The sequence below is a fragment of the Luteococcus japonicus genome, assembly GCF_003752415.1.
Taxonomy (GTDB): Bacteria; Actinomycetota; Actinomycetes; order Propionibacteriales; family Propionibacteriaceae; genus Luteococcus; species Luteococcus japonicus.
The window spans coordinates 1,978,086-2,432,984 of record NZ_RKHG01000001.1; the positions used below are offsets into that span (position 1 = coordinate 1,978,086).

General features: G+C 68.0%; 413 protein-coding genes, 5 tRNA genes, 12 pseudogenes and 4 riboswitches (1 of these 434 cut by a window edge). Of the genes and pseudogenes, 206 read left to right on the plus strand and 224 right to left on the minus strand.

Features of this window, described 5'->3' with window-relative positions; all coding sequences use genetic code 11:
- The 4 genes in view from EDD41_RS09520 to EDD41_RS09535 are tightly spaced (each overlapping or abutting the next) and all read right to left on the minus strand, a layout consistent with a single transcriptional unit that may run on beyond the window.
- A protein-coding gene (locus tag EDD41_RS09520) for a hypothetical protein (RefSeq protein ID WP_123575734.1) crosses the window boundary here: on the minus strand, positions 1–883 show its 5' portion. It extends 218 nt beyond the left edge of the window; only the first 883 of its 1,101 coding nucleotides appear in the window; the start codon lies at positions 881–883; the stop codon falls past the left edge of the window.
- Positions 880–2,292 carry a hypothetical protein gene (locus tag EDD41_RS09525; RefSeq protein ID WP_148060523.1) on the minus strand — a complete coding sequence of 471 codons (1,413 nt, stop codon included), beginning with the start codon at positions 2,290–2,292 and terminating at the stop codon, positions 880–882. Before EDD41_RS09525 ends, EDD41_RS09520 begins: the two co-directional genes overlap by 4 nt.
- Positions 2,270–4,729, minus strand: a complete 2,460-nt coding sequence (locus EDD41_RS09530) for a transglycosylase domain-containing protein (protein ID WP_123575736.1) — start codon at positions 4,727–4,729, stop codon at positions 2,270–2,272. The genes EDD41_RS09525 and EDD41_RS09530 overlap by 23 nt, the downstream gene beginning before the upstream one ends.
- Positions 4,722–5,141: a DUF5318 family protein gene (locus EDD41_RS09535; protein ID WP_094763599.1), complete on the minus strand. Its 420-nt coding sequence runs from the start codon at positions 5,139–5,141 to the stop codon at positions 4,722–4,724. Before EDD41_RS09535 ends, EDD41_RS09530 begins: the two co-directional genes overlap by 8 nt.
- A 65-nt stretch (positions 5,142–5,206) precedes the next feature.
- Between EDD41_RS09535 and EDD41_RS09540 the strand changes: the two genes are divergently transcribed.
- Positions 5,207–6,094 (plus strand): aminodeoxychorismate lyase, encoded by an 888-nt coding sequence (locus EDD41_RS09540; RefSeq protein ID WP_094763600.1) that lies wholly within the window; start codon positions 5,207–5,209, stop codon positions 6,092–6,094.
- A gap of 62 nt (positions 6,095–6,156) precedes the next feature.
- Here the strand turns inward: EDD41_RS09540 and EDD41_RS09545 are convergent.
- Positions 6,157–6,229, minus strand: a tRNA-Ala gene (locus EDD41_RS09545).
- 162 nt (positions 6,230–6,391) lie between these two features.
- Here EDD41_RS09545 and EDD41_RS09550 point away from each other — a divergent pair.
- On the plus strand, positions 6,392–6,664 hold the full coding sequence (locus tag EDD41_RS09550) for a glutaredoxin domain-containing protein (protein WP_123575737.1): 273 nt from the start codon (positions 6,392–6,394) through the stop codon (positions 6,662–6,664).
- Between the two features lie 26 nt (positions 6,665–6,690).
- Here EDD41_RS09550 and EDD41_RS09555 read toward each other — a convergent pair whose 3' ends face one another.
- Positions 6,691–7,944, minus strand: coding sequence for a glucose-1-phosphate adenylyltransferase family protein (locus tag EDD41_RS09555; protein WP_123576988.1), 1,254 nt, complete (start codon positions 7,942–7,944; stop codon positions 6,691–6,693).
- 141 nt (positions 7,945–8,085) lie between these two features.
- Here EDD41_RS09555 and EDD41_RS09560 point away from each other — a divergent pair, with 141 nt between their 5' ends.
- Complete coding sequence (locus EDD41_RS09560) at positions 8,086–8,862, plus strand: glycoside hydrolase family 16 protein (RefSeq protein ID WP_123575738.1); 777 nt, start codon at positions 8,086–8,088, stop codon at positions 8,860–8,862.
- A 7-nt stretch (positions 8,863–8,869) separates the two neighbouring features.
- On the opposite strand, the gene EDD41_RS09565 is transcribed toward EDD41_RS09560, so the two are convergent.
- A complete protein-coding gene (locus tag EDD41_RS09565) occupies positions 8,870–10,207 on the minus strand; it encodes an ABC transporter permease (protein WP_123575739.1) in 1,338 nt (445 codons plus the stop codon).
- Positions 10,208–10,251: 44 nt separating this feature from the next.
- A complete protein-coding gene (locus tag EDD41_RS09570) occupies positions 10,252–11,001 on the minus strand; it encodes an ABC transporter ATP-binding protein (protein WP_211336625.1) in 750 nt (249 codons plus the stop codon).
- A 114-nt stretch (positions 11,002–11,115) separates the two neighbouring features.
- Between EDD41_RS09570 and EDD41_RS09575 the strand changes: the two genes are divergently transcribed.
- The 3 genes from EDD41_RS09575 to EDD41_RS16855 are packed head-to-tail and all read left to right on the plus strand — an operon-like array spanning position 11,116 to position 13,282.
- On the plus strand, positions 11,116–12,378 hold the full coding sequence (locus EDD41_RS09575; RefSeq protein ID WP_094763606.1) for a sensor histidine kinase: 1,263 nt from the start codon (positions 11,116–11,118) through the stop codon (positions 12,376–12,378).
- Positions 12,375–13,058, plus strand: coding sequence for a response regulator (locus EDD41_RS09580; RefSeq protein ID WP_094763607.1), 684 nt, complete (start codon positions 12,375–12,377; stop codon positions 13,056–13,058). The genes EDD41_RS09575 and EDD41_RS09580 overlap by 4 nt, the downstream gene beginning before the upstream one ends.
- Before the next feature lie 50 nt (positions 13,059–13,108).
- Complete coding sequence (locus tag EDD41_RS16855) at positions 13,109–13,282, plus strand: hypothetical protein (protein ID WP_170165309.1); 174 nt, start codon at positions 13,109–13,111, stop codon at positions 13,280–13,282.
- A gap of 164 nt (positions 13,283–13,446) precedes the next feature.
- Here the strand turns inward: EDD41_RS16855 and EDD41_RS09585 are convergent, their stop codons facing one another.
- Entirely contained in the window at positions 13,447–15,723 is a 2,277-nt protein-coding gene (locus EDD41_RS09585) for an esterase-like activity of phytase family protein (RefSeq protein WP_123575741.1), read from the minus strand.
- A gap of 195 nt (positions 15,724–15,918) precedes the next feature.
- On the opposite strand from EDD41_RS09585, the gene EDD41_RS09590 reads away from it, so the two are divergent.
- Positions 15,919–16,467, plus strand: a complete 549-nt coding sequence (locus tag EDD41_RS09590) for an ArsR/SmtB family transcription factor (protein ID WP_170165310.1) — start codon at positions 15,919–15,921, stop codon at positions 16,465–16,467.
- Positions 16,464–17,705: an MFS transporter gene (locus EDD41_RS09595; protein ID WP_123575743.1), complete on the plus strand. Its 1,242-nt coding sequence runs from the start codon at positions 16,464–16,466 to the stop codon at positions 17,703–17,705. The genes EDD41_RS09590 and EDD41_RS09595 overlap by 4 nt, the downstream gene beginning before the upstream one ends.
- Here the strand turns inward: EDD41_RS09595 and EDD41_RS09600 are convergent.
- From EDD41_RS09600 to EDD41_RS09620, 5 genes are all read right to left on the minus strand, one after another.
- Positions 17,675–18,253, minus strand: coding sequence for a sugar O-acetyltransferase (locus EDD41_RS09600; RefSeq protein ID WP_123575744.1), 579 nt, complete (start codon positions 18,251–18,253; stop codon positions 17,675–17,677). The genes EDD41_RS09595 and EDD41_RS09600 overlap by 31 nt on opposite strands.
- Positions 18,254–18,397: 144 nt before the next feature.
- The gene (locus EDD41_RS09605; RefSeq protein ID WP_094763611.1) at positions 18,398–19,183 is read right to left on the minus strand and encodes a DNA-formamidopyrimidine glycosylase family protein; all 786 of its coding nucleotides are present in this window, start codon (positions 19,181–19,183) and stop codon (positions 18,398–18,400) included.
- A complete protein-coding gene (locus tag EDD41_RS09610) occupies positions 19,170–20,270 on the minus strand; it encodes a winged helix DNA-binding domain-containing protein (RefSeq protein ID WP_123575745.1) in 1,101 nt (366 codons plus the stop codon). The genes EDD41_RS09605 and EDD41_RS09610 overlap by 14 nt, the downstream gene beginning before the upstream one ends.
- 89 nt (positions 20,271–20,359) lie before the next feature.
- Positions 20,360–22,798 carry a YhgE/Pip domain-containing protein gene (locus EDD41_RS09615; protein WP_123575746.1) on the minus strand — a complete coding sequence of 813 codons (2,439 nt, stop codon included), beginning with the start codon at positions 22,796–22,798 and terminating at the stop codon, positions 20,360–20,362.
- An 8-nt stretch (positions 22,799–22,806) separates the two neighbouring features.
- Positions 22,807–25,548, minus strand: coding sequence for an MMPL family transporter (locus tag EDD41_RS09620; protein ID WP_123575747.1), 2,742 nt, complete (start codon positions 25,546–25,548; stop codon positions 22,807–22,809).
- Between the two features lie 98 nt (positions 25,549–25,646).
- On the opposite strand from EDD41_RS09620, the gene EDD41_RS09625 reads away from it, so the two are divergent.
- Together EDD41_RS09625 and EDD41_RS09630 are read left to right on the plus strand one after the other, a co-directional pair.
- Positions 25,647–26,264, plus strand: a complete 618-nt coding sequence (locus EDD41_RS09625; RefSeq protein ID WP_170165311.1) for a TetR/AcrR family transcriptional regulator — start codon at positions 25,647–25,649, stop codon at positions 26,262–26,264.
- 80 nt (positions 26,265–26,344) lie between these two features.
- Complete coding sequence (locus EDD41_RS09630; protein ID WP_123575748.1) at positions 26,345–27,232, plus strand: phosphatidylinositol-specific phospholipase C domain-containing protein; 888 nt, start codon at positions 26,345–26,347, stop codon at positions 27,230–27,232.
- On the opposite strand, the gene EDD41_RS16860 is transcribed toward EDD41_RS09630, so the two are convergent.
- Positions 27,189–27,665 (minus strand): hypothetical protein, encoded by a 477-nt coding sequence (locus tag EDD41_RS16860; protein ID WP_170165312.1) that lies wholly within the window; start codon positions 27,663–27,665, stop codon positions 27,189–27,191. The two genes, EDD41_RS09630 and EDD41_RS16860, sit on opposite strands and share 44 nt — an antisense overlap.
- A gap of 100 nt (positions 27,666–27,765) precedes the next feature.
- Here EDD41_RS16860 and EDD41_RS09635 point away from each other — a divergent pair, with 100 nt between their 5' ends.
- The 7 genes from EDD41_RS09635 (at position 27,766) to EDD41_RS09665 (ending at position 34,388) form a co-directional block, all read left to right on the plus strand.
- Positions 27,766–28,686, plus strand: a complete 921-nt coding sequence (locus EDD41_RS09635; RefSeq protein ID WP_170165313.1) for an EamA family transporter — start codon at positions 27,766–27,768, stop codon at positions 28,684–28,686.
- 74 nt (positions 28,687–28,760) lie between these two features.
- Positions 28,761–29,384, plus strand: a complete 624-nt coding sequence (locus tag EDD41_RS09640) for an HAD family hydrolase (protein WP_123575750.1) — start codon at positions 28,761–28,763, stop codon at positions 29,382–29,384.
- A gap of 55 nt (positions 29,385–29,439) precedes the next feature.
- Positions 29,440–29,970, plus strand: coding sequence for a hypothetical protein (locus EDD41_RS09645; protein WP_170165314.1), 531 nt, complete (start codon positions 29,440–29,442; stop codon positions 29,968–29,970).
- A gap of 150 nt (positions 29,971–30,120) precedes the next feature.
- The gene (locus EDD41_RS09650) at positions 30,121–30,501 is read left to right on the plus strand and encodes a DUF6394 family protein (protein WP_245995748.1); all 381 of its coding nucleotides are present in this window, start codon (positions 30,121–30,123) and stop codon (positions 30,499–30,501) included.
- A 25-nt stretch (positions 30,502–30,526) separates the two neighbouring features.
- Entirely contained in the window at positions 30,527–32,248 is a 1,722-nt protein-coding gene (locus tag EDD41_RS09655) for a potassium channel family protein (protein ID WP_123575752.1), read from the plus strand.
- 42 nt (positions 32,249–32,290) lie between these two features.
- Positions 32,291–32,812, plus strand: coding sequence for a hemerythrin domain-containing protein (locus EDD41_RS09660; protein ID WP_094763621.1), 522 nt, complete (start codon positions 32,291–32,293; stop codon positions 32,810–32,812).
- A gap of 91 nt (positions 32,813–32,903) precedes the next feature.
- Complete coding sequence (locus EDD41_RS09665; RefSeq protein ID WP_123575753.1) at positions 32,904–34,388, plus strand: DUF1846 domain-containing protein; 1,485 nt, start codon at positions 32,904–32,906, stop codon at positions 34,386–34,388.
- 116 nt (positions 34,389–34,504) lie between these two features.
- Here the strand turns inward: EDD41_RS09665 and EDD41_RS09670 are convergent, their stop codons facing one another.
- The 9 genes from EDD41_RS09670 to EDD41_RS09710 all read right to left on the minus strand — a co-directional run bounded on the left by EDD41_RS09670 (position 34,505) and on the right by EDD41_RS09710 (position 45,100).
- On the minus strand, positions 34,505–36,376 hold the full coding sequence (locus EDD41_RS09670; protein ID WP_148060524.1) for a hypothetical protein: 1,872 nt from the start codon (positions 36,374–36,376) through the stop codon (positions 34,505–34,507).
- A 133-nt stretch (positions 36,377–36,509) separates the two neighbouring features.
- On the minus strand, positions 36,510–37,100 hold the full coding sequence (locus EDD41_RS09675) for a DUF1349 domain-containing protein (RefSeq protein WP_123575755.1): 591 nt from the start codon (positions 37,098–37,100) through the stop codon (positions 36,510–36,512).
- A gap of 32 nt (positions 37,101–37,132) precedes the next feature.
- Entirely contained in the window at positions 37,133–37,810 is a 678-nt protein-coding gene (locus EDD41_RS09680; RefSeq protein ID WP_245995606.1) for an N-acetylmannosamine-6-phosphate 2-epimerase, read from the minus strand.
- An 8-nt stretch (positions 37,811–37,818) separates the two neighbouring features.
- Positions 37,819–38,751, minus strand: coding sequence for an ROK family protein (locus EDD41_RS09685; RefSeq protein WP_123575757.1), 933 nt, complete (start codon positions 38,749–38,751; stop codon positions 37,819–37,821).
- A complete protein-coding gene (locus EDD41_RS09690; protein WP_123575758.1) occupies positions 38,748–39,659 on the minus strand; it encodes a dihydrodipicolinate synthase family protein in 912 nt (303 codons plus the stop codon). Before EDD41_RS09690 ends, EDD41_RS09685 begins: the two co-directional genes overlap by 4 nt.
- Positions 39,660–39,673: 14 nt before the next feature.
- Positions 39,674–40,483, minus strand: coding sequence for an ATP-binding cassette domain-containing protein (locus EDD41_RS09695; protein ID WP_211336626.1), 810 nt, complete (start codon positions 40,481–40,483; stop codon positions 39,674–39,676).
- Complete coding sequence (locus tag EDD41_RS09700; RefSeq protein ID WP_123575759.1) at positions 40,480–42,450, minus strand: dipeptide/oligopeptide/nickel ABC transporter permease/ATP-binding protein; 1,971 nt, start codon at positions 42,448–42,450, stop codon at positions 40,480–40,482. The genes EDD41_RS09695 and EDD41_RS09700 overlap by 4 nt, the downstream gene beginning before the upstream one ends.
- Position 42,451: 1 nt before the next feature.
- On the minus strand, positions 42,452–43,417 hold the full coding sequence (locus EDD41_RS09705; RefSeq protein ID WP_123575760.1) for an ABC transporter permease: 966 nt from the start codon (positions 43,415–43,417) through the stop codon (positions 42,452–42,454).
- A gap of 63 nt (positions 43,418–43,480) precedes the next feature.
- Positions 43,481–45,100 (minus strand): ABC transporter substrate-binding protein, encoded by a 1,620-nt coding sequence (locus tag EDD41_RS09710; RefSeq protein ID WP_123575761.1) that lies wholly within the window; start codon positions 45,098–45,100, stop codon positions 43,481–43,483.
- 83 nt (positions 45,101–45,183) lie between these two features.
- On the opposite strand from EDD41_RS09710, the gene EDD41_RS09715 reads away from it, so the two are divergent.
- The gene (locus EDD41_RS09715; protein ID WP_094763627.1) at positions 45,184–45,885 is read left to right on the plus strand and encodes a FadR/GntR family transcriptional regulator; all 702 of its coding nucleotides are present in this window, start codon (positions 45,184–45,186) and stop codon (positions 45,883–45,885) included.
- 3 nt (positions 45,886–45,888) lie between these two features.
- Here the strand turns inward: EDD41_RS09715 and EDD41_RS09720 are convergent, their stop codons facing one another.
- Positions 45,889–47,757 (minus strand): sialidase family protein, encoded by a 1,869-nt coding sequence (locus EDD41_RS09720; protein WP_123575762.1) that lies wholly within the window; start codon positions 47,755–47,757, stop codon positions 45,889–45,891.
- Between the two features lie 203 nt (positions 47,758–47,960).
- Here EDD41_RS09720 and EDD41_RS09725 point away from each other — a divergent pair, with 203 nt between their 5' ends.
- A complete protein-coding gene (locus EDD41_RS09725) occupies positions 47,961–49,199 on the plus strand; it encodes a sensor histidine kinase (protein ID WP_094763630.1) in 1,239 nt (412 codons plus the stop codon).
- Entirely contained in the window at positions 49,196–49,858 is a 663-nt protein-coding gene (locus tag EDD41_RS09730) for a response regulator (protein ID WP_094763631.1), read from the plus strand. The genes EDD41_RS09725 and EDD41_RS09730 overlap by 4 nt, the downstream gene beginning before the upstream one ends.
- 120 nt (positions 49,859–49,978) lie before the next feature.
- Here the strand turns inward: EDD41_RS09730 and EDD41_RS09735 are convergent.
- Positions 49,979–50,347: pseudogene (locus EDD41_RS09735) on the minus strand (carbohydrate ABC transporter permease); the annotation flags it as partial.
- Between EDD41_RS09735 and EDD41_RS09740 the strand changes: the two are divergent.
- Positions 50,335–51,507 (plus strand): annotated as a pseudogene (locus tag EDD41_RS09740) (phosphohexomutase domain-containing protein); the annotation flags it as partial. The pseudogenes EDD41_RS09735 and EDD41_RS09740 sit on opposite strands and share 13 nt — an antisense overlap.
- A 116-nt stretch (positions 51,508–51,623) precedes the next feature.
- Complete coding sequence (galE, locus tag EDD41_RS09745; protein ID WP_123575763.1) at positions 51,624–52,640, plus strand: UDP-glucose 4-epimerase GalE; 1,017 nt, start codon at positions 51,624–51,626, stop codon at positions 52,638–52,640.
- 115 nt (positions 52,641–52,755) lie between these two features.
- Here the strand turns inward: galE and EDD41_RS09750 are convergent, their stop codons facing one another.
- On the minus strand, positions 52,756–53,787 hold the full coding sequence (locus EDD41_RS09750; protein ID WP_094763633.1) for a LacI family DNA-binding transcriptional regulator: 1,032 nt from the start codon (positions 53,785–53,787) through the stop codon (positions 52,756–52,758).
- Between the two features lie 124 nt (positions 53,788–53,911).
- Between EDD41_RS09750 and EDD41_RS09755 the strand changes: the two genes are divergently transcribed.
- The 5 genes and pseudogenes from EDD41_RS09755 (at position 53,912) to EDD41_RS09775 (ending at position 61,514) form a co-directional block, all read left to right on the plus strand.
- Positions 53,912–55,831 carry a glycogen debranching N-terminal domain-containing protein gene (locus tag EDD41_RS09755; RefSeq protein ID WP_123575764.1) on the plus strand — a complete coding sequence of 640 codons (1,920 nt, stop codon included), beginning with the start codon at positions 53,912–53,914 and terminating at the stop codon, positions 55,829–55,831.
- A 56-nt stretch (positions 55,832–55,887) separates the two neighbouring features.
- Positions 55,888–57,315, plus strand: a complete 1,428-nt coding sequence (locus EDD41_RS09760; protein WP_123575765.1) for an APC family permease — start codon at positions 55,888–55,890, stop codon at positions 57,313–57,315.
- On the plus strand, positions 57,312–58,067 hold the full coding sequence (locus tag EDD41_RS09765; RefSeq protein ID WP_123575766.1) for a gamma-glutamyl-gamma-aminobutyrate hydrolase family protein: 756 nt from the start codon (positions 57,312–57,314) through the stop codon (positions 58,065–58,067). The genes EDD41_RS09760 and EDD41_RS09765 overlap by 4 nt, the downstream gene beginning before the upstream one ends.
- A 163-nt stretch (positions 58,068–58,230) precedes the next feature.
- A pseudogene (locus tag EDD41_RS09770) lies at positions 58,231–59,001 on the plus strand (ABC transporter ATP-binding protein); the annotation flags it as partial.
- Complete coding sequence (locus tag EDD41_RS09775; RefSeq protein WP_123575768.1) at positions 59,001–61,514, plus strand: ABC transporter permease; 2,514 nt, start codon at positions 59,001–59,003, stop codon at positions 61,512–61,514. The pseudogene EDD41_RS09770 and the gene EDD41_RS09775, both read left to right, overlap by 1 nt.
- Here EDD41_RS09775 and EDD41_RS09780 read toward each other — a convergent pair whose 3' ends face one another.
- Positions 61,515–61,916 carry a hypothetical protein gene (locus EDD41_RS09780; protein ID WP_123575769.1) on the minus strand — a complete coding sequence of 134 codons (402 nt, stop codon included), beginning with the start codon at positions 61,914–61,916 and terminating at the stop codon, positions 61,515–61,517.
- Between the two features lie 249 nt (positions 61,917–62,165).
- On the opposite strand from EDD41_RS09780, the gene EDD41_RS09785 reads away from it, so the two are divergent.
- Positions 62,166–63,017 carry a type IV toxin-antitoxin system AbiEi family antitoxin domain-containing protein gene (locus EDD41_RS09785; RefSeq protein WP_170165316.1) on the plus strand — a complete coding sequence of 284 codons (852 nt, stop codon included), beginning with the start codon at positions 62,166–62,168 and terminating at the stop codon, positions 63,015–63,017.
- A gap of 339 nt (positions 63,018–63,356) precedes the next feature.
- On the opposite strand, the gene EDD41_RS09790 is transcribed toward EDD41_RS09785, so the two are convergent.
- Positions 63,357–63,908 carry a hypothetical protein gene (locus EDD41_RS09790; protein ID WP_143813854.1) on the minus strand — a complete coding sequence of 184 codons (552 nt, stop codon included), beginning with the start codon at positions 63,906–63,908 and terminating at the stop codon, positions 63,357–63,359.
- Positions 63,909–63,972: 64 nt separating this feature from the next.
- The gene (locus EDD41_RS09795) at positions 63,973–65,094 is read right to left on the minus strand and encodes an NADH:flavin oxidoreductase/NADH oxidase (RefSeq protein ID WP_123575772.1); all 1,122 of its coding nucleotides are present in this window, start codon (positions 65,092–65,094) and stop codon (positions 63,973–63,975) included.
- 57 nt (positions 65,095–65,151) lie between these two features.
- Here EDD41_RS09795 and EDD41_RS09800 point away from each other — a divergent pair, with 57 nt between their 5' ends.
- Positions 65,152–66,477 (plus strand): MFS transporter, encoded by a 1,326-nt coding sequence (locus tag EDD41_RS09800; protein WP_123575773.1) that lies wholly within the window; start codon positions 65,152–65,154, stop codon positions 66,475–66,477.
- Between the two features lie 9 nt (positions 66,478–66,486).
- Here EDD41_RS09800 and EDD41_RS09805 read toward each other — a convergent pair whose 3' ends face one another.
- From EDD41_RS09805 to lipB, 3 genes are read right to left on the minus strand one after another with little or no spacing between them, the layout of a single operon-like run.
- On the minus strand, positions 66,487–66,762 hold the full coding sequence (locus tag EDD41_RS09805) for a hypothetical protein (protein ID WP_094763645.1): 276 nt from the start codon (positions 66,760–66,762) through the stop codon (positions 66,487–66,489).
- Positions 66,763–66,806: 44 nt separating this feature from the next.
- Positions 66,807–67,730 carry a lipoyl synthase gene (gene lipA / locus EDD41_RS09810; RefSeq protein ID WP_123575774.1) on the minus strand — a complete coding sequence of 308 codons (924 nt, stop codon included), beginning with the start codon at positions 67,728–67,730 and terminating at the stop codon, positions 66,807–66,809.
- On the minus strand, positions 67,727–68,527 hold the full coding sequence (gene lipB / locus EDD41_RS17535) for a lipoyl(octanoyl) transferase LipB (RefSeq protein ID WP_245995607.1): 801 nt from the start codon (positions 68,525–68,527) through the stop codon (positions 67,727–67,729). Before lipB ends, lipA begins: the two co-directional genes overlap by 4 nt.
- A gap of 95 nt (positions 68,528–68,622) precedes the next feature.
- On the opposite strand from lipB, the gene putP reads away from it, so the two are divergent.
- The 6 genes from putP (at position 68,623) to EDD41_RS09850 (ending at position 74,056) form a co-directional block, all read left to right on the plus strand.
- Positions 68,623–70,140 (plus strand): sodium/proline symporter PutP, encoded by a 1,518-nt coding sequence (gene putP / locus EDD41_RS09825; RefSeq protein WP_179110568.1) that lies wholly within the window; start codon positions 68,623–68,625, stop codon positions 70,138–70,140.
- 100 nt (positions 70,141–70,240) lie between these two features.
- Positions 70,241–70,591, plus strand: coding sequence for a NifB/NifX family molybdenum-iron cluster-binding protein (locus EDD41_RS09830; RefSeq protein WP_123575775.1), 351 nt, complete (start codon positions 70,241–70,243; stop codon positions 70,589–70,591).
- 115 nt (positions 70,592–70,706) lie between these two features.
- A complete protein-coding gene (locus EDD41_RS09835; RefSeq protein WP_123575776.1) occupies positions 70,707–71,612 on the plus strand; it encodes an ABC transporter ATP-binding protein in 906 nt (301 codons plus the stop codon).
- Between the two features lies 1 nt (position 71,613).
- A complete protein-coding gene (locus EDD41_RS09840) occupies positions 71,614–72,378 on the plus strand; it encodes an ABC transporter permease (protein ID WP_123575777.1) in 765 nt (254 codons plus the stop codon).
- Positions 72,375–73,454, plus strand: coding sequence for a sensor histidine kinase (locus EDD41_RS09845; protein WP_123575778.1), 1,080 nt, complete (start codon positions 72,375–72,377; stop codon positions 73,452–73,454). The genes EDD41_RS09840 and EDD41_RS09845 overlap by 4 nt, the downstream gene beginning before the upstream one ends.
- Positions 73,448–74,056, plus strand: coding sequence for a response regulator transcription factor (locus tag EDD41_RS09850; RefSeq protein ID WP_094763651.1), 609 nt, complete (start codon positions 73,448–73,450; stop codon positions 74,054–74,056). Before EDD41_RS09845 ends, EDD41_RS09850 begins: the two co-directional genes overlap by 7 nt.
- 65 nt (positions 74,057–74,121) lie before the next feature.
- Here the strand turns inward: EDD41_RS09850 and EDD41_RS09855 are convergent, their stop codons facing one another.
- A complete protein-coding gene (locus EDD41_RS09855; RefSeq protein ID WP_123577003.1) occupies positions 74,122–75,615 on the minus strand; it encodes an APC family permease in 1,494 nt (497 codons plus the stop codon).
- A 108-nt stretch (positions 75,616–75,723) separates the two neighbouring features.
- The gene (gene argE, locus EDD41_RS09860; protein ID WP_123575779.1) at positions 75,724–76,893 is read right to left on the minus strand and encodes an acetylornithine deacetylase; all 1,170 of its coding nucleotides are present in this window, start codon (positions 76,891–76,893) and stop codon (positions 75,724–75,726) included.
- Positions 76,894–77,069: 176 nt separating this feature from the next.
- Here argE and EDD41_RS09865 point away from each other — a divergent pair, with 176 nt between their 5' ends.
- On the plus strand, positions 77,070–77,537 hold the full coding sequence (locus EDD41_RS09865) for a DUF1707 SHOCT-like domain-containing protein (protein ID WP_211336627.1): 468 nt from the start codon (positions 77,070–77,072) through the stop codon (positions 77,535–77,537).
- A gap of 103 nt (positions 77,538–77,640) precedes the next feature.
- Here EDD41_RS09865 and EDD41_RS09870 read toward each other — a convergent pair whose 3' ends face one another.
- Positions 77,641–78,258 carry a YdcF family protein gene (locus tag EDD41_RS09870; protein WP_123575781.1) on the minus strand — a complete coding sequence of 206 codons (618 nt, stop codon included), beginning with the start codon at positions 78,256–78,258 and terminating at the stop codon, positions 77,641–77,643.
- A 390-nt stretch (positions 78,259–78,648) separates the two neighbouring features.
- On the opposite strand from EDD41_RS09870, the gene EDD41_RS09875 reads away from it, so the two are divergent.
- Together EDD41_RS09875 and EDD41_RS09880 are read left to right on the plus strand one after the other, a co-directional pair.
- Positions 78,649–79,503: an aminoglycoside adenylyltransferase domain-containing protein gene (locus EDD41_RS09875; protein ID WP_123575782.1), complete on the plus strand. Its 855-nt coding sequence runs from the start codon at positions 78,649–78,651 to the stop codon at positions 79,501–79,503.
- The gene (locus EDD41_RS09880) at positions 79,496–79,843 is read left to right on the plus strand and encodes a metallopeptidase family protein (protein WP_094763656.1); all 348 of its coding nucleotides are present in this window, start codon (positions 79,496–79,498) and stop codon (positions 79,841–79,843) included. The genes EDD41_RS09875 and EDD41_RS09880 overlap by 8 nt, the downstream gene beginning before the upstream one ends.
- Before the next feature lie 58 nt (positions 79,844–79,901).
- On the opposite strand, the gene EDD41_RS09885 is transcribed toward EDD41_RS09880, so the two are convergent.
- From EDD41_RS09885 to EDD41_RS09895, 3 genes are all read right to left on the minus strand, one after another.
- Positions 79,902–80,363, minus strand: a complete 462-nt coding sequence (locus tag EDD41_RS09885) for an Rv0909 family putative TA system antitoxin (RefSeq protein WP_123575783.1) — start codon at positions 80,361–80,363, stop codon at positions 79,902–79,904.
- A 133-nt stretch (positions 80,364–80,496) separates the two neighbouring features.
- Entirely contained in the window at positions 80,497–80,763 is a 267-nt protein-coding gene (locus EDD41_RS09890) for an acylphosphatase (protein ID WP_123575784.1), read from the minus strand.
- Between the two features lie 23 nt (positions 80,764–80,786).
- On the minus strand, positions 80,787–81,335 hold the full coding sequence (locus tag EDD41_RS09895) for a YceI family protein (RefSeq protein ID WP_094763659.1): 549 nt from the start codon (positions 81,333–81,335) through the stop codon (positions 80,787–80,789).
- 77 nt (positions 81,336–81,412) lie between these two features.
- Between EDD41_RS09895 and EDD41_RS09900 the strand changes: the two genes are divergently transcribed.
- The 3 genes from EDD41_RS09900 to EDD41_RS09910 all read left to right on the plus strand — a co-directional run bounded on the left by EDD41_RS09900 (position 81,413) and on the right by EDD41_RS09910 (position 85,092).
- The gene (locus EDD41_RS09900; RefSeq protein ID WP_123575785.1) at positions 81,413–82,885 is read left to right on the plus strand and encodes a S8 family peptidase; all 1,473 of its coding nucleotides are present in this window, start codon (positions 81,413–81,415) and stop codon (positions 82,883–82,885) included.
- Positions 82,886–83,082: 197 nt separating this feature from the next.
- On the plus strand, positions 83,083–84,363 hold the full coding sequence (locus tag EDD41_RS09905; RefSeq protein ID WP_123575786.1) for a citrate synthase: 1,281 nt from the start codon (positions 83,083–83,085) through the stop codon (positions 84,361–84,363).
- 168 nt (positions 84,364–84,531) lie between these two features.
- Positions 84,532–85,092, plus strand: coding sequence for a hypothetical protein (locus tag EDD41_RS09910; protein ID WP_094763662.1), 561 nt, complete (start codon positions 84,532–84,534; stop codon positions 85,090–85,092).
- Between the two features lie 67 nt (positions 85,093–85,159).
- Here the strand turns inward: EDD41_RS09910 and EDD41_RS09915 are convergent, their stop codons facing one another.
- A complete protein-coding gene (locus EDD41_RS09915; protein ID WP_148060525.1) occupies positions 85,160–86,152 on the minus strand; it encodes a ferric reductase-like transmembrane domain-containing protein in 993 nt (330 codons plus the stop codon).
- A 44-nt stretch (positions 86,153–86,196) separates the two neighbouring features.
- Here EDD41_RS09915 and EDD41_RS09925 point away from each other — a divergent pair, with 44 nt between their 5' ends.
- Positions 86,197–87,066, plus strand: coding sequence for a ferritin-like domain-containing protein (locus EDD41_RS09925; RefSeq protein WP_170165317.1), 870 nt, complete (start codon positions 86,197–86,199; stop codon positions 87,064–87,066).
- 345 nt (positions 87,067–87,411) lie between these two features.
- On the opposite strand, the gene EDD41_RS09930 is transcribed toward EDD41_RS09925, so the two are convergent.
- The 7 genes from EDD41_RS09930 to EDD41_RS09960 all read right to left on the minus strand — a co-directional run bounded on the left by EDD41_RS09930 (position 87,412) and on the right by EDD41_RS09960 (position 94,790).
- Positions 87,412–89,139, minus strand: a complete 1,728-nt coding sequence (locus tag EDD41_RS09930; protein WP_094763665.1) for a fumarate hydratase — start codon at positions 89,137–89,139, stop codon at positions 87,412–87,414.
- 70 nt (positions 89,140–89,209) lie between these two features.
- The gene (locus tag EDD41_RS09935; RefSeq protein WP_123575789.1) at positions 89,210–90,244 is read right to left on the minus strand and encodes a hypothetical protein; all 1,035 of its coding nucleotides are present in this window, start codon (positions 90,242–90,244) and stop codon (positions 89,210–89,212) included.
- Positions 90,245–90,376: 132 nt separating this feature from the next.
- Positions 90,377–91,132, minus strand: a complete 756-nt coding sequence (locus tag EDD41_RS09940; protein ID WP_123575790.1) for a type 1 glutamine amidotransferase domain-containing protein — start codon at positions 91,130–91,132, stop codon at positions 90,377–90,379.
- 170 nt (positions 91,133–91,302) lie between these two features.
- Entirely contained in the window at positions 91,303–91,947 is a 645-nt protein-coding gene (locus EDD41_RS09945) for a hypothetical protein (protein WP_123575791.1), read from the minus strand.
- A gap of 171 nt (positions 91,948–92,118) precedes the next feature.
- A complete protein-coding gene (locus tag EDD41_RS09950) occupies positions 92,119–92,334 on the minus strand; it encodes a hypothetical protein (RefSeq protein ID WP_123575792.1) in 216 nt (71 codons plus the stop codon).
- Between the two features lie 360 nt (positions 92,335–92,694).
- A complete protein-coding gene (locus EDD41_RS09955; protein WP_148060526.1) occupies positions 92,695–94,113 on the minus strand; it encodes a HAMP domain-containing sensor histidine kinase in 1,419 nt (472 codons plus the stop codon).
- Positions 94,110–94,790 carry a response regulator transcription factor gene (locus tag EDD41_RS09960; RefSeq protein WP_245995608.1) on the minus strand — a complete coding sequence of 227 codons (681 nt, stop codon included), beginning with the start codon at positions 94,788–94,790 and terminating at the stop codon, positions 94,110–94,112. Before EDD41_RS09960 ends, EDD41_RS09955 begins: the two co-directional genes overlap by 4 nt.
- Before the next feature lie 187 nt (positions 94,791–94,977).
- Between EDD41_RS09960 and EDD41_RS09965 the strand changes: the two genes are divergently transcribed.
- From EDD41_RS09965 to EDD41_RS09980, 4 genes are all read left to right on the plus strand, one after another.
- On the plus strand, positions 94,978–96,297 hold the full coding sequence (locus EDD41_RS09965) for a sensor histidine kinase (RefSeq protein ID WP_123575793.1): 1,320 nt from the start codon (positions 94,978–94,980) through the stop codon (positions 96,295–96,297).
- Positions 96,297–96,950 (plus strand): response regulator, encoded by a 654-nt coding sequence (locus EDD41_RS09970; RefSeq protein WP_211336729.1) that lies wholly within the window; start codon positions 96,297–96,299, stop codon positions 96,948–96,950. Before EDD41_RS09965 ends, EDD41_RS09970 begins: the two co-directional genes overlap by 1 nt.
- A gap of 128 nt (positions 96,951–97,078) precedes the next feature.
- A complete protein-coding gene (locus EDD41_RS09975) occupies positions 97,079–97,960 on the plus strand; it encodes an ABC transporter ATP-binding protein (protein ID WP_123575795.1) in 882 nt (293 codons plus the stop codon).
- Between the two features lie 101 nt (positions 97,961–98,061).
- Positions 98,062–99,207, plus strand: a complete 1,146-nt coding sequence (locus EDD41_RS09980) for an ABC transporter permease (protein WP_170165318.1) — start codon at positions 98,062–98,064, stop codon at positions 99,205–99,207.
- On the opposite strand, the gene EDD41_RS09985 is transcribed toward EDD41_RS09980, so the two are convergent.
- The 15 genes from EDD41_RS09985 to EDD41_RS10035 form a co-directional block, all read right to left on the minus strand.
- Complete coding sequence (locus EDD41_RS09985; protein WP_123575797.1) at positions 99,208–99,927, minus strand: VIT1/CCC1 transporter family protein; 720 nt, start codon at positions 99,925–99,927, stop codon at positions 99,208–99,210.
- A gap of 150 nt (positions 99,928–100,077) precedes the next feature.
- Positions 100,078–100,151 (minus strand) — tRNA-Ile (locus tag EDD41_RS09990).
- A 65-nt stretch (positions 100,152–100,216) separates the two neighbouring features.
- Entirely contained in the window at positions 100,217–100,870 is a 654-nt protein-coding gene (locus tag EDD41_RS17970) for a DUF3566 domain-containing protein (protein WP_342769272.1), read from the minus strand.
- Complete coding sequence (gene gyrA / locus EDD41_RS10000) at positions 100,863–103,541, minus strand: DNA gyrase subunit A (RefSeq protein ID WP_425454356.1); 2,679 nt, start codon at positions 103,539–103,541, stop codon at positions 100,863–100,865. The genes EDD41_RS17970 and gyrA overlap by 8 nt, the downstream gene beginning before the upstream one ends.
- A 224-nt stretch (positions 103,542–103,765) precedes the next feature.
- A complete protein-coding gene (locus EDD41_RS10005; protein WP_094764261.1) occupies positions 103,766–105,358 on the minus strand; it encodes an alpha/beta fold hydrolase in 1,593 nt (530 codons plus the stop codon).
- A gap of 70 nt (positions 105,359–105,428) precedes the next feature.
- Positions 105,429–107,447, minus strand: coding sequence for an alpha/beta hydrolase family protein (locus EDD41_RS10010; RefSeq protein ID WP_094764262.1), 2,019 nt, complete (start codon positions 107,445–107,447; stop codon positions 105,429–105,431).
- A 9-nt stretch (positions 107,448–107,456) separates the two neighbouring features.
- Positions 107,457–109,406 (minus strand): ABC transporter ATP-binding protein, encoded by a 1,950-nt coding sequence (locus EDD41_RS10015; protein WP_094764263.1) that lies wholly within the window; start codon positions 109,404–109,406, stop codon positions 107,457–107,459.
- A 210-nt stretch (positions 109,407–109,616) separates the two neighbouring features.
- Positions 109,617–109,739 carry a hypothetical protein gene (locus tag EDD41_RS17830; RefSeq protein WP_256762901.1) on the minus strand — a complete coding sequence of 41 codons (123 nt, stop codon included), beginning with the start codon at positions 109,737–109,739 and terminating at the stop codon, positions 109,617–109,619.
- Positions 109,740–109,844: 105 nt separating this feature from the next.
- Positions 109,845–109,970: a hypothetical protein gene (locus tag EDD41_RS17835; protein WP_281273127.1), complete on the minus strand. Its 126-nt coding sequence runs from the start codon at positions 109,968–109,970 to the stop codon at positions 109,845–109,847.
- 48 nt (positions 109,971–110,018) lie between these two features.
- Positions 110,019–110,144: a hypothetical protein gene (locus EDD41_RS17840; protein WP_256762905.1), complete on the minus strand. Its 126-nt coding sequence runs from the start codon at positions 110,142–110,144 to the stop codon at positions 110,019–110,021.
- Positions 110,145–110,205: 61 nt separating this feature from the next.
- Positions 110,206–110,331 (minus strand): hypothetical protein, encoded by a 126-nt coding sequence (locus EDD41_RS17845; RefSeq protein WP_256762907.1) that lies wholly within the window; start codon positions 110,329–110,331, stop codon positions 110,206–110,208.
- 34 nt (positions 110,332–110,365) lie between these two features.
- Complete coding sequence (lanKC, locus tag EDD41_RS10020) at positions 110,366–112,990, minus strand: class III lanthionine synthetase LanKC (protein WP_123575798.1); 2,625 nt, start codon at positions 112,988–112,990, stop codon at positions 110,366–110,368.
- Between the two features lie 411 nt (positions 112,991–113,401).
- A complete protein-coding gene (locus EDD41_RS10025) occupies positions 113,402–114,811 on the minus strand; it encodes an FtsX-like permease family protein (protein WP_123575799.1) in 1,410 nt (469 codons plus the stop codon).
- Positions 114,811–115,590: an ABC transporter ATP-binding protein gene (locus EDD41_RS10030; protein ID WP_123577005.1), complete on the minus strand. Its 780-nt coding sequence runs from the start codon at positions 115,588–115,590 to the stop codon at positions 114,811–114,813. Before EDD41_RS10030 ends, EDD41_RS10025 begins: the two co-directional genes overlap by 1 nt.
- A 149-nt stretch (positions 115,591–115,739) precedes the next feature.
- Positions 115,740–116,420 (minus strand): response regulator, encoded by a 681-nt coding sequence (locus EDD41_RS10035; RefSeq protein ID WP_094764267.1) that lies wholly within the window; start codon positions 116,418–116,420, stop codon positions 115,740–115,742.
- Between the two features lie 147 nt (positions 116,421–116,567).
- Here EDD41_RS10035 and EDD41_RS10040 point away from each other — a divergent pair, with 147 nt between their 5' ends.
- Both EDD41_RS10040 and EDD41_RS10045 read left to right on the plus strand, forming a co-directional pair.
- Entirely contained in the window at positions 116,568–116,765 is a 198-nt protein-coding gene (locus EDD41_RS10040; protein ID WP_123575800.1) for a hypothetical protein, read from the plus strand.
- Between the two features lie 110 nt (positions 116,766–116,875).
- Positions 116,876–118,603: a sensor histidine kinase gene (locus tag EDD41_RS10045; RefSeq protein ID WP_170165319.1), complete on the plus strand. Its 1,728-nt coding sequence runs from the start codon at positions 116,876–116,878 to the stop codon at positions 118,601–118,603.
- A gap of 133 nt (positions 118,604–118,736) precedes the next feature.
- Here EDD41_RS10045 and gyrB read toward each other — a convergent pair whose 3' ends face one another.
- The 7 genes from gyrB to EDD41_RS10085 all read right to left on the minus strand — a co-directional run bounded on the left by gyrB (position 118,737) and on the right by EDD41_RS10085 (position 129,680).
- On the minus strand, positions 118,737–120,776 hold the full coding sequence (gene gyrB / locus EDD41_RS10050; protein WP_094764269.1) for a DNA topoisomerase (ATP-hydrolyzing) subunit B: 2,040 nt from the start codon (positions 120,774–120,776) through the stop codon (positions 118,737–118,739).
- Positions 120,777–121,030: 254 nt separating this feature from the next.
- Positions 121,031–121,618: a DciA family protein gene (locus EDD41_RS10055; protein ID WP_094764270.1), complete on the minus strand. Its 588-nt coding sequence runs from the start codon at positions 121,616–121,618 to the stop codon at positions 121,031–121,033.
- Entirely contained in the window at positions 121,615–122,946 is a 1,332-nt protein-coding gene (gene recF / locus EDD41_RS10060) for a DNA replication/repair protein RecF (RefSeq protein ID WP_123575802.1), read from the minus strand. Before recF ends, EDD41_RS10055 begins: the two co-directional genes overlap by 4 nt.
- Positions 122,947–123,396: 450 nt before the next feature.
- Entirely contained in the window at positions 123,397–124,323 is a 927-nt protein-coding gene (gene gnd, locus EDD41_RS10070) for a phosphogluconate dehydrogenase (NAD(+)-dependent, decarboxylating) (RefSeq protein ID WP_123575804.1), read from the minus strand.
- A 538-nt stretch (positions 124,324–124,861) separates the two neighbouring features.
- Positions 124,862–126,022 (minus strand): DNA polymerase III subunit beta, encoded by a 1,161-nt coding sequence (gene dnaN / locus EDD41_RS10075; protein ID WP_123575805.1) that lies wholly within the window; start codon positions 126,020–126,022, stop codon positions 124,862–124,864.
- A gap of 171 nt (positions 126,023–126,193) precedes the next feature.
- The gene (locus EDD41_RS10080; protein ID WP_170165320.1) at positions 126,194–128,755 is read right to left on the minus strand and encodes an ABC transporter permease; all 2,562 of its coding nucleotides are present in this window, start codon (positions 128,753–128,755) and stop codon (positions 126,194–126,196) included.
- Between the two features lies 1 nt (position 128,756).
- Positions 128,757–129,680, minus strand: a complete 924-nt coding sequence (locus EDD41_RS10085; protein ID WP_123575807.1) for an ABC transporter ATP-binding protein — start codon at positions 129,678–129,680, stop codon at positions 128,757–128,759.
- A gap of 501 nt (positions 129,681–130,181) precedes the next feature.
- Between EDD41_RS10085 and EDD41_RS10090 the strand changes: the two genes are divergently transcribed.
- On the plus strand, positions 130,182–130,820 hold the full coding sequence (locus tag EDD41_RS10090; protein ID WP_123575808.1) for a TetR/AcrR family transcriptional regulator: 639 nt from the start codon (positions 130,182–130,184) through the stop codon (positions 130,818–130,820).
- Positions 130,821–130,863: 43 nt separating this feature from the next.
- Here EDD41_RS10090 and dnaA read toward each other — a convergent pair whose 3' ends face one another.
- Entirely contained in the window at positions 130,864–132,330 is a 1,467-nt protein-coding gene (gene dnaA, locus EDD41_RS10095) for a chromosomal replication initiator protein DnaA (protein WP_123575809.1), read from the minus strand.
- A 445-nt stretch (positions 132,331–132,775) separates the two neighbouring features.
- Between dnaA and rpmH the strand changes: the two genes are divergently transcribed.
- The 5 genes and pseudogenes from rpmH to EDD41_RS10120 all read left to right on the plus strand — a co-directional run bounded on the left by rpmH (position 132,776) and on the right by EDD41_RS10120 (position 135,390).
- Entirely contained in the window at positions 132,776–132,913 is a 138-nt protein-coding gene (rpmH, locus tag EDD41_RS10100; RefSeq protein ID WP_094764277.1) for a 50S ribosomal protein L34, read from the plus strand.
- A 9-nt stretch (positions 132,914–132,922) separates the two neighbouring features.
- On the plus strand, positions 132,923–133,294 hold the full coding sequence (gene rnpA / locus EDD41_RS10105) for a ribonuclease P protein component (RefSeq protein WP_094764278.1): 372 nt from the start codon (positions 132,923–132,925) through the stop codon (positions 133,292–133,294).
- Positions 133,295–133,299: 5 nt separating this feature from the next.
- A pseudogene (yidD, locus tag EDD41_RS10110) lies at positions 133,300–133,521 on the plus strand (membrane protein insertion efficiency factor YidD); the annotation flags it as partial.
- 98 nt (positions 133,522–133,619) lie between these two features.
- Positions 133,620–134,726 carry a membrane protein insertase YidC gene (yidC, locus tag EDD41_RS10115; protein WP_370596993.1) on the plus strand — a complete coding sequence of 369 codons (1,107 nt, stop codon included), beginning with the start codon at positions 133,620–133,622 and terminating at the stop codon, positions 134,724–134,726.
- 64 nt (positions 134,727–134,790) lie between these two features.
- On the plus strand, positions 134,791–135,390 hold the full coding sequence (locus tag EDD41_RS10120; RefSeq protein WP_123575810.1) for a Jag family protein: 600 nt from the start codon (positions 134,791–134,793) through the stop codon (positions 135,388–135,390).
- A gap of 88 nt (positions 135,391–135,478) precedes the next feature.
- On the opposite strand, the gene EDD41_RS10125 is transcribed toward EDD41_RS10120, so the two are convergent.
- Together EDD41_RS10125 and EDD41_RS10130 are read right to left on the minus strand one after the other, a co-directional pair.
- On the minus strand, positions 135,479–135,730 hold the full coding sequence (locus EDD41_RS10125; protein WP_123575811.1) for a hypothetical protein: 252 nt from the start codon (positions 135,728–135,730) through the stop codon (positions 135,479–135,481).
- A 505-nt stretch (positions 135,731–136,235) separates the two neighbouring features.
- The gene (locus EDD41_RS10130) at positions 136,236–136,358 is read right to left on the minus strand and encodes a MerR family DNA-binding transcriptional regulator (protein WP_123575812.1); all 123 of its coding nucleotides are present in this window, start codon (positions 136,356–136,358) and stop codon (positions 136,236–136,238) included.
- 702 nt (positions 136,359–137,060) lie between these two features.
- Between EDD41_RS10130 and EDD41_RS16865 the strand changes: the two genes are divergently transcribed.
- The 5 genes from EDD41_RS16865 to EDD41_RS10155 all read left to right on the plus strand — a co-directional run bounded on the left by EDD41_RS16865 (position 137,061) and on the right by EDD41_RS10155 (position 141,747).
- Positions 137,061–137,201: a hypothetical protein gene (locus EDD41_RS16865; RefSeq protein ID WP_170165321.1), complete on the plus strand. Its 141-nt coding sequence runs from the start codon at positions 137,061–137,063 to the stop codon at positions 137,199–137,201.
- A gap of 1,166 nt (positions 137,202–138,367) precedes the next feature.
- Positions 138,368–138,571: an antitoxin VbhA family protein gene (locus EDD41_RS10140; protein ID WP_123575813.1), complete on the plus strand. Its 204-nt coding sequence runs from the start codon at positions 138,368–138,370 to the stop codon at positions 138,569–138,571.
- 594 nt (positions 138,572–139,165) lie between these two features.
- Positions 139,166–139,783 (plus strand): 16S rRNA (guanine(527)-N(7))-methyltransferase RsmG, encoded by a 618-nt coding sequence (gene rsmG, locus EDD41_RS10145; RefSeq protein ID WP_425454333.1) that lies wholly within the window; start codon positions 139,166–139,168, stop codon positions 139,781–139,783.
- A 270-nt stretch (positions 139,784–140,053) separates the two neighbouring features.
- Positions 140,054–140,821, plus strand: coding sequence for a ParA family protein (locus EDD41_RS10150; protein WP_245995750.1), 768 nt, complete (start codon positions 140,054–140,056; stop codon positions 140,819–140,821).
- Positions 140,821–141,747 (plus strand): ParB/RepB/Spo0J family partition protein, encoded by a 927-nt coding sequence (locus EDD41_RS10155; RefSeq protein WP_123575816.1) that lies wholly within the window; start codon positions 140,821–140,823, stop codon positions 141,745–141,747. Before EDD41_RS10150 ends, EDD41_RS10155 begins: the two co-directional genes overlap by 1 nt.
- Positions 141,748–141,822: 75 nt before the next feature.
- On the opposite strand, the gene EDD41_RS10160 is transcribed toward EDD41_RS10155, so the two are convergent.
- The 4 genes from EDD41_RS10160 to EDD41_RS10175 are packed head-to-tail and all read right to left on the minus strand — an operon-like array spanning position 141,823 to position 145,300.
- Entirely contained in the window at positions 141,823–142,206 is a 384-nt protein-coding gene (locus EDD41_RS10160; protein WP_179110626.1) for a DUF3817 domain-containing protein, read from the minus strand.
- Positions 142,207–142,234: 28 nt separating this feature from the next.
- On the minus strand, positions 142,235–142,930 hold the full coding sequence (locus EDD41_RS10165; protein WP_123575817.1) for an SURF1 family protein: 696 nt from the start codon (positions 142,928–142,930) through the stop codon (positions 142,235–142,237).
- A gap of 8 nt (positions 142,931–142,938) precedes the next feature.
- Positions 142,939–143,946, minus strand: a complete 1,008-nt coding sequence (locus EDD41_RS10170) for a D-alanine--D-alanine ligase family protein (protein ID WP_094764288.1) — start codon at positions 143,944–143,946, stop codon at positions 142,939–142,941.
- A 43-nt stretch (positions 143,947–143,989) separates the two neighbouring features.
- A complete protein-coding gene (locus EDD41_RS10175; protein ID WP_245995610.1) occupies positions 143,990–145,300 on the minus strand; it encodes an aminotransferase-like domain-containing protein in 1,311 nt (436 codons plus the stop codon).
- 120 nt (positions 145,301–145,420) lie between these two features.
- Here EDD41_RS10175 and EDD41_RS10180 point away from each other — a divergent pair, with 120 nt between their 5' ends.
- Positions 145,421–146,119: a hypothetical protein gene (locus EDD41_RS10180; protein ID WP_123575818.1), complete on the plus strand. Its 699-nt coding sequence runs from the start codon at positions 145,421–145,423 to the stop codon at positions 146,117–146,119.
- On the opposite strand, the gene EDD41_RS17850 is transcribed toward EDD41_RS10180, so the two are convergent.
- From EDD41_RS17850 to arsD, 8 genes are all read right to left on the minus strand, one after another.
- Positions 146,088–146,687, minus strand: a complete 600-nt coding sequence (locus tag EDD41_RS17850; protein WP_094764342.1) for a LysM peptidoglycan-binding domain-containing protein — start codon at positions 146,685–146,687, stop codon at positions 146,088–146,090. The two genes, EDD41_RS10180 and EDD41_RS17850, sit on opposite strands and share 32 nt — an antisense overlap.
- Before the next feature lie 182 nt (positions 146,688–146,869).
- The gene (locus EDD41_RS10190; protein WP_123575819.1) at positions 146,870–147,310 is read right to left on the minus strand and encodes an OsmC family protein; all 441 of its coding nucleotides are present in this window, start codon (positions 147,308–147,310) and stop codon (positions 146,870–146,872) included.
- Position 147,311: 1 nt separating this feature from the next.
- On the minus strand, positions 147,312–147,938 hold the full coding sequence (locus tag EDD41_RS10195; protein ID WP_123575820.1) for a hypothetical protein: 627 nt from the start codon (positions 147,936–147,938) through the stop codon (positions 147,312–147,314).
- A gap of 61 nt (positions 147,939–147,999) precedes the next feature.
- On the minus strand, positions 148,000–148,323 hold the full coding sequence (gene trxA / locus EDD41_RS10200; protein WP_123575821.1) for a thioredoxin: 324 nt from the start codon (positions 148,321–148,323) through the stop codon (positions 148,000–148,002).
- A gap of 65 nt (positions 148,324–148,388) precedes the next feature.
- Entirely contained in the window at positions 148,389–149,429 is a 1,041-nt protein-coding gene (trxB, locus tag EDD41_RS10205; protein ID WP_094764293.1) for a thioredoxin-disulfide reductase, read from the minus strand.
- 175 nt (positions 149,430–149,604) lie between these two features.
- A complete protein-coding gene (locus EDD41_RS10210) occupies positions 149,605–149,871 on the minus strand; it encodes a hypothetical protein (RefSeq protein WP_123575822.1) in 267 nt (88 codons plus the stop codon).
- 150 nt (positions 149,872–150,021) lie between these two features.
- Positions 150,022–151,821 carry an arsenical pump-driving ATPase gene (arsA, locus tag EDD41_RS10215; protein WP_094764343.1) on the minus strand — a complete coding sequence of 600 codons (1,800 nt, stop codon included), beginning with the start codon at positions 151,819–151,821 and terminating at the stop codon, positions 150,022–150,024.
- A gap of 11 nt (positions 151,822–151,832) precedes the next feature.
- Positions 151,833–152,228, minus strand: a complete 396-nt coding sequence (gene arsD, locus EDD41_RS10220; RefSeq protein ID WP_123575823.1) for an arsenite efflux transporter metallochaperone ArsD — start codon at positions 152,226–152,228, stop codon at positions 151,833–151,835.
- 117 nt (positions 152,229–152,345) lie between these two features.
- On the opposite strand from arsD, the gene EDD41_RS10225 reads away from it, so the two are divergent.
- The 4 genes from EDD41_RS10225 to EDD41_RS10240 all read left to right on the plus strand — a co-directional run bounded on the left by EDD41_RS10225 (position 152,346) and on the right by EDD41_RS10240 (position 154,951).
- A complete protein-coding gene (locus EDD41_RS10225) occupies positions 152,346–152,678 on the plus strand; it encodes an ArsR/SmtB family transcription factor (protein ID WP_094764344.1) in 333 nt (110 codons plus the stop codon).
- Positions 152,675–153,085, plus strand: a complete 411-nt coding sequence (locus tag EDD41_RS10230; protein ID WP_123575824.1) for an arsenate-mycothiol transferase ArsC — start codon at positions 152,675–152,677, stop codon at positions 153,083–153,085. Before EDD41_RS10225 ends, EDD41_RS10230 begins: the two co-directional genes overlap by 4 nt.
- An 80-nt stretch (positions 153,086–153,165) precedes the next feature.
- Complete coding sequence (locus tag EDD41_RS10235; protein ID WP_094764297.1) at positions 153,166–153,372, plus strand: YgaP family membrane protein; 207 nt, start codon at positions 153,166–153,168, stop codon at positions 153,370–153,372.
- A gap of 124 nt (positions 153,373–153,496) precedes the next feature.
- A complete protein-coding gene (locus EDD41_RS10240; protein ID WP_123575825.1) occupies positions 153,497–154,951 on the plus strand; it encodes a diaminopimelate decarboxylase family protein in 1,455 nt (484 codons plus the stop codon).
- 109 nt (positions 154,952–155,060) lie between these two features.
- Here EDD41_RS10240 and EDD41_RS10245 read toward each other — a convergent pair whose 3' ends face one another.
- A complete protein-coding gene (locus tag EDD41_RS10245; protein WP_123575826.1) occupies positions 155,061–156,011 on the minus strand; it encodes a sugar-binding transcriptional regulator in 951 nt (316 codons plus the stop codon).
- Between the two features lie 161 nt (positions 156,012–156,172).
- Between EDD41_RS10245 and glpK the strand changes: the two genes are divergently transcribed.
- Both glpK and EDD41_RS10255 read left to right on the plus strand, forming a co-directional pair.
- Positions 156,173–157,714 (plus strand): glycerol kinase GlpK, encoded by a 1,542-nt coding sequence (gene glpK / locus EDD41_RS10250; RefSeq protein WP_123575827.1) that lies wholly within the window; start codon positions 156,173–156,175, stop codon positions 157,712–157,714.
- 386 nt (positions 157,715–158,100) lie between these two features.
- On the plus strand, positions 158,101–158,637 hold the full coding sequence (locus EDD41_RS10255) for a TetR/AcrR family transcriptional regulator (protein ID WP_211336629.1): 537 nt from the start codon (positions 158,101–158,103) through the stop codon (positions 158,635–158,637).
- Here EDD41_RS10255 and EDD41_RS10260 read toward each other — a convergent pair.
- From EDD41_RS10260 to EDD41_RS10305, 10 genes are all read right to left on the minus strand, one after another.
- The gene (locus EDD41_RS10260; protein ID WP_123575829.1) at positions 158,583–158,951 is read right to left on the minus strand and encodes a hypothetical protein; all 369 of its coding nucleotides are present in this window, start codon (positions 158,949–158,951) and stop codon (positions 158,583–158,585) included. The two genes, EDD41_RS10255 and EDD41_RS10260, sit on opposite strands and share 55 nt — an antisense overlap.
- Positions 158,944–159,546 carry an RNA polymerase sigma factor SigM gene (sigM, locus tag EDD41_RS10265; protein ID WP_245995611.1) on the minus strand — a complete coding sequence of 201 codons (603 nt, stop codon included), beginning with the start codon at positions 159,544–159,546 and terminating at the stop codon, positions 158,944–158,946. The genes EDD41_RS10260 and sigM overlap by 8 nt, the downstream gene beginning before the upstream one ends.
- On the minus strand, positions 159,543–161,522 hold the full coding sequence (locus EDD41_RS10270; protein ID WP_245995612.1) for a protein kinase: 1,980 nt from the start codon (positions 161,520–161,522) through the stop codon (positions 159,543–159,545). Before EDD41_RS10270 ends, sigM begins: the two co-directional genes overlap by 4 nt.
- Positions 161,523–161,532: 10 nt before the next feature.
- Positions 161,533–163,740 carry a DUF6049 family protein gene (locus EDD41_RS10275; protein WP_148060527.1) on the minus strand — a complete coding sequence of 736 codons (2,208 nt, stop codon included), beginning with the start codon at positions 163,738–163,740 and terminating at the stop codon, positions 161,533–161,535.
- Between the two features lie 9 nt (positions 163,741–163,749).
- Positions 163,750–165,171 (minus strand): CCA tRNA nucleotidyltransferase, encoded by a 1,422-nt coding sequence (locus EDD41_RS10280; protein ID WP_123577011.1) that lies wholly within the window; start codon positions 165,169–165,171, stop codon positions 163,750–163,752.
- A 335-nt stretch (positions 165,172–165,506) separates the two neighbouring features.
- Positions 165,507–166,835 carry a sodium:proton antiporter gene (locus EDD41_RS10285; protein ID WP_123577013.1) on the minus strand — a complete coding sequence of 443 codons (1,329 nt, stop codon included), beginning with the start codon at positions 166,833–166,835 and terminating at the stop codon, positions 165,507–165,509.
- Positions 166,836–166,897: 62 nt separating this feature from the next.
- Positions 166,898–167,827: an EamA family transporter gene (locus EDD41_RS10290; RefSeq protein ID WP_245995613.1), complete on the minus strand. Its 930-nt coding sequence runs from the start codon at positions 167,825–167,827 to the stop codon at positions 166,898–166,900.
- Between the two features lie 366 nt (positions 167,828–168,193).
- Positions 168,194–168,556 carry a GntR family transcriptional regulator gene (locus EDD41_RS17855; RefSeq protein ID WP_094764306.1) on the minus strand — a complete coding sequence of 121 codons (363 nt, stop codon included), beginning with the start codon at positions 168,554–168,556 and terminating at the stop codon, positions 168,194–168,196.
- Entirely contained in the window at positions 168,553–169,443 is an 891-nt protein-coding gene (locus EDD41_RS10300) for a hypothetical protein (protein WP_123575831.1), read from the minus strand. Before EDD41_RS10300 ends, EDD41_RS17855 begins: the two co-directional genes overlap by 4 nt.
- Before the next feature lie 547 nt (positions 169,444–169,990).
- A complete protein-coding gene (locus tag EDD41_RS10305) occupies positions 169,991–170,881 on the minus strand; it encodes a mechanosensitive ion channel family protein (protein WP_094764308.1) in 891 nt (296 codons plus the stop codon).
- 41 nt (positions 170,882–170,922) lie between these two features.
- Positions 170,923–171,035, plus strand: a riboswitch (cobalamin riboswitch).
- Between the two features lie 35 nt (positions 171,036–171,070).
- Between EDD41_RS10305 and EDD41_RS10310 the strand changes: the two genes are divergently transcribed.
- The 3 genes from EDD41_RS10310 to EDD41_RS10320 are packed head-to-tail and all read left to right on the plus strand — an operon-like array spanning position 171,071 to position 173,675.
- On the plus strand, positions 171,071–171,844 hold the full coding sequence (locus tag EDD41_RS10310; protein ID WP_123575832.1) for a precorrin 6A synthase: 774 nt from the start codon (positions 171,071–171,073) through the stop codon (positions 171,842–171,844).
- Entirely contained in the window at positions 171,841–172,620 is a 780-nt protein-coding gene (locus tag EDD41_RS10315; RefSeq protein WP_211336630.1) for a cobalt-precorrin-6A reductase, read from the plus strand. The genes EDD41_RS10310 and EDD41_RS10315 overlap by 4 nt, the downstream gene beginning before the upstream one ends.
- A gap of 56 nt (positions 172,621–172,676) precedes the next feature.
- Positions 172,677–173,675 (plus strand): NADP-dependent oxidoreductase, encoded by a 999-nt coding sequence (locus EDD41_RS10320; protein ID WP_123575833.1) that lies wholly within the window; start codon positions 172,677–172,679, stop codon positions 173,673–173,675.
- A 41-nt stretch (positions 173,676–173,716) separates the two neighbouring features.
- Here the strand turns inward: EDD41_RS10320 and EDD41_RS17185 are convergent, their stop codons facing one another.
- The 4 genes from EDD41_RS17185 to EDD41_RS10335 form a co-directional block, all read right to left on the minus strand.
- Positions 173,717–175,354 (minus strand): type I restriction-modification enzyme R subunit C-terminal domain-containing protein, encoded by a 1,638-nt coding sequence (locus EDD41_RS17185; protein WP_211336631.1) that lies wholly within the window; start codon positions 175,352–175,354, stop codon positions 173,717–173,719.
- Positions 175,305–177,092 (minus strand): DEAD/DEAH box helicase family protein, encoded by a 1,788-nt coding sequence (locus tag EDD41_RS17190; RefSeq protein WP_211336632.1) that lies wholly within the window; start codon positions 177,090–177,092, stop codon positions 175,305–175,307. The genes EDD41_RS17185 and EDD41_RS17190 overlap by 50 nt, the downstream gene beginning before the upstream one ends.
- 92 nt (positions 177,093–177,184) lie before the next feature.
- Positions 177,185–177,781: a PIN domain-containing protein gene (locus EDD41_RS10330; protein WP_123577019.1), complete on the minus strand. Its 597-nt coding sequence runs from the start codon at positions 177,779–177,781 to the stop codon at positions 177,185–177,187.
- 104 nt (positions 177,782–177,885) lie between these two features.
- Positions 177,886–178,320, minus strand: coding sequence for a helix-turn-helix domain-containing protein (locus EDD41_RS10335; protein ID WP_094764313.1), 435 nt, complete (start codon positions 178,318–178,320; stop codon positions 177,886–177,888).
- Positions 178,321–178,476: 156 nt separating this feature from the next.
- On the opposite strand from EDD41_RS10335, the gene EDD41_RS10340 reads away from it, so the two are divergent.
- The gene (locus EDD41_RS10340) at positions 178,477–179,154 is read left to right on the plus strand and encodes a hypothetical protein (protein WP_148060528.1); all 678 of its coding nucleotides are present in this window, start codon (positions 178,477–178,479) and stop codon (positions 179,152–179,154) included.
- On the opposite strand, the gene EDD41_RS10345 is transcribed toward EDD41_RS10340, so the two are convergent.
- The 5 genes from EDD41_RS10345 to EDD41_RS10365 form a co-directional block, all read right to left on the minus strand.
- Entirely contained in the window at positions 179,081–179,677 is a 597-nt protein-coding gene (locus tag EDD41_RS10345) for a hypothetical protein (protein ID WP_123575835.1), read from the minus strand. The genes EDD41_RS10340 and EDD41_RS10345 overlap by 74 nt on opposite strands.
- On the minus strand, positions 179,674–180,597 hold the full coding sequence (locus tag EDD41_RS10350) for a restriction endonuclease (protein WP_123575836.1): 924 nt from the start codon (positions 180,595–180,597) through the stop codon (positions 179,674–179,676). Before EDD41_RS10350 ends, EDD41_RS10345 begins: the two co-directional genes overlap by 4 nt.
- Positions 180,594–181,670 carry a restriction endonuclease subunit S domain-containing protein gene (locus EDD41_RS10355; RefSeq protein WP_170165322.1) on the minus strand — a complete coding sequence of 359 codons (1,077 nt, stop codon included), beginning with the start codon at positions 181,668–181,670 and terminating at the stop codon, positions 180,594–180,596. Before EDD41_RS10355 ends, EDD41_RS10350 begins: the two co-directional genes overlap by 4 nt.
- A 77-nt stretch (positions 181,671–181,747) precedes the next feature.
- Entirely contained in the window at positions 181,748–183,283 is a 1,536-nt protein-coding gene (locus tag EDD41_RS10360) for a type I restriction-modification system subunit M (protein ID WP_123575838.1), read from the minus strand.
- A gap of 35 nt (positions 183,284–183,318) precedes the next feature.
- Positions 183,319–185,253, minus strand: coding sequence for a penicillin-binding transpeptidase domain-containing protein (locus EDD41_RS10365; RefSeq protein WP_123575839.1), 1,935 nt, complete (start codon positions 185,251–185,253; stop codon positions 183,319–183,321).
- Between the two features lie 130 nt (positions 185,254–185,383).
- Here EDD41_RS10365 and EDD41_RS10370 point away from each other — a divergent pair, with 130 nt between their 5' ends.
- Both EDD41_RS10370 and EDD41_RS10375 read left to right on the plus strand, forming a co-directional pair.
- Positions 185,384–186,541: an LLM class flavin-dependent oxidoreductase gene (locus EDD41_RS10370; protein ID WP_123575840.1), complete on the plus strand. Its 1,158-nt coding sequence runs from the start codon at positions 185,384–185,386 to the stop codon at positions 186,539–186,541.
- A 175-nt stretch (positions 186,542–186,716) separates the two neighbouring features.
- Entirely contained in the window at positions 186,717–187,094 is a 378-nt protein-coding gene (locus EDD41_RS10375; protein ID WP_123575841.1) for a hypothetical protein, read from the plus strand.
- A gap of 92 nt (positions 187,095–187,186) precedes the next feature.
- Here the strand turns inward: EDD41_RS10375 and EDD41_RS10380 are convergent, their stop codons facing one another.
- On the minus strand, positions 187,187–188,515 hold the full coding sequence (locus EDD41_RS10380) for an MATE family efflux transporter (RefSeq protein WP_123575842.1): 1,329 nt from the start codon (positions 188,513–188,515) through the stop codon (positions 187,187–187,189).
- Positions 188,516–188,593: 78 nt separating this feature from the next.
- On the opposite strand from EDD41_RS10380, the gene EDD41_RS10385 reads away from it, so the two are divergent.
- Positions 188,594–189,217, plus strand: a complete 624-nt coding sequence (locus EDD41_RS10385; RefSeq protein ID WP_123575843.1) for a CE1759 family FMN reductase — start codon at positions 188,594–188,596, stop codon at positions 189,215–189,217.
- Positions 189,218–189,251: 34 nt separating this feature from the next.
- On the opposite strand, the gene EDD41_RS10390 is transcribed toward EDD41_RS10385, so the two are convergent.
- The 3 genes from EDD41_RS10390 to ald all read right to left on the minus strand — a co-directional run bounded on the left by EDD41_RS10390 (position 189,252) and on the right by ald (position 192,604).
- Positions 189,252–189,776, minus strand: a complete 525-nt coding sequence (locus tag EDD41_RS10390) for an Lrp/AsnC family transcriptional regulator (RefSeq protein WP_245995614.1) — start codon at positions 189,774–189,776, stop codon at positions 189,252–189,254.
- 10 nt (positions 189,777–189,786) lie between these two features.
- Complete coding sequence (locus EDD41_RS10395; RefSeq protein WP_123575844.1) at positions 189,787–191,310, minus strand: amino acid permease; 1,524 nt, start codon at positions 191,308–191,310, stop codon at positions 189,787–189,789.
- Positions 191,311–191,488: 178 nt separating this feature from the next.
- A complete protein-coding gene (gene ald / locus EDD41_RS10400; protein WP_123575845.1) occupies positions 191,489–192,604 on the minus strand; it encodes an alanine dehydrogenase in 1,116 nt (371 codons plus the stop codon).
- Between the two features lie 295 nt (positions 192,605–192,899).
- On the opposite strand from ald, the gene EDD41_RS10405 reads away from it, so the two are divergent.
- From EDD41_RS10405 to EDD41_RS10455, 11 genes are all read left to right on the plus strand, one after another.
- The gene (locus EDD41_RS10405) at positions 192,900–193,127 is read left to right on the plus strand and encodes a hypothetical protein (RefSeq protein WP_123575846.1); all 228 of its coding nucleotides are present in this window, start codon (positions 192,900–192,902) and stop codon (positions 193,125–193,127) included.
- Between the two features lie 268 nt (positions 193,128–193,395).
- Positions 193,396–194,091, plus strand: coding sequence for an SAF domain-containing protein (locus EDD41_RS10410; protein WP_123575847.1), 696 nt, complete (start codon positions 193,396–193,398; stop codon positions 194,089–194,091).
- Position 194,092: 1 nt separating this feature from the next.
- On the plus strand, positions 194,093–194,905 hold the full coding sequence (locus EDD41_RS10415) for a CpaE/TadZ family protein (protein ID WP_123575848.1): 813 nt from the start codon (positions 194,093–194,095) through the stop codon (positions 194,903–194,905).
- The gene (locus EDD41_RS10420) at positions 194,902–196,404 is read left to right on the plus strand and encodes a TadA family conjugal transfer-associated ATPase (protein WP_123575849.1); all 1,503 of its coding nucleotides are present in this window, start codon (positions 194,902–194,904) and stop codon (positions 196,402–196,404) included. The genes EDD41_RS10415 and EDD41_RS10420 overlap by 4 nt, the downstream gene beginning before the upstream one ends.
- Positions 196,401–197,288 carry a type II secretion system F family protein gene (locus tag EDD41_RS10425; RefSeq protein ID WP_123575850.1) on the plus strand — a complete coding sequence of 296 codons (888 nt, stop codon included), beginning with the start codon at positions 196,401–196,403 and terminating at the stop codon, positions 197,286–197,288. Before EDD41_RS10420 ends, EDD41_RS10425 begins: the two co-directional genes overlap by 4 nt.
- Positions 197,281–198,198 (plus strand): hypothetical protein, encoded by a 918-nt coding sequence (locus EDD41_RS10430; protein ID WP_094763443.1) that lies wholly within the window; start codon positions 197,281–197,283, stop codon positions 198,196–198,198. Before EDD41_RS10425 ends, EDD41_RS10430 begins: the two co-directional genes overlap by 8 nt.
- A gap of 103 nt (positions 198,199–198,301) precedes the next feature.
- Positions 198,302–198,487 carry a hypothetical protein gene (locus EDD41_RS10435; RefSeq protein WP_094763444.1) on the plus strand — a complete coding sequence of 62 codons (186 nt, stop codon included), beginning with the start codon at positions 198,302–198,304 and terminating at the stop codon, positions 198,485–198,487.
- A gap of 13 nt (positions 198,488–198,500) precedes the next feature.
- Positions 198,501–198,857, plus strand: coding sequence for a TadE/TadG family type IV pilus assembly protein (locus EDD41_RS10440; protein WP_170165323.1), 357 nt, complete (start codon positions 198,501–198,503; stop codon positions 198,855–198,857).
- Complete coding sequence (locus tag EDD41_RS10445) at positions 198,854–199,300, plus strand: TadE/TadG family type IV pilus assembly protein (protein ID WP_094763446.1); 447 nt, start codon at positions 198,854–198,856, stop codon at positions 199,298–199,300. The genes EDD41_RS10440 and EDD41_RS10445 overlap by 4 nt, the downstream gene beginning before the upstream one ends.
- Positions 199,297–202,074 carry an AfsR/SARP family transcriptional regulator gene (locus EDD41_RS10450; RefSeq protein ID WP_123575852.1) on the plus strand — a complete coding sequence of 926 codons (2,778 nt, stop codon included), beginning with the start codon at positions 199,297–199,299 and terminating at the stop codon, positions 202,072–202,074. The genes EDD41_RS10445 and EDD41_RS10450 overlap by 4 nt, the downstream gene beginning before the upstream one ends.
- A 119-nt stretch (positions 202,075–202,193) precedes the next feature.
- On the plus strand, positions 202,194–202,586 hold the full coding sequence (locus tag EDD41_RS10455) for a YccF domain-containing protein (RefSeq protein WP_123575853.1): 393 nt from the start codon (positions 202,194–202,196) through the stop codon (positions 202,584–202,586).
- A gap of 26 nt (positions 202,587–202,612) precedes the next feature.
- Here EDD41_RS10455 and EDD41_RS10460 read toward each other — a convergent pair whose 3' ends face one another.
- Positions 202,613–203,305 (minus strand): SGNH/GDSL hydrolase family protein, encoded by a 693-nt coding sequence (locus EDD41_RS10460; protein ID WP_123575854.1) that lies wholly within the window; start codon positions 203,303–203,305, stop codon positions 202,613–202,615.
- Between the two features lie 82 nt (positions 203,306–203,387).
- Here EDD41_RS10460 and EDD41_RS10465 point away from each other — a divergent pair, with 82 nt between their 5' ends.
- Positions 203,388–203,942 (plus strand): NADPH-dependent FMN reductase, encoded by a 555-nt coding sequence (locus tag EDD41_RS10465; protein ID WP_123575855.1) that lies wholly within the window; start codon positions 203,388–203,390, stop codon positions 203,940–203,942.
- A gap of 18 nt (positions 203,943–203,960) precedes the next feature.
- On the opposite strand, the gene EDD41_RS10470 is transcribed toward EDD41_RS10465, so the two are convergent.
- The 3 genes from EDD41_RS10470 to EDD41_RS10475 form a co-directional block, all read right to left on the minus strand.
- The gene (locus EDD41_RS10470) at positions 203,961–204,791 is read right to left on the minus strand and encodes a fructosamine kinase family protein (protein ID WP_170165324.1); all 831 of its coding nucleotides are present in this window, start codon (positions 204,789–204,791) and stop codon (positions 203,961–203,963) included.
- On the minus strand, positions 204,791–205,186 hold the full coding sequence (locus EDD41_RS16870) for a hypothetical protein (protein WP_170165325.1): 396 nt from the start codon (positions 205,184–205,186) through the stop codon (positions 204,791–204,793). Before EDD41_RS16870 ends, EDD41_RS10470 begins: the two co-directional genes overlap by 1 nt.
- A gap of 76 nt (positions 205,187–205,262) precedes the next feature.
- Positions 205,263–207,311: an MMPL family transporter gene (locus EDD41_RS10475; RefSeq protein ID WP_123575857.1), complete on the minus strand. Its 2,049-nt coding sequence runs from the start codon at positions 207,309–207,311 to the stop codon at positions 205,263–205,265.
- A gap of 150 nt (positions 207,312–207,461) precedes the next feature.
- Here EDD41_RS10475 and EDD41_RS10480 point away from each other — a divergent pair, with 150 nt between their 5' ends.
- The 10 genes from EDD41_RS10480 (at position 207,462) to EDD41_RS10525 (ending at position 217,753) form a co-directional block, all read left to right on the plus strand.
- Complete coding sequence (locus EDD41_RS10480; RefSeq protein WP_211336633.1) at positions 207,462–207,929, plus strand: MarR family winged helix-turn-helix transcriptional regulator; 468 nt, start codon at positions 207,462–207,464, stop codon at positions 207,927–207,929.
- A complete protein-coding gene (locus tag EDD41_RS10485) occupies positions 207,929–208,825 on the plus strand; it encodes a 2-dehydropantoate 2-reductase (RefSeq protein ID WP_123575858.1) in 897 nt (298 codons plus the stop codon). The genes EDD41_RS10480 and EDD41_RS10485 overlap by 1 nt, the downstream gene beginning before the upstream one ends.
- 308 nt (positions 208,826–209,133) lie before the next feature.
- The gene (locus EDD41_RS10490) at positions 209,134–210,357 is read left to right on the plus strand and encodes an arginine deiminase (RefSeq protein WP_123575859.1); all 1,224 of its coding nucleotides are present in this window, start codon (positions 209,134–209,136) and stop codon (positions 210,355–210,357) included.
- Between the two features lie 64 nt (positions 210,358–210,421).
- Positions 210,422–211,429, plus strand: a complete 1,008-nt coding sequence (argF, locus tag EDD41_RS10495) for an ornithine carbamoyltransferase (protein ID WP_123575860.1) — start codon at positions 210,422–210,424, stop codon at positions 211,427–211,429.
- A 6-nt stretch (positions 211,430–211,435) separates the two neighbouring features.
- Positions 211,436–212,416, plus strand: a complete 981-nt coding sequence (locus EDD41_RS10500; protein ID WP_123575861.1) for a carbamate kinase — start codon at positions 211,436–211,438, stop codon at positions 212,414–212,416.
- A gap of 75 nt (positions 212,417–212,491) precedes the next feature.
- Complete coding sequence (locus EDD41_RS10505) at positions 212,492–213,619, plus strand: serine/threonine protein kinase (RefSeq protein WP_123575862.1); 1,128 nt, start codon at positions 212,492–212,494, stop codon at positions 213,617–213,619.
- A gap of 151 nt (positions 213,620–213,770) precedes the next feature.
- Positions 213,771–214,793: a DMT family transporter gene (locus EDD41_RS10510; protein WP_123575863.1), complete on the plus strand. Its 1,023-nt coding sequence runs from the start codon at positions 213,771–213,773 to the stop codon at positions 214,791–214,793.
- A gap of 8 nt (positions 214,794–214,801) precedes the next feature.
- Positions 214,802–216,130 carry an MFS transporter gene (locus EDD41_RS10515; RefSeq protein ID WP_245995615.1) on the plus strand — a complete coding sequence of 443 codons (1,329 nt, stop codon included), beginning with the start codon at positions 214,802–214,804 and terminating at the stop codon, positions 216,128–216,130.
- A 9-nt stretch (positions 216,131–216,139) separates the two neighbouring features.
- Positions 216,140–217,114 carry an acetylglutamate kinase gene (gene argB, locus EDD41_RS10520; protein ID WP_123575864.1) on the plus strand — a complete coding sequence of 325 codons (975 nt, stop codon included), beginning with the start codon at positions 216,140–216,142 and terminating at the stop codon, positions 217,112–217,114.
- 75 nt (positions 217,115–217,189) lie between these two features.
- Positions 217,190–217,753, plus strand: coding sequence for a TetR/AcrR family transcriptional regulator (locus EDD41_RS10525; RefSeq protein WP_245995616.1), 564 nt, complete (start codon positions 217,190–217,192; stop codon positions 217,751–217,753).
- A 2-nt stretch (positions 217,754–217,755) separates the two neighbouring features.
- On the opposite strand, the gene EDD41_RS10530 is transcribed toward EDD41_RS10525, so the two are convergent.
- Positions 217,756–218,940 carry an ATP-binding protein gene (locus tag EDD41_RS10530; protein ID WP_123575866.1) on the minus strand — a complete coding sequence of 395 codons (1,185 nt, stop codon included), beginning with the start codon at positions 218,938–218,940 and terminating at the stop codon, positions 217,756–217,758.
- A gap of 200 nt (positions 218,941–219,140) precedes the next feature.
- Here EDD41_RS10530 and EDD41_RS10535 point away from each other — a divergent pair, with 200 nt between their 5' ends.
- The 6 genes from EDD41_RS10535 (at position 219,141) to EDD41_RS10560 (ending at position 224,354) form a co-directional block, all read left to right on the plus strand.
- A complete protein-coding gene (locus tag EDD41_RS10535) occupies positions 219,141–219,827 on the plus strand; it encodes a hypothetical protein (protein WP_123575867.1) in 687 nt (228 codons plus the stop codon).
- Positions 219,828–219,857: 30 nt separating this feature from the next.
- Positions 219,858–220,433 (plus strand): hypothetical protein, encoded by a 576-nt coding sequence (locus tag EDD41_RS10540; RefSeq protein WP_123575868.1) that lies wholly within the window; start codon positions 219,858–219,860, stop codon positions 220,431–220,433.
- Positions 220,434–220,538: 105 nt separating this feature from the next.
- Positions 220,539–221,474, plus strand: a complete 936-nt coding sequence (locus EDD41_RS10545) for a siderophore ABC transporter substrate-binding protein (protein WP_123575869.1) — start codon at positions 220,539–220,541, stop codon at positions 221,472–221,474.
- Between the two features lie 95 nt (positions 221,475–221,569).
- Positions 221,570–222,475: an ABC transporter permease gene (locus tag EDD41_RS10550; RefSeq protein WP_123575870.1), complete on the plus strand. Its 906-nt coding sequence runs from the start codon at positions 221,570–221,572 to the stop codon at positions 222,473–222,475.
- 167 nt (positions 222,476–222,642) lie between these two features.
- Entirely contained in the window at positions 222,643–223,596 is a 954-nt protein-coding gene (locus EDD41_RS10555) for an iron chelate uptake ABC transporter family permease subunit (RefSeq protein ID WP_170165326.1), read from the plus strand.
- On the plus strand, positions 223,593–224,354 hold the full coding sequence (locus tag EDD41_RS10560; protein WP_123575872.1) for an iron ABC transporter ATP-binding protein: 762 nt from the start codon (positions 223,593–223,595) through the stop codon (positions 224,352–224,354). Before EDD41_RS10555 ends, EDD41_RS10560 begins: the two co-directional genes overlap by 4 nt.
- A 145-nt stretch (positions 224,355–224,499) precedes the next feature.
- Here EDD41_RS10560 and EDD41_RS10565 read toward each other — a convergent pair whose 3' ends face one another.
- Entirely contained in the window at positions 224,500–225,915 is a 1,416-nt protein-coding gene (locus EDD41_RS10565) for a beta/alpha barrel domain-containing protein (RefSeq protein WP_123575873.1), read from the minus strand.
- A 243-nt stretch (positions 225,916–226,158) separates the two neighbouring features.
- On the opposite strand from EDD41_RS10565, the gene EDD41_RS16875 reads away from it, so the two are divergent.
- Positions 226,159–226,296, plus strand: coding sequence for a hypothetical protein (locus EDD41_RS16875; protein WP_170165327.1), 138 nt, complete (start codon positions 226,159–226,161; stop codon positions 226,294–226,296).
- A 154-nt stretch (positions 226,297–226,450) separates the two neighbouring features.
- Here the strand turns inward: EDD41_RS16875 and EDD41_RS10575 are convergent, their stop codons facing one another.
- Positions 226,451–228,721, minus strand: coding sequence for a 6-phosphofructokinase (locus EDD41_RS10575; protein WP_281273130.1), 2,271 nt, complete (start codon positions 228,719–228,721; stop codon positions 226,451–226,453).
- Between the two features lie 208 nt (positions 228,722–228,929).
- Between EDD41_RS10575 and EDD41_RS10580 the strand changes: the two genes are divergently transcribed.
- A complete protein-coding gene (locus EDD41_RS10580) occupies positions 228,930–229,427 on the plus strand; it encodes a hypothetical protein (protein WP_148060529.1) in 498 nt (165 codons plus the stop codon).
- 23 nt (positions 229,428–229,450) lie between these two features.
- On the opposite strand, the gene EDD41_RS10585 is transcribed toward EDD41_RS10580, so the two are convergent.
- Positions 229,451–231,322: a Na+/H+ antiporter gene (locus EDD41_RS10585; RefSeq protein ID WP_123575877.1), complete on the minus strand. Its 1,872-nt coding sequence runs from the start codon at positions 231,320–231,322 to the stop codon at positions 229,451–229,453.
- Between the two features lie 158 nt (positions 231,323–231,480).
- The gene (locus tag EDD41_RS10590; protein WP_123575878.1) at positions 231,481–232,980 is read right to left on the minus strand and encodes a DASS family sodium-coupled anion symporter; all 1,500 of its coding nucleotides are present in this window, start codon (positions 232,978–232,980) and stop codon (positions 231,481–231,483) included.
- Positions 232,981–233,627: 647 nt separating this feature from the next.
- Here EDD41_RS10590 and ttdA point away from each other — a divergent pair.
- The 3 genes from ttdA to EDD41_RS10605 all read left to right on the plus strand — a co-directional run bounded on the left by ttdA (position 233,628) and on the right by EDD41_RS10605 (position 236,424).
- A complete protein-coding gene (ttdA, locus tag EDD41_RS10595) occupies positions 233,628–234,530 on the plus strand; it encodes a L(+)-tartrate dehydratase subunit alpha (protein WP_123575879.1) in 903 nt (300 codons plus the stop codon).
- 48 nt (positions 234,531–234,578) lie between these two features.
- Positions 234,579–235,244 (plus strand): L(+)-tartrate dehydratase subunit beta, encoded by a 666-nt coding sequence (gene ttdB, locus EDD41_RS10600; RefSeq protein ID WP_123575880.1) that lies wholly within the window; start codon positions 234,579–234,581, stop codon positions 235,242–235,244.
- 67 nt (positions 235,245–235,311) lie between these two features.
- Positions 235,312–236,424: an AraC family transcriptional regulator gene (locus tag EDD41_RS10605; protein WP_123575881.1), complete on the plus strand. Its 1,113-nt coding sequence runs from the start codon at positions 235,312–235,314 to the stop codon at positions 236,422–236,424.
- A gap of 20 nt (positions 236,425–236,444) precedes the next feature.
- On the opposite strand, the gene EDD41_RS17555 is transcribed toward EDD41_RS10605, so the two are convergent.
- The gene (locus tag EDD41_RS17555) at positions 236,445–237,026 is read right to left on the minus strand and encodes an FAD/NAD(P)-binding protein (RefSeq protein ID WP_245995617.1); all 582 of its coding nucleotides are present in this window, start codon (positions 237,024–237,026) and stop codon (positions 236,445–236,447) included.
- Between the two features lie 568 nt (positions 237,027–237,594).
- Positions 237,595–238,047: pseudogene (locus tag EDD41_RS18185) on the minus strand (FAD/NAD(P)-binding protein); the annotation flags it as partial.
- Between the two features lie 174 nt (positions 238,048–238,221).
- Between EDD41_RS18185 and EDD41_RS10615 the strand changes: the two are divergent.
- From EDD41_RS10615 to EDD41_RS10635, 5 genes are all read left to right on the plus strand, one after another.
- Positions 238,222–238,944, plus strand: a complete 723-nt coding sequence (locus EDD41_RS10615; RefSeq protein ID WP_148060530.1) for a PadR family transcriptional regulator — start codon at positions 238,222–238,224, stop codon at positions 238,942–238,944.
- Positions 238,945–239,380: 436 nt separating this feature from the next.
- On the plus strand, positions 239,381–240,361 hold the full coding sequence (locus EDD41_RS10620; RefSeq protein WP_123575883.1) for a transporter substrate-binding domain-containing protein: 981 nt from the start codon (positions 239,381–239,383) through the stop codon (positions 240,359–240,361).
- Position 240,362: 1 nt separating this feature from the next.
- Positions 240,363–241,022 (plus strand): amino acid ABC transporter permease, encoded by a 660-nt coding sequence (locus EDD41_RS10625; RefSeq protein ID WP_094763466.1) that lies wholly within the window; start codon positions 240,363–240,365, stop codon positions 241,020–241,022.
- Positions 241,003–241,680 carry an amino acid ABC transporter permease gene (locus tag EDD41_RS10630; RefSeq protein WP_123575884.1) on the plus strand — a complete coding sequence of 226 codons (678 nt, stop codon included), beginning with the start codon at positions 241,003–241,005 and terminating at the stop codon, positions 241,678–241,680. The genes EDD41_RS10625 and EDD41_RS10630 overlap by 20 nt, the downstream gene beginning before the upstream one ends.
- Complete coding sequence (locus EDD41_RS10635) at positions 241,680–242,432, plus strand: amino acid ABC transporter ATP-binding protein (protein ID WP_123575885.1); 753 nt, start codon at positions 241,680–241,682, stop codon at positions 242,430–242,432. The genes EDD41_RS10630 and EDD41_RS10635 overlap by 1 nt, the downstream gene beginning before the upstream one ends.
- A gap of 39 nt (positions 242,433–242,471) precedes the next feature.
- On the opposite strand, the gene EDD41_RS10640 is transcribed toward EDD41_RS10635, so the two are convergent.
- Together EDD41_RS10640 and pdxH are read right to left on the minus strand one after the other, a co-directional pair.
- The gene (locus tag EDD41_RS10640; RefSeq protein ID WP_170165329.1) at positions 242,472–242,900 is read right to left on the minus strand and encodes an NUDIX domain-containing protein; all 429 of its coding nucleotides are present in this window, start codon (positions 242,898–242,900) and stop codon (positions 242,472–242,474) included.
- The gene (gene pdxH, locus EDD41_RS10645; protein WP_123575887.1) at positions 242,897–243,529 is read right to left on the minus strand and encodes a pyridoxamine 5'-phosphate oxidase; all 633 of its coding nucleotides are present in this window, start codon (positions 243,527–243,529) and stop codon (positions 242,897–242,899) included. The genes EDD41_RS10640 and pdxH overlap by 4 nt, the downstream gene beginning before the upstream one ends.
- A 178-nt stretch (positions 243,530–243,707) precedes the next feature.
- On the opposite strand from pdxH, the gene EDD41_RS10650 reads away from it, so the two are divergent.
- On the plus strand, positions 243,708–244,394 hold the full coding sequence (locus EDD41_RS10650) for a GNAT family N-acetyltransferase (RefSeq protein WP_123575888.1): 687 nt from the start codon (positions 243,708–243,710) through the stop codon (positions 244,392–244,394).
- Between the two features lie 164 nt (positions 244,395–244,558).
- Here the strand turns inward: EDD41_RS10650 and EDD41_RS10655 are convergent, their stop codons facing one another.
- Positions 244,559–245,182 carry a class I SAM-dependent methyltransferase gene (locus EDD41_RS10655; RefSeq protein ID WP_123575889.1) on the minus strand — a complete coding sequence of 208 codons (624 nt, stop codon included), beginning with the start codon at positions 245,180–245,182 and terminating at the stop codon, positions 244,559–244,561.
- Positions 245,183–245,275: 93 nt separating this feature from the next.
- Between EDD41_RS10655 and EDD41_RS17195 the strand changes: the two genes are divergently transcribed.
- The 4 genes from EDD41_RS17195 to EDD41_RS10675 all read left to right on the plus strand — a co-directional run bounded on the left by EDD41_RS17195 (position 245,276) and on the right by EDD41_RS10675 (position 249,127).
- Positions 245,276–246,319, plus strand: a complete 1,044-nt coding sequence (locus EDD41_RS17195; protein WP_211336634.1) for a hypothetical protein — start codon at positions 245,276–245,278, stop codon at positions 246,317–246,319.
- Complete coding sequence (locus tag EDD41_RS10665; protein ID WP_148060531.1) at positions 246,261–246,929, plus strand: hypothetical protein; 669 nt, start codon at positions 246,261–246,263, stop codon at positions 246,927–246,929. The genes EDD41_RS17195 and EDD41_RS10665 overlap by 59 nt, the downstream gene beginning before the upstream one ends.
- Positions 246,930–247,006: 77 nt before the next feature.
- A complete protein-coding gene (locus tag EDD41_RS10670; protein ID WP_123575891.1) occupies positions 247,007–248,056 on the plus strand; it encodes an NAD(P)-dependent alcohol dehydrogenase in 1,050 nt (349 codons plus the stop codon).
- Positions 248,057–248,281: 225 nt separating this feature from the next.
- Entirely contained in the window at positions 248,282–249,127 is an 846-nt protein-coding gene (locus EDD41_RS10675) for a hypothetical protein (RefSeq protein WP_143813829.1), read from the plus strand.
- A gap of 4 nt (positions 249,128–249,131) precedes the next feature.
- Here the strand turns inward: EDD41_RS10675 and EDD41_RS10680 are convergent, their stop codons facing one another.
- The 3 genes from EDD41_RS10680 to EDD41_RS10690 form a co-directional block, all read right to left on the minus strand.
- Positions 249,132–249,515 (minus strand): VanZ family protein, encoded by a 384-nt coding sequence (locus tag EDD41_RS10680; protein ID WP_123575892.1) that lies wholly within the window; start codon positions 249,513–249,515, stop codon positions 249,132–249,134.
- 35 nt (positions 249,516–249,550) lie between these two features.
- Entirely contained in the window at positions 249,551–250,036 is a 486-nt protein-coding gene (locus EDD41_RS10685; RefSeq protein WP_211336635.1) for a MarR family winged helix-turn-helix transcriptional regulator, read from the minus strand.
- A gap of 125 nt (positions 250,037–250,161) precedes the next feature.
- Positions 250,162–251,043 carry a D-hexose-6-phosphate mutarotase gene (locus tag EDD41_RS10690; RefSeq protein ID WP_123575894.1) on the minus strand — a complete coding sequence of 294 codons (882 nt, stop codon included), beginning with the start codon at positions 251,041–251,043 and terminating at the stop codon, positions 250,162–250,164.
- 85 nt (positions 251,044–251,128) lie between these two features.
- Between EDD41_RS10690 and EDD41_RS10695 the strand changes: the two genes are divergently transcribed.
- On the plus strand, positions 251,129–253,486 hold the full coding sequence (locus EDD41_RS10695) for an ATP-binding cassette domain-containing protein (RefSeq protein ID WP_123575895.1): 2,358 nt from the start codon (positions 251,129–251,131) through the stop codon (positions 253,484–253,486).
- Between the two features lie 421 nt (positions 253,487–253,907).
- Here EDD41_RS10695 and EDD41_RS10700 read toward each other — a convergent pair whose 3' ends face one another.
- The 3 genes from EDD41_RS10700 to EDD41_RS10705 form a co-directional block, all read right to left on the minus strand.
- The gene (locus tag EDD41_RS10700; RefSeq protein WP_123575896.1) at positions 253,908–255,140 is read right to left on the minus strand and encodes a cytochrome P450; all 1,233 of its coding nucleotides are present in this window, start codon (positions 255,138–255,140) and stop codon (positions 253,908–253,910) included.
- 36 nt (positions 255,141–255,176) lie between these two features.
- The gene (locus EDD41_RS16590; protein WP_148060532.1) at positions 255,177–255,407 is read right to left on the minus strand and encodes a hypothetical protein; all 231 of its coding nucleotides are present in this window, start codon (positions 255,405–255,407) and stop codon (positions 255,177–255,179) included.
- 139 nt (positions 255,408–255,546) lie between these two features.
- Positions 255,547–256,038, minus strand: coding sequence for a DUF456 domain-containing protein (locus EDD41_RS10705; protein ID WP_123575897.1), 492 nt, complete (start codon positions 256,036–256,038; stop codon positions 255,547–255,549).
- A gap of 162 nt (positions 256,039–256,200) precedes the next feature.
- Between EDD41_RS10705 and EDD41_RS10710 the strand changes: the two genes are divergently transcribed.
- Positions 256,201–257,001, plus strand: a complete 801-nt coding sequence (locus tag EDD41_RS10710) for a PIG-L deacetylase family protein (protein ID WP_123575898.1) — start codon at positions 256,201–256,203, stop codon at positions 256,999–257,001.
- 75 nt (positions 257,002–257,076) lie between these two features.
- Here the strand turns inward: EDD41_RS10710 and EDD41_RS10715 are convergent, their stop codons facing one another.
- Positions 257,077–258,060 carry a ribose-phosphate diphosphokinase gene (locus EDD41_RS10715; protein WP_094763483.1) on the minus strand — a complete coding sequence of 328 codons (984 nt, stop codon included), beginning with the start codon at positions 258,058–258,060 and terminating at the stop codon, positions 257,077–257,079.
- Between the two features lie 133 nt (positions 258,061–258,193).
- Here EDD41_RS10715 and EDD41_RS10720 point away from each other — a divergent pair, with 133 nt between their 5' ends.
- Positions 258,194–258,595, plus strand: a complete 402-nt coding sequence (locus EDD41_RS10720; RefSeq protein WP_123575899.1) for a hypothetical protein — start codon at positions 258,194–258,196, stop codon at positions 258,593–258,595.
- A gap of 60 nt (positions 258,596–258,655) precedes the next feature.
- Here the strand turns inward: EDD41_RS10720 and EDD41_RS17200 are convergent, their stop codons facing one another.
- The 4 genes from EDD41_RS17200 to EDD41_RS10740 form a co-directional block, all read right to left on the minus strand.
- On the minus strand, positions 258,656–260,746 hold the full coding sequence (locus EDD41_RS17200) for a glycosyltransferase (RefSeq protein ID WP_123575900.1): 2,091 nt from the start codon (positions 260,744–260,746) through the stop codon (positions 258,656–258,658).
- Positions 260,747–260,797: 51 nt separating this feature from the next.
- Positions 260,798–261,652 (minus strand): metallophosphoesterase, encoded by an 855-nt coding sequence (locus EDD41_RS10730; RefSeq protein ID WP_148060533.1) that lies wholly within the window; start codon positions 261,650–261,652, stop codon positions 260,798–260,800.
- A gap of 94 nt (positions 261,653–261,746) precedes the next feature.
- Positions 261,747–261,820: transfer RNA gene (locus tag EDD41_RS10735), tRNA-Gly, on the minus strand.
- 61 nt (positions 261,821–261,881) lie between these two features.
- Positions 261,882–262,253, minus strand: a complete 372-nt coding sequence (locus EDD41_RS10740; RefSeq protein WP_170165330.1) for a sugar-binding domain-containing protein — start codon at positions 262,251–262,253, stop codon at positions 261,882–261,884.
- A gap of 122 nt (positions 262,254–262,375) precedes the next feature.
- On the opposite strand from EDD41_RS10740, the gene EDD41_RS16885 reads away from it, so the two are divergent.
- Entirely contained in the window at positions 262,376–262,522 is a 147-nt protein-coding gene (locus EDD41_RS16885; protein ID WP_170165331.1) for a hypothetical protein, read from the plus strand.
- Between the two features lie 161 nt (positions 262,523–262,683).
- Here the strand turns inward: EDD41_RS16885 and EDD41_RS10745 are convergent, their stop codons facing one another.
- From EDD41_RS10745 to EDD41_RS10770, 6 genes are all read right to left on the minus strand, one after another.
- Entirely contained in the window at positions 262,684–264,060 is a 1,377-nt protein-coding gene (locus tag EDD41_RS10745) for a S8 family serine peptidase (RefSeq protein ID WP_123575903.1), read from the minus strand.
- Between the two features lie 180 nt (positions 264,061–264,240).
- Complete coding sequence (locus EDD41_RS10750; protein WP_123575904.1) at positions 264,241–266,586, minus strand: nitric-oxide reductase large subunit; 2,346 nt, start codon at positions 266,584–266,586, stop codon at positions 264,241–264,243.
- Positions 266,587–266,790: 204 nt separating this feature from the next.
- Positions 266,791–267,051, minus strand: a complete 261-nt coding sequence (locus EDD41_RS10755) for an HPr family phosphocarrier protein (protein WP_094763490.1) — start codon at positions 267,049–267,051, stop codon at positions 266,791–266,793.
- A gap of 43 nt (positions 267,052–267,094) precedes the next feature.
- On the minus strand, positions 267,095–269,161 hold the full coding sequence (locus EDD41_RS10760) for a PTS fructose transporter subunit IIABC (protein ID WP_123575905.1): 2,067 nt from the start codon (positions 269,159–269,161) through the stop codon (positions 267,095–267,097).
- A gap of 98 nt (positions 269,162–269,259) precedes the next feature.
- Positions 269,260–270,231, minus strand: a complete 972-nt coding sequence (locus EDD41_RS10765) for a 1-phosphofructokinase family hexose kinase (RefSeq protein WP_123575906.1) — start codon at positions 270,229–270,231, stop codon at positions 269,260–269,262.
- The gene (locus tag EDD41_RS10770) at positions 270,228–270,995 is read right to left on the minus strand and encodes a DeoR/GlpR family DNA-binding transcription regulator (RefSeq protein WP_123575907.1); all 768 of its coding nucleotides are present in this window, start codon (positions 270,993–270,995) and stop codon (positions 270,228–270,230) included. Before EDD41_RS10770 ends, EDD41_RS10765 begins: the two co-directional genes overlap by 4 nt.
- 262 nt (positions 270,996–271,257) lie before the next feature.
- On the opposite strand from EDD41_RS10770, the gene ptsP reads away from it, so the two are divergent.
- The 3 genes from ptsP (at position 271,258) to EDD41_RS10785 (ending at position 273,939) form a co-directional block, all read left to right on the plus strand.
- Complete coding sequence (gene ptsP / locus EDD41_RS10775) at positions 271,258–272,916, plus strand: phosphoenolpyruvate--protein phosphotransferase (RefSeq protein WP_123575908.1); 1,659 nt, start codon at positions 271,258–271,260, stop codon at positions 272,914–272,916.
- 268 nt (positions 272,917–273,184) lie between these two features.
- The gene (locus tag EDD41_RS16890; protein ID WP_170165332.1) at positions 273,185–273,520 is read left to right on the plus strand and encodes a hypothetical protein; all 336 of its coding nucleotides are present in this window, start codon (positions 273,185–273,187) and stop codon (positions 273,518–273,520) included.
- A gap of 107 nt (positions 273,521–273,627) precedes the next feature.
- Complete coding sequence (locus tag EDD41_RS10785; RefSeq protein WP_094763496.1) at positions 273,628–273,939, plus strand: hypothetical protein; 312 nt, start codon at positions 273,628–273,630, stop codon at positions 273,937–273,939.
- A gap of 82 nt (positions 273,940–274,021) precedes the next feature.
- Here the strand turns inward: EDD41_RS10785 and EDD41_RS10790 are convergent, their stop codons facing one another.
- Genes EDD41_RS10790 through EDD41_RS10800 form a run of 3 tightly spaced genes read right to left on the minus strand, consistent with a single transcriptional unit; the run spans position 274,022 to position 276,380 of the window.
- Positions 274,022–274,573: a universal stress protein gene (locus EDD41_RS10790; RefSeq protein WP_245995619.1), complete on the minus strand. Its 552-nt coding sequence runs from the start codon at positions 274,571–274,573 to the stop codon at positions 274,022–274,024.
- Positions 274,573–275,955 carry an MFS transporter gene (locus tag EDD41_RS10795; protein ID WP_123575909.1) on the minus strand — a complete coding sequence of 461 codons (1,383 nt, stop codon included), beginning with the start codon at positions 275,953–275,955 and terminating at the stop codon, positions 274,573–274,575. Before EDD41_RS10795 ends, EDD41_RS10790 begins: the two co-directional genes overlap by 1 nt.
- Positions 275,952–276,380: an SRPBCC family protein gene (locus EDD41_RS10800; RefSeq protein ID WP_245995620.1), complete on the minus strand. Its 429-nt coding sequence runs from the start codon at positions 276,378–276,380 to the stop codon at positions 275,952–275,954. The genes EDD41_RS10795 and EDD41_RS10800 overlap by 4 nt, the downstream gene beginning before the upstream one ends.
- A gap of 311 nt (positions 276,381–276,691) precedes the next feature.
- Here EDD41_RS10800 and EDD41_RS10805 point away from each other — a divergent pair, with 311 nt between their 5' ends.
- The 4 genes from EDD41_RS10805 to EDD41_RS10820 all read left to right on the plus strand — a co-directional run bounded on the left by EDD41_RS10805 (position 276,692) and on the right by EDD41_RS10820 (position 281,456).
- A complete protein-coding gene (locus tag EDD41_RS10805) occupies positions 276,692–278,851 on the plus strand; it encodes an ArnT family glycosyltransferase (RefSeq protein ID WP_123575910.1) in 2,160 nt (719 codons plus the stop codon).
- Positions 278,852–278,973: 122 nt separating this feature from the next.
- A complete protein-coding gene (locus EDD41_RS10810; protein ID WP_094763499.1) occupies positions 278,974–279,168 on the plus strand; it encodes a hypothetical protein in 195 nt (64 codons plus the stop codon).
- A gap of 63 nt (positions 279,169–279,231) precedes the next feature.
- Entirely contained in the window at positions 279,232–280,692 is a 1,461-nt protein-coding gene (locus tag EDD41_RS10815; RefSeq protein WP_123575911.1) for a PQQ-binding-like beta-propeller repeat protein, read from the plus strand.
- A complete protein-coding gene (locus tag EDD41_RS10820; protein WP_094763501.1) occupies positions 280,689–281,456 on the plus strand; it encodes a sulfite exporter TauE/SafE family protein in 768 nt (255 codons plus the stop codon). The genes EDD41_RS10815 and EDD41_RS10820 overlap by 4 nt, the downstream gene beginning before the upstream one ends.
- 30 nt (positions 281,457–281,486) lie before the next feature.
- Here EDD41_RS10820 and EDD41_RS10825 read toward each other — a convergent pair whose 3' ends face one another.
- Entirely contained in the window at positions 281,487–281,696 is a 210-nt protein-coding gene (locus tag EDD41_RS10825; RefSeq protein ID WP_094763502.1) for a VOC family protein, read from the minus strand.
- Between the two features lie 80 nt (positions 281,697–281,776).
- On the opposite strand from EDD41_RS10825, the gene EDD41_RS10830 reads away from it, so the two are divergent.
- Entirely contained in the window at positions 281,777–282,430 is a 654-nt protein-coding gene (locus EDD41_RS10830; RefSeq protein ID WP_170165333.1) for an HAD family hydrolase, read from the plus strand.
- A gap of 80 nt (positions 282,431–282,510) precedes the next feature.
- On the opposite strand, the gene EDD41_RS16895 is transcribed toward EDD41_RS10830, so the two are convergent.
- Together EDD41_RS16895 and EDD41_RS16900 are read right to left on the minus strand one after the other, a co-directional pair.
- Positions 282,511–282,672 (minus strand): hypothetical protein, encoded by a 162-nt coding sequence (locus tag EDD41_RS16895; protein WP_170165334.1) that lies wholly within the window; start codon positions 282,670–282,672, stop codon positions 282,511–282,513.
- 138 nt (positions 282,673–282,810) lie between these two features.
- Positions 282,811–282,966 (minus strand): hypothetical protein, encoded by a 156-nt coding sequence (locus tag EDD41_RS16900; RefSeq protein ID WP_170165335.1) that lies wholly within the window; start codon positions 282,964–282,966, stop codon positions 282,811–282,813.
- A 314-nt stretch (positions 282,967–283,280) separates the two neighbouring features.
- On the opposite strand from EDD41_RS16900, the gene EDD41_RS10835 reads away from it, so the two are divergent.
- On the plus strand, positions 283,281–285,041 hold the full coding sequence (locus tag EDD41_RS10835) for a DEAD/DEAH box helicase (RefSeq protein WP_123575913.1): 1,761 nt from the start codon (positions 283,281–283,283) through the stop codon (positions 285,039–285,041).
- A 543-nt stretch (positions 285,042–285,584) separates the two neighbouring features.
- Positions 285,585–286,118 carry an endonuclease domain-containing protein gene (locus EDD41_RS10840; protein WP_170165336.1) on the plus strand — a complete coding sequence of 178 codons (534 nt, stop codon included), beginning with the start codon at positions 285,585–285,587 and terminating at the stop codon, positions 286,116–286,118.
- 148 nt (positions 286,119–286,266) lie between these two features.
- On the opposite strand, the gene EDD41_RS18190 is transcribed toward EDD41_RS10840, so the two are convergent.
- Together EDD41_RS18190 and EDD41_RS10850 are read right to left on the minus strand one after the other, a co-directional pair.
- The gene (locus tag EDD41_RS18190; RefSeq protein ID WP_425454334.1) at positions 286,267–286,509 is read right to left on the minus strand and encodes a hypothetical protein; all 243 of its coding nucleotides are present in this window, start codon (positions 286,507–286,509) and stop codon (positions 286,267–286,269) included.
- 14 nt (positions 286,510–286,523) lie between these two features.
- On the minus strand, positions 286,524–289,190 hold the full coding sequence (locus EDD41_RS10850) for an excinuclease ABC subunit UvrA (RefSeq protein WP_123575915.1): 2,667 nt from the start codon (positions 289,188–289,190) through the stop codon (positions 286,524–286,526).
- 184 nt (positions 289,191–289,374) lie between these two features.
- On the opposite strand from EDD41_RS10850, the pseudogene EDD41_RS10855 reads away from it, so the two are divergent.
- Positions 289,375–290,462 (plus strand): annotated as a pseudogene (locus EDD41_RS10855) (transposase).
- A 142-nt stretch (positions 290,463–290,604) separates the two neighbouring features.
- Here the strand turns inward: EDD41_RS10855 and EDD41_RS16905 are convergent.
- From EDD41_RS16905 to EDD41_RS10875, 5 genes are all read right to left on the minus strand, one after another.
- Positions 290,605–290,751 (minus strand): hypothetical protein, encoded by a 147-nt coding sequence (locus EDD41_RS16905; RefSeq protein ID WP_170165337.1) that lies wholly within the window; start codon positions 290,749–290,751, stop codon positions 290,605–290,607.
- A gap of 110 nt (positions 290,752–290,861) precedes the next feature.
- Positions 290,862–291,872: an IS481 family transposase gene (locus tag EDD41_RS10860; protein ID WP_123575532.1), complete on the minus strand. Its 1,011-nt coding sequence runs from the start codon at positions 291,870–291,872 to the stop codon at positions 290,862–290,864.
- A 427-nt stretch (positions 291,873–292,299) separates the two neighbouring features.
- A complete protein-coding gene (locus tag EDD41_RS10865) occupies positions 292,300–293,382 on the minus strand; it encodes an IS110 family RNA-guided transposase (protein ID WP_123574949.1) in 1,083 nt (360 codons plus the stop codon).
- 157 nt (positions 293,383–293,539) lie between these two features.
- Positions 293,540–294,337: a helix-turn-helix domain-containing protein gene (locus EDD41_RS10870; protein ID WP_170165338.1), complete on the minus strand. Its 798-nt coding sequence runs from the start codon at positions 294,335–294,337 to the stop codon at positions 293,540–293,542.
- 186 nt (positions 294,338–294,523) lie between these two features.
- Positions 294,524–297,919 (minus strand): PPi-type phosphoenolpyruvate carboxykinase family protein, encoded by a 3,396-nt coding sequence (locus EDD41_RS10875; RefSeq protein ID WP_123575917.1) that lies wholly within the window; start codon positions 297,917–297,919, stop codon positions 294,524–294,526.
- A 263-nt stretch (positions 297,920–298,182) separates the two neighbouring features.
- On the opposite strand from EDD41_RS10875, the pseudogene glpA reads away from it, so the two are divergent.
- The 3 genes and pseudogenes from glpA to EDD41_RS10890 all read left to right on the plus strand — a co-directional run.
- Positions 298,183–299,733 (plus strand): annotated as a pseudogene (gene glpA, locus EDD41_RS10880) (anaerobic glycerol-3-phosphate dehydrogenase subunit GlpA); the annotation flags it as partial.
- 224 nt (positions 299,734–299,957) lie between these two features.
- Complete coding sequence (glpB, locus tag EDD41_RS10885) at positions 299,958–301,220, plus strand: glycerol-3-phosphate dehydrogenase subunit GlpB (protein ID WP_123575918.1); 1,263 nt, start codon at positions 299,958–299,960, stop codon at positions 301,218–301,220.
- A gap of 101 nt (positions 301,221–301,321) precedes the next feature.
- On the plus strand, positions 301,322–302,572 hold the full coding sequence (locus tag EDD41_RS10890; protein ID WP_094763552.1) for an anaerobic glycerol-3-phosphate dehydrogenase subunit C: 1,251 nt from the start codon (positions 301,322–301,324) through the stop codon (positions 302,570–302,572).
- On the opposite strand, the gene EDD41_RS10895 is transcribed toward EDD41_RS10890, so the two are convergent.
- Both EDD41_RS10895 and EDD41_RS10900 read right to left on the minus strand, forming a co-directional pair.
- Positions 302,524–303,276 carry a hypothetical protein gene (locus EDD41_RS10895; protein WP_148060535.1) on the minus strand — a complete coding sequence of 251 codons (753 nt, stop codon included), beginning with the start codon at positions 303,274–303,276 and terminating at the stop codon, positions 302,524–302,526. The two genes, EDD41_RS10890 and EDD41_RS10895, sit on opposite strands and share 49 nt — an antisense overlap.
- Positions 303,277–303,548: 272 nt before the next feature.
- A complete protein-coding gene (locus EDD41_RS10900) occupies positions 303,549–305,105 on the minus strand; it encodes a DEAD/DEAH box helicase (protein WP_123575920.1) in 1,557 nt (518 codons plus the stop codon).
- Positions 305,106–305,572: 467 nt separating this feature from the next.
- On the opposite strand from EDD41_RS10900, the gene EDD41_RS10905 reads away from it, so the two are divergent.
- Positions 305,573–307,687 carry a catalase gene (locus tag EDD41_RS10905; protein WP_281273132.1) on the plus strand — a complete coding sequence of 705 codons (2,115 nt, stop codon included), beginning with the start codon at positions 305,573–305,575 and terminating at the stop codon, positions 307,685–307,687.
- Between the two features lie 151 nt (positions 307,688–307,838).
- On the opposite strand, the gene EDD41_RS10910 is transcribed toward EDD41_RS10905, so the two are convergent.
- Both EDD41_RS10910 and EDD41_RS10915 read right to left on the minus strand, forming a co-directional pair.
- Positions 307,839–308,636 (minus strand): dioxygenase family protein, encoded by a 798-nt coding sequence (locus EDD41_RS10910; RefSeq protein WP_123575922.1) that lies wholly within the window; start codon positions 308,634–308,636, stop codon positions 307,839–307,841.
- Positions 308,637–308,663: 27 nt separating this feature from the next.
- On the minus strand, positions 308,664–309,410 hold the full coding sequence (locus EDD41_RS10915) for a FadR/GntR family transcriptional regulator (RefSeq protein ID WP_123575923.1): 747 nt from the start codon (positions 309,408–309,410) through the stop codon (positions 308,664–308,666).
- Positions 309,411–309,582: 172 nt separating this feature from the next.
- On the opposite strand from EDD41_RS10915, the gene EDD41_RS10920 reads away from it, so the two are divergent.
- The 7 genes from EDD41_RS10920 (at position 309,583) to EDD41_RS10955 (ending at position 318,314) form a co-directional block, all read left to right on the plus strand.
- A complete protein-coding gene (locus EDD41_RS10920; protein WP_123575924.1) occupies positions 309,583–311,238 on the plus strand; it encodes an L-lactate permease in 1,656 nt (551 codons plus the stop codon).
- A gap of 41 nt (positions 311,239–311,279) precedes the next feature.
- Positions 311,280–312,059: a (Fe-S)-binding protein gene (locus tag EDD41_RS10925; RefSeq protein WP_094763553.1), complete on the plus strand. Its 780-nt coding sequence runs from the start codon at positions 311,280–311,282 to the stop codon at positions 312,057–312,059.
- Entirely contained in the window at positions 312,056–313,654 is a 1,599-nt protein-coding gene (locus EDD41_RS10930; protein WP_094763529.1) for a LutB/LldF family L-lactate oxidation iron-sulfur protein, read from the plus strand. Before EDD41_RS10925 ends, EDD41_RS10930 begins: the two co-directional genes overlap by 4 nt.
- Complete coding sequence (locus tag EDD41_RS10935; protein ID WP_123575925.1) at positions 313,651–314,307, plus strand: LutC/YkgG family protein; 657 nt, start codon at positions 313,651–313,653, stop codon at positions 314,305–314,307. The genes EDD41_RS10930 and EDD41_RS10935 overlap by 4 nt, the downstream gene beginning before the upstream one ends.
- A gap of 232 nt (positions 314,308–314,539) precedes the next feature.
- The gene (locus EDD41_RS10945) at positions 314,540–314,758 is read left to right on the plus strand and encodes an LPXTG cell wall anchor domain-containing protein (RefSeq protein ID WP_123575927.1); all 219 of its coding nucleotides are present in this window, start codon (positions 314,540–314,542) and stop codon (positions 314,756–314,758) included.
- 314 nt (positions 314,759–315,072) lie between these two features.
- Positions 315,073–317,022: a BCCT family transporter gene (locus EDD41_RS10950; protein ID WP_245995621.1), complete on the plus strand. Its 1,950-nt coding sequence runs from the start codon at positions 315,073–315,075 to the stop codon at positions 317,020–317,022.
- Positions 317,023–317,306: 284 nt separating this feature from the next.
- Positions 317,307–318,314, plus strand: a complete 1,008-nt coding sequence (locus tag EDD41_RS10955; RefSeq protein ID WP_123575928.1) for a nitronate monooxygenase — start codon at positions 317,307–317,309, stop codon at positions 318,312–318,314.
- Positions 318,315–318,317: 3 nt separating this feature from the next.
- Here EDD41_RS10955 and EDD41_RS10960 read toward each other — a convergent pair whose 3' ends face one another.
- A complete protein-coding gene (locus EDD41_RS10960) occupies positions 318,318–319,220 on the minus strand; it encodes a phosphatase PAP2 family protein (protein WP_170165339.1) in 903 nt (300 codons plus the stop codon).
- 129 nt (positions 319,221–319,349) lie between these two features.
- On the opposite strand from EDD41_RS10960, the gene EDD41_RS10965 reads away from it, so the two are divergent.
- The 5 genes from EDD41_RS10965 to EDD41_RS10985 all read left to right on the plus strand — a co-directional run bounded on the left by EDD41_RS10965 (position 319,350) and on the right by EDD41_RS10985 (position 323,997).
- Complete coding sequence (locus tag EDD41_RS10965; protein WP_170165340.1) at positions 319,350–320,993, plus strand: trypsin-like peptidase domain-containing protein; 1,644 nt, start codon at positions 319,350–319,352, stop codon at positions 320,991–320,993.
- Positions 320,994–321,091: 98 nt separating this feature from the next.
- Entirely contained in the window at positions 321,092–321,601 is a 510-nt protein-coding gene (locus tag EDD41_RS10970) for a hypothetical protein (RefSeq protein WP_148060537.1), read from the plus strand.
- A gap of 87 nt (positions 321,602–321,688) precedes the next feature.
- Complete coding sequence (locus tag EDD41_RS10975) at positions 321,689–322,360, plus strand: DedA family protein (RefSeq protein ID WP_094763536.1); 672 nt, start codon at positions 321,689–321,691, stop codon at positions 322,358–322,360.
- A 2-nt stretch (positions 322,361–322,362) separates the two neighbouring features.
- Positions 322,363–323,034, plus strand: a complete 672-nt coding sequence (locus tag EDD41_RS10980; protein ID WP_094763537.1) for a response regulator transcription factor — start codon at positions 322,363–322,365, stop codon at positions 323,032–323,034.
- 84 nt (positions 323,035–323,118) lie between these two features.
- Entirely contained in the window at positions 323,119–323,997 is an 879-nt protein-coding gene (locus EDD41_RS10985) for a hypothetical protein (RefSeq protein ID WP_148060538.1), read from the plus strand.
- Here EDD41_RS10985 and EDD41_RS10990 read toward each other — a convergent pair.
- From EDD41_RS10990 to EDD41_RS11005, 4 genes are all read right to left on the minus strand, one after another.
- Positions 323,878–325,263, minus strand: coding sequence for a HAMP domain-containing sensor histidine kinase (locus EDD41_RS10990; RefSeq protein WP_123575932.1), 1,386 nt, complete (start codon positions 325,261–325,263; stop codon positions 323,878–323,880). The two genes, EDD41_RS10985 and EDD41_RS10990, sit on opposite strands and share 120 nt — an antisense overlap.
- A gap of 163 nt (positions 325,264–325,426) precedes the next feature.
- Positions 325,427–326,251 carry an HAD-IIB family hydrolase gene (locus EDD41_RS10995; RefSeq protein WP_094763539.1) on the minus strand — a complete coding sequence of 275 codons (825 nt, stop codon included), beginning with the start codon at positions 326,249–326,251 and terminating at the stop codon, positions 325,427–325,429.
- Complete coding sequence (locus EDD41_RS11000; RefSeq protein WP_123575933.1) at positions 326,251–327,411, minus strand: glycerophosphoryl diester phosphodiesterase membrane domain-containing protein; 1,161 nt, start codon at positions 327,409–327,411, stop codon at positions 326,251–326,253. Before EDD41_RS11000 ends, EDD41_RS10995 begins: the two co-directional genes overlap by 1 nt.
- Positions 327,412–327,415: 4 nt before the next feature.
- On the minus strand, positions 327,416–328,045 hold the full coding sequence (locus EDD41_RS11005; RefSeq protein ID WP_094763541.1) for a DinB family protein: 630 nt from the start codon (positions 328,043–328,045) through the stop codon (positions 327,416–327,418).
- A gap of 367 nt (positions 328,046–328,412) precedes the next feature.
- Here EDD41_RS11005 and hrpB point away from each other — a divergent pair, with 367 nt between their 5' ends.
- The 3 genes and pseudogenes from hrpB (at position 328,413) to EDD41_RS17570 (ending at position 332,600) form a co-directional block, all read left to right on the plus strand.
- The gene (hrpB, locus tag EDD41_RS11010) at positions 328,413–330,974 is read left to right on the plus strand and encodes an ATP-dependent helicase HrpB (RefSeq protein WP_211336636.1); all 2,562 of its coding nucleotides are present in this window, start codon (positions 328,413–328,415) and stop codon (positions 330,972–330,974) included.
- Between the two features lie 444 nt (positions 330,975–331,418).
- Positions 331,419–331,475, plus strand: a pseudogene (locus tag EDD41_RS17860) (hypothetical protein); the annotation flags it as partial.
- Between the two features lie 124 nt (positions 331,476–331,599).
- A pseudogene (locus tag EDD41_RS17570) lies at positions 331,600–332,600 on the plus strand (cation:dicarboxylate symporter family transporter).
- Between the two features lie 69 nt (positions 332,601–332,669).
- Here EDD41_RS17570 and EDD41_RS16910 read toward each other — a convergent pair.
- The 6 genes from EDD41_RS16910 to cobBC all read right to left on the minus strand — a co-directional run bounded on the left by EDD41_RS16910 (position 332,670) and on the right by cobBC (position 339,300).
- Positions 332,670–332,828, minus strand: coding sequence for a hypothetical protein (locus EDD41_RS16910; protein ID WP_170165341.1), 159 nt, complete (start codon positions 332,826–332,828; stop codon positions 332,670–332,672).
- A gap of 116 nt (positions 332,829–332,944) precedes the next feature.
- Positions 332,945–334,063 (minus strand): phosphoserine transaminase, encoded by a 1,119-nt coding sequence (gene serC / locus EDD41_RS11020; RefSeq protein ID WP_123577032.1) that lies wholly within the window; start codon positions 334,061–334,063, stop codon positions 332,945–332,947.
- A 240-nt stretch (positions 334,064–334,303) separates the two neighbouring features.
- On the minus strand, positions 334,304–335,086 hold the full coding sequence (locus EDD41_RS11025) for an adenosylcobinamide-GDP ribazoletransferase (protein WP_123575934.1): 783 nt from the start codon (positions 335,084–335,086) through the stop codon (positions 334,304–334,306).
- Positions 335,083–335,664: a bifunctional adenosylcobinamide kinase/adenosylcobinamide-phosphate guanylyltransferase gene (gene cobU / locus EDD41_RS11030; protein ID WP_123575935.1), complete on the minus strand. Its 582-nt coding sequence runs from the start codon at positions 335,662–335,664 to the stop codon at positions 335,083–335,085. Before cobU ends, EDD41_RS11025 begins: the two co-directional genes overlap by 4 nt.
- Positions 335,664–336,731 carry a nicotinate-nucleotide--dimethylbenzimidazole phosphoribosyltransferase gene (gene cobT / locus EDD41_RS11035; RefSeq protein WP_123575936.1) on the minus strand — a complete coding sequence of 356 codons (1,068 nt, stop codon included), beginning with the start codon at positions 336,729–336,731 and terminating at the stop codon, positions 335,664–335,666. The genes cobU and cobT overlap by 1 nt, the downstream gene beginning before the upstream one ends.
- Before the next feature lie 13 nt (positions 336,732–336,744).
- Complete coding sequence (cobBC, locus tag EDD41_RS11040) at positions 336,745–339,300, minus strand: bifunctional hydrogenobyrinic acid a,c-diamide synthase/histidinol phosphate aminotransferase CobBC (protein ID WP_123575937.1); 2,556 nt, start codon at positions 339,298–339,300, stop codon at positions 336,745–336,747.
- Positions 339,301–339,355: 55 nt separating this feature from the next.
- A riboswitch (cobalamin riboswitch) is annotated at positions 339,356–339,488 on the minus strand.
- A 260-nt stretch (positions 339,489–339,748) separates the two neighbouring features.
- On the opposite strand from cobBC, the gene EDD41_RS11045 reads away from it, so the two are divergent.
- The 4 genes from EDD41_RS11045 to cobM are packed head-to-tail and all read left to right on the plus strand — an operon-like array spanning position 339,749 to position 343,618.
- Positions 339,749–340,630: a nitrite reductase gene (locus EDD41_RS11045; RefSeq protein ID WP_123577035.1), complete on the plus strand. Its 882-nt coding sequence runs from the start codon at positions 339,749–339,751 to the stop codon at positions 340,628–340,630.
- Positions 340,627–341,292, plus strand: coding sequence for a precorrin-8X methylmutase (locus tag EDD41_RS11050; RefSeq protein ID WP_094765965.1), 666 nt, complete (start codon positions 340,627–340,629; stop codon positions 341,290–341,292). Before EDD41_RS11045 ends, EDD41_RS11050 begins: the two co-directional genes overlap by 4 nt.
- Positions 341,289–342,872 carry a precorrin-2 C(20)-methyltransferase gene (locus EDD41_RS11055; RefSeq protein WP_123575938.1) on the plus strand — a complete coding sequence of 528 codons (1,584 nt, stop codon included), beginning with the start codon at positions 341,289–341,291 and terminating at the stop codon, positions 342,870–342,872. Before EDD41_RS11050 ends, EDD41_RS11055 begins: the two co-directional genes overlap by 4 nt.
- The gene (gene cobM, locus EDD41_RS11060) at positions 342,869–343,618 is read left to right on the plus strand and encodes a precorrin-4 C(11)-methyltransferase (RefSeq protein WP_245995623.1); all 750 of its coding nucleotides are present in this window, start codon (positions 342,869–342,871) and stop codon (positions 343,616–343,618) included. Before EDD41_RS11055 ends, cobM begins: the two co-directional genes overlap by 4 nt.
- 8 nt (positions 343,619–343,626) lie before the next feature.
- On the opposite strand, the gene cbiE is transcribed toward cobM, so the two are convergent.
- A complete protein-coding gene (cbiE, locus tag EDD41_RS11065; protein ID WP_123575940.1) occupies positions 343,627–344,853 on the minus strand; it encodes a precorrin-6y C5,15-methyltransferase (decarboxylating) subunit CbiE in 1,227 nt (408 codons plus the stop codon).
- Positions 344,854–344,895: 42 nt separating this feature from the next.
- Positions 344,896–345,037, plus strand: a riboswitch (cobalamin riboswitch).
- A 23-nt stretch (positions 345,038–345,060) separates the two neighbouring features.
- Between cbiE and EDD41_RS11070 the strand changes: the two genes are divergently transcribed.
- On the plus strand, positions 345,061–347,229 hold the full coding sequence (locus tag EDD41_RS11070; RefSeq protein ID WP_170165342.1) for a VWA domain-containing protein: 2,169 nt from the start codon (positions 345,061–345,063) through the stop codon (positions 347,227–347,229).
- On the opposite strand, the gene cobN is transcribed toward EDD41_RS11070, so the two are convergent.
- The 4 genes from cobN to EDD41_RS11090 all read right to left on the minus strand — a co-directional run bounded on the left by cobN (position 347,190) and on the right by EDD41_RS11090 (position 354,096).
- Positions 347,190–350,903 carry a cobaltochelatase subunit CobN gene (gene cobN / locus EDD41_RS11075; RefSeq protein WP_245995624.1) on the minus strand — a complete coding sequence of 1,238 codons (3,714 nt, stop codon included), beginning with the start codon at positions 350,901–350,903 and terminating at the stop codon, positions 347,190–347,192. The genes EDD41_RS11070 and cobN overlap by 40 nt on opposite strands.
- Positions 350,900–351,036, minus strand: a riboswitch (cobalamin riboswitch). Its footprint overlaps the gene before it by 4 nt.
- Complete coding sequence (gene cobO / locus EDD41_RS11080) at positions 351,025–351,630, minus strand: cob(I)yrinic acid a,c-diamide adenosyltransferase (RefSeq protein WP_094765971.1); 606 nt, start codon at positions 351,628–351,630, stop codon at positions 351,025–351,027. It overlaps the preceding riboswitch by 12 nt.
- Position 351,631: 1 nt before the next feature.
- Positions 351,632–353,152 carry a cobyric acid synthase gene (locus EDD41_RS11085; protein WP_123575942.1) on the minus strand — a complete coding sequence of 507 codons (1,521 nt, stop codon included), beginning with the start codon at positions 353,150–353,152 and terminating at the stop codon, positions 351,632–351,634.
- Positions 353,149–354,096, minus strand: a complete 948-nt coding sequence (locus EDD41_RS11090) for a cobalamin biosynthesis protein (protein WP_245995625.1) — start codon at positions 354,094–354,096, stop codon at positions 353,149–353,151. The genes EDD41_RS11085 and EDD41_RS11090 overlap by 4 nt, the downstream gene beginning before the upstream one ends.
- 41 nt (positions 354,097–354,137) lie before the next feature.
- Between EDD41_RS11090 and EDD41_RS11095 the strand changes: the two genes are divergently transcribed.
- From EDD41_RS11095 to EDD41_RS11105, 3 genes are all read left to right on the plus strand, one after another.
- Positions 354,138–354,701, plus strand: coding sequence for a histidine phosphatase family protein (locus EDD41_RS11095; RefSeq protein WP_123575943.1), 564 nt, complete (start codon positions 354,138–354,140; stop codon positions 354,699–354,701).
- Between the two features lie 491 nt (positions 354,702–355,192).
- A complete protein-coding gene (locus EDD41_RS11100; RefSeq protein ID WP_123575944.1) occupies positions 355,193–356,041 on the plus strand; it encodes an undecaprenyl-diphosphate phosphatase in 849 nt (282 codons plus the stop codon).
- A 74-nt stretch (positions 356,042–356,115) separates the two neighbouring features.
- Positions 356,116–356,994, plus strand: a complete 879-nt coding sequence (locus EDD41_RS11105) for a DMT family transporter (RefSeq protein WP_094765976.1) — start codon at positions 356,116–356,118, stop codon at positions 356,992–356,994.
- Between the two features lie 14 nt (positions 356,995–357,008).
- Here EDD41_RS11105 and EDD41_RS11110 read toward each other — a convergent pair whose 3' ends face one another.
- Both EDD41_RS11110 and EDD41_RS11115 read right to left on the minus strand, forming a co-directional pair.
- Positions 357,009–357,425, minus strand: a complete 417-nt coding sequence (locus EDD41_RS11110) for a rhodanese-like domain-containing protein (RefSeq protein WP_123577038.1) — start codon at positions 357,423–357,425, stop codon at positions 357,009–357,011.
- Positions 357,426–357,474: 49 nt separating this feature from the next.
- The gene (locus EDD41_RS11115; protein ID WP_123575945.1) at positions 357,475–357,882 is read right to left on the minus strand and encodes a VOC family protein; all 408 of its coding nucleotides are present in this window, start codon (positions 357,880–357,882) and stop codon (positions 357,475–357,477) included.
- A 217-nt stretch (positions 357,883–358,099) separates the two neighbouring features.
- Between EDD41_RS11115 and EDD41_RS11120 the strand changes: the two genes are divergently transcribed.
- Both EDD41_RS11120 and EDD41_RS11125 read left to right on the plus strand, forming a co-directional pair.
- On the plus strand, positions 358,100–359,608 hold the full coding sequence (locus EDD41_RS11120) for a DHA2 family efflux MFS transporter permease subunit (RefSeq protein WP_245995626.1): 1,509 nt from the start codon (positions 358,100–358,102) through the stop codon (positions 359,606–359,608).
- Complete coding sequence (locus tag EDD41_RS11125) at positions 359,605–360,495, plus strand: DMT family transporter (RefSeq protein WP_245995627.1); 891 nt, start codon at positions 359,605–359,607, stop codon at positions 360,493–360,495. Before EDD41_RS11120 ends, EDD41_RS11125 begins: the two co-directional genes overlap by 4 nt.
- Before the next feature lie 8 nt (positions 360,496–360,503).
- On the opposite strand, the gene EDD41_RS11130 is transcribed toward EDD41_RS11125, so the two are convergent.
- The gene (locus tag EDD41_RS11130; protein ID WP_094765979.1) at positions 360,504–360,896 is read right to left on the minus strand and encodes a DoxX family protein; all 393 of its coding nucleotides are present in this window, start codon (positions 360,894–360,896) and stop codon (positions 360,504–360,506) included.
- A gap of 304 nt (positions 360,897–361,200) precedes the next feature.
- Between EDD41_RS11130 and EDD41_RS11135 the strand changes: the two genes are divergently transcribed.
- On the plus strand, positions 361,201–362,082 hold the full coding sequence (locus EDD41_RS11135; protein ID WP_123575946.1) for a PDDEXK family nuclease: 882 nt from the start codon (positions 361,201–361,203) through the stop codon (positions 362,080–362,082).
- Positions 362,083–362,244: 162 nt separating this feature from the next.
- Positions 362,245–363,033, plus strand: coding sequence for an HAD-IIB family hydrolase (locus EDD41_RS11140; RefSeq protein WP_245995628.1), 789 nt, complete (start codon positions 362,245–362,247; stop codon positions 363,031–363,033).
- Between the two features lie 282 nt (positions 363,034–363,315).
- Here the strand turns inward: EDD41_RS11140 and EDD41_RS11145 are convergent, their stop codons facing one another.
- The gene (locus EDD41_RS11145) at positions 363,316–363,906 is read right to left on the minus strand and encodes a LysE/ArgO family amino acid transporter (protein ID WP_123575947.1); all 591 of its coding nucleotides are present in this window, start codon (positions 363,904–363,906) and stop codon (positions 363,316–363,318) included.
- Positions 363,907–363,975: 69 nt separating this feature from the next.
- Between EDD41_RS11145 and EDD41_RS11150 the strand changes: the two genes are divergently transcribed.
- Positions 363,976–364,839, plus strand: coding sequence for a LysR family transcriptional regulator ArgP (locus EDD41_RS11150; RefSeq protein ID WP_123575948.1), 864 nt, complete (start codon positions 363,976–363,978; stop codon positions 364,837–364,839).
- Between the two features lie 9 nt (positions 364,840–364,848).
- Here the strand turns inward: EDD41_RS11150 and EDD41_RS11155 are convergent, their stop codons facing one another.
- Both EDD41_RS11155 and EDD41_RS11160 read right to left on the minus strand, forming a co-directional pair.
- A complete protein-coding gene (locus tag EDD41_RS11155) occupies positions 364,849–365,844 on the minus strand; it encodes an aldo/keto reductase (RefSeq protein WP_123575949.1) in 996 nt (331 codons plus the stop codon).
- Between the two features lie 82 nt (positions 365,845–365,926).
- Entirely contained in the window at positions 365,927–367,600 is a 1,674-nt protein-coding gene (locus EDD41_RS11160; RefSeq protein WP_245995630.1) for an NAD(P)/FAD-dependent oxidoreductase, read from the minus strand.
- Positions 367,601–367,862: 262 nt separating this feature from the next.
- Between EDD41_RS11160 and EDD41_RS11165 the strand changes: the two genes are divergently transcribed.
- Positions 367,863–368,513: an SDR family oxidoreductase gene (locus tag EDD41_RS11165; protein ID WP_094765985.1), complete on the plus strand. Its 651-nt coding sequence runs from the start codon at positions 367,863–367,865 to the stop codon at positions 368,511–368,513.
- Here EDD41_RS11165 and EDD41_RS11170 read toward each other — a convergent pair.
- A complete protein-coding gene (locus EDD41_RS11170; RefSeq protein WP_170165343.1) occupies positions 368,504–369,160 on the minus strand; it encodes an HAD family hydrolase in 657 nt (218 codons plus the stop codon). The genes EDD41_RS11165 and EDD41_RS11170 overlap by 10 nt on opposite strands.
- A 210-nt stretch (positions 369,161–369,370) precedes the next feature.
- Here EDD41_RS11170 and EDD41_RS17205 point away from each other — a divergent pair, with 210 nt between their 5' ends.
- The 3 genes from EDD41_RS17205 (at position 369,371) to EDD41_RS11185 (ending at position 372,420) form a co-directional block, all read left to right on the plus strand.
- The gene (locus tag EDD41_RS17205) at positions 369,371–370,738 is read left to right on the plus strand and encodes an LssY C-terminal domain-containing protein (RefSeq protein WP_211336638.1); all 1,368 of its coding nucleotides are present in this window, start codon (positions 369,371–369,373) and stop codon (positions 370,736–370,738) included.
- A 29-nt stretch (positions 370,739–370,767) separates the two neighbouring features.
- On the plus strand, positions 370,768–371,097 hold the full coding sequence (locus EDD41_RS11180) for a DMT family transporter (RefSeq protein ID WP_123577046.1): 330 nt from the start codon (positions 370,768–370,770) through the stop codon (positions 371,095–371,097).
- 75 nt (positions 371,098–371,172) lie between these two features.
- Entirely contained in the window at positions 371,173–372,420 is a 1,248-nt protein-coding gene (locus EDD41_RS11185; protein WP_123575952.1) for an MFS transporter, read from the plus strand.
- Between the two features lie 14 nt (positions 372,421–372,434).
- Here EDD41_RS11185 and EDD41_RS11190 read toward each other — a convergent pair whose 3' ends face one another.
- Together EDD41_RS11190 and EDD41_RS11195 are read right to left on the minus strand one after the other, a co-directional pair.
- Positions 372,435–372,638 (minus strand): hypothetical protein, encoded by a 204-nt coding sequence (locus tag EDD41_RS11190; protein ID WP_094765989.1) that lies wholly within the window; start codon positions 372,636–372,638, stop codon positions 372,435–372,437.
- 178 nt (positions 372,639–372,816) lie between these two features.
- The gene (locus tag EDD41_RS11195) at positions 372,817–373,467 is read right to left on the minus strand and encodes a DUF2461 domain-containing protein (protein WP_123575953.1); all 651 of its coding nucleotides are present in this window, start codon (positions 373,465–373,467) and stop codon (positions 372,817–372,819) included.
- Positions 373,468–373,702: 235 nt separating this feature from the next.
- Here EDD41_RS11195 and EDD41_RS11200 point away from each other — a divergent pair, with 235 nt between their 5' ends.
- Entirely contained in the window at positions 373,703–374,461 is a 759-nt protein-coding gene (locus EDD41_RS11200) for a sulfite exporter TauE/SafE family protein (protein ID WP_123575954.1), read from the plus strand.
- Here the strand turns inward: EDD41_RS11200 and EDD41_RS11205 are convergent.
- The 3 genes from EDD41_RS11205 to EDD41_RS11215 are packed head-to-tail and all read right to left on the minus strand — an operon-like array spanning position 374,427 to position 375,671.
- A complete protein-coding gene (locus EDD41_RS11205) occupies positions 374,427–374,912 on the minus strand; it encodes a hypothetical protein (RefSeq protein WP_148060539.1) in 486 nt (161 codons plus the stop codon). The genes EDD41_RS11200 and EDD41_RS11205 overlap by 35 nt on opposite strands.
- Before the next feature lie 25 nt (positions 374,913–374,937).
- Complete coding sequence (locus EDD41_RS11210; protein WP_123575956.1) at positions 374,938–375,252, minus strand: hypothetical protein; 315 nt, start codon at positions 375,250–375,252, stop codon at positions 374,938–374,940.
- Entirely contained in the window at positions 375,252–375,671 is a 420-nt protein-coding gene (locus EDD41_RS11215) for an SRPBCC family protein (RefSeq protein WP_170165344.1), read from the minus strand. The genes EDD41_RS11210 and EDD41_RS11215 overlap by 1 nt, the downstream gene beginning before the upstream one ends.
- Before the next feature lie 271 nt (positions 375,672–375,942).
- Here EDD41_RS11215 and EDD41_RS11220 point away from each other — a divergent pair, with 271 nt between their 5' ends.
- Complete coding sequence (locus EDD41_RS11220; protein WP_094765993.1) at positions 375,943–376,695, plus strand: alpha/beta fold hydrolase; 753 nt, start codon at positions 375,943–375,945, stop codon at positions 376,693–376,695.
- On the opposite strand, the gene EDD41_RS11225 is transcribed toward EDD41_RS11220, so the two are convergent.
- Positions 376,688–377,902: a L,D-transpeptidase gene (locus EDD41_RS11225; RefSeq protein WP_170165345.1), complete on the minus strand. Its 1,215-nt coding sequence runs from the start codon at positions 377,900–377,902 to the stop codon at positions 376,688–376,690. The two genes, EDD41_RS11220 and EDD41_RS11225, sit on opposite strands and share 8 nt — an antisense overlap.
- 112 nt (positions 377,903–378,014) lie before the next feature.
- Here EDD41_RS11225 and EDD41_RS11230 point away from each other — a divergent pair, with 112 nt between their 5' ends.
- Positions 378,015–378,872 carry an enoyl-CoA hydratase/isomerase family protein gene (locus EDD41_RS11230; RefSeq protein ID WP_123577048.1) on the plus strand — a complete coding sequence of 286 codons (858 nt, stop codon included), beginning with the start codon at positions 378,015–378,017 and terminating at the stop codon, positions 378,870–378,872.
- 574 nt (positions 378,873–379,446) lie between these two features.
- Positions 379,447–380,100: a hypothetical protein gene (locus tag EDD41_RS11235; RefSeq protein WP_123575958.1), complete on the plus strand. Its 654-nt coding sequence runs from the start codon at positions 379,447–379,449 to the stop codon at positions 380,098–380,100.
- 259 nt (positions 380,101–380,359) lie between these two features.
- Here the strand turns inward: EDD41_RS11235 and EDD41_RS16915 are convergent, their stop codons facing one another.
- Positions 380,360–380,671 (minus strand): hypothetical protein, encoded by a 312-nt coding sequence (locus EDD41_RS16915; RefSeq protein ID WP_170165346.1) that lies wholly within the window; start codon positions 380,669–380,671, stop codon positions 380,360–380,362.
- Between the two features lie 91 nt (positions 380,672–380,762).
- Here EDD41_RS16915 and EDD41_RS18195 point away from each other — a divergent pair, with 91 nt between their 5' ends.
- Positions 380,763–380,876 carry an excalibur calcium-binding domain-containing protein gene (locus EDD41_RS18195; RefSeq protein WP_170165347.1) on the plus strand — a complete coding sequence of 38 codons (114 nt, stop codon included), beginning with the start codon at positions 380,763–380,765 and terminating at the stop codon, positions 380,874–380,876.
- An 11-nt stretch (positions 380,877–380,887) separates the two neighbouring features.
- On the plus strand, positions 380,888–381,874 hold the full coding sequence (locus EDD41_RS11245) for a DUF4236 domain-containing protein (RefSeq protein WP_123575960.1): 987 nt from the start codon (positions 380,888–380,890) through the stop codon (positions 381,872–381,874).
- On the opposite strand, the gene EDD41_RS11250 is transcribed toward EDD41_RS11245, so the two are convergent.
- The 4 genes and pseudogenes from EDD41_RS11250 to EDD41_RS17210 all read right to left on the minus strand — a co-directional run bounded on the left by EDD41_RS11250 (position 381,835) and on the right by EDD41_RS17210 (position 385,212).
- Positions 381,835–383,127: a glycosyltransferase gene (locus EDD41_RS11250; RefSeq protein WP_123575961.1), complete on the minus strand. Its 1,293-nt coding sequence runs from the start codon at positions 383,125–383,127 to the stop codon at positions 381,835–381,837. The genes EDD41_RS11245 and EDD41_RS11250 overlap by 40 nt on opposite strands.
- Before the next feature lie 3 nt (positions 383,128–383,130).
- The gene (locus EDD41_RS11255) at positions 383,131–383,964 is read right to left on the minus strand and encodes an ERCC4 domain-containing protein (protein ID WP_094765999.1); all 834 of its coding nucleotides are present in this window, start codon (positions 383,962–383,964) and stop codon (positions 383,131–383,133) included.
- Between the two features lie 168 nt (positions 383,965–384,132).
- Positions 384,133–385,026, minus strand: a pseudogene (locus EDD41_RS11260) (alkaline phosphatase D family protein); the annotation flags it as partial.
- Positions 385,027–385,038: 12 nt separating this feature from the next.
- On the minus strand, positions 385,039–385,212 hold the full coding sequence (locus EDD41_RS17210; RefSeq protein ID WP_211336639.1) for a hypothetical protein: 174 nt from the start codon (positions 385,210–385,212) through the stop codon (positions 385,039–385,041).
- Between the two features lie 46 nt (positions 385,213–385,258).
- On the opposite strand from EDD41_RS17210, the gene EDD41_RS11270 reads away from it, so the two are divergent.
- Positions 385,259–385,335 (plus strand) — tRNA-Gly (locus EDD41_RS11270).
- A gap of 253 nt (positions 385,336–385,588) precedes the next feature.
- Positions 385,589–385,665 (plus strand) — tRNA-Gly (locus EDD41_RS11275).
- A gap of 99 nt (positions 385,666–385,764) precedes the next feature.
- On the opposite strand, the gene EDD41_RS11280 is transcribed toward EDD41_RS11275, so the two are convergent.
- The 4 genes from EDD41_RS11280 to EDD41_RS11300 form a co-directional block, all read right to left on the minus strand.
- Positions 385,765–387,501 (minus strand): amidase, encoded by a 1,737-nt coding sequence (locus EDD41_RS11280; protein ID WP_245995631.1) that lies wholly within the window; start codon positions 387,499–387,501, stop codon positions 385,765–385,767.
- Entirely contained in the window at positions 387,498–387,797 is a 300-nt protein-coding gene (locus tag EDD41_RS11285; protein ID WP_211336640.1) for a hypothetical protein, read from the minus strand. Before EDD41_RS11285 ends, EDD41_RS11280 begins: the two co-directional genes overlap by 4 nt.
- Positions 387,798–388,505: 708 nt before the next feature.
- Positions 388,506–388,961, minus strand: coding sequence for a DIP1984 family protein (locus EDD41_RS11295; protein WP_094766002.1), 456 nt, complete (start codon positions 388,959–388,961; stop codon positions 388,506–388,508).
- An 8-nt stretch (positions 388,962–388,969) separates the two neighbouring features.
- On the minus strand, positions 388,970–389,158 hold the full coding sequence (locus EDD41_RS11300) for a DUF5302 domain-containing protein (RefSeq protein ID WP_094766003.1): 189 nt from the start codon (positions 389,156–389,158) through the stop codon (positions 388,970–388,972).
- Between the two features lie 153 nt (positions 389,159–389,311).
- Between EDD41_RS11300 and EDD41_RS11305 the strand changes: the two are divergent.
- A pseudogene (locus EDD41_RS11305) lies at positions 389,312–390,179 on the plus strand (IS5 family transposase).
- A 23-nt stretch (positions 390,180–390,202) separates the two neighbouring features.
- On the opposite strand, the gene EDD41_RS11310 reads toward EDD41_RS11305, so the two are convergent.
- Positions 390,203–390,754 carry a PhoD-like phosphatase N-terminal domain-containing protein gene (locus EDD41_RS11310; protein WP_094766005.1) on the minus strand — a complete coding sequence of 184 codons (552 nt, stop codon included), beginning with the start codon at positions 390,752–390,754 and terminating at the stop codon, positions 390,203–390,205.
- A 272-nt stretch (positions 390,755–391,026) separates the two neighbouring features.
- On the opposite strand from EDD41_RS11310, the gene rbsK reads away from it, so the two are divergent.
- Positions 391,027–391,944, plus strand: a complete 918-nt coding sequence (gene rbsK / locus EDD41_RS11315; protein WP_123575964.1) for a ribokinase — start codon at positions 391,027–391,029, stop codon at positions 391,942–391,944.
- A 118-nt stretch (positions 391,945–392,062) separates the two neighbouring features.
- Here rbsK and EDD41_RS11320 read toward each other — a convergent pair whose 3' ends face one another.
- The 4 genes from EDD41_RS11320 to EDD41_RS11335 all read right to left on the minus strand — a co-directional run bounded on the left by EDD41_RS11320 (position 392,063) and on the right by EDD41_RS11335 (position 395,358).
- Complete coding sequence (locus tag EDD41_RS11320; RefSeq protein ID WP_123575965.1) at positions 392,063–392,749, minus strand: NYN domain-containing protein; 687 nt, start codon at positions 392,747–392,749, stop codon at positions 392,063–392,065.
- Between the two features lie 66 nt (positions 392,750–392,815).
- Entirely contained in the window at positions 392,816–393,184 is a 369-nt protein-coding gene (locus EDD41_RS11325; protein WP_123575966.1) for a PH domain-containing protein, read from the minus strand.
- Between the two features lie 103 nt (positions 393,185–393,287).
- Positions 393,288–394,013, minus strand: coding sequence for an OB-fold protein (locus tag EDD41_RS11330; protein ID WP_123575967.1), 726 nt, complete (start codon positions 394,011–394,013; stop codon positions 393,288–393,290).
- 157 nt (positions 394,014–394,170) lie between these two features.
- On the minus strand, positions 394,171–395,358 hold the full coding sequence (locus tag EDD41_RS11335) for an Nramp family divalent metal transporter (protein ID WP_123575968.1): 1,188 nt from the start codon (positions 395,356–395,358) through the stop codon (positions 394,171–394,173).
- 338 nt (positions 395,359–395,696) lie between these two features.
- Between EDD41_RS11335 and EDD41_RS11340 the strand changes: the two genes are divergently transcribed.
- Both EDD41_RS11340 and EDD41_RS11345 read left to right on the plus strand, forming a co-directional pair.
- On the plus strand, positions 395,697–396,632 hold the full coding sequence (locus EDD41_RS11340) for a dihydrodipicolinate synthase family protein (protein ID WP_123575969.1): 936 nt from the start codon (positions 395,697–395,699) through the stop codon (positions 396,630–396,632).
- Between the two features lie 114 nt (positions 396,633–396,746).
- On the plus strand, positions 396,747–397,739 hold the full coding sequence (locus EDD41_RS11345) for a LacI family DNA-binding transcriptional regulator (protein WP_123575970.1): 993 nt from the start codon (positions 396,747–396,749) through the stop codon (positions 397,737–397,739).
- Between the two features lie 43 nt (positions 397,740–397,782).
- Here the strand turns inward: EDD41_RS11345 and EDD41_RS11350 are convergent, their stop codons facing one another.
- On the minus strand, positions 397,783–398,364 hold the full coding sequence (locus EDD41_RS11350) for a hypothetical protein (RefSeq protein WP_148060542.1): 582 nt from the start codon (positions 398,362–398,364) through the stop codon (positions 397,783–397,785).
- Positions 398,365–398,792: 428 nt separating this feature from the next.
- Here EDD41_RS11350 and EDD41_RS11355 point away from each other — a divergent pair, with 428 nt between their 5' ends.
- Both EDD41_RS11355 and EDD41_RS11360 read left to right on the plus strand, forming a co-directional pair.
- Positions 398,793–400,052, plus strand: a complete 1,260-nt coding sequence (locus EDD41_RS11355; protein WP_123575972.1) for an IS256 family transposase — start codon at positions 398,793–398,795, stop codon at positions 400,050–400,052.
- Between the two features lie 455 nt (positions 400,053–400,507).
- Complete coding sequence (locus EDD41_RS11360) at positions 400,508–401,716, plus strand: IS110 family RNA-guided transposase (protein WP_123575973.1); 1,209 nt, start codon at positions 400,508–400,510, stop codon at positions 401,714–401,716.
- Between the two features lie 94 nt (positions 401,717–401,810).
- On the opposite strand, the gene EDD41_RS11365 is transcribed toward EDD41_RS11360, so the two are convergent.
- Together EDD41_RS11365 and EDD41_RS11370 are read right to left on the minus strand one after the other, a co-directional pair.
- Positions 401,811–402,884: a HigA family addiction module antitoxin gene (locus EDD41_RS11365; RefSeq protein WP_123575974.1), complete on the minus strand. Its 1,074-nt coding sequence runs from the start codon at positions 402,882–402,884 to the stop codon at positions 401,811–401,813.
- A gap of 21 nt (positions 402,885–402,905) precedes the next feature.
- Positions 402,906–403,211, minus strand: coding sequence for a type II toxin-antitoxin system RelE/ParE family toxin (locus EDD41_RS11370; protein ID WP_123575975.1), 306 nt, complete (start codon positions 403,209–403,211; stop codon positions 402,906–402,908).
- A gap of 272 nt (positions 403,212–403,483) precedes the next feature.
- Between EDD41_RS11370 and EDD41_RS11375 the strand changes: the two genes are divergently transcribed.
- On the plus strand, positions 403,484–404,398 hold the full coding sequence (locus tag EDD41_RS11375; RefSeq protein WP_123575976.1) for a hypothetical protein: 915 nt from the start codon (positions 403,484–403,486) through the stop codon (positions 404,396–404,398).
- Positions 404,399–404,441: 43 nt separating this feature from the next.
- Here the strand turns inward: EDD41_RS11375 and EDD41_RS11380 are convergent, their stop codons facing one another.
- From EDD41_RS11380 to EDD41_RS11410, 7 genes are all read right to left on the minus strand, one after another.
- Positions 404,442–406,277 (minus strand): GmrSD restriction endonuclease domain-containing protein, encoded by a 1,836-nt coding sequence (locus tag EDD41_RS11380; protein WP_123575977.1) that lies wholly within the window; start codon positions 406,275–406,277, stop codon positions 404,442–404,444.
- Positions 406,278–406,279: 2 nt separating this feature from the next.
- Entirely contained in the window at positions 406,280–407,371 is a 1,092-nt protein-coding gene (locus tag EDD41_RS11385; protein ID WP_148060543.1) for a hypothetical protein, read from the minus strand.
- Positions 407,372–407,433: 62 nt separating this feature from the next.
- Positions 407,434–410,097 carry a DEAD/DEAH box helicase gene (locus EDD41_RS11390; RefSeq protein ID WP_123575979.1) on the minus strand — a complete coding sequence of 888 codons (2,664 nt, stop codon included), beginning with the start codon at positions 410,095–410,097 and terminating at the stop codon, positions 407,434–407,436.
- A complete protein-coding gene (locus EDD41_RS11395; protein WP_123575980.1) occupies positions 410,094–412,112 on the minus strand; it encodes a site-specific DNA-methyltransferase in 2,019 nt (672 codons plus the stop codon). Before EDD41_RS11395 ends, EDD41_RS11390 begins: the two co-directional genes overlap by 4 nt.
- 2 nt (positions 412,113–412,114) lie before the next feature.
- The gene (locus EDD41_RS11400; protein ID WP_123575981.1) at positions 412,115–413,641 is read right to left on the minus strand and encodes a hypothetical protein; all 1,527 of its coding nucleotides are present in this window, start codon (positions 413,639–413,641) and stop codon (positions 412,115–412,117) included.
- Positions 413,628–416,318, minus strand: a complete 2,691-nt coding sequence (locus EDD41_RS11405; protein ID WP_148060544.1) for a protease-associated domain-containing protein — start codon at positions 416,316–416,318, stop codon at positions 413,628–413,630. Before EDD41_RS11405 ends, EDD41_RS11400 begins: the two co-directional genes overlap by 14 nt.
- A gap of 426 nt (positions 416,319–416,744) precedes the next feature.
- Complete coding sequence (locus tag EDD41_RS11410) at positions 416,745–417,896, minus strand: P-loop NTPase family protein (protein ID WP_148060545.1); 1,152 nt, start codon at positions 417,894–417,896, stop codon at positions 416,745–416,747.
- A gap of 555 nt (positions 417,897–418,451) precedes the next feature.
- Between EDD41_RS11410 and EDD41_RS11420 the strand changes: the two genes are divergently transcribed.
- Positions 418,452–418,865, plus strand: coding sequence for a hypothetical protein (locus EDD41_RS11420; protein WP_123575985.1), 414 nt, complete (start codon positions 418,452–418,454; stop codon positions 418,863–418,865).
- A gap of 119 nt (positions 418,866–418,984) precedes the next feature.
- Here the strand turns inward: EDD41_RS11420 and EDD41_RS11425 are convergent, their stop codons facing one another.
- The 3 genes from EDD41_RS11425 to EDD41_RS16595 all read right to left on the minus strand — a co-directional run bounded on the left by EDD41_RS11425 (position 418,985) and on the right by EDD41_RS16595 (position 421,436).
- Positions 418,985–419,992: a LacI family DNA-binding transcriptional regulator gene (locus EDD41_RS11425; protein ID WP_123575986.1), complete on the minus strand. Its 1,008-nt coding sequence runs from the start codon at positions 419,990–419,992 to the stop codon at positions 418,985–418,987.
- A gap of 179 nt (positions 419,993–420,171) precedes the next feature.
- Positions 420,172–421,245, minus strand: a complete 1,074-nt coding sequence (locus tag EDD41_RS11430) for an IS3 family transposase (RefSeq protein ID WP_123574591.1) — start codon at positions 421,243–421,245, stop codon at positions 420,172–420,174.
- On the minus strand, positions 421,242–421,436 hold the full coding sequence (locus tag EDD41_RS16595) for a hypothetical protein (protein WP_148060462.1): 195 nt from the start codon (positions 421,434–421,436) through the stop codon (positions 421,242–421,244). The genes EDD41_RS11430 and EDD41_RS16595 overlap by 4 nt, the downstream gene beginning before the upstream one ends.
- A 308-nt stretch (positions 421,437–421,744) precedes the next feature.
- On the opposite strand from EDD41_RS16595, the gene EDD41_RS11440 reads away from it, so the two are divergent.
- The 4 genes from EDD41_RS11440 to EDD41_RS11455 all read left to right on the plus strand — a co-directional run bounded on the left by EDD41_RS11440 (position 421,745) and on the right by EDD41_RS11455 (position 427,106).
- Positions 421,745–423,148, plus strand: coding sequence for a sugar porter family MFS transporter (locus tag EDD41_RS11440; protein ID WP_123575987.1), 1,404 nt, complete (start codon positions 421,745–421,747; stop codon positions 423,146–423,148).
- 41 nt (positions 423,149–423,189) lie between these two features.
- Entirely contained in the window at positions 423,190–423,894 is a 705-nt protein-coding gene (locus tag EDD41_RS11445; protein WP_123575988.1) for an L-ribulose-5-phosphate 4-epimerase, read from the plus strand.
- Positions 423,895–423,969: 75 nt separating this feature from the next.
- The gene (gene araA, locus EDD41_RS11450) at positions 423,970–425,478 is read left to right on the plus strand and encodes an L-arabinose isomerase (RefSeq protein WP_123577050.1); all 1,509 of its coding nucleotides are present in this window, start codon (positions 423,970–423,972) and stop codon (positions 425,476–425,478) included.
- Between the two features lie 5 nt (positions 425,479–425,483).
- The gene (locus EDD41_RS11455; RefSeq protein WP_123575989.1) at positions 425,484–427,106 is read left to right on the plus strand and encodes a xylulokinase; all 1,623 of its coding nucleotides are present in this window, start codon (positions 425,484–425,486) and stop codon (positions 427,104–427,106) included.
- A gap of 112 nt (positions 427,107–427,218) precedes the next feature.
- Here the strand turns inward: EDD41_RS11455 and EDD41_RS11460 are convergent, their stop codons facing one another.
- Positions 427,219–427,725: a GNAT family N-acetyltransferase gene (locus EDD41_RS11460; RefSeq protein ID WP_170165349.1), complete on the minus strand. Its 507-nt coding sequence runs from the start codon at positions 427,723–427,725 to the stop codon at positions 427,219–427,221.
- A gap of 121 nt (positions 427,726–427,846) precedes the next feature.
- Between EDD41_RS11460 and EDD41_RS11465 the strand changes: the two genes are divergently transcribed.
- The 4 genes from EDD41_RS11465 to EDD41_RS11480 all read left to right on the plus strand — a co-directional run bounded on the left by EDD41_RS11465 (position 427,847) and on the right by EDD41_RS11480 (position 431,750).
- Complete coding sequence (locus EDD41_RS11465; protein WP_123575991.1) at positions 427,847–428,689, plus strand: phosphatidylinositol-specific phospholipase C/glycerophosphodiester phosphodiesterase family protein; 843 nt, start codon at positions 427,847–427,849, stop codon at positions 428,687–428,689.
- 159 nt (positions 428,690–428,848) lie between these two features.
- Entirely contained in the window at positions 428,849–430,039 is a 1,191-nt protein-coding gene (locus EDD41_RS11470; protein WP_123575992.1) for a Fic family protein, read from the plus strand.
- Positions 430,040–430,183: 144 nt separating this feature from the next.
- The gene (locus EDD41_RS11475) at positions 430,184–430,387 is read left to right on the plus strand and encodes a hypothetical protein (RefSeq protein WP_123575993.1); all 204 of its coding nucleotides are present in this window, start codon (positions 430,184–430,186) and stop codon (positions 430,385–430,387) included.
- Positions 430,388–430,460: 73 nt separating this feature from the next.
- The gene (locus EDD41_RS11480; protein ID WP_123575994.1) at positions 430,461–431,750 is read left to right on the plus strand and encodes a glycosyltransferase; all 1,290 of its coding nucleotides are present in this window, start codon (positions 430,461–430,463) and stop codon (positions 431,748–431,750) included.
- Here the strand turns inward: EDD41_RS11480 and EDD41_RS11485 are convergent.
- Positions 431,683–432,186 carry a DUF4334 domain-containing protein gene (locus EDD41_RS11485; protein WP_211336644.1) on the minus strand — a complete coding sequence of 168 codons (504 nt, stop codon included), beginning with the start codon at positions 432,184–432,186 and terminating at the stop codon, positions 431,683–431,685. The two genes, EDD41_RS11480 and EDD41_RS11485, sit on opposite strands and share 68 nt — an antisense overlap.
- 180 nt (positions 432,187–432,366) lie before the next feature.
- On the opposite strand from EDD41_RS11485, the gene EDD41_RS11490 reads away from it, so the two are divergent.
- Positions 432,367–434,346, plus strand: coding sequence for a BCCT family transporter (locus EDD41_RS11490; protein ID WP_170165350.1), 1,980 nt, complete (start codon positions 432,367–432,369; stop codon positions 434,344–434,346).
- Between the two features lie 84 nt (positions 434,347–434,430).
- Positions 434,431–437,631 carry a DEAD/DEAH box helicase gene (locus EDD41_RS11500; protein ID WP_148060546.1) on the plus strand — a complete coding sequence of 1,067 codons (3,201 nt, stop codon included), beginning with the start codon at positions 434,431–434,433 and terminating at the stop codon, positions 437,629–437,631.
- A 9-nt stretch (positions 437,632–437,640) separates the two neighbouring features.
- Here the strand turns inward: EDD41_RS11500 and EDD41_RS17865 are convergent, their stop codons facing one another.
- Together EDD41_RS17865 and EDD41_RS11510 are read right to left on the minus strand one after the other, a co-directional pair.
- Positions 437,641–438,321 (minus strand): hypothetical protein, encoded by a 681-nt coding sequence (locus EDD41_RS17865; protein WP_123575998.1) that lies wholly within the window; start codon positions 438,319–438,321, stop codon positions 437,641–437,643.
- 308 nt (positions 438,322–438,629) lie between these two features.
- Positions 438,630–439,184 carry a hypothetical protein gene (locus tag EDD41_RS11510; protein WP_123575999.1) on the minus strand — a complete coding sequence of 185 codons (555 nt, stop codon included), beginning with the start codon at positions 439,182–439,184 and terminating at the stop codon, positions 438,630–438,632.
- 149 nt (positions 439,185–439,333) lie between these two features.
- Between EDD41_RS11510 and EDD41_RS11515 the strand changes: the two genes are divergently transcribed.
- Both EDD41_RS11515 and EDD41_RS11520 read left to right on the plus strand, forming a co-directional pair.
- Positions 439,334–440,212, plus strand: coding sequence for an aldo/keto reductase (locus tag EDD41_RS11515; protein ID WP_123576000.1), 879 nt, complete (start codon positions 439,334–439,336; stop codon positions 440,210–440,212).
- Between the two features lie 37 nt (positions 440,213–440,249).
- A complete protein-coding gene (locus EDD41_RS11520; RefSeq protein WP_123576001.1) occupies positions 440,250–440,981 on the plus strand; it encodes an aminoglycoside 3'-phosphotransferase in 732 nt (243 codons plus the stop codon).
- Between the two features lie 6 nt (positions 440,982–440,987).
- Here EDD41_RS11520 and EDD41_RS11525 read toward each other — a convergent pair whose 3' ends face one another.
- Both EDD41_RS11525 and EDD41_RS11530 read right to left on the minus strand, forming a co-directional pair.
- Positions 440,988–441,611, minus strand: coding sequence for an HAD-IA family hydrolase (locus EDD41_RS11525; RefSeq protein ID WP_123576002.1), 624 nt, complete (start codon positions 441,609–441,611; stop codon positions 440,988–440,990).
- Between the two features lie 10 nt (positions 441,612–441,621).
- On the minus strand, positions 441,622–442,185 hold the full coding sequence (locus EDD41_RS11530) for a GNAT family N-acetyltransferase (protein ID WP_123576003.1): 564 nt from the start codon (positions 442,183–442,185) through the stop codon (positions 441,622–441,624).
- 328 nt (positions 442,186–442,513) lie between these two features.
- On the opposite strand from EDD41_RS11530, the gene EDD41_RS11535 reads away from it, so the two are divergent.
- Positions 442,514–443,071, plus strand: coding sequence for a DNA-3-methyladenine glycosylase (locus tag EDD41_RS11535; protein WP_211336645.1), 558 nt, complete (start codon positions 442,514–442,516; stop codon positions 443,069–443,071).
- 109 nt (positions 443,072–443,180) lie between these two features.
- Here the strand turns inward: EDD41_RS11535 and EDD41_RS17975 are convergent.
- Positions 443,181–443,372, minus strand: a pseudogene (locus EDD41_RS17975) (aldo/keto reductase); the annotation flags it as partial.
- On the opposite strand from EDD41_RS17975, the gene EDD41_RS11545 reads away from it, so the two are divergent.
- From EDD41_RS11545 to EDD41_RS11570, 5 genes are all read left to right on the plus strand, one after another.
- Positions 443,332–443,694 (plus strand): type II toxin-antitoxin system death-on-curing family toxin, encoded by a 363-nt coding sequence (locus EDD41_RS11545; protein WP_123576004.1) that lies wholly within the window; start codon positions 443,332–443,334, stop codon positions 443,692–443,694. The pseudogene EDD41_RS17975 and the gene EDD41_RS11545 sit on opposite strands and share 41 nt — an antisense overlap.
- 181 nt (positions 443,695–443,875) lie before the next feature.
- The gene (locus tag EDD41_RS11555) at positions 443,876–444,121 is read left to right on the plus strand and encodes a ribbon-helix-helix domain-containing protein (RefSeq protein ID WP_123576005.1); all 246 of its coding nucleotides are present in this window, start codon (positions 443,876–443,878) and stop codon (positions 444,119–444,121) included.
- 221 nt (positions 444,122–444,342) lie between these two features.
- Positions 444,343–444,537 (plus strand): hypothetical protein, encoded by a 195-nt coding sequence (locus EDD41_RS16600; protein ID WP_148060462.1) that lies wholly within the window; start codon positions 444,343–444,345, stop codon positions 444,535–444,537.
- Positions 444,534–445,607: an IS3 family transposase gene (locus tag EDD41_RS11565; protein WP_123574591.1), complete on the plus strand. Its 1,074-nt coding sequence runs from the start codon at positions 444,534–444,536 to the stop codon at positions 445,605–445,607. The genes EDD41_RS16600 and EDD41_RS11565 overlap by 4 nt, the downstream gene beginning before the upstream one ends.
- A 17-nt stretch (positions 445,608–445,624) precedes the next feature.
- Positions 445,625–445,864, plus strand: a complete 240-nt coding sequence (locus EDD41_RS11570) for a toxin (protein ID WP_123576006.1) — start codon at positions 445,625–445,627, stop codon at positions 445,862–445,864.
- Between the two features lie 84 nt (positions 445,865–445,948).
- On the opposite strand, the gene EDD41_RS11575 is transcribed toward EDD41_RS11570, so the two are convergent.
- The gene (locus EDD41_RS11575; RefSeq protein WP_123577055.1) at positions 445,949–447,196 is read right to left on the minus strand and encodes an IS256 family transposase; all 1,248 of its coding nucleotides are present in this window, start codon (positions 447,194–447,196) and stop codon (positions 445,949–445,951) included.
- Between the two features lie 753 nt (positions 447,197–447,949).
- Here EDD41_RS11575 and EDD41_RS11580 point away from each other — a divergent pair.
- A complete protein-coding gene (locus tag EDD41_RS11580; RefSeq protein WP_123576007.1) occupies positions 447,950–449,119 on the plus strand; it encodes an IS110 family RNA-guided transposase in 1,170 nt (389 codons plus the stop codon).
- Positions 449,120–449,203: 84 nt separating this feature from the next.
- Positions 449,204–449,620 (plus strand): hypothetical protein, encoded by a 417-nt coding sequence (locus EDD41_RS11585; RefSeq protein ID WP_123576008.1) that lies wholly within the window; start codon positions 449,204–449,206, stop codon positions 449,618–449,620.
- A 42-nt stretch (positions 449,621–449,662) separates the two neighbouring features.
- On the opposite strand, the gene EDD41_RS11590 is transcribed toward EDD41_RS11585, so the two are convergent.
- Positions 449,663–449,869, minus strand: coding sequence for a hypothetical protein (locus EDD41_RS11590; protein WP_211336646.1), 207 nt, complete (start codon positions 449,867–449,869; stop codon positions 449,663–449,665).
- An 88-nt stretch (positions 449,870–449,957) separates the two neighbouring features.
- Positions 449,958–451,360 (minus strand): IS3 family transposase gene (locus tag EDD41_RS11595; protein ID WP_425454335.1). Its coding sequence is split into 2 segments (ribosomal slippage): positions 449,958–451,003 and positions 451,003–451,360, totalling 1,404 coding nucleotides; the frame shifts between segments, so codons are not numbered across the junction.
- 302 nt (positions 451,361–451,662) lie between these two features.
- Between EDD41_RS11595 and EDD41_RS11600 the strand changes: the two genes are divergently transcribed.
- Positions 451,663–452,910, plus strand: coding sequence for an IS256 family transposase (locus EDD41_RS11600; protein ID WP_123577057.1), 1,248 nt, complete (start codon positions 451,663–451,665; stop codon positions 452,908–452,910).
- On the opposite strand, the gene EDD41_RS11605 is transcribed toward EDD41_RS11600, so the two are convergent.
- Both EDD41_RS11605 and EDD41_RS11610 read right to left on the minus strand, forming a co-directional pair.
- Complete coding sequence (locus tag EDD41_RS11605; RefSeq protein ID WP_123576009.1) at positions 452,907–453,092, minus strand: hypothetical protein; 186 nt, start codon at positions 453,090–453,092, stop codon at positions 452,907–452,909. The genes EDD41_RS11600 and EDD41_RS11605 overlap by 4 nt on opposite strands.
- A gap of 202 nt (positions 453,093–453,294) precedes the next feature.
- On the minus strand, positions 453,295–453,723 hold the full coding sequence (locus tag EDD41_RS11610; protein ID WP_094765048.1) for a MarR family winged helix-turn-helix transcriptional regulator: 429 nt from the start codon (positions 453,721–453,723) through the stop codon (positions 453,295–453,297).
- A 121-nt stretch (positions 453,724–453,844) separates the two neighbouring features.
- Here EDD41_RS11610 and EDD41_RS11615 point away from each other — a divergent pair, with 121 nt between their 5' ends.
- Both EDD41_RS11615 and EDD41_RS11620 read left to right on the plus strand, forming a co-directional pair.
- Positions 453,845–454,273, plus strand: coding sequence for an organic hydroperoxide resistance protein (locus EDD41_RS11615; RefSeq protein ID WP_094765049.1), 429 nt, complete (start codon positions 453,845–453,847; stop codon positions 454,271–454,273).
- Positions 454,274–454,316: 43 nt separating this feature from the next.
- Entirely contained in the window at positions 454,317–454,793 is a 477-nt protein-coding gene (locus EDD41_RS11620) for a ferritin-like domain-containing protein (protein ID WP_170165351.1), read from the plus strand.
- Positions 454,794–454,899 lie beyond the last annotated feature (106 nt).

Here is a 454,899-nt window from a genome sequence, read left to right on the forward strand (position 1 = left end):
AGGTGGCGAAGGCGAAGACCTGCACACCCACCCAGCCGGCCTGGGCCCAGCGTCGGCGCACCAGCAGGACGACGCTCAGCGAGGTGCCGACGGCCATGGAGACCACCTCGGCGCCGAAGACCGTCGCCACGGCGGGCCGGTCCGGCCACTTCGAGGGCCTCGCCGCATCCAGGGTGTGCTGAAGGGCCTCCCAGGGCTTGGTGAAGCCGCGGTTCCAGCCCGACTGCTGGGCCTCGAACCAGGCATTCCAGGACCCCGTGAGGTGGTGCAGCCAGGCGACATAGCCGAACAGCACCAGCGCCGCGAGCGCCATCAGCGTCGCGTGCAGCACGCGTCTGGTGACGGGGGTGCCGCGCTGCAACAGCGCGTACAGCCCCAGGGCACCGATCAGGAAGAGCCCGGAGACGCGGAAGCTGCAGGCCAGCCCGGTGAGCAGGGCGGCCTGCCCCCAGTGCCTGCTGCGGGCCCGTTCCCAGGCCCAGAAGGCGGCGGCGCAGAAGGGTGCCTCGGTGTAGGCGACGGTGGTGAAGACCGTCGTCGGGGCGAAGAGCCACAGGCTGGCTGCCACCGGGCCACCGAGGCGCAGCAGGGCCCAGGCCGCCAGTGCGGAGCAGACCCCCGCGATGCCAACCCCGGCCAGCCCCATCGGGATGCCGACGGTGTGGGCCGCGCGCAGCAGCAGTGGCAGGCCGGGGAAGAAGGCGCGGTCGATCGGGTTCGCATAGCCCTGGGTGGCGATCGCCTCGAAGTGGGCGACGTCCCAGGCGCTCAGCAGGTCATGGCCGGAGCGATGCTGCGTGATCATCACCAGCAGCGCCACTCCCAGGAGCAGTCCTCGGCTGGCCAGCCACGCTCGTGCCACCCACCATGCGTCGCGGCTCATGCCGGCCTGCCCACCGCGTCGGGAGCATGGTCCAGCACTCCACCGATCGGGTCGTCGACCAGCGGTTCGCGCACCGGATCATCCCAGGGCTTCGTCACGTCGTGCGCCACCTGCGCCACCAGCCAGGCCAGCACCAGCACTCGCAGGCCGATGGCGCCCCAGTAGACGACGTCATCACCTCCGGCACCCGAGGTGGTCAGGCCTCCCAGATGTCCCCAGACAGCCCAGCAGTAGAGCGTCTCCGCACCGGCCCAGACCGCCCAGTCGGAGACCACCGGACGGGCCAGCGGCACCAGCGGCAGCAGCCAGAGCACCTGCTGCGGCGAGAACCCCTTGTTCACCAGCAGCCAGCCGGCCACCAGCAGGAAGGCCACCTGCCCGACCCGTGGTCTGCGCGGAGCGCGCACCACCAGGCTCGCCACCCAGGCGCACCAGGACAGCATCAGCGCGGCCACCAGCAGTGACAGCAGCGGGATCCGCCCCCCGGCCGCCTCCAGCACGAACCAGACCGAGCCGAGCTCCGGGCCACGACGATGCCAGGCACCCGCGCTACCCAGGGCGGCGGGAGTCCAGGCCAGCACGGCGATGCCCAGCACTGCCAGCCAGACACCCAACGCCACCCCTGCGGTACGCGCCCACACCGCGACGCGGCCGGCCCGTAGGCAGACCAACAGCAGCGCCAGGAGCAGCAGCAGGGGCCAGGTGCCCGCGGCAGCCGCCAGACCAAGCAGGACACCGGCCAGCAGCTGCCGACGCAGCGCCCACGCCAGCAGGCCGGCCGTGGCCAGCGCGACGGCGAACAGGTCCCAGCTGACCAGGCCTCCCGTGACGACGGCCGGGGCTGCGGCGACGAGGAGCGCGTCCCAGCTGCGGACCCGTCCCGATGGCCCGGTGGCCACACGGCGGGCAGAGCCACGGCCCATCAGCAGGACGGACAGCACCGTGGCGAGCAGGCAGCAGAAGAGCAGCACGGCGGCGACGAGGAAGAACAGGTGGCTGCCGTCGACGAGCCGTTGGACGGGGACCCCGAAGGTGGGATCGGCACCCACCAGGTCCGCCAGCGCCCGTGCGATGGTGACGAAGAGCCCGGTCAGTGGGGGTTGGTCCAGCGCCGCGTCGCGGTAGGGAGCACCGCCCGTTCCCAGCGCGGTGTTCTGGTACAGGATCGGGATGTCGGAGTAGCACAGCCGCATGAAGGCGTCGACGGGCTGCCCCGCGACGGTCTGCTGGCAGGGGTGGTGCCGCCACAGGGTCAGCAACCAGGTGATGAGGGCGGCCAGCACGGCCCAGGGCAAGGGGTTGACCCACAAGCCCTTGCCGCGGCTGGCCTGCCGTCCCATCGGACCGCCCAGGCGCAGCTGCAGCGCGGCGGGCCACCCCCGGGGGTCAGCCGCCCGTGGTCTTGTCATTTCCATTGCCCCCGGCGGCGCTGCCGGATCCGGTCTTGCTGCCCGCTCCGGAGTCACTCTTGGCACCCGCATCGCCCTTGCGGCCGCCGGTACTGCTGGTGCCCGTGTTGCTGTTGGCCCCGGTGTTGCTCTTGGTACCTGTATTGGCCTTGGTGCCTGCATTGCTCGTACCGGCGTCGCTGTTGGTGCCTCTATTCCCTTGGGGGGCCGGGGGCTGCGTGGGCTGTGTGACCTTCGGCGGCGCACTGGTGACCGTCTGCGCCGGAGCGGTGGTCTGCGGAGCGGTGCTTGTCACCGGGGTCGTTTCCGCCGGAGTCGTTGTCGCGGGTGCACTGCTCTGCTCCGCCGTCGCGGTGGCGCTGGGCTGCTGCGTTGCCTGTCCGCCGTCGCTCGATTCGGTGCTGGTGGCGCTGGGCTTCGGGGACGGCGGGACGTAGACCTTGCCGCGCTCCTGCCCGTGGTTCACATTGGCCGCTTCCGGGAAGGACTCGTAGTCCTGACCCTCCATCGCCACCTTCATGTAGTCGCGCCACATCATGGCCGGGTAGGTGCCACCGAAGAAGGCGCTGTCCCCCGGACGGGCATAGGCATCGAGCGAGTGGTTGCCGTCGTCGCCGGCGACGAACATCACCGAGGTGGAGATCTGCGGGGTGTAGGCCGTGAACCAGGCCGAGGTGATGATGTTCTTGCCGTCGCGCTCGATGCCATTGGTGCCGGTCTTGCCGGCCACCTGGAAGCCCATGTTCGCCACCCGACCGCCAGTACCGCTGCTGACCACGGAGCGCAGCGCGGAGGTCACGTCGCGGGCGACGTCCTGCTCGATGCCCTGCTTGCCCTTGGTGTCGGCGGTGTAGATCACCTTGCCCTTGGCGTCCTTGACCTCCTTCACGACGTGGTTGCCCACGTGCACGCCGTCATTGGCGAAAGTGGCGAAGCCCCCCGCATTCTCCAGCGGGCTCACCTCGGCCATGCCCAGGGCGATACGGCCATTCGGCTCCCAGCCGGCTCCCTTGGGGATGCCCGCGTCATTGGCGGCCTTGATGATGGCCTCGGGGCCGTTCTCGATCTTCTCGGTCATGTCCACGAAGGCGGTGTTGATGGACTCCGCCAGCGCCTTGCGCAGTGTCACGCTGCCGTACTGCATACCGAACTCGTTGCGCACGTTCACCGAGTCACCCGCCGGCCGGTAGGTGTTGCCGTTCAGGCTGGAGCGCAGGCTCAGGCCGCCGCGCAGGCCCGCCACCGTCGCGTAGGCCTTGAAGGTGGACGCCGCGGGGCGGTCCGTGGTGGCCCAGTTGCGGGTGTTCTTGAGGTAGTCGGCGCCGCCGTAGATGGACTGCACCTCGCCCGTGCCCACCTTCACCGAGGCCAGCGTCGGGTGGATCCCGGCCCCCGACGAGGAATTGTCCCCGACGATCTTCGTGTAGTACGTGCCCACCTCGACGGCCCGCTTCTGGAGCTCCTCGTCGAAGGTGGTGGTGATCTGCAGGCCACCGCCCTCGATCTGCCCCTCGGTGAAGCCCTTGGCCAGCAGCTCGTTCTCCACCATCTTCAGCAGGTAGCCGTTGGTGCCGGCCCAGCGCTGGTTCAACGGGATCTCGGGGAACTCGGGCAGGGCCTTGGACCACTGCGCATACTGCGCGTCGGTGATCTTGCCGGCCTCCTTCAGGCCGCTCAGCACGTAGCGGTACCGGCCCAGCAGACGTTCCTTGTTCCCCTTGGCCGCCGACGGGTCAAAGGCCGACGGGTTGTTCAGCACGCTGGCCAGTACTGCTGCCTGCGGCACGGTCAGGTTTTTCGCGTCGGTGTTGAAGTAGCTCTTGCTGGCGGCCTGGATTCCATAGGCGCCACGGCCGAAGTAGATGGTGTTGAGGTAGCCCTGGAGGATCTCCTCCTTCTTCATCTCCTTGCCCATCTTGGTGGCCAGCACCAGTTCGCGCAGCTTGCGCGCCATCGTCCGGTCCTGGCTGAGGTAGAGGACCTTGATGTACTGCTGCGTGATGGTGGAACCGCCCTGCACCTCACCACCGCGGGCAATCGCCCAGGCCGAACGCACGATGCCCGACGGGGAGATGCCCCGGTCGGTCCAGAAGTCTCGGTTCTCGGCCGCCACGACGGCGTCCTTGATGGAGACCGGCATCTGCTCATAGGACAGGCTCTGGCGGTTCTGCACCGCGAAGCTGCCCAGCTTGGACTTCCCGTCGTTGTAGTACAGGAAGGTGGTGTTGGTGGTGAACTCCTCGTTGGGGTCCGGCAGCGAGGTGCGGTTGTAGAAGACAAGACCAGCGATCATGCTGACCAGCGCCATCACCAGCACGCCAATGGCGGCGATGCCCAGGATGCGCTTCCACCGGCCGCCGCCCGAGCCTTTGGCACCCTTCGCGGGGCGCGCCCCGGCACGGGTGGATGCGGGCTTCTTCGGTGTCTTGTCAGCCATAGATGTCCTCAACGGTTTCCTGATGACGGGGTGCGCGGCGCTTGCGCCCGTCCCCAAGCTTGTAGGTGAGCATGAGGTGGTTCCAGAAGCAGTCCGGGCAGACCTCGACGACGCGGACGGTGAACTCGCCGAACTGGTCCTGCATCTCCGCGAGTTCCTCGCTGGACTTGATCCTTCCGCTGAACTGCCCCAGCTGGCTGCCGAAGGTGTAGTTCAGGTTGGTCAGGCGTTCCCCGCCGCAGACGGGGCAGTCCTCGTCGCTGGGTTCACCGTGGTGCAGGGCCGCCCGGACGAGCAGCGGGTCCGCGTCGCAAGGGCCGTTCTCGCTCAGGGCGCGCTGGGGTTGTTGCAGGGCCACCAGGGCTCGGCGACGCTGCAACGCATGACTCATCACCTCACGCTGCGACCACATAGATGCGCCCAAGCCTATGCGCACCTTCTGACACCGCGCTGAGACAGACCCATTACCCTTGTGCGATGACGTCGAAGGACCAGCCCCCCGCCCCCGCCCAACTAGTCGCCGTCCACGGCCGCGGCATCGTCTCGTCGAAGAAGCACGTGGCCACCGCCGACGACCTTGGCTTCACCCGCGGGGACGGCGTCTTCGACGCCACCCGGGTGCGCACCGGATCCGACGGGATCTCCACCATCGACAACCTCGAGGCGCACCTGGCACGGCTGGACCAGTCCTTCCTCCGGCTGACCGGTGAACACGTCGACCGCGACTTCTGGCGCGAACTGGTAGACGAGGCCGTCGACGCCTGGAGCCACCCCGGCGAGGCCGTGCTCAAGCTGATGCAGACCAGCGGGCTGGAGAGCGTGCAGGGGATCCCACTGCTGGTGCTCAGCATCACCCAGATGAGCGAGGCCTCCCTGGCCCAACGCGCAGGCATCCGCGTCACCACCCTGGACCGGGGCACCGCCAGCGACGCCCACCTCGACGCGCCGTGGTTGCTGGGCAATGTGAAGACGCTGAGCTATGCGGTGAACATGGCCGCCAAGCGCGAGGCGCACCGCCGTGGCGTCGACGACGTGCTGTTCACCAGCAGCGACGGCTACTGCTTGGAGGGGCCCACCGCAGCCCTGGTGGTGGCGAAGGACGGGGTGCTCACCACCACCCCCGTCGAGGGCACCGGCATCCTGGACTCCATCACCCAGAAGCAGGTCTTCGCCAAGGCGGAGAAGGACGGCTGGCGGACCGAGTACCGCCTGATCAGGCCCAAGGAGCTCGCCAAGGCCGACGGCGTGTGGCTGGTCAGCTCCGTGCGAGGGGCCGCCCCGGTGCTGGAACTCGATGGCCGCGAGCTGACCACCGAGGCCAAGCTCACCAAGAAGATCTGCAAGTACGCCGGCTTCAAGAACTGAGCCTCGCAACGCGGAATGCAGAAGGTCCCCGACGGATGACCCGTCGGGGAACTTCTGCATTGTGGAGCGTACGGGGTTCGAACCCGTGACCTATTGCTTGCAAAGCAATCGCGCTACCAACTGCGCCAACGCCCCATGCCCCGTGATGGGGCACTGGGAAAGTCTACGGCAGGGGTACCGCGAGCGGCAAAAACGTCCGGGACCGAAGGCGCTCGGGTCCGCGTGATCCGCGTATGTTGCAACCTGAGCGGACCACAGGAACCCGAGCGGCTTTCGGGATGCGGCAGTATCGAGCGCATGGAAACTCAGCACTCCGACGCCATCACCCGTCGCGGCACGGACCACGCCATCGTCTACTGGCGCCCCGGCTGCCCCTACTGCGAGCACCTCTTGTCCGGACTCGACGAGGATGACGCGCGGATCAGCCTGGTGAACATCTGGACCGACCCGGAGGCCGCGGCCTTCGTCCGCAGCCTCCAGGACGGCAACGAGCTGGTGCCCACCGTCGTGGTGGGTGAGCGTGTGCTCACCGCACCCGACGGGCCCGAGGTGCTCGCGGCGCTGGGCTGACGCCTCGACAGTCTCAGGGACCGGAATCAGGAGACCGTGGTCCCGGGCTCGACGCGGGAGCCGTGCGGAACCTCGGCGCCGGCCGCGACGGCGGCATCCATCCCCACCAGGGTGACCTCCTCCGACTTCAGCCGGGAGGTGGCATCCTGCGCCTCCTCCGCCCCGACGCGTGCTCCGGCCCCGATCTCACACCGGGCATCCAGCACTGACCAGCCGATCCGGGCATCGCGCCGCACGTGCACGCCACGCATCAGGACGGCGTCGTGCACCACAGCCCCGGCCTCCACCACCACGTCGGGGCCGATGACGCACCGCTCCACCCGGCCATGGATCTCCGAGCCATTGCCCAGCATGGCGTCCAGCACCTCGGCGCCCTCGTGCACCCGGGCAGCGGGCCCCTGCGGCGAGGCGGTGCGCATCGGCCAGTCGCGGCTGTGCAGGATGCCGAGGTCTCCGGCCAGCAGGTCCTGGTGGGCCCGGAAGTAGGCCGAGGGGCGGCCCAGGTCACGCCAGTATCCGGGCAGTTCGTGGGCGACGACCTTGCCGCGCTGCACCAGCTCCGGCAACAGGTGTTCGCTGAAGTCCCCCAGGCCCGAGTCCCCGTCCGGGGCCTCGCCGCCCAGCCGTTCGCGCAGGCCGTCGAGGATCTCCACCAGCACCTTGGCGTCGTAGGCGAAGACCTCGCTGGCGATGGTCTCGGTGTGTGGCTCGTCGGGCTTGTGGTGCACGCCCGTCACCCGGCCGTCCTCGTCGACGTCGACCAGCGTGTGGTGACCGACCTCCTCGAGGCCGATGGTGGTGGTCACCACCGTGCACTCCGCACCCGCCTCGCGATGGGTGCGCAGCACCTCACGGTGGTCCAGGGAGTAGACGTGGTCCGCGGACAGCACCAGGACCACCTCCGGGTCGTGCTGCGAGATGAGCCGACGGATCCGGAAGAGGGAGTCCGCGTTGCCGGTGGCCATGCCCTCCTCCTCGTCGCCGATCCCCTGTTGAGGAGGGAGCACCCGCAGACCCCCGAGGTTGCGATCGAGGTCCCAGGGACGGCCGTGCGCCAACACGGGGTCGAAGCTCGACGCGTGGTACTGCACCACCACCCACACGTCGCGGACGTGGCTGTTGACAAGGTTGGACAAACAGATGTCCAGCAGGGAGAAGACGCCACCGAAGGGCAGCGTGGGCTTGGCGCGCCGCTGGGTGAGGACGTCCATCCGGCTCCCCTTTCCCCCGGCGAGGACGATGGCCAGGACGCGATCGGTGTCGACGGCGAGACTCTCCATGGCCACAGGCTATTGAGCCGGCCCAAGCCGGCGGCCCACCCCGAGGGATGTCAATCACCCAGCCCGCCTGAGGATTTTCAGAAATCTCTAAGAATTGCCTAGAGTCGAGGTGCCCCATCACCCCACCCCACCTGGAGCACCATGAAGACCACGCGACGCACCCTTCTGTCCGCCTCCGCCGCCGGCCTCGCCGCGGCGGCCCTGCCCCACGAGGCATTTGCCGCAGGCCCGACCATCGACGAGCAGTTCACCAGCTGGCTGGCCGGGAGCGCCTGGAATGCCAACCGGACCGTGCGGATCAATGGCGACTGGACCGGTACCGGCGGCAACCAGCTGCTGCGTTCCAATGTGCGCATCGCCCAGGGCGTCGCGACGATGACCAGCCGCGCCAACCAGCTCTCCGGCGCCGAACTGCAGACCGCACCCGACAAGCTGCTGGGCAATGGCTACTACGAGGCCAGCATGCAGATGTCCTCGGTGCCCGGCATCCTGTCCGGCATCTTCTTCAAGGCGGAGAACTACGGCATGCCGGAGGTGGACATCGAGATCCGCAGCCGGGACAACGGCGCCGGCAAGGAGCACTACGCCTTCTACACCGTCCACTACTTCGGTGGCGGCCACCAGTACAAGCAGGTCCGCCTGCCCTTCGACCCGGCCGCCGGATTCCACAGCTACGGCTTCCTGATGGGCCGCAACTCCATCCGCTTCTACGTCGACGGCAAGCTCACCCACACCTGGACGAACCTGCCCACCAATCTGGGTGCCCCGGCCGAGCCCAAGGGTTACCTGATGACCAATTCCTGGGCCCAGCCCGGCGAGTGGGTCGGCGCCCTGCCCACGCGGGACACCTCCACCCGGATCAACTGGCTGCGGCACTGGGCGGGCACCACCACCCCTCGGTTCACGCCCGCCCGCTGAGCGAGCCTCACTCGGCCCGGGTCAGCCCCGCCACCAGCACCTGCCGCAGGGTGGCGCGGCTGGCCAGCAGGCCCAGCCGGACCAGGGCCAGGCCACCCACCAGTACGAGCACGACGGTGAGGGCCGACGTCGGACTGGCGAAGGAGTTCACCGCCCCCAGTGGCAGTACCAGGGCCAAGGCCGCCAGGGCGGAGATGGCCACCACGGCGGTCACCGGGCGCAGCACCGAGCGCCTGCGCGCGGCGTCGATCATCGTCGCCGGCATACCCAGCATGTCCAGCCCGACGAAGAGCTGACGACGGTCCAGCACCGCGGCTGTCTGGTTGATGCCCACCGAGCAGGCGACGGTCACGAAGCTGATCAGCAGGGTGAGCATCACGCCGGTACGGATGTCGGTCATCAGGACCGCGTCATGGGGGTTGCTGGTGGGCTGCGCCGCCATGCTCATGGCGACGCCCATGAAGACCCCGACGAAGGTGGTGGCGCCGAGCGCGCCCACCTGCCGCCAGACCTGCTTGGGGTCCTCCAGGATGGTGCGGGCCGCCAGCAACTGCGTCGGATCCTTGGCGCGGCGCAGGTCCTGCCGGGCGACGACAGACACGATCCACGGGCCGGCCAGGTTCACCGCCACCAGGGGCAACCCGAACATGAGCACCATCATCACCATGATGGCCAGCGTCGACGCGGCGGACCCCAACAGCCGTGCCAGCACCGAGCACCCGGCAACGGCCGCGACGGCGGCCACCATCCGCCTGGTGGAGGCCACCGGGGCCTTCTGGCGGGTTCGGACACCCAAAGGCGTCACCTCGACCTTGCGCAGCCCGACAACGGAACTGGCCAGGCCGAGCAGCACGATGGCGAGCACGGCCCCCAGGACCGGGAGCACGCCGAGCCAAAGCCGTCCGGCCCCGATCCGGCCCCCACCGAAGTGGAGCAGGCCGAAGAGCGGCAACAGCGCCAGGTAGCCCAGCACACCCAGCAGGGCCCCGGCGAGGGCGGTGGCACCGGTCTCGGTCAGGGTCAGCAGGCGCAGGGTTCCCGACGAGGCGCCGAGCAGCCGCAGCGAACTGAGCCTGGTGTCGCGGCGCCGGGCGGACAGCCGGGCCGCCGCACCCGCCAACGTCGCCAGCGGGACCAGCAGCAGGACCAGGGCGACCAGCGACAGGAAGCGGTACATGCCCGCCAACTCACCCGTCGTGGAGAAGAAGTGGTGCACACCGCCGGCCACGGACAGGCTCAGCGCACTCGCGACACCCATCGCCGCCACGGGCAGTGCCCAGCTGGAGCGGTCGGCCATCGTCGGGCGGGCGAGCAGTTTGACCAGGGCCCAGGTGCCCCCCTTCACGCTTGTCGAGCCCCCATTCACGCTTGCCGAGCTTGTCGAGGCGTTCATGCCACACCACCGAGGGCCACGTACAGCGGGTGGCTGTCACTGATGATCTGACCGTCCTGGAGCCGCACGGTGCGCGAGCAGCGGGCGGCGACGCGCTCGTCGTGGGTCACCATCACCAGCGTGCGGCCACGGCCGACGGTGGCCTCCAACAGCGCGCCAAGCACCTCGGAAGAGGTCTGCTGGTCCAGGGCGCCGGTGGGCTCATCGGCGAAGGTGACCACCGCATTGGTGACCTGGCTACGGGCGATGGCGACGCGCTGCACCTGCCCGCCGGACATCTCCCCCAGCCGTCGGCCCTCCAGGCCGGCCAGCCCCAGGTGCACCAGCCACCCGGTGGCCCGGGCCTCCGCCTCGCGTCGGCCCACTCCGGCCAGCATCAGCGGGAGGGCGGCGTTCTCCAAGGCTGTGAGCTCCGGCAGCAGCAGCCCCTGCTGGAAGACGAAGCCGAGCTGTTCGCGTCGCAAGCGGGCCCGCTCCTCCGTCCCGAGGCGGTCGACGTGCACGGGGCCATGGTCAGTTGTGAGCGTGATGCGGCCCTGGTCCGGGGAGAGGATGCCCGAGAGACAGTGCAGCAGCGTGGTCTTGCCGGAGCCCGAAGGGCCCATCACGGCAACGGACTCACCGGCGCGGATGCCCAGGTCCACACCGCCGAGAGCGACGGTGGGGCCATAGGTCTTGACGATGCCGGTGGCGGCGAGGACAGTGTTCTGGTTCATGCCACCAAGGCTTCCGGCACGGTGCCTCATCCCGCGTCGGTCCGGCGCGTGGTCCTGATCGAAGCGTCCTCCACCCACGGGATGAGCTGCCCGCCCCGCCACGGGTGGACGAGAAATGTCGGTGGCTTCTCCTAGGCTGCTGCCATGACCAGATGGCACCTCCGCGAGCGCTTCCGGAGCAATCCCATGTGGTTCGACGCCGTGGTCATGGTGATGGTGATGCCGTGGACAATGACGGTCACCAATGGCCTGATGACCCAGGACTATGCCGCCAGCCAGATGCCCGGCTGGTTCTTCCCCCTGTGGGGGCTGATGTACTCCTTGCCCTTCCTGTGGCGCAGGACCAGACCGCTGTGGATGGCCTCCGGGATCTTCGCCGCCCACGTGGTGCAGCTCTTCCTGGTTCCCATGGTGATGCCGAGCAACATCGTCGTCCCCGTCGCGCTGTACGCCCTGGCGCGCTACGAGAAGCCGCGTCGGGCCCGCTTCTGGCTGGCGATCGTCCTGGCCGGCGCAGCCATCGCGTCCGTGCAGTGGGGGCTGGTGGACGCCGCCTCGGGCGAGTCGGTCGGGCTGGTGGAGAAGCTGGCGCGGATCACCTTCTGGCTGGTCGCAGCCACCGCCATTTGCCTGACGAGCTGGTTCTGGGGGCAGTGGAATCGGCAGAAGGACCTGACGCACGAGTCCTGGCGAGAACGCGCCGAGGCCCTGGAACGCGAGCGTCAGCAGGGCATGGCGCTGGTGGCCCAGGAGGAGCGCAACCGGCTGGCGCGGGAGATGCACGACATCGTCGCCCACTCGCTGAGCGTGATCGTCGTCCAGTCCGACGGAGCCGCCTACCTGGCGAACCACGACGAGATCGGCGATCCCGAGGCGCGCCTTGCCCAGGTGAACAAGGCCATCGAGACCATTGGCCAGACGGCCCGCACGGCACTGACCGAGACGCGTCGGCTGGTGGGCGTGCTCCGGCAGGATGGCGAGGACCTGGAGATGGCGCCGGCGGCGACGCTGGACCAGATCGAAGAACTGGTCATCCAGCTGGGCAGTGCAGGCATTCCCACCTCCTTCCACGTCGAAGGCGGCGCGGACCTGCATGCCCCCATCGGAGAGGGCGCGGAGATGGCGCTCTACCGGGTGGCGCAGGAGTCGCTGACCAATGTCATGAAGCACGCCGGGGTGAATGCCACCGTGGAGGTTGCCATCACCCACACCGCCGACGCCGTCTCGCTGCGCGTCTCCGACACCGGCGCTGGCCCCACGCAGAGCGACGGCCTGGGGCACGGCCTGGTGGGGATGCGCGAACGCGTCGCCGCGTGGGGTGGCCAGCTCAATGCGGGCCCCCGCCGCGGTGGCGGTTTCGAGGTCCACGCCATCCTGCCCACGAAGAACGAGAGGAAGCACCCATGACCCAGAACCCCATTCGGCTCCTGCTGGCCGACGACCAGGCGATGGTGCGTGCTGGATTTCGCATGGTGCTCGATGCCCAGACGGACATGAGCGTCATCGGCGAGGCCGGCGACGGGGCCGAGGCCGTCCGCCTGGCCGGCGAGCTGTCCCCCGACGTCGTCCTGATGGACATCCGGATGCCCACGATGGATGGGGTCGAGGCGACGCGGCGGATCTCCGAGGCCTACGCCGATGCGACGAGGGTCCTGGTGCTGACCACCTTCGACCTGGACGAGTACGTCTACGCGGCACTGCAGGCCGGAGCCTCGGGCTTCCTGCTCAAGGATGCCGGCCCTGCGGAGCTGCTGGCCGCCATCCGCGCCGTCCACTCCGGCGAGTCCGTGGTGGCGCCGTCGGCCACCCGTCGTCTGCTGGAACGCTTCCTTCCGTCGCTGCCCGCCGGGCCGCTGGAGCAGCGCAATGCCCAGGAACGACTGTCCGTGCTGACCGAGCGCGAGCGGGAGATCCTGGTGGAAGTGGGCCGAGGATTGACCAATTCGGAGATCGCCGGAAAGCTCTTCCTCGCCGAGGCCACGGTGAAGACCCATATTGGCCACATCCTGGCGAAACTCAACCTTCGTGACCGAATTCAGATGGTTGTTCTTGCGTATGACACTGGCTTGGTCAAACCTCAACCGTAGGCTCACATTGAGCGTGGGGATTCCGGCATTGTCGTCCTAGATTCTTGGGCATGACCAAGACCTCGAAGTTCATCGCATCCATCATTTCCGCCGTCGCCCTGAGCGGCCTCGTGGCCGTCGCTCCGGCCCACGCCGACACCACCTCGACCACCGCGTCCTCGATCATCCAGACGAGCGCTCCCATCAGCCTGTTCGCAAAGGGCCGCATCATCTGGTGCTGCTGAAAGCGCTGACTTCTCAGCTATACAGATCATCATAGTCTTGACAATTCATTGAATTAGATTCACATCACTGAATCATCGGATTCCGGACTTCCTGACCGTGAATTGCCGCGGCGCCCACAGCCCCTCGGGGCCATGGGCGCCGCATTCACGTCACCGGAACAGGGTCAGCGTCCCTGCTCGAATTCACGCACCGCAGCAACCGCCAGATCGGGCTGGTCGCTGAAGACGTGATCCATGCCGGCCGCGAGGAAGGCCTTGATCTCACCCTTCATGTCACCGATCTCGGCCGGGTTGGCCGAGCTCTTGAAGTTGGTGGGCAGGAAGCTGTTCTCGGCACGGAAGGTCCAGCCGGTCACCTCGAGGCCCGCGTCGTGGGCATTCTTGATGGCAGCCGACGGCTTGTCCAGGGACCCGTCCTTCTTCTTGGGGATCATCACGTTCTTGCAGAGCCCGACGCTGTCGGCGTACTTGGCGATCTTCTTCATGCCCGACGCCGTCACCATGTCCTTGTAGGTGGTGGTGTTGCCGGTGGCCACGAAGTCGGCCGGAGCACCGGAGCAGTCGATGAGCTGCACCAGCTGGACCTTGGTCATCTGGTTGAGCTCCTGCAGGTTGCCCACCTCGAAGCTCTGGATCTGGGTCGGGGAGTTCTTGCGGCCGTAGCCATTGGCCTCCAGCACCTTCACGGTGCCCTCCTCCTGGCTCAGGCCGATCGAGTCGAAGTAGCTGCCGTGCTTGATCTCGGGGATCACGCCGACGGGCTTGCCGCTGCAGGTCTTCGAACGACGGGCCAGGTCGACCACCTCGTCGAAGGTGGGCACCTGGTACAGGCCGTCGAACTTGGCGCTGCCGGGGCGAAGCTCACCCAGACGCTCCTTGGCGCGCAGCGCGCGCAGCTCCGCCAGCGTGAAGTCCTCGGTGAACCAGCCGGTGATCTTGCTGCCGTCGATGGTCTTGGTGGTCTTGCGGTCGGCGAACTCGGGGCGATCGGCCACATTGGTGGTGCCCGTGATGTCGTTCTCGTGCCGGTCCACCAGCACGCCGTCCTTGGTGCTCACCAGGTCCGGCTCGATGTAGTCGGCGCACTGGTTGATGGCCTCTTCGTAGGCGGCCAGGGTGTGCTCGGGACGGTATCCGGAGGCGCCACGGTGCGAGAAGACGGTGTGCTCCTTGCTGGCCGCGGGCACCTTCTTCTTCGCCAGGTCCACGATGATCATCTCGGTGTTGTCCGGGGTGCCGGGCTTGCGGGCATCATTGCCGGGGTAGTTGTTGTCGTCGGCAACCAGCAGGCGGCCGTCCTTGAGGCGCACGACGGTCTCGACGCTCTGGAAGGGGAACTTGAAGGTCTCCTCCACGCCGTAGCCGGGATCGGTCTGCATGCCGATGCCGTCTGGGTTGTCGATCTTCAGCAGGTCGACGACCAGCTTCTTGACCAGGAAGCCGTCCTTCTCCTGCTTGTTCAGGTTGATCTCGTAGATGCGCTTGGTGACGGACTTGGCGCCCCAGAAGTCGTCGCGCTCGACGACGAGCATCTTCTTGCCGTCGGTCATGAAGGCGTCGCCGACCAGGTTGTCATCGGTGTCGGCCTGGTACTTCCAGGTGCGGCCCGTGTACTTGTTGGTGCGGGTGTCGAACTGGCTGATGACGCGGGTGCGCTTGTCGTCGCCGTTCAGGTAGCCCTCGAGGATCGGGTACAGGTAGCGGCCGTTCTGGCTGGTCGCCATCGCCTCGAAGCCCTTGGAATTGCGCAGCGTGGCGGCTTCGCCCTTGGCCAGCAGGGGACTGCTGGGGCTCTTCACGCCAGGCATGGGAACCGGGGCCTGCAGCAACACGCCGTCGGCGCTGAAGTGCAGGATGTAGGGGCCGAACTCCTCGCCGATCCAGAAGCTGCCGTCCTTGGCGACGACCATGGACTCGACGTCGAAGTCCGCGCCGGTCAGGTGGCGCTGCTTGGTGTTCTCGTTGACGATCTTGAAGCCGGCATTGTGGTGCGGGTCACGCAGCTGCACGAACTTCTTGACCTGGATCTTGCCCTTGCCGCCGTCGGCGGTCTCCCACTGCGGCTTGACCTTGTAGATGCGCAGCAGGAAGTCGTCGGAATTGGCCTTGGCGCCGAAGCCGTTGTCGGGCAGGCCCCAGAAGCTTCCGTCACCGATCTCCGCCATCGCGGAGAAACCGGGGATGACCTGGCCGGGGAAGGGGCCCTTGCGGCCATTGGCCTCGGTGACCTTGGCACCGGACTCGGGGCCCTTGGCGATGTAGTCGGCGCTCAGCGAGGCGCGGGCATCCAGGGTGGGGACGACGGTCTTGGTCGTGGCCACCTTGGGAGCGGGCTTGTCCGCGGGAGCGGCATGGACAGGGACGATGGCTGCAAGAGGCATGACCAACGCGGCCGAGCCGATGGCTGCGGCGGCGAGGCGTGAGATGTGTGGGGTACGCATGCGCCCCAGCCCATCAGGTTCAGCTGAGCGTCAGGTTTACGGCGGATGTGCCCCGGGTGAACTTTCGGGCGACCCCGGCAAGCCGCTCGGGTCCGTGGCTTCCGCTCGGGTTGCCACACGAGCGGAAGCCACAAACCCGAGCGTCGTGCACCAAGAACTCTTGAAGCATTTATTTCGAAAGACTAGTTCATGTTCATGGCCAGTCACTCGCCCGCGCGCAGCACCGTCATCACCCCGGACCAGCTCAAGGCCTGCGCACATCCGTTGCGCATCGCCCTGCTGGAGCAGCTGGGCTGGCACGGCGCCCTCACAGCCAGTCAGATCGCCGAACTCGTCGACGAGTCACCATCCAACTGCTCTTGGCACCTGCGGCGGCTCGCCCAGGCAGGTCTGGTGGAGCGAGCCGAGGGCCAGAACCGTCGCGATCGGCCCTGGCAGCTCACCTTCGACCAGTACGCCTTCGACGCGAACCTGAACTCCATCACCCCGGATCTGCTCGCGCACCGCCAGACCGACCGGATGCTCACCGCACGACGCCGCCGGGGAGGCCCGCCCCAGACCCATGCCACCCATGCCGCCTGGCTCACCCCAGCCGAGGCGGAGGCCGTGATGGTGCACCTGGAAGCAGCTCGACGGGCCGTGGAGGACGCGACGAAGAACCGCACCGACCCGACCCAGCGCCCCGCAGACGCCATCGCCTATGAGCTGGTGCAGTGGTTGGTCCCTGTCGAGGGCGGAGCATGACCTCCGCCCGGGAGCTGCTGCGCGCGCCGCTCTACGGGCGCTGGTTGGCCGGGCGTGCCGTGAGCTGGTTCGGCGACACGGTGATGATCCTCGCGCTCAGCATCTGGGTGAAGTCACTGACCGGCAGCTCGTCGCAAGCAGGTGTCACGCTGGCCTTCTTCATGGCCCCGCAGCTGCTCGCACCGCTGGCCGGCCAGCTGGTGGACCACATTCCCCGCCGCGTGGTGCTGGTGGCGGGGAACCTGCTGTCCGCGGTGACCCTGGTGCCACTGTGGTGGGTGCACCGGCCTGATCAGGCATGGGTGATCTGGGCGGCCGCGGTGGGCTACGGCCTGTCCGGAGTGCTGCTCTCGTCCGCCTCCATGGCGCTGCAGCGATCCATCACGCCCGACGAGTTCTTGGCCCGCGCCCAGGGCCTCCAGCAAACTGTCGGGACCTCCTTCCAGCTGCTGGCACCGCTGGTGGGAGCCGCCCTGTTCGCCACACACGGTGGCCGCGGCCCCACAGCCGTCGCCATCACCTGCTTCCTCGCAGGTGCGGTGCTATTCGCGAGCTTCCCCGAACCCGCCGAGGACGATCCATCGGAGCAGGTCGGGCTGTGGCGGCAGATGACCGCTGGGCTGGAACACATCTGGCGGCACAAGCCGCTCCTGGACGCAATGACGGCGATGCTGCTGGTCAACTGCGTCGCCGGACTGTTGGAAGGGGCGATGTACTCCGTGACCGATACCTTCGGGCGTAGCGCCGCCTGGGCCGGCACGATCGCCAGTGCGCAAGGGGCCGGGATGGTTGCCGGATCCCTGGCGGCCTCACGAGTGGTGGAGAGGATCGGCGAGATCCACTCCATGACCGTCGGGTTGTCCATCAGTGCCGTGCTGGTGCTCCTCGCCGCGGCCACCCCGACGTTGTGGACCTACCTGGCGGTGGTGGTGGCGATCGGGGCCTTCCTGCCGATGGTCTTCGTCGCCGCCGGGACCCTGCAGCAGCGCGTCACGCCCAACCACCTGATGGGGCGGGTGGGCACCGCCATGGCACCCCTGTTCAGCCTCAGCAGCGTCGGAGCGATGAGCGTGGGCGCAATGCTGGTGGACACCGTCAGTTTCCGCCAGATCCATCCCCTCGTCACGGTGGGCATGGCGGGTTCGGCCGTCTGGCTGCGGCTTGCCACCCGACGGCGCAGCCACCCTGGCGCCCCCCAGCCCCAGGATCAGAGCTCGCGGACCACCTTCGCCGGCTGACCCAACGGCACCACATTGGCGGGCAGGCTCTTGCTGACGATCGCCCCGGCACCCACCACGGTGTTGTCCCCGATGGTGACGCCGGGCAGCACGATCACCCCGCCGCCGAGCCACACATTGTCACCGATCATGATGGGCTCGGCGGCCTCCAGTTTGTCGCGTCGCTGCTGCGGGTCCAGCGGGTGCGTGGGCGTGAGCAGCTGCACATTGGGGCCGATCTGGCAGTCCTCCCCGATGCTGATCCTCGCCACGTCCAGCGCCGTCAGGTTGTAGTTGATGAAGGTGCGGGCGCCGATGCTGATCTGGCCGCCGTAGTCCACGTGCAGCGGGGGCTTGATGTAGGCACCCTCACCCAGCTCCCCGATCAGCTCCTCCAACAGGCTTCGGGCATTGTCCGGATCCTCCACACTGGCCTGCAGGTAGCGCTCCTGCAGCTCGACGGCGCGCTGCGCCAGGCGCCCGCTCTCCGGGTCGTCGGCGATGTAGAGGTCTCCCGCCAGCATCCGCTCGCGGTTGGTCCTGGGGTCTCCGGCGAAGTAGTCGCTCATGATTCGACGCTACCCCGCCGGAGACCGATGGGGCCCCGATGCGGATAGTCGCAACAGATCCCAAACCGCTCCCCACTGCAACTACTGCACTGGGGAGCGATTTGGGATCTGTCCTGAATATCCAGCCCCGGGTCCGAACCTCCCTCAGCCCAACGGCTGGCAGCGAGGGCACCACCAGACCAGGCGCTCCTGCGTGGCCGGGCCGTACTCCTCGCACTCGATCCGGGTGCGGCAGCGGGGGCAGGGCTTGCCGGCGCGGCCGTAGACCCAGCGCCCGTCGCGGCCCGACGCGGTGGGCACCCACGGCCCGGGCCCCTTGTTGGCAGAAAGCAGCCGCCGGGCGGTGCGCACCAGGTTGGCGAGGTCCGCCACCTCCGCCACGGGGGTACGCGGGTGGACCCGCTGGTGGAAGAGGGATTCGGCGCGGTAGATGGTGCCGATCCCGGCCAGATTGCGCTGGTCCAGCAGCGCTTCGCCGATCGTCCGTGCGGGCTCCCGCAACAGGTTGACAACGGCCAGGTCCTCGTCCCAGCCGGGCCCGAGCAGGTCCGGCCCCAGATGTCCCACCACCTCGTCCTCGTGGTCGGTGCGGACCAGGTCCACCATCCCCAGCCTCAGCCCGACGGCCTGCTTCTGCTCGGTGGTCAGCAGGGCACGGACCTCGTGGGCCGGCCCGGGCGTTCGGGCACTGGCCTCGACGACCTTCCAGGTGCCGTCCATCCTCAAGTGGGTGTGGATGGTCCACCCGCCGTCGAGCCTGGTCAGCTGGTGTTTCCCACGCGGCACCACCTCCAGCACACGCTGTCCGACGAGCTCGGCCGCTGCCGCCGCGGCAGCGGGCACCCGCAACTCCGCCCGGGTCAGCACCTGCCCGGACAGGGCGCGGTGCAATGTGGCGCAGGAACGGAAGACGGCATCACCCTCGGGCATCGAAGAAGTCCACCATCCTCTGCACCTGCTCCGCCAACCGCTGGCCCTCGGGGTCCACACCGTCGGCAAGGTGCAGCTGCACCTGCACCGAAGGCCCGGCCTTCCGGGATGACTTCATGCGTCGGAAGCAGCCGACGTCGACGCCGTCGACGATCACGAAGCCCCACCCGGCCTCGGCGGCGCTGAGGTGTTGTTCCCCCAACCGATGCCCGGGCAGGCGCGGGAAATGCGGCCGGTCGTGGCTGAGGAAGGCCTCGTCGAAGGTGGGCAAGAGCAGGACGCCGCCCAGACCATCGGCCGGGAGCTCCGTCGACGGCAGGCTCCACAGGTCCACCTCGTCGACCACCTCATGGGTGAAGTCCGGTGCCGCGAAGACGGCCAGCGCCTCGCGCTTGGTGATGGTGCACCACCGCTGCAGGTCCTTGATGGAGGTGGGCCCGTGGCCGGTGACGAAGCGTCGCACCAGCCGATCGGTGGCCTCCTCCCGGCGCAGCGGCGCAGCGGCAGGAACCACCGAATCCAGCAGGGTGTAGCTGTGCTCACCCTTGTCGGTCAGAGGTCCGGAGCAGATCAGGCCGCACAGCTCGGCCACAATCAGCAGGTGCGCCACCACCTGCCCCTGCTGCGGGAAGCCGGTGCCGGGCAGGTGCGGCTGGAGCTCCTTGCGGGTCATCGGACCACGCGACAGCAGGTCTGTGAACACGGAGAAGGCCTGCGCCTGCACCTCGTCGGTGATCCCCAGCTGCCGATGCCGCCCCCGCGAACCGGACAAGACCTTGGGAGAGGTCAGTTCCAGCAGCCAGCGGATGTCGCCGCGGTGCACGTAGTGCCAGGTGGGCCGCAGGACGTGGGTGCGCAGCACCTCGCCGGAACTGACCGCCGCCCGCACCGTCTCGTCGTCGGCGACGCCCGCTCGCAGCCCCAGCGACCAGCGGGACAACGGCGGGTCCTGCGCCTGCACGGCCAGCGAATGCCGCACCACCTCCGCGACGCTCGTCGCACGCGGTCCGGTGAGCTGCTGTTGGGCAAGGCGCCGCCGAATGATGGCCTCGACGAACTCGGACGTCGGGAGAAGGGTCTCGGGCACACCTCATCGTGACATGGCCCGGAGGAGCGTGGAGGGTAGCCACCGAGCTCGGTGGCCACCATCCACGCTTTTCAGATCCGCCGAATCCGTCAGCTGCCGACGCTTCCAGCGGCCTTGCGGTACTTCGCGGGAGTCAGGCGACGACGGCGGGTGACCGCCAACAGGCAGGCCACCGAGGCCAGCAACCACAGCACCAACAGACTTCCCACCGGCCCGACGCCCATCGGGGCCCCGGTGACGATGGAACGCAGCCCCCGCAATGCCGGCGCCAGCGGGGAGAAGGCGTGGATGGAGGTGAACAGTTCCGGCACCGCGGACACCACACCGACGGCGGCCGTCACCGTCACCAGCAGCACGGACACGGCACGGCCGATGCCGCCGAACCAGGCCGCCAGTGCATGGTTGATGGCGGTGAAGGCCAGCCCGACGAGCGCCAGGAAGGCGGTCAGCCGCACCCCGCGTCCGAAGGACAGGTCCATGCCCATGGATCCCAGAACCCCCAGCAGCACCGACTGCCCCAGCGCCACGACGGCACCGGGCACCATCGTCGCGGCGGCAAGCTGCCAGCTGGGACGCGACGAGGTGAGCGTGCGCGAAGCCACCGGACGCATCAGCAGCCAGATCGCCAGCGCCCCCAGCCAGGAGCCGAGCACCAGCAGGAGCGTGGCGGTCTGCTTCAGCGGGGTGGTGATGCCGTCGGCCCCTCCCGTGACGGGGGTGGCGACGATGCTGGACAGCTTCTCCCGCTGTGCCTCGGAGTAGCTCGGCACCTGCTTGGCACCGTCGGAGACCTTGTCGGCGAAGGTGCGGGTGCCGGTGGCGAGCTTGGCGCTGCCGGTGGCCAGTTGGGTCATGCCGGAGGCCAGTTCCTGGGTACCGGCATTGGCCTGGTGGACGCCGTCGGTGTACTTGCCCACGCCCGCTGCATACTCCCCGGCTCCGGAGGCCAGGGTCGAGGCGCCGGTGGCCAGTTCGCCACCGCCGGTCTTGAGCTGTTGGGACTTCGTGGCCAGGGTGTCGGCGCCGTCGGAGAGCTTCTTCACCCCGGCCTTGAGTTCGGCGAGCTGTGCGGCGATCTGCTTCGGGAGTTCGTCGACGAGCTTCGTCACTCCCGCGGACAGCTGCCCCGCCCCGGTGGACAGGGCGGCGGCACCGGACTTCAGGCTCTGCCCGGTCTCGGGGTCCTTGACGTCCAGCGCGGCAGCGGCGGTGCCGGTGCCGGCCTTGAAACCGCCTTCGAAGACGGGTTGTGCAGCCTTCTGCACCTCGGGGCACACGGCGTCGGAGATCTGCTTGGCCAGCTTGGGGTCTGCCAGCATCTTGGCGAGCTGCTGGTTCTCCGGGAGCTTCGCATTGGCCAGGATGGCGGCCTTCTGCTCGGGGGTGAGCGCCACCTGCGGCGGCAGCTGGTCCAGGCTGGTGGCCAGTTGTTTGCGCATCTGGGCCCCGTACTGTGCGACATTCTCCGGCGAGAGGGCGGTGCGCAGGCCGTCGGCGATCTGCGCGGCGCACTGGGCATCGAACTGCTCGGTGTAGGCGTCGAGCACCTGCTGCGGGATGGGCGCCTTGCCGTCGCGCCAGGCGACGAGCTGGTCCTGGTAGGTGCCCAGACCGGTAGAGAGGCCGGCGGCGCCGCTGGCCACCTGCTGTGCGCCGCTCTTCAGCTGTCCGAGCTGCGCGAACTGCTTCGAGTCCCCACCGGAGGCCAGCCCGGCCTCCAACTGGTTGATGCCGCCGGCCAGTTGACCGATCCCGTCGACGACCTGTCCGGCGCCCTGTGTGTAGGCCCCGACGCCGTCGCTGAGCTGGGTGGCACCCGAGGCGAGCTGGTTGCCGCCGTCGACGAGCTTGGCGCCATTGGCGTCGAGTTCGGCCATTCCCTTGCCCAGCTGCCCGGCGCCACCGGCCGCCTTGGCCGTGCCGTCGCCGAGCTGTTCGGCGCCGTCGGCGAGCTGGCCGGCACCCTTGCCGATGGTGGTCAGCTGCTTGCCCATGGTGTTGAAACCGACGTAGATGTTGCCCAGGTAGCCGCCGGTGAGGGTCGCATTGGTGCTCTGCGCCGCCAGGTCCGCCACCTGCCGGGCGATCTCCGCGTCCTGCACGGCGGAGGCCGGGGAGGTCTGGACGTCGATGGTGGCCTGCTTCGCGGTGTCCGCGTCCTTGACGCTGGTGGCCGCGGCGGAGAAGTTCTCCGGGATGGTCACCACCGCCGCGTACTCGCCGCTGGCAAGGCCTTGCGCGGCATCCGACGGGTCGCTGAGCACCCAGGTGATGTTCTTCGACTGCTTGGCGACGATCTCGGCGGCCAGCTGCCGGCCCATCGGGACGGTCTCCCCGTTGACCTTGACGGCCTGGTCGGAGTTCACCACGGCGGCGGTGATCCGGGACAGGCGCGAGTCACGCCCCCAGGCCGCCCCGAGCAGCACGCTGGCCAGCAGCGCCGGCACCAGGACGAGCGCGAGCAGGGTGCCACGGCGTAGCGGGATGTGGCTGTTGAGGCGTTCGGTGTGGAAGGTGGGGATCTGCATGGTCTTCCTCACTTGCTCTCGACGAGCTGGCGGGCTGGCGTGACAGCGGGCTCGGAGCCCGTGTCCAGGATGATGGTGCGCTGCGGCTTCCAGCGGGCGACGGCATCGCGGTCGTGCAGGCCCAGGACGAAGGCAGCCTCGGGGATCGCGGCGATGGCCTCGTCCAGCGCGGCGAGGTCCGGGCCGGCCAGGGCGTCGGCGCCCTCGACGAAGACCACGCGGGGGTTGCGCCGCAGTGCCGCGGCCAGGTCATGGCGCAGCCCGGAGGCGCTGTTGGCCTGCAGGAAGCAGGTGGCCTGGCGGACGTCGGCGGCGCGGCCGGGCAGCAGGTGGCCCGCGATGCGGGCGCGGCCATCGGTGGCATCGAGCCGCCCGGACAGCGCAAGCATCAGGGCGCGACGCGGGTAGGAGTCGCCCTGGATGACGGCCACCTGACCGGGGTCCAGGTGCAGGCTGGTGGCCCCGACGATGCCCTCGATGCGCAGGTCCTCCGCGTGCAGGGCCTCGGTGTGTTCCGGCGTCGGCCAATCTGACAGTTCCAGTTCACGGTGCAGGGCCTCGCCCTCGACGTCGAGCACGGGCAACGCCTTGTCCAGCCAGCGCGGCAGCCACCAGGCGCGGGCACCCAGCAGTTGCAGCACGGCGGGAACCAGGGTCATCCGCACCAGGAAGGCATCGACGGCCACCCCCAACGCCAGACCGAAGGCGATCTGCTTGATGGGTCCCATGCCCTCCGGGACGAAGAAGGCGAAGACGGCGAACATGATGACCGCCGCCGCAGTGACGACGGGCGCTGAGCCGCGGAAGCCGGACAGGATGGCCTGCCGGGCGGCGACGTGCTTGTCCAACCCGGGATCGCGACGCAGGGCGTGCACGTAGTCCTCGCGCATCCGGCTGACCAGGAAGACCTCGTAGTCCATCGCGAGACCGAACAGGATGCCCATGATGACGATCGGCATGAAGCTGATGATCGGCGCTGCCTTCTCCAGGTTGATCACCTGGGCGCCGATACCCTCGTTGAAGACCAACTGGGTGGCGCCGAAGGCGGCCCCGACGCTGAGCAGGTACCCGATGGTGGCCTTGACCGGCACCCAGACGGAGCGGAAGACCATCATCAGCAGCACGAAGCTCAGGCCGACGACGAAGATGCCGAAGGGCAGCAGGGCATTGGCGAGCCGCTGGGAGACGTCGATCTGGATGGCGGTGGAGCCGGTGATGGCGGTCTCCACACCGGGTGTGGTCAGCCACGTCTCGTGCTTGTCCACCAGCCTCTGCACGAGCTCCGCGGTGGCCGGGTCGTCGGGGGCGGTGGTGGGGATGACCTGCACGAAGCCGGTGTCGGCATTGCGGTTGGGGACGGCCAGCAGCACCTTCTCCACCCCGGGGGTGGCCTCGATGTCCGCCTTGAGCTTGTTCATCAGACCCATCGGGTCATTGCTGGCCAGGATGTCCGCGGTGACGATCAGCGGCCCGTTGAAGCCGGGGCCGAAGTGCTTCGCCACCAGGTCGTACTCCACGCGGGCCGGGGAGCCGGCACTCTGCTGGCCGGAATTGGGCAGGCTCATCTGCAGGTTCGCGGCGGGGACGCTGAGGGCTCCCAGGCCGACGGTGACCAGCAGCACGGTCAGCACCGGGACACGGGTGACCAGCCGGACCCACCAGTCGAAGATGTTGCGACGCGCGGCCGGGCGCTGCTTCTTCGCGGCCTTCTGCCGGGGCCGCATCCGTTCGCCGAGCATGCCCATCAGGGCGGGCAGCAGGGTGAGCGCGATCACCACGGCGAGCGCGACGGCGACGGCAGCGAAGGCCCCCATCACAGTGAGGAAGGGGATGTTGGCCAGCCCCAGCCCGATCAGGGCGATGCAGACGGTCAGGCCCGCGAAGACGACGGCCGAACCGGCAGTGGCGACGGCCTGCGCGGTGGACTCCTCCGGATCCAGACCCGGGCTCTCGTCCGTGCCGCGCAGTTGTTCCCGGTGCCGGGACAGGATGAACAGCGCGTAGTCGATCCCGACGGCCAGTCCGAGCATGACGGCGAGCATCGGGGTGGTGGAGTTCACGTCGGCCAGGCCGGCGGCCAGGATGATCAACGCCATGGAGATGCCCACGCCGAGCACGGCGGTGAGCAGCGGAAGGCCGGCGGCGATCATCGAGCCCAGGGTCACGAAGAGCACGACCAGCGCCACGATCAGGCCGAGGCCCTCGGTGGCGGTCATCGTCGGCACCTCGATGGAGAAGGCCTGGCCACCCAGGTGCAGTTCGGAACCGGGCGGCAGGTCCGCCTGTACCCGATCCCCCAGTTCCAGGAGCCGTTCACGGTCGGCGTCGGTGATGGTCTCCATGCTGCCCTTGAGCTGCAGCTGGACCATCGCGACGCGTTGGTCGTCGCTGATCAGCCCGTCGATCATCTCGTTGTAGGGGCTGGTGACCTGGTCCACGACGGGGTCCGCTCCCAGGTCCTTGACCACCTTCTCGATCCCGGCGCGGACGGCAGGTGCGGCCGTCGTCGTTCCTCCGGGGAGCACGACCAGGGCATTGGCCGTGACCGCCGCGGCTTGCGGGAAGGTCAGGCGCAGCTTGTCCAGGGCCACCTGCGACGGTGCTCCTGGAATGGAGAAGTTGTCGCTGTACTTGCCCCCCGCCAGCCCGGCCAGGGCGCCGACGAGCACCAGCACGGCGAGCCAGAGCGCCACGACGCGTCGGTGGTGACGATGGCAGGCACGGCCGAGGCGGTAGAGGAAGGAAGACATGCGACTCCAAGCGTCTGCGATACAGTTGTGTATCCGATACACAAGTGTACTCAACCTGTCGTAGGCTTCAAACGCACGATTCCCCCAGAAAGGTCCCCGTGAGCACCCCCACCACCGCGCGACGAGCGGCCACCCGTGAACGCCTGGTGGAGGCAGCCATCGGAGTGATCGCCCACAAGGGCGTGCTGGGTGCCAGCGTCGAGGAGATCTGCGAGGCGGCGGACTTCACTCGGGGCGCCTTCTACTCCAACTTCGACTCCAAGGACGAGCTCTGCATCGCCGTCCTGGAACACCTGTGCGAACGGCACCTGACCGCCGCCCGCAACGCCATCCAGGCGATGAATGACCAGATGGACCTGCCGGAACGGATCTCCAGCACGCTGCGCGCCTTCATCGCCGCGGCCGGGGAGGACGCCAACACCATCCTCGTGATGAGTGAACTGAGGCTGCATGCGGCCCGCGAGGCCGCGCTCCGGGATGCCTTCAATGCCTTCGAGGCCTCCGTGACGCCGCTCTTCGCGGACCTGGTGGGCGACGGCCTGCGTTCGGCCGGGCTGCGGCTGACCGTCACCACCGACGAGGCGATCAGCCTCCTGCACGCCGTCTATGACCAGACGGCACTGGACCAGCTGATCCGCGGCGAACAGCCGGCCTCCCCCGTGGCGGTCGAGCAACTCGGGCTCGTCCTGCGCGCCATGATCGCGCCCGCCGGCTGACCGGGACGGTCCACCCGTCGTTCAACGAGCCGTCACCAACGCGCTGCACTCTCGCCATCCTCACCCAGCACCTTGGGGACATGGGCCTGCTGCGTGGTGTCGAACCGACTCTCGCGGCTTCCTCCCACCCCCACCTCGCCCCAGCACCGCGCCGGCCGGCCACACCGGCGCCGGTGCTGGGTCAGGAGTGGATGGGGGCCCTGGACCCGTCCCTGCGGCTCGATGCGCTGACCATCCCCGGGAGCCACAACTCGGGCGCCACTCGCGGTGGACGCTGGGTGGCCTGCCAGTCGCGGCCCATCCGCGCCCAACTCGACGCGGGGGTCCGCTACCTGGACATCCGGGTGCGCCACCACCACGGCGTCTTCCGGATCCACCACAACCAGTGGTTCCAGCAACTCACCCTCGACGAGGTGCTGGACAGCTGTCAGGACTTCCTGCGGGCCCACCCCACCGAGAGCGTGCTGCTCTGCCTCACCCAGGAGTACTCGCGAAGCGATGCCGCCGAGCTGGCGCGGACCTGGGTGGGCCTGCGGCGCCGCTTTGCCGGCCTGCTGCGTGAGTCCCGACGGGTGCCGACACTGGCGCAGGCCCGCGGACGCGTGGTGGTGGTCACCCGCAGCGCCGGCTTCGCCGGGCTGGACCATCGCACCTGGCAGGTGAGCGACGACTGGCGGATCGAAACCGACCGGATCTGGGCGCAGCGCAAGTGGCCCGGCATCACCGACCACCTGCGTCGCGCCCGGGCAGCCCGCGGCGACGGCCGGATGTGGAGCTGTCACGCGTCGTCGAATGGCGTACGGCTGACTCCCGCGGATGCCGCGAGACGCCTCGAACCCCTGCTGGCGAGGCATTTCAATGAGCTGCCCGCCCGCGGCGACGGCCTGCTCCCGGAGCGCAATGGCATCGTGCTGCTGGACTTCGTCACGAATGAACAGGCCCAGCAGCTGTGGAGCCGCAACCTGTGAACAGGGCGTCGAGCAGGAGGGCGAGTTCGGCCCGTTGCGGATCGTCGACCATCTGCGCTCTCGATGACAGCGGGTAACCCTCCGGGACAAACTCCTCCAGCCATCGCCCGGGGATCGGCTCGAGGTCACTGTGGCCCAGCAGCGCCCGACCGTGGACCCAGGTGGTGAGCAGCCCGACGGCCACCTCTGCACGCTGGGGCGGGCACCCGCAGCGGTGCACGAACAGGGCCAGGAGTTCCTCGTCGAGCCGTATCGAGGCGGGTCCGACGATCCGTTCGCGGCCGAGGATGCCGGCTAGCCCTGGGTACCAGGGGGTTGCGGAGGCGGCGCGGCCGTCGGGTGCGTTCGCATCCGAGGCGTGGGCCGTGGGGAGACTCCCGGCGGCCCTCACGATGGCAAGGGCAAGGGGGGAAACAGTGCGTGGGGTAGGCATGCGCGGCAGACTAGGGATGCCGGTTCACGCCGCGGCAACGTGTGGGTCAACCACCGGTGACGGGACGACAGTCCCCTGGCGCGAAAGGAGAGGGAACCTGATGCCACGACGCGATGTGGGGCTGGCGACGCTGGTGATCCTGGTGTGGGGCGTGAACTTCGTCGCCGCCAAGATCGCGATGGAAAGCTTGGATCCCTTGTTGATGGCGGCGCTGCGCTTCGCGCTGGTGGCCCTGCCGGCGGTCTTCTTCGTGTCACGACCGCGGATGGGCTTCTGGCCGGTCCTGGCCTCCGGGCTGACGATGGGCGCCCTGCAGTTCGGGCTGCTGTACACCGGCATGGTGCTGGGGATGCCCGCCGGCCTGGCATCGCTGGTGCTGCAGGTGCAGACCCTGTTCACGGTGGTGATCGCGGCGATGGTGCTGCGCGAGCGCCCGGACCGCGCCCAGGTGGTGGGCATCCTGATCGGCCTGCTGGGGATGGCCGTGGTCGGGGCACAGTACGTGGCCGGGGCGCCCGCCCTGCCCTTCCTGCTGTGCATCGCCGCGGCCGCCAGCTGGGCGTGCGGGAATGTCATCACCCGTCGCCATCCACCGCGCAGCGGTTTCTCCCTGGTGGTGTGGTCGGCCCTGGTGCCGCCGATCCCACTGCTGCTGGCCTCCTTCTGGTTGGAGGGGAGTCCCGCGAGCGCGTGGGCCGCAGTCGAGCAGGTCAGCCTGCGCTCGCTGGGTGGGCTGGCCTTCATTGCCTATGGAGCTTCCATGCTGGGCTATGGCATCTGGAACCTGTTGCTGAGCAGGCATTCCGCCGCCACCGTTGCGCCGTGGTCGATGTTCGTGCCGGTGATCGGCGCCGGTGCTGCCTGGCTCTACGACGGGGAGGTGCCCACGCCTCTGGGGGTGCTGGGTGCCGCGATCACCGTCGTCGGTGTGCTGCTGGCGCTGGGCGTCGGCAACCGAGCCCTGCGGTCCAGGCAGGACCGCCCGGACCCGACGCCTCACACCGAGCCACCCGGCATGTGACCGATCCCGGGCCGCGGCCTGCAGTGGGCCGTCAGGTGCCGGGGCGGGTCAACCGGGGGCACTACCCTCACCTCATGACCTCCTCTGTGATCTTCGACATGGATGACACCCTGCTGGCCACCCGGGAGGTCAAGTGGGCCCACCACAGGCAGGTGGCCCGGGACCACTACGGCATCGAGCTGACCGACGAGGTGCTGGGGCGGCACTGGGGCGAACCCTTCGACCAGATGATCGGACACCTCTACCAGCACAGTGCGTCGGTCGACCAGATGCGGGCCGCGAACCAGGCCAGCGCCCATCTCTTCCCCAAGCAGGCCATCCCGGGCGCCGTCGACGTCGTCACCCATCTCCTGGACCGAGGCCTCACCGTCGGCGTCCTCACCTCGATGAACACCGCCAATGCCCTGGTGGACCTGAGCCGCTGCGGCTTCCCGATGAACCTGTTGGCCTTCGTCCAGGGCGCCGACGAGACCCCACACCACAAGCCCGACCCTCGCGTCTTCACGCCCGCCCTGGAGACACTGCACGCCATGGGCATCACCGAGGTCACCTATGTGGGGGACGCCCTGATCGACGAACGGGCCGCGGTGGGCGCCGGCCTGCGCTTCGTCGCCGTGACCACGGGCCTGTTCGCCGCCGAAGCCTTCGGGGAATCTCCCGTCATCGGCTCCCTGGTGGACCTGCCGGCACTGGTGTGAGCGCATCCGCTGGCGGACGAGAGCTGCAATGCCTCGAGGCGAAGGCCAGCTTTCCGTGCAGTTGCAGGAATTCCTGGATGGCGAGGGATCGTGGCTGCGGCGTGTCGCCCGGCTGGTGAGTGGTTCCTGGGAGCGGGCCGACGCAGCCCTCGCGGACACCACCGCGCACCTGGTCCGGCAAGGCACGGACCTCACCGATGGTCCGGCTGCCCTGCGTGCGGCATGGCCCCGGCTCGCCGCCTGGCTACGGAGCCACGACGACACCGAACCGATCCCCCACCAGACGCCTCCGGGCAGCGACGTGACCGATCCCACGCCACACATGCTCCTGGCACTGCAGGAGCTCCCCGTCGAGCAGCGGCTGGCACTCGTCCTCCATTGCCGTGCCCGGTTGGATGACCAGACCCTCGCCCACTGCCTTAACCTGCCGACGGCCGTCGTCCCCGCCCTGACGGCGCAGGCCGTGGAGGAGCTGCAGGCGCGGCTGGTGGCCAATGGCGAGCACCTGCGGCTGGATCTCGCGGAGGTCACCGACCGTCGCCAGTGGCGGCCCGCGAGAACCACCGTCGAGGACGTGCACCTGTGATCCGGATGGGCCTCGACGAGGCGCTGCGCCACGCCAGCCGTGACGACGACGCCCCCACCAGCACCCTCACCGCCGAGGTGGCCTCAGGTGCCGCTTCAGCCTTGGCGTCGCTAACTGTCGGCCCCGGCAGCTACCGTGGCCAGCGTGAACATGGAGAAAGTGGTCTTCGGATTCTTCGTCCTGCTCTCGGCGACGCTGAACTTCGGCTTCTTCGTCGGGGACATGGGCAATCCGCGCCTGCACAATGTCTACGAGTTGTACGCGGCAGTGGTGGTCAACCTGATTGCCACGGTGCTGAAGTTTGGCGACCGCACGCAGATCGGTGCCATACACCTTGCCACCTCACTGGTTGCGGTGATCCAGCTCGTTGCCGCGGCCGGCGTCTACATCTGGGCCAGCCAGGCCTCCGCGCACGGCATGACCACCGAGTCCATCTCGTCGGTGGTCTCGCTGTCCGGCGGAGCCCTGCTCGCGAACTTCGTCTCCTTGGTGCTGCTGGTCATCGAGACGGCTTCCTACCGGCGTCGCTGACGGCCGCACCCCGCCTCGTCGACCCATGGCACTGATCTCCACCAGACGCTGGCAGTCCACCCGTCGCCTGCGACGGGTGGAGGTTGACGTGCCCACCGACGTCCCGTCCACCGATGCCATCTTCCTGGTGCTGCGGCGGATGCGTTTCCCGCTGATCGTGCTGATCACCATCTTCTCGATCAGCGTGCTCGGCCTGGCACTCCTCCCCGGCGTCGACGACGAGGGCAACACCTGGCGGATGAGCCTGTTCGACGCCTTCTACTTCATCAGTTACACCGCCACCACCATCGGCTTCGGCGAGCTGAACCACACCTTCACCACGCCGCAACGGATGTGGGTGACGCTGTCCATCTTCGCCTCGGTGACCGGCTGGGCCTATGTCTTCGGTTCCCTGTTCGCCCTCTTGCAGGAACCGGCCTTCCGCAAGGCCGTGAGCCTCCAGCGCTTCCGCAGCAAGGTGAAGGGCATCCACGAACCCTTCCTGCTGCTCGCCGGCTATGGGCAGGCCGGGCGCACGCTCGCCATGGCCCTGGACCACACGGGCCGCCGCCTGGTCGTCGTCGACGAGGACCCCAGCCGAATCGACGTGTTGACCGCGGACCAGTTGGCCAGCGACGTGCCGGCCATCGAGGGCGATCCGCGCAATCCCGCACTCCTGGGTCTTGCGGGTCTCGGCCATCCGATGTGCGAGGGGGTGATCGCCATGACGGACAAGGACGAGATGAACCTGGCCGTGGTGATGGCGGCGGACCTGCTGCGCCCCGAGGTGCCGGTGATCACCCGCTGTTCCGAACGGGCCAATGTCTCCCGGATGCTCGACTTCACTCCTCATGCCGTGATCAACCCCTATGACCGCTACGGCTCCTACCTGGTGATGCAGCTCAACCGGCCCGCCACCCACCAGCTGAGCTCCTGGTTGATGAGTGAGGCCGGCACCGAGATGCCACCGATGCACGACCAGTTGGCCAATGGGCGCTGGATGGTCAGCGCCGACGGTCGCTTCGGTCACGAGGTGGCGCTGGACCTGCGCAATGCCGGCCTCGAGGTGATCGAGGTGGCGCCGGAGGACGGCATGCCGGACTTCACCGACATCGTCGGCTTCGTCGCAGGTGCCGAGTCCGACACCACCAACCTGTCGATGGCCGCCCACGCCCGTCTGGTGAACCCGGAGATCTACCTCTCGGTGCGCCAGAAGTCCATCCACACCACCAGCCTGCTGCGCGCCTTCGAGCCGGACAGCGTCTTCATCGCGACGGACCTGGTGGCCTTCGAGACCTTGGCCCGGCTGGAGTCCCCGCTGTACTGGGGCTTCGTCGAGCACGTGCAGACGATGGACAATGACGAGGCGCTGGCACTGCGAGAGCGGATCACCTCCCGGCTCGACCGCTGGTGCCCCATCCCCCGCCTGATCCCGATCACCCAGCACTCGGCGCCCGCCGTCTTCCGATGGCTGGACCGGGGCCACAAGGTCACGCTGGACTTCCTGCTGCGGGATCCCGATGACCGTGATCATCCCATCGAAGCGATCCCCTACATGCTCAAGCGTGGCGACGAGATCACCTACCTGCCCTCGATGGACAGTGAGGTCCGGATCGGCGACGAGGTCGGGCTGCTCTGCCGCGGCCGCGGCCTGTCCCAGCTGAACGCGACGCTCTACTCGGACGCCTCCGTCGAGTACCTGTGCACGGCCCGCGAGGTGCCCAGCACCTGGGTGTGGAGGATGCTGCGCGGCATCAAGAACCACTGATCTTTACACGGTAGAAACCGTGCAAAGAGGTAGACTGGCCGCATGTGCGAATACTGCGGCTGCCGCTCCATCGACCTCATCGGACGCTTCTCCGAGGAGCACTACAGCGTCGTAGACCGGCTGGGTGACTTCGGCCGCGCCGTCGCGACGGGTGACCTGGACAAGGTGGGGCACAGCGGCACGGAGCTGGCGAACCTGCTGTGGCCGCACACCAAGGCGGAGGAGGCGGGCCTCTTCCACGAGATGCGCAAGGACCCGGACTTCGCCCCCACCATCGACTCGCTGTGCGATGAGCACGCCAGCCTCGACGAGCAGCTGGAGCGGATCATCGACGGGGACCTGGCCGAGTACCCCGCCTTCGAGAGGGCGCTGCGCAACCACATCGACCACGAGGAGAACGGCCTGTTCCCCGCTGCCGCGGTCGGCATCGACGGCCCCACCTGGGAGACCATCAACCAGCTCACCCATGACTTCGACCACGCCGAGGGCATTGACCACAGCCACGACGGCCAGCACGGTGAAGGGCTCGGGGAGCGCGCACACCCCACGCCCCACCACCCCTGACATCGACTGGACACCAGCCCCGAAACAATCCCGACACATCCGGGGGCTAGGCTCTTCGCCGTCCACCGCACGTACCCGGGCAGGGAGCAGCATGCACAAGATCGGTTTTGACCGCCACCGTTACCTGGAGCTCCAGTCGAAGCACATCGAGGAGCGGCGCAAGCAGTTCGGCGGCAAGCTCTACTTGGAGTTCGGCGGAAAGCTCTTCGATGACATGCATGCGTCGCGTGTACTGCCGGGTTTCACTCCCGACAACAAGATCGAGATGCTCAAGACCTTGGCCGACGAGGCCGAGGTGGTCATGGTGGTCTCGGCCCGGGACCTGGAGAAGGTGCGCGCGGACCTCGGCATCACCTACGAGGACGACGTGCTGCGCCTGATCGACGCCTTCCGCAGCTATGAACTGCTGGTCTCCAGCGTCGTCATCTCCCACTGGAGCGATGACATCCGCGGAGCCAAGGCCTTCAAGCGCAAGCTGGAGCGCCTCGGCCTGAAGGTCTACCGCCACTACGTGATCAAGGGCTACCCCAATGACGTCGCGCACGTCGTCAGTGACCAGGGTTACGGCAAGAACGAGTACGTGGAGACCGATCGGGACCTGGTCGTCGTGACCGCCCCCGGGCCGGGCAGCGGCAAGATGGCCACCTGCCTGAGCCAGCTCTTCCACGACCACAAGCACGGCATCCCGTCGGGTTATGCCAAGTACGAGACCTTCCCGATCTGGAACCTGCCGCTGGACCACCCGGTCAACGTCGCCTATGAGGCGGCGACGGTGGACCTGGACGACGTGAACATGATCGACCCCTTCCACCTGGCCGCCTATGGCGAGCAGACGGTCAACTACAACCGAGACGTGGAGGTCTTCCCCGTCCTCAACCGTCTCTTCGAGCAGCTCTTGGGACAGTCGCCCTACAAGTCCCCGACGGACATGGGCGTCAACATGGCCGGCAAGGCGATCAGCGCCGACGAGGTGTGCCGCGAGGCCTCCAAGCAGGAGGTGATCCGTCGTTGGTACAAGGCACTGGTGCAGGAGCGTCGCGACGAGCTGGACTCCACGCTCAGTGACCGGGTGGCGCTGCTGATGAGCCAGCTGGGCATCGAGGGCACCGACCGTCCCGTCGTGAAGCCCGCGCTGGAGCTGGAGAAGAAGACCAAGGCCCCGGCCGCGGCGATCGAGCTGGCCGACGGGAGCATCGTGCTGGGCAAGACCTCGCCGCTGCTGGGTGCCTGTTCCGCGATGCTGCTCAATGCCTTGAAGCAGTTGGCCGGGATCGACCCCAAGGTGAACCTGCTGGCGCCGGAGAGCATCGAGCCCATCCAGACGCTGAAGACCCAGCACCTGGGCAGCAAGAACCCGCGCCTGCACACCGACGAGGTGCTGATTGCGCTGAGCGTCTCGGCCACACGCGACGAGAACGCCCGCCGGGCTCTGGAGAAGATCGCCGACCTGCGCGGCTGCGACGTCCACACCACCACCATCCTGGGCAGCGTCGACGAGGGCATCTTCCGCAACCTGGGCGTTCACGTGACCAGCGAGCCGGTCTTCCAGAACAAGGGGCTGTACCGCAAGCGCTGACATCCCACCATCCACACCGAAGGGGCCTCATCCGCATGTTCGAACGTGCGGGGGAGGCCCCTTTCGTGCGGATGAGGTGAGGGGCATCTCGATCTGGCCATTCACCGAACGCGGGACTAGGTCCGCGGGACTCCCGGGCCCTGGGTGCGCTGGCAGAGCTTCCAGTCCAGGACCAGGGTGCCGGTGCGGCCGGCCACCTCGATCACCGACGGCTTGCGGCCCACCTGGGTCCAGTCGCTGCGCAGGCGGGCGTAGTCGGTGTCCACCACCGCGCCGTCCACCACCAGCGGGCCACCCCAGGTGAGTTCGTGCATGTGGTCCGGCATGGTCCAGGTCAGCGTGTTCCGCACATGCGTGAGCCGGCACCGGCGCAGGTAGTCGACGAAGTGGTGCAGGGAACCGAAGTCCGAACGGTCGGCCACCATCACGCCCCAGCCGGTCACCAGGCCGCGCTGCACCAGCTCGGACTCATTGGCCATCTCGATCCGGTTAAGCGCCACGGAACCGAAGTAGGAGTCGTCGCGCCGCCCCGCCACCAGGTGATCGCAGAGCTTGGTCTCGTCGAAGGAGGCCGCCGGGAAGTAGAGGTGGCTCAGTTCATGACGTCGCCCCTCCAGGTAGCCCCGGCGTCCGCGCAGGTCGTAGAGCGCCAGCAACACATTGCGCACCTGCGCCACGTCGGGGCGGATGCCATTGCCCACCCAACCGGACGGGGTGGTCGGCCGCCCACCGCCCAGCAGCGTGGAGCCCGGGTGGGTGGAGAAGATCTGGATCTCCCCCGGCAGGGCCGCCACCCAGATGCTCTCCTGGTCACCGAAGCTGCCCGGCTGGTGGTGCTGCGCGCTGCTCAACAGGTAGTGGGGTGTGCGGTAGGTCTGCACATTCGCGCGCTCCAGCGCGGCACCCTGGGTCACCGGGTTCAGCGAGCGGACCAGCGCGGACATCACCCGTCGCGACGGCACCTTGCGGAAGGGAGCAAGGGGCGTCAGGAAGTTGTTCTGATCCAGGTGCAGCCGGTCCAGGGCCTCCATCGTCGGGCCGATGGACTCGGGCGTCGTGAAGGCCTCCATGGCCCAGAACAGGTTGAGTTCCGCGTCGCGCCTCCCGACGGCGTCGAGTTCCCGGCTACGGGCCACCTCGGACGGCACCTCGCGCAGCGTCAGGCCGTGCGAGGAGGTGATCAGGTGGTCCGCCTGGGCGAAGGCGATCTCGCGAATCACCTGCGGAATCCGGTAGCGCCTACGGGCCAGGAAGATCGACGTCGGCCGTTCCGGCACGAAGTCCGGCTTGGTGCGATAGAAGGCGCTGGCCACCACGGGCGCCACCTCCGAGCGGGCCGGGAAGGCCTTGAGCAGGGCGTCGGCCCGCCCGGCGGAGGCGACGAACTGGCCGTCGAAGCGGTGCAGCGCCAGGTCCAGCATCAGCAGGTCCAGCACCATGCTGGCGCGAGTGGTCAGCTCCTCGTCCTCGCAGTGTTCGACGAGCAGGGTGAGCGCGGAGATCTTGATGGCGTGGAAGGTGCCGGACAGCCACTCGTTGCAGCCGTGCCGGAAGCGATGCCCCAGCCAGTCGAGCAGCCGGGCGCGCGCCCGTGCCGCCTTCTGCTCGCCGCGGCGGCCGTCATTGCGGAAGATGCGGTCCGGGAAGTGGCTTGCGGCCAGGTACTCGCACACGGAGAAGGCCACCTGATGGCTCTCGCTCCAGTGGCACATCGAGTCCGTACCGCGCTCGTCCATCCAGTAGCGGAAACCCAGGATCGCGGATTCCATCCCCTCCCGCAGCACCTCCGGCAGCGCATCGCCCCCGTCCAGCAGCAGGGCGAGCACCACCATCATCTGGTGGTCGGCCAGGTCCACCCGGTCATTGATCTGCGCCAGGCCCTCTTCCAGCCACTCCGCGTCGAGCGTTCCGTCGGCGATGGCACGGGCGACGGCCGCATACCCGATGGCGCGCCCACCGGGCGCGCCCACCACGGGTGGCTGACTCATCGATCTCCCTGCTCCCTACTGACCGTGTGTAGTGATCTTGCACCCTACCGGGGTCCTCCCACATCCCCCGACGGTCGGAAATCCCCCTATGTGATAGATCATAATTCCTTTGTGACGCAGGACCGGTCCACTCTCACGGATGCAGGGAACCCTCCGCGGCAGTGCTCCGCCAGCTGGTGAAACGGACCACCAGGCCCGCACGCGTGGGAGCGCAGACCATGGGCCCGGCCTCCAGCTCCGCGTCCTCGGGCAGCGGCAGGACGCGCACCAGGCGGAAGTCCTCGTCGTCGACGCGGGCCCGCACGGTGACAGCGTCGCCACTGCGGGAGGCGCGGATGGTGACGCGACGGTCCACCCACTGCGGCACCGGCGCAACCGACCAGTCGGATGCGGGGTTCGTGACCACCGCACCCACCTGCGGCGTGCCGTCGGCGAACTCCAGCCCGGCCTTCACCCAGCAGTCCTCGGCGGCGCGCAGGAAGATGCCGGCCTGGTCGAACTGTTCCTCGAAGCGGGCGACGAAGCCCACCTCCACCGCACTGTCCTGGGGCATCGGGCGCACCAGGGCATGCTCCGTGTCGTGCACGAATCCGTAGGAGGTGGTGCGCCAGGCGTCGGAACCCTCCGCGGCCTCGACGAGCAGGTCATCGCCGTCCTGCTCCACGCGGACGGGCTCATGGGTCCAGCGCCCCTCGGACCAGGGGATCTCGCAACCGTTCTCCATGACCCCACGTTATCCCGCGTGGGAAGGCGGCCTCAGACCTGTTCCACTGCCTGGGCGAACCAGCCGGTGATGGTGCTGGGGTGGGTGATGGCCGTCCCGACGACGACGCAGTGGGCGCCTCGACGGATGGCCTCGGCGGCATCGGCAGGGCTGTGGATCCGTCCCTCGACGACGACGGGGCGCTCGGCCACGGCCAGGATCCGGTCGATCTCCTCCCAGTCCGGACCAGGGGTCTTCTCCCTTTCGCCGGAATAGCCCACCAAGGTGGTGCCGATCAGGTCGGCCCCGGCCTGCTGCGCCATCAGGGCGTCATCGGCCGAGCCGCAGTCGGACATCACCAGCACCTCGGGATGGCTCTGGCGCAGGCCCGCCACGGTCTCGGCGAAGCTCAGGCCATCCGGGCGGGGGCGACGGGTGCCATCCAGCGCCACCACCTCGCAGCCCTGGTCCGCCACCTGTCGGCAGCTGGCCAGCGTGGGGGTGATGTAGACGCCGGTGGCACCCTCCTTGACCAGCCCGATGATCGGCACCTGCAGCACGGCGCGCATGGCGCGCAGGTCTTCCAGCCCCTTGCCGCGAATGGCTGCCGCCCCGCCGACGACGGCGGCCTGCGCCACCTGGGCCATGGTGCGGGGGTCCAACATCGGCTCGCCGGGGTAGGCCTGGCAGGACACCACCAGGCGCCCCTTGAGCTGGTCCAACACGTCCATCGTGATCCTCATCTCGACTTGTGGTTCATGGTCATGGCGGCCCGGGCCGCGCCCAGGATCGCAGCCTGGGCGCCGAGCCGGGCCGGGAGCAGCTCGACGTCGGCCAGGGCGTCGATCACCTGGGCACGCAGGGTGGCCTCCATCCGCTGCCACCAGGGGCTGGACGGGTCGGCAAAGCCACCGCCGATCACCACCCGCTCGGGGTCCAGCAGGGTGACCAGGCCGGCGATGCCTCGGCCCAGGGCATCGGCGCCGTCCTGCACGGCGCGCAGCGCCAGCGGGTCCGACGAGATCCGCTCCGCCACCTCACGCCCGGAGGTGACCGTCGGGTCGCCCCCGAGTGCCAGGTATCGGCGCCAGATCCCGGGCCCGGCAGCCAGCGCCTCCAGGTGCCCGTCGCGGCCGCAGGGGCAGGGCAGCCCCTCGGCCCCGGGTACGGGGACGTGCGCAACCTCTCCGGCGACGTGGTGCGCCCCCATCAGCAGCCGGCCGCCCAGCACGACGGCGCCGCCCACGCCGGTGCCCACCGCCAGCATCAGGAAGGAGTCCACCCCTACCCCGGCGCCGCGCCAGTACTCGCCCAGGGCGTGGGCGTCGACGTCATTGTGCACGGCGAGCGGCACGCCCTCGGCCAGGCCCAGCCGGGAGCGCAGCCCGGCCCGCACATCGGTTCCCTTCCACTCCCGCAGGGTCTCGGTGGCGGAGACCACGACGCCCGCGGCGGCATCCACGGCCCCGGCGGTGCCCACCCCCAGCCCGGCGATCGGTTGGCCGGCGGCAGCCCGCAGCGCTGTGTCGGCGATGGCGTCCAGCAAGGCCTCCCGGCCGGCGTCTCCGGGTGTGGGGCTGGTGTGCACGGCGCCCAGCGCCCCGCCGACCCCGACCTGCGCGGCGGCAATCTTGGTTCCGCCGACGTCGACGCCCAGGAAGACCCTGTTCATGCCGTCAGCCCGACCTCCGCCAGAATCGCCTCGATGGCTGCGACATCACTGGTGGACAGCTCGTGCAAGGGCCGGGGCATGGTGGCCGAGGAGATGATGCCCAGGCTGGCCATGGCCTGCTTGAAGGCACCTATCCCGGCCGCATCCCCCGAACGGCCCTGCGGCACGAAGGCGATCTGGAAGAGCTTCAGCAGCCGGTCCTGTTCCGCGCGGCAGGCCTCCCAGTCGCCGGCCTGGGCCGCACGGTGGAGCCGGACATAGCCGTCGGGGTCCACATTGGCCAGGCCGGGCACGATGCCATCGGCACCCAGCAGGTACATCCCGTCGCACATCACCTCGTGCCCGCTGAGCAGGCTGAGCTCCACCCCGGCGGCGTCGCGTGCGGCCACCAGCATCCGGAAGGCCACGTCATCGCCGGAGGAGTCCTTCACCCCGACGACCACGCCCTCCTTGGCCAGCTGCACCAGCAGCGGAGCAGTGAGCTTGGTGTGCACGCGCACCGGCACGTCGTAGGCCATCACGGGCAGGGACGTGGCGGCGGCCACCATCCGGAAGTGCTCGGCGATCTCCTCGACGTCGTTGAGCGCGTACAGGGGCGCCGTCACCACGACCGCAGCGGCTCCGGCGCGTTCGGCTCGGCGGCACTGCTCGATCACCCGGGGGGCGGTCAGGTCCGCGGTTCCAGCCAGCACGGGCACCCGCCCGGCGGCGCGGGCCACGGCGCGTTCCACCACCTGGCTGCGCTGGTCGTCGGTCAAGTAGGCCACCTGACCCGAGGAGCCGAGCACGAACAGGCCGTGCACGCCGGCCGCGATCTGGGCGTCGACGAGGGAGTCGAGGCTCTCCAGGTCCGGTGATCCGTCGGGCTGCAGCGGGGTGACGAGTGGGGGGATGATGCCGGTGAACATGTTCTACCTTCCAGTCAGAGCAGTGCGGGGACGGCACCCAGCAGGGTGCGGGTGTAGTCGTGCTGGGGGTTGTTGAAGAGTTGGTCTGCCGGCCCGGTCTCGACGATTCGGCCGGCATTCATCACCGCCATCCGGTCGGACACGTAGCGCACCGTGGCGATGTCATGGCTGATGAAGACGATCCCGAGCCCGAGCGCCTGCTTCAGGTCGGTGAGCAGGTTCAGCACCTGGGCGCGCACCGAGACGTCGAGGGCGGAGGTGGGCTCGTCGGCGACGATCACGTCGGGGTCCAGGGCCAGGGCCCGGGCGATGGCGACGCGTTGTCGCTGACCGCCGGAGATCTGCCGGGGCAGCACGTCCAGCGCGGAGGTGGGCAGCCCCACCAGGCCGATCAGATCGCGCATCTTGCGGTCGCGCTCCGCGGCGGAGCCGATGCCGTGCACCACCAGCGGGTCGAGCAGCTGGTCCCGGATCACCATCCGCGGGTTCAGCGCGGTGGCCGGGTCCTGGAAGACGACGGACACCGCCCGCCCCAGCGTGCGCCGGTCGGCGGCACCATGCCGCAGGGGTTGCCCCCGGAAGAGCACCTCGCCGCTGGTGGGCGGCTGCAGCCCCACCAGCACCCGGGCCAGCGTGGACTTGCCGCAGCCGGACTCGCCGACGATCCCGACGGTCTCGGCGCGCGAGATCCGGAAGTCGACGTTGTTCACGGCATGCACCTGGCCGGGCCGGAAGAGCCCACCGGTGCGGGTGCGGTGGATGACATTGACGCCGCGCAACTCCAGGACCGGCGAGCCGGTGTCGGACATCTCCTCGGTGCTCATCGGGTGGCCTCCTCAGCCATTGCTGCGTTCGCATGACTGGCCCAGGCGTGTTCGGTGCCCGGCACCGTGACCAGCACCGGCCGGTGGTCCCGGCCGATCTCGGGGTGGCTGGAGCGGGGCGAGAAGCGGTCGCCGGGGACGAATTCCCGCGGCGAGGGCACCACGCCGGGCACCTGGTGCAGGCGTCCCTGACCGGACTCGATGGACAGCACGGCGCCGAGCAGGCCCCGGGTGTACTCATGCCGCGGGTCCAGCAGGATCTCCCGGGTGGGTCCGCTCTCCACCACCTGGCCGGCGTACATCACGGTGATCTTGTGCGAGACCGACGAGACCAGCGCCAGGTCGTGCGAGACGAAGACCATGGCGAAGCCGAGCTTCTCCCGTAGGTCGTTCAGCAGGTCGATCACCTGCTTCTGCACGGTCACGTCGAGGGCCGTGGTGGGCTCGTCGGCGATCACCAGCTTGGGATTGCGGGTCAGTGCCATGGCGATCAGCACTCGCTGCCGCTGGCCACCGGAGAGTTCGTGCGGGTAGCTGGCCAGGGTGCGCCGCGGGTCCAGACCGACCAGTTCCAGCAGTTCCTCGGCGCTGCGCTGGCCGCCGCGGGAGGTGAGCTGCTTGAGCTGGGTGCGGATCAGCATCGACGGGTTGAGCGAGCTGAGCGCGTCCTGGTAGATCATCGCGATCTCGTGTCCGCGCAGGTCGTTGTGCTGCTTGGGATTCAGCCCGAGCACGTCGACCCCGTCGAAGATGATCTGGCCGCTGAGCTCGGCGGAGGCCGACAGCAGGCCCATGATCGCCATCGAGGTGATCGACTTGCCGCAGCCGGACTCGCCGACCAGGCCCATCGTCTCCCCGGGGCGCACGCTGAAGGAGACGTCGTCGACGACGTTGACCTCACCGTGGGCACCGGGGAAGCGAATGGACAGGTTGCGAACCTCCAGCAGCGGCGCGGCATCGCCGGTGTAGACCAGGCGCGTGTCCCGGGAGGCCTCGAGCTTCGCCAGCGCGGCCAGCCGGTCCTCCAACGGGACGGCCTCGGTGGCCACCTGGGCGAGGGCGGGGGCGACGGCTGCCGTCGAGTCCTCCACCGGATCGTCCAGCCTGACCTTGCGCCGCAGGGTCGGGGAGACCATGGCGTCGGTCATCCCCTCGGAGAGGATGTTCAGCGCCAGCACGGTGAGCAGGATCGCCAGGCCGGGGAACATGGTGGCCCACCAGCCGCCCATCTGCAGCAGCTGCTTGCCGTCGGCCAGCACATTGCCCCACGACGGGTTCGGCGGCTTCACGCCGGCATTGATGAAGCTGAGCGAGGCCTCGAAGACGATCGCGTCGGCCACCAGCACGGTGGCGAAGACCAGGATCGGGGCGATGCAGTTGCGGGCGACGTGCTTGAGCAGGATCCGGCTGGTGCCCGAGCCCATCACCCGGCTGGCGCTGACGTAGTCCTCGCCGAACTGGGCCATCACATTGGCGCGCACCACCCGGGTCAGTTGCGGGGTGTAGAGGAAGGCGATGGCCAGGACCAGCACCGGCAGGGAGCTGCCCCAGACCGCCACGAAGACTGCGGCGAGGGCGATGCCGGGGAAGCTCATGATCACGTCGAGCACGCGCATCAGCAGTTCGGAGACCCACTTGTTGGCGGTGGCGGCAATCGATCCCAGCACCGCGGCGGCAGCCAGGGCCACCAGGGTGGCGGACAGTCCGATCACCAGCGACGCCCGGGCGCCGTGGACCACCCGGCTGAAGATGTCGCGGCCGATGGCATCGGTGCCGAACCAGTGCGTCCCGTCGGGGGCGCTGGCGGGAGTGTCGGAGGCCAACGGGTCGAACTGGGAGACGACCGGGGCCAGCACGGCCAGCAGGGCGACCAGGGTGAGCAGGGCCAGTGCGATCCGGGAACTGAGCGGCAGGGCGCGCAGCCGCAGTCCCGGCTCGCTGAGCTTCTGGGTGAGTTCTCGTCGCATCTCAGACCGTCCTGATTCGCGGGTTGACGAGGACGTAGAGCATGTCCACGAGGATGTTGATGACGATGAAGGCGATCGCCACGGTGAGCGTGACACCCTGCACCAGGAAGACGTCATTGCGGGTGACGCCGTCCAGGATCAGCTGGCCCATCGCCTGGATGTTGAAGATGATCTCGATGATCACCGCGCCACCCATCAGGTAGCCGACCCGCAAGCCCAGCACGGTGATCGGGGTGATCAGCGCATTGCGCAGCACATTGCGGGCAATCACGACGTGCTTGGGGATGCCGGCCCCGATCGCGGTGCGGACATAGTCGCGGTCGAGTTCCTCCACCATCGAGGTGCGCACGACGCGGGTCAGCGAGCCCGCCACCGGAACCCCCAGGGCGAAGGCGGGCAGGGAGATGTTGTTAAGCCAGATGGCGGGGTTCTCGGCGAAGGGCACCCACTGGGAGACCACTGCTGGGTAGAGCCCGGCACCACCGGGCACGGTGGACAGCCACTGGATCAGCAGGATCGCCAGCCAGAAGGAGGGCGTCGCCAGGCACGCGATGGAGACCACCCGGATCAACTGGTCCGGCCAGCGGTCCCGGAAGAGGGCGGCCAGCACACCGAAGAGCAGGGCCAGCACGACGGCGATCACCAGCCCCAGCAGGGTGAGTTGCAGGGTGATGGGAAAGGCCTTGGCGACGAACTGGGTCACCGGGACATTGCCGGCACTGATCCCCAGGTCACCGTGCAGCAGGTTGCCCAGGAAGTGCAGGTAGCGCACCAGGAGGGGGTCATCAAGTCCGTGTTCGGCGCGGTAGGAGGCCAGTGCCTCGGCCGAGGCGGACTCCCCCAGCGCCAGCCGGGCCGGGTCTGCGGGTGAGAAGGACATCACGAAGAAGACGAGGAAGGTCACGCCCAGCACCATTGCGGGCAGCGCCAGCAGTCGTCGGCCGATCAGTCTCAGCAGTGTGGTCATCAGGTCTTTCCAGCGGGTGTGCCGGGGGCGCTCGGCAGTGAGCGCCCCCGGCGTCGGATGGGACTACTTGGACGACGCGACGTCGATGAAGGACAGGCCGGTCAGGGCGATCGGCTTGAAGTCGGCCAGACTGGCCGCATCGAAGGCGGTGGTCGACTTGCGGTGCATCAGCGGGTAGAGCGGCACCGTCTCACTGAGCAGGTTGAAGGCCGTGCCCCAGGTGGCCTTCTGCTCCTCCCCGGTCTGCTTGACTGCCTCGTCCAACAGCGCCTGCACCTTGGTGAAGCTCTCCTGGCCCTTCCAGTGCATCCGGGAATCGGCCCAGGTGGGGTTGGAGTACCACCAGCGCATCAGCAGGTCCGGGTCCGCACCGAAGACCGACGGGTCACCGGGAGCGATCACGGCGTCATAGGCCTCAGGCTTGCCGTCGATGGTGTTGTAGACATCGGGCGACTTCTTCTCCGCGAAGTCGACGGAGATGCCCGCAGCCTCCAGGGCCTCCTTGATCAGCGGGGTGGCCTTCTTCACCCAGCCGTGGTCCGTGCACAGCAGCCGGATCTTCTTCAGCCCGGTCTCGGCGAACAGCTTCTTGGCCTTCTCGGCGTCGAAGGAGTAGACGGTGCTGGCCTTCTGGTAGGCGGGGTGCGCCTCGTCAAGGAAGCTGGTGGCGGGGGTGGCATTGCCGAGGTAGGCGGTCTTGATCACCTTTTCCATGTCGATCGCATACAGGAAGGCCTGCCGGTTGCGGACATCCTTGAAGGGCTCGGAGCCGCAGTTGAACATGGCGAACAGCACGGAGAAGCCCTGGACGGACTCGACGGTGGCCGCGCCCTTCAGGGTCTGGATGGACAGGTCGGGAACCAGGTCCATGGCCTGCACTGCCTTGGAGGTCATGGCATTGGTCCGGGTGGCCTCGTCGGGCATCACCTTCCAGACCATCTTGGCGGCCTTGGCCGGGTGGCTTCCCTTGTAACCATCGAAACGCTCGAAGACGAGTTCCTTGCTGGTGGCCGAGTTGTCGGTCATCTTCCACGGCCCGGTGCCGATCGGCTTTGCGTCGAAGGCCTTGGCGTCCTTGGTGCTGGCCGACTTGGGGACGATCTTGACCACCGCGAGCCGCTCGTTGACCAGCGAGAAGGCGTGCTTCAGCTTGATCGTGACGGTCTTGTCGTCCTTCTTGGTGACCCCGTCGAGGAAGGTCAGGAACTGCACGTACATGGACTCGTTCGCGGGGTCCAGCACTCGCTGGAAGCTGTGCACCACGTCGTCGGCGGTGACCGGGGTGCCGTCATGGAAGGTCGCACCCTCACGGATGACTGCTTCGTAGGTGGTGTCGTCCACCTTCTTGGGCAGTTCCTTGGCCACCGCAGGGTAGACCTCCCGGGTGCCCGTGGGCAGGATCTCGGTCAGTCCCTCCATGGTGTGCCAGTTGGCTGCCAGGCAGAGGGCGGCGCTGGTGGTCATCGGGTCGAAGCCGTTGGTTCCCAGTTCATAGCTGATGGCTGCCGTGATGGTGCCGTCCGCCTTCGGCTGGGCCGCCCCGGAGGAGCTGCCCTTGGCTTGGTCCGCCGGCGTGGCCCCACAGGCCGACAGGCCACCAGCGAAGGTTGCTGCCGCTGCCAGGGCGCCGCCGAGGCGCAGGAAGTCCCGTCGGGTGGCCGACGGGAAGAAGTCATTCGTCATTGAAGTCTCCTTGAGATATCAGACGTCCGATGTCCGATCTTGTGCCAGTATAGACCCATAGTCATGCCCGAAGGGAAGCACCCATGCCACGGCACAATCGAGACGACCGTTCCACCACCCGCGCGATCAAGAACCTCATCCTGGAGCGGGGGCTGCGGCCCGGCGATCCGATCCCCACGGAGGCCGAGCTGGTGGAGGAGATCGGCGTCTCCCGCTCCAGCATCCGCGAGGCAGTCCGCACACTGGTGGCCCTCGACATCCTGCAGGTGCGGCACGGAACCGGCACCTTCGTCGGGGGCCTGTCGCTGAGCCCCCTGGTGGAGGGCATGGTCTTTCGCGGAGTGCTGATGCCCGGCAAGAACCACCAGGCCCTGCGCGACGTCGTCGAACTGCGGCGCTGCCTGGACCTCGCCCTGGAGGAGCAGATCGTCGACGCACTGCACGGCAAGGACCCGAGCACACTGCGCACCGAGGTGGACGCGATGCTGGAATGTGCCCACCGTGGCGATCCGATCACCACGCACGACCGGCGCTTCCACCTGTTGCTCTCCGAGTGCGTGGACAACCAGTTCTATGCCCAGCTGGTGGCCGCCTTCTGGGACATCCACCAGCTGGTGGCACCCCAGCTGGGCGTCGCCTCGACCAGCGACCTGCAGGCCTCGGCCAGGGCACATGCCGGCCTGCTGGAGGCAGCCGTCGCGGGGGACTCGCAGCGCTACCGCGAAGCGATTGCGGCGCACTACGAGCCCATCCTGCGCAGCCTGGAGGCCCACTCGCGGGCCTGATGATCACCCCAGGGACACGGCCTCCGCGCGGTGCTCCACCACCGTGGTGTCCTCACCCGAGACCGACGTCCACGTGGTGATCGGGGTGAAGGACCCGCGGTCCAGGTCCTCCTGGGTCACGACGTGGTGGGCACTGCTGCAGGTGTACTGCGCCCCCGCCGCGAGCCCGCGCCACCGGCAGTTCTGGGCATCCACCGCGGGGTCGAGGCCCCGCAGATTCCCCTGCGGCGTCACCGTCGTGGGAGCGTCCGAGAGGTTGCTGACCCGGTAGCGGAAGTCCAGCCGATCCCCCACCCGGTAGGTCGAGCGGGGATTGGTCAGCGTACCGCCAGTCACCTCGATCCTCCCCGGCACCTCGCTGGGAATCCGCGGCACCACCACCGTGACCGAACCAGTGGCGGTACGCCCCGAGCGATCGGTCACCACGACGGGCAGCCGGTAGCTACCCCCCTTCCCGCTGGCCGGCACCTGCACGTCGAGCGGAAGGGTCGTGCTCCTGCCGGGGAGGAGCTTGCCCACCTGCCCGACGCTCACGGTCCACCCCTGCGGCGCCTCGACCCGCACGGCTCCGATCTTCTGCACCGGCCCCCACTGGTTGGTCAGGCGGATGGAGCTGGCGGCCCGGCTCCCCCGCTCGATGGTGAGCTGCTGGGCCGGCTCGATGCCGGTGCACATCCCCTTGATCCATGCCAGGTTGAACGTGGCGAAGACGATGCCGTTGTGCCCCGGCTCATAGGCCAGCCCGACCTTCCCATCGGGCAGCGTGGCCAGGGTGGAGTAGGCCATCGCACCGGCGCGGAACTCCCGGGCAATCGGCCAGCTGGCCCCGTCGTCGCAGCTGGCTCGAACCGTGCCATGGGCCCGCTCGGTCTGGCTCGCGGCATTCGAGAAGAGCAGCACCTTCGCCTCCCGGCTGCCAGCAGGGGCATCGGGGAAGGCGCGGATGATCGATCCGTTGTTGGCCGGGTCCGGCAGCTCCTCGTCCACGCTCACGGGCCCGTAGCTGGCACCACCGTCGGAGGAGATCGCGACCTTGCGGTACCCGGAGCGGCCCGAGTCCCGCGAGTTGAGCATCACGCGACCATCGGACAGTTCCACCACCTTGTTCTCGTCCATCCGGCTGCCGACGGGCCTGCCCGACTGCCAGGTCTGCCCATGGTCGTCGGAGAAGATCGTGACCGCCTGGAAGTCCCCGGATGCGGTGACGATGGTGAACTGCTGGAGCAGACGCCCCGCATACTGTCCGTGGCGGAGCTGAATGCCCTGGCCAGAGGCCGCAAATCGAGACCTGACAGTCAGGTCGGGCGTGATGTCGGCGGTGATGGTGCGATGCTGCCACGTACGGCCTTCATCCGTGGAAGAGCTCACCTCCGCGTGCAGCACGCCACGGTCATCGGGGTCGACGCCGGGGTGCGAGCCCATCAGCCCGACGTCGGCGGAGCGAACATGGAAGTTGAAGATCGTCCCGGTTGTCCGGTCCACCACATAACTCGGGTCGGAGAAGCCGCTGATCGGAGCACTCGCCTGACCGGCATGGACGGCCGTCTGGGGCTGCCAGGTGCGGCCACCGTCGGTGGAACGGCGCTGCAGGATCGAGTTGGGTCCCGGAGCGTCGATGCCCGTGGGGCGGCCGTCATAGGAAGTCAGCAGGTCACCACCGGGCGCGACGGCCAGGGCGGGAATGCGGTAGTTCGGGAAGACCCCGTCGCCACCCATGGCGAGCGTCTGCTCCGTGTAGCTGGGCCGGCCAGCCCAGAAGGGGTCGAGCGGTCGATCGGTCGAGGCCCGGGCTGGCACACCGGCCGAGGCCAAGGCGACACCAACCATCATGGTCAGGCTGCCGACCAGGGCCGCGGGCTTCATTGCACGCATGGGTTTTCGTCCTCTCTGCACTACATCATCGGATGTCTGATGTCTTGACTCGCACGCTAGGGAATCCGACAGGAACGGTCAATGGATGACCCCCGGAATGCGCAACCCCACTGAGCAATCCGCACGATCAGGGACCGCGGTCCATCAGCAACCAACCACGGTCCGACGGCACCGACCCGCCCGGGTGCCTAGGCTGACCTTCGATGAACACCCTGCGCAGCAGCTTCGACGAGCTCGGGCACGCCACCTGGTCCCTGGACCTGGCCGTGGCCGGGCTGCTCTTCGTCGGCACCGTGCTGCCGATGGCGCTGTTCGGGTACGGGAACGACGTCATCCTCGCGCTCCTGCTGGGCACCGCCATGTGCGCCGCCGTGGTGCTGCGCCGTCGCAACCCGATGCTCGCCCTGGCGCTGGTCACGGTCTTCTGCCTGCTCCACGTCGTGGTCCTGCCCTACCCGACGCCGGCCATCGCGACCGTCCTGCTGGTGGCCTACTCGGTGGCGCGCTGGGTTCCCGGCCGCCGCTCGCGATGGGTGCTCGGCCTCGGCGCCCTGGGCTCGGTGCTCGGGCCGCTGCGCTGGTCCACCGGCTACTACTGGAACCTCGGGTCCTGGGCGGTCGGAGCCACCGTCGTCCTGCTCGAGGTGTGCGTCTGCGCCGGCCTGGTGGTCACCTGCTATGCCATCGGCCGACGGGTCCGGGAGTCGGCGGAGGCGACGCGGGCCCGCACCTTGGCCGAAGCGGAACGCCGCGCCCTGGAGGTCTCCGAGCGGGAACAGTCCGCACGGATGACCGAGGCCAATGTCCGGGCCCAGATCGCCCGCGAACTGCACGACATCGTCGCCCACTCACTGTCCGTGATGATTGTCCAGGCGGAGGGTGGCCGGGCACTGGCCGAGAAGAAGCCCGAGCGGGCCGTCGAGGCCCTGGACACCATCGCCGAGACCGGGCGCGAGGCCCTCACGGAGATGCGACGCATCGTCGGGGTGCTGCGCGGGGCGGCCCAGGAGGGCGCCGTCTACGCACCCACCCCCGGGCTCGCGGACATCCCGGAGATGGTCTCCCGCAGCGATGACCGGGTGCACCTCTACGTGGAGGGAGAGGCCCCTGACGTCCCGTCGACACTGGGGCTGACGGTCTTCCGCGTCGTCCAGGAGGCCGTCACCAACTTCCTCAAGCACGCCGGGGCCCAGGCCAACTGCACCGTCACCCTCACCTACTCCCCGTCGCTGGTCGTCGCCGAGATCAGCGACGACGGTCTGGGCGCCGCGTCCACCACCTCCGACGGCACCGGTCACGGCCTGGAGGGGATGCGGGAACGCGTCGCCTCCATGCACGGCCAGCTGCTGGCCCAGCCCAAGACCACCGGGGGTTTCCTGGTGCGCGCCATCCTCCCCATCCCACTCAAGTCCGATTCCGTTGCTGCACAGGAGATCCGATGACCCAGACACCCATTCGCGTGCTGTTGGCCGATGACCAGGCGCTGGTGCGCAGCGGTTTCAGGATGCTGATCGAGGCCGAGGACGACATGGACGTCGTCGGCGAGGCCAATGACGGCCAGGAGGCGCTGCAGATCCTGCAGTCCCGCCCGGTGGACGTGGTGCTGATGGACATCCGGATGCCGGTGATGGACGGCGTCGAGGCCACCCGACGGCTGGTGGCCTCCGGTGCCCCCACCCGGGTGCTGGTGCTGACCACCTTCGACCTCGACGAGTACGTCTTCGCCGCGCTGAAGGCCGGGGCCTCGGGCTTCCTGCTGAAGGATGCCCGCCCCACCGAACTGCTGAACGCCATCCGCACCGTGGCGGCGGGCGACGGGGTGCTGGCCCCGTCCGCCACCCGGCGGCTGCTGGAACACGTCGCCCCCAGCCTGCCGTCGTCCCCCGGAGGCGCCGACCCTCGGCTGGAGCTGCTGACGGACCGGGAGCGGGAGGTGCTGGTGGAGATCGCCCACGGCGCCACGAACCAGGAGATCGCGGCGACGCTCTACATGGCGGAGGGCACCGTGAAGACCCACATCGGCCGGCTGCTGGCCAAGCTGCACGCCCGGGACCGCGTTGGCCTGGTGCTCTTCGCCCACGAGGTGGGCCTCACCCGGTAGGTGCGATTCTCCAGCCAGGGTCGAGGACGGGGAGGCGGAGCCTCCCCTCCGAGACCCCGAAAAGCCAACGACAACCCCCGGGACCAGGCCGACGCGACCCGTGACGATACCGCCCGCGAACTAACCCTTGACGGCGCCGGCCGCCAGGCCGGACTGCCAGCGCTTCTGAAGGCCCAGGAAGAGCACGACCAGCGGGATGACACCGAGCAGCGCGCCCTGCAGCACCGCACCGTACTGCGGGTTGAAGTAGCTCATCATGCCGTAGAGGCCCAGGGTGACGGGCTTGAGCTCGGCGGAGTTGATCATCATCAACGGCAGCAGGAAGTTGTTCCAGGTGGCCACGAAGATGAACAGGAAGATGGTCACCATCGCCGGGGCGAGCAGCCGCAGGACCATCGTCGCGAAGATGCGGAATTCCCCGGCGCCGTCGATCCGCGCCGACTCCAGGATCTCGTCGGGCACCGAGGACTGGGCGTAGACCCGGCCCAGTGCGCAACAAGGGCTGCGGCTACGGCATGGCCGTCACGGCATCGCACAACCCCGCCAGCTACAACGGGATCAAGGTCTTCACCGAGGGAGGCCGGGATGCGGCCGCCGAGATCACCGACAGCCTCCAGCAGGAGATCAACGCAGTCACCGACGCCGACGTCCGCAGCATCCCCACCCACGAGGTGCGCACCCATCGGCTGGTGACCGTGCAGACCTCCATGAACTGGTACATCGACGCCATCCTGGACCAGCTCGACGTCGACACCATTCGCCACCAGCACCTGCGGATCGTGCTCGACCCCATGTTCGGCGTCTCCCAGACCTGCCTGCAGACCATCCTGATGACCGCCCGCTGTGACATGGAGGTGATCCACTCGCGGCACGACGCCCTGTTCGGCGGACGGATGCCTTCCCCCCAGATGGAGACCCTGCACGAGCTGCGCCGTGCCGTCCTGGAGCAGGGCGCGGACATCGGCATGGCCACCGACGGTGATGCCGACCGGCTGGGCATCTTCGACGACCGCGGCAACTACCTCTCCGCCAACCAGCTGATGGTGCTGCTCTACGAGTACCTGATGACCGGCAAGGGATGGAGTGGTGACGTGGTGCGCAACCTGGCCACCACCCACCTGCTGGACCGGGTGGCCGCCGCCCACGGGCAGCAATGCCACGAGGTACCCGTGGGCTTCAAGCACATCTCGGCCAAGATGACCGAGACGGGTGCGGTGATCGGCGGCGAGAGCTCCGGTGGCCTCACGGTGCGCGGGCACATCGCCGGCAAGGACGGCGTGTACGCGGGCTCGCTGCTGGTGGAGATGCTGGCCCACAGCGGCCGCAAGCTCTCCGAACTGTGGGACGAGGTGGTGGAGCGCTACGGACGCCTCGAGATGGTGGAGACGGCCTGGAAGTTCACCCCTGCCCGGCGCGCGGAGCTGATGGCCACCCTCTTCGATCGGCGCGAGCTGCCGGGCTTCGACGTCGAGGTGGAGCACACCTCCTACCTGGACGGGGTCAAGGTCTTCCTGGCCGACGGTGGCTGGCTGGTGGCCCGCTTCTCCGGGACCGAGCCGGTGCTGCGGATCTTCGCCGAGCGTGAGACCGAGGAGCAGGCCCGGGCCACGGTGGACCGGATGGTCGAGTTCCTGGGCCTCGTCGACTGAGGGAAGGGGACGCCCCAGCCCTCGTCCACCCCCGCGGCCGATCCTGTCGAGGCCCCTTCCCACGCCCTTCCCAGCCGCCCGACTAGTCTGGGAAGCAGTCCACGAAAGGTTCACCCATGCGCGTCCTCGTCACCGGCGGTGCCGGTTACATCGGTTCCCACACAACCCTTGCCCTGTTGGAGAAGGGTCATGAGGTACTGGTCGTCGACGACCTGTCCAACAGCTCGCAGGAGTCCCTGCGACGCGTCGCCCAACTGACCGGCCGCACCCCCGGCTTCGTCGAGGCCAATGTCCGCGACGAGAAGGCGATGGACGCCGCCTTCGCGGACTTCCAGCCCGAGGCCGTGATCCACTTCGCCGGCTGGAAGGCCGTCGGCGAGTCCACCGAGATCCCGCTGACCTACTACCGGGAGAACCTGGGCTCCACCTTCACCCTGCTGGAGGCGATGGCCAAGCACGGGTGCAAGACCATCGTGTTCAGCTCCTCCGCCACGGTCTACGGCGACATCTCCGAGCCGCCCTTCACCGAGGACTTCCCGACGGGCGCCACAAACCCGTATGGCCGCACCAAGCTGATGATCGAGCAGATCCTGGCCGACGTCGCCGCCGCAGACCCCGAACTGCGGGTGGGGGTGTTGCGCTACTTCAACCCGATCGGCGCCCACGAGTCCGGCCGGATCGGTGAGGACCCCAAGGGGATCCCGAACAACCTGCTGCCCTTCGTCGCACAGGTGGCGGCCGGACGTCGCGAGAAGCTGATGGTCTTCGGCGATGACTACCCGACCCCCGACGGCACCGGTACCCGCGACTACATCCACGTCGTGGACCTGGCCGACGGACACCTGGCCGCCCTGGACCAGCTGACCGAGCACGACGGCTACCACGTCTGGAACCTGGGCACCGGGCAGCCGAACTCCGTGCTGGACATCGTCCACGCCTTCGAGGCAGCCTCCGGCGTCACGATCCCCTATGAGGTGGTTCCCCGCCGCGCCGGAGACACCGCCTCCTCCTATGCCGACGTATCGCTGGCCCAGCAGGAATTGGGCTGGAGCGCGAAGAAGACCGTCGCCGACGCCTGCGCCGACACCTACCGCTGGCAGTCCGCCAACCCGAACGGCTTCGCCGGCGCCTGAGCTCCCGCCCCGACCCCTGAGCCTGTCGAAGGGGGATTCAGAACAGATGCAGAGCGACCCCCTCAGCGCAACTATTGCGTTAAGGGGGTCGCTTTGCATCTGTTGCGAATTCTGATCATTCCTGCGCGGGGCTGACCGGCATGACCGGCTCCCGCATGGTGACGCTCCCTTGGAGCAGGACGGGCTCGGGGAGGGTGCCCTCGGGATCCTTCAGCTGCGCGATGATGGCCTCCACCAGCAGGTGCACCGCCATCTCCACCGGCTGCCCCACCGAGGACATCCCCAGCGCACGGGCCACCGGGGAGTCGTCGAAGCCGATCACCGGCATCGTCTGGTAGCTGTCGGGGAAGGCATTTCTCAGGTGCACCAGCGCCCCGAAGGCCAAGGAGTCCGAGGGACAGACGAAGGCCGTGGCACCGCGGGCCACCAGCTCGCGGGCCGCGGAGACGCCGGTCTCGATGGAGTCGACGCCGTGGGTGTCCATCTGCGAGAGGTCGACGTGCGGCTGGGCCTGCGTCATCGCCTCCTGCCATCCGCGTCGACGGTCGTCGCCGGGGCCGGATCCTGCCTCAATCCCCACGAAACCGATGCGCTCGTGCCCGCGCGCGAGGAAGTCCCGGGTGGCCGCAGCAGTGGCGCCGGCACCGTCGACATCCACCCAGTAGTGGGAGAGCTCGTCGTCGCCCCATGGCCGGCCGAAGGTCACGACCGGGATCTGGCGCTGCGCGAGAACCCGTGGGCGCTCATCATGCTCACTGGTCCCGGACAGCAGGCATCCGTCGATGGATCCCTTGTCGTACAGCGCGCACAGCTGCTGCAGTTCATCCCGGTCGTCGATGGCCGTGATGGGCATGATGTTGTAACTGCGTGCCCTCGCCTCACTGACGAGGCGGTGCAAGAAGCGATCCATCACGGCGCCATAGATCCCGTCGGAGGATGGGTAGATCCGCATGGCGAGAGTGCCGGACTTCTGCTTGCGCAGGGCCTGGGCCGCCTGGTTGGGGCGATACCCGCTCGCCTCGATGGCCTTCCGCACACGGTCCCGGGTCTCCGGCTTGACCAGGTGCGGGGAATTCAGGACATTGGAGACGGTCTGTCTGGACACGCCAAGTTCCTTGGCCAGACTGACCAATGTTGGCCGGCCCATGCCGCACCTCACTTCATCGTGGCTTGCCGCAGGGCGACCATGCCCTTTGAACGATCAATGCTGCTTGATAGATTCTCACCCTACGCCGCCCAGGCCTCACCCGTACACCCAAGATCGGCCCACCATGCAGCAGCCCTTCCTCACCCACCATTCCGCCGTCCTCGCCGCCCCGGTGCAGGCCTGGTCGGCACTCGACGGGCAGGCGGACGGCCTGGTCGCCGAGCGCACCGTGGAAGGCGTCTACTGCGCGGACTCCCGCGTCGTCTCCCAGCTGGAGGTGACCAGCCCCAGCCACGCGCTGGAACACATCGGCACCGACGAGCGGGGTGGGGCGCGCGCCGCCTTCCAGTACGTGCTGCGCACACCGGAGCTGGGCGTGGATCCGGCCCTGCTGCTGAACCGGGTGCGCCAGGTGGACGGCACCGGCATCAGCGAGCACTACGAGCTCAGCACCGCCTCGCTTGAGTCGCTGGACGTCGACCTGCGGGTGCGGCTGCGGCCCGACGCCACGGCGATGCAGGAGATCAAGTCCGGCCTGCACGGCCAGGACGTGGCGGCGATGCTGACCGACAGGGGCGTCACCTTCCCCTGGCGCGACGAGAAGACCACCGCCACCTTGACCACCGACGCCACCTGCACCCTCGCCGGCGACGACATCGTGCTGGACTGGTGGCTCACCCTGCCCCCCCGCGGCACCGCCGCGGTGAACTTCCGGCTGGACCTCGTCGACGCCGCCGCCCCCTTCGTCGCGTGCACCGCGCCGGCCCTGGTACCGCCGGGCACCGACGGCACCAATGCCGCCCTGGACCGGCTGCTCACCACCAGCTTCGCCGACATCAACGGCCTGCGGATGGCCCACCCGGCCACCCCCGACGAGGGCTTCCTCGCCGCCGGAGCACCCTGGTACTTCACCCTCTTCGGCCGTGACTCGCTGATCAGCGCGCGCAACCTCGTGCCCCACGACCTGTCGGTGGCGCGGGGAACGCTGAAGGTGCTGGCGCAGCTGCAGGGGGACGCCGCCGACGTCGACTCCGCACAGCAGCCCGGCAAGATCCTGCACGAGGTGCGCCAGGAGCCGCTGGAACTGGCGCTCTCCCACCAGGGACAGGTGGAGCACCAGATGAGCCTGCCGCCGCTCTACTACGGCACCGTGGACGCCACCCCGCTGTGGATCATGCTGCTGGACGAGGCCGAGGCCGCGGGGCTGGACGAGGCCGAGGTGCGCTCGCTGCTGCCCGCCCTGAAGGCCGCACTGGCCTGGTTGCGGGACTTCGGGGATGCCGACGGGGACGGCTTCCTGGAATACCGCGACGAGTCGGGCCACGGCCTGGCCAACCAGGGCTGGAAGGACTCGGGCGACTCGATCCGCTTCGCGGACGGCACCATGGCCGCCGGCTCCGTCGCCCTGGCCGAGGTGCAGGGCTATGCCCACGCCGCCGCGCTGGGCGGGGCCCGCCTGCTGGAGAAGTACGAGTCCGACGCTGCCGCCGCCGAGCAGTGGCGCGCCTGGGCTGCCGCACTGGCAGAGCGTTTCCGGGCGAAGTTCTGGACCAGCGACGACTTGGGCCGCTACCCGGTGCTGGCCCTGAATGGCGCCATGGATGCCGACGGGAGCAAGCCGCGGGTGGACGGCGTCGCCTCCAACATGGGGCACTTGCTGGGCACCGGCATCCTCTCCGAGGATGAGGCGCGCCTGGTGGTGGACCGCCTGATGCACCCGACGATGGCCTCCGGCTACGGGATCCGCACCATGAGCACCACCAATGGCGGCTACTGGCCGCTCAGCTACCACGTCGGTTCGGTGTGGACCCACGACACGGCCTTCATCATCGACCAGATGCTGCGCGACGGCTTCCGCACCGAGGCCCGGGAGCTGGCCACCCAGCTGCTGCGCGCCGCAGAGGGCTTCTCCTTCCGGATGCCCGAGCTGTTCGGCGGGATGAGCGCCGACGAGGTCTTCCCGCCCCAGCCCTACCCCGCCTCCTGCCGACCGCAGGCCTGGGCGGCGACCAGCTCCGTGGTGATCGCCCGCGCCCTCGCCTGACACCCGCATGGCAAGATCGGCCCACCCGCAGGCCGTTCAGACCCCACCATGGAGGCATGGCATCCACGCGCTCCTTCAATCCGTTGCGACAGGCCGGTCCCAGCAAGTTCGGCTTCTGGTCGATCGTCCTGTTGACCATCAATGGGATCATCGGCACCGGTATCTTCCTGTCACCCGCGGGCGTCATCAAGGTGGCCGGCACCTGGACCCCGCTGGTCTACGTGCTGGCCGGGGTCTTCGCCGGTGTGCTCGCCGTCACCTTCGCGGCGGCCGCCCGCTATGTCAGTGAGAACGGTTCCTCCTTCGCCTATGCCCGCGTCGCCTTCGGTGATGACATCGGCTTCTATGTGGGGATCACCCGCTTCATGGCCGGCGCCATCGCCTGGGGAGTGATGGCCACCGCGGTGGTCACCACCGTGCTGGGGATCTTCGGCGGGAAGGCAGCCGTCACGCAGACGAACATCACCGTCGGCTTCATCGTCCTGATGGCCGTCCTGCTCGCCATCAACCTGGCCGGCACCGGCATCACCAAGTGGTTCAACAATGTCTCCACGATGGGCAAGGTCCTGGCGCTGCTGCTGGCGGTCGTCGCCGGTCTGGTGATCCTGGGCACCGGGGGCAATCACTTCGACGAGTTGCGCCACCTCACGAATCCCGACGGGTCCGCCATGATCCCGGGCATGGACACCACCGTCTTCGTCGGGGCCGTGTTGAGTGCCTTCTACGCCTACACCGGTTTCGAGTCGGTCGCGACGGCGGCGAGCGAGATGGACCGGCCCGAACGGAACCTCCCCCGAGCCATCCCGCTGGGCGTCGGCATTGTGATGGCCATCTATGTGGGTGTCGTCGGTGTGACGATGATGATCAATCCCCAGGGCCTGCTCACCTCCACCGAGCCGGTGATCCTGGCCAGCGCCTTCAACAATCCGGTCATTCGCAACCTGATCGTCCTGGGTGCGGTGCTGAGCATGTTCGGGATCAACGTGGCGGCCAGCTTCAGCACTCCCCGCATCTTCGACGCGATGAGCCGTCGGCAGATGGTTCCCGCGGTCATCAGCCGCACCTCGGGGCGTGGCGTCCCCTACGTCGCCTTCCTGCTCACGGCCCTCGTGGCCATCGCCATCCCCATGGCCTTCGGCTACTCCATGCGCGGCATCATGGTCATCAGCTCGGTCAGCCGGTTCATCCAGTTCCTGGTGGTGCCGGTCGCGGTCGTCATCTTCTACCTGGGGCGGTCCCGCCACCACACCCATGAGGTCCATCGCAATGTGGTGCTTGACGTCGTGGTGCCGCTTGTGGCCCTGGCCGCATCGATCTTCCTGATGGTGCGTTTCGACTGGGTGGGCCAGTTCAGCACCCCGGACGGAGGCACCAACCAGTGGGCGGTGTGGGCCATGCTGATCGGCTACGTCGTGCTTCCGGTCGCGTTGTACATTCCGTGGAAGCTGGGTGCCTACCGTCGAGCCGCTGAGGAGAAGCGATGAGCAACCGTCCCGTGATTGGCATCATCACCAATGTGGAGCTTGACCGCCACTACCTGTTTCCCGGATATCCCCGGGTCACCCTCAATGAGGACTATCCCCGCTCGATCGCGGCCGCCGGCGGTGTCCCGGTCCTGATCACCCCGTCCAGGGACCTGTCCCTGCTCGCCGACCAGTTGAGCCTCGTCGACGCCCTGGTGCTGGCCGGCGGGCAGGACGTCGATCCATTGCTCTATGGCGCCGAGCCCCGCACGGAGTGTGGCGCTCCGAACCCGACGCGCGACGCCTTCGAGTTCGAGGCGCTGCGCCTGGCCCGAGCCGCAGGCATGCCGGTCCTGGGCATCTGCCGGGGTCTGCAGGTCACCAACACCTTCCTGGGTGGAAGCCTGCACCAGGACATCTCACACTCGGGCAGCACCCAGCGCCACATGATGGAGGCGAATCCCGCCGTGGCCGCGCATGGCATCACCGTCGAGCCCGACAGCTTCCTCGACGAGGCCTGGCACCTTGCCCAGACCACGGTGAACTCCTTCCACCACCAGGTCGTCGACCGGGTGGCCCCCGGGCTGGCCGTCGCGGCCCGCGCCGCCGATGGTGCCGTGGAGGCCGTCGAGTACACCGGTGATGAGTTCGACCTGGTGGCCGTGCAGTGGCATCCCGAGATGATGAGTGCCGCGGACAGTCCGGCCGGTGAACAGGCCAGGGCCCTGTTCACTTGGTTCGTGGACCTGGCCGCCGGTCGCTGGGAGGCCTGAGCCCAGGTTCGGCCCGTGGGCCACACCGGGGGCAGAGGCTCATCATCCCGTGGGTGTAGATGGCCCGCGCGGGACGGGACCGGTGACGGATGCCCGCTGACAAGGGCAATTCCTAGGCTGAGGCCGTCGGGTCAGAGAACTGGCCCATTCCTGTCCTGAAAGGCCCTCTGTCATGGCTCAGCCCGTCGTCCCCCCGCCCACCGCGCAGCAGGAACTGGTGGCCCAGACCATCGACCTGCGCAAGGTCTACGGCTCCGGAAAGACCCTGGTGACCGCCCTCGACGGCGTCAACGTCTCCTTCGCCCGGGGCTCCTTCACCGCCATCATGGGCCCCTCGGGCTCCGGCAAGTCCACCCTGATGCACTGCCTGGCCGGGCTGGACAAGATCACCGCGGGCCGGGTGGTGCTGGGTGGCAAGGAGCTCAACGCCCTCAACGACAAGCAGCTCACCCTCTTCCGCCGGGAGCGCGTCGGTTTCGTCTTCCAGTCCTTCAACCTGCTGCCCACCCTGACCGCGAAGCAGAACATCCTGCTGCCGCTGGAACTGGCCGGCAAGAAGCCGGACCAGGCCTTCTTCTCCCAGCTCGTGGACTCCCTCGGCCTGACCGAGCGCCTCAACCACCGTCCCAGCGAGTTGTCCGGCGGCCAGCAGCAGCGCGTCGCCGTGGCCCGCGCCATGATCACCCGTCCCGACGTGATCTTCGCCGACGAACCCACCGGCGCCCTGGACTCCAAGACCGGCACGGCGCTGCTGGACTACCTGCGACGCTGCGTCGACGAACTGGGCCAGAGCATCATCATGGTCACCCACGACGCCAAGGCCGCCGCCTACGCGGACCGGGCCCTGATCCTGCTCGACGGCCAGATCGTCGACGACATCGCCCGTCCCACCGCCGACGACGTCAACGCCGCCCTGTCCCGCGTGGAGGCCTGATGTTCCGCGACGCAGCAAAGGAAGTGCGCTACCACCCGGGGCGCATCATCGCGACGCTGGTCGCCATCGCCATCAGCATCGGCTTCATGGCGGCGGTGTCCGTCTTCATCACCACCCAGCAGGACGCCATGGGCAAGGGGATGGCCCTGACCACCTCCAGGGCCGACATCGTGGTGCACATCAACCAGGGCAAGCGCGGTGTCACCGGCCAGCAGATCACCGAGGCCATCGCCAAGGTCCCGGGCGTGAAGTTGGCAGAACGCAGCAGTGGCAACTACCTGCCGATCGGCTCCGAGACTCGCACCGTCCACACCCAGGCCTTCGTGGTGCCCGACGAGCGCTTCCGGTGGGCCCCGCTGGCGGAGGGGGCCTGGCCGACGGCCGCCAACCAGATCGCCCTGTCCAGCCAGCTGGCCGAAAGGCTCGGGGTTCGCGTCGGGGACAGCGTCGACGTCGGGGGCCAGCCCCTGACGGTCAGCGGCACCACCGATGACGCGCCGAGCATCTTCTTCCAGGTGGCCTACCTGTCCGGCACCGCCTTCGAGGCCGCCGCCCGGGAGCAGGTCAACTACGCCGACTGGCTGGTCGACGTCGACGGTGATCCCGCCGCCACCCTGGACCAGGTCCGCAGTGCCGTCGCACCACTCGTGGTGGGTCCCGACGAGCAGTCCTACGCCGGCGAGGACGGCAAGAACCTGGAGATCAGCACCGGCAAGGATGCGCAGTCCGCATCGGTGAAGGAGGTCACCGGCGAGTTCGACGTGATGAAGTACATGCTGTGGGCCTTCAGCGCCATCGCGGCTCTGGTGGGGCTGATCATCATCGCCAACACCTTCACCATCCTGCTGGCCCAGCGACGCCGCCAGATCGGCCTGCTGCGGGCCGTTGGCGCCACCGGCTCCCAGGTGCGGCGCCGTTTCCTGGCCGAGGCCGTCCTGCTGGGCACCCTCGGGTCCGCCCTGGGTCTGGTGCTGGGCACCGGCATGGCCTGGGCCGGCGCCACGTTCACCAGGGCCACCTACTGGGGCCTGAGCTTCCCGTGGACGGAACTGGCCGTCGAGTTCGCCCTGGGAATCCTGCTCACGGTGCTGGCCGCCATCCTGCCGGCGCTGCGTGCCACCCGCGTCGCCCCGTTGGAGGCGCTGCAGCCGGTTGCCACCAGCGAGCAGCAGCGCAGGGCGTCGGTGGTGCGCGCCATCATCTGCGGTGCCTTCGTGCTGGTGGGAGCGGGGCTGGCCTGGTACTCGCTGGACGCCCCGGTGGGCGACGGTGTCTCCGTGCTGCGCGGGCCGATCGTCTCCGCACTGCTGGGCGCCATCCTGATCGCCATCGGCGTGCTCTTCGGGGCGGTGCTGTTCATCCCGACGGTGCTGCGGCTGATGGGAAAGGTCTTCGGTCTGTTCGGCGCCACGCCGCGACTGGCCGCCATCAACACCGTGCGCAATCCCAAGCGTGCGGCGGCCACTGCCAGCGCCCTGATCCTGGCCTGCGGGCTGATCATCACCCTGCAGGTGGGATCCGCGACGGCGGAGAAGACGGTGCTGAAGGAGATCGCCAACACCTACCCCGTCGACGTCACCGTGGCGGCCAACGGCTTCGGCTCGACGGAGAAGGACGCACAGACCGGCATCAGCCAGCAGAACCTGGACAAGCTGGACTCGGTGGGCAATGTCACGGCGCGAGCCACGATGTCCGGCGGAGCCGTCACCAGCACCGACGCGGTCCATGTCTCCACCGTGGTGGCGCTGGACCCGCAGATGCGTCGCATCACCGACGTCGTCCCCTCGTCCTTGGGCGATGACCGGGTGCTGCTTCCCAAGCAGTACAAGGCGGGCACGAAGGTCACCCTGAAGGGCAACGGCCAGACCGTCACACTGACCGGTACCCCGTCCAAGGCCCTCGAGGGAGGCATGGCGGTCGTCAGCCCCGACACGATGCGCAAGCTCGTCGCCAAGCCCAGCCCGCAACTGGTGTGGATGAAGATGGCCGACCTGGAGGACATGGGCACCACCATGACCCAGCTGGACCGGATGTCCCAGAACGGTGAGGTCTGGGTGAGCGGCTCGGCCATGAACGCCTTCATGATCAAGCGCGTGCTGAACATCCTGATGATGATCACCACCGGCCTGCTGGGCGTGGCCGTGCTGATCGCCCTGATCGGCGTCAGCAACACGCTCGGGCTGAGCGTGATCGAGCGCAGCCGGGAATCCGCCCTGCTGCGGGCACTGGGCATGCAGAAGGGCTCGCTGCGGGTGATGCTGCTGGTGGAGGCCCTGATGCTGGGCCTGGCCGGTGTCCTGGTGGGCACCCTGGCCGGTGCTTTCTTCGGCTGGCTGGGCATCCGGTCGGTGCTGCGCCAGGCTTCCATCGAGGCGCCGATGCAGTTCGGCATCAACTGGCCGATGACACTGGGTCTGATCGCCATCGCGGTGCTGTCCGCCTCGCTGGCGTCGGTACTGCCGGGACGACGCGCCGCGAGCGCCACCCCGACGGAGGCGCTGGCCGAGGAGTGATCAGGCGTTGCCGGCGTCCAGGCGCCAGCCCAGGAATTCGGTGAGGTCTCCGGTCTCGCCGTCGCGGCCTCCCCGTCCCACCACCAGTGGCGGCGGGGAGGCCGTCAGCCTCACGCCGGTGAAGCGGGCCGCGGTCCCGCCGGGGACGGTGAGCACGTAGTAGCCCCCGTCGGTGCCGATGGCGATGGAGCGGTTCTTGCGCAGGTACCAGCCCTGCTTGTCGGTCTTGACGACCGGGCCGGACATCAACGTCGCCCGGAGTGGCTCGGGGCGGATGCCGCGGCGGTTGGCCTCGGCGACGAAGACGTCGATCAGCTTCTGTGCCGCTTCCGCCTCTGCCCGGACGGCCTGCTCGGACAGTTCGATGCGGCGACGGGCGTCTTCCTGGCGCTGGCTGGGCATGCGCCCACCCTAGACCTGACCTGTCGTCGCCCTCGCCCCGCACGTCTCCACTCCAGACCCCACCCCCCGCCCCGCCCCGCCCCGGCAGCCAAAACAGAGAGGAAGGGAGGGGGCAGATTTCCTCTGTGGCAGTCATCCCCCCGCTTGCTCTCTGTTTTGGCTGGGCCGACGCCATCCACAGGGGTCCTGGTGAGGGGCTGCCTGTGGATGGCTGAAAATTTTCGGGGCCCCGCATCAACACTGCAGGGCATGGAGGAAATCGTGCTGCCGGACCACGTCGTCCGGACCAAGGAATTGTTGGCCGCAGGGTGGACCCGGGACGGGATCCGTCGCGCCGTGGAGAAGGGGCACCTGACCCGGATCAGGCAAGGGTGGTACGCCACCCCGCTGGCCGACGAGAGGGTGCTGCGCGCCGTGCGGTCAGGCGGCGCCCTGGCCTGCGCGTCTGCCCTCGCCCACCACGGCGCATGGGACGTCACGGCTGGGGTTGTGCACACGCGCATGGACCACAACCGGGTGGGGTCGCTGCCCGCGGGGCTGAAGCGGTGCCAGGCCTGGCACAGCAAGCTGGACGTGGCGCCGGAACAGGCCGTCGATGATCTCGCCATGGCCTTGCGTACGGCGTGGAACTGCCTGTCCCTGGAGGGCTTCCTGGTGGTCTGCGACTCCCTGCTCCACCGCAACCTGATGACGAGACACGAGTTGTTGCGAGCCCTGCGTCATGCACCCGGCAAGGAGGTGGTCCTGGACAAGACCGACCGTGCAGAGTCAGGCACGGAGACCATGGTCCGCTACCGGCTCAGGAGCCGACGGGTGCAGCTGACCCCACAGGTGGAGATCCCCGGCGTGGGCCGGGTGGACTTCCTGGTAGGTGAGCGGCTGGTCATCGAGGTGGACAGCCGCGAACACCACACCGGCGAGGAGAACTACCAGAAGGACCGGGCACGGGACCTCACACTCCGGGCGATGGGCTACATCGTCGTGCGCCTGACCTACCAGCAGGTGGTGCACGACTGGCCGGAGACCGAGCGCTGCCTGGTGGCGATGATCCAGCGGGGTGACCAATGGTGGGGATCGCGCCGGGGCCGGAAGGTGGCCTGACCGACCAGCAAAGGCAGAGAGCAAATGCGGGGGTGATTGCCATGGTGGCAGCCAGCCCCCTCGAAAGCTCTCTGGTTTGGCTGCGGCGGTCGAGCCGGAGGCACCGACCAGGGGGGGTTTGTTCGTTCAAAAAGAGGCACCTGGGGGCTGCTGGTCACCCCCAGCAACCCCCAGGGCGAATATGGACCACCCGGGGGCCGTCATGGGCGCTCAACAGGTGATGCACCCACTATCTCACCTCTGACGTGGTGCACGTGCCCAAACCCGGCAAAAATCTGAGATTTTGATGTGGAATTGATAACTTAACGCTCAATCACGCGGGGCGGGCTGGCGCTGCTCTCAGCCGGCTGCCAGCCATCCACCTGTGCCCCGCATTCCGGGATCCCGCGCCAGCGCCGCGAGCGCTGTGCGTCGCTGCCGCCGCAGACGCACCTCGTCACCGCCATCGCGGCGGGCCAGTTCGCTGCAGGACATGCCAATGACATCCACCTGGATCAGGAGTCTGCACTGGTCAGTCCGCAGAATCCCGCGGCGACGGGCGTCGCGCAGGAGCTCTTCCGGCGCACGCCGCACCGGTGCGACAAGGCCCTCGACGGCGCTGCCCAGCAGGACCGAACCGCCCCACTGCTGCTCCTCCACATCCCGCAGCACCGCTCGGGCAACGCGGCCGAGCACGTCGCCCCCTCGCCCGGGCCAGTTCGCGAGGCGACACCAGCAGATGGACCACAGCTCCCGCCCGTAGTCCTCACCCACAGAGGGATTCGGTGACACATCGCCGATGAGTTCAAGTACCCTGGCCCGCACCTCGGCCGTCAGCAGCCACCCCGCCAGGTGGCAGCCGCCACGCATCGCATCCAGCAGGCCCGGCACCACAGCTTCCCCAGTTCCCATGGACGCCAGCCCATCAGGGCGGTGTTGTGCCAGGTGTTGTCCGCAACCGCGCCGGTGTGGTCCGTCAGCGCCAGACGCCGCGCCAACGGGCGGGCGGCCACGGCGCCTGGTCCGCGGGCAGGCCCAACTCGTGGGCGGCACGGAGCGGCCAACCCGGCTCCCGCAAGGCCTGACGGGCCAGCATCACCGCGTCGGCGCGTCCCTCGGCGATGATCTGCTCGGCCTGCTCCGGCTCGGTGATCATGCCGACGGCGCTGGTCACGACGCCCGACTCGCTGCGCACCTGCTCCGCGTAGGGCACCTGGTAGCCGGGCCCGACCGGAATCCTTGCCATCACCAGCCCACCCGTGGAGACGTCCACCAGGTCCACCCCGTGCTCGCGCAGCTCGATGGCCAGCTGCGCCGAGTCCTCACCGTCCCAGCCGCCGTCGGTCCAGTCGCCGTCGGTCCAGTCGCCGTCGGTCCAGTCCGTCGCGGAGATCCGCACCGCCAGCGCGCCCGTCCACACCTGCCGGATGGCGTCGACGACGGCCAGCAGCAACCGGGTGCGGTTCTCCCAGCTACCGCCCCACTGGTCGGTGCGGGTGTTGGACAGCGGCGAGTAGAACTGGTGCAGCAGGTAGCCGTGGGCGGCGTGCACCTCGACGAGGTCGAAGCCGGCCTCCTTGGCCCGGACCGCCGCGGCAGCGAAGTCGTCGATCACCTCCTGGATCCCGGCCTCGTCGAGAGCCTGTACCTCGGAGGTGAATTCCTCACCCGCCCCACGCTCCGTGGTGGGGCCCACCGGTGTCCACCCGCCCTCGTCGGCCGGGATGTTACGGGCCTCCTCCCCGGGCCACCAGCGGTTCGTCGACGCCTTGCGGCCCGCGTGCGCCAGCTGGACCCCGATGGCGGCACCCTGGGCGTGCGCGAAGTCCGTCACCCGACGCCATGCGGTGGCCTGCTGGTCATTCCACAGTCCGGCATCCCAGGGGCTGATCCGGGCCTCGGGGCTGACCCCCGTCGCCTCCACGACGACCAGCCCGAATCCGCCGGCCGCGAGACTTCCGTAGTGGACCAGGTGCCAGTCGTTGACCACGCCGTCGCGCTGCTCGACGGAGTACTGGCACATGGGAGAGACCCAGGCGCGGTTGCGCACCGTGAGGGATCCGAGCTGAATGGGACGGAAGAGTGCAGGCGTGCTCATGCAGCCATTGAACCAGCGCGGCCAAGAGCGCCGAGCAAGGACGGGTAGCATCGCCGGGTGAACCTTGTACGGGACCTGCGGCGCCTGCTGCGCCACGACCACTTCCGCAAGCTGTTCACCATCCGCGCGCTGACGCAGTGCGCTGACGGCACCCTGCAGATCGGCATGGCAAGCCACATCCTGTTCAACCCGGCGCAGCAGCCCAATGCCTGGGCCATCGCCGCCATGTTCGCCATCACCCTGCTGCCCTTCAGCATCGTCGGACCCTTCGTCAGCGGTCTGCTGGACCACTGGTCCCGCCGCACGGTCACCGTCGTCGTGGACGCCACGCGCACGGTGCTCGCGCTGGTCATCGCGGGAATGATCGCCAGCGGGTCCACCGCCCCCGCCGTCGCCACCGTGCTCTTCGGCTGCCTGATGGTGGCCCTGGCCCTCAACCGCTTCGTGCTGGCCGGGCTTGCGGCCGGGCTGCAGCACACCATCGACGACGACGAATTCCTCACCGCCTCGGCCGTGATGCCGATGATCGGACCGGTGGGCGTTCTCGTCGGTGGTGCCCTGGCCGGCCTCGCCCGTTTCCTCTCACCATGGCCCGTCACCATCGCCGATGCGGTGGTCTTCTGCTGCGCCGCGGCCATGTGGGCCACCTCGTGCACCATCGCGTCGCGGCTGGGCAGCAAGGACCTGGGGCCGCTGGAGCCCGCACCACGCACCCGCTTCGCACAGACCCTCGCCGCCCTGCACGACGCCGGGCAACACCTGGTGCACCGACGCCCCGCGCTGCTGGGCCTGGCCACCATCACCGTCCAGCGGGTGCTCTACGGCCTGACCCTGGTCAGCGTGCTGGTGCTCTTCCGCAACCACCTCCACGCCGCCGCCGACGTCAACGGCGCCATGGCCGACATCGGCGCCTGGATGGGTGCCAGCGGGGTGGGCTTCGCGCTGTCCGTGGTGCTGGTGCCGCCGCTGGCGCACCGGCTGGGAATGCGCGGAACCGTCGTCGCCCTGCTGCTGGCCAGCGCCGTCATCCAACTTGGCCCGGGCCAGGTGCTCAGCCGCTGGCCGCTGGTGGTGGCCAGCTTCCTGATCGGCTGGTTCGCGCAGTCGGTGAAGATCTGCATCGACACCGTTGTCCAGGCCCACGTCGACGACGAGTACAAGGGCCGCATCTTCGTGATCTACGACGGACTGTTCAACGCCGCCATCGTGCTGGCCGCGGTACTCGCGGCCGCTGTGATCCCGGACAGCGGACTGTCCCGGGCGCTGCTGGTGGCCATCGGCGTGGCCTACCTCGTCCTGGCCGGTGCCTTCTGGCTGCTCAGCCGCCCGATGGGCAGCGACGAGTTCAACCGGGGCACGGACCTGGCGATGAAGGCCCGGTGACCTCGACAGTCACCAGTACTCGCGGGTGATCCGCTCCGGAAGCTCGCCCCGCTCGCGGTAGGCCCGGGTGATCGCGCCAGCAATCCGATTGGCGATCGACATGTCGCAGTCCGAGACCCGGCTCTTGTCGATCCGGTGGCAGACGCCCTTGTCGATCTCGTAACGGTGGAATCCGTGGGCCTGTTGGCTCAGCGTCACCCATGTCTCGTAGATGGCCTGCTTGTCGTCGCGCTCCTTCAGCACCAACTCGAAGCCGCCCGATTCCCCGCCGTCGGTCTCGCTCATCTATCGTCCTCCCCAGGAACGGTGTGTGCCTTGCCGTGTCGTGACTAGCCTCGCGCTGCGATGGCCTGTCGGTAGAGCCTGCCGGCGCGGTAGGAGGAGCGGACCATCGGGCCGCTCATCACGCCGCTGAAGCCGATCTCGGTGGCCTCCTCGGCAAGCTCGTCGAATTCCTGCGGGGTCACCCAGCGGTCGATCGGCAGCAGGGTGACATTGGGACGCAGGTACTGGGTGATGGTCAGCAGCTCGGTGCCGGCGTCGTGCAGGTCCTGCATCGCCTGGCTGATCTCCTCACGCGTCTCACCCATGCCCAAGATCAGGTTGGACTTGGTGACCAGCCCGGCCTCGCGAGCCGTGGTGAGCACCTCGAGCGAGCGCTCGTAACGGAAGCCGGGACGGATGCGCTTGAAGATGCGCGGCACCGTCTCGACATTGTGGCCGAAGACCTCGGGCCTCGCCTCGAAGAGCTGGTCCAGGAATTCCTTCTTGCCGCTGAAGTCCGGGGCCAGCATCTCGACGCCGACGCCGGGGTTCATCTCGTGGATCTTGCGGATCGTCTCCGCGTACAGCCAGGCTCCCTCGTCCTCGAGGTCGTCGCGGCAGACGCCGGTGACCGTGGCGTACTTCAGGCCCATCTTCTTGACGCTCTCGGCCACGCGCACGGGCTCGGCGGTGTCATAACCCTCCGGCTTGGCGGACTCGATCTGGCAGAAGTCGCAGCGACGGGTGCACTGGTCCCCCCCGATCAGGAAGGTGGCCTCGCGGTCCTCCCAGCACTCGAAGATGTTGGGACAGCCCGCCTCCTGGCAGACGGTGTGCAGGTCCTCACCCTTGACCAGGTTCTGCAGGTCCCGGTACTCCGGGCCCATCGTCGCCGTCGTCTTGATCCAGGACGGCTTGCGTTCGATGGGGGTCTGGGAGTTCTTGACCTCGACGCGGAGCAGCTTGCGGCCTTCAGGAGCGATAGTCACCTTGTCAGGTTACCTTCTCGTGAAAGGTGGGTGTCCAGCAGCGGCTCCAGTCGTTCGGCCACCTCCAGCAGGCTGGGCGCGGGGCCGTCCAGCTCGTCGGCCATGCTGGTGACCGTGGCGTCGGCGATGCCGCACGGGACGATGTTGTCGAAGCCCGCGCTGTCATTGCTGATGTTCAACGCGAAGCCGTGCATGGTGGTGCGCCTGGTGACCCGGATCCCGATCGCGCAGATCTTGCGCTCCGGACGGCCCTGCCGTCCGGGGGATGGCACGGCAGCCGTCTGGCCCTCGACGCTGGCGATCTGCAGGGCACCGGGGGTGAAGTGGCCGGTCCGCTCGACGCTCTTCGCGTGGTGCGGTCCGGTGGCGACGGGCGCGACGAAGTCCGGGTCGTCGGCCGGGAGCCAGACGCCGGTGCGGCCGGGGACGCGGCCGGCCATGATCCCGTACTGCGCCAGCACGTCGATCACGGCCTGCTCCACCCGTCGCACGTGGTCGACGACGCCCACCCGGTCCGGCAGCTTGATGATGGGGTAGCCCACCAGTTGGCCTGGGCCGTGCCAGGTGATCTTGCCGCCGCGGTCGACGTCGACGACGGGGGTGCCGTCGAAGGGGCGCTCGGCCGGCAGTGTCTGCTTGCCGGCCGTGTAGACGGCGTCGTGCTCGACGAAGAGCACCTGGCCGGGCATCTCGTCGGCGGCCACCCGGGCGTGCACCTCGCGCTGGTGCGCCCACGCCTCGTGGTACTCGACGCGTTGCCCGCCACGGATCCCCAGGTATTCGAAGTCGACGCTCACCCGGGCGAGCATACTCGCGGCCGTGGACCGTACCCCGCCGAGGACGCGTGCGCGATATCGTGCGGCGTCCCCTCGTCGCATCGAAAGGCACCACTGTGAGCGACACCGCCTTCCAGACCGTCGCCATGGTCATCTACATGGCCGGCATGCTGTTCATCGGTTGGTACTCCTACCGCCGGACCAGCAACCTGAACGACTACATGCTGGGCGGACGGGACCTGCACCCGGCTGTCGCCGCGCTCTCCGCGGGCGCCGCCGACATGTCCGGTTGGCTGCTGATGGGACTGCCCGGCGCCATCTACGCGACGGGGCTGCGGGAGGCGTGGATCGCCGTCGGCCTGACCGCCGGTGCCTGGCTCAACTGGAAGTTCGTCGCGCCGCGGCTGCGCGCCTACACGCAGGTGGCCAATGACTCCATCACCGTGCCCAGCTTCCTGGAGAACCGGTTGCGGGACTCCAGCCGGCTGCTGCGGATCGTCTCCGGCCTGATCATCCTGGTCTTCTTCACCTTCTACGTGAGCTCCGGCATGGTGGCCGGTGGCGTCTTCATGCAGTCCAGCTTCGGGCTGGACTACCGGGTTGGCATGCTCATCGTGGCGGGAGTGACCATCGCCTACACCCTGTTCGGCGGTTTCCTGGCCGTCAGCTACACCGACTTCGTGCAGGGACTGATGATGGCCCTCGCCCTGATCGCCGTCCCCATCGTCGGGCTGGTCAAGCTGGGGGGCTTCGACGAGGTCAGCAGCCTGGTCAAGGCCTCCGACGCAACCGCCGGGCTGGACCGGATGGCGCTGCTCCCGCACCCGATGACGCAGATGGCCCTGATCGGCATCATCTCCGCCCTGGCCTGGGGCCTGGGCTACTTCGGCCAGCCGCACATCATCGTGCGCTTCATGGCCCTTCGCTCCACCGCCGAGGCCCGCGCCGGGCGCCGGATCGGCATCGGCTGGATGCTCTTCGCCGTCGGTGGCGCCATCGCGACGGCCCTGGTGGGCGCGGCCTGGTACCAGAAGCAGGGCCTGAAGCTGGAGGACCCGGAGACCGTCTACATCAAGATGGGCCAGATCCTCTTCCACCCGCTGGTGGCCGGCTTCATGCTGGCGGCGGTGCTGGCCGCCATCATGTCGACGGTCTCCAGCCAGCTGCTGGTGACCTCCTCGGCGCTGGTGGAGGACATCTACAAGGCCCTCAACAAGACCGACCGCTCCGACGGGCACCACGTCATGCTGGGCCGGATGGCCGTGCTGGTGGTCTCCGTGATCGCCGGTGCCATGGCGTGGACGCAGAATGACACCATCCTCGCCCTGGTGGCCTTCGCCTGGGCCGGTTTCGGGGCCTCCTTCGGGCCGGTGATCCTGCTCAGCCTGTTCTGGCGTCGCCTGTCCACCCAGGGTGCGCTGGCCTCCATGGTGACCGGTGCCCTGGTGGTGGCCTGGTTCGGCAACGTGAAGGGGGGCCCGGGCCACATCTTCGACGTGTACGAGATCCTGCCCGGCTTCCTGGCCGCCCTGCTCGTGGCGTGGCTGGTCAGCCTTGCCACCCACAAGCACCACGACGAGGTGCAGGCCGAGTTCAGCCACACCGTCCACGCCGTGGCCCACGCCTACGACTGAGCCTGTGCAGGTCTCCCGTCGGATCGCACGGCGTACCCCACGAGATGCCTGTCGCAGGGGCGCCCTCACGACGCGTACCCGTCAGGAGGAGGATGGGGGCATGATCATCGCAACTCCAACCACCGCCGATGGACAGTCCGCAGCCGCCTGGGGCAAGGCCCACTGGATCGGCGTCGCCGACGTCCAGCCCGGGGCCGACGGCCCGCAGGTCACCGCCTGGCAGATCCACGAGGTGGCCTGGGACGAGTCCCACGACGCCGGCACCCACGGTTCCCACCACGCCCGGATCGTGCGCTTCCTCAAGGAGCAGGGCATCCAGGCCGTGGTCGTGGACCACATGGGCGACGGGATGCAGCGCGTGATGAACACGATGGGCATCCCCCTGCTGCCCACCACTCCCGGCGACGCGCAGGCCTCGGTGCTCGCGGCGGTGAGGGCCACCACGGCCTGAGGGGCCTCGACAGGCTCGGCCGACGAGTAGCTGCTCGGCCGCCGTGACACATGTCATGGCGAGGTCATGACGTCCGGTCGAGAGCGGACCACCCGTCTGCCGCGAGGCTTGTCACATGGCAAGCATCGAACTCGTCGACGTGCACAAGCACTTCGGCCCACGCACCCACCCGGTCAAGGCCGTCGACGGGTTGACCACCACCATCGAGCCCGGCGAGATCGTCGCCCTCCTCGGCCCCAATGGCGCCGGCAAGACCACCGCCATCGACATGGTGCTCGGCCTGACCGAGCCCACCTCCGGCACCGTCCGCGTCTTCGACACCACCCCGCGACGGGCCGTGCAGGCCGGGCGGATCGGCGCCGTGATGCAGACCGGCGGCCTGCTGCGGGACCTCAGCGTGCGCGAGACCCTCACCAGCATCGCCGCCCTGCAGAGGGTCCCGGACCGCGTCGACGAGGTGCTCGAACAGGCCAAGCTCACCGCCCTGGCCGGCCGGCGCGTCAGCAAGTGCTCCGGTGGCGAGCAGCAGCGGATCAAGATGGCGCTGGCGCTGCTCACCGATCCTGACCTGCTGGTGCTCGACGAGCCCACCGCCGGCATGGACGTCGGCGCCCGACGCGACTTCTGGGCCTCCATGCGGGAACAGGCCCGCGCGGGCCGCACCATCGTCTTCGCCACCCACTACCTCGAAGAGGCGCAGGACTTCGCACAACGCATCATCCTGATCGGGAAGGGACGCCTGCTGGCCGACGGTCCCGTCGCCGAGGTGCAGGCCATGACCTCCGGCCGCAGCCTGGCCGCCAGCTTCCCCCACCCCCTGACCGAGGGCGACCCACAGCTGGCTGCCCTGCGCGCCCTGCCCGGCGTGACCGGCATCGAGGTCAACGGCAGCCGGGTCAGCCTCACCGCGCTCGGCTCAGACGCCGTCGCCCGCCACCTGCTGGAGTCCGGAGCCCACGACCTCGTGATCGAGGCGCCCACCCTCGAATCCGCCTTCCTCGCCCTCACCCAGGAGAAGTGACGTGAACGCCACCTACATTCGCATCGACCTGTTGAGGCAACTGCGCAGCATCCCGACGATCGCGTTCACCTTCGCGATGCCCAGCTTCATGTACGTGCTGTTCGGCGCGAACATGCCCTATGGCGATTCGATGTCCGGGCATGCCAACACCAAGTTCTACGTGATGACCTCGATGGCTGCCTACGGTGCGGCGACGGCGGCGGTCAGCATCTCGTCCATGTCGGCCACCGAGTCGATGCTCGGCTGGGGCCGTCAACTTGCCCTGACCCGGGCCAGCAGCGCATCGGTGGTGGGCAACAAGGTGGCCGTGGCGACGGTCGTCGCGATGATCGCGCAGGCCCTGGTCTTCGGTGTGGGCTGGCAGACCGGCGCGCGGGCCGACAGCTGGCAGGTGTGGCTGTGGACCTTCCTGATCTCCCTGGCCGGAGCGGCCCTCTTCGCTGCCTACGGCCTGGGCATGGGCCTGCTGTTCAAGTCCGAGACGGCGGTGGGCCTGGCCAGCTCGTCGCTGGTCTTCCTGGCCTTCCTGGGCAATGTCTTCACCCCGCTGGACGGGTTCATGCTCAAGCTGGCGCACGTCACCCCGATGTACGGCTACATCGGTCTGGTCCGCTGGCCTCAGCTGGAGGGCAGTCTGGTGCAGACCGGACCCGAGACGCCGGGCTCCGACGCACTGTGGGTGCTGCTGGCTAACCTCGGGGCATGGACGCTCGTCTTCGTCGCGCTGGCCCTGCTGGGGCTGCGTCGCGCCCGAACGCGCCAGTGACGTCGCCCACCGCCAAGGAAGGCCCCGTCGACGTCATCAGCATGACGATGTCGGGCATCTGGCTGGTCTTCCTCGTCTACCCGGTCAGCGGCCTGCTCACCCGGCCGGCTGCCGACCGGGCCGTCGGTTTCGCCCTGATGGGCCTGTTCGTCATCGGCTACCTCGCGATGCTGCGCAGGCTGGGCCTGCACGTACCCGAGAACCGCCACTGGCTGCAGGTGGTGATCTTCGCGGGGCTGGTGGCCGTCGCGGTGGCGAGCGTCCCGGTGCTGGGCGCCGCGGCGATGGGCTATGTCCCCTTCCTCACCGCAGCCGCCGTCTGGGGGCTGTGGACGCCGGTCAACAGGTGGGTGGGCGTGGCGACGCTGGCCGTCGCACTCCTTGTCGCCCTCGCCTACGGCGTGACCTCGGACAGCGTCAGCGTCCTGCTGGCGGGCGTGCTGATCCTGGTGGTCGGCTGGCTGGTGACCTGGATGATCGACAAGGGCATGGCGGACGAGGCGCGCGAACGTCGCCTGCTGGTGGTGGAGGAACGCAACCGGATCGCCTCCGACGTGCATGACCTGCTGGGGCACTCGTTGACCGTCGTCAACCTCAAGCTGCAGCTCATCGACCGGCTGCTGGAGGCCGACCCCGGCCGCGCCCACACGGAGCTCACCGAGACCCGGGCGATTGTCGCGGAGGCGCTGGGAAATGTGCGGCGCACCGTCTCCATGGAACGTTCGTCGAGCCTCGCCGACGAACTGGCCCAGGCACGGAGCGCCCTTCAGGACAGCGACGTGGAACTGGTCGTCGACGGCAACCCGGATGCCCCGACGGGTCCGATGGCTCTGGTCCTGGGCTGGGTGCTGCGCGAGTCGGTGACCAATGTGCTGCGCCACGCCCACGCGAGCCAGGTGCGGGTGACCATCTCTGCCCGACGCCTGGTGGTGGAGGATGATGGTGACGGCTTGACCGGGACGCCGCACGACGGCAATGGGTTGCGCGGCATGCACGAACGGGTCGCGGCAGCCGGTGGCGAGTTGGGCGTCGGACATGGCGAACTGGGCGGCGTGAAGGTGGAGGTGGCGTGGTGACCAGGGTGCTGCTGGCCGATGACCAGGCGCTGGTGCGCGGCGCACTGGGTGCCCTGCTGGAACTGGAGGGCGACCTCGAGGTGGTGGCCCAGGTGGGCCGCGGCGACGAAGTGGTGGACGCCGCCCGAGCCAGCGGCGCCGAGGTGTGCCTGCTGGACATCCAGATGCCCGGCCTCGACGGACTGCAGGCCACCGCCGCCGTGCGACGGGAACTGCCGGGGGTGCGGGTGCTGGTGGTGACCACCTTCGACCGCCCCGGCTACCTGCGCCAGGCCCTGGAGGCGGGTGCTTCGGGCTTCATCGTGAAGGACGCCCCCGCCGAGCAGCTCGCGGAGGCGGTCCGACGGGTGGCCGCCGGCCTGCGCGTCGTCGACCCGGCCCTGGCCGAGGCCTCCCTGCTGGGCGGTCCCAACCCACTCACGGACCGGGAGCGCGAGGTGCTCAGGTTGGCCCGCGACGGGGATTCCGTGGCGCGGATCGCCCAGCAGGTGCACCTGTCCCCCGGCACGGTGCGCAACCACCTGTCGTCGGCGATTGGCAAGACCGGGACGGAGAACCGGGTGGAGGCCGCTCGGGTTGCCACCGACAACGGCTGGATCTGAAGCCCGCGGAGACGCAGACAGGGGCCGCACCGGTCACTTCCGGTGCGGCCCCTGCGAAGGTCGGCTCAGCGAGTGGGGCCGTCCTCGTCGTGCTTGCGCAGGACGTCCAGCAGCGGCGGTACCTCTGCGACGGGGTATTCGGCCTCCCATTCCACGTCGCCCAGGTGCTCGACGTCGCGGATCCTCGTCTCCTGGTGGTAGACGAACTTGTTGATGGCGAAGGTGAGGGCACCCAGCACCAGGCCCACCAGCAGCAGCCAGCCGGCCACCTTGTAGTCGCTGCTGGCACGGCCGGACAGCGGGCTGGCCAGGAAGGCGGCGCTGATGGCGCCGAGCACCGCCATCACCGTCGGCGTGGTGAAGTGCTTGGTCTCCTTGCTGTCCTTGCGCAGCACCAGTACGGCGATGTTGACCACGGTGAAGACGCAGAGCAGCAGCAGGGCGGTGGTGCCACCCAGTGCGGTCAGGTTGCTGAACCAGACGAGGCCCAGGGCCAGCAGCGTGGTGAAGATGATGGCCACCCAGGGCGTACGGCCCTTCTCGCTCACCTTGCCCAGCGAACGCGGCAGCACACCCTCGTGCGCCAGGCCGTAGAGCAGCCGCGAGGCCATCAGCATGTTGAGCAGCGCGGTGTTGGAGACGGCGAACATCGTGATGCCGGCGAAGACGCCCGTCGGGAAGTGCGGGGCACCCACCTGGACCACCTGGAGCAGCGGGGTGGATCCTTCACCCAGCTTGTCCGGCGAGACCAGCGAGACCGAGGTGATGGCCACCAGCACGTAGACCACGCCCGTCAGGCACAGGCCCAGCAGCAGCATCTTGGGGAAGATCTTGACCGGGTCCTTGGTCTCCTCGGCCATGTTCACCGAGTCCTCGAAACCCACCATGGCGAAGAAGGCCAGGGCGGTGGCCGCGGTGACGGCGCTGAAGGCGTTCTTGCCCTCGGCGACGTTGACCTGGGTGAGGCGGCTGAAGTCGGCATCACCCTGGGTCATGGCCCACACGCCGACGACCAGCACGATCGCCAGGCCGGACAGCTCGATCATGGTCAGCACCACGTTGAGCTTCACCGACTCGGAGACGCCGCGCAGCGTGATGAGCATCAGCAGCAGCAGGAAGGCACCGGCCACGGCCTTGAGGCCGATGCCGTGTTCTGCGAAGTCCCAGCCGAACATGGCGGCCAGGTTCCCGGCGAAGGCCTTGGAGGCGCTGGCCGAGGAGGTCAGGCCGGAGCACATCACGGTGAAGGCCACGATGAAGGTGAAGAAGTGACTCTTGAAGGCCCGCTGGGTGTAGAGGGCCGCACCAGCTGCCTGGGGATATTTGGTGACCAGTTCCAGGTAGCTGAAGGCGGTCAGCAGGGCGACGAGGAAGGCTGCCAGGAAGGGCAGCCAGACGATGCCGCCCACCTGGGCGGCAACCTTTCCGGTCAGGGCGTAGACGCCAGTGCCCAGGATGTCTCCCATGATGAACAGCAACAGGAGGCCCGGGCCGATCACCCGGTTCAGCGACGGCTGGTCCCCACGGCCGTCGGCAACGGGTTCGGTGGCAGTATTCATGCGCATACTGTGTGGCCCAAGGTGGCCATCTGCCAAGCCCTCTTGCATGGTGGGATTGAGACTTCCGCCGCGGGCCCTGTTCTGCTACAAGCAGTAGGAATTGGGATCTCAGCGGGTCATCTCGGCCAGCAGCGAGGCCATGAAGCGCTCGCACGCGGTGACCTGGGAGAGCTCGATGAACTCGTCCGCGGCGTGGGCCTGGGCGATGTCGCCGGGGCCACAGACGACGGTGGGAATCCCTGCGGCCTGGAAGAAGCCGGCCTCGGTGCCGTAGGTCACCTTGTCATCGCAGCGCTGTCCGCCGAGCTTCTCGGCAAGGTCCACGACCTCCTCGTCGGGGGCGGTGTCCAGCCCGGCGACACCGCTCAGCAGCTCAATCTGCGCCCCCGCGGCCGGGTTGGCCTGCTTCATCCGCTGGTCGAGCTCGGCAACCAGGCCTTCCAGGTCCGCGACGACGGCCTGGTCGTCGACGGCGGCGACGGAACGGAATTCCAGCACCATCTCCGCCCGGGAGGGCACGATGTTCCACGCGGTGCCGCCGTGGAACTCGTTGACGCCGCCGGTGCTCCAGGTCACGGGATAGGCCCCGTCGAAGGGTCCGTCGGCCTGCCAGCCGTCGGTGACCTGCTTCCAGTGGGCCAGCAGGATGCCCGCGTACTCGATGGCATTGACGCCCTGCGGCTTGAGCGAGGAGTGGGCGTTGACGCCGGTGAAGACGGCGCGCAGGGCGTAGCTGGACTTGTGGGCGCGGATCACGCGCATGCTGGTGGGCTCCCCGACGAAGCAGGCCCGGGGGTCGATGCCCAGCTGCTCGACGGCGGCCACCATGTCCGCCGCGCCGAGGCAGCCGGGTTCCTCGTCATAGCTGAAGGCGAGGTGGATGGGTTCGGCCAGTTCCGCCTCCACCATCCGGGGCAGCAGGTGCATGATGACGCCCAGGTAGCCCTTCATGTCCGCGGTGCCGCGGCCGTAGAAGCGGCCGTCACGGACCTCCGGTTCGAAGGGGGCGCTGGCCCAGTCCTGCCCGTCGACGGGGACCACGTCGGTGTGTCCACTCAGCAGAATGCCGCCGGTGGTGCCGCCGTCGGCGGCGGGGATGGTGGCCACCAGGCCCTGCTTGAGGCCGTCGGGCGAGTCAAACAGGTGCGGCTCCACGCCCAGCCGCCGGAACTCCTGTGAGACAAGCTCGACAAGCGGCTTGTTGGTTTCCCGGCTGGTGGTGTCGATCGGGCACAGGCGGGTGATCCAGTCCAGGCTGGCGGGGGTCGCGTCGCGCATGGCTCCTTTCTACAGGACGCCCTGCGAGCGTTGCGCAAACGACGACCATCACGTGGACCATGATCCCGCTGACAAGGCCGGGTGCCTTCCGCTGCCCTCACGGTGCCCGCCAGTCCGCAACCCTTGCAGGGGCATGGCCATCGGAAGCTGGCCAGGCCGTGGGCGACAATGGGAATGTGAGCCTCCCTGAACCCCGCATCGGCGACGCCGAACGCGACGATGCCGCCACCCTGCTGCAGGAACACCTCGCGGCCGGACGCATCACGCACGCCGAGTTCGACGAGCGGATCACCGCCGCGCTGGCGGCCCGCACACAGGGTGACCTGGACGTCCTCTTCCTGGACCTTCCCGGCCGTCGCCCCGGCCACCAGCGGGCCACCGGCCGCTACGCCCCCACGGGCCAGCCCGGGGAGATGGCACCCGTCGAGTGGGAGGACCAGCCCAAACCCGAGGCCCCGCGCCCGTGGTGGACGCACTGGGGTCTGCTGGTTCTCCTGGTGGCCCTGTCCGGACCGACGCGCGGTCGACTGGGGGTCTTCATCCCTCTGGTTGCGGTCTGGGTCTTCTGGCTTGGGCCCGTCGTGGCACAGGCCCAGCACAACCGCCGCTTGGTGAAGGAGCGGCGCCGCGAAATCGGCCGCTGAACCCGTCACGTCGCGCCGTATCCTGCACGGTGCGCCAGCACGTGTTCCTTGCGCCCCGACACCCGTCGCGTCGAGCACCAAGCGGCGCGACGTGATGTAGGGCTCAGCGCATCATCGCCCAGGCCAGGAAGAGCGGCAGCGGCAGCGTGACCAGGCAGAAGACCAGGACCTGCATGCGCCAGAATCCCTTCATCACGGCGACGAACTCGCGCAGCATCGCGCTGGGCCAGAAGTAGTCGGCGGTGCGGGTGCCCACCACCTGCACCGGCACCCCGATCTCGCTGGCCAGCAGGGCAGCGCGCATCGCGTGGTAATTGCTGGTGACGGCCACACCACGGGCCCCGGGGCCCAGCCGGGGATCGGCCAGCATCACGTCGGTGGTCAGCCGCAGGTTCTGTTCCGTGGTGGCCGACTGGTCCTCCAGCAGCAGGTCCTCGGCAGGAATGCCCCTGTCCAGGGCGTAGCGCGCCATCGCGACGGCCTCCGCCACCAGCTCGTCGGATCCCTTGCCGCCACTCATCACCAGCAGCGGGCGACGGCCCGCGGCACGCTCGCGACGGTAGAGGTCCAGCGCACCGTCGATCCGGCCGGCCAGCAGTGGCGGAACCCGCTCCCTGATCAGACCGGTACCCAGGGTGACGATGTAGTCCGGCTTCGAGGAGCGGGCCAGCCGCTGGTAGAGCACCCCGTAGCCGACGTGGCCGAAGAAGAGCAGCGCCACCCACCCTCCCGCCGGCCAGGGCCAGCCAGATGGACAGCGGCAGGAAGGAAGGACTCCACACCAACAAGCCCAGTGCCAGGGCCATCACCAACAACAACACCACCAGCGTGGCGGCTGTGGGGTCACCGGCCAGGGTCGACGTCACGGCCAGCAGCCCGACGAACAGTCCGATCCGCCCCGCATTGCGCAGCCTCCGGGCATCGGTGCGCATCCCGCGCCACGTCCACCATCCGGCGGTGGTGGTGGCGAGCAGGCTGGTCATCAGGACAGCGGGATGCATGTGGACAAGACTCCCCGCACGAGCCGTCCGCCCGCATAAACCACCCGGCTGGTCCGGGCCTCATCCCGAGGGATGACCACCCGGGCCCCACACGCGTTAGGGTCAGCGTCATGGACGACGAGCTGCCTGAGGTGGTGCGGCAGATCTGTGCGTCCTTCACCCATGCCCTCAACAACACCTCCGAGGACCTGCTGGTGGGCCTGTACCTGCGCGGCTCCCTGTGTTGGGGAGAGTTCTTCGAATCCTCCGACGTTGACTTCACCGCCGTTCTGTCCCGGCGTCCGGGAGTGCATGACCTGCAGGCCCTGGAGTCGGCCCACACCCAGATCTGGTTCGAGTTCCCGGAGCATGACTTCGACGGACACCATGTGGTGCTGGAGGACCTGCATCATCCCCCCGCCGACTGCCCGCACGTGCCTTGTGCCCATGCCGGAACCTTCACCGCGGCCGGTCTGCAGGACGTGAACCCGGTCAGTTGGGCCGAGCTGTCCCAGCGCGGCATCCGGGTCACCGGCCGGGACCCCCAGCGCCTGGGCATCGCCCACGACCAGGACCGGCTGCTCGCCTACTCGCGCAAGAACCTGGACCGCTACTGGGGCCGCACCGCCAAGGAACTCAAGCTGGGGTGGATGCTGGCGGGCCGCCGCGATGACGCGATCGCCTGGTGCACCCTGGGCGTCGCCCGGCTCCACCACCTGCTGGCCACCGGAGAACTGACCTCGAAGAGTGGTGCCGGGCGCTACATCCTCGACGAACTCGACGAACGCTGGCACCCCCTGGCCGCCGAGGCACTGCGCATCCGCGAGAGGCCTGACGAACCGTCCACCTACCGCTCCCACTCCCAACGCGGCAAGGATGTTCGTGACTTCGTCGCCTGGTGCGTCTCCTCGTCCCCCGCGCCTTCTTCCTCGTCCCCCGAGCCTGTCTCCCCATCCCCCGAGCCTGTCGAGGGGACCCATGGTTGAGATGGGGGCCGACGAGTTCGAGGAGCTCGTCGCCGAGGCCTTGGAGGAGATCCCCGACGAGCTGATGTCCCTGGTGGACAACTGCCTGCTGATCGTGGAGGACTTCAACGACGAGGACCTCACACTGCTGGGCCTCTACGAGGGCATTCCGCTGACCGAGCGGGAGGCCAACTTCACCGGGATGCTCCCGGACCGGATCTTCGTCTACAGGATTCCCACGCTGGAGATGTGCCGGGATGCCGACGAGGTGGCCGAGGAGGTGCTCACCACCGTCGTGCACGAGATCGCCCACTTCTTCGGCATCAACGACGAGCGGCTGCACGAACTGGGCTGGGCTTGATCCCACATGGAGCGGCCCCCGACCGAGGTCGGGGGCCGCTCCATGTGGCGTGGGGTGGTCAGGCGTTGGTGCCGTCGACCTTGTTGGTCAGGTCCTCGGCCGCGTTGTCGATCTTGGCGCCGGTGCTGCGCTTGGCCTCGGTCTTGTCCAGCGCCTTGGCGATGATCTCCTTGACCTTGGTCACCACATTCGTGGCCTTGCCCTGGGTCTTGGCGTCGATCGCCTGCGCGGCCTTCTCGACGGTGCTGTCGATCTTCTCGCGGTTCTTGTGGACGGCCTCGCCGGCCTTGCTGGCGGCCTGGTCAGCGGCTTCCTTGGCCTTGACCGCCGCCTCCTTGGCCTTGTCCTGGGCTTCCTTGGCCTTGTCCTGGGCGCCCGCGGTGCCAGCCTTCAGCTGCTCGGCCTTCTCCTGGGCAGCCTTCTTGGCGGCGTCCGCCTGGGCCTTGGCCTTCGCGGCGGCGTCGGCAGCGGCCTGCTTGGCGGCGTCGGTCTGGTGGGCTTCGTCGTTGAACTGCGTCATGGTCCATCTCCTGATCACGATCGATTGGCCGCTGTGGCCCTCACCTCAACGGTAGAGGGTGCGGCTGCGCCGGTACAGCAATTCGGGGACGCCCTCAGCGAACAGCCTTGTGAGAGCTGGTCCAGGACCGAATTCAGCGCACTTCGAAGGAGCCGAGCCCCCGCGGGGTCACTCGTCTCTCCTCCACCCGGTCGACGCGTGCCCACCGAGGGCCTTGGCGGCACCAGTCCAGCAGTTGCTGCACCGGTCCGTCCTCTCCCTCAGCCCAGAGCTCCACCTTGCCATCGGGCATGTTCCGCACCCAACCGCAGACACCGATCGCCTGGGCCTGCTGCAGGCAGCGCCAACGAAACCCGACGCCCTGCACCTGGCCGGAGACCACCGCATGGACTGCCACCATGACCAGCTCCTCGTGGGTGGGGCTCAGGACTGCTTGATGGCCGAGATCTCGAACTCCAGCGTGACCTTCTCGCTGACCAGCACACCGCCGGTGTCCAGCGCGGCATTCCAGGTGAGGTTGAAGTCACGACGGTTCACCTCGGTGCGGCCCTCGAAACCGATCCGGTCATTGCCCGACGGGTCCGTGACGGCGCCGGTGAACTCGAAGGGGATGGTCAGGGTCTTCATGACGTCCTTGATGGTCAGGTCACCGGTGATCTCGACGGTGTCCGAATCGACGGCCTCCACATTCGTGGAGACGAAGGTGATCTTCGGGAACTTCTCGCTCTGGAAGAAGTCCTCGCCGGCCAGGTGGGCGTCGCGGTCCGCGGTGCCGGTGCTGACGCTGGCGACGTCGATGTCCACGGTCACGCTGCTGGTCTGCGGCGCGGAGCCGTGCACCTGGGCCGTGCCGGAGAAGCTGGTGAAGATGCCGCGAACCTTGGTGATCATGGCGTGCCGGGCGACGAAGGCCAGGCTCGAATGCGTGGTGTCGAGCACATAGGTGCCCTCGAGGCTGGTCATGTCTGTCATGTCTTTCCTTCTTTCGACGACGAGGAATCGCTGGTTACAGTGAAGCAGCAAGACCATCCCCTTCCCCAAAGGCAGCAATGTTCCTCACCACGAGCTTCCGCCGGGTCCTGTCGGTCCTCGTCACGCTGGGCACCCTCCTCGCGGCCGGGCTTGCCACCGCCCCTGCCGAGGCGGCGCCCCAGCCCAAGACACGCTGGATCGTGCGTTTCGCCACCCAGGACGCCATGCGCACGGTGCAGGCCTCCAGCGATGCCACGGCGCCGGGGCGTGCCCGGCACGTCTTCCGTCAGGCCTTCCCCGGTGTGGCCACGTCGATGACGGCCAGCCAGGCCGCCCGGCTGCGCAAGCTTCCCGGGGTGCTCTCGGTGAGGCCGGACCGCCGGATCCGCGCCTTCGACGTGCAGAACAATCCTCCACGGGGCCTGGACCGGGTGGACCAGCGCACCTCGCAGGCCACCCGCACCTACACCAGCACGAAGACCGGTGAGGGAGTGACCGCCTACATCGTCGACTCGGGCATCAACCGCGCCCACACGGACTTCACGGGGCGGCTCAGTTCCGGCCCCAACTACGACCTGCCCGGCACCCCACCCGACGACTGCGCCGGGCACGGCACCCACGTCGCCGGAATCCTCGCCGGTACCCGCCATGGTGTGGCCAAGAAGGCCCGCATCGTGCCCATCCGCGTCCTGGACTGCGATTCCGGCGGCTTCGAGTCCGACACGCTGGCGGCCCTGGACTGGGTGGTGGCCAACCACGCCGCGGGCAAGCCCGCCGTGCTGAACATGAGCCTGGGCGGTGACGCCAGCACCGAGATGACCGCCGCAGTGAAGCGGGTCCTGGCCGACGGGGTGACCGTGGTCGGGGCCGCGGGCAATGCCCCACCGGATGGCAAGCCCACCTCCGCCTGCAATGTCAGCCCCGCCAACCTGCCCGCCGTCATCACCGTCGCGAATTCCTCGGTCTGGAACCGCCAGTCACCCACCAGCAACTACGGCAGCTGCGTGGACCTATACGCCCCGGGCGAGGACATCACGTCGGCCTGGATCGGCAGTTCGACGGCAGTGGCGCAGAATTCCGGCACGTCGATGGCCGCACCCTTCGTCTCCGGCCTGGCCGCCCTGGTGGCCCAGGCCCGCCCCACCTGGACCCCGGCACAGGTCGCGGCACAGGTCACGGCCCAGGCGACCCCCAATGTCATCGCCAACCCGACCTCGGGAACGCCGAACCGGATGATCAACACCCTGAGCACCGTCACCCCCGGCATGATCGAGAAGGCTCCCCGTCCCACCATCTCGGGCACGACGCAGGTGGGCCAGACCCTGACCTCCAGCGCCGGGACCTGGGGAGTGGGCAGCGTCGCACTGACGCGCCAGTGGTTCCGCTTCGACGCCGCCGGCAAGCAGACCCTCATCACGGGAGCCACCGGGGCCACCCATCGCCTGACATCCGCGGACCGTGGCCACACCATCAAGGTGCTCGTCACGGGGCGCAAGCCCAACTACGCATCAAAGTGGGTGTGGTCAGCCGGTACACGGACCGTGGCCTGACCACACGGCGACCACCTAAGGGCCACCCCGCTCACCGGCGGCGGCGGTCCGCACCGTAGACTGCTGCGATTTCGCAGTGGGCTACAAGGCTGTATCGTGTGCCACATCCGCTGGCAATGACCGCCAGTGCGCTGTGCCTACGCACGTCTTTTGACTCGGCCGGAGCCCCAGGGACTCCGTTCAAGGAGGAACCGTTCATGACTGATGCCACCTTCACTCTCGGGGACAAGCAGGTTCAGCTTCCCCGGATTGTCGCCACCCAGGGCAACAATGGCCACGACATCAACAAGCTGCTGGCCCAGACTGGCGACACCACCTATGACCAGGGCTTCTCCAGCACCGCGTCGTGCAAGTCTGCGATCACCTTCATCGACGGCGATGCCGGCGTCCTGCAGTACCGGGGCTACTCGATCGAGCAGCTGGCCGAGAAGTCCAGCTTCCTGGAGACTGCCTACCTCGTGATCTACGGCGAGCTGCCCACGGCCGAGCAGCTGGCCACCTTCGAGGACCGCATCACCAAGAACATGATCATCGACGAGCGAATGCGTGACTTCTTCCGCTGCTTCCCCCGTCGTTCGCACCCGATGCCCGTGCTGGCTGCCGGCATCATGGGCCTGAGCACGTTCAACTCGGAGACCACCGGCCTGGACAACGATTCCGTCGAGGAGGCCACCACCCGTCTGCTGGCCAAGGTCCCGACCCTGGCTGCCTACGGCTACAAGAACTCCATCGGCAAGCCCACGCTGTACCCGGACCACTCGCTGAACTACATCGAGAACTTCGAGCGGATGAGCTTCGGCAACCCGGCCGAGCCGTACCAGATCGACGACAAGATCACCCGCGCCCTCGAGGTGCTGCTGATCCTGCACGCCGACCACGAGCAGAACTGCTCCACCTCCACGGTGCGTCTGGTGGGCTCCTCGCAGGCCAACTTGTACGCCTCGGTCGCCTCCGGCGTGAACGCCCTGTCCGGCCCGCTGCACGGCGGCGCCAACCAGGAAGTCCTGGAGATGCTGCAGCAGATCAAGGACTCCGGCATGAGCGTGCAGGAGTTCGTGGACAAGGTGAAGAACAAGGAATCCGGCATCAAGCTGATGGGCTTCGGTCACCGCATCTACAAGAACTACGACCCGCGCGCCAACATCATCAAGAAGCACGCCGACGAGGTGCTGCAGCTGAAGGAGGGTCGCCGCGACCTGCTGGACATCGCCCAGGAGCTGGAGCAGACCGCCCTCAACGACGACTACTTCCAGAGCCGCAAGCTCTACCCGAACGTCGACTTCTACTCGGGCCTGATCTACGAGGCCATGGGCTTCCCGGTCAACATGTTCACCGTGCTCTTCGCCATCGGCCGCCTTCCCGGTTGGATCGCCCAGTGGCGCGAGCAGAACAACGACAAGTCCACCAAGATCGGCCGTCCGCGCCAGGTCTACGTCGGCCAGACCCACCGCGACTTCGTGCCGCTCGAGCAGCGCTGACGCACCGCTGCTTTCCAGACAGGGGCTCCACCTCAGGGTGGGGCCCCTGTTCGCGTCCCACCCCGACGTCCGAGCCCACACACACCGGTGGCCGAGCCTGTCGAGGCCCCATTCCGCCGTCGGCGATATGCCTTCCCCACCCGCCGACGAGAGCTCCACACTGAGGTCATGACCCAGTTCACGCAGCAAGAGTCCGAAGCCATCCGCAATGGTGCGATGGGTGCCGTCGCCCTGGTCTCCCAGGCCGAGCCCGGCTTCCTCGCGACCTTCAAGGAGTCCATGGCAGCCTCCAAGGCGCTGGCCTCCGCTCCCGCCGAGTTCACGCAGCTGATGAAGAGTGGCATGACGATGCCGCCGGCCGCCTCCAGCAAGGAGGAGATGGTCAGCAAGCTGCTGGGCAACCTCCGTGAAGCCGTCCAGGTGGCCAGCAAGGACGAGGCCACGCTGGCCGCCCTGAAGAACTACGTGACGGCCGCAACCCAGCAGGTCGCCGAGGCCGCCAAGGGTGTCTCCCCCGAGGAGACCGCGATGATCGAACAAATCCAGGCCGTCCTCAACCAGGCTCCTGCCGCTACACCGGAAGCCCCCGCCGCGCCCGCCGAGCAGGCTCAGGCCACTCCCGCCGAGCAGGCCCCTGCCCGGCCGGCCGCCCCGGTGGAGAACCCGCCCCAGGCGACGGCCGAGAACCCGGCCGGGCAGGCCGAGCTGAAGTGGCCCACCCAGGGCTGATCCCGCACATCCGAGCACACGGGGCGGGCCCGGCCACTGTGGTCGGGCCCGCCCCGCAGTTCGTCTCTCAGAAGTCGAAACGCTCGGCGTGCAGCTGCGCCTGCGCAATCCCGGCGGCCCGGGCATCTGCCTCCACCAGCTCCATCCAGGACCGCGGGCCACAGAGGTAGACATCGGCCTGGCCAAGCCAGGGCGCCAGGTCCGTCAGGCGCAGGTCCTGACCGGCCGGCACCCAGGAGTCCCCACGCGGCCCGGTGAGCATGACCAGGTGGGCACCCTTCGCGGCGCACAGGGTCTGCACCTCGTCGAGGTGGTAGAGCTCCTCCGGAGCCGAGGCCCGCAAGACCACCAATGACCGGCCAGGCAGGGTGTCGGTCTCCTCCAGCACGGCCCGCACCGGAGCAATGCCGACGCCCGAGCCCACCAGCACCACCGCGTCCCGGGTCCGCGCCCGTGCGGTGAAGACCCCGTAGGGACCTTGGACGCTCACCCTCGTGCCCGGCTTCAGCTCCATCATCCGGGCGGTGCCGCGGCCAAGACTGCGGACCGTGATCCGCAGGCTGTTGCCCCTTGGTGCGGCGGACAGGCTGAAGGGGTGCTGCTGGCCCACCAGCGACGGGGTCCAGAAGCGCCAGTGCAGGAACTGGCCGGCGGCGACGTCGAGGCGGTCCACACCCCGGCCGGTGATCGTGATGGCCACCACGTCGTCGGCGAGCTCCTCCACCCTGCTGACCCGGAGCCCCAGCCGCAACGAACGCACCAGGGGCAACAGCACCCGGTAGGCCAACAGGCTGAAGGTGGTGGCGGCGTAGAGACCGATCCACCACGCCCGCGCCCAGCCGGTCTCGAACATGTTGTCCATCGTGAACTGGTGCGGGATGCTCAACGCGACGGCCAGGTAGGTGGTCAGGTGTACTGCGTGCCACAACTCATAGGGCAGGTGCTGGCGCACGGCCAGGATGATCGACGTGATGCTGCGCCCAGCTCCATGCGGCGGACGGACGACGTGGTGCGCACGCCGGTGGCGCTGCGGGCAAGGATGCTGGAACTCATGCTCCAAGGCTGATGGCGAAGCCTATGAGGAGGCTGTGCCCTCCGTGTGGTGTGGCTGCGAACCGACGCACCCCCGTGCCCCGGCGGTGGATCCCCGACGGCTGGTCACCGGGCCTGCTGCTCGGCCATCTGGGCGCGCACGGCGTCCATGTCCAGGCCCCGGATCTGCTCGATGAGCTGGTCCAGTACGGCGGCCGGGAGCGCGCCGGACTCCCGGAAGACCGGGCTGCCGTCGCGGAAGGCCATCAGGGTGGGGATGGCCTGGCCCAACCCGCCCAGAAGGCCGACGCCGAGCTCGCCTCCGCACCCACCTTCAGCCGCGAGGAGGAGCGGATGGCCCGTGACCTGTACGCGGCCCTCGCCAAGAAGTACGACGACGCACTGCCATTCAGCCGCATCACCCTGTCCGAGCAGCGCCACTTCGACGCAGTGGGCACCCTGATGACCCGCTACGGCGTAGCGGACCCATCCGCCGGCAAGGCCGCCGGGAAGTATGCCGACGAGGACATCCAGAAGCTCTACGCCGGATGGCTGGCGCAGGGCAGCAAGTCCCTGGAGGACGCCCACCAGGGGGGCATCGACCTGGAGAAGAGGGACATCGCCGACCTCCAGCGGGAGCTCAAGGCCGTCAAACAGTCCAACGTGAAGCTGGTCCTCGAGCGCCTCCTGGCCGGCTCCGAGAACCACCTGCGCGCCTTCACAGCCGCCAAGGACGGAACCCTCGGGCAGATGGGAGGCCGACAAGGTCGTCGCGGCGGGCAGGACATGGGCCGCAGCGGCCAGGCCGGCCAGCGGGGTGGCAAGGGCATGGGCATGCGAGCTGGAGGCGGACAGGGCCTCAGCAGCCGACGAAGGTCGGGCACCGCAATCAGGACTCCGGCGGCCGCGGCCACCTGGACGGCCCCCATGACCGGGTTGTAGCTGACGGCACCTCCTCCCACTGCGGGAAAGATGACCCAGAGCCCCAACAGCGCGAGGGCGACCGGGGCGAGCCATGCACGGGCCACGCGTAGCCAGGCGCCCGCCTCGCCAGCCGGTGCTCGGGAACGGCTCACGTCGCCGACCGTCATGTCACCCCCAGCCTTGCTGCGTGCCGAATGGCGTTGCTCCCATGCTCCACCCGCGCGGGGCCAGCTGCGCCGTACCACCTGGCTGACACCAAACTGGTGGGCGCGTCAGCAGGGCCCGGGTCCATGTGGAGTTCCACGTGAAACCCGGGCCCTTGCCCTCACCGACGGCCGAGCCTGTCGAGGCCCCTGCAGGCGGTTACTTCTTGCCCTCGGTGTCGCCGGCGGAGTCGATGTCCGGGCGGGTGGAGATGCTCATCACCAGCGGCTTGTTGACCTCAGCGAAGAAGTCATTGCCCTTGTCGTCGACGACGATGAAGGCCGGGAAGTCCTCCACCTCGATGCGCCACACGGCCTCCATGCCCAGCTCGGGGTACTCCAGCACCTCGACCTTCTTGATGCAGTCCTGGGCCAGACGGGCGGCGGGGCCACCGATCGAGCCCAGGTAGAAGCCGCCGTGCTTGGCGCACGCGTCGGTGACCTGCTGCGAGCGGTTGCCCTTGGCCAGCATCACCATCGAGCCGCCGGCGGCCTGGAACTGGTCCACATAGGAGTCCATCCGGCCGGCCGTGGTCGGGCCGAAGGAGCCGGACGCCATGCCCTCGGGGGTCTTGGCGGGGCCGGCGTAGTAGACCGGGTGGTCCTTCATGTACTGCGGCATCTCCTCGCCGGCCTCCAGGCGCTCACGGATCTTGGCGTGGGCGATGTCGCGGGCCACGACCAGCGTGCCGGTGAGGCTCAGGCGGGTCTTGACCGGGTGCTTGCTCAGCTCGGCCAGGATCTCGGACATCGGCTTGTTCAGGTCCACCTTCACCGCGGCACCCTTGCCGGTGCCGGAGATGCCGTCGCTCTCGGCATCCAGCTCGGCGTCGACGTGGTCGGGCAGGTACTGGGCCGGCTCGAACTCCAGCTGCTCGATGAAGACGCCGTCCTTGGTGATCTTGGCCTTGCACTGGCGGTCGGCCGAGCAGGACACGGCGATCGCGACGGGCAGCGAGGCGCCGTGACGGGGCAGGCGCACCACGCGGACATCGTGGCAGAAGTACTTGCCGCCGAACTGGGCGCCGATGCCGAGCTTGCGGGTGAGCTCCAGCACGTTCTCCTCGAGCTCGTGGTCGCGGAAGCCGTGGCCGGTGATGTCGCCATGCTCGGGCAGGGTGTCCAGGTACTTGGCCGAGGCGTACTTGGCGGTGCGCAGGGCCCACTCGGCCGAGGTGCCGCCGATCACGATGGCCAGGTGGTAGGGCGGGCAGGCCGCCGTACCCAGGCTGCGGATCTTCTCCTCGAGGAACTTCATCATCGAGTCGGGGTTCAGGATCGCCTTGGTCTCCTGGTACAGGTAGCTCTTGTTCGCCGAGCCACCACCCTTGGCCATGAACAGGAACTGGTACTCGTCGACGTCGTGGCCGGTGGCGGCCTCGATGTCGATCTGCGCCGGCAGGTTGGAGCCCGTGTTCTTCTCTTCCCACATGGTGATGGGGGCATTCTGCGAGTAGCGCAGGTTCAGCTTGGTGTAGGCGTTGTAGACGCCCAGGGCCAGGGCCTTCTCGTCGGGGCCCTCGGTGAGCACGTGCTGGCCGCGGTGACCGGAGACGATGGCCGTGCCGGTGTCCTGACACATGGGCAGCACGCCACCGGCGGCGATGTTGGCGTTCTTCAGCAGGTCGAGCGCGACGAACTTGTCGTTGGGGCTGGCCTCGGGATCGTCCATGATCTTCTTCAGCTGGCCCAGGTGCGCGGGGCGCAGGTAGTGCGCGATGTCGTGCATGGCGGTCTCGGCCAGCAGGGTGAGGGCTTCGGGCGCGACCTCCAGGAACTTGCGTCCGCCGGGCCCCTCGACCTCCTTCACGCCTTCGGTGGTCAGCAGGCGGTAGGGCGTCTCGTCCTTGCCGAGCGGCAGCATGTCCTCATAGGCAAACTCAGCCATCTTCACTCCTTCGTTGCGGGCTACCTCCAGTCTGTCACGAGGCCTCGGCGACGGGGAGCGCGGGTGAGCCTCAGTGGAGACTGCTGGCGACGCGCTGCATGGCCTTGTCCACGGTCGCCAGAGGCGTGTCCAGCGTCGCGCCGGTGATCACCAGGGTCCCCTCACCCCGGGCCGCACACTGCACGGTGGTGGTGTAGCCGTTGTCCTGCACCCGATGGGCGACACCAGCCACGCCACCGATCACGGGCACGGTGGACAGCTTGCTGGGTGTCCCGCTGCCCAGCTGCCGGGTGCATTCCTCCTCGATCGAGCCGTCGACACGCTCGACGTGACTGACTGCCAAAGTGGCGTTTGGATCCTTGTCCAGTATGAAGCTGGCGGAGTCCGCATCGCCCTGGTCCGCGATCTCGCTCCATCCTGACGGCAGGGTGAAGGTGCCGAAGTCCCGGGTGACCTGCAGGCTGCCGTCCTCGGCCGGCTGTGCGGGCTCGACGACGGCAGGCGGCACGACCTCCCGGTAGGCGTCCAGCCCAAAGCTGAACAGTGCCAGTCCGGCAAAGGCCAGGCCCGCGACGAGCAGTGCCCCGAACTGGCCCTTGGCCTTGCGGGCCATGTTCTGCTGCGTGGCGGTCTGCGCGCGACCAGTGGCAGGCCCTCCCGGCAGTTGCGGCGCCCGCCATCCGGGGGCGGACTGCTGTGGTTGCGGCAGGCTCCCGGGATGCTGCTGGAGACCCAGTACCTGTCCGGCCATCGGGTCGTGCGGCACCAGGGGCTGGGTGACCAGCGGTTTCGGGGCCAGCAGACCGGCCTGTCCGCCCATGCGCTCCACCGGCAGGACCGGCTCGTGGTCCTCCTCGTCGAGGTCTTCCAGCACCTGCGCCACCGCTCCGGACGGCTTGGGCTGAGGCTGTGACGCGGCTGGGGGCTGCCACGTGGGCGATCCGGTACTCGAGAGGCTGCTGGTGGCCGAGGTGAGGCTGGAGACCGTGCTCGGTTCTCGCCAGCCGCGCAGGGACAGGGTCGAGCTGGGGCCGACGAAGCTCCATCCCTCGCCGACACGTCGTACGGCCCGGGACTGCTCGTCGGCGTACCCGTCGTCATCCATGACTACCTCCCGGCTCTCTGCTCGCCATGATTCCACCACTCGGGTGCGACGCCCCGGCGAGCAGCCGGGTTCCCGGCCCCTCGACAAGCTCGGGGACCGGGGAACCAGGTTCGGGGACCGAAGCCCCGGGGGTCACTCCTCGGCGTCGTCGGCCTTCTCGGCATCCTTCTCCGCGCGCAGTTCCTCGGAGGCGGCCTTCTCCTCGGCCTTCTCCTCACGCACCAGGGTGGTGAGGATCTTCACGACCTCCTTGGCGACGCCGGCGGCCGACGCCGGGTTCTGCCCCGTGACCAGCAGGTCATCAACGCTGACACACTCTTCCCAGTCCTCGGCCTGCACCAGGTTGGCCCCCTGGGCCTCCAACTCACTGGACAGCAGGAAGGGCATCACGTCGGTGCGCCCCAGACGCTCCTCCTCGGAGTCGGTGAAGGCGGAGACCTTGCGCCCCTCCACGAGGCGCAAGCCATTGGCGAGTTCGACGTCGAGTAGCCCGGCCGGCCCGTGGCAGACGGCGGACACGACGGCACCCGCATCGGCGACGGCCTTCACCAGACGACCAAGGTGCTCATTGCCACGGAAGTCCACCATCGTGCCGTGGCCCCCCACCAAGTAGATCGCGTCGTACTGGTCAGCCTCGACGAACTCCACTTTCGCGGTGTTGTGGAGGCCCGCCTTCACCGCCTCGTCCTCCTCGAAGAGTTCGGTGATCTCGTCCCGGCGGCTGTTCGGGTCCACCGGTGGCGTGCCCCCCTTGATGGAGGCGAAGTCCACCACATGCCCGGCATCGCGGAAGACCTTCCACGGGTGCGCGGCCTCGCTGAGGGTGTATCCGGTGGGATTGCCGGCGATCTCGTCGGCGCTGGTCAGGACAAGCAATACCTTCTTCATTTGCCCAGCAAAGCGGCCTCGGCCCCAGGAGTCCAGCTTCTACGCGCCCAGTGAACACCCCCGTCGACCGGTTCGGGGAAGGAGTGCGCAATGCCCCGGTACCTCTCGTCGAGTACCGGGGCATTGCCTCTCCTGCAGTCAGTCGGCCGGTAAGGACGGCTCAGTGCTGTTCAGTCCTTCTTGCGGCCGAGGAAGGTCGACAGGAAGACGATTCCGCAGATGCCAGCACCCGCGGCAAGGGGCGAGAAGCCATCGCCCTGGTCGCCGGTGTGGGGCAGCGCCACGGGACGCTCGGCCGTGGTCTGCTCGGCCGGGGTCTGCGACAGCTGCGGATCTGCAGGTGTCTGTGCGACGGGCTTGGCCGCCTCGGGCTTGGGAGCCGGGGTCACCTCGTCATCGTCTGCGGGAGCCGACGGTTCGTCGGTCGGATCATTCGGCAGTGGAAGGTCGCTGGGGCACTCGCCGGGCTTCTCGTTGCCGGGGGCCGGGGTCTCACACGGAGTGGGAGCCGGGGTCTCGGACGGAGCGGGAGTCTCACTCGGCTCGGGCGTCGGGGCCGGAGTCTCACTCGGCTCCGGCGTCGGAGCGGGAGTCTCGCACTCGTCGCCGACGATGATGTGGCTGTCCACGACGATGGCGTAGTCCTCGCCGGGCTCCAAGGTGTCACCCAGGCTGTCGATCTGCTCCTGGGTGCCACGGTAGAGATCGGTCTGCACCACGCGACCGCACGGGATCTCACTGTTCACCGGAATGCGGGTCTGGGTGTAGGGCCACGGGTTGTTGGGATCGGCACCCTCGGGCAGGATCCACCACATCTCGACCTCGACGACCTCCGAGTCCTTGGCGGGCTTCGGGGTCTCACTCTGGGGCGGCTCCGCCGGCTTGCTGGTCTCGACCGGCTTGGCGGGCTCGGCCGGAGCACTCGGCTCCGCGGTGGCGGTCTGCGTGGGCTCGGCGGGCTTGTTGGTCTCTACGGGCTTCGTGGCCTACTCGGGCGCAGTGGTCTGGGCTGGGGCAGTGGTCTGGGCTGGAGCAGTGGTCTGGGCTGGAGCAGTGGTCTCGACGGTGCTGGGGCCACTGGGAGTGGCTCCACCATTCTCGTCCGCGAGTGCCGTGCTGGCACCGAACCAGCTGCCACTGGCAAGAACCAGGGCCCCGACGCAGGACGCCGAACGAATGTAAGTACGGGTGGTGGAGTGCATCAATGCAGTCCTTCCTGACAGGACGTGAATTGACGCGCTCCCCCCGAGCGCTGGACCTCAATTCACTCATTGTCCGCCCGATGACTCTCACCGCCCCCCGGCGGCGTCCCCCGAGCGCATCGCGGACAACTGTTTTACATCCTTGCTGAGAAATGAACCACTGGCCATAGTTGATGCAATTCCCGTGACTAGGCCTTTCATCGTAAATGACCTAGTCGCAGGGAAACTGATGAAAACCCTCGATGGATCAAAAGATCGTTTTCATCTGGGGATTTATTTGGAGCGTAATAAATATATTCCCTAGAAATATGACGTCCGTCATTTATATTCCGGGAAGGAGGCGTTGCCTCAACTCCCAATTCAGACCGTGGCGCTCTGGTGCACGCTGCATACAGCGGCCGTCTTGCGCGCCAAGGGAAGGGTCACCTCGAAGCACGCGCCAATCCGACGAGCACGTCCTGCCTCGTCCACGACCTCGGTGTCCGGCTGGTCGACGTAGACCACGTCCCCACCATGGGCCCGCGCGTAACCCCGGGCGATGGGCAGACCGAGGCCAGAGCCCTTGGTGGTCGTCGCGGTACTGGACAGGCGGACCAGACGGTCGAAGACGCGTTCCTGGTCCTCGGCAGGAATGCCCTGGCCGGAGTCGATCACGCGGAGCACCGCCATCTCCACCAGGTTCTGGTCACGCCGCGTGCTGAGCGCCATCAGGATCCAGCCCTCGGGTGCGGACACACGTCCCGCATTGTCCACCAGGTTGCGCAGCACACTGGTGATGCCCTGACGGTCCGCCATCACCAGGAGATTCTCCCCCTGGACCATGACCTCCAGCCGAGGATGCACCAGGGCGAGCCGGCGCTGCTCCGCCAGGGCGAGGTCTCCCAGGTCCAGAAGTTCCAGGTTCAGCTTCGGGCCGGCGTCCACCCGGGCCGCCTCCAAGAGACTGTTGACCAGATGCCCACCACGGCTCGCCTCGCGTCCCAGCAGGAAGGCCAGCTGCTCCCGCTCCTCGTCGGCGTCCTCGGGCAACTGGATCAGGGACTCCGCGGCGGCCTGGATGCCCGCCATCGGGGTCTTCAGTTCGTGGGCGGCATCCGACAGGAAAACCTGCATCTGTTCCGCCGAGGCCCGGGCCTGCGCCTCCGCCGCCCGAGCGCGGATCTCGGCGCCCTCGAGCTCGTCGAGCATCTCGTCGATGGCCGCGGCCGTGCGCCCCAACTCCGTGGTCTCCGAAGGGGCAGCCATCCGGATGCCGCGCTCGCCCTCCGTGATCCGGTTCGCCCGGTCCGCCATCACCTCGAGGGGTTTCAGCGCGACATCGGTGATCACCACGGTCAGCAGGCTGGCACCCACGATCCCCAACAGGCCCACCAGGAGCAGCGAGGTGTCCAGGGAACGGCGGGCGTTCACGACGGAATCCGTCGACTCCCACACCGTCACCTCGGCGCCATGGAGGTTTCGCGAGGTGTCGAGCACCTCTCGCACATATCGGATCCGCTCCTGCGGAGCGACGCTGCCGATGATGGTCCCGTCCGGCATCTTCACACTCACGTGCATGTTCCCGCGCTGCACCTGCTGCGCGAGCTCTCCCGGTTCGATCTGACCCTTCGCCAGGGTCTGCGCCCGCGCAGAGGCCTCCGACAGGCGCGTTTCCATGTCGCTGATCTGGCGGTTCATGAAGACGGCGTCTGTCACGACGCCAACCCCCAGCATGGTGAGCACCAGCACCACGAACATGGCCGCCAGTACTCGAGACCGGATCGACCGGCGACCGATCACGTAGTCCCCAGCCGATACCCTCGCCCGCGCACCGTGTGGATCACACGCGGTCCATGGGCCTCGAGCCGGCGTCGGAGGCTGGAGATGTGCACCTCGACGATGTTCTCGTCATAGCCGTCATATCCCCAGACAGCCGTGAGGAGCTGGGTCTTCGACACCACGCGCTCAGGGTGCTTGGCCAGCTGGCTCAACAGACGTCGCTCTGTCTCGGTCAGGTCAATCGTGGTCCCGTTGCGGCTGACGATGGCGGCGTCGTCGGCAACCGTCAGGTCACCGATCGTCACGCTGCTGCCCATCGCGCCGGTGCGACGCAGGATGGCCTCGATCCGGGCCATCAGCTCAACCATGGCGAACGGCTTTGCCAGATAGTCGTCCGCGCCCTGGCTCAGGCCGCGGATCCTGTCCGTCATCTCGTCACGCGCAGTCAGCATCAGAACACCCGCGCGTGAGAGCTTGCGCACCACGCCAAGAAGTTCGAATCCGTCCCGCCCCCCGGGAAGCATGACGTCGAGGATGACCAGATCGGGCTGACTGGAGGTGATCGCTCGCTCCAGGTCAGTTCCGTCCGGCAAGGCCTGTGCCAGATGACCCTGCGAACGCAGGGCTGACACGACCGAGGCGCGAATGACCTCGGAGTCCTCAACAATCAATACCTTGCTCACATTGCCATTCTGCACTTTCGTACAGCTTTGTGCGAGCCATTCACCGCGCTTTCGGCCCGCCGCCCAAACAACGGACATCACAGGCGTTCACTCGGACATCCCTGACCAGCAGGCAGATAAGGCCCAAACCAGTGCCTCGGACTCCGTCGCGCGGTGGAGGCGCCGAGGCACCCGAGCTGCATAGGGTCGAGGGGTGAGTGTCATGGAATGGTTCGGCGCCGACGAAGCGTGGGAGAGGCCCACCCCACCCGTCGGGCATTCCGACGTCCGCCTGGGCGTGGTGCTCCTCGCCATCAGTGCCCTGCTGCTGGAACTGAGCCGTTCCTTCGGTGACTTCAGCCAGGCCGCCGCCCCGTGGCAGCAGTACCTGTCGCTGGCCAGCATCTGCGCCGCCCTGGTGTGGCGACGTCGCTTCCCACTGCCGGTCTTCGGCCTCGCGGTGGCGCACTTCTTCGTCGTGTGCACCTGGGTGGGCGAGGTGGGCTACACCATGCCCTACCAACTGATCTTCTTCTTCGCGATCTACTCCACGGTGGCCTGGGCGCGCGACCGTCGCACCACCGTCATCGCGCTGGCCACGCTGGCGGTGGGCTTCGGGCTGTGGGTCGCATGGGACTTCGCCATGGGCCAGTCGGTGGAGAGCTTCCGACGCAACACCTCCGACTACACGCCGCACGGGCTCTTCCCGATGATCCCTGCCTGGGTGGTCTACACCGCCGTGATCAATGTGTGTTACATCGGTGGGGCGATGGCGATGGGACAGGCAGCCTGGCGGCAGGCCCGGGACCGGGCCCGGCTGGCGGAACAGGCCGAGACCATCGCCGGGCAGTCAGCCGAGCTGCGGGACCAGGCCGTCGTCGACGAGCGGCTGCGGATCGCCCGGGAACTGCACGACGTCGTCGCCCACCACGTCTCCGTGATGGGCATCCAGGCCGCTGGGGCGCGGCGACTCCTCGTGCACAAGCCCGAGCAGGCCGCCACGGCGCTGGAGCAGGTGGAGCAGTCCTCGCGGCAGGCCGTCACGCAGATGCGCAGCCTGCTGGGTGCGCTGCGGGGGACGGATGAGACCGAGGAGACCGGCCGTGAGCCGCAGCCGACACTGTCTGCCCTTCCCGGCCTGTTCGAGGACTGTCGACGCTCCGGGCTGCAGGTCGAGCACGACCTGGTGGAGGGTCTCCCCGGCACCGCCGAGGCCTTGCCGCTGCCGGTGCAGCTCTCGCTCTTCCGTACCGTGCAGGAGTCACTGACCAATGTGCAGCGTCACTCCACGGCCAGCCGGGCCTCGGTGACCGTACGCGTGCACAACCACGGAGGCGACGGCTGGGCGGAGGCCGAGGTGCTCGACGAGGGTCGTCCCCGCAGTGGTACGTCGGGCAGCGGTCTGGGACTGTTGGGGATGCGGGAGCGCATCACCTCGCACGGCGGTGTCCTGGAGGTGGGTCCCCGGGTGACCGGCGGCTACCGGGTGCGCGTCCGCCTGCCCCTCGACGGGGCGACCATCACGAGGGGAGAGAGCCGATGATCCGTGTCCTGCTGGCCGATGACCAGGCGCTGGTGCGCAGTGGCTTCCAGATGATCCTCGACGTCGAGGACGACATCGAGGTGGTGGCGATGGCCTCGCACGGTGGCGAGGCACTGGACCTGGCCCGCAGCTTGAGGCCCGACGTGATCCTGATGGATGTGCAGATGCCCGTGATGGACGGGATTGCCGCCACCCGCCAGGTGGTGGCCGAGGACTTGTCGCGAGTGGTGATCCTGACCACATTCGACCGCGACGACTACCTCTTCGACGCCTTGGAGGCGGGGGCTGCGGGCTTCCTGCTGAAGAATGCCGAACCGGAAAGGCTCGTCGAGGCCATCCGTGTGGTGGCCCACGGTCAGGGCCTGCTGGCGCCAGATGTCACCACCCGTGTCATCCGGCGGATGACCGCTGCCCGCCCGGAGGCCGCCGTCCGCACCGCCCCGGGCCTCCCCCACGGGGTGGAGCTCACCGCCCGCGAGACCGAGGTGCTGAAGCTGGTGGCAGATGGGATGAGCAACCAGGAGATCGCCCGGCAACTGTTCGTCGGGGAGGCCACCGTGAAGACCCACGTCTCCAATCTGCTGGCCAAGCTGGGGCTGAGGGACCGGGTGCAGGCCGTCGTCTGGGCCCACCGAACCGGCCTGGTCGACTGATCCGGCCTGGTCTCGAGCGCTCCCTCCACCTTCGGACGGAGGGGGACCAATCCTCCTCCTGAAGGATCCGCGGACACCCGTCGCGCTGAAAGGCTGTTCTCATCGGACAGACCAACCAGGAGGCAGCGATGCTGGACGTCCAGCAGCTCACCCGTCGCTATGGTGACAAGATCGCCGTCGACGACGTGTCATTCACCGTCGGCGACGGCCAGATGATCGGCTTCGTCGGCGGCAATGGCGCCGGCAAGACCACCACGATGCGCATGATGATGGGCCTGCTCTCCGCAGACCAGGGCCAGGTGCTGTGGCAGGGCCGCTCCGCCACCGCCGAAGACCGCGCCCACTTCGGCTACATGCCCGAGGAACGCGGTCTCTACCCCAAGCAGCCGATCCTGGACCAGCTGGTCTACCTCGCCCGGCTCAAGGGCATGAGCGCCCCCGCGGCCCGCGCCGAGGCCCTCGAACTGCTGGAGCGCTTCGGACTGGCCGAACGCGTCAAGGACAAGCTGGAGAAGCTCAGCCTCGGCAACCAGCAGCGCGTGCAGATCGCCGCCGCCGTGATGGCCAGCCCCACCTGTCTGGTGCTCGACGAACCCTTCAGCGGCCTGGACCCCGCCGCCATCGACCAGATGGCCGACCTGCTGCGGGAACGCGCCTCCCACGGCATCCCGGTGCTCTTCTCCAGCCATCAGCTGGACCTGATCGACCGGCTCTGCGACGGGCTGGTGATCCTCGCCAAGGGTCGCGTCGTCGCCAAGGGCAGCAAGGACGAGCTGGAGTCCCGCGGACGGGTGCGGCACCGCCTGGTGGCCAGCACCGACCTCGGGTGGGTACGCGACATTGCGGGCGTGGTCACCGAGGACGTCGACGGGAGGACTGCCCTGTTGGAGTTCGTCACCCCCGAGGCCCAGCGCACCGTGCTGACCGAAGCCCTGCGTCGCGGCGAGGTCCTGGAACTCGCCCGCGTCCGCCCCACCCTGTCCGAGATCTACCGGGAGGTTGCAGCATGAGCACCGTGGCACAGAATTCCCCTCGACAGGCTCGGGGAACGGAAGGAACTGGCCGGCGAACAGGAGGCCCTGGCCGGGGCCAGGCGCCCTGGGTCACCGTGATGACCCGGGAGATCCTGGTCAAGGTCACCGACAAGTCCTTCATCATCGGCACCCTCACCACCCTGCTGCTGGTGCTGGCCTCCATCGGCGCCAGCGCCTACTTCAGCGGCAAGGCCCAGCACTACGACGTGGCCGTCGTCGACAGCCAGTCCGAACAGGTCGCCGGCGGCCTGGACGCCGTCGCCAAGAAGTCCTCGGACAAGGACTCCGTCGCGGTGAAGAAGGTGGCCGACGTCTCCGCGGCTGAACGGCTGCTGCGCGACGGTGATGCCGACGCCCTGCTGCAGCGCACCGGCAAGGGCTGGGAGTTGACCTGGAAGAGCTCCCCGGACTCCGGTTTGGAGCACTTGGTGCAGCAGACCGTCAGCGGCCAGGTGATGGCGGTCACCGCGCAGAAGGCGGGAACCTCGGTGGAGGAGCTCACCGCGGCCAGCACCGTCGGTACCAAGCTGCTGGAGGGTGACACCAAGCGGGCCTCGGCCGGCACCGCCATGGGCCTGGTCTTCGCCGTGCTCTTCCTGATGTCGGCCATGACCTATGGCATGCAGATTGCCCAGTCCGTGATCGAGGAGAAGCAGTCCCGGATCGTGGAGATCCTCGTCGCCGCCATCCCCGTGCGGCAGCTGCTGGCCGGCAAGGTGGTGGGCAACACCATCCTGGCGCTGGCGCAGATGGCGCTGCTGGTGGGAACCGGTCTGGTGGGTGCCAGTTTCATCCCCCGCTTCCGGGACTTCCTGCCCGCCATGGGGGCGGCCGTCGGGTGGTACCTGCTGCTCTTCGTCGCCAGCTTCCTCGCCCTGGCCTGCATCTGGGCCGCGGCGGGTGCCATGGGTACCCGCAATGAGGACCTGCAGCAGACCAGTGCGCCGCTGATCTACCTGTTGATGGGTGCCTACATGGCCGGCTTCATGGCAACCGGCGTCTGGAAGGTGGCGCTGAGCTATGTGCCGATCGTCTCCGGGATCCTGATGCCGGCCCGGATCGTCGAGGGCACCGCCCACTGGTGGGATGGTCTGGCCGCCCTCGTGGTGAACCTGGTCTTCGCCGGCATCACCGTCGTGGTCGGCGAGCGGATCTACCGCCGGGCCCTGCTCCAGACCCAGGGCCGGTTGAGCTACCGGGACGCCTTCAAGCTGAAGGCCTGATCAGCCCACCGTTGCTCCGAACAGGCGGCCGAGCCCGAAGGTGATCGCCATCGCCACCAGGCCCCCGGCCACGTTGCGCAGCACCGCACGTGGCACGGGGGCCTTGCCGAGTGTGGCGGAGACGGCACCGGTGAGCATGAGAGCCAGCACGACGGAGGCAACCACGACGGGAACCACCCAGGCGTGCGGAGCGAGCAGGACGGCGAGCATCGGCACCAGCCCACCCAGCGTGAAGGCCAGGCAGGAGGCCCAGGCGGCCTCGAAGGGATTGCTGGTGGCCTCCGGATCGATGTTCAGCTCCAGCTGGGCGTGCGCGCTCAGGGCGTCGTTCTCATGGATCTCCTCGGCCGCACGTCGGGCCGTCTCCGCGCGCACCCCGAGCTCCTCCAGCATCAAGGCCATCTCGTCGCGCTCCTGGTCCGGGATCTGTGCCAACTCACGCCATTCCAGGGCCAGCATCGCCTTTTCCGAGTCGCTCTGGGCGCTCACCGAGACGTACTCCCCGACGGCCATGCTCATGGCACCCGCGGAGATACCGGCGACGCCGGCGGTCAGGAGGGCACCGGCGGACGCACTGGCCCCCGCGACGCCGATCAGCAGGCCGGCGACGGACACGATGCCGTCATTGGCTCCCAGCACGGCGGCGCGCAGCCAGTTGAGGCGGTCACCCACATTTCCTTCGGCATGGGACTGGGCGCGGCTTTCGGCGTCGAGTGTCATGACTCAAGGATCGGCCGGAAAACTCCTTGTGTCATCGAAGGAAAGGCTCGCCACAGGAAGGGAAGCCTCACCCACGGCCCCTCGGGAAGCCACTCGGAGGACCGCCCAGGAAACAGAAAACCCCTTGGTTCTCACCAAGGGGTTGATCTGTGGGCCTAACTGGACTTGAACCAGTGACCTCTGCCTTATCAGGGCAGCGCTCTAACCGACTGAGCTATAGGCCCGCAGTCGCTCTCGCAACGAAGAGTGACTTTATCGTGCTCCCCGTCGGGAACACAAATCGAGGGGGTCAGTCCTCCGCCAGCGTCACCTCAAGGCCGCCCATCACGGTGGCAGCCAGGTTGTAGAGGAAGGCGAAAAGCGTTGCCAGGGCGGTGAGCAGCACCACATTGATCACGGAGATCAGGGCGGCGAAGCCCAGGACGCGCCAGGTGTTGACGTAGTCCTCCAGCCGGAAGGCGGTCTCACTGCCGGGACTGGCCACCAGGTCCGTCACGGACTTGTTGACGCTGTCGAAGACGCCGGAGGTATTGATCACGCCCCAGACCACCCACGTCGCGATGAAGAAGATGATCCCGCCGGCCACGGAGAACAGCAGCATCGTCTTCATCACGGACCAGGGGTCCAGGCGCGAGAGGCGCAGCCGGGCCTTGCGGGTCCTGCGGTTGATTCCCGCGCTCGCGGCACCTGGCACATCGGCGGTCTCAGTGTCCGCGTCGCTGGCGGTGGCCGCAACTGCCGCCGTCATGGTGCGGTCCTTCAGGTCGGTCACCTTGCCGCCGACGGTGCTTCCGGTCTCCGCAAGCTTCTTGCGGGCGCGGCTCCACGCCGACTCACCCGCTTCGGTCGCCCCGCCTGCCTCGACGACGGTGACGTCGTCGCCGGCCTTCGCGGCCTGGGCCGCCTGGGTACCGATCTTCGCGGCGCTGGCTGGATCACTCACCGGATTCCTCCTGGTTGTCCTCGGTCGTCTTCGCCGATTCCTGCTCGTCAACGGTAGCGGCAGTCTCACCCTGAGGGGCATCCGACTCGTCGGTGGTCACCGTATCGGTCTGCGGGGCCTCGCCCTCGGCGGCCTCGATGGCCTCCTCCTCGTGGCTCTCCGGGTTCAGCGCGATCACCGCGACGTGGTCCTCGCCACGCACACCGACGAACTTCACACCCATCGTGTCGCGGCCCTTGGCGGGAACATCGGCGACGGCGGAACGGGTGATCTGGCCGGAGTGCTTGATGGCAATCACCTCGTCGTTCTCGCTCACCACGAGCCCACCCACGAGGTCACCACGGTCATCGGCGAGCTTCATCGCCTTGATGCCCAGGCCACCGCGGCCCTGCTGGCGGTACTCGCTGACGGCGGTGCGCTTGGCATAGCCGCCGGAGGTGACGGTGAAGACGAAGCGGTCGTCCTCGGGCATGTCGGCGTCGATGATGCTCATGCTGAGCAACTGGTCGTCCTCGCGGAACTTCATGCCGGTCACGCCGCTGGTGGCGCGGCCCATCGGGCGCAGGTTCTCGTCATTCGCGCCGAAACGGATCGCCTGGCCCTTGCGGGAGACCAGCAGCACGTCGTCCTCGCTGCTGACCAGCTGGGCACCGATCAGCTCGTCGTCCTCGTCGCGGAAGTTGATCGCGATCACGCCGGCCTGACGCGGGGAGTCGTACTGCTGCAGCGCCGTCTTCTTCACCAGGCCCTTCTTGGTGGCGAGCAGCAGGTAGTCCGCGTCCTCATAGGAGCGAAGCGTCAGCACCTGGGCAATCTTCTCGTCGGGCAGGAAGCTGAGCAGCCCGGCGACGTGACCACCCTTGGCGTCACGGCCACCCTCGGGCAGCTGCCAGGCCTTGATCCGGTAGGCCCGGCCCATGTTGGTGAAGAAGAGCACCCAGTGGTGGGCAGTGGTGGCGAACAGGTGCTGCACCTCGTCGTCGGTGCGCAGGTTGGCACCCTTGACGCCGCGGCCACCGCGCTTCTGCACCCGGTAGGCCTCGGTCTTGGTGCGCTTGGCGTAGCCGCCATGCGTGATGGTGACGACGATGTCCTCGTCGGGGATGAAGTCCTCGTCCGAGAAGTCACCGTCGGCGGCGATGATCTTCGTGCGGCGCTCGTCACCGTACTTGTCGGTGATCTCCTGCAGCTCCTCGGCGATGATCTTGCGCTGGCGCATCTCGTTGCCGAGGATGTCCTTCAGGTCTGCGATCAGCGTCTCGAGCTCGGTCAACTGGGCCCGGATCTTCTCGATCTCGAGGGCCGCGAGGCGACGCAGCTGCATGTCGAGGATGTTGCTGGCCTGCTCCTGGTCGATGTCGAGCAGTCCCATCAGGCCCTCGCGAGCCTGGTCGGTGGTGCGCGAGGCGCGGATCAGGGCGATGACCTCGTCGAGCATGTCGAGGGCCTTGACGACGCCGCGCAGGAGGTGGGCGCGCTTCTCGGCCTGCTTCAGCTGGAACTCGGTCCGGCGACGGATCACCTCGATCTGGTGCGCCACCCAGTAGCTGATGAACTGGTCCAGCCGCAGCGTGCGCGGCACCTCGTCGACCAGGGCCAGCATGTTGCAGCCGAAGGTGTCCTGCAGCTGGGTGTGCTTGTACAGGTTGTTCAGCACGACGCGGGGCTGGGCGTCGCGCTTGAGGATGATCACCAGGCGCTGGCCGGCACGCGAGGAGGTCTCGTCGCGCATGTCCGCGATGCCGTTGATCTTGCCGGCATTGACCAGCTCGGCGATCTTCTGCGCGAGGTTGTCGGGATTGCACATGTAGGGCAATTCCTTGGCCACCAGCATGGTGCGCCCGTTCTTGTCCTCCTCGATGTCCACCACCGCGCGCATCGTGACCGAACCACGGCCGGTGCGGTAGGCCTGCTCAATCCCGTCGCGGCCGACGATGGTGGCGCCCAACGGGAAGTCGGGGCCCTTGATGAAGCCCATCGACACCTCGAGCAGCTCCTCGTCGCTGGCCTCGGGGTGCTCCAGCGCCCACTGCACGGCCTGGGTGACCTCGCGCAGGTTGTGGGTGGGAATGTTGGTCGCCATGCCGACGGCGATGCCCGTCGAGCCGTTGACCAGCAGGTTCGGGAAACGAGCCGGCAGGACCGTCGGCTCCATCTCGCGGTTGTCATAGTTGGGACGGAAGTCGACGGTCTCCTGGTCGATCTCGCGCACCATCTCCATCGCCATCGGCGCCATCTTGCACTCGGTGTAACGCATGGCGGCAGCGGGGTCATTGCCCGGGGAACCGAAGTTGCCCTGGCCATTGATCAGCGGCGCGCGCATCACCCACGGCTGGGCCAGACGGACCATGGTGTCGTAGATGGCCGAGTCGCCGTGCGGGTGGTACTTGCCCATGACCTCGCCGACCACGCGGGAGCACTTGTTCCAACCGCGGTCGGGGCGGTAGCCGCCGTCGTACATGGCGTACAGCACGCGACGGTGCACCGGCTTGAGGCCGTCGCGCACGTCGGGCAGAGCACGGCCGACGATGACGCTCATCGCGTAGTCCAGGTAGGACTTCTGGATCTCGTCGTTCAGGTCGATCGGCTGGGTGCGGGCCTGGGCCGGGGCGGCGATCTCGTCGACGGTGCTGATCTCGCCCTCGGCCAGCGCCTTGCCGTCCTCGGCCATGATCGCCTCGACGGGCGAGAGGTAGTCGGAATTGGCCTGGTCGTCGCCGGGGCCCTGGGGAATGTCGGTCATCGGGATCCTCACTGCGCGGATGGTTCCGCCCGGTCCTGTCGGCGCGGCTCCGGGGCCGCACCGACACGTCGAGCAATCCTGCCAATCCTACCCCGACGAGCTCCGCAGCCGTCGTGCGACGGGCTGCGGGGCACTGCCCGTCCCCCGGTGGTTCAGGAGAAGGGGACGAAGTCCCCCTTGCACACGGTCCCCGGTGCCGGCAGGCTGCGGTCGAGCAGCGCCCGGTCCATGGCCGTGCTGGCACAGGTGGACAGTCCGTAGGCGGTGTGGCCCCAGTTGGTCGAGACCAGCAGACGCGCGGAGGCGCTGCGGGCAGCCACCGCACGGGCAGCGTCCAGACCGGTCGCCGGGTCGTGGGTGCTGCCCACCACGAGGATCGGCGCATGAGTGGTGGAGGCGAAGGGACCTCGCCAGGCGTCCTCGTCGACTGCCGTCCAGTCCTGTGTGGCGCAACTGAGCGACTGGTAGAGCCAGTAGGGGCCGAACAGGCCACCCGACTGTCGCGCGGCCAGCTGGCGCCAGCGCTGCGGGGACCGGGGGTTGGCGGAATCGCTGCACATCACGGCGGCGGCGAGCTCGAACTCGTTGCCGGGTGCGGCCGACCCCTGCAACCCTTGGCCAACGAAGGGCACCTGCTCCTTCCGGGTCACGGCCTGGCGCACCACCCTGGGAGCCTTGCGCAGGTCGGGAGTGGCGCCGCCAGTGCTCGCCGGTGAGAAGACCATCTGGTGGACGCCCTCGATGATCGCCGGCACGGCTGCCGCGCCCTCGGGCTCGTGCAGCGCCATCCGCAGGTCCTGCAGCAGCATGCCGAGGGTGAGCTCGAAGCTGCCGTCCGCGTCGGTGACGAGGAGGGGTTCACGCCGCAGCCTGGTCACCACCTCGGCAAGCAGTTTCCGGGGCGTGGCGACCCCGCAGGCATCAGGGCCGGCCTGCTCGCAGGCGGCGAGGATGTCGGACAGCGCCGTCTGGGTGGCCTTCGGACCGCCGGTGCGCAACGTGACCGGGACGTGCGCGGTGCGTGGCGAACCGCGCCAGGCCTCCGCGTCGACGACGCCGTCCAGCACCATCGCTCGCAGCCGGTTGGGGTACATCGACGCATAGGTCTGGCCCAGGTAGGTGCCGTACGACCAGCCGAGATAACTGATCTGCCGCTCCCCCAGGGCGTCGCGCACCCGGTCCATGTCGCGGGCCACCTCGCTGGTGGACATCGCGGCGGCCAAGGGGGTGGTCGCACAGGCCCGGGCGAGGCGACGGGTGGCATCCACCAGCGGTTGCTCCGCTCCGGGCAGCGGTGCGGCGGTCATCAGAGCGGGCAGGTCGGCCTCGCGCAAGGCCGGGTCGGCATAGCAGCCCACCGGGCTGCTCTCGTTGGTGCCCCGGGGGTCCATACCGATCAGGTCGAAGCGGTCGCGCACCTCCTGGGAGAGCAGCAAGGGAGCGCGCTGGACGATCTCCTGGCCCGAGCCGCCGGGGCCGCCTGGGTTGATGAACAGCACTCCGAGACGTTGTCCAGGTACCTCCGCGCGGTGCCGGCGCAGTGCCAGGCGTACCTGGGCGCCGCCCAGGTCGTCCTTGTCCAGCGGCACGGACACGGTGCCGCACTCGTCCTGGCCGTCGGCGCAGGGGGACCACGTGATGGCGGCCGCCGGAGCAGGCGCGGCGGCGGCCCGGGTGGGGGCCGTGGTGAGGGCGATGCCCGGGAGCGCCAGGGCCAACAGCCCTGCGGCGATGCGGTGGGTCATGTGGGTCTTCCTTCGGTTCGGGGTGGGTCGAGCGGGAGGTCGGTCGGCAGGTTGCAGTCGCGGGTGGACGTCAGGTGCTGAGAGGGCGGTGGGTGTGGTCGGCCCGGCAGTGCTCGGGGCAGCGCAGGTCGAGCACCTCCGCGGCCCACTCGACCAGTGCCCCCGGCGGACAGCCCTCCCCCCACTGGTCGTGGGTGCCCAGCGGGTCGTACCAGAGGTCTGCGCGATGGCCCAGTGCCCGGTAGCGCAGCGCCCAGGCGACACCCCTGCGCGGGTCGACGCGCACGTCACGGCCGCAGACGATGACCAACGCCCGGGGCGCCGGGGCCGGGGCGGGTGCCATCCGCGCCAGCAGCCCGGGGCCCGACAGGCGTGACAGCACACGTCGCACCTCGGGATCCTCCGGGTCGCCCCACTCGTTGCGGTCGGCCTGTGCGGTGGCGGCCCCGGCGGCCTGCAGCTCCCCCAGCGGGTCGACATAGCCGTTGACCACGATCACCGCGTCGACGGCGTCGGGGCAGCGCGCAGCCACCACCGAGGCCTGCAGGCCACCCGCACTGGCACCCAACACGACGAGCGGGTCGGCCTGGATGCCACCATCGGCGCTCCGCAACCAACGCACGACGGCCTCCGCGTCGGCGAGGCTGTTCTCGCGCAGGGAGCCGATGGCCTGGCGGTGCCGCTCGCCTGCCCCACCGCGGACCTGGGCCGCTGCGACCGCCCAGCCCCGATCGAGCCACTCCAACAGCTGGGGGTCACTGTCCAGGTCGAGGTCGAGCCCGTAGGCCCCGTAGAGCATCAGCGCCACCGGCCCGCGGAAGGTGGAGTCCTCGCCGTACCAGCGGGCGTCGACGCGCACCCGGAAGCCATCGCGGGAGGTGGTCTCGCCCCAGCCGCGCTGCAGCGGGACATCGCTCCCGGCGGCATCCCCGCCCAGCGGGGCCCCGTCCGGGGAGTGGAACCAGGTGATGCCGCGGGCACCCACCCGCTCCACGAGACTGAAGCCCACCCGGGAGAGCGTGGTGTTGGACTGCAGGCGCAGCAGTCCGGGTGAGCGACGGACCTCCGAGACCTCGCCACTGGGCAGCGCGACGCCCAGCACGAGATCCTCGGCGCCACCGTCTGCGAGCTTCGTCCGGACCCCGACCAGCGCCTGCTCCACACCTGCCGCCAGGGCGAAGGGGGTACCGTGGCCTTCGGCGAGTCGCTCGAGATGGGCGCCAGTGAAGCTGCGGGGCAATGGCTCGAGAGGGCTGGTGTACAGCTCCCAACCCTGCTCGCCGGCCACCACCACGAACAGCGTGTCGCGCTCTTCGAGGCTGCCGACCTGCACCAGGGCGGCACTCTGGCGCTCCAGCTCGATGGGCACCACGGCCGGGCTCTCGGCGTCGACGTCGAGCAGGCCGGTGTGCCTGGAGCGCCGCGGCCCCCATTCCACCGTCACCCAGCGGCGCCGTGCGGTCGGGGCGAGCGAGATCTCCGCGGCGTCACCGGTGGTGACGACCTCCGGCTCCGTCTCGCCCGACAGCAGCGCCACCACCGCCTGGGTGCGGCCGGCCCGCTCCGGATCCGGCTGCACGAAGACGATGCGGTTGCCCTCGGCACCAGCCACCAGGGCATCCGGGTAGAGGCCGGCCACCACGCCTTGGCGGCTCGGCTCCGGTTCATCCCTGCGGTAGCCGACGGCGACGTAGGCCTCACGGTGGTGCAACCGGAAGACGTTGAGCCAGTGGTCAGCGCCCTCGTCGAGGTCGATGCGGTACAGACTCAGGTTGTTGAGGTCGAGCTCGGCCTCCTGCAGCAGGAAGGTCTCGCCCAACAGGCTGCCGGGGTCACGGGGGTCGGCGATCCAACCCGCCTCCAGCCGACCATCCGGCGAGGCCCCGAGCCGGAGCCAGCCGTCGCGCATCGGGACGATGTCGAAGCCCTCGTCGGCCACTGCCTGGCCGGTCGCCATCTCGTTGACGTCGGTGCCGAGCTGCTCCAGCGCGGTCAGCAGCTGGGAGCGGTCGGCGGCCTCCACGGCCTCGGGTGTCAGCTCTACCGGGGCGATGTCCAGATCGAGCGTGAGCGCGTGGTGCGTCGCCACGGTGGCCTCCTAGACCTTCACCAGGGAGCGGAAGAGCTCGGAGCGGCCGCGCAGCTCCTCGGGGCTGCCCGCGTCCATCAGCCGGCCGTTCTCGAGGACGAGCACCGCATCGGCGTGGTCCATGCCGAAGTGTCCGTGGCCGGAGGCGAAGGTGGTGACCCCACCCATCGTCTGCTTGATCAGGTCCATCACCTGCTGGCGGTTGAGCGCGTCGAGCCCGGAGGTGATCTCGTCGAGCAGCAGCATCCGGGGGTTGCCCAGCAGCGCCCTGGCGATCGCCAGGCGTTGGCGCTCCCCACCGGAGAAGGCGTAGGCCGATTCACCCACCGCGGCGTCGAGCCCGTTCGAGCGGCTGCCGACGGTGGCTGCAAGGCCCACCTGCTCCAGCAGCTCCCAGCACCGTTCGTCGCTGGCGCGGCGGCCGAGGAGCAGGTTGTCGCGCACGGTGCCGCTGAACAGCGGACAGGACTGGTCGATGTAGCCCACTTGGGAGCGGTAGGTGTCGTCGTCGTGCTCGTCGAGCGGGACGCCGTCCACCAGCACCCGGCCACTGCTGGGCTGAACGAACTTCTCCAGCACCGCCAGCATCGTGCTCTTGCCCGAGCCGGAGGGGCCGGTGAGCGCGATCCACTGCCCGGGCTCGGCGTGGAAGCTCACATGGTCGAGCGCGAACTCGCGGGAGGTGTCTCCGCGATAGCGCACGCACACCTCGTCGAAGACGACGTTCCCGCGCAGCAGTGGCGGCAGTGCCCCGGTGGCCATCAGGGCCTCGGCAGCCTCGGCGACGGTGGGCTCCACCAGCAGAACCGACGAGGTGGGCTGTGCCACACCCGTGGGCCGGTGGTCCACGCGGGCGGCGTCGGTGAATGCGGCCAGGGTGCCGGCATCACTGCCATCGGCGATGCCGCTGCGACGGTCGATGACCTCGCGCAGCTCCACGATGCGGTTGAGGGCGCCGTTCGCCTCCGCCATCATCGCCGCGGTGTCTGCCCCGCCGGCCAATGGCCCGACGATCAGCATGGTGTACATCAGGAACTCCACCAACGAGCCGACCGCGAGCTGCGACTGGTGCACCCGCACCACCGCGACGCCGACCACCAGCAGCAGCGTGGCCTGCATGGTCAGCGCGGCGACCGGCCCCATGAAGGAGCGGGCTCGGTCGTTGGCGTTGGCGGCCGACTGGAGCTCGCCGCTGCTGCGGGAGAGCCGGTCGAGGGCGAAGGCGTCGGCCACGAAGGCCCGCAGCACCAGCACCGAGTCGAGCGACCGGGTGCATTCGGCGACGAACTCGCCCTGCGCCTCCTGACGTGCCTGCGAGGTGCCACTGAGCATGCTGCCCAGCACGACGATCACGCCGAGCGCCAGCAGGCACAGGACCAGGGCGGTGGCGGTGAGCACCGGGTCGATCATGGTCATCCGGACCAGCGCGCCGACGACGAGCAGCAGCCCGCCCACGAACTGGACGGGCCCGTGGGTGAACACCTCGACGAGGTGCTCCGAGTCGATGCCGCAGCGGGCGACGAGGTCTGCGGTGGGGTGGTCGACGAGCTTGTGGGCCGGGATGCGCAGGGCGCGGGCCGAGGCCTCGTCGCGCACCGATCGCACCAGCCGGTTGCCCGCCTGCGCCGCGACGAGGTTGCCGGCCGCGGTGAGCACCGAGGACATCAGCGCGACGCCGACGAGCATGGCGCCCGGCACGAGGAGCTGTCGGAAGCCGCCGGAACCCAGCAGCGAGACGGCGCGCCCGGCCAGCACCGGCTGGGCCAGGGAGACGAGCGAGGCCGCCATCGTGAGCGCCAGGATCGACGCGACGGCGGGAGGGTTGCTGCGCAGCAGGGCCCACAGCCGCGCCACCGGGTGGTGCGGGGGCTCGTCGAGCAGTTGGGCGATGCGGTTGGGCCGTGCCGGAGCGGGCACGGCCGGCACGGGGGCACATCCTGCCAATGCGATGGCGGTCATGGTCGTCTCCTTGACGGCTGGGGATGGATGGGTGGTTGCCGGCGTCCGGCTCTCACACCGGGGTGCGGATTCGTTGCCGTGGGTCAGGCGTGGGGCGGACGCGGGTGCTTGCACCGGGCGGCCGGGGGACGCACAATCAGAGGAGAAGCGGGTTTGCTGCTGCCCATTGCCCGGGCAACAGCAAGCCCGCTCCTGTCGTCCGGGGTGCTGTCACCAGCCCAGACAGGTGATGCTGCGGTTGCTCTGATGGCACAGGAAGTAGCTGATGTAGGAGGCCTTCTCGGCCGGCGGGGTGTCGACGTCGGCAGCTTGGTGGGCCAAGATCTCGTTCACGGATTCACCTCCCCGGCACTCGACGGGAGCTGACGGAGCGGTCCCCGCGGGGGCCGTTGCTGCACATTGCCCGTGCAGCACCGACCCCCACGGGTCCGGTTGGGCTCACTTCACCACGCAGAGCGTGATGCTCTGGAAGCTGTTACGGCACAGTGCGACGCTCCAGTTGGAGCGCTTGTCGTCGGACGGGGCCTCGACCTCGTCGACCTGGTGCTTCAGGACGTTGTTCATGGAATTCACCTCCTCGTCGTGGCTCGTGTCCTCCTGGCCGATCAGCGATCAGCAGAAGATGTGGCTGCGGTTGCTCTGACCGACGCCGCCGCAGAGCAGCCAGCTGTCGTTGGAGCGCTTCTCGTCGGCGGGGGTCTCGACCTCCGTCGCCTGCATTCCCAGAATGTTCGTCATCGTGTTCACCTCCTCGGGGGACTGTCGGGTGGGCCGAGCGGCCCGGTCGGGTCGTTGGACGTCACTTCTTGATGCAGAGCACCACGGAGACGTACGAGTTGCGGCACCAGCGGACACTCACCATCGAGGCCTTCTCCTGCTCGGGGGTCTCGACCTCCGAGGCCTGCATTGCCAGGACGTTGGTCATGTCGTTCACCTCCTTCCCTTCGTTCGTTCGGACATCACGCGAACGCCGGTTCCGGCGTCGCGGGCTCTGTGGTGGTGCGTCCTGCGTCCGCGGCGCGGGGCAGCCGTTCGGCGCTCGCGCGGGAGACCGGCAGGACGAGGTAGGGCTGGTCGGCACGGTGGGCGTGGAGCGCCAGGGCTACGCCGGCGGCACCGGTGGCCAGGTCGGAACTGACCCGCAACATCCCCTCACCGATCACGAAGGCCTTCTCGTCGAGCTCGAACAGGCTGGCGCGCACCAGTCCGACCTGCCGCTCCACTTCTGCCCGGTGCCCCGGGCCGGCGGCCAGCAGCGAGACCATCGTCCCCGCGCGGCCGTGGTGGAGTGTCGGGTAGACGAAGATGTCGGAGGAGCAGGTCTCGGCCAAGCCGCTTCGCTGCGCCTCGTCGAGGACCGGTTCTCCGGTGAGGCGCTCGACCAGCTCGGCGACCATCCAGACTCCGGCCGATCCCCAGTCGAGGTAGGGCATCACGCGCCCGTTGACCGTGTCGGGAACCATGACCTGACCGTTCGCCATGGCGACGCAGGTGGACACATCGCCCATGACGTCCTCGCGGGCCCAGTCCAGGTAGCGATCCTCACCGGTGGCCAGGTGCGCCACGACGTCGACCAGGGCAAGGCCCGTGGTGCCGTGGTGCAGGCCTCGTCGCAGCCCGAGGGAGCGCTGGGCGGAGGCACTGGTGGCAGCGGTCCGGTGGATCCGCTCCAGACAGCCGAGGGCATCGGCGAGGAGCTTCTCGTCACCGGCCGCGCCTGCCACCTCGATGGCAGCCAGCACGGCCCCCGACTGGCCCTCCGCCAGTTCGAGCCGACGGAGCCCTTGGGCGGTCTCGAGGGCCTGTGCCGCAGCTCTGGCACCTGCTTCCGGACGGCCGAGTTCCGACAGGGCCAGTGCCAGACCAGCCTGACCGTGCATCAGGTTCGGCTCAGCGCCCACCGGCCAGGTGCCGGCGACCGTGGTCACGGCCTCGAGAGCCGCCTGGTCCACCGGGTGTCCGGTGCGCTGCTGGGCCAGCAGAACACCGGCCCGGCCATGCGCGAGGCCGTGCACCGCGACCGGATCCTCCGGGTGAGGATCGCCCGGGTAGGAACCGTCGGTACCGAAGTCGCGAGACCAGTCGACGCCGGCCATCAGGGCCTCGACGAGGTCCGACAGCTGCGGACCGCCCGGCTGGTGGTGCAGCTGTACGTCGCTCGCGAGCACCGAACGGGTGCCGGCCGGGTAGCGGGCCTCGACCTCGGCGAGCAGGGCGTCGACCTCAGGGCCGTAGGCCTCGGCCACCATGTGTCGGCAGCTCGTCCAGAAGTCCGGTGAGACGGCCTCCGCTTCCCAGTCGGAGTAGAAGCACAGCATCAGGGCCCTCGCGATGGCGAACCAGTCGGCAGCCCGGGCATCGACACTGGTCTCGGCGCAGTACTCGAAGACCCGGAAGCCGATCTCCCGCGGCTGGTCCAGACGCTGCGCATCCTCCAGGTCGACGACGGTGACGGCGAGGTCGGGGCCCACCAGGACGTTGCCGGCGTGCACGTCGCCGAGAGCCCAGCCACGGTCATGGATCGACTGCACGATGTCGACCAGTTGCCGTCCGATGCGGGCCACCTGACGCGCGTACTGCTCGGGCTGCTCCTGCTGGAGCCCGATGCCGGCCACCACCCAGGAGGTGAGCGTGGTGCCCTCGACGTAGTCGAGCTCCAGGTAACTGTGCTCCCAGGCGGTGAACTGTCCCCGCAGGCGCTGCACGCCCGGCAGTCCGGCGAGCTGTTCGAGCACGTGCTGCTCGGTGCGCTGGCGGGTCAGGGCGCAGCGGCCACGGCCGTCGAGGCCGGCGTGGGGCCTCGCCTCGCGCAGCACGCGCTGTTGCCCGTCGGGCAGGGTGGCCCGGTAGACGCCGCCGGCGTTGCTGAAGTGCAGCGGTGTGATGGCGGTGAACTCGTCCAGGCGCGAGGCCACCTTGCCCTCTGCGGCCTCCATGGCCGTGCGGACCACCTCGGGCACCTGGACGCCGTCCGGCACGTGGAAGCGGGGCTGGCGCTGGTCAGGCTCGAGCCCGCAGAGGTCCACGCGGGTGATGCTCGCGACGCGCTCGTCCTCGGCACCCGGGACGTCCAGGGCCAGGAAGGCGCCGTAGCGAACGAAGACCGGTGCCCGGCCGATGCGCAGGTCGGAGAGGATGTACGGCCCCTGGCGCCCGTCGAGGGTGACGGTGAGGCGTGCCAGCAAGTCGGTCAGGTCGGCGTCGTCGACCGGGTAGATCGTGATGAACTTGCCCGAGCTGCCCCGGTGGGCCTGCTTGCTGCTGGAGTCGATGAGCACGGCCAGCGTGGGGAGGAACTTGAACGCAGTTCCGCGCTCCACGCAGATGGCGGTGACATCGGCCAGCGTCGCGGCGGCCTCCTCCGGGGTGGTGGAGATGTGGATCTTCCAGCCCTGGAGCCGCGGCTCCCAGTCGCGGGGGGTCCAGCTCTCCCAGCCGCCGAAGCGGTGGAGGAGCCACCCGGCCGGCAGCTCGTTGGTCTGCACCGGGGCGTCACCGCCGGCGACGAAGACCTCGTTGGGCTGGGCGGCGTAGTACGGAGAATTTTTTGCCGTCGTCATGTAGTGCTGGGCCTGGATGGGCATTTCTCCTCCTTTCCGAAAAGTTGAGCCGTGCCCCGAAGGTTTGTCGGACCTGCCCTCCGAACGCCCGGAAGTGGGCAGCAGCACGGCCGATGAGCCAGTCAGTATCTGGTTCCCGGCCGCAGCTGCCGCTCCTGTCCGTGCCATACCCCCGTCCAGACCGGTGGGCAAGGGCTCGTGCGCCTTCCTGATGGGCGAGCACTCACAGGGACGCGACCTGCGCGAGGGGAGGGAATTCCCGAAGACATCGCCCCCCCAGAACAGGGGCGAACCGATTCGCCTCCAAGGCATCGCAAAGGGTCCGGGAACATCTGGACGATGGTCCCGGACCCTTGGTCAGCAGATTTCCGCGCCAGCCGCAGTGCGACGACAAGGCAGTCGCCACGGTGAAAGAGGATTCAGCGACGCATGGCATCAGTCGGCGATCAGCCGGGCCACGACCTGGGGCTCACTGCGTCGCAGCGCGCCCAGGGTGGGCAGCACCGTGCCGACGATGTCGACCAGCAGGCAGACCCCGATCGCGGCCACTGCGACGAACCAGTTGTGCGGGAATGCGGTGACCATTCCGGCTGCATGGAGCCCGGCGGCAAGGAACCCCATGCTGGCGACCACCATCGTCAGACCCATCAGCGAGCCGGTGACGGTGATGATGACCGCTTCCAGCAGGGGCAGCAAGACCCGCTGGCTCGGTGTCGCTCCAACGACGCCCACCAGCGCCAGTTCCGCGTCACGCTGCCGCGACATCATGACCAGTGAACCCACGGCACCGCACAGTGCGATGAACAGGGGAAGACCCAGCCACATGAAGCTGGTGGCCATGCCGATGGCGGAAAGCTGGATGTCGAAGCCGTTCGCCGTGAGGCTGGACTGGAGGATGTCGCCAGAGGCCAGGCCACCGATCAGCAGGCCCACGGTCAGCATGACGGGCACGACGGTCTTCGAGAGCCTGGCCCCGCGCACGCTGCAGTTCCTGCGCGCCAAGTACCAGACGGCGTTCTTCGACGGGACCAGGGCCGTCCAGGCGTGGGTGAGCGGGCCCACGAGGATGGGGGCCAGTGCAGCGAGCAGGACGCCCACGAGAAGAAGCATGGCAGAGCTCAACTGGAAGAAGTTGCTCACGGTCTCCTTGCCGCTCATCCGGGCGATGGAACCGATGGCCCCCCACTCACCGGTGAGGACGAGCACGCACAGCGCGACCAGCAGCCACCGCCCCACGCCCATACGGCGCTCCCCGTCGGCCTGCGACTGGCGCAGCGCCTCGACCGGGTCGATGCGGCTGGCGCGGCGGGCCTGGCGGAGCCCGCCCACCAGAGCGGCGAGGATGGCCAACCCACCAGCGGCGAGGATCACCAAGGGGTCCGGATCGAACTTCGGGATCGGCAACCAGACCTGGTCGCTGCGCTCGTAGGCCATGAAGCGCAGCGTCGCCGGGAGGGCTGCCACGGCGAGCGCGGCGCCCACGAGGCACGAGAACACGCTCACCAGCGCGAGCTGGGAACCGACGCTGACCACCACCTGTGCGGGGGTGGCCCCCGCTAGGGCCAGCCGAGCGAGCGCCCCTCGGCGGGAATCCACCACCAAGGAGGTCGACGCGTCGATCACCATCATCCCGACCACAAGGCCGAAGACGAGGTTCATCGCGGGGTTCCAGATGTAGGCCGCCGAGTTGATGATCGGCAGCTTCTCGTCGATGACGCAACGGATGCCCGCCTTGAGCGCCAGCGACGACAGGATCAGCACGAAGTTGGCACCGATGAAACCGATGCTGACGCCGAGCCAGGCCGTCCAGCTGGAGCGGATCTCCGCCCAGTGCACCTTGCACATCAGCGCTCACCCCGACGGGACGTGATCCCGGCCAGCGCGCGGGCCACCTGCTCGGTGGAGGTGGGACGCAGCTCGTCGACCAGCAGGCCGTCGCGCATGAACAGGATCCTGTCGCAGCTGGCGGCCACCGTCGGGTCGTGGGTGACGACCACGACGCAGGCGTCGTCGCGGTGGGCGAGCCGGCCGAGGTGGCCCAGCACGAGCTCGCTGCTGCGGGAGTCGAGGGCGCCGGTGGGCTCGTCGGCGAAGATGGTGCTCGGCTGCTGGGCCAGCACCCGGGCCAGAGCGACGCGCTGCTGCTCGCCACCGGACATCGACGGGGGCCGGGCATCGCGACGGTGGGCGAGCCCCACGCTCTCGAGCACGCCCTCGACCACCGCCACGTCGGCCTTCTCGTGCCGCAGCAGGTGAGGCAGGCAGACGTTCTCGAAGGCGGTCAGCGTCGGCACCAGGTTGTAGGCCTGGAAGACGAATCCCACCTCGCCGCGCCGCATGCGGGCTAGGTCGGCACGCGAGCACTCGGCCAGGTTGCGGCCGTTGACGACCACCTCACCGGCGTCCGGACGCTCCAGCCCGGCGAGGCAGTAAAGGAGGGTGGACTTGCCGGAGCCGGAGGCGCCCATGACGGCCACCATTTCTCCGGGACGTGCTTCGAGGGACACCCCGTGCAGCACCGGCACCTGGGTACCGCCGGTGGTGAAGGTCTTCGTGATGTCTCGGGCAGCCACCGCGGGCTGGCCGGTCAGGGTGGGAGCAGGCTGCTCCGGCGTCGCGGTCATCGGGTCTCCTTCGCCGGCGCGCCGGGGACCGGTGTCCCCGACCAGCGGGCCGGTCATGACCCAGCACAGACGACCGGGTCACCGCGGCGCCACCACGGGCGACGCATCATGACCGAAAGTTTGGATCTCGTGCCGCTTGGTTGCCCGCGTCAGGCATCGAGGGGGACGCTTTCGAGGTCGACCAGGCCCAGCTGCAGCGCCTTGACCAGGATGCTGGTACGCGAGCGGACCCCCAGCTTGCGGCCGATGGCGAGCAGCGTCTGCTTGACCGAGCTGTCGGAGACGTACATGGCGGCCCCGATCTCCTGGTTGCTCATGCCGCGCGCCAGCAGTCCCAAGACCTCCAGCTCGCGGGACTTCAACTGAACGGCGGCCTCCTTCGGTGCCGGGCGGGCAGCGTGACGATCGACCATGGCCGCCACCATGTCCTTGCGCACCGAGGGCGACAGGGGCATGTCACCGGCCATCGCCTGATGTAGGCCGGAGACCAGGCCGGGACCACCGACGTCCTTGAGGAGGTAACCGGCAGCCCCCGCGGAGAGCGCCGCCAGCACCTGGTCGAGCGGGTCGAAGGAGGTCATGATCACGATGCAGGCACCCGGGTGCTGGGCGATGATCTCGCGGGTCGCCGCCACCCCGTCCATCACCGGCATCTGCAGGTCCATCAGCAGCACGTCCGGCTGGTGGCGGTCGTAGAGGTCGACGCCCTCGCTGCCGTCACGGCCCTCGGCGCAGACCTCGAACTCTTCCTGGGCGGCGAAGAAGCGGCGATAGGTGGACCTCACGAGGACGTCGTCGTCGACGATGAGCAGCGAGTGGGATGCCTTCACTCTGTAGACGGTAACAGTCGTTCGGAATCATCGAAATACCCGAAAGTGAACCTTGATTGACCAAACGCTGGGTTACCCAGCGCTTCGAGGGCAGAAATGATGGCAGTGGCCGCAGGCCTTCCACCCCTACCCACAAGAGTCCCCGTCATGAAGCACCTCGCCGTCTCCCTCGCCACCGTCGCCACCCTCGCCCTGTCGATGGGCGTCTCGACCCCCGCCCACGCCGCCCCTGCCACCAATCCCGGTCACGCGGCGACCAGCCAGTTGCTCGACAGCGAGACCACGACGTCGAGCGCCTCGGCATCCATCTGGCGCCCCTGCACGCTGATCAAGCGTTGCCGCTGATCCCACCCCCGCACGCTGGACCGGTCCGGCGACCCCCGCCTGATAGCTTCGCGATGAAGGCACCCCGGAGGGCAGAGATGACGCAGGCGGCCAATGGCTACCGAACGGCAGTGACCCGTACGCTCCGACCCATCGTGATGGCGTCGGTCCTCGCCGACGAACTGAGCCATGAGCTCTACCTCTCCATGGACCATTCCTCGTCGAGCCTGTCAGCCTTCGAGCTGGCGCAGGCCTGGACGATGTTGCTGCTCATTGCCGCCGTCATGTGGCAGCGCCGCCGCATGGTCATGGTGACCGGGGCGATCTCCCTCGTCCTGGCACTCACCCGCGGCACCGCCAACGGACTGGAGATCGTCCTGATCCCCGCTGCCTCACTGGTGGCCCAGCTCACCATGTCCTGGCGGGGCCGCGCTCTGGTGCATGCCGCCCTGCAGCTGGTGACGCTGGGCTGTGTGGTCCATGCGCCAGGGGGGCAGAACCTGGAGATGTGGGTCGTCTTCACCCTCATCCAGCTGGGCTCCACCCTTCTGGCCTGGACCGGCGACTGGATCCTCACCCGGCGCGAACGACTGCTCAACGAGGCCGCGGCCTACCGCGAGGAGTCGAGTGCGCTGAGGTCGCGGGAGATGTCGCGCCTGGCCGACGAGATGGAGCAGACGATCACCGGGGGGCTGACCCGCATCCGGGCCATCTCCTCCAGCCGGCCCACGGACGCCGAGCTGGCGGCAGCCCTGGACGAGGTGGCCGCCGAGAACCGCGCAGTGGTCTCCGACCTCCGCACCCTGGTGCACGGTCTTCGCACCTCCGCGCAACGCGAGAGTCCTACCGCACCCACGGGACACCCCTGCGCGACCCGGTGGTTTCGTTCGGCTGCGGTGGTCCTCCTGCTCGGCGTGTTCGTCACGCTGGTGGCCATGCCCGCCTCCATCGGGCAGCTGGCGGTGTGCTGGCCGTTGACGGTGGTCCTGGTGATGGTGCTGTGGCCTCGGTTGGCACCAGCACTCGTCCTGCTGGTCGGCACCAGTACCGCCCGGGTTGTGGTGCGCGACCATGTCGCCGTCGCGGAGCTCGTGGCGCTGTTCGACGACTGCCTGGTCGCCGGCCTGGTCACCTTCGGTCTCCGGGAGCTGGTGCTGGGCCGTCGACGGGCGGCCGAGAGCCTCGTCGAGGCCCACCGGACACGCATGGAGGACGCAGCCGGCGACCGCGCCGCGGTGGCGCGTGAGGTGCACGACGTGGTGGGCCACCAGTTGTCCGTCACGTCCATGCAGTTGATGGAGGCCTCCCTCAGCGATGATCCGCGGACTCGCCGTGAGACCTTGGAGGGGATCCGACAGGTGGCCGACGCGGCGGAACGCGACCTCGCCGTCCTGCTCGCCTCGTTGCGGGAGCACGACGCGTCCGCGAGCCCCGGTGGGCCGCTGGTGAGGCCGAGCACGGCCGTGGACCAAAACGTCGCCGCGCTCCTGCGCGCCGGCCACGAGGTCGACATGGAGACGACCCCCGGGATCGACCACCTGCCGGACCCCGTCCAACGCACCATCACCCGCATCCTGCAGGAGGCCACCACCAACATCCTGCGCCATGCCGAGCCTGGCTCCACCTGCCGTGTGGAGGTGCGCACTGACGACCTCGGCAGCACACAGCTCCTCGTCTCCAACCAGCCCCGGGTGCACCCACTGGCCCATCCGCACTCCCACGGATGGGGCCTGCGCGGCATCAACGAACGGATGGAACTGCTCGGGGCCGAATTCCACGCCGGCCTGCGTCACGGACGCTGGGTCGTCGACGCACACTTCCCACCCCCGCACCGCGAGGGGGAGGCGACAGCTGCCTGAGCCCCGGCACCGTACCCGGCGGCCGTCGACCGTGGGGTTCGCGGCCGGTCACCGCGGCGAGGCGTCAACCCCTGGGCGTGACGAGGCCCCCGGGCATGGTGCCCGGGGGCCTCGTCGGTGCTGCGGTGCTCGCTCAGATGTCGAGGAAGCGGACGTCCTTGGCATTGCGCTGGATGAAGCTGCGGCGCTGTTCGACGTCCTCGCCCATCAGGATCGAGAACATCTGGTCGGCCATTGCGGCATCGGCCAGCGTCACCTGCAGCAGGATGCGGCCGTCGGGATCCATGGTGGTGTCCCACAGGTCCTGCGCGTCCATCTCGCCCAGACCCTTGTAGCGCTGGATCGGGTTGATCGTCGGCAGCTTCTTGCCCGACTTGATGCCCTCGTCACGCAGGGCGTCGCGCTCGGCGTCGTTGTAGGCCAGCTCGTGCGGTGCATTGGTCCAGCGCAGACGGAAGAGCGGCGGCTGCGCCAGGTAGACCTTGCCCTGCTCGATCAGCTTCGGCATGAAGCGGAAGAGCAGCGTGAGCAGCAGGGTGCGGATGTGGGCGCCGTCGACGTCGGCGTCGGCCATCAGCACGATCTTGTGGTAGCGCAGCTTGTCGATGTCGAAGTCCTCGTGGACGCCCGTTCCCAGGGCGTTGATGATGGCCTCGACCTCCTTGTTCTGCAGGATGCGGTCCAGGCGGGCCTTCTCGACGTTCAGGATCTTGCCTCTAATGGGCAGGATGGCCTGGGTGCGCGGGTCACGACCGCCCTTGGCGGAACCGCCGGCGGAGTCACCCTCGACGATGAAGACCTCGCACTCCTCCGGCTTGTTGCTGGAGCAGTCGGCCAGCTTGCCGGGGAGGCCGCCGCCACCCAGCAGGCCCTTGCGGTTGCGGGCCATGTCGCGCGCCTTGCGGGCCGCGATGCGGGCCTGCGCGGCAGCCTGGCTCTTGCGGACGATGTCCTTGCCCTCAGCGGGATTGCGCTCGAACCAGTCGCCCAGCTTGTCGTTGACGACGCGCTGCACGAAGCTGCGGGCTTCGGTATTGCCCAGCTTGGTCTTGGTCTGTCCCTCGAACTGCGGTTCGGACAGCATGATGGAGATGATGGCGGTCAGGCCCTCACGGATGTCGTCGCCGGAGACGCGGTCCTCACGCTTCTTGATCATGCCCCAGGCCTCGCCCCACTTGTTGACCGTATTGGTCAGCGCGGCGCGGAAGCCCTCTTCGTGGGTGCCACCCTCGATGGTGTTGATGGTGTTGGCGAAGGTGTGGACGCTGGAGGTGTAGGAGGTGTTCCACTGCAGCGCCACCTCCACGCCCATCCCGGCCTCGGGCAGGTGTGCCTCGACATTGATCACGCTGGGGTGGATCGGCTCGCGGGTGCCGTTGATGTACTTGACGTAGTCAACCAAGCCGTCGTCGTACCGGAAGCTGTCGGTGTGCTGCTTGCCCTCGTCGTCGACGCGGTCGGGACGCTCGTCGGTGATGGTGATCTCGAGGCCCTTGTTCAGGAAGGCCATCTCCCGGAAGCGAGTGGCCAGGGTCTCGTAGGAGTAGTTGGTGGTCTCGAAGATGTCCTTGCTGGCGTAGAAGGTGACCTTCGTGCCGGTCTCCTCCGTCTCTTCGCAGCGACGCAGGTCAAAGTCCGGGTCACCCAGGCTGAAGGTCTGCTCCCAGCGGTAGCCGTCACGCCAGACCTCGACGGTGAACTTCTCGCTGAGCGCGTTCACCACCGACGAGCCGACGCCGTGCAGACCGCCGGAGACCTTGTAGCCCCCGTCCCCGAACTTGCCACCCGCGTGCAGCACGGTCAGGGCCACGGTCACGGCGGGCAGGCCGTGCGTCGGGTGCATCTTGACCGGGAAACCGCGGCCGTGGTCGGCCACCGAGATGCCGCCCTCGGGCAGGATCGAGACCTCGATCTTGTCGCCGTAACCGGCCAGCGCCTCGTCGACGGAGTTGTCCACGATCTCGTAGACCAGGTGGTGCAGGCCACGCTCACCGGTGGAACCGATGTACATGCCGGGACGCTTGCGGACGGCCTCGAGGCCCTCGAGCACCTGGATCTGGCCGGCGTCGTAGCTGCCGGCGGCCACCGAGGTGTCGCCCGCGTCGATCAGACCTTCGAGCCGTCCTGCCTCGTTGTCGTCGACGACCGTCTCGCTGCTGGTGGCTTCACTCACCTGGGGTGCTCCTTGGTTCGCATGGGCGTCGTCCTGAGGCAGGCCGTTCGGGCTCGGACGGGACGACGGTTCTCCAACGTCGAAATTCTACCGCACAAGACCGGTGGAACCCTCATTTGGGAGGGCGGCGTGCGACGATCAATGCCCCTGACCGGCTCGGGAGACCACATTGCAGCCCCTCGCAGAGGCTCTGCCTAGGCCCCCAGCGGCCCCGGGGCCCGCAGGCGCCCCTGTGGCACCGCCACGGGTTCACCTCAGCCGTAGGTGTCGCGGGGGCCACGGCCATCGCGCACGCTACGGGAACCGTGCTTCCAGCTGGGCGCTGTGGGTCCCAGGACGTTGATCCGGGTGACGGTGCCCTGGCCCAGCTGGCGGTTGAGCTGCGCGACCAGGCTGGGGGCGAGCATCCGCAGCTGGGTGGCCCAGACCGTCGCGTCGCAGCGCACGGTGAGCACGGTGTCCTTGTAGGCCTCCGGGTGGGAGTGGGCCCCATTGGCCGGACCCACCAAGGAGTCCCAGCGGTCCAACAGGTGGCGCAGGTTCACCTCACGCTGCCACCCCCGCTCCTCGATCACCCGTCCCAGGGCGGCGCCGAGGGGCTGCGGGTCACGGGCGTCGGGGCCGGATCCGGACCGGGCATTGCGGTCCGTCCACGGGCGCCGCTTTGCCCGGGGCTTGCGGTTCACGCCCCGCGGGGGTGGCAACGGAGAGGCGGTGCCGCGAGCGATCTGGCTGGCCAGGTCCAGCCCCAGGGGATCGTGGTTGGCCAGCACCTCGCGGTCCTCGGCGCTGGCTGTGGATGGGGAATCGTTCTCCCACGCGGGATCGAAGGAGTCGGTCATCCGTCCTCCCCAGATGCGGTGGCGTCATCCACCGCTTCGTCCACAGACTTGTCCACAGGCTGTGGAGTGAGCTGGTTCACAGGACCTTCTCCCTGGCCAGGCTGGGGATCCGCAGGTCCTGGGGCGTCATCCACAAGCGCGTCCAGGGGCTCTCCGTCCACGCCCGCGAGGACCACGGTCCCGGAGCGCACCCGATAGCGGCGTCCCGTGGGCCGGCCCTGGTCGTCCAGGATCAGCAGCTCCGGCACGTCGGTGGCGACGGCGGCCGTCACCAGCACCTGCTCGGCGTCACGCACATGCTCGGCCAGCCGCAGGCGACGGGTGGAGTCCAGCTCCGCGAAGACGTCGTCGAGCACCAGCACCGGCTCGATACCGTCGGCACGAAGCAGCTGGAAGGAGCCCAGCCGCAATGCCAGCGCCAGACTCCAGCACTCGCCGTGGCTGGCATAGCCCTTGGCGGGCAGCTCTCCGATGTAGAGGGTCAGGTCATCGCGGTGCGGACCCACCAGGCTCACGCCACGGGCCAGCTCCTCGCGTCGACGCTCCAGCATCGCGTCGCGCAGCCGCCCCTCAAGGAAGACTCGCCCGGACTCCTCGGCGACACCGGGTGTGATGTCCAGGCTGGTCTTGTACTCCGCGCGGGCGATGTTGTTGGTGGGAGCGATGGATTCATAGGCCTCGCGCACGTGCGGCATCAGATCGGTGATGGTGTCCAACCGGGCGTGCAGCAGTTCGCTGCCGATCCGGGCCAGCTGCGCGTCCCACACGTCGAGGGTGGCCAGAGCGTACTCGTCGGGACGCCCGCCGGGCCTGGCCAGGGACTTCAGCAGGGTGTTGCGCTGCTTGAGGGCCTTCTCGTAGTCGGCTTTCACGCCGGCCATCCGCGGCCAGCGGGTGATGACGATCTGGTCCAGGAAGCGACGCCGGTCGCTGGGGTCGCCCTTGACGATGGCCAGGTCCTCAGGGGAGAAGACGACGGTGCGCAGCACACCGCAGATCTCCCGGGCGCGCGGCAGGGCATTGCGGTTGATCCGGGCCCGGTTGGCCTTGCCGGGATTGACCTCGATCTCCAGCAGCAGCTGGCGGACATCATCGCTGGCGGCCTGCACCCGGCCGCGGACGATCGCCTGCGGCTGACCGGCCTTCACCAGCGGCGCCTCAGAGCTCACTCGGTGCGAGCTCATGCTGGACAGGTACTCCACGGCCTCGACGAGGTTGGTCTTTCCCTGCCCGTTCTGCCCGACGAAGATCGTCACGCCCGGCCCCAGTTCCACGTCGGCGGTGGCATAGCAGCGCCAGTCGACGAGGTTCAGGTGGTGGACGAACATGGCCTCCAATCTACTGGCAGCCCGGGCGTCGCCCCGCTCACGCCGCGAGGACCAGCGTCGGATGCCGCATGACCCGGCGGTCGATCGCCCTGACCTGGTCAACCAGGACCCCTGAGAAGACCAAGATCGTTCCACGTGGAACAACCCCGAACGCATACGTGTGGATGGTGACCACCCATGCCGGTGGTCATCATCCACCCGTCTCAGGATCGATTGTTCCGTTGGTTCGCTTCCCCCTGAAACCTCCGCCACAGCCAGTTGCCGACTGATGCGAGCAGCGGAATTACCAGGAAGCAGAGCAGGAAGACCAGCAGCACGTGGAGGAACCACAAGACGTCCCGGTGCTCTCGGTCCAGGCCGCTCGACCACAGGACGACGAGTCCACAGAGGAAACTGGCAACAAGCTGCTCACGCTTGTCAAGCACGTACTTCTTCCCAGTCTCCCGGAACTCAGTGCCCCTTGGGGTTGCCACCCTCGCCCGGCGTCATCGTCTTCTCGGGCTGCGCAGCGACGACGGCATGGCCGCCGAACTCATTGCGCATGGCGGCGATCATCTTCATCGCCGGCTTGTCCTCCTGCTGGCTGACGAAGCGGGCGAACAGGCTGGCGGCGATCGTCGGCACCGGGACACCAAGATCAACAGCAGCATTCACGGTCCAGCGGCCCTCGCCGGAGTCCTCGGCGATGTCGTCGATCTTGTCCAGGTGCGGGTCCTTGTGCAGGGCATCGACGGTGAGGTCCAGCAGCCAGGAACGGATGACCGTGCCTTCCTTCCAGCTCTCGAAGATCTTCGGGACGTCGGTGACCTCCTCGGCCTTCTCCAGCAGCTCCCAGCCCTCGGCGTAGGCCTGCATCAGGGCGTACTCGATGCCGTTGTGCACCATCTTGGCGAAGTGACCGGCGCCATGGGCACCGGCGTGCACGAAGCCGTACTCACTCTCGGGCTTGAGGGCGTCGAAGATGGGCTGGACGGTCGCGACGTCGGCGGCCTCGCCACCGACCATCAGCGCGTAGCCGTACTCCAGGCCCCAGATGCCACCGGAGACGCCGCAGTCCAGGAAGCCGATCCCCTTGGCCCTGAGCTGCTCGGCGTGACGCTTGTCATTGGTCCACTTGGAGTTGCCACCGTCGATGATGATGTCGCCGGGGCTGAGCATCTCGGCCAGCTGGGTGACGGTCTCGTCGACGAACTGGATGGGAAGCATGACCCAGACCACCTTGGGGCCCTCAGTCAGCTGGTTGACCATGTCCTGCAGGTCCTTGGAGTCGCTGATCTCTTGGTTGCGGTCGTAGCCGATTACGGTGTGCCCACCCTTGCGGATGCGCTCACGCATGTTGCCGCCCATCTTGCCCAGGCCGACGAGTCCGATCTGCATGGTTCTACCTTTCCGAAGGTTGCTCGGTGTGTGCACCGTTCGATCATCAGCGTAGGGAAGTTCGGGGTACTGGTGGGGCTCGTGTGCACCTCGGCCGCTCACAGCGTGCTCGAGGAGAGCTTGTCCACAGTCTGTGTCCCTGTGGACAGCCGAAGGGATCTTCCGAACGAGCGAATTCCGCACCCCAGTGCACTTTGAACGTGTCGCCGGCTCCCCATCGCTCGATCGGGAAGATGGGTCACTTGACCAACTGATGCGGGGAGCTGGTCCAGCCAATTCAGGGGGCGCCCACCCGGCCGACGACCATGACCGGACCATGAATGCCATTCGCCAACCGGGTGGGCTCCTTGATTCCCGGACGGAGCCCCCACCCGGGAAGTCCCTGCCACACTCGTCACATGCGATGTGACTTATTTCACACCCTATGCGACGTTGTGGCGCTAGGGAAGGACACGGCCGGACCAAGTTCACCAAGACCCGGACACAGCACTGGGGCACCCCGAGAATCGGGGTGCCCCAGTTGACTCTGGCGCTCTGCTCAGTTGGGCAGACGCATCAGCATGATGACGTGCTTGTAGTCGGGCAGCGGATCGGAGTCCAGGTCCGCCAGGCCCATCACCAGACACGGCTTGCCGGGGGCGGTGAAGGCGAAGTGCACGTAGGGGGTGTCCAGGGCCGCCAGCGCATCCTGCAGGTAGTGCGGGTTGAAGCCGGCTGCCGTGATCGGGCTCTCGCCGCCGGCGTGGTTCTCCACGACGGCCTCGATCGCCTCCGAAGCCTGTGCCTGGTCGCCGGTGGCGGCCTCGAGGGCCACCTGCCCGTCGCCGATGATCATCCGCAGCGGGGTGTTGCGCTCCGCCACCAGGGCGACGCGCTTCACGGAGCTGATCAGCTCGGCGGTGTTGACGCGCACGGACAGGGCGGCCTGCACATTCATCAGGTGGCGCACCTTGGGGAACTCGCCGTCGAGCAGGCGGGTGGTGATCTGGCGGGTGCCGCCGGAGCCCTCACCCTCGAAGCCGATCAGGCCGTCGCCGGCCGAGGCATTGGACAGGCTCATGGTGATGTTGTCGCCGGCGCCCATGCTCTTCGCGGTCTCGCTGAGGACCTTGGCCGGGACCAGCGCTGCACCGGAGGCCTGCGAGTCCGCCGGGCGCCAGGTGAGTTCCTTGAGCGCCATCCGGTAACGGTCGGTGGCCAGCAGGGAGAGAGTCTCGCCCTCGATCTCCACCCGCACACCGGTGAAGACGGGCAGCAGCTCGTCGCGTCCGGCGGCAACCACCACTTGGCCGACGGCCTTGGCGAAGTCGTCGCTGACCACGGTGCCGGTGGCTGCGGGCATCTCCGGCAGGTTCGGATAGTCCGCGACGGGCAGCGTCTGCAGGGTGAAACGGGCCGATCCGCAGACCAGCTCCATCCGGGACTCGTCGCTGGTGAGTTCGACGGGCTTGCCGGGCAGGCTGCGGGCGATGTCGGCCAGCAGGCGGCCGGAGACGAGTGCCTCGCCGGGCTCGACGACCTCGGCGGAAACATTGATCTGGGCGGAGGTCTCGTAGTCGAAGGAGGACATGGTGACGCCCTCGGGCGTCGCCTTGACCAGCAGGCCGGCCAGGATCGGGACGCTCGGGCGGCTGGGCAGGCTACGGGCGGCCCAGGCAACTGCCTCGGCCATCACATCGCGTTCCAGGCGGATCTTCACTGACGTCCCCTTCGTAGGTCCAAATGCCTGCAAACCCCGTGCTGGCTGGCCGGTTTGTCCGGCCGACGGTGTCTGCAGTGCGGCGCTGGCATCATATCCGAGCTCGGACCTCGACGCGACGGCCCGCGGCAACCCTCCAGCCCAGCCTGAGGGTGCCACGGGCCGTCGGGATCACTCCTGGGCAATGGCATCCAGCACATTCAGCCGGGCGGCCCGCCTGGCCGGCCACACCGCTGCCAGCACGCCCACCAAGGCGGCCACAGCCAGGAAGACCAGCAACCTGGCCCACGGGATGGTCAGCGAGGACAGGCCGCTGTCGGCCAGCACGTGCTGCAAGGCCGCACCGAAGACGACGCCCAGGGTGATGCCCAGCACCGAGCCGAGCAGTGCGATCACCACCGATTCCAGCGTGATCATGGTGCGCAACTGCCCCCGGGTGAGGGCAATGGCGCGCAGCAGCCCGATCTCCCTGGTGCGCTCCACCACTGACAGGCCCAAGGTGTTGACGATTCCCAGGATGGAGATCACCACGGCCAGGCCCAGCAGTGCGTAGATCACGTTCAGCAGCTGGTTGACCTGGCTGGAGCGGTTCTCGATCAGCTCCGCGGAATCCATCACCCGCACCATCGGCAGTTCCTCGGTGATCCGGTCCAGCTCGGTGTGGACTCTCGTGAGGTCCGCTCCCGGCGCGAGGTCGACGGTCAGCATCTGGTCCTGGTTCGGCGGGACGAACTGGGCCCCGGTCTGCTGGTTGACCACCAGGTTGCCCATCCCACCGCCCTCGGCATTGGTGAACAGGCCCACCACCTTCAGCGGGACCGGCTTGCGGTTCCCTCCGACGACGGTGACCACGTCGCCCACCTTCTTGCCCCACTCGTCGGCGGCATCCTTGTTCAGCAGCGTCTCATTGCTGCCCGTGGCCTGGCGTCCGTCCACCAGCTCCTGCGCCAGCATCCGGTCGAAGCTCTCCGGATCCTGCACCGCGATCCAGGTGCGCTGCCCATCGCGCATCGCCATCCCGCCGCGCAGGACGTTGACCTTCTCGACCCCGTCGACCTGTTGCGCCTTCTCCGCAATGGTGTGCGGGAAGTTCCCGAAGGTGGCGGACTCGACGAGCAGATCGCCCCGTAGTCCCTCGCTGATCTGGGTGCGCAGTGAGCCCGACGCGGAGGCTCCGAGCACGGACAGCGCACTGACCAGGGCCAGCGAGAGCATCAGGGCCGATGCGGTGGCGGCGGTGCGGCGGGGCTGGCGCACGGCATTGAGTTCGGCCAGCTTGCCGACCTCGCCGAAGACCGCCCGGTACAACCGGCCCAGGATCCAGGTGACCGGGCGGCCCATCCAGGGGCTGGCCGCGGCCACGCCCAGCAGGACGGCCACGGCACCCAGACCAGTGGCCAGGGCCCGCTTCTCGTCCAACCACCACAGGCCCGCAGCCATGGCCAGGGCACCCGCGAGCACCAAGAACAGGCCGATCCAGATCCGCCGGCCCAGCCCCTTGTCCTTGCTGCCGTTCACCCCGGTCATGGCGACCACGGGTGGTACCCGCCCCGCGGTGCGGGCCGGCATCCAGGCCGCGGCCATCGTGACCAGGATGCCGATGGCATAGGAGGCCAGCACGGCATCCCAGCCGGGGCGCGGCATCTCGCGACCGAAGTCCATGCCCATCTGCGTGAACAGGGCGATGATGCCCAGCGCCAGCAGCCAGCCGACGAACAGGCCCACCGTCGCGCCGATCAGACCGATCACCAGCGCCTCGAAGAGCACCGTGTTGCGCACCTGGCCACGGCTGGCACCCATCGCCCGGAAGAGCGCCAGCTCCTTGCTGCGTTGCGCCACCAGGATCGCGAAGGTGTTGACGATCAGGAAGCTCGCCACCACCAGGGCGATCGCGGCGAAGACCAGCAGGAAGGTGTCGATGAAGTTGAGCATCTCGCCCACCGCATTGGCAGTGGCGTCGGCCGCCTTCTCCCCATCGACGGCCTCGTAGCCCTGCGGAACCAGCTTGTTGATCTCTGCGCTCCTGGCCACCGGGTCCTGGCCCGGTTCGAGGCTCACCCAGCCGGTCTGGTAGACGTCCTTGCCGCCCAGGAAGAGCTTTTGCGCCTCGCTGGTGGAGTAGAAGGAGTACATCGCACCGGCCGTGCCTCCGCTGCCCCAGGAGGCCGTGCCCACCACCTTCTTGCTGAACTTCCCGGTGGAGGCACCGACGAAGTTCATGGTCTCGCCCAGCTGGTGACCGGAACGCTCGAGGGTCTTCGGATCCACCACCACCTCATCGGCGGCGCGCGGCTCATGGCCGGAGAGCAGCGTGATGCCGGCCTTATTGCCCAGCGCCGGCGCCGTCACCCAGTTGGACGCAATGGCGGGGGCGCCACCGACGGCCAGCACCTTGCCCTTGGTGTCCAGGGGGAAGACCTCGGTCATGGAGATGGTGCCCTCGGCGTGCTGCACGCCCGGCACGGCGCGGATCTTCGCCAGCTCCTTGGGGGTCAGCGGCATGGCCGTCGAGGACATCTGCTGCATGTTCATGGACTGAGGGTCATAGGTGCCCTTCACCACGACGTTCACGTCGGCGACGGTTCCGCGCATGATGTCGTCGAAGGTGGACTTCAGCATGCCGGTGAAGATCAGGGTTCCCGCCACGAAGGCGACGCCAAGGACGATGGCAAGGGCGCTCATCACCAGACGCAGCTTGCGCGCCAGCAGGGATTTCAGGGCCGCCTTGTACATCTCATCCCTCCGAGACGTGGCGTGGACGTGCCGGTGCGTCCTCGGAGGAGAAGTCGTCCGCCGAGTCATCGATGATCCCGCGCATCGGAGCGGTCCGCTCCGTCGGATGCTCGACGTCATCGGCATTGCGTCGGGCCGCAGCCTGGTCCGCGGCCACGTCCTCGTCGAGGAAGCGAGGGTCCAGACGCGCCATCTGCGCCAGGACCGACTCCCGCGTCGGATCCGCCACGTCGCCGACGATCCGCCCGTCGGCAAGGAAGAGGGCGCGGTCGGCATAGCTTGCGGCCACCGGGTCATGGGTGACCATCACGATGGTCTGCCCGAACTCGTCGACGCTGTGCCGCAGGAAGGCGAGGACCTCGGCGGAGGAGCGTGAGTCCAGGTTTCCGGTGGGCTCGTCGGCGAAGACGATTTCCGGCTGGCCGATCAGTGCCCGGGCGCACGCGACGCGCTGCTGCTGACCACCGGACAGCTCCGAGGGCTTGTGCTTGAGCCTGGACTCGAGCCCGACGGTCGCGATGATCCGTGCGTACCAGTCGGCATCCGGCTGACGTCCGGCGATGGCCAGCGGGAGGAGGATGTTCTCCTCCGCGGTGAGGGTCGGCACCAGGTTGAAGGCCTGGAAGATGAAGCCAATCCGGTCCCGACGCAGCTGTGTGAGTTCCTTGTCCTTGAGATGTCCGATCTGGGTGTCGCCAACCGTCACCTCACCGGAGGTGGGGACGTCGAGACCGGCTGCGCAGTGCATCAGCGTGGACTTGCCGGAGCCAGAAGGGCCCATCACGGCGGTGAACTCTCCCCGACGGAAGTCCACATCGACGCCGTCGAGGGCGATCACCGTGGCATCTCCCTGGCCATAGTGCTTGGTCAGGCCACGAACCGTGGCGGCCTGGGTGACGTGTTCTGGTGAGGCTGGGCTAGGCATGGCTTCTTCTCTCCTGTCTTGGTGACCACAGCCTATTGAGACAACCGTCGTGCTCCGGACATGCTCAGGGACCATTGGGGGTTGTGAAGGGCTCCTTCTCCGGCTGTTCACCGGGGCTTTGCCCGCAGGTTGTGCACAGTTGTGGGCCGGCTGACTTTGAAGACCTTGGAGACATGTATCAGTTCATCGTCGTCATCACTTCTGTGGAATCTGTGGATAACCCTCGTTTGGGCTTGTCATCCTGACTTTGGCGGTTCTTGGGGGGTGTGTACGACGTAGGGACGTCCCGTGGATGGGTGTGGAGGACGGCCGGGCCGGTTCGTGGCCGTCCACCGACGCCCCACAACGAAGAGCCGAGTTGTCCACAGTTGTCCACAGGCAACCTGTGGATTGTGCACAACCTTCGTCGCGGGGTGTCGCCGGTGGAAATGGCCCCTGACGACGCCGATACTGGGGTTTGACGGCGCCTGATGCCGCACGGACAGAAGGAGTGCCTGACCAGTGAGCGGAACCGAGCAGCACGAGCCAAGCCCCAAGGGAGACCGACGTCGGGCCCAGATCATCGAGGCCGCCGTCCAGCTCTTCGGCGAGGTGGGTTACCGCGGCACGTCGCTGCGCGACATCGCGGCGAGGGTGGGCATCACCCACCCGGGGCTGCTCTATCACTTCCACTCCAAGGAGGAGCTGCTGCTGGAGGTGCTGGCCCGGCGCGACGAGGACGACCGTGTCCGCTTCCACGCGCATGACGAGGGCATCACTGCGCTGCAGCAGCTGCGGGCACTGGTCAGGATCGTGGAGCACAATGCGTCGCGGCACGGCATCGTCGAGCTGTTCAGCACCCTCTCGGCGGAGGCCACGGATCCCTCACATCCGGCGCACACCTACTTCACCTTGCGCTACGAGATGCTGGCGGACACGAATGCGGTGATGTTCCAGACCCTGGCCGACGAGGGCCTGCTGCGGCCCGGGGTGGATCCGCACAGGGCTTCCTGCAACCTGATCGCCCTGATGGACGGCCTCCAGGTGCAGTGGCTCTACGACGAACGCGGCGTGGACATGGCCGGGGACGTCCTCACCTACCTCGACGCCATCCTGGTCAAGCCCCTGGCAACGCTGGAGGCCGAAGCCGCCCAGGGGTGACGTCGACGGGACCTCGACAAGCTCGGCCAGCGCGGTGCCAGGCCTACTGACCCTGCTGCTTGATCCGGTTGGTCAGCTCGGTCACCTGGTTGAAGACACTGCGACGTTCGCGCAGCAGCTCCCGGATCTTGCGGTCCGCGTGCATCACCGTCGTGTGGTCCTTGCCGCCGAAGAGCTGGCCGATCTTGGGCAGGCTCATGTCCGTGAGTTCACGGCACAGGTACATGGCGATCTGTCGGGCGGTCACCAGCACGTGCGTGCGGGAGGTGCCGGTCAGCTCGTCCAGGGTGATGCCGAAGTAGTCGGCCGTCTCGCTCATGATCAGCTGCGGCGTGACCTCGCTCTCGGTGCCCTCAGGGATGAGGTCCTTGAGGACGATCTGCGCAAGTTCCAGGTCCACGTCCTGACGTTGCAGGCTGGCGAAGGCGGTGACGCGGATCAGCGCACCCTCCAGTTCGCGGATGTTGGTCTGGATCTTCGACGCGATGAACTCCAGCACGTCCGGGCCGGCGGTCAGGTTCTGCGTCGCGGCCATCCGCTTGAGGATGGCGATGCGGGTCTCGAGGTCCGGCGGCTGGATGTCGGTGATCAGGCCCCACTCGAAGCGGCTGCGCAGGCGAGGCTCCAGGGCCTCGAGCAGCTTCGGCGGCCGGTCCGAGGTCATCACGATCTGCTTCTGGGCATTGTGCAGCGTGTTGAAGGTGTGGAAGAACTCCTCCTGCGTCTGGATCTTGGACTCCAGGAACTGGATGTCGTCGATCAGCAGGACGTCGACGTCACGGTAGGTGCGGCGGAACTGGGCCGTGCGATTGTCACTGATGGCATTGATGAAGTCATTGGTCAGCTCCTCGGTGCTGACGTACTTCACCCGGACCCGGTCGTAGTAGTTGTGCACATAGTGGCCGATGGCGTGCAGCAGGTGGGTCTTGCCCAGGCCCGATTCGCCGTAGATCATCAACGGGTTGTAGCTCTTGCCCGGCGCCTCGGCGACGGCGGCCGCCGCGGCGTGCGCGAAGCGGTTGGAGGAACCGATCACGAAGGTCTCGAAGGTGTACTTCGGGTTCAGCCGGTCGACGCCGTCATTGCTCGAGGGCGAGGGCGTGCTCAGAGTGGCCGTGCCGGGGCGTCGGCGTTCGGCATCGGGCTTCGGGATGAACTGTGCCGGCTCCGGGTCGAGTTCCTCGGGGTCCTCGTCCCGGTCCGGGACGCCGAGGCTGAGCTCCAGGTCCGGCTCGACGGTGATGGCCAGCCGCATCTGGCGGTGGAAGAAGTCACTCAGTGCGTCCTCGATCTGGACGCGGAGCCGGGTCTCGATCCGCTCCCGGGTGAATTCATTGGGGACGGCGATCATCACCGTCGACTCGTGCATCGTCAGAGGGCGAGTGTTCTTCAGCCAGGCCTTGTTCGGGCCCTGAGCACGGCCCTGGATGTGCTTCCAGGCCTTGGTGAGCTGGGAGGCGGGATCGTCGGTGGGGGCCCTGTGCTCCGACGTATTGCTCAACTCACGCACCCATCCTTCGCCCCTCGGTCGGGTCCGTGTCCTCGTGGGGTGGCGAGGTGCCCGTCGATTCCCCTTGCGGGAGAAGTGTGTTGAAAACTATCCACATAGTTTTCCACAGGTTGTGGGCGAAGACCCAACTCACGGCGTTCCCCGTCTGCCGCAGCCTGTGGACAACCCTGTGTCCAGAGCAGTGACGATACTTCGACGGCTTTCCGGCGAGCAAGCCGGGGTTCTGGAAAGGTTTGGCACCATCGGCGTGTCGGCTGGACTACATCGGTGTAGTTCATTGCCCCTTGTGGCCAACCTGAGGATCGGTTTGCCCTCGGGGGGCACGAACCCGTATCGTTGACCAGTCGCCGGACGTCGGCGACGCACTTCCCCGTGCCGGAACGGACCCTGCAAGGTCGAACGTCGGTTCCGGGTTCCGCCATCGAAGACAAAGGGAGTAATCCCCGTGACCAAGCGTACTTTCCAGCCGAGCAACCGTCGCCGCAGCCGTACCCACGGCTTCCGTGCCCGCATGAGCACCCGCGCGGGTCGCGCCATCATGGCGGCGCGCCGCCGCAAGGGCCGCTCCGAGCTGTCTGCCTGACGAGTACGGGTGCTCCCCGCCCAGAACCGGATGCGACAGGCATCCGACTTCCGCGGATCCGTCCGCGGAGGGGTCAGGGCGGCGAGACCCACTCTGGTCGTGCACGCACGCAAGACCAACAGCCCCCCATCTCGGGTGGGCTTTGTTGTGTCCAAGGCCGTGGGCAACGCTGTCACCCGCAATCGGGTGAAGCGTCGCCTGCGGCATCTTGTGGTTCCCCTGTTTGCAGGCTCGCCAGACGTCCACGTCGTGGTCAGGGCCCTGCCGGCAGCGGCCACCTCACCGGAACGCCTGTCCGACGATCTTGCACAGGCGTGGGCCCAGTGCATGACCCGCCTGGGCCTGACCCGTATGGGTGCCGATCCGAAGGACCCCTCGTGAAGCACCTGCTGATCGCCTTCGTGAAGTTCTGGCGTGCCCTGGTCTCACCCCTGTACGGCGATGTCTGCAAGTACCACCCTTCCTGTTCGGCCTATGGCCTCCAGGCTTTGCGGACTCGCGGCGCCCTGATGGGCAGCCTGCTCGCCGTCTGGCGCATCCTGCGCTGCAATCCCTGGTCGAAGGGTGGCTACGACCCGGTTCCCGGAAGTCCCGAGCACGATGCCTGGCTGGCCGAACAGGCCGCCGCCGGCTCGAGCGACTCCGCCTCCCTGCCGTCCGACGTCCAGCCGTCGGCTCTTTCCCACAACACCAGAGGTGAAATCTGATGGCTCCACTTGAAACGGTGCTGCTGTTCTTCGGTCTGAAGGACGCCTTCATGGGCTTCGGCAGCGCGATCATGCAGCCGATCTACTGGGCCGTCTCCGGCCTGATCGTCCTTGCGCACAAGCTGTGGGCGCCCGTCTTCGGTGCCAACTCGGGTCTGACCTGGGTGCTCAGCATCGTCAGCCTCGTGATCGTGATCCGTACCCTGCTGATCCCGATCTTCGTGAAGCAGATCAACTCCGCGCGCGACATGCAGCTGATCCAGCCCAAGGTGAAGGCGCTGCAGGAGAAGTACGGCAATGACCGCGAACGACTGGGCCAGGAGACCATGAAGCTCTACCGCGAGGAGGGCGTCAACCCCGCCGCCTCGTGCCTGCCGGTCCTGCTGCAGATGCCGATCTTCCTGGCGCTCTTCCGCGTGCTGGAGGGTGCCGCCCGCAACCCGATCGTGCCGCGGGGCACCTTCTTCAAGAACAACCCGGAGCTGGTGCAGTCCCTGCACGATGCCACCTTCCTCGGTGCAGGCCTGGCCAAGCGCTTCCTTCCCGCGTCACCCTTCGGCGCCAACCAGATCATGGCGCTGGTCCTGATCGTGCTGATGACGGGCATCCTGTTCATCCAGCAGAAGGAGCTGATGGTCCGCAACATGCCGCCGGAGGCCCTGACGGGCCCGATGGCACAGCAGCAGAAGATGATGCTGTACATGTTCCCGGTGATCTACGCCGTCTCCGGTGTCTCGATCCCGATTGGCGTGCTGATCTACTGGCTGACCACCAACATCTGGACCTTGGTGCAGCAGTACATCCTGATCCACAACAACCCGACTCCCAACACCCCTGCCTATGTGGACTGGGAGGAGCGGATGCGCGCCAAGGGACTGGACCCGGACAAGATCCAGGCCGATCGTCGGGCCAAGCGTCGTCGCACGAAGGGCATGCCGGTGACTGCGCCGGCCGTCGTCGACGAGGAGGCCGGCGAGCGTCCCACCGTCGCACGTCAGGGGGTCACCCGTCAGACCGTGCGCAAGACTGCCGACGGCACCGCGCAGCAGGTGGTCCGCCGCCAGCAGCCGGCCCGTCAGCCGCGTGAGAAGCGCAAGAAGAAGTGACGCGCCCCTCCCCTGTTTTTTCGGGTGGCCTGCGCGCCACCACCCCCTTGAGCTAGGAGAAATCATGAGCGAAGAGCTCGCCACCGACCAGGTGGAGACCGAGACCGTCGACGCCGTCGTCGAGGAGCCCGTCAAGGACGAGGAGCTTCCCGAGCAGGAGGAGTCGAAGGCCAGCGAGCAGGATTCCGAGGACGACGAGGAGGACTCGGAGGATCCTTTGGACGCAGAGGGTGACATTGCGGCCGACTACCTGGAGGAGCTGCTGGACATCGCAGACCTCGACGGCGACATTGACACCTACACCGAGGGCGGACGGGCCCACGTGTCCATCGTCACCGACACGGAGACCCTGGTGGGCAAGGACGGGGAGGTGCTGGACGCCCTGCAGGAGCTGGCTCGCCTGGCCGTGATGACCGAGACCGGCCACCGCAGCCGTCTGATGCTGGACATCGCCGGTCACCGGGACCGTCGTCGCAAGGAGCTGCAGGTGCTGGCCCACGACGCCATCGCCGAGGTGAAGACCTCCGGTGAGGCGCAGCGCCTGGCCCCGATGAACCCCTTCGAGCGCAAGATCGTGCACGACGCGGTGGCAGAGGCCGGCCTGGTCAGCGAGTCCGAGGGCGTCGAGCCCAAACGTCGCGTGGTGGTGCTGCCCGCCGAGTGATGAACCGCTGACGGGTCGCGCAAGGCGATCCCCGGACTTGTCGAGGGGCCGGTGCACTGCACCGGCCCCTCTGTCATGCCCACGTGGCTCAGTGTGTGGCCAGGGTCAGGCTGTGCTCGATGACCTGACCCTCTGTCAGGGTGATGGCGCGCTGGCGTAGCGGGGCGGAATCGACGCCCGCCTGCTCGGCGACGCGGCACAGGGCGAGTGCAGTCGGGTGGGGCAGCGGGCCACCGGGCAGCCGGGCGGCGGCGAGTTCCTCGGCCGGGGGCTCCTCGCTGGTCGGGATCGGGGTCGTGACGAAGGCTTCGGTGCGCCGCGGAAGCTCGCCCTTGACCACGTCGACCCCGTCGATCGCGATGTCCTGGGTGGAGGGGTTCTCGGGTCTCGACGCAGTACGAGGCGCGCAGCACGCTGGGCTGACGGGGGTCGCTGGTGAAGCTCATCCAGAAGCTGTCCGGGATGACGGCGCAGCCGAGCTCCGAGAGCTGGGCCATCCAGTGCTCGAAGCCGGTCTGGAGGCCCTCGAAACGTGCCTCGACCTCGGACTCCTGCGGGTCCTCCCCCAGTTCCTTGAGGCCGATCCGTGCCTCTACCCCGGCCCAGTGCACGGGTTCACACTCGCGGGTCCGTACAGCCTCGATGCTCACGCACTCCTGCCAGCGAGGTGCATGGGTCAGTGCCCAGTCCTCGAGCTCGCGCTGGGCATCGAGTTCGCGACGACGTGCCTGCAGCAGTTCGGTGAGCTCGTGCGGGTGGGTGAGTGCCTGCTTCATCTGGGGGATGCCCATGCCCGTCGCTCGCAGGACCCGCAGCAGGGCCGCGTCCTGGAGTTGGCTGGCGCTCTAGGAGCGATAGCCATTGGAATCGTCGACGTGGGCCGCGGGCAAGAGGCCGATGTCGTGGTAGTAGCGCAGCGTCTTGATGTTCAGGCCTGTCCCGTGGGAGAACTCTCCGATGCCGATCATGCCCGTCCTCTCGTGTGCTGTGTGGTTCTGGTTGATGTCTCCACGGTGGCGTCTCCGGTGGCTGGAGCGTCAAGTGGATCCTGCCCGACGCTGGGGCCAGAGAGGGCGCCAGGCACCAATTCCAAGATCAAGAAAGTGTTGATCTTGGTCTGGTGGGACGATGGGAGCATGGAGTTCAGGCCGGCGTGTGCTGGGGGATCCCGCAGATTCGCACGGTGCTGGCCACAGCGCTGGCCAATGATCCCCTGGTTCGGTGGGACTTCCCGCCCACGGGTCCAGTTGTGGCGGCTGAGCCCCATAGTTCGATGGCTGGTCCCCAGCAGGCGACGGCCGAGCTCGTCGAGTCTGATCAGCAACGGCTCGGCAGGGTGGCCAGCTACTTCATGTTGGCCGTCGAACGACTTGTGCTGCAGGGGCGTTCCTTCACGGTCGTCGACGAGGGAAGGATCCTGGGGGCTGCCCTGTGGATGCCTTCGGGGATGGAGCGGGAACCGTCGCTGCCTCGTCCCCGCGACTTCATGGGGCAGCTCTTGGGGGACGAGGTTCTACTGGAGAGTGCGGAGCGCTTCCAGCAGGCATTGGAAGGGGCGCCCGAGTGTGGCGGCTTCTACTTGGCTGATCTGGGCTTGCTTCCAGGCTTCCAGGCTTCCAGGCTTCCAGGCTTCCAGGTCCGGGCTGGCATCGAGGTTGATGCGGCACTGCATGGCCGAACTCGATGGGCCGATGTGGGCGGAGTCCGCGAACCCCCGCGACTTGGACTTCTACCGTCGGCTTGGCTTCGTCGCGGTGCACCAGGCGTCCCTGTTCGACACGACGCTCAGTAGGCTGTGGCTTGAGCGGTGAAGCTATAAAGACATATGTCGATAAAGAGTCAATAGGGCTCACGAAATGACTGGCCACACCGAACCTCTCCGTGGCCAGCCGGGATTCAGGAGTGGCCCAGCGCCCAGCAGGTACGTGGACCCCAACTCCCGTGACCAGGCGAAGGGAAGCAGATTCTCGGGCCTTCTTCTTGTCGTGATGTGTGCTACCCACTGCGTAGCCGGGCTGGGGCTGGCAGCGCAGTAGAGGCACCCATGACGGGAGACAGTGACTTCAAGAAGCGTGTGCGTACCCGCATGCTGCAGACCGGACAGAACTACACTGCGGCCAGGGCAGACATCATTGGCACTCCACAGCGCACCCATCCACAGGGCACCCATCCCCCAGAGGAGAGTGTGCCGCCGGGATGGGAGGCGGCTCATGCCGAGCAGGACAGGTGGTCGCCTGCTTCATCATGGGCGGGGTGATGGTCAGCGCTCCATAGAAGCGCAGGCCGCGTGCGTCCGTGCTGCTCCACCTGGTATCGCTCTTCACGGTGGGCGGTTGTACTCGGAGCGAGACGTGAATGACGTGCTCGTTTCGGTGCATGAGGTCGTCGCCTTTTGGCGTCGAGAACTCGTCGCACCACGGATACCTGACGCGGGAGCGGGGAATCCATCGGTTGGCGGAGATGGCGCTGAAGCGTCCTTCCTGGATGGCGCAGGAGATCCCGGCCTGGGAGTCGCTCTGGCTCCCGAGGTACTTGAGAGGCGAGATCACCGAATGAGCAGCCCGGGTTGGTTTCACGTGGAACGTCAGAGGAAGACGGGTGGCATCCGACGCCCAGGGTCGTGCGCGGGAGGCAGGGGTGATCGGTGCGAGCATGTGCCCGAGCCATGTGCCCATGCGCGTTCCGCTCGCTGGGGTGCATCGCGGGAGACGTCACCTCCACCTCGAAGTCACGGCCGCACCGAAGGACGTCTGTTTCCGGGCTGCCGCCCGGCAGTCCGGCGAGAGTGATCAAGAGCAGTTCGGTGTGGTGCATCGGATGACGAAAGCTGGCGCGAGCCAGTCTGTGATTGGGGCGACGAAGGTCCTGGCCGCCCGTGGTGGCGCTGCGGGGTGCCGGGCGAGATTGCAAGCCACGCGAAGTTCGAGGGAGCTGCACAAGAGGGCCAATCGCCGTTGTATGGGAGTGAGGATTGAGAATGAGTGATACTCAGGGCATCGACGCCCAGGAGCGTGTCGCGCGATTGGCTGATCTTGAAGCCGCGAAGCAGAGTGCCGAGATGGAGGGCAGCCACGTCCCGGCCGAGGCCGAGGCCGTCTTGCGCGATTACGCAGAGGGGCGGATCAGCGAAGACGAGATGGATCGGCAGTTGCGCTCCACGTCCGACATTCCCGCTCGCTGATGTCCGCACCCTGGGGGGTTGGCGACTACAACCAGAAGTGGGCTGGGTACTTGGACCCGGCTGTACACAGGGCCCCGGGTTTCGCAGACCACCGGTGAGGAAGAGTGACCTCTTGGAGCACTCTGGCGCCAAGAAGATATGTCGATATCTTGACCGAAGAGCGTCGTGTGGAATCTGTGAGCGCACACGTCGTCGTGGACTCGGGGACTCGGCGTGGGCTGAGGACCGAGCCCGCGAATCTCATGGCCGCCCACGTCTGTCACGTCCGAGCAGCACCTTCCCGGGACATCGCTGATTGGCGCGGCGTCGGTCGAGTTCGTTCCAACGTTCCACCCCGCCGAGCCGGGCCTCGCGATCTCTCCGGCTTGGGAAGGAGTGCCCGTCAGGGAGCGGAATCGCGCCTGTCATTCCGTGGGCGGCAGACGCCATGGGCGGCGGATGGGTCGACCTGGCGCGGGGACCTCATCGCTCGGTCTGGTTCGAGGTACGGCTTGGGGGGCGGTGGGGCACAAAACAATTGAGCGCGTCGAGTTTCACGTGGAACCTGGGCGGCGTCTTGCCGTTAGGCTTGTGCCCTCTACATTCAAGGAGTCATTGGTGCAGCCCAGCGAGCAGGCCGAGGCGGTCTATGGAGACGCCTATCAAACCATTAATCGTTATGTCGATATTTTGGGGACGAAGGGCATCGAATGGGGACTGATGGGGCCCCGCGAGAAGGACCGGTTGTGGGATCGACACATCCTGAACAGCGCTGCCCTGGCGGACCTGATCCCCGTGGGAAGCACCGTGGTAGACGTCGGGTCGGGGTCGGGGCTGCCGGGAATCCCATTGGCGATTCTGAGGCCTGACCTTGAGATCACCCTATTGGAGCCACTCCTGCGCCGGTTCACGTTCCTGGGCGAAACCGTGGATGATCTTGGTCTCGCCAAGCGCGTCACCGTGCAGAGAGGTCGAGCCGAGGACTGTGACCAGGTCTTTGACGTCGTCACCTGCCGAGCCGTGGCGAATGTGAGCAAACTACTGGGGTGGTGCACCCCCCTCTTCTACCCGAATGGCAAGCTGGTCGCCCTCAAGGGCGAGTCTGTCGATCAAGAGATCATCGACGCATCCCGCCGTCTGGAGAAGAGTCGCATGGAGGCCGCCGTGCTCACTGTTCGCGCTCACCCGGAGGCGGAGGTCACCAAGGCGTTGGTCATCACGCCGGTGCGTTGACGTTTCACGTGAAACGGCCAACTGTGACTCGAACTGGAGCGCTGGAACGCCTTTCCTCGCGGTCTAGTAGACTTCGACAGGTAATGACGACGGGGAATGGCGTCGGGCTTTCGCGGGATGTTTCACGTGGAACGTCACGAGGTCACTCCCCCCTCTCGAAGGGTGATGCGAACGTTGAGTACCTCCCCCACGCAGCGCATCGCAGGTACACCGCGCATCATCCCGCGCGACGTCAAGCGTGACTTTCCCAAGCCAGCCTCGACGCGCGTCATGGTGGTCGTCAACCAGAAGGGCGGCGTGGGCAAGACCACGACAACTGTGAATCTTGCCGCATCATTGGCCAATGGCGGCCTCAAGGTGCTCGTCCTCGATCTGGATCCGCAGGGGAATGCCTCAACGGCCCTTGGGATTGATCATGGCCCCGGCACTCCGGGTACTTATGAGGTTCTCCTGGATGGGGTGCCCCTCGTGGATGTAGTCGTCGACTCCCCTGAGGCTCCTGGACTGCAAGCAGTGCCCGCCACGGTTGATCTTGCTGGTGCCGAGCTTCAGCTGGTGCAGATGGTGGGGCGTGAGCAGCGGCTTGCCCGCGCCATTCGCGCCTACCTCAAGGATCACGACGTTGACTACATCCTCTTTGACTGCCCCCCGTCGCTGGGGCTCCTGACGCTGAACGCCCTGGTGGCTGCCAGTGAGATCATCATTCCGATCCAGTGTGAGTACTACGCACTGGAAGGCGTCTCTCAGCTGATGAACACCATCCAGGTGGTCCAGCGAGAGCTGAATCCAGAACTTGATCTCTCCACGGTGCTGCTGACGATGTTCGATGCGCGCACCAAGCTGTCGGCCCAAGTGGCTCGTGAGGTGCGCCGACACTTTGCCGATCAGACCCTCGGCTCCCAGATCCCCCGCAGTGTCCGTATCGCCGAGGCTCCCAGCTACGGTCAGACCCTGCTCCAGTTCGATCCGAGCTCCGCCGGCGCCAAGGCCTATTGGCGCGCTGCGCAGGAGATCGCCAACCGTGGAAAGGCGCGCTGATGCCCGCGAAACACCAGTCCGGACTCGGCCGAGGCCTCGGAGAACTCTTCCAACGCACGGACGTCGACGAGAACCGTCCGGTCCCCGCCCTGGAAGTTGATCATGACAACGATCCCTCGGCTCCCCTCGAGGATGGCTCCTACTTCCAGCTGATCCCGGTCAGTGAGATTAGACCCAATCCGAAGCAGCCCCGCACCGTCTTCGACGAGGATGCGCTCAACGAGCTCGTCGAGTCGATCAAGGAAGTGGGCGTCCTCCAGCCCATTGTGGTGCGCAAGGTCGACCAAGATCAGTACGAGTTGATCATGGGTGAGCGTCGGTGGCGAGCCACGACCGCCGCGGGCCTGGAACGGGTCCCAGCCATCGTGCGTGGCACGGACGATGGCGACCTTCTGCGAGATGCCCTCCTGGAGAACTTGCACCGCGCCCAGCTGAACCCGTTGGAAGAGGCTGCCGCCTACCAGCAGATGCTCAGTGACTTCGGGTGTACCCAGGAGGAGCTGGCGACCAAGATCAAGAGATCCCGTCCTCAGATCTCCAACACGATCCGGCTGCTCAGGCTGCCGGCGCCGGTGCAGCGTCGCGTTGCGGCTGGCGTCCTGTCGGCTGGTCATGCCCGGGCACTGCTGATGGTTGAGGATCCTGTCGCCCAGGAGAAGCTCGCCCAGCGCATCGTCGCCGAGGGACTGTCCGTACGGGCGGTGGAGGAGATCGTGGCGATGGGCGACGAGAGTACCACGCCGAGCCGCCGCACGCGGGCCCCCAAGCAACCCTCCCCCCGTGCCGTTGAGCTGTCGAACTCCTTGTCAGACCACTTTGACACCCGGGTGAAGGTGGACATCGGCCGCAAGCACGGCAAGATCACCATCGAGTTCGCGAGCGAGGATGACCTGGACCGGATCCTCAACATCGTCAACGGTCAGTGATGGGCCAGCGAGTAGCGAATAAATAGTTTTGGGACTTTGTCGATAATTCGACAAAGCCCCAAATTGTTGTGTCAGTCAGTGCATCAGGTAGCGTTCCCATGCGGCAGCCTTGTCCAGCACGTCCTGGCGGGCCGAGTGCTCCGCGACGAATGAAAGGAAGGGCACGGTGCCGGCCAGGGCGATGAGCAGCAGCCGCTTCCAGGACCAGCGTGCCCGCCGCCCCAGGTCATAGGCGGTGATCAGCAGCCCCATGTACAGCCAGCCGTGCGGCACGCCCGTCCAGGTGACCACCGTGTCATTGTCACCCAGGTACTTCATGGGCATGCCGACACATACCAGCACCACCAGCAGTACACCGGTGGCATAGGCGAAGAAGCGGTAGCGCGTCAGGGCACCCCGAAGGCCGCGCAGGTCGTCCTCGGTCAGGTCTTCCAGGGAATCGTCGTAGATGTCGCTCACCCCGCCAGACTACCCAGCCGTCGGCAGACTACCCAGCGGTCGTGCTGCGGCCCACCGAACGAACGGCCACCGCCGTGGCCACGAAGCCGAAACCGGCGAAGGCCCACCACTGCAGGGCGTAGCCGCGGTTGCGGGTCTTGCCGCCCCCGATGTCCGGGATCTCTGGACTCGTCGCGCCCAGGCTCTGGGCCGCACTCGCCTCGGCCGACTGGGTGACGAATCCATCAATCATCGGGGCCGGCCAACTCTGGGCCAGCTGCTCCAGGCGGACCGAGCCGAGTGTGCCCTGCGGGGCGTCGGCGGGCAGCGGGACGGATTCCTTGGCCTGGGTGGGGAGGATGACTCCGGTGACGCTGGCCTTGCCCCGGGGGGGCTTCGGGATGGAGGCGCCCTTGGGGATGCTCCCCCGGACCACTGTCAGGGTTCGGCCCCCCTCCGTGCGCAGGGCACCGACCACCTGGAGGGGATATTCGGTGCCCACGAGGAACTGCGGCCCAGCCAACCAGGTGCCCTTGGCACTCACCTGACGGCCATAGAGGTCACCCACCTTGTCATTGACCAGATTCTCTTCAAGATCAACCGCGGGGCTGGACGCACGAGCGGCGGCACTGTTGTCCGCCTGGGACTGGAAGACCTCCATCTGCCACAACCCCAGGAAGAGCATGAAGAAGGACAAGGCGCAGCCCAGCAGGCCGATGACCAGCTGTTTCACTCGTGTGTTCATGTCCCGGGTCAGACCTTGGAGCGGGGGCCCTTGGCGGCGGCCTCCTGGACCAGCTTGCTGTAGAGCTGTCCAAGATCAAGATCTGCCGCCTGCATGGCCAGCGGTGCGAGTGAGGTCTCGGTCATGCCCGGAGCCACATTGGCCTCCAGGAACCAGGCCTTGCCCTCGTCGTCGATGATCATGTCCACGCGCAGCACTCCGTCGAGGTGCAGGGCCTGCACGACCCCGCGAGCAAGATCATCTGCATTGCGGGCAGCGGTCTCGTCGAGACCGGCGGGGACGATGAAGCGGGTGAAGCCGGCGGTGTAGCGGGCGGAGTAGTCGTAGATTCCGGACTCCGGGCGGATCTCGACGGCGGGGAGCACCTGGGTGCGCTCGTCGCCCACCAGGATCGTGACGGCCACCTCGGTGCCGGAGATGAACTCCTCGACGATCGCGACCGGGCCATAGGCATAGGCAGCCACCAGGGCCTGTCGCAGCTCGTCCATGGCATTCACCTTGGTGGTCCCCAGGGCGGAACCACTACGCGCGGGCTTCACGATCAGCGGGAAGCCAAGACGCTCCCCCAGCGCGTCCACCAGTGCCGCGGCACCCAACTCACGGAAGATGTCGTGCGGCAGGGCCACCTGGTCCGGGACATTCCAGCCCGAGCGAGAGACCACGGCACCGGCGACGGACTTGTCGAAGGTGGTGCGGCAGGCGGCACCACTGCAGCCCACGAAAGGGACGCCCAGGAGCTCCAGCACCTCGCGCACGGCTCCGTCCTCGCCGATCCCGCCGTGCAGCTGGGGCACGACCACGACGCCTTCGATGCCCTTGACCACGCCGACGAAGTCCGAGCTGATGTCGGACTCGGTGACCTTGTGGCCGGCGCGACGCAAGGCTTCGGCCACCCGTCGCCCCGAACGCAGCGAGACATCGCGCTCGTGGGACAGGCCACCGGCCAGGACCACGACGGGAGCCTTGGCGTCCTGGGTGGCCGGGGGCTGGCCGCCGGGATTCTCTGCGGTGCTCATGGTTGACCTTCCGTACTTGCTCGGGGGTGAATCTGGTGCTGTGTCAGTTGATCTCGGGGCCGGGGCCCGAGATGCGACGGTGGACGGGCGACTGGTCCAGACCGAAGGTCTGGTGCAGCTCGAACTCGCGGTTGACCACGTCGGCGAGGCGTCGCACGCCCTCCCGGATGCGGTCCGGCGGTGGGAAGCAGTAGCTCAGCCGCATGTTGCGGCTGCCCAGCCCGTCGGCGTAGAAGGCCGTACCCGGGGTGTAGGCGACGCGGGCCGTGACCGCGCGGGGAAGCATCGCCTGCGTGTCCAGGCCCTCCGGCAGGGTGACCCACACGAAGAAGCCACCCTTGGGCTCGGTCCAGGTTGTGCCCTCGGGCATGTACTCCGCAAGGGCCTCCATCATCGCGTCGCGACGGGCGCGGTACATGTCCTTGAAGGTGACGATCTGGGCCTTCCAGTCATGGTTGGCCAGGTACGAGCTGATGGCGTACTGGCTGAAGACCGGCGGGCACAGCGTGGCGGACTCCTGCGCCAGCACCAGCTTCTCGCGCACCGCATGGGGGGCCAGCACCCAACCGACCCGGAAGCCGGGGGCGAAGGTCTTGGAGAAGGAACCCAGGTAGATGACCTGCTCCTCGTCCAGGGAACGGATCGCGGGGATGGGCTCGGCGTCCAGGGTGAGCAGCCCGTACGGGTTGTCCTCGACGACGAGGATGTCCAGCTCCCGACACACCTCGACGATGGCCTTGCGGCGTTCCAGGCTCTGCGTGACGCCCGACGGGTTGTTGAAGTTGGGGATCGTGTACAGGAACTTGGCGCGCTTGCCGGCGGCGGCACAGGCCTGTGCCGCGGCACGCAGGGCCTCGGGCTGGAGCCCCTCGTCGTCCATGGCCACGTGCACGACCTCGCACTGGTAACTGCCGAAGGTGCCCAGGGCACCGACATAGCTGGGCGCCTCGGCCAGGACCACGTCGCCGGGATTGCAGAAGATGCGGGTAACCAGGTCGAGTCCCTGCTGGGAGCCGCAGGTGATGGTGATGTCGTCCGGGTGGGCCTCGATGCCCTCCAGGGCCATCACTTCGCAGATCTGCTCACGGATCATCGGCTCGCCCTGGCCCGAGCCGTACTGCATGGCCTGCTGGCCCTTGGTCTTCACCAGGTCCGAGAGGGTGTTGGCGACGACGTCCAGCGGAAGGTCAGCGATGTTGGGCATGCCACCCGCGAGCGAGACCACCTCCGGCCGGTTGGCCACGGCGAACAGTGCGCGCACGGCAGAGGCACGCATCCCGTGGGTTCGGTCCGAATAGCTGGAGTGGTAGCGGTCCAGCCGGGTGTCTTGGCGTTTGGGTTCTGGCAGGCTCACCCTCCCTACTCTGCCACGCCTGTGGCCTCGACGGTCCCAGTATCGCGGCCTGTCGGAGCCTCTTGACGGGCAAGTAGCATGGCGGTGGCCGCTGATTCGGGAGGCAACATGGGACGCGGAATGCGTGCACGCGTGGTGGTTCCGGCGGACCTGCGCGGCCTGGACCAACTGTCCGGCTGCGCCGGTTCCCAAGCCTGGATGACGGACCCACAGGCGGCATGGGCCCGCGCGGCGATGACTTCGTGGGGGCTGTGCGGCGTGGTGCTGGCGGCCGACGGGCAGGAGCCACAGGCCGTGGCTCTGGTCTGCCCCGGCCTCAACATCCCCTCCGGACATCCGCTGGAGCAGTGGTCCAAGCTGCCGGATGCCGCCTACCTGCTGGCCGTCGGCGTCGGCACCGACGCGACGCCCGGGGACGAGGCGGGCCGGCTGCGTCACCTGGTGCAGGGTCTGGCGCATCACCTGCAGGGTCAGGTGCAGACGCTCGAGGCAGTGGGGAGGACGGACCCGCAGCCATGCGCGCCCGGCCGGCAGGCCCTGGAGGCTGCCGGCTTCGTCCCGGTGCAGGAATTCCGCGTCGGGGAGTGTCAGCGGATGCGGCTGGACCTGAGCACCACGCTGCGCTGGCGCCGCCCGGAGCTCAACAGGGCCTGGGGTCTACTGGCCGGGCTGGTGCCACGGCCGGTCCCACCCGTCGAGCCGACAAGGGCGGGACTCATCGTCCCGGTGAACGGCAAAGCCCCCGGTCACGAGGACCGGGGGCTTCGACGCTGGGGTGTGCGCGAGATCAGGCCACGCGGATCTTCTGGCCGACCTTGATCATGTTCGGGTTCTTCACGGTGGACTTGTTGAGGGCCCAGACCGAGCGCCAGCCCTTGCCGCTGCGCTTGGCGATCTTGCCCAGGGTGTCGCCGCTCTTCACGGTGACGTACTTGGCACCCTTGACGGACTTCACCGGCGCGGCCTTGGTGGTGGCCGTCTTCTTGGTGGTGACCTTCACGGTCTTCACGCTGCTGGTGACACCGGTGGCCACGGCGAGGCCGTTGGCGTGGGTCAGGCCGGCGCGCTTGGAGCAGACGGGCCAGGCGCCGGGGCCCTGGGAGCGCAGGGTCTTCTTGGCGATCTCGATCTGCTGGGCCTTGGTGGCATTGTTGGCGGTCGAGGCGTGCTTGCCGCCGCCGTAGGCCAGCCAGGTGGAGCGGCTGAACTGCAGGCCGCCGTGGTAGCCGTTGCCGGTGTTGATGGACCAGTTGCCGCCAGACTCGCACTGGGCCACGCGGTCCCACACGGAGCCAGCGGCCTGCGCGGGAGCAGCGGCGCTGAGGCCGATGCCGGCGCTCATGGCGGTCGCGGCGACCAGGGAAACGATGGTGGAGGTCTTGTTCATGGGCTCCACGCTAAGCAATCCTGAGTAATTCTCAAAATCACTCTCAGCGAACGCGCCCCCTCCTGGCTTGTGGCCCGGCCGCCGGATGCGCTATTTGCTCTTGCCACACGGGATAATCTGGGCGGACGACCAGTTTTCTGTGAATTCCGGCACTCTCAGGAACAGGTGGAGAGCTGTACTTCTCAGGAGCCCGCGACGGTCCTGCCCGCCACATCCATCCGCACCCGGGTGGGCAGCTCGACGGTGCGCGAGACGGTGCAGTCCTTGTCATGGGAGAGCCGGACCAGTCGCTCGACGAGACCCGCTGCCTCCCCTGCCTTCTCGTCATCACCGAAGAGCGCCGTGAAGTCCACCACGATGTCCTGCATCCGGGCACCATCCGACTCGTCGGTGGTCTTGTCACCGCTCACCTCGACGCGGAAGTCCGTGGGCTCGGCACGGCGAGAGGTCACCACGTCCACGTCGATCGCGCTGCACGCCCCGATGGCCGCCAGCAGGAGCTCGACCGGTGAGAAGAGGTCCTCGGAGATGCCCACCTCCACGGTGACGCCGGCCTGGTTGCGCGCCTGGTAGTTCCCAGTGCTGGTGCGGGTCAGCTCGACCCGTCGACGATCCTCGGCCATCTCAGGCCGCCAGCGAGTCCGCGAACTTGTGGGCCAGCGTCATCAGGTCCGCACGGGACAGGCCCACCAGGTCCACCACCATGATCGCGGTGTTGTCCCGGATCAGCGCACACGAGTCACGATTGGTGTCCACGCTGGTGCCGCAGAACCCGTCCTCCGTCGCGATGACGGAGTTCATGCCCAGGTCCACCATGAACTTCTTGGCGTCCTTCTCCGGGCGGCTCATCAGCAGGACCACCGTGTTCTGCCCGCTGCGGGCATAGGTGGCGGCGATGGTCTGCTTCTTGGTGGTCGGGTTGGCCGAGGGGGTGTCCGCGGCGCTGGCGTCGCGCGAGTACTCGTCGACGCTCAACGGGGGAACCATCTCCCACGGGGTGCGGGGGCCGCTGGCGGTGATGACGACCTGGGGCTTCGAGGCATTGATCCGCCACGCGGCGATGCCTGCGCCGGCCACGGCGAGCACCAGGGCCAGGATGCCGGCGGTGAGCAAGAACCAACGGGGAAAGCGCTCGGCACGGATGACCGGGCCGGCATCCAACTCGTCGGGGCCGGTGCTGGCATCGGCGCCGAAGCGGGAATTGTCCTGCAGGGGTGAGGGCGGGGGATTGTCGCCTGGCGTACTGCTCATGGGGCCAACCTAGTGGAAATGAATGGGCGCGGGGTGCCAGACCCCGCGCCCATTCCGGCTGTCAGATGTACTCGTTCAGGGCCTTCAGCAGAGCACCCTTGGTCTTTGCGCCCTGGAAGGACTTCACGACGCGGCCGCCCTGCCAGACCTGCAGGGTCGGCAGGCTCAGGATGCCCTGCTCGGTGGGGATCTGGGTGTTGGTGTTGGTGTCCATCTTCACGAAGTCCACGCTGCCGCCCAGCTCCGTGGACAGCTCCTCGATGATCGGGCTGAGTTGCTTGCAGGGGCTGCACCAGTCCGCCCAGTAGTCCACCAGGACGGGCTTGGGGTTCATGACGACCTCGTCGACGAAGGTCTTGTCCGTGACGTCCTTGACGTTGCTCATGTGTCTCCTTGTTTCCCCTCGACAGGCTCGGGGATCGGGTTCGGTGGCTCGGGAGCCGGGGGGTGTCAGGCCTGGACGTTCTCGTCGGCCAGGTCCGCCAGGAAGCGCTCGGCGTCCAGGGCAGCCTTGCAGCCGGAGCCCGCGGCGGTGATGGCCTGACGGTAGGTGTGGTCCACCAGGTCACCGCAGGCGAAGACACCGGACAGGTTGGTCTTCGTGCCGTCGGGCTCGGTGAGCACATAGCCCGCGGCATCCAGCTCCACCTGGCCCTTGACCAGCTCGGAGCGGGGATCGTGGCCGATGGCGACGAACAGGCCGTTGACCGGCAGCTCCTTCTGCTCGCCGGTCTTGTTGTTCTCGATCGTGACGGTCTCCAGGGCGGGCTCCCCGGCCATCGAGACCACGTTCGAGTTCCACTCGATGGTGATCTTCGGGTCGTTCATCGCGCGGGCGGCCATGATCTTGCTGGCGCGCAGCTCGTCGCGACGCACCACCATGGTGACGGTGGAGCCGAAGCGGCTGAGGAAGGTGGCCTCCTCGACTGCGGAGTCCCCGCCGCCGACCACGACGATCGGCTTGTCCTTGAAGAAGAAGCCGTCGCAGGTGGCGCACCAGCTGACGCCGCGGCCGGAGTACTTGTCCTCGTCGGCCAGGCCCAGACGCTTGTATCCCGAGCCGGTGGCCAGGATGACCGACTTGGCTCGGTAGGTGTTGCCGGCCGAGTCCGTGACGGTCTTGATGGGTCCGGTGAGGTCCAGTTCCTCGGCGTCGTCGGTGATGAGCTCGGCTCCGAATCGCTCGGCCTGGCCGCGCATGTTCTTCATCAGGTCCGGGCCCATGATGCCGTCGGTGTAGCCGGGGTAGTTCTCCACCTCGGTGGTGTTCATCAGGGCACCGCCGGCGGAGAAGGCCCCCTCGATGACCAGTGGCTCGAGACCGGCGCGCGCGGTGTAGATGGCGGCGGTGTATCCGGCGGGGCCGGAGCCGACGATGATCACCTCGCGGACCGCGGAGTCCTCCTGCGTGGCAGGAGTTGCGGGCTGCTCGTCGGGGGTGATGTCGTCCAACGAGATCAGGCCGGTGACGTTCAGGGCGGGTGTGGTCATGATGTCCTCTCGCGCGGTCTCCCGCGGTGGCGTGCTGCGGGTAGCACTCTACCCAGTGCGCCCGGCGACGGATCGGTGGGCGCTCTGGCCACAACCCAGCTGGGCGGCCGGCTATTCCCGATGTCGATGCGCGCCGCCCCTCTCGGGACGACGCACAGAAGGGGTCAGCCAGCGGTCACTTGTCGCCGCAGCAGCAGCCGCCCTCCTTGGCCTTCGCCTCGGCCTCGGGGCGGGCCTCGTTGCAACCACACTCGCACTCCGAGCCGCAGGTGCACTTGCCGGTGGTGCAGTCGCAGCCGCAGGTGCAGGGCTCATTGCAGGTGCAGGGCTCATTGCCGGAACAACCGCAGTTGGGGCCGCAGGTGCACTCAGCGGCGGGCTTGCCGCAGCCGCAGGGGCAGAGACGGGCCTCGGTGGTCTCGGACGGGGTGGTCTCGCTCATGGCTTCCTCCTGAGAAGTGGCGTCGACGGGGGCCGACACCACTGACGATAGGCCCGCCCGGTCCGCTGGGGCGGTACGGGCACCGTCCTGCGGACCGCCGGTCCCACGCGGCCTCCGGACGCGACGGCACAACCGGAGGCCGTGGACGGTTCAGCGGGTCAGGCCCGCCAGCGCCTCGGGGCCCACCGGTTCCCGAGGCAGTGCCGGGACGACGGCATGCCGATCCGCCAACGTCGACACCGTCGCCAGCTGGTCACGCTCGCTGGCCGCGCGTCGGCCCAGAAGTGCCGAGTCCGGCCTCGCCGCCGCCAGCGAATTGTTCACCACCCAGGCCCACGGGTGGATCCCGGCGCGCTCCAGGTCATCGGCCAGGCCCTTGGCCTCCAACACGGGAGTCGTCTCTGCCAGGGTCACGATCACCACCGTGGTGTGACCGGGGTCCTGCAGCCGCATCAGCGGGGTGGTCATCCGTGCCGCCTGCCCCTCGTCGAGGTGGCGCGTGATGTCACGGTGGTAGGAGCCGGTGGCATCCATCAGGAGCAGCGTGTGCCCCGTCGGGGCTGTGTCCATCACCACGAAACGCTGCCGTGCCTCGTTCACGGCCCGGCTGAACTGCTGGAAGACCGCAATCTCCTCCGTGCACGGACTCATCAGGTCCTCCGCCAGCGCTGCGCGCCCGGCCTCGTCCAGGGAGGCACCCTTGGTGCGCATGACGTTCTCCCGGTAGGCATCGATCGCCTGCTGGGGGTCGATGGCGCTGACCCTGAGGTGCTCCACCTCGCCCGCCAACGTCGACGACAGGTGCGCCGCCGGATCCGTCGTCGTCAGGTGCACGTCATGGCCGCGGCGTGCCAGCTCCACGGCGATGGCCGCCGCAATCGTGGTCTTGCCGACTCCGCCCTTGCCCATCGTCATCACCAGGCCGTGGCCCCGGGGCTCCAGTTCATCCACCAGGCTTCGCAGACCCGGGTGGCTGGCCGTCTCGACGGGTTCGGTCGTCTGGCCCGTCGGCATCGTGGTCGGGGACTCGGCGGGGCCAGCCAGGAGTTGCTCGAGCGCGTCGAGACCCACCATGTTGACGGCCTTCAACTCCACCTGGTCCAGCACCAGCCGGTGCAGACCCTCGGGCATCGCGGCCAGGGCCTCCTGCTCGCGGCGCCGGATGGCCTCGTGCAGGACCTCGACAGGCTCGGCCGGCGGGGTCGGGGTGGCGGCTTCGGCCGGCGGGAGGACCCCGTTGACCACGAGGTGTGTGGCCCGGATGCCCAGCTCGCCAAGCTCGGCGCGGGTGCGCTCCACCTCTGCCAGCGACGAGCTCTGCGGGCGAGCCACCAGCACCAGCCGGGTGCGCTGCGCGTCGGTCAGTGCCTCCACCGCGGCACGGTAGGTCTCCCGGCTCTTGTCCAGACCGGACATCGGGCCCAGACAGGAGGTGTCGCCCTTGCCGTGGTCCAGGTATCCCGTCCAGTCACCCGGCAACTGCAAGAGCCGGATGGTGTGGCCGGTGGGGGCTGTGTCGAAGATGACATGGTCGTACGGGGCCGTCGCTGCCGGGTCCGCCAGCAACGACGTGAACTCGTTGAAGCTGGCCACCTCCGTGGTGCACGAGCCGGACAACTGCTCGGTGATCGCCTCGATCTCCTTCATCGGCAGGATGGCGCGCACCGGGTCCAGGATCTGGTGGCGATAGGCCTCCGCGGCCTGCTCGGGATCGATCTCGAGGGCATCCAATCCCGGTACCTCCTCGACGGCCGTCACCCGGTTGCCGATGGTGATGCCGAAGACCTGGCCCACATTGCTGGCCGGGTCCGTGCTCACCAGCAGGACCCGGCGGCCCTTTCGGGCCAGCTGGAGCGCCGTGGCGCAGGCGACGGAGGTCTTGCCCACGCCGCCCTTGCCGGTGAAGAAGAAGTGCCGGGGTGGATCGGCCAGGAAACGGGGCGTGGTCATCATCGCGCTCCTCAGCAACAGCCGTCGCCGGACGAGGCGCCGCCGCAGCAGCCCCCGGACATGGGCAGCTCGGTGCGGGCCCGGGCAGGTTCGGCCATCGAAGCCGGGGTCCCGGTATAACGCCGCAGTTCGTCGCGGCTGGGGTAGCGGCCGGTCAGCACCGTCACGCCGTCGACGAGGACCAGGGGCAGGCCCTCGGAGCCGGCGGCCTGCAGGAAGGCGACGACGGCGGGGTTGCCGGCGAAGACGCTCGGTTCGCTGGCCAGATTGGCCCGCTCGATGTCCACGCCGTCGGCCTTGAGGGCGTTGACGTCGGCGGTGAAGGTGACAAGCTGCTGGTCCAGCTCCGGGCCACAGACACCCGTGTTGCAGCACAGTGGGGGTTCGTAGATGCGGATGGCGGTCATGCTTCCTCCGAACGAGTTGGGAAGACCGATGTATTGACGATCTTCGATGGATCGAGCCTAGCGATCCATCGATGGATGTCAATGGAAATGCCGGCGTCGCGACGCTACGGTGAAGCCATGAACCTGCCCGTGGTCGAGGACGCCTGCTGCGCCCCCTCCACCTCCCTGCTCGAGGTGGAACACGCCGAGACCCTCGTAGTGACCATCAAGGCCCTGGCCGACCCGGTACGTCTGCGCGTCTTCCACCACATTGCCGCAAGCCCCACCAGCGTGTGTTTCTGCCACCTGCCCGACGTCTTCGGGGTCAGTCAACCGACCTTGTCCCACCACCTCAAGAAGCTCGTAGATGCCGGGCTCGTGCACCGCGAGATGCGCGGACGGTGGGCGCACTACACACCCCGGCCCGAAGGGCTTCATGCCCTGCGAGCGCTGCTGGGAGAACTGCCATGACCAAGCCCAGCGTGCTGTTCGTGTGCGTTAAGAATGGCGGCAAGAGCCAGATGGCGGCCGCGCTGATGCGGCTGCGGGCCGGGCACGCCGTCGAGGTGCACTCAGCCGGCACCCACCCCGGCAGCAAGCTCAACGAGGCCTCACGCGCCAGTGTCGCTGAACTCGGCGCCACCTTCGAGGGGGAGAGCCCCAAGCCAATCGAGCCCGAGCTGCTGCGCCGGGTGGACCGCATCGTCGTCATCGGCGAGGAAGCCGTGGTCGAACCCGTCGAGGGCATGCGTGGCAGCATCGAGACCTGGGTCACCGACGAACCGTCGCTGCGCGGCATCGAGGGCGACGAGCGGATGCGACAGGTCCGCGACGACATCGACACACGCGTGCGGGGACTGCTCGACCAACTGCTCTGAGTCCGCTGCCGGGCAGGGGGCCGACGGGTGGACAATGGCACCTGCGTGATCCCCCGCATGCCACCCAAGGAGTGCTTCCCATGACCACCAACATCGGCGCCACCGATCGCCTGATCCGCCTCTTCCTCGCCCTGGCCGCCGTGGTCATCGCATGGCTTGTCGGGACGGGAGGTGTGGCGGGCATCATCCTGCTGGTCGTCGCCGCCATCCTGGCGCTCACCGCGATCGTGCGCTTCTGCCCCATCTACCGCTCCCTGGGAGCCAGCACCGCCGGCGATCGCAGCTGACGCCTGCCTGAGGGCTTCGGGGCCCGCGCACGCTCGCACACGGCATGGGCCTACCGTCCGAGGTGCCGTTGACCCGAGGGATCGGGGAGCATGGGAGTCCACTGTCAGGAATTGGGGGATTCTCATGACGTCAGCGCTCCAGCGCGTCCGTTCGGCTGCCCGACCCGTCGCGGACAGGGTCAAGCCATTGGCCAAGAGTGCCATCGGTACCGCCGTGCGTTCACGCAGCACCGGCAACACGCTCACCCCCGAGGTCTGGGGCCTGGACCGCGATGAGGCCGGACGCCTGCGCGTCCAGGGCACGCCCGTCACCGAACTGGTCGAGCGCCACGGTGGACCGCTGCACATCGTCGACGGCTCCGCACTGCGCCGCAATGCCGCCCGCTTCCTGCAGGCAGGCCCGGACGGCAAGCCGCTGGTGGAGGCCTACTACTCCTACAAGTCCAACCCCGTGCCCGGCGTCCTGCAGCTGCTGGACCGCTGCGGCGTCGGCGCCGAGGTGACCAGCCACTACGAACTCTGGCTGGCGCTGCAGATCGGCGTCGCACCCGAGCACATCATCTTCAACGGCCCCGGCAAGAGTGACGAGGGCATCCGGCTGGCCGTCGAGCGCGGCATCCAGATCCTCAACATCAACCAGCTGGAGGAGGTCGAGCGGATCGCCGCCGCCTGCCGCGAGCTGGGCCGGCGTGCGCGGGTGGGCATCCGCGTGTCCACCAGCAGCACCTGGCAGGGGCAGTTCGCCACCCTCGCCGAGGATGCCCTGGAGGTCTTCCTTGCCGCCCGCGAGACCGGCGTGCTGGACGTCGTGGGCCTGCACCAGCACATCGGCGGGCACATCGGCAGCGTCGAGCGGCTCGTCAAGCCCGTCGACGAGGTGCTGGACTTCGTCGCGATGCTGGAGGACGAGCACGGCTTCGCCCTGGAGATCATCAACCTGGGTGGCGGCCTGGCGGTTCCGACGACCTACAACTTCACCGCCAAGGACCACAAGCACAATGTCCACTACGGCAAGGCGCTCCCGGTGCCCAGTGCGAGGTCGGGGCTGAGCATCGAGGACTTCGTCACCCTGACCCATGCCCACGTCGTCAAGCGCTATGAGGACCGCGGGCGTCCGATGCCGCGGATCATGCTGGAGCCCGGCCGCGGGATGACCGCCAACACCCAGATGCTGGCGACGAAGGTGCTCACCGAGCGCACGACGCCCGAGCGGGACTTCCTCTTCCTGGACGCCGGCATCAACGTGCTGCCCGGCTTCGTCAGCGAGTACCACCACATCTTCGTCGCCGACCGCGCTCCCGGCGCCGTCGACGACCACGCCTACCGGCTGGTGGGCCCCACCTGTGCGCCGTGGGACACCCTGCTGCACTGCTGGTACGGCCCCGAGCTGAACAAGGGCGACAGCCTGGTCGTGATGGACACCGGCGCCTATTTCGTCCCGATGGCCACGACCTTCAGCTTCGCCGAGCCCGGGATCCTGCTCGTCGACGAGGGCCGAGAGGTGATGCTGCGTCGCGGCGAGAGCTTCACCGACATCATCGCGCTGGACAAGGGAGCCGACGGCCAGGACCTTGCCTGAGGGGGCGGGGCCCAAAACTGAGAGCCGAATCGGCGCTTGGATCGTGCCAATCCCATCCTGAGCCCCTGTGGGCTCTCAGTTTTGGGTCCGGACAGGCCCAAGGGGCGGGTCAGAGGCGCTCCAGCAGGGCCTGGGCGCAGGCCTCGTCGAGCACGACGTCGGTGGCGACGCGGGCCCGCAGGGCGCCCAGCAGGGGCGATGCCCTCTGGGCGCCGGCCACCACACAGATCCGACGGGGGATCCGGTGCAACTGGGTGGGCAACATGCCCGAGGCGCGGGCATTGATCGGAATGTCGGCCCAGGTGCCGTCCTCGCGCAGGAAGACCGTGTTCACGTCGCCGACGACCCGCTCCGCCCTGAGCTGGCCCATGTCGTTCTCGTCGAGGTATCCGGCGGAGTAGACATGGCTCGGGAGCTCGGAGCTCAGTCCGCCCACCCCGAAGACCGCCAGGTCGATCTTCTGGTGCAGGGCATGGACACTGCGCACGCTGCGCTCGCGCCACATCGCCTGCTTGGTCTCCGCGAAGTCGAACAGGGTGGGCACGGGGAAGGGCACCACCTGCGAATTGAAGGCCTGCGCGAACTGGGAGATGATCCCGCCCACATAGGGCATGCCGGAGTTCGTGGGGGAGGCTGCGCCATTCATCTGCACCACCGTGGTGCCCTTGGCCTCGTTGGGCTGGAGGTACTGCACGACGCTGCCCAGGGTGGTGCCCCAGGCGGTGCCGATCACCATGCCGTCGTCGATGGCTTCGCTGATCAGCTGACCGGCGGCCCGCGCCACCCGTTCGAGGCGCAGCACGTCGGAGGCGGACTCGCTGACCGGGACGATGTGGGCCCGCACCCCGAAGTGGCGGGAGATGGCCCGGCCCTGTCCGGTGTGGGGTCCGGCAGGCTGGGTCAACGTGATCTTCACCAGCCCACAATCCCTGGCCTGCTTGAGAAGCCGCGAGACGGTGCTGCGGGACATGCTCAGCTGGTGCGCGATGGACTCCATCGTCTCCCCCTGCACGTAGTACAGCGAGGCAGCCAGGAACATCTCTTCCGAGCGCTCGTTCATGGTGGAAGCGTATCAGTGCACGTGTGTGCACCGCAGTATCGCAATGGTGCACGACATGTTGTCATGGGTGTCAGTGCTAGTGGCAGGATCGTGCGCGCCCTCGGGCAGGGAGCAGGAAACCACCCGGCAGTCCGTCGTACTCACAATGAAGTGGAGCAACAATGTCCGACACCGAGACCAAGTACATCCTCGCCATCGACCAGGGGACCACCAGTTCCCGCGCCATCATCTTCGACCACGCTGGCCAGATCGTCTCCGTGGGCCAGAAGGAGCACGAGCAGATCTTCCCGCGGGCCGGCTGGGTGGAGCACAATCCTGCCGAGATCTGGAACAACGTGCGGGAGGTTGTCGCCCAGGCACTGAGCAAGGCGCAGCTGAACCGCCACAACATCTCCGCGGTGGGCATCACCAACCAGCGCGAGACCACGGTGGTCTGGAACAAGGAGACCGGCGAGGCGGTCTACAACGCCATCGTGTGGCAGGACACCCGCACCCAGAGGATCGTCGACGAGCTGGCCCTCGGTTCCGACGGCGTGGCTGACAACGACCGGTACAAGGAGAAGGTCGGCCTGCCGCTGGCCACCTACTTCTGCGGCCCCAAGGTCAAGTGGATCCTCGACAATGTGGACGGCGCCCGCGCCGACGCCGAGGCCGGCAAGCTGCTGATGGGCACCATGGACACCTGGGTGCTGTGGAACATGACCGGAGGTGTGGACGGAGGTGTCCACGTCACCGACGTCACCAATGCCTCGCGCACCATGCTGATGGACCTCGAGACCCTGCAGTGGGACGAGCAGATCTGCAAGGACATGACCATCCCGGTGAGCATGCTGCCCCAGATCAAGAGCTCTGCCGAGGTCTACGGAGTCGGCCGCAAGGAGGGATTCCTGATGGACATCCCGATTGCTGGCATCCTGGGTGACCAGCAGGCCGCGACCTTCGGGCAGGCCTGCTTCGAGAAGGGCATGGCCAAGAACACCTATGGCACCGGTTGCTTCATGCTGATGAACACGGGCACCGAGATCGTCCCCAGCAAGAACGGCCTGCTCACCACCGTCTGCTACAAGATCGGTGACCAGCCCGCCGTCTACGCCCTGGAGGGCTCGATCGCCGTCGCCGGTTCGCTGGTGCAGTGGCTGCGCGACAACCTCAAGATGTTCGACAGCGCCCCCGAGGTGGAGGAGCTGGCGGCCACCGTCGAGGACAATGGCGGCGCCTACTTCGTGCCGGCCTTCAGCGGCCTGTTCGCGCCCTACTGGCGCTCCGACGCCCGCGGTGCACTCGTCGGCCTGACCCGCTACGTGAACCGCGGTCACATCGCCCGCGCCGTGCTGGAGGCCACCGCCTACCAGACGCGTGAGGTGCTGGAGGCCATGGAGGCTGACTCGGGTGCCCCGCTGGCGGAACTCAAGGTGGACGGCGGCATGACCGCCAACGACACCCTGATGGCCTTCCAGGCCTGCCAGGTGGGTGTGCCGGTGGTGCGTCCCGTGGTCGCCGAGACGACGGCGCTCGGCGCCGCCTATGCCGCCGGAATCGCTGTCGGCTTCTGGCAGGGCGAGCATGACGTCATCGACAACTGGGCCGAGGACAAGCGCTGGGAGCCGGAGTGCGAGCAGGACGAGCGTGAGCGCCTCTTCCGCAACTGGAAGAAGGCCGTCACCAAGACCTTCGACTGGGTGGACGAGGACGTCAAGGAGTGACTCGCTGAACGCCCGTCGGCCTGCGACGGACTGCATCGAGGGGGGCGTGGCCACGGGCTGCGCCCCCTGTGGCGCGCCGACACGCTGTCAAACGGCTGAGAATGCAGTTCCGGTGACATTGGGCGGACTGACGGCATGGCCGCCCCATGTGGAGCGTCATGCATTCCTTGTGCTCGTGGGGAAATTCCTGGGACGCTTCACCAGCTGATCTTCTTGGCGGTAGACACAACCCCTTGTGGAGGGGATCTGAACTCCCAATGGTCGAGACTATTATGTCGTTCTACATAGTCGGTGTGGTGCATGATGTAGTGCACGCACGTCACACGTACGTGCACATTGATTGTTCGGGGGGACAACAAGTTATGGCGAAGGATGTCCGCGAGCGCATGGTGGTTGGGGCCACCAAATTGCTCGCTTCGAAGGGCCTGCAGGCGACCTCTTTCAGCGAGGTCATCGAACTCACCGAGACACCGCGCGGCTCGATCTACCACCACTTTCCCGGGGGCAAGGACGAACTGGTCCTGGCCGCCCTCGACGAGGCAGAGCGTCGCATGCTCGACGCCATCAGTGCCGCTGGCCAGGTCAGCGCGGAGACCGTGCTGCAGGCCGTCGTCGAGGTCTGGCGTGACCTGCTGTCCACGACCGAGGTGACCACCGGGTGTGCGGCCGTGGCCGTCACCGTGGCCACCGACAACGAGGCACTGCTCGACGCCTCCGCGCACGTCTTCGAGACCTGGACCGAACGGCTGACCGACCTCTTCACCGAGGCCGGGCTGGAGGCCGAGACCGCCCGCAGCTTCGCGAGCACAGTGCTGGCCACCGTCGAGGGGGCCGTCGTCATCGCCCGGGCCAAGCGCTCGCTGGAGGCCTATGACCAGTCCGTCGCCCTCTTGGGCATCCTGCTGAAGGCCCTGAAGGCCTGATCTTTCGCGTCGAGGGCCACCAGGTCCTCGACGTCCGCATCGGGATTGAAGTCGCTGTTCTCACGCAGGTCCTGCTCAACCTGCAAGGCATCGAGCACGCGCTGCCGAACTGCCTCCGGCAGCATCTGTCCGGGAGCCCGGCGCAGCACGTCGTGCACCCATGCGGCCTGGTCGGCCGGGGTCTGCGGTTGTTCCACGCTGTCCATCGGAAGCTCCTGCGAGTCGTCGTGCGCGGCCGTCATGGGGCCGTCACACTGGATTGGACGCACGTCGCCGGCATCTGGTTCACGTCCGGCACGGCTCGTGTCAGGCATTCGTCAGATCCTTGTCACGAAGGTCTTGCAGCAGTGGTGCCAGTTTGGCGCGGCCCCGGGAACAGCGGGACTTGATGGTGCCGGTGGCACAGCCAAGCATGGCTGCAGTCTCCTCCACGGAGTAGCCCTCCATGTCCACGAGGACGATGGCGGCCCGCTGGTCCGGATTGATGCTGTCCAGGGCCTCCAGGACGATCCGACGCAGTTCCCACCGCTCCGCTCCAGCCGTCAGGTCCGTGCCATCGGCCAGCTGCAGGTCACGGTCCACGTCGTCGGGCAGGCTCTGCACCTGGCGCACCTTGTTGTGGCGCAACCGGTCAAGACAGGCATTGACCACGATCCGGTGCAGCCAGGTGGTCACCTGCGAGTCCCCCCGGAAACCAGACGCCCGCCGAAAGGCGGAGATCATCGCGTCCTGCAAGGCATCCGCGGCATCCTCGGGCTTGCGCATGGTGCGCAGCGCCACCGCCCACAGCCGGTTCTGGTGCCGGCCGAAGAGCACCGCGAAGGCCTGCGGGTCACCCGCGACGTGGGCGGCGAGCAGTTGGTGGTCCGTCAAGGAGTCCGCATCCATGCCCTCTGCCAGCACGTTCACGACTGGACCTCGATCTCAGCGATGCCGGCCTGGTACTTGTTGCCGGAGACCTTCGGCAGGCTCGTGACGTAGACCAACAGGTAGCGGCTCTCCACGGACTGCTCCGGCTTCAGCTCGACGCTGGTGCCGGCCGACGGGAGGCTGGCCACCGTCGTCCAGTCCTTCTGGGAGCCTGTGGGGGCCTTGTCCGTGGCGGAGTCCTTCGGGACCCGCAGCTGAACGGCGGTGGGGGAGCCCTTGAGCGTGAGCTTCACGGTGCCCACCTTCTTGCGCTCACCCAGGTCAACCACCAGGCCGACGCCCGGCTTCAGCTTCCCCAGCTTCGCATCGTTCAGGTAGACCACGCTGGTCCACGCCGTCGCCGGATTGCCGTCGGTGGCGAGCTTGGCCTGGTCCGGGTTCTCCTGGCCATTGCCGCCGTCGCCCTCTGGGTCGAAGTCCGCCACCGAGGCGACCTGCAGCACCTGGCCGGCCTCGTCGCCGCCCAGCAGTCCACCGCCGGAGTCGTCCTTGTGCATGGCGACGCGGATCAGGGAGATCAGCAGGACGAGCGCCACCAGCGCCACCAGGATGGTCAGCCAGCGGCGACGTGGCGGGCGGCTGGAGCGGGCGGCGGCTGCCCGCGGCCGGGGGCGCGGCGGGGGCGCGGACGGGGTGGCCGGGCTCGCGGCGGCCACGGCATGCGCCGGCGTGGCCGTGGTGGCGCCGTGGGACCTCTGGCCGTGCGCTGCCTGGCCGTCGGGCCGGGGCACGGGCGTGAAGGGGGCGGTGGAGGTCATCGGGTCCTGGACGGCCATCTGTCCGGTGGTCTCCCACACGGCCTCCGAGTCCTCGGCCGGGACCACCGGGTAGCGCATCCGACGCTCCAGGTCCGCAGCGCCGTCGGCGGTGCCCAGCACCTTCGACAACGCGTGGGTGATCTGGTTGGCGGTGCGCAGCGGCATCTCGTTGTGGCGCGGGGCATCGGACAGGATCTGGTCACAGATGATGTCCAGCGCCGGGGAGACGCCGGAACGCACCTGGCGGGGCGTCAGCCAGCCACGCCCGTCCACCGGGGCGGCGGGCAGGCCCCAGCTGCGTCGCGGTTCGCCGTCATCTCCCAGGAGCTGCTCGCGGGCCGTGGGCCAGCGGGTCACCAGGCTGGCGTAGAGCACCTTGCCGATGGCCATCACGTCGGCCGCCTCGCGCTCCGACCAGGCCAGGGTGCCTTCGTCGGCATCCGGGTACATGGCGGCCTCGATCAGGAAGCCGACGATCTTCACATTGCCGGTGGCCGTGATGATCACCGTGTCCGGGTTGATCCGCTGGTGGAAGAGTCCCTCCGCGTGCATCGACTGCATCGCGTCGGCCAGCTCCCGGGCCACCCAGGCGGCCTCCAGGGCGCTCAGCGGTCCCTGGCGCAGCAGCTTCTCCACGCTCTCACCGGGGGCGAACTCGCACACCACCAGCGACGGCTCGCCGGGATTCTCGCCGACCACGGCGTCCAGCACCCGCAGGAAGCGGGAGTCCGTGGCGAAGGCAGCCTTCCGGGCCGCGTCCAGCACGTCCGGGGTGCGTGGATCGTCGGCGGCAAGCACATGCACCAGCACGGAACGGGAGAGCTTCTGGTCGAAGGCGCGCCAGGTGAGGGTGCCGCCGCGCTGGGCGAGCTGCTGCTCCAGCCGGTAACGGCCGGCGTACACGTCTCCGGCGCTGACCGTGGCCGTGGGTCGGTCCGCGGGCTCGCCCTCCGGTTCGCTGGTGGCCATGGCCGGGTGCAGGGTGTCGGACATCGGGTCAGGGGTGTCGGTGGCCTCGACGGGCTCGGTCGTCGGGGTGTGGTCGGCCGTCGGGGTGGGCTCGGCGGCCGGGGGTGCGGTCTCGGCCTCGTCCCCCGAGCTCGTCGAGGGATTCAGCAGTCGAGTGGCATCGTCCATCATCGTCGTGGGCGCATCGTCGGGCAGCGGTTCGCCCCCGTGGATCGGCTTGTCGTCCATCACGTCCCCATCACCCGTCGTCCCCGTCACACGCCGGGCGCGTCATCGGCCCGGTTGTTCCTGCGACGTTAGCCGATCCCCGGCGCTCTCGCTGCACCTGCCGGATCCGCATCGCCGTACCGGCCAGGAAGACCACTCCGGACGCAATGATGATGATCCAGCCCACCCGCCCGGCCTGGGTGGCGGTGATGGTCAGGTTCCGCGGGGTGCCGATCGCGCGACCCGTCGGCGTCGTCAACCTCGCCTGGACCCCCACCTCGCCATTTGCATGGGTGCTCACCCGCACCTTCACGGTCTCCGAGTCCCCGGGACCCACCGTCAGCACATCGGTGTCCGCGACGTTGATGCGCTGCGGATTCTCGGAGTCGAAGGCGATCCGCACGTGGACGGGATCCGGCAGGCCATTGCTGATCGTGACCGGAACCTCCTGGTTGCTGGAGCTGGTCACGAACTTGCTGACCACGTGCAGGTTCACCTTGTTGCTGGTGAGCACGGAACCCACCTGGGAACGGCTCGCCACCAGCCAGCGCAGGGCCGCGGCACGGTCACCCCGCCAGGAGGTGCTGAGCGCCTGCGGCAGGACCTGTTGCGTGAGCCGTTCCGCATCATTTCCCTTGGCCACGAGCTCACCCCAGGCCGTCAGGTCAGCCCGTCCCGACTTGACCTCATCCAGCCAGGACCGGTCCTCACGGTGGGCCGGCTGCGGGGAGGCGACGAAGCGCTCGGTCGTCCCGCTGGCCGCGACCAGCGCGGGCAGCGGGGTGCGGGTGCGCCAGGGCGCGTCGACAAGCTCCGCCGAGGCCTGCGCCGAGGTACTCACCAAGGAGACCATGGGCCGGGCCTGGACGAACTGGGTGGCCTGGAGGCGGCCGGCCAGCTGTGGTGCGGAGCGTGTCGGGTCCGGTCCCGGACCACCGTCGTGGATGGAGGTGCGGGGCACCACCAGGGCGGATTCGGCATCATCGGACCAGCGCTGCACGGCCGTCCCGGAGGCGGCATTCTCAGCCAGCACCAGTGCCGGCTTGATCCCGTCCAGCACATTCCGGGCGTTGTCGCCCAGCTTCAGGTCCGCGGGCACCACCGCCAGCGGCAGCTTCGCCAGCAGGTGCCCCGTCGGGGGCGTCGCGGCGGCCAGCTCCACCAACTCCGGGTGCCCACTGTCCACCGCCAACTGCACGTCGATGCCGCCCTGGAGCGTTCGGTAGGCGGCGCCACCGGAGACGACCGGCCCCAACTGCGTCAGGAAGTCCTCGGCGGCCTGTTGACCCTGTGTGGTGGGGGACGTGCTGCCCGTCACCCGGTAGCCGTCGGCCATGTCCGTCACCGCGTCCACAAGGGCCGGATCCACCAGCGCCGTCACCCCCGGTTGCCGGGCCAGCGTCACCAGCTGCCGCAGCCGGCCGGTCAGCTCCCCGGCCAGATGGTCATCCGCGAAGACCCCGTCGCCGGTGCGCGAGGGACGAGAACTGAGCAGCGCCACCGTCGCCACCGACGAATGCGGGCGGGATGCCTCCGGGGCAAAGACCACCAGCGACCGGGCCCGGCCCAGCGTCTGGTTCTGGCCGTCCTCGGGGATGCCGCGCACCTGGATGCCCACGAGGTAGGCGCCCGGCGTGGCGAAACCCAGTCCGTTCGCGCCCTGCACCGGTGCGCGCACGGTGAAGTCGGCGCTCTCACCGGGGGCGAAGGTCTTCTTCGGGGAGGCCTTCGTGCTGGGGAAGGCCTGGCTGGGCTGGGCGCCCACGTCAGTGATGTTGAAGATGTTCTCCGGCTGCAGCATCCGGCGGCCCACCGGATTGGCCGGGTCCGAGGCCAGGACCTCGGTGAGCACTTCGCCGTCTGTCACCGCATCGCTTGAGCGCCACAGGTGCACCTGCACATTGGTCACCGGCTTCGACGACGTGTTGGTCACCGAGCCCTGCAGGGTCACGGTGTCCGTCGCGGACGGTGAGACCGGTGTCACCTGGCTGAGCACCACGCTCAGGGTGGGAACGTCCTCGGCGCTGGCCGGGATCGCCACGACCGTCGCCAGCCCCAGCACGGCGAACAGCATCGCCAGCACACCCGAGAGGGCGCGATGCACAGCGGCCCGTGCGGGAGCACGATGTACAGCGGCCCGTGCGGGAGCACGACGAGCAGCGGCCCGTGCGGGAGCACGACGAGCAGCGGCCCGTGCAGGAGCACGATGGCCGACGGTGCGCGCCGGGGTGTGGATCACCCGTCCAGCCTAGTTGGCGGTCTGCGTGGAACGCTGCTGCCACCACTGCAGCAGTCTTTGCGTGGCCTGTGCCTCACCCAGTGGACCCTCGTCGATGCGCAGGTTGAGCAGGTACTTGTAGGCCTCGCCCACCTCACGCGACGGCTTGAGGCCCAGGATCTGCATGATCTGCTCCCCATCGAGGTCCGGACGCATGGAGTCCAGCTCCTCCTGTTCGGCGAGCACGGCGATGCGCTTCTCCAGGTCGTCGTAGGCGGCCCGCAGCCGGGCGGCCTTGCGTTGGTTTCGGGTGGTGCAGTCACTGCGGGTCAGGATGTGCAGGCGTTCCAGCTGGTCACCGGCGTCGCGCACATAGCGACGGACGGCGGAATCGCTCCACTGTCCCTCGCCGTAGCCGTGGAAGCGCAGGTGCTGCTCGATCAGCTGGCAGATCGCCTTGGTGTCGTCGCTGCTGAAGCGCAGCGCCTTGAGTCGCTTGCGGGCCAGCTTGGCACCGACGATGTCGTGGTGGTGGAAGCTGACCGTCCCGTCCTCCTCGAAGACGCGGGTGGCGGGCTTGCCGATGTCATGCAGCAGGGAGGCGACGCGCAGCACCAGGTCCGGCTGGTGGCCGCGGGCCTTCTCCAGCTCGATGGCCTGGTCCAGCACGATCAGGCTGTGCTGATAGACGTCCTTGTGGCGCTTGTGTTCGTCCTGGGTCTGGCGCAGCTGCGAGAGCTCCGGCAGCACCCGGTCCGCCAGGCCGGTGTTGACCAGCAGGTTCAGGCCCGGGCGCGGATGGTCCGTCAAGAGCAGCTTGCACAGCTCGTCGCGGATCCGCTCGGCACTGATGATCTCGATCCGGTCGGCCATCTCCGTCATGGCCTGTTGCACGTCCGGCGCGACGGTGAACTGCAGCTGGCTGGCGAAACGCGCGGCGCGCATCATGCGCAGCGGGTCGTCGGAGAAGGAACGCTCCGCGGTGAAGGGGGTGCGCAGCACGCAGGAGGCGAGGTCGGCCAGACCTCCGTAGGGGTCGACGAAGCGGTTCTTGGCGACGTCGTAGGCCATCGCGTTGACGGTGAAGTCCCGACGGATGAGGTCGTCGGCAATGTTGTCGCCGAAGTTCACCTCCGGCTTGCGGGAGTCGCTGCGGTAGATGTCGGCCCGGAAGGTGGTGATCTCGATCTGCCACTCGCCGCCCTGGGACTTCTTCTTTGCGCCGATGGTGCCGAAGTCCTTGCCGATGTCCCAGACGGCCTTGGTCCAGCCGCGCAGCAGCTTCTCGATGTCGTCGGGGCGGGCACTGGTGGTGAAGTCCAGATCATGCTGGAGCACGCCCAGCAGGGCGTCGCGTACCGGGCCACCCACTAGGTAGAGCTCGTGGCCGGCGTTGGCGAAGAGCTGGCCCAACTCCCCGACGACGGGTGTGCTGGCCAGCAGCCGCGCCATCTGGGCGGTCTGGGCGTCGTTCAACTCGTCTGGGATCTTCTCGGGCACCGCAGAAGTCTACTTGGGAACGGTGCCGGCGGCGCCCAGCGTGGGGCTCGGGCGCACACCGCTTCAGTCAGTGCGACAGTCCTCGCCTCCCACGGTGAGGGCCATCGCACTGTCCCGAGGGGGTCGGGTTCAAGCGGCGGGCAGGCGATGGCGGAGATTTATACTACGGCGGGTAGTATTTGATTTCTGTCCTGCCGAAGACCCCCGACTTCAGAGCGACGCGGGGAGCAGCAGTGAGGCCGTCCCCCGAGCGGGCCTCCTGCTGTTTCCAGTTCTTGCCGGCGGTGTCAGCGGGGAAGACGACGAGCGCGCACCGCTGCCCGGGCGAGGATGGCGAGCACCACCAGCGCTCCCAGGGCCTTGGCCCACAGGGGATCGGCGATGAAGAGCAGCACCATGGCGGCCAGTACCGGGGCCAGCTCGCGCACGCTCCACACCACATAGCCACCGAAGCTGGGCATCGGGCGACCCTGGGACTCCGCGACCGAGCGGACCATGAAGTTGGGTCCATTGCCGATGTAGGTCATCGCCCCGCACAGCACGCTGCCCAGGCTGATGGCCACCAGGTAGAACTCCGGGACGCCTGCGACGCGGGGGTCACCCGGCAGCTGGCTGGCCAGCTCGAAGAAGGTGGCATAGGTGGGAGCATTGTCCAGCACCGAGGACAGGCCGCCGGAGAAGAGGAAGAAGGTGATCTCGTTCAGCGGCAGCTTCGGGGCCATCGAGTCCAGGTACTGCAGGGCGGTGATCATGGTGGTGAAGATGCCCAGGAAGATGGCCGCCACCTCCAGGATGGGCGCCCAGCTGAATTCGTTTCGCGTGAAACGCACCTCCTTGGTGGACGTGATCCACGAGCCGGCGGCACAGCCGATCATGGCGAGCTCGCGCCACGGCGTCGGGAGGAAGGCCACGGAGCAGACCACACCGGCCAGCCAGACGAAGTTCACCGCACCCATCAGCTTCAGCGGGGTGATGTCGCTGGCGTCGCGGCTCAGGTGGTCGGCATCCTCGCGGGCCAGCATCGAGCGGTCCAGGCAGTAGTAGGAGACCAGCAGCAGGATGTTCACGAAGAGCCATTCTGGGAAGAGGGTGAAGGTCCAGGTGAAGGGAACCCCACGCAGCATGCCCAGGAAGAGCGGCGGATCACCCAGCGGCGTCAGCAGGCCACCGCAGTTGGCCACCACGAAGATGGCGTAGATGACCGTGTGGGCGGCGTGCTGGCGCTCCCGGTTGGTGTTGAGGATGGGGCGGATCAGCAGCATCGCGGCCCCCGTCGTGCCGATGATCGAGGCCAGCACCGCACCCACGGACAGGAAGATCGTGTTGTTGCGGGGGCTCGCCTTGATGTCACCGGCCAGGTGGATGCCGCCGGAGATGATGAACAACGAGCCGAGCAGGCAGATGAAGCTGGCGTACTCGTGCAGGGCGTGGGTGACGAGGTGGTGGTGACCGCTGAGCCAGACCCAGGCCGCCACCGGCACCCCCAGCAGCAGGGCGACGGCCAACTGGGTGCGCGGCTTCTCCCAGTGGTGTGCCAGCGAGGGCACCAGCGGTGCGATGGCGATGCTCAACAGCATCACGATGAAGGGGATGATGGCCCACCAGGAAACCTGCATGGGGGCCATGCTCTCAGACGACCACCGCGTGCGGAGGAGCGGACTGGCAACCGTGACGGACGTCAGGCGGAGCGGGTGGCGCCGATCGTCGCGGCGATCACACACCCCATGGCGAGCAGATCCGTCGCGCTCAAGGCCTCACGGAGCACCAGGAAGGCCATCAGTGCAGCCACCGCCGGCTCCGCGCTCATCAGGATCCCGAAGACCCGCGGTGGGATGGACTTCAGGGCGCGCATCTCCAGGGAGTAGGGAATGACGGAGCTGAGCAGGCCCACGCCGGCGCCGGCCAGCAGGACATCGAGGCGCCACAGCGTCGCGCCACCCTGCAGAATGCCGGGCACCGCCAACACCACCGCGCCAAAGGTGCAGGCGAAGGTCAGGGCATCGAGCCCCGGCCAGCTGCGGCCCGCCCTCGCGGTGGTGACGATGTAGCCGCCCCAACAGGCGCCGGCGGCCAGGGCGAAGGCCACTCCGACCGGGTCCAGGCTGGTGGGGGTGACGCCGAGCAGGGCGACACCGGCCAGGGCCAGCAGCGCCCAGACCACGTCGCGGGCCCGGCGGCTGCCCACCACGGAGACCGTGAGCGGGCCCAGGAATTCCAGGGTGACGGCGATCCCCAGCGGGAGGCGGTAGAAGGCCTCGTAGATGCACCAGTTCATCCCCACCAGGCACAGGGCATAGGCGATGCCGTCGGGCCAGGACCGCGGGGTGCGGTTGGTCGGGGTGCTGGCGGTCGGGGTGCTGGCGGCCGGGGTGCGGGCGGCTGGGGTGCGGGCGGCTGGGGTGCGGCGGGCACGCCGGATGCTCCAGATCACGAGCAGTGCCGCGCTGGCCGAGGCCAACCGCAGCCAGGTCATCGACGTCGGGGTGACCTGCCCGAAGACCGTCTTCGCGATCGCCGCGCCGAACTGCACCGACGCGATGGCCGCGAGCACCAGCCACAGGGTGCGGTTGGCCTGCGCGCGCTGAGTGGTGGAGGCGGGGTGTGTCACGGCCCCACCTTGTCACAGGCGCCTGATTCGCACGTCGCCACAGCTGTTCGACGTCGCTGACCTCGCGAGGGCCGCGACGTCGAATAGGTATCGCGACGTGGGGTGGGCCTGTGCCGGTCATGCTGCGACGTGAGTCTCCAGTCAGTGGCCGAGGTGGCCCGGGCCCCGGTGCGGCAGGTGACTCCGAGCGTGGCCCGGCACCTAGGTCCTGACCCCATCCCTGCGAGCGTTGCCCGTTGACGCGCCATGACGGTCAGCATGATTGCGGTGGCAAGGGGCATTGTCTGAGGGTGGGCTTCCTGAGGTGCCCGACGCGCAACTCTCGCAGGGGTTCGTGGCGCACACCCGGCGCCAGCGGCCCGCGGGTCAGGTCAGCTGTGACGTGACGGCCTCGCGGATGGCCTCATCCGGAGAGCCCAGGGCCCGGGCGCGGGCGACGAAGTCCTCGGCCAGTGCGTCGAGGGGATCCGGGGACGTGGTGGAGGCGGTGCCCGTGACGCGCGTGCCCGCTCCTCGCCCGGTGGACACCAGGCCCGCCTGCTCCAGCTCCTTGTAGGCGCGGGCCACCGTCCCCGTGGCCACCCCCAGGTCCCGGGCCAACTGGCGCACCGGCGGGATCCGGGTCCCCGTGGCCAGTTGGCCCGTGACGATCGCCGTCGCGATCTGGGCGCGCAGCTGTTCGTAGGGGGGTGTCGGGTCTTCGTCGCGGATCCGGATGGCGAGGCTCATGGCCCCACCCGCCGGGGGCTTCCGGGCACCAGGATGATGGCGGCTGCCCAGGCCGCCAGGGCGAGCAGGGGCAGGCAGCCCCAGATGGCGACGGCCTGGGCCCACTGGTTCGCGACGTGGTTCATCGGGTCGTCGTGGTTGCCGGCGAAGAAGCCGATGCCCATGGACGCGGTGAACAGGCAGACCAGGGCGGACCCGAAGACCGCCCCGGACAGGCAGGCCGCCAGGGCAGTGCTACTGCGGCGGCGGGCATCGTCGTCCACCGCGACGATGACTGGGTCCGAGCCGTTGCGCGGCCGACGCCGGGCGGCGATGGCCCCGATGGAGGTGATGGCCGACAGCACGACCAGGGCGATGACGAGGGGGACGGAGTAGTGGCTGCCAGGGAAGGGGGATCCGGCGCTGCTGTTGAGGCCGTCGGGGCTCTCCCAGTACCAGGCGGTGCCGGACGCGCTGCCGTGCCAGCCGGTGTTCTGGTGGTCGGCGCACCAGATGAGCAGTGCCACGAGCCCCATGGCTACCAGCGCGGTCCACAGCAGCAGGGCACGCGGCAGGTAGCGCTGGCCGGAGCGGTCTTCGAGGCCGGCGATCCCCGGGGTCTGGGCGGCGCGCCAGACGGCAAGTTCGGCGATCGTCAGGGCGGTGGCGATGCCCAACGCCAGCAGGGTTGGGGCCAGGTAGAAGCCGCGTCCCCGGTCAGTGGCGAAGACCGCGGCGCACAGGGCCGCACCCAGTACCAGGCCGAGCCAGCGGCCCCGGATGGTGGTGCCGTCGAGGTTCGCCAGACCAGGGTTCTGCGTGGCGACCAGGCGGATCTGGCGGCTTCGGGCCAGTACGAAGGTCAGCAGGACTGCCAGGGGAAGGACCAGGAGAAGTGGGGCAACCATGGGAAGACCTGTCTCTCGGCCCGATCTTGTACCGGGTGATTGGTACAAGAATGCAAGTGGAAGCATCTTGTGTCAAGAGGTTGACACAAGATCCCTGTGTTCCGATGTTCCGTCCGGACAGGTGTTTCGTTTGCCTGCTGGCCGCGACGTCGCGCCCCGGCTGGTTCGGTGCGCCGCTACCGGCTCGTGGCGACGGGTGTGCGGGGTGCCAGGAGCTGTCATGTAGCAACACTTCTGGGACACCGGGGTGCCAGGAGCGCCAGGTGGCGCGGAGTGCGTGGGGTGGCACAGGGTGCAGGAGGCGGCGCGACGTCCGGGGTCGAGGGTCGGGCAGAGCGCGTCGAGCAGCTTGGACGCGTCGGTTTCCTGCGCCACGACGCGCTGGCACGGGAAACCGGCGCTTGGCGTGGAACTTCTCGTGCGCCACGGTGCGGAATCGTGCGCCAGGCCGCGTTGGCGCAGGAAACCGACGCCAGGGCTGTGCCGCGCGGGTGGTGCGACTCGTCGAATTCCGGGCGGGCACGGGCTGGGGCTCCGGTCAGAACGGTCAGGCTGTCGTCGAGCCGGAACCCCAACCGGAGACGGCACCTCGCACACCGGCGGCGTCCAGGGCATGCTTCGCCCGCTCGCGCAGCTCGCGCTGCACCCCCCACTGCTGGTTGGCAAGGCACTTCGCGGTCATCCGCAGGGTCATGGCGGTGCCCGTGATGGTCTCGACGCCCAGCACTTCGGGCGGGTCGATCAGGTCTGCGGCGTGGTCCTCGTCGGCGGCGAAGTCCGTGGCCACCCGTTCCAGCAACTCGATGGCGCGGCCCGCGTCCTCGGCGGGGTGGATCGGCAGGTCCACCGTCGCGATGCTCCACCCCTGGCTGACATTGCCCACCTTGGTGATCTCGCCATTGCGCAGGTACCAGAGCATCCCGTTGGCATCGCGCACGCTGGTCACCCGCAGCCCGACATGCTCCACCGTGCCGGTCACCTCATTGACGGTGATCACGTCACCGACGCCGTACTGGTCCTCGACGGTCAGGAAGATGCCGCTGAGCACGTCCTTCACCAGACTCTGTGCGCCGAAGGCCAGCGCGACGCCACCCACGCCCGCCGAGGCCAGCACCGGCGCCAGGTCGATCCCGACATGGGACAGGACGGTCAACAGGGCGATCGTCGCGATCACGAAGGTGGCGGCGCTGCCCACCACGGAGCCCATCGTCGCCGCCCGCTGCGCCTGCCGCTCGGACTGCATGCCCGTCGCCGAGGCCAGGATCTGCCCCGGCCGGCCCAACTTCTCAAGGTGTTGGCGCGCCCGGTCCGTCGTCATCCGCACCATCCTGCGGATGGCCACTTGGACCAACCACCGGCCCACCACGGCAAGCAGGAGGATGAACGCGATGGCCACGGCGGTCTCGGGCCACATGAAGACGAGGCTTTCCAGGAGCATGGACCCATTGTGGCGGTTGAAGCGACCGATCCGCCGCTGGCTAGACTGAACGGGCCCGTGGCACCAGGAACCCGGTTCGACTCCGGGGCGGTTCCGCCACTGTGACAGCGCTCCCAGCGCCCAGCCAGACACTGGACACGGGCAGATCCGACCACACGATGGGGCGAGAACCCCACAGGAGGAAGAGCGATGAAGATCCGCATCCTGGGCATTGGCATGGGCCCCCAGCACGTCACCGCGGAGGTGGCCCGCGCCATCGAGGGGACGGACTACCTCGTCGCCTACGACAAGCGCTCGACGGCGGGTGCCCGCGTCGGGGATGGCACCGACGAGTTGTTCGCCGTCCGCCAGCGCGTCGCCGACGTGTACGACAAGGAACTCGTCGCCATCCCGGATCCCGAGCGGGACCGGCAACCGGACGACTACAAGGCCGCCGTCGCGGCCTGGCACAAGGCCCGCCTCGATGCCCTCGAGTCCGTCCTGCTCCAGCGCGCGCCCGGGCTGGCCGACGGGGGGACCATTGGCTTCCTGGCATGGGGTGACCCGGCCTTCTACGACTCGACCGTGCGGATCGTGACGGCAATCAGCGAGCGCACGGGCGCCGAGTGGGATGTGCTGCCGGGCGTGAGTGCCGTCCAACTGCTGGCGGCGAAGCACCGGATGAGCCTGCACCGCGTCGCGGAACCCGTCCACATCACCGCCGTCCGGCGCCTCCCGGAGGCCCTGGCCAGCGGCCAGCGCAACATCGTCGCGATGCTGGGCGAGGTGGACTGGTCCCAGCCCCCGATGGACGGTCTGGGCGAATGGCAGGTCCACTGGGGATCCAATCTGGGCGCCGTCGGCGAGCGGTTGGTCAGCGGGCGCCTCGACGACGTGCGAGAGGACATCATCCGGGCTCGTCAGGAGGCCTTCGACGAGGCCGGCTGGGTGATGGACCTTTGCCTGCTGCAGGGCCCCAAGTGACCCTTCGTCTCCTCATCCTGGGCGGCACCTCCGAAGGCCGGGAACTGGCGGCGGCCCTCGATGGCGAGGACGGCCTGCACGTCGTCTCCTCGCTTGCCGGGGCGGTGCCCAGACCGCGGCTTCCGGTGGGGGAGGTGCGGATCGGTGGCTTCGGTGGGGTCGACGGGCTGCGACGGGAGTTGGCTGGCTTCGACGTCGTCGTCGACGCCACCCACCCCTTTGCCCAGGGCATGACCCGCAATGCGGCGCAGGCCTGCGCCATCCTGCTCCCCGACGGGCGCCGGATTCCGCTGCTGCGCTTGTCCCGGCCCGGCTGGCCAGCGGAGCCGGGATGGCATGTCGTGCCCGATCACGACGAGGCAGCCACGGCGGCGGCCGCGCTGGGCCGCCGCGTCTTCATCACCGTCGGCCGCAATGAACTGGCCCGCTACCTGCCCGCGCTGCGGGGACACCACGTCGTGGCACGGATGGTGCAGGCCCCCGACCTCGAGTTGCCGGACTGCTGGCAGATCCTGACGGCTCGGGGCCCGTTCACGGCCGACGACGAGCGCGCCCTGATGCGGCAGCACCGTACCGAGGTCCTGGTCACCAAGAACTCCGGCGGTGAACAGACCCGGGCGAAGATGCTCGTCGCACGGGAACTGGGAGTCGAGTGCGTCGTGGTGGACCGTCCCCCGTCGCCGCCCGGTGTGCCCAGCGTCGCCGACGTGGCCGAAGCCGTGGCCTGGGTGCGACGGGTGGCCGGTGGTTCACCGGTCACCGATCCGTCCAGCTGAGCCGTGCGGTAATCACGGGTGGGAATCAATGGGGTGGCCAGACCGTTGTGCACCCCATGACCGCAACCCGCCAGATTGTCCTTGCCAGCCGCCCCTCGGGCTGGCCCACCGCCGAGAACTTCCGTCTGGAGGAGGTCCAGCTGCCCGCGCTGCAGCCCGGGCAGGTGCTTGTGCGCAACACCGCCATGTCCGTGGACCCGTACATGCGTGGCCGGATGAACGACGTGAAGTCCTATGTCCCGGCCTTCCAGCTGGACCAGCCGCTCGACGGGGGTGCCGTGGGTGAGGTCATCGAGTCCACCGCCGACGAGATTCCCGTCGGTACCCACGTGCTGCACGGTCTGGGTTGGCGGGAGCACGCGGTGCTGGACGCAGACAAGGCGCGCCCCGTGGACGTCAGTGCCGTGGGGGACACCCCCTACCTGGGTGTGCTCGGCATGCCCGGACTCACCGCCTATGCCGGTCTGATGGCTGCTGCCGAGTTCACCAGCGGCGATGCCGTCTTCGTCTCCGGTGCCGCCGGTGCCGTGGGCTCTCTGGTGGGGCAGATCGCGAAGCTGTCCGGCGCCTCCCGGGTGATCGGCAGCGCCGGAAGCCCGGAGAAGGTTGCCCGGCTGCTGGAGCTGGGCTTCGATGCGGCCTTCAACTACCGCGACGGGGACGTCGTGGGCCAGCTGGCCGCCGCCGCTCCCGAGGGCATCGACGTCTACTTCGACAATGTGGGTGGCGAGCACCTGGAGGCAGCCATCGGAGCCCTGAACGTCGACGGGCATGCGGCCTTGTGCGGCGCCATCGCGCAGTACAACTCCGACGACAAGCCCGCCGCCCCGCGCAACCTGGCGCTGGTGATCGGCAAGCGGTTGACCCTGCGCGGCTTCATCGTCGCCAAGTATGCGGATCTCGCCCCGGAATTCCAGCAGAAGATGACCGGTTGGTTGACCAGCGGCCAGATCAGCTTCGACGAGACCATCCGCGAGGGCCTGGACCAGGCGCCGCAGGCCTTCATCGACATGATGCGTGGTGCCAACACCGGCAAGATGGTGGTGCGTCTGTGAGGCTCAGCCCAGGAAGCTCTTGATGATGGGGTGACCTGGGCTCACGCCGTAGCGCTACCGCTTCCCAAGGGCTGCGCACGTCGTTTCACATCACGCAGAATGGTGATGATCTCCGCGACGTCCTGCTCAGGGAAGATGCTGGTGGGGCCTGTGGGCGCCGCGTCGGTGAACGGTGCCTCGAACAGGCGGCCTGGTTCCATGATGCCGGTATGGGTCAGCTCATCGACCATGAGGTCGATGAAGCGAATCTGGATGACATTGAATCCGCCTCGGTTGAGAAGCTGCGCGAAGGCTTCCTTGGCTGCACTGCGGTCCAGCCCGACCAAGGAACGGATGAACAGGCCAAGTCCTCCCGAGTGTTCGTCGGCCCAGTGCAGGTCTGTCCGGGTTCCGCCAGCCTGCACCAGCATCCTCTCCAGCGAGGTGAGGTCGTCCTGCGTGAGGGGCTTGTTGCGGAGAAGCCGTTGCAGAGAGAGGTTGTCCTCGTGTGACCGCAGGTAGCTGAGGGCCTGGGCGCGGAATCGTTCGAAGTCGGTGCCGGGGGTGGTCCCTGGCAGTTCCACCTCGACGGCAGCGGAATTCTCGTCGGTGAAGTCGGTGTAGAGGCGCGCGCGGGTCGTGGGTTCGATGAGCTGCATCAGGCCGCGGATGCGCTTGCGCACCACCTCGAGGCTGGACGGGCTCACGCCTTCCCACCACTCGTCGGAGAGCAGCGATTCGAGCAGGGGTGCTTGTTCGGTGACCATGGCGATGTTCGCCTTGGTGAGCAGGATCTCGGCGATCTCCTGCACCTGCCGCTTGCTCTTCTCGGCAGTGGCCGCGTCGCCGGCGAGCTGGGCCACCTGGCGCTTCAGGATGATGAGGTCGAAACGCTTTGCCTTGTCGGCCGCTGCTTCCACCTCTGCCGTGCTGGGCAGGCCCCCCAGACTGATCGCCTCACGCGCATCGTCGGCTGATAGTCCATGCCAGCGTTCGGCACTCTGGTATTTCTCCACCACCTCCCAGTGGGGACGCACCAGGACGTTGTCGAAGGTCATGCCGGCGACGAAGTCGTGCAGGGTCGTCGTGGTCGCCGCGCGCAGATCCGCCTCGGACGGGTGGTCGGTGAGGGCTCGGATGAGTTCCACCCGAGCCTCGAAGATGCGCTGGGTAAGTGACTTCTGCAAGGAACCCTCCGAGCCGGGAAGGTCGGCCCCGAAGTACTCGAGATTGCCGCAGTAGTCGAAGACGAAGAAGTCGGTCTTGTCCTGTCCGGGACCGTAGAGCCCTGGGCACAGCCGCGTGCCGCGTCCGAGCATCTGCCAGAACTTCGACTTGGAACGGACCATCTTGAACAGCACCAGGTTGGCCACGGCGGGAATGTCGATGCCGGTATCGAGCATGTCGACGCTGATGGCGATGTGCGGTGCCTTGTCTGGGGTGGCGAAGTCGTCGATCAGGCTCTGGGCGTAGGGGCTGGCGTGGGTGATGACGCGGGCGAAGTGGCCGGCGTACTGCGGCCACCCCAAGTTGAAGCGCTCTCCGATGAACTCTGCGTGCTGCTGGCTCTTGGCGAAGATGATCGTCTTGGCCAGGCGTTCTCCGCCGGCAACCTTGTGGCCGTCGCTCATCAGCTGCCCGAGCACCTTGTCAACGGTGTCGGCATTGAACAGGAAACGGTTCAGTTCTTCGGCGCCCACCTCGTCTGGAGCACCATCTTCGCCCCAGTCGAGTGCGTCCCAAGCGTCCTTCTCGTCGTCGCTGAGGTCGGCGTACGTGATGCCGCGGCGGGGTGAACTTGGTGCCTACCGAGAGGCCGCGGGGCGGCACCAGATAGCCGTCCTTCACGGCTTCGTCCAGGCCATAGGCGTCGGTGGGAACTCCGTCTTCCAGCTGGAAGAGCCGGTAGGTGTTGTGGTCCACCTCGTCCTTGGGGGTGGCGGTGAGCCCCACCAGCAGAGAGTCGAAGTATTCGAAGATGGCACCGTACTTGGCATAGACACTGCGGTGCGCCTCGTCGATCACCACCAGATCGAAGTATCCGGGGCCGAAGCGGCGTTCGCCATCGGCCTGCTGGATCAGATTCAGCATCGTGGGGTAGGTGGAGACGTAGACGCGGCCCTGCTCCCCGCGCTCGGTGACCAGGTTGACGGTGGTGACCCCGGGCAGATGGGTCTTGAAGGCATTGGCTGCCTGCTTCACCAGCGCGGTGCGGTCGGCCAGGAAGAGCACCCGCTTCACCCATCCGGCATCCATCAGCTGCTTGGTCAGGGCGATGACGGTGCGGGTCTTTCCTGATCCGGTGGCCATCACCAGAAGGGCAGCTCGCTGCTTCTGGTCGAAGGACTGCCCAATGGCTTTGATGGCGCGCGACTGGTAGTAGCGCCCGGCGATCACGCTGTCGACCGCTCGTGTGGCGAGGTCCATCCGGGTGGTGCGGCGCTGGATGGCCAACTCCAGCTCGTCCTTGGTCAGGAAACCCTGGATGGCGCGCGGCGGGTAGTTCAGGTCGTCCCAGAGCCAGGTGCGGATGCCGTTGGTGTAGAAGATCACGGGTCGCTGCCCGAACCGGGCTCCGAGGCAGTCGGCGTAGAGCTTTGCCTGCTGCTGTCCTCGTTGTTCCGAGGCGGTGGTGCGCTTGGCCTCGACGACGGCCAGTGGCAGTCCGTCGTCGCCCCACAGCACGTAGTCGACGAAGCCGTCACCGCTGTTGTTGGGCATGCCTGTGACGGGATATTCACGGTCGCGGGCCTGATCGAGGGGCCAGCCGGCCTCGGCGAGCTGAAGGTCGATCAGACGGGTGCGGGTGGTGGCCTCGTCATAGTCGTGTGTATCAGTAACCCCTTGCATCTGCTGGGCTGTCGCCAGCTGTGCTCGCAGCTCTGCCAGCTCGTTCTCCAGCTCGGCGGCCTTGCTGACACTGGCCTCCAGCTCGGCGGCCCGGGCCTGGTCGGTCTGTTCGAACTGAGCCACGATCCTCGCCACCTCGGCGCGCGGCAGCGGAGCAGACTGCTTGGCCAAGTCGGCGTCGAATCGGGAGTTGACGGGGACGGTGCCGGGCGTGGTGGTGTAGTTCAGACCGAACCAGACCAGGACGTGGAAGAGCTCATCGAGGCAAGCTCGCGGCTGTCCGGGCTGGAGCCGCCTGCCACCGGGGTGTGCAGCGGTGTTGCCGTAGCGCCGAATTGCGTCGAGCTTGGCGCGCACTCGTTCGGGGACGACGCGCTTGAAGTCGAGTGAGTTGATCCTGGCCGAAAGGTCATCCCGGTATGCGTCGGGCAGCTGCTTGAGGTCGTAGGTCGCGGCGACGACGAGTTCGGCCACGCGGCGCGAGTAGACGCAGGCTGCGATCGGATCGTTGGAGAGGGCGCTTTCGGCGCGGGCAGCATTGCCCGCGATCTCGGGCCATTCGGCCTTGAGGAAATCGAAGTTGCCCACGTTGGCTGTCCTCCACGGTTGTCCTGCGCTGAGCCTAGCGGGCGCCTATGACATTCGGCTGGGGGCTCGGCCATGGGCGCCACACCAAGGGGTCAGTTCCAGCCCGTGATGGCGATCTGACACAAGGCCTTCCGCACCTCGTCGGCGAAAGCACTGCAGTTGGAGTTCCGCAGGGCGTCATCGAGCTGGAGGCGTGACGGCCGCTTGGTCCAGTAGGCCAGTTGGTACTGCACAACGGGCGCCAGGCACGACGGGTTGGACTTCGTGACCAGACAGAAGAAGTCATCGGGTTGCATGACCTCATAGCTCTCCTCATCCGGGGTGGTCGTGATGTCGGACGCAGCGTTGCAGGTCAGGATGATGTTCGCTCCACCGGCGCAGGCACCGGCATGCACGTGGTAATCGTCTTTGTCAGTCCCCGAGAACTTCGGAGCTTTGGGATCGCCTTGGCCGGGGTAGTCACGGATGACCTCGGTCAGTGAGTCTCGGATCAACTCGAGTCTGCGGCTGGTGGCGTACCCAGGTGCTCCGGGCTTGCGCTTGCGCATGTTCGCGATGGTTTCGGCCAGGACATCCTCTGTGGTGTGAACCTGGAACATGTTGCCGTTGGCCTGGTGCAGCAGAAAGAGCCAGTCCATCAGTGTCTTGCTGAACAGGACATTGGCATCGACGAACACCCGCTGCGTCATGGCAAGGACCATATCCGAGGACGCTGACAGATCTTCGTGCCGCCAAGAAGGAACGTTGGAGGAGCCCCCGGCGGGGGCTCCTCCAACGCCGCGGATGTGCTGGATCAGTCGTCGAGGAACTCGTCGTGCTCCATGTCGAGCGCCCGCAGCTCTTCGAAAGCAGCGCGGCGCGCGGCCGCCCGCTCCTGCTTGAGGCGAAGAACTTCATCGCGATGGAAGCGGGTGTGTGTGCCCACCTGGAAGGAATCGATGACGCCCTCGCGGGCCCACTTGATGAGTGTGGGGCGCGTGACCCCGAGCATCTCGGCGGCGACGGTGCTGGTCAGTTCGTCGGGAACCTGGCCGATGGTGACCGAACCTGTGGTGGCGATTGCCGTCAACGCCTGCAGCAGCGCTGTCTCGACTGGCGTGGGCAGGTCAATCTGGCGACCGTCAGGCAGACGGAGCATCAGGGACGCCCCATGCTCGACGGGGGTGGCCTTGGCCTGTTCGATGGTGCTGTTGGTGATCGTGATGCGTTCTGTGGTTGTGCTGGTCATGGCTTTCCTCCTTGATGGGAGCTGTGACCCGATGCCCCCAGACTAGACGACTTTCACTTGTAAACGAAACGAATATCGGAAGAGTCAGCTGAGGTTTGACTGGTGGCCGACGTGGCACGCCGGCCCAAGGCTTCGCGTGCTGGTTGGCTCATTCCCATGGCTGGCAAGGACATTTGGATTGACCGGTTGCGGGACGACTTGGGGGAGCCGTCAACATGGCGCAAGCCGGTGGAGTTCCCCGACTCGTTGGCGCTGTGCGCCCTGAACAGCGCCTACTCACTGCGCGGACACAGCACGGCGGCGATCAAGGTGCTCGACCGGTACCGGGCCCTGCGCCCATCGGCTGACACCGACACTGGCCCTGAGCTGGTGGCCGCGATGGATGCTTCTGGCGGCCCAGTTGCCTTCGCCGACGTTCTGGGAAATCACAGCAAGCTGCCTGGCACCAGACGACTGCGGACCGAGGCCATCCACGAGGCGCTGACTGCTTTGGCCGCGCTTCCGATCCCGGTGGTGCAGGCTGCCCAGCTGCGCGACGAGAAGCTGGCCGAGGTGGCACGCCCCGCCTGGTTGGCGGCCAAGGGCCTCGGGCCGCTGTCGTGGTCATACCTGCTGATGAATGCCGGACGCGGTGACCAGGGCAAGCCCGATGTGAAGGTGCGCCGGTACCTGACCCGCCTGCTCAACCGCTCGAAGGTGGTGGAGGTCGATGAGGCTCATGAGCTGCTCGCGACGGCTGCCGAGCGGCTGGGTGCTGACGTCAGGACCGTGGACCGTCAGGTGTGGGCCGTGGAAACACGGCGCGGATCGCGTCGCCCAGCTCGGACCAGCTGACCGCAGCGCCGGCCAGCCGCTGCAGTGACGCCACCCCGATGCTCCTCTGCTTGGTCGCCGCGATGGTCTCGGCTGTGACGACATGGAACTGCCACTGGCCGACGTCGAGTGGGTCGTAGGCTTCATGGCTCTTGGCCGTGTGGATGGCGAAGACATAGACGTCGGCATTGTAGGTGCTCTCGGCCGAGTAGCCGCCCTGGGGTGTCCACCGTTGCCCGCGCAGCCCACTGAAGGTGATCTGTGAGGGTCGGCGCTGCGCCCAGGCCTGCACGTAGGCGGACGACTTCACCTCGATTCGGATTCCCTCGGGCGATAGCACGTCGAAGCTGTCCCACTCGATGCGCGGACCGGTGGCTCCTACCGCACGGGCGACGAGGAACTCGGCCAGGTAACCGCGGACATTGTTGGTCTTCAGGTCACTCATGGCGAAGCGCCAGAAGTCCAGCACCGTGGCGTCGATGCCCGCGAAGGCATCTTCCGGCTGGAGCGGGCGCACCGGGGGAGGCGTGGTCCACTCGGTCACTCGAAGAAGTCCTCGTCGAGCTCAACCACCTCGTAGACCTGCTTGGTCTGCACCCCGACGCGGTACTGGATCATCAGCGACGCCAGTCGGGCGCCGTTGATCAGGATGATGCGGGTGGGGATGGCGTTGGCATAGCTGGTCGCGCCGAGAGTGAAGTCGCTGGACGTGATGAACACGCCACGGCTCGCGCCCTTGCCGGCCAGGGCGCCGACGAAGGCCTGGATGGTCTCGCGGGAGACGTTGTTGCCCTCGGCGTAGCGCTTGGCCTGGATGTAGATCTGGTCGAGGCCGAGCGCATCCTGGTCGATTACGCCGTCCACGCCGCCGTCGCCGGTGCCGCCGATTCGGCGCCCGCGCTGTTCGGCTCCTCCGTAACCCATGCCGAGCAGCACCTTGACGACAGCCTCCTCGAAGAAGGTCGGGTCGGCAGTGCGGAGCCGGTCGAGCAGCTCGATGGCGACGGAGTTGTTGAGGGTGGCGACGGAGTCTTCGATCAGCTCGACGGGATCGACCTCGGGTGCAGGTGTCGGCTCGGATGTGCTGGAGAGCGTCACACTGCCCAGTTCGGCCGCAGGCTTGGGCTTGTCCCAGAAGTGGTCAAGCACCTGGCTGGCGAGCTGATAGTCGTGGAACCCGCCCGCGTAGGTCTGCAGCGCGGCGCGCCCGTCGTCGGTGATGCGGTACTGGCCTCGGACTACCCGCTCGATCCATCGCGCCTTGTGGATGTGAGAGATAGTCCAGCCGAAGCGGTTGTGCGCCCGCGACTCCCCGCTGGGAAGCACCTCAGCGCGAGCCGTCTCGTCAAGGGCCAAGGCGTCATAGGACGCGGCGCGCAGCTCGCGCACCGGCCAAGTCTCACCGTCGGAGAGGCAGGTGAGGACCGGAAGGATGAACTCCGGCCAGATCGGGACGGTAATCACAGTTCACCTCGGAAGGCTCGGGACTGGAGGGAGGAAAACAGTGTCTCAATCTCGCTGAGAGCTCTGGTCGCCTGTTGTCGTTGTGTGGTTACGGAACCAATGATTTCGGCGAATGCATCCTGCGCTCGCACGGGAGGACAAGGCACTCGCAGCGTGCGAAGTCGTGCCATGGAGATGTTCGACATGCTGGACGCGGCACCACCCGCCAGCTTCTTGACCTGAGCCCGAATTCTTGGATTCATCATCATGGTGCTAAAGAACACGGGGTTCATCTCGTCACACACACGGATACGGAATATCAGGTCAGGGATCGACAGCGCCGGACAATCCTCGGCGACGAGCGCGACGTGGCCGACTAGGTCTGGGGTGTTCTTTCGTGTCATAAGAATGTCGCCTCGGTTAACTTCGACCCGCTGTAGAACGGTGGCGTCACCCATATAGGCCTTGTTCTCTCCGGGATTGAAGTGGCCGTGGGTGACTGCGCTTAACTTCAAGACCCCCCACTCGCCGGGTTCGGCAGGCCGAGGTTCACACTTCGGGCTGACCCCAGTTTGAACATCCATCAGAACTTCGCCTAGAGGACGGACCGCAGCGACATGACTGAACATCTCGTGGAAGATGGCCTGGGGCAGAGCGTCCAAGTGGGCGAGCTGGGTGCGGCGCTTGGTGCGCAGGGCATCGGCCTGGTCGAGGATCGCCGCGATCCTCCGCTGCTCATCGAGGGACGGCAAAGGCACTGTCATCGCGGTGAAAATCTCGTGCGGGAGAGACCGACGCCGGGCCGTGCTGCCGCGGAGCTTTGACTTGTAGTAGGTCAGTGCTTCAGGGGATCGAAGGAACTTGTGTAGGTAGGGTGCATGGACAGTATTCGAGTCACGAATGTTCCACACGCCGTACGCGGGGCTCACAATCGCTTCGGGATACAGGTTCTGGAAGTCCAGCACTCCTTCATCAATGGGGAAGCCGATAACCAGCTGCCCCCGTTCGATCACCTTGTACGAGCTTGTATCCTCGCTTGCCACGCGCTTTTTGAACTTCGTGGTTTGGTCCACGAGGCCGTCGTGCATCGTCATGCTTAGGAGCGGCAGCTGCCGGGATCCCGCGCGAGCTGAAATGGCTGGCGCTATGACATCCCCCAGTGGGACCTTCCTCATGGGAGCATCGACTTCAGCTCGGCGAGACCCTGGGCGATCTCGGCGTCCAAGGCCTCGATGTCGGCGATGATCTCCAGTGGGGCGCGGTGCTCCACCTCCTCGTAGACCACCTCCTTGTAGCGGTTGATGCTGAGGTCGTAACCGTTCTCCACGATCTCCGCCTTTGGCACCAGGAAGGACTGCTCGGTGCGCGCGCGATCACGCTCCGAGGCCTCGACAGGCTCGGCCGTCGTGTCGGTGGGCTCGGCCGTCGTGTTGGTGGGCTCGGCCGTCGTGAGGGACTTCCAACGCTTGCGAACATCGTCCAGGTCGGATTCCGCGATGGGATTGCGCTTGTCGTCCAGGCTGAAACCGTCGGCGCGCACGTCGTAGAACCACACGTCCTTCGTGCCACCCACGCCAGTCTTCGTGAAGAGCAGGATCGCCGTCGACACACCGGCATACGGCCGGAAGACACCCGACGGCAGCTTGATCACCGCATCAAGCGAGTGTTTCTCCACCAACTCCTTGCGCAAGTCCTTGTGTGCCTTGGATGACCCGAAGAGCACACCATCGGGAACGATCACCGCGGCCCTGCCACCCGTGCTCAACAACTTGAGGAAGAGCGCCAAGAAGAGCAGTTCCGTCTTCTTCGTCTTCACCATCTTCAGCAGCTCGGCCGAGGTCTGCTCATAGTCGAGCGAACCGGCGAAGGGCGGGTTGGCCAGAATCAGCGAGTAGCGGCCCTCGTCGTGCGCGGCGCCCTCACTCAACGAGTCGCGATAGGCGATGTCGGGCCGCTGCACGCCGTGCATCATCATGTTCATGCTGCCAATGCGCAGCATCGTCTTGTCGAAGTCATAGCCGTGGAACATTCCGTCGTGGAAATGCTCTCGATGCGTCGCATTGGTGTTGATGGACGGATGATGCTCCCGCAGGTACTCGGAAGCCCCCACCAGGAAACCCGCCGTGCCGCACGCGGGGTCGCAGATCACGTCCTGCGGGGTGGGTGCCATCAGGTCGACCATCAACGAGATGATGTGGCGCGGCGTGCGGAACTGTCCGTTGACCCCCGCCGAAGCGATCTTGCTCAGCAGATACTCGTACAGATCGCCATTGGTGTCCCGATCGGCCATCGGGATCTCGTCCACCAGGTCGACCACCTTGGTGAGCAGCGCCGCATTCGGGATCGTGAACCGTGCATCCTTCATATGCTCCGAGTAGGTGGACCCATCGCCGCCCACCTGGGCTCCGAGCCTGCGGAGGAAGGGAAAGACGTCTTCGGACATGGTGGCGAACATGTCGTCGGCGGACGTGTTCTTCAGGCGCGACCAGCGCAGCTGCTGCTGGTCAGGCAGGAAGACGACATCCTCGATCACGCCGTGGCCCAAGAGCTTGGCCTTGCTCTCCGCCAAGGTCTGCACCTCGTCGAGGCGGCGCATGAACAGCAGGTAGGTGATCTGCTCGATCACCTCCAGCGGGTTCGAGATGCCACCCGACCAGAAGGCATCCCAGACGCGGTCGATCTTGCCCTTCAGCTCACCAGTGATCACCCGGTGAGCCTACCGGCGGGAACTGACCAAGGCGGTCAGCCCAGGAAGCTCTTGATGATGGGTGCCGCGGTCTTCGAACCGGACTCGCCCTCGGCCACCATGGCGGCGACGGCGTAGTCCTTGTTCCACGCAATCATCCATGCGTGCGTCTGTGGCGGGGTCTTGCTGCCGAACTCGGCCGTGCCGGTCTTGGCGCCGTCCATCTTCCCGGCCAGCACCTTGCCGGAACCGTCGGTGACCACGGCCCGCATCATCTGCTGCAGCTGCTTGGCCTCGGTGGGGGACAGCGGCGTGCCCTTCTGCGTCGGCTTCTTGCTGGCCACCAGCCACGGCACCACCGTCTTCCCGGAGGCGACGGAGGCCGCCACCGCGGCCATCGCCATCGGAGATGCCTCGACGGTTCCCTGGCCGATCATGTCGGCGGCCTTGCCCACCGGATCCTTCGCGGGTGGGACGGAGCCGAAGAAGGAGGAGAAACCAGCGTCGTGGTCCATGCCCATCCCCAGGCTGGCGGCGGCCTGCGCCAGGTCACTGTCGCCGAGCTTGGGGGCGCTGGCCAGGAAGGCCGTGTTGCAGGAATTGGCCAGCGCATCGGTGAGGGTGATGTTGCCCACCTTGGAGCTGGGGAAGTCCGTGTAGTTCTTGAAGACGCGGCCGTTGACAGTCAGGTTCGCGGTGCAGGGAACCTTCGTCGTCGGCGTCACTCCCTTGCGCAGCAGTGCCAGGGAGCTGACCACCTTGAAGGTGGAGCCCGGCGCGTAGCGGCCGAAGGTCGCGTTCGGATTGGCGCCGCTGGCCGGTGAGTTGGCGGCGGCGAGGATGTCACCGCTGCCCACCTTCAGCACCACCAGCGAGGCGACGCCCTTCTGCGAGGCCAGTGCCTTCTCCGCCTTCTCCTGCAGCCCTCGATTCAGGCTGAGCGCCACGGGGGTGCCCGGCTTGGCGGGGCTGGAGAAGAGCTCCTTCACGGGGCTGTCCTTGTCCGGCGCCGGGCTGGGCGAGGTGCCGGGGCTGGCGGGAGCCGCCGTCGGTGCCTCGGTGCCGACCTTCCTGCCCACGACGTCGATCCGGTGCCCGACACTTCCGCGCAGTTGTGCGTCGTAGCGCTTCTGCAGGCCCGACGTGCCGACGTGGTCTGCTGCCTCCACATCACCCTTGCCGGCCTTCACGTCCTCCGGCGAGGCCAGGCCGGAACCGCCCAGGATCCCGGCCGCGAAGGTGGAGCTGGGTGCCAGCGGCATCTCGACGGGAATGACCGAGACCCCGGCCATCTCCTTGACGGTCTCCGGGACCTTCCCGGCCCGCAGGGTGATGGCGGGCACGAAGGCCTTGTGGCCGGCGGCCGCCACCTGCTTGGCATAGTTCGCGGCATCCAGGCCCAGCGTGGCCGCCAGCTTGCGTGCCGTGGCATCCCACTGGGTCTTCGCGGTGCTCGCCTTGTCCACCCCCACCTGGTAGGCGGTGGTCATCTCCACCAGCGCCATTCCTTCGGAACCCACGATGGAGGCCCGCTTGGGGGCATCACGCAGGTGGCGCAGTCGCGTGTTCCCGTCCAGGTCGGCCTGGACGATCTTCGGGTTCCACTCCACCTTCCATGCGCCGTCGACGAATTTCAGGGGGGCAGTGGTCTGCCAGCTCCAGGTCTGGCTCCCCAGCTGGAGCTTGTGGTCCAGGGGGACGCTGGCGCTCTGTGACTTGCCGTCATAGGTGACCTGGCCAGGGGTGATGGTGGGCCGCAGGTCATCCATGCCATTGGTCAACACCTGCAGCTCGGTCTGCGCCGGGCCGGCGTCGACGACGGGTGCCTTCAGCACGTCGCCCTTGGCCAGCGCGGCGGCGAACTGCTTGGCCGCATCGTCGGCGGCCGGGAGGTTCTTGGGTGGCGTGGTGTCCTGACCCCCGGTGCAGGCGGTGGTGGCCAGCAATGCGGCGAGCGTGGGCAGTGCGAGCAGATGCGCGGCGGACTTCATGGATTGCCTCCCAAGGTTCGTCGTCGAGCCTAGCGACGGCCTGTGGCATTGCCCGGGAATAGGTGGCTGTCGAACCACGTTTATTTGAGTGAAACATCAACTATTCTGTTGGTGACCCATAGGAGCAGTCATGCAGATCGGCATCTTCACCATCGGCGACGTCACCGCCGACCCGACGAACGGCACCGTGCCCACCGAGAACCAGCGGATCAAGGCCACCGTCGCCATCGCGAAGAAGGCGGAGGAGATCGGCCTCGACGTCTTCGCCACCGGTGAGCACCACAACCCGCCCTTCGTCGCGCCTGCCAACCCGCCGATCCTGATGGCCCACCTCGCCGCGGTCACCGAGAAGCTGATCCTGTCGACGGCCACCACGCTGATCACCACCAATGACCCCGTGCGTCTGGCCGAGGACTATGCCTATGCCCAGCACCTGGCCGACGGCCGCATCGACCTGATGCTCGGCCGCGGCAACACCGGCCCGGTCTACCCCTGGTTCGGCAAGGACATCCGGCAGGGCATCAACCTCGCACTGGAGAACTACAACCTGCTGCACCGGCTGTGGCGCGAGGACGTCGTGGACTGGCAGGGCAAGTTCCGCACCGCCCTGCAGGGATTCACTGCGACGCCCAGGCCGCTCGACGAGATTCCGCCCTTCGTCTGGCACGGTTCCATCCGTTCCCCGGAGATCGCGGAGCAGGCCGCCTACTACGGTGACGGCTTCTTCCACAACAACATCTTCTGGAACATCGAGTACACCCGTCAGATGGTCGAGCTGTACCGCCAGCGCTATGAGCACTATGCGCACGGCAAGGCGGAACACGCCATCGTCGGGCTGGGTGGGCAGTTCTTCATGCGCAAGAACTCGCAGGATGCCGTCAATGAGTTCCGGCCCTACTTCGACAATGCCCCGGTCTACGGCCACGGGCCGATGCTGGAGGAGTTCACCCACCAGACGCCGCTGACCGTCGGATCCCCGCAGCAGGTGCTGGAACGCTACCTGGGAATGGTCGACCACGTCGGCCACTACCAGCGCCAGCTCTTCCTGATCGACCATGCGGGCCTGCCGCTCAAGACGGTGCTGGAGCAGTTGGACCTGCTGGGCGAGATCCTGCCCGAGATGCGCAAGGGCTATGCCGAGGGGCGCCCTGCGGACATCCCCGATGCCCCCACGCATGCGTCGATGTTGGCCGAGCGGGGTGCCGTCGCGGAGGCCGCGCAGTACCACTTCGGCGACCGACAGGACGTGTGGACGGGCACGAGCGACCGGGACCAGAACGCTGTCTGACCCGTTGCTCGGGGCCTGGGTGTCCCCTGAACAGGTGACATCCGGACCCCGACTCCTGAAGGGCCCTTGTGGAAGTCACCGCCCGTGGGACGTCAGGTTGGCCGAATCTGGCGGTTGGCATAGTGTCATGGACGGCGCCGAGTCGGGGGACCGGGGTCACAACAGGGGGAAATTCATGCGGTCAACCGCAAACAGCAGGTACATCAGCTTCATCGCGATCCTGTGCACCGCCACGGGACTGATGGCGCTGGCACACCACACGGGCCACCAGTGGGCCGCGTTGCTCACCGTGCCGCTGGCGACGATCGTCTGGCTCGAGACGAACCTGCGCCGCGGGCGCATCCATGGTTCCAGCCTTGCCACCGTCCACGACGTGGCGCGGCAGCGCACCGCCCAGCAGCCACAGGGCAATGCCGAGCTCTTCGACCTTGCGGCCCACCGTGCACTGCGCGAGCCCCGTAGGCAGGAGCTGGCCGAGGACCACGTCGCGCCGATCCTGGCCGTCGACTTCCCCGGCGTGCGTCAATCCTCTCGGATCCGGGTGGGTGCCTGACCGTCGCGAGCCGCAGGGCGTCCGAGTGGTTCCCTGCAGTCCGCTCGTGGTGCAACACACGCGGATCGTGGGAACCCGAGCGCCTGCCGGGTTCAGGCTCCCAGGCGCATCCAGGCGTCGCTGCGGGCCCGCAGGGCGAGCGTTGCGACGCGGGCCAACAGGTAGCCGCCGTAGGCCAGCCAGAGCCAGATGACGCCGCGCCCGGCATGGTCGACAGCCAGGGCCATCGGCACGTAGGCCAGCGTCGCCACCATTCCCGCGAAGGCCAGGTAGCGTGCATCCCCGGCACCGATCAGCACGCCATCAAGGACGAAGACGATCCCCCCGATGGGCGTGATCAGGGCCAGCACCAGCAACAGGCGCACCAGCAACTGCTGCACCTCGGCATCCGGGGTGAAGACCGGCGCGAGCACCCCGCGCACCAGCACCAGTCCCGCGGCGAAGACCAGCCCGCCGGCAACGCCCCACCAGCACAGCTTGGCCGTGATGGAGCGCACCTTGCCGGCGTCGCCCCGGCCCAGCTCGTGCCCCACCATAGCCTGGGCGGCGATGGCCAACGCGTCCAGGGCCAGGCACAGGAAGCTCCAGATGGAGTTCGTCACCTGGTGTCCGGCCAGGCCCACCTGGCCGGTTCGGGCCGCCACGGCGACGGTGACCGCCAGCGAGGCCTGCAGCCACGCACTGCGCATCACCAGCCAGACGCCGCCGCGGGCGGCCTCCAGCACGCCATGCACCCGAACTCCCAGCGGCACCCCGGCGCGGACGGCGCCGCGCAGGACCACCGCTGTCAAGACCGAGGCCCCGATGGCCTGAGCGAGCAGGGTTCCGGTGGCGGAGCCGCGGATCCCCATCCCCATCCCGTACATGAACAGGGCATTCAGCCCGATGTTGGCCAGGTTCATGCTGACCGCGACCGCCAAGGGGGTGCGGGTGTCCTTCATGCCGCGCAGCACGCCGGTGGAGGCGAGCATCAGCAGCAGCATGGGCAGCCCCCAGCAGGCGATCCGCAGGTAGTCGACGGCCTGCGAGGAGACCTCGGGGCCTGCGCCGTACCACCCGATCACCGTCGGCGCCGTGAGGTTCAGCACCACGGCGAGCAGGCTGCCGAGTCCGAGCCCCAGCGCCATGCCGTCGATGCCGCCGGCCAGTGCTCGACGGCTGTCGCCGGCACCGATCCGGCGCGCCACCAGGGAGGTGGTGCCGTAGGCGAGGAAGACGCACAGCCCGTTGATGATGTTGAGCACGCTGCTGGCCAGGCCCAGCCCGGCGAGCTGGCGGGTGCCCAGATGGCCCACCATCGCCGAGTCCGCCATCAGCAGCAGGGGTTCGCTGACCAGCGTCGCGAAGGCCGGGATGGCGAGGGCAAGGATCTCTTGTGAAAGGCTGGTGCGGGTCTGCGGCGGGCTGGTGGGACTGGGCACCACGCCACTCTAGGTGGGGAATAGTCCGTCACCCATCCCCGTTGTTGAATTGTTGATCAGTTATCGAGTGAGGACGTCATGAAGATCGTTGCCATCAGTGCCGGACTCGGCGAACCGTCGAGCACCCAGCTGTTGGGGGAGCGGCTGCTGAAGGCCGCGGGAGCAGATCAGGTGCACCATGTCGAGCTCCGACTGCTGGCGCATGACCTGGTGAACTCGTTGCTGACCCGGATGCAGTCGCCTGCCCTGGAGCAGGTGATCACGGAGGTGGTCGAGGCCGATGCCCTCATCGTGGTCAGCCCGGTCTACAACGCGTCGGTCTCCGGGCTGTTCAAGATGTTCTTCGACGTCCTGCACGAGGGTGCCCTGCTGGACAAGCCCGTCTTGCTCGCCGCCACGGGCGGCACGCCCCGTCACTCCCTGGCCATCGACCAGGCGATGCTGCCGCTCTTCTTCTACCTCAAGGCCGCCGTCGCACCCACCGCGGTCTTCGCCGCGACGGACGACTGGGGCGATGCCGGCTCCGGACTCGACGGCCGGATCGAGCGAGCCGGTCGGGAACTGGCCGCGATGGTGCGGGTTCGCCGGGGAGAGTCCCTGGGCGACGTCGTCGATGCCCCTCAGGAGCGCCGCGAACGCACGGTCACGGCCGACGACTTCACGGTGACGAAGTCCTTCGAGGAGATGTTCAACGCGATCTGAGCCGTCGGCTCGTTTCCCGAGCCCGCCGAGGGATTCAGTCCTGTTCGAACTGGGCGTTGAAGTTGGTTCCCCGCCGATGGTCCAGGATCACCGAGGTCTCGGTGCTGGCGACGGCGCGGTGCTCACTGAGGTCGTGCAGGACGAAGGCGCGCAGCTCGGTGGGATTGGAAGCGGCCACCCACAACACGAAGTCGTAGTGGCCGCCCAGGAAGAAGACATTGAGCACGGCGGGCAGCTTCGCCAGCCGTTCGGTCTCGGGTTGGAGTTCCTCGCGGGAACCGGGATGGATCCGCACGAAGATCAGTGCCTGCAGCGGCCGCCCGATGGCGGTGGTGTCAACCTCCGCGTGGATACCGCTGATCACCCCCGCCTCGCGCAGGGCCTGGACACGTGCGTGGCTCGTCGACTCGGCCGTCTTGGTGGCCGCTGCGAGTGCCGCATTGCTCATCCGACCGTTCTCCATCAGGAGTCTGATGATCTGGTGGTCGGTGGCGTCCAGCTGACGTGGGCCCTTGTTCCGTGGGCCGCCCTGGGCGTGGTGTGTGGCGTCTTTGGTCACATGGTCGAGACTACTGACTCTTGGTCCGTCCGTGTGCGGCGGCCCCGTGCGCAGCCTCCTCGACCTCACGCATGGCGTCGAAGTCCAGCTTCGCGTGGCTGCGCCTTCCCGGGCCCATCATCCGGTACAGCAGGGCCATCAGACCGACCCACACGGGAGCCGCCAGCAGCGCCATCCGGGAGTCCTTGGACAGGGCGAGCACCACGAAGATTGCCGCGAAGAAGACCAGCGTCGCCCAGGGCATCAGGCGTGGCAGCGGCATCCGGAACGCGCTGGTGGCGTGACGCTCCGGGAACTTCTTGAGGTACTGGATGTAGCTGACCATGATCAGGCCCCACACGGAGATGTAGAGCACCGAGGAGACACCGGCGATCATGCTGAAGGCCTCCATCACCGAACCCTCCAGCGAGACCATGATGATGGCCGGCGAGATGCACAGGGCGGTCAGGAAGAGCGCATTGCGCGGGATGTGGCGCCCGGACAGCTCGGCGAAGCGGGCGGGGGCGTCACCCTCGCGGGCCAGGCCGTACATGATGCGCGACGTGGAGTAGACACCCGAGTTGGCCGACGAGGCGGCCGAGGTGAGCACCACGAAGTTGATCACGTGGAAGGCGATCACGATGCCCACGAAGCCGAACATCGTCACGAAGGGACTGTGCTCGGGGTCGATCATGTCCCACGGGACCACGGACATGATCACGCCGAGGGCCAGGACGTAGAAGATCAGCACACGGGCGGGGATGGAGTTGATGGCCTTCGGCAGGTTGTGCGTCGGGTCGGCGGTCTCGGCGGCGGCGGTACCGGCCATCTCGATGCCCTGGAAGGAGAAGATGGCGATCTGGAAGCCGGCCAGGAAGCCGGAGACGCCCGTCGGGAAGAAGCCGCCACGGTCCCACAGGTGGGCGATGGATGCCGCGGGGGCACCGGCCTGCGGGGGCTGGAAGGCGGTCAGCGCCAGGTAGCCACCCACGAAGATGAGGGCGACGATGGTCACGATCTTGATCATCGCGAACCAGAACTCCATCTCACCGAAGAGCCGGACGGCCACCATGTTCAGGCCGGTCAGCAGCAGGACCACGCACAGGGCGGGAATCCACTTCGGGAGATCTGGGTACCAGACGGACAGGTAGCCACAGATGGCGACGGTGTCGGCGATGCCGATGACCACCCAGCACATCCAGTAGGTCCAGCCGATGTAGAAGCCGGCCCAGGTGCCGATCAGGTCGGTGGCGAAGTCCGCGAAGGACTTGTAGGCGAGGTTGGACAGCAGGAGCTCGCCCATGGCCCGCATCACGAAGAAGAGGAAGAAGCCGATGACGGCGTAGACGAGCAGGATGGACGGGCCGGCGAGGTGGATGGTGCGGCCGGAACCGAGGAACAGGCCGGTGCCGATGGCACCGCCGATGGCGATCAGCTGCAGGTGCCGGTTGGTCAGGCCACGCTGGAGCTGCACTTCGTGCGCGCCCAGCCCCGTGGTTGGGCGGCGTGAATTGGGTGGGACCGGGCCGTTCTGGACGGATTCTTGTTCGGTCATGGAGGACTCCCTTGTCTTCTCCGGATGGATCTCTTGCCGGATGGTGTGACGGGCCCGCCGTGGCGGGCGATGGGCGAGGCTCATTCTGCACCCCTGCCTCCGGTGTGCGAGGGGTGGGCCGTGAGGCCAGTGGGCGGGGGCTGCGACGCTGCAGCCCCCGCCAGTTGGATTCCTGCGACTACTTCAGGAGGTCTTCGACGGGGGTGAACTCGATGTCGAAGGCCTCGGCGACACCCTGGAAGGTGCACTTGCCCGCGTGGGTGTTGAGACCCTTGGCCAGCGCGGGATCATCGGCAAGCGCCTGCTTCCAGCCCTTGTCCGCGATGCGCACGGCGTAGGGCAGGGTGGCATTGGTCAGTGCCCAGGTGGAGGTGTTCGGGACGGCACCGGGCATGTTGGCCACGCAGTAGAAGACCGAGTTGTGCACCTCGAAGGTGGGATCCGCGTGCGTGGTGGGGTGCGAGTCCTCGAAGCAGCCGCCCTGGTCGATGGCGACGTCGACGAGCACCGAACCGGGCTTCATCTGGGAGACCATCTCGTTGGTGACCAGCTTGGGTGCCTTGGCGCCGGGGATCAGCACGGTGCCGATCACCAGGTCAGCGGCCAGCACCTGCTCGCGCACGGTCAGGGCCGACGAGGCCAGGGCGTGCACCTTGTTGCCGTAACGCCAGTAGCTCTGGCGCAGCTTGTTCAGGTCCACGTCGAGCATCGTCACGTCGGCGCCCATGCCCATCGCGATCTGCGCTGCATTCTGGCCGGCAACGCCGCCGCCGAGGATGACGACCTTGGCCTGCTGCACGCCGCCGACACCGCCGAGCAGGACGCCGCGGCCGCCATTGGCCTTCAGCAGGTGGTTGGCGCCCACCTGCGGTGCCAGGCAACCGGCAACCTCGCTCATCGGGTAGAGCAGCGGCAGCGAGCGGTCGGGCAGCTGCACGGTCTCGTAGGCGATGCCGGTGGTGCCGGCCTTCAGCAGGGCGTCGGTCTGCGGCTTGTCTGCGGCCAGGTGCAGGTAGGTGAACAGGATCATGTCCTCGCGCAGGAAGCCGTACTCCTGCTTGATGGGCTCCTTGACCTTGATGACCATCTCGCCCTTGGCCCAGGTCTCCTCGGCACCCTCGACCATCGTCGCGCCCTGGGCGACGTACTCCTCGTCGGTGATGGAGGAACCGAGCCCGGCACCCTTCTGCACGAAGACCTCGTGCCCGTGCTTGACCAGTTCGTGCACGCCGACCGGGGTGATTCCGACGCGGAACTCGTTGTTCTTGACCTCTGTGGGGATAGCAATGCGCATGACAGCTCCTTTGCTGTGCTCGTGCTTCTGTGCTGTGGTGACGTCGCGGGCTTGCCCACGGCTTCTGTGACCGAGTCTTGGAGCAGAACCGTTCAGGGTGAAGGGTTTTCGTGTCAAGGCGAACATTCTTCGGTGCTTCTTGCGGCGTGTGGCGCATGGGGAAGCCAGAAGAACGGCGGACGGCGAAGGATCTTCGGAAAGCTCTCATGGTGAGAAGTGGACCGGAAAACCAGTCACATGGAGGCCATGGCAACGGCACAGCAGGCACACAGGCGTCGCCTCGAACGTTGTTCCCATGAGCAAACAGATCAGCAGCCAGCAGACCACCAGCCGTCCCGGCGCCCTGCGCCGCACCATGGCCAGCCTCGCCGCCGCCGGCGCGATCGCCTTCGGGGGAGTCGGCACCCTGTCCGCCACCGAGGCGCTGGCCGCCGGGGTTCGCCAGCAGACCTATGTCGTGCAGCCGTCGACGGTCCAGGTGCAGACCAGCACCCTCACCGGGAGTCCTCGCGGCAAGGACTGAACCGTCCTGCGGCACCAGTTTTTCAATGTTCTCCCCGCAAGATTGAATCTCCAACAAGCACAGGGGATCGCCCCTCCTTGGCGGTCTCTGCGCCCTCCGGCATCAAGAGGCTGTCCACAGGCAGTTGTCTCGTCATGGATTCCTTGGTGACAAGCCGTTGTGCACAGATTCGAGGGTTTTCCACAGGGTGACTGTGGACAGCGGTCGACCTTGTGGATGACCATATGACGGTCGATCGATTGCTTTGGTGTCTGAGACATTTCGGTCCATGTCCACCACCACCGGCGCCAGCCCGCGCGCCAGCCAGCGCGAACGGGGCCGCCCGGAGAACGAGCAGGCCGTCGCCGTCCCCGTCGGCCACCTGAAGGCGCGCCGAAGCCCCCGGCTGGTTGCCGCGGGCCTTCTGGTCGCGTGCCTCGGCGGCCTGGGCGGGGCGATGGCCTACCAACAGGCCTCCCATGCGAACCAGGTCATCGTCGTGCAGCACACGGTGCCCCGCGGCGAGGTGGTTCGCCAGTCCGACCTGGCGGTGGTGACCATCGGGTCAGCCCCTGGCGTGCACACCACGCCGGCCCGTGACCTCGACGCCCTGATTGGGCGACGCGCCCTGGTGGACCTGCCCGCGGGATCCCTGGTGGCCACTGAGTCCGTGGGCGAGCCGCGCCTGCCGGACGGGACGGCGCAGCTGGGCCTGAAGTTGGCCGCCGGACGGCTCCCCGTCGAGCCGCTGCCCGCCGGCACGCCCGTCGACCTGGTGGAGGTGACCTCGGACAAGCAGGGCGTCACCGCCGCCACCCAGTCCTCGTCCCTGGTGGTGGAGGCCCGGATCCAGACGGCCGGGCAGCCCAGTCCCGACGGCTCCGCGGTGGTGCTCGACGTCGCGGTACCCGCAGCACAGGCCCAGCGGATTGCCGACCTGGCGGCACGGGACCTGCTGGTCATCGTGCGCCGGCCCGGGGGTTGAGATGGCCGTCATCACCCTGACCAGCGCCACCGGTGCGCCCGGTGTCACGACCGCTGCGCTCGGTCTGGCCCTCACCTGGCCGCGGGACGTGCTGCTGGCCGACTGCGACCGGGACCCCTCCCAGGCCATCACGGCGGGATGGCTGCGGGGCGCTGACCTGGGTGGCCGGGGCCTGGGCCAACTGGCCGGCGTCCACCGGGAGCACCGTCGGCTGTCCGAGGAGATGTGGTTGCAGACCGTGGACCTCGGGGATGCCGGGGACCGGGACCTGCGCTTCCTACCGGGATTCACCCATCCGGGGGCCGTGGCACTGTTCGCTCCCATCTGGCAGGAACTCGTCGATTCCTTCACCGCACTGGGCTCCGGCGGCACCGACGTGGTGGTGGATGCCGGACGCACCGGCCGCGACGGGCTGCCCGCCCCGTTGGTGGCCGGCAGCGACATGCTGCTGGTGTGCGTGCGCAGTTCCCTGAGGGCACTGGCGGGCCTGCGGCTGCACCTGCCCACCCTGCAGGCGCACGTCGAGGCGCTGGGCGCGCCATGCGATCTGGGCCTGCTGGTGGTGGGCCCGAATGACCCCTATGGCAGCCGCGAGATCGAGAAGCAGTTCGGCGTGCCCGTGGTGGACAGCCTGGCGTGGGATCCGAGGCAGGCCAAGGTCTTCAGTGACGGATCCGTCCCTCCCCGGAGCCTGGCGGGTGGGGCGCTTCCTCGCAGTTTCAAGGCCTGTGCCTCCCGGATCGCCGAGACGGTCCAGCGCCGCAATGAGGTGCTGGCGGGCACTCGGGCACCCGTCGAGTGGGGTGCGCGATGAGCCGCCGGCCCGCCGCTCCACGCAAAGATCCCACCGTTGAGCCTCCCAGCTTGGCGCAGGCTCTCGGAGGACTGGGAGCCGCACGTCACGAGCCCGGTGCTGCCCCCGCGGTCACGGCGACGGCTGCGATGCCGGCGTCCACTCTGGGCGCGGTGCGCCCGCAGTGGTCACGGGACACCACTGGCGTCGACTGGGACGTGGTGGTGCGCCTGAGACGGCGTGCGTCGGAGGAGATCACCGACGTCAGCGAGCACTGGAGCAGCGACCGTGGCCGGGCCATGGCTCCGGAGGACCGCCGGATGATGGGGCGTTCCGTGATCCGGCAGGTGGTGCGCCAACACGCCGAGACCCTCGCGTTGGAAGGTCAGGCGTTGTGGGACATCGAGCTGGAGCAGGCCTATGCCGCGGCCGTCGAGAATGCGATCTTCGGCTACGGCAGGCTGCAACCCCTGTTCGAGATCCCCGATGCGGAGAACATCGAGATCCACGGCTGGGACTCCGTCATGGTGCAGTACGGCGACGGGCGGCGGGTGGCGCATCCTCCTGTGGCGGACTCCGACGAGGAGCTGGTGGAGGCCATCCGTTTCCTGGGCGAGTCGGCGAGTCCCAGCAGGCCCTTCGACGACGCACACCCGATGATGACGCTGGCGCTCGGCGAACGCTTCCGCCTGCACGCCATCGGCTTCGGGCTCAGCTTTCGGCCCAGCATCATCATCCGCCAACACATCCTCACTGCGGTGAGCCTGCGGCAGTTGGCCGACGGCGGCATGATGCCCCTCGAGGTGGCCCACCTGCTGCACGACGCCGTCCTGGGCCGCAAGTCCGCCGTGATCAGCGGTGACCAGGGAGCCGGGAAGACAACCCTGCTGCGCGCCATGATCAACGCGATCCCTGCCACGGAACGATTCGGCACCCTGGAGACCGACTACGAACTGCTCACCCACCTGCAGCCCGGGCGCAAGAACATGCTGGCACTCCAGGCCAAGGTGGGCATGGGGGAGCGTGCCGCCGACGGCAGCCGGATGGGCGAGTTCACCATCAGTGACCTGATCCCCGAAGCGCTGCGTCAGAACCTCTCCCGCCTGGTGGTGGGCGAGGTACGCGGTGGCGAGGCGGCCGCAATGTTCGAGGCGATGCAGGCCGGCGCCGGCTCCCTCAGTACGACGCACTCGCACTCCGCATCGTCGACGATGGACCGCCTGGCCTCCCGCGTTGCCCAGGGCGGCGTGGTCAGCATCGACGAGGCGTACCGCCAGATCGCCCACAACATCCACCTGCTGGTGCACGTGAAGCTGGTCGACGACACCTGGCGCGGGGGAGTCCGTCGTCGCCATGTCTCTGAGGTGCGGCTGCTGACCGGCGGCATCGAGGCCGGCCGCCCCGTCACCCACCTGCTCTACGAGGCGGCGACCCAGAACCGGCCCGCCGTCTGGCACCCCGACGCGACGCTGACCGACGAACTGGCAGAGTTCGCGGGATCCTTCGACGAGTCGGCATGAATCCCGTCGCCGCCGGGCTGAGCCTATTCGCCGTCATTGCCGGCCTGCTGCTGGTGGTCGACGGCCTGCACCCCCGCGACCGAGGGTTGTCCACAGCCCCATCCACACGCCTGTGGACAACTGTGGAAAAGTGGTGGGCTCGGCAGACCCGACGCAGCAGGACCCAGCTGGTCGGCTCCGGTGTGTTCGCGGTGGTTGCCTTCCTGATCACCGGCTGGCCCATCGTGCTGGTCGCGCTGCCCCTGGCCACCGTCGGCCTGCCGGCGCTGCTCTCCGAACCACGCAACCGGGACATCGAGATCCTCGAGGCCCTCGACAGGTGGGTGCGCGCCCTGGCCGCCTCACTGCCCACCGGAAAATCCATCCCCGACGCCATCCGCACGACCTGCGGCCAGGCCCCCGGTCTGCTGCGCGCCCCACTACGAGTGATGGTGGCCAGGCTGGACGCTCGCTGGACCACCAGGGAGGCCCTGCTGGCCTTGGCCGATGACCTCGACTGTCCCGACGCGGACGCCGTGCTGGCTGCACTGGTGCTGGCCGCCCAGCGCGGCGGCGTGGGGGCCACCTCCATCCTCGACGAACTGGCCGACACCATCCAGGCCCGGCTGCGGGCACTGCGCGAGATCGAGGCGGAACGGGCCAAACCACGAGTGGTGGTGCGCCAGGTGACCATGATCAGCCTCGTCGCCATTGGTCTGGCGTTGCTCACCCAACCGGACTACTTCCGGCCCTACCGCACGCCGCTCGGCCAGGTGATCATGCTCGCCGAGCTTGCCTGCTACCTGGCCTCGCTGGCCTTCATGCGTCGCCTCACCCGGCCGCGCCGCCGGGAACGCATCCTGCGTCGGGCAGACCATGCGCAGGAGGTGGGTTCCAGTGCATGACCCGGTCCTGCTGATCACCATCGCCAGTGGACTGCTGGCCGCTGGTGGATTCTTCCTGGCCATCACCGGTCTGCGCTCGCAGCCCCCACGGCTTGCCGACGCGCTGGCCCAGGTGGCCGGCCGTGCGGATGCCGGTGCCGGCCCCGATTCCTGGGCGGACGTGCTGGGTCCGGACAAGGACCTGACCAGCAGATTCGGGGCCTGGGCCTTCACCCGTCTCAGGCTTCCGCTGCGGGAGCGCACCCGGCGTGTCCTGGGGCTGCGCGGGCGCTCGATCGGCGACTTCTTCGCCGAGAAGCTGATCCTGACCGGCCTCGGCCTGGCGACGCCGCTGCTGGGCACGGCACTGCTGCAAGGGATGGGAAGGCTCGTCGCGCCGGTCCCGGTGGCAGCCTCCATTGCCTGTGCCGTCCTGGGTTGGTTCTGGCCGGACATCGCCCTGCGTCGCTCCGACGAGTCGGTGCACGCCGATGCCGGCGAAGCCCTGCTCACCTGGTTCGACCTGGTGACGCTCGAGCGGCTGGCCAATGCCTCGGCCGCCCAGGCCATGATGTCGGCTGCGTCATTGTCCGACACCCCGCTCTTCTCCCGGATCCGCACGGCGCTGGACCGCGCACGGCTGGAGCAGCGAGCCCCGTGGCACGAATTGCAGCGGTTGGCCACGGAGATGGACCTGCCGGAGATCAGCGACATGGCCGACGTGATGCGGATGGAGGAGCAGGGCGCGGCGCTGTCCCAAAACCTGCGCGCCCGGGTCCGGGAGCTGCGGGATGCCCACCTGCTGGCGGAGAAGCTGGCCGCCCAGCAGATCTCCGAGCGAATGACCTTGTGGATGGTCATTCCCACGATGGTCTTCGGTCTGGTCTTCCTCGTGCCACCCATCCTCAAGTTGATGGGCATCGAGGGTTGAATTCCCCATTCCGGATGCAATTGTCCACAACCAGAGCTGGTTGTCCACAGACCCTGTGGACAACTGAAAGGCCACACCAATACTGCAGGTGAAAGGAAGAACCATGAACCACATCGCCCACCTCGTCGGCCTCGTCATCACCGTCCTCAACCCCCAACCGCTGCGGCGCAATGAACGGGGCCTGTCCCAGTCGACGGAGAACGCGGTCCTGCTCGCCGGCGCCGTGCTCGTCGCCGGTCTGGTGATCAAGGCCGTCACCGCCTATGTCAGCCGCAACATGCCCAAGTGAGGTCCAGATCCCCATGTCCACCGATGAACGCGGCCTGTCCGAGAGCCTCCAATGGGCCGTGCTGCTGCCCGTGGTGATGCTCACCGTCCTGGGCATCATCCAGTCCGGCATCTGGTTGCACGGCCGAAGCGTTGCGGCCAATGCGGCGCTGGCCGGGGCGGAGGCACAGGCGCTGTCCGGTGCCGGCGGGGGGACCGGGGCGCGCGTCGCCCGGGAGGTTGCCGAGCATGGCGGCCTGCGTGAGGTCCAGGTGCAGGTGGGGGGTGGGCGCGATGTCTCGGTGGCGGTCACGGCGCGGGTGGACACCTTCTTCGACCTGGGGCGTTCCCGGGTCATCGCCCACGCCGAGATGCCCCGGGAGTTGCCATGACGCGCCCGGGGACAAACCGCCGCAGGAACGAGCGCGGGGCCGTGGCCGTCGAGGTGGTGCTGCTCGTCCCGGCCCTGGTCCTGCTGTTGGGCGTCTTCGTCGCCGGGTGGCGGCTCTGGTCGGCCAGGACCCAGGTCACCGATGCGGCCGCTTCAGCCGCCCGCGCCGCCACGCTGGAGACCAGCGGATCGGTGGCCCGGGCTCGCGCCCATCGAGTGGCCCGGACCAATCTGGAGGTTCTACGCGTCCCGTGCGGCAGTTCCACCATTGATGTCGATGTCTCCGGCTTCGCGCGGCCACCGGGACAGCCTGCCCAGGTCCGGGTCGACGTCGGCTGCACCGTCGGGCTGGGAGACCTGCTCGTGCCCGGCCTGCCAGGCAGCTGGAGGGTCCACGGCACGGCCAGCCAGACGATGGACACCTTCCGGGAGCGGCAGCCATGAAGCGTTTGGTGAGGGGGTTGGGCTCCTTGGTCGTGCTCCTCGCCCTGGTGGCGGGAGCGCCGATGGCGCTGCTTCGAGTGGGGCGGACGGATGCCCTGTCCGGCATTGGCCTGGACCAGCTGCTCTTCGTCGCCGACACGGGAGCGGTGCTGCTGCTGGCCCTGACACTGGTGGCCTGGGTTGCATGGTTTGTGGTGGCCGCCAGCGTGATCGCGGAGGTGGCGGCGTTGCTGAGCCGCGGTCGGATCCGGGTCCGCATCCCCGGAGGCAGCTGGGCACAGCCCACGGTGAGTGCCCTGGTGCTGGCAGTCGCGGCCATGGTGGCCTCGCCCGTCGGGGCCGCCACCGCCCAGTCCACGGACCGGACAAGCAGTGCACCCGTGGTCGCGAGCGCCACGCGACAGCCGGCAGCCGATCCTGTCCGGCCGGCGCCCACCCCACCGGCAGGTGACGAACACGAGGACTCGGTCCACCACCGTGTGGCGGCGGGTGAGGACCTGTGGACCATCGCGGAGACCTGGTATGGCGATGGCACCCGCTGGCGGTCCATCGCGTCGGCCAATGACCTGGACCCGGAGGCGGTCCTGCCCGTGGGGATAGTGCTCCGCCTCGACGGTGTGACGTCCCGCCCCACCTCCGAGCCCATGCCCGAGGAAGTGGCCGTCGTCGTGCGTCCCGGAGACACCCTCAGTTCCCTGGCCCAGGAACATCTCGGGGACTCCGCGCGATGGCCGGAGATCCAAGCAGCGAATGCCACACGCGTCGTTGACCCCGACGTGATCCGGCCCGGCTGGCGCCTGGTCCTGCCCGCCGTCGCCCCCGAGGGGACAGCTCTCGGAGCCGCCGCCTCACAGGGCCCGGCCGCCACGAAGGATCCGGTGCAGCGGGTGCCCACGGCTCCTGCGGCGCCCGTCTCCTCCGCGCCGGCGCAATCCCCGGCCGACGCTCCGGCTTCCATTCCCCACTCGGATCCGGCCCAGCAGGCAGAATCCGCCCCGCCCACCGCACCTGGTCCGCAGGCAGGACAGACGCTCGGGGCGGAGAAGACCTCCGATTCGCAGGAGCTGGACCCGGCACTGGCCGCGGTCGCAGCCCTGGGAACGCTGACCGCGGCGGCACTCAGCAGTGCCCTGGTGCTGCGTCGGCGCGCCCAGCTCGCACAACGCCCGGTGGGAAGGCGCATGGTCCTCCCGGAGCCCGAGAGCCTGCACATCGAGGCGGCACTGGCCCGAACTGCAGCCACCGCCTCCGACGCCCCCGCCCACGCCACCTACGCGGACGTGCTGCTGGGATCCCTCGACGACGGCAGCCCGGTGCTGCATGACCTCGAGGCCGCCGTCACCACCGTCGTCGTGGGTGAGCCGGACAGGGTGGACCAGGTGGTCGCCGCCGCGGCCACCGGCATTGCGCTCCAACCCTGGTCTGCCGAGTCCGGGCTGGTGGTGGCCGGCCGGATGCCATGGATCGATGCTCTCGACGAGCCGCAGGTGCAGTGCGTCGAAGACCTCGAGAGGACGGTGGTCCAACTGGAACGCAGCGTTGCCGCCCGTCGTGTTGCGCTGGGCCGGGCGCGGCTCGCTGCCGGGGGCGGGGGCTCCATGGATGAGGTTGACCTCGCAAGCCTGCGCGAGGATCCGGACCGATGGGATGCCTGGGCACCATTGCTCTTCGTCCTGGCGGAGCGACCCACCACCACCCAGTGGGGTCGCATCGAACGATCCCTGTCCGGGTCACCCGTCGGCATCAGCGTGCTCGCGGCCGGAGCGCAGGTCGCCGAGGGCACCCCTCCCCACGCCGGGGAGGTGGTCGAAGTACACGGCGAGGTGGCCAGCCTGCGTGGCACCGGAGTCCGCTTCACCCCACACCTGCTCGACGCCACGGCGCGCCGGGCGCTCGTCGACCTCTTTGAGACCACCGCCGCAGCCCGCACGACGCCGGCGCCCTGGTGGTCACATGACGAGGACCTGCCCCCCAATCTCACGCTGTTCAACCGGCGTCGCCCAACCACCCACGAAGACCAGGAGGCGCCGGTGGACCCCACGGCCTTCAACCACCCCACGCTGCTACTGCTCGGCCCGGTGGACCTGCAGGGCTGCCGCGGCGAGGCTCCCACCAGGGCTCGTCGGCAGTGCGTCGAGTACGCCGCCTGGATCCAACAACACCCGGGGCGCACCTCGAGCCAGATGGCCCGCGAACTGATGGTGGCCGAGACCACCCGCCGTTCCAACATGAGCCGGCTGCGCAACTGGCTCGGGACCGATCCCGACGGCCAGCTCTACCTCCCCGACGCCTATTCGGGCCGCATCGAGCTGCATCCCGCCGTCACCAGCGACTGGGAACACCTCCAGCTGCTGATCGGTACCTGGATCAACCGCACCAGCACCGACGGACTCGTCGAGGCCCTTGGCATGGTGCGCGGTGCGCCACTGGCCGACGCAGCGCCGGGGCAGTGGCACTGGGCGGAGGAGATGCGCACGGACATGGCCTCGGTGGCCCGCGACATCGGCCTGGTGCTCGCCGAAAGGGCGTTGGCAGAGCTGGACCTGGACCTCGCCCGCTGGGCCGTCAATCGGGCCCTGCGGGCAGCGCCAGGCGATGAACCGCTGATGCGCGCGCGGATCCGTACCGAACACCTCGCCGGAAACCGGCCCGAGGTGGAACGGCTGGTCCTGCAGACCACCCGGCAGGCCCGCAGCCTGGGGGTCGACCTCGACGACGAGACCATCGGCCTGGTCCAGGAGGTGATGGAGGGAAGGCGTCGTGCGCAGGCCTGACCGCTCTGGTCGGTAACCTCGGGGTGTCGGTCTCCTCATCGGCGCCATCCGACAACCCGTCGGCTGCCCCGGCATCACGTCAGCCGCGCTCGCGGAGGCCACCAATCGAAGGAAGGCACATGCGTACCCTCGCCAACATCATCTGGTTCCTGATGGCCGGCATCTGGCTCTGGCTCGGCTACGTCGTCGCCGGCATCCTGGCCTGCCTGCTCATCATCACCATCCCGGTTGGTGTCGCCTCCTTCCGGATGGCGAACCTCGTCGTGTGGCCCTTCGGTCGTACCGCGGTTCCTTCGCCCCACGCGGGTGCCATGACAGGGCTCGCCAATGTGGTCTGGTTCCTCATCGCCGGATGGTGGCTGGCCGCCCTGCACCTCGTCACCGCCGTCGGGCAGGCGGTCACCATCATCGGCCTGCCCAACGCCTACGTCGCGCTGAAGCTCATTCCGGTCAGCTGCTTCCCCTTCGGCAAGGAGATCGTGGACAAGCACCAGGCCCAGGCCTGGGGCTGAGCCGCTCGCCTCGTCCAGCCTGGGGCTCAGAGAAGGACCGCCACGGCTTCCGCTCGTCGGCGCAGGCCCGCGTCGCCCGGGTGTAGCCGATCCGCGGCGAAGTCCTCCGGGGTGGTGTCCATCTCCTGCAGGCTGACGAAGCCGATGTCTCGCTGCGCACACAGTTCCCGGGTCACCGCGTCCAACCGTCGGGCATCCGCGGCGAGCGAGGCGGACAGGGGCCAGCGCAGCAGCGGGGCACGCCCCATCGGGGGGCACCCGCACACCACCACCCGGCCCGCCTTGCGGGCCAGCAGGTCCAGGACCGCTGCCATCTCCCCGCGCCACTCAGCCACCGAATGCCTGGCCAGCAGGTCATGCATCCCCACCACCAGCACCGCCACGTCGCTGTGCGCGGGCAGCATGGGCACGAGCCGGTGGTGTACCCGCAGACTGGAGGCACCTGGTTCTCCGACCACCTGCCAGGAGACCTCGCCGTCGCGCAGAGCGGCCAGACGTCGTGCCAGGATCCCCGGCAGCCCGTCGGCCATTGACGTGGCCCCCGCTCCCAGCACCGTCTCGTCGCCCACCAGCACCAGGTGCTGACGTGGACCAGCACCGCCGGCACCCACGACACCGTGCGGCGCATCGGGTGGCAGCGGCAGCTCGTCGAGCTCGCCGATGGTGCGCTCGCCCTGCCGGACGGCCAACGGGCGCAAGGGTGACAGGTACCAGCTCATGGGCAAACCCTAGTGATGCAGGAATAATTCGAGGGGATCGCACGGTTACGCCTGTGGTACAGCATTCAACCAAGGAGTGGTCATGAAGATCGGCATCATCGTCGGAAGCACCCGTCAGAACCGCGCGGGCAAGCAGATCGGTGAGTGGGTCGCCGCTCGCGCCGAGGTCCGCACCGACGCCACCTTCGAGCTGGTGGACCTGGCTGACTTCAACCTGCCCTTCATGACCAGCCCCGTGCCCCCGGCCGCCCTCGGCAAGCAGTACCCGGAGCCCGAGATCCAGGCGTGGAGCAAGAAGATCGACGAGTTCGACGGCTTCATCCTCGTCACCCCCGAGTACAACCACGGCGTGCCCGCGGCCTTCAAGAATGCCGTCGACGTCCTGGGCTCCGAATGGATGAAGAAGGCCGTCGGCTTCGTCTCCTATGGCGCCGACGGAGGCGTGCGGGCCGTGGAGAACTGGCGCGTCATCCTGGCCAACTTCAACATCTATGACATCCGCAATGCCGTGAGCATCAACATCTTCACCGAGATGAGCGACGGCGCCTTCAGCCCCAACGAGCGCCGCGCCGCCGAGGTCAAGGACCTGCTGGACACCCTCGTCCCGGCCGCCCAGGCCATGGCCACCCTGCGCTGACCTGACCCCGGCAGCACCTCAGCGGGCCCTCGACACCAGGCTCTCGGCGATCTCGCCGGCCAGGTGCGGGGGCCTGCCTTCGTAGTAGACCCGGGTCCGCGGGTTTGCGAAGAGCGCCGACTGGGCCAGCACCATGTGGAGCTGGTGCAGGGGGATGAGCTCGCGCCACTCCTCGTCGGGCCGGTAGACCTCCGCCCAGCCGGCCTCGATCGCCTCCAGCAACGGCGCCTTGAACAGCCGCAGGGTCGCCAGGTCCGTGAGTGCGTGTCCGCCATGGGCCGCGGGGCGGGAGGTGACGACGCCGGACTCGGTGAAGGCTACGGTTCCGCGCCACAGATCGCCGTGGATCCGGGACGCACCGCGATGATCGTCGAAGGCACCGTCGCGCAGCAGCTCACACAGCCGCTCCAGGTGTCCCATTGATGCCGGGTCCAAGGACTCCGACTCCAGGGCCGCGCGCGCGGCCGGCATCAGCCGATGGGTGGCGTAGAAATCACCCCAGCTGCTGGGCACCTGCTGCGGAGACGACAGGGACAGTGGCTGGGCATCCAGGAAACCGTCGCCCTCCCACCCGGGCGGTGCGGCGCCGAAACCCGCGGCACCCGCCAGATGGGTGGTGGCAAGGCGCCGGCCGAAGTCCTCCGCGGCGGCCACCGTCCGGTGGTGGGGCATTCGTGCGGGCAGTCGAGTGGCCACCTGGATCCCGCCGGGGACGGCGTCGAGCCAGGCCAGACCAGCGGCGCGCCACTGTTCCGGCCCACGCGGCGGCGGGCTGGGAACCCGCTTGCGGGACTTCCTGGCGGCCTTCTTCGCGGACGCGTGGCTCTTCGTTGACTTCTTCTTGCCCATCAGGCGATCCCGAAGGAGAGCGAGCCGAACAGGACGCACAGGACGCTGCCCACACAGCCGAGCACCGCGCATACCCACGCCTGGTTGTGGCCCCGCCGGGCGCGCAGGATGCTGGCAACCGACGTGAGTGCCGTGACCACGCCCGGGCCCACCACCATCAGCGCCAACGCCAGCTGGTCTCCTGATGGTGCTGGGCAGCCGGTGGGGCATGGACGGGCCGTGCGGGCGGCCGCGATCCCGAGCATCGTGGACCCGATGCCGAAGAGCAGGGAGGTCACGACGGCCATCGTCACGGGCAGGTAGCGGGTGGAGGTGAGTTGCTGGAGTGCTCCGGCGTCGCGCGTCAGGTCGTCTGGCGTGCGGCCAGACAACAACTGATCGTTCGACTCGGTCATACGTCCATTCTAGGCGGGGTGGCCCGGGCTGGTGAATTCCACCAGTAGACGGGATTCTGCCGGATGGAAGGGGCAATCACGACGCGATGTTTGCCGGGCGCAGCTTTCGGGGCCACCAGAAGCGATCTCCCAGCACCAGGGCCAGGGACGGCACCAGCACCGTGCGCACCACCAGGGTGTCCAGCAGCACGCCGATGAAGATCACGACGCCCAACTGCGCCAGAACCACCAGCGGCAGGACGCCCAGGACCGCGAAGACGGCCGCCAGCAGGATGCCGGCGCTGGTGATCACGCCACCGGTGGCCGTCAACGAGCGCAGCATCCCTCGTCGGGAGCCGTGCTGCTCGGCCTCCTCACGCGCCCTCGTGACCAGGAAGATGTTGTAGTCCACGCCCAGGGCCACCAGGAAGACGAAGGCGTACAGCGGTACCTGCCCGTCCATCCGCTCGAAGCCGAGCACGCCGGTGAAGGCCCACCAGCCCAGGCCCAGCGCGGCCCCATAGGTGAGCAGCACGGTGCCCACGAGGACAACAGGAGCCACCAGGGAACGCAGCAGCAGTACCAGGGCGGCGAAGACCAGGCCCAGTACGACGGGGAAGATCACGCGTCGGTCCGTGGAGTTGCCGTCGGCCTTGTCCAGCCGCTGCGCCTCGCTGCCCCCGACGTGGGTGGACGCCAGTCCGTCCAGCGCCGAGCGGATCTCGCGCACCCGCTGCCCTGCGGCGGCGCTGCCAGGCTCGTCGGTGGTCACCACCTGGATCTCGACGACCTCGGTGCCGGTGACCGTCGGGCGCACGCTGCTCACGCCGTCCATCCCCTGCAGACGCTGGGTGACGGCGCCCACCTGCGACGGCGGCGTGGACACCAGGACGGGGTTGGCGGAGCCTGCCGGGAAGGACTCGGCCAGCCGCTGGGCGGCGACGATGGACTCGGGCTTCTTGAGGAACTGGTCCGCGTCGCCCAGGCCGATCCGGATGGAGCCCATGCCAAGGGCGGCCAGGAGCAGCACCAGGGTGGAGACGATGGCCACGGTCACCGGCCGACCCTCGACGAAACGTCCCACCTTGGCCCAGACGGAGTTGGCCTCGGTCGCGGCCGTCTCGCCGTCGTGCGGCACCCGGGGCCAGAAGATCCACCGGCCGAAGGTCACCAGCGCGCCGGGCAGCACCAGCAGCACGAAGGTGGCGGCCACCAGCACCCCCACGGCACAGGCCACGCCGAGCCCGCGGGTGGCGGGGAAGACCGACAGCAACAGGGTGAGCAGGCCGACGAAGACGGTGGCGGCGCTGGCCACGACCGGTTCGACGGTGCGCCGGGCGGCCACCCGCATGGCGTCATGGCGGCTGGGGTGACGGCGCAATTCGTCGCGGTAGCGGCTGATCAGCAGCAGCGCGTAGTCGGTGCCCGCGCCGAAGACCAGCACCGAGAGGATCCCGGTGGTCGACTCGTCCCAGGCCAGGTTGAAGCGGTTCAGTACGTGCGTGGCGAGCACGGCGGCCAGTCGGTCGGCGACGCCGACCACGGTCAACGGCACCAGCCAGAGCCACGGGGAGCGGTAGGTGACGACCAGCAGGATGGCGACCACCAGCGCGGTGGTGGCCAGCAGCTTGAAGTTCGCGCCGTCGAAGACGGCTCCCAGGTCCGTCTGGATGGCTGCGGGGCCGGTCACCTGGGCGGTGATGCCGTCGGGCAGCCCGCTGGAGGCCTGCTCGCGCAGTTCGCCGACGCCCTGCTTCAGTTCCGCGGCCCCGACGCCGTCCACGGTCACCGGCACGAGGACCGCGGTGCCGTCCTCGCTGGGGATCACCGGTGGCTTGGGCAGTCCGGTGATCTGCCCGGCCTTGGCGGCCAGCTTGCCGAGGGTCGCCGGCGCCATCTTCTCCTGGCTGCTGAACAGCACCATCGCCTGGCTGGAGGACTTGTCCGGCAGGGATTCCTGGGCCTTGGCGAAGGCTGCGGAGTCGCTGCCGGCGGGCAGGGAGTCGAGGCTGGTGCGGTGTGACTCCGCGTCACCCAGGCCGCCGGCCACTGCCAGGCCGATGAACAACAGCAGGAGTGCCAAGAGTGATGACGCGTGGCGACGCAGCCAGGGCTGCCGGGTGGGTGCTGGGGAAGCCGATGACATGGGCACACCTCGGTGTAGTAAATGAAACGTATTATTAATAAGATTAATCATAGAGCGGGTGGGAACGCAACAGCCCTGCCCGGCGGCAACCCGTGGATGCGATGATGGGGCGGATGCGTCCGCGGTGGACGGTGAGTGGAGGAGTGGACGATGGGGGACAGAGGCCACGGGGCAGTGCGCGCCGTCGTCCCGGACTGGGAGCCCTCGCCGGCCCTGGAAGCGCTCGACGAGCTCGTCCAGGTCTCGGCCGCGTCCATGCCCGCGGTCGCCCGGCGCGCCCAGCTCAGCGAGAGCGAGCTGCACGCCCTGCGACACCTGATGAAGGATGACCTGGGTCCCGCCGACCTCGCTCGCCTGCTGGGCGTCACCGCCGCCGCCGCGACGGGAATCGTGGACCGCCTGGAGGCGCACGGTCATGTGGAGCGTCGGCCGCACCCCAGCGATCGTCGGCGCACCATGGTGGACCTCACGCCGTCCGGTCGCACCCAGGCCATTGGCCTGCTGGCACCCATGTTCCGCTCGCTGGCCGAGGCCGATGCGGAACTGTCCGACGAGGAGCGAGCCGTGGTGACCCGCTTCCTGAGGCAGGCCACCGTGGCGATGCGGCAGGTGATGTGATGCGGATCGCGGTGATCGGCAGCGGCGCCCTGGGCGGCTACTTCGGGGCACTGCTGGCCCGCGACGGCCATGACGTCACCTTCACCGCCCGCGGCCAGCACCTCGACGCCATCCGCGCGAATGGCCTGCGGATCACCGGGCAGACCGAGATCCGGCTGGCCGTGGACGTCACGGATGACGCCGGCCGGATCGGCCCGGTGGACCTGGTCCTGCTGGCCGTCAAGGCCACCCAGCTCGAGGGCGTGCTCGCCAACCTGGAAGCACTCGTGGGCGAGCAGACCGCCGTGGTAACCCTGCAGAACGGGCTGGAGGCCCCCTCCCTCGTTGCCGACGTGGTGGGCCGGGATCATGTGCTTCCCGGCGTCGTCCGTGTCTACACGCGCATCGCCGAGCCCGGCGTCATCGACCACATGGGCGGCCCCGGCTCCATCACGATCGGTGAATGGGGCAATGCGGACACCGCGCGTGTGGCCGCGATCCGTGAGGCCTTCGCCTCGGCCGGGATTCCCAGCCCGGTGCCCGGAGACATCTGGCAGGACCTGTGGTGCAAGGTGATGCTCGTCGTGCCCACCGGCATGCTCGGCGCCCTGGCCGATGCACCGTTGGGGGTCCAGCGGACGGACCTGCGGGAGAACCTGGCGTCCATCATGGCCGAGGTCCGCCAGGTTGGTCTCGCCCAAGGTGTGGACCTGGCGGACGCGGTGGAGCAGACCCTCGCCTTTGCCGACCAGATGCCCGCCGAGGCCACCACCTCGCTGCATCGTGACCTCGACGCGGGGATCCCAGGGGAACTGGACCCGCTGGTCGGTGGCGTGCGACGCCTGGGGCGACGGGCCGGGGTTCCCACGCCGCTCTTCGACCTGGGTCACGCGCTGCTGGGGCGTCGACTGGGCTGACGGCGCTCTCGCTGTCATCCATCTCCCGGCTCTTCCGGGATTCCTCCGGCTGCCGGTGATGGTGGTGGAGGGGCCGGTCCGGTGCCATTTGCGTCGCATTTCGCAGGTGGCTGGGTGGTCATGCTGGCCCACGCATTCGGGTCACAACGCTTGAATTGTCATCCGAATTGGTTGAATCTGATACGCCTGTTCTTGGTAAAATGCCTAGTCAAAAACTATGCGTGAGAGATATATCTCAAACTCTTGTACGGGCGTATCACTTTGCACATACTGGGTTCATCGCCTCAACGACGAGGAAGGAAGATGCGATGAGCTATCAGGTGGGTTCGGAGGTCGGAGTCCTCAAGCAGGTGATCGTTCACAGGCCGGGCCGTGAGGTCACGCGATTGACTCCCCAGAACAAGGAAGCACTGTTGTTCGACGACTTGCTGTGGATGCAGCAGGCGCAGAAGGAACACGACTGGTTCACCAGGGTCCTGCGGGCGGAGGGTGCAGAGGTCCTCTATCTGCAGCAATTGCTGGCGGAAACCCTGGAGGTCCCGGTTGCCCAGGATTTCCTGCTCGAACGAGTCTTTGACGAGCGGATCTTCGGGCGCGACGGAGTGGAGTCCTTGCGCGGTCACATCGACACGCTCGACAGTGCGGATGTCGCCGAGCTGTTGATCGCGGGTCTGACCAAGCGTGAACTGCTGGAGTCGATGACGGTTCCGAATTCCATGGACATCCAATTCATGGACATGGATGACTTCGTCCTCAATCCCCTGCCGAACCACCTGTTCACCCGCGACACCTCCTGCTGGGTCTACGGCGGTGTCTCGATCAATTCGATGACCAAGCCAGCCCGCCAGCGCGAGACACTGAGCTACGAGGCCATCTACCGCTGGCACCCGCGTTTCGCCGACCACGACTTCGCCCTGTGGGGCGAGGGAACCAGCGAGGGGCGATCCACCATCGAGGGCGGCGACGTCCTGGTGATCGGCAATGGGGCAGTGCTGGTCGGACTCTCCGAGCGCACCGTCGCGATGGGCGCCGAGCGCATGGCACGACGGCTCTTCGAGGCCGGCCAGGCGGAGCAGGTGATCGCCGTGCAGATGCCCAAGGAGCGGGCACAGATGCACCTCGACACCGTGATGACGATGCTCGACCAGGAGAGCTTCATCAGGTACCAGGCCTTTGGCGATCGCAAGACGTGGGTCCTGCGCCCCGGTAAGGACGCGAACTCCCTGTCCATCGAGGAGCACGGGCCCGAGGACTTCTCCCAGGTGATCAGCGCGGCCCTGGGCCTGAAGTCGCTGCGAATCCTCACCCCTCCCTACGACGAACTGACCGCCCAGCGGGAACAGTGGAACGACGCCTGCAATGTCTTCGCCGTCGCTCCCGGCCGTGTCGTCGGGTACGAGCGCAATTCCCTCACCCGTGACTTCCTGACCAAGAACGGCATCGAGGTCCTGGACGTCCCGGGCGACGAACTCGGTCGCGGCCGCGGCGGCCCCCGGTGCATGAGCTGCCCGACCCTGCGCGAACCCCTCTGACAGAAGAACGCTCCACAGCAAGAACACACTCCGAAATACTCCCCGACCAGCCGAAAGGTCAACGATGACCCACCACGAATTGTTTGGACGCAGCTTCCTCAAGGAAATCGACTTCACCCGCGACGAGTGGCTCGAACTCCTGCGCCTTTCCTCTGAACTCAAGAAGTCCAAGAAGGAGGGCACCGAGAAGCAGACCCTCAAGGGAAAGAACATCGCCCTGCTCTTCGAGAAGACCTCCACTCGCACGCGTTGTTCCTTCGAGGTCGGCGCCTATGACCAGGGCGCCCAGGTCACCTATCTGGATCCGACCGGGTCGCAGATGGGGCACAAGGAATCGGTCCGTGACACCGCGCGGGTGCTGGGTCGCTTCTACGACGGCATCGAATTCCGCGGCAAGAAGCAGACCGACGTCGAGACACTGGCCGCCGATTCAGGCGTCCCGGTCTGGAATGGCCTGACCGATGAATGGCATCCGACGCAGATGCTGGCCGACCAGCTGACCATGCACGAGGCAAGCGGCAAGGACTACCAGGACATCGCCTTCGCCTATGTCGGCGATGCCCGCAACAATGTCGCCAACTCGCTGCTCGTCGCGGGTGCCCTGCTGGGCATGGACGTTCGCATGGTTGCCCCGAAGGAGCTCCAGACCACCGACGAGATCGTTGCGATGGGCACGAAGCTCGCCGCGGACAGCGGCGCCAAGATCACCGTCACCGATGACATCGCCACCGGCGTCAAGGGCTGTGACTTCATCTACACCGACGTCTGGCTGAGCATGGGGGAGCCCAAGGAGGTCTGGGACCAGCGGATCGCGCTGCTGAAGGACTACCAGGTCAACGCCGAGCTGATGGCTGCCACGGGTAATCCCGACGTCAAGTTCCTGCACTGCCTGCCGGCCTTCCACGACCGCAACACCGCAGTGGGCGAGGACATCTACCAGAAGACCGGCATGTCGGCGCTCGAGGTCACTGACGAGGTCTTCGAGGGACCTGCCTCCGTGGTCTTCGACCAGGCGGAGAACCGGATGCACACCATCAAGGCCGTCATGGTGGCCACCCTGGGCGAGTGGTGATCCACCATGCGTATCGTGATCGCACTGGGCGGCAATGCCCTGATGCACCGTGGCGACAAGCCTGACGCCACCAGCCAGATCGCCAATGTGGACCTCGCCTGCGCAGCACTCGCTCCGCTGGCGGAGGAACACGAGATCGTGCTCACCCATGGCAATGGTCCCCAGGTGGGGGTCCTGGCCCTGCAGTCCGCCAATGACCCGAAGCTGAGCCGCCCCTATCCCTTCGACACCTTGGGCGCCATGACCCAGGGCATGATCGGCTACTGGCTGCTGCAGTCCTTGCAGAACCACCTGCCGGGACGTCACGTGGCCTCCTTGGTGAACCAGACCCTCGTGCTCAGCGGTGACCCTGCCTTCTCCAATCCCACCAAGTTCGTGGGTGAGGTCTACACCAAGGAGGAGGCCGGGGAACTGGTCAAGTCCCGCGGTTGGGTGATGAAGGCCGACGGGGACCACTTCCGTCGCGTCGTGGGATCCCCCCATCCCCAGCGCGTGGTGGAGACCCGGCTGATCCGGACCATGCTGAATGCCGGTGCCGTGGTGGTCTGCTCGGGCGGTGGCGGTGTCCCCGTCGTGCGCAATGACCACGGGAAGCTGGCGGGCGTCGAGGCCGTCATCGACAAGGACCTCACCGCGGCGGTCCTGGCGGAGCACCTGGAAGCAGACTTCCTGATGATCCTGACCGACGTCCCGGCGGTGCTGCAGGACTACGGCACTCCCCAGCAGAAGCCGGTGCATCGGGCCACGCCTGCGAAGCTCCGGGCCCTCGGTGCTCCGGCTGGGTCCATGGGGCCGAAGATCGAGGCCGCCTGCCGGTTCGTGGAACTCACGGGTGACACGGCCGCCATCGGACGGCTCGAGGACGCCGTCGCCATCCTGTCCGGCGAGGCAGGAACCATCATCACCCCCGGTGGGGACTATGGCGGCCCGGATGACATCCGTCCGCCGCTGCCGCCCGCCGCGGAACCCAGGATCCGTCGAGCCTGACGGGTCCACCAACCCCCAAATACTTGGACGCACAAGGGGTGCGCCCGGGCACTACCAAGGAAAGGAAGTGCAGGAATGTCCAAGATCGTGAATTCCTGGAATGACTGGGATCCGTTGAAGCGGGTCATCGTCGGCCGCGCCGACAACTCGATGATTCCCCCGGAAGAGCCCGCCACATCGGAGAAGGTCCCGGTCGACTCCGCCATGCGTGGCATGTGGGGCCCTCGCCCCACCGAGACGGTGGAAGTTGCCAACGAGAAGCTCGACAACCTGGCGAAGGTACTGGAGGACCACGGTGTCGTGGTCGACCGTCCCACGCCCCTTCAGTGGAACCAGCACATCCAGACGCCGGACTTCCGCAATGACTCGATGATGACCTGCATGCCGCCCCGCGACATCCTGCTCACCATCGGCAACGAGATCATGGCCTCGGCCAACAGCTTCCGCTGCCGCTACTTCGAGTACCTCGCCTACTGGCCTCTGATGGACCAGTACTTCGAGGAGGATCCCGAGTTCAAGTGGACCCAGGCTCCGCGTCCCCGTCTGACGGACAAGAGCTACAAGCACAACTACTACGACGAGAAGATCACCCTGGAGGAGCGCCTCGAGCGCACCGCCAACAAGGACTTCGTGACCACCGAGGTGGAGCCCATGTGGGACGCCGCCGACGTGATGCGCATGGGCAAGGACCTGTTCATCCAGCACGGTCTGACGACCAACCGCAAGGCCATGGAGTGGTTCAAGCGTTACTACCCGGACCTTCGGGTGCACGCCGTGAACTTCCCGGGCGATCCCTACCCGATCCACATCGACGCCACCTTCGTGCCGCTGCATGAGGGCCTGATCATCAACAACCCGCACCGGCCGCTCCCCGCGGAGCAGCGCGCGATCTTCGAGGCGAACGACTGGCAGATCGTCGAGGCGGCCAAGCCCGCCCACGACGAGCCGCCGGCCCTGTGCTACTCGTCGGTCTGGCTGAGCATGAACTGCCTCGTGCTCGACCCGAAGACCGTGATCTGCGAGGCCTCCGAGGTCTACCAGTGCGAGCAGATGGACAAGCTCGGCATGAATGTCATCCCCGTGGACTTCCGCGACGCCTACCCCTTCGGTGGCGGCCTGCACTGCTCCACTGCCGATGTCTACCGCGAGGGAACCTGCCAGGACTACTTCCCGAAGCAGGTCAAGGATCCGACGCTCGTCTGATTCCGCAACAACCCAAGACCCCCGGTGGTCGTCAGGACTTTGGACACACACCTGTTCCGACGGCCACCGGGCCCTTTGCCCTCAGAGAGGCCCTGTTGTGACCACAACAGAATCGGCCGAGCTTGCCGGCAGCGTTGCCGACGCTCCGCCCATGAACAAGAAGATCGGCTTCATCGCAATGCTCATCTCCGCCACCGGCATGGGTCTGGTTGGCACCCTGGGGCGGTTGAGCACCCCCGTGGACCCCACGACCGGCACCAAGTACATCACCGGTGACTTCCTCGCCGCGGGGCGCATGCTCACCGGCGCCCTGGGCTTCCTGCTCATCGTGCTGCTCACGAAGAAGTGGCAGCAGATGCGCAGCACCCGGCTCTCCTTCGCCGTCATCGCCGGCGGACTGTCCATCGGAACCTCATTGGCCCTGTACGTGTCGTCAACGTTGATGACCACCATCGCCAATGCCGTCTTCCTCATCTACACCGGGCCACTCTTCTCGGCCCTGCTGGCGCGCATCTTCCTCAAGGAGAAGATCCGCCTCGCCAACGCCGTCTGCCTCGTCCTGGTCTTCCTCGGCATGGTGATGACGGTCGGTCTGGTCAACCTGGGCCCTGACGGGCTCAGCTTCGGTCTGGACCTGGGTGCCAATCCCGAACTGCCCAACAAGACCGTCGGCGACCTCTTCGGTCTGGGATCCGGCCTGTTCTACGGTCTGGCCCTGTTCTTCTACCGCTACCGCGGGGACATCCCCTCCGAGGTGCGAGGCGTCTGGAACTTCGTCTTCGGCGCGGTGGGCGCCGGCCTCGTGATGGTCCTGCGGATCCGCTTCCTCGACGACACCAACCCCTTCCGGGTGATGACCCGCAGCAATTGGTCCTGGGCCGTCGTCCTCTTCCTCGTCTGTGGCCTGCTGGCGATCGGCCTGCTGGTCGTGGCCGGCAAGAACCTGATGGCCGTGGAACTGTCCACCACCTCGTACTGGGAGTGCCTCGTGGCGCTGCTGCTCGGTGCCCTCATCTGGCACGAGTCGATGACGCTGATCGGGGCCATCGGCGGGGCGCTGATCCTGCTCGGTGGGCTGGGGCCGATCATCTATGACGTCGCGCTCGCTCCGAGGCGTCGTCGGATGCAGGCAGAGGCCGAGGCCTCACCCCAGTCCGTGCCCGAACCTGGCTAGGAGACGCCATGGGAAGCTCACGCGGTACCGCAGGAGACCCACCCGATGCGCCGGTCAGCGTGGAGATGCTCAACAGGGCGGCCCTGACATCCTTCCTGGGGAACTTCATCGAGTGGTTCGACTACGCGTCGTACTCCTACCTCGCCACGGTGATCGCCCGGGTCTTCTTCCCGAGCAGCAATCCGGAGGTGGCTCTCCTCGAGACCTTCGGTGTCTTCGCGCTGTCCTTCGTGCTGAGACCGATCGGTGCCGTGCTGTGGGGCACCTGGGGTGACAAGAAGGGCCGCAAGTGGGCGCTGGCCACGTCGATCCTGCTGATGTCCGGGGCATCCTTCTTGATCGGTTGCCTGCCCGGCGAACAGCAGATCGGCATGGCCGCTCCCCTGGGGCTGCTGGTGCTGAGGATGGTGCAGGGCTTCAGCGCCTCCGGTGAGTACGCGGGAGCCGCCATCTTCCTCGCCGAGTACTCACCGCCGGACAAGCGAGGGCTCTACGTCTCCCTGGTGCCGGCTTCCACGGCCACCGGACTGCTGGCCGGCTCGGTGCTGGTGACGGGGCTGCACACCCTGCTCAGCCAGCCCCAGCTGGACTCGTGGGGCTGGCGCATCCCCTTCCTGCTGGCCGGACCGCTCGGGTTGGTGACGCACTACATTCGCAACCATCTGGAGGACTCCCCGGTCTACAAGGAGATGCTGGGCAGGATCACCCGCAAGACCACCGACGAGACCCCGCTCAAGGTGCTGTGGCGCCACCACAAGCGTCCACTCGTCCTGAGCTTCGGGGTTGCCAGCATGAATGCCCTCGGCTTCTACCTGGTCCTCACCTACCTGCCGACCTACCTGACGGCGGAGGTGGGCACCTCGGAACGAGCGGCCTACCTGGCGTCGACGGTGACGTTGGTGGTGTACGTGCTGGGAATCTTCGCCATGGGCCACTTCTCGGACATCTGGGGCCGTCGTCGGATGCTGGCTGCGGCATGTGTCGGCTTCATGGTGGTCAGCGTGCCCGCCTTCATGATGCTGTCCCGGGTGGGCTTCCTCGGCATCGTGCTCATCGAGGGGCTGTTGTGCCTGTTGCTCACGGTCAACGACGGGACCATGGCCAGCTACCTGACCGAGACCTTCCCGACGGCCGTGCGCTACACGGGCTTCGCGGTCAGCATGAACATGGCCAATGCGGTCTTCGGCGGCACGGCATCGTTCATCGCCACTGCCCTGATTGCCCGCACCGGCAATCCTCTGGCCCCGGCCTGGTATGTCGTCGTGATCGCCGCATCCGCACTGGTGGCCGTGCTCATGTCCCGGGAGCACACCGGCTGTGACCTGAGAGAGATCTAGGAGTTGCTGATGTTGACCCTGCCCACGGCTCGCCCCATTGCCCGGCCCGAGGAGCCAGACGAGGTTCGTCGTCTCACTCCTCGGCACAAGGCAGAGGTGCTGATCCAGGCATTGCCCTGGCTTCGAACCTTCGCCGGATCCGTGGTGGTGATCAAGTACGGGGGCCACGCGATGGTCAGCAAGTCCCTGCGTCATGCCTTCGCGCAGGACGTGCTCTTCCTGCACCAGGTGGGTATCCGTCCCGTCGTGGTGCACGGTGGTGGCCCGCAGATCAGTGAGATGTTGACCCAGCTCGACATCCAACCCGAGTTCGTGGGTGGTTTGCGGGTCACCACGCCACAGGCGATGGACGTCGTCCGGATGGTGCTCACCGGACAGGTGCAGCGAGAACTGGTGAATTTGATCAACGCGGAGGACCCCTGCGCGGTGGGCATCTCCGGCGAGGACGGGCGCCTGCTGCGGGCTCGGCAGCGGCAGGTGCGGGTGGATGGGCACCTACAGGACATCGGCCGCGTCGGCGACGTCGCCGAGGTGGACCCGACGGCCGTCCTGGACCTGCTGCACTCAGGCCGGATCCCCGTGGTGTCCACGGTGGCCGGGGACATCGACAACCCCGGGGAGGTGCTCAACGTCAACGCCGACACCGCAGCCGCCGCCCTGGCCGTCTCCTTGGGGGCCAGCAAATTGTTGGTGCTCAGTGATGTCGAGGGCATCTACCGGCACTGGGGTGAGGACTCCGACCCGATCCGCCTGCTCGGGCTGGACGAGGCCAAGGAGCTGCTGCCCCAGATGACCGCAGGCATGCAACCCAAGCTGGAGGCATGCGTTCGCGCCATCGAAGGAGGGGTGCCCCAGGCCCACCTGATCGACGGCCGCATCGAGCACTCCATGCTCGTCGAGGTCTTCACCACCGAGGACATGGGGACGATGGTCCTGCCCGAGGCCATGCTCGAAGTGATGAATGGGGTGCAGCGAGACCACTAGACTCTCGTGGAATACACGGACCCCGAGACAATGCGGGGCCAAGACCCAGCCCCGTGGAGGAGGAGAGTGACCCCGGTGCCAACCCCCAAAGGGCAGCAACGTCGCAAGGAACTGATCGAGGCGGCAGGCCACCTGTTGGCCACGTCAGGTCCTTCCGGAGTGACCATGAGAGCCGTCGCCGAGGAGGTTGGTTGCTCGCTCTCGGCGACGGTGTACTACTTCGCCGACCGCGACGAGCTGTTGGCCGAGGCAGGCCGCTACAACATCACGTTGTGGGCCGGGCGTGCCGAGCGCGTGGCCGAGAAGGCTGAGGCGGCTGGCTCCATCACCACGGTGGAAGACCTGGTGGAACTCCTGCTGGAAGCCGTCCTGTCCCGGGAGGCGCCGCTCTACGGGCACTATGTCACGCTGCTCGCCGCGGGCTCGTCGGCTCCGGTCGCGCGGGCCTACTTCACCGGGCGTGGTCGGTTGAACTCCGCCGTGGGCAGGGTGCTGCGCGTCGCTGGCGCTCGCCTGTCCGCCGAGCTGGCCATCACCATCGTCGACGGCGCCGCCGTGACGGCACTGTCCGAGGGGCGCGACGTGCACGACACGGCCCGGGGGATGCTGCGCGAGGCACTGGCTTCCGAAGCCGGGTGACCTCAGCCCTGCTGGTTGCGCAGGTAACGGCCGAAGTGGGGGACGGTGAAGGCCACCTTGCCCCGTTCGGTGGCATAGATCAGGCCCTTCTTCATCAGGGCGTCGCGGGCCGGCGAGAGGCTCTGTGCCTTGCGGTCCAGCACCTCGGCCACCTTGGAGGTCAGCACCTGGTCGGCGTCGTCATCCCCGCTGGATGCCTCGGCCATGGCGCGCAGGTAGTCGCGCTCGGCCGGCGTGGCCCGCTCGAAGCGGGAACCGAAGAAGCCCACCGCCAGCTCTGACTCGGCCTGCGGGGTGGCCACCTGCACGTCGTCGACGGTGATCGGGCTGGCGGGTGCCACGTCCCAGACCACCTTGCCGTAGGCCTGGATGAAGTACGGGTAGCCGCCGGTCAGCTCGTACATGGCGGCCAGGGCCTCCGGCTCGAACTCGGCCTCCTCGTCCTCCGCGGGCAGGGTGAGGGCCAGTTCGGCGGCCTGCCGGTCCAGCCGGTCGATCCGGTTGTAGCGGAAGAGGCGTTCGGAATAGGACTTCGATGCGCTGAGGACCGCCGGCAGGTGCGGCAGCCCTGCTCCGACGATGATCAGCGGCAGCCGCTGCTGGCTGAGCTCATGCACGGCGGCGCACAGGGCGGAGACATCGTCGGGGCGCAGGTCCTGCATCTCGTCGATGAAGACGGCGATCCCCACGCCCTGGTCCTGTGCCAGGCCGCCGATGTCGGTGAACAGTTCGACCAGATCGATCTCGATGTCACCGGAGTCTGCACGGCCCTTGGTGGCCGGAACCATGATCCCCGGGTTCCACTTCTCGCTGAGCTTTGCCCCTGGTTTGGCGTCGCGCTCGATGAAGGCCTTGATGGTGCCCAGCACGGTGTTCGCGTCGGGATGGCCCAGCTCGCGCACCGCCATGTGCAGCGCCGCGCCCAGCGGGCGACGGATGCCCTGGTCCGGGCGGGCCTCGAACTTGCCGGTGCCCCACTTGGCGCGGACCGCCTGGCTGCGCAGGGCATTGAGCAGCACCGTCTTGCCGACGCCGCGAAGACCGGTGAGCACCACGGACCGTTCAGGCCGTCCCTTGGCGACGCGCTCCAGGGCGATGTCGAAGGCGCGCAGCTGCTCGTCGCGGCCGGCGAGTTCCGGGGGTCGCTGGCCGGCGCCGGGGGCGTAGGGATTGCGGATGGGATCCATGGATTGCAGTCTATGGGCATCTCTACGGTTTTCCTGAGATTCGGTTAGCTGACGCAATGGTCTTCCCGATCGAGCGAAATCCGGCCCCCAGTGCACTTTGAACGTGTCAAAGACCCGCCAGCGCTCGATCGGGAAGATGGGTCATCTGACCAAGTCTGCGTCGGCCGTGGGTGGTTGAGGGTGATGGGAGACTGGGGCGCATGGATCACGAAGGACGTCGCATCCCCCGCTGGGTGACATCGCTGCTGGCCACGTTGGGAATCCTGGCGATGGCGGTGGCCATGTGGTTCTCCAGCCGCTACGAGGCGGGCCTCAATGGCGCACCGCGGCCGTGTGAACGGTGGGCGACGCCCTGCACTCCGGACCAGGTGACCGGGATGCTCCGGCGAACCGAATGGCTCTGGATGGGCGGTGCCGGGCTGCTCCTGGCGTCCTTGGCCGGGGGTGTCCTCGCCCGGGTCCACCAGGACCTCGACCTGCAGGTCTACGGCACGCGGCCACTGGCCCGACGCCTGCTCACCGTCGCGCTGTTCGGCTTCCCCGTCTACGTGATCGGGGTGGTGGCCAGCTCCCTGCTGGGAAGCCTCGCGCCGTTCACCGCCTGCGCACTGGTGCTGGCGGCCATGGTCGCCCTGGCTGCCCGGCTGGGTTGTGAGGTGAGGGTGCCTCGACGCCTGCTGGCCATCGGCCTGATGGTGGCCGTCAGCCTGCTGGCCGTGCCCTGGATGCGTGCCGTGGGTGGGCTTGCCGAGCGCAATCCCGGCGCCGGCTGGGCCAATGTGGTGGGCATGGCGGGCTGGCTGGGTGCCTGGTTGCTGCCCGCCGTCGGGGCCCTGGTGGCCATCCGCCTGCTGGGCTCGAGCGTGCTGGGCCGTTCCGACGCCTGACGATGGCCCCGGCGTGCCGCATTCTTGGGGATGGGATATCTCGTCGGGAGGCTCGTCATCCATCGGTGGTGTTGGGGCCTGGCCGGGGCTGTCCTGCTGCTGGCCATCCGGATGCCCGGGGTCGGCTGGTTGGGTTGGCTCACGATGGTGTTGTTGCTCGTCGGCGACGTGCTCTGGGTGCAGGCCGCGCGCCGGGTCGCCGAGCCTCGGCGGATGCCGACCGCCGGCTACATCCTGATGGCTTTGTTGGGTATCCCCTTCCTGTTGGCCGCCACTGTCGGTCTCCTGTTCCTGGCGGGGGCTGAGATGGACGGTGACGCGGCATGGTCGGTGCCGCAGGCCCTCCTTGTTGCCCTGGACCACCTGCCGGCATGGCTCGCCGCGTCCCTGCTGGGGGAATCGCCCCGTCCTCGACTGATGCGGATCGTCAGCCTCGTGGGGATGGTCCTGGTGGTTCCGGCGCTCTTCCTGGCTGCGATGTGGTGCGCGCCCGGAGCCGCCAGTGAACTGCTGCTGCCCCTTCCGGTGCTGGCGTGGCTCGCCGTTCTCGGCTCGATGGACCTGCTCTCTCGCAGGGCGGCATCACGGCGCGGAATTACGCAATGAATCCGGATCCAAATGCCGGGACGGGCTTGCTGGGCGCGCGGAGAATGTGTAAGGGTGTCCTTACTTAGGTAACCCTGACTTCCCGCAATCGTTGAAGGACAAGCCATGATGCGCCGCCGCACCGCCCTGATCGCCGCCTCCGCCCTGATGCTGGGGGTGACGGCCTGTGGTGGGCAGGAGGCCACACCGGCGGCCGACGGCGGAGAGAAGATCACCGTCAAGCACGCGCAGGGCAGCACCGAGGTCCCCAAGAACCCGGCCAAGGTCGTCGTGATGGACTACGCGGTGCTGGACAACATGAAGGCGCTGGGCGTCTCCGACAAGGTCGTCGGCCTGCCCACCAAGACGCTTCCCGGCTTCATGGACGAGTTCAAGAAGCTGGACAATGTCGGCACCATGCAGGAGCCCGATCTCGAGAAGATCGCCGAGCTGGACCCCGACGTCATCCTGATCGGCGGCCGCACCGCCCCCAAGTACGCGGACCTGGCCAAGGTGGCGCCCACCGTCGACCTGACCAATGACTCGAAGGACTTCCTCGGCTCGCTGGAGAAGAATGCCGGCATCGTCGGAGACCTCTACGGCAAGTCCGACGAGGTGAAGACCCAGCTCGCCGAGGTGACCAAGGCCGTCGACGAGACCAAGGCCGCCGCAAAGGGCGCGGGAACCGGTCTGGTGCTGCTGACCAGCGGCGGCAAGCTGTCCGCCTACGGCCCGGGCAGCCGCTTCGGCGTCGTCCACGAGGAATTCGGTGTCACCCCCGCCGCAAAGGACCTCAAGGTGGACAAGCACGGCCAGGCCGTCAGCAATGAGTTCGTCGCCACCACGAACCCGGACCGGATGTTCGTCGTGGACCGCGATGCCGCCATCGGTGAGCAGGGCAGCAGCGCCCAGAAGGTGCTCGACAATGCCCTGGTCAACAAGACCAAGGCCGCCACGAACAAGAAGATCACCTACCTCGACGGTGCCCGCTGGTACCTGCTGGGCACGGGCCTGGACAACACCGTCGAGATGGCCAATGAGGTGAAGGCCGGCCTCTCGTGACCCTCGCACCCACCCTGGTCCGGTCCGACCGAATCCCTTCCCGGACCGGGGTAGAGCCCGTCCTGCGACCTGTCGGTCGCGGGGCGGGCCTCGCCATGTCCGTGGCCCTCGCCTGCCTGGTGCTGCTGTCCGCTGCTTCCCTGGTGGTGGGCGTGGCGGACCTGGACAGCAATGTCCTGCTCCACTCCCGCGTCCCACGCACCCTCGCACTGGTGCTGGCGGGATCCGCCCTGGCGGTCAGCGGCCAGATCATGCAGCTGCTCACCCGCAATGTCTTCGTCGAACCCAGCACCGCCGGCACCATGGAGTTCGCCACCGCAGGCCTGCTGGTCAGTGCACTCTTCTTCCCGGGCGCCCCCGTCGTGGTGAAGATGTGCTACGGGGCCGTGGCCGCGCTGATCGGCACCGCCGTCTTCCTGCGCGTGCTGGCCGCCGTCCCGCTGAAGGACATGCTCGTCACGCCCCTGGTGGGCATGATGCTCGGTGGCGTGGTCAGCGCCGGTGTCACCTTCGTCGCCTACCGCGCCGACCTGGTGCAGTCGCTGTCGTCGTGGACGACGGGGGACTTCTCCGCCATCCTCGCCGGACGCTACGAGCTGCTGTGGATCGCGGGGGGCCTGACCCTGCTCGCGTCGCTGCTGGCCGACCGGTTCACCGTCGCGGGGATGGGGGAGGCCTTCACCACCAACCTGGGCCTGGACCACCGCCGCACCGTGATGATCGGGATGAGTGTCGTTGCCGTCGTGAGCGCCACCGTCGTGGTCACCGTGGGCGCGCTGCCCTTCCTGGGGCTCGTGGTGCCCAACATCGTGCGCAACACCATCGGCGACAACTGCCGTCGTGCCGTGCCGTGGGTGGCCGTGCTGGGCGCCGGTTTCGTGCTGGCCTGTGACCTGGTCTCCCGCCTGGTCATCCACCCCTTCGAGATGCCGATCGGCACCGTGATGGGCGTCGTCGGTGCGGTGGCCTTCCTGGTCATCCTGCTCCGGGGCCGGCGATGAGCCCCTCGACAAGCTCGGGGCACGTGGCGGGTGGCTCGGGGGACGTGGCTGGTGGCTCGGGGAACGAGGCGGGTGCCAGGCGCTCGGGTTTGCGTGATCCGCGCGTGTTGCAACCCGAGCGGATGACAGAAACCCGAGCGTCTTCTCCCGTTCGGCCCGCTGCATGGGTGGTCACCCCAGCGGTGCGTCTGTCGCTGCTGGCCCTGGCCGCCCTGGGCATCATCGCCTTCTACGTCGCATACAAGCTGCCGACGGGGTCCAGCTTTGTGCTGGAGAGGCGCCTGACCACCGTCGCGACGATGACGGTGGTCGCCACCGCGATCGGCGTCGCCACGGTGCTCTTCCACACCGTCACGGCTAATCGGATCCTCACCCCGTCGATCATGGGCCTCGACGCCCTCTACCTGGCGCTGCAGACCGCGTCGGTCTTCTTCCTGGGGATCGTGGTGGTCAATCCCGTCGCCCAGTACCTGGTGGTGCTGGCCTCGATGGTGGCCTTCGCCCTGCTGCTGTTCAACACCATGCTGGTGCGGCTCAACCGGTCGGTGACGATGATGGTGCTGGTCGGTGTCCTGCTCGGCGGCCTCTTCCGTGGCCTGTCCAGCTTCATGCAGCGGCTGCTGGACCCGGAGGCCTTCGTCGTCCTGTCCGACCGCTTCTTCGCGGACTTCACCGGCACCAACCCGGGCCTGCTCGGGATCAGCGCCGTGCTGGTCGCCGGCTCGGTGGCCTGGGTCTGGCGCTCCCGACGTGAACTCGACGTCGTCGCCCTCGGCCGGGACCTGGCGATCGGCCTGGGGGTGGACCACTGCCGCGCCAGCCTGGTGCACCTGGTGCTGGTCGCGCTGCTGGTGGGAACCTCCACCGCGCTGGTGGGCCCCACCATGTTCTTCGGCCTGCTCGTCGCCCACCTCACCTACCGGCTGGCCGGCACCCACCGCCATGCCGTGACCGTGCCGGCCGTTGCGCTGGCGGGCACGATCACCCTGGTGGGCGGGCAGCTGCTGTTCGAGCGCATCCTCGGCTTCGAGGGATCACTGTCCATGGTGGTGGAATTCGTGGGCGGCATCACCTTCATCGTGCTGCTGCTCCGCTCCGCCCGCGCCGGGAGGCCCGCATGATCATCACAGACCATCTCCAGGCCACCTACGGCCAGACCATCGTCGTCGACGACGTCACCCTCGAGATCCCCGCCCACGGGGTGACGGCGCTGGTCGGTCCCAATGGTGCCGGCAAGTCGACGCTGCTGGCGATGATCTCCCGGCTCCTCGAACCGTCCTTCGGCCGGGTGCTCGTCGACGGCCTGGACATCCAGCAGACCCCCAGCGAGCAGCTCGCCCGCAAGCTCGCCATCCTGCGGCAGGACAACCACATGGCGGTGCGCCTGACGGTGCGGGACCTGGTGGCCTTCGGGCGCTACCCGCACTCCAAGGGTCGTCCCACCGTGGAGGACCAGCGCATGATCGAGCAGGCGATGGACCACCTGGATCTTGCGCCCTTCGCAGACCGCTTCCTGGACCAGTTGTCCGGCGGTCAGCGGCAGCGCGCCTTCGTCGCCATGGTGCTGGCGCAGGACACCGACCACATCCTGCTCGACGAGCCCCTGAACAACCTGGACATGAGCCACGGCGTGCGGATGATGCGCCAGATGCGCCGGGCCGCCGACGAGCTGGGCAAGTCCGTCGTCGTGGTGCTGCACGACCTCAATGCCGCCAGCACCTATGCGGACCACATCGTGGTGATGGCCGACGGCCGGGTGGTGGCCGCCGGGTCCCCGGAAGAGATCATGCGTGAGGAGCTGCTGGAGGAGGTCTTCGGGCTGCCCATCCGGGTGCGCGAGGTGGACGGGCAGCTCGTCGCCCTGCACTACGCGCGCTGAGTGCCCGTCGCCGTTCTCCTTGCCCCGTGGGCTTCCCCTCGCCACGAGGTGATGCGATGGTGACTATCGGGCCAACTCTGTTCGGTGCTCATTGTGTTTCCTGAGTGCTCACGATCTTCGCCGCGCTCGGCTGGTCAATCCCGCATCAGCGGCCCAGCAGGAAGTCGACGGCGTCCTTGCCGCCCCAGCCCTCGGGGTGCTTCTCCAGCAGGCGCTTCGCGCCGGTGAGGTCCTGGCCCATGGTGATGCCCATCGCCTCCTTGTAGCCGTCCTTGCGCTCCTGGCCCAGGCCGATGTTGGACATCAGGCAGTTGCACAGGCACTTGCGCCCGACGGTGTCCTCGAGCTGGCCGCCCTTCTTGAGGTAGGCGTCGACGGGCTCGCTGGCGCAGCGGTAGCCGATGGTGCCGTTCTCGCGCTGGTAGGGCACCCGCAGGTAGCTCAGGTCGCACAGTCGCGGACGGGCCTCGTAGACCTCCTCGTCGCTCAGCGTGCCCTCGACGCGGGCGATCTTGAACGGGAAGCCGGTGGGGGAGGCGCGGGGATCGTTGCGCACGTCCAGCTCATCGCGGGAGAGCTCGTCGAGCATCTGCTGGCGGATCGGGTCGGTGAAGCCCGACTCCTTGGCCAGCGCGAAGATGGTGCCGCACTGCACGCCCTCGGCGCCCGCATCCTTGGCCCGCTGCACCAGCTCCGGTTCGGAGTAGGCGCCGGCCAGCCAGAAGGGGGAGCCGACGGCGGCCATCTTCTCCAGGTCGGCCAGGTCGCGATCGGAGTAGATCGGATCGCCGGCCTCGTCGAGCTGCATCTTGCCGCGCGGCGGGGCGGAGTGGCCGCCGGCCACCGGCCCCTCGACGACGAAGCCGAAGGGCTTGATCTTCTCGTCGCGGTTCAGGAAGTTGGCCAGCGAGTGCACCGAGATGATCGCCAGGAAGCGCGGGGTCTGCACGGGCTCCATCGGGGCGTCCAGGATGACGGCCGGGTCGACGCTCGACCAGACCGCTTCGCCGCCGTCGACATTCACGTGCACCCCACCGGGGCGTCCGGCCGACAGGTCGCGCAGCAACTGGGGGATCTCGCGGGGGATGCCCGCACCCATCAGCACGTAGTCGGCGCCCGCGAGCACCGCGCCCAGTGCGGCGGTGGGGGTGGCCATCTGCACCTTCTCGAGGAAGTTGATGCCCACCAGGCCGTCGTGGCCCTCCTTCGCGAGCCAGGTCTCGGCGAAGTTCGCGGCCACGCACACCTCGGCGGTGGAGGTCTTGGGCGCGATGGTCAGGGTCTCGTGCGGCCGGTAGGGGGCGCCATTGCGACCCTCGGGCAGGAAGTACTTGGCGATGATCCGCTCGGCGACGGCCTGGTTGGGGAAGTGCGCGAGGGCACGACGGTAGTGACCGCCGGGGTCGCCGTTCTGCAGGGTGCGGGTGAGCACGGCGTCGAGGCCGGTGCCCGAGACGACGCCGAGTTCTCCGGCCAGGCTCACCTCACGGGCGAGCTGCCAACTGGAGACGGCGATGCCCATGCCGCCCTGGATGACGGTGGGAAGGGGGCGTTCGGTCATCGGTGATCCTCCGTACGCGAGCGTAGGTTACGAGTGCGTAACCTACGCTACCGTAACCAACTTGGGCTGTCTGGGGCAGATTCACAACCCTGACGGGGATCGCTGGTGGGCTTCCCACAACCGCCACGGCGTGACGCGTCGACGGATGCCATGGTGTGGATGTCATGGTGCGGTGGTCCCATCAGCCGGGGTCTGCAGGGGGATCCCCACTTGGCCGGTGCCGGTGTCGCAACCGTCTTCGGGATGCCGGTCCTTGCCACCGTGTTCGCCGGCAACGAGCTCGATGGGCCCTTCATCACCACCATGGTGGTGATGCAGTGCCTGATGGTGGCCGTCGCGGCGGTCATCGTCGTCATCCTCGGGAAGTCTGGTTCATTCTAGGAAATTCCCTAGAAAGAGTCAGACTGTTCAATCGAGCCCCTTGCTCCGGTCCGCGTGGGTTCGTGTGGTCCGCGTGGGTTGCAACACACGCGGATCGCACGAACCCGAGCGCCTGTGAGGAACCCGAGCGCCTACGGGTCGGCTGGTGCGGCCGTCAGAGCGAGTCGTGCATCGGGGTGGACGGCTCGTAGCTGACGTCGGCGAAGACCTCCTGCAGCTCCATCCACCACTGGTCCAGCGGACGACGGAAGGTCGGATCGACGTGCTCCATCATGTGGGCCAGGGGCTGCTTGGCCACGCGGCCTTCCTGCAGCCCGATGTACCAGGACTTGTTGCTGCGGCCCGTCGTGTCGGCCCACCCCTCGCGGAACAGTTCCAACGCATTCGACGTCAACCGGGTTGCCAGCAGCCGGTCGAAGGGAGTCGGGGCGCCACCCTGCTGGATGTGGCCCAGGATGGTCGAACGTACGTCGAACTCCTCCTTGCCCTCCTCCTCTAGCAGCTTGGCCAGGAATTCGGTGTCGTAGTGCTCGCTGGCGCGCTCGTTGCGGATCGCCAGGAAGAGGCGACGCCCGTTCTCGTAGGACTCGCGCAGCCACTCCATGTCCCGGTACAGGTCACCCAGGCTGATCCCCGTCTCGTGCAGGTAGACGCGCTCGGCGCCCGCCGCCATGCCGCTCATCAGCGCCAGGTAGCCGCAGTAGCGGCCCATCGTCTCCACCACGAAGGCGCGCTTGGTGGCCGAACCCGACATCTTGATCCGGTCTATCGCCTCGACGACCACGTTCAGCGCCGTGTCCGTGCCGATCGCCAGCTCCGAGCCGGGGACATTGTTGTCGATCGTGGCCGGGACGCACACGATGGGGATGTTGAAGGCCGGGTAGCGGTCCTTCTCGGAGTGCAACAGGTACGCCGCCTGGTAGGCATTCCAGCCGCCGATCACCATCAGCGCGTCGACGCCGTGCTCCTCCAGCGAACGGCTGATCGGGTAGAGGTGCTCCACCGACGGGATGGTGCGACGGGTGCCCAGCTCCGCGCCGCCCTCCCCGGTCCAGCCCTCGACATCGTCCCAGGTCATCTCCTCGATCTGCCCGTCGCGCATCCCGACGAAGCCATTGCGCACGCCCAGCATGGTGTGGCCACGGGCAATGCCCAGCCGCACCGCGGCGCGGGCGGCGGTGTTCATGCCCGGTGCCAGGCCCCCCGCATGGACGATCGCGACCCGCTTGGCGCCGGAGCCGGGCTCCACCCGGCCGGGCTCGGCCAGCTCATGGAAGATCTGGCGCATCTCCGTGAAGGAGCCGCCGCGCAGGGCCATCGCCGCGTCGAAGTCGCCGGCGGCGATCAGTTCCGGCACCTTGCGGGTGTCCTGGACGGCCTCCATCAGGTCCGTGCCCGTCACCCGGTTTCCGCGCAGCGCCATCACCATGCCGGGGGAGTCCGGCGTGGCGGCCAGCACCTCCTTCGCGGCCTCGTGCCCCAGCCAGGTGGACGCCCAGCGGTCATAGGCGCTCGGGGTGCCGCCCCGCTGGACATGGCCCAGGATGGTGACGCGGGCGTCCTCGCCCAGCCTTTCCTCCAGGGTGGAGCGGACGTACTCGCTGCTGATCGGGTTGCCGGCTCGGTCCTGCGCACCCTCGGCGACGATCACGATCGAGTCCCGTCGTCCGGCGTCGCGGCCGCGCTTCAGCTCCGCGCACATCTTCTCCTCCCAGCCGTCGGCTGGTGGGTTCTCCGGAATCAGGCAGTAGTCACAGCCGCCGGCCACCGACGCCATCAGGGCCAGGTAGCCGCAGTGGCGGCCCATCACCTCGACGACGAAGCTGCGCTGGTGGCTGGCGGCGGTGCTGGCCAGGTCATCGATGGCGTCGACGATGCGGTGCAGGGCGGTGTCGGCGCCGATGGTCATGTCCGTGCCGACGAGGTCGTTGTCGATGGATCCAACCAGGCCCGCGATCATCAGGGTGGGATGGGCCGCGGCCTGCTCCCGGGTGATCCGTCCGTCGGAGGCCAGTTCCTCGAGAAGGCTCGCCCATTCCTGTCGGAACAGGTCCAGGCCGGACAGGGAGCCGTCCCCGCCGATCACGACGAGGTGGTCGATGCCGTGCTCGATCAGGTTGGCTGCGGCCTTCAGCCGGCCGGCGCGCTCCCGGAACTCCTTGCTGCGGAAGGTGCCGATCAGGGTGCCGCCGCGGTGCATGATCGAACCGACGCTGTCCCAGTCGAACTTCTTGATGCCGTCGCCGCCGTCGATCATTCCCTGGTAGCCCTCGTAGATGGCGTAGGGCTGAGCGCCCAGCCGGATGGCGGTGCGCACGACGGCGCGCACGGCGGCGTTCATGCCCTGGGCGTCACCGCCGGAGGTCAGGATGCCCAGCTTCACCGGGCTCGTTGCGGGGGAGGTGGTCTCGTCAGGAGTGCTCACTCTCCCATTCTTGCTGGTGCTCGTCGTGGGCAGAACGGCAGGTGCCATGAGTTGCCCTGAAATTCGATGACAGGTCAATTTTGGACAGTTGACCAATTGCGATGGAGCGATGTGTTTCTTGGTGCGTTCACGATCCATTGGGGTGCGGATATCGCGCCATCGGGAAGATGATGAGGTTGTCTGAGGAACTATTCGGAATGCACTAGAGATGGCCAGACTGCCCAACAATGGCAATACTGGAGGCCACGACGAGGAAGGCGGCCCGATGAACAAGACCTGGCAGAAGATCGTGGTCCTGGTGCTGGGCTTCGCCCTCACCGTCAGTTTCGCCGCCGGTGCCATCTTCGGTGGCGGCTCATCGGCCAAGGACCCCGCGCCCTACCTGGCCGCCTATGACCAGCAGGCCACCGCCTACTGGCTTTCGGGCAAGAGCAGCTCGTCGGTGCTCGACGCGGCGAACCGACCGGTTCGCCAGGCGTGGCTGGACGGCGATCGGCGGCTGCTCAGCGCCACCGTCACCAGCCGGGCCACCGACGTCAGGGACGAGGACGACCGCCTGGTGGTGGAGGCAGAGGTGACCACCACCCTCCGTTGGCGCGACCGCGAGGCCGAGCCGGTCGATTCGGGAACCGCGGATCCGCACCGGCTGGTCTTCGACGAGGCGACGGGAGAACTGCTGGAGGACAGCTTCGAGCAGGTTCCCTGACCGCGCCCCGGACCTCCCTGACCTCAGTCGCCGCCCGCACCCAGCAGCTCGTCGACATAGCACCAGCGCCACGACTCGCCCGGCTCGATGGAGCGCATCGTCGGGTGTCCGGTCTCCTCGAAGTGCCGGGTGGCGTGCAGGCCCACCGACGAGTCACAGCAGCCGATGTGCCCGCAGGTGAGGCACATCCGCAGGTGCACCGGGTCCGTGCCCTCCAGCTCGCACTGCTCGCAGTAACCCGCCGTCGTCGGTTCCACCGAGCACGGGGACTGCGCCAGGTGGTCGCAGGGCGAGTCCGGCAGGGCCGGGCGAAGGGGCGTCGTGTGCAGGCGGTCCGCCTCGGTCTGCAGCTTGGCCATTCCCGCCTCCTCCACGTCCAGGGCAGCAAGCACCGTGCTGACCACATCGTGCTCCGCGAGGCCCTCGTCGCGGATCCGGAGCACCTCGGCGCGTTCGGCGGCAATGGCGAGGCTGCGCAACCGTCGCCAGCTCTGCGACGGCGTGTCGACGTCGGCCTCCGAGCGTCCCAGACGCTCCCAGATGGCGTTCACCTGTCGCTCGCCCTGCGCCTGCATGCGTTCCAGGGTGTCGCCGTCATGCGGTCCGGCGGCCGCACGCGCCGCCTCCATGCCCGCGGCCATCGCGTGCTGGTGGATCGTGGCCTCCTGGAGTGCGTCCTCGCGGGGATCGGGACCATGGATTCCGATGTTGCGCGCCATCAGCGGCAGGCTGAGCCCCTGGATCAACAGGGTGCCCATGGTCACGGCCAGGGCGATCAGGATCAGCACCGCCCGGTAGGGGGTGTGCTCCGGCAGGGTCAGCGCGGCGGCCAGGGTCACCACACCACGCATACCGGCCCAGGAGATGACGGCTGTCTCGCGCGCCGGGGTCGTCTGCTTCAGCGGGCCGATGTGCACCAGTAGACGGGTGCCGAAGAGCCACACGACGCGCAGCAACATCGTCGTCACCAGCGCAGCCAGGCAGACCAGTGCCACGTGCCACACCGTCAGGTCCGTCCCGCGGGCATTGTTGATGATGCTGCGCACCTGCAGGCCGATCAGCAGGAAGACGGCGTTCTCCAGCAGGAACTGGACGGTGTGCCAGTTCACCCGCTGCGCCAGCCGGGTCTGGCCGGACTGGAGCGCCGGGGAGGCCTCGCCGATCACCAGGCCGGCGACGACCACCGACAGCACGCCCGATCCGTGCAACTCCTCCGCGGGGACGTAGGCGACGAAGGGCACCAGCAGGCTCAGGGCGGTGCTGGTGACGGCGTCGTCGGTGAGCTTGAAGCAGAGGTTGGCCGCCTTGGCGACGGCCAGGCCGACGACCACGGCGACGACCACGGCGCGCAGGAAGTCCAGCAGGACATGCCCCACCGCCACGGAGGCGCCCATGGCCGCGATGGCGGTGCGCAGGGTGACCAGGGCCGTGGCGTCGTTGACCAGGCTCTCACCCTCCAGCACCGCCACCACCCGTCGTGGCAGGCCGATGGAGCGTGCCACCGCCGTGGCCGCCACGGCGTCCGGGGGAGCGACGACGGCGCCGATCGCCAGCGCGGGGGCCCAGTCGATGCCCAGCATCCAGTGCACCACCGCACCCACGCCGGCCGTCGTGAACAGCACCAGGCCGACGCTCAACCAGCCGATGGCCGAGGCATTGCGTCGGAAGTCCACCAGTGAGGTGTTCACCGCGGAGGCGTAGAGCAGCGGGGGCAGGGCCCCGACGAGGATCACCTCGGGGGACAGGCGCGGTTCGTGGACGAAGGGCAGGTAGCTGCCGATCAGCCCCACGACGATCAGCACCAGCGGCGCATTCAGCCCGAAGCGGCGACACGCGGCCGTGACCGCCAGCACGGTCACGAGGAAGGCGGTGATGCCCAGCACGAGGTGTTCCATGCAAGGAATTCTCTCAGGCCTCGCCCGGTGGTCCGGCGCACACTGGCGGCGGCCGACCTGGTCGGGGACCCAGATACTCAGGACAGATCCCAATCCGCTCCCCAGTGCAACTACTGCAGTGGGGAGCGGATTGGGATCTGTCCCCGATCAGGCGCGCATCACCAGACACCGATGATGTTCCACCACAGGGGGCCGACCAGCAACCAGACCAGCATGTGCATCACACCCAGCACCAGGCCATTGCGCCACCAGGCACCCATCTCCACGTATCCGGCTCCGAAGTAGAGCGGGGCCGGGCCGTTGCCGTAGTGGGTCAGGCAACCCATCAGCGTCGGGATGGCGCCCAGGAAGGCCAGCAGGGGGATGCCGGGCAGCCCCAGCGACAGACCGACGCCCAGGAAGACGGCGAACATCGACGCTGTGTGCGCGGTACCGCTGACAAACAGGTAGTGGGACAGGGCGTAGACCGTCGTCAGCACCGCGAAGGCCACAATCTGGTTCAGGCCACCCATGTGCCCGCCCACCTGCTTGCCGAACCATCCGATGAAACCGAGCTTGTTCAGGTAGGTGCCCATCATCACCAGGGCTGCGAACCAGGTCAGGGTGTCCCAGGCGGCCTTCTCTCCCTTCATCTGCTCCCACGTCAGGGCACCCGACAACAGCAGCACGCCCAGGCCCAGCAGCGCGACCGTGGTGGCATTCATCAGGTCGTCGCCCATCACCCACAAGGTGATCATGAAGGCGAAGACACCTAGGGTCACCCACTCATTGCGGCTGACTCGGCCCAGGCGCCTCAGCTCGGCGGCTGCCATCGCGGGAGCCTCCGGGGTCTTCTTCAGCTCTGGCGGGTAGATGACATAGAGCACGATCGGCACCAGGATGGCGCCCACCAGGCCGGGCAGGGCGGTGGCCTTCAACCAGCCACCCCAGTCCGCGTGCACGCCCAGGTCGGAGGCCAGCTTCGCGGCCATGGCATTCGGGGCGGCTCCGGTGAAGAAGATGACCGAGACCGCGAGGTTCAGGTTGTAACAGGCCAGCGCCAGGTAGGCACCGATCCGACGGTGGGTCGTCGGATCCTCCGTGTGGGAGCCCGAGGTCTCCGCGATCGCCTTGAAAACGGGGTAGATGTAGCCGGACCGGGCGGTGTTGGAGGGGATGGCCGGTGAGGTGAGCAGGTCCGCCAGCCCCAGCCCGTAGGCCAGGCCCAGGGTGCTTCGGCCGAAGACCCGGACGAAGAGGTAGGCCAACCGCTCACCGAGCCCCGACGCAATGACGGCGCGGGCGGCGAAGAAGGCAGAGACGATCAGCCAGATGGTGCCGTTGCTGAAGCCGGACAGGGCATTGGCGATGGCGTCCTTCGGGTCGCCCGGGGCGACGACACGGGTGGCCGCGCACAGGGCCATGGCCATCACCGACAAGGTCCCCATCGGGGCGGCCTTGGTGATGATCGCCACGATGGTGGCCAGGAAGATGGCGAACAGGTGCCAGGCCGGTGCGTCCAACCCCGACGGTGCGGGCACGAACCACAGCACGACGCCGATCAGCACGGAGATGGCCATCCACACCGGTTGTACCTCGGGCCCGAGCAGGCCTCGACTGGGTGATGGAGTGCGGGGCGCACTCTGTGCGCTCGCCGCATTCGTCGTCTGGGTCGTCATGGCAGTGGCCGCCTCTCCTGCTGGGGTCGACAACCGTGTCAACCCGCCTATGGGTCAGCTTTTCGCCGGCGGGGGCGGTTGGTCTGTGCCGATCTGCAGGAGCTCTTGCCGGGGCACGACGGCCGCGCAGCTCCCGGACACGGCCGCCGCGTGGGTCCCCAGCGCAAGAATCACCCGTCGCGGACTGCGGCTGGACAAGCAGTGACACCGCTTCGTCCTGATCCAGCGCGCGTGGAAGGGCTGGGCAATCGCCCATTCGAATCCTTCGGTCCGTGGCCGTCCACGGGAACCGACCTCGGCCTTGCCTGGGGGCGGATGCCGCGCCGCACGGGAGGGACCGTGGGGAAAGACGGTGGCGGATTCCCGTGGACGGCTCTTCGAAGGGGGTGCTTCTGTAGCCGCATCGGAACCGGCCCCGTGGACGAGATCGATCATGAGGAGACTGTGACTAGGGGAAACCGTGGTCTCGGGGGAGGATGCTTCTCCAGCCGGCCCGAAGATTTCGTCCGCCCCTCGGTGCGGCCACTGTGGGCGACGCGGAAGGCGGAGTGCCCAAGATCCGCACAGACCGTCACGTCCCGGACGGAAAGAGTTGGCTCCAGAGCACAGCACATTCCCACAAGACCTGAGAACAAGGAGGTGCCGCGATGACGCAGCAACTGGTTGGTCTGGACAAGATCACCGACACCGTGGCGAAGTTCACCGCCCTCGTCAGCCGTCGACTGCCCGACGACGTGACCAACCGGCTCACCACGCTGGCCACCGAGGAGCGTCAACCGATGGCGCTGATGATCTACGACACGATGAAGAAGAACCAAGAGCTGGCCGGAGAGCTCAAGCGCCCCAGCTGTCAGGACACCGGACTGGTGCAGATCTTCGTGCAGGTCGGTTCGCACTTCCCCTACATCGACGGTCTGTCCGAGGCACTCAAGGAGGCCATCGGGGAGGCCACGCGGATTGCCCCCCTGCGCCACAACACCGTCGAGACCTTCGACGAGTACAACACCGGAACCAATGTCGGCTCCAAGTCGCCCTGGCTGTACTGGGACGTCGCCGAGGGTCGTGATGACCTGCAGCTGCATGTCTACCTCGCCGGCGGCGGCTGCTCGCTGCCCGGTCAGGGGCGCACCCTGATGCCCGGTGAGGGCTATGAGGCAGCCGTGAAGTTCGTGATGGATGTGATGACCTCCTACGGGCTCAATGCCTGCCCGCCGCTGCTGGTGGGCGTGGGGATCGGCAGCTCCATCGACGCCGCGGCCTTCATGAGCAAGCTGGCCCTGATGCGGCCCGTGCACTCGCACAGCGTCAACGAGGTGGCCGCCCAATTGGAGGTGGACCTGGAAGAGGCCATCAACTCGATCGGCCTCGGGCCACAGGGCCTCGGCGGAACCAAGTCCGTCATGGGCGTCAACATCGAGAACTCCGCTCGCCACCCCTCCGTGCTGTCCGCGGCCGTCAACACCGGCTGCTGGTCCCACCGTCGCGGCACCATCCGCTTCGACAAGGACCTCAACTACGAACTCCTCACCCACGAGGGCGTCGAGCTCTGAGCGGCACCGCCGCCGACACGACCCACACCACCAGCTTGGAGAGCAGAGATGAGCACTGACGCCACCATCGACCAGCCCACCAGTGATGCCGGCACCGGACGCCGGATCACCCTGACCACCCCGATCAGCCGCGAAGACCTGGAAGGCATCAAGGTCGGCGACGTGATCTTCCTGGACGGTCACATCACCACCTGCCGCGACGTTGCCCACCGTCGCCTGATCGAGTACGGGCGTGAACTGCCCGTCGACGTGCGCGACGGCGCGATCCTGCACGCCGGCCCCATCATCCGGAAGGTGGAGGGCGAGGACGACAAGTTCGAGGTCGTCTCCGTAGGGCCCACCACCTCCAGCCGGATGGAGAAGTTCGAGTACGAGTTCATCAGGCACACTGGTGTCCGGCTGATCGTCGGCAAGGGCGGAATGGGCGCAGGGACCGAGGCCGGCTGCAAGGAGTTCGGCGCGCTGCACTGCGTCTTCCCTGCGGGCAATGCCGTGATCGCGGCCACCGAGGTTGAGGAGGTGGAGGGTGCCGAATGGCGGGACTTGGGCATGCCGGAGACCCTGTGGACCTTCCGGGTCAAGCAGTTCGGGCCACTGATCGTGTCCATCGACGCCGAGGGCAACAACATCTTCGAGCAGAACAAGGTGGCCTACAACCAGCGCAAGGACGAGGCGCTGGAAAAGCTGTACGAGAAGGTGCGCTACATCAAGTGAGTGGCGCCCGTGCGTGGCCCGTCATCCCCAAGGGTGGCGGGCCGCTGCCTGTTCCTAGGATGGCTCCATGACGAAGGAGCCCCAGCTGGCGACGGCCGTCGCGGCCCGCGATGAGTACCACCTGCGCATCGAGCGCCCCCAGCGCGGCATCCGGTTGAGCCAGTATGTCTACGAGATCGGCTCCTACCACTACAACTGGCACTCCGAACTGGAGCTGCTGGTGGCGCTGCGCGGTGAGATGGAGGTGGCGGCCGGCGGCAGCATCACCAGCCTGCAGCCCGGCGACGTGGTGTCCATCAACTCCGGCATCAGCCACGCCACTCTCAGCCAAGGCGACGGAAGTCTGGCGCTCCTGTTAAAGCTGGACCTGTGCTGGTTCGCGGACCTGTTCGAGGACCACAGCCGGGTGCGATTCGACATCGCCTCCGACGAGGAGACTCGAGGATTGCCGGTCTTCGTCGAGATCCGGGCGCTGATGGCCAGGATGATGCTCGACGGCACGGACACCAGCCCCGCCGACCTGGTGCGCCATGAACGGCTGCTTGCCCAGCTGCTGGACCTGCTGGTAAGCCACTTCCCGCCCCACCTGGAAGGTCACGTCGCCGTGCAGGGCAATGAGTCGCGCAACCGCGCCATTGACCAGCTGCTGGCCTACATAGACCGGCACTACGCGGAACGGATCACGCTGGAGAGGCTGGGCGCGGAGAGCGGCTACAACCCGAGCTATGTCTCGCAGCTGTTCACTCGGCACCTGGGTGTGTCCACGCTGGACTACATCACGCGTGTCCGCCTGCGGCAGGCTGCCCGCGACCTGTGCGACCCGGCCATGAAGGTGGTGGATGTGGCCGCCAGCAACGGCTTTGCCGACGTCAAGGCCTTCAACGTCGCCTTCCGCAAGAGCTTCGGCAAGTCCCCGACGCAGTACCGGGCCCAGCTGACGGAGCAGAGCCTGGCCGTCGATGCCCGCTTCAAGCAGATTTTTGCGCGGCGTGATGACCGGGAGCTCGCCGAACTGCTGCGCCGGTGGGCAGCGCCACTCGAGGAGGAGGCGGGTGGCCTGGCTGTGCCCGCGCTGCCCACCGACGAGGCCCGGCGGCTGCTGTCCGACGCGCGTCACCTGGTGGACGGGCTGCAGGGCCTGGAGGCCCGGCTGGGGCAGGTGGCCTCGGGGCTCGCCTGAGGACCGGCCTCTGTCCCGGATCAGGCGCGCGTGGTACCGGCCAGCCGTTCGGCCCACAGACGGCCTTCGGGGTGCAGGCTGCGGCCCAGGGTGTCATTGCCGATCACCAGGTCCTCGGTGCTGCGGCCCAGGGCGCTCAAGCCGGGGGTGGGTCTCCCGTCGGCGCCGACACACTGGGCGGAGCGGGTGACCTCCAGAGCGCGCAGGCCCTCGGCATGGCGCACCAGGCCCTGCCGGGCCAGGGCGTCCAGCAGGGGGGTGTGGGCATGTGCCACGCCGGGTGGGCTGAGCACGGCGTCGACGATCACGTCGGGTTGCGGGGCTCCGTCGGGAAGGTCGACGAGCCGGTCCGTGACGTGGGCGCGGGACTCCAGCCAGGACAGGTCCACGACGCCGCGTTCGCACAGGTCCGCCAGCCGGATGGCCTGCCGCAGGACGGGGCCGAAGGTGAACTTTCCCAGCACGGCCTGGGCATTCAGGAAGCGCCTCCAGGCGGCCGGGTCCGGGCGCGGATCCGCATAGGACAGGCGTTCGGCGACGGTGGGGAAGAGGGCGCTCCAGGCGCGGGCCAGCATCCAGGCCGGGCCTGGGCGTTCGGCCATCTCGGCCACGGCGATGGAGCGGTGCAGGGCGGCAAGGGCCCGGGGGGGCCTGTTGCAGGTCCGGCTCCCATCCGGTGCGCAGGGTGACGGTCACGTCGCGCCTCGCCTCGTCCGGAATACGTCCCCCCAGCACCAGCAGCTCGACGGCGGCCTGCTGCACCGTGGCGATGACCCCGTCGGGATCCGACGGCATGGTGCGTGACAGCACGTCCATCAGGTGCGCCTCGTCGGGCATCAGCGCGTGGAAGGGGCCGGGCTTGGCGTGCGGGAGTTGCCCGGAGCAGGCAATCGGGAGGATCGTGGCCGGCCGGTCCGCCTCGTCCCGGCCTTCGGTCAGGGCCAGCGTGACGTCGAGGAAGGTGAGTCCCGCGCCGTGTACGGCGACGATGCTGCCGGGCGGAACCCGGTCCACGGTCAGCATGGTCGTCACGGGATAGGGGGCCTCGACAAGCCGGGTGGGCTGGTCCGGCTGCCAGCGGTGCACCAGCCGGGCATCGTGGTCCGGGGCGTGGCCGGTGGCCAGCAGCACCTCGTCGACCAGTTGCGGCAATTCGGCGCCCACCAGCCATCCCTGGTCGGTCGGTGTGAGGTGACGCACGGCCGACGCGTGGTGCACGATCCGCACTCCCCGTGGTGCCTCGCGGGCCAGCCGTTCGCGGGCCTGGTTGAGGTACAGCCCCACCATGGCGCGGGGGATGTCGTCGGAGGGGCCGAGGCCACGGTCCCGCAGCCAGTCGACGAAGGGTTCCAGCGGCGGAAGGTGCAGGATGTCCGGCCGCACATTGATCCGCTGGTGCTCCGGCTGGTCCGCGGCATAGCCGGCCCCGGCGCCCGGCGGTCGTGGGTCGTAGCAGTGCACCTCGAGGGGGTCGGGTCCCTGCCAGGCATGCACAAGGTCGGCCAGCGCGAACAGGCCCTTGGGGCCTTGCCCGATCACGGCCACGCGCATCTGGTCCCCCACTTCGGCTTCCGTCCGGCTGTGGCGAGGGGCCCCGGCCGGTCGAGATGATTGTCTGTTCATCCATCATGCAGCACGTCACGCCGTGGAGCGGGTGCGCCGCCCGGGCGCGACGAAAGTCGGTCCTTGGATCGGGGAATATCTTCCGCTATTATTTCGATATAACGATGACAGGTCGGAACAAAGCAGACCTGCATCACCAAGAACTGCATCACCAAGAAACAAGGAGAACCAACCATGAAGAAGTTCATGAACCCCAGTCAGTACGGTCCCGGCGAGCAAGAGCCGGGCAACGGATTCACCGGCCGCGCCGGACGAGGTCATCACGGCCACCCTCATCGTGGTGGCCCTCATCCCCAGGGCGGCCATCCGCAGGGCGAGGGCTGTGGTCCTCGCGGTGGCGGACCGATGGGTGGTCCTGGCTCGGCCTTCGGCCCCGGTTTCGCGGGCCCGATGGGCGAGGGTCGTGGCCCCCGCGGGGGTCGCGGCGGACGTCGTGGCCCCGGCCGCGGCCGCAAGGGCGACGTGCGCAATGCCGTGCTCGCCCTGCTCGCCGAGGCGCCCGCCAATGGCTACAGCCTGATCAACCAGATCTCGGACCGCTCCAATGGTCTGTGGCGCCCCAGCGCCGGATCGATCTACCCCGCCCTGGGCCTGCTCACCGACGAGGGCCTGATCGCTCCCGTCGAGGCCGACGGCAAGAAGCTCTTCGAGCTCACCGATGCCGGCCGGGCCCACGTGGCCGAGCACGCAGAGGAACTGGACGAGCCCTGGGCGAAGGTGGCCGAACCCCACCGCGGCTTCCTCGACGTGCGTGGTGACATGCGCCAGCTCGGGATGGCCGTCGAGCAGGTCGTCGTCGCCGGCGATGCGGACCAGCTGGAGGCGGCGCGCAAGATCCTGGAGCGCGCCCGCAAGGACGTCTACCGGCTGCTGGCCGGTGATGCCCCGGCCGAGTGAACCGGCCGTGGGTGCCCGCATGACGAAGACCCACCACGGGACCAGCCACCGCGCAGCAGGGCGTGGCAGGGGCAACCGATCCACCGGATGCCCCTGATCACACCGGCTGCGCGGTGTCGTCTGCCCCAGGGGCAGTGCTGGACGCGGTGGCGGTGGACCGTGGGGCCGGTGCTAGCGTTGGGGCATGTCGTTGAAGCGTCACATGATGCAGCACACCCCGTACGCCATGGGCGTGCGGGCCGGCTGTCGTTGACCCACGACCTTCCCGGGTCCGCACCGCGTTGACCCGGCCGGGAGCCTGACTCCCAACCTCCTGCACATCGGGCACCGCCCGTTCCCCGTCGGCCCTCGTCGGGCCGGCTGCTCCCCGCATGCCCACGGCGCATCTGCGGCGTCGGCGTGCACCCGTGATTCCCACACCCGCGAAGGATTCGTCATGTCCACACCCGTTCCGCCCACCAATGATCCCCAGGACCGCGAGATCGACGACGTCGTCAACGCCCACTCCCGCCGCCGTCCCGGGTGGGTCATCCCGGCCGCAGTGCTCGCCGTCCTGGCGCTGCTCGCGGCGCTGCTCTTCGGCCTGACCGGCCGGAGCGAGACGACCGACGTCGATGCCGCCGCTCCGGCCGGCACCGGCCCCGACGCCCAGGCTGCCGCCGGGACCGCCCGCACCCTGGACCAGATCAAGGCCGACGGCACCATCAAGATCGGCGTCTTCAGCGACAAGGCGCCCTTCGGGTCCGTCGACGCGAACGGCACGTACGTCGGCTACGACATCGTCTATGCCGAGCGGATCGCCAAGGACCTCGGCGTGAAGCTCGAACTGGTGCCCGTCGAGGCCGCCAGCCGCGTCGAATTCCTCACCAGCGCCAAGGTGGACGCCATCCTGGCCAACTTCACCGTCACCCCGGAGCGAGCCGCCAAGGTGGACTTCGCCAAGCCCTACATGAAGGTCTCGCTGGGCGCCGTCAGCCCCACCGGAGCGAAGATCACCGACATCAAGCAGCTGCAGGGCAAGAAGACCATCGTCGTGAAGGGCACCACGGCGGAGACCTACCTGACCAAGGAACACCCGGAGCTGGAGCTGCTCAGTTTCGAGCAGTACACCGAGGCCACCAATGCCCTGCTCGACGGCCGCGGTGCCGCCTGGGTGACCGACAACACCGAGGCGCTGGCCTTCAGCCTGCAGAACGACGGCAAGTTCACCACCGGCATCACCACCCTGGGCCCCACCGACACCATCGCCGCCGCCGTGCAGAAGGGCAACACCAGCCTGCGCACCTGGCTCGACGAGGAACTGGTCACCCTGGGCAAGGAGAACTTCTTCCACACCGCCTTCGACAAGACCCTGAAGCCCGCCTACGGTGACGCTGCCAAGGCCGACGACCTCGTCGTCGAGGGTGGCAAGGCCTGACGTGGACCCCGAGGTCCTGACCCGCTACCTGCCGCTCTACGGCCAGGCCGCACTGGTCACCCTGCAGATCTCCCTGCTGGGCACCGTGTTGGCGCTGGCCGTGGGGCTGGCGGGGGCCCTGCTGCGGCACGCGCGCACCCCCGTGCTCTCGCAGCTGGTGGCCGCCTATGTGGAGGTGGCCCGCAACACCCCGCTGATCGTGCAGCTCTTCTTCATCTACTTCGGGTTGCCCAAGGCGGGCCTCGTGCTCTCGGCGACGACCAGCGCGGTGCTGGGCCTGGGCTTCCTGGGCGGCGCCTACATGACCGAGGCCTTGCGCAGCGGGCTGGAGTCCGTCGGCCGGATCCAGTTCGAGTCCGCCACCAGCCTGGGCATGCGGCCGGTGCAGGTGATGCGTCGCGTCGTCGTCCCGCAGGCCCTGTCCCGCTGCATGCCGGCGCTGGTGGCCAATGTGGTCTTCCTGGTCAAGGAGACCAGCGTGGTCAGCGTCGTCGCCCTGCCAGACCTGGTCTTTCGCGCCAAGGAACTGATTGGCCGCGAGTACAACACCCCGGAGGCGCTGGCCCTGCTGGTGGCCTTCTACCTGCTGATCCTGTTGCCCGTCTCGCTGCTGGGACGCTGGCTGGAAGGGAGGTTGCGCCATGCCGAGTTCGGGAATTGAGGTGCTCTTCGACGGGCACAACTTCCTGCGCCTGCTGCAGGGGCTGTGGGTGACGGTCAGCATCGCCCTGTCCGCGATGGCCATCTCCGTCGTGCTGGGAACCCTGCTGGGCATCGTGATGACCAGCCGCAACCGGGCCGTGCAGCTGCTGACCCGGCTCTACCTGGAGTTCGTGCGGATCATGCCGCAGCTGGTGCTGCTCTTCGTCGTCTACTTCAGCCTGTCCACCAGCGCGGGAATCAACCTGGGCGGCCGCACCGCGGCCGTGATCGTCTTCGTCATCTGGGGCACCGCGGAGATGGGGGACCTGGTGCGCGGCGCCATCGGGTCCATCCCCCGCCACCAGCGCGACAGCGCCCTGGCCCTGGGCCTGACCAGCTCCCAGGCCATGCGACGGGTCATCCTGCCGCAGACCATGCGACGGCTCTTGCCGTTGGCGATGAACCTCACCGCACGGATGGTGATGACCACCTCCCTGGTGGTGCTGATCGGCGTTGTCGAGGTGCTCAAGACCGGCCAGCAGATCATCGACGCCAACCGCTTCACCCATCCCGACGCAGCCCTGTGGGTCTACGGCGCCATCTTCGCGCTGTACTTCCTGGCCTGCTGGCCGCTGTCCCTGTTGTCCCGCCATCTCGAGAAGAAGTGGAAGAACTGATGACCGACCGCACTCCCGTGCTGCGGGTACAGGACCTGCGCAAGACCTATCCCAACGGCGTCACCGCCCTCGACGGGGTCAGCGTGGACGTCGCGAAGGGGGAGGTGGTGGTCGTCGTCGGCCCCTCCGGCTGCGGCAAGTCCACCCTGCTGCGCACCCTCAACGGCCTGGAGGACACCCAGGGCGGCAGCATCCACGTCGACGGGGTGCCCGTCCCCAGCAAGGAACTCCCGTGGCACCGGGCCCGTCAGCGGATCGGGATGGTCTTCCAGAGCTATGAGCTCTTCGGGCACCTCAACGTGATGGACAACCTGCTGCTGGGCCCCACCGTCGTACGCGGCGAGGGCCGCACGGCGGCTGCCCGACGTGCCGCGGAACTGCTGAAGCGCGTCGGTCTGCTGGACCGGGCAAGTGCCTTCCCGCGGCAGCTGTCCGGAGGCCAGAAGCAGCGGGTGGCCATCGTGCGGGCCCTGATGATGCAGCCGGAGGTGCTGCTGCTCGACGAGGTCACTGCCTCGCTGGACCCGGAGATGGTGCGCGAGGTGCTGGACGTCGTCGCCGAACTGGCGCGCGACGGGATGACGATGGTGATCGTCACCCACGAGATGGGCTTCGCCCGGGCCATCGCGGACCGGGTGGTCTTCATGGACCACGGGCGGATCGTGGAGAGTGACGCTCCGCTGGCCTTCTTCACCGCCCCGAAGACGGAGCGGGCACGCCACTTCCTGAACATCTTCGAGTACGAGATCTGACGTGCGTGCCCGGCCACGGGAGGCAGGCCGGGGCCGGTGTCAGCGGGCGGCGCGCCGGATGATCTTCGCGGCCTCCTTCGGGTGGACCTCGTACTCGTCGAGTTCGTCCAGCCCGATCCACACCGGCTCGTAGCGGTTCTCGTCGTTGGCGCGGCCCTTCTCCGGCCCGTCGCCCAGCCGCACCTCGCCGCCGGTGCGGGTGACGCGGTAGAAGAACTGGGTGCGGCCCTCTTCGCGGAAGTCGTCGAGCAGGTCACCCACCTGGACGGTGAGGTTGACCTCCTCCATCACCTCCCGGGCGCAGGCCTGCTCGGGGCTCTCTGCCTGCTCCACCTTGCCGCCGGGCACCACGTAGTACTCGTCGTCGGGCTTCGTGTGCTTGATCAGCAGCACCTTGCCCTCTTCCACCAGTACGGCGGCGGCGCGGTCGGCCACCCCGTCGGCCGCCTTGTCGTCGTGCCGGCTCACGGGGCGAGCCTGTCGCGGTGCCAGCCGCCGTCCACCCGGGTGTAGCGCAAGCGGTCGTGCAGGCGGGAGGTGCGGCCCTGCCAGAACTCCCAGCAATCGGGGTCCAGCCGGTAGCCGCCCCAGTTGTCCGGGCGGGGCGGATGGATGCCGTGCTTGGCGGAGATCTTGGCGGCATTGGCCACCAGTACGCCGCGGTTGGGGATCACCTGGCTCTGCGGGGAGGCCCAGGCGCCGATCCGGGAGTCCACCGGCCGGACGTTGAAGTACTCGTCGGACTCCTCGGGGCTGACCCTGGTCACCATCCCCTCGATCCGCACCACGCGTTCCAGCTGCGGCCAGTGGAACTGCAGCGCGGCCAGCGGATTGGCCTGGAGCTCGCGGCCCTTGCGGGAGTCGTAGTTGGTGTAGAAGACGATCCCGGCCCCGTCGAAGCTCTTCATCAGCACGATCCGGGTGGACGGGCGGCCGTCGGGCCCCACCGTGGCCAGGGTCATGGCATTGGGGTCCAGGTTGTCGGTCTTGCGGGCCTGCTCGAACCAGGTCTGGAACTGGCCCACGGGCTCAACCGAGGAGTTCGCCTCCTCCAGTGCCTCGCCCTGGTAGTCGCGTCGCATTCCACGGATGTCCATGCCCCGATCCTGCCACCAACGCCATCCGGGCGCTGGGGTGGCCGTCGCGATCGAGCGATTTCCGCACCCCAGTGCACTGTGAACGTGTCAAAGACCCGTCAGCGCTCGATCGAGAAGATGGGTCATGTGTCCAACTTCGGGTTCGGCTGCGGAATCCCCCGCGGGCTAGGTTGGCGGCATGGACATGGAGACCCGCAACCGCACGCTCTACCGCGAGATCCTGGCCCCCACCTTCCCGCCCGACGAGCTGGTCACCGAGGAGGACTTCGTCGCCCAGTTGACTGACGGGAGCCTGCTGATGCACGTCGAGACCGGCCCCGACGGCCAGCCCGTCGCGCTCGCCGTCGCCGAGCGCTTTCCCGGCGACGTGCTGCTGCTGTCCTGGTTGGCCGTGCATCCGCAGGCTCGGGCCGGTGGCCTGGGCCGCCGCACCCTCACCCACGCCCTGGACCGCTGGCAGGCCGAGCTCGAGCCCCGGATGGTTCTGGGTGAGGTGGAGCACCCGCTGAGCATCCCCGCCCACGAGGACCACGGCGACCCCGCCGCCCGGCTGCGCTTCTACCGCCGCTTCGGGGTGCGGGCCCTGCCCGTCGCGCACGTCCAACCGTCGCTGCGCCCGGAAGGCAGGCCGGTGGAGAACCTGATGCTGTGCGTCTTCCGGGACCACGGTCTTCCGCCCGGTGACGAGGTGGAGACTGCCCCGGTGCGTCGCTTCCTGGCCGACTACCTGGACGCTCTTCCCACCCGCCGCGACGCGCTGCTGTCCTCGATCCGGACCGACCTGCTGCCCACCATCGCGCTGGATGCCGCCGTGGACCAGTTGCCCAACCAGCCAGCGAGTCCGCCCCAATCCTTGGGTGACTGACACTTCAGCCCAGCAACTGCACCATCGCCTGGCGGCCATGGCTGGGGGTCTCGCTGGGCGTCTGCCTGCTCGTGGTGATGTGTGCGCCGCTGGTGAGCGTCGTCGGCTATGAGGCCCTGGGCCACCAGCACCGGGCCGAGGCCCTGCAGCGCCAGACCTGACCCTCAGCGAGCCCTGCGACGGGCGCGCACCACCACGTCCTGCGCGTGGTGGGCGCCCTGGCCGGTGGCGACGTGCCGGTCCCGCAGCTCGTCGGTGACCAGATCCCAGCCGTCGCGTCCGCGCACCGCGGCGGCGATGTCGGCGGGGAAGAGCAGCTCGACCTCCTGGGCCGCGTCGTGCTCCTCCATTCCGGCATGGTGCACGAAGAGCAGGTGTCCGCCGGGCGCCACGAGGCCGAAGAGCTTGTCCAGCGCGGAGCCACCGTCGGCCGGAAGCACCGGGTACATGGCGCTGACCAGCTCGAATCCACCGGCCGGCAGCGTCGCGTCGGAGAAGGCCGCGGCGAGGCCCGTGACGGCCACTCCGGCGGCCTGGGCCGCGGTCAGGGTGCGCTCCACGGCGCGTGCCGAGATGTCCAGCGAGGTGACCTGCCATCCGCGGGAGGCCAGCCAGACCGAGTCGGCCCCCTCACCGCAGCCGATGTCCAGGGCACGCCCGGCCGGAAGTGCCGCGGCCTCGTCCACCAGGGCCTGGTTGGGATTCCCGCTCCACATCGGCTCCCCGGAATAGCGCTCGTCCCACTCGGCGGCGGTGGTGGGGTGGTGCGGAGCGTGGTCCTGGTGCATTGCTTCATCCTACGAGCCGAGCGAGATTCCACCGGCCGCGAACACCGGCCCCGCCGGCTTGGCCACCGCGCCCGGAGCTGATCGGGTGGAGTCATGCTCGAAGCCGTCGCGAAGACCGCAGAAGGAAAGCGCCTGGCCCAGTCGGCCAGCCAGGACTCGGCCTGGCGCCGCTGGGGGCCCTATGTGTCCTCGCGACAGTGGGGCACGGTGCGGGAGGACTACTCGGCGGACGGGGCCGCGTGGGCGGACTTCCCCTTCGACCAGGCCCACACCCGCGCGTACCGCTGGGGCGAGGACGGCTTGGCCGGGATCTGTGACCGCTACGGCTTCCTCAACCTGGCCGTCGCCCTGTGGAATGGGCACGATGACCGGCTCAAGGAGCGCCTGTTCGGCCTGACGGGTCCGGAGGGCAACCACGGCGAGGACGTCAAGGAGTACTACTGGCACCTGGACGCCACGCCCACCCACTTGTGGGCGCAGTTCCTCTACCGCTACCCGCAGGCAGCCTTCCCCTACCAGCAGCTGCGCGAGGCCAACCGCGAGCGCGGCTACGAGGTGGACGAGTACGAGCTGACGGACTCCGGCGTGCTGGACGGCAATGGCGGCGCACATGATCTGCCGTCGTGCCAGCGAGTCCGGGGACAAGGGCCCGCGGTCCGCGGCGGTCAGCACACCCGCGGAGAATCCCCAACCGGGGTCCGCGCCGCAGGAGTGAGCGGGAGCGTCGACCCTCCCCGCGGGGCGAAGGTGTGGTTGAGGGTGGTGGGGTCCGCATTTGGAGAAGCTGCGGGTCACCTGAGAAACTCTCATGTACACCCCCTCTGGATGGAGTTCCGTGATCGCTCGACTTCCGCGTGTCGCGGCCGCAATCGCTGGCCTCGCGACGATGGCGGCCACCCTGGCGCCCACCGCGGCGGACGGTATCACTTCGTCGAGCACCGTCCAGGCTCCACGGGTGGCTGCCCAGCCCGTCCGCCCCGTGAAGGCCACCGGCCCGTCGGCCGCGGACCCGGTGCTCGGGATCCCCAAGCCCTGCAAGCCGCAGCACGCCTGGCCGGCCGGTGCGCGCCCGGCCGAGGTGAAGCGCCAGCTGGCCGCCAACACGGGCATCCAGCTGGTGGGTGCCGGCTGGGATGACCCGAAGAATGCCCCGATGGTCAAGATCATCTGGGAGACCCTCGAGGCACTGGACTGCACCAGCTACCTCGACGTGGTGAAGAAGAGCAATCCAGGTTTCGCGATCAATGCCGCCCACATCAGCGGCTGGGCCTTCGGCGACTGGGGTCTGACCAGGCCCAATGCCGTCACCCTCGACGTCTACAAGTGGCACGAGCCCTACAAGGCCGGTGACCGCGGGCGCCTGGTGCGCCTGGTGGTGCACGAGATCGGCCATGCCTGGAGCCAGACCCCACAGGCGAAGCGGGCCTATGACCGCTTCGGCCAGCTCTACGCCCGCACCGGCAACTTCAGCGACTACGGCCGCGGCAGCGTCAACGAGAACTTCAGCGAGGTCGTCGGCTACTACGTCGCCCGGTGTGCCGCCGGAAATCCCTATGCCCGGGCGGTGCGCAACAAGGGACAGTTCGACGCCTACTACCGGCTGGTCCGGGACGAGGTCTTCGCGGGACGCGAGTTCGGCCCGGCCGTCGGCCAGACCCCCAACTGCTCGCTGGCGCCCACCAGGCCGCGGCAGCTGGCGCAGTCCGTCGGGGCCCGTCGGGTGCTCAAGGAGAAGCTCGACCACTGAGCGGCCGGTGGCTCGGCGGCTTGTCCTGGCGCGTCACAATGGATGGGAAAGCACCCCCTTTCCCAAGGAGCACAGCCATGCCAGAAGTCCTCGCCTACGCCACCGATGACAAGTCCTGTCAGTTCCACAAGACCACCATCACCCGTCGTGAGCCCGGTGCCACCGAGGTCTTCTTCGAGGTGAAGTACGCCGGCATCTGCCACTCGGACATCCACACCGCGCGTGAGGAGTGGGGTCCGGTCACCTTCCCGCTGGTTCCCGGCCACGAGCTGGCCGGCATCGTCACCCAGGTGGGTTCCGAGGTCACCAAGTTCGCCGTCGGCGACAAGGTGGGCGTCGGCTGCTTCGTCGACTCGTGCGGTGAGTGCGAGTTCTGCCAGCAGGGCCAGGAGCAGTTCTGCACCAGCACCGAGAAGCCCGTCGTGATGACCTATGCCTCCACCGGACGCGACGGCCTGCCGACCGCCGGCGGCTACAGCCAGGGCATCACCGTCGAGCAGGACTACGTGTGCCGCATTCCCGACGAGATCCCCTTCGAGGCCGCCGCCCCGCTGCTGTGCGCCGGCATCACCACCTACTCGCCGCTGAAGCGTTGGGGCGCGGGCCCCGGCAAGAAGGTCGCCGTGGTGGGCATGGGTGGCCTGGGCCACATGGGTGTGCAGATCGCCGCCGCGATGGGTGCCGAGGTCAGTGTCATCAGCCAGACCATGAGCAAGGAGGCCGACGGCAAGAAGTTCGGAGCCAGCCACTACTACGCCACCAGCGAGGAGGGCACGCTGGACAAGCTGCGCGGCACCTTCGACATGGTGCTGTCCACCATCTCCGCGGGCTATGACGTCGACGCCCTGCTGGGCACCCTCAAGGTGGGTGGTGCGCTGGTGAACGTCGGTGCCCCGGAGAAGCCGGTGGATGTCGCCGTGTTCAGCCTGATCGTCGGCAACAAGATCTTCGCCGGCTCGAACATCGGTGGCATCGCCGAGACCCAGGAGATGCTCGACTTCTGCGCCGAGCACGGCATCGCGCCGCAGGTGGAGATCATCGGCGGTGAGGACATCACCGAGGCCTACGACAAGGTCGTGGCCTCCAAGGTGCGCTACCGGTACGTGATCGACACCTCCACCTTCTGATCCTGCCCCGTCCAGACGTGGTGACATGACTGGTGCCCGCACTCCGGCTTGGGAGTGCGGGCACCAGTGCTCTGTCGGGTCAGATGGAGGAGGCGCTCTTCTCGCCGTCTGCCCTGCGGACCCAGTCGCCGTCCACCATGGGGTGGCGGCACGATGAGCACCATGTCCGAAGACGACGAAGCCCCGAGCGGGCCCTGACAGACGCATGACGCCCGGCTCGCCTCCTTGCTCACCCTCATGATGACCGGGGTGGTTGTCGTCCACAGCTGTCTGTCCACGTTTGGGCAGGTCAACTATCCCTTCTCGCCGGTGGGGCACGCACTGTCCGTGATCTTGTCGATCATTGCCGGAGCGCTCTACCTGCGTATCGACCGGCAGACCTGGGATGGGGAGACAAGCCATCTCTGGCTCGCAAGGGTGGCCTTGCTCATCTGCTGCCTGCTCCTGCTGGTGGGCATCATCGGGTCGCCGATGATCTTCATGGCGGCGGTGGCCCTGTACCTCGGGCAGGAAGGGGGGTGGCAACGGTGGGTGGCCCTCGGAACCGGGATCCTCTGCATCCTCGGCTTTCTCCTTCTGTCGCTGTACTTCCTCGACTACTGGCCCGACCGGGTGGCCCTTGCGATCATGATCTGGTTTCCCGGGCTGATCCTGTACGTGCTCTCCCGCCTGAGGGCTCGTCGTGGCGATCTGCCTCGGCTGCACGAGCGTGCTGTCCGCGCTGTGCCTGGCCTTTCTCACAACGCATGGTCTGGGCCTGGATGCCGCCCTCCGTGTGTGGTTCAACTGTCTCCTGTTGACCTGCTTCGTGACGCCGCTCGTCTCCTGGGCCACGACCAGGGTGGGAACCTCAGTAGCCGGAGCCCCCAGTATTTTCGGGATCATCGTCGGCATCCTGATCGGCGGGACTGGCCTGATCGATCGGCTCTGGCCCGTCGCGCCGTGGCCTTGGGGAATGCTCCTCCGCGGCCTGCCCGTTCTCGGCGCAGCCACGGCGTCCCTCACCATGGGGCTGATCGCCACCCGATGTCTGGCCGCAGCAGTGTGCGGCTGGCCCTGGCCGACAACTGATCGCTCAGTGGCACCGGCGCCCCAAACGCGGGGTGGTCCACGCGGCCAGCGCAATCCCGAGGCAGTCTGCGGCGACGTCGAGGGGGGAGCCACTGCGGCCGGGAACCAGCTGCCACTGGATGAACTCGCTGGCCACCGCATGAGCCACGCTGAGGCCCACCACCCCGGCGCGCTGTACGCCGGCCAGCAGGAAGAGTCCGGCGACACCGCCGAACATGCACAGGTGCACCAGCTTGTCGGACAGCGCGAAACTGACCGGAGTGGGCGGCCGGGTGCTGTAGAGCAACCAGATCTGCAGGGCCAGAGCGGCGAGGGCGAGGGTCAGCCAGACGGGTCGCACCGTGCGGGGGCGTGCGGGCATGGAGAGGGGCGGCTGGCTGGACGTCATCCTTCCAGTCTGCCGCCCTTGCCCTGAGGGAGAGCTCAGCGCTTCTGCGCCTTGCGGACCTCTTCGGTGTGCGCATGGATGGCCGTGCTGATTCCGGACAGCAGGGCGATGGTGCGCTCGGCCTCCTCCGGGGTGACGTCCTTCGTCGCCTCGCGCAGCACGGTGTACAGCGGGTCGAAGAAGGCATCGACGGCGTTGACGCCCTTCTTGGAGGTGGACAGCAGCACCTTGCGGCGGTCCTGCGGATCCGTCTCGCGGGTCACGTGGCCGGACTGGAAGAGGCGCTCCACCAGATAGGTGACGGCGCCACTGCTCAGGTTCAGGCAGGAGGCCAGCTCGCCGGCCGTCAGGCTGCGCTTCTCGAACTCGGCGACGCGGATCAGGAGCAGCGCCCGGAAGTCGGTCAGGTAGATGCCCCGTTCCTCCGCGTAGGCATGGCTGAGGTGCTCACTGGCGCCGCACAGGCGTCGCAGCTCACGGGTGAGCTGCAGGACATGGGGGCTGGATTCTGGGAGCTGCACCAGACAAGGCTAGCGACGCAAGTGATGAGAGAACGACTCGGCGCCGTGTTTAGCTTCATTCAACTGTTCAGTTCCTGAAGAGTGCCCATCCGCCAGTGGTGCAAAATCACCTGGGTCTGAGAAGTTCAGTGGTTGTCGAAATCTTCCGACGTGATGCGCACCTGCATCGTGTGGCTCTCGCCGGGTGCCAGGTAAATGCTCTCGGCAAGGCAATTTGCCGTCTCGACGCAGCACATTTCCGGCCATTCCTCCGCGCCGAAATCGGGCATGGCGGCAGCCTTGTCCGTCCATGGATTCCAGATCACGGTGTTGGCGGAACCCGTCTTCTCCACCCTGAGGCGGCGTGGGTGAACCGGGTCCGTGATATAGGCGGTCTTCGTGGAAAGGTAGACCCGATCCGTTTCACTGGTGAAATGCACCGCCCCCTGCTGCACCTTCTGTTGGTCGTCGAGCTTGTCCAGGTAGCTGTCCTGGTCCAGCCCGTCGATGCTGACCTTGCGGGCATCACCGACCGACAGGTAGGTGTGCAGGGCCTCCTCGTAGTCGAAGGGCTGCGTACCGGCCGTGACGGTCAGGCTGACCGTGAGGGCATGACCCATGGTGACGTCGAGGCGAGCCGTGAAGTCCTCCGCGTCATGCTGGTCACCACTCAACCCGAGGGCGAGCCGCGCCTCGCCGGTCTCATCGGCCTCGGCCTCCAACAGGGTCCACGGGGTGATCCGAGCGAACCCGTGGGCCGGCGTCAGGTCGCCCGCACGGCCCGGCCCGAACCACGGGAAGCAGATCGGGATGCCGCCACGGACTGCCTTGCCGGTCTGGAAATTGGAGTGCTTGCTCATCCACAGCACCGGGTCGGCGCCGGCCGGGGTCCACTCGGCGACGTGCGCGCCGTTGGCGTAGACCAGGACGGTACCCAGGGCGGTCTCGATCCGGAAGGCATCCAGACCGTTCTCGGTGACGGCGGTGATGCCCTGGGGCAGGTGGTCGGCGCTCTGCTCGATGCTCATGCCTCGAAACTACCCGCCTCCCGTGCTCTGGGGAGGGTCGCCGGGAGTTGCCTTGGTTCAAGGGCCCATCTGGTTCACTTGACGGGTGAACAACCTCCCTGCCGACAGTCACGACCTGATCCGCGTCCAGGGCGCTCGCGAGAACAACCTCAAGGACGTCAGCCTCGAGCTTCCCAAGCGTCGGCTGACGGTCTTCACCGGTGTCTCCGGCTCCGGCAAGAGCTCGCTGGTCTTCTCCACCATTGCCGCGGAGAGCCAGCGGATGATCAACGAGACCTATTCGGCCTTCCTGCAGGGCATGATGCCCAGCCTCGGCCGTCCCGACGTCGACGTCCTGGAGGGGCTGACGACGGCGATCATCGTGGACCAGGACCCGATGGGCGCCAATCCCCGCTCCACCGTCGGCACCGCCACGGACGTGAACGCGACGCTGCGGATCCTGTTCAGCAAGCTCGGGGACCCGTGGATCGGCGGGCCGAAGGCCTTCGCTTTCAACATCCCGTCGGTCAGCGGTGGCGGCGCCATCACCACCACCAAGGGTGGCCGCGAGGTCAAGGAGCGCCGGAGCTTCAGCATCACCGGCGGCATGTGCCCCCGCTGCGAGGGAACCGGCAGGGTCAGCGACTTCGACCTCGACGAGCTCTATGACAAGGAGCTCAGCCTGGGCGCCGGCGCCATCAAGGTGCCCGGCTACTCGATGGACGGCTGGTACGGACGCATCTTCTCCGGCTCCGGATACTTCGACATGGACAAGCCCGTGAAGGAGTTCACCAAGCGCGAGCTCGACGACCTGTTGTACCGCGAGGGCACCAGGATCAAGGTGGAGGGCATCAACCTCACCTACGAGGGCCTGATCCCCAAGATCCGCAAGTCCATGCTCAGCAAGGACGTCGAGGCGATGCAGCCCCACATCCGGGCCTTCGTGGAGCGCGCCATCGTCTTCCAGACCTGCCCGGAGTGCGACGGCACCCGCCTCACCGAGGGGGCCCGGATCTCGAGGATCAACGGCCACTCCATTGCCGACGTGTGCCGGATGCAGATCAGCGACCTGATGGAGTGGATCGATGGCGTTGACGATCCGTCCGTCGCACCCCTGGTGGCGCAACTGAAGCACCAGCTGGGCTCCTTCGTCGAGATCGGACTGGGCTACCTCAGCCTGGACCGCCCCACCGGCACGCTGTCGGGCGGTGAGGCGCAGCGGATCAAGATGATCCGCCACCTGGGTTCTGCCCTCACCGATGTCACCTATGTCTTCGACGAGCCCAGCGTCGGCCTGCACCCGCACGACATCCAGCGGATGAACCGGCTGCTGCTGCAGCTGCGCGACAAGGGCAACACGGTCCTCGTCGTGGAGCACAAGCCTGAGCTGATCGCCATCGCCGATCATGTCGTGGATCTGGGGCCGCGCGCCGGCAGCCACGGCGGCGAGATCCAGTTCGAGGGCACCGTCGGCGAACTGCGCGCCTCCGGCACGCTGACCGGGCGCCACCTGGACGACCGCGCCCGGGTGAAGCAGACCGTCCGCACGGCGCAGGGCAGCATCGAGGTCCGGGGTGCCCGCGAGAACAACCTGCGCAATGTGGACGTGGACATCCCCACCGGCGTGCTCACCGTCATCACCGGCGTGGCCGGCTCGGGCAAGAGCTCACTGGTCCACGGCCATGTCTCCCCGCGGGAGGGTGTGATCGCCGTCGACCAGGGCGCCATCAAGGGCTCGCGTCGTTCCAACCCGGCCACCTACACCGGCCTGCTGGAACCGATCCGCAAGGCCTTTGCCAAGGCCAATGGCGTCAAGCCCGCGCTGTTCAGCCCCAACTCCGAGGGTGCCTGCCCCACCTGCAAGGGCGCCGGCGTGATCTTCACCGAACTGGGCTTCATGGACACGATGTCCAGCGTCTGCGAGGACTGCGAGGGGCGTCGCTTCGACGCCGCCGTGCTGGAGTACACGCTGGGCGGCAAGGACATCGCCCAGGTCCTGCAGATGAGCGTCGACGACGCCCTCGCCCACTTCAGCGACGGCGAGGCGAAGATCCCGGCCGCCGCGAAGATCCTCAAGAACCTGGCCGACGTCGGGCTGGGCTACATCACCCTGGGGCAGCCGCTGACCGCCCTGTCCGGTGGCGAGCGGCAACGGTTGAAGCTGGCGACGCACATGGCCGGCAAGGGCGACACCTACGTGCTCGACGAACCGACCACGGGCCTGCACCTGGCCGACGTGGAGCAGCTGCTGGGGCTCCTGGACCAATTGGTGGATTCTGGGAAGACGGTGGTCGTGATCGAGCACCACCAGGCCGTGATGGCGCACGCCGACTGGATCATCGACCTGGGCCCCGGCGCCGGGCACGACGGTGGCGCGGTGGTCTTCCAGGGCACCCCGGCCCAGCTCATCACCGACGCCTCGACGCTGACGGGCCAGCACCTCAAGGGATACGTCGGCCCCTGAGGCCCGTCCCCGATCCTTGAGTTTTTCCAAGGGTCTGGTCGCCAGTCAGACCCAGCGCCCTGTGGTCCCGACAGGGTTTCACGTGAAGCACGGCCCCCACCTCAGGGCCCCCGCCCGCATGTTCGAACATGCGGGTGGGGCCCCAAGGCTGGGGATGAGGCCCCGACGGTGCGGATCATGGTGATTCGGCGTCGAAACCGGCCCTCGCGCACCCCAGCCGGATCCCCCGCACCATCCGCCTGCTCCCGGACCACGACGCGTGACGCGACGAGATCGCCACGGCGCAGGGATCGCGGGGCGTGACGGCGCTGAGATGCCTGAAACGCAAGGACGGCGCAAGCCGGACGAAGCGTCATGAGGTGACCGGAGGTCGCCGGTATGCCCCGCGATCCCGGAGCCGTGCCCAGCCCCGGACGAGACCTCAGGCGTCGCGGTCCAGCACCAGGCGGATGTTGCGCACCTCATAACCCTTGATCAGCTCGTCCCACTCGATCCCGGGCTTCGTGGCAAGCTTCACCGGCAGCCGCAGCAGGCGCTGGAGCAGCACGTCGGCCTCCTGGATGGCCAGCGAATTGCCGGGGCACTTGTGGCCACCATCGCCGAAGCTGACCACCTCCTTGCCCACGCGCGGCGGCAGCTCGCGTCCCGGACACAGCTGGAGCGCGTCGTCGCCGGCGATGGCCGGATCGGCATTGGCATTGCGGATGTGGATGTCCACCAGGGCACCCTTCGGGATGGTGCGCGTCTGGCCGTCGACGCTGACCTCCAGCGGTGCCTGCATGCGTCGGTAGAGGTGGCCGACGATGGGTTCCAGACGGAGGATCTCGAGCAGCACCTCGTAGCGTCCGGCCTTGTCCGGCGCGTTGAGGTAGCGGCTGCGCAGCTCCTCGTCCTCCAACAGCCGCCAAGTGGCCATCCCGATGTACTCGCGGGTGGTGACCATCCCTGCGGCGGCATAGGTCACGCACTCGATGAGGATCTCCAGGTCCGTGTAGCCCTCGTCGATGAGGTGGCTGATCACGTCGTCGGAGCGCTTGGCCTTGCGCGCCTTGATGGCAGGGCGGACGTCCTTGAAGTGGAAGAGCAGCATCGGCCCCTGTCCCAGCGTGGCCATCCGGATGGAGCTGAAGCGGCTGCGCAGGGTGGGCTTGTCGGAGGTGCCCTCCTGGGACGGGGGGATGGCGGGATTGGCGAAGAAGCGCTCCAGGCGGCGGCCCATGGCATCGGTGTCGCTGTCGGTCAGCCCGACCACCTGGGCGGCGACCACCACGGAGTAGCGCAGAGTCAGTTGGGACAGGTCGCAGCTGCCCGAGGTCCGGAACTCGTCGACGAGCTGGTCCGCGTAGCCTTCCATCAGCTCGTGGTAGTTGGAGTCGACGGTCTTGGGGGCGAAGTAGCGGGCGATCGTGGCACGCTGCTTGCGATGGCCCTCGCCGTCGGCGTAGAGGATGGGCTTGCGCAGCCGGCCCATGTTGATGGCCTCCGCATTGAAGCCGGCCTGGGTGGTCTCGCGGCTGCGGAGCACCTCGCGGGCCACGCCCATGTCACGCACCTGCCACACACCATCCACCACGTCGACGCCGCCTTCGAGGGTCTCCCCGGGGTAGTTGGACTTGCGGGTGTTGTGGCCAATCGGGCATCCAGTCTGTGACATCGCACCATCCCCTGGTTTCAGTGGCCGAGCTGTGGCTCAATCATTGCGGAGTCGGGTGCCAGTATGGGGGGCGGGGGCGAACTCTTCAGCTCCGCTCAGGTCCTGGCGAGAGTTTGCGCGCGACGACGGTGAAGGTGCACGGGTGTGCTCGACGGTGCCGCCGCCCAGGTAGGTGCCGGGATCATCCCAGGCCTGTGCCTCCCCGGTGGGGAAGTAACGGTGGGCGACGCACAGATTCGGCCCCGTCTCCTCCAACGCGTAGAGCATCGGGTGGCCGTCCTGGATGTAGAAGACACCACCCGGACGTAGCAGTTCCGCAATCTGTTGGGCCCACCGCTCCAGATCATTGAGCCAGCAGATCGCACCCGGTTCTGCTGCCTGTGACGTGGTTTTCCTGGGCAGCTCGTCAGAGCAGGCCGCTGATCACGCTCGCGCCGAGCACGGCGGTGGCGGTCATGGCGCACGCCAGCTCGATCAACATGCCGGTGCCGATCGCCTTCAGGGCCGCGACGCTGGTGGAGACGGCCTGCGAGACATTGCGCACCCGGTAGAGCTCGCTGCAGAACAGGCCGAGCACGAAACCAATCGGCAGGCCCAGCGCCGGCAGCACGAAGGCGCCCACCAGACCGCAGACCAGACCGACGATCACCGGCCACTGCGGGATCTGTCGGCTGTCGAGGTTGCGCTTGGTCAACAGCGCGGAGGATCCCATCCCGATGGCGAGCAGCACGATGGCGACCCCGAAGGCGATCCAGCCCCACGACGAGTTCCCCCAGATGGCCCAGACCAGCGCCCCCAGCCCCACGGTCAGGGAGCCCGGCAGGGCAGGGATGACGATCCCGCACAGCCCCACCAGGGCGAGCAGGGCAACGAGGACAGCAATCAGCGCGGGGGTCATGCTTCAAGGGTAGGGGAGCCGGCCACGGGAATCGGCCACCAGATTCGGCCCGTCCGCCTCGCCCACGCGGGCCCCAGCCAGCCCCGCGCCAGCCCGTGGCGGGTTCTCGTGGCCCGTCCGGTTGATTGAGTGATCAACAGATCTGCGTGGAATCATGGGCCCATGAGCACGATCGTCTTCTTCCACGCCCACCCCGACGACGAGGCCTCCGGCACCGCGGGATCCATGGCTCGCGCCGTCCAGCAGGGAGACCGGGTGATCGTCGTCTTCGCCACGAATGGTGACCACGGCGAGGTCCCCGACGACCTGCGCGAGGGCGAGACCATCGTCGACCGACGCCGTGCGGAGGCGCAGGCCTCCGCCGAGGTGATCGGCACCCACCGCGTCGAATGGCTCGGTTACACCGACTCCGGCATGACCGGCTGGGAGATGAACGACGCCCCCGGCGCCTTCCATGGCGCGGACCTGGACGAGGCGGCGGCCCGGCTGGCGCGGATCCTCGACGAGGAGGAGGCCGACGTCCTGGTGGGCTACGACTGGCACGGCAACTACGGCCACCCCGATCACGTCAAGGTGCACCCCGTCACCTACCGGGCCGCCGCCCTCGCGAGGCGTCGTCCCCGCATCCTGGAGGTCACCATCAACCGGGACCTGACCGCGCGGATGATGCAGGCCGCCCAGGACGCGGGCATGGACATGGCCTTCGACCCCGCCGGTCCCGCCGACGACGGCAACCCGATGGGCACCCCGGAGAAGGAGATCCACTGGGCCGTCGACGTCGCGGACCAGGCCTCCACCAAGCGGCGGGCGCTGCTCTGCCACGCCAGCCAGAAGTCAGACGTGGGCATGATCACCGGTTTCCCGGAGAACGTCTTCCGCCAGATGTTCGGCATGGAGTTCTACCGCGAGCACGGCAACCCCAACGGGATGGTGACCGGCTGGCCTTTCACGCCGCTGGGCTGACTTCCGTTCCCGCCGCTGGACTGGCTTCCGTTCCCGCCGCTGGGCTGGCTTCCGTTCCCCGAGCCTGTCGAGGACTCAGAACAGGCCGTCGCGGGGCGGCGGCGGAGCGTACTGCGGGTCCACGCCGCGGAAGAGCTTGCTGACGCTCTTGCCGTCGTGGGTGCGTCTGATTGCCTCGGCGAACAGGCCGGCGACGCTGCGCACCTCCAGCTGGGTCCAGTCCGGGTGGTCCTGCGGGACGGTGTTGGTGGTGACCACCTCGGTGATCATGTGGTGGCCCTGGAGGCGGTCGACGGCCTTGCCCGCGAACAGGCCGTGGGTGGTGCAGATCGACGCCTGCTGGCAGCCGAACTCCTCCAGCTTGTCCAGCAGCTCGATGATGGATCCGCCGGTGGCGACCTCGTCGTCGATCACGATGGCCTTCTTGCCCACCACGTCGCCGACGATCGAGTCGATGACCACTTTGTCATCGGCGACGCGCTTCTTGGAGCCGACGGCCATCGGCACGCCCAGCAGGCGGGCGAAGGTGGCGGCCTCCTTGGCATTGCCGAAGTCCGGGGAGACGACCACCCAGTCGGACAGGTCCTTGCCCTGGTAGTGCTCGGCCAGGACTCCTATGGCCGTCAGCTGGTCCACCGGCATCGAGAAGAATCCCTGCACCTGCGGGGAATGGAGGCTCATGGTGAGCACGCGGGTGGCGCCGGCGGTCTTCAGCATGTCGGCCACCAGGCGGCCGCCCATGGAGATGCGGCTGGCGTCCTTCTTGTCACTGCGGGCGTAGGCGTAGTGTGGCATGACGGCGGTGATGTAGTCAGCCGAGGCGCCGCGAGCCGCGTCGATCATCAGCAGCAGCTCCATCAGGTTCTCCTGCGTCGGAGGCACCAATGGTTGGACGATGAAGACGTCGCGACGGCGGCAGTTGGCCAGCAACTGCGCCTGGATGCAGTCATTGCTGAACCGGCTGATGTCGGCTCCGCTGAGGGGAACACCGAGGTGTTCGCAGATCTCCTTCGCCAAGGACCGGTGGGCGGAGCCGGAGAAAACGACGATGTCCTTCAAGAGGATGCCTTCCTCGAGGCCGCGGGAGCGGCCGCTGGTGCGCGCGTGCTGTGTCAGGGGACAGACTATCGGCCGCGGAGTGGTGCCCGGGCGCTGGAAGTCAAGGATTCAAGAAATCACGTAGACTCGGGGCATGGCTACGACCGTGACCCCCGCCCTCTCCCGTCTCAAGACCACCGCCCTCGTGATCATCGGCTCGGTGCTCATCCAGCTCGGTCTGGGCGTCGCACTGCTGACCAGCTACTCCAACGGGCTTGCCAAGGCCCACAGCGGTTTCGGTTACATCACACTGCTGGCGAGCATCGTGGCGGCGTTCTTCGCCTTCCAGCTGAGCAAGGCCGACTCGTCGGCGAAGGGCCTGTTCTTCCACGCTCTGAGCCTGCCGGTGCTGGCCATCATCCAGACCGGCCTGGGAGAGATGATCGGCGGCAGCAACGGCCTCAAGTGGCTGCACGTCGCGCTCGGCATCGCCTTCGTCGGTGCGGCCGTCAGCCTCTACACCCTGCTGGACAAGCGCATCCGCGGTCATCGCTGAGCCACCTCATCCTGAAACGGCCCCGATCCCTGCCGGATCGGGGCCGTCCTGCGTCCGGGATCAGCCGCGGGCCAGGCCGACGGAGGTGACGATCTGCTCGAGCTGCCCGCCGGAATGCACCACCTCGGTGCCATTGGGCTGGACGGTCAGCTGGGTGGCGTGGTGCCGCAGGGCTGCGGCGACGACGGGAAGCGTCTCGGGAAGGTCGAACCACTGGACCTCGACGGGCTCGGGCGTCGGGGTTTCCGAGTCCTCGTTTCCCGAGTCCACCGCAATCCCGTTCCCCGAGCCTGTCGAGGGGCTGTGGCGTATCTCGGCAAAGCGCACCCCCGCCTGACGTGCCGCTTCGCGCGCCACCTCGTGCATCCGTACATGGTCCGGGTGCCCGTAGCCGCCATTGGCGTCATAGCTGACCATCAGGTCCGGCTGCCACCGTTCGATCAGCGCGACGAGGTCTGCCGTGCACTCCTCGGGGGCGGCGAAGGTGAAGCTGCGCTCGTCGGTGGCGTCGGCGGGGCCGGCCAGCCCGGGGAGGATCCATTCCATGCCGGAATCGCGGTAGAGCCGAGTGGGCAGCCCCGCGGCACGTGCCGGAGCGGTACCCAGGAAGGCGTGCCGTTCGACGCCCAGCTCGCGCAGTGCGCCGGCCAGCTCACCGATCCGGTGCTCCTCCAGTTCCGGCGTACCGGCCAGGTGGGACAGCGGCCCCTCGACCACCTCGCCCATCTCCCCGCGGGTCGCGGTCGCCAGGTCACAGGCGATGCCACGGGAGACCAGGTGGGTGATCAGCGCGCCGGTGGACAGCGTCTCGTCGTCGGGATGTGCGTGGCAGAACAGGACGCGTCGCACGCCGTCGAGCAGTGATGCGGTTGCGACGGGCTCTTCCGCCACCCCGCGCGTGGCGGGTCCGTTCGCGAGCAGCGCGACGTACTGCTCCTCAAGCTGCCGGGCGACGTCGTCCCAGCCGAAGGTCAGCGCCCGCTCCCGTCCTGCGCGGCCCATGGTGCACAGCCGTTCCGGATCCTCGAGCAGTTCGGTCAGTACCCGGGTCCAGGCTTCGGCGGTGCGTTCGGCCACCAGTACGCCGGTGACGCCGTCGTCGACCACTTCGCGCAGGCCGCCGGAATCGGCGCTGACCACGGGGACGCCGGAGGCCTGCGCCTCCATCGCGATCAGCCCGAAGGTCTCGGAGAAGGACGGCACCAGCACCGCTCGCGCGCCGCGCAACAGGCGGGCCAGGTCCTCCCGGGACTGCGATCCCAGCCAGCAGGTCTGGTGCGCGATGCCCAGGTTCTGGGAGAGGTCGATCAGCTCGTCGCGGTAGCTGGCGAAGTCCTGGCTGGCCTCGCCCGCGATCACCAGGGTTGGGCGGATCTCCTCGGGAAGCCCTGCCACCGCCACCAGCGCCAGGTCAGGGGCCTTGAGTGGCTGCAGCCGGGCGGCGAAGAGCAGGTAGCCGTTGGGGTTGGGCTGCACGCACACCGACCCGAACTGGCGCGGTTCATCGGGGCTGTTCTGCTCCGGATTCCACGGACGGCAGTGCCCGTCCAGCGGATGGAAGAGCTCGGTGTCGACGCCGGGATGCACCACGACGACGCGTGATGGATCCGCGCCGCAGCGCTCGACGATCGTCGACGCCTCGTACTGGCTGACGGCGACCACCAGGTCCGACTGGCTGGCGATCAACCGCTCACCGGCATTGCGGCCGGGAGACTCGGGCGGCTCTCCCTCGCTCAACGGGTCACCGGGCAGCGCGGCCACCGAGTGGAAGCTCTGCACGTGCGGTACACCCCATTGCTGCGCGACGGGCAGTGCCGCCACTCCGCTCATCCAGTGCTGCGAATGCACGACCTCGTAGGGTTCCAGCTGGGCCAAGGCTCGGGAGAAGCCCTCGATCCACTCCTCCTGGGCGCTCTTGGCCAGGGCTTCGGTGGGGCCGGCGGTCAGCTGTTGGACAGTGACCCCGGGGTGGATCTCCACCACGTCGGGCAGTTCGGTGTTGTCCCTGCGTGTGACCAGCTCTACGACGTGGCCGCGGTCGGCCAGCGCCTTGGCCTGGTGCACCTCGACGACATTCATGCCACCGGCATCCTTGGAGCCGGGGGAGTCGAGCGGCGAGGTGTGCAGCGAGATGAAACCGATGCGTGCCATGCAGGGAACCTAGCAGGCGACACCGACAAGATTCCCGTCGCCCGAGGATCCCTATGCCGGGGCGATGGTGACCAGGCTGATCTGGGACTGGTCGAACAGGCGCAGGGGGGCGGTCTGGCCCACTCCGGAGTCAATCCACAGCTTCGAGGTGCCCACGTCGAACAGCCCCTTGTCATAGTGCGGGAACCAGCCCTGCCCCGGCGCGATGATGCCGCCGATGCCGGGAATGCGCACCTGCCCGCCATGGGTGTGCCCGCAGATGGCCAGGTCCGCAGGGCTCTTGGCCAGGTCGGGATGGATCTCCGGGGAATGGGTCAGGACCAGCCGGTAGGCATCCTCGCGGGTGGCCGCCATGGCCTCGGTCAGGTCTCCGTGCTCGGTGTAGTAGTCGTCGGTGCCGATGACGTCGAGCTTCCCCCAGGCTCCGTCGAGGCGTTCGTGCCGGTTCAGCAGGACCGTTACCTTGTTGCCTTCCAGCATGTCCAGCACGGCGGGGTAGTGGTCGCCCCAGTGGTCGTGGTTGCCGGGGACGGCGTAGACCGGGATGCCGGTGGCGACGAGCTTGGCGAACCAGGCGTCGACGCGGGACATGTCCGTGGTGGTGGTGTTCACGAAGTCACCGGTGACGGCGATCAGGTCCGGCTCCTGTTCCTGCGCCATCCGGATCACGTCGTCGCGCTGCGGGGTGAAGCGCAGTGTGTGCAGGTCCGTGATCTGCAGGACCTTGAGCGGGCGGCCGGTGACCTTGGTGCTGGTGAGCTCCAGCCGCTCCAGCTTCGTGTGGGTCACCTCGTACCAGCTCATGCCGACGACGACGGCCAACAGCACCACGCCGGTCAGCAGGAGTCGCAGCAGCCATCGCCATGGACGACGGGGACGACGGGCCGGGGACTGTGCGCTGCTCACATCGGCAAGAGTATGCGGCGCCCGGCAGTGGTGGATCGCCCTGAGGTCCCCGAACGCGGTGAAGGCCCCCGACCGTGGTCGGAGGCCTTGTGCTTGGAGCGGGCGCCGGGAATTGCACCAAGCTCTCCCACCAGGAAGGTGGGTGTTCTGCTACTGAACTACACCCGCAAGGCCTTCAACTCTACCGGCTGGAGGCGGACACGGCGAATCTGACGGGCCGTGGCCGCGCTCAGCCGGACAGCAGGGTGGCCGCGGTCTGCCCGTCGGTGACCAGCACGTCGAGGTGGTGCCCGCGCAGGGCTCCCCGGATCGCCTCCACCTTCTCGGGCCCGTAGGCGACGCCGACGACGGTGCTGATGCCGGAGAGCTGGTTCAGGGGGACGGCCATGGTCCGACGGCACATCTCCGTCTCGATGTGGTCCCCCGATCTGGTGAAGTGGTGTCCGCGCACGTGGCCCACGGCGCCGCGTGAGGCGAGCTCACGGATCATCGCCGGTGTCTGCCAGCTGTCGAAGATGGAGCCCGAGGTGGTGCCGTCGAAGGCCCCGATCCCCGTCAGGGCTCCGTCCGCGTGCCCGGCCAGCGCCAGTGCGGTGGCCACCGGGACTCGTGCCGTAGCGCCACCGCAAGGCGCTGGTCGGTGACCACGAGGGTGGCCGGCATCAGGCGGTAGTCGCAGTCCAGGACCTCGGCCAGCCGACTGCCCCGCGCGCTGATGGGCACATGATCGGCGGCGACACGGTCAAGCAGAACGTCACGACCGACGCGGTCCGGCCGGCCTTCCGCTTCTTCGCGGGCTTCCTGGCGGTGGGAGCGGTCATCTACCTCGCGGCAAAGGAGACCCGGGGCAGGGCGCTCGAGGACATCTGATCCACATCGACAAGGAAGGCCTCGCCGCGATTGCGGCGAGGCCTTCCTGTCTGCGTGTGGTGGACCGCACCGTCGTCGCGCCGGTCACCCGTCCGGTGGATGGGGTAGGAGCACCCGGCCGGCCCCCCACGAACCGGACCGGGCACTCACATCTGGGGGACTCAGATCGCCTTCACTGCGGCGAAGGAGTCGAGCTGGCCGAAACCGGTGCAGCTGTTGGAGCGGACGGTACCGCGGCACTCGCGTCCGATGGTGCGCACCGGCACGGCCTTCGTCGTGCGCTTGAGGGTCTTCACCAGGGTCGCATTGCTGGCCGCCGGCCGCCGCGACTTCATCAGCGCCAGGGTCCCGGCCACCTGGGGGGCGGCCTGCGAGGTTCCGCTGCGACGCTCGAAGCGGCGGCCCACCGCATCCGACAGGATCTGCTCGCCGGGTGCGGCGATGTCGGTCATGCTGCGGCCGTGGCTGGCGAACTCACTCAACCCGCCCTTCGCATTCACCGACGTGACGTGCACGACATTCCTGCTGACCGAGATGGGGTCCTGGCAGCTCTCGCCGCGCTGCCAGCTGATGTCGGCGCCGGAATTGCCCGTCGACGAGACATTGACGACGCGACGGCCCGCCGCGTAGTCGATGGCGCGGCGCACGGAGGTCATGGCCGGGGAGGCAATCTGCAGGTCTCCGCACCACAGGTCGAACATGTTCAGCGACGCATTGGTGACGGCCAGCTGCCGGGCGCCCGCCCACATGTAGGCACACACGATGTATTCGGGGTAGCTCTCGCCGATGGAGTTGACCACCTTGAGTGACGCGACGCGCACGCCGGGGGCAACGCCCGTGACTCCGTAGCCATTGCGTGCCGCGGCGATGGTGCCGGCGACGTGGGTTCCGTGGGAGTCCTTGCCGCGCCAGGCGCCTGCGGCGGTGTTCGGGCGTCCGAAGTTCGTGCAGTCGACGGAATCCGCCCGGCTGAAGTTCCTGGCCAGGTCCGGGTGGCGGTCGTCGACGCCGGTGTCGATCACGCCGACGACCACGTGGCTGGATCCCGGAGTCACGGCATGCGCCTTGGTCGCGCGGTCCACCGTCAGGTGGGACTGCTGGCGGGCCATCGGGTCGGTCTTGCCGACGCGCGTCGCGGTGGCGGTGACGCGGCGGCCGGGTGCGGAGACGGTGACCGGCTTGCCGACGGTGACCCGCTCGGTGGCGGAGATCCCGCGGGCGTCGCCGGCGGACAGCACGGCCCTGCTGCGCTGGGCCTTGAGACGGTTCAGGTAACCGGGGCGGGTGGAGCGCACGACGATGACGCCGATCTGCGGCCAGCTCTGCACCACCTGGCCACCGGCCTTCACAGCGGCGGCCTGTGCGGCCTTCGTCTGGCCCGGGGTGCGAGCGTTGACCAGGTAGGAGCGGGGCGCCGATGCGGCCTCGGCCTGTCCGGTGGAACCGGGCAGGCCGAGCGCACAAGCGCTCGCCATGATCGTGGCGAGTGCGGTGGCCAGGGCCCGGAACGAACCGGCGTGGCGGAAGCTGACAGACATCGTGATGACCCCTTCGAAGACACCACCATCAAACCCCGGCCGGAGGGCTCTTCTCGACCAGATCCGTTGACAATTGGAGAAGGGTTCACTGAGACATCTTCAGGGTGCTGGCCGGGGGCACGGAAGGAGGGGGCGGCCACCCGAGCCACCCCCTCCACAACCAGCCGCGAAGCACTCGCGTCAGGCCCCGATGCCCTCCTCGTCCTGCTGTGCCTCCACGCTGCCGGCCCGGTGGAGGGGCGCGTGGTCACGGTAGGAGTGACCGGTCAGCAGCCCCACCATGAACAGGCCGATGGACAACGCGCCCAGGGCGAACAGGATGTCGCCCGGGGTACGCATCCAGCGCAGCACGGTCAGCGTCGGGGTGTAGAGGAAGTCCGAGCTGCGGGCCCACCAGGTGCCCACCGAGATGCTGGCCCAGGCCTGCGCGAGGCCCAGCGGCAGCAGGCTGAGCAGGCTCATGGCCAGCAGGCCACCGTTCATTCCCCAGAAGCCCCACTTGATCCAGCGCTCATTCCATTCCCGGCCCGGCATCAGGCTGCGCACGCAGAAGAGCATCAGGCCGATGCCCAACATGCCGTAGACGCCGAACAGCGCGGTGTGGGCGTGCAGCGGCGTCAGGTTGAGGCCCTGCACGTAGAAGAGCGAGATCGGCGGGTTGATCAGGAAGCCGAAGACTCCGGCGCCCAGCATGTTCCAGAAGGAGACCGAGACGAAGAAGTAGATCGCCCACTTGTAGCCCGCCACCCACTCGCTGACCTTGAGGATCCGCAGGTTGCGGATGGCCTCGAAACCGATCAGTGCCAGCGGCACCACCTCCAGTGCGCTGAAGGCAGCGCTCAGCGCCATCACGACGGAGTCAGAACCGGAGAAGTAGAGGTGGTGGCCGGTGCCGATGATGCCGCCGAACAGGAAGATCGTCGTCGACGAGATGGTGGCCGTCGCCGCGACGGCGGGGCGCACCAGGCGCAGCCGGCTGAACAGGAAGGCGATCACGACGGTGGCGAAGACCTCGAAGAAGCCCTCCACCCACAGGTGCACCACCCACCAGCGCCAGTACTCGGTGACCGACAGGTGGGTGTCGTGGCCCATGCCGAAGGCCGCCCCGAAGAAGGAGGCGATGGCCAGACAGCTCATCAGGAGCATCGCGACCAGCGTGCGCTGCGAACCCGACTGCAGCGGGGCCTGGTCCGTGGGTTCGACGTGTCCGGCGGCCTTGGCGCGGCCCAGGGCGGGCCACATGCCGCGGGCCATCAGGAAGAACCACAGGAAGAGCCCGATGAACAGGCCGATCTGCCAGGCCCGGGCCAGGTCCAGGTATTCCATGCCGGTGGTGCCCAGCCACCAGCTCAGCTCGGTGCCGTAGCCCAGGGAACCGCGGATGGACAGCCACTCGCCGGCCATGGATCCCAGCACCACCAGGATCAGCGCCCAGAAGAGCACATTGACGCCGAGCTTCTGCAGCCTGGGCTCGCGGCCGCCCACGGCGGGGGCGACGTAGAGGCCGGTGGCCAGCCAGGCTGTGGCGATCCACAGGATGCCCAGCTGGGTGTGCCAGGTGCGCACGACGGGGTAGGGCAGGATCCGGTCGATCGGAATGCCGTACAGGGCGCCACCCTCGACGCCATAGTGCGCGGACAGGATTCCCATGGCGATCTGCAGCACGAACAGGCCGCCGACCACGAAGAAGTACTTCAGGGTGGCCTTCTGCGACGGGGTGGCCTGGTAGCCCAGCAGCGGGTCATTGGCCGGTGCCTCGTCGGTGACCTCGTCCTCGTCGCTCATGTTGTGGTACCAGACCATGCCGGCGATCCCGCCCAGCAGCAGGATGAAGCTGACGATGCTCCACAGCACATTGGTGGTGGTGGGAACATTGTCCACCAGGGGCTCGTGCGGCCAGTTCGCGGTGTAGGACTCGCTGCCGTCGGGCCGGTCCGTGGAGGCCGCCCAGGCCGACCACCAGAAGAAGGCATTCATCTTCTGCATGGCCTCGTGATCCTTCACGGCGCCCTTGGCAATGGCGTACTGCTCGTGACCGTGGGTGAAGATGTCCGCATAGTGGGCGGAGTTGGCCTTGTAGGCCTCCGCGCGGCCCGGTGCCAGCGTGACGGTCCCGGTTCGTGCGTCGTAGGTGTTGGTGCGCATGGCCTTCTTGAGCCGCGCCTGCAGGGCTGCCTGCTTCTCAGTGTCGAGGCTGGCGTGGTCCTTGGCGCCGTCGGCCCTGGCATAGCCGTCCAGCAGGAAGGTGGACTCGCGATGCAGCCAGTCGGCCGTCCAGTCGGGGGCGACATAGGCGCCGTGGCCCCAGATGGAGCCCACCTGCTGACCGCCGATCGACTGCCAGACGCGCTGGCCGTCCATGATCTCGCCCTCGCTGATCAGCTGGGTGCCGTCGGCTGCCACCACACTGGTGGGCACCGGCGGCTTGCTGTGGTCGATGCGCATGCCCATGTAGAGCAGGACCACGAAGGATCCCAGGACGACGGTGGCCAGCGCGATCCACCACTTCTTGTCCCTGGAGGGCATGCCGGAGCGTCCTCTGTTTGCCTTGCTTTCGTTTGCTGACACGGATTCCCCTTTATGTACGGAATATTCCGTGCTAATACTTGCACATGTGGGTCGCGTCGGTGCGCCGGGGGTCCCGGATGCCTCACCCGAACCCGTCAGGGGACGTGAAAGGGGCCGGCCACCATGAGGTGTCCGGCCCCTTGCAAGGTCAGCTGAGTGAACTCACTCGGCGTCGAGGTCCTTCTCGATGAGGGCGGCGATGGCCTCGACGGCGGCCTCGTCGTCGCTCTCGATGGTGACCTGGGCGCCCTTCTCGGCACCGAGGGTCATGATCAGCAGCGGGGAGCTGGCGTCAACGCCCTCCTCGCCGTCAACCGAGAGGGTGATGTCCTCGTCGTACTCGCCAGCGGCCTCGGCGATGATCGCGGCGGGGCGGGCGTGCAGGCCGACGCTCGAACCGACGGTAACGGTCTTGCTTGCCATGGTGCTTCCTTTCGAAGGTGAACTGGGTCAATTGTGACTGATGTCAGGCTGCGACGGGAGCCGGGGTCTGGATCTGGTCCTTGCGGGTGCCTTTGAGGAGGATGACCAGAAGGGCGGAAATGATCGACCCGACCAGGATCGACAGGGCGAAGGCCCAGAACTTGTCGATGGCGAAGAAGACGAAGATTCCGCCGTGCGGGGCCTTCGAAGCAGCGCCCAGGGCCATCGTCATGGCGCCGGTGACGGCACCCCCGGCCATGGTGGCGGGGATGATGCGCAGCGGGTCGGCCGCCGCGAAGGGGATCGCGCCCTCACTGATGAAGGAAGCGCCCAGCAACCAGCAGGCCGTGCCGTTCTCCTTCTCGGCCTTGGTGAACAGCTTCGGGCGCACCGCGGTGGCAATGGCCAGGGCCAGGGGCGGCACCATGCCTGCGGCCATCACGGCGGCCATGATCTTCATGGACGCGGGGTTGGTGACGCTCAGGCCGGCCGTGGCGAAGAGGTAGGCCGCCTTGTTCACCGGACCACCGAGGTCGAAGCACATCATGAGGCCGAGGATGATGCCCAGCCCGATGATCGACGCCCCGGTCATGCCGTTGAGGCCATTGGTCATCATCCGCATCAGCACGCTGATCGGCTTGGCCAGGAAGAGCAGCAGCGAACCACCGGCGATGAAGGAGGCGAGCAGCGGGATGATCACGACGGGCATCAGGCCGCGCAGCCAGCGGGGCACCTTCCAGCCACCGATCCAGGCGGCGACGGCACCGGCGATCAGGCCACCGACCAGGGCGCCGAGGAAGCCGGCACCGGTGGCACCCGCGATCGCACCAGCGACGAAGCCGGGGACGATGCCGGGGCGATCGGCCATGGCGAAGGCGATGTAGCCGGCCAGGGCGGGCAGCAGGAAGCCGAAGGCCGCCTTGCCCAAGGCCATGAGGACGGCGCCGAGGTAGGTGGCCAGGGCACTGCCACCCAGGGCGTGGGGCCCCGCCTCGGGCAGGTTGGTCAGCGAATTGCTCAGGGCCAGCGCGGGGTCGACGTCGTAGCCGCCCAACAGGAAGCCGAGCGCGATCAGCAGACCGCCGGCCGCGACGAAGGGCACCATGTAGGAGACGCCGGTCATCAGGGCCTGCTGGATCCGCTTGCCGAAGGACAATTGGCTCCTCGAGGCGCCGGCCTCGGAGGCGGCTGCCGAGGCGTCGCCCTTCACGCGGGGGGCCGACGGGTTCTTGGCGGCCGCGAGGGCCTCCTCGATCATCTTCTTCGGCTCGTTGATGGCGCGCTTGACGCCGGACTCGATCACCGGCAGTCCGGCGAAGCGCTCCCGGCCCTTGACGCCGACGTCGGTGGCGAAGATGACGGCGCTCGCGGCCTTGATCTGGTCCGCGGTGACCGGGTCGGTGGCGGTGGAGCCCTGCGGCTCGGTGATGATGTCGACGCCCATCTCCTCACCGGCGCCGGTGAGGTAGTCGGCGGCCATGTAGGTGTGCGCGATGCCGGTGGGGCAGGCGGTGATGGCGATGATGGACGGCTTGTCGCCATTCGTCGCGGCATCGTTGCCGGGGTGCATCTGCACCACATTGCCGTTGGCCGCATGGGCTCCGATGCTGGCGGCAGCGGCTGCCTCCTGGCCACTGGCGGCGGCCTCGGGGCCTTCGGGCTCCACGACGCCACGCACCAGCTTGACGACCTCGTCGGCGGTGCGGGCCTCCCGCAGGGCCATCAGGAAGTCCTTCTTCACCAGCGCGCGGGCCAGCTTGGTGAGCAGCTTCATGTGGTCCGCGCCGCCGCTCTCGCTGGCGGCGATCAGGAAGACCAGGTCCGCGGCGCCGTCCTTGGCACCGAAGTCGACCGGGTTGTTCAGGCGGGCAAAGCCCAGCGATGCGGTGTTGACCGCGGCGCTGCGGCAGTGCGGGATGGCGAAGCCGCCGGGCATCCCGGTGGGGGACTTGCCTTCCCGCTCCAGGGCGTCGGCGGCCAGGCCCTCGGCATCCGCACGCCCGGTGGCGGCGACGACCCCGGCCAGACCGCGGATCACCTCCTCCTTTGTGGCGCCCAGGCAGGTGTCGAGTGCGACAAGTCCTGGTTCGATCAGTGATGGTGCTGACATGGGGTCAACCTTCCGGGTGGGTGTTGTGGGTGGTGCTCGTGTTCGGTGTGTTCGTGTTCTGTGCGCTCGGGTTCGGTGCGCTCTGGTCCATGGGGTGCTCAGGCAAGCTGGGTGACGACGACCTCGTCGGGGTGGGCCTGCTCGGGGGTGGGGAGCTGTGAGCCGGGCAGCGACGCGGCTGCGGACCCGTAGGCGACGGCGCGACGCAGCCGCTCGTCGGGGCCCAGGCCCTCGCGGTCGGCCAGCAGGTAGCCGGCCAGCGACGAGTCCCCGGCGCCCACGGTGGAGGCGACGGTGATGGCCGGTGGGATGGCGTGCCAGGCACCCTCGTCGGTGACCAGCAGTGCGCCGGAGGCGCCCAGGGTGACCAGCACGGCCTTGACGCCACGGGCCAGGAGGCTGCGGGCCGCGTCGAGGACGGGTGACCAGTTGCCGGCGGCGGCCTGTGCCTCCAGCTCGTCGCCGTCGGCCCCGCACAGCTGGCCGAGTTCCTCGGAATTGGGCTTGATGAGGTCGGGGGCGCCGCTGGGCCAGGCGGCGGCCAGGGCCTGCAGCGGGGCGTCGGAGGTATCGACGGCCACCCGCACTCCCTGCTGGTGCAGCAGGTTGACCAGGTGGACGTAGGAGTTGGCGGGGGCTCCCGGCGGCAGCGATCCGCTCAGCGCGGCCCACTGCGCCATTCCGCCGTCGCTGCGGGCCGTGCCCAGGACGGTGTTGCGCAGGGTGACCAGCAGTTCGTCGTCCAGCCGCGGCCCCGGCTCGTTGAACTTGCTGGTGGTGCCGTCGGACTCCACCAGGGTCAGGTTGGAGCGCACCGGCTGGCCGATCGGGACATTGCGGTAGGGCACGCCCAGCTTGTCCAGGCCCTCCAGGATCGGGTCGTAGTCATCGGCGGGCAGGACCGTGATGACCTCGGCGCCGGCGAGGCTGATGGCGCGGGCGACGTTGACGCCCTTGCCGCCGGGTTCGGCCGAGGCCTGCCCGAGCCGGTTGACGCCGCCCCGGGTGACCTGGCCGTCCACCGTGGCGGTGCGGTCCAGGCTGGGGTTGGCGGTGAAGGTGATGATCATGCGACGACGACCTCGATTCCTCGTTCTGTGCAGTTGGTTCGCTGCTCTTCGGTGACGGCATCGGTGATGAGTACGTCGATGTCGTCGAGTGTGGCAAAACTTGAGGCGGTCTCGCTGCCGAACTTGCGAGAATCCGCGAGGATCACCACCTGGCGGCCGGCGCGCACCATGACTTCCTTCACGGTGGCCTCCTCCGCGTCGGGGGTGGACAGGCCATGCAGTCCGGTGATGCCGTTGGTCCCCATGAAGGCGACGTCGACCCGCAGCCGGGCGAAGCGTTGGGCGGTCTGCCCGCCGACGCAGGCCTGGGTGATGCCCCGCACATGCCCACCGACGAGTTGCACGTCGGCGCTGGTGCGTGAGCTGAGGGTGGCCGCGATGGGCAGGGAGTTGGTGAAGATGGTCAGCCGGGTGTCGACGGGGATCAGTTGCGCGAGCCGGCTGGTGGTGGTGCCGGCGTCGAGCAGGATCGAGCCGTAGGGCTGGCTGGGCAGCAGCGCGAGCGCGGCGTGGGCGATCCGCTCCTTCTGCTCGGCTGCGCTGTTCTCCCGGTCGACGACCGCAAGGTCACCCAGGGGCAGGAATTCCGAGGGCATGGCCCCGCCGTGAACCCGCCGCAGAATGCCCTGGCGGTCCAGCACCTCGAGGTCCCGACGGATGGTCTCCGGGGTGACGTTGAAGTGTGCTGCCGCGGTGCTGACCTGGACGCGTCCGTCACTGCGGGCGAGCTGCACGATCAAGCGGCGTCGCTCTTCGGCGTACATGCGTCCTCCTTGGCGCGTGATTTCCCCTTGCGAGGAATTGTCCGGGGAGAAACAGACACTGTTTGATGCCCGAATTTCTGTGAACTGTACGCTTTCGTGTTTGTTTTGGGAAGGGTTGGGCCCAGGATGCGAGATCTGGGCCCCTGTCCCGCGATGGAACCGTGGTCTAGGGTTGACCCGAACCTGCGCTGGAGCAGGGTGTCGCGCATGCGTGACCCTCGGGGGAGACGCAGCCGACGGCAACGGATCGGAAGGGTTACCCATGAGCAGTGCAGCCGAACTTCGAGGCACCGGCGTCGTCCCGGGCGTGGCCTACGCCCCCGCCATCTGGACCGCGCCCCGTCCCCAGCTCCCCGAGCACAGCCCGAACATCGCCGAGGAGGGCCGCGAGGCCGAGGTCGGCAAGTTCCAGGCCGCCGCCGCGGCGGTCAGCAGCCGGCTGGCCCAGCGCGCCTCGCACGCCACCGGCGTCGCCGCCAATGTGCTGGAGGCCAATGCATCCATGGCCAGCGACAAGGGCTGGCACAAGGCCATCATCAAGAAGATCAAGACCGGCATGCCCAGCCACCTCGCCGTGGCCCGCGCCACCGACGAGTTCGTCACCATGTTCGAGAAGATCGGCGGCCTGATGGCCGAGCGCACCACGGACCTCAAGGACATCCGTGACCGCGTGATCGCCGAGTTGCTCGGCAAGCCCGAGCCCGGCGTTCCCACCCCCGAGTTCCCCTCCATCCTGCTGGCCGATGACCTGGCGCCCGCCGACACCGCCGGCCTGGACCCGACGCTGGTGATCGGCCTGGTCACCGAGCTCGGTGGCCCCACCAGCCACACGGCCATCATCAGCCGCCAGCTGGGCATCCCCTGCATCGTGGCCGTGAACGGTCTGCAGCACGTGGCGGCCGGCACCGATCTGCTGATCGACGGCGCCGCAGGCACCCTGAAGACCGGTGTCGACGCCGCCGAGGCCGAGGCCCTCGTCAAGGCGGACTTCGAGCGTCGCGAGGCCATCCGCAGCTGGCGTGGTCCGGCCCAGCTGGCCGACGGCACCCCCGTCGACGTGCTGGCCAATGTGCAGGACGGTGCCGGCGCCGGCCGTGCCGCTGCCAGTGAGGCCGCCGGTATCGGCCTGTTCCGCACCGAGCTGTGCTTCCTCAGCGCGGAGAACGAGCCGAGCATCGAGGAACAGGCCAAGATCTACCGCGAGGTGATCGGCGCCTTCCCCGGCAAGAAGGTCGTCGTGCGCACCCTGGACGCGGGCTCCGACAAGCCGCTGAAGTTCGCCAACTTCGATGAGGAGGAGAACCCGGCCATGGGCGTGCGCGGCGTGCGCATCGCCGAGAACCAGCCCGCCCTGCTCACCAACCAGCTGGATGCCGTCAAAGCCGCCAGCGACGGCGACCCCACCTGGGTGATGGCGCCGATGATCGCCACCATCGAGGAGGCCAAGTCCTTCGCCGAGCTGTGCCGCGCGCGTGGCCTGAAGCCCGGTGTCATGGTGGAGGTTCCCGCCGTGGCCGTGCAGGCCGAGAAGTTCCTGGAGCACGTCGAGTTCATGAGCATCGGCACGAATGACCTCACCCAGTACACGATGGCCGCCGACCGGATGAGCCCCAAGCTGGCCAGGCTGACTGATCCGTGGCAGCCGGCCGTGCTGGCGCTGATCGGCATGACGGCGGCCGCCGGCCAGAAGATCGGCAAGCCCGTGGGCGTCTGTGGTGAGGCCGCCGCCGATCCCTTCCTCGCCTGCGTTCTGGTGGGTCTGGGCGTCACCTCGCTGAGCATGGCCGTCGCCGCCATCCCGGCCGTCGGTGCCCAGCTGGCCAAGGTTACCCCGGAGCAGTGCAAGGCGGCCGCCGAGGCCGTCCTCGGTGCCTCCGACACCGCCCAGGCCCGGGAGCTGGCCCGCGCCGCGCTCTCCTGACAGGGAGCCTGTGCCCTGACATCGGTTGGGGTTGAGAACCAGCCTGGCCATCCACATCTGTGGGTGGCCAGGCTGGTGCTACCTCCGGAGCCCCAGACGGAAGGCGATGAGGTGGACGTCGTGGCGCGGAGACCAGTCCAGCTCCGGAGCCCGGACGAAGCCCAACGAGCGGTAGAGCCGGTGGGCCGACGTCATCCATGACGACCCACACCTCTGCCTCACGGCTGCGGCCTTCGACATCCCTCAGGACGTCGACATAGGGGTCGTCATGGCGCAGGTCGCCGGCGTCCAGGTAGGCGCGCACCGCGATCCGCGCCACGGTGGGAAAGTCACGTGCCTCGGCGGGGCACACCGACAGCTGGACGCCGGGCAGGTGCTCTACGGGGCGAACCAGCACGATCCGGCCGGATTCCAGGTCCAGTGGCTGGGGGCCGCGGCCGGACCGCTTGGCCTGGACCACATTGACCTGCTGGAACTCGCGCTCCTCGCGAAGATGGCGTGCGCCATTGCTGAAGGCCTCGAAGAACTCGGTCATGAGGACTCCCCGGATGGTGCTGGCCCTCACGCTAGCGCCTGGCCGGGCACGCCGGTCCCGGGGCGGTGAGGAGGGGCCGTGGGGCAGGCAGGATCCCCTGTCTGGAGCGGGTACAGTTCTCCGACGGCGCGGGGGCGCCTTGTTCCCGACGCCTGCTCAGGGGAAACAGAGGAAAAATGCGCTTCACCACACCGCCCGGCGGCGTCCTGCTCGAAGGCGACCGCGTCATCAAGGGCGATGTCCGTATTGCCCGCGACGTCCACGGCGTCGTCACCATCCGCAAGGTGGAGGAGGAGCAGTCCTTCGTCGTGGCCGACGGACCTGCCGGCCCGGAACTCACCCTGGACGTGATCATGGCCCGGCTGGCCCGCCATCCCGGGCATGATGACTCGGGCCGCCCGATGCCCACCTCCCTGGCCGCCTCGTCGGTGGACGGCGACGGCTACATCGACGACGAGCCGATCCGGCTGGGCGACGAGCTCTTCTAGGCCCGCCACTTCAGAGACGAAATGAGGGGGTCTGCTGCCGCTGTGGCAGCAGACCCCCTCACTTTCTCTCTGTTTTCGCCGCTCAGTCCAGCGGCACCTGCTGCGGCGTGGGCTGGGCGTCGGTGTTGTCCTCCGGGACCTCCAGTTCGGTGACCGGCATCGAGGGCCGCACGATCAGCACCTCGCAGGTGGCGCGCTTGACCACGTCGGTGGCCACCGTGCCCAGCAGCCGGTCCGCGATGGACACGTCCTGGATGGCGCCGACGACGATCAGGTCCGCGCGGTGCTGCCCGGCAATCTGCAGCAGCGCCGAGCCGGGCTCGCCGTCCACCAGCAGGGCGGCCTTCACGGTCGCGCCGTGGGCCCGGGCGATCTGCACGCCCGCCTGCACGGCCTCGGTGGCGGCCTGCCGGCCGTGCACCTGCCCGAGCGTGGACGGGTCATTGCCCAAGGCGTTGACATTCTTCGCCTCGGCGCGGCGGGAAATGCTGGACCAGGCGCACACGATCACCAGCTCCGCGTCCTCGCGCGCGGCCAGCCATGCGGCACGGGCCACCGTCGGGCCGGACAGGTCCGAGCCGTCGGTGCCCACCACGATGGTGCGGTAGTCGTTCATCAACACGGTCTTGCTCATCAGTGGGCTCCCCTCGGAACGGCGGCGGTGACGTCATCCACATCCTTGACGATCGGCGGCTCCTTGATGAAGAGCATCACCAGACCGGCGATGGCCAGGAAGACCGCTGCGAAGGTCAGCGCGTTGACCGGATTGTCACCCAGCAGGTGCTTGTAGACCCAGCCGAAGGTCAGGGTCTGGATCAGCATCGGGATCACGATCATCATGTTGACGATGCCCATGTAGACGCCATAACGCGTCGACGGCACCATCCGCACGATCATGATGTAGGGCACACCCATGATCGAGGCCCATGCGACACCGAGGCCGACGATCGCAACCATCTCCAGAGTTCGGGAGTGCATGAGCGGGAAGACCAGCAGGCTGGCGGTGGCGCACCACAGGCAGATGGCATGCACCCACTTGGCGCCCAGCTTCTTCGCCATCGCCACCAGAGCGAAGGCGACGCAGAAGGTGACGATGTTGTACGTCGCATTGACCTTGCCCGTCTGGGCCACCGCCTCCTGGTACAGGGCGGACTTGGTGTCCGTGGTGCCGTAGAGCACCTTGGCGATGGCCAGCGAGATGAACTGCCAGTAGCAGTTCATGGCGTACCACTGGAAGAAGTAGACGACCGCCAGCACCTTCATCGGGGTCGGCATGTCCACCACGGCGTCGCCGATCTCCCGCAGGAAGGCACCGGCGCCGCCGCGCTCGGCCTTCTTGGCCTTGAGTTCGGCCAGTTCGGCGTCGGAGGGGACGTTCTCCGGCGTGGAGATCACGCTGACAAGGACGGTCACCAGGGAGCAGACCGAGCCCAGCATGAAGGCGCCGAAGGCCCACTTGGGGATGCCAGCGCCGGTGCCCAGGCCGAAGATGGCCTGGAAGAGGCTGATGGACAGGTTGGCCAGGGTGATGCCGAGGCCGGTGAAGAAGCTCTGCGCCAGGAAGCCCTTGCCCAGCTGCGAGGGGGGCAGCTTGTCCGCGATGAAGGCGCGGTAGGGCTCCATGGCGGTGTTGTTGCTGGCGTCGAGCAGCCAGAGCAGCAGTGCGGCCATCCAGACGGCCCAGACGAAGGGGAAGAGGAAGAGGCACACGGCGCAACCGATGGCACCGACCAGGAAGAAGGGGCGACGGCGACCGCGGAAGAAGCCCTTCTCCACCCAGGTGCGGTCGCTCAGCGCGCCGATCATCGGCTGGATGAACAGGCCGGTGATCGGGCCCGCCAGGTTCAGCAGCGGCAGTTCGTCGGGGCTGGCACCGAGCATCGAGTAGATCGGGTTGATGGCCGTCTGCTGCATGCCGAAGGAGTACTGGATGCCGAAGAAACCCAGGTTCATGAGCAGGATCTGTTTCATGTTCATCAACGGCTTGCGGCGGACCGTGGTCACATTCGAGCTCATCGGGCGGCTCCCTCGATGGGCGTGGCATTGGCCTGCAGCCACTGGGACAGGCGCTCGAGCTCCAACTCCCAGCCCTCGGAGTGCAGCTCGGACTGTGACGGGTCATAGGGGCCCTGGATGATGCGGACCAGCGTTCCGTGCCTGCCCATCTTGGTGAACTCGACGCGCAGCTCCAGCGGCTGGTCGGGGTTGATGCCGTCGTCGCCGGTGATCCTCTGCTTGGCGACGAAGACGTCGGGGCGGAAGTACTCGGTGAACACTGCGTCGGTGCCGACGACCTGGCCGTCGGACTCGCGCACCTTGTCGTGGTGGTGGCGGCCGCCCGGCTTGAGCTCGCTGGTCACGGTGGCCGGGTCCACGTGCCACCCCGGCGACCCGCGCCACTGGCTCATCTGGTCGGGGATGGTCCACGCGTCGAAGACCACCTCCCGCGCATAGGGAACTCTCGTTCCACCACCAGGATCATGTTTGCAGTCATGCTCTTCTCTTTCCCCCGTGCTGTCGTTGCTGGCAAGGTCTCGGGTCACTCTGGACCGCAACACCCCTGCTTGCAGCCATACCGGAGAACTTCTCATCGAGCCCCACGCGATTGCCTACCATTCGGAAAGATCCGGACATGGTGACATGTCCGGAATCCATACGAGGAAGGTCACAGCCACGTCCCCGGGACCACACAGCAGGCTCATAGACTCCGACGCGACGGTGGAGCAGTAGCCGAACGAAAGGCCTCTCCACCATGACCTCCACCGCACTGCTCGACGAGCGGCGGGCCGCCGACGTGGCTGCCCAGCTCGCCGCGAGCGAGGCAGGGCCCGATGCCCACCTCAGCTCGGCGGCACCCCCGGCCGAGCGCGGCCGGCTGGCTCGCTTCTTCCTGGGATCCAACACGGACCCGGCTTGGGCCCGCCCCGCACTGTGGGCGCTGCTGGCCGTCTCCGCCGTCGTCTACCTGTGGAACCTGACCGTCAGCGGCTATGCCAATGACTTCTATGCCGCCGCGGTGAAGTCCGCGACGCGGAGCTGGACCGCCTGGCTCTTCGGCTCACTGGACTCCGCGAACGCGATCACCGTCGACAAGCCACCGGCCTCCCTGTGGGTGGTGGGTCTGAGTGCCCGCATCTTCGGCTTCAGCTCCTTCTCCCTGCTGCTGCCGCAGGCGCTGATGGGCATCGGGACGGTGGCGACGGTGGCTGCCGCGGTCCGCCGCTGGCACGGTCATGCGGCCGGTCTGGCGGCCGGTGCCCTGGTGCTGGTTACCCCGGTTGCTGCCCTGATGTTCCGCTTCGACAATCCCGACGCGATGCTCACCCTGCTGATGAGCCTGGCCGGCTACTGCGTGGTCCGGGGTATCGAGACCTCGCGTGGTCGCTCTGCCCTGACGTGGATGGTGGCTGCCGGTGCCGCGATCGGTTTCGCCTTCCTGACCAAGATGCTGCAAGGCCTGCTGGTGCTGCCCGGCTTCGTGCTGGCCTACGTCCTGGCCGCTCGCTTCAACCTGAGGACGCGCATCCTCCATCTGCTCGCGGCGCTGGTCAGCATGATCGTCTCCGCGGGCTGGTTCATCGCCCTGGTCTCGCTGTGGCCCGTCGCCAAGCGCGCCTACATCGGCGGCTCCACCAACAACACGCTGTGGGAGCTGGCGCTGGGCTACAACGGCCTGGGCCGCATCCTCGGCGGATCCGGGAATGGTGGCGGGGGTGGCCAGGGTGGCGGCTTCGGTGGCACCGCCGGCATCTTCCGGCTGTTCAACAGCCAGTTCGGCACCGAGATCAGCTGGTTCCTGCCCGCCGCGCTCATCCTGCTTTTCGCCGGCCTGGTGGCCCGCGGCCGCGCACCCCGTACCGACGAGGCGCGTGCCTCGCTGGTGGTCTGGGGCGGTTGGATGGTCTCCACCGCGTTGGTGCTGAGCTTCATGGAGGGCACCGTCCACTCCTACTACGCGATCGCCCTCACCCCGGGCCTCGCCGCGACGATCGCCGTGGCCGGACGCGAGGTCTTCCGCAAGGGGCAGCTCGACGGAGTCCTAGGCGTCGCCTGGCGCACCGTGCTCGGCCTGGCCATCGCGGTGACCGCGGGCTGGGGCTACCACCTGCTCTCGCTCAACGCGTCGGGCTGGCACGCCTGGATCCGCTGGGCCGCGCTGGCCGGTGGCATGGCCGGGGCAATGGGCTACGTCGCCCTGGGCGTCGCCCAGAAGAACCAGACCGTGAAGAAGCTGGCCATTGCGGCGCTGGTCGTCGGCTCGCTGAGCGCGGCAGCTCCCTCGGCGGCCTGGACCGTCGGCACCGTGAACGTCCCGCACACCGGCTCCATGCCGGTCTCCGGCCCGGCCGTCGCCGGCGGAGGAATGGGCGGTATGGGTGGCGGCCAGATGGGTGGCACTTCACCCACGGGCACCGACGGCGCACAGTCCGGCACCACGGGTACGGCACCGACTGGCACCGAGCCGACCGGCACCGCGCCGACCGGCACGACCTCGGGCACCGCCTCGACAGGCTCGGCCGCCGGCAGCAGCGCGGCGGACGGCAACGGTGGCCCCGGCCAGGGGGAGTCCTCCAGCAACTCGGAACTGATCGCCTTGCTGAACAAGACCAGCTCGAAGTGGTCCGCCGCCGTGATCGGTGACCAGACCGCCGCGGGATACATCCTGAACAGCGACACTGCCGTGATGTCCATCGGCGGCTGGAGCGGCAGCGACAACAATGTGACGCTGGAGCAGTTCAAGGCCTACGTCGCCAACGGTGACATCACCTACTTCATCTCGGGAGGTGGCATGGGCGGCGGCCCCGTTGGCAACTCGGGCTCCGGTTCCGAGATCAGCGAATGGGTGGCGGCCAACTTCACCTCCACCACCGTCGGCGGGACCACGGTCTACGACCTGACCAAGATCGCCTGACGCGTTCCACGTGGAACAAGCACGGGTACCGCCCCCGGTCTTCACCGGCCGGGGGCCTTCGCGATCCCGCCCGATTCACACCCGCCTTGGCATCGCGGGATCTTCCGTGCACCATGGGAAACATGGCGGCACGATTCATCGAGGCGAACACCTGTCAGGACGCGTGCGGGATCATCAAGACCCGGGACCGGGTGGAGGGCGCGCCCGTCTACCGCTGTCCGGGTTGCGACTCTCGCTGGATCGAACTCAATGAGCGCACCGGCGAGAAGGACGAGGCCAAGCCCTCCGCCCTGGAGCGCTTGCTGCACCGACGCTGAAGCCTGCTTCCCACGTGTTTGTCGGCATTCGAGCGAGAGCCGAGCTCCGCGTAGGCTCGAGGCATGCGACGGCTGGGATTCGACCGGAGGACGGGCCCTGCCGTGCTCCTGGCCGCCGCCCTGCTGACTCCCGCCGGATGCAGCGCGGACCAGGAGCCGGGCACCACGCCGTCTGCCTCCGTCACATCCCCCAGCGCACCGGCGAGCACGCCAGGCCAGGAGGGCGGTCCCGCCTCCGTCGACGAAGGCGCCCAGGGCCAGGCAGAGGCTCCCACCGAGGTGCCACTTGAGTGGACCACCACGACCACCCGGCCGGCCAGTGATGTGGTCAACGTCGGGGGCCACGCCATGCTGGTGGCCAGCGTGGACAAGCACCTGGAGCTGCAGGAACTCAGCCTTGCCGACGGCCACGTGGAGTGGGCCCATCGCGTGAGTTCGTCGATGGTGGCCCCCGAGGTGGCGATGCCCGTCACTGCGGTGCTGGATCGCTATGTGGCCGTGCTCGAACCCCTCACCGGCCCCGGTCAGCGCGCCCGGATGCGCCTGCTGGACACCACCAGTCGTGGCGAGGCCGTGGCCGACACCGGCATCCATGTCTTCACCTCCTTCCCGGAGATCTGCTCCGACGATGCCTCCTCGGTGTGCGCCAATGCGATCTCCGGCGTCAAGTCCCACGAGGTACGCCTGCGCGTCGACGGGCGACAGAGCAGCCGCGCCCTGCCGGACTCCGGCGACTCCTACGAGGACCTCGGTGTCAACGGACTGGTGCGCTTCCTGGAACCGAAGACCCGCAAGGCCACGATCGGGGTCGAACACGGCGGCAAGCTGCTGTGGCACCGTCTGGAGGTCGACGTCTTCGGCAAGCTCTCGTCCCGTGCCGGGCGCGGCTTCGACATTTCCGATGGGGTTGTCTACGGAACTGTCGGAATGTCCAGGCCCACCCGGGCCAACCCGATGCCCTCGCGTCGCCTGACCGTAGGGCTGGATGCCGACACCGGCAAGACCCTGTGGCGGATGCCCGCCGCGGACCTGGGCTGCAGTTCGCGTCGCGACGTCGTGCTGGTCTGCGAGTGGCAGGCGGGGACTGTTCGCAATGACGGTTCCGTCGAGGGCGGCCGCGTGGTGGTGAGCCGGATCGACCCGAACACCGGCAAGCGGATCTGGCGTACCCGTCCCTTCTTCGTGGTCGGCCGTGACGCCGGTGCCCTGGGCAATACCGGCAATGACGTGGTGATCACCGAGACCACGGGTCGATCGGTCATCGAGACCACCACCGGCGCCGTGCGGATGGCGCTGCCCCGGGACGTCGCCTGGCGTCGGGTCGGCATCCAGGTGGCCAGCAATGACCCGCACTACAAGGGAAGCTCCCCGGTCACCACACGGCGGGGCGTCGTCAACCGCAATGAGCCGGAGACCGAGCCGGAGCGCTTCTACCAGCCGCTGCCGGACCAGACGGGAGACACCTTCGGGGACCTGCGGCTGCTGAGTCTGGCCGGCCGCGTGATCGCGCTCAAGGTCTCATGAGCCTGTGGACCCTGCCCCTGGGAATCCTGGTGGGCATCGTGATGGGCAGCCTGGGTGGCGGGGGCGCGATCCTCACCATCCCGCTGCTGGTCTACGTGCTGCACCAGAGCCCCCATGCCGCCACCGAGGGTTCGCTGTTGATCATCGGCATCTCGTCCCTGATCGGCTTGTGGCCACACCACCGCACCGGCCGCGTGCGCTGGGTCGACGGTGCGCTCTTCGGGGCGCTGGGGATCGTGGGATCCATGATGGGATCTGCGGCCTCAACGCAGGTTGAGGGCGAGGTCCTGATGGCCCTGTTCAGCGTCTTGCTGCTCGTCGTCGCGTGGTTGATGTTCCGGGCGCGAGCCCGCGGCCGTTCCGGTGGTGGCGGGCAGGCGAGGCCCTTCTGGCAGCTGCTGCTGACCGCGACGGGTGTGGGGCTGCTCACCGGCTTCTTCGGGGTGGGCGGTGGCTTCGCCGTCGTCCCGGCGCTGACCCTGGTGCTCGGCTTCGCGATGAAGGAGGCAATCGCCACGTCGCTGCTGGTGATTGCCATCAACTCGGCGACGGCGCTGGCATCGCGGCTGACCATCGGGGTGGCCCTGGACTGGGGCGTGGTGGTGCCCTTCGCCGTCGGCGCGAGCCTGGGGAGTCTGGCCGGTGGGCGCGTGGCGCGGCTGGCCGACCCGCGGCAGCTGCAGTTCGCCTTCGCCTGCCTGCTGGTTCTCCTGGCGCTCTTCGTCGGAGCGCAGAACATCCCCGCCGCCCTGCACCTGCTCTGAGGTGCTGGCCAACGAGGATGGCGTGGGTGCTCAGGCGTTGAGGTTGACCATCCAGTTGATGCCGAACTTGTCGGTCAGCTGGCCGAATTCCGCGCCCCACATCTGCTTCTCCATGGGCAGGGTGACCTGGCCTCCCTCGGCCAGGGCGGTGAAGAAGTCCCGCAGGCGCACGTCGTCGCCGGAGATGGTGACATTGTTGCCGGGCAGGTAGGGCATCTCGTCGGGGGTGTTGGAGGCCATCAGGGTGAAGCCGTCGGCGGTGGGCGGGGCTCCGTGCGCTGGGGACTGGGCGCATGTGCGGCCTCGCTAGGCTTGGGGTCATGCCGCTGCTCTTCGTTGACCTGGACAACACGCTCGTCGACCGCGCCAGCGCCCACCGGGCGTGGGCCGTCGGCTACCTCGCCCAACGGGGTGCGGATCCAGCGCTTGTGGAGGAGATGGTGCGCGCGGACGGCGACGGACTGCGTCCCAAGCCGGAGGCCGCGGCGGACCTCCAACGCATCCTGGGGCTCAGCGACGAGGAGACGGCCGGCATCACCAAGGTCCTGCGTCAGGGTGTGCTGGACAACCTGCGGGTGGAGCAGGAGGTGCTGGACGCACTCGGCCGGGCGACGGCCGCCGGGTGGACGCCCTTCATCGTCACCAATGGCGTGGTGCCCCAACAGGACCTCAAGATCACCAACCTGGGTCTGGATCGGCATGTCACCGGCTGGGTGGTCAGCGATGTCGTCGGGGTGCGCAAGCCGGATCCGCGCATCTTCCACCTCGCGGCCCGGCAGGCCGGCCTGCCGCTGGAGGGAGCGTGGATGGTCGGCGACGCGCATGACACGGACATCGAGGGTGCCCAGGCCGCCGGAATCAACAGCGTCTACATTGGCCGCGGCCGGTCCTGGCCTGCCGGGCTGCCGGAGCCGACGGCCTTCGCCGACTCCTTCGCGCAGGCGGTGGACCTCATCCTCGGCTGGCGGAGCTGAGTGCTGGCCCTCTTCGACGCACCAGGCGCCCGTCACCGGATGGTGGCGGGCGCCTGGTGCGTGCTAACGAAGAATGTGGCTCAGGCGGCAATCTTGAGCGGGCTGACAACCGGCTCGTCGGAGATGCGGCGGTCGGTGAGGACCGTGTCTGCCGTCTGGCGGGGGCTGGGTGCGTCGAGCAGCCACAGGACGGCAGCGGCAATCCAGATGGCGATCACTGCGGTGAGGAAGAGAGGGGCCATGGTCGTCTCCTGAGTGGGTTGGAGCGGTATTCCCCCGAGCACCGCGTCTCATCGTTGAGGTGCCAGCAACCATAGCGCCTCAGCAAAGCTTCAGGGAGATCTGTTCACACAAGAAATTCGTGTCGGTGTTCGGGTTGGTCAGGCCGCCCGGTCCCGGTACTCGTCGAGCCGGACCGGCTCGTCCTGGTGGGAGAGGACCTCGTTGATGGTCGCGCGGGTCTTGGTGTCATCGGAGAACCAGAGGAATCCGGCGACCAGCCACAGGGTCACGACGGCGATGATGAGGGCGATCATGGGGTCTCCTAGGAGAAGGAACTGGATGGTGCTGGTCCCGGCCCCCGCCGGTGTCGAACTTCGGAGCCCCCTGCCACGAAGGGGCGGCACAACTGCTTGCGCAGCAGACCGCCTTGTGTCAAAGGGTTTCATTCCCTGCCGGAGGAAGCAAATAAAACGGTAGAGCTGCCGCGGACCTTCAGCTTCTCAGGCGCTGGGGCACCCCTTCGGGTGTGACGGGCGAGACCCGCTGTCAGTGACGTCAGGTAGTCTCGAACTCCCATGCGCACCACCTTCCCCACCCCCGGCAGCGCACCCCGGAAGGGGCGCCGCCGTTGAGCACCTCCGCCTTCGAACACATCTCTCCGGCCTGGCCCGGCCGCGCCCCCTGGGGCACGGCACGCAGCCTGCGCGCCTGGCAGCAGGAGGCGCTGGACATCTACCTGCGCGACGAGCCACGGGACTTCCTGGCCGTCGCCACCCCCGGCGCCGGCAAGACGACCTTCGCCCTGCGCGTCGCCGCGGAACTGCTGCACCGGCGCATCATCACCCGGGTCCTCGTCGTGGCCCCCACCGAGCACCTCAAGGTGCAGTGGGCGGAGGCCGCCAGCAAGGTGGGCATCAACATCGACCCGGGCCTGGGCGGTTCCATGCGGGGGCGTTCCAAGGAGTTCGACGGCATCGCCGTCACCTATGCCGGCGTCGCGGCCCGTGTGCATCACTACCGGGCTCGGGTGGAGAACTTCAAGACGCTGGTCATCCTCGACGAGGTGCACCACGCCGGTGACGCCCTGAGCTGGGGAGACGCCATTCAGGAGGCCTTCCAGCCTGCCGTGCGGCGCCTGGCGCTGACCGGTACCCCCTTCCGCTCCGACGAGAGCCCCATCCCCTTCGTCACCTACGAGGAACTGCCCAGCGGCGCCAAGCAGTCCCGGGCCGACTACACCTACGGCTACGCCGAGGCCCTGCGGGACAATGTCGTGCGCCCGGTGATCTTCATGGCCTACGGCGGCCCGATGCGCTGGCGCACCAAGGCCGGCGACGAACTGGCCGCCAATCTTGGCGAGGCGCTCACCAAGGACCTCACCGCCCACGCCTGGCGCACCGCCCTGGACCCCAAGGGCGAATGGATCCAGTCCGTGCTCAAGGCCGCCGACATCAGGCTCTCGGAGGTGCGCCGCCATGTCCCCGACGCCGGGGGCCTGGTGATTGCCACCAACCAGACCCAGGCCCGCTCCTATGCCCGGATCCTGCACCAGGTGACGGGGGAGAAGCCCACCGTCGTGCTGTCCGACGAGGAGGGCGCCAGCAAGCGGATCGAGGACTTCAGTGGCTCCGAGGCGCGCTGGCTGGTGGCCGTTCGCATGGTCTCCGAGGGCGTCGACGTCCCGCGCCTGTCTGTCGGCGTCTACGCGACGGCCACCTCCACACCCCTCTTCTTCGCCCAGGCCGTCGGGCGTTTCGTGCGTACCCGGCGACGTGGTGAAGTGGCCACCGTCTTCCTGCCCACCGTGCCGGTGATCCTGTCCCATGCCGCCCTGTTGGAGCAGCAACGCGACCACATCCTCGGTGGCCGGAAGACGGCCGACGAGGACGACCTGTTCGCCCAGGAAGACCTCCTGATGGAACAGGCCAACCAGGACGCCAAGGCCTCCGACGACCTGCTCGGCGAGTGGGAGGCCCTGGAGAGCGTCGCGCAGTTCGACCACGTGATGTTCGACTCGCAGCAGTTCGGCCTGAATGCGGAACCCAGCTCCGAGGAGGAGGCCGACTATCTTGGCCTGCCCGGGCTGCTGGAACCCGACCAGGTGCGAGACCTGCTCAAGGAGCGCCAGCGCCGCCAGCTCAAGCGCCAGGAGCGGCAGGACAAGAAGGAGCACGTCGCCCCCGAGGTGAGTCTGCACCGGGCGCTGGAGACCAAGCGCAAGGAGTTGAACTCCCTGGTCAGCCAGTACGCCCGCTCCCGCGGCATCCCGCACAGCCACATCCACGCCGAGTTGCGCCGCCAGGCCGGCGGCCCACCCCTGTCCCGCGCCTCCACGGACCAGGTGGACTCCCGGATCCGGCTGATCCGCAAGTGGCACACCGGAAAGTAGTCCCCGGACAACATCTGGACACCTGACCCATCTTCCCGATCGAGCGCTGACGGGTCTTTGACACGTTCACACTGCACTGGGGTGCGGAATTCGCTCGATCGGGAAGATGACTCCTCGCCGAATCCGGGTTTTCCACAGGATTTGGCTTCCCGAGGACCTGTCCACAGGCATCGAATGGTGTGAAAATTCCAAAGGCTCGACGCACATCCTGCAGTCATGGAAGTTCTTCAGGCCCGTGGGGGCGTGTGCAGGACCAAGGCCCTCCGGGCGTCCGGGATGACCAAGTAGCAGATCATCTACGCCGTCGGGGCCGGGCGCCTGCGGCGGGTACGCATCGGTTGGTATGCGACGGGGGTGGCGGACGCGAAGGTGGAGCGGGCCGTGGCCGCGGGAGGGGTGCTGGGTTGTGCCTCGGCCCTCGCCTTCCATGGCGCCTGGGACGTCACCGGTGGGACAGTCCATGTCCATTGTGGTCACGACAGGACCGGCCGGATGCCCGCGGGCATGTCCCGCTGTCGGTCCCGGGGTTTCCGGGATGACAGGGTGCCGGCCCACGCCGTCGACGACATCGACGTCGCGCTGCGCTGCGCGTGGTGGTGTCTGCCGCGGGATGAGCTGGTGATGGTCTGTGACTCCTTGATGCACCAGGAGCTGGCCACCCGGGAGGAGATCCGAACTGCTCTGTGCGGCCTGCGCGGCGTGGCGGACTTCATGGAGCGTTGTGACACCGCCGAGTCCGGCACCGAGAGTCTGGTGCGGCTGAGGCTCCGGCGGCGTGGCATCGAGCTGAAGCCGCAGGTGGACATCGGGGGAGTGGGGCGGGTGGACTTCCTGGTGGGCGAGCGGCTGGTCATTGAGGTGGACAGCAAGGCACACCACACCGGCGAGGAGAACTACCGCAAGGATCGGGAGTGGGACCTCAAACTCGTCGCCCTGGGGTACGTCGTGGTGCGGCTCACCTATGGACAGGTGATGTTCCACTGGCACGAGGCGGAACCCCACCTGCTCGCGATCCTGCGTCGGGGAGACCAGTGGTGGGGCTCACGGAAGGGTGCGCGCACCGGTCTGGACAAGTGACCCATCTTCCCGATCGAGCGCTGACGGGTCTTTGGCACGTTCAAATTGCACTGGGGTGCGGAATTCGCTCGATCGGGAAGGCAACGGTTGGGGGGGCACGGTTTCGGTTGGCCCTTGACCACCTGGATCGGAGTGAGGGTGCGTTTGATCACGAGGAAGTGCGTCTGCTTGCCTGAGGCATTGCGGGTTCGCTGACCGTTGGTCGCACTCCGTAGCTCGAAGCTGGACGGATCCAGGGTGAGGACCTCGGTGAACGTGGTGTCGTCGACCGTCCCGACGTGATGGAGCAGGATGCCCCTGGGGGTGCGCTCACGACGGGGCCGGTGGAGGTGGAGTCACCGAAGCCACCCAGAATCACCGAGATGAAGGACCGGTTCATCGCCTTGCACATGATGTAGCTCAGGGTTATGCCCCTGACGTCAGCGTCGCGGCCTCGGCGAGGGCCGCGGCGAGATACGGTGCTGAAGCGCTGTTTCTCGACGCGGCGACCTCTGCTGGCGTTCCGGACGCGACCACTGTGCCGCCGTTGTCACCGGCTCCCGGCCCGAGATCGATGACGTAGTCGGCTGCGCCGACCACTCGCATGTCGAGTTCCACCATCACGACCGTGTTGCCCGCATCGACGAGAGTCTGAAGGTGGGTAACTAGACGGTCTGCGTCGGCACAGTGCAATCCGGAGGTCGGCTCATCGAGCACGTACAGAGTGTCGCCGCGCTGCGCTCGTTGCAGTTCGGTGGCCAGCTTCACACGCTGCGCCTCCCCACCGGAGAGCTCTGTGGCCGGCTGTCCCAAGCGCAGATAACCGAGCCCGACATCGACCAGCGAGGTGAGGGAGCGCATCACGTCGTACTCGCCGGCGAAGAACTCGTGAGCCTCTTCGACGCTCATCGCGAGGATTTCCGCGATGTTGCGCCCTCGCCAGGTGATCTCCAGGGTGCTCGATTGGTAGCGGGTGCCATGGCAGTCGGGACACACGGTGTAGACCGAGGGCAGGAAGAGCAGCTCGACCATCACGGAGCCTTCACCCTCACAGGTCGGGCAACGGCCGCCTGCGACATTGGAGGAGAACCGACCGGGCTTGTATCCGCGTGTCCGAGCATCCGGCGTCTCGGCGAACCGGCGCCGCACATGATCGAAGAGTCCTGTGTAGGTCGCGACGTTGGAGCGGGGCGTGCGGCCGATGGGTTTCTGGTCGATGCTCACCACACGCCGGACGGTCGTGAGATCGCCCTCGACCGACCCTCCGAGTTCATCGGACTCGTCGGTGAGGAGCAGGGCGTCGGCCTCAGCGCTTTCCTCCTCGACGCGAGGGGCGTCTCCTTGCCTGGCGCCGATGAGGGCAGGCAGGACTTGACTGACAAGGCTGGACTTCCCCGACCCTGACACGCCAGTGACAGCCGTGAGCGTTCCGAGCGGTAGCGGCACAGATACGTCCCGCAGGTTGTTGCGGGTGACGTGCTTCAGCTGCAACCAGTCGTGGGCGGCACGGGGCTGGTGCGGTGGAAGGCCGCTGCCCCCGAAGATGTATCCGCGCGTCACCGACTCGTCGACCTCCGCGAGCCCGTCCGTGGGTCCGCTGTAGATCACGCGCCCGCCGCGTTCCCCGGCTCCGGGGCCGATGTCGACCAGCCAGTCCGCGTGCCGCATGACGTCGACGGAATGCTCCACGACGAAGAGGCTGTTGCCGCGCTGCTTCAGCCCGTCGAGGATACCCAGCAGCGCGGTGACGTCGTGTGGATGGAGACCGGCGGACGGTTCGTCGAGGACGTAGACAACACCGAACAGTTCCGACGTGAGCTGCGTGGCGAGTCGAAGTCGTTGTAGCTCCCCTCCGGACAGTGTCGGCGTAGTGCGACCTAGCGAGAGGTAACCGAGTCCGAGATCGAGGATGGGGCGCAGGCGGTCCAGCAATTCTGCGCCCAGGCGGGCTGCCGCGGCGCGCTTCTCGACAGACTGATTCGGTGTGCGACGGACATCCGGCGCAGCGGAGTGCGCGGAGCCGCCAGCAGCAACGCGCTGCTCGACGGCTTCACGTCTAGTCGCGACGTCTACCACGGCGCCGGAGGTCTCGCCCTCGCGGTCAGACTCGGCGACGACGGACTCGAGGAGCTCAGCCAATTCACGCAGTGGCAAGGCTGAGAAGTCCGCGATATCGAGTCCTTCGAACGTCACCGTCAGTGCTTCGGGTTTGAGCCGCTTCCCATGGCACACCGGGCAGACCGCCGCGCTCATGAACTGGGCTACGCGGCGCTTCATCGAGGCGCTCTTCGTGTTCGCGAAAGTGTCCAGCACGTACCGCCGCGCGCCGACGAAGGTGCCCGAGTAGCTCGGTTCGATTCCTGCTCGGATTGCCCGGCGCGCCTCGGCGAGTGTGAGTCGAGAGTGGACGGGAACGAAGGGGGTCTCGTCGGTATAGAGGATCCAGTCCCGATCCTTCTTCGGCAGATCCTTCCACGGTACGTCGACGTCGTAGCCGAGCGCGACGAGCACGTCCCGCAACTGGTGGCCGTGCCAGGCGGTGGGCCACGATGCGATGGCGCGCTCCCGGATGGTGAGTGAGGGATCGGGCACCATCCGCTCCTCGGTCACCGCGTACACTCTGCCGATGCCGTGGCACTCGGGGCACGCGCCCTGCACGGTGTTCGCGGAGAAGTCCTCGGCGTAGAGCATCGGCTGACCGTCTGGGTATTCACCGGCTCGCGAATAGAGCATCCGAACCACACTCGACAGCGTGGTGATGCTACCTACAGAGGAGCGCGCGCTGCGCCCTCCGCGCTGCTGCTGCAAGGCGACTGCGGGCGGCATCCCGGTGATGGAGTCGACGTCGGGGACACCCGCTTGGTCGATCAGTCGCCGCGCGTACGGGGCAACTGACTCCAAGTAGCGCCGCTGCGACTCCGCGTACAACGTGCCGAAAGCCAAGGAGGACTTCCCGGATCCGGACACGCCCGTGAACACAACCATCGCGTCACGCGGAACCGTGAGGTCGACGTCCTTGAGGTTGTGTTCGCGGGCACCACGCACCCGGACATCGGGCTGGACGTGGGTGGACACTGAGGAAAGGTGATCCATTTCGGAACTGTACCAAGCGGGCCTCGTGGTGAGCAGGTTCATCGACCGTGGGAGGCAGGATGATGCGGCTGTTTACCGGCTCTTCACAGATGAGGGTGTAGGTGGGCAGTGGACCCGGGTCCGCAGACGGGCCGAGGTCCTTGGATGATGGAAGTTCCTACACTGCCTCACCAAAGACCTCGACGTGCCCCAATGTAGCTACACCGCCCCTGATCTGACGTCGTTCTGCCAGCTCGATGACCTCGGTCTGACCGTCGTCGGCCCACACCTGACCGGCGAGCGCGCCGTCCTGTTGTGCCGCCCGGTCGAGCCGGATGACTGGTGCCACCGCTGCGGCTGTCAGGGCTCACCACGCGACAGCGTGGTCTGCGAGCTCGCGCACGTGGCGTTTGGGTGGCGACCCACCATTCTGCGGGTCCGGCTGCGTCGCCACCGGTGCACCGGTTGTGGGCATGTGTGCGCCAAGACCTCATCCGCGCCGCATCGCCGCGTGCGTGCTTGTCACGCGGTGCGTTGCGGTGGGCGCTGGAAGCTCTGGTGGTCAACCACTTGTCCATGACCCGTATCGCCGCTGCACTGGACGTGGCGTGGAACACCGCCAACACCGCGGTCCTGGCCGAAGGCCAACGACTGCTCATCGACCAGCCCAGCCGACTGGACGGGTTCACCGGCTTCAAAACCACCACCACCGAAGAACTCCCCGCAGCCGCCGAAGTGATGGATCCCTTCCATGTGATCCGGCTGGCAGGTGATGCCCTGGATGTCTCCCGCAGACGCGTCCAGGTCTCGCTGCACGGGTCTCGGGGCCGCAAACACCATCCACTCCACCAGAACCGGCGGACTCTTCACGCCGGCGCCGACCTGCTGACTGACAAGCAACAAGGCCGCCTGGACGCATTGTTCGCCGATGATCGGCATGTCGAGTTCGAGGCCACCTGGGGCGTCTACCAGACCATGATCGCGGCCTACCGCACCAGAAGTCGGACCGAGGGCAAGAAGGTCATGACCCGCCTGATCGATGCGATCGGCACGGCTGTTGCCATCAGTCTGGTCGAGGTCGCCACGTTGGGCCGGACCCTGACCAAGCGACGCGATGACGTCCTGGCGTTCTTCGACCACATCGGCTCCAGCAACGGCCCCACCGAGGCCATCCACGGCCGCCTCGAACACCTGCGCGGCACCGCCTTGGGCTTCCGCACCCTCACCCACTACATCGCCAGATCCCTCCTGGAAGCAGGCGGATTCAGACCCGATCCACACCCTGGATTGTGAAGAGCCTCTTTGACACGTTCACACTGCACTGGGGTGCGGAATTCGCTCGATCGCGACGGAGGCGGGGGGCCGGGGAACGCAAAAGTGCCCCTGTCCGGAGGGCCGGGGACACTTTCTGGGACTACCTGGACTGCGTGCAGCGTCAGCGCTGCTGGATCACCGGAGCTACGGGGGATGACTGCTGGGCAAGCAGTGGTTCGGCCAGAAGGGCCGCGACTGCGGCCATCGCCAGAGCCACGACGCGTACGCGAAGCCGGTGCTCTCGGCTGTGATCGGCGTCAAACTTCATGAACTCGACAGTAGGACGAGATGGTCGAAGGCACAACCATCTGCGCACCCAGGATCTTCAGTCTTAGGACACTCTCATGTGGAATCATGTCAAACAGCCCGATGGCAAGCCTAGATGTTTGAGGTCATCACGTTCATGACGCGGGCTGGGGTGCGGGTGGCTGGTGGCTGGTTCCCGCAGGCGGTGTGGGTCCGATGGTAGTTGTAGTGGACGTTCCAGACCTTGATGGCTGCGCTGCGTTGGGCGTCTGAGGTGAACGGTCGGGCGTAGAGGAATTCCTCGGCCAGGATCCGGTTGTAGCGTTCGACCTTGCCGTTGTGTCGGGGGGTGTAGGCCCGGATGTACTGGTGCTTCGCGACGTGGCCGGTGATGGAGCGTTCGAAGGCGTGGGCCTTGTAGCAGGGCCCGTTGTCGGTGACCAGCCGGGTGATCCGGCCGATTCCGTGGAGCGAGAACCAGGCGCGGGCGCGGGCCCAGAACCCGATCACGGTGGTGGCTTTCTCGTCGGGCAGGGCTTCGGTGTAGGCCAGCCTGCTGAACCCGTCGATGGCCGAGTGGAAGTAGGTGTAACCCACCTTCTGGCCCTTCTTCGCGCGGTTCGCTTGGCGTGCTTGGTCGGAGTCGCGGCCGTGGATGCGCCAGCCGCCGCCGTCGGGGATCTTGCCCGCCTTCTTCACATCCATGTGGATCATGTGGCCGGGGTAGCGGGCCGTGATCTTCTGGGGTTCCCGCACGGGTTCGCCGTCGAGGTCGAGGAAGCGACGCCGGTGCAGGTTGTGGAGCCGTAGGTGGCGTTGGATCGTGGAGGTCGAGACCCGCAAGCCGTGTTTCTCGGCGAGTTCGGTGCTGATCTTGGCCGCGGACCACTTCTTGGCCCGGCGCAGCTTCAGCGCTTCCTCGATCACGTTGTCGGGGGTTCGGGTGGGGCTGGTGTGTGGGGCGCTGGAGCCGTCCAGCAGCCCTGGGTCGCCGAGGTCGCGGTGCCGGTTGACCCATTTGGAGGCGCAGGCGCGGGAGATGCCCATCTCCTTCGCGACGTGGGCGATCGGGCGGTGCTGGCAGCGTTCCACGAGCCGGCGGCGGCCCTCCAGGGACAGGGGTGCGTTAGCGTGGGTGTTCAAGGGCAGGTCTTTCTGACTCAACGTGATGACGGCTTAGACACCACTCATCCTGTCGAGAGACCTGCCCCCTTCGCATCCCCAGCCGTGTCTACAACGTCATGACCCGCAACACCTGATATGGGTGTGGGTTTTGTCAAGAGGGCAGGACGAGGCGCCGCCGGGCTGGATGCCTGGCGGCGCCTCTCCTGTGTTGACCTGAAGTGGATGTGGTCAGGGGTTTCGCGTGTCTATACGACGGCGATGTCAGTCTGATATTCGCGGGTTGGTTACCGCAGGACGGTGCTTTCGGCTCGGAACGTCACGCGTGTCTAGGATCGAGCGTCGCCGCCGGTCAGGGCGGCTGCTCATAGGTGTTTCGCGGGTCGTTCCGGTCGCTGCGTCACCCCATGACCGGCCGGTCTTCAGGTCAAGTTTGTGGGCCTCGACGTCAGTCGTCGAGGACGGCGAGGGACCAGCACCACCCGGCGAGTTCGCGGGCGATCGCGGCGTTGGCGATGTTGTTGGCCTTCTTGCGGGCTTTGAACTGGTTCCAGCGATGGTTCAACCGCCGGTTGCCCAGGTCACCGCGGGCCCGGGCAGCCGGGGACGCAAGATCCCAACGGTCACGGATCGTCTTGCCGGGAACGTAGCGGTGCTGGTGGTGCCAAGCGGCCTCGACCAGCAGCCGCCGGGCATGACCGTTGCCGGTCTTCGTGATCGGACCGAGTGAGCGTGACTGGCCGGATGAGTTCTCGGACGGGACGAGGCCGACGAAAGATCCGATGGAGTTCCCGGTGAACCGGGTCCAGTCGCCGATCTCGACCGCCAGACCGAACCCTGTCAGCGTCGAGATCCCCCGCAGACAGCCGAGCCGGTGGATGGTGTTGGTCCAAGGACTGTCGGCAGCCATGGCGGTGATGCGCTCGTCGAGACGATCACGGCGCGCCGTGATCGTGACAACACTGTCGTAGGCCTCATCGAAGGCGGCCTGGACCAAGGGCGAGTCGAAGTGCTGGCGTTTGAGCCAGGCGTCATGCGCGTTGCTCCAGGTCTGCCCGCCCGAATAGACGATCCCGTGACGCAGCAGCAGCTTCGACAACCGATGCCTGGCACGCATCAAGTCACTACGGCAGTCCTCGCGGGTCCTCACCAGGTCACGAGCAGCCTCGGTCAGCTCATCAGGAACCGCGACCGCAGTGAACGCGTCCAGCCGGAGCAGCATCGAGAGGTGTTCAGCGTCGATCGCATCAGTCTTCACCCTCGATCCGGCTGGCCTCTGGAGCTTGGACGGCGCGGCGACCACCGTTCGGATGTCATTGCCCAGCAGGGTCCGGGCCAGACCGTAACCGGTCGGGCCAGCCTCATAGATCGCCGCGGCCGGGCCGGGCAGGGCCTTGATCCAGGCCGTCACTTCCACAGGGTCGGGGCAGAGTCGGGCTTTGAAGATCTCGCCGGTCTGGACGTCCATCGCATGCGCCACCACGGAGCGGGCATGCACATCCAGACCAACACTCGTACGCTCGGTAAACAACCGGGGCCTCCCACGTATGTCGGAAAGGCCAGACAGGCCCACCCTGTCCGGCAACCCACGAATCGTTGCGCGGCGAGGCCCCGGCCTGCCAGAGCTCTCACCCCTGAATCGGGGTCACCCATACCGTCTAGATGGCAAAGTTCACAGTGAACAGAAACTACCAGGCCCAGCCCATTCCGTAGCACTGCGAGGGCTTGGGATTGTGCAGGTTGAGGCAGTAGATGCCGTGGTCCAGCGCCTTGACCTCCGAGCATCCCAGCCCCTCGGCGGGCACCAGCATCGGGTCCGGCAGGGGGCCAAAACTCCACACGGAGCGGGGAAGCCGACGGCCCAGGAAGTTCAAGGTGATGCGTGCCCGCTCGGTGGGCAGGGTGAAGGTGACCCGGGCGGAGCGGCCGGGGTCCCCTTGGGCCACCCAGGAGCGCAGGCCGAACTCGTGTTCCTCGCCAGTCTTGAGCGGGCGGTCGAAGTGGAAGCGTGTCAGGTAGAGGCTGCGGCGCTCGTCGATGTGGTGTTCGTCGCGGTGGATCCAGCCGCCGAAGAGCGGTTCGCTGTCCAGCCCGAACTCGGTCCGCTCGCTGGTGATCTTCAACCCGTACTCGGCTGCGCCATCGCGGGTCGCCCGCACCCGACGGACCTGCACGATCTCCTCGGGAGAAGGGTGCTCTCGGAATATGTAGGCGTAGTTCGCCTCGACGGTCTCGAAGGGGTCGGAGAGCTCGAAGGCCTCGTCGACACGTGAGCGGGAAGGGAACAGGGGCTCAAGCGTGTCGGTCCACTCCGGAAAGGTGCACCGGACCTTGTTCCACAGGCGAGCCGACGGCCGCTCGCGTCCCACTTCGACATTGGCCAGGGTGGAGCGTGCAATCACATTGCCGAGGGCTTCCACCAGGTCCACCTGGCGCATCCCGGCGTCCTTGCGCAGGGTTCGCAATGCCTCCCCGAAGCTCTCCATTAGTCGATGGTGACAGGTTGGGATCGTCGCGTCAGATAAACACCCAACATTGGTCATCCTGGCAATTGTGCCGCCGAATAGCATTTCACAAGGTATTTCGATCTGGGTTACAGAGCTTTCGGGCACGAATTTGCTCCACCCCAAGGGGTGCGGAGCAAACATTCGTGCCAAACCACGACCGTATGGTCAGCCGAAATTCACCTGGCGGCCCAAGGTTCCGTTGAGCGACTGAAGATAGCCGGGGCTCTGAACCCGTGTCAGCTCCCCCTGGAGCGCGTCCAGCCGCTGCATCAAGGACAGGCGCTCCACGGGGTTGGCATTGCCCTGGTTCTTGACGAAGGGAGACAGGTCCGCGACGCCGTGCTTCAGCAGCGCGATGTCGGCCGACTGCTTGGCGGCGAGCCGCTGGGCATACCACCCGGAATCCAGGATCGCCTGGCGGCCGAACAGTGCCCGGAACTCGGGGGAGTCCACGGTCCACCCCTTGGCGGAGGAGCCATTCGCCATGATCTCCAGCAGGGCCCGCAGCGGCGGGATGGCCAGCTCGATGGTGCCGTCGGTGATGTAGGTCTGGGCCACGCGCTGGTGGGTGGTGACGATCACGTCGACACTTTCCGCGAAGATGTCCAGGTCCTGCAGCTCCGGCTTGAGCATCTCCTCGGTGAAGACCACGTCGGGGTGCAGGAAGATCCGTCCGAAGTAGGTCGTCGCGAAGTTCTGGTTCATCCGGTAACCCAGACGGCTGGCCTGGACGGTGTGGCCGTTGTGCTCGAAGTCGTCGATCCTGTCCAGGTATCCGTCGGCCACGAGCGTCGACGCCTTGCGCTCCTCGGGCCACATCCGGCTGAAGATCTCCGGGATCAACAGCGAGATGTCATGGTCCACCCGCACCTTGGGGCCGATGGTGCCGGCCGAGGACAGCCACCCGTCGGTCTCGGTCAGGGCGAAGCTCAGCAGCGCGGCGTTCAGGTCGATCACCGACGGCATCGCGTTGAACGGTGCCTTGGTCATGGCCCCCTCGCTGCCCGCACCCGTCGTCGAGGGCGACTTGCCGGTCATCGAGCTGATGAACTCCATGAACAGTTCCGGCAGTTCCATGTAGTGCAAGGGGTTGTAGGCACACAGTGGGGGCACGCCCGGTTCCGCGGCATTGTTGCGGCGTCCCGCCGCCACCACGTCGACGGGCATCCGGATGGCCTTGCCCAGCGGTTCCTTGCGCAGCAGGTGGGAGGCGACCTCGGCGGACGCGGTGGCCTCCGGATTCATCAGGTCCGGGCGCTTCTGCAGGTAGCGGGGATTCTTGGACCGCTTGCCCTCACCCACCTTGCGTGGCTCGGAGCTGACGGCCAGGAAGAGCGGGTGCTCGTCATCGGCACCTTCGGCGAAGCGAGTGATCCGCTCCCGCATCGGCTCGGTGAACAGGCTCATGCCGGGGGCGTCGGCCACCAGTTCCCGGGCTTCCTCGCGGGTCAGCGGGTGGAAGTTGGAGATGAACGAGTCGTCGCCCGCCATGTCCTTCTCCGTCTGCTTGTCATAGCCGCGGTGGATGGCGTCGTCGGGGCGCTGGAAGAGCAGCTGCTCGCAGTTCTTCACGTACTTGGCGCTCACCGGATCCGTGGTGTCCCCCTCCGGAGGTACGACGATCGAAGCGGTGATGTCGTCCTCCGTCTGCACCTTCGCGGCGGGCGAGAAGTCCGGGCGCAGGCTGAACAGCCGCCACGAGCCGTCGGCCTCGAAGCCGACGCGCAACATGTTGACCATGATCTTCTCGCCGTCGAGGCGCACGGAGTTGCCCTTGCGCCCATTGGTGATGCCGACGGTGAAGTGGCTGCGCCAGTCATCGCCCCATTCGGGCTTGAAGTACCGCTTGACGGTGAAGACCAGTTCGCTGATGTGCGCAGGAATGGTGCCCAGCCACTCGTTGTACGCGTCGGTGAACTCCTCGCGCGGGGTCAGCAGCTTGATCACCGAACCGAGCGAGCGTTCCGGGGAGAGAAGGGGACGCTCGTCGTGGGCCGCAGGATCCCGGAAGCGGTCCGAGTAGTCGTGCTCCAGCAGGGCCTGCACCTGGTCCATGTCCGCGTCGAAGTCCGCGGCGTAGGCACTGCCGAAGACGAAGGCGTCCAGCAGGCTCTTGCTGATCTCGCTCTTGCCGCCGCCGGAGACCGTTGCGGGCTTGTGGCACTGCGTCGAGTGCGGCGAGGTGCCGATCAGGTGCCACTGCGTGGGGTCCGCGTCGCGGGGCTTGGCGTGCACGTGGTAGCCATTGGGCGCCAGGTAGGTCTTGCCCGCCAGCAGCCGGGTGACACCTTGGGAACCATCGGGATTGGTCCAGCTCACCTGCTGGGTGCGCATGGAGTAGAAGGCCTTGCCCGGCACGACGACCAGGTGGTCTTGCTCCAGGTCGATCGCGTGGCCCTCCGGCTGCAGCTCGAAGCGCTCCGGGTTGCGGGCCACCACGTCGGCGACGGAATAGTCGTCGGGCGTGTAGGTGTCCTGCCACTCCTGGCCCAGGTTGTAGGCGGGGAAGGCCACGGCGCCGCCGGAGTGCTCCTCCTCGGCCAGGCCGAAGAGGTTGGCGGAGTAGGAGATCTGCGTCTTGACCTCCTTCTTGCAGTAGCCGAAGTAGTTGTCAGCGATGACGGTGACGATCACGCCGCGCTCGTCGCGGGCACAGACCTTGAAGGCCTGACCACCGTTGTAGAGCTCGTCCTCGGAGGACCAGCACATCCCGTCGCGCTTCTGGCGCTCGGTGGCCTGGTCGGCGTGCGGCAGGCCCAGGGACTTCTTGGTGACCTTGGTCAGGTGCGGCGCCAGGATGACGGCGCCGGTGGTGCCGGTCCAGCCCTCCGGGTCCAGCGAGGCGTCGTTCTCCGGGAGGTGCGGGTCCCCGGCATTGCCGAAGATGCCCTCGACGAAGTCGAGGTTGGCCACCAGGCCACCGGGCACGATGAAGCGGACCTCCATGGTGCGCTCGCGGGTGAAGCCGGGGACGGCGGGAACAACCAGGGGACGCATCAGCAGGGAGACGAAGCACCCTGCCTGCTGTTCCTGGTTGGCGGTGTAGGGAAGCTCGAGTGCCTCCTGCGGAGGCTGCAGCGCCAGTTCGACGAGGCGGCCGAAGACCTCAACCGGCACGGCCAGCTTGTCGTCCTGGATGGGCAGGCCGCCCTCTGCGATGTGGAAGACGCCGGCGGTGGTGCGACGGTCATTGGCAGGGTTGTGCAGTACGCCATTGGCGAGCCGGTAGGAGCTGAGCAGTTCGGAGTGGAACTCGTCGCCGCCCTGCGGCAGGCTCAGCGCGCGAGCCATCCCCGGGGTGTCGAGCACCAGCGTGTGGTGCGGCAACTGGGGCGAGGTGCCGGAGTTGGCCAGGTAGTCGTCCAAGAATTTCTGGATGCGCAGGTCCGCGGCGCACAGCCGCTCGCCCAGGCGTCGGGAGACCTCGCGGTGGCGGGCGATGATGGGCGCGACGAGGTCCTCGTCATGCCCGGAGCCGGAGCCGGCCTGCGGGAGGCCGAGCAGTGCGAGGCGCAGGTTGATGGCCGAGGTGAGGTGTTCGGGCGTGCTGGGGGTTGCCATGACTCCATTCAATCCGGCGGGTCTGACAATGCAAGGGGCGGGGGTCGAATCGAGATGGTCTTGACACTTTCGTCGGCCGCACCTTCCCGTCGGTGCACGTATGCTCGCGATCGTGAACGTCCGTGCAGGGCGGGATGCACCGAGTGCACGTCGGCCTGAGATCCGCCCCACTGGTGAAATCTGTCGGACCGGTCCCTAGGCTGAAGCCCGAGGCGAGGGAGCCGGTCCAGAGCACCCCGCCCGTGGTCGACGGGAGCAACTCCATGAGGACAATGCAGGCCGACGTGGTCGTGGTCGGTGGCGGTGCCACCGGCGCGGGCGTCGTGCGAGACGTGGCAATGCGCGGCTACACCGCCGTGCTCGTGGATCGTGCGGACCTCGGTCAGGGCACGACGGGCCGCTACCACGGCCTGCTGCACTCCGGCGGCCGCTATGTGGTCAGTGATCCGCACTCGGCCACCGAGTGCGCGCAGGAGAACGCGATCATCACCCGGATCCACGCCGGCGCCGTCGAGGCCACCGGCGGCCTGTTCGTCGTCACCCCCGAGGACACCGAGGAGCACGCCGACAAGTTCGGCGCCGCTGCCCTGGCCACCGGCGTCCCGTGCGAGGAGATCAGTGTTGCCGAAGCACTGCGTCGCGAACCGCGCCTCAACCCGGGGATCAAGCGCGCCTTCGCCGTGCAGGACGGCACCGTCGACGGCTGGCAGATGGTCTGGGGCGCTGCGAAGAGCGCCATGGACCACGGCGCCAAGGTACTGCCCTACCACTCCGTCACGAAGATCACCCGCGACGGTGAGCAGGTGACCGGCGTGGTCTGCACCAACATGAAGACCAATGACGAGGTCAGGATCGACACCCGCTTCGTGATCAATGCCGGTGGCCCGTGGGCCGGGCAGATCGCCGGCATGGCGGACTGCTCGGGCGTCGACGTCGTCCCCGGCCGCGGGATCATGATCGCCATGAACCACCGCCTGGTGAACCAGGTGGTCAACCGGTGCATCCACCCCGCCGACGGCGACATCCTGGTCCCGGTGCACACCGTGTGCATCATCGGCACCACCGACGTGAAGGTGGACGATCCGGACAAGCTCGCCATCCCCCGCGACGAGGTGCAGCAGATGCTCGACTCGGGCGAGGCCCTGGTACCCGGCTTCCGACAGGCCCGCGCCGTCCACGCATGGAGTGGCGCCCGTCCGTTGGTGAAGGACTCCCGCGTCGCCCTCACCGACACCCGCCACATGAGCCGCGGCATGAGTGTCATCGACCACGAGTCCCGCGACGGCCTCAAGGGCCTGCTCACCATCAGCGGCGGCAAGCTGACCACCTATCGCCTGATGGCGAAGAACATCGTCGACGTGATGTGCGAGCAGCTCGGCGACGACCGCCCCTGCACCACCGAGACCGAGACCGTGCCCGGCAGCGAGAGCGGCAAGAACTACCTCGTCACCCACCGGCTGGAGGAGCGCGAGAAGGACCGTCTTGACGACCAGATCATCTGCGAGTGCGAGCTGATGAGCCGCCGCCAGCTGACGGACCTGATGGAGCAGCACCCGGATGCCACCTTCGACGACCTGCGCCGTCAGCTCCGGCTCGGCATGGGCCCCTGCCAGGGCGGCTTCTGCTCCACCCGCGCCGCCGGCATCTCCCTGGAGACCGGACATTGCGACGTCGACCGCGCCACCGAGCAGCTGCGACTCTTCCTCAAGAACCGGTGGACCGGCCTGTGGCCCATCCTCTACGGGGACCAGGTGCGCCAGACCGCGCTGGACAACTGGATCTTCAAGGGAACCCTGGACATCGAGCACCTGCCGCTGTCGGGCAGCGGGCCGCTGATCCCAGGGGAGGGACAGAACCAGTACGCCGTCCCACACACCCAGCCGGACCCCGAGGACCAGACCGACGACGTCGGCACCGCCGAGGGATCGGCGCACGACGGGGACGAGGCCACGCCGCCCGAGTCCACGATCCCGAAGGCTGACGCCACCAACCCGACGGCCGAGCTTGTCGAGGCCACGAACGAGAGCGAGGTCGCGAAGTGAGCGACGTCATCGTCATCGGAGCGGGCCTCGCCGGCCTGACCGCGGCCCTGCGCCTGCGCCAGCAGGGCAAGAGCGTCACCCTGCTCACCAAGGGCCTGGGTGGCCTTCAGCTGGGCCAGGGCACCATCGACATCCTCGGCTATGCCCCCGAGCGCGTGGCGAACCCCGTGCAGGCGCTGGAGGAGCACGGCCGCGAGCACCCGGAGCACCCCTACGCGAAGATCACCAGCCAGGACGTCGAGCAGGGCGTGCGCTGGCTGGTGGACACGCTGGGCACCGACCAGCTCAATGGGGACATGCACCGCAATGCCCTCTACCCGACGGCCGTCGGCGCCATGCGCCCCACGGCCCTGGTGCCCCCATCGATGGTGGCCGGCGCCTGCGAGGCGGGCAAGAAGTTCGTCATCGTCGGCATCCGCGAGCTGAAGGACTTCTACCCGCAGTTGGTCGCCGAGAACCTGGCCCGCACGGACCTGCCCGGTGGTGGCCGCGTCGAGGCGCGCTCCGAGCACATCAGTTTCCAGGCCCGCGACGGGGAGAACGATCCCAGCGGCCTGACCATGGCCCGTGCGCTGGACGACCCGGCAACCCGTCGCCGCTTCGCCGAGCTCGTGAAGCCGCTGGTGCGTGAGGGCGAGAGCGTCGGCCTGCCCGCGGTGCTTGGCGTGGATCCCGCCGCCTGGAAGGAGATCCAGGAGATCGTCGGGGCACCCGTCTTCGAGATTCCGCTGCCGCCCCCCTCTGTGCCCGGCTTCCGCCAGAACACGGCGCTGCTGGACCTGGTGAAGCAGGCACGCATCCGGTTGGTCAACGGCACCAAGGTGATCCGTGCCCGCGTGGAGGACGGCTTGGTCAAGGGCGTCACCATCAAGGGCACCGGCCACGAGCAGGAGTACACCGCCGACACCTTCGTGCTTGCCGCGGGCGGTTTTGAGTCCGGGGCGCTGACCCTGGACAGTCACAACGAACTGCACGAGACGATCTTCGGGCTGCCGGTGCGCGGCGGGAAGATCTCGGACATGGTGCACGGCGACTACTGGGGCGGCGACCAGCCCTTGTTCAAGGCCGGCCTGGCCGTCGACGACCAGATGCGGGTCGTCGACGACGATGACACGGTCGTGTACCCCAACCTGTACGCCTGCGGCGGCAACCTGTCTGGCGCGCAGCGGTGGACCGAGAAGTCGGGCGAGGGAATTGCCCTGGGCAGCGCAATGCGAGCCGTGGACGCGATCCTGGCCGACGTGAAGGAGAAGAACTGATGAGCGACCAGAAGCCCGTCGAGGACCTGTCCCGGCTGGCACCCGGACCCACCGATGTCCTGATCGCGCCGGTCAACCAGCGCGAGGCCGCCAAGGCCGCCATGGAGCACGCCACCGACGAGGTGGCCCGCGCCAGCCTGGACCACTGCGTCAAGTGCACCATCTGCGAGACCGTCTGCCCCGTCGCCAAGGTGACGCCCCTGTTCAGCGGTCCCAAGTACGTCGGGCCGCAGGCGGAGCGCTTCCGCAATGGTGAGTCCGTGGACCACTCGCTGGACTACTGCTCCAGCTGCGGCATCTGCACGCTGAACTGTCCGCAGGGCGTCAAGATCGCCGAGCTGAACTCGCAGGCCCGGGCCGTCATGAAGAAGGACCACATGCCGGTCCGCGACCGGCTGATGACCCAGACCACGCTCGAGGGCATGGTGATGAGCCCGCTGGCCCCCGTCGCGAATGCGGCCCTGGGGATGAAGCCGGTGCGCACGGTGATCGAGAAGGTCGTCGGCGTCCACCGCGACGCCCCGATGCCGGAGGCACACTTCGAGACCCTGCGGATGTGGCTCAGGAAACGGCCGGCCCGCACCACGCCCGCCACTCGCGGCCCGGTGGTCTTCTTCACCGGCTGCGCCGGCAGCTACTTCGAGGTGGAGACCAGCAAGAAGTCCATCGAGCTGCTGGAATTCCTGGGCTACGAGGTACTGGTGCCCAAGCAGGGCTGCTGCGGCCTGGCCGAGCAGTCCAACGGCCTGTTCGAGCAGGCCACCAAGCACGTGCTCAAGCTGTGCCGTCAGTTGCAGAGCGCTGGCAAGGACCTCACGATCATCAGCTCGTCGGGTTCCTGCGTCGGCATGCTGAAGCACGAGGCGCACGAGATCATGGGCGTCGACGCGGAGGAGCTGCACGACGTGGGCACCCGCTCGCGTGACATCAGCGAATTCCTGCTGGAACTGGCCGACGCCGGTGAGCTGCCGCTGGACTTCCGCCAGATGGACATCGAGATCCCGTACCACCAGCCCTGCCAGGTCAAGAGCCAGGGAATGGGCATGCCTGCGATGCACCTGCTGGAACTGATTCCCGGGGTCACGGTGCAGGAGTCCGGCCAGCCGTGCTGCGGCATCGCCGGGACCTACGGCCTCAAGAAGGAGAAGTACGAGGTTGCCCAGGCGGTGGGCAAGCCCGTCTTCGAGCACATGAAGAAGCACGACCATGGTGTGGGTGCCTGCGACACGGAGACCTGCCGTTGGCAGATCCGCAAGGGTTCCGGCGTGAACACCGTGCACCCCGTCGAGATCCTGCACTACGCCTACGGCCTGTCCGATGATCTCTTCGAGGCCAAGGTGGCCGAACGCTGAGGCCCATGGCCTGACATCCGACGGCCGAGCTTGTCGAGGTCAACCAAGAGGTGCTCCTTCCCCGGTGGGGAGGAGCACCTCTTTCCGTCCGGGGACCTTCTGGGCTGGGCGGATCGGGAGAGGGTTCCGGGCACCACGTCGCGGATCCTGGTGGCATCCTCCCGGTGATGGGTGACCAGTACCTGTACCCCGGAGCTGGCCTGGGAGGCGACACGAATGGTCATCGGCTGCCAGCCATCAGGTTGGTAGGAGACCAGGGCGATCTCGCGCGGGATGCGGGGCAGCTCCCGGGTCTGCAGCACCTGCCCTTGGGTCACCACCACACGTCCGCCGCTGTGACTACGCCTCCTCGCGGCATTGCGTCGCCACCAGGCGAAGCCGTCGTGCTGCCGCCAGGCCAGCACGAAAGAGGCAATACCACCCAGCACCGCCAGCAGGATCCGTGGCACGGGCAGGCCGTCCTCGGCACAGGACAACAACAGGCCCATCCCGAGCCACAGCAAGCCGAAGGCCACCGCGTCCAGAACCGCGTAGCGAAGGGTGCTGAGGCGCGCCCCGGCCGAGGACAGCGCCGGCGCCAGGAGCCAGGCCATCGCCAGACAGGCCAGGGCCCAACACAGCATGAATCCGAGGATCGGCAGCCACTCGACGTCCGGCTCACTGGCCACCCGCGGCAGCATGCAGGCCGGGAAGCCCGCGAGCATCGTGAACAGGGAAGACGAACAGGGCGAAGGGGTTGCCGAGGCGGAAGGGCATGCCGAACAGCCCAAGCAGTCGCGGGTTCGCCCACTCCCACCCATGGCCTGTCTACGGCGCCACGGGAATCAACCACCGGATGGTGGCCCGGCGGACCTCCACAGCGGGAGGTCGATGCCGCTGGGCAACCAGTGGTTGATTCCCGTGGCGGTCCCTGCAGGAAATGCCAACGCGCCCAGCCCCACGAGGGGACTGGGCGCGTTGGTTGCGTGTGGAAGGCTCAGCGGCGGCCGCGACGGCCCGCACTGCTGGAGAATGCGGCGACACCACCGTTGGAGCCGGCAGAACTGGCGCCCGCGGAGGCCCCGCGACGGGGGGTGCCGGAACGACGTCCCTCGGTGCGGCCGGCCTCGGCGGGGCGGGCCTGGCCGCCACGACGGGACTCGGGGCGGTCGGCGGAATCGCCACCACGCCCGCGGCCACCACGACGCGAACCGCTGGATTCCTGGGCGTCGCCGCCCTGCCCACGGCCTGCGCCACCGCGCCCGCGGCCACCATTGCCCCCACGACTGCGGCCACCGCCGGCGTTGCCGCCAGCGCCGTTGCCGGCAGCCTGCTGCTCGGTCTTCTGCGGGTAGGCGGCCTTCTCGGCATCGGCGGGTGACAGGAAGGTGCGCTCGCCGGGGGCCAGCTCGTCGAGCGTGGCGCGGTCGCCATTGCTGACGGTGGGGCGGATCTTGGCGGCCCGCATCAGGCCACGGACCTCGCCGCGCTGGTCGGGCGTCACCATGGTGACGACGGTTCCGGCCTTGCCGGCGCGGGCGGTACGGCCCGAGCGGTGCAGGTAGGCCTTGTGCTCGGTGGGCGGATCCGCGTGCACCACCAGTTCGACGTCGTCGACGTGGATGCCACGGGCGGCGATGTCGGTGGCGACGAGGGTGTCGACGCGGCCTGAGTGGAAGGCCTCCATGTTGCGGGTGCGGGCATTCTGCGCGAGGTTTCCGTGCAGGTCGACCGCGGGGATGCCGCGTGCCAGCAGCTGCTTGGCGAGCTTCTTGGCGCCGTGCTTGGTGCGGGTGAACAGGATGGTCTTGCCCGGCGCCGCGGCCAGGTCGGCGAGGATGCCGGCCTTGTCGTACTTGTGGACCTCCAGCACGTGGTGGTCCATGGTGCCGACGGGGCTCTCGGCGGAATCGGCCTCGTGGGTGACGGGCTGGTGCAGGTAGCGCTTGACCAGCACGTCGATGCCATTGTCCAGGGTCGCGCTGAAGAGCATCTTCTGCGCATTGCCGGGCACCTTGTCCAGGATGCGCTTGACCATGGGGAGGAAGCCCATGTCGGCCATGTGGTCGGCCTCGTCGAGGATGCAGATCTCCACGGCGGACAGGTCGACGGCGCCCTGGCCCATCAGGTCGAGCAGGCGGCCGGGGCAGGCGATCAGCACGTCGACGCCCTTCGCGAGGGTGCGGACCTGCGGGTTCTGGCCTACTCCACCGAAGATGGTGAGGCTGCTCAGGGCGCTGGTCTTCTCCAGGGGGAGGAGGGATTCCTCGATCTGGGTGGCCAGCTCACGGGTGGGGGCCAGGATCAGGGCCCGGGGCTTCTTGGCCATCCGACGAGAGGAGGAGGCCTCCAGCCGGGCGACGCAGGGCAGCAGGAAGGCGAAGGTCTTGCCCGAACCGGTGCGGCCGCGGCCGAGCACGTCGCGGCCGGCGAGGCTGTCGGGCAGTGTTGCGAGCTGGATCGGGGTGGGGCTGGTGATGCCCCGCGCCTCGAGGGCAGTGGCCAGGTGTCCGGGAACGCCGAGTTCGACGAAGCCGCGGGCAGACGTGGGCACAGAGGTGTTGTCAGTCAAGAGATACCAATCAAATCGGTGTCTTGCACGGCGCGCTCAGCTTGGTCCGCCCAGGTGGGGCGGTGCGGCGCGGCCAGCGGAGCACTTCCAGGAAGTGTGGGCTCCGATCACCGAGGGTCCGCGGCAAGACTGGGCGGACCAACCTGCCCAGACTAGCTCATGGATGAGGTCTTCCCCGCATCGCGCTTTGCCAAACTCACAGGAGGCGCTCGGCTTCCTTCGATCCGCGTGTGTTGCAACACGAGCGGATCGAAGGAAGCCGCGCGCCTTGGGGGCGGCGGCCCATGAGTGGCCCGGCGGGAGCAAGCCCGCATGGATGGTCCGCTTCAGCCCATGACGAACACCGCTCCATTGCCCCCGTCGGGGTGTGGCCCGGGTGGGATCTGCCTTGTCACAGTGATTTCGAATGTCTCGGCGCTTCGGCGTCGACAACCGGAGGAGGAATTGCATTGGCCAGCAAGAGGGACCCCAAGTACCCCACACAGCCCGCCCCCACCAATGAGGTCCTGCCCAAGGACCCGATCGCGCCCGGCGGTGAGCGTCACCAGCAGGCGAAGGGCCGCGACGACGGCCTGACCACCAGCCAGGGTGGGCCGGTGGCCACCAACCAGAACCTGGCCACTGCCGGCAAGCGCGGCCCCGCACTGCTGCAGGACCACGTCTTCCGCGACAAGATCTTCCACTTCGACCATGAGCGCATCCCGGAGCGCGTGGTGCACGCCCGCGGCAGCGGCGCCCACGGCGTCTTCGAGACCTATGAGAGCCTCGAGGACATCACCTGCGCCGACATCTTCGCCCGCGCGGGGGAGAAGACCGAGGTCTTCGTCCGCTTCTCCACCGTCGCCGGGAACAAGGGCTCCTTCGACCTGGCCCGCGACGTGCGCGGCTTCGCGGTGAAGTTCTACACCCAGGAGGGCAACTGGGACCTGGTGGGCAACAACATCCCCGTCTTCTTCATCCAGGACGCCTTCAAGTTCCCGGATCTGGTGCACGCCGTCAAGGAGGCCCCCGACCGGGGCTTCCCGCAGGCGCAGAGCGCGCACGACAACTTCTGGGACTTCGTCAGCCTGATGCCGGAGAGCACCCACATGCTGTTGTGGGCCATGAGCGACCGCGGGATCCCGCGCTCCTTCCGCTTCATGGAGGGCTTCGGCGTCCACTCCTACAAGTTCGTCAATGCCAAGGGCGAGGCGCGTTTCGTGAAGTTCCACTGGAAGCCGCTGCAGGGCCTGCAGTCGGTGACCTGGCCGGAGGCGCTGAGCATCAACGGTGCAGACCCGGACTTCCACCGTCGTGACCTGTGGGACTCGATCCAGGCCGGGGACTTTCCGGAGTGGGAGCTGGGCGTGCAGGTCTTCGACGATGAGTTCGCCGACTCCTTCGACTTCGACGTGCTGGACCCGACCAAGCTGATCCCAGAGGAGCTGGTGCCCGTCCGCCCCATCGGCAAGATGACGCTCAACCGCACGGTCGCCAGCCACTTCGACGAGACCGAGCAGGTGGCCTTCATGACGCAGAACATCGTGCGCGGCATCGACTTCAGCGACGACCCGCTGCTGCAGGGCCGCAACTTCAGCTACCTGGACACGCAGCTCAAGCGCTTGGGCTCCACCAACTTCACCCAGCTGCCGGTGAACTCGCCGCGCTGCCCGGTGGCCAACTTCCACCGCGACGGCCACATGCAGACCGACCTGCACACCGGCCGCGCCAGCTATGAGCCGAACTCGTGGACCGGCGACGAGCGTGGCCCGCGCGAGAGCGAGGAGCTGGGACTGCGCTTCGAGCAGCAGGAGGTCAGCGGCGCCAAGCACCAGGCGCGTGCGGAGAGCTTCGCCGACCACTACTCGCAGGCACACCAGTTCTGGATCTCGCAGACCGAGGTGGAGCAGCAGCACATCGTCGCGGCCTTCACCTTCGAGCTGAGCAAGTGCGAGGTGCCGCAGATCCGCACCCGGATGCTCGGCAACCTGCGCAATGTCGACGAGGCGCTGGCCCAGCGGGTGGCCGACGGTCTGGGCATGGAGCTCCCCGGGGCCTCCAAGCCGGCCGTGGCGCCGCGCAAGGGCCTGCCCGCCTCGGATGCCCTCAGCATCCTGAAGAACGGGCCGAAGGACTTCAAGGGCCGAAAGCTGGGCCTGGTGGTGGGCGAGAAGACCGATGCCGATGCGCTGAAGGCCCTGGTGGATGCGGTCATCGGTGCCGGTGGCATGGTGGACGTGATCACCCCGACGGTCGGGGGTGCCAAGCTCTCCGACGGCTCGCAGCAGCCCGGCGCCCAGTTCATCAAGGGCACCAAGGCGGCGCTCTACGACGCCGTCGCCCTGCTGGTCACCGAGCAGGCTGCCGAGGAACTGGCCGACCTCCCGGAGGCGCGCGACTTCGTCACCGAGGCGCACGTGAACTGCAAGTTCGTCGGGTGGAACCCCGAGGCCAAGCCGCTGGCGGTGGCGTCGGGCGTCGCACCGGACAAGGGCTGGGTGGACCTGGCTGACGCGAAGGCCGCGGTGAAGGCCTTCGGCAAGCTTCGCTTCTGGGAGCGTGACGTCACCGCTCCCGCGAAGTAGCGGGAGAACCGGGGAGACCGAAGGACGCTCGGGTTCCCGCGGTCCGCGTGTGTTGCAACACGAGCGGATCGTGGGAACCCGAGCGTCTGTGTGTCCGGGGTCAGGTGAACTGGCCTCTCAGGTGAACTGGCGTCCCAGGTGAACTGGCCTCTCAGTTGAACTGCCACGAGCGCTTGCTCAGGCCGTACCAGAAGCCGTCGACGGCGGTCTGGCTGTTGGTGAGTTCCCCGGTGGCGTCGGCGGCGCCGAGTGCGACGTAGAGCGGGGCCCAGTGCTCGGTGCGGGGGTGGGCGATCTTCGCGCCGGGTGCCCGGTTCTCGAAGTCCAGGATCGCGTCGATTTCGCCCGTGGCCACGGCCTCGGCGGCCCAGTGGTCGAATTCGGCGCTCGCGGTGGGCGGCGTCGCGTCGGCGGGGGCTGACGGGTTGAACCACTGCAGGTTGTGCGTGGTGAAGCCGGAGCCGACGATCATCGTGCCCTGGTCACGCAGTTCGCCGAGCTTTCGGCCCATCTCGAAGAGCTGGCGTGCGTCCAGGGTGGGCAGGCTCATCTGCAGCACCGGGACGTCGGCCTCGGGGAAGAGCTCGACCAGCGGGACGTAGGCGCCATGGTCCAGCCCGCGATGGGGGTCGTGCTGGATGGGGTTGTCCGGCGTGGCGATCAGCTTGGCGACGTCCATCGCGAGGTCCGGTGCCAAGGGTGAGTCGTACTCGACGGTGTAGTAGTGCTGCGGAAAGCCCCAGAAGTCGTACACCAGTGGGTTCTTCTTCTCGAATCCGCTGACGGTGGTGGGGGCCTGCTCCCAGTGGGCGGAGATCATCAGGATGTTCTTCGGCCGGGTGAAGTCCTTGGACCACTCGTGCAGCTGGTCCGTCCAGGTGGCGTCATCGGCCAGCGGCGGGGCGCCGTGGCTGAGGAAGAGGATGGGCTGGCGGGTTTCGGTGGTCATGCCCCCTCAATTAAGTTGAATGATAAATTATTCCCCGGTGGGATCGGTCAGGGGAAGAATCGCGTAGGCATTGCGGATGTGGGCCTCGACGCAGTCTGCCGCCGCGGGGGCGTCGCCCGCTTGGATCGCCTCGGCAATGGCCTGGTGCTCCGCGCAGAGCTGGGAGCGGAAGCCCATCCAGTCGTCCAGGGAGCGTTCGGCGCGCATGATCGGGCCACGCAGACTCTCCCGGACGGCCTGCGTCAGGTCTCCGACCAGGGTGTTGTTGCCGGCGCGGGCGATGGCGATGTGGAAACGCGAGTCGAGGCTGTTGAACTCGTCGAGGTTCTGCGTCTGCTCCATCGCCTCCAGGAGTGACTCCATCTCGTCGAGCTGCGGGCCGTCGGCGTCGGGGGAGGCCGCCAGTTGGGCGCTGCTGCGCTCCAGGGCGATGCGGGCCACCACCACCTCGTCGAGCGGGAACTGGCTGAGCGCCACCTGCAGGCGCAGCAGTCGCCCAAGGGCCTGGCTGCGGTCGCTGATCACGTGGGTTCCGGACCGGGCTCCGCTGCCCACGCGGCTGGCCAGCACGCCCTGGGCCTCCAGGGTGCGGATCGCCTCGCGGACCGCCGGGCGGCTGACCGACAGCTGCAGGGCGAGGTCTCGCTCGGCGGGCAGGCGGTCGCCGACGCTCAGGTGACCATCGAGGATCTGGCTCTCGATGTGTTGCAGGACGGTCTCGAAGGCCCGCTGCGTGGCGGGTTCCGTCATGGGGGCCGGCTCGGACGTGCTCATGGGTCCCAGTCTCCCACCTCGCCCTCCCTGGGTGACTGTGGGCGTACTGAATCCAGCGGGGTCAATTCCGTGCAGGAAAAGTGCCGAAATATTCCCTTCCCGAGGCGGGTGTGGGCCCTTATGGTAGGACCAAAAGGTAAGACCAATAACCCTCGGACAACGGAGTCCCTCCATGAACCCATTTCGCCCCGAGCTCTACCCGCTGGGCAGCATCTGGCTGTCGGTGCTCGTCGCACTGCTGCCGCTCCTGGTGATCTTCCTCGGTCTCGGCGTGCTCAAGTGGAAGGCCCACGTGGCCGGCCTCGCAGCCGTCGCCACCGCGCTGGCCACCGCCGCGCTCGGCTTCAAGATGCCCGTCGGACTGGCCGCTCTCAGCGCCACCGAGGGCTTCGTCTTCGGCCTCTTCCCCATCGTCTGGATCGTCCTGATGGCCATCTGGTTCTACCAGATCACCGTCGTCAGCGGCCGTTTCGAGGACCTGCGCGCCACCTTCAACCTGATCAGTGACGACCCCCGCGTCACCGCACTGCTGGTGGCCTTCTGCTTCGGTGGCCTGCTGGAGGCGCTGGCCGGCTTCGGCGCCCCCGTCGCCATCACCGGCGTGATGCTGCTCGCCGTCGGCTTCCCCAAGATCAAGGCCGCCATCGCCGTCATGGTCGCCAACACCGCCCCCGTCGCCTTCGGCGCCGTCGCCATCCCGATCATCACGGCCGGCAAGGTCTCCGGCATCCCCTACGAGGAGATCGGCGCCATCGCCGGCCGACAGACCGCCGTCCTCGCCCTGGTCGTGCCCTTCGTGCTGCTGTGGATCGTCGACGGAGTCAAGGGCCTCAAGCAGGTCTGGCCCGCGGCCCTGGCCATCGGCGGCGCCTTCGCAGCCGGCAAGTGGATCACCTCCAACTACATCTCCGTCGAACTCACCGACGTGATCGCCTCCCTGGTCGGCATGGCCGCCGGTGTCATCCTGATGCGCTTCTGGAAGCCCAAGGGCACCGCAGAGGCCCAGGAGCGGCTGGCCGCCGAGAGCGCGGCAGAGGGTGGCAACATCGTGCTGGACCGCAGCGTCGACGACCACATCTCCGGCAACCGGATCGCCATGGCGCTGCTGCCCTACATCCTGGTGGTGGCGGTCTTCTCCATCGCCAACCTCGTCGCCCCGCTCAAGCGGGCCCTGACCAGCACCGACGTCGTCGTGAACTGGCCCGGTCTGCACGGCCACGTGCTCAATGGCGCCGGCAAGGTACACAGCTCGACGGTCTACACCTTCCAGTGGCTCTCCGGCGCCGGCACCCTGCTGCTGCTGGTCGGCATCCTGACCGCCATCATCTACAAGGTCTCCTTCGCCGACGCGCTCAAGGAGTTCACCAGCACCGCGTACAAGCTGCGCTTCACCGTGCTGACCATCGGCTCGGTCGTCGCCCTGGCCTATGTGATGAACCTGTCCGGCCAGACCACCACCATCGGCACCTGGATTGCCGGCGCGGGCTCTGCCTTCGCCTTCCTCTCCCCGGTGCTCGGCTGGATCGGCGTCGCGGTCACCGGCTCGGACACATCCGCCAATGCCCTGTTCTGCGGCCTGCAGGCCACCGTCGGTCACGAGACCGGCCTCAACCCGACCCTGCTGGCCACGGCCAACACCACCGGCGGCGTCGCCGGCAAGCTGGTCAGCCCGCAGAACATCGCCATCGTCGCCACAGCCGTCGGACTGGTGGGCAAGGAGTCGCTGATCCTGCGAAAGACCATCGGCTACTCCCTGGGCCTGCTCGCCCTGATCTGCCTGATGGTGGGCCTGCAGTCCACCCCGATCCTGTCCTGGATGCTCCCGTGAGCACCCCCGTCCCCTCCGCCACCCATCACAAGGAGCTCCGCATGAGTCCCACCCTCCCCGGACAGGGCAAGCGCGTCGCCCTGTTCGCCACCTGCATCAACGACGCGATGTTCCCCGAGACACCCAAGGCCGTCGTCACCGTGCTGGAGCGGCTGGGCTGCACCGTCGAGTTCCCCAAGGCCCAGACCTGCTGCGGCCAGATGAGCACCAACTCCGGCTACTTCGACGAGTCGGTCCCGCTGGTGCGCAACTACGTCAAGGCCTTCGAGGGTTACGACTACATCATCGCGCCGTCCGGATCCTGCACTGGTGCGGTGCGCGAGCAGCACCCGATGCTCGCCCGTCACGCCAAGGACTCCGGCCTGGTCAAGGCCGCCGAGGACGCCGCCAGCCGCACCTACGACTTCACCGAACTGCTGGTCGACGTGCTCGGTGTCACCGACGTCGGTGCCTACTTCCCGCACCGTGTCACCTACCACCCCACCTGCCACTCGGTGCGCGTCACCAAGGTGGGCGACAAGCCCTACCAGCTGCTCAGCAAGGTCCGTGGACTGCAGCTGGTCGAGCTGCCCGACGCCGACCGCTGCTGCGGCTTCGGCGGCACCTTCAGCCTGAAGAACCCCGACGTCAGCGTGGCCATGGCCACTGACAAGGCACGCAATGTCGCCAGCACCGGCGCCGAATACCTGGTGGCCGGCGACAACTCCTGCCTGCTGAACATCTCCGGCGTCCTCAACCGGGGCAATGCGGGCATCAAGCCGATCCACCTGGCCGAGATCCTGGCCAGCACCGACGCCAGCCTGACGGGAGCCACACGATGACCAACGAGACCGGAGAGATCCGCTCCACCCAGAGGACCCAGCTCAACCTGGTGACCAAGAACAACCATGGGACCGCCCGCCTCACCCCGGCCCCGCCGCAGGGCGAACTGGTGGACTCGCCGCTGTTCCCCGACGCGGCCAAGCGCGAGCTTGCCAACCCGGTGCAGCGCAAGAACCTGCACCACGCGATGAGCACCATCCGCGCCAAGCGCACCCGCGTCACCGCCGAGCTGGAGAACTGGGAAGAGCTGCGCTCGGCCGGCGAGGCGATCAAGAATCGCGTCGGCCGACACCTCGACGACTACCTCGTCCAGCTGGAGGAGAACCTCACCAAGGCCGGCACCACCGTCCACTGGGCCCGCGACGCCAAGGAGGCCAACGAGATCATCGTCGGCCTGGTCAAGGGCAAGCTCGGCCCCGAGGACCTGCCCGAGGTCGTCAAGGTGAAGAGCATGGTCACCCAGGAGATCGACATGAACGAGGCCCTCGAGGCCAACGGTGTCGCCGCCTGGGAGACCGACCTGGCCGAGCTGATCGTGCAGATGGGCCACGACCGCCCGTCGCACATCCTCGTGCCGGCCATCCACCGCAACCGGTCCGAGGTGCGCGAGATCTTCCTGGAGGAGATGGGCAACTACGGCAAGGCCGCACCCGAGGACCTCGACACCGAGCCGAAGAACCTCGCCGCGGCCAGCCGTGCACACCTGCGTGAGAAGTTCATGCGCGCCCACGTCGCCATCTCGGGTGCCAACTTCGCCGTCGCCGAGACCGGCACGCTGTGCGTGGTGGAGAGCGAGGGCAATGGCCGCATGTGCCTGACCCTGGCCGACACCCTGATCAGCGTCGTGGGCATCGAGAAGATCGTCCCGACCTTCGCCGACCTCGAGGTCTTCCTGCAGCTGCTGCCGCGCAGCTCCACCGCCGAGCGGATGAACCCCTACACCTCGCTGTGGACCGGCCCGCGCGAAGGCGACGGCCCGCAGGAGATGCACGTCGTCCTGATCGACAACGGCCGCACCGACGTGCTCGCCGACGAGGTGGGCCGCGAGGCGCTGCGCTGCATCCGCTGCAGTGCCTGCATCAATGTCTGCCCGGTCTACGAGAAGGTCGGCGGCCACGCCTACGGCTCGGTCTACCCGGGCCCGATCGGCGCCGTGCTCACCCCGCAGCTGCGCAGCATGAAGAATCCGGTGGACCGCTCGCTGCCCTTCGCGTCCAGCCTGTGCGGCGCGTGCAATGACGTCTGCCCGGTGAAGATCCCGCTGATGGAGCTGCTCATCCACGAGCGCCACAAGGCGGTTGAGGCGAAGAAGCAGCGCAAGAGCTACAACGTGCACTTCGAGCCGATCGCCATGAAGGCCACCAGCGTCATGTTCGGCAACGGCAAGCTGTGGGGCGCTGCCCTGGGTGCGGAGACCAAGGTCGGGGGCAAGGTGCTCGGCAGGTTCTTCGACCACATCGGACCCATCCCCGGGCCGCTGAACCGCTGGACCGGCGCGCGCGACGTGCCGATGGTTCCCACGCAGAGCTTCCGCGCCTGGTGGGACGAACGTGAGAAGAACAACGGCAACAAGGCCAAGGGAGACCAGAAGTGAACGCGAAGGACGAGATCCTCCAGCGGGTGCGCAAGGCACTCGCCGACGTCAAGGAGACCGACCCGGCCCTCGACGTCCCCGTGGCCTGGCGCTATGAGCAGCCCACCGCCATGGACGACGTGATCGGCCGTTTCGTCGAGCGCGTCGAGGACTACAAGGCCACCGTCGTGCGCGTCGGCGGCTCCGAGGCGGAGATCGCCCAGGCCGTCGTCGACGGACTGACATCGATCGAGGCGAAGGACGCCATCCTGCCCGTCGGCCTCCCGGCCGCGTGGCGCAGCGCCGTCGAGGCGGCCGGCATCACGATCCTGTCGGACGAGCCGCAGCTGACCAATGACCAGCTCAACGCCGCCGGAGCTGTCGTCACCGCGGCACGCGTCGGGGCCGCCGAGTCCGGCACGATCATGCTCGACCACGCCGACGACCAGGGCCGTCGTGCCCTGAGCCTGGTGCCGGACGCGCACATATGCGTGGTGCGCACCGATCAGGTGGTCTCGGACATCCCCGAGGCCGTCGGACGCCTGCAGGACTCGGTCAAGCAGCAGCAGCCGATCACCTGGATCAGCGGCCCCTCGGCCACCAGCGACATCGAATTGAGCCGCGTGGAGGGCGTGCACGGACCACGGACCCTCTACGTCGTGGTTGCCGGCTGACGGCATCCAACCAACACACACGGGCCCGGTTCCTTCAAGGAACCGGGCCCGTGTCATGTCTCGGTGTGAGTGAATCTCCCGATTCCACCACTGACATTGTTTGTTGTTCAATTTCCCCCGAAAAGGGATTGAAAGGCCGTGACCTTGGAGAAGGGCGAGGAGACCCCCCGCCCCGAAGCCCTCCGAGACCCCGGCGCCCAAGCCGTCCGAGACCCCGGCTCCCGATCTGCCCATGCTGCAGGCCGACGACGAGGCTCCGGCCAAGAATGTCCCCGCAGGCAAGGCTCCCGAGACATCCACGCCGAAGATCGAGCAGGCTCCCCAGCGTTCCGTGAGCTCGCGGATGCTGCCCAACACGGGCAATGACCTGACCGTCGGTGGGCTGGTGGCCGGCCTCAGGCTGGTCGTCGCCGGTGCAACCACCTTGGTGATCGGCCGCAAGCGCAAGTGACCTGAGCGGCATCAACGGGGCCAGGCCCCAAGATTGGCTCCGGTGCGCGGGAGGCCCGGTGGGAGATTCGTCTCCTGCCGGGCCTTCATCGTGCCCCGGCCCTTGGCGCGGGCGCCCTCTGGGTCTCTGGGGCAGACTCACCTCAACCCCTGCTCAAGCTCTCTTCCCGATGAATCAGCGGACCAGTAAAGCTCCTAGTCGCACCGAGTGAATCGGTGCTCTCAAGCGAAATCGACGAGGATCTGGGAACTATGACGGGCGCCCCCCGAGATCACCGGTGAATTAGGAGAGTGGCCCCGCTCGTGGATAACGTCATGACGATCGTCAATCCCAGGAGGCACATCTACATGGCCGAGCAAGATCGACCAAAAGACCTGAATCCGCCGGGCTCTCGTCGCCGTGATCGCAAGAAACCCCGGTCCGCCGCCCGACCCGTCGGGAACAAGCAGCGTGCCGGCAGCCCGCTGTCCGCTGGGCACCCGCGAGACCTGTTGGACGTCCACGGTGGCGTCGCCCGCCTGACCGGCCAGGGCAAGGTGCTGGAGAACGCGCACCCTGCCCTCGAGCCGTCGGCCGAGGCACTCAAGCACGAACGCCCCGGTGAACTCGACAAGGTGGTCTTCGGCATCACTGCGGTGCTGTCCATTGCCTTCGTCATCTGGGGTGCCGTGGCCCCCGCCCAGCTCAACGCGGCCTCCGGGCACGGCCTGGAATGGGTCGTCAAGAACACCGGCTGGCTCTTCGCGACGGCCGCCACAGGTTTCGTCTTCTTCGTCCTGTGGCTGGCAATCAGCCCCTACGGCCGCATCCCGCTGGGCCGCGACGGCGAGGAACCCGAGTTCACCACCACCTCGTGGATCGCCATGATGTTCAGCGCCGGCATGGGCATCGGTCTGATGTTCTACGGCGCCGCAGAGCCGTTGGCGCACTTCGTCACCCCGCCGCCCGGCACCGGTGAGGCCGACGTGAAGAAGGCCATGGCCACCACCCTCTTCCACTGGGGCCTGCACCCGTGGGCCATCTACGCCATCGTCGGTGTCGCCATCGCCTATGGCGTCTTCCGCAAGGGCCGCCCGCTGACCATCAGCGCCGTCTTCGAACCGCTGCTGGGCAAGCGCCAGACCTACGGCCCGGCAGGCAAGGTCATCGACATCTTCGCCATCTTCGCCACCCTCTTCGGCTCTGCCACCTCGCTGGGCCTGGGCGCGCTGCAGATCGCCGAGGGCGCCAAGATCGTCGGCTGGCTCGACGAGGCCACCAACAAGTTCCTGGTGGTGCTGATCACCGTACTGACCATCTGCTTCATCCTGTCCGCCGTCTCCGGCGTCGGCAAGGGCATCCAGTACCTGTCGAACATCAACATGGTGCTGGCCCTGGTGCTGGCCCTGTTCGTCTTCGTCGTCGGCCCCACCGTCTTCATCCTCAACCTCATCCCGTCCACCCTGGGTACCTATCTGCAGGACCTGATGATGATGAGCGCCCGCACCGGCGTCAGCGGCGGGGACAAGACCTCCGACTGGCTGGCCGGCTGGACCATCTTCTACTGGGCCTGGTGGGTCAGCTGGACCCCCTTCGTGGGCATGTTCATCGCCCGCATCTCCAAGGGCCGCACCATTCGCCAGTTCGTCTCCGGTGTGCTGCTGGTGCCGTCCGTGGTGAGCCTGGTCTGGTTCGCCATCTTCGGTGGCGCCGCCATCAACTCTGAGCGGATCGGCGCCAAGCTCAGCGAGGCCGGCTCCTCCGAGGCCATGCTCTTCGCCCTGCTGGACACCATGCCGTGGGCCAAGGTCACCTCCGTGCTGGTCATGGTCCTGGTGGGCATCTTCTTCGTCTCCGGCGCCGACGCCGCCTCCATCGTGATGGGCACCCTGAGCGAGAACGGCACCATCGAGCCGTCGCGGTGGAGCGTCATCTTCTGGGGCATCGCCACCGGCGCCGTCGCCGCCATCATGCTGGTCACCGGCGGTTCCGATGCGCTGGGCGGCCTGCAACAGATCATCATCGTCGCCGGTCTGCCCTTCATGGTGATCATGATCGGCATGGCCATCGCGCTGGTGAAGGACCTGGCGCGGGACCCGATGATCGTGCGTGGCCAGTACGCCAAGGCTGCGGTGGAGAAGGCCATTGTCGAGGGCGTCACGGCCCACGGGGACGACTTCCACTTCGCGGTGGAACCCACGGCTCCCGGTGAGGGTGCCGGCTCCATGGTGGACACCTCCACCATGGAGGTCGTCACCGATGAGACCGAGGACCCGCGGGTCTGACGGTCCTCGCAGCAAGCGTCAACGGGCCGCTCGTCCTCTCCCGATGGGCGGCCCGTTTCGCGTCCTCGGGGGACTCGCGCCCCGACTCGCCCCGAGAATCGACCACTGCCTGCCATCCGGGTGCCCACTCCCTGCGCGGCAGCTGATCCTCGTGACGGCAGCGGGGTCGATTCTCGGGGGGCCTGGCGTGAGGACCGAGACCATGACCTCCCGCGCCGGACGCAGGCATGGCAGGCTTGCCCCGAGATGGCCTCGCTGCTCACCCGAAGATTCCAGGAGGACCGATGAAACTTCCGATCGCGCTGCCCCTGATGCTTGCCCCGATGGCCGGTGGCCCCACCAGCCCGGAACTGCTCGCCGCGGTGACCGCGGCGGGTGCCGGTGGCTTCCTGCCGGGTGGCTACCTCACGGCAGCCCAGTTGGAGGGTCGGTTGGGGGAGCTGTCGGACCGGATGGTGGCCGCGGGCCTGGGGGATTCGCCCCATGGCGTCAATCTCTTCGTCCCGGGACCCACGGACAGGCGCCGCGACGAGAATGCCGTGGCCCTCTACTCACAGCGGCTCGGTGAGGGAGTGGGGAGGCCCGATTGGGGGGACCGGGACCACTACGAGGACAAGCTGCGGCTCCTGCTGGAGGTGCACCCCGTCGCCATGGTCAGCTTCACCTTCGGCTGCCCGACGGCCGAGGAGGTGACCGCCCTGCACCGGGCGGGGAGCCGGGTCCTGGTCACCGTGACCGACGCCGAGGAGGCCCGAGCCGCGGCCGCGGTGGGGGCAGATGCCCTGGTGGCGCAGGGATTCGACGCGGGCGGCCATCGGGGCACACATGCCGTCACCAAGATCCCCAACCGTCGCGATGCCCTGGCCCTGATCCCCGAGCTGACTGGTCTGGGGCTCCCGCTCATTGCCGCCGGTGGCGTGGCCACCCGGGGCGATGTACAGCGGCTGCTGGCAGCCGGGGCCGTCGCGGTCCAGGTGGGTACCGCCTTCCTCCGCTGCCCCGAGGCCGGCACCAGCGCCGCGCACCGTGACCTGCTGGTCACGGCCCGGGGGACGAAGGTCACCAGAGCCTTCAGCGGGCGTCCGGCGCGTGGGCTGGTCAACGACTTCCTGCTGGCCCACGACGACCAGGCGCCGGCGGTCTACCCGCAGGTGGACCAGATCACCAAGCCGCTGCGGGCCGCGGCCGCGGCCCGGGGAGACTCCTCGCAGGTCTCCGGCTGGGCGGGCACTGGTTGGGCGGCGGCCCAGGAGGTCCCGGCCGCCGAGGTCATCGCGTCGCTGCTGCCCTGATCCTCAGATGAGGGCAGCCGCGCGGGCGTCGTGCAGCTGTACCAGCCGCAGCAGCACGCCCATCCCCGCCATCGCGACGCCGCACAGGCCGGCCGCACCGCCCAGATAGGCGATCAACTGCTCGGAGAAGACAGTGGTGAAGACGTCGTCGACCTGCCAGGTGGCCCAGCCGCAGACCGCGGCCACCCCCGTGGCGATGCAGCCCAGCAGCACCATCAGGCCCGGGACCGCGCGCGAGGGACGATCGGCCTCCGGGCGGGGCGAATCACCCCACGTGCGGCTGGCCAGCACTCGCTGCCGCAGCGCACCGACGGCCAGGGCGCCGAAGGCCCAGGCAAAGCAGACCAGGTAGGCACCCACCACGTCCGAGGGGCGGTGCCACTGGGCCGCCAGGGTGCCGTAGCCGAAGAGCATCATCACCAGCGCGCCCAGCATGGCCACCGGTGCGCGCAGGCTCCTGGGTGCCACCAGCACGGCGGCCACCATGGCCGAGCCGGCAGCGGTGGTGTGCCCGCTGGGGTAGGAGTTGTGGTGCAGACCCTCCCAGTCCACCAGCAGCGGGCGGTAGAGCAGGTGGTACTTCAGGACCCGGGTGGACAGGTTGGCGGCCGCCACGAGGGCGGCGGCCTCCAGCGCCAGCATCCAGCGGCGGCGCAGCACGGCCACCAGGGCCACCAGGAGCATCACCAACGCGATGGCCCCCACCGAGACGGTCTCCAGGACCCGCTGCAGGCGGTCGGCGACGTGGCTCTGGCCGATGGCGGCGCCCAGATAGGCGATGGAGTCCAGCAGCTGGCCGCGGGTGGTGACGACGAAGAAGCGCCACACACCCAACGTCGCCACCCCCGAGGCGAGGGCCAGCAGCAGCGGACGCACCCAGCGCCACTCGCGGGAGAAAGAGGTCATGGGGGCCATTCTTTCAAGCGGGGCAAGGCATTGGGTGCGTGCGTGACCGGCGTGGCGTGAGCGGGGATTCACAGCTTCCTCACAGCCGATGCCATGGGTTTTCGCAGATCCGCCACGTTCACTGGATGCATGACGAACGGTGTCTCCGGAAACAACCACCCCGACGAGTCCACGCGCCGCCTGGACGATGCGGAGTGGTTCTGGACGCGGGCGGCCTCCGAGGAGACGGCCCAGCCCGAGCCCACCCAGGTCATCCCCGGCGCCGTCGGCGCGCAGGACTCGGTGGAACCGACGATCCAGCTGCCGCAGGCCGAGATGCCCCTGGCCCTCAGTGCGGCGATCGGCTCGGCGGCGGCCACCGCCGCCCACCCGTCGGCGCCCCAGCCGGGTGTCGCGGGGCCCCGTGCCGGACAGCAGGGTGGCCAGCGGCCGACGGGGCCCCAGCTCGCAGCGTGGGCGCCGCCCACCGGTGTGCCTGCCGCCAGCACGTCGCCATCGACGGCCCGTCGGTCCGGCGGCCCCAATGCACTGCTCGCGGTCTTCGCGGCGAGCCTGATGACGGGAATGGCCGTGCTCCAGGCGCCTGCCCTGGCCCGGACGGCCGGTGAGCTCCTGCCCGGTGGCCAGACCTCAATCCAGCCGGCACCGACGCAGGAGGATCCCGGCACCCAGACCGGTGGCACCCAGACTGGTGGCACCCAGACCGGCGGCACCCAGGACGGATCGGGCACGCCCGCGGAGGAAGAGCCGTGGGATCCTTGGGGCGTCGACGATCAGGACCCGCAGGACGAACAGGACCAGGAAGACCAGCAGGGCACCACCAACGAGCAGTCGACCGGCGCCTCACAGGCCTCGGTCACCAGTGCGCAGGGCAAGGGCGTGGTGCTGATCGAGGCAACCACCGCGTCGGGTCGCTCGGCGGGCACCGGCATGGTGGTCACGGACAACGGCTATGTGCTGACCAACTACCACGTGGTGCAGTCGAGCACCGCCCTGCGGGTACAGCTGGCCAGCAGCCAGAAGACCTACCAGGCAACGGTCGTCGGGCATGACGCCAGCAATGACGTCGCCCTGCTGAAGTTGGAGGGGGCAGAGGGGCTGCAGACGGTCACCCTCGACGACGACCAGCTGTCCACCGGGGATGCCGTGACCGCCGTCGGCAATGCCAACGGTCAGGGCCATCTCAGCGCCGCCGCCGGCACGGTGAAGGACCTGACCAGCTCCATCACCGTCAGCAACGAGACCTCGGCCAGTGGCAAGGAGGAGCTGAGCGACGTCATCAAGACCACCGCCGGTGCGCAACCCGGGGACTCGGGTGGCCCGATGTTCGATGCCGAGGGCGAGGTGGTCGGGATGACCACCGCCGGCCAGCAGGCCAGCTCCGGCATCCGCACCCAGAACACCACTGTCGCCAGTTACGCGGTGCCCATCGAACGAGCGATGGGGATCATCACCCAGATTCGCTCCGGCAATGAGTCCGGCACGGTGAAGGTCGGCCCCAATGCCTACCTCGGGGTCTCCGTCCGCACCCTCGACGACGGCAGCATCAGCGTCGCCTCGGTGGTCAGTGGTGGCCCGGCAGCCACAGCCGGCCTGTCCCGCGGTGACACCATCACCTCGCTGGACCAGACGTCGATCACCTCCCACGCCGTGCTCAGTGAGGTGCTGGCCGGCAAGGAGCCGGGGGACCGGGTCACCATGACCTGGCTCGACGGGTCATCGGGTGCTCGGCGCTCCGCAGAGGTGACCCTGGGCAGCAGCCCGATGAACTAGTCAGCGGTCTGCCCGGGTCCCGCACCGTCACCTTCGTCCGAGGCCACGTGACTGGTCCTGGGTGGACCCAGCGCACCGATATCGTCCGAGGCGTGGGGGTGAGACAGTCCGGGCGGGCACAGCGGGAGGCCAGGGTGCTGGCCGCTGCGCGTGACCTGTTCACCGCCCAGGGCTACGATCCCCTGCTGGCCAAGATGTTCGGAGAGGACGAGAGCATCGCCTTCCTGGGCAGGATCGCCCGGATCGAGGCCTGTCCGCCGAGCGACAGGGACTTCGCCGGGGAGGTCCACACCATGTTCGACCCCTGGTACGAGAGTGTCCGACGCCAACCCACCCTGGTGCGCACCTTCCTGCTCGACGGCCTTCCTCCCGGGACGGGGCGTAGCGAGGAGCGGCGCAGGGAGGATGCCGCTGTGGTGGACGCCATCTGCATGCGGCTGCTCACACGGCACCCGAGCCTGGACCACCACCGGGCCCGCAACCTGTCCTACGCGGCCTACAGCGCCCACGCCGTCGCCCTGATTGCCGTGGCCATTGGCAATGTGCCCTTCGACGAGGCACGCGAGCAGGCCCGAGCGGCGGTGTGCACCATCTGTGACCAGGTTTGAGGGCCGGCTGTGTCCCGAGGACAGCGAACCCGCCACGGGTGCATCATCGTCCAAGGGCCATGACCTGGCCATTGACAAGGAGAAGCGATGAACCTCACCTGGCTGCTGCAGACGCTGCCCGGGCCACTGGTCTACGTGGCGATCGGACTGCTGATCGGGGTGGAGAGCATAGGCATCCCGGTGCCCGGTGAGACGGCACTGATCGCGGCCACATTGGCCTCGCGGCACCCGGCGGCGGCCTTCCATCCGATGGGGATCGCCCTGGTTGCCAGCGCGGGGGCCATCATCGGCGACTCGATCGGCTACTGGGTGGGCCGGGAGAAGGGCAACCAACTGCTGGGGTGGATGGTGCGTCGGTTCCCCCACCACGTCACCCCGGCACACCTGGGGTGGGCCCGGGAGTTGATGGGCAGCTACGGCTCGGGAGCGGTCTTTGGCGGCCGCTTCGTCGCCCTGCTGCGGATGCTGGCGGGGCCCCTGGCCGGGACGATGGGCATGCACTACCCCACCTTCCTGGCGGCCAATGCCGCGGGAGGGATCCTGTGGGCCGGCGGCACCGTCGGAGTGCTCTGGGTGCTGGGGGAGGTGGCCCAGACCTGGCTGTCCCGGGCCGGCTGGATCGTGCTCGCCGGGCTGCTCGTCGCCGTCCTGCTGGGCTCCCGCAAGATCAACTCGACCATGCAGGCCAGGGTCCGGGCCTATGCTGAAGCCCATCCCGAGGAGATGGCCGACTGGAAGGCCACGCAGGCAGGAGAGTGACGATGCGGTTGCTGCTGGTGGAAGACGATCGGTCCCTCGCGGAGGTGGCCCGCCGCGGACTCGTGGGCGAGGGGCACGTCGTCGACCTTGCACGCGACGGCAAGGAGGGATGCCTCAAGGCCGTGCACGGCGAGTACGACGTCGTCATCCTGGACATCATGCTGCCGCTGATGAACGGCTACGACATCCTCAAGCAGATGCGCGCCAATGACGTGTGGACGCCGGTGCTGATGCTCACCGCCAAGGACGGCGAGTGGGACCAGGCCGACGCCTTCGACCTGGGCGCCGACGACTACCTGACCAAGCCCTTCAGCTTCGTCGTGCTCAATGCGCGGCTGCGGGCACTGGCCCGGCGCGGCGGCAGCGAACGCCCCGCCCAGCTGACGGCCAAGGGACTGGTGCTGGACCCCGCCACCCACCTGGTCAAGCGCGGCGAGCACTCCATCGACCTCACCCCGCGAGAGTTCAACCTGCTGGCCTACCTGATGCAGCAGAAGGGCGCCGTGGTCACCAAGGCGCAGATCCTGGACGGGGTCTGGGGTTCCGAGCACGACGGGGACCCGAACGTAGTGGAGGTCTACGTCGGCTACCTGCGCAAGAAGCTGGACACCCCCTTCGGGGAGCACACCATCCAGACGGTGCGTGGCGTGGGCTACCGGCTCGCCATGGAGTGAGCCGCCGTGTCGGCCGCAGGTTGATCCCACCTCATCCCTGCGGCCGACAGCCCTTGCACCCGCCAAGGTGCGATGATTGCATGGATGACTACGCCAGACACCCCATCGTTGGTTGAGCGACGGCCCCACGAGCAGCGGTGGTTCCTGCGTCTGGGCGGGCGGGACCACGTGGCCACCACGAGTGGCCGGATCACCACCCACGTCGAGCTGCGCCGCGACGGCGAGCTGCTGCTGCACAAGGACACCCTCGAGACCCGGACCACGCTCACCTGCGACGAGGGATCCGTGCCTGGGCTGGAGGCCGACCTGCGCCGGACCCGGACCGGGCGCGTCAAGCGCGTCACCCTGCGCATCGATGGCCGCGAGGTGGACTTGGAGCCGGAGGCCGGATCGCCTGCCGCCCGACGGCTGACGCGGGAACGGCGCCACCCGTGGGCCTACGCGTCGCTCGACGTGCTGGTGGCCGTCGTCGGGGTGCTGCTGCCCCTGCTGGGGATCGGTGCCCTCATCAAGCTGCTGCTCGCGCCCGTCATCGCATGGCTGCTGGGGCTGCTGCCGGACTGGCACCTGCCGCGGATCCCGTGGCCGGACATCGACTGGCCAGACATCCCCTGGCCGCACCTCGACTTCTCCTGGATCCCGGACTGGACCCCGCCGTGGTGGTTCATCTGGTTCTTCGACCACCTGGGGCAGGTCAAACCCGTCCTCTTTGCGCTGGTCATCGCCGTCTATGAGGTCCGCCGGCGACGTAGGCAGGACCAGGAGAAGAAGGACCCGGAGGCGCTGGAACGCGAGGAACTGCTCGAACGTCTGGCACGGGCCATGCAGCAGGTGGCCGGAGGCTCAGCGCGGGCCGGGGAGCGTGACCACGAAACGGGCCCCACCCATCTCCGACCCGTCGACACGGATCGTTCCGCCGTGGGCCGTGACGATCTGGTGGACGATCGCCAGACCCAACCCTGACCCGCCCTGGTCCCGGGACCGCGACTCCTCCAGCCGGACGAAGCGCTCGAAGACGCGCTCCCGGTCCGCGGTGGCGATGCCATTGCCGTCGTCCTCGACCCGGATCATCGCGCCGGCATGCTCCAGAGGACGGACGTCCACGTGCACCCGGCTCCTCGCGTGCCTGGCGGCGTTGTCGCACAGGTTGCGCAGCACCTGGCCGATCTGGGTGGGGTCGGCCTCGATCCGGGTGGCGGTGATCTTGGAGGTCACCTCGACGGTGGCGGTGCGGCGCAACCGGGCCACCTCCTGCGCGGCCAGGTCATCCAGGTCCGTCTCCGTGATGGTGAGCTCGAGACCCCCGTCGTCGCTGCGCGACAGGGCGAGCAGGTCCTGCACCAGCTCCGAGAGCCGGCTCGCCTCGGTCTGCATCAGTGGCGAGAGTTCCCGCCAGGTCTCGATCCGGTCATCGGATGCGGCGATCTCCAGGGCACCCGACAGGCTGGCCATCGGGGAGCGCAGCTCATGGCTGGCGTCGGAGATGAAGCGACGCTGGGACTCGTGCGCCGCCTGCAACCGCTGCAGCATCTGGTTCATCGTGATGGCCAGGGAACGCAGCTCGTCCGGGGCCTCCGGCAGCGGCACGCGCTCATCGAGCGTCGAGGACGTGATCCGCGAGACGCGGGCATTCATCTCGTCGACGGGGTCCAGCGCGCGGCCACCCACCCACCAGGCCGTCAGGCCGGCGGCCAGCATCACCAGCGGCACGCAGGCCAGCAGCAGGCCCGTCGTGACGGTCACCGCAGACTGCTGGTCCTCCTGGGAGGTCGCGACGATGGCCACATAGGGGTCCCCCGCGTGGGTGATGCCCTGGGCCACCACCAGGTCACGGTGCTCATTGCGGTCCCCGGGGCCCCACCAGCGCACCGCCCCCTCCTGCTCCGCGTCGCCCGGCTGGGGGCGCATCTCGCTCAAGGGGCTGGTGTAGTGGGAGTTCGACGTCCACACCACTGCGCCGGAGCTGTCGACCAATTGGGCACGGTATCCATCGTCGAGCTGGAAGCTGGTCATGGCCGCGGGGCCGCGTTCCCCGGCATACGCGGCCGTGCGGTGGGCCACCTCCCGGGCCTGGGTGACCTGGGCATTGGACAGCGAGCTGGTCAGCAGGTTGGCCAGCAGGAGGATGCCGATGCACAGGGGAAGCGCCACCAGGAGCACGGCGACGGTGGTCAACTGTTTGCGGATCCCCAAGCGGGTCCAGCGGCCGACGATCCTGGTTCTGGGCATGGACCCATCGTGCCGCATCGGGTGCGGCCATATCGCGGGTCTCCCAAGGACGCTCGGCTTCCTGCGAGGCGCTCGGGTTGCAACACACTCGGATCACGCGAACCCGAGCGGCTGTCACGAACCCGAGCGTCTGGCGGCGGGGGCGGGAGCGCGGGAGAACAGGTCAGCTGGTGGGAAGCCCCGCCAGACGTCGCACGGTCTGGAAGAGCTCGTCCTGCCCGGCGCCGGTGACCAGGTGGGTGGCCACCTCGGTGACGGCGGGGGCGCAGGGCTGCACGCCGATCGAGGTGCCCGCGAAGGTCAGCATCGGCACGTCGGTGGCCGAGTCACCGCAGGCGATCACCTCGTCGGGTGCCAGCCCCAGGTGCTCGCACAGGGCCTTCAGGGCATTGCCCTTGCCGGAGGTGACAGGCCAGATGTCGTGCAGGCCCATGCCGGAGTGGGTCAGGTTCAGCCCGTCGATGGCGGCGACGGCCGCCTCCAGTTCCCCGATGTGCGCATCCGGCCCCTCACACAGGATCTTGCGGCAGCGCAGGCCGGCGAGGTCCTCCGCGGTGGCCACGGGTGCGTGGGTGTCCGCGACGCACCAGGTGTCGTGCTCCTCGCGGGCAATTGCCTCGGGATTGCCGAAGGCCAACCAGCGGCCGTCATCGGTGTAGACGTCGATGGCACCCTGGCCGTGGTCGTCGACGACGGTCAGTGCCGCCAGGGCCCGCGCCAGTTCGGGCGTCACCTCGAAGCCCACCTCGTGCACCACGGTGCCGTCGGCCAGCTTCGTGAGGGCCCCGTTGTAGCTGATCCGAGTCAGCGGGACGCCGATGGCCTCGTTCACCACGGCCATCGACTCGTCCAGCCGGGCGCTGGCCAGGGCCACGTCCAACCCGTCGGCCACCAGTGCCTTCACCGCGGCTGCCGCCTCCGGGGTGATCCGACTCCCGGTCAGCAGCAGGGTGTGGTCCAGGTCGAAGACCGCCAGCTTGATCGTCATCAGAATCCTTCGCCGTCCCTGCGCGCCCAGGGACTGGAGTCGTCGAGGATGCCCGGCGCCGGTGGAGCGACGGGCGGGGGAGGTGCCATGGGTGGCTCGGGTGCCATGGGCGCCCGTGGCTCAGGGTAGCCGGGTGTCGGCCACTGCGGCTGCACCGGCATCGGCTGGGGCACTGCCACGCCCGGCCCGCCCTGTTCGAAGCGACGCACGTCGACGTACATCAGGGTCTGCCAGATCGTCGTCCACACCGCGACGAGGAAGCTGAGCGCCAGGCCCAGCAGGCCCGTGACCACGGCCAGCGGGGCAAGGTCTTGGTTGTCCCGGATGGCCTCATTGGTGAAGTTGACCGTCGTGTTCAGCAGGTAGGGGAGCGCACCACCGACGATCAGCAGCCCCAACGTGCCCCAGAAGCGGCGGCTGGTCAGGGCCAGCGAACGCCGCAGCACGCCCAGGCCCCGGTGGCCCTCCAGAGCGAGGGCCTGCAGGCTGTAGACGAGCCGGATCTGCAGGTAGAGGCCGATCAGGAGGGCCGTGAGGAAGAGACCCACTGTGACGAGGACGGCGGTGTCCGAGAGCCAGTTGTCGCCGGCGGTGATGGTCACGAACAGCACCGACAGCATGGCGCCCAGCCCGAATCCGAGCGCGGCGCCGATCATGATCAGGGTCCCTGCCCGGCCGGTGGCGTCACGGGTCTGGTTCTCCGCAGAGTTCCACGTCGCGTCGAAGCCGCGCACCGTCTGGTCGACGACCGCCACCATCATGGAGGTGAACCGTGCCCACAGCCACACGGCCACGGCACCCATCAGCGTCGCGCAGACCAGGATGGCCGGAATGACCATGGTGAGCACCGGACGCGGATCGTACTTCCGGTCCTCGTAACCCGCGATGAGGCTGAAGACGCCCAGCATGATGACAATGACCGCGGGGAAGAACATGATTACCACGGCCACCAGAGCGCTGACCAGGCTGATTCCCAACAGCAGGAGACCCTTGCGCTTGCAGACCTCCCACGTGGCGCGGAACAGCCCCCCGATGCCCAACCGGCCCGGCGGCAGCACCGGTGGGCGGTTCGCCAGCGGAGCCCCGAAGAGGTTCGGGTAGTGCGGCCCGGGGCCAACTGGGACAGCGGAGGGTTGGCCCCACGGGGGATTGGTCATCATGGCCTCAGTTCTGGTCTTCCTTCGGGTTCTGGGCGACGGCATCCAGGGCGCCCACCTCGGCCTGCTTGGCGAGGGTGCGCAGCCTGGTCAGGTGCTCCTCCCAGAATTCCGTTCCCTGACCCCACATGTTGTCATTCGTGGCGGTCAGGCCGGCCTTGCCGTCGATCTGCTCCCGCACGATGTCCGCATGGCCCAGATGCCGGGCGGTCTCGACGGTGACGTGGACGACCAGGCGCTCGAGGGTGGTGGGCTCCTGCCACCACGGGACTTGGGCGACGGCATCGAGGTCCAGCTCGGCGCAGGTCTGGCGCGAGGCAGCGATGGCATCCCGATAGCCCTGGATGATCTCGTCGGCCCGCTCCTGGGCGGTGGCATAGAAGTCGAGGTTTCGGTCCGCGTCCATCCGCAGGTTCTCCAGATCCGGGTAGGGGCGTCCGAAGGACATCTGGAAGTAGCCGTACTCCACGGCGGTGAGGTGCTTGACCAGACCCAGCAGGTTGGTGCCGGTGCCGGTCATCGGGCGCCGCAGCTGGCCCTCGTCGAGGCCCTCCACCTTCCACAGCAGGGATCCCCGCTGTGTGTCGAGGTAACTGAGCAGGATCTCTTTTGTCTGGCTGGGGGTGCTGTCGCTCATGCTCCCACGGTATCCGCCGCAGAGCCCGGATCCCGGGGGGCGCTCGGGTCCAGGCATCCGAGTGGGTTTGCGTCAGCCGCGCGGGTTTCTGGGATCCGCTCGTGTTGCAACACACTCGGATTGCAGGAACCCACGCGGCTTTCGGGAACCCGAGCGGGTGCGCGGGCCGTGGCCGGGCAGCTGCGGCCGGCGCCGTGGGCCGCACCAAACGCGATGGGGCAGGGCCCACCACGAGAATCGACCGCGGGTGTGGCGGGGCCGCTCCCGCCCCGCAGGGGAAGGGCGGCCCCGGGCGCACGGGCGGTGCATTCTCGTGGCGGGCTCGGTACACAGGCGTCGTGGGGGCGGCGCTGCGAGAATGGAGCCCATGACCTTCGAGCCCATGACCTTTGATCTTGCGCGGATCGGGGCCGGGCTGCCCGTCACCGACGCCCGGGAGGAGCTGGGGGAGGCGCTGGCCGGAGGCATCGCCGTGGTCCAGGCGCCGCCCGGCACCGGCAAGACCACTCTCGTCCCGCCGCTGGTGGCCAACCTGCTCGGCGCCGGTGAGGGGCGGGTCGTGGTCACCCAGCCCCGGCGGATCGCAGCCCGTGCCGCGGCTCGACGATTGGCGCACCTGTCCGGAGGAGCGCTTGGCGGCGAGGTGGGATTCAGCATCCGCGGGGAGAACCGCACCAGCGCCGCCACCCGCGTCGAGTTCGTGACCACCGGCGTGCTGGTGCGTCGCCTGCTCAACGACCCCGCCCTGGACGGGACCGGCGCCATAGTCCTCGATGAGGTGCACGAACGTTCCCTGGACAGTGACCTGGCCTTCGCCATGGTGCGGGAGCTGCGGGAACTGCGCCCCGAACTCAGGGTGGTCGTGATGTCCGCGACGCTGGATGCCGAGCGCTGGGCCGGCCTGCTCGGGGAGCACCGGGAGGACGGGGTGCCGGCTCCCGTCGTCGCCGTCGCCGCGGACCTGTACCCCCTGGAGATCCGCTGGGCGCCAGCGCCGCCCGGCGTCATGAGACTGGACCAGCGTGGCATCACCGACGCCTTCCTGGACCATCTGGCCAGCGTCACGGCCGAGGCCATGGGCCAGACCCAGCAGGGCCGCGCGCTGGTCTTCGTCCCCGGCGCCCGGGAGGCCGAGCGCGTCGCGCAAAGGCTGCAGAACCTGGGAATCGAGGCCGATGCGCTGAGCGGTTCGCTGGATGCCCGTAGCCAGGACCGGGTGCTCACCGACGACGGCAGCCGGCGCGTGGTGGTGGCCACCGCCGTCGCCGAGTCCTCCCTGACAGTGCCGGGCGTGCGGATCGTCGTCGACGCCGGACTGGCTCGCGAACCCCGCTTCGACGTCGGCCGCCAGATGGGTGGCCTGGTCACGATCAGCGAGGCCCGCGCCTCGGCCGAACAGCGCTCGGGCCGCGCCGCGCGGCTGGGTCCGGGTCTGGCGATCCGCTGCTTCTCGGCCGACGACTGGCCCCGGATGCGGCCCTTCCCCACACCCGAGGTGGCCACCGCGGACCTCACCCAGGCCGTGCTGGACCTGGCCTGCTGGGGCGCTCCCCGCGGCGTGGGGATGGCGCTGCCCGACGAGTTGCCACCGGCGGCCGCCTCACTGGCCGAGCAGACCCTGCAGGGGCTGGGCGCCCTGGACACAGACGGCCGTGCCACCGAACGGGGCCGACGGATGGCGCGCGTCCCCGCCGACCCCCGGCTCGCCCGTGCCCTGCTGGACGGCGCGCAGCTGGTCGGAGCCGGGGCGGCGGCGCGGGCCGTCGCGCTGCTGAGCCTCGACGAACGCGCTCCCGGCGGGGACCTGGAGGCCCTGCAGCGTCAACTGCGGCGCGGTGGTGCACCGGCCGCCGCCCGGTGGAAGCAGGAGACGCAGCGGCTCGAATCCTTGCTGGGCAGACAATCCTCCGCCCGTTCCCGGGAGGATCCGGGGGCCCTGGGGCTGGTGGCGGCGCTGGCCTTCCCGGACCGGATCGCCCGGCGTCGTGGCGGACCGGAATCCACCTCCTACCTGCTGGCCTCCGGCACCGGTGCGGTCCTGGAGCGAGGTTCGTCGCTGGCGGGCCACGAGTGGCTGGCGGTGACCGACGCGGCGCGCAGCCATACCCGGGATGCCACCGGTGCGGTGGTGCGCCGTGCGGTTCCGATCACCCGGGACGTGGCCGAGCAGGCCGCGGAACACCTGGTGGGGGAGCGTCTCGAGGCCAGCTGGAGCGACGGACGGGTGACGGCCCGTCGGGTGGAGGCGCTGGGAGCGATCGAGCTGGGGGCCGTGCGGGTGGCGCCCACCGTCGAGCAGGGGCGCCGGGCCGTGCTGGATGCCCTGCGGGAGCACGGTCTGGGGCTGGATGCTCCTGGTCTGCTCAGCTGGCCGGAGGCGGCCCTCGGGCTGCGACGGCGCCTGGCGCTGCTGCACCACGTGATGGGGGACCCCTGGCCCTCGATGGCGGAGGCCGACCTGCTGGAGCGCGCCGACGCCTGGTTGGCGCCCGAGCTGGAGGCGCTGGCGTCGGGCCGCCAGGCCGCGACTCTGGACCTCGCCCAGGCCCTGCGCCGCCTGCTGCCCTGGCCCGCGGCGGGACGGCTGGACGAGCTGGTGCCCGAACGGCTCGAGGTGCCCACGGGTTCCCACATCCGGCTGGTCTACCCCGATGACCCGTCGGACCGGGTGGTGCTGGCCGTCAAGTTGCAGGAGTGCTTCGGCCTGTTGACCACGCCGACGGTGGCCGACGGCCGGGTGCCGGTGCTGATGCACCTGCTCAGCCCGGCGCAGCGTCCGCTGGCGATCACCGACGACCTGGCCTCCTTCTGGAGCAATGCCTATCCAGGGGTGCGGGCGGAGAACCGCGGCCGCTATCCGAGGCATCCATGGCCGGAGGATCCGCTGACCGCACCACCCCGCCGGGGGACGACCCGTTCGGGCCGCTGAAGACTTGTGGGCACGGGATTTCCTGATTGTTATGCAGTGCATCATAATTGGGTCATCGCGATGATGTGGCCGGGGCTCGGGGCCGTCGACCGGTGGACCAAGGATGGTGGCCCGCCCCGACACAGGACCTCTGGGGGGTCGCACCGGCACGGCGATCGATGTGCGGTTCCCCACCCGGACCTGCGTCCAGGGCTGGGGAACCGCCACCATCGGGACTCGCGCCCCGTCAGGAGGCACAGCCTCAAGCGTGACTCGACCTACGCTTTCAACCAGCTGGTCACCCCGTCGTAGGGTCGGGCGCGCAAGAGTCCGTCCTGCCACGAAGGAGTGCGCATGTCAGCACAGCTTGACCGTCCACCGGTCGTCGTCGAACCGAAGTAGCCCGCGCGGGACAACACCCACTGGCTCTACATCGGCGTCATCGTTGCCGTGATTGCCGGCATCGTGGGCGGCGTCGTCGCCCCCGAGTTCGCCAAGAGCTGCGCCTGGATCGGCAAGACCTTCGTCAGCCTGGTCAAGATGATGATCAGCCCGGTCATCTTCTGCCCCATCGTGCTGGGGCAGCGGCTCGGTCAAGGCCGCGGCCAGCGTCGGCAAGGCCGGCGGCATCGCGCTGGCCTACTTCATCACCATGTCCACCTTCGCGCTGGCGATCGGCCTTGTGGTGGGCAACTTCCTGCACCCCGGCAGCAACCTGCACATCAAGGCCGGCTCCGGCTCCGAGTACGCGGAGAAGGCCGGCGCGGAGGGCCACGGCACCGTCGAATTCCTGCAGTCCATCGTCCCCGAAAGCTTGTTCAGTCCGCTGGTGGGCGAGAAGGTCCTGCAGACCCTCTTCGTCGCCCTGCTGATCGGCTTCGCCGTGCAGAAGATGGGCAAGCAGGGCGAGCCCATCCTGAACTTCATCTCCACTTCCTCTTCGTCTTCGTCGTGCTGGGCCTGGTGCTGAAGGTCTTCACCGGCCTCAACATCTTCCAGCTGGTCAAGTACCTGGCCAAGGAATACCTGCTGATCTTCGCAACCTCCTCCTCGGAGTCCGCGCTGCCCAACCTGATGGCCAAGATGGAACACGTCGGCGTGCAGAAGTCGACGGTCGGCATCGTGGTGCCCACCGGCTACTCCTTCAACCTGGACGGCACCGCCATCTACCTGACGATGAGCTCCATCTTCATCGCCAATGCCATGGGCAAGCCGCTGGGCATGGGCGAGCAGATCAGCCTGCTGGTCTTCATGATGATCGTCTCGAAGGGTGCCGCCGGTGTCTCCGGCGCCGGCCTGGCCACGCTGGCTGGCGGCCTGCAGGCCCACCGCCCCGAGCTGCTCGACGGCGTCGGCATCATCGTCGGCATCGACCGCTTCATGTCCGAGGCCCGCGCCATCACCAACTTCTCCGGCAATGCGGTGGCGACCCTGCTGGTGGGCACGTGGACCAGGACCATCGACGTCGGCCGGGTCCGCGAGGTCCTGTCCGGACAGCACCCCTTCGACTACGCATCGATGACCGACGGCCACGGCGTCGGCGGCGACGAGGTGCAGATCGGCAAGGTGCCGCACCCCGGCGACGTGCGCAACCAGTTGCCAGCGACGCCCTACCCGGTGCTGCCGGAGGATGCCTCCAAGCACTGAGTACCCGCTCATGACAGTGCCCCGCCGACGTCCACGTCGGCGGGGCACTGTCATGAGGGGGTGGCGTGGTCAGGCGCGGGAGATCCGCAGCCCGGAACCCTGGGGCACCCGGACTCGCACGGTGCCGGCGGGGCGTCCGCGCAGCAGGTAGGCGATCGCCGTCGGGGTGAGGGTGACGGCGTGGCTGGGGGCGTTCAGGGTGCGGATCTCGTGCTGGTCATTCTTCATGGCTCACTCCTTGGCCTGTGGTGCCGGGTTGGCTGATGAGTCCATGGAAGTGGCCGAAGCTGTCCGCAGGCTGTGCGTGCGCCCAGCCTGCGGTGTGAGCCCGTGCGGGGCTCGGATCAGGAATTGGCGACGACGAAGTCGACGCAGCGGGTCAGGCGCGTGACGTCCTCGGGATCGACGGCCGGGAACATGCCGACCCGGATCTGGTTGCGCTTCAGCGCCCGGTAGGGGAAGACGTCCAGCACGCCGTTGGCGGCCAGGGCCTGCACCACCGCGGCGGCATCGATCGACGCGTCGAGGTCCACCGTGCCCACCACCTGGGAGCGGAAGGCCGGGTCCGCGACGAAGGGGCTTGCCCATTCGGTCTGCTCGGCCCACTGGTACAGCCGCTGCGAGGAGTCGCGGGTGCGGGCGTCGGCCCAGGCCAGGCCGCCCTGCTCGTTGAGCCAGTGGAGCTGCTCGTCCATCAGGATCAGCGGCGCGATGGCCGGCGTGTTGTAGGTCTGGTTCTTGGCGGAGTTGTCGATGGCGGTGGTCAGGCTGAGGAAGTCCGGGATCCAGCGGTCGGTGGCGGCAATCTGGCGGGCGCGCTCCAGGGCGCGGGGGCTCATGATGGCGAACCACAGGCCACCCTCGCTGGCGAAACCCTTCTGGGGGCTGAAGTAGTAGACATCGCACTGGTTGAGGTCCACGGGCAGGCCCGCGGCGCCGGAGGTGGCGTCGATGACCACCAGGGCGTCCTCGTCGGCACCCTCGACCCGCTGCACCGGCAGCATCACGCCGGTGGAGGTCTCGTTGTGGGGCCAGGCGTAGAGGTCGACGCCGGCGGTGGCGTGGGGGGCGACGCCCTGGCCGGCCGGAACCTCGATGACTTCCGGGTCGGCGAGGAAGGGGGCCCTGGTGGTCTCCTTGCAGAACTTGCGGCTGAACTCGCCGAGCACCAGGTGCTGCGCGCGATTGTGGACCAGGCCGAAGGTGGCGATGTCCCAGAAGGCGGTGGCGCCGCCATTGCCGAGGACCACCTGGTAGCCGTCGGGCATCTGGAAGAGCTCCGCGAGGCCCTCCTGCACGCTCCTGACCAGGTCCTTCACCGGGGGCTGGCGGTGGGATCCCCCGAAGAGCCCGGCGCCGCGGGCGGCCAGGGCGCTGATCTGCTCGGGGCGCACCTTGGAAGGGCCGGAGCCGAAGTGGCCTTCGGCGGGCAGCAGGTCAGCGGGGATGGTCAGGTGGGTCACGGTCAGCCTCTCGTCCGGGTGTCCGCCCATCCTTTCGCGTCGCGCTCCGGGCCGCCAGACGGGGCCGTTCGCTGGACCTTCCACGGGAATCCGCCACGGGTTGGCCAGCGGGGTGCCTGGGGGTGCCTCCTCGCGCGGGGACCGGCCGGACCGGTGGGATCGAGTGGTCGATTTCCGTGGCCGGGGCCGCGACAGGAGCGGCCCACGGGGGAGGGGGAGGCAGGCCGGGCAGCCTTGGGGTCAGGCCAGCAGCCCACACACCAGGGCGGCCAGGATGGCGAAGCTGGTCTGGGCGACCTCGATCAAGGACCCGAAGGTGTCACCGGTCAGACCCCCCAGCCGGCGCAGCAGGTGCTTCCGCCAGCGGCCGGCCACCAGCCATGCGATCACGGCCCCAAGGGGGAGGCCGACGGCAAGGCCGAAGCCACCGGTGAGGAAACCAGCCGCGGCGGTCACCAGCAGCACGGCAAGCGAGTCCAGTACCGCCGTGGTGCGCGAGGTGACCCCGGTGAACAATGCCCCGAAGCCCTTGGCCCGGGCCCCGGGAATGCCCTCCACCGTCGCGTGCACCGCGGCGATCCGGCCCACCATCGGCAGGCAGGCCACCGTCGCCACCAGCGGAAGCCCGCCCAGGGACTCCGAGGCCAGGGCTGTGGCCTGCAGCAGCAGCACCAGCACCACCGTCGCCACCCCCATCGGCCCGATGTCCGAGTGCCGCATGATGGCCAGCGCCTCCTCCGGAGGCTTGCGGGAGGCCAGGCCGTCTGCGGTGTCGGCGACGCCATCCAGGTGCATGGCGCCCGTGACACCGGTGATGGCGGCCAGGCCGGTCATCGCGGCCAGCAGGTCACCGGCGCCGCACAACACGACGACTGCCGCCACGGTCGCCCCGATCAGACCACACACCAGCCCGGACCACGGCAGCGCCACGATCACTCGACGGTTGACTTGCGGCGTCACCTCCATGGTGGGCGGGACCGGCAGCAGGGTGAACATGCCCAGTGCGGTGACAAGGGATTTCACGAGGCGTCCTTCAGGGTCATCGGGATCCCGGCGGTGCAGAAGACCACCCGCTCGCACGCACCGGCCACCCGGGTGTTCAGGATGCCCAGCTGGTCCCGGAAGAAGCGTCCGGACCAGTGCGCCGGCACCACACCCTGCCCCACCTCGTTGCTGACGAAGACCACCTCGCGCCGGGTCTGTTCCACGGCGGTCACGAGTTCGTCGATGCGGCGCTGCAGCCGCGCACGGGGGGCCTCGACAGGCTCGGCTGTCGAGGAGGGCTCGGCCTCCCAGATGCCGCACTCATCCATCATCCGGGTGATCCACACCCCGAGGCAGTCCACCAGGACCACCGGTTCGACGGGCTCACCGGACAACGCGGGGGGCGTCCGCAGCACCGAGGCGATGTCCGCCGTCTCCAGGGTGCGCCAGTGTCCCGGGCGTCGCGCCTGGTGCAGGGCAATCCGCTCCACCCACTCGGCGTCGTCGGGATTGACCGCGGAGGTGGCGACGTAGTCCACCGCAGCGGCCCCCATCACCAGCTGCTCCGCGTGGGTGGACTTGCCGGAGCGCGCCCCGCCAAGCACCAGGGTCCGCATCACTCGTGCTCCCCGGTGACGCCGGCATCGGCGAAGGTGGCCATCTCCCGCAGGATCTTTGCGGCGGTCACCACCACGGGAAGGGCCAGCGCCCCTCCGGAACCCTCGCCCAGGCGAAGGTCCAGGCTGACCACGGGCCGGATGCCCAGGGTCTTCACGACGGCCTGGATGCCCGGCTCCACCCCGGCATGCCCGGCGATCAGGTAGCCCTTGGCGGCGGGGCACAGGGCGACGGCCACCAGCGCCGCGGAACAGGCGATGGCGCCATCCAGCACCAGCGGCACCTTCTGTTCGGCGGCTCCCAGGATCAGGCCCACCATGGCGGCGTGCTCGAGGCCTCCGACGCACTGCAGCGCGCGCAGCGGATCGGCGGCGGCGCTCCGGGTGGTCAGGCCGTGCAGGGCGAAGCCCTGGGCGATCACCTCGCACTTGCGGGTCAGCATCGCGTCGTCCGCGCCGGATCCACGGCCGGTCACCTCGGCGACGTCGACTCCGGTGAACAGACTGGTCAGCGCCGACGACGGGGTGGTGTTCCCGATCCCCACCTCGCCCGGGACCAGTGCCGCGAACCCGTCGGCGACGGCCTGCCGTGCGGCGTCCAGACCCACCTGGATGGCCTGCTCGCACTGCTCGGGCGTCATGGCGGGCTCGACGGTGAAGTCGGCGGTGCCGCCGCGCACCACGACGGCGTCGACGACGCCCTCGGCGGGGGCCAGCATGCCCACGTCGTAGACCGTCAGGGTGGCTCCGGCCGTGCGGGCGATCACGCTGGCACCGGCGCCGCCCCGGGCGATGTTGGCGGCCATCTGCACCGTGACCTCCTGGGGCCAGGGGGAGACCTTCTGCCGCTGCACGCCATGGTCGGCGGCGAAGACGCACACCTTGGCCGGCTCCGGGACCGGCGGCGGGCAGGTGCCGGCGATGGCGCACAGCTGGTTGCCCAGCGTCTCCAGCTCGCCCAGCGAGCCGGGCGGCTTGGTCAGCTGGTTCTGCCGCTCCTGTGCGGCGGTGCGAGCCTGCTCGTCGACGGGTGTGATGGTGGCGATGGTCTCGGCCAGGGTGCTCATGTGTTCTTCCTTGTCAGTGAGGTGTAGTGGTCTGTGTGTGGTGCAGGCCGGCCAGGGCGGCGGCGGCCCGACGGGAGGTCTCCTCGTCGCGGACGGCGAGCCGGATCCAGACCGGCCCGAGCCCGGGGAAGCTCTCCCCTCGTCGCACCGCGAAACCGGATTCGGCCATCCGCTCCCGGACCCAGCCGGGGGTGTGGGCCAGGGGACCCAGCGGCGAGGTGTCCACCAGCACGAAGGGTGCCCGCGGATTGGCGACGGGAGGCAGCCCGGCCTCGGTGAGGGCCCGGACCAGGTGCTCGCGGTCGGCATCGATCCGGTGGGCGATGGTCTGGGTTTGCGCCCGTGCCTCCTCGCGCGCGCACGCCACCATGGCATCCAGCGCCGGGGTGGCCACCGACCAGGGCGTCTGCAACTCTTCGAGCTGCCGGACCAGCCGGGGATCCCCGACGACGTAGCCGGCCCGGATCCCCGCCAGGCTCCAGGTCTTGGTGAGCGAGCGCGTCACCAGGATCCCGGTCATCTCCGGCCTGACCAGGGACTCCGGCTCCCCGGGGACGGCATCCATGAAGGCCTCGTCCACCAGCAGGACGCGTCCCGGCCGGGCAAGCCGGCGCAGCATGGCGGCGGGGTGCAGGACGCCCGTCGGGTTGGTGGGATTGCCCACCACCACCAGGTCTGCCCGGCCGTCCACCTCGTCGGGGTGCAGCGTGAAGCCGTCCTGCGGCCGCAGGATGTGGCGACGCGGAAGATGCCCGGCCAGCCGTAGCGCCTGCTCCGGCTCGGTGAACTGCGGGTGCACCACGAGGCTGCACCGGGTGGGCAGCGCGCGGGCGATGAGGGTGAACGCCTCGGCGGCACCGCTGGTGGGCAGCACCATGGCGGGGTCGAGGCCGTGCAGGGCGGCCAGCGCCTCGCGGGCGGAGCGGGCGTCGGGATAGGCCGCCCAGTTCGGTGCCCGGGAGCAGAGTTCGGCGGCGAGCTGGGCGGGTGGCTGGTGCGAGCGCACGTTGACCGCCAGGTCCGTCAGTCCGGGAACCAGGTCCCGGTCCCCGTGGTGCGTGAGGTCCGGCTGCTCCGCAACGGTGGCCGAGCTTGTCGAGGCCTCGGTGGGCCCATCGACAGGCTCGGGGATCGGATGGGGTTGCTCGGGGATCGGATGGGGTGGTTCGGGGGTTGGGTGGGTTGCGTCTGGGACCCGGTGCTGCGCCGCGGCCTCGGCGAGGCGCTGGGCGGCCTGCGGGAATCCGGCCCAGTGCAGGTGCTGGTAGCTGGCGTGCAGGCTCGCCGAGCCGACGCCCTCGGCACGCCCGGCAACGTCCCAGGCCACCGAAAGGCCTTCCGCCAGCCCGTCGAGCGGCACGACGGTGCGGTGGAACTCGTGACTGCGCACCCGCTCGCCGACCCTTGTCAGCAGGGTGTCCGCGGCCGCGACGGGCTCCTTGTAGCCCAGCGTCAGCTTCGGGCTCATCGTCGCGGCCAGGGGCAGGGCGCCCGTCATCGGCTGGTCGTCGAGGGTCGAGCACAGGTAGAGCAGCCCGGCGCACTCGGCCACCGTCGGCAGGCCGTCGACAACCCGGCGGCGGATGTCCTCGCGCAGGGCCTCATTGGCGGACAGCTCACCGGCGAAGACCTCCGGGAAGCCCCCACCCAGGTACAGGCCCGCCGTCGCGGAGGGCAGCGAGGCGTCGGTCAGCGGGTCGAACTCCACCACCTCACATCCGGCGGCTCGCAACAGCTCGGCGGTCTCGGCATAGCGGAAGGTGAAGGCGCGGCCCGCCGCGACCGCCACCACCGGACGGCCCTCGACCCGAGTCACCAGTCGCGACGGGTCCCACGCGTCGGCCTCCAGTGGGGCGGCGGCCCGGGCTAGTTCCAGTACCCGGTCCAGGTCCACGTGCGCCGCCACCAGCTCCCCGGCAGCCTCGACCATGGCGCGGGCCTGGTCACGCTCGGCGGCGGGCACCAGCCCCAGGTGCCGCGACGGCGTCGTCAGGTCCGGGGACCGTGGCACCGCGCCCACCACGGGAATCCCCAGGTCCTCGATGGCCCGGGTGCACTCGTCGATGTTGCGCTGGCTGCCCGCCTTGTTGAGGACCACGCCGGCCACCTGCAGGTCATGGTCGAAGCTGGCCATGCCGTGGGCGACCGCCGCAACCGTCGTCGAGCTCTTCGCGGCATCCACCACCAGCAGCACGGGGGAGTGGGTCAGCTTGGCGATGTGCGCGCTGGAGCCGAAGGCCGCCCGCCCGACCGGCGGGACGCCCAGCCTGCCGTCGAACAGGCCCATCGCGCCCTCGATCACCGCAATGTCTGCCTGGCCAGGGGTCCTGGAGCCGTGCAGCAGGAGCGGTGCGATCAGTTCCGGGCCGCAAAGGTGCGCGTCCAGGTTGCGCCCGGGGTGACCCGTCGCGAGCCCGTGGTAGCCGGGATCGATGTAGTCGGGGCCCGTCTTGAAGGGGGCCACTCGCAGTCCGCGGTCACGCAGCGCCCGCATCAGGCCCACAGCCAGGGTGGTCTTGCCCGTGCTGGATGACGCCGCACCCAGCACCAGGCGGGGGACTGTCGTCATGGCGGCCTTTCGTGAGGCCAGCGGCGACGGTTGTCCGTCCGCCCCTCGGCCGGGAGCAGTTCGGGGCACGGGGGCAGGCGACCGGGCTCATCCCCCGAAGGGACATCACCGTTGCGGGACAGCGTCGGATTCACACCGACTTCGCTGGCACACGTGCGCTGGCGTCTGCCAGCGGTCCAACTCTAGACCCATCGGATACGGCGGTCGCCGGGGCCCCTGGTGCTGGTTCATGCCGGGATGCTCCCGGGACCTGTGACATGATGCTGCCCGGGGTCGCGCCGCCCCACCCACAATTCCACCTTGTCACCAGCACACTGCGAGGAAGCCGGACGAGCCGGCACGGTCGCGCCACTGTGACCTCGGTACCCATCAGGGGCCGGGGGAGTCAGGAACTCGGATGCGCTGGTTGTCCTTGATGAACGAGACGCGCAATCTCGTAGGAGACACGATGGCTTCCGCCCCTGTTGGCACAGCCGGACCCAGTGCGGTCCGCACCCGTCCCGATCGTTGCCCTGGCATCCTTCGCCCCTGGCCCGCCGACGATGGTCTGCTGGTGAGACTGCGTCTGGTGGCCGGCAATCTCACCGTAGACGCCCTCACTGCCCTGGTGCAGGTTGCCCAGAGCTTCGGCGACGGCCGCATCCACCTGACCAGCCGCGCCAACCTGCAGTTGCGGGGCCTGCCCGACGACGGCACCGGCCACCTCACCACCCCCGTCCACCGGGCGCTCACCGACACGGGGCTGCTGCCCGCTCCCACCCATGACCTGGTGCGCAATGTGATGGCCAGCCCCTTGACCGGGATCGACGGCGGCCGCACGGACCTGACCGCCCTGGCCCGTGACCTCGACCGGGGGATCCGCGCCAGCCAGAGCCTCGCCGGCCTGCCCGGCAAATTCCTCTTCGTGCTGGACGACGGCCGCGGCGACCTGATGGGGCACTGGTGTGACCTGGGGCTGGTGGCACTCGACGATCACAGCGTGCAGTTGCGCGTCGGTGACCACTACGCCGCGGTGGTGGAGCTGTCCCGGGCGGTGCCCGAGCTGCTGGCCCTCGCGGAGCGATTCGTCGCAGAGCGCGGTGACGGCCCCGAGGCCGCCTGGCATGTCAACGAGCTGACCAGCCCGCTGGCCGACGCCCAACCAGCAGACCCGCGCCTGCCACGGCCCGACGAGCCGCTGCCCTTCGTGGCGGCGGACGGCTGGGAACACCTGGCGGTGGGTGCCGATGGCATCGCCGGCGAGGAGCTCCTGGCGCGGCTGGCGGGGCAGGCCCGGGTACGGGTGACGCCTTGGTACGGCATCGTCGTCTGGGACGGAGGGCAGGCATGAACCAGCAGACCAGGCCGTCGCGCCACTACGACTACATCGATTCCGGAGCCGCGATCTACGTCGACTCCTTTGCGACGATCCGCCGCGAGGCGGACCTGTCACGTGTTCCCGCCGACGCCGAGAAGCTCGCGGTGCGCATGATCCACGGCTCGGGCCAGGTGGATCTGGTCGACGACCTGGTGGTGCACCCCGGCTTCATGTCCGCGGCGCGCGGCGCATTGCAGGCCGGTGCGCCGATCCTGTGCGACGCGACGATGGTGGCCACAGGGGTCACGCGCGCCCGGCTGCCCCGGGACAATGACGTCATCTGTCTGCTGAAGGACCCGCGGGTTGCTGAACTGGCCAAGGATTTCGGCACCACCAGAACCGCCGCTGCGGTGAGCCTGTGGCAGCCGCGGCTGGAGGGGGCGCTGGTGGCGATCGGCAATGCCCCCACTGCCCTGTTCCACCTGCTCGAGATGATCCTGGACGGCGGCCCGCGTCCCGCGGCGATCATCGGCTGCCCGGTGGGTTTCATCGGCGCGGCCGAATCCAAGCAGGCCCTCGAGCAGTTTGCCGCGGTGCACGGCATCGACATTCCCTTCGTCACGGTGCGGGGCCGTCGCGGCGGCTCGGCGATGACCTCCTCTGCTCTCAATGCGATTGCGCAGGAGAAGGAGTGAGCGCCGCGCAGGGGCATTTCTACGGCGTCGGCGTGGGGCCCGGTGACCCCGAACTGGTCACCCTGAAGGCGGCGCGACTGATCGGTGACGCCGACGTGGTGGCCTACCACGCGGCGGCCGGCAAGCCGTCGAATGCGCGGGGGATCGTCGCGGACCTGCTGCCCGAGGGGGTGGTGGAGGAGCGCCTGGAGTACCCGGTGACCACCGGCAGCACCGACCATCCCGGTGGCTATGCCGGGGCGATGGCGGACTTCTATGCGCACAGTGCCGCCCGGCTGGCTGCGCACCTGTCAGCGGGCCGCACCGTGGTGCTGCTGGCCGAGGGCGACCCCATGCTCTACGGCAGCTTCATGTACATGCATGACCGCTTGTCAGCGAGTTTCCCCACCGAGGTGGTGCCCGGCGTGCCGGCCTTCCTGGCGGCGACGGCGACCACCGCCAATCCGCTGGTGCGCCAGACCGACGTGCTGACGGTGCTGCCCGGCACCCTCGAAGAGCCGGAGTTGGCCCGTCGCCTGGCCGACACCGACGGCGCCGTGATCATGAAGCTGGGCAGGAATTTCACCAAGGTGCGCAGGGCGCTCGCCGCGGCCGGCCGGCTGGACGGTGCGCTGTACGTGGAGCGTGCCTCGATGGAAGCCGAGCGTTGGCTCCCGGTCGCCGACGTCGATCCGGAGTCGGTGCCCTACTTCAGCCTCGTCGTGCTGCCCGGGGATGCCGCGCACGGGAAGCGCTCCCGCACCCTCCCCGAGCCCTCTTCCTCGTTCCCCGAGTCTTCTCCCTCGTTCCCCGAGCTTGTCGAGGGGGCGACGGCGCCCGCCCCGGCCGAACTCCTGGTGGTGGGCCTGGGGCCCGGCCCCGACCGCTGGATCACCCCCGAGGTCTCCGACGCCCTGGCCCGGGTGCAGCACGTCGTCGGCTACGGCCCCTATGTGAACCGCGTGCCGCAGCGCGAGGGGCTGACCCGGCATGCCAGCGGAAACACCGTCGAGGTGGACCGGGCGCGGCTCGCACTCGACCTGGCCCTGGCGGGGGAGTCCGTGGCGGTGGTCTCGGGCGGCGACGCCGGTGTCTTCGGAATGGCCTCGGCGGTCTTCGAGGCCGCCGAGGATCCACGTTTCGGTGGGGTGCCGGTCCGGGTGCTGCCCGGTGTGAGTGCCGTGCAGGCGGTCGCGGCCCGGGCAGGTGCCCCGGTGGGCGCCGACTTCGCCGTCGTCTCGCTGAGCGACCGGCTCAAGCCCTGGCAGGTGGTGGAGGAACGGCTGCGGCACATTGCCCGGGCTGATCTGGTGCTGGCCGTCTACAACCCCGCCTCCCGCAGCCGCACCGAGCAGGTTCACCGCTTCCGTGAGGTCCTGCTGGAGGAATGCAGCCCGCAGACCGTCGTCGTGATGGGCCGCGACGTGGGCCGCGCCGAGGAATCCTTGACAGTGACCACTCTGGAGGCGCTCGATCCGTCGGTGATCGACATGAAGTGCCTCCTCATCGTGGGATGCCGGGGGACGAGGGTGACCCCTTCCGGTCAGGTGTGGAGCCCCCGTTTCGTGCGTGCCGCGTCGGCCCAGGAGGCAATCCAGTGATCCACTTCGTGGGCGCCGGCCCCGGCGCCGCAGACCTGTTGACCGTTCGGGCCACCCGCTTGCTGGCCACCGCCGACGTCGTGCTCTACCCGGGCACCTATCTGGACCCCGAGGTGCTGGCGCACGTCAGCGACGGTGCCGAACTGGTCGACACCCAGCACCTGAGCCTCGACGAGATCACCGAGCACCTGGTGGCCGCAGAGCGTGACGGGCGTCAGACGGTCCGGTTGGGCACCGGCGACATGAGCGTCTACTCGGCCCTGCACGAGCAGACCCGACGGTTGGACGCCGCCGGCGTGGAATGGGACGTGACGCCGGGCGTCCCCGCCTATGCCGCTGCCGCCGCGGCGGTGGGACGGGAACTGACGGTACCCCTGGTGGCGCAGTCGGTGGTGCTGACCCGCACCCGCGCCCGGTCCACCCCGATGCCCGACGGCGAGGAACTCAAGAACTTTGCCGCCACCGGCGCGACGTTGGTGCTGCACCTTGCCATCACCCGTACCCGGGAGTTGATGGCAGAGCTGGAGCCTACCCATGGCCCCGACTGCCCGGTGGTCGTCGTCAGCCGCGCCAGCCAACCCGAGGAGCAGGTGCTGCGCGGCACCGTCGGCACCATCGCCGACGCAGTGGAGCAGGCGGGTCTGAGGCAGGCCGCCGTGATCCTGGTGGGCCGGGCACTGGATGCCACCGGTGGCGAGAGCTACCTCTACGACGCGCAGCGGGAACGTCGGGCCCGCGCCAGCTGAGGTCCCCGTTAGGACGACGGCCTGGTCCAGTGCCACTGGGTGACGGTGCGGGCGGGCCCCCAACCGGTGGAGCTGCCGCTGGCGTCACTGTTCTCAACCGTCAGCCGGGTCAGTTCCCCGCCGCGTTCGGCGAGGGCCGTGGCCAGCAGTCTCTCGGTCTCCAGCGTCACGGCGTGGACGACGATCCGTCCGCCCGGCCGCAGCGCGTCCAGACAGGCCTCCAGCACACCGGGGCAGGTGGCGTCGCCGCCGATGAAGATCGCGTCAGGAGCCTCCAGGTCGGCCAGGGCGTCGGGCGTCGGTCCGTTGACCACGCGCAGCCCGGGAACCCCCAGCCGGTGGGCATTGCGGCAGGCGCGCTCGGCATTCCCAGCACTTGGTTCGACGGCGGTGGCGCGGCAGCTGGGGTGGCTGCGCATCCACTCGATGCCGAGGGACCCGGACCCGGCGGCGACATCCCACAGGTGCTCTCCCGGGAGGGGTTGCAGGCGGGACAGGGCACTGGCGCGCAGGTCTCTCCCGGTGATCTGGCCGTCGTGCTCATAGGCGTCGTCGGGCAGGCCCGGTGCCCATCCGGCCTCGGCGGGACCCGCCAGTTCCAGGGCCACGATGTTGAGCCTGGGGGACTCCCCCGCCCAGCCCTCGGCGCAACCGCCGTGCCGTGACTCCCGGTCCGAGCCCAGGTTCCCCAGCACGTGCAGCGTCGACTTGCCGTAGCCACAGGCGGTCAGCAGCGCCGCGAGTCGCTCGGGGGTGGTCTCGTCGGAACTCAGCACCAGCACGCGACGCCCGGGGGCCAGCTCGCGCAGCGCCAGTTCCACCGGCCGTCCGACGACGCTGACCACCGCGCAACCCTCGGCTGACCAACCCATCCGCGCACGCGCCAGCGCCACCGAGGAGACCGCCGGATCGATCTCCACCCGCTCGGCACCCAGCAGTTCCACCAGGGTGGTGCCGATGCCGCTCACCAACGGATCGCCACTGGCCAGCACCGTGACCTGCGCCGCGGCCGGCAGTGAGCCGAGCAATCCGGGAAGTGTCTCCCGCAGGGGCGAGGGCCACGGCTCGCGACGCTGCCCCTCGACGTCGGGAAGCATCGCCAGGTGTCTGGCGCCGCCCAGCACCACATCGGCCTGCAACAGCTCCTCACGCTGGGAACAGGTCAGCCCGGCCCAGCCTTCGGCGCCAATTCCCAGCACCAGCAGGTGCGGCCCGTCTGCGGTGCGCAAGGTCATGCAGGAACGCTAGCGCTCCCCTTGTCGGGCCGCATCCGCGCTAGGGTGGGCGGAGCACGAGGTGCCCCGATCGGCCAGTCCGGGAGGGGAGAATCTGGGAAGCCGGTGGGAGTCCGGCACAGGCCCGCTGCGGTGATCGACGAAAGTCGTCAGTCCGAAGACCGGCCTCGCGCATTTCCTGTCCGGCAACGAATGAGCGGGAGCCTCATGCCACAGCACTATCCCTTCACGGCCATCGTCGGTTGCGAGCCAGACGCGCTCGACCCGATGGGCCTGTCCCTGGTGCTCAGCACCATCTCGCCCCAGGTCGGTGGGGTGCTGGTGCGCGGCCAGAAGGGCACCGCCAAGTCGACCGCGGTGCGCGCCCTGGCCGAGGTGCTGCCACGGATCAGCGTCTACGACGGCGACCGTTTCTCCATCGATCCCGACGATCCGCAGGCCATCTCACCCGACGGCCCCTTCACCGCAGAGAGCGCGCGTCACGAACGTCCGGTGCGGCTGGTCGAGCTGCCCGTCGGCGCCACCGAGGACCGGGTCCTCGGCTCACTGCACCTACAGAGTGCCTTGTCAGCAGGCGAGGTGAGCTATGAGCCCGGCCTTCTGGCCCGGGCCCACCGCGGCATCCTCTACGTCGACGAGGTGAACCTGCTGCACGACCACCTGGTCGACCTGCTGCTGGATGCCGCCGCCATGGGCCGTTCCACCGTCGAGCGCGACGGCATCTCGGTGAGCCACCAGGCGCGCTTCGTCCTGATCGGCACCATGAACCCGGAGGAGGGCGAGCTGCGCCCGCAGCTGCTCGACCGCTTCGGCCTCACCGTCGAGGTCTCCGCCCCGAATGAGCACGCCGCCCGCGCCGCCGTGGTGCGCCGCCGGATGGCCTTCGACAGCGATCCCACAGCCTTCATCGCCGCCCATGCCGCCGACGAAGCGGCCCTGAGCGCGCGGATCGCCGATGCCCAGCAGCGCCTCGGCGCCGTCCGGCTGGGCGACGCCGCACTGCTCAAGATCGCCGAGGTCTGCGCCGCCTTCGAAGTGGACGGCCTGCGCGCCGACATCGTCACCGCCCGCACCGCCATCGCCCACGCCGCCTGGTGCGGCCGGGCCAGCGTCACGCGCGAGGACATCCGCCAGGCAGCGCTGCTCGCCCTGCCGCACCGCCGCCGTCGCAACCCCTTCGATGCGCCCGGCATGGACGAGGAGCTGCTCGACCAGATCCTGGGCGACGACGAACTGCCACCCGACGAGCCGCACAAACCCGACGAACCCGGCCCCGAGGACCCCGAACAGGGCGAGGCCACCGACCCGCAGGGCGACCTGCCGCAGGGAGATGGTCAGGGAAAAGCACCTGAGGGTGGCCCCGACCAGGAGCCACCCGCCGTCGACCAGCCCCGGGACACCCCGGAGAACAGTTCCGACGTGAACCCGCCCGAGCAGGACCTCCCGGCCCCTCCGCCCACCGGCGCGGTCCCGGAGACCGTCGTGCAGGCCGGTACCCCGTCGCCCCGGCCACGCACCTTCACCGTCCGAGGCCTTGGTGAAGGGGCCGCGGGGCGACGTTCCCGGGCCATCACGTCGAGCGGCCGCCGGGTGGGGGCTCGCCGCCCCGAGTCGGGGCCCGGTTCCCTGCACCTGGTGGAGACGCTGCGCGCCGCGGCGGGGGAGCAGCCCCGCCGCCGCGCCCTGCAGCCTCCGACCCCCGAGCCGGTCGAGGGGCTCGACATCCGCGCCGAAGACCTGCGCCTGGCAGTGCGTGAGGGGCGGGAGGCCAACCTGGTGCTCTTCTGCGTCGATGCCTCCGGTTCGATGGCGGCACGCAAACGCATGGTGCAGGTGAAGACCGCGATCCTCAGCCTGCTGCTGGATGCCTACCGTCGGCGCGACAAGGTGGGCCTGGTGACCTTCCGCGGGCAGGGCGCGGAGCTGGCCCTGCCACCGACCCGCAGCATCGACATTGCCGCGGCCCGGCTCGACGAGATCCCCGCGGGTGGCCGCACCCCGCTTGCCGAAGGACTGCTGGAGACCGCCCGGGTGCTGCGACGCGAGCAGCTGCGCGACCCCCAGCTGCGCCCGCTGCTGGTGCTGGTCACGGACGGCCGCGCCACAGCCGGGGCGGGGGCCGTCGACCGGTCACGCCAGGCAGCGGACTTCGTCGCCGGCCTGGGGATCTCGACGGTGGTGATCGACGGGGAGCAGGGCCCGCTGCGCCTCGGGCTGGCGCGCCAGCTGGCCACGCGCATGGGCGCCGAGCACGTGCCCGTCGACGAGGTCACCGCAGACGGCCTGACCCGCACCGTGCGGTCGCAGCTGCCGCTGTCACACCCGGCCCCAAGCACTCACTCGTCGTCCTCCAGGTCTCCCTCGACCTCCAGGTAGACCTGCTGCAACTGCTGCATCAGGTCGGCGTCGGGCTGCTCCCACAGGCCACGCTCGGCGGCCTCGTGCAGGCGTTCCACGATCCCGCGTAGCGCCCACGGATTGCTGGTGCGCATGAACTCCTGCGTGGTCTCGTCCAGCACGTACTCGCGCGCCACCCGGTCGTACATCCAGTCCTCGACGACGCCGGCGGTGGCGTCGAAACCGAAGAGGTAGTCGACGGTGGCGGCCAGCTCGAAGGCCCCCTTGTAACCGTGGCGCTGCATCGCCGCGATCCACCGGGGATTGACGACGCGGGCGCGGAAGACGCGGGCGGTCTCCTCGCTCAGGCTGCGGGTGCGGACCCGGTCCGGGCTGGTGGAGTCACCCACATAGGCCTTGGGCTCCGCGCCGGTCAGTGCCCGCACGGTGGCGATCATGCCGCCGTGGTACTGGTAGTAGTCGTCGGAGTCGATGATGTCGTGCTCGGCGGAGTCGACATTCTTGGCGGCCACCTGGATGCGCCGGTAGTTGGTGCGCATGTCGTCGCTGGCGGGAACGCCGTCCAGTCCGCGCCCGTAGGCGAAGCCGCCCCAGGCCGTGTAGACCTGCGCCAGGTCGTCGTCACTGCGCCAGTTGCCGCTCTCCACCACCTGCAGGATTCCCGCCCCGTAGCTGCCGGGCTTCGAGCCGAAGATGCGGGTGCGGGCGCGCCGCTGGTCGCCGTGTTCGGCCTGGTCTGCCAGGGCGTGGGCGCGCACGTAGTTCTGGTCGTCGGGCTCGTCCAGTTCCGCCACCATCGCCACCGCGTCGTCCAGCATGGCGATGACGTGGGGGAAGGCGTCGCGGAAGAAGCCCGAGATGCGCACCGTCACGTCGATGCGGGGACGGCCCAGTTCGGCCAGCGGCACCACCTCCAGCCGGCTGACCCGACGCGAGGCCTCGTCCCATTCGGGGCGCACGCCCATCAGGGCCAGCACCTCGGCGATGTCGTCGCCGCTGGTCCGCATCGCGGAGGTGCCCCACACACTCAGCCCCACCGACGTGGGGTAGGCGCCCGTCTCGGCCAGGTGGCGCTGCAGCAAGGAGTCGGCCATCGCCTGACCCGTCTGCCAGGCAAGCCGCGACGGCACCGCGCGCGGGTCGACGGTGTAGAAGTTGCGCCCGGTCGGCAGCACGTTCACCAGCCCGCGCAGTGGGGATCCCGACGGCCCCGACGGGATGAAACCACCCTCCAGCGCGTGCAGCACGGCAGTCAGCTCGTCGGTGGTGCGATCCAGCCGCGGCACCACCTGTTCTGCGGCGAAGCGCAGCACCTGGGCCACCTCGCCCCTCGACAAGCTCGGGGATCGTGGTGGGATTTCATGTCCGTCGGCCGAGCCTGTCGAGGCCCCGAGCACCCGGGAGACCACGTCATCGGCACGTTCGGGATCCCAACCGGCCTCCTCCATCGCCTGCACCAGTGCGCGGGCCTCTGCCTCCACCTCGTCGGTGCGCGCCGAGTCGGCGTCGTCCCCGAGCCCGAGGGCGCGACGGAGCCCCGGCACGGCATCACTCGCGCCGCCCCAGACCTGCTGCGCGCGCAGGATCGCCAGCACCAGGTTGACCCGCGCCTCACCGGCGGGCGCAGCGCCCAGGGTGTGCAGGCCGTCGCGGATCTGCGCGTCCTTGATCTCACACAGCCAGCCGTCGACGTGCAGCAGGAAGTCGTCGAACTCCTCGTCCTGCGGCCTTTCCTCCAGGCCCAGGTCACGGTGCATCTCCGCGGCGCGCATCAGCGCCCAGATCTCACCGCGCACCGCCGGCAGCTTCGCCGGGTCCATCGACGCGATGTTGGCGTGTTCGTCGAGCAGCTGCTCCAGCCGGGCGATGTCGCCATAGCTCTCGGCGCGCGCCATCGGCGGCACCAGGTGGTCGACGATCACCGCATGTGCCCGACGCTTGGCCTGCGCCCCCTCGCCCGGATCGTTGACGAGGAAGGGGTAGACCAGCGGCAGCGAGCCGATCGCGGCGTCGGGTCCGCAGGCTGCGCTCAGCGCCGCATTCTTGCCCGGCAGCCACTCCATCGAGCCGTGCTTGCCCAGGTGCACCACGGCGTGCGCGCCGAAGCCGTGCTCGAGCCACCGATAGGCGCCGATGTAGTGGTGGCTGGGGGCCATGTCCGGGTCGTGGTAGATCGCGACGGGGTTCTCGCCGAAGCCGCGCGGCGGCTGGATCAGGATCACCACATTGCCGGCCTGCAGGGTGGCCAGCACCAGTTCCCCGTCGTCATTGACGAACAGGCTGCCCGGTCCCTCGCCCCAGGCCTCCCGCATCCGGTCGCGCAGTTCGACGGGCAGGTCGGCGGTCCACTCGCGGTACTGCTCGGCCGTGATCCGCACGTGCGCGTCGGTGAGCTGCGCGCTGGTGAGCCACTCCTCGTCCTGACCACCGGCGGCGATCAGGGCGTGGATCAGCGCATCACCCGCGCGGGTCTCGGCCTCGGGGCTGCCGTCGGAGCCGTCGACGATCCGGGTCACCTCATTGTCGCCACCCAGGTCATAGCCCTGTTCGCGGAGCCGACGCAGCAGGCGGATCGCCGAGACGGGCGTGTCCAGGCCCACCGCATTGCCGATCCGGGCGTGCTTGGTGGGGTAGGCGCTCAGCACCAGCGCCAGCTTCTTGTCCCGGTTGGGCGTGTGGCGCAGCCGGGCATGATTGACGGCCAGCCGCGCCAACCGGGTGCAGCGCTCCGGGTCCGCGACATAACGGGGCAGACCCTCGTCGTCGAACTCCTTGAAGCTGAAGGGGCCGGCGATGATGCGGCCGTCGAATTCCGGGATCGCGATCTGGGTGGCCGAGTCCAGCGGTGTGACGCCTTCGTCATTGTCCTGCCACTCGGTGCGGCTGCTGGTCAGGCACAGGCCCTGGATGATCGGGATGTCGAGTTCCGCCATCCGGGCGACGTCCCACGCCTCGTCATCGCCGCCCGCCTGGGCGCTGGCCGGGGAGGAACCACCAGCGGCGAGCACCGTGACCACCAGGGCATCCAGGCTCGCCAACGCCTGGTAGAGCTCGTCGGGGGCCTGCCGCAGCGAGCCCGCGAAGATGGGCAGCCCCACCGCGAGCCCCGTCGCATCGATCGCGTCGGCCAGGTCGTGCGCAAAGGCGGCATTGCCACTGACCTCGTGGGCGCGGTAGTAGAGGACGCCCACCGTGGGCAGCTCCTGCGCCCCGGGCTCCTGCTCCCTCGCCGCCCAACCCCAGGCCGGGACCGGGTGCGGTGGCTCGAAACCCTCACCGGTGAGCAGCACCGTGTCGGACAGGAAGGCGTGCAGCTGGCGCAGGTTGGCGGGGCCACCCTCGGCCAGGTAGCGGTGGGCCTGGGCGGCGACACCGATCGGCACGCTGGACAGCTCCATCAGCTGGGCGCTGGGTTCCTGCTCGCCGCCCAGCACCACCATCGGCCTTGTGTCGGCGATGCGGCGGAAGCCCTCGCACAGGTCCTGTGGGCCGCCCAGGATGCGGGTCACCACCAGGTCGCACCCGGCGACCTCGTCGGCCATTTCCTGGTGCATCGGGCGGGACGGATTGCCCAACAGGTAGTCGGAGCCGCTGGCGCGGGCCGAGAGCAGGTCGGTGTCGGACGTGGACAGCAGGGCGATGCGCATCGGCGCGTCTCCTCCCCCGGAGTTCTCGCTCCGGAACGTGGGCATGGACTCACCCGACGTCCAGTGTCTGGCTTGCCCTCGTAGGGCTTCACAGTGGCGGAACCGCCCCGGGATCTCACCGGGTTCCTGGGCCGTGGGCTGCGACCAGCCTAGCGGGAACGGGGACTCACCACTCGATGCCCGCCTGCCCCTTGGCGCCGGTGTCGAAGGGGTGCTTGATCTTGGTCATCTCGGTGACCAGGTCGGCGGCGTCGAGCACCTGCTGCGGCATCCGTCGACCGGTCATCACGACATGCTGGGTGCCGGGCCGGTTGCGCAGGGTCTCGAGCACCTCGTCGACGTCGAGCCAGCCATTGGCCAGCACATAGCTGAACTCGTCGAGCACGTACAGATCATGCGTCTCGTTCGCGAGCTGTTCGCTGATCCGCGCCCAGCCCTCCTTGCTCATCGCGACGTGGTCCACCTCCTTGGTGGAGCGCAGCCAGGTCCATCCGGCACCCATCGCATGCCACTCCACCGGACCGCCCTGACCGGTCTGCTCGTGCACCTCGTTCAGCGCGGCGAAGGCGGCCTTCTCCCCGGTGCGCCAGTTCGGCGACTTCACGAACTGGTACACGCCGATGCTCCAGCCCTGGTTCCAGCCGCGCAGCGCCATCCCGAAGGCGGCCGTCGACTTGCCCTTGCCGTCGCCGGTGTTGACGATCAGCCGCGGTTGGTGGCGCAGCTGGCGGGTGGTGAGCTTCTCGTCCTTGACCGGTGGGGTGCCCTGCATGTCAGTTCTCCTCTGGGGTGGGGTGGGTGAGGGCCAGCAGGGCGTCGACGTCCAGCTGCTCCTCGATGGCATCGGCCAATGTCTCGATCATTCGTTCCCGCAAGGCACCGAATCCCGGTGCGTCTGCGGTGGGACGCCACGGATGCCCCGCCTGGTCGGCGACGCGGGTGAGCCAGGCGCGGCGGAACTCGTCGTGCTCCAGCGCCCCGTGCCAGTGGGTGCCCCAGGTGGGGCCCACCCGCATCCCGTCCAGGAAGCGCTCGTCGGGTTCGGCGAGGGTGGTCGGGCGGCCGTGGTGGATCTCGTAGCCGATGGTCTGGTGGCCCTGCCAGCTACCGGTGGGGCGGGCCAGCACCTTGCCCGGGTGGAAGTCGACGCGCAGCGGCAGCAGGTCCAACCCCTCGACAGGCTCGTGCGTCGTGGGGCTGCGGCCGGCGGCGGGCTTCCCGGTGGCCGAGCCTGTCGAGGCCTGTTCCACCTCGTCGACTATCAGCTTCCCGAGCATCTGGTAGCCGCCGCAGATCCCCAGGGTCGCGCGCCCGGCGGCATGCCGCTGGGCCACCACCCGGTCGATCCCCCGGGCCCGCAACCAGGCCAGGTCGTCGATGGTGGCGCGCGTGCCGGGCAGCACCAGCAGGTCCGCGCGGGCGCAGACGGCCGGGTCCGCGGTCACCGTCACGTGCACGCCCGGCTCGGCGGCCAGGGCATCGACATCGGTGGCATTGCTGACCCGCGGCAGCCGCACCACGGCCACCTCCAACGCACGTTCGGCGTGGTGGGGTGTGGTTCCGGCGCGGTGCCAGGCGCCGATCGCCAGGGCATCCTCGCCATCCAGCCAGACACCCTCCAGCCAGTTGAGGACACCGAAGTTGGCCAGCCCGGTCAGTTCGCTGATCCGGGTCAGGCCGGGGGCCAGCACCTCGGGGTCGCCGCGGAACTTGTTGATCACATAGCCCTTCAGCAGGCCACGGTCCGCATCGTCGAGCAGCGCCCAGGTGCCGTAGATGCTGGCCAGGACCCCACCACGGTCGATGTCTCCCACCAGGACCACCGGCATCCCGAACTGGCGGGCCAGTCCCATGTTCACGTAGTCGCCGGAACGCAGGTTGACCTCGGCCGGGGAGCCGGCGCCCTCACAGACCACGAGCTCGTGGGCGGCCTCCAGCTCCCGTAAGGACTCGAAGGCGGCGGCCGCCAGATGCCCCCGCCCGGTGGCGTACTGGCCGGCCTCCAGCGTCCCGTCGGGCTGGCCGCGCAGCACGACGTGGGCCCGACGGTCGGTCCCCGGCTTGATCAGCACCGGGTTCATGGCGGTGGTGGGCTCCACCCGGGCGGCGACGGCCTGCAGGTACTGGGCGCGGCCGATCTCACCGTCGGCCACCACCATGGAGTTGTTGCTCATGTTCTGCGCCTTGAAGGGCGCCACGTCGATGCCGCGGCGGCGCAGGGCCCGGCACAGGCCCGTCACCACCAGGGACTTGCCGGCATCGGAGGAGGTGCCGGTCACCAGGATTCCCGTCATCGGGCGTTCCTCTCGTCGGACTCGTGGTCGGTTCTCATGACGGCGGCCAGCGCAAGGGCCGACGCGGCCAGCGCCGCGGCCTCCTGCACGCGGCGTGCCAGGGCGGAGGCCCGCCGCAGGTCCGCGGCGACGGGGCGGGGGCCGTCCCCCAGTAGCCCGCGGTGCTCCACACGGCCCCCGGGGTAGACATTGCGGCCACCCAGCTGCACGCCCAGCGCCCCGGCAAAGGCGGACTCGCACCACCCGCCATTGGGGCTGGGATGGTCATGGGCGTCGCGGCGCATCGTCTGCCAGGCAACGGATCTCCGTGTGCCAGCCAGCCCGCAGGCGAGCGCCCCCGTGATCCTGGCCGGCAGCCAGCAGGCGGCGTCGTCGAGCCGGGCCGCCACCATCCCGAAGTTCTCGTAGCGCTCGTTGTGGTGGCCCACCATGGCATCCAGCGTGTTGATGCCGCGGTGCACCAGCAGGCCGGGAACCCCGGACACCGCACCCCAGAAGAGGGGAGCCACCACCGCATCGGCGGTGTTCTCCGCCACGGATTCCAGCGCGGCGCGGGCCAACTCCGGCTCGTCGAGCTCGTCGGCCTGGCGCCCGCACAGCCAGGACAGCCGGTTTCGGGCCGCGGCCAGGTCTCCGTCCGCCAGGAAGGTGGCCATCGTCTCGCCCTCCCGGGCCAGCGAGGAACCTCCGGTGACGGCCCAGGTGGCAAGCGCGGTCAGCGCCACCTGGGCCGCTGGGTGCCTGCGGCCCACGGCTTCGGCGGCCACCCCGAGTGCGACAAGTGGAGCCAGACTGAGTGTCACGTGCCCCACGCCCGCGGCACGGGAGTCTCGGTAGTCGTGCGCTTCGAGGGCCGCGGCCCACGTGCCGAACCAGGCCACCGGATGGTGCCGTTGCGGGTCGGGGATCACCCGGTCCGCAACGGTTCCCAATAGCAGGCCCACCGCTCGCGCCCAGATCACAGCGCCCCCACTAGGGTTGATGCATGCAGCTCGTCCTCGTCCGGCACGGCCAGAGCACCTGGAACCTCGAACATCGCCTTCAGGGGCAGACGCTCGGGGTGCCCCTCACCGAACTGGGGCGAACCCAGGCTCGGGAAGCCGCCGAACGCGTCGCCGCCCTCGTTCCGGCCGGCACGCCAGTGCTGACCAGCGACCAACTGCGCGCCGTCCAGACCGCCGAACCCATTGCCGCGGCCCTGTGCGTGACGCCGCGGCGCACCGAGGCGCTGCGCGAACAGGCGCTGGGAGAGCTGGAGGGCCGGCTGACCAGCGAACTCGCCGCCGAACCCGTCCCGGAGGGGCTGCACATCAGCGAGGTCTGCTGGGGTGGTGGGGAATCCATCGAGCAGGTCCACCTGCGCTGCAGGCTGCTGCTGGCCCGGCTGGCCGACGAGTATCCGGATGCTCCGGCATTGGTCCTGGTGGGGCACGGCGACAGCCTGCGTGTCCTGTTGGCGGTGCTGGACGGCCGGGGTCATCGTGACGTGGAGTGGGGCGTGGTCGGCAACGGGAAGGTCATCGCCCGCAGCTGGAATCCAGCCGGTTGACAGCATCTCTCGTCCTTCGCGAGCGGGGCGAAGGGACGAACCGTCCGCCCTGTCGCCGAGGGCAGTGAGGCGCGCCGAGGCCAGGCGACCGGGCTCATCCCCAACCCTGGTAGAAGGGTGGGGCATCACCGTTGCGGGACAGCGCCGGGTTCACACCGGCTTCGCTGGGCAGCGACGCGCTGGCATTGGCCAGCACCAGACACCCTAGACCCCCGCTGACGGACCGGACCGGCGGGGCCATGGTCGGCCGGCCACGAGAATCGACCGACAGTCCTCCGGGCTCGTGCCCCGCCCGCGGGGGACCTCTGCCGGCCGCGCAGGCGCGGGTTGATTTCCGTGGCGGGTGCCCGGGGTACCCCTGAAGTCCGCCAAGACGCGGCCAAGGAGGCGCTGAGTCCGTCCTGAGAGGAGTTCGGTGGCCCCAACACGGCCCCCATAACCTGTCGAGGACGACGCCGAGGTCCGGCGAACGTTGCCGAAGGGGAACAAACATGACGTGGTGGCAATCGATCATCCTGGGGATTGTGGAGGGCGTGACGGAATTCCTCCCCGTCTCCAGCACCGGTCACCTGACCATCACCGAGAAGCTGATGGGCATGCCCATTGATGACCCGGGCATCACCGCCTACACGGCCATCATCCAGATCGGCGCGATCCTGGCCGCCGTCATCTACTTCTGGAAGGACATCGCCCGCATTGGTGCCGCCTTCCTGAAGGGCCTGGGCAACAAGGATGCCCGCGACGCGGACTACAACATGGGCTGGGCCGTCGTGGTCGGCACCGTGATCACCGCCGGCGTCGCCCTGCTCGGCAAGGACCTCATCACCGGCGCCCTGCGGAGCATGTGGGTGGTGGCCATTGGCCTGATCGTCTGGTCCTTCGCCATGTTCGCCGCGGACCGTCACGCCGCCAAGGTGCCCGCCAGCAAGCAGCGCACCCTCGAGACCATCACCTGGAAGGACGGCGCCATCCTGGGCGCCGTGCAGTGCCTGTCGCTGGTTCCCGGCGTCTCCCGCTCCGGCGCCACCATCACCGGTGGCCTGTTCAGTGGCCTGGACCGTCTGGCCGCCACCAAGCTCTCCTTCTACTTGGGCATCCCCGCCCTGGTCGCCGCCGGCTGCTACGAGGCCGCCAGCGAGTTCACCCACGTCTCCAACACCATCGGTTGGGGTGTGACGATCATCGGCATGGTGGTCAGCTTCTTCGTCGCCTACGCCTCCATCGCATGGTTGCTGCAGTTCGTGGCCAGCAATACCTTCACCAGCTTCGTGGTGTACCGGATCGTGGTGGGCGTTGCCATCATCGGCCTGCTGGTCAGCAACGTGATCACCGCCGTCTGATCCCTTCTGCCTTCGGCAGGGGCCGTCACCTTCGGGTGACGGCCCCTGCTCTCGTCTCGGCCTAGGATCGCCCCGTGACCCAGCAGCTCCGCGCCAGCCTCGCCCTCGTCGGGTCCATGCTGCTGTTCGCCGCCAGCTACACCATGACCAAGGTGGCGCTGGTGGACCTCGGCCCCATGACACTGGGCGCCGTGCGCTTCCTGCTGGCGACTGCCGTGATCGCCGCTGTCATCAGCATCCGGCGGGGATGGCAGCGTCCCACCCGCGACGATGCCCGGACCTTGGCCGTCGGCGGCCTGCTCGGTGTCACCGCCTACTTCGCGCTGGAGAACCTCGGGGTGCACTGGGCCACGGCGACGGATGCGACGTTGTTGGCCGTCGCCATCCCGGCCATCATCGCCGTCTGTGACGTGCTGGCCAATGGCGCCGTGATCGCGCGCCGTGGTTGGTTGGGGATCGCGGTGGCGATGGTGGGCGCCGGGTTCATCGTCTTCGGCGCACCCATCTCCACCGAGGCCGGCCCGCGCCGCCTGTGGGGAGCCCTGTTGATCCTGCTCGCCGGGGTGGCCTGGGCCTTCTACACCTTCGCGACGCGCGACGTGGCCACTCGGTACTCGTCGTGGACGACGGTGCTGTGGCAGGACGGGGCGGGTGCGCTGGCCTTCATTCCCCTGGCGCTGCTGGAGGCGCCCGGTTGGCACCGGCCCACCAGAATGGTGCCCACCCTGGCCGCGGTGCTGGCGCTGACCCTGCTGTGCTCGGTGCTGGCCATGGTGCTTTACGCCATCGCGGTGCGGCAGCTGCCCACGGCCCTGGTGGCGGCCTCCATCAACCTGGAGCCCATCTTCGGGCTGCTGATCGCGGTGGTCGTGCTGGGCGAACGCGTCAGCCCGGCGCAGATGCTGGGCGGCGTGGTGGTGGTCTGTGGGGTCTGGCTGACCCATCGGCCCTGATCAGCCTGCCGTGATCAGCCCTTCGAGTACTCCGCGACGGGCAGGCCGGCCTTGCGCCAACCGGAGAAGCCGCCGCCCAGGTGGGCGACGTCATCGCGCCCCATCCGCTGCAGGACCTCGGCCGACAAGGCCGAACGCCACCCGGAGCCGCAGTACAGGACCAGCCGGCGTCCGTCATCGAGCTCCGGCTTGTGGTACGGGCTCTCCGGGTCGATCCAGAATTCGAGCATCCCGCGCGGCGCGTGCCGGGCCCCGGGGATCATCCCGTCGCGTTCGAGTTCCCGGATGTCACGAATGTCCACGATCTGCACCGTGGGGTCCTCCAGCATGGCGAGCACGTCCTGCTGGTCCAGCGTGGTGATGGTCTCCTGCGCGCTGGCCACCAGGGCAGCCGAGGAGAGGGAGAGGGGGGCGCCGGGAGCTCTGGTCATCATTGGCCTGTTCGTCGTCGGGACTGACGCCAGCCTACCCCGGTGAGGCTCAGTTGCCGAGGTCCTGCGCGATCTCCCAGCTGTGGCCATCGGGGTCCAGGAAGGTGGCGGTGCGCATGCCCCAGTCCTGGTCCACCGGGCCGGTGTCGAAGCGCACGCCGCGGCCGGTGAGGACCTCCACGACGGTGTCGATGTCGTCCACCCAGATGCTGAGCTGAGAGCGTTCCCCGGCCTCGCGGCTGGCGACGGGTGCCGGGGTGAGCAGGCGCTCACCCTCGCTTCGGATCAGCAGGTTCAGCACGACGCTGCCCAGGCTGAAGCCGACCGACTTCTCGTCGATCCACAGGGCATCCTCCGCGAAGGCACGGGAGTAGAACGCGCGGGCCACCTCCAGGTCGTCGACCAGCAGCGAGATGGCCGACAGGGACGGCGTGAACGTGGGCTCGTGGGATTCCATGGCCCCCACGGTATCTGGCGGGGGACCAGGGCAGGCGGGGTTCAACCACTGGACGGCGGGCCCCACGAGAACCGACCACAGGATCCCCCCGCGCCGGGTCCGGCAGGGTCATCCAGGCGTGAAGGACATGGCGGGCGTTCAACCCGTGGCCGATTCTCAGGGCGCCGACAGCTCTCGATGCGGCTGGGGACGGCCACCACCCGTAGTGTCGGGCGACGTGAACCGTCCCCCGCACGCCGCTTCGGCTGGCACTTCCCCCGTCGAGGACCTCGACCCCCGCGCCTGGCCGGCGATGTTCGCGATGGCCGTCGGCTTCTTCATGATCATGATCGACACGACGATCGTCAGCGTCTCGATCCCCGCGATCATGGCGCACTTCGGTGCTGACGTGACGCAGGTGATCTGGGTGAGCTCGGCCTACCTGCTGACCTACGCCATCCCGCTGCTGATCACCGGCCGCCTGGGTGACCGCTTCGGCCCAAAACGGATCTACCTGCTGGGCCTGGTGGTCTTCACCCTCTCCAGCCTGTGGTGCGGCCTGTCCGGCAGCATCGGATCCCTGATCGCCGCGCGTGCCGTACAAGGTCTCGGTGCGGCGATGATGTCACCGCAGACGATGGCGGTGATCACCCGCATGTTCCCCGCCCGTCGTCGCGGCGCTCCGATGGGGTTGTGGGGCGCCACCGCCTCGGTCGCCAGCCTCGCCGGGCCCCTGCTGGGCGGAGTGCTGGTGGACACCGTCGGCTGGGAGTGGATCTTCTTCGTCAATGTGCCGATCGGGATTGCCGCCATCATCGCCGTCTGGAAGCTGGTGCCGGACCTCGAGTCCCACGCCCACTCCTTCGACCTCCTGGGCGTCGCCCTCAACGCAGTCGGCCTGACCCTGGTGGTCTTCGCCATCCAGGAAGGGCAGGCCAAGGGCTGGCCGACGTGGGTGCTGGGGATGATTGCCGCCGGTCTGCTGGTGCTGGGTGTATTCCTGTGGCAGCAGGCGCGCAACACCCGCGAGCCCCTGATGCCGCTGCAGCTCTTCGCCAACCGCAACTTCACCGCCGCCAATGCCGCCATCTTCGTGATGGGTGCCGCCGTGGTGGCCATGAGCTTCCCGATGATGCTCTACCTGCAGACCGCACGGGGCCTGTCGCCGACCCATGCCGCGCTGTTGAGTCTGCCCTCGGCAGTGGTCTCCTTCATCGGTGCGCCGCTGGTGGGCAAGGCGGCCAACACCCGGCCGACGAGGGGCTTCGCGGTTCTTGGCTTCGTCTTCTTCGGCGTCGGGCTTCTGGCCCAGGCGGAGCTGATGCGCGCCAGCCTCTCCGTGCTGTGGATGTTGTTGCCCTCGGTCTCCCTTGGCCTGTCCGGCGCCCTGATCTGGGGACCGCTGTCCATGTCCGCGACGCGTGACCTGCCCGCCCGTTGGGCCGGGGCCGGCTCGGGTGTCTACAACGCCACCCGCCAGCTGGGATCGGTGCTGGGTTCGGCTGCCATCGCCGCGATCATCGAGTGGCAGCTGGGGCTGCAGATGCCGTCCGGGCACGCCGGACAACGGCAGGCCGAGGGCACCCACGTCGCACTGCCAGGCTTCCTGGCCGAGCCCTTCAGCGTCGCCATGCGCCACGCGACGTGGTTCCCCGTGGCGTTGGCCGTCCTGGGTGGTCTGGCCGCATCCTTCCTCGTCAAGCCCCAATTCATGCGCGACGACGAGGCGCGCGCCGCCCGGTCATGAGCCAGGGGATGGCCCCGGTGGCGGGGGCAGCACGCAAGCCACTTGCACTGGCGGCGCTGGTCCTGATGGGGATGCTGTGGGGAAGCACCTTCTTCAGCATGAAGGACCTCACGACGCGGATCCCGGTTCCGGACCTGCTCGCGGTGCGCTTCATGATTGCGGCGGCGGCCCTGGGGCTGTTGGCCCACCGGCACTGGCGGATGAGCCGCACCACCCTGTGGCAGGGCACGGTGCTGGGCCTGATCTATGGCAGCGCCCAGCTGGTGCAGACCGTCGGCCTTGCCCACACCGCCGCGTCGGTCTCGGGTTTCGTGACCGGTCTCTACGTGGTGATCACGCCCTTCCTGGCCGCATGGCTGCTGCGGGAACGCATCCCGGCGCTCACCTGGCTTGCGGTGGTGCTGGCCGCCGCGGGTCTGGGGATGCTGACGCTGGACCTCTCCGCCGGGGTCCGGATCGGGCACGGGGAGCTGCTCACCCTTGTCAGCGCGGTGATGTATGCCTGTCACATCGTGGCAGTGGACCGTTGGTCAACCCGGGAGAACTCCATCTCGCTGACCCTGGTCACGCTGACGGTGGTGGCCTTGGAGTGCACCCTGGCCGCACTGCCCGGTGGCATCCAGGCGCCCAGTGGCCGTACCGACTGGCTGTGGATGATGCACATCGCCCTGATCGCCGGCGCCATCCCGATCCTGCTGCAGGTCTGGGCGCAGGCCGTCGTCGAGTCCACCACGGCGGCCGTGCTGATGGCCGGCGAGCCGGTGTGGGCCGCGGTCTTCGCGGTCCTGCTGGGTGGTGAGGTCTTCACCTGGCAGATGGGGCTGGGTGGCGGTTCGATGTTCGCCGCGATGATCCTGGTGACGATCCTGCCCCGGCTGCGCCGCTGAGGCTGGCGCTACTTCTTGCGGTCCATCGCGACCATCATCAGGCCGCCGATGATTGCCACATTGGACAGGAATGAACTGAGCTTCTGTGCCCGCTTGCCCGGATCCTCCTGCTTCCAGAAGGGGTGTCCGATGACGGTGGTGGGGGCCATCATCCCGGCCAGGGTTGCGGCCGAGGTGCGTGGCAGGATCCCCAGGGTCATGGCCGTGCCGGCGGCCACCATGCCCGCGCCGTTGAGGGTGACCAGGTCCTGACCTGCGGTCGGAAGCTCAAGTCCGTAACCGGCGGCCTCCGCCTCCACCACGGAACCGAGCTTGTCCGGTGCCTTGAGCTGTCCGATGCCTCCATTGATGAAGACGGCCCCCAACAGGGCTCGCGCCACGAACTTCGCAGGGTTGAACATGTGGATCCTTCCGCTGGGGAGCTCGACCCTTCGACGATAACGCCCCAGTTCAGGGGCTCCTCGAGCGCCCCCCACGAGAACCAGCCGTCGGATGCCTGCAGGGGCGGGGGATCCGGCGGAAGGAGTGCGCGGGGAACGCAACCCGCGGGCGGTTCCCGTGCTGCCCTCCCTGCCACTCGGCTTCGATGCCGCCGGCCGCCGCCGTGGGCGTGGCGCGTTTTCCACAATCACCGCTTCCTGCAGCAGGATCGGCCAGTTGTGGATGGCTGGAAATCCCGAGGGGGCCGACGCACACACTCCAGTCGTGAAACTCATCGATCAGGCCCGGGAAGTGGTGACGTCCGCGGGTGGGGTGGTGCGCCGCCGAGATCACAGGGAACTGGCCAATGCCCTGGACTGGCTGGTCCAGAAGGGTGAACTGGTGCGGCTGCTGCCCGGTGTGGTGGCCGCGGCGGGCCGGGCGGAGGACTTCCAGGTGCTCGTTGCCGCCGTGCGGCTGTGGGACCCGGACGCCGTCATCACCGGCAGGGCCGCAGCCCGTCTGGGCTATCTGGAGGAGCTGAGCGTGGAGACCATCACGGTGCTGACCCGTCGCCGGCTGAAGCCCCGCGCCCACTACCTCTTTCGTCGGACGCAGATTGACGCTGGGGACGTGGTGGAGACCGGTGAGGGGATCCGGTACAGCTCACCGACCTGGACCGCCCTCTGGGAGGCGGCATGGGACGAGGGTGAGCTCGCGGACGAGGCGATGCGCACCTTCGAAACCACCCCGGACAAGCTGGCGGAGGGGTTGGTGGTCATGAAGGGCCGCCCCGGCGTGTGGGTTCGGCGTTTCATCGTCGCCAATTCCGGGGAGCACCCATGGTCACCCTTGGAACGGCAGGTGCACATGATGCTGCGCGAGGCCGGGGTCTGCGGCTGGAGCGGCAACCACGTCTTCGACATCGGGGGCCGGTCATGGCCCGCAGACGTCGTCTTCCCCGGGCTGAAATTGGTGATCGAGATCGATGGCTTCTCCTCCCACCAGCACGCCGATGTCTTCCATGACGACCACGAGAAGACCCTCTTGCTCCTGTCCGAGGGCTGGTTGACGGTGCGCTTCAGCATGCCCCAGCTGGCCGACGCCGAGCGCTTCGTCTCCTGGGTGCGTGATGCCATCGCCATGGCCGAGCACGTCGCCCGCTGAGCGGCATCTGAGGGGGCGCTGCGAAAGGGCTGAAGAATGCGCGCCGCAGAACCCTTGCGTGATTGGGGAAGGGCATCGTTCTCAGGGATTGGCGGGGTGCGCCCGCTACCATCGAACAGGCGTGCACCCTGCGCGCTCGAAGACCTTTCTCGGGGGAGAGCCTTGACCGAACTGACCATCCCAGTGCCCGACGACATCCAGATCGTGGCCTTTGACCTGGACGACACGTTGGCGGCCTCGAAGTCTCCGGTGCAGCCGGAGATGGCCGCGACCCTGCGGGACCTGTTGGCCGTGCGTCCGGTGTGCATCATCTCCGGTGGACGTTACGAGCAGTTCCAGGCCCAGGTGCTGGACAACCTGCCCACCGATGCGGACCTGTCGCGGCTGCACCTGATGCCCACCTGCGGAACGCGTTACCTGCGCCACGTCGACGGGGCGTGGACCCAGATCTATGCCCATGACCTGGACGAGGCGGACAAGGCTGCGGCGATCGCGTCCTTGGAGAAGCGCGCCAAGGAGCTGGGTGTGTGGGAGCCCGACGAGAAGTGCAAGGGTGACCGGATCGAGGACCGTGGTTCGCAGATCACCTTCTCTGCCTTGGGTCAGCAGGCGTCGGTGGCGGACAAGCATGCGTGGGATCCGGACATGACCAAGCGTGGTGCGCTGCGTGATGCGGTGGCGGCGGATGTTCCGCAGCTGGAGGTGCGTTCGGGTGGTTCGACGAGCATCGACATCACCCAGAAGGGCATCGACAAGGCCCATGGGATGCGTGCCCTGACCGAGCAGACGGGGATCCAGCCGGAGAACATGCTGTTCATCGGTGATCGTCTGCAGCCGGGTGGCAATGACTACCCGGTCTACGAGATGGGCATCGCCTGTCATGCGGTGGAGGGTCCCCAGGACACCATCGGCTATGTGCGCAGCCTGATCGACGGCTTCCAGAAGGCCTGACCAGAGACACACGATCCCCGAGCCTGGGTCATCACGATCCCCGAGCCTGGGTCATCACGATCCCCGAGCTTGTCGAGGGGTGCGGGGCCGTCCATCACGGTGGGCGGCCCCTTTGTCATGCCCGCTCGGAGCCCGATGTGCATGCCGAACGGTCGGGGCCCAGGCCCGCCCGTGCGCATCCGACGTGGCCGTCCCCGGGAACCGGCCTCCAGATGTCCTCCCGCGGGGGCTCCCCGCGGGAAGGCGACGCGCGGCCGCCAAACCCGCGGTGGATTCTCGGGGTCAGGCCAGCAGGCTGATGGCGACGGCGACCATCACGAGCCCCGTCAGGACGTCGACGGCGCGCCAGACCGACGGCCTGCCCAAGGGCCCGGACAGTGCCCGGGCCCCGAAACCGAGCCCGGTGAACCACAGCAGCGATGCACACATCGCGCCAGCGGCGAAGGCCCACTTCAGAGGCCCGTGGCTCGCGGCAATGGACCCCAGCATCACGACTGTGTCCAGGTGGACGTGCGGGTTGAGCCAGGTCACCGCCAACACGGTCCCCAGCACCGAGGAGCGGGACCTGGGTGCCGTCTGGCCCAGCGTCCCGGGATTCGCGGCGGCCCGGAAGGACCCGATGGCGCACCACAACAGGTAGGCGGCGCCCACCCAGCTCAACACCCGCAGGGCCCCCGGGTGGGCGGCTGCGACGGCTCCCATACCTGCGGTGCCTGCGCCGATCAGCAGCAGGTCTCCCAGTGCACACACCGCCACGACGAGGGCGACATGCTCGCGGCGCAGCCCCTGGCGTAGCACCAGGGCATTCTGCACGCCGATGACGATGATCAGGGACAGGCCGGTCGCGAGGCCGGTGAACCAGGTGGAAAGCATGGGAATGACGCTAGGGATCGGCCACGGTGAAGACAAACGATCGATTCTTGACTTCCATAAGATGTGCTCATGAATGGCGATTGGCTACGAACGATGATCGCGGTCATCGACGAAGGAAGTTTCGAGTCGGCCGCCGACGAGCTGCACGTCTCCCCGTCGGCGGTCAGCCAGCGGATCAAGGCCCTGGAGCAGCACCTGGGACAGGTGATGGTCCGCCGCACCCTGCCGTGTGTCCCGACACCGGCCGGGGAGGCAATCCTGCGGATGGCGCGCCAGGTGGTCTTCGTAGAGGACGAGACCCTGGCCGAACTCGGCCACTCCCGCACCGGGGGGCTGCTGAGGGTGGCGGTGAATGCGGACTCACTGGCCACCTGGTTCCGGCCCGTCCTGGAGGAGGCCGCGCGCTGGGATGGCGTCACGCTGAGACTCGAGGTGGAGGACCAGGCCCACTCCACGCAGCTCTTGCGTCGCGGCGACGTGCTGGGTGCCGTCACCTCCGACCCGTCCCCGGTGGCGGGCTGCCGGACGGAAAGCCTGGGCCGCATGCGCTACGTCCCGGTTGCCGCTCCCCAGCTGGCCGGCCGCTTCCGTACCGCCGACGGACTTGACTGGGCGCGCCTGCCGGCGCTGCGCTACAACGACAAGGACGACCTGCAGCTGGACTTCCTGACCCGCGCCGGGGTCACCGGCACACCGCCACAGCCGCAGGTTCCGGGCTCGGAGGCCTTCCTGGCCGGGGTCCTGGCCGGCCTGGGCTGGGGTCTCATCCCGCAGGTCCAGCTGGGCACGCATCTGGAGGAGGGACGCCTGGTCCGGCTGTCCGGTGACGTGGTCGACGTGCCGCTGCACTGGCAGGTGTGGAGCATCGACTCCCCGCGCATCAAGCAGCTGGGCGACGCGATCCGCCGCGCCGCCCAGGCCCTGGACGCCTGAAAGGCCTGCTCAGAGGTTGGTCATGCTCTCGTGGTGCTCGTCATAGCGGCCGCCCTCGATGGGGATCTGGGCGGCGGCCTCGGTGAGGGCGTCCATGTCCTCGTCGGACAGCTCCAGCGTCGCGGCGCCCAGGTTCTCCTTGAGTCGTTCGAGCCGACGGGTGCCCGGGATCGGCACGATCCACGGCCTGCGGCTGAGCAGCCAGGCCAAGGCGATCTGGCTCGGTGCGGCCCCGTGGTTCTCCGCGACGTCACGCACCAGCTCCGCCATCGCCATGTTCTTCTCCAGCGCCTCGGGGGCGAAGCGCGGGATGGTGGTGCGGATGTCATTGCCCTGTTCGAAGGAGGTCGACGTGTCCACCGTGCCGGTCAGGAAGCCCTTTCCGAGCGGGCTGAACGGCACGAATCCGATCCCCAGTTCCTCGCAGACGCCCAGCACCTCCTCCTCGGGGCGCTTCCACCACAGGGAGTACTCGCTCTGCACGGCGGTCACCGGATGGACTGCGTCGGCACGACGGATGGTCTCGGCGGCGGCCTCCGACAGGCCGTAGCCGCGGATCTTTCCCTCGTCGGCCAGTTCCCCCAGCACCCCGGCGTACTCCTCGATCGGGACCTCGGGGTTCACCCGGTGCAGGTAGTACAGGTCCAGCCAGTCCGTGCCCAGACGTCGCAGGGTGCCCTCCAGACAGCCGGCCACCTCGTCGGGACGGACCCGACGGCCCTCCAGCTCGGGAACCTCGTGGTTGATCTTCTCGAAGAACTTGCTGGCGATGACCACCTTGTCCCGCACCGGGGCCAGTGCCTCGCCGACCAGGGCCTCGTTGTGGCCCATCCCGTAGATCTCCGCCGTGTCGAAGAAGGTCACCCCGAGCTCCACGGCCTGGCGCAGGAGCGTGATCATGGCGTCGCGGTCAGGCCGCTCGCTGTAGCCGCCGCTCATGCCCATGCAGCCCAGGCCGAGGACGGACACCTCCAGGCCAATTCCTCCCAGACGTCTCTTCTGCATGTCTACCTCCCGGGCTCGTCGTCGCTGACAGTCCTAGGCTATGCCGCCAGCGGACATTGCGGGAGGGTTCCGGGGCAGAGCATCAGCGGTGGTGAAGGTCCAGATGGGCGTGCACAAGGGGAACCACGCCGGCGCCCTCGCCCGCCGCCGAGGCCACTCTCTTCATGGACCCGGAGCGGGTGTCCCCGACGGCGAAGACGCCGGGCATCGTGGTCTCCAGCGCGGCCGGTGGGGTGCCGTCATGCCAGGCCGAACGCGGGGTCTCGGCGCCGGTGAGGATGAAGCCGTGCTCGTCGAGGGCAATGTCGTCGGGCAGCCAGTCACAGTGCGGTGCCGCCCCGATGAGCAGGAAGAGCCCGTCGGCGGGGATGCGCTCCCGGGCGTCGTCGCGGGTGGAGGCGAGCGTGATCCACTCCAGGCGTCCGTCGCCACCGCCACCGACCACCTGGGCGCGGCCGCGGACATGGATGCGCGGATTGGCCTCGATCTCGTCGACGAGGTAGGCGCTCATCGTCTCCGTCAGGCCTTCGCGGCGCACGACGATGGTCACCGATTCCGCGAAGCGCGCCAGGTGCATGGCGGCCTGACCAGCGGAATTGCCGCCGCCCACCACCACCGCGTGGCCGCCCTCCAGTTCGCGAGCGGCCGTGGTGACTGCCCCGTAGTGGACGCCCTTGCCCACCAGCTCCTCGATCTCGTCCACGCCCAGTCGCCGATAGGTGACCCCGGTGGCCACCACGACGGTGCGGGCCGCCATGTCGCCGCCGTCGGTGTGGACGATGAAGTGCCCGTCGGCACGGCTGATGCCGGTGGCCGGCCAGCCGGTCCAGAAGCGGGTGCCGAAACGCAGCGCCTGGGCTCGTGCGCGCTGCGCGAGCCGCATCCCGGAGATGCCGCGGGGAAATCCCAGGTAGTTGCGGATCATCGACGAGGTTCCGGCCTGTCCGCCGATCGCCTCCGACTCCAGGCAGTGGGTGGTCAGCCCTTCCGACGAGGCGTAGACGCTGGCCGCCAGTCCTGCCGGTCCGGCGCCTACGATCACCACGTCGGCGACCTCATCGGACTCGATCTGGTCCGGGCGGCCGTAGAACATGGCCGCCAGCTCACGCACGCTCGACGGGCTGAAGGGCTTCCCGAACTGGGGCGCCTTCACCAGCGGCAGCCGGCGCTCCTCCGACGGTAGGGAGTGCAGCAATTCCTTGGCCCGGGGGGCATCCGGCCGGACGGTCTTGAAGGGCATCCCGGTGCGGTGCAGGTAGTCGCCCAGCGCCAGCCCCAGGGCATCCGAGGCCTCCGCAATGATCAAAACATTGGCCACCACCGGGGCGCCCACCATGTTGCCCCAGTCACTCAGCAGCTCGGTGACGGCGGTGTGGAACTCCTCGTCGCGCACGCCCCGGGGCATCAACAGGGAGGCGTCGAAGACGCTCCGGGCCAGGTGGGTGCGCAGCAGCGGCACGGTCTCCGCAAAGCGCTCCCATGGGGTGAAGACCAGCCGGCGAGCATTGGGTTCCAGGGCACGCCACTGCTCGAAGGCGTCGGCGACCTCCGCGTCGGGAAGCAAGGAATCGGAGACGATCAGGGCCACGTCCCCGCCGTCGGCATTGATGCTGCGCATCACCTGGCAGGCCTGTTCGGCATCGGGGGCGCAGTGGAGTTCGTAGTCACGGGCGTAGCGGCCGAACTCGTCGAGCAGGTGGTCGCAGTGCTCGGGGCTGATGATGACGATGCTGGGTCTTGCGGTACTGGGGATCACGGGGTGCTCCAAGGTTGGTCTGGCGTCAGCGTAGCGCCGGGCAATGGACCGGGATCTGGGGCCCGGCCACGCAAACCAGCCGCGGGTTCTCCGGCCGGCTGGCTCCCCACGCGGGAGATCCCTGGGCGGGGATCTTCCAGCGGTCGGTTCCCGTGGCCGCCCCAGTGGCACCGGGGGGCGGGCTCGGAATAGGGGCGACGGCGGCGTGCGTTGTATCCGGAACAGGCCGGCACCGGGCCGGCCCCGTCGTGAGGAGGCCGTCATGGCCGCAGTGACCGTCATCGGAGCCCACGGGAAGGTGTCCCTGCTGGCGCTGCCCCTGCTGGTGGAGGCCGGGCACCCGGCCCAGGGCGTCATCCGCAAGCCGGAGCAGGCCGACGACATCGCCGCCACCGGGGCCACGCCCGTGGTGGCCGACGTCGAGTCCTTGGACACCGCAGCACTCACCGAACTGCTGCGCGGGCAGGACGTGGTGGTCTGGTCTGCCGGAGCCGGCGGCGGCAGCCCCGAGCGCACCTACGCCGTGGACCGTGACGCCGCCATCCGCACCATCGATGCGGCGGTTGCCGCCGGGGTCCCGCGCTTCGTGATGGTCAGCTACTTCGGTGCCGGGCGGGACCACGGGGTCAGCCCCGAGAACTCCTTCTTCCACTATGCCGAGGCCAAGGCCGCCGCCGACGAGCACCTGATGGCGAGCTCCCTGGACTGGGTCGTGCTGCGGCCCAGCACCCTGACCCTCGACGAGCCGACTGGGGAGATCTCGGTGGCTGACGAGTCTGCCGGGAAGGTCTCCCGCGGGAATGTGGCCCAGGTGATCGCCGCGGTGGTGGACGCCCCGGAGGCCACCTCCCGGAAGGTGATCAGCTTCAACGAAGGCCGGACCCCCGTCGCACAGGCCGTCGCTCAGGCCTGATGCAGGCGGTCCCGCAGCAGCGGGACGAGATCGCGCAGGTCACCCAGCAGCGGGGAGTCGGTGCCGGGCGTGGGGGCCTGCGCGCCGTGGACGAAGCGGACGAATGCCGTGCCCAGACGGGCGGCGATCTCTTCGTCGTGGTTGGTGTCGCCCACCATCACCACCTCGCCCGGTGCCAGCTCCGTGCGGGACAACCATCTGGTCACCACATGCTCCTTGTTGGGGTCCAGCGCCTCCATCACGCCCAGCATCGCCTCGAAGTGACCGCCGAGGTCGTGCTGGGCGAGCTGGCGCGACAGCTGGTCCTGCCGGGTGGCGGAGATGAGCACCTGACGCAGCCCCAGCCCGGCCACCTCCTGCAGCACTTCCCGGGCGTGGGGCTGTAGTGGCACGGCTGCCACCCCGGCCCAGAAGAACTCCAGATAATGGTTGGCGCCCGCAGTGAAGGCCTCGTCAGTCACGAAGCCGACGCTGGAGTAGAAGTCCCGGATGGGCCAGCCGAAGCGCGCCCGGTAGGCCTCGCGGTCCAGGGGCTCCAGTCCGTGCTCGGTCATTGCCGTGGCGAGGCTGGCGACGCAGAGGTCCACGTCATCCAGCAGGGTGCCATTCCAGTCCCAGATGATGGCGCGGGGCGCGGGAGTAGTCACCCGAGCGATCGTAGGGCGCCATTCCCACCGGGCCCGCCACGGGAACCGGCCGCGGGATCACGGCCGGGCTCACCCATCGCGTTGGTGCCCGATGCGCTGGGGGAGACGGGTGGTCGATTCTCGTGGCCGGTCTGCGCGGCCGGGGGCTTCTGTCGTCGTGCGCGGAGGGCAGGGATCCGGTGACCGGCCCGGCTGCGGCAGGATGGGGTCATGTCCTCGCCCCGCTACCCGGTGCCGCCGGCCCCGCCGGTCTACCGGCACGCGCCGGACAAGGTCTCGGCGCGGCGCACCTTCGCGGTCTTCGAGCTGCTGGCCGCGGCTTTCGTGGTGGTGGCACTGGCATTGGCCTTCTGGCTGGCCGCCATCTTGTTGACCACGGGATTCTCCGGCCACCGGGTCCGCCTGATGCACCTGGTGCTCTTCTGGGCGACGACGGCCTACCTGGCCCTTCCTCGGGTGCACCAGCTGTTCACATTGCTCTACCTGCCCGACTACTTCATTGGCCGGACCCGCACCGCGGACGGTCTGCTGGGAGACCCGATCAACCTTGGGCTGGACGGCAATGAGCACGATGTCCATGCCGCCATGCGTGCCGCGGGCTGGACCCGCGCCGATGACCTGTCGGTCCGTTCGGCCTGGGGGATGATCCGCTCCTCGGTGCTTCGGCGTTCCTATCCAGCTGCCCCGGTCTCCGGGCTCTTCCTCTTCCAGCGACGCCAGGACTTCGCCTACCAGCAGGAGGTGGACGGCAACCCGGCGCGGCGCCACCACGTGCGCTTCTGGCGGGTGCCGCACGGCTGGCTGCTGCCCGGTGGCCAACCGGTCACCTGGCTGGCGGCCGCCACCTATGACCGGGCCGTGGGTTTCTCCATGTTCACCTGGCAGATCACCCACAAGATCGACGAGAACATCGACATCGAGCGGGACTACCTGATTGACACGGTGCGCTACGCGGACCCGGAGACAACGGTCCATGTCATCAAGGACTTCTCCACGGCCTACCATCACCGCAATGGCGGTGGCGACCGGGTTCGCACCGACGGTGACCTGCCCATCCTTGACGTCGGCGGGGCCCTGATGCGGGTCGAGCCGGAGGAGAAGATCGCCGCCCGTTCCTATCGCTATCCCGGCTTCGCCAGGCATGGTGTGCCCCCGGCGGCCCTGTGGATCACGGGTGTCCTGGTGGCCGGGCGGGCATTGTTGGTGGCCGCGGCCTGGGGCTTCGTGGGCCTGCGCGACCTGTTGGGCCCGGTGCTGGGTGCCGGGATGTCGGACCTGCGCGCGTCGACGCTGGTGGCCCTGGCGGCCGTGGTGCTGTGGTGGTTGATCGTGGCGCGCAAGCGTCTGGCGTGGGTCCTCCTGATGGTGGTGGCCGTCGTCGACGCGGTGAACCTGCTGGCGGGGATCACTGCGTCGGGAGCCACGGGGCTGGGGAGTCTCACGGCGGCGGGGTTGGCCGTGCTGACGGTGCTTGCCTCCAGCGCGTCTCCCGTGCGGGACTGGGTCTCCCGCGGCCGCCGCGAGCCGGAGGTCACCATCCCGGAGCCCACCTGGCGTCATCTGCGCGAGCGGGGCTGAACCCTGCGCCGCGTGGCAGCATGGGCGTCATGAACTGGCTCATCCTGGTGCTCTCCGGTCTGTTCGAGGCGGTGTGGGCAACGGCCCTGGGCCGCATCACCGGCTTCTCCCGTCCGTGGCCCATCGTCGCCTTCCTGGCCGGCATGACCCTGTCGATGGCGGGGTTGGCCTACGGGATGCGCACCATCCCCGTCGGCACCGCCTATGCCGTGTGGGTGGGGATCGGCGCCAGTGCGACGCTCTTCTACGCGATTGCCGCCGACGAGGAGCGCTTCAGTCTGGTCAAGGTGCTGCTGGTGCTGGGCATCCTCGCGTGCGTCATGGGGCTGAAGGTGGTGGGCGAGCCGGCTGGCACGTAGGCTGGGGGCACAGGGGATTCAATCGACGCGTGTGAGGCCGGGGCGCGTCCCGTCCGACGACCCCTGGAGATCTTGATGACACAGGCCACCGACGTGGGCCCGCAGGCCCCGCATGGCACCTTTCCCGAGCCCGGCTCCCAGTCCCTGGTCAGCGCCGGTGGCTGGGCCTTCCTGCTGACCGCCTTCTTTGCCCGGCTGCCCAGTTCCATGGTGCAGCTGGGATACCTGATGGTGCTCTCCCACGACGGGCGTGGCCTGGCGACGGGTGGGCTCGCCGTGGCGGCCGTCGGTCTGGGCAGCGCGGTGGGTGCACCCGTCGTGGGGCGCCTGGTGGACCGGCTCGGGCCGCTGCCGGTGGTTGCCGGGGCGACGCTGGTCTCCCTCGCCGGGCAGGCCGCCTTCCTCATCGGGCTGTTGCACCACGTCGCGTCTTGGCAGCTGCTGGCCTGCGGGGCGGTGGTCGGTGCGGCCAATCCGCAGATCGGGCCGGTGGCCCGCAGTCACTGGTCACACCTCGCGACGCGGCTGCGCGCCCCGCACCTGGTCTCCCGGGCGCTCGGCTATGAGGGGGCGGTCGACGAGATCGGTTTCGTGATCGGGCCGGTGCTGGCCAGTGTCCTGGTGAGTTGGTTGGGGGCCGCACCAGCGGCGCTCGCGATGATGGGGATGACCCTCGTCCTGCAAGGGGTCTTCGTCGGCCACCTGTGGCGGGAACGCGAGGACTGGGCCGTCCATGACACGGCCGCGCAGGGCCCACGGGCCCACTCGCGTACCGGGCGCTCGGTGTTGTGGCCGATGCTCGCCTGTCTGGGCGTCGGCATCCTGTTCGGGGCGACGCAGACAGCCCTGACAGCGCTCTTCAACGCGCGCGGCATGCCCGGCATCACGGGCCTGGTCTACGGGTGCGTGGGGATCGGCAGTGGCGCGGCGAGCCTTCTGGTCGGCCGCCTGGCCGATCGCTTCACCGTTCCCTTGCGGGTGCTGTCCGGTGGGGTGCTGATGGTGCTGTCCGCGCTGGGCCTGATGGTGCTGCCGTCGGCGTGGCTGGCGTCGCTGGTCTGTCTGGTGTTGGGTGTGGGTGCCGGCGTGACGCTGGTCAGCTCCTTCGGCTGGATGGAGCGGATCGCGCCGCGGGACCGGGTGGCGACGATGATGACCGTGCTGGCCACCTGCCTGACGCTCGGCGTGAGCGCCGGGGCGGCGGTGGCCGGACGTCTTGCCGTCTGGCCGGCGCATGGCTTCTGGCCGGTGCTCGCCTCGGGCGTGATGGCCGCGGTGGCCTCCGCCGGGATGCGGCTCAGCCTGCGCAGGGCCGCTCGCTGACGGGGCGCGCCCGGTCAGATCTCGGTGCTGCGGTCCTCGTCGCGGATCCAGGTGCGGGGACGATCGGCGCGCACGACGGAGCGGGTCAGGCCCAGCATGTCGCGGTCGTCGACGGCCACCTGACCACGGATGGTGCCGATGTAGCCTTCCTCGTCGAACTGGATGGCGCTGCGGGTGGCGTGGTTGTAGGACTCGCGGGGTGCGCGGTCAATGGACATGCTTGCTCCTTTCCGGGCACGGCGGGGCCGGACCGGACTCGTCATTGGGTGTGTCGCGGGGAGACGGGTGAACAGATGTTGCCCCGTTCACCTGAGAGAACCTCTCGGTCTCTAGATATATTCCATTTTCTGGAAAAGTTCCAGAAAATGGCCTCCGCGATGTGGTCTTACCAAAGTATCACCCGCGGGACGTCTCTGTCTCCCCGACGAAGTCATGGAGCCACGACATCAAGGGCCGCAGCTCGTCCCAGCCATCGTTGACGTACTCGGCGGCCTCCGGCGTCGCCATCCATTCCGGTTCACCCAGTGTCAGGTCTGCGGACAAGGCCTTGTGGCGCAGCAGTTCCAGCCGCGGCGCATCGGCGGACGTGCCGCGCGGGCGCGTGGCGAGCTTCTCTCCGCCCAACACATAGCCGGCCTCGGTCAGCTCTCGCAGGATCTCCTCCAGCTGCACGCCCGTCGCATCATTCGTGACGGCCGCCCGGTAGCGCGCCAGCTGGTCCCCGGCCCAGAAATAGCTGCCGCCAGCCAGCAGGAAGCCCGTCGAGTCCACCTGCAGGTACCAGCCGGTGAACGACGAACTGTGCACGTACAGGCCCTGGTGGGTCTTGTAGGGCGACTTGTCATGGCTGAACCGCACGTCGCGGTGCGGGCGGTAGATCTTGGGCTCCCCGAAGGCGGGCGCCACCAGCTCGGCCAGCTCCAGGAAGGGTTGCTTGACCAGTTCCTCGTAGCGGGGCTTGTTGGCCAGCCACCACTCGCGGGTGTTGTTCACCGACAGTTCGCGGTAGAAGTCGACGGCCTCGAGGGGAATTCCGGAGAACGGCATGCCCCAACCCTAGGACTGGGGCGCGCCCGGCCCGCTCCCCCGGGGTCTGGCTCCGGGATTCTTGCTCGCCCGGTCCGGCCTCCCGCTCGCCGAACATGCGCTCGGGTTGCAACACACGCGGATCGTAGGAACCCACTCGGATCGCAGGAACCCACTCGGCTTGCGGAAAATCACTCGGTTGCCCGAGGCTGTGATCTCGTTCCCCGAGCCTGTCGAGGGGTGGAAGGATCGGGCCATGGTCTTCTCCGCCCCGGTCCTGGTGCTGGTGCTCGCCGCCGTCTTCGTCGGTGCCGTGCTGCAGCGGCTGTCCGGCACCGGGATGGGCCAGGTGTTGGCGCCGATCCTGGCCGTCGTGCTGGGGGCTGCGACCGGTGTCCTGGTGGCCAATGCCACCACCACCGTCTCCGCCCTCATGATGCTCGTCGCCCTGCGCCGCGACGTGGAATGGTCCCGGACCCTGCTGATCTGCGGCTTCGCCGTCCCCGGGGCCGTCGTCGGAGGTTTCGTCGTCAAGCAGACCCCGGCGGCCTGGTTGCAGGTCATCGTCGGGGCCGTGGTGCTGAGCGCCATCCTGATCACCGTCGCTGCGAGCGCGCTGGGCCGGATGCCCACCCTGCGCAACCGCTGGATCACGCCGCTCGCGGGTTTCCTGGGCGGCATCTTCAACACCACCGCCGGGGTGTCCGCGCCGGTGATGGTGGTGCACTCCCGGCTGGTGGACTGGAACCAGAAGGCCTTCGCGGCCTCCATGCAGCCGGTCTTCGCGACGATGGGATTCTCGTCGGTGCTGGTGAAGTCCCTGATGTCCGCGGCCGGGACTGCCCTGCCGCCGTGGTGGCTGCTGCCCGTGGTGGTGGTCACCGTCGTGGCCGGGATCCTTGCCGGGGGATGGCTGGCGCAACGCGTGAGACTGGAGCGGGCCAGGTCCGTGGCGCTCACCCTTGCCGGGCTTGGTGGATTCAGCGCGCTGGTCCGCGGCCTGATGTCGCTGTGACGGCCCAGGCGATCGAGAGGTCGTCGTGCACCTTGGTGGCGCTCGCGCGCAGGGCCTCGGCCCGGACCTCCTCGGTGGCACGGATCGTGGCCGCCAGGCGGGGCGCGTCCCCAGTCAGCACCTCGTCGGCCAGGTGCGCGAGCTCGAAGAGCCCCAGGCCCTGGTGCCCGCGGGTGGCACCGTCGCTGGCGGCGATGACGCCCCTCAACTCCCGCAGGTCATGTGCCCCGGTCAGGGCCTCGAAGGCGGCGGCCGGGTCGTGCTGGCAACACCACCAGCCACCTGGGACATTGCGGGTCCGGTGCATTGCCTCCAGACGTCGCACCAACCGCTCGGCCGGATCCGCAAGACCCGCCTGCGCGGGCCCCACCACGCGATCGAGCCGATCGTCGGTGACCCCCACGACGGTGCCGTCGGCGAAGGCCAGCACGATGGAGGCATCGCACAGCACCAGGTGCTCCACAAGGTGATCTGTCTCACGGAAGGCCGCCACCGTCGCGCTCGGGGCCGTATGGTCCAGGCGGCACTCGGGATGCAGTGCCCGCCCTCACCTGCGTGATCGCCAGGGCAAGGGCCTCGTCCATCGGCAGCGCCCTGTCCCGCAGCAGGTCCCGGTAGCGCTCTGCCGGGGCGCGCGAGTGCCAGCTCACCGGGTGCCGACAGCCGGCCTCGGGGTCACGGGGAAGGCCTGCACCGTCGACGACCACCGCGATGCCGTCCTGCTCGTCGAGCGCGAGGGCGTCCTGGTTGTCCCGCGGATCGGCGGCGAGGGTGAACCCCGGCGGTTGCATCAGGGCTGCTGGGCGAGCAGTCCGTCGATCTGGTTGATCGCCGACGTGCTGCCCTCGATGACGCCCATCTCCAGCACCTGCTGCAGACCCTCGGAACTGGCGAAGGTGCTGGCGTAGGTGGCGCGGGTCCCGCCGTCGACGGCCTCGAAGCGGAACTCGTTGTCACTGGTGGGCAGGTCCGTGTTGGGCCGGAAGTCCTCGTCGGCAAAGCCGTCGCGCACGGTGAAGTCGTGGGGCTCGTCCACCGTCAGCACCTCCCAGTAGCCGCAGTACTTCTGGCCGTCGGGGCCGGTCATGTAGTAGTTCATCCGGCCGCCGGGAGTCAGGGCGTGCTCCGTGAAGGTGGCGGGCATCTCGGCCGGGCCCCAGACCTTCTCCAACTGGCGCGGGTCGGCGTAGACCTGCCAGAAACGCTCCACGGGGGCCGCGAACCAGGCGGTGAGGGTGAGGGTGCGGGCCTAGAGGTCGTGGCTGGCATCGATGAGGGGCATGGGGGCTCCTGGAGGTCGTCGTTGGCGCCCAACCCAGTGGAATCGTCAACTGGTGTGAGCTGGCTTCCGGGGGCGGCCACGAGAATCGGCCACGGGTTGCCCGGGCCGATTTCGCGTGCCCTTGTCGGAAGGAACCGGCCATCTGGTAGGCCCAGACTGTTGGTCGGTTCTCGTGGAGAGGCCGGGCTAGGGTGCCAGCATGAGCGGTTCCCTGAGCGTCAACGTCCACGGCCAGCCCCACGATCCGGCGCTGGTGCTGGTGCACGGTGTCACCGATGCGGGCACCACCTGGCCCGACGCCGTCGCCCATTGGTCCGCAGACTGGCGGGTGCACACCGTCAGCCTGCGGGGCCACGGGGAATCGCCGCGCTTCACCGAGGAGCAGGCCGGGGACATGGTCGCCACCCACGTCGCGGATCTCGTGGAGGTTCTGGAGGGCTTCGACGAATCACCAGTGGTGGTGGGTCACTCCCTGGGCGGTCGCACCGCGGTGCTGGCGGCCCTGCAGCGCCCGGAACTGGTGCGGGCCCTGGTGCTGGAGGATCCGGCGCTGATGGACACCACGCCCCACCGCCGCCGCGAGATGCGCCTGTGGATCGACGGTCTCAAGGACTTCGGGCAGCGCAAGGACACGGAGATCGCCCGCCAGATCGAGGCCGGTTGGTCGGCCGCTGAGGCACAGGCCTGGGCGGCTTCCAAACTGCAGGTGGATCTGCGGATGATGGAGCTCCTGGACTTCGGCCCGATGGACCGCGACGAGGTGCTCAACGGGTTGGCCGTGCCCACCCTGGTGCTGGCGCCCTCGGACTCGACGATCGTTCCTTCCCCGGAGCGCGTCACGAATCCGCAGGTGCGGATGGAGCTGCTGGACGGTGTGGGGCACTGCGTGCGTCGCGATGACCCGGAGAGCTATTTCCGGATCGTCGACGCTTTCCTGGCCAGCCTCAGCTGAGGGCCGACTTCTTCTTCCACTGCTCCCAGGTCATGTCCCACTCGGTCCAGCCGTTGCCCACCTCGAGCTTGCGGCTGGAACCGGTGAAGACCACCGGGTCACCGATCTGGGCGGTCGTGTACAGCTTGTACATCTGCCCTTCGTCCATCCCGACGCAACCGTGGGAGGCATTGCGGACACCGAAGTTTCCGGTATTCCACGGGGCGGAGTGGATGAACTCGCCGGAGCTGGTGACCCGCAGGGCGTAGGCGACGGGGACGTTGTAGCCCTCCGGCGAGTCCTGCGCGATGCCGGTGGTCTCCGAGTTCATCTTGATGTGCTCGGCCTTCTCCATCACCAGCTTCGTCCCGGAGCGGGTGGTGAAGCCGGGCTTGCCGGCGGTCATCGGCCAGGTGCCGACGGGCTTGCCGTCGCGAAGCCAGGTGATGGTGTGCTTGGCGATGTCCACCTTGCCGGACTGGTTCCGGCCGATCTCCAGCTCCAGCGTGCGGTTCAGCTGGCCGTAGTTGCCACCGCCCGCATCGACACCATTGAGCCGCGCATCGAGCGAGATCTTCGTGCCGGGCTTCCAGTGCTGCTTGGGCCGGTAGTGGACCGTCTTGTCGTCGTACCAGCCCCAGGATCCCTCCTGTGTGGGGGTGCTGGTGACGTGCATGTTGCGTTCGAACTCGGCCTTGTTCTTCACCGGTACGTCGAAGTGCACGACGATGGGCTGGGCCACCCCGTAGGGGCCGTTGATCACCGGCGACAGGGTGGGGAAGACCTCCTGGGAACGGGACAGCGTGGCGGTGGTGAAGCTGGCTGTCGTGCTCTCGCCGGCCGGGCCGGTGGCGTTCACCGTGTAGCGGGCGCCGGGGTCCAACCGGTCATCGGCCACCCAGGAGCCCTTGTCATTGAGCTTTCCGGTGATCTTCGGGACGGCATTCTTGCCCGAGGCGTTGGTGGTGACCTGCACGTCGCTCGGGTTTCCGGTGACGGTGATCTGGGTGCTGACCGGAACCTGCGTCGCACCGTCCTTGACGTTCATGGACAGCGGCGCGGCAGTGGTGCTGGGGCTCTGGGTTGGCGCGGAACTCGGTTCCGGTGTGGTGGAGGCAGCAGGTGCTTCGGCAGGCGCGGACCCCGTGGTTGTCCCCGGATTGCCACCGGCACAGCCGACGAGTGTCAGGGCGGTGAGTGCCGCGGTCAGCATCTGGCGATTGTGCATCTGGAACCCCTCCTTCAACGCTCGCTTTCCATGATGGGTATCACAATTCTGCGGTGGATCGGGCTCACGGAGGGGCGATGGGCGGTGGATCGCCCAGATCTTCAGTGGATGGATGGGATCCGCGGGCGACTCCCGGTGGCTCGTCGGGCAGGATGGGGGAGACCGCCCAACCACGACGGGAGATGCCATGACGCAGCAGGTGAGGGCCGAGATCAGCGATGACGTGGCGAGCATCGTGCTCAGCGCCCCGGAGACGGGAAACCGGATCGACGTCGGCTTCGTGGAGAGCCTGGTGGAGGCACTCGACGTCGTCGAGGCCCACCAGGACGTGCGGGCCTTGTGGCTGCGTGCGGATGGGCAGGACTTCTCCCAGGGCGGCAACATGCGGGCCTTCCATGAGCGGATCGATGACCTGCAGGGCGCCATCATGGACCTCTTCGAGAGCTTCAACCCAGCGCTGGAAAGGCTGTGGGGGCTGGGTTTGCCGTCGGTGGCGCAGGTCCAGGGCTGGTGTGTCGGCGGGGCGCTGGGGATGGTCTCCATGGCCGACGTCGTGGTGGCGGGCAACTCCGCTCGTTTCCGGGCCTCCTTCCCCGGGCTGGGGATCTCCAATGCCGGTGGCTCGACGGTGGGTTTCGCATCCAGGATGGGGATTTCCGCGGCCCGCCGCTTCTGCATGCTCAACGAGCCGATGTCCGCCGACGAGGCGCTGACCGCCGGCCTGGCCGACATCGTCGTCCCGGACCAGGATGTGCCCGGACGCGCGCAGGAACTGGTGACCCAGCTTGCCGCGGGGCCCACCGTCGCCTATCGCGGCATGCGGCACAACTTCGGGGCGCTGGGCCTGAGCTATGCGGAGGCCCTGCATCGGGAGAACGAGAACATGCGCTTCTGTGCCTCCTCGCAGGATGCGGCCGAGGCCGTCGCTGCCTTCGTGGAGAAGCGTCGCCCGGTGATGCGGGGACGTTGACCACCAGGTTGTCGCAATCGGTGATTCTTTGCGCGATGGGCGAAGATGGAACCATGGCTGTCCCAGAGTCGCCCGACAACGGCTTGCCGCAGTCCTCGCCCGAGCCATCCGGGACTCGCGGCTGAGCCTGCGGCAGATCCAGCAGCAGCTGTGGCGCCAGGAGGGGTGCGGCTGGACCTCGCCTCCCTGAGATACTGGCGCTCGGGCGCGGCCCTTCCGGCCCAGGAGAGGGACATGCAGGCCCTGGCCGCGCTGGAATCCCTGCTGGGGCTGGGCGTCGGGCAGCTCTCCCTGCCACTGCCCGAGGACGCCATCAGCCGGTGGGATCCGGTGCGCCGTGCCACGGCGGCCGAGCAGCTGGAAGAGACCATGTCCGTGCTGGGGCTGCACCCGCAAGGCAGTCATGACTACGCCTTCGTGCAGGACACGCTGTGGGCCTCGGAGGATCGGATGGAGCAGCGCGAACACACCCGGCCGCGGTTGCTAGCTACGCGACGTCGTCCGGCTGGAGGACCAGACCATCCTCTGCGCCAACATCCGTCTGCCCCGTCCGCTGGCCACGGGGGAGCTGCACATGTTCGACTTCACGATGGACTGGCGCTTCTCCGAGCGGAAGGACACCTACGGTTTCACCCGTGTGACCCGCGGAGAGATGCGTTACTGGGCCCTGGTGGCGCACTTCACGGAGGCGCCGCATCGGATCAGCTACGCCTTCGACTACGCCAATGCCACCAAGGACGGTTCGGTTCCGTGCGTCGTGGAGCGCACCATCTGCGTGCTCGCGCGGCCGGTGGTGGCCCGGCAAGGTGACCCGGGGGTCTGGCTGCTGGTGCCCTCGGGTGCCCGGGGGGAGGTGCTGGACCTCACTGGACGGGAGCGGCTGGCCGATCCCGTCGAGACCGGCGACGGGTGGGACCTGGTGCACCTGACCCGGCGTCGGATTTCGACGGTCACGCCCGGGCACCGACTGACCGCCGAGTACCGCCTGCGAATCACCGCGTCCCAGCCGATGGAGGCAATCCGCGTGGCGCTGCCGGAGATGGTGGAGCTGTTCACGATGGACGTCACCCTGCCGCAGACGCCCGACGCCGCGCTCCTGCTCCACCGCAGCGAGGCGGATGCGACCTCCCTGCGCAGTGCACTGGAAAGCCGCCGACATCTGCAGTACTCGTCGGCGAAGGCACCGCTGGGGATCTACGACCTGATGTGGAGTGCGCCGCGGGGCTGAAGTCAGACACGTGGCCGTATTCCCAGGGTTGGAGAATCAGACGCTGTTCCGTCATATGGAATCCTCACTACCTGAAGAGGTGCTTTCCAGTGGATGCTGGCAGTCCAGTACTTCGACCGGTGTGCCTAGGCTGATCGGGCTCGGGGTTCGTTGCGCTCCTTTGGCGCTCCTTAGAAAGAAGACTTGCCATGGGTGATCCCACCCCGCCCCCGCCACCCATCGGATGGACCTCCGGTCCGGGACAGAGCTCGAGCCCTGTTCAGTTCAACCCGCAGTTGTCTCCTCCTGGTCCCAAGGATCCGCGTCCTCTGTACAAGAAGAAGCGGTTCTGGGCTGCGGCCGTGCCTGTCTCGTTGGTTGTGCTGAGCCTTGTTTCTCCGTCGCAGCCAGCAACCCAGCCGATGTCGGCTGCCGCCGTTCCGACAGCGACGGTCACCTTGACCGAATCAGTGGCAGCGCCAACCGCGACTGTGACGGCCACGGCCACTGCGACAGCGACGGTCACAGCCACTGTGACGGCCACAGTCAATGCAACAACCACCGCCACGGCTACTGCGACGAAGATGATCACCGCGGCCGCCGCTGCGCCGGCGACGTCGAGGGCAGGGTTCGCTGCGCCGCAGGGCGCTGGGCCGGATGAGTCTGGGCCCACCGATCCAGATATGGGGTCGTGCAAGGCGGCGAAGGCTGCGGGCTACGGCCCCTATCGGCAAGGAGCTGACCCCGAGTACGGCTTCTATCGGGACGCGGACGACGATGGTGTCGTGTGTGAGTAGTAGGCACTGACATGGGCTTGCGCATGCGCCGTTCCTTCAAAGTGGCACCGGGCCTGAGAATGACGGTGACAAACAAGTCACTGGGAATCTCGGCTGGCGGCCGCGCGGCGCGGATCAACGTCAACTCGCGCCATGGGACAACGGCCTCAGTGGGAATCCCCGGGACAGGTCTCAGTTTCAGCCAGAAGATCCGCTATCCGCTACGCCCAGAACATCCCACAGCATCCGATATTGAGACTTCTCCGGCTGGCTCGGATCGGGTCAGTCCTCGCCCGGGCCTCTGGGCGCCATCTTGGGAAAAGGAGCTGTTCGGCAGGGTCGAGAGAGGTCGCCTGGATGCGCTGCAGGACATCGCTGCCCGGTCCCCCAAGTCTCGACAAGCATGCCTTTACCTCCAAGGACTGGCGACGATGTCGGGAGAGTTGCTGGGGGAACTGTGGACCGAGGGTTTCGATCCGTCGCAGGACCCATTCATCAAGCGCTATCTCGCGTCATCGGAGACCACTGTTTGGCTGACCCGTGATGTCGTCGTGGTGATGCCTCCGCACCGGGACACCCTCGGACTGGTGCTCGCCGAGTTGCTCCAGCAGCGGGGACTCCTTGACCAGGCGATTGCCGTCGTGGAAGGCCTGTCCTCTTCGGAGGTTGTTGCAGTCTCCTTGGCTGACCTGTATCTGGCGGCTGGTCGGCCGGCAGACGTGTTGCCAATCTCTCAAGGGAACAACGCGGTCGACTCGGTGTTTACGGCCTGTCTCAGTCTCCAGCGAGCAGTGGCGCTGCGTGAGCTGGGCGATCTTGCCGGTTCGAGGCAGGTGATCGGGGTGATTCTGAGGCCGCGCTGGATGCCAGACTCCGTCCGGATGTGGGCATGGGTTGAGCGGGCCAAAACCTACGCGGCGGAGCGGAAGTCCTCGCTGGCGCGCAAGGACCTGATGCGGGTGGCCGCGCTTGATCCCGATTATCCGGGGGTGGCAGATCTCCTCGACGAACTAGCCTGAGGCTCAATCCAGCTAGTCATTACTTCGACGGTGAGTGCCAGGCCATCCTCGCGGCGCGCCAGCTCCCCGATCTCCCGGGCGCGTTCGGCATGGGCGTTGGCCTGCGGGCCGACGGTCAGTGCGTCGACAAGGCGGCTCAGGTCAACGGCGTCGAGGTGGTTGCGGCGCAACCGGCCGGGGGTGGGGCCAAGCCCCAGGGCATGCAGCCGCGACGCGTGGAAGGGCTGGTCGACGCCGAAGGGGACCACCGCGGTGGGGCGGCCGCTGCGCAGCGCCTCGTGGCTGGTGCCGGCGCCGCCGTGGTGGATGGTGGCGGCGACGCGGGGGTAGAGCTGGCTGAAGGGCGCTCCCGGGATGGCCAGCACGTCGTCGTCCAGATGGCCGGGGATGGTGCCCGGTGGGGCGAGCGTCAGCAATGGGCGGCCGGTGGAGCGGGCGGTGCGGATGATGGCATCCAGGTCTGCCTCGGCGGTGAACTGGGTGAAGCTGCCGAAGCCGACGAAGACGGGATCCCTGCGCAGGAAGGCAGCCAGGTCTGTGTCCGGGGTCCATTGCGGGGAGGGCGGTGCCAGATATCCGGTCCGGCGGGTGGTGGCGGGCCAGTCGTCGGCGGGCGGCACCAGCAGGGGGCTGGCGGCCAGGATGATCCGGTGCTCGTCGGCCAATCGGGTGATGTCCCGGAATCCCTTGTGGGGAAGGCTCAGGCGATGCCGGGTGGCGTTGGTCAGGGCATTGCCCAGGGAGGTGGACAGTTCCCAGCTGAACCGGGTGCCCCAGGCGTCGTAGGGCTCCCACCCGGTGAAGTACTGCGGTGAGATGAAGCTGCCGCGGTGCAGGGTGGGCAGCTGTCCGGTGAACACGACGGTGGCCAGCCGGCATCCCCTGGCCGCGACGCAGGCCATCGCGGCGCCCCGGGCCAGGACGCCGGTGACGATCGTGTCGCCCGGCCGGACCGTGGCGAGCAGGGCGTCGGTGAAGGTGCCGGCCATGCCGGAGGTCCACTTCTTCAGCAGCAGGTACTGCCCACCCAGGCTTCGGGCCGCGAGGTCCTGGACCGGGCCACGGCTCAGGGCGTCGTCGAGGCTCGCGTCTACCGGGACGAAATCTGCCTGTGGGGCAAGGGATTGCGCCAGTGGTGCGTATTCGGCCAGCGCGATGACGGCGGCCTCGTGGCCGGCGTCGGTGAGGGCTCCCGCGAGGGTGGCCAGGGGCTGGACGTCGCCCCGGGAGCCCAGGGCCAGCAGCACGAACATGTGTCAGTCCTGGTGCGTGAGGCGCTCGACGCGTTGCCTGGCAGCGACATCCTGCTCGTGTTCGGCCAGGGCGGTCCCGAAGAAACGGTAGGTCCATTCCTGGGCGAGGGCACGGGTCTCGGCGAAGATGATGGGCACGGTGGGGAATCGCAGGTGGCATTCGGCAATCGCATCCGCCACCGCAGCCGGTTTGGTGTGGGTCAGCTTGAAGACCGACGAGTAGCGATCCTCCACCACCACCGCCGCGTGCGGCAGCGTCGCCAAGTCCGCTAGCTGGTACTTCAGGGTCCCGTTCATCAGTGATCCGACAAGGTCCGCCAAGGACTTGCGTTCCACTGCGGCCAGCACCTCGTCATCCGAGCGGACCGCGTAGTCACCCGCCGGTAGGGCCCGCCTCTCGGTGCTGGCCTGCTGCGTCGAGAATTTCCACGGATAGCGCTCCCGGGAGTCGACGTCGATCATCATGCCCTCGACACCGGAGGCCCGGGCAGTGGGGACCTTCGCCATTGGACGGGCTTGCTTTGCGGTGTTGCGGGTCTGCCAGAAGATCGCCTCCCGGCCGCCGCGCACCCTGGTCATCACGAACTGCGACCGGTTCTCCCGGCTCCGCTCCAGCAGCAGGTCGATGGCGGCGCCGCGCCGGGTGCACGAGCGCACCGCAAGGCTGTCCACGATCTCCGGCTCGTCTGGCCAATCGGCAGGGTGGCAGTACAGCTTGCCGGTGCGGGGCCAGGTCTCCTTCACCTTGAGCACCAGCCCGTCGCCCAACGGCAGCTTCAGCAGGTAGGGCAAGGAGGTGTCGGGCTCGGGATTCTTGGCGATCACCAGCTCTGGCATGTGCCCAGCCTACGAGCAGTCTGGCAGCCGGCTCCACGGGAATCGACCATGGGATGCGCCTGGGTTGGCTGGCCTGAGCGTGGGCGCTCCCGGCCCGGGTGATCTGCTGGTCGATTCTCGTGGCGGGGCGCAGGCCGTACTGGCCGCGCCCCGCCACGAGGGAAGGAATCAGCGGCTGGGCTCGAGGTCCTTGCTGTAGAGCACCTCGCCCAGACCATTGCGCAGGCTGACGCTCATGGTTCCGGCGCGGTCGATCTCCACGTAGCCGAAGAACATCGCCTTCTGGTTGCGCGGGGACTGCAGCGGGTAGCTGGGCACGCCCTGGAAGAGCACCTGCGGGCCGAAGGTGGAGTCCATCTTGTTCGGGCCGAAGCCGCCGGCGCTGATCGGGCCGGCGACGAACTCGTGGAAGCCGTCGAAGTCGCTGAAGGAAGCCTTCTCCGGGTCGTAGTAGTGGGCGGCGCAGTAGTGCACGTCCGCGGTGAACCACACCACATTGCGGATCTTGCGACGCTTGATCTCCTTGAGCAGGTAGGCGAACTCCAGCTCGCGGCCGGCGGGGGCACCGGAGCGGCCATTGGCCACGGCCTCGATGTTCTTGCCGTCGGGCACGATGATGCCGATCGGCATGTCCGCGGCAATCGCCTTCCAGGTGGCCGTCGAACGCTCCAGCCCGTCGAGCAGCCACTCCACCTGGCGGTTGCCGAGGAAGGCGGTGCGCTGGTCCTCGGTGCCGGGGGTGTTGGCGTCGCGGTAGCTGCGCATGTCCAGGCAGAAGACGTCCAGCTGCGAGCCGCGCGAAAGCTCGCGGTACATCTGCGGCTGCTGCCCCAGGTCGTGGCGGCCGCGGCCATGCAGGTCCGAGATGGGCATGTTCTCGAAGAAGGCCTGGCGTCCGCGGGCCGAGAGCACGTCGGCGCGTCGTTCGATCTGGTAGCGCTCGTCGTCCAGCACCTCGCCGGGGTACCAGTTGTTGGTGGTCTCGTGGTCATCCCACTGGCTGATCACCGGGACGTCGGCGTACATGGCGCGGATGTTGGCGTCCATCTGGTTGTAGCGGTAGCGGCCGCGGAATTACTTGAGGGTCTCGGCCACCTTCTCCACCTCCGGGGTGGTGATGTTGCGCCAGACCTGGCCGTCGGGTTCGGTGACCTCGGGCTTGATGGGGCCGTCGGCGTAGAGCGTGTCTGACAATGTCTTGGTCCAGGCGATGACGGCGTTGAGGACGACAGCGGCGCGGTAGACCACGGCGTGCTTGTCGTAGCGGGTCGCGAGTCCTCGCCGTTCACGGCACGCGGGCGTAGCTCAATGGTAGAGCAGCGCCAGCTTCCCAAGCTGGACACGCGGGTTCGATTCCCGTCGCCCGCTCCACCACGGAGGGCCTTGCCAAGGAGATCTTGGCAAGGCCCTCCGAACATTTCAGTCCAGCGACGCAAAACGCTCCGTGCCCGATGTGGGGCTCGATGCCCGCTATTCGGTGACCTCGGGCTTGATGGGGCCGTCGGCGTAGAGCGTGTCTGACAATGTCTTGGTCCAGGCGATGACGGCGTTGAGGACGACAGCGGCGCGGTAGACCACGGCGTGCTTGTCGTAGCGGGTCGCGAGTCCTCGCCGTTCACGGCACGCGGGCGTAGCTCAATGGTAGAGCAGCGCCAGCTTCCCAAGCTGGACACGCGGGTTCGATTCCCGTCGCCCGCTCCACCACGGAGGGCCTTGCCAAGGAGATCTTGGCAAGGCCCTCCGAACATTTCAGTCCAGCGACGCAAAACGCTTCGTGCCCGATGTGGGGCTCGATGCCCGCTATTCGGTTTCCTGATGCACCTGATGCGCGGACATCCGTCCTCGGTGGGCACGCGCTACCGGGGGTTTTGTCAACCCGGCGGCCGTCCGCGAGTACGCCTTGCCGCTGCCGGCGAGCGGGGTGGCGGGAGGCGGGTTGTCGTCGGCCGGGTCGGCTGGGCGACGCAGGTGCCAGTCAGTCACCTCTTGATAGGCCGCCGCCACCGCCAGCAGGCGGTCCTCAGCGAACGGTTGCCCTCCCAGGATGGTGCCGACCGGCAGGTTCGCGGCTGTGAAGCCGATTGGGAGAGCCAATTCCGGCAGCCCAACTCGGTCAAAGTACGACGGGTCGGTTTGCAGCACCACATCACACGGTCCGAATACCTCCGATAGCACCCGGTCGAGGAAGAGTTCCTTGGCGCGCTGGCCCCTGACGTACTCGTCTGCACCCAGCAGGGCCCCGGCCAGCCACGAGGTCACCGAAACCCCGAACAGACGCAGATCCCTGCGCATCGTGGGCAGAAAGGGCTCGCTGCGCTCTGGCAGGCGGACGTCGTTCATGGCCGAACCGGCCAACACGTCCCACTCATCTGGGAACGGGACCGCGACGACGCTGATGCCGGGGATGGCGTCCAGCTTTTCCAGGAACTTCTTGCGCAGCGCCAGCGTCTCCCCCGTGACGGCGAGGAAGTCAGGCAGGTATCCCACCCGAGTGGGATACCTGCACGACACTGTCCCGCCCTTGGTCACTGGCGTGGCCGCGCGAACATAGTCCGCAGGCGCCGGGAGCCCCTGTGTCCGGGGGTCGTGCGGATCTTCCCCCGCCATCACCGACAGCATGATCGCGGCATCCATTGCCGTCCGAGCCAGTGGCCCGGGATGGTCACGGGTATAGGTGAGCGGAATGATCCCATACAAGGAGACCCGGCCCATCGTGGGCTTCAGGCCGGTCAAGTTCTGCTGGTTGGACGGGGCGGTGATGGAGCCGCCGGTCTGTGTGCCCACCGAGCTCGCGGCCATCCGAGACGCCACAGCGCAGGCGGAACCCGACGACGACCCGCCCGGGTCAACCGATGGGTTCGCCGGAGACCAGGCATTCACCGTGGTGATGACACCACTCGGGGTAGTGGCGCGGGTGGTTGCCAATGGACCCATTTGAGTCTTGCCCAGCACGATGCCCCCGGCCTGCTTGAGTCGGGCCACGGCCGTCGCATCGAAAGGCGGCACGAAGTCCTGGAAGATGAAGCTGTTGGCCGTGGTCTTGTAACCAGCTGTGTAGTAATTGTCTTTGATCGCCAGCGGTATGCCCGCCAAGATTCCGGACCCAGGTCGAGACGCGACCGCCGCGGCCATCGCGTCCTTGGCGGCCACCAGGTTGAACGCCTGCAAGGTGTCGTCGAACGCGCCGATCCGGTCGAGGTAAGCACGCAGCAGCAGGGACGGCTTGAGGCGACCCGCCTGGATCAGCGTTATGGCCTCGGCCAACGTGGCTTCGCTCAAGTCATCCCGCACCGCCCGGCGAACGGACACCTTTGGCGCCGCAGAGGTGCGCGCGGGGGTCCGAGCTGCGGCCACCTCGGGGAGCGCGACGTTGCCCATCACGGCGAGTGCGCCGACAGCCCCCATCCGCGCCAAGAAGCTGCGTCGGTGAACCGCGGTCGGCTGCTCTGCGCACTCGGGCGCGAAGGCAGGGTCTGACGCGGTTCCGTATGGATTGGCGTCCTCATGATGGTTGGTTGGGGTGTACTGCATGGTCATGAGTTCCTCCAGGCGGTGGCGATGGATGGGTACATCACGGGAACGGCCGTCTGCTGCTGGAGCAGCTCGCGGTCGCCCGAAACGCCACTCGGCGTCGGTGGCTGCCATCCGGCGACGGTGGCGATTGAGCCGCGCACGAAGCGGCGCAGGCTGGCCAGAACCGTCACTTGCCCCGGGCTACCGGTGGTGGGATCGGGGATGCTGCCCTCGGGCAACTGGGACAGGTCGATCCCGATGCTCGCCAGACGGGCCCGGATCATGGTGTCGAGCTCCGCATCAGTGGGTGGGGTGGCCATTGAATTCCTTCCAGAGCGGGGATGGGTGAGGGCATGATCCTTGCCCTTTCGCATGTCACGGGTGTGTCCCCTTCGTCACGGAGAGGTAACGCGAGATGCGGCGCATTTACGGCGTTGGTGGCGTCCACCCGTGCGTGATCGTGGTAGCTGCGTCCGCAAGATGAGGTCATTCGTTGCGTACGGCAATGACGAGCACACAGGGGGCGGTGGGCGGGTCCCAAGGTAGTCGTCCATGTCCTCGGCGAAGTCGTGGCCACTGAGCGGGCTCGGGGGTGCTCCCCGACGACGTCAGCTTCGACTTCACCGACCCCACCACGCGTCCGCGCAGCTGGGACGCCCCACGACCACGGCGGACGCCGTCCAACAGATCACCCACCACGCCCCTCGAACACTCGAGGCTTCATCAGCACGGGCAACGCTTCCTGGATCTGAGGACATTTGCCATCCTCCAGAGCGCAGTGTGACTGCGACTCCCGCTCCTCGCACGCATGCATCTGAGCCGGAAGGTCCCCGGACCCTCCCTCGTCGCGCCCCCGTGCCGTGGTGGTGAGGTGTTCGTCGTGCTCCATACCCATGTCAACCATGCAGGGCGTGAAGTGTGCGGGCTTTCGCCCAGGGCCCCCGCCCAGAGGGTTGCAGGAGGAGGCACCGGTTTGGCCCCCGGCGCCGTGGGCTTGGCACGCGCTGACGCGACTACCTGCTTCCGGCTCAGACCAGGTCGGTGCTCCAGTTCAGTTGCTGCAGGGCGGTGTCCAGCTCGCGGTAGCGCTTGCTTGCCGCGTCCGCGTTGGCCCTGACCCGCGCCACGTCCACGGTGGAGACGAACTTCACCTCGGTGCGCGTGTAGCGGTCCATCCGAGCGGACGCTGCATCGGCGACCTCCGCGTTGAAACTCCGTCGACGGGCGGCCAGGTCACGTTCGGCGATGGCGTCGGTGATGGTGCCGATTCCCTCGAAGGGGGTCACCGAGTTGGTGGCATTGATCCGCCGCACCAACTCCGCCAGCCGGTTCATCAACCGCTCCGCCTCAGCCATCAGCGCCGTCGGGTCTTCCTCGGGCACGTCACCTTCCTGCACCCGGGCCGACGCGACGGCCCGTCGCTTCAGCTCGTCGAGCCGCGCCTGTACTTCGGCGCGCTCGGCGAGCGCCTCAGCCAACTTCATCGTCCCTCCTACCCGCCCGACTTGCGACGGAACTCACGCTTGCCCGCAGCCTTGGCGACGGCCTTGGGGCCGTGGCCCGACAGGTGCGCTGCCTGCCCATCGGCACCCTGGCGCGACTTGGCGTTCTTGGCCTCCAGGGCCGCCTTCATCCGATCGCGGGGGTCCTGCGGCCCATCCGGTGTCGGCTTCTCAGTCATGTGGCCAACCTTGGCCCACTCCGGCCAACCTGACAAGGGACTTTCCGCGACTACGAGCGCACTGGTTCCGTCAAGGGACGATTCGCCCCGGCACCGCCAAGAACTAGGGCGTGTCTGACAGAGGTTTGGGGCTGCGGCTGGGAGTCTCGATGGGTGTCGCGGTTTCAGGTGCTTTCGGATGCTCAGTGGTCGTTGATCGAGGAGATGCTGCCGCGTCCCACGGGCCGGCCGGGGCGGAGGTTCTCCGACGCCCGCACGATGGTCGAGGGCATCGTCTACCGTTACCGGACAGGGATCGCGTGGCGTGATCTGCCAGAGGTATTCGGTCCCTGGCAGACGGTGTGGACCTGGCATCGCCGGATGGCGTTCGATGGGACGTGGGATCGGGTGGCCGCGAAGATCGTCGCTGCCGCGGACGCTGCGGGGATGGTCGATTGGTCGCTGTCGGTGGACTCCACTATTGCCCGTGCGCATCAGCATGCGACGAACACGACCCGGCTCACAGGGGGCTGGATCGAATTACAAGGATCTGACGCTCGAGCCGCCTGATCACGGCATCGGCCGCTCCCGAGGCGGCTTGTCGACGAAGATCCATCAGCTCGTCGATGGCAACGGGCTCCCGCTGGTCACGTTGATCACCCCAGGCCAGGCGGGTGACTCGCCGATGTTCCTGCCGCTGATGGCGCAGCTACGAGTCGGGCGCGAGACGGGCCGGCCCAGAACTCGGCCCGACGCGGTCCGTGCCGACAAGGCCTATTCGTCTCGCGCGATCCGAGGGCACCTGCGTTCCCGCGGGATCAAGACCGTGATCCCTGAACCGGACGATCAGAAGGGACACCGCAAACGACGCGGGTCACGCGGCGGACGACCGGTCGGACTGGACGCTTCCGACTACAAGAACAGGAACGTCATCGAACGCGGCTACTGCCGAATCAAGCAGTGGCGAGGACTCGCGACCCGCTACGACAAGCACGCCGTGGTCTACCGCGCCGCTGTCGTCCTCAACGCCGTCATCGCCTGAACCAAGACATTGTCAGACACGCTCTAGATGTTGTCGCCCGAGTGGATCAGGAAGTCAGGGCGCAGCGCGTGCATGGCGCGGTAGGCCACCATGCCCTCGAGGTCCGGGTTGATGCCGTAGCCCTGGCCGGCGGTGTCACCGGTCCACACGAAGCTCTGCGGGGCACTGCCCAACGACGGGGTGCTGAAGTGACCCACCTCCTCCTTGCCCAGCCGGCCGTCGGTGTCCTCGAACTGGATGCGGTACTCGTACTCGCGGCCCGGGCGCAGGCCCTTGAGCTCCAGCTTGGCGGTGAGGTCGGTCTTCGGGGTGGCCCACGGGCCCTTGTGGGTGCGGCGTCCGCCGCGTCGGCCGGTGGACAGCTCGACGAGCATCCGGCCGGGGCGGTCCGAGCGGGCCCACAGCATGGCGCCACGCGGGGTGACGTCGCCGGACTGGATGCCGCTGGGCAGGGTGCCGCGCGACGGGATGAGGGACGAGGTGGCCTGGGCGCGCGGCTCGGGCGAGCCAACCGCGAGGAGGGCGGCGCCACCGAGGGAGCCGCCGAGCAGCGTGCGTCGTGAGGTCTTGGTCATGCCCTCGACCCTGTCGGGGCCGGGTGGCGTTCAGCTGAGCTTCAGGTGAAGCCTCGGCGAATTGTGCCCGGGCGGGCTTCCACGGGAATCGGCCACGGGATCCGCCGGGGCGAGTGGCAGGAGGCAGTGCTGAGCGTGGGCGCTCCCGGGGGTCCGGAACCGGTGGTCGGTTCTCGGGGCGGGGCTCCGGCGACGTGGTCACCTGGTCATCCCGCTGAGCAATCCGCATCGCCCGCGATTGGCGAACGGAACTCATCTGGCAGGCTGGATCCATGGACATCGCCGTCATCGGATCGAACATGGTGGACCTGGTCACCTACACCGCGCGGATGCCCCAGCTGGGGGAAACCCTTGCGGGGCAGGACTTCCAGATGGGGTGCGGGGGCAAGGGCGCCAACCAGGCCATCGCCGCCAGCCGGCTGGGGTCACAGGTGTTGATGCTCACCAGGGTGGGCGAGGACCTGTTCGCGCAGAACACGGTGCGCAATTTCGAGGAGAACGGGATCGACACGCGGCATGTGCTCTCGACGTCTGGGCCGTCGGGGGTGGCGCCGATCTTCGTCGACGAGCAGGGCCGCAACTCCATCGTCATCGTCAAGGGTGCGAATGACCTGCTCACCCCGGCCGACATCGACGCCGCTCGTGACGAGATTTCCCGCTGCCGGTTGATCGTGCTGCAGCTCGAGGTGCCGCTGGAGACCGTGTACCACGCGATCCAGACCGGGCAGGAGCTCGGCATTCCCGTGCTGCTGAACCCGGCGCCGGCCACGCCCGAGCTGGACTACGCCCGGATTGCGACGGTGGACTGGTTCATGCCCAATGAGTCCGAACTGGCGCTGCTCACCGGGCTGCCCACCACCACCCTCGACGAGGTGGAGGCCGCCGCTCGTTCCTTGGTGGGCAAGGGGATGCGCAATGTGGTGGTCACGCTGGGTGAGCGCGGCGTGCTGTGGCTGTCTGCGGAGGAGAAGCACCTGGTGGAGCCGGTCTCGGTGCAGGCCGTTGACACGACGGGCGCCGGCGACGCCTTCATCGGCTGCTTCAGCCACGCCCTGGTCAGCGGGAAGGAAGCGCTGGAGGCGTTGCGCTTGGCCAATGCCTATGCCGCGGACTCGGTGACCCGTCGCGGGACCCAGACGTCGTATGCGACGGCGGAGGGATTCAGGGACAACACCCGATTGAAGGTTTAGGGCAAGAAAAAACCCAGGCCACGAGGGCCTGGGTGAGTATGTGGAGAGTATAGGCATACACAGGTACACATCACCAGTCTTCCGGGCGGAGCTGGTTTCCCACGGAATCGGGAAGCTGTCAGGCTCGAAGTTGTTCTTCCTGCAACTGCACCCACACATGCCCGCCAACGCCCTCCGTTGGTGTGCCCTTGAGCGCACCGGCCAAGCGACCGCTCTGCGGATTCACCAAGCACAGGGGGACGGACTCCCGGGCCATGCGCAAGGGGAGTGCCAAGTCGGAGTCGTTGGAAACCACCATGGCTGCATCCACGCGGTTGGTGAGCACATCACGGAGCAGGTGAGCAGCGACGTTGACATCACTGCCCTTCTCTTCGAGGTGCAGGTACTGAACCAAGAATCGCCCCTCGCGGACAGGGTTTCCTTCGGCGTCTTGAAGCATGACTGGCCAGCCGGACGTTGCGATGTGGGGGCGATGCGTCTTCGGATCACGGGTGGCGAGCAGGCCTGTCTTCGCGCGGGCCACATACGTCCCGTACTCGATCCAGTCGACAGACTGGGCCGTGACCAGTGCCTTCAGATAGATGTCCTGATCTTTGAACGCATCGGCGTTGGTTCTGCTGTCGACTCGGGCAGTGCAGTAGACGATGCGATCGATCGTCGCCTCTGCCCATCTGGTTCCCCTGGGGAGCAGCAGCTCTGTCACAGCCCGGATGTCCAGCCACTTCCAACCGGGCGTTCCTCGTCCGCACAGCGAGCGCGCTCCGTAGTAGAGGTTGTAGCCATCGACATACACACCGACCTTCATGCCGGGAACGCTATCGCCAGCCACTGACATTTCTTGCGGTGATCGTGATGCAGTGCTGGGCCAACATCATCCGTTGAGGACCGCCCAGCCGATCAGGTTGTCGATCTTGCGCACGTCGACGCCCTTGCCGAGCTTGATCTTGATGTGGCCGGCGCGGGTCCACAGCTCCACCTCGGCGTTGAAGTCCAGGGTGCCGGCGTTCTCCGTCGACCACATGTTGATGGAGCTGTAGGGCAGCGAGTACATCTCCACCTTCTTGCCGGTGATGCCTTGGGCGTCGCGCACGATGAGGCGCTTGGTGGTGAAGACCGCGGTGTCACGGAAGGTCTTGTATGCGGCGACCGGGCGTTCGTCGCCCACCATCAGCGGAGCGATGTCATGAGGGATGGGGCACTCGTCGACGAGGGTCCATGCGGCGATGGGGGCCATTTCCATGGTGCTTTGCTCCTTTTGGCGCTATCGGTTTCTCGCGAGCAGGAGGCCCCGGGAAATGTCTCTCGGGGCCTCCATCTGGTGCTCGTCAAGCAGGCGTCGTGGCCTACTTGATGGTGTCCGCCTTGATCGAGTAGCCCAAGAACTCACCGACGTCAGAGACGCGTCCGGTGGCGGTCACCGTCTGTCCCTCGGAGAACTCACTGACAAGTGCCTTCTGTTCCTCGTTGATGAAGATCTGGATGTTGGTCAGGGTGTACTCGTCAGTGCCACGCACCGTGAAGTAGTCACCTTGGGCATCGATGTTTCGAACTCGGCCCGTGACCGTGACGAGCTTGTCCTTGTAGGTGCTGTTCGCCTTCAGAGCGTTCTTCTCAAGGTCCTGGATCAGCTTGTCGGCCGTCACCACGAGCACCGTCTCAGCGGGGGCCGCAACCTCGGCTTCCTTCTGCTGCTCTGCGGGTGCTTTCGCCTCCGCCTTGTTCTTGGGAGCGGCAGCGACGGTGCCCTCCTTGGGCTTGGCGGGGGTGTCCGAGCCGCCGCCCAGCGCGGATCCAATGATCAGCAGGAGGAGCAGGCCAAGAGCCCAGAAGCGCTTCTTCTGGAACCACGGGCGGGTGGCCTTGGCATAGGCCTTGGCCGCTTTGGCCTGGGCCTTGGGATCCATCGGCGGCATGCCGGGGGCAGCGGGCTGGCCAAAGGCGTACTGCTGCTGGCCAGGCTGGGGCTGGCCGGGGTACTGGTCTCCCTGCTGCTGAAAGCCCTGCTGGGGGACGTTGTTGGGCTTGCTGGGCGGATTGAAGCCGCTGGGCTGGTTTGGGGGCGTGGTCACCGGTACTCCTGATGAGGGCGCAAGTTTGCGCGAATTCTGCTGAGCAACAAATATGTCGCTTCAAATGGCCAGGGCACCTTTTTGGGGGTTTTGGTTCAGCCGTGCTTCAGGAAAGGAGCCGCCCCCTGTGGGGGGGCGGCTCCGGGGTGAGGAGTGGCTACTGGAAGAAGCCGATGACGAGCTGGATCCAGAACCAGGTGACGATCAGGACGGCAGCGATGCCCAGTGCGGTCTGCCACGTCTTGCTACGCAGGGATCCCATCAGGTCCCTCCTGCTCGCCAGGTAGACCAGCAGTGCTGCGAGGATCGGCGCGGTCAGGACGGTCAGTGACTGGGCGAGCACGATCAGTTGTACTGGCGACTTGCCTCCAAAGATCGCTGTGATGGCGATTCCCCACGTCAAGATGAAGCCGGAAACAACCCGGGCAGTCTTGGTGTTGGAGGAGGCGCCTCGGCCGAGGGCATCGCTGAGCATCGTGCCGCCTGCCGTCGCGTTGGCCGTCATGGCGGAAAAGGCCGCGGCGAAGTACCCGAGTGCGAAGATCCATACGCCGACGGGTCCGGCGACCGGTTCGAAGACCTTCGAGAGGCCTCCGATGCTGGACACCATGTTCTCCGCGCCGAGCGGGCCGCCGAAGATCTTGGCTGCCACGAGGACCACCAAGGACGTCATGATGCCGGGCGCCACGATGCCCGGGACGGTGTCGGCAATGGTGAGGTCGCGGTACTGCTCTGCGGTGCGACGGCGTTCGCGTGTGCCGTAGGCGGTGAAGAAGGCAGCGTTGGCGGACAGGCAGGTGCCGATGAGCGCGATGACGACCGTCGTGGATCCCAGCGGGACGGTGGGAACCATGCCTTCAGCGGCTTTCCACATGTCGGGGCGGGCGGCCACGGTGCTGATGACGAAGACCAGGGCCATGAGGGCCATGCAGGCCACCATGACCTTCTCCATGACGCGATAGACGTTGCGCAGCACGAGCAGTGCGGCGACCAGGATGGTGCACAGGACGGTTCCAGCGATGGCCGGCATGCCTGTGAGCATGGAGAGCGCCAGACCCGATCCGACGGCGTTTCCCACGGAGAACATCAGGGTGATCACGAAGATCGCACCACCTGCCAAGTAGCCGACCCAGGTTCCGAGGCGGTCCTTGACGGTGCTGAGCAGGGAGGCCGGCGCTTGGATCCCGATGCGTACGCTCATGTCGGCCAGAGTGAGCATGAGAAGCGTCGATACCACGGGGACCCACACCAGGGCGTAGCCAAAGCCGGAGCCCGCCTGGATCGACGTGGTGAGGTTGCCGGGGCCGAATCCCCAGCAGCCGACGACGAAGGCTGGTCCAGCCATGGCCAGTAGTCGCAACCCATGGGGTCGCTCTTGGGATCTTGCGGGCGCGCTCGCCGGGAGCTGGGCGCTGTGGGCGGTGACGCGATGAACTGCTGACATGGCTGACCTCCATTGGCCGCGATCGAGTCTCGCTGGGAACGAAATATGCAATCGTTCCCGGGAACGCAATCATCATGCGACGGGGTGGAGTTCAGGGTCAAGGGTTTCACGCAAAGTCGGATACGGGACCGCCATGTCTTGATTGAGTGAAGGGGCATTGACATGAGGCGAAATCGGAGCATACTTGCAATCGTTCCCGGGAACGCTGTCAGAGCGTTCCAGCTCAGTGAGGAGTAGACATGCCCATCGATCTTCGCGGACTCGTCCCCGCACCCGTCACCCCGTTCACTCGCGATGGAGACATCGACGTGGAGGCCATCCACCGCCTCGGCTCATGGCTCGGCTCCTTTGAAGGCGTCAAGGGCCTGGTGGTGCTCGGTCACGCCGGTGAAGGCACCTTCTGCACCGCCGATGAGCAGGTCAAGGTGATCGAGGAGTTCGTCGCATCCACGGATGGACGGGTCCCCGTCATTGCTGGCATCACCGGCGAAGGCACCAAGGTTGCCGTCGAGGAGTCCAAGCGCGCTGTCGCCGCTGGCGCCAAGGCTGGCCTGATCTACCCGTCGCATGGTTGGCTGCGTTTCGGCTTCCAGAAGGGAGCACCCCAGGAACGCTACAAGGCCATCTACGAGGAGGCCGGTCTTGACTGCATCCTCTTCCAGTACCCGGATGTCACCAAGGCCAGCTACGACCTCGACACCCAGCTCGAGATCGCCGGCCAGGAAGGCGTCCACTGGACCAAGAACGGTGTGCGCAACATGAAGCGCTGGGACACCGAGATCCCGGCCTTGCGTGAGGCCCACCCCGAGCTGACGGTCCTGTCGTGCCACGACGAGTACCTGCTGCACACCATCATGGACGTCGACGGTCTGCTGGTGGGCTACGGCAACATCGCGCCAGAACTGCTGTTGAAGCTGATCGAGGCCGGCAAGGCCCAGGACTGGCCGGCCGCCAAGGCCGTGCACAACCAAATGTTCCCGGTGACCCAGAACGTCTACCACCGCGGGTCGCACATGGAGGGCACGGTCTGCCTCAAGGAGGCTCTTGTGCATCGTGGCGTGCTCGAGCACGCAACCGTGCGCTCGCCGCTGCTGCCACTTGCTCCTGGTGCCCACGAGGAGATCGCTGCCGCGCTGGACAAGGCGGGTCTGGGCAAGGCGGAAATTCCTGCCTGACCCATACAGCGAACGCGTCGGCGCCCCTTTCGTCAGGGTGTCGACGCGTTCGCGTGTCTGCTGAGCAGGTGACACTATTCGTTTAAGGATGCCGAACGACGAGGGGATGGGCCGATGGTGACTCTCAAGGATGTTGCCCAAGCGGCAGGGGTCAGCACGTCGACGGCCTCTCGTGTGCTCGATGAGCGGCTGCCAAGGTCCAAGACTGCTGCTGCGCAGCGGGTGCGGGAGGCTGCCGCTGAACTTGGCTACGTTCGCGACCCGTTTGCGGCTGCCCTTCGTCGTACCGGCACGAGCACGATTGGCATCGTGGTGCCGCGCTTGACGGACACCGTGATGGCCCTGATGTATGAGGAACTGTCGGCTGCAGCGGCAGCCAGAGGGTTGTTCGCCGTCGTCGCCAGCACCCATGACGATCCTGCTCGCGAGCGGGTGGCGGTGGAAACACTGCTGCGGCGCAAGGTGGACGGCATCATCCGGACCACCGCACGCACCGACGCGCCGCTGGAGCCATTCGCGCAGGCTCCCCACGTGCGCCAGGTTCTGGCCCTGCGCGGTGACGGACAGTCCTCCGAGGCCGTGGGCGATGACGTGCTCGGTGGTCGCCTGGCCACTCGGCACCTGCTTGACCTGGGACATCGTGACATTGCGCTGGTGAACGGCCCCAGCTACGCCACCAGTGCTGCTGGGCGGCGGGACGGGTTCATGGCCTCCCTTGCCGAGGCAAAGATCGAGCCAGATCCCTTCCTGGTCGTCGAAGGCGACTACTCGACCGAGGCAGGGGAGCAGGCTGCGCTGCAGTTGCTGACCCGGACGCCACGCCCCACCGCGATCTTCGCTGCCAATGACAAGCTGGCCATTGGCATCGTCTCCATCGCGGCGCGGCTGGGGCTCAGGATTCCCGAGGACTTGTCACTTGTGGGGTACAACGACATTCCGGTCGTGTCGAAGCTCCCGACTCCGTTGACCACGGTTCGCGTCCCCTTCCAGCAGATCGCTGCTGGCGCCCTCAAGCTGCTGCTGGATGACTCGTCAGAGGAGCGCCAGAGCTTGGTCTACGCCCCGACCTTGATCCCGAGACATTCGACGGCGCCGTTGGGGCGTTGAGCCCGGAAGGGAAAGGTGCCTAGACCCGCCGCGCAGAGGATATTCAGCCCTTGACAACGTCGCCCATCGTCAGGCCCAGCTTCTTCAGCAGGAGAGCCAAGGGCAACCCCAGAAGGGCTGTTGTCAGCGTCCCTGCCCAGCTCCCGAAAGAGTGCTGTGCGACCGCCACAGCCCCGACGAGAGCTAGAGCCAGCAGCCATGTTCTGAACGTGTCTTCGCGCTTGGGGCTGTGCTCTGACAGGCTGGCCTCGGGCAGGTCCAGCCAGCGTCCTTCGGCCATCGTGGCGAGCAGTGGAGCCAGATGGCCAACCAGCTCGGCTCGGGTGGTGGGCGTGGGTGAGAAGAGCTGACCGTTGAATTGGCGCAGGTAGTCGGCGCGTCGCCGCATCTCGTCAGTGATATTTCGTCTCCAGACGTCATCACGGATCATGAAGGGCCGGCAGGCAGCTTCAGTTTCACGAGCCACGCTTTCCAGCTGTGTGCAGAAGCTCTTCCTTGCGGCAGGGCGCTTCCAAGCTTCCGAGTCCATGGTCTCGATATCGGCAATGAGGATGGTCAGCGTTCGTAGTAAGTACTGAACGCTCGGCCCTGTGGTCACTCGAAGCATCAGGAAGATCTGGAGCAAGTAGACGGAACCCATCAAGGCTGTCACGACCGCCCCCGCTAACAGGGGTATCCGTTGGCCGGGATCCGGCCGGAACAGAGCCTCGATGAACTGGAGTGGACCCGTACCGTCAGGCACGTTTGAGTCAATGAGAGCGCACACCACCATCGCCGCGATGGCGTAGCAGGCGAAACCGGTCCAGCGGTGGACTGATTGTCGGGCTTCGTCCAGGTGATGCTGTCGGACGGCTTCGAGTAGCGGCACTCCTCGGCCCTGCAAGGCGTGCAGCGCGGGCGATGAATGAAGAGTGCGGCGTAAGGTTCTCAATCGCAGGTTGAGTCCATAAGAGTGGTGTACGAGTTGGTGACCGTGTCGCTCACGACGTGAGCGGCGGTCACCGGTGATTCTTCGAGAGATCTTCCACAACCACCTCGAAGAAGGAGCACACGATGACCGCCGGACCCCACGATATTGACCCTGCCCGGTTTCTGCAGGACCAGCTCACCCAGGCCTCACCGGATCTGATGCGTGACATGCTGGCCACGTTCATCAACGCGTTGCTGTCGGCGCAGGCCGACAGTGTCTGCGGCGCGGAGTACGGCACCCGTGACCCCGACCGGGTCAACTCCCGCAACGGGTACCGCCACCGCGAGTTGGACACCCGGGTCGGGACACTCGATGTCGCGATCCCCAAGCTGCGCGAGGGCAGCATGTTCCCCGGGTGGCTGCTGGAACGCCACCGCCGCGCCGAGCAGGCGCTGACGACCGTGGTCGCGACCTGCTACCTGCTTGGGGTGTCGACCCGCCGGATGGACAAGCTGGTCCAAACCCTGGGGATCACCGGCCTGTCCAAGTCCCAAGTCAGCGTGATGGCCAAGGACCTCGACGCCCAGGTCGAGGCGTTCCGTACCCGCCCGTTGGACGCCGGCCCCTACACCTTCGTCGCCGCGGACGCGTTGACGATGAAGGTCCGGGAGAACAAGCGCGTGGTCAAGATCGCGGTGATGATCGCGACCGGCGTCAACGCCGAGGGGCACCGCGAAATCCTTGGCGTGCATACCAGTTCGACCGAGTCCGGACCTGGATGGCTCAGCTTCTTCCGAGACCTGGTCGCCCGCGGCCTGACCAGCGCGGGCCGGGTTGGGCTCGTCACCTCCGACGCGCACGCCGGGCTGCTCGAGGCGATCGGTGCGACCCTGCCCGGCACCGGCTGGCAGCGGTGCCGCACCCATTACGCCGCGAACCTGATGTCCGCGACCCCCAAGTCCTCATGGCCGTGGGTGAAGGCGTTACTGCACAGCGTGTACGACCAACCCGACGCCGACGCGGTCCACGCCCAGTTCGACCGGATCCACGACACCCTCATCGACAAGCTCCCCGCCGTGGCCGAGCACCTGGAGTCCGCCCGCGAGGACATCCTCGCGTTCACCGTCTTCCCCAAGGCGTGCTGGCGGCAGATCTGGTCCAACAACCCCAACGAACGGTTGAACCGGGAAGTGCGGCGACGCACCGACGTCGTCGGGATCTTCCCCGACCGGTCCGCGGTCATCCGCCTCGTCGGCGCCGTCCTTGCCGAGCAACACGACGAGTGGATCGAGATGCGCCGTTACCTCGGACTGGACCTGCTCAAACAATGCCGCGCCGCCCTCACGAACACCCCCGACACCGACCAAGGAGACGACACCATCATCGCCGCGATCAGCGCCTAACCAACCCGAACGAACGAATCACCCTGTACACCACGCAGCAGGACTTGACCCAATCGCATGTCGACGTACCACTCACTGGCTCGGCCACGAAAGCGCGGCCGGGGCCGGTCCTTGATCTCTCGCTGCTTGATCTTCGCTCCACACGTGGGGCAGGGGGAGCTGGGATGCAGGGTCTGAGCCTCGGAGGGTGGACCGCCGTGAGCTTCTGTCATGTCAGGGAAACATAGACGTGACCTCTGACAAACATGATGGTAGGAGTCTCGTGGAGTCGTGACCCTGCCTCTGACTGGTGCCCTGCTGGGCTACCGACAAACTGATCAGTCTGGCTCCACGAGGCCCAGGGGCGACGACCGCCCGGCCATGACCTAATACGAGCCTGATCGCGAGTCCGGTGTATGTCCTGTCTGGTCGAAGCGGCCGCCGCCTGACCCACTCACCGAGTCCAGGAGCAGGCCATGACCATCATCCCAGAGCCCCACCACCACGTCGCAGGAATCGACTCCCACACCGAGACCATCCACATCGCGGTCATCACCGCCACCGGGCTCGAGGTCGACGACCACGAGTTCACCACCACCACTACCGGCTACCGCAAGGCAGTGGCCTGGCTGGTCGAGCACGGACCTATTGCAGCTGTCGGCATCGAGGGCACCTCCAGCTACGGCATCGGCATCACAGCAGCACTACGAGCCGCGGGCATCACCGTCATCGAGGTCAACCGCACCCGCCCCGCCGAACGCCGCAAGCACGGCAAGACCGACCGTCTCGACGCCTACCGCGCCGCTCGCTCCGTGATCTCTGGAGAAGCGGCCACCCATCCCAAACACGACTCCATCGAGCCCCTTCGAGCCCTGCTGGTCACTCGACGCAGCGCCAACAAGGCCCTCCAAGCCTGCTGGCGCCAAATCCGCAGCCTCTTGGTCAACGCACCCGCCACGCTACGAGACAAATACCGCCAAACCAGCCGCGACAAGCTCATCCGTCATCTCGCTGCCAGCCGCCCCGACCAGATCCATGACGCCGCCCAGGCCCTCACCATGCGAGCCCTGCGATCCCTGGCCCGACGCCACCAGTTCCTGCACGACGAACTGGTCGACCTGGAAGCCCAGCTCGACGAACTCACCACAACCAAGAACCCCGGGCTGCGCGCCATGCACGGAGTCGGGCCGGTCACTGCCGCTGTCCTGCTGGTCACGGCCGGCGACAATCCCGCCCGCCTCGCCACCCCTGCCGGGTTCGCGGCGCTCTGCGGTACCAGCCCGATCCCCGTGTCCTCGGGCAAGACCCAACGCCACCGCCTCTCACGCGGCGGCGACAGGCAGGCCAACTGGGCGCTCCACCAAATCGTGAAGGTCCGCATGGTCCACGACCAACGCACCCGCGACTACCGCGACAAGCACCTCGAAGCAGGCTGGACCCTCGCAGCCGTCTACCGGGCACTCAAACGAGCGGTCGCCCGCGAAGTGTTCCGAGCACTCACCGGCAACTGCGAGATCCCGAACTACACCGATCTGCGCCCCGCCCGCCAGGCCAAGAACCTCACCCTCACCCACGCTGCCCAGCACTTCAACGTCTGGCCCGCCCACATCTCCGAGATCGAGCTCGGCAAACGCCGAGACGACACGCTGGCCCAGAACTACCGAGAATGGCTCCGAGCCGCTTGACGGGAGATAGGAGCATCAATTTTCGGAATCGCAGTGCGCCTGTGGCTAGGTGACTCTCCTGGGGATAAAGCGCCTCGAGAGCGGGGGTAGTTCCCTAGGCCCACGACTGGAGGTGGTCGTCCACATTGGGAATCCCCTTGGCAAGAGTGGTCCGCCACTCCAGTTTGCCGTTGTGCTGCAGGTTTCCGATCACCAAGGCGGGGGCCACCTCGAGTCTCTCGGCCAGCTCGGTTACGGTGGCCAACGTGATGGCTCCTGAAATCTCTACTGAGCCACCCAACGCCCAACGCTCAGCCAGCGTGTTTGCTTCGTCCTCGAGCTGAGGTCGCCCTTCGGCGTCTGCGCCGTCGATGGTGATCCCTTCGGTCAAATGTCCTGCGACGACGTGTGCCGTCTCGTGCATCAACGCGAAGACGACCTTGTCAAGACGTTTGCCGCGACCTGAGATCGCGATGACTGGGGTGTCCCCCATCAAGAACGCTGCGCCATCAATCTTGCCGCCGGGGAGCTGTTCCACGAAAACGAGGATTACACCGCATTGCCGATAGCGAGTCGGCAAGTCGTCAAAGTCGGATGGCTCTCGAAGCGCGTGTGGCAGTTCTTCGGCCAAGCTCTGGAGCTTCTCGGGGGAGTAACGGTCCGGCGGGACGGCTCCTCGCGCTTTCTGAGCTGCAGCCCACAACCATCCCCGCTGAAGAAGTGAGACCTCGTCCTGGGAGTTGGAGCGCTTGGCGGCGAGCGCAAACTGGGGGGTGTCATCGGTGGACGCCATGTTGAAGTCACGCAGGACCTGCCGCTTCAACTCGTGCACGTCTGCATCGCGGTCGATGACTCCGCGCTTCTCGAGTGCAACGAGGGGGATGATCTTCGCGATCTCGGCGCGCGCTGCACCCCGGTCAACCTTTGCCACGGCAGCGCTGTCCTGCTCCAGAAGCCAAAGGTTGTAGCGATTCTGGAGGTTCAGCCAGAACTCCGGCGACGTTTCGAGGGCGGCGCCGATCTGCTGCGCGGACTCTGCTGTCAGCTCCTTCTTCCCGTTGATGATCTCGGACACGAACTGGACCGGACGGCCGATGATGCCGGCGAAGTCCGCCTGTGACCAGTCGCGTGCCTCCAGCTCGTCGGCCAAGTACTCCCCGGGCGCGAACGCCTCAGCTACCTTCATCATGATTCCCTCTCCCTCCAGTCGCTAGTGATAGTCGACGATTTCGATGACGACCACGACTCGGCCGGCCTGGTCAGTTCGGAACGTCACGATCAGCCGGTAGCCGCCGTGAAGACGTAGGGAGCTGTGCCCTGCTCGGTCGCCCTTCAGCTTCTCCAGTCGGAGTGCTTTGAGGTTGCGCAGCTCTTGGTCGTCTTGGGACGCGTAGAGGGCGCCGACCACCTTTCGATAGGCCCGCACCACCTCAGCACCCAGCCTGGGGTGATGGTAGGAGGCGTCCTCGTACAAGCGCTTCAGTCGAGCGTCACTAAACTCCACTAGCACTTGCACTTACCCCTTCACCCTTGACATGAAGATCATATCGCGTACTCTGAATTATGCAAGCCTCGATGGCTCAAGGGTCACGAGCAGGCGGAATCAATATGTAGTGCTTGACTTAGCGCTAAACCACTACATATTGTGTCTCTATCGAAGCCGTTTGGCCTTCGATACAACAACAGCCCCACCCGGGCTGGGCCGGAGGGGCTGGTGTCTGCTTGGTAGGCGACATCGAGACTACCTCCTACGTTCGTCCCGGGGAAGGCCCGACATTAGGAGACGCCGTGAGGATCACGGAGTACTACGGCATCGAGGGGGAAGTCCCCTTCCTCGACGTCCGAATCGACCGGGACAACAAGCTGTTCATTGACCCCTTTGTGGTCCGACATGCGGTGGCGCCGTCACCTCACGCCGAGAGCGCACGGACGTGTCTCGACACATTTTTCGCGGAGGTGACGAGCTGCAGTCTCAGCGAGGATGATGGAAGGCGGCGGCGTGGAGCGCAGCTGCTGTCCTCTTTCAAGGAGCCGAAGGAGACGCGGCTTGGGCTGGCTCAGCACGGATTTGATGGACACGGCGCAGCCGTGGATATCGGTGACCGCATCTGGGGCGCGCTGAACGTCAGCCTGGCAGCACTGGTCTCGGTGGGCCTGTTGCGGCGTGTAGAGCAGCTGCCCCTCTTCGTAGAGGGGGTCGGCAACGACGTCACGTCGGATCTTACGACGCGGCTCATCATGCAGCCGCTGCTCGACTTCACTGCCGAGATGGTCGGCATCTTCCCAGAGTTCGCCTCTCAGGGAATGGTGACCTCGGAGATGACTGTTTGGAGCGGTGGCGACTTGGATTGGGCTGTGAAGCCGACGAAGCTTCCCGCGCCGTCGGGCCATCCCCTGGTCTTGGTGCCGGCAGGCTGGGTCTCCACGGCTCTCGAAGTCCGGGGAACTCGGTTCTACGAGAAGGCGATCCTTGATTTCGCTCAGGCGGAGAATCTCTCCATGGATCGCAGGGGCAAGGTCGTGAAGGTTGCCAAGCCCAAGTTGATGCTCGATCCGCGCTACGACCGTGCGACGCAGAACCAGATCGAGATCATCCTTCGCGCCTTTGACCAGGATGTGGATCTTCTGGAGCGGTTCGATCAGTTCGTTTCTGCCAAGTACGACGGCCCGGATCAGGACCGCATTTCGCGGCGCATCGCGTGAAGTTGTGGGAGGCGGACCGCTCATGCGGCCCGCCTCCCACCGGTCACTCTTCCGCTGTGTCTTCCAGCAGATCGTTCGGGTCGAAGTGCTCGGAGTCTTCGGTGGCCAAGCCGGCGCTCACGTCTCGCTGGACCTGCTTGCCCATCGCTGCTTCGACGAGGAGGCACAGGGCTTCACGCCGTTCGTCGAAGTAGGCGTCAAAGTCGTCGGAGCGCAAGCGTTCGCTCGGCACCAAGTGGCTCTCGAGGAGGGACTCCAAGCGCTCGGGCGAGATCTGGGCCTTGCGCTCAATGACCGGCAGATAGGCGGACGGCGCGACGCCACCGATGGTCCGGTTTGTGCGGGCGCTGATCGCGGTCTTGTTGATGATGCTCTCACGCCGCTCGTCATCGATCCCGTACTCGTTGCACCACTTCTGCGGGAAGATGTGGTGAATGTCCACGGCAAGATCGACGTACTGGATTTTGTCGAGTGCCTTGTCCTCCATCCAGTCGCGAGCACCGTTGGCGAGGATCAGAGCGGAGATGCCCTTGTATGCCGCCGCGTTGCGGGTGCGCAGCGAATGGAGACGTGACTCAGTGAAGCTCGCGTCCTGAACGGTTCGAGGCGCCGGTTGGCTGTCGTCACGAGCCCACAAGGGCACGCTCTCAAGATCCCGGACGAAACGCGTCTCAATGGTCGATCCGTACAGCTCACCCAGCACCCCACACCAGTACCAGCGCGTGAGTCGTTCCTTGACGCCGATCAGGTCGGCATCATTGCCCAGCAACACCTTGATTGCTGCCAGGGGGACAAGCTGCTTCGGGTACGGAACGTCGCGCGGGGCGAAGATGTGTCGATCAGCCAGGAATGTGGAAGCCCAGATGAAGGCATCCCGCAGCGGTGCTCGCCATTCCAGATAGTCGGCCAAGGTCAGTTTGAGGACGTCCTCGCGCTTGGCAGAGACCGCTGGCGGGCGGCCGGAGGAGTCGTCACGGTTGCGGCGCCACGTGGTCAGCATGGTGACGGCCTGCAGAAAGTCGGTGTTCTCTACCGAGTCGAGAACGGGGTGTGCCGCCCAGAGCGCCCTGGTCTCGTGCCAGTCGTCGTTCAGGCGGAAGTCTTCGCCGGTGGCCGCGTAGTGGTCTGCGTCTCCCGCGAACACCGCCGTGAGGAGCTCAAACACGTTGAGTGGAAGGCCGCCGATGTTGACCTTCTCGAAGACCGTCGCGACGGCCGCCTTGTCGGTGTCCTCGTCCAGCACGATTGCGGGGATGTCGTAGGTGGCGGCCGGCTTGATGAACTGTTCGTGGAACCGCCTGCCCAGATCGTGGTCTTCAAGGCCGAAGACCCACGTCATGTAGTCCCCGTAGAGCAGGTTCAGCGGGAAGTAACCCTCCGCCTGCTGCTTCTCAGGAGTGCTGAGGTCGAGGACGACGTCCTTGCCGAAGTTCGTTCGGATGATCGCGTCGCCCGGGATGCTGATGATGGCTTCGTCGACACGATTGGCGTCAGACAGCGCCGTTTCCATGTGGACGAAGTAGCGTCGTTCCATCAGCTTCCCGCGGTTGTCCTTCGTCGCGACGACGCCGTTGCCGGCCAAGGCTTGGGTCAGCGAGGTGAGCCGCTGCTGCCCGTCGAGTAGGAGGTACTTGGCTTCCACTCCAGCCGGCACACCGGAACCTTCGATGGGGCGGGGCTTGAACCGAACTTGGGAGTTGCCCGTCTTCAACAGCATGACGGCGCCCAGGGGGTGTCCACGCAGCACGGTCACGAGAAGCTGGCGGATGCGCTCGTCCTCCCACTTGTAGCCGCGCTGGAAGTCGGGGAGTTGGATCTCGCCGGATCGCGTCCACTTCAGGTATTCGCCGAGTTCGTACATCGGGGTCAGGAATCCCATGATCAGTGCCTCTCCAAGTTCGTGTCCAAAGCACCTTCGACGAGGTACTTCAAAGTGGCGTCCAACAGGTTTGTGAGATCGACGGCATTGATGCGGTCGAGGTTCAGCGCGATCACTGCCTCAAACCGGAGGGTTCCGTCACCGGCGAACGGTGGTCGGGTGCTGCGACGGTTTCCTTCAACCCCGCCGGGGTTGTCCTTCGTGCGGAACCCGCGCTCAATGACCGCGTCCCAGTCTCCTCGGGCCTTCGCCGGCACATGTCGGCCCAACGCCTGTGCTGGGTCAGGAAATCCGCTGCTCTTGAGGTGCGCTTCCAGAGCCGCGCGGCTCATCTTGCTCATCAGCCTGGTTGCCAGGTCGAACGCTTCTCTGCGGTGGGCGGCGGTACTGGGGAGATCTGAATAGTCGACACCGAAACGGAGCTCCGCGCCCGCCATGTCCTTCCACCAGCGCATTTCCGCGATCACGTGGCGCCACCCTTGGACGTCAAGGGGGGCCCACGCCTGGATGATTGGCAACCCGCCACCACTCGTGACACTTGGTCGAGTGACGCGTGCGGGGTCTCGTTCCAGAACCAGCGCGCCGACACGGCGGGTGAGGGCTTGGCCAAGGAACCGCTCACGGATCGTGGACAACGCCTCTCCATCAGATCCAAGCACGCCGGTGAGAGCGGCGTCCCAGTGGGCGAGCGTGGCCGCACACCGGTCGGCGAGTTGGGCGGTGAACTCCTCTGAGGAGTCGTGCCATTGCCGGAACACGTCGGCCAGCGCCTGGAACTGCCAGTTCGGGTCGGCTTCCGGCACGAGGGCCCGGTCTGTTGATAGCCCGAGGAGGAAGACGGGGGAGTCGTGGCTGGTTGCCCACTCGGTGTAGCGGGTGCGCTGGTCGTCGCTCAGTACGTGGCCGAGCTTCACCTCGATGAGGGCACGCTGGCCACCGTCGCCTTCCAGCAGGACATCCGCATTCCCCAAGGAGCGCCCAGAGCCCGCAGCGTGCAGCCGCTGTTCGCGGAGGACCCGTGTTGGCGCGAATCCGACGAGCCGTCGCCACGGTGCGGGATCGAGCTCGCTGAGCTCCTGCAGGAGGTTCGACACGTTGGATTCCTGGGCAAGGACCCGGTCGAACCCGCGAAGCCCCGCGGCGCTCCCTTCCGACATCACATCCCCTCGATCAGTGACGACTGATCAGCGCTGACGGTTCCGCCCGAGTGGGCAGGTGCAGGTAGATCAGGTCGAGAAGGAGTGCCGCGGGAGGTGTAGAGGTTGTCCAAGGAGCGGGTCTCGTTCCACCGCAGCACGTGCTCCTGCACGGTGGGCGACTTCAGGTCGAGGGTCCACCGCTTGGATCCGAGCTCGATGGTCGACTCGATTCTGTGGAACTTGTCTCCGTGTTGCTGGGCAAAGGTGGTCAGGGCCCGCAGCTTGCTGACGGCATCATCAAGGTCAAAACGGTGCGGGTCAACGATGGACGGCTTGATCAGGCCGTCAACCCGCTCGAACAGGATGAAGTCGGGGTACAGACCGCGCCAGTTGCCGATTTCATTCCGGTAGGCGACGCAGAGTGAGTCCCCGGCCGATCGAGGCGGGTTGCGGTACCAGGCAACGAGGTCGGCTCGGCTCACTTCGTCAAGGATGAGCCGTCGTTCCCACAGGTTGAGCTTGCCGAGCGGGTAGTTGCCGTCCTCGTCCGACATGAGATGCTTCGGGGCCAACGGTGCCGCAACGGGCGCGTCGTTGCGGTCCAGTTCCAGATACGACTCCATGCGGTTGCGAGGCGTCACCATGCTGGCGTCCTGTGGCTCGGGGTCTTGCGCCTTGATGTCGCGGTACCGCTCGCGGCGCAGGTCACTGAGCAGCTCGATGGCGTCGCCGTGTTCCCAGTCCCAGTCGCCGAAAATGCTGTTGGCGCGGTGCTCCACGGAGGCGCGGACGTGAGGTGCCGTCGCCAGGGCGGAGATGCGGATCATCGCCTCACGCTCGGGGTTGGCAAAGTCGTCTTCCTCCCGGGCCGTCTCTCGGTTCACGAAGGCGCGGGCGACATCGCTGAACACGGCGACGGCGTTCTTGTAGGCGATGGCCACCGCTTGGTCGTCCGCCTCCAAGGCGAACTCCTCGTAACTGAGGCGCTCCTCCCCGGTGGTTCCCGAGATGGACATGCCGCGAATGGTCTCCACCTCGCGACGTGACAGTTCGATCTCCTTGCGGTTCAGCTTCCCGAACGCCTCCAGCGCGATGAGGCACTCCTCCTCGGCTTCCGCCACCGCTCCAGGGCGGATGCCGTCCGTCTCCAACTCCGTCGCGAACTGGAGCAGGCGGCTGACGGGTTTCACGCCCCGCTGCGGGAGCGTCTGGGTCGGAAGCGCCCGCCACGCGTCCCACACGGCTTCGGCGTCCTCGATGTGCGGGTTGACGCTCATCTCGCGCGCGTCGAGCAGGACTTCCTTGCCGGAACCGGGGACGTCCTTGGCGGTGCCGGTGAGCTCTCGCACCACCTTGCCGGCCGTGGTGCGGTCGAAGTGTGGGAGCAGGCAGTTGACGGAGTTGAGGCGCTCGTCGCCCGGCACTCGACGGGCCAGTGGGTTGCGCACCATGCGGCCGAGAATCTGGGTGATGTGGTCCTTCTCCTTGGCCGTTCGGAAACTCACCATCACCTCCGCGCGCGGACAGTCCCACCCGGTGCTGATCGCCTCCTTGGCGATGAGGACGCGGATCTCGGTCTTCTCCTGCACGTCCTGTGCGGGAATCCAGCCGACGCGCCAGCTGCCGAACTCTTGGTCAGAGTGCTCACCGAGAACGTGACGCACGTTGCTGTCGATGATGTTCGGCATCACTTCACGGATGACGTCGAGGGCGCGGCCCACTTCGTCATGGTCCGGCCTGTTGGGGATCTGGAGGACGAGCAGTGGAACCACATGGGTGCTCGGGTCCTGCTGAACGCGGGCGTACTCCCGCCACGCCTCGGTGGCGTTCCGGAGTCGTTCGGCGCCCTTTCTCACGAGCGCGCGGTCGAAAACGCCGTTCTCGGTGGTGAAGTCGACCACCACGGTGTCTTTCAGAAGACCAGACTCCTGCACCCGCTCGCCGTCAACGTTCACCGGCTCCAGCGCCTTGCGGTTGGACTGGAAGTCAGCGTCGCTCATGGCGGTGGCGAACTTGCCGATGGTGGCCGAGATGCCGACCACGATCGGTGCTGGCTGGACCAGGTTCGACCCGTTGACCAGTCGCTTCACGATGGTCGACTTGTCGCGCGTGGTCTTGGCCCCGAATCCGCGGTGCGCCTCGTCGAGAAACAGGTACAGCGTCAGGTTGGGGTCGGCGATGGTGTTGTTGATGGTTTCCCAGATGGTCCACGCCTGGTCATCCGGCTGCAGCGAGTCCACCATCGCGTCCTGCAAGTCTTCGGCGGGGGCCCCGCGGGTCAGCTTCGACTTCGCCCCCAGCTTCTGGGTGTTCAGGAAGTACACTTTCCCGGCTTCGAGCCGTGGCTGGGCGAATGGCGGCTCGATCGTCACCAGATCGGACCGCACGAGCTTGTCGGACGCGTCCATGAGTCGCTGCTTGGTCTGGGCGTTCAGCTCGGGGCTGTCGGAGAACCAGATGACGACGGCCGTCTCGTCCTGCTCGAACTCGAACTCGTCGGACCCGTTGAAAAGCGCCTCGATGACGGCCGCGGACATGACGGTCTTGCCAGCACCAGTCGTGGCGCACAGGCTCACCGACGAGCGCTCGTCGAAGCTGCGGAACTGCGAGCGGGCACTCTCCAGCCGCTCGAGCAGTGCAGAGACGGCGTCGGCCTGGTAGTCCTTCAGGGTGAACTTCATCGGGCGCTCCTGGCTGCGTCGATCTCGAAGTTGCGCAGGTAGCTCTCGTACAGGCGCACGGGTTCCACGTGGTCGGGCAAGTCGGCGCACACCGTCTGGAAGCGTCGCTCGTCATCCGTGACGACGTAGGCGAGCTTCGCCTCGGGGTTGGCTTCGAGCGCCGCGACGAATTGGTCCACGCGCTCGAGTCGGTCGATGACGCCGTAGGAGTCGGCGACGTCCCACCCGTTCGGCAGTTCCTCGATGCGGCGCCCGCGGGCCCCGGCGCGCAACCACAGCAGCGGGGCAATACGCAGGAAGTCGTGGTGCGACTTCACCTTGAGCGGCGCCTCGTAGGTGAGCTTGAAGAACTCCACGTTGGCAGGAACCGTGTCCTCGAAGGTGCTCCCGTCGGGGCGCTCGCCCGTGGTGACCGCCACGATGCGGGGTTTGGTCACCCAGTCGTGGACGCCCACCGCTTCCCACTCGGGGTCGCCCTGGCGATGGCCTTCCTTGACGAGGCGCTTGGCCTCCTTTGCGCCGACCTCGTTGTTGGTGACGAGGATGCACTGGCGCGTGCCGCCGTCCTGGGCGTTGAGTCGGGCGACGGCCTCCAGCGTGGAGCCCGAACCGCCGAAGAAGTCGAGGACAGTTGCATGAGACCCTGCAACGAGGCTGATCCAACGCATGAGGACGTTGTGGTCCTTGGGATTGGGGAATCGAGTGTCGCCCAAGACTTTTCTAGCGCGGGTATTTGCAGCCTTTCGGTCCTGCTGAAAGACCGAGAGAGGCACCTCAGACTCGACTTCGCTGAGGTACGTGATTCCGCGGGGGATGACGGACGCATCGCTCCCGAACCACACGCGCCCGGCTGCGATCTGGTCATGCATCTTAGATTCGTTGAATCGCCAACCAGTCAGCGGTTTCTTGACCGGCTCGCCTGTGATGGGGTGTGGAACTTCGTAATAGTGCCCTCCATTGCCAGGCCATGTGATGTTTCCGTAGGTGTTGATGGGCTCGCCGTCATCGCTCAAGACGTCAAATCGTGCAACCGAATCGCTGAGGGTTCCCGCCGCCTTTGCCACCTTGAGCCATGTCTTCCATGCCTTGGCAAGCTCCGGCCCGGGGGAGTGCGTGCTTCTCAGCTCTGCCGCCTTCTTGCGCGCCTCTGCGAGCCCTTGCTTGGTCTCACGCCAGCGGATTCCGGACTCACGGAGAGCCTCACTTCTCTTGGCGAAGATCAGCATGTAGTCGGCGCCATTGGAGACGTAGCGAGAGTCGTTCTTGCGTCCGCCCTGCCAGACAACGTCAGAGATGAAGTTCTCCGCGCCGAAGGTCTGGTCCATGAGCATCCGCAGGCGGTGGTGCTCGTCGTCGCCGATCGCGACGATGATGACGCCAGTGTCCTTCGACAACTCCTTGGCGAGCACCAGGCGCCGCTCCATGAAGCTGAGCCATTTGGAGTGGCGGTAGAGGTCCTCGCCGCCTACGTAGCGGTCGGAGTAGATCCAGTCGTCATTGCCGGTGTTGTAGGGAGGGTCGATGTAGATGCAGTCGATGCTCGCCCGGTGGGTGTACAGCAGGGCCTTGAGGGCGTGCAGGTTCTCGGCGTTGACGACGGTGTGGAACGGCTTGTTCCCGTCCAGCTCGATGCGACGGGTGCTCTCCAGGCCGGGATAGATCACGTCGTTGCTCTCGGCGACCACGACGAGTTCGGGCAACGGGTGCTCGGCGGTGTCCCCGGTCGCGTCGTCGCGAAGCTGGACGATCCGACCATCTCCCGCGCCTGTCGCTCCGGTCACCTTCCACAGCCGGGTGTCGGGTGCGGCCGTTTCACCGCGCGGCGCGAGCATGCGCACCTTGTCGCCCATCCGGATGGGGCGGCCGAACAGGTCGACCGCCTCGGGGGCGTGCCGCTCGAAGTTGAGGCCGAAGGCGCGGCGATCCTGAAGGTGCTTGACCTCCTTGTCGATGGCTTCGCCCAATTCGGGGTTGAGACGCTTCGCCTCCTGGATGAGGTCGGTCAGACGAGACACGCTCACGCTCCCTGGTTCTGCTGCTCTGAAAGGTCGATCTTGCCACGTGCGAAGCTGCCCAGAATCCGCTGGTGCGTCTGCCGAGGCAACTGTCGGAAGCCGGGTTCGCCAAACGGTGTTCCCGGGCGGGCCGGTGCGGTTTCGAGGAGGTCATCGAGCCCCGTCCTGCTGAGCACGAGCAATCCATGGGTGGCGCGGGTGCAGGTGACGGCCAACCGCCCGAACGCGGAGTTGAAGTCGTCCAGTTGCGTCGCGCCTGTCAAGGGGTGGAAGGCGATGGTCAACGCGTTGGTTCGGCCCTGCCAGGAGTCCACCGTGGACGCGACCAGGTCGCGCTCCTGCAGCCCGTGCTTCTCGCGCAGCCGCTCCGCCACGGCGTGCAGGTCGTCGACGGCCTGGTTGCGAGTCGCCAACAGCACGACCAGCGGGTCACCTGTGGCGGTGCCTCCCGGATTGTCGGTCTTCACCTCTCCCGTGGGCTGCGCGTCCGACGCGTACTCGGCGGTCTCGACGGTGAAGCCGTCGCTGAACAGATCATCCAGCCAGCCCTCAAGGGCCAGCGTGAGCGGAAGGTCGACGTCGGGAGCCTCCGAGTCGGGCAACCCGTCCACCTTGAGGAGAGTCGGGACTCCCGTGCCCACCTGCCGCCACAACGGCGCCGACGGTCCGTTGCCGTGGGGAACGATCCGGCGATCGCCCGGCGCGGCGACGGAGTTCAGCTCGCCCCATCCCGGGTAGAAGGCGCGCCACAGTCCCAGCGCTTCCCCCGCCGGACGCCACACCGCGGGCAGTTCCCGCTCCCAGGTCGAGGACTTTCCGTGGAAGGCGATCGGCCACGCGCGGTAGGGGTTGTGGCCAGAGTCACCGCGCCACGGATTCGTGCCAACCTCCAACGGCGGGAGCTGACCCACGTCACCGACGCCGACGATTACCGGCGCGAGCCTGCCGACAACGTCGAACAGGTGGTGCGGCATCTGCCACGCCTCGTCCACGAACAGCACGTGGAACAGGGGATGCCCCTCTTCCACGCCCAACGCGTCCGCGATGCGCCCCTTTTCGCCGGGGGCCTTGAGCTTGTGGGCGGTGGCGACGAGGACGTCGCAGGAGGCTGGGATGTCCTTCGCCTTGGTGACCACCGTCACCTGCTGCTCGACGTCTGGAGGCAGCTGGTCCATCGCGTTCTGTGACAGGTGCAGGCAGACGCGTGCCCGACCCAACTCCTTCGCGAGCCCCACGGCCAACGGCCGGATCTGGTTGTTGGTGAAGGCGGTGACACCGACAGCGCGAGAACCGGGGGAGCCCGCCGCGGCCACGATCAGCTGCCGCAGGGCGTAGGACTTGCCGGCGCCAGCCGCCGCCTTCAGCAGCAGGTGCGTGATTCCCTCGCCTGCCAGCTCCGCATGGGCAAGAGCCGTCAACAGGGTCGCTTTCGCCTCGGCGACCACTGCCGTGTTCCCGGCCGCCGCCTCAGCGTGGTGTTTTCCCGCCTCGGCCGGGCCTGTGGTGAAGGTGACCTCACTCCAGCTCATCGGTGGTCACTCCTTCGGGGGCGGTGGTGGTGAACGGTTCGACGCTGCGTGATGTCGGTTTGTGTGCAGCCGGCACCTCGAACCCGTCGTCGTCCCGGACGGGTGGCCACACCTCGGGGTTCAGCTCCCGACGGGCGCGACGGATAGCGATCTCGTCGGAGAAGTCCCGTTCCACGGCCTCGTGCGGCTTGCAGCACCACTTGTGCGCCTCCGAGTCGGCGGAGAAGGAGCCGGGTTCACACGACTTCTTGGGAGCGGCGTTCTCGTCCTGGCTCGGCCGGGGGAGGTTGAATTCCTTCGACGTCTTCAGCTCACCGAAACCGGCGAGACGAGCGATCACCAGACGGTCACCGACCTCGACTCCCGGGTCGATGGCGGGCTGCCAGACGAACTGCTCCGCGGTCGGCTCCGGGACGGTCTCCTCCAGCGCAGCGATGGGGAAGTTCCTCAGTCGGACGCTGCCCTTCTGCGGGGTCACGACCACGGGGGCGGACTCCACCCACGCGGCGTCGGCCTTGGACAGCATGATCACGCGGTCGCCTGCGCCGAACTGGCGTGACTCCACGCTGAGCGTCAGGGGCTGGAGCGCGGTCACTTGAGCCCAGCAGGCGTCACGGCTGCCAGCGTCCGTGGCCACGGCGGCTGCGCTCAACGGGTTCACGAGCATCGCGACCTGCGCCTGGCACGTAGCGTCAGCCTGGATCACGTCCACCAACTGGTTGCGCCAGTACGGGTACGTGCGCCCGAAACGAACCAGGTCGGAGGCTCGCAGACGCATGCGGCGCCGCCACACGCGCTGGGCGTCCCCCTCGAAAGTCCGATAGGCCGGCTGGAGCTTCGAGTCGGGGACTGTTTGCAGCGCGCGAACGGCGGCGTCGAAGGTGGCGGTGCGGTACTGCAGCTCAGCCATCACCAACTCGTCGTAGTTGTCACCCCGAGCGCCAGTGCGGGCCGCCATCATCGCGGCGTGGATGCGGTTCGAAGACTCGTTGGACAGGCGAGCGCCTGGAGTCAGGAGGGATTCCTCAATCGAGTCGGTGACACTTCGGTGATCGACTGTCTCGTGTGCGGCCGCCCACGAGACCGCGTAGTCCAGACGGCGGGCCTGGCTCGAAGCCCCGCCGGGGACGAAGTAGCGCGACATCAATGACGTGAGGTCGACCAGCGGTTCACGCAGGGACAGCATCCGCGCCCGGTCCTGCTCCAACAGGAAGGAGACGGCCACTCGGCGAGACCCGTCCAGAGTCTTCGGCATGGTCGCTTCCTCACCGTTGTAGGTGAGGATGGGGCGTCCCATCTCCTTGTCACGTTGCCACCGCAGGCGACTCAGCTCGACGCCGGCGAGCAAGTCGGCCGTGCTGGCGAGCAGGTCGGCCGTTACCCCATCCGGGACGACGATGTGTACCGGCAGGGGTGAGTCGGTGTCCGCTTCCCGCAGCTCGCGCATCGCAAGCTCGATCGCGTTGCCGATCTGGGCCATGACGCTGCGACGGGTGAGGTCCGCCTGTGGGTCCGGGAACGTCTTGTAGGTCCACTCAGTGGTGCTTTGGTTGGTCACGCGGCTCACGGCCAGTCCATGGAAACCCAAGGCGGCTGCGTCGCTCTTGACCGCCACCACGTTCACGGTGCCGGGACGACCCACGGGATCGAGACGCAGTTGCCCGGTGCGACCGACGTGCCCCGACACCGTGGCCGTGACGCGACGAACCAGCGTCGGGTCAGCAGCGGGACCGGGGTTCCCACCGGAGAGGATTGCCTCCACCCCTGCGCGTTCAGCGACGGGGACGCCGATTTCTCGCAGAAGCGCGTCAGGGTCCTGCTTTCCGCGCAGCTCGCTGCGGCAGTAGCGGAACAACGAGCAGGAGGGGCACGTGTTGGGGTCGAACCCGGGATCCAGCGGGGCCACGAGCTGCTCGGCCGTTCCGTTGACGGTCTCTGGAAGGTCGAGCGCGTCCAAGCGGTTCTGCCACTGCGTCTCGACCTCCTGGAGGTGGTCAGTCAGGTCTTCGACTTCGACCGTGGGCTGGAGGAAGACGCTGCGCGGCACAGCAAGAAACCCGTGGCTGCTCACTTCAAGCCCGCCAGGACGGGTAGGCCACTGGGAGAACGCGAAAGCGCCCATCGCCACTTGCAGGAATCCCTTGAGCAGGCGGCCGTCGTCGATACGGGACCGGACCCGCTCGTAGTCCTTGACGTCGCCGACGATCAACGTGGGGCCGTTGGGGCCACGGGCAACAACGGCCAGGTCAGGAAGGACGGTTGTCGCGTCCCCCTCGGTGAAACCCGGGTACGGGAAGGCCAGCTTGTAAAGGAGGGTCGCTGAGCCAACTCGGGCCCGTTCCGCTGCGGTGTGCAGAGCCTCGCGAGTGTCCACCACGCTGACGTTGCAGTCGTGGCGATAGACGTCAGCGGGTCGCTCGAAGCCGCTCCAACCGGTGGCGCGGGCCGTCACCTCTCCCGCAAAGGCCCCGTCGTGGCAGAGACGCTCGAAGATCATCGCGCGGGTCCAGCGGGCATCCGGAATGCCGGCGGTGGCGTCGGGCGCTCCCAGCTCCTTGGCGAGCAGCCTTCGCGATTTCCCTGTGACCATCGGGTCCGTGCCGCGGTAACGCTCGCACCCAGAATGGACGGCCCAAGAGGCTGCGCTCGATGCGCCGCCGGCAATAGTCTTCTGCACGGTCACTCCTATGTGTTGGCCGTCATAGTAGTGCTTGACGGGTTGGGTTAGACCGGCTGTCGGCAGTCGGGGCAAACAACATCGCCAGCCCTCTCGGGCCACAGCCGAAGGAGTTCGGAGACCGTCTCCTCCCACTCTTTGACGCGGGAGGTCGGAACGTTCACAGCCGAGGTTCGGCCGTGTAACACATCACAGGTGGTTGCGTAGCAGTACCGCGCGCGGCGCACGGCGAGATAGCGGACATCCCAATCAGGGGCATCGGGGGCAGGTAAGAGAGTGAGCAGGCGCGCTCCCACTGAGCGGTGCCTGGTGATCGTCGTGCCCGTCTTGTTACCGAAGGCCGCGGCAGAAATGAGCTCCAGCTGGTTGCGCAGCTGGTGGGCTCGCAACCGCGTGACGGTGGCGGCGGGCAAGCAGGTCGGCAGTTCACACATGATGGGTCCCGGTAAGCGTTTCGCCGATCGCTTCGGCTGTGTCGAGCTCCGCCTCGGTCACCTTCTCCTTGCCAGGGCACTGAGAGGGTTGTCCGTGCGCGGCCCGGTTCCACGGCTCTTCGTAGTCCGTCAATAAGGCCTTGGCCTTTGCCAGAGCGTTGAGTCCAGCCGCATCGATGCCGGGGCGCCTGGCCGCACTGAAACGGTCCGACAATTTGTTCACATTCACGGCGTCGAGCTGGCCAAGCCACGCGTCTGGCGAGGCTCCATTCTTGGCCGCCTGCTGAGTCACGAACAGGCGAAGCGCGTTGTCGACGGCCTGCCGGCACAGCCCCCTGATCGACGTCGAAAGTGGTGTCAGATGGCCCAGCCCAAAGAGACGCCGGGCGTCCTCCAGCAGGAGACGCCACACGGCGTCGGCGCTCAGAACCTCCAGCGTGCCGCTGGAGTTGCGCGAGATGCTGCGGACGTCGACGTCGACGCTTGCGGCAAGGAGCTGCTCCTTGAGGCGTTCGTCGTGAGTCAGGACGATCACGCGACGCGCCCGCGCGATCTGCACCAACGCCTTCGCCGTACGGTCCACTCGCAGTTCGTCGAAGGCGTGGACCGGGTCATCCAGGATCATGAATCCGAAAGGGCCGTTCTCGGCCACCGCCAGCGCGGGAGCAAGGATGACCGCGTTGCGTTGCCCCGCGCTCAACATGCCCAACTGGATTTCTCGACTGTCCTGGGTATCGCTGTCGGAAGCTCCAGAAGCGCGCTCCAGGACGAAGTCGGCTCGACTCTTCTGCACTTTCACGTTACGAACGTTGAGACCTGCGTCATCGAGCAAGTTGGAGACAAAGGAATCAACACGACGCGCGAGGTCTGACTCGCGGTTCTGCTTCAACTGGTCCTCAACCTTGTCGAGGTACTTGTTCGCCCACTGCCATGCGGCCTTGTCAGCCGGCGCTCCATGGTGTTCACGCCATACGTCGTAGAACTGGGTGGCGGCTGCGTGGATCTTTCGGTTGATTACGCTGGTTTGCTCAATAGCCTGAACTGCCGCGTCGAGGTCTTCCTTAGTTCTTGCAGGGCTCTTTGCTCCAGATCCTCTACCTGCGAATTTGGTGAGCTCAACGTCAACAGAGCGGTGGATACCCACAGCGTCAGGATGACGCCAGCGAGTGACAGTGCCGTGTTCGAAGCGTCCAGCCCCAGTTGGGAGTTGTGCCACGTTCGCCATAGGGAATCAAGCAAGGCTGCGTCAGGCGATGACGCAAAGGCGATCACCGCCAGCATTGTGAAGCCGGAGCCAAGGATGAGTCCGAGCAGTATCGTCCATGTCATTTGCGTCACTTTCGCCCTTCGGATCTTGTCCAGCCGGGCTACTACGTGACGCGCTGACGCTTCGGTGTCAGGGATGACCATGCCGTACATGCAAGCAGGATGGTCTGGCCGAGGGAACACCCTCGCTGCTCGAGGGCATTGGACCTGACCGGGACTTGGCCTGGATCGAGGGGCAGACAACGCCGACCGGGCACTGGCTGGCCAGCCAGTCGTCGACCCCGGTCTCGCGTGACGCTGAAGGTGGGCTCTGTCGTTCTTGTCAGACCCACCCGACACGCTGGTCCCATGGAACAACCCCTGGGGTTCAGCATGGTGTGCCCGGTCGAGACCGAGGGAGATCTCGTCTGGGCGTGGCACGTGCTCGAGCGCGATGGATCAGGACTTCTGGGCGCAATCGCCGCCCGGTGCCGAGGGAACGCGCGAGGCGGTCTTCTTGGCGCATTGGCTGACGGAGGCGGGAAACAGCAGCGCCTTCCAGCGCATCGCCGACGGTCGGCCTCCGCTCCGCTCCGAGGAGCATGCCCGCCTGCTGGAGGCGCTCCACGCGGATGCTCTCGCCTACCAGCAGCTCGTCCGTGATGGGCTTCCCCGCCGGATGCCCGTCGCCGAGAACAGCTCGCTGGTTCCCGTGGTCATCCATCTGATTCGTGGTTGGTACCCCATCGAGGACGTGCTGGAGTCCTTCCGTGTCCTCGCAGCGTGGGAGGCAGAAGCCACCCACGAGGACTCTCTCGATGTGCTGGATTCCCTCCGCATCTGGAACTGCCCACACACTCCGTGCTGACGCGAATCCGGCGTCCGCCGATCAAGCCACAGCGGGCTGGCACAGGCGAGCCTGTGCCCTTGCAGGACGCCCTGTGGCTCACCCTCGAGGAGATCTGTATGGACCCGCTGCAGAGGCTCTCAGCGTGACGCCGTCGACTTGCGCACCTTCAGTTCCGGCGTGATCCGAACCGGCTGGATCGGGACGTCGGTGATCAACCCGATGAGCCCCTCCACGCAGGCCTCGCCGAGCTTCTCGAAGGGCTGGCGGACGCTGGTGAGCGGCGGGAGGAAGTAGGAGGCACCGGGGCTGTCGTCGTGGCCCACCACGGAGACCTGCCCGGGTACGGACACCGCCGCGTCGTGCAGCGCAGACATCAGTCCCAAGGCCATCTGGTCATTTGCGGAGACCACCGCTTCGGGCAGCCCGTCCTTGAGCAGCGCCACCCCGGCGCGGTGGCCGGATTCGGCACTCCAGTCGCCGTCCAGCACGTCGCGCACGGGAAGGCCTGCCGCGGTCATGGCGTCGCGCCAGCCGCGTTCGCGTTCCAGGGCGTCGAACCAGGTCACCGGCCCGCGCAGGTGGGCGATGTCGCGATGTCCCAACTCGATCAGGTGGTTGGTGGCCATCATGGCGGCGGCGTGCTGGTCGACGGAGACGGTGAGCATCCCCTCCAGGGGCTCCACTCCGTCGGCCACCAGCACCTGCGGCACCTCGCCGGCCAGCACCGTGAGGCGGTCCATCAGCTGCACCTGGGGCGCGATGACGATGATGCCGTCCACCCGGTGGTCCAGGAAGAGGTCCAGCACCTGCTGGATCTCGGCCTGGCTGGTGTCGCGGATGGCAGCAACCAGGGTGGCGTATCCCTGCTCGCGGGCGGCCATCTGGATTGACGACGAGGTCTGGCTGGGGCCGTAGTAGCCGCCCTGGTCCACGATGACGCCCAGGATGCGGCTGCGGCTGGTGGCCAACGCCCGAGCACCCATGTTGCGGCGATAGCCCAACGCGGAAATGGCCTGCTGCACGCGCTCCCGGGTGCCGGGGGCGACGCTGTCGGGCTGGTTCAGGACGCGGGAGACCGTCTGGTGGGAGACCCCGGCCGCGCGAGCAACATCGGCCATCCCGGGCCGACGTGGCGCTGTGGTCATTTCGTGCCTCTTTCACCTGTGCTCGTGGGCTGGGCCGCTGCCCGCGACTGTAGCGGGTGGCCGGGCGCGCGCCCCGCGCCGTCCGGATCATGCCGCCCGCAAGGAGTTCCCGTCGACTTACTGGGGACCCCTTGCAATCGCGTCGATGTGAGCGTTAACATCGATCTCAGCGGAAGCTGTCAACCTGTGTGGAGACACTCGCGGCGGGTTTGCTCGTCGAGGATGCCGTCGGGGTTGAGCCAGGCATGTGCGGGTGGTGTGGCCAGGTGGGGTGGCTGAGTGAATCGTTGGGGATATCGGTGGGCGAGGGCCTCAAGAGTGGCTTGGCGTCGGTGGTGGACCTGGTGCCAGGTGCCGTCGTGAACCGACTGGGGCGTGTGGCCGGCCAGGGATGAGTGGGCGTGGTGCTGGTTGTAGTCGGTGACCCGACGTGCGGCCCAAGACCGGGCGGCGTCGAGGTCGGTGAAGTATCCGGGCCAGTCACGGTGGTACTTCGCGGTCTTGAACCATGACTCCATGTGGGGGTTGTCGTTGGAGACCCGCGGCCGGTTGCGGGAGCGGGTGATGCCCATCGCGCGGAACACGCGGGCGAGTTCGTCGGACATCATCGACGGACCTCCATCGGAGTGGACGATGCGGGGATGGACGCCGTGCGTGGTGAATGCGGTGGTGAACATGTCGGCAGCCAGCTGGTCATCCTCGCAGTCCTCGACACGCCAAGCCATGATCCGGCGGGAGAACACGTCAATGACGGCATACAGGTTGAACCATTGGCCCTTGTACCGGCCGGGCAGCTTGGTGATGTCCCAGCACCACACCTGGTTGGGGCCGGTGGCATGCCACTGCGGCATCGCCGACGAGCGCTTGCGGGAACGTCGAGCAGTGGTGCAACGGATCCGTTCGGCGCGGGCGATGCGGTACCAGGTCGACAACGACGCCACCGGATCCCCGGCGTCCAACGCGTCGAACCACGCCTGATACGCGCTGATTCCCTGCTGCGCCGCCGAGCGCAACAGGCCGATGATGCGCTGCTGGTCCTGCTCCCCGACCCGGTTCGGGTAGGCCCGCCCCCGGTGTGGTGTCGGGCTGGCGATCCCGGGACGGGGATGACTGCGGTAGTGCCACGACGAACGCGACAACCCGATCACCGACAACGATCGCCGCAGGCTCCAACCCGCCTGGCGCAGGTCGTCCACCAGCGCCTGTTCGGCCGCCAAGAACCGCTCCTGCTCGGCGCTGACCTGCCCCGTCACTCGCCGTTGGTGGGCCCCTGCCTGACGGACAGCTGCTGCAAGAGCCCGATAGCTTTTCCCAACGCATCATTGGCCCGGGTCAACGACTCGATCTGCTCCCGAGCCTGCCGCGCCTCTTCCTCACGAGCCTGACGCTCGATGGCCAACTGCGCCTTCAACCGGGCGAACTCCGCCCCATCCGTGGCACTCATACGCGCAGTATCGCGAGGCTCCAACCCCAACTCCAAGTCCCCATACAAGTACTGCCGACGCCACGACTGCATCCGCCGCTGGGAAACCCCATGCTCATCTAGCCACCGCCCCTTCGACCCCTGCGGCAACACCAAGTACTCAGCCACCAACTCCGCCCGCTCCCTCGCGGTCCGCTGCTCAATCATCACGGCACCTCCCTGACTCACAACCAGCTTGCCAATCAGGGCAGAACAAGATGTTAGCGTTCACATCGAACGAACGCATCCACCTCATCTCACAGTCAATGACGACAGGAGTTGCTTCTCCCATGAGTCTCCGCACGGAAGCCGCAGCAGCGCCCACGCAGACCGAGCAGCGCAAGATCCCGGCCCGTTTCATCTACTTCTTCGGATCCTTCGGCGGGATCCTGTTCGGCTACGACATCGGCGTGATGACCGGCGCGCTTCCCTTCCTCACCAAGGACTGGGGCCTCACCGGCAATGCGGCCGCCATCGGCTGGATCACCTCGTCGCTGATGCTCGGCGCCATCTTCGGCGGCGCCATGTCCGGCCAGCTCGCCGACAAGCTCGGCCGTCGACGCAGCATCCTCGTCGCGGCCATCATCTTCGCCGTCGCCTCCCTGGCCCTGGGCGTCTCGCCCCACGGGAGCCTCGCGTACATGATCGTGATGCGTGTGGTGCTGGGCCTGGCCGTCGGAGCCGCCTCCGCCCTGGTCCCCGCCTACATGGCAGAGATGGCCCCCGCGGGAGTGCGCGGCCGGCTGTCCGGACTGAACCAGACGATGATCGTCTCCGGCATGCTGCTCAGCTACATCGTCGCCTGGTTCCTGCAGCACCTGCCCACCACCTGGGCCTGGCGCTCGATGCTGGCGGTGGCCGCCATCCCCGCCGTCATCCTCTTCCTCGGCGTGCTGAAGCTGCCCGAATCGCCCCGCTTCCTGGTGCGCAACGGCCAGGAGGGCATGGCGCGCGCCGTGCTCGGCATGATCCGCAAGCCCGAGCAGGTGGAGCCCGAACTCCGCGAGATCCAGCAGGCCATCGAGGCCGAGACCAATGCCCAGCAGAGCACCTCGTGGGCCACCCTGCTCAACCCCCGCTACCGCTACCTGCTGATCGCCGGCGTCGGCGTCGCGGCCTTCCAGCAGTTCCAGGGCGCCAACGCGATCTTCTACTACATCCCGCTGATCGTGGAGCAGGCCAGCGGCAAGGAGGCCAGCTCGGCCCTGATGTGGCCCATCATCCAGGGCGTCATCCTGGTGCTCGGCTCCCTGCTGTTCATGGCCATCGCGGACCGCTTCAACCGTCGCACCCTGCTCACGCTGGGCGGCAGCGTGATGGGCATCTCCTTCATCCTGCCGGCCGTGATCGCCAAGATCGCCCCCGACGCGAACCCGATGCTGATCGTGGTCTTCCTCAGCATCTACGTGGCCTTCTACTCCTTCACCTGGGCGCCGCTGACCTGGGTGCTGGTGGGCGAGGTCTTCCCGCTGGTCATCCGCGGGCGCGCCGCCGGCATGGCCTCCTCCTTCAACTGGATCGGCTCCTTCGCCGTCGGCCTGCTCTTCCCGATCATGACCGCCCACATGCCGCAGGCCGCAGTCTTCGCCATCTTCGGCGCCATCTGCATCGCCGGTGTCCTGTTCGTGCGCACCTGCGTCCCCGAGACCAAGGGCCGCTCCCTCGAGGAGATCGAGGCCGCGGGCAGCCGCTGACCCGGCCCCACTCCGCCAGACCCACACCCAGGAAGGCAACCATGACCATCGTCCTTGCAGAACTCGACCAGCAGACCCAGCAGCGGGTCGCCGAGACCCGCCAGCGCGTGAGTGACCTGCACGCCGAACTGCCCCGTAACCAGCTGGTGGTGTGGACCGCCGGCAATGTCTCCGAACGCGTCCCGGGCGCCGAGCTGTTCGTGATCAAGCCGTCGGGCGTCTCCTACGACGAGCTCGCCCCCGAGTCGATGGTCGTCTGCACTCTCGACGGCAACAAGATCGACGACGGAACCCCCGCCAAGCTGCAGCCCTCGTCGGACACCGCGGCCCACGCCTACGTTTACCGCGAGATGCCCGAGGTGGGCGGCGTCGTGCACACCCACTCCACCTACGCGACAGCCTGGGCCGCCCGCGGCGAGGAGATCCCCTGCGTGCTGACCATGATGGGCGACGAGTTCGGCGGCCCCATCCCCGTCGGCCCCTTCGCCATCATCGGCGACGACTCGATCGGCCGCGGCATCGTCGAGACCCTCAAGGGATCGCGCTCCCGGGCGGTGCTGATGCAGAACCACGGCCCCTTCACCATCGGCAAGGACGCCCGCGACGCCGTCAAGGCCGCCGTGATGTGCGAGGAGGTGGCCCGCACCGTGCACATCGCGTGCCAGCTGGGCACCCCGATCCCGATCGAGCAGGGCCACATCGACAGCCTCTACAACCGCTACCAGAACGTCTACGGACAGCACTGACCAGCAACACCTGACCATCCCTGCGGCCCGGATCGGCCGGGCCGCACCCGACATGCCAAAGGAGGCATGATTCCCATGAACAACCCCTTCGAGAATCGCGAGATCTGGTTCCTCACCGGAAGCCAGGGCCTGTACGGACCCGAAACCCTCGAGCAGGTGGCCGAGCAGTCCCAGGCCGTCGCCGGGCTCCTCGACGATGCCGAGCAGATCCCTGTCCCAGTCGTCTGGAAGCCGGTGCTGACCGACCGCGACGCCATCCGTCGCATCGCGCTGGAGGCCAATGCCGACGACCGCTGCGTAGGCGTGATCGTGTGGATGCACACCTTCTCCCCGGCCAAGATGTGGATCCAGGGCCTCGACGCGCTGGCCAAGCCGATGCTGCACCTGCACACGCAGTACAAGGCGGAACTGCCGTGGAGCACCATCGACATGGACTACATGAACCTGAACCAGGCCGCCCACGGCGACCGCGAGTTCGGCTACATCGCCACCCGGCTGGGCGTTGCCCGCAAGACCGTCGTCGGTCACGCGGCCACTGAGCAGACCCGTCAGCGGATCGGCCACTGGACCCGTGCCGCCGTCGGCTGGGCCGAGCTGCACCAGATGCGGCTGGCCCGCTTCGGCGACAACATGCGCAATGTCGCCGTCACCGAGGGCGACAAGACCGAGGCCGAGCTGCGGCTGGGCGTCTCGGTCAACACCTGGGGCGTCAACGACCTGGTCGCCGCCGTCGAGGCCGTCGAGGAGTCCGCCGTTGACGAGCTGGTGGCCACCTACGAGCAGGACTACGACGTCGCCGTCGAGCTGCGCCGCGGTGGGGAACGCCACGACTCCCTGCGCTACGGCGCCCGGCAGGAACTGGGCCTGCGCAGCTTCCTGGAGGAGGGCGGCTTCGGCGCCTTCACCACCAACTTCGAGGACCTCGGCGCCCTCAAGCAGCTGCCCGGCCTGGCCGTGCAGCGCCTGATGGCCGACGGCTACGGCTTCGGCGCGGAGGGCGACTGGAAGACCGCCATCCTGGTGCGGCTGGCCAAGGTGATGGGCCACGGGCTGCCCGGCGGCGCCTCCCTGATGGAGGACTACTGCTACGAGATGACGCCCGGCAAGGAGAAGATCCTGGGCGCCCACATGCTGGAGGTCTGCCCGTCGTTGACCCAGGGCCGCGCCAGCCTGGAGATCCACCCGCTGGCCATCGGCGACCGTGAGGACCCGGTGCGCCTGCGCTTCACCGCCGACCCCGGCAAGGGCCTGGTGGTGGCACTGTCCGACATGCGTGACCGCTTCCGGATGGTGGTCAACAGCGTCGACATCGTCGATCCCGACGAGTCGCTGCCCCAGCTGCCCGTCGCCTGCGCGGTCTGGCAGCCCAAGCCCGACTTCCACACCTCCGCGGAGTGCTGGTTGACCGCCGGTGCCGCCCACCACACGGTCATGACCCAGGCCGTCGACCTGGAGGTCTTCCGCGACTTCGCCACCATCGCCGGCATCGAACTGGCCGAGATCGGCGAGGACACCACGGTGCGCGGCTTCGCCCAGGAACTGCGCGTCGGGCAGGTCTACCACCGCCTGGCCCAGGGGATGTGAGCGCGATGACCGGCACCGACAAGGCTGCCGTGGACGGCGCGAGCGTCATCCGCGACGGCAAGGCCCACCTGGGCATCGAGTTCGGTTCCACCCGGATCAAGGCGGCCCTGGTGGACGCCGATGGGCAGCTGCTCGGCTCCGGCGCCCACGACTGGGAGAACCGTTGCGTCGACGACAACTGGACCTACGGCCTGGACGAGGTGTGGGGCGGGCTGCAGACCTGCGTCGCCGCTCTGCAGGCCGACGTGGAGGCCCGCTGGGGCGTCCACCTCGAACGGCTCGGCGGGCTGGGCATCTCCGCGATGATGCACGGCTACCTCGCCTTCGACGCGCAGGGCGAGCAGCTGGTGGACTTCCGGACCTGGCGCAACACCTACACCACCACGGCCGCCGCCCGGCTGACGCAGGCCTTCGGGCAGAACATCCCGCTGCGCTGGAGCGTCTCCCACCTGCTGCACGCCGTGCTGGAGGGCGAAGAGCACATCGAGCGGCTGGACCACATCACCACCCTGGCCGGCTACGTCCACTGGAAGCTGACCGGACGCAAGGTGCTCGGTGTGGGCGATGCCAGCGGCGTCTTCCCCATCGACTCCGCCACCGGCAGCTACGACGCCACGATGATGGACGCCTTCGACGCCCTGCCGGAGGTGGCCCAGATGCCGTGGAAGATCGGCGACCTGCTGCCCCAGGTGCTTCCCGCCGGGGCCGACGCCGGCAGCCTGACCGACGAGGGTGCACGCCTGCTGGACCCCAGTGGCTCGCTGCAGGCGGGGGCTCCGGTGGCGCCGCCGGAGGGCGACGCCGGCACCGGAATGGTGGCCACCAACAGCATCCGTCCCGGCACCGGCAATGTCAGCGCCGGCACCAGCGCCTTCGCGATGGTGGTGCTGGACCGGGAGCTGAACGGGATCCGTGAGGAGATCGACCTGGTCGCGACCCCCGCCGGGGACCCCGTCGCCATGATCCACACCAACAACTGCACGGGAGACCTCGACGCCTGGCTGGGCATGCTCGGTGAGCTGCCGTCCCTGATGGGTCTGGAGGTGGACCGGGAGGAGTTCTACCGTCGCCTCTTCGGGCACGCGCTGGAGGCACCGGCCGACTGCGACGGCCTGCTGTCCTACAACTACCTGTCCGGTGAGCACCAGACCGGTGTGGCCACGGGGCGTCCGCTCTTCCTGCGGGGGCAGGACAGCGGCCTGAAGCTGGCCAGTTTCATGCGGGCGCAGCTCAACGCGGCCTTCGCCGCGCTGGCCTGCGGCATGAAGGTGCTGCTGGACGAGGAGAAGGTGCCGCTCACCTCGCTCTTCGCCCACGGCGGCATCTTCCGCACCGAAGGCGTTGCGCAGCAGGTGCTGGCCGAAGCACTCGACACTCCCGTCGCGGTGGGGGACACCGCGGGTGAGGGCGGCGCGTGGGGCATGGCCGTGTTGGCGGCCTTCGCCGCACGTCCCGAGGCAGAACGGGAGGGTGGTCTGGCTGGCTACCTGGAGGAGCGGGTCTTCTCCGACGCCCAGGTGACCACCCGTGATCCCGAAGCCGAGGGTGTCGCCGGCTACGCGTCCTGGCTGGAGCGCTACCAGGCCGGGCTTGCCGTGGAGCGGTTGGCAGGGGAGGTCCTGGCCTGACGATGACTGTTGGGGCTGCCCTCCACGGAGGGCGGCCCCAACATGTCACTCAGGATGGTCGCGGCTCCTGCGCTCCTTGGCACCTTCGGATGTCAGGTCACCTGGGATGCGATCACAGGCAACTCTGCGACGCGTGCGGCTCCAGGGCCCTTGTCATCGCAAGCCAGGTGCGTCCGTGATCGGCTTCCTCCCCTGTGACGTTGAAGTCCAGCGACTCGTACAGCCGTCTCGCAGCAACGTTGCCCGACGCGACATTGAGCGTCGCGCGCAGACAGCGGGCCAGTTCAGGGCTGTGCAGGCGGGCATGTTCGAGCAGTTCGGTGACCAGCACCCGCCCCAGCCCCTCGCCCTGCCGCTGGGGATCGACCATCAGTCGGCCCAGGTGCACCGCGCCGTCACGCAGCGTGAACGACCCGGTTCCCACCAACCGCCCTTCGAAGAACAGGGAACGCACCTGCCACCCCTCAAGGCTGGTGTCGAGCAGGGCCTGTGGATCAAGCGGGAAGCGCAGCTTGGGCCCGGCGAAGGTCAGCAGCTCTTCGGGGCTGGAGACCCAGCTGCTGACCAGTGTCGCGTCAGCGAAGGTGGTGGCGCGCAGTTCCACGGGACGAGTGTTCACCCGGCAAGTCTGGCAGGCGCGAACTGCCCCTCGTCTTGTCATGCACCGGTCATCCGCCCGACGCCAACCCGCTACCCGCCCACGATTTCCTTGCAAGTTTCAACACCCACAAGGAGAACCCATGTCCCGCAAGATCCTCGCGCTGTTCACATCCCTGCTCGCGGCGCTGCTGCTCGCCGCCGGCCTCACCCCGGCCCACGCCAAGAGCGCGCCCGCCGACCTCGGCGCCCCGGTCGCCCAGACCCATGCCCACAATGACTACGAACACACCCGTCCGCTGTACGACGCCCTGTCCCACGGATTCGTGTCCGTCGAGGCCGACGTGTGGCTGGTCGACGGCGAGCTGCTGATCGCCCACGACAAGGAAGACCTCGACCCCACCCGCACGCTCAAGGGCCTCTACCTGGAGCCGCTGCGCGAGATCGCCAAGGGCAAGGGCCGCAGCGCCTACCCCGGCTGGGACGGATCGCTGCAGCTGCTGATCGACATCAAGACCGATGGTGAGTCCACCTACGCCGCCATCGAGAAGGCCCTGGCCGAGTACCCGCAGGTCTTCACCAAGTACAGCCACGGCAAGGTGAAGCAGGGCCCGGTCACCGCTGTCATCTCCGGCAACCGTCCGCTGCAGACCATGACCGATGCCACCGTGCGTCGCGGCTTCTACGACGGCCGCAGCACCGACCTGCGCTCCGGGATCAGCCCCTGCCTGATGCCGCTGGTCAGCGAGAACTGGACCAAGCTGTTCACTTGGCAGGGCGTCGGCGAGATGCCGGCCGCCGAGCGCGCCAAGCTCGTCGACTACGTCACCACCGCCCACGACGCCGGCTACACGGTGCGCTTCTGGGCCACCAACGACGTCGACGGCCCCGCCCGCGAGGCGCTGTGGAAGGAGCTGGCCGCCGCTGGCGTCGACTACATCAACACCGACGACCTGGCCGGTCTGGAAGCCTTCCTGACCGCTTGATCCGCTGTCTCGGCGCCCCGGTTCCCACGACGTGGGGCCGGGGCGCCCTTGCGCGCACGTGAGGAGGGATCCGGGTTCCAATCCCGACCCAATGTATCTAGTATTAGATGCATTGGGTCGCCCTGTGGGTGGTCAATGCATCTAGAACAAGGGGCATTCATGGCCGAGATCTACCGCGCCCCGCTGTTGGGCGACCACGACCGGAACGTCGCCGCCGAGATCAACGGGATGAAGCGCGAACTGAGTTCCAGGCTGCGAACGCCACGGCGTTGGCACGGTGGGCTGCGTCGCAGCGCCCAAGCACGTGCCGTGCAGGGCTCGAACACCATCGAGGGATACACCATCACTCCCGAGGATGCGCTGGCCGCGATGGACGACGAGGAGCCCTTGTCTGCGGACCAGAAGACATGGGCTGAAATCACCGGCTATCGACGGGTCCTCACCTACGTGATCAACCTCGCCACGGCCCCGGGCTTCACCATTGACGCGCAGACCTTGCGCACCATGCACTTCATGCTGTTGGAGCACGACTTCTCCAAGTCGCCTGGCTGCTATCGCACCAGCGAGATCTACGTCCGGTATGACAGGGGAGATCGCACTGTCTACCAAGGGCCCGATCCGGAGCTCGTGCCCGACCTGATGGAATCCTTGGTTGCTTCTCTGGCGAGCCCAGCGCCGGTCGATCCCATGGTTCGCGCTGCCATGGCCCACCTGAACCTGGTGATGATCCACCCCTTCCGCGATGGCAACGGCCGCATGGCTCGGGCACTCCAGACCATGGTGATGGCGCGCGACAAGGTGATCACTCCGGAGTTCTCCAGCATCGAGGAGTGGTTGGGCAGCAACACCGACGACTACTACCGGATTCTCGCAGCGACCGGACAGGGAGCCTGGCATCCAGAGAATGACGCGACGCTCTGGATCCAGTTCAACCTGCGAGCCCATCACATGCAGGCCCAGACCTTGCGCCGCCGATTCAGTGAGGCCGAAGTGTTGTGGGGGGAGCTGGACCAGCTGGTCGCCACGTTCGGGCTGCCGGATCGTGCGGCCGACGTGCTCTTCGACGCCTATCAAGGGCGACGCGTCACACGCGCGAGCCACATGGAAAGATCTGGCGGCATCGATCCTCGGACAGCCACCAAGGACCTGCAGCGCATGGCCGAGGTCGGGCTGCTCACCGCCCGCGGTGAGACTCGTGCCCGGCATTACGTCAGCGGGCCGACGCTGGGTGAACTGACCGATCAGATCCGGAGCGGTCGGCAGCCCCTCGGCGACCCCTATCCCGATCTCGAGGCGCGGCTCCGACTGCCCGGGGCAACGGGTGGAGCCCCCGTGGCCTCCCTGTTCTAGCCCGGCGCAGCAGCCTCGATTCCCTGTGCATCCCCTGATGGGTGGCGCACTGCGACGAATGGTTGGCTCCCCGTCCTGTCACTCTGGAGTCCGGTCCATGGAGTCTTGGGGAGGCTCCGCATCGACTCCACGCAAGGAATCGCCATGATCAACCCGTTCGCCCCGTCGCGTGATTCGCTCGTCCGGGAGCAGCTGCCCGAATGGCTCCGCCTTGGATCACAGCGCGCCGAGTCCTCACTTCAGCAGGCCCCGTGGCCGCCGGTGAAGACCGCCACCCAGCGCGAGGCGGCGCAGGCTGGCTGGCTGACCCGGGCCGCACCCCCCACTCGGCATTCCGCCAGCGCCTGAACTCACCCCAGCCGCACGAACTGGACCCCCGAGGCCCAGGTTCGGCGACCCCGCGGGCGCGTGGCGTCCAGACATGGACACCGCCACGACGGTTCTGTTCAACCCGATCGGGCTGAACCTGGCCGAAGTCACCCGCATGGTGGAGGTGGCACGCGCCCTTCGCAACCACTCCGGCATGCGCCCCGTCTTCCTGGTGCACGACAAGGGCTTCGACCACCTCGTCACCCAGGCCGGCTTCACGCGCCTTCCCGGCGCCACACCGTTCACCGACGAGCAGGCCCGTCAGGTGGTTGCCTTCGACCAGGGCCGCACACTGCGCCACCCGTTCACCCTCGAGCGGGTGCGCGAACGCGTCGCGGTGGAGCGCGCCGCCATTCGGGATCTCGGGGCAGCGGCCGTCGTGCACGGCACCAACCCCACCACGCCCATCTCCGCCCGCGCCGAGGGCGTCCCACTCTTCTATCCGGTGCCATACGCCCTCAGCGCCGCGCACCTCGCCTCGGGCCGCGGCCTGCCGATCCTGCCACCCCACGGCCCCGGAAGGCTGCTGAACAAGGGACTCGCCAGCCTCGCCGCCCGCCTCGTCGGCGGCGCGCCACTGCTCCCGTCATCCTTCCAGCGCGTCGGCCGGGAGAACGACGTGCGGATGCGCAGCCTGGGTGACCTGCTCGGCGCGGACCACGTCCTGCTCACCGCCATGCCCGACGAGGTGGGCAGCTCCCCACTGCCCGCGGGGCGCCATCGCGTCGGCCCGGTCTTCGCCAGGCTGGACGCCCCGATGCCCGGCATCGTCGACGAACTGGTGGCCGGCGAACGCCGCGTCGTCTACTGCGCCTTCGGATCCTCCGGGAGCCCAGAGCTGGCGCGCCATGCCCTGCGCGCCCTGGCCGAGGCGCCCGTCGAGGTGATCGCACCGCTGCGCCAGTACCTCACGCCCGAGGAGGAGTCCCGGCTCCCCGGAAACATCCACGTCACGGATCTCGTCCCCGCGCACCGCCTCGAAGGGCTGGTGGACGCCGCAGTGCTGCACGGTGGGCAGGGGACCGTGCAGACCGCCTGCGCCACCGGAATCCCCTTCATCGGGATGGGGCTCAGCGCCGAACAGCGGTGGAATGTGGACGTCTGGGCCCGTCGCGGCAATGCAATCGCCCTGTCCCCGCGGGCACTGCGCGGCGACGCCCGGCGCTTCCGCGACGCCCTGTGTCGCCTGCTGGGGGATCCCGGGATCCTGCAGGCCGCCAGACAGGTTGCCCGCGAGCACGAGGGTGTCGACGGGGCCGCCGAGTGTGCCCGGATCATTGCCGATGAAGTTGGAAGAAGTAGGGTTCCAACCCGCGGGCGTCCATCAACCCCAACAGCGTGACCTCGTCCAGACGCCGGAAGTGGTCGATGATCGGCAGCGCGTCGTAGACCATCGCCGCACTCACCATTCCCCGGTGCTCGACGCGGCGCAGCCGCGCTCCCGGACGACGGGTGGTGGCCACCCGTAACAGGCCCCGCCGTGACAATGACTCCGCGACGCGGCCCACAGCACCGCTGGTGAGCACCCCGGCGTGCGGCAGCAACCGTGCGGGCAGCCATGCCGGGTCCACCAGGAACTCTCCCCGGGAATCGGCGAAGACCAGCGGATGCACCGTCTCCTGGTCCTCGAAGCGCTTTCCCTTCCAGCCCAAGGTTTCCAGCAGCCCGTCGAGCCGGTGCCCGGTGGGCAGGCCACTACCTGCCCAGCTACCGATCATCTCGTCGTTTCGTACCGCGGGAAGCTGGTCGAAGCGTTCCAGAGCCTGCTTGGTGTCCATGCCCTCCATCCTGCCTCCCACGAGAATCCGCCACGGGGTGGACCCCGGGCCGCCTCTCCCCTCGGGCCCACAGCCCGCAGGCCAATCTGGAGGTTGATTCCCGGATTGCCGCAAAATTCACCACCGACGGCCATAGTGTGGACGCAGCCCTGTGCAGGATTTCCTATCTGAGGAGAGCCCGTGAGCCACCCAGAGCCCCGCTCCCGTTCCCGCAAGCGCGCCGTGCAGAAGGCACAACGGGAGGCGGCCCGGGCGGAGAAGCGGCGTTCCCACCCGCGTCGTCGCCCCTCGAGCACCTTCCTGCGGGAGGTGAACTACCCGCACAGCATCCACCCGGCCCTCGTCCCGGGCGTCTCCGTCGAGGACCAGAGGATTCGTTATGGCGTGGACAAGGCGATCCTGGGCGTGGTCGGCGCACTGATCATCGGCTTCGTCGCATGGGGCCTGGCCGCACCGCAGCAGGTCTTCGACACCTCCACCGCAACCCTCCAGTGGGTGATGCGCAATCTGGGCTGGGCCTTCAACGTCCTGGCCATCGGAATGATCCTCTTCCTGCTGGTGATTGCCTTCTCCCGCTTCGGGAAGATCACCCTTGGCCTCGACGGCGAGAAGCCCGAGTATTCAACAGGCTCGTGGGCGGCGATGCTCTTCGGCGCAGGAATCGGCATCGGCATCATCTTCTTCGGCCCCTACGAGCCGCTCACCTACTACCTCAGTCCACGTCCTGGTGCGCACTACGACGCCAACACGGCGCAGGCCGTCAAGGGAGCCATCGCGCAGGCGGCACTGCACTGGGGGCTCAATGCCTGGGCCATCTACGCCATCGTCGGGCTCGCCGTGGCCTATGTCTCCTACCGGCGCGGCAAGGTGCCGCTGATGAGCGCCGTGGTCACTTCCCTGTGGGGCGGCCGTACGGACTCGCCGGTGGCCCGCCTCATCGATGCGCTGGCCATCATCGCGACGCTCTTCGGCACCGCCGCCACGCTGGGCATCGGTTCCTTGCAGATCGCGCGCGGCGTGGAGGTCGTCGCGGGGCTCGGGCCCACCGGAAACCGGCTGGCCCTGGGGATCATCGGAGTGCTGACCATTGCGACGATCGCCTCGGCCGTCTCCGGCGTCGCCAAGGGCATCCGCTGGCTCAGCAACATCAACATGGTGATGGCGCTCGGGCTGGCCTTGTTCTTCTTCGTCGCGGGTCCCACGGCCTTCCTGATGAACATGGTCCCGGCCGCCATCGTCGACTACTTCGGGCACATGCCGGACATGCTCAGCGCCAACATGTCCGAGGGGCCGGAGATGGAGACCTTCCTGTCGGCCTGGACCACCTTCTACTGGGCGTGGTGGGTGAGCTGGGCACCCTTCGTCGGCGTCTTCACCGCGAAGATCTCCCGCGGGCGCACCATCCGGCAGTTCGTGCTGGGGGTGCTGCTGATCCCCTCGTCGATCATCGTGTTGGCCTTCGCAATCCTGGGCGGTACGGCCATCTTCCTGCAACGCAAGGCCGAAGCGGCCGGGGACGCCGCGCACATGATCGCGCCCGACGGCACTGCGGCCTCGCTGCCACTGCCCGCCGAGATCTTCTACACCGTGGTGGACCAGCTACCGGGTGGCGGTGTGGTGTCCGCCCTGGTGATCGTGATGCTGGGCGTCTTCTTCGTGACCACCTCGGACTCGGCGTCGCTGGTCAACTCGCAGCTGGCGCAGAAGGGCAATCCGGAACCCAACAAGCTGATCACGGCCTTCTTCGCCATCTGCATGGCCGGCATTGCCGTCGTCATCCTGCTCTTCGGTGGCCGAAATGCCCTGCAGGGCTTGCAGAACCTGGTGGTGATCACGGCCCTGCCCTTTGCCCTGGTGCTGGTCCTGATGGCCGTCGCGCTGGTCAAGCTGCTGCGCAATGACCCGCAGGCCATCCGTGAGCACTACCAGGAGAAGGCCATCCAGAAGGCCGTGAAGCACGGCGTCACCGAGTACGGCGACAACTTCGCCCTGGCCGTCGAGCCCACCGACGAGGCCGACGAGCGCGCCACCGGCGGTGACTTCGACTCCACCGCCCCAGAGGTCACCGAGTGGTACACCCGCACCGACGAGGACGGCAACCCCGTGGAGTACGACTACGGCAAGGGCGAATATGTGGAGAAGGACACGCTCGACGGCTGATCCGCCGCTTTCTGGGCGGCGGTCGAGGGGGTCGCGCCGATGGTCGGTTTGCGTCAGGGGCGCTGAGGGCGCAAAGTCGAGATCATGTCCGCGAAGCAATACCCCAGCTGGGTCCTCGATCTGACCGACGAGGAGCTCCGCTGGACCTTCGGCGCCCCCACCTTCTTCCGGGGCTCCGACTACGCCAAACAGAAGCGGGTTGGCCACGTCACCGTCGCCGGCGACCGGATCGTCACCGCACAGGTGCGCGGCAGCGAACACGGCGCCTACTACACCTCGCTCGCCTGGGACGGAAGCCAGGTCAGCAATACCTGCACCTGCCCGGTGCGCCGGGACTGCAAGCACGGCGTCGCGCTGGTCCTGCACCTGCGCGAGGCCGCGTCCCGGCAGCGGATGCCCAAATGGCAGCGGGATCTGGCGCTCGTCCTCGGGTCCGACGAGGACTCCGCCTTCTCCGCGGGAACCCCACTCGCCATCCAGTACACGCTCCTGCTGCACGACGTCGAACTACGCCCCATGTACTGGGGTGCACGCAATACCTGGGTCCGCGGGCAGGCAACCTGGGACGAGATGACGCGCGCCCGCAATGCCGGCCATGATCCGGCGCACCGGCAGGCTTTGGCCCGGCTGCACGCCGCCGCCCAGGAGAGCCACACGAACCGCTGGGGTTTCGGGCCGCGCGGCGGGCACCTGCTGGTCTCGGAGTTGGGGCACGAGGGCTGGCGGTTGATCCAGGAGGCCCAGTCCGTCGGGGTGGAGTTCATTCCCGCCAAGGAATCGCGGACCGTCACCTTCCGCGGCCCGGAGCTGGAGCTCACCGCGGAACTGACCAGCTCCGACGACGGCGGGCTCAACGTGCAGCGCGTGCTCACGCTCGACGGGGAAGCCGTCACCCCGGTGAACCTGCTCGGCATGCCCCCGCACGGCGCGATGTTGCCCGCAGAGAAGGGGGACCGGATCGTCGTCGGCTTCAGCCGGCCCCTGGACGAGTCGGCCAGGGCACTGGCCCAGCTGCCGTCGGTCCAGATCCCGGCCCCCGACGTGGGGCAGTTCGCGCTGGAATACCTGCCACGGCTGAAGCGCGTCGCTCCGGTCCGTCAGCCCGAGGGCTTGACTCTTCCCACCGTCGGCACCCCCGAGTTGCTGGTGACCGTGGAGCAGACGCCCACCGAGACCGGAATCACCGGGACGGTGGAGATCGGCTTCCGGTACGGCTACGAGGGGAGCACAGCCAAGCCCGTCGACATCACGACGCGAGGCGGGCGAAGCTTCGCGGGCCGAGACATGGTGGCCGAACAGGAGCTTCGTCCCGTGGTGGAAGAGCTGCTCGGTGGGCCAGCCCCCAAGGTGCTCCCGGCCACGGTGCTCCGTGAGGGGCGGGCTTTTCTCGAGCTCTGGCCGCGGCTTGATGATCTTGCAGAACGTGATGATGTGATCTTGGTCATCACGGAGGGGACCCGCGGCTACCAGCAGCTGGAGGAGGCCCCTCAGATCTCGCTGAGGGTAAATGAAAAGGCTGACTGGGACTGGTTTGATCTTGAGGTGAGCGTCACGGTGGGCGAGGTGAAGGCGCCGCTCCCGGACCTGCTGCGGGCCATCAGCGCGGGTGATGACCACCTCATCCTGGACAACGGGGACTGGTTCAGTCTGGACCATCCGGAACTGCAACGGCTGCGGGACCTGCTGGCCGAGGCACGTCTGCTCACGGACCCGGACAGTGACGGTTCGGTGATCCGGCTCCGCCCGGAGAATGCCGGCTGGTGGGAGGAGCTCGTCGAACTGGGCGTCGTCGCGCGGGACAGCGAGGCGTGGAACCGGGTGACGACGCGACTGCTGCAGGCCACCGGCGCGCCGGAGATCGAGGCACCGAGCAGCCTCCGGGCAGACCTGCGTGGTTACCAGCTGACGGGGCTGCGCTGGATGGACTTCCTGCGTAGCGTCGGGCTGGGCGGCATCTTGGCCGATGACATGGGTCTCGGCAAGACCCTGCAGGCACTGGCGCTGATCTGCTCCCTCCAGGAGCGCGACCTGCTGACCGGCCCCGTGCTGGTGGTGGCGCCCTCCAGCGTCGTCGGGGCCTGGGCGGAGCAGGCGGTCCGCTTCACTCCGGACCTCACGGTGACCACGCTGTCCGAGACCTCCCGCAAGCGCGGCAGCACCGTGCAGGAGGCCATCGACGGGGCACAGCTCGTGTTGGCCAGTTATGCCGTCGCCCGGCTGGACGTCGAACAGTTCGAGCAGACCCACTGGCAGCTGGTGCTCCTCGACGAGGCGCAGTTCGTCAAGAACAGGCAGTCCCGCACCTATCAGGCGGTGCGTCGAATCCCTGCTGGGGCACGCTTTGTGCTGTCCGGCACACCGTTGGAGAACAACCTGATGGACCTGTGGTCCATGCTCTCCCTCACCACGCCCGGTCTCTTCCCGGACCCGCGGGTCTTCACCGAGACCTACCGCAAGCCCATTGAGGAGGGCGACGACGAGGCGGGCGCGATGCTGGCCCAGTTGCTGCGCCGGATCAAGCCGGTGCTCTTGCGCCGCACCAAGGAACTCGTCGCCCCGGAGTTGCCTCCGCGTCAGGAGCAGGTGGTTCCGGTGGAGCTCAATGCGGCCCACCGTCGCGTCTATGACCGGCACCTGAACCGGGAACGCCAGCGGGTGATGGGGCTGGTGGGGGATCTGCAGAAGAACCGGATCACCATCCTGCGGTCGCTGACCCTGCTGCGCCAGCTGAGCCTGTCGCCGGGGCTGGTGGAGGCCGAGCATGCCGACATCGCCGCCAGCAAGATCGACGTCCTGCTGGAGTTGCTGGCCGATGTGGTGGCTGGCGGCCACCGCGCCCTGGTCTTCAGTCAGTTCACGAGCTTCCTCGGGCTGGTCAAGGAGCGGTTGAACGCCGAGGGGATCGAGACGGTCTACCTCGACGGGCGCACCCGCAATCGTCAGGCCCGCGTCGACGAGTTCCGGCAGGGGAGTGCCCCGGCCTTCCTGATCAGCCTGAAGGCGGGCGGTTTCGGGCTGACGCTGACCGAGGCGGACTATGTCTTCGTGCTGGATCCGTGGTGGAATCCGGCCGCCGAGGCCCAAGCCGTGGACCGGGCGCACCGCATCGGCCAGGACAAGCCGGTGATGGTCTACCGGCTGGTGGCCAGCAACACCATCGAGGCGAAGGTGGTGGCGCTGCAGGAACGCAAGCGCGAGTTGTTCAACCAGGTGGTGGATGCCGGCGACGGTGCGGTGGCCGGTGCGCTGAGCGCCGACGACATCCGTGGCCTGCTGGACATGTGAGGCCTCGTCTCAGCGGGTGACGACGGAGGCCAGTTGTCCCACCTCCACGGTGCGGCTGGCGCTGCGTTCCATGGTGACCAGTCCGGCTTGTCCGAGGGCGGCCCACTCGACGGCCCAGATGTTGGTGGCGGTCACGTCGTAGGTGCCGGCGGTGAGCCAGGTGTGGCCGCAGTCCGGGGATTCGGCCATCGGCTCCGCGTAGGCGGGCCGCGGGGTGGCGGTCTTGCAGCTCAGCGTGGTGCCGTCGCCGAGGCTGATCTCGGTGCGGACCAGGTGGGCGGTGAGGGTGATGGGTATTCCTTGCTGGGTGGTGGATGCGTCGATCTGCGCCGGGGTGTTCGTCCAGATCCAGACGGGCAGTCCGACGGCGAGCATCTTCCACTCGTTGACGTCCGGTTCGGGGCCCAGGTGGGGCTCTGGGGTGGGGAGTTGCAGGGTGGCGACGGCGGCGTTGACAAGGGCAGCGACGTCGATGACAGGGGCCGGTGGGGGCGCGGGGGCTGCTCCGCCCGCGGGTGCCGGTTGGCCAGGTGCTGCGGCCGGTGCGGCGGGGTTGGGTGCGGCGGCCGGCGGAGGAGCCGCGACGTTGAACTCTTCGAAGCCACACGGGTTGGTTGCCGTGGCAACACAGGCGCCGACGATCCGCTGCTCCGCCGAGTACGACTGCAGCCGCTGGGGAAGAGGGACCACCGTCGGGAGACCCCCTCCGGATGTCGCCCGCGAGCCATTGCCGGCCCGCGATCCACTTCCGCCCCCGACGAAGGGGTTGGTCGCCGGTCCGGGGATGTAGTTGTGGATGCTTGGCCCCCTTCGTGGGTGCACGGACCGTGACCGACGCGTGACGGATACTGTCCTGGTCGCACTCACTTGGGCCTTTCCGTTTCCCGTCTGCACACGTGTGCCGAATCGGGTTTGGGACCTGGAGTCTGGTGGGGTCTCTGTCTTCGCTGGGTAGAAATTTAGTGACGCTGCGATTGGGAGAAGTAGAGCGGCAGAAATCAAGGTATGGGGCATTTCATCACCCCATCTGCCTGCTCCGCAAATGCCCTGAGATGGGCGCCCGACCGTTTGAAGAACACCTCCGAGTAGGTCAATGATCCCGTGCCTACTACGTCATTTGTGGAAGGATCGATGATCTGCTGGCGTGTGGCATCCACGCACACTCGGATGCTCACAGTCGAACCCCCATTCGAGATCCCGGGGTTTGGAGCGAATTTCAGAGTGGTGCTCCGGGAGGATTGTTGGAATCGAAGCCCGGTGGCTTTGTCAGCCTTGTATCCTGCTTCCACTGATTCCTTCATCGTGCCCGTCACGTAGGGGTCAATTGCGGGCGAGAGAGAAGCCGGCTTGAATCCGCTCATTTCCGCCTTGTCCACTTCGGCGAAGAACTTCTTGTACACGTCCACGGCCTCGAGGTAGAGCGGGTCGGTGCTCGGGTCGACGGACGGGGTCCCGGCCAACGTGGGCGTGGGAGCCCCCGTCGGGGCGGGCTCGCTGGGGGAGCAGGCGGTCACGGCGCATCCCAGCGCCACCAGAAGGACGAGTTTGCGCATGGGATCTCCCCGGGTCGGCAACACCGTCAATGTGCCAGTACCTCGCGATTGTGCCAACCCTCATAACGCGTCGTGGGTGCGGCCGGAGATCGCAAATTCAATGAGCGTTGGGAAGCAGCGTCGCCAAACGTGTCCCGTAGGCTCGACCCATGAAGACCAATTCCTTCGGTGACACCGGATTGTCCGTCAGCGTCCTCGGTCTGGGAGCCGGTCAGGTGGGTGCCGGCGGCCTCGGCGAGACCGAGGCCGCCGCCGTCCTCAACACGGCGCTGGACCTGGGCATCACACTGATCGACACCGCAGACTGCTATGGCCTCTCGGAGGAGCGGATCGGCCGCCACCTGCGGGCTCGCCGCGACGAGTTCGTGCTCTCCAGCAAGTGCGGCCATGACGTCCCCGGGACGCAGGACTGGACCCCGGAGAATGTCCGCGCCAGCGTCGAACGCTCCCTGCAGCGTCTGCAGACGGACCACATCGACATCCTCCACCTGCACTCCTGCACGCAGGACAAGCTCGCCGATGGCAGCCTCGTCGACGCCATGGATGAGCTTGTCAGCGCCGGGAAGGTGCGCTTCGTCGCCTATTCCGGGGAGAACGAGCACCTGGTTGCGGCCATCACCTCCGGTCGCTTCGCGTCGGTGGAGACGAGCGTCAACATCGCAGACCAGTGGAGCCTGCACCACGCTCTGCCGCTGGCTCAGGAACACGGCCTCGGGGTGATCGCCAAGCGCCCGATTGCCAATGCGGTCTGGAAGTACGACACCCGTCCCGACGGTGTCTATGGCGAGGTCTACTGGGACCGGCTGCAGCAGCTGTCGCTTGATCTTGGCGACGATCCCCTGGCCTTCGCCCTGCGGTTCAGCGCCTTCGCGCCGGGTGTCTGCGCGGCCATCATGGGCACCGCAAAGGTCGACAACCTCAGAAAGGCCGTCGCCACAGTGGAACAAGGGCCCCTGCCCGAGGACCAGCTCGCCGACGTCGAGCGCCGCTGGTCCCAGAACGGGCAAGGCTTCGACGGGCAGGTCTGAGACGCAGGCGCCAGCCCCTGCCTCTAGGCTCAACGATGTGAGCATCCCCAGCCTGCCCCGCGCCATTCCGGAACTCGTACTCCGGGAAGCCGCAGGGCAGCGGGTTGAGGCCGTCTGGACCAATGGATTGGGCGGCACGACATGGCAGATCGGAGAAGGGGAAGATCGGGACTTCATCAAGATGGGTCCCGAGCACCCGGAATTCGACATTACCGGTGAGATCCAGCGGCTCGACTGGTTGGCGGAATTCCTGCCGGTGCCCTCTCTGGTCAGCTGTGGCTTTGATGACGACGGGGTGTGGATCAGGACCAAGGGCCTGCCGGGGAGCAATGCCGTCGCTCCGCGGAATGTGACCAATGCCGCGCCCGTCGTTCCCGCACTTGGCCGGGGACTTCGCCGTTTCCACGACGCACTTCCCGTCGACGAATGCCCCTTCGACTGGTCCGTCGAGAGCCGTTCGTCCTTGCTGCGAAATCCATTCGAGGTGAGCATTCCCGCCCCACGAGCGGAGCATGTGGTGGTCTGCCACGGCGACGCCTGCAATCCCAACTTCCTGATCGGCGACGACGGGGAGGTCAGCGGCTTTGTGGACCTGGGCCGGACGGGCGTCGCGGACCGCCATGCAGACCTTGCGCCAGCGGTCCTGAGCCTGGGCTGGAACTTCGGTGACGGGTGGACGGACGCCTTCCTGAGTGCCTACTGCGCGGATGGCCTCACCGTCGACCGGGATCTGCTGGAGCTCTACATCCGCCTGTGGAATGCGGAATAGCCGACCTCACAGACCCAGCAGCGGGCGAAGCTCGTCGAGGGTGGCGACGGTGTACTCGGCATCGTCGTCCACGGGTGCCTCGGCAGACTCCAGCATGGCGGCGGCCATCCCCGCGCGATGGGCGGCTGTCGCGTCGATCGGGCGGTCTCCGACGGCCAGGCAGTCCGAAGCCCGCAGCCCGTGCCGCTCCAGGAGCACCTGGTACATCGTCGGGTCGGGCTTGCGGGGGAACCCGTCGGCGGTGGAGATGAGGTCGTCGACGGCCAGCCCGAGACCGCCGAGCAATGCCGTCGCGCTCACACGATCCCGGTGGGTGACAACCAGGTTGAGCCCTCGTCCGAGGGCGATGTCCCGCATCAGGGTCTTGGCGCCCGGCATGGACGGTGGGGGGTCGTGTTCCCACAGGTTCTTCAGCTGCTGGTTGGCGCTCTCGAAAAGACCGATGTCCAGGCCGAAGCGCTCCGAAAGGGCGGCCATTGCCGCGTGCGTGGAGCGGCGCGTCAGCTGCGCCACTTCCTGGACGATTACCTCTCCACCGCCGCGGCGAACCACCTCCACGAAGGCGGCGTCCAGCTGTGGGTAGGTGTCGACGAGGGTTCCGCCCAGGTCCCAGAAGACGTTGCGGTACATGGCGCCCACTCTACGGGCGCGGGTCGTCTGCGAGGCGGCTGAACAGCACCAGGTCGGTCGGCCCGGCGTGGGTGAATCCGGCGCGACGCATCAGCCCTTCCTCGATGAATCCGGCACGACGGGCGACGCCCAGGGAGGCCCCATTCTCCGGCGCCACGTGCGCCTCCACCCGCCCGATGCCCTGGGTGTCCAGCGCCCAGTCCGTCAGCAGGCGCAAGGCCCTCGTCATCACTCCCTGCCCGCGGCCCCACGGAGCCAGCCAGTACCCGGCCTCGGTCTTCGCGGCCGCCCGGCTGGTCTCCTTCAGGCCGATCACGCCGACGAAGTCCCCGTCCAGTCGGATGGCGCGCTCGATCCCGTCGCCGCTGTCGAGGCTGTGGTGAGCCATCTGATTGACGTAGAAGAGCGCATCGTCGTGTGAATAGGGCGTGGGAAGCGGCAGCCAACGTTGGGTCTGCGGGTCATTGCACGCCTCGGCAATCCTGGGGGCATCAAGGACGGTGAGGGCATCGAGCAGGAGATCTCCATCGCGGAGGACCGCGTCCTCGAAGCGGGGCGGAGCAGACGTGTGCATGCCCCATTCAAGCACTGCGCGACGGGTGTGAATATGACTCCGGGCCCGTTGACAGATGTGCCAACGGGCCCGGGGGGTCAGTGCCGATGATCATTCCCCCGAAATCTCATCGACCGTGTTCAAGGTCCGGACCAATTCCCCCGAAGCGGCCCGGTGGCCACCGTCTTCCCCCGAATTGGATGTCCTGGAATCCCTTCCCCCCCAATGGATTCCTGCAGTTCATGATCCCCCGATCACTGACTGCGACATGTAGTTGGGATTGCGGGGTGCTGCGGGGCATCATGGGGCCCGACACGAGCACGGGAGGCCCATCATCGCCTGGAAGTGGTTGGAGACCGACGCCGAGACCGCGGCCAAGCGGCTGCTGGGTTGTGAACTCGTCCATGAGGTCGAGGGGCACCGCCTGCGCGTGCGCATCGTCGAGACAGAGGCCTACGACGAGGCCGATCCCGCCAGTCATAGCCACCGCGGCCGCACGGCGCGCAATGACGCCATGTTCCTGTCCGCTGGCCATGCCTACGTCTACCTGATCCACGGACTGCACCACTGCATGAACGTCGTTGCCGGGTTCGAGGGGCACGGCTGCGGAGTGCTGATCCGTGCGGCCGAGCCGCTGGAAGGCCTGGCGGAGATGGAACGGCGTCGAGGTCGCGGTGGGGCTGAGCTGACCAATGGCCCCGGCAAGCTCTGCCAGGCGATGGGGATCACCCTGCCGATGCGGGGGCATGATCTTGGCGAGCCGCCCTTGATCTTGATCAGGAGGTCACCAGTCGACCAAGATCAAATTGTTGTGACAAGGCGCGTCGGAATCGCGAAGAATGCCGACGCACCCCGCCGCTTCTATCTGCGCGGCGATCCGTGGGTGTCTCGGCCCTGGACCACCTGAGGATCACTCGGCGGTCTGGCCGCCCATCGCGTTGTGGCCCGGCCGGGGGAGCAGACCAACATGCGGGTGCGGCTGGTACGGCTCCTCCAGATAGCTGGTCCTCGTCGGTGAGCTGAAGGTCCAGAGCGCGTACGGCGTCGTCGACGCGGCTGGGCTTCGAGCAACCGACGATCGGTGCCTCGACGCCACGCGCCCAGTGCCATGCCAACGCCCCGGCGTGCACGTGCACGCTGTGCCGACGTGCTGGATCGACTCTGGCAGTGACCGAATACCTGTCGCTGGAGGACCTGCTCGGCCTCATTGGCGAGCTGGGTGTCGGACCGCTGCGCGACCTGGGGCTCTTGGACTCGGCTGCCCAGCGTCCCAGGACGAGTCTGTGGGGTCGTGAGGCGTGCCCGAGCCTGGACGAGAAGACTGCTGCGCTGTTGGAATCGCTGGTCCGCAACGATCCTCGGGTGGACGGAAACAAGCGCCTGGGGTGGCTCGCCACGATCGTCCTCCTCGACATCAATGGCGTGTGGGTCGAGGCGCCCGATGACGACGCCTACGACTTGGTCATCGAGGTGGCCAGCGGACGCCTGTCACTCGCCGAGATTGCCGAAGTGCTTGCCCGCTGGCGCTAGATCAACGCGGCAGATGCGTGTGTTCAATCGGATGCGGCGTCTCAGGTGGCCAACACGCCTTGCCCACCCGAGAAGGTGACTCCTGGGATTGTGAAGTCGCGGGTGATTTCGCGATATCCAAGGTGTGCGTGAAGGAGGCGTATCCATTGGAACTCTGAGAATTTCGTAATACAGTCTCTGCATGGAGGCGATCAACGGAGTGCCCGTCACCGAGGACATGATCCAGGCTTGGGCCGACGAGGCCGAGCGTGGCTACGACATCGACGCGCTCCGCAAGCGTGGGCGCAAGCCCAAGGGCGATGGTCCTGCCAGGGTGGTGCCTGTGCGTCTCGATGACTCACTCGTGAGGGCGCTTGATGCCCGTGCCGAGGAGGACAAGACCAGCCGTTCTGACGTGATCCGCGCGGCCATACGCGCCTACCCCTGATTGGCAAGCTGGTTGTGAGTCAGGGAGGTGCCGTGATGATTGAGCAGCGGACCGCGAGGGAGCGGGCGGAGTTGGTGGCTGAGTACTTGGTGTTGCCGCAGGGGTCGAAGGGGCGGTGGCTGGATGAGCATGGGGTTTCCCAGCGGCGGATGCAGTCGTGGCGTCGGCAGTACTTGTATGGGGACTTGGAGTTGGGGTTGGAGCCTCGCGATACTGCGCGTATGAGTGCCACGGATGGGGCGGAGTTCGCCCGGTTGAAGGCGCAGTTGGCCATCGAGCGTCAGGCTCGTGAGGAAGAGGCGCGGCAGGCTCGGGAGCAGATCGAGTCGTTGACCCGGGCCAATGATGCGTTGGGAAAAGCTATCGGGCTCTTGCAGCAGCTGTCCGTCAGGCAGGGGCCCACCAACGGCGAGTGACGGGGCAGGTCAGCGCCGAGCAGGAGCGGTTCTTGGCGGCCGAACAGGCGCTGGTGGACGACCTGCGCCAGGCGGGTTGGAGCCTGCGGCGATCGTTGTCGGTGATCGGGTTGTCGCGTTCGTCGTGGCACTACCGCAGTCATCCCCGTCCCGGGATCGCCAGCCCGACACCACACCGGGGGCGGGCCTACCCGAACCGGGTCGGGGAGCAGGACCAGCAGCGCATCATCGGCCTGTTGCGCTCGGCGGCGCAGCAGGGAATCAGCGCGTATCAGGCGTGGTTCGACGCGTTGGACGCCGGGGATCCGGTGGCGTCGTTGTCGACCTGGTACCGCATCGCCCGCGCCGAACGGATCCGTTGCACCACTGCTCGACGTTCCCGCAAGCGCTCGTCGGCGATGCCGCAGTGGCATGCCACCGGCCCCAACCAGGTGTGGTGCTGGGACATCACCAAGCTGCCCGGCCGGTACAAGGGCCAATGGTTCAACCTGTATGCCGTCATTGACGTGTTCTCCCGCCGGATCATGGCTTGGCGTGTCGAGGACTGCGAGGATGACCAGCTGGCTGCCGACATGTTCACCACCGCATTCACCACGCACGGCGTCCATCCCCGCATCGTCCACTCCGATGGAGGTCCGTCGATGATGTCCGACGAACTCGCCCGCGTGTTCCGCGCGATGGGCATCACCCGCTCCCGCAACCGGCCGCGGGTCTCCAACGACAACCCCCACATGGAGTCATGGTTCAAGACCGCGAAGTACCACCGTGACTGGCCCGGATACTTCACCGACCTCGACGCCGCCCGGTCTTGGGCCGCACGTCGGGTCACCGACTACAACCAGCACCACGCCCACTCATCCCTGGCCGGCCACACGCCCCAGTCGGTTCACGACGGCACCTGGCACCAGGTCCACCACCGACGCCAAGCCACTCTTGAGGCCCTCGCCCACCGATATCCCCAACGATTCACTCAGCCACCCCACCTGGCCACACCACCCGCACATGCCTGGCTCAACCCCGACGGCATCCTCGACGAGCAAACCCGCCGCGAGTGTCTCCACACAGGTTGACAGCTTCCGTACGTCGCGTGAAGATCAACCCGCCGGCACTAAAACACGGCATCGCCGAGGCCGACATCCTGCACGCCCTGGCCCACCGCGCCTACGGGAGCGAGCCAGATGACGACATGCCAGCCAAGCAGTTCGTCTTGGGATTCGACAGCCATGGACGCCTACTGGAACTCTCGGTGCTGACCTTCGACAGCGGCAACCAGCTGGTGATCCAGGCCATGAAGGCTCGGCGTCATTTCCGCAGCCTCCTCGATTGAGGCATTCGTGGTGGGACGCATTGCAGCGCAGATTGCCGGTCAAGTCCCGGCACGTGGTGTAACTGTTCGTGATCCTGTGCGCGGTTAGCTGGTGAGTGCTGGCATCTGGGGTTCCTCTGGTTGGGGTTGGTGGGTGGTGGTGAGGGTCATGCGGCTCCTGGCGAGGACTTCGAGGCCGAGGTAGCGGCGGCCTTCGGCCCATTCGTCGGTTTGCTCGGCCAGGACGGCGCCGACGAGCCGGACGATCGCGGCCCTGTTGGGGAAGATCCCCACGGAATCGGTTCGGCGCCGGATCTCTCGGTTGAGGCGTTCGGTGGGGTTGTTCGACCAGATCTGCTGCCAGACCTCGACGGGGAACCGGGTGAACGCGAGGATGTCGGTCCGGGCAGCGTCGAGGTGGTCGGTGACCTCGGGCAGCTTCTCGGTGGTGTAGTCCAGCAGCCGGTCGAACTGGGCCTGGACACTGGCCGCGTCGGGCTGGTCGTAGACGGAGTGGAGCATCGCCTTCACCGCGGGCCAGAGGCTTTTCGGGGTGATGGCCATCAGGTTCGCCGCGTAGTGGGTGCGGCAGCGTTGCCAGCTGGCCCCGGGCAGGTTCGCCGCGGCAGCTTCCACGAGTCCTTGGTGGGCGTCGGAGGTGACCAGGCGGACCCCGCAGAGTCCTCGGGCGACCAGGTCGGCGAAGAACTCGTTCCAGGCCGGGCCGGTCTCGCTGGTCGCGACACGCATCCCGAGGACTTCGCGATGCCCGTCCGCGTTGACGCCGGTGGCGAGCATCACCACCGAGTTGATCACGCGGCCGCCCTCGCGGACCTTCATGGTCAACGCGTCGGCAGCGATGAAGGTGAACGGCCCAGCCTCTGTCAGGGAACGGTGGCGGAACTGCTCGACGTGCTCATCGAGCTCAGTGGCCATTCGACTGACCTGGGACTTCGACAACCGGTCGATGCCGAGGGTCTTGACCAGTTTGTCCATGCGTCGGGTGGAGACACCGGCGAGGTAGCAATCGGCGACCACCGTGATCAGGGCTGATTCGGCGCGCTTGCGGCGTTCCATCAGCCAGTCCGGGAAGTAGCTGCCGGTGCGCAGTTTCGGGACCTGCAGGTCGATGGTGCCGGCGCGGGTGTCCAGAGCTCGGTGGCGGTAGCCGTTGCGTTGCGCGAGCCGTCCTGGGGTGGGCTGGTTGTACTCGGCGCCAACCACCGCGTCAGCGTCGGCGGAGAGCAGGGCGTTCAGCATGGTCTGCAACAGGCTGCGCATCATGTCGGGCGATGCCTCGGTGAGCAGCTCGCCAAGAACGGCAGCGGGGTCGACAATGTGTGGAGCGGTCATCGTGATGATCCCTTCGAGGGTGCTGTGAGAGGTGAACTCGAGGATCACGCGATGACCGCCCTGTCGTCCAGAGCCAACCACCACGGTTACACCACTATGAGGGACTCAACTAGATTGCCATCAAGGCCAAGTCCCACTCATGGTTGTTCGCCCGTATAGACAACGGTGCTGGACGTCTGCTGGCAACGCCATCGCCTTCTGTCCCTCCACACACGACCTTCGGCGGTTGAGGATGCTCACGCACGGCCGCGCAGCCCTTGGCGCGGACGTTCCCGCCAGCGCCCGGCTCTCAGCTTCTTCTTCCTATGTTGGATACGGAGGCCCGTTTTCAATCTTCGCTGCATCTCGTGTCGAGATGCAGCGCTCTTTGCACGCTTGCCCGCTCACTACTTTGAACACCGGGTCCTTGGCGAGGTCGCTGTTCAAAGTAGAAGGCTGAGAAAACCTACGGGTTGGGGCCCCTTGAGGTCCCCAGGGGCAACCTTGCCGGCGGCTCGACTAGCGGCTACTAGTTCCATTGACTGCAGATCGGGCCTTGGCCGAGGCTCGGTTCAGGTGGTTCGGGGCGGTCGCTCCACTTTGCGGCTGTCCACCCAGTGGGTGTGACTTTCAATTGGCGTGCGCTACCCCGGACCACCGACCCGGGCGGGAGAGGCTGAAGAGGGGAATGCGCAACAACCGGCACCATCGAGGCCAGTAGTAGCGGTGCCCTCCCGGCCCATCCACTCACTGTCGAGATTCGAGGGATCGGGCATGGACGAACACGTCATTATCGGGATGGATCCACACAAACGCACCGTCACGATCGAGGTGATGGACGCCCACGAGCACATTCACGGGCACCGGCAGTTCACCACCGACACCGCGGGCTTCGCCGAGATGCTCGTCTTTGCGCAGGAGTGGCCGCAGCGGACCTGGGCGGTCGAGGGCTGCAACGGCATCGGCCATCACGTTGCTGAACGACTCCTGCTCGCCGGCGAGCAGGTGGTCGATGTCCCGGCGAAACTGTCGGCCAGGATGCGGATGTTTGCGACCGGCCAGGGGCGCAAGACCGACGACACCGACGCCCACTCGATCGCGCTGGTCGGGGTCCGTATTGCGGGGCTGCAGCCGGTGGTCTCCGACGAGCAGGTCGAGGTGCTGCGTCTGTTGGTCGACCGTCGCCGCCGACTGGGCCAGGAACACACCGCGAAGGTCTGCCAGCTCCACCAGGTCCTGCTCGACCTGATACCCGGCGGAGCACCGAAGTCCTTGTCAGCAGCCCAAGCGCGGCGGATCCTCGCCGGCATTCGCCCCAAGGACGTGGTCGGCAAGACCCGCAAGCGCGTTGCTCTGGAACTGGTCGAGGACCTCGAACGGATCTACGCCCGCAAGAAGGCAGCGAACAAGGAACTCGTTGGCCTGGTCCGCGAGACCCGCAGCGCCCTGCTGGACCTGCACGGCATCGGACCATCCGGGGCCGCACGGCTGTTGGTCGAGGTCGGTGACATCACCCGGTTTCCCGACAAGGGACACTTCGCGTCCTGGACCGAGACCGCACCGGTCGACGTGTCCTCGGGTGACCATCCGCACCACCGGCTGTCGCGGGGCGGGAATCGGCAGATCAACCGGGTCCTGCACATGATGGGCGTGGTCCAACTGCGGAACCCGACCGAGGGCCGGGCCTACTACGACCGCAAGAGGGCCGAGGGAAAGAGTCCGAACGAGGCGATGAGGGCGTTGAAACGACGCCTGTCCGACATCGTCTACCGGACCTTGCTCAACGACTACGTCGCCCGAGCTGGGGCGGGTTCGGGAGGACACCGGGGCGCGTCTACTGGCTCCAGCGCGGCCGGCTCACAGCCCCATGCCAGCACTTCGGAGAAGTCACTTCCCGAACCCGCTGCACCCAATCCTAGAACCCGGCTCCCGCTTGCTTCATGACCCTCCTTGACACAGAGGGGTGCCAGTTGAGCGTGTTCTGCGAGCAGCGGGCGTCAGCGCGAGTGTTGCCGGAATACTGAAGGCATGCGCGGAGACAATGACAGGACTTGGAGCGGTGACGGTGTGGAGCTGGTCGGCCTCAGACCCTTCACTGTGGACAACGTGTACGAGTTCGTCCTGGATAACGGTTCGCTGGTCCATCTGCATGACGGTGACTGCACCCAAGTGAGTTACCAGCCGACCGAACAGACGATGACTCTGACCTTCGACTTCGACCCGCAGTGGTCTCCACAGAGCCACCCGGCGGGTTGTCGCGTGTGGCTCGTCTTCGGCGGGGCAACGCTCATCCAGTGGGAGCACGAAGACGGCCCGAGCGAGTACGCGGGCCAGTGCGGCGACCTGGGACATCACCGGCCCCGAGTCTTCAGCCTTGAGTTGGTCAATGATCGGGTGTTCTTCACCGCAACCCGAGTCACGGTCTTCGTAGAAGGTCCGGCCTAGCGCCGTCGGGATCAGCGGCAGATATCCCAGGTTCTTGTTCTGTCAAGCAGCGACCTCGAGAGCAGGGTCGGGACTGGGCTCCAGGATGTGGGCCCAGGCGGTGTGTTCGTCGTAGCGGGTGCCGGTCTTGAGGCAGCCATGGAGGATCCGGACCCAGCGGTTCGCGAGTTGACGCAAGGAGGCCTGGTGGCCCATCTCCCGGGCTCGGAGTTGCTGGTAGTAGGCCTTCGCCCCGGCTGAGCCTCTCATCGAGGAGAACGCCCATTGCTGCGCCGCGTCGGACAGGCGCTTGTTGCGGGCATACGGAATTTGTCAAGGTGGATGAGGCCATTGGGAGTCAGGCGGCGGGCTGGTAGGTCTGCTGGTCGTCTCGGTTGGCGGGATTGTTGATCCAGGCTGCGTCGGGCAGAGCGAGGATCTTCGGGACGGCATCTGGGGTGCTGAACCGTTCGGGGTGGGCGGCCCGCGCGGTATTCAGGACGTCGGCGCGGTCGGCGGCCTTCGCGGCGGCGAGGCCATAATGGACCTCGGCCGGCGTATGCAGGCCCAGGCCGGAGTGGTGGTGCTCGTGGTTGTAGCGGTCCCGGAACTCGTCCATGAAGGCCCTGGCGTCGCTGAGGGAGCCGAACCGATCGGGGAAGACCGGGGCGTATTCCAGGGTCTTGAACCAGGCCTCGGAGTAGGGGTTGTCATTGGAGACCTTCGGCCTTGAGTGCGAGCGGGTGACCTCCAGGTCGGCGAGCAAGGTGGCGACGGACTTCGAGGTCATCGAGGTGCCGCGGTCGGCGTGGACCACCTCGGGGATGCCGTGGATGGCGAACACTTCGCGCATCATCTCTTCGGCCAGGGGCCCGGACTCTCGGGCGTGGACGTGGACGCCGACGAGGTAGCGGGAGTAGATATCGATCATCACGTACGCGTCGTAGTAGACACCCCGGATGGGGCCTGGCAGCTTGGTGATGTCCCAGGTATAGACCTGCCCCGGTGCGGTGGCGACCAGCTCGGGGACCGTTCGGGCCGGGTGTCTGGCCTGCCTACGGCGCTCTTTGACCAGGGTGTTCTCCCGCAGCACCCGATACATCGTGGAGACCGAGCACAGGTAGATCCCGCGGTCCAGCAGCTCGGCGAAGATCTGCAGCGGGGTGGCATCGACGAACTCGTCGCTGGTCAGCACCGCCAGCACCTTCGCGCGTTCGGTGCAGGACAGCCGGTTGGCCGGGACCATCTCGCGCGGCGTGGGTGGCCCCGGGCGCTGCTGCCGGCGACTGGCTGTCGCCCGGGAGATACCGGTCAAGACCGATGCCTGCCGGGTGGGAGTCCCCTGCGCGGTGAGGTCGGCGTAGGCGCCCATCAGCGCTTCTTGCGCTTGGTCTCGAGATCCGCGCTCTCGGAGATGTCCTCCAAGAGCGCGCGTGCTTTTCCCATGATCTCCAGCGCGGTCTCGGTGCGGTCCAGGCGCTGGCGGGTCTGGTCCAGCTCGCGCCGTAACCGGGCGATCTCGGCCTGCTCCTTGCTGGGCCGGCCGACCGCCTGCCCGGGCTGCTTGCCCTGCAGCACGTCGGCATCGCGCAGCCGCCGCCACTCAGTGATCAACGAGGAATACAGGCCCTCCCGGCGCAGGTAGGCACCGCCCTGCTGCTGCTCGCAGGCCTCCTCGTAAGCGGCCAGGTGGGCTAGCTTCTGCTCGGGCGTGAACCGGCGCCGGCGCGGACCATCCGCGCGGGGATGCGAACTGCTCATGGACCCATCATCGTGGGTCGGTGATGGCTGTGAAGAGACAGTCGAGATGCTCATCGGGGTCTTTCCTGATCTCGCCCTGTGGAGGCGGACTTGCTATGAACCACTGGTCTCAACTCACCCTGACACGCAGGGATAGCGTGACATCACCACCTCCCACACTGGCTCAAGGTCACGCCAATGGTGAGCCGGAGAGTTGAGTCCCTCATAGTGGTGTAACCGTGGTGGTTGGCTCTGGACGACAGGGCGGTCATCGCGTGATCCTCGAGTTCACCTCTCACAGCACCCTTGAAGGGATCATCACGATGACCGCTCCACACATTGTCGACCCCGCTGCCGTTCTTGGCGAGCTGCTCACCGAGGCATCGCCCGACATGATGCGCAGCCTGTTGCAGACCATGCTGAACGCCCTGCTCTCCGCCGACGCTGACGCGGTGGTTGGCGCCGAGTACAACCAGCCCACCCCAGGACGGCTCGCGCAACGCAACGGCTACCGCCACCGAGCTCTGGACACCCGCGCCGGCACCATCGACCTGCAGGTCCCGAAACTGCGCACCGGCAGCTACTTCCCGGACTGGCTGATGGAACGCCGCAAGCGCGCCGAATCAGCCCTGATCACGGTGGTCGCCGATTGCTACCTCGCCGGTGTCTCCACCCGACGCATGGACAAACTGGTCAAGACCCTCGGCATCGACCGGTTGTCGAAGTCCCAGGTCAGTCGAATGGCCACTGAGCTCGATGAGCACGTCGAGCAGTTCCGCCACCGTTCCCTGACAGAGGCTGGGCCGTTCACCTTCATCGCTGCCGACGCGTTGACCATGAAGGTCCGCGAGGGCGGCCGCGTGATCAACTCGGTGGTGATGCTCGCCACCGGCGTCAACGCGGACGGGCATCGCGAAGTCCTCGGGATGCGTGTCGCGACCAGCGAGACCGGCCCGGCCTGGAACGAGTTCTTCGCCGACCTGGTCGCCCGAGGACTCTGCGGGGTCCGCCTGGTCACCTCCGACGCCCACCAAGGACTCGTGGAAGCTGCCGCGGCGAACCTGCCCGGGGCCAGCTGGCAACGCTGCCGCACCCACTACGCGGCGAACCTGATGGCCATCACCCCGAAAAGCCTCTGGCCCGCGGTGAAGGCGATGCTCCACTCCGTCTACGACCAGCCCGACGCGGCCAGTGTCCAGGCCCAGTTCGACCGGCTGCTGGACTACACCGCCGAGAAGCTGCCCGAGGTCACCGACCACCTCGACGCTGCCCGGGCCGACATCCTCGCGTTCACCCGGTTCCTCGTCGAGGTCTGGCAGCAGATCTGGTCGAACAACCCCACCGAACGCCTCAACCGGGAGATCCGGCGCCGAACCGATTCCGTGGGGATCTTCCCCAACAGGGCCGCGATCGTCCGGCTCGTCGGCGCCGTCCTGGCCGAGCAAACCGACGAATGGGCCGAAGGCCGCCGCTACCTCGGCCTCGAAGTCCTCGCCAGGAGCCGCATGACCCTCACCACCACCCACCAACCCCAACCAGAGGAACCCCAGATGCCAGCACTCACCAGCTAACCGCGCACAGGATCACGAACAGTTACACCACGTGCCGGGACTTGACCGATTCCGGCAGGTCCGGCCCCGACGATGAGCACGTCCATCGTGTCCGGCAGCTCTTCGGTGCGGTCGATGCCCGTGCCTGCCGGGTCCTTGATGAGCGGATCGTGCGCGACGTAACCGTGGTGGTGGTACTGCATGGGATGGCCCCTGTCCTCATTGACTGATGGTGGCGCTTCGCGGGTGAAGGACTGTGGCGGCGATCGGGTGCCGCGGTGGAGTGTCCGGTGAGAAGCGGTGCACCCTGTGGCGTTGTCCTCCACGCTAGGGGGCCACCTAGGTGGCGTCCAGTATCAATCAGTGATGACTGATCTCCTCCGTGTTATCAATCGAGGTGATGGTTCAGGCGAGTTGCGCGGCCAGGTCATCGAGGAAGGTCTTGAGCTCGTCGATCTCACGCGGCGCATCGGGGTAGCGGGCGGCCATTCGTGCCGGCACCGTTGCCGCGCGCTCGCGCAGCTCGCGGCCTGCTTCGGTGAGGGAGACCTCTCGTCGGCGTTCGTCCTTGCCGCGCGCTCGGATGATCAGTCCGCTCTGCTCCAGGCGTCGCAGTAGTGGTGTGAGCGTGCCGCTGTCCAGGCCCAGGTGCTCCCCGATCTCCCCGACGCCCGCTGGCTCGTCGCGCTGCCACAGGACGAGCATGACGAGGTACTGCGGGTAGGTCAGGCCCAGCTCGTCGAGCAGGGGGCGGTAGGCGCGGGTGACTGCCCGGCTGGCGCGGTAGAGCGAGAAGCACAGCTGGCGGTCCAGTTCGAGCTGGGGGTGTGACATGACCCCATGGTATCTCGCCAACAATTAGATTGCGCACAATCTAATTGTGGGTTAGATTGAGTTTCACGAAGACATCACGCCCGCCCCGGTACTGCGGGTGGCCGATCCCCAGGAGCACCCCATGACCGACATCACTCCCGTCTACACCACCGAGGCCATCGCCACCGGCGCCGGTCGCAATGGCCATGTCCAGACCGCCGATGGTCGCGTCTCGATGGATCTCGCCACCCCGAAGGAGATGGGCGGCACTGGCAATGGCGCCAACCCCGAGCAGCTCTTTGCCGCCGGGTATGCGGCCTGCTTCCACTCCGCCCTGCAGATGGTTGCCCGCAATGCCAAGAAGGACCTTGGTGACTCCTCCGTGGGTGCCCGCGTATCCATCGGCAAGGCCGGCGAGGGCTTCGGCCTGGCCGTGGTCCTCGAGGTCGTCATCCCCAACCTGCCGCAGGACGAGGCCCAGCAGCTGGCCGACGCCGCCCACCAGGTCTGCCCCTACTCCAATGCCACCCGCGGCAACATCCGCGTCGACGTGGTCGTCGCCAACGACTGACCGCAACCGTCCCCAGAACGATGAAGCACTCCAAGGAGGAAAGATGAACAACCGAACCGAGTTGATCGACGCCCTGCAGATGATCGTGACGGGGCTCCAGGGGCAGGTGAATGCCCATCGCATGCAGGGGCTCGTCTTCGGGGCCAAGGGGCTGACGGCCCTTGCGGAGCAGTACGAGGCCCACGCCGAGGAGAAGTTGGGCTGGATGAAGAAGTTCGCCAATCGAATCCTTGACCTGGGAGGCGAGCTCAAGATCGAGGCGACGCCTGCGGTGGATGTCCATGACGACATCGTGGAGCACCTCAAGGCCGAGAAGCGGACCTCGGAGGAGGGTATTGCCCAGGTGACCGGGCTGCTGCCGGTCTTCGCCCAGGACCTGGTGGCCCACGAGGACATGAAGGCCTACCTGATCGACGAGGATGGCGACCTGCAGGAGACGAACCAGAACCTGGAGTTGATCGAGCTGATCGGCGTGCAGAACTGGCTGGTCCAGAAGTTGGCGGGGGCTGCCCAGGCCTGAGTCGTTCGGCTCCATCGCGCAGTCACGACGTCCGCGAGAAGGGCGGCGGCTGTGGACCATCGGGTCCGCGGCCGCCGCCCTTCCTTGTCTGTGTAGGGGATGCCGG

Excerpts from the sequence above, each read along its gene's own strand:
- EDD41_RS11355 (WP_123575972.1), top strand. The coding sequence starts at position 398,793 with ATGACCGCCGGACCCCACGATATTGACCCTGCCCGGTTTCTGCAGGAC.
- EDD41_RS11245 (WP_123575960.1), top strand. The coding sequence starts at position 380,888 with ATGGGCTTGCGCATGCGCCGTTCCTTCAAAGTGGCACCGGGCCTGAGA.
- EDD41_RS09665 (WP_123575753.1), top strand. The coding sequence starts at position 32,904 with ATGCACAAGATCGGTTTTGACCGCCACCGTTACCTGGAGCTCCAGTCG.
- EDD41_RS10765 (WP_123575906.1), bottom strand. The coding sequence starts at position 270,231 with ATGATCATCACCTTCACCGCCAACCCCAGCCTGGACCGCACCGCCACG.
- EDD41_RS09660 (WP_094763621.1), top strand. The coding sequence starts at position 32,291 with ATGTGCGAATACTGCGGCTGCCGCTCCATCGACCTCATCGGACGCTTC.
- gyrA (WP_425454356.1), bottom strand. The coding sequence starts at position 103,541 with ATGGCCGAGGACGGCAAGGCGCTGGCCGAGGGCGAGATCAGCACCGTC.
- EDD41_RS10720 (WP_123575899.1), top strand. The coding sequence starts at position 258,194 with ATGGCTACGACCGTGACCCCCGCCCTCTCCCGTCTCAAGACCACCGCC.
- EDD41_RS10700 (WP_123575896.1), bottom strand. The coding sequence starts at position 255,140 with ATGTCACAGACTGGATGCCCGATTGGCCACAACACCCGCAAGTCCAAC.
- EDD41_RS16865 (WP_170165321.1), top strand. The coding sequence starts at position 137,061 with ATGGCCGAACTCGATGGGCCGATGTGGGCGGAGTCCGCGAACCCCCGC.
- EDD41_RS10120 (WP_123575810.1), top strand. The coding sequence starts at position 134,791 with ATGAGCGAAGAGCTCGCCACCGACCAGGTGGAGACCGAGACCGTCGAC.
- EDD41_RS10475 (WP_123575857.1), bottom strand. The coding sequence starts at position 207,311 with ATGTCATCGGCTTCCCCAGCACCCACCCGGCAGCCCTGGCTGCGTCGC.
- EDD41_RS11000 (WP_123575933.1), bottom strand. The coding sequence starts at position 327,411 with ATGATGACCAATCCCCCGTGGGGCCAACCCTCCGCTGTCCCAGTTGGC.
- EDD41_RS11455 (WP_123575989.1), top strand. The coding sequence starts at position 425,484 with ATGACCGGCACCGACAAGGCTGCCGTGGACGGCGCGAGCGTCATCCGC.
- hrpB (WP_211336636.1), top strand. The coding sequence starts at position 328,413 with ATGACCTTCGAGCCCATGACCTTTGATCTTGCGCGGATCGGGGCCGGG.
- EDD41_RS11340 (WP_123575969.1), top strand. The coding sequence starts at position 395,697 with ATGCCCATCGATCTTCGCGGACTCGTCCCCGCACCCGTCACCCCGTTC.
- cbiE (WP_123575940.1), bottom strand. The coding sequence starts at position 344,853 with ATGACCTTGCGCACCGCAGACGGGCCGCACCTGCTGGTGCTGGGAATT.
- EDD41_RS16600 (WP_148060462.1), top strand. The coding sequence starts at position 444,343 with ATGAGTGCCACGGATGGGGCGGAGTTCGCCCGGTTGAAGGCGCAGTTG.
- EDD41_RS11200 (WP_123575954.1), top strand. The coding sequence starts at position 373,703 with ATGGTCTTCTCCGCCCCGGTCCTGGTGCTGGTGCTCGCCGCCGTCTTC.
- EDD41_RS10965 (WP_170165340.1), top strand. The coding sequence starts at position 319,350 with ATGACGAACGGTGTCTCCGGAAACAACCACCCCGACGAGTCCACGCGC.
- pdxH (WP_123575887.1), bottom strand. The coding sequence starts at position 243,529 with ATGGACATCCGTGGAATGCGACGCGACTACCAGGGCGAGGCACTGGAG.
- EDD41_RS09945 (WP_123575791.1), bottom strand. The coding sequence starts at position 91,947 with ATGTGGTGGATCCTGCCCGAGGGTGCCGATCCCAACAACCCGTGGCCC.
- EDD41_RS10130 (WP_123575812.1), bottom strand. The coding sequence starts at position 136,358 with ATGATCGGCATCGGAGAGTTCTCCCACGGGACAGGCCTGAACATCAAG.
- EDD41_RS11285 (WP_211336640.1), bottom strand. The coding sequence starts at position 387,797 with ATGGCCACCCCACCCACTGATGCGGAGCTCGACACCATGATCCGGGCC.
- EDD41_RS10950 (WP_245995621.1), top strand. The coding sequence starts at position 315,073 with ATGACGATCGTCAATCCCAGGAGGCACATCTACATGGCCGAGCAAGAT.
- EDD41_RS10960 (WP_170165339.1), bottom strand. The coding sequence starts at position 319,220 with ATGACCTCTTTCTCCCGCGAGTGGCGCTGGGTGCGTCCGCTGCTGCTG.
- EDD41_RS09720 (WP_123575762.1), bottom strand. The coding sequence starts at position 47,757 with ATGCGTGCAATGAAGCCCGCGGCCCTGGTCGGCAGCCTGACCATGATG.
- EDD41_RS09550 (WP_123575737.1), top strand. The coding sequence starts at position 6,392 with ATGGAAACTCAGCACTCCGACGCCATCACCCGTCGCGGCACGGACCAC.
- EDD41_RS11185 (WP_123575952.1), top strand. The coding sequence starts at position 371,173 with ATGACACAGGCCACCGACGTGGGCCCGCAGGCCCCGCATGGCACCTTT.
- EDD41_RS09560 (WP_123575738.1), top strand. The coding sequence starts at position 8,086 with ATGAAGACCACGCGACGCACCCTTCTGTCCGCCTCCGCCGCCGGCCTC.
- ptsP (WP_123575908.1), top strand. The coding sequence starts at position 271,258 with ATGAGCAGTGCAGCCGAACTTCGAGGCACCGGCGTCGTCCCGGGCGTG.
- EDD41_RS11310 (WP_094766005.1), bottom strand. The coding sequence starts at position 390,754 with ATGACCAAGACCTCACGACGCACGCTGCTCGGCGGCTCCCTCGGTGGC.
- cobBC (WP_123575937.1), bottom strand. The coding sequence starts at position 339,300 with ATGACGACAGTCCCCCGCCTGGTGCTGGGTGCGGCGTCATCCAGCACG.
- EDD41_RS18190 (WP_425454334.1), bottom strand. The coding sequence starts at position 286,509 with ATGTGCAAGGCGATGAACCGGTCCTTCATCTCGGTGATTCTGGGTGGC.
- EDD41_RS17855 (WP_094764306.1), bottom strand. The coding sequence starts at position 168,556 with ATGAGCCTCGCCATCCGGATCCGCGACGAAGACCCGACACCCCCCTAC.
- EDD41_RS11050 (WP_094765965.1), top strand. The coding sequence starts at position 340,627 with ATGAACCAGCAGACCAGGCCGTCGCGCCACTACGACTACATCGATTCC.
- EDD41_RS10375 (WP_123575841.1), top strand. The coding sequence starts at position 186,717 with ATGCGGTCAACCGCAAACAGCAGGTACATCAGCTTCATCGCGATCCTG.
- EDD41_RS09580 (WP_094763607.1), top strand. The coding sequence starts at position 12,375 with ATGACCCAGAACCCCATTCGGCTCCTGCTGGCCGACGACCAGGCGATG.
- cobU (WP_123575935.1), bottom strand. The coding sequence starts at position 335,664 with ATGCGGACCCTGGTGCTTGGCGGGGCGCGCTCCGGCAAGTCCACCCAC.
- EDD41_RS18195 (WP_170165347.1), top strand. The coding sequence starts at position 380,763 with ATGGGGTCGTGCAAGGCGGCGAAGGCTGCGGGCTACGGCCCCTATCGG.
- EDD41_RS11145 (WP_123575947.1), bottom strand. The coding sequence starts at position 363,906 with ATGCTTTCCACCTGGTTCACCGGCCTCGCGACCGGCCTGTCCCTGATC.
- EDD41_RS10530 (WP_123575866.1), bottom strand. The coding sequence starts at position 218,940 with ATGGATCCCATCCGCAATCCCTACGCCCCCGGCGCCGGCCAGCGACCC.
- EDD41_RS10210 (WP_123575822.1), bottom strand. The coding sequence starts at position 149,871 with ATGAGCGAGACCACCCCGTCCGAGACCACCGAGGCCCGTCTCTGCCCC.
- EDD41_RS09930 (WP_094763665.1), bottom strand. The coding sequence starts at position 89,139 with ATGGCTGAGTTTGCCTATGAGGACATGCTGCCGCTCGGCAAGGACGAG.
- EDD41_RS17555 (WP_245995617.1), bottom strand. The coding sequence starts at position 237,026 with ATGGCCGAACGCCCAGGCCCGGCCTGGATGCTGGCCCGCGCCTGGAGC.
- EDD41_RS10355 (WP_170165322.1), bottom strand. The coding sequence starts at position 181,670 with ATGACGATGCACGACGGCCTCGTGGACCAAACCACGAAGTTCAAAAAG.
- EDD41_RS10385 (WP_123575843.1), top strand. The coding sequence starts at position 188,594 with ATGAAGATCGTTGCCATCAGTGCCGGACTCGGCGAACCGTCGAGCACC.
- EDD41_RS09790 (WP_143813854.1), bottom strand. The coding sequence starts at position 63,908 with ATGGGAACTGGGGAAGCTGTGGTGCCGGGCCTGCTGGATGCGATGCGT.
- EDD41_RS11445 (WP_123575988.1), top strand. The coding sequence starts at position 423,190 with ATGACCATCGTCCTTGCAGAACTCGACCAGCAGACCCAGCAGCGGGTC.
- EDD41_RS09690 (WP_123575758.1), bottom strand. The coding sequence starts at position 39,659 with ATGTTCACCGGCATCATCCCCCCACTCGTCACCCCGCTGCAGCCCGAC.
- EDD41_RS09785 (WP_170165316.1), top strand. The coding sequence starts at position 62,166 with ATGGAGGAAATCGTGCTGCCGGACCACGTCGTCCGGACCAAGGAATTG.
- EDD41_RS10535 (WP_123575867.1), top strand. The coding sequence starts at position 219,141 with ATGGATCACGAAGGACGTCGCATCCCCCGCTGGGTGACATCGCTGCTG.
- trxA (WP_123575821.1), bottom strand. The coding sequence starts at position 148,323 with ATGAGCAACGTCAAGGACGTCACGGACAAGACCTTCGTCGACGAGGTC.
- EDD41_RS10710 (WP_123575898.1), top strand. The coding sequence starts at position 256,201 with ATGAGCACGATCGTCTTCTTCCACGCCCACCCCGACGACGAGGCCTCC.
- EDD41_RS11575 (WP_123577055.1), bottom strand. The coding sequence starts at position 447,196 with ATGACCGCTCCACACATTGTCGACCCCGCTGCCGTTCTTGGCGAGCTG.
- EDD41_RS11380 (WP_123575977.1), bottom strand. The coding sequence starts at position 406,277 with ATGGGATTCCTGACCCCGATGTACGAACTCGGCGAATACCTGAAGTGG.
- EDD41_RS10180 (WP_123575818.1), top strand. The coding sequence starts at position 145,421 with ATGCGTGCACGCGTGGTGGTTCCGGCGGACCTGCGCGGCCTGGACCAA.
- EDD41_RS11150 (WP_123575948.1), top strand. The coding sequence starts at position 363,976 with ATGAATGGCGATTGGCTACGAACGATGATCGCGGTCATCGACGAAGGA.
- EDD41_RS17845 (WP_256762907.1), bottom strand. The coding sequence starts at position 110,331 with ATGACCAACGTCCTGGCAATGCAGGCCTCGGAGGTCGAGACCCCCGAG.
- EDD41_RS11230 (WP_123577048.1), top strand. The coding sequence starts at position 378,015 with ATGGGATCCGCGGGCGACTCCCGGTGGCTCGTCGGGCAGGATGGGGGA.
- EDD41_RS10245 (WP_123575826.1), bottom strand. The coding sequence starts at position 156,011 with ATGAACGAGCGCTCGGAAGAGATGTTCCTGGCTGCCTCGCTGTACTAC.
- EDD41_RS09640 (WP_123575750.1), top strand. The coding sequence starts at position 28,761 with ATGACCTCCTCTGTGATCTTCGACATGGATGACACCCTGCTGGCCACC.
- EDD41_RS10310 (WP_123575832.1), top strand. The coding sequence starts at position 171,071 with ATGAAGATCCGCATCCTGGGCATTGGCATGGGCCCCCAGCACGTCACC.
- EDD41_RS10030 (WP_123577005.1), bottom strand. The coding sequence starts at position 115,590 with ATGACCGCGACGCCGGAGCAGCCTGCTCCCACCCTGACCGGCCAGCCC.
- EDD41_RS11475 (WP_123575993.1), top strand. The coding sequence starts at position 430,184 with ATGATCAACCCGTTCGCCCCGTCGCGTGATTCGCTCGTCCGGGAGCAG.
- EDD41_RS10910 (WP_123575922.1), bottom strand. The coding sequence starts at position 308,636 with ATGACCACCGAAACCCGCCAGCCCATCCTCTTCCTCAGCCACGGCGCC.
- EDD41_RS11280 (WP_245995631.1), bottom strand. The coding sequence starts at position 387,501 with ATGACCATGCAGTACACCCCAACCAACCATCATGAGGACGCCAATCCA.
- EDD41_RS16590 (WP_148060532.1), bottom strand. The coding sequence starts at position 255,407 with ATGCTCTACGCGTTGGAGGAGACGGGGCCGAATCTGTGCGTCGCCCAC.
- EDD41_RS10750 (WP_123575904.1), bottom strand. The coding sequence starts at position 266,586 with ATGCCCTCCAGGGACAAGAAGTGGTGGATCGCGCTGGCCACCGTCGTC.
- EDD41_RS10580 (WP_148060529.1), top strand. The coding sequence starts at position 228,930 with ATGGCCAGACTGCCCAACAATGGCAATACTGGAGGCCACGACGAGGAA.
- arsA (WP_094764343.1), bottom strand. The coding sequence starts at position 151,821 with ATGACCACGCCCCGTTTCCTGGCCGATCCACCCCGGCACTTCTTCTTC.
- EDD41_RS10930 (WP_094763529.1), top strand. The coding sequence starts at position 312,056 with ATGACCAACGAGACCGGAGAGATCCGCTCCACCCAGAGGACCCAGCTC.
- EDD41_RS10195 (WP_123575820.1), bottom strand. The coding sequence starts at position 147,938 with ATGAGCAGTACGCCAGGCGACAATCCCCCGCCCTCACCCCTGCAGGAC.
- EDD41_RS10240 (WP_123575825.1), top strand. The coding sequence starts at position 153,497 with ATGACGTCAGCGCTCCAGCGCGTCCGTTCGGCTGCCCGACCCGTCGCG.
- EDD41_RS10445 (WP_094763446.1), top strand. The coding sequence starts at position 198,854 with ATGACGCGCCCGGGGACAAACCGCCGCAGGAACGAGCGCGGGGCCGTG.
- EDD41_RS11255 (WP_094765999.1), bottom strand. The coding sequence starts at position 383,964 with ATGCCAGAGCTGGTGATCGCCAAGAATCCCGAGCCCGACACCTCCTTG.
- EDD41_RS16895 (WP_170165334.1), bottom strand. The coding sequence starts at position 282,672 with ATGGCCCCTCTCTTCCTCACCGCAGTGATCGCCATCTGGATTGCCGCT.
- EDD41_RS17850 (WP_094764342.1), bottom strand. The coding sequence starts at position 146,687 with ATGAACAAGACCTCCACCATCGTTTCCCTGGTCGCCGCGACCGCCATG.
- EDD41_RS09765 (WP_123575766.1), top strand. The coding sequence starts at position 57,312 with ATGAGCAACCGTCCCGTGATTGGCATCATCACCAATGTGGAGCTTGAC.
- EDD41_RS11155 (WP_123575949.1), bottom strand. The coding sequence starts at position 365,844 with ATGCAGAAGAGACGTCTGGGAGGAATTGGCCTGGAGGTGTCCGTCCTC.
- EDD41_RS10335 (WP_094764313.1), bottom strand. The coding sequence starts at position 178,320 with ATGACCAGCACAACCACAGAACGCATCACGATCACCAACAGCACCATC.
- EDD41_RS09615 (WP_123575746.1), bottom strand. The coding sequence starts at position 22,798 with ATGCAGATCCCCACCTTCCACACCGAACGCCTCAACAGCCACATCCCG.
- EDD41_RS10365 (WP_123575839.1), bottom strand. The coding sequence starts at position 185,253 with ATGAAGTCCGCCGCGCATCTGCTCGCACTGCCCACGCTCGCCGCATTG.
- EDD41_RS11425 (WP_123575986.1), bottom strand. The coding sequence starts at position 419,992 with ATGACCACAGCGCCACGTCGGCCCGGGATGGCCGATGTTGCTCGCGCG.
- EDD41_RS09755 (WP_123575764.1), top strand. The coding sequence starts at position 53,912 with ATGCAGCAGCCCTTCCTCACCCACCATTCCGCCGTCCTCGCCGCCCCG.
- EDD41_RS11190 (WP_094765989.1), bottom strand. The coding sequence starts at position 372,638 with ATGTCCATTGACCGCGCACCCCGCGAGTCCTACAACCACGCCACCCGC.
- EDD41_RS10605 (WP_123575881.1), top strand. The coding sequence starts at position 235,312 with ATGACGAAGGAGCCCCAGCTGGCGACGGCCGTCGCGGCCCGCGATGAG.
- EDD41_RS11300 (WP_094766003.1), bottom strand. The coding sequence starts at position 389,158 with ATGACTGAGAAGCCGACACCGGATGGGCCGCAGGACCCCCGCGATCGG.
- EDD41_RS11610 (WP_094765048.1), bottom strand. The coding sequence starts at position 453,723 with ATGTCACACCCCCAGCTCGAACTGGACCGCCAGCTGTGCTTCTCGCTC.
- EDD41_RS10235 (WP_094764297.1), top strand. The coding sequence starts at position 153,166 with ATGACCACCAACATCGGCGCCACCGATCGCCTGATCCGCCTCTTCCTC.
- EDD41_RS10370 (WP_123575840.1), top strand. The coding sequence starts at position 185,384 with ATGCAGATCGGCATCTTCACCATCGGCGACGTCACCGCCGACCCGACG.
- EDD41_RS11115 (WP_123575945.1), bottom strand. The coding sequence starts at position 357,882 with ATGGAATCCCACGAGCCCACGTTCACGCCGTCCCTGTCGGCCATCTCG.
- EDD41_RS10815 (WP_123575911.1), top strand. The coding sequence starts at position 279,232 with ATGCGACGGCTGGGATTCGACCGGAGGACGGGCCCTGCCGTGCTCCTG.
- EDD41_RS10830 (WP_170165333.1), top strand. The coding sequence starts at position 281,777 with ATGCCGCTGCTCTTCGTTGACCTGGACAACACGCTCGTCGACCGCGCC.
- EDD41_RS10450 (WP_123575852.1), top strand. The coding sequence starts at position 199,297 with ATGAAGCGTTTGGTGAGGGGGTTGGGCTCCTTGGTCGTGCTCCTCGCC.
- EDD41_RS11005 (WP_094763541.1), bottom strand. The coding sequence starts at position 328,045 with ATGAGCGACAGCACCCCCAGCCAGACAAAAGAGATCCTGCTCAGTTAC.
- EDD41_RS09855 (WP_123577003.1), bottom strand. The coding sequence starts at position 75,615 with ATGAATACTGCCACCGAACCCGTTGCCGACGGCCGTGGGGACCAGCCG.
- EDD41_RS09760 (WP_123575765.1), top strand. The coding sequence starts at position 55,888 with ATGGCATCCACGCGCTCCTTCAATCCGTTGCGACAGGCCGGTCCCAGC.
- EDD41_RS10005 (WP_094764261.1), bottom strand. The coding sequence starts at position 105,358 with ATGACCCACCGCATCGCCGCAGGGCTGTTGGCCCTGGCGCTCCCGGGC.
- EDD41_RS10190 (WP_123575819.1), bottom strand. The coding sequence starts at position 147,310 with ATGGCCGAGGATCGTCGACGGGTCGAGCTGACCCGCACCAGCACTGGG.
- EDD41_RS10560 (WP_123575872.1), top strand. The coding sequence starts at position 223,593 with ATGATCATCACAGACCATCTCCAGGCCACCTACGGCCAGACCATCGTC.
- EDD41_RS10260 (WP_123575829.1), bottom strand. The coding sequence starts at position 158,951 with ATGCCTGACACGAGCCGTGCCGGACGTGAACCAGATGCCGGCGACGTG.
- EDD41_RS17200 (WP_123575900.1), bottom strand. The coding sequence starts at position 260,746 with ATGGCACGCATCGGTTTCATCTCGCTGCACACCTCGCCGCTCGACTCC.
- EDD41_RS10635 (WP_123575885.1), top strand. The coding sequence starts at position 241,680 with ATGACCGACCGCACTCCCGTGCTGCGGGTACAGGACCTGCGCAAGACC.
- EDD41_RS11180 (WP_123577046.1), top strand. The coding sequence starts at position 370,768 with ATGAACTGGCTCATCCTGGTGCTCTCCGGTCTGTTCGAGGCGGTGTGG.
- EDD41_RS09530 (WP_123575736.1), bottom strand. The coding sequence starts at position 4,729 with ATGGCTGACAAGACACCGAAGAAGCCCGCATCCACCCGTGCCGGGGCG.
- EDD41_RS11095 (WP_123575943.1), top strand. The coding sequence starts at position 354,138 with ATGCAGCTCGTCCTCGTCCGGCACGGCCAGAGCACCTGGAACCTCGAA.
- EDD41_RS10395 (WP_123575844.1), bottom strand. The coding sequence starts at position 191,310 with ATGACCGAACAAGAATCCGTCCAGAACGGCCCGGTCCCACCCAATTCA.
- EDD41_RS11195 (WP_123575953.1), bottom strand. The coding sequence starts at position 373,467 with ATGCCGTTCTCCGGAATTCCCCTCGAGGCCGTCGACTTCTACCGCGAA.
- EDD41_RS11085 (WP_123575942.1), bottom strand. The coding sequence starts at position 353,152 with ATGACGGGAATCCTGGTGACCGGCACCTCCTCCGATGCCGGCAAGTCC.
- EDD41_RS11045 (WP_123577035.1), top strand. The coding sequence starts at position 339,749 with ATGGCTTCCGCCCCTGTTGGCACAGCCGGACCCAGTGCGGTCCGCACC.
- EDD41_RS09620 (WP_123575747.1), bottom strand. The coding sequence starts at position 25,548 with ATGTCTTCCTTCCTCTACCGCCTCGGCCGTGCCTGCCATCGTCACCAC.
- EDD41_RS16595 (WP_148060462.1), bottom strand. The coding sequence starts at position 421,436 with ATGAGTGCCACGGATGGGGCGGAGTTCGCCCGGTTGAAGGCGCAGTTG.
- EDD41_RS10080 (WP_170165320.1), bottom strand. The coding sequence starts at position 128,755 with ATGTACAAGGCGGCCCTGAAATCCCTGCTGGCGCGCAAGCTGCGTCTG.
- EDD41_RS11525 (WP_123576002.1), bottom strand. The coding sequence starts at position 441,611 with ATGTACCGCAACGTCTTCTGGGACCTGGGCGGAACCCTCGTCGACACC.
- EDD41_RS10585 (WP_123575877.1), bottom strand. The coding sequence starts at position 231,322 with ATGGAACACCTCGTGCTGGGCATCACCGCCTTCCTCGTGACCGTGCTG.
- EDD41_RS09910 (WP_094763662.1), top strand. The coding sequence starts at position 84,532 with ATGACCCAGTTCACGCAGCAAGAGTCCGAAGCCATCCGCAATGGTGCG.
- EDD41_RS10565 (WP_123575873.1), bottom strand. The coding sequence starts at position 225,915 with ATGACCGAACGCCCCCTTCCCACCGTCATCCAGGGCGGCATGGGCATC.
- EDD41_RS11510 (WP_123575999.1), bottom strand. The coding sequence starts at position 439,184 with ATGCGCAAACTCGTCCTTCTGGTGGCGCTGGGATGCGCCGTGACCGCC.
- EDD41_RS11555 (WP_123576005.1), top strand. The coding sequence starts at position 443,876 with ATGGAGGCGATCAACGGAGTGCCCGTCACCGAGGACATGATCCAGGCT.
- EDD41_RS17205 (WP_211336638.1), top strand. The coding sequence starts at position 369,371 with ATGTCCTCGCCCCGCTACCCGGTGCCGCCGGCCCCGCCGGTCTACCGG.
- EDD41_RS11400 (WP_123575981.1), bottom strand. The coding sequence starts at position 413,641 with ATGAGCTGGAGTGAGGTCACCTTCACCACAGGCCCGGCCGAGGCGGGA.
- EDD41_RS10890 (WP_094763552.1), top strand. The coding sequence starts at position 301,322 with ATGGAGCACGCCACCGACGAGGTGGCCCGCGCCAGCCTGGACCACTGC.
- EDD41_RS10705 (WP_123575897.1), bottom strand. The coding sequence starts at position 256,038 with ATGACCCCCGCGCTGATTGCTGTCCTCGTTGCCCTGCTCGCCCTGGTG.
- EDD41_RS10745 (WP_123575903.1), bottom strand. The coding sequence starts at position 264,060 with ATGTCTGTCAGCTTCCGCCACGCCGGTTCGTTCCGGGCCCTGGCCACC.
- EDD41_RS09725 (WP_094763630.1), top strand. The coding sequence starts at position 47,961 with ATGAACACCCTGCGCAGCAGCTTCGACGAGCTCGGGCACGCCACCTGG.
- EDD41_RS16890 (WP_170165332.1), top strand. The coding sequence starts at position 273,185 with ATGGCGCAGGTCGCCGGCGTCCAGGTAGGCGCGCACCGCGATCCGCGC.
- EDD41_RS10805 (WP_123575910.1), top strand. The coding sequence starts at position 276,692 with ATGACCTCCACCGCACTGCTCGACGAGCGGCGGGCCGCCGACGTGGCT.
- EDD41_RS10170 (WP_094764288.1), bottom strand. The coding sequence starts at position 143,946 with ATGAGCACCGCAGAGAATCCCGGCGGCCAGCCCCCGGCCACCCAGGAC.
- EDD41_RS09965 (WP_123575793.1), top strand. The coding sequence starts at position 94,978 with ATGGAATGGTTCGGCGCCGACGAAGCGTGGGAGAGGCCCACCCCACCC.
- EDD41_RS11605 (WP_123576009.1), bottom strand. The coding sequence starts at position 453,092 with ATGCAGTACCACCACCACGGTTACGTCGCGCACGATCCGCTCATCAAG.
- EDD41_RS11420 (WP_123575985.1), top strand. The coding sequence starts at position 418,452 with ATGGATCAGGACTTCTGGGCGCAATCGCCGCCCGGTGCCGAGGGAACG.
- EDD41_RS11470 (WP_123575992.1), top strand. The coding sequence starts at position 428,849 with ATGGCCGAGATCTACCGCGCCCCGCTGTTGGGCGACCACGACCGGAAC.
- EDD41_RS16870 (WP_170165325.1), bottom strand. The coding sequence starts at position 205,186 with ATGACCGAGTCGAACGATCAGTTGTTGTCTGGCCGCACGCCAGACGAC.
- cobN (WP_245995624.1), bottom strand. The coding sequence starts at position 350,903 with ATGCCCACGTTCCGGAGCGAGAACTCCGGGGGAGGAGACGCGCCGATG.
- EDD41_RS10025 (WP_123575799.1), bottom strand. The coding sequence starts at position 114,811 with ATGTGCAAGGTGCACTGGGCGGAGATCCGCTCCAGCTGGACGGCCTGG.
- EDD41_RS10490 (WP_123575859.1), top strand. The coding sequence starts at position 209,134 with ATGAGCTATCAGGTGGGTTCGGAGGTCGGAGTCCTCAAGCAGGTGATC.
- ttdA (WP_123575879.1), top strand. The coding sequence starts at position 233,628 with ATGACGCAGCAACTGGTTGGTCTGGACAAGATCACCGACACCGTGGCG.
- EDD41_RS10155 (WP_123575816.1), top strand. The coding sequence starts at position 140,821 with ATGCCCGCGAAACACCAGTCCGGACTCGGCCGAGGCCTCGGAGAACTC.
- EDD41_RS17840 (WP_256762905.1), bottom strand. The coding sequence starts at position 110,144 with ATGACGAACATTCTGGGAATGCAGGCGACGGAGGTCGAGACCCCCGCC.
- EDD41_RS10630 (WP_123575884.1), top strand. The coding sequence starts at position 241,003 with ATGCCGAGTTCGGGAATTGAGGTGCTCTTCGACGGGCACAACTTCCTG.
- EDD41_RS17195 (WP_211336634.1), top strand. The coding sequence starts at position 245,276 with ATGCTCGAAGCCGTCGCGAAGACCGCAGAAGGAAAGCGCCTGGCCCAG.
- EDD41_RS10340 (WP_148060528.1), top strand. The coding sequence starts at position 178,477 with ATGGCTGGCAAGGACATTTGGATTGACCGGTTGCGGGACGACTTGGGG.
- EDD41_RS10285 (WP_123577013.1), bottom strand. The coding sequence starts at position 166,835 with ATGCAGGTTTCCTGGTGGGCCATCATCCCCTTCATCGTGATGCTGTTG.
- cobT (WP_123575936.1), bottom strand. The coding sequence starts at position 336,731 with ATGAGCACCCTGGCCGAGACCATCGCCACCATCACACCCGTCGACGAG.
- EDD41_RS11360 (WP_123575973.1), top strand. The coding sequence starts at position 400,508 with ATGACCATCATCCCAGAGCCCCACCACCACGTCGCAGGAATCGACTCC.
- EDD41_RS09555 (WP_123576988.1), bottom strand. The coding sequence starts at position 7,944 with ATGGAGAGTCTCGCCGTCGACACCGATCGCGTCCTGGCCATCGTCCTC.
- EDD41_RS11620 (WP_170165351.1), top strand. The coding sequence starts at position 454,317 with ATGAACAACCGAACCGAGTTGATCGACGCCCTGCAGATGATCGTGACG.
- argB (WP_123575864.1), top strand. The coding sequence starts at position 216,140 with ATGTTGACCCTGCCCACGGCTCGCCCCATTGCCCGGCCCGAGGAGCCA.
- EDD41_RS10945 (WP_123575927.1), top strand. The coding sequence starts at position 314,540 with ATGCTGCAGGCCGACGACGAGGCTCCGGCCAAGAATGTCCCCGCAGGC.
- EDD41_RS09750 (WP_094763633.1), bottom strand. The coding sequence starts at position 53,787 with ATGGGCCGGCCAACATTGGTCAGTCTGGCCAAGGAACTTGGCGTGTCC.
- EDD41_RS09605 (WP_094763611.1), bottom strand. The coding sequence starts at position 19,183 with ATGCCCGAGGGTGATGCCGTCTTCCGTTCCTGCGCCACATTGCACCGC.
- EDD41_RS10225 (WP_094764344.1), top strand. The coding sequence starts at position 152,346 with ATGAACCTGCCCGTGGTCGAGGACGCCTGCTGCGCCCCCTCCACCTCC.
- EDD41_RS09830 (WP_123575775.1), top strand. The coding sequence starts at position 70,241 with ATGATCATCGCAACTCCAACCACCGCCGATGGACAGTCCGCAGCCGCC.
- EDD41_RS09525 (WP_148060523.1), bottom strand. The coding sequence starts at position 2,292 with ATGACAAGACCACGGGCGGCTGACCCCCGGGGGTGGCCCGCCGCGCTG.
- EDD41_RS10515 (WP_245995615.1), top strand. The coding sequence starts at position 214,802 with ATGGGAAGCTCACGCGGTACCGCAGGAGACCCACCCGATGCGCCGGTC.
- EDD41_RS10440 (WP_170165323.1), top strand. The coding sequence starts at position 198,501 with ATGTCCACCGATGAACGCGGCCTGTCCGAGAGCCTCCAATGGGCCGTG.
- EDD41_RS10980 (WP_094763537.1), top strand. The coding sequence starts at position 322,363 with ATGCGGTTGCTGCTGGTGGAAGACGATCGGTCCCTCGCGGAGGTGGCC.
- EDD41_RS10505 (WP_123575862.1), top strand. The coding sequence starts at position 212,492 with ATGTCCAAGATCGTGAATTCCTGGAATGACTGGGATCCGTTGAAGCGG.
- arsD (WP_123575823.1), bottom strand. The coding sequence starts at position 152,228 with ATGACCGCCATCCGCATCTACGAACCCCCACTGTGCTGCAACACGGGT.
- EDD41_RS11440 (WP_123575987.1), top strand. The coding sequence starts at position 421,745 with ATGAGTCTCCGCACGGAAGCCGCAGCAGCGCCCACGCAGACCGAGCAG.
- EDD41_RS09985 (WP_123575797.1), bottom strand. The coding sequence starts at position 99,927 with ATGACACTCGACGCCGAAAGCCGCGCCCAGTCCCATGCCGAAGGAAAT.
- EDD41_RS10455 (WP_123575853.1), top strand. The coding sequence starts at position 202,194 with ATGCGTACCCTCGCCAACATCATCTGGTTCCTGATGGCCGGCATCTGG.
- EDD41_RS10470 (WP_170165324.1), bottom strand. The coding sequence starts at position 204,791 with ATGGGCAAGAAGAAGTCAACGAAGAGCCACGCGTCCGCGAAGAAGGCC.
- EDD41_RS10920 (WP_123575924.1), top strand. The coding sequence starts at position 309,583 with ATGAACCCATTTCGCCCCGAGCTCTACCCGCTGGGCAGCATCTGGCTG.
- EDD41_RS10810 (WP_094763499.1), top strand. The coding sequence starts at position 278,974 with ATGGCGGCACGATTCATCGAGGCGAACACCTGTCAGGACGCGTGCGGG.
- EDD41_RS10465 (WP_123575855.1), top strand. The coding sequence starts at position 203,388 with ATGAAGATCGGCATCATCGTCGGAAGCACCCGTCAGAACCGCGCGGGC.
- EDD41_RS11365 (WP_123575974.1), bottom strand. The coding sequence starts at position 402,884 with ATGATGAAGGTAGCTGAGGCGTTCGCGCCCGGGGAGTACTTGGCCGAC.
- EDD41_RS10015 (WP_094764263.1), bottom strand. The coding sequence starts at position 109,406 with ATGACCGCCATCGCATTGGCAGGATGTGCCCCCGTGCCGGCCGTGCCC.
- EDD41_RS11295 (WP_094766002.1), bottom strand. The coding sequence starts at position 388,961 with ATGAAGTTGGCTGAGGCGCTCGCCGAGCGCGCCGAAGTACAGGCGCGG.
- EDD41_RS16910 (WP_170165341.1), bottom strand. The coding sequence starts at position 332,828 with ATGAAGAATGACCAGCACGAGATCCGCACCCTGAACGCCCCCAGCCAC.
- EDD41_RS10425 (WP_123575850.1), top strand. The coding sequence starts at position 196,401 with ATGAATCCCGTCGCCGCCGGGCTGAGCCTATTCGCCGTCATTGCCGGC.
- EDD41_RS16875 (WP_170165327.1), top strand. The coding sequence starts at position 226,159 with ATGCCGGTCCTTGCCACCGTGTTCGCCGGCAACGAGCTCGATGGGCCC.
- EDD41_RS11220 (WP_094765993.1), top strand. The coding sequence starts at position 375,943 with ATGAGCGGTTCCCTGAGCGTCAACGTCCACGGCCAGCCCCACGATCCG.
- EDD41_RS10550 (WP_123575870.1), top strand. The coding sequence starts at position 221,570 with ATGTCCGTGGCCCTCGCCTGCCTGGTGCTGCTGTCCGCTGCTTCCCTG.
- EDD41_RS10415 (WP_123575848.1), top strand. The coding sequence starts at position 194,093 with ATGGCCGTCATCACCCTGACCAGCGCCACCGGTGCGCCCGGTGTCACG.
- EDD41_RS09570 (WP_211336625.1), bottom strand. The coding sequence starts at position 11,001 with ATGAGGCACCGTGCCGGAAGCCTTGGTGGCATGAACCAGAACACTGTC.
- yidC (WP_370596993.1), top strand. The coding sequence starts at position 133,620 with ATGGCTCCACTTGAAACGGTGCTGCTGTTCTTCGGTCTGAAGGACGCC.
- EDD41_RS11165 (WP_094765985.1), top strand. The coding sequence starts at position 367,863 with ATGGCCGCAGTGACCGTCATCGGAGCCCACGGGAAGGTGTCCCTGCTG.
- EDD41_RS11585 (WP_123576008.1), top strand. The coding sequence starts at position 449,204 with ATGCGCGGAGACAATGACAGGACTTGGAGCGGTGACGGTGTGGAGCTG.
- EDD41_RS10760 (WP_123575905.1), bottom strand. The coding sequence starts at position 269,161 with ATGTCAGCACCATCACTGATCGAACCAGGACTTGTCGCACTCGACACC.
- EDD41_RS09935 (WP_123575789.1), bottom strand. The coding sequence starts at position 90,244 with ATGGATGACGACGGGTACGCCGACGAGCAGTCCCGGGCCGTACGACGT.
- EDD41_RS09585 (WP_123575741.1), bottom strand. The coding sequence starts at position 15,723 with ATGCGTACCCCACACATCTCACGCCTCGCCGCCGCAGCCATCGGCTCG.
- EDD41_RS10055 (WP_094764270.1), bottom strand. The coding sequence starts at position 121,618 with ATGACCGACTCCTTCGATCCCGCGTGGGAGAACGATTCCCCATCCACA.
- EDD41_RS10690 (WP_123575894.1), bottom strand. The coding sequence starts at position 251,043 with ATGAGCATCGAGCAGAGCGCCGACCACCTGCCCCAGGGCATCACCGCC.
- EDD41_RS11345 (WP_123575970.1), top strand. The coding sequence starts at position 396,747 with ATGGTGACTCTCAAGGATGTTGCCCAAGCGGCAGGGGTCAGCACGTCG.
- EDD41_RS11515 (WP_123576000.1), top strand. The coding sequence starts at position 439,334 with ATGAAGACCAATTCCTTCGGTGACACCGGATTGTCCGTCAGCGTCCTC.
- EDD41_RS09895 (WP_094763659.1), bottom strand. The coding sequence starts at position 81,335 with ATGACAGACATGACCAGCCTCGAGGGCACCTATGTGCTCGACACCACG.
- EDD41_RS10460 (WP_123575854.1), bottom strand. The coding sequence starts at position 203,305 with ATGAGCTGGTACCTGTCACCCTTGCGCCCGTTGGCCGTCCGGCAGGGC.
- EDD41_RS10330 (WP_123577019.1), bottom strand. The coding sequence starts at position 177,781 with ATGACGCAGCGGGTGTTCGTCGATGCCAATGTCCTGTTCAGCAAGACA.
- EDD41_RS11615 (WP_094765049.1), top strand. The coding sequence starts at position 453,845 with ATGACCGACATCACTCCCGTCTACACCACCGAGGCCATCGCCACCGGC.
- EDD41_RS10485 (WP_123575858.1), top strand. The coding sequence starts at position 207,929 with ATGCGGATCGCGGTGATCGGCAGCGGCGCCCTGGGCGGCTACTTCGGG.
- EDD41_RS09975 (WP_123575795.1), top strand. The coding sequence starts at position 97,079 with ATGCTGGACGTCCAGCAGCTCACCCGTCGCTATGGTGACAAGATCGCC.
- EDD41_RS11320 (WP_123575965.1), bottom strand. The coding sequence starts at position 392,749 with ATGAAGGTCGGTGTGTATGTCGATGGCTACAACCTCTACTACGGAGCG.
- EDD41_RS10875 (WP_123575917.1), bottom strand. The coding sequence starts at position 297,919 with ATGGCAACCCCCAGCACGCCCGAACACCTCACCTCGGCCATCAACCTG.
- EDD41_RS09680 (WP_245995606.1), bottom strand. The coding sequence starts at position 37,810 with ATGGACGTGTTGGACCAGCTCAAGGGGCGCCTGGTGGTGTCCTGCCAG.
- EDD41_RS11210 (WP_123575956.1), bottom strand. The coding sequence starts at position 375,252 with ATGCAACCGCCGGGGTTCACCCTCGCCGCCGATCCGCGGGACAACCAG.
- EDD41_RS10655 (WP_123575889.1), bottom strand. The coding sequence starts at position 245,182 with ATGCACCAGGACCACGCTCCGCACCACCCCACCACCGCCGCCGAGTGG.
- EDD41_RS09595 (WP_123575743.1), top strand. The coding sequence starts at position 16,464 with ATGACCTCCGCCCGGGAGCTGCTGCGCGCGCCGCTCTACGGGCGCTGG.
- EDD41_RS10435 (WP_094763444.1), top strand. The coding sequence starts at position 198,302 with ATGAACCACATCGCCCACCTCGTCGGCCTCGTCATCACCGTCCTCAAC.
- EDD41_RS10915 (WP_123575923.1), bottom strand. The coding sequence starts at position 309,410 with ATGAGCACGTCCGAGCCGGCCCCCATGACGGAACCCGCCACGCAGCGG.
- EDD41_RS11110 (WP_123577038.1), bottom strand. The coding sequence starts at position 357,425 with ATGACCAGAGCTCCCGGCGCCCCCCTCTCCCTCTCCTCGGCTGCCCTG.
- EDD41_RS11600 (WP_123577057.1), top strand. The coding sequence starts at position 451,663 with ATGACCGCTCCACACATTGTCGACCCCGCTGCCGTTCTTGGCGAGCTG.
- EDD41_RS11465 (WP_123575991.1), top strand. The coding sequence starts at position 427,847 with ATGTCCCGCAAGATCCTCGCGCTGTTCACATCCCTGCTCGCGGCGCTG.
- EDD41_RS10140 (WP_123575813.1), top strand. The coding sequence starts at position 138,368 with ATGAGTGATACTCAGGGCATCGACGCCCAGGAGCGTGTCGCGCGATTG.
- EDD41_RS09685 (WP_123575757.1), bottom strand. The coding sequence starts at position 38,751 with ATGAACAGGGTCTTCCTGGGCGTCGACGTCGGCGGAACCAAGATTGCC.
- EDD41_RS10270 (WP_245995612.1), bottom strand. The coding sequence starts at position 161,522 with ATGGACGACAAGCCGATCCACGGGGGCGAACCGCTGCCCGACGATGCG.
- EDD41_RS11070 (WP_170165342.1), top strand. The coding sequence starts at position 345,061 with ATGCCACAGCACTATCCCTTCACGGCCATCGTCGGTTGCGAGCCAGAC.
- EDD41_RS11335 (WP_123575968.1), bottom strand. The coding sequence starts at position 395,358 with ATGGCTGGACCAGCCTTCGTCGTCGGCTGCTGGGGATTCGGCCCCGGC.
- EDD41_RS10975 (WP_094763536.1), top strand. The coding sequence starts at position 321,689 with ATGAACCTCACCTGGCTGCTGCAGACGCTGCCCGGGCCACTGGTCTAC.
- EDD41_RS10255 (WP_211336629.1), top strand. The coding sequence starts at position 158,101 with ATGGTGGTTGGGGCCACCAAATTGCTCGCTTCGAAGGGCCTGCAGGCG.
- EDD41_RS10300 (WP_123575831.1), bottom strand. The coding sequence starts at position 169,443 with ATGGTTGCCCCACTTCTCCTGGTCCTTCCCCTGGCAGTCCTGCTGACC.
- EDD41_RS11250 (WP_123575961.1), bottom strand. The coding sequence starts at position 383,127 with ATGTTCGTGCTGCTGGCCCTGGGCTCCCGGGGCGACGTCCAGCCCCTG.
- ald (WP_123575845.1), bottom strand. The coding sequence starts at position 192,604 with ATGCGCATTGCTATCCCCACAGAGGTCAAGAACAACGAGTTCCGCGTC.
- ttdB (WP_123575880.1), top strand. The coding sequence starts at position 234,579 with ATGAGCACTGACGCCACCATCGACCAGCCCACCAGTGATGCCGGCACC.
- EDD41_RS09880 (WP_094763656.1), top strand. The coding sequence starts at position 79,496 with ATGGTTGAGATGGGGGCCGACGAGTTCGAGGAGCTCGTCGCCGAGGCC.
- gnd (WP_123575804.1), bottom strand. The coding sequence starts at position 124,323 with ATGCAGATCGGACTCGTCGGCCTGGGCAAGATGGGCGGCAACATGCGT.
- EDD41_RS11530 (WP_123576003.1), bottom strand. The coding sequence starts at position 442,185 with ATGCACACGTCTGCTCCGCCCCGCTTCGAGGACGCGGTCCTCCGCGAT.
- argE (WP_123575779.1), bottom strand. The coding sequence starts at position 76,893 with ATGCGCGACGCGACCCCCGCCAGCCTGGACTGGATCACCCGCCTGTGC.
- EDD41_RS09630 (WP_123575748.1), top strand. The coding sequence starts at position 26,345 with ATGGGCCTGCTGCGTGGTGTCGAACCGACTCTCGCGGCTTCCTCCCAC.
- EDD41_RS09890 (WP_123575784.1), bottom strand. The coding sequence starts at position 80,763 with ATGGTGGCAGTCCATGCGGTGGTCTCCGGCCAGGTGCAGGGCGTCGGG.
- EDD41_RS09670 (WP_148060524.1), bottom strand. The coding sequence starts at position 36,376 with ATGAGTCAGCCACCCGTGGTGGGCGCGCCCGGTGGGCGCGCCATCGGG.
- recF (WP_123575802.1), bottom strand. The coding sequence starts at position 122,946 with ATGTTCGTCCACCACCTGAACCTCGTCGACTGGCGCTGCTATGCCACC.
- EDD41_RS11390 (WP_123575979.1), bottom strand. The coding sequence starts at position 410,097 with ATGAAGTTCACCCTGAAGGACTACCAGGCCGACGCCGTCTCTGCACTG.
- EDD41_RS09590 (WP_170165310.1), top strand. The coding sequence starts at position 15,919 with ATGGCCAGTCACTCGCCCGCGCGCAGCACCGTCATCACCCCGGACCAG.
- EDD41_RS11580 (WP_123576007.1), top strand. The coding sequence starts at position 447,950 with ATGGACGAACACGTCATTATCGGGATGGATCCACACAAACGCACCGTC.
- EDD41_RS09835 (WP_123575776.1), top strand. The coding sequence starts at position 70,707 with ATGGCAAGCATCGAACTCGTCGACGTGCACAAGCACTTCGGCCCACGC.
- EDD41_RS09730 (WP_094763631.1), top strand. The coding sequence starts at position 49,196 with ATGACCCAGACACCCATTCGCGTGCTGTTGGCCGATGACCAGGCGCTG.
- EDD41_RS10990 (WP_123575932.1), bottom strand. The coding sequence starts at position 325,263 with ATGCCCAGAACCAGGATCGTCGGCCGCTGGACCCGCTTGGGGATCCGC.
- EDD41_RS09675 (WP_123575755.1), bottom strand. The coding sequence starts at position 37,100 with ATGGAGAACGGTTGCGAGATCCCCTGGTCCGAGGGGCGCTGGACCCAT.
- EDD41_RS11500 (WP_148060546.1), top strand. The coding sequence starts at position 434,431 with ATGTCCGCGAAGCAATACCCCAGCTGGGTCCTCGATCTGACCGACGAG.
- EDD41_RS09600 (WP_123575744.1), bottom strand. The coding sequence starts at position 18,253 with ATGAGCGACTACTTCGCCGGAGACCCCAGGACCAACCGCGAGCGGATG.
- EDD41_RS10320 (WP_123575833.1), top strand. The coding sequence starts at position 172,677 with ATGACCGCAACCCGCCAGATTGTCCTTGCCAGCCGCCCCTCGGGCTGG.
- EDD41_RS10870 (WP_170165338.1), bottom strand. The coding sequence starts at position 294,337 with ATGGAGAGCTTCGGGGAGGCATTGCGAACCCTGCGCAAGGACGCCGGG.
- EDD41_RS09775 (WP_123575768.1), top strand. The coding sequence starts at position 59,001 with ATGTTCCGCGACGCAGCAAAGGAAGTGCGCTACCACCCGGGGCGCATC.
- EDD41_RS09780 (WP_123575769.1), bottom strand. The coding sequence starts at position 61,916 with ATGCCCAGCCAGCGCCAGGAAGACGCCCGTCGCCGCATCGAACTGTCC.
- EDD41_RS10500 (WP_123575861.1), top strand. The coding sequence starts at position 211,436 with ATGCGTATCGTGATCGCACTGGGCGGCAATGCCCTGATGCACCGTGGC.
- EDD41_RS10785 (WP_094763496.1), top strand. The coding sequence starts at position 273,628 with ATGCGCTTCACCACACCGCCCGGCGGCGTCCTGCTCGAAGGCGACCGC.
- EDD41_RS09695 (WP_211336626.1), bottom strand. The coding sequence starts at position 40,483 with ATGAGCACCGAGGAGATGTCCGACACCGGCTCGCCGGTCCTGGAGTTG.
- EDD41_RS16900 (WP_170165335.1), bottom strand. The coding sequence starts at position 282,966 with ATGATCGCCCTCATCATCGCCGTCGTGACCCTGTGGCTGGTCGCCGGA.
- EDD41_RS11325 (WP_123575966.1), bottom strand. The coding sequence starts at position 393,184 with ATGGAAATGGCCCCCATCGCCGCATGGACCCTCGTCGACGAGTGCCCC.
- EDD41_RS09900 (WP_123575785.1), top strand. The coding sequence starts at position 81,413 with ATGTTCCTCACCACGAGCTTCCGCCGGGTCCTGTCGGTCCTCGTCACG.
- EDD41_RS11485 (WP_211336644.1), bottom strand. The coding sequence starts at position 432,186 with ATGGACACCAAGCAGGCTCTGGAACGCTTCGACCAGCTTCCCGCGGTA.
- EDD41_RS17835 (WP_281273127.1), bottom strand. The coding sequence starts at position 109,970 with ATGAACAACGTCCTGAAGCACCAGGTCGACGAGGTCGAGGCCCCGTCC.
- rbsK (WP_123575964.1), top strand. The coding sequence starts at position 391,027 with ATGGACATCGCCGTCATCGGATCGAACATGGTGGACCTGGTCACCTAC.
- EDD41_RS10795 (WP_123575909.1), bottom strand. The coding sequence starts at position 275,955 with ATGAGCTCGAATGTGACCACGGTCCGCCGCAAGCCGTTGATGAACATG.
- EDD41_RS09715 (WP_094763627.1), top strand. The coding sequence starts at position 45,184 with ATGCCACGGCACAATCGAGACGACCGTTCCACCACCCGCGCGATCAAG.
- EDD41_RS10590 (WP_123575878.1), bottom strand. The coding sequence starts at position 232,980 with ATGACGACCCAGACGACGAATGCGGCGAGCGCACAGAGTGCGCCCCGC.
- EDD41_RS09705 (WP_123575760.1), bottom strand. The coding sequence starts at position 43,417 with ATGACCACACTGCTGAGACTGATCGGCCGACGACTGCTGGCGCTGCCC.
- EDD41_RS10955 (WP_123575928.1), top strand. The coding sequence starts at position 317,307 with ATGAAACTTCCGATCGCGCTGCCCCTGATGCTTGCCCCGATGGCCGGT.
- EDD41_RS09635 (WP_170165313.1), top strand. The coding sequence starts at position 27,766 with ATGCCACGACGCGATGTGGGGCTGGCGACGCTGGTGATCCTGGTGTGG.
- EDD41_RS10650 (WP_123575888.1), top strand. The coding sequence starts at position 243,708 with ATGGACATGGAGACCCGCAACCGCACGCTCTACCGCGAGATCCTGGCC.
- EDD41_RS10925 (WP_094763553.1), top strand. The coding sequence starts at position 311,280 with ATGAGTCCCACCCTCCCCGGACAGGGCAAGCGCGTCGCCCTGTTCGCC.
- EDD41_RS10405 (WP_123575846.1), top strand. The coding sequence starts at position 192,900 with ATGAGCAAACAGATCAGCAGCCAGCAGACCACCAGCCGTCCCGGCGCC.
- EDD41_RS11100 (WP_123575944.1), top strand. The coding sequence starts at position 355,193 with ATGACGTGGTGGCAATCGATCATCCTGGGGATTGTGGAGGGCGTGACG.
- EDD41_RS10995 (WP_094763539.1), bottom strand. The coding sequence starts at position 326,251 with ATGACGATCAAGCTGGCGGTCTTCGACCTGGACCACACCCTGCTGCTG.
- EDD41_RS10540 (WP_123575868.1), top strand. The coding sequence starts at position 219,858 with ATGGGATATCTCGTCGGGAGGCTCGTCATCCATCGGTGGTGTTGGGGC.
- EDD41_RS10770 (WP_123575907.1), bottom strand. The coding sequence starts at position 270,995 with ATGTACGCCGAAGAGCGACGCCGCTTGATCGTGCAGCTCGCCCGCAGT.
- EDD41_RS09710 (WP_123575761.1), bottom strand. The coding sequence starts at position 45,100 with ATGACGAATGACTTCTTCCCGTCGGCCACCCGACGGGACTTCCTGCGC.
- argF (WP_123575860.1), top strand. The coding sequence starts at position 210,422 with ATGACCCACCACGAATTGTTTGGACGCAGCTTCCTCAAGGAAATCGAC.
- EDD41_RS09540 (WP_094763600.1), top strand. The coding sequence starts at position 5,207 with ATGACGTCGAAGGACCAGCCCCCCGCCCCCGCCCAACTAGTCGCCGTC.
- EDD41_RS10620 (WP_123575883.1), top strand. The coding sequence starts at position 239,381 with ATGTCCACACCCGTTCCGCCCACCAATGATCCCCAGGACCGCGAGATC.
- EDD41_RS10825 (WP_094763502.1), bottom strand. The coding sequence starts at position 281,696 with ATGGCCTCCAACACCCCCGACGAGATGCCCTACCTGCCCGGCAACAAT.
- glpK (WP_123575827.1), top strand. The coding sequence starts at position 156,173 with ATGTCCGACACCGAGACCAAGTACATCCTCGCCATCGACCAGGGGACC.
- EDD41_RS11590 (WP_211336646.1), bottom strand. The coding sequence starts at position 449,869 with ATGAGAGGCTCAGCCGGGGCGAAGGCCTACTACCAGCAACTCCGAGCC.
- araA (WP_123577050.1), top strand. The coding sequence starts at position 423,970 with ATGAACAACCCCTTCGAGAATCGCGAGATCTGGTTCCTCACCGGAAGC.
- EDD41_RS10280 (WP_123577011.1), bottom strand. The coding sequence starts at position 165,171 with ATGGCGCGGCTGCTGGCCAGCACACCCGTCGTCGGGGAGTTGGGCCAG.
- EDD41_RS09885 (WP_123575783.1), bottom strand. The coding sequence starts at position 80,363 with ATGACGCAGTTCAACGACGAAGCCCACCAGACCGACGCCGCCAAGCAG.
- EDD41_RS10165 (WP_123575817.1), bottom strand. The coding sequence starts at position 142,930 with ATGAACACACGAGTGAAACAGCTGGTCATCGGCCTGCTGGGCTGCGCC.
- EDD41_RS10895 (WP_148060535.1), bottom strand. The coding sequence starts at position 303,276 with ATGCTCGCGGGCTTCCCGGCCTGCATGCTGCCGCGGGTGGCCAGTGAG.
- EDD41_RS10670 (WP_123575891.1), top strand. The coding sequence starts at position 247,007 with ATGCCAGAAGTCCTCGCCTACGCCACCGATGACAAGTCCTGTCAGTTC.
- EDD41_RS10085 (WP_123575807.1), bottom strand. The coding sequence starts at position 129,680 with ATGCCTAGCCCAGCCTCACCAGAACACGTCACCCAGGCCGCCACGGTT.
- EDD41_RS11235 (WP_123575958.1), top strand. The coding sequence starts at position 379,447 with ATGTTCGACTTCACGATGGACTGGCGCTTCTCCGAGCGGAAGGACACC.
- EDD41_RS10680 (WP_123575892.1), bottom strand. The coding sequence starts at position 249,515 with ATGACGTCCAGCCAGCCGCCCCTCTCCATGCCCGCACGCCCCCGCACG.
- EDD41_RS10410 (WP_123575847.1), top strand. The coding sequence starts at position 193,396 with ATGTCCACCACCACCGGCGCCAGCCCGCGCGCCAGCCAGCGCGAACGG.
- EDD41_RS10150 (WP_245995750.1), top strand. The coding sequence starts at position 140,054 with ATGGTGGTCGTCAACCAGAAGGGCGGCGTGGGCAAGACCACGACAACT.
- EDD41_RS09805 (WP_094763645.1), bottom strand. The coding sequence starts at position 66,762 with ATGAGCGAGACCGACGGCGGGGAATCGGGCGGCTTCGAGTTGGTGCTG.
- EDD41_RS10985 (WP_148060538.1), top strand. The coding sequence starts at position 323,119 with ATGACTACGCCAGACACCCCATCGTTGGTTGAGCGACGGCCCCACGAG.
- EDD41_RS09875 (WP_123575782.1), top strand. The coding sequence starts at position 78,649 with ATGGACGACGAGCTGCCTGAGGTGGTGCGGCAGATCTGTGCGTCCTTC.
- EDD41_RS10820 (WP_094763501.1), top strand. The coding sequence starts at position 280,689 with ATGAGCCTGTGGACCCTGCCCCTGGGAATCCTGGTGGGCATCGTGATG.
- EDD41_RS09535 (WP_094763599.1), bottom strand. The coding sequence starts at position 5,141 with ATGTGGTCGCAGCGTGAGGTGATGAGTCATGCGTTGCAGCGTCGCCGA.
- EDD41_RS16885 (WP_170165331.1), top strand. The coding sequence starts at position 262,376 with ATGATCGGCGGCGACACGGTCAAGCAGAACGTCACGACCGACGCGGTC.
- EDD41_RS09950 (WP_123575792.1), bottom strand. The coding sequence starts at position 92,334 with ATGCACTCCACCACCCGTACTTACATTCGTTCGGCGTCCTGCGTCGGG.
- EDD41_RS11225 (WP_170165345.1), bottom strand. The coding sequence starts at position 377,902 with ATGCACAATCGCCAGATGCTGACCGCGGCACTCACCGCCCTGACACTC.
- EDD41_RS09575 (WP_094763606.1), top strand. The coding sequence starts at position 11,116 with ATGACCAGATGGCACCTCCGCGAGCGCTTCCGGAGCAATCCCATGTGG.
- trxB (WP_094764293.1), bottom strand. The coding sequence starts at position 149,429 with ATGACCACACCCGCCCTGAACGTCACCGGCCTGATCTCGTTGGACGAC.
- lanKC (WP_123575798.1), bottom strand. The coding sequence starts at position 112,990 with ATGCCCATCCAGGCCCAGCACTACATGACGACGGCAAAAAATTCTCCG.
- EDD41_RS09795 (WP_123575772.1), bottom strand. The coding sequence starts at position 65,094 with ATGAGCACGCCTGCACTCTTCCGTCCCATTCAGCTCGGATCCCTCACG.
- EDD41_RS11480 (WP_123575994.1), top strand. The coding sequence starts at position 430,461 with ATGGACACCGCCACGACGGTTCTGTTCAACCCGATCGGGCTGAACCTG.
- EDD41_RS16860 (WP_170165312.1), bottom strand. The coding sequence starts at position 27,665 with ATGCCTACCCCACGCACTGTTTCCCCCCTTGCCCTTGCCATCGTGAGG.
- EDD41_RS09940 (WP_123575790.1), bottom strand. The coding sequence starts at position 91,132 with ATGAAGAAGGTATTGCTTGTCCTGACCAGCGCCGACGAGATCGCCGGC.
- EDD41_RS11130 (WP_094765979.1), bottom strand. The coding sequence starts at position 360,896 with ATGTTCAACCCTGCGAAGTTCGTGGCGCGAGCCCTGTTGGGGGCCGTC.
- EDD41_RS16855 (WP_170165309.1), top strand. The coding sequence starts at position 13,109 with ATGACCAAGACCTCGAAGTTCATCGCATCCATCATTTCCGCCGTCGCC.
- galE (WP_123575763.1), top strand. The coding sequence starts at position 51,624 with ATGCGCGTCCTCGTCACCGGCGGTGCCGGTTACATCGGTTCCCACACA.
- EDD41_RS10040 (WP_123575800.1), top strand. The coding sequence starts at position 116,568 with ATGAAGCACCTCGCCGTCTCCCTCGCCACCGTCGCCACCCTCGCCCTG.
- EDD41_RS10755 (WP_094763490.1), bottom strand. The coding sequence starts at position 267,051 with ATGGCAAGCAAGACCGTTACCGTCGGTTCGAGCGTCGGCCTGCACGCC.
- EDD41_RS10230 (WP_123575824.1), top strand. The coding sequence starts at position 152,675 with ATGACCAAGCCCAGCGTGCTGTTCGTGTGCGTTAAGAATGGCGGCAAG.
- EDD41_RS09980 (WP_170165318.1), top strand. The coding sequence starts at position 98,062 with ATGACCCGGGAGATCCTGGTCAAGGTCACCGACAAGTCCTTCATCATC.
- EDD41_RS09700 (WP_123575759.1), bottom strand. The coding sequence starts at position 42,450 with ATGCGACGAGAACTCACCCAGAAGCTCAGCGAGCCGGGACTGCGGCTG.
- cobO (WP_094765971.1), bottom strand. The coding sequence starts at position 351,630 with ATGCAGGGCACCCCACCGGTCAAGGACGAGAAGCTCACCACCCGCCAG.
- EDD41_RS11125 (WP_245995627.1), top strand. The coding sequence starts at position 359,605 with ATGAGCCAGGGGATGGCCCCGGTGGCGGGGGCAGCACGCAAGCCACTT.
- EDD41_RS10790 (WP_245995619.1), bottom strand. The coding sequence starts at position 274,573 with ATGAGCAAGACCGTGTTGATGAACGACTACCGCACCATCGTGGTGGGC.
- EDD41_RS10545 (WP_123575869.1), top strand. The coding sequence starts at position 220,539 with ATGATGCGCCGCCGCACCGCCCTGATCGCCGCCTCCGCCCTGATGCTG.
- EDD41_RS10850 (WP_123575915.1), bottom strand. The coding sequence starts at position 289,190 with ATGGATCACCTTTCCTCAGTGTCCACCCACGTCCAGCCCGATGTCCGG.
- EDD41_RS10305 (WP_094764308.1), bottom strand. The coding sequence starts at position 170,881 with ATGCTCCTGGAAAGCCTCGTCTTCATGTGGCCCGAGACCGCCGTGGCC.
- EDD41_RS09905 (WP_123575786.1), top strand. The coding sequence starts at position 83,083 with ATGACTGATGCCACCTTCACTCTCGGGGACAAGCAGGTTCAGCTTCCC.
- EDD41_RS09650 (WP_245995748.1), top strand. The coding sequence starts at position 30,121 with ATGGAGAAAGTGGTCTTCGGATTCTTCGTCCTGCTCTCGGCGACGCTG.
- EDD41_RS10420 (WP_123575849.1), top strand. The coding sequence starts at position 194,902 with ATGAGCCGCCGGCCCGCCGCTCCACGCAAAGATCCCACCGTTGAGCCT.
- EDD41_RS10615 (WP_148060530.1), top strand. The coding sequence starts at position 238,222 with ATGAAGAAGTTCATGAACCCCAGTCAGTACGGTCCCGGCGAGCAAGAG.
- EDD41_RS10480 (WP_211336633.1), top strand. The coding sequence starts at position 207,462 with ATGGGGGACAGAGGCCACGGGGCAGTGCGCGCCGTCGTCCCGGACTGG.
- EDD41_RS10510 (WP_123575863.1), top strand. The coding sequence starts at position 213,771 with ATGAACAAGAAGATCGGCTTCATCGCAATGCTCATCTCCGCCACCGGC.
- EDD41_RS16905 (WP_170165337.1), bottom strand. The coding sequence starts at position 290,751 with ATGAAGTTTGACGCCGATCACAGCCGAGAGCACCGGCTTCGCGTACGC.
- EDD41_RS09655 (WP_123575752.1), top strand. The coding sequence starts at position 30,527 with ATGGCACTGATCTCCACCAGACGCTGGCAGTCCACCCGTCGCCTGCGA.